429 protein-coding genes, 2 tRNA genes and 1 riboswitch (2 of these 432 cut by a window edge) are annotated in these 449,342 nt (G+C 69.0%); of the genes, 164 read left to right on the top strand and 267 right to left on the bottom strand.

Annotated elements, in window-relative coordinates:
- The 4 genes from ASD13_RS03550 to ASD13_RS03565 form a co-directional block, all read right to left on the bottom strand.
- On the bottom strand, window positions 1-51 hold the 5' end (the start) of the coding sequence (locus tag ASD13_RS03550; protein ID WP_055865846.1) for an ABC transporter permease. It extends 762 nt beyond the left edge of the window; only the first 51 of its 813 coding nucleotides appear in the window; the start codon lies at window positions 49-51; the stop codon falls past the left edge of the window.
- Between the two features lie 7 nt (window positions 52-58).
- A complete protein-coding gene (locus tag ASD13_RS03555; protein WP_017829335.1) occupies window positions 59-886 on the bottom strand; it encodes an ABC transporter permease in 828 nt (275 codons plus the stop codon).
- A gap of 76 nt (window positions 887-962) precedes the next feature.
- Complete coding sequence (locus ASD13_RS03560) at window positions 963-2,147, bottom strand: extracellular solute-binding protein (protein ID WP_055865850.1); 1,185 nt, start codon at window positions 2,145-2,147, stop codon at window positions 963-965.
- Window positions 2,148-2,195: 48 nt separating this feature from the next.
- On the bottom strand, window positions 2,196-3,263 hold the full coding sequence (locus tag ASD13_RS03565) for an ABC transporter ATP-binding protein (protein ID WP_055865853.1): 1,068 nt from the start codon (window positions 3,261-3,263) through the stop codon (window positions 2,196-2,198).
- Between the two features lie 117 nt (window positions 3,264-3,380).
- Between ASD13_RS03565 and ASD13_RS03570 the strand changes: the two genes are divergently transcribed.
- Genes ASD13_RS03570 through ASD13_RS03585 form a run of 4 tightly spaced genes read left to right on the top strand, consistent with a single transcriptional unit; the run spans window position 3,381 to window position 6,469 of the window.
- Window positions 3,381-4,172, top strand: a complete 792-nt coding sequence (locus ASD13_RS03570) for a FadR/GntR family transcriptional regulator (RefSeq protein WP_055865855.1) — start codon at window positions 3,381-3,383, stop codon at window positions 4,170-4,172.
- Window positions 4,173-4,209: 37 nt separating this feature from the next.
- Entirely contained in the window at window positions 4,210-4,917 is a 708-nt protein-coding gene (locus ASD13_RS03575) for a cache domain-containing protein (RefSeq protein WP_055865858.1), read from the top strand.
- A 38-nt stretch (window positions 4,918-4,955) separates the two neighbouring features.
- Window positions 4,956-5,741 carry a DNA/RNA non-specific endonuclease gene (locus ASD13_RS03580; protein ID WP_055865861.1) on the top strand — a complete coding sequence of 262 codons (786 nt, stop codon included), beginning with the start codon at window positions 4,956-4,958 and terminating at the stop codon, window positions 5,739-5,741.
- Between the two features lie 44 nt (window positions 5,742-5,785).
- Complete coding sequence (locus ASD13_RS03585; RefSeq protein WP_055865865.1) at window positions 5,786-6,469, top strand: helix-turn-helix domain-containing protein; 684 nt, start codon at window positions 5,786-5,788, stop codon at window positions 6,467-6,469.
- Here the strand turns inward: ASD13_RS03585 and ASD13_RS03590 are convergent.
- Window positions 6,445-6,843: a VOC family protein gene (locus ASD13_RS03590; RefSeq protein ID WP_017829342.1), complete on the bottom strand. Its 399-nt coding sequence runs from the start codon at window positions 6,841-6,843 to the stop codon at window positions 6,445-6,447. The genes ASD13_RS03585 and ASD13_RS03590 overlap by 25 nt on opposite strands.
- A gap of 93 nt (window positions 6,844-6,936) precedes the next feature.
- On the opposite strand from ASD13_RS03590, the gene ASD13_RS03595 reads away from it, so the two are divergent.
- Window positions 6,937-7,665 carry a hypothetical protein gene (locus ASD13_RS03595; protein ID WP_200942444.1) on the top strand — a complete coding sequence of 243 codons (729 nt, stop codon included), beginning with the start codon at window positions 6,937-6,939 and terminating at the stop codon, window positions 7,663-7,665.
- On the opposite strand, the gene ASD13_RS03600 is transcribed toward ASD13_RS03595, so the two are convergent.
- The 4 genes from ASD13_RS03600 to ASD13_RS03615 all read right to left on the bottom strand — a co-directional run bounded on the left by ASD13_RS03600 (window position 7,629) and on the right by ASD13_RS03615 (window position 11,516).
- Complete coding sequence (locus tag ASD13_RS03600) at window positions 7,629-8,717, bottom strand: alkene reductase (protein WP_055865868.1); 1,089 nt, start codon at window positions 8,715-8,717, stop codon at window positions 7,629-7,631. The genes ASD13_RS03595 and ASD13_RS03600 overlap by 37 nt on opposite strands.
- Before the next feature lie 65 nt (window positions 8,718-8,782).
- Window positions 8,783-9,277, bottom strand: a complete 495-nt coding sequence (locus tag ASD13_RS03605) for a MarR family winged helix-turn-helix transcriptional regulator (protein ID WP_017829344.1) — start codon at window positions 9,275-9,277, stop codon at window positions 8,783-8,785.
- A gap of 54 nt (window positions 9,278-9,331) precedes the next feature.
- Complete coding sequence (locus tag ASD13_RS03610) at window positions 9,332-9,820, bottom strand: MarR family winged helix-turn-helix transcriptional regulator (protein ID WP_055865870.1); 489 nt, start codon at window positions 9,818-9,820, stop codon at window positions 9,332-9,334.
- Window positions 9,789-11,516, bottom strand: coding sequence for a DHA2 family efflux MFS transporter permease subunit (locus ASD13_RS03615; RefSeq protein ID WP_082524276.1), 1,728 nt, complete (start codon window positions 11,514-11,516; stop codon window positions 9,789-9,791). The genes ASD13_RS03610 and ASD13_RS03615 overlap by 32 nt, the downstream gene beginning before the upstream one ends.
- 121 nt (window positions 11,517-11,637) lie before the next feature.
- Here ASD13_RS03615 and ASD13_RS03620 point away from each other — a divergent pair, with 121 nt between their 5' ends.
- Window positions 11,638-12,534, top strand: a complete 897-nt coding sequence (locus tag ASD13_RS03620) for an alpha/beta fold hydrolase (RefSeq protein WP_055865873.1) — start codon at window positions 11,638-11,640, stop codon at window positions 12,532-12,534.
- 13 nt (window positions 12,535-12,547) lie between these two features.
- Here the strand turns inward: ASD13_RS03620 and ASD13_RS03625 are convergent, their stop codons facing one another.
- From ASD13_RS03625 to ASD13_RS03655, 7 genes are all read right to left on the bottom strand, one after another.
- Window positions 12,548-13,309, bottom strand: coding sequence for a glycosyltransferase family 2 protein (locus tag ASD13_RS03625; protein WP_055865875.1), 762 nt, complete (start codon window positions 13,307-13,309; stop codon window positions 12,548-12,550).
- 122 nt (window positions 13,310-13,431) lie between these two features.
- Window positions 13,432-14,472 carry a tryptophan--tRNA ligase gene (trpS, locus tag ASD13_RS03630; RefSeq protein WP_055865878.1) on the bottom strand — a complete coding sequence of 347 codons (1,041 nt, stop codon included), beginning with the start codon at window positions 14,470-14,472 and terminating at the stop codon, window positions 13,432-13,434.
- Between the two features lie 161 nt (window positions 14,473-14,633).
- The gene (aspS, locus tag ASD13_RS03635) at window positions 14,634-15,935 is read right to left on the bottom strand and encodes an aspartate--tRNA(Asn) ligase (RefSeq protein WP_055865880.1); all 1,302 of its coding nucleotides are present in this window, start codon (window positions 15,933-15,935) and stop codon (window positions 14,634-14,636) included.
- Between the two features lie 247 nt (window positions 15,936-16,182).
- Window positions 16,183-17,040: a hypothetical protein gene (locus ASD13_RS03640; RefSeq protein ID WP_055865882.1), complete on the bottom strand. Its 858-nt coding sequence runs from the start codon at window positions 17,038-17,040 to the stop codon at window positions 16,183-16,185.
- A gap of 28 nt (window positions 17,041-17,068) precedes the next feature.
- A complete protein-coding gene (locus ASD13_RS03645; RefSeq protein WP_055865884.1) occupies window positions 17,069-17,449 on the bottom strand; it encodes a hypothetical protein in 381 nt (126 codons plus the stop codon).
- 117 nt (window positions 17,450-17,566) lie between these two features.
- Complete coding sequence (locus ASD13_RS03650) at window positions 17,567-19,066, bottom strand: arylsulfatase (RefSeq protein ID WP_055865886.1); 1,500 nt, start codon at window positions 19,064-19,066, stop codon at window positions 17,567-17,569.
- 86 nt (window positions 19,067-19,152) lie between these two features.
- Window positions 19,153-20,046: a formylglycine-generating enzyme family protein gene (locus ASD13_RS03655; protein ID WP_055865888.1), complete on the bottom strand. Its 894-nt coding sequence runs from the start codon at window positions 20,044-20,046 to the stop codon at window positions 19,153-19,155.
- Window positions 20,047-20,123: 77 nt separating this feature from the next.
- Between ASD13_RS03655 and ASD13_RS03660 the strand changes: the two genes are divergently transcribed.
- Complete coding sequence (locus ASD13_RS03660; RefSeq protein WP_055865890.1) at window positions 20,124-20,435, top strand: NIPSNAP family protein; 312 nt, start codon at window positions 20,124-20,126, stop codon at window positions 20,433-20,435.
- A 22-nt stretch (window positions 20,436-20,457) separates the two neighbouring features.
- On the opposite strand, the gene ASD13_RS03665 is transcribed toward ASD13_RS03660, so the two are convergent.
- The 5 genes from ASD13_RS03665 to ASD13_RS03685 all read right to left on the bottom strand — a co-directional run bounded on the left by ASD13_RS03665 (window position 20,458) and on the right by ASD13_RS03685 (window position 26,367).
- Window positions 20,458-21,399: an aldose 1-epimerase family protein gene (locus ASD13_RS03665; RefSeq protein WP_055865892.1), complete on the bottom strand. Its 942-nt coding sequence runs from the start codon at window positions 21,397-21,399 to the stop codon at window positions 20,458-20,460.
- Complete coding sequence (gene araA, locus ASD13_RS03670) at window positions 21,396-22,919, bottom strand: L-arabinose isomerase (protein WP_055865895.1); 1,524 nt, start codon at window positions 22,917-22,919, stop codon at window positions 21,396-21,398. Before araA ends, ASD13_RS03665 begins: the two co-directional genes overlap by 4 nt.
- Before the next feature lie 9 nt (window positions 22,920-22,928).
- Complete coding sequence (locus tag ASD13_RS03675) at window positions 22,929-24,512, bottom strand: xylulokinase (RefSeq protein ID WP_055865896.1); 1,584 nt, start codon at window positions 24,510-24,512, stop codon at window positions 22,929-22,931.
- Window positions 24,509-25,228 (bottom strand): L-ribulose-5-phosphate 4-epimerase, encoded by a 720-nt coding sequence (locus tag ASD13_RS03680; RefSeq protein WP_055865899.1) that lies wholly within the window; start codon window positions 25,226-25,228, stop codon window positions 24,509-24,511. The genes ASD13_RS03675 and ASD13_RS03680 overlap by 4 nt, the downstream gene beginning before the upstream one ends.
- 131 nt (window positions 25,229-25,359) lie before the next feature.
- Entirely contained in the window at window positions 25,360-26,367 is a 1,008-nt protein-coding gene (locus ASD13_RS03685; RefSeq protein WP_055866871.1) for a LacI family DNA-binding transcriptional regulator, read from the bottom strand.
- Between the two features lie 57 nt (window positions 26,368-26,424).
- Between ASD13_RS03685 and ASD13_RS03690 the strand changes: the two genes are divergently transcribed.
- Entirely contained in the window at window positions 26,425-27,270 is an 846-nt protein-coding gene (locus ASD13_RS03690) for an NAD-dependent epimerase/dehydratase family protein (protein ID WP_055865901.1), read from the top strand.
- Between the two features lie 60 nt (window positions 27,271-27,330).
- On the opposite strand, the gene ASD13_RS03695 is transcribed toward ASD13_RS03690, so the two are convergent.
- The 7 genes from ASD13_RS03695 to ASD13_RS03725 form a co-directional block, all read right to left on the bottom strand.
- The gene (locus ASD13_RS03695) at window positions 27,331-28,368 is read right to left on the bottom strand and encodes an ABC transporter permease (RefSeq protein ID WP_055865903.1); all 1,038 of its coding nucleotides are present in this window, start codon (window positions 28,366-28,368) and stop codon (window positions 27,331-27,333) included.
- Window positions 28,365-29,444, bottom strand: coding sequence for an ABC transporter permease (locus ASD13_RS03700; RefSeq protein WP_055865905.1), 1,080 nt, complete (start codon window positions 29,442-29,444; stop codon window positions 28,365-28,367). The genes ASD13_RS03695 and ASD13_RS03700 overlap by 4 nt, the downstream gene beginning before the upstream one ends.
- Window positions 29,441-31,048 carry a sugar ABC transporter ATP-binding protein gene (locus ASD13_RS03705; RefSeq protein ID WP_055865907.1) on the bottom strand — a complete coding sequence of 536 codons (1,608 nt, stop codon included), beginning with the start codon at window positions 31,046-31,048 and terminating at the stop codon, window positions 29,441-29,443. Before ASD13_RS03705 ends, ASD13_RS03700 begins: the two co-directional genes overlap by 4 nt.
- A gap of 78 nt (window positions 31,049-31,126) precedes the next feature.
- Entirely contained in the window at window positions 31,127-32,125 is a 999-nt protein-coding gene (locus ASD13_RS03710) for a substrate-binding domain-containing protein (protein ID WP_055865909.1), read from the bottom strand.
- A gap of 183 nt (window positions 32,126-32,308) precedes the next feature.
- Window positions 32,309-33,853 (bottom strand): sugar ABC transporter ATP-binding protein, encoded by a 1,545-nt coding sequence (locus tag ASD13_RS03715; protein WP_157535564.1) that lies wholly within the window; start codon window positions 33,851-33,853, stop codon window positions 32,309-32,311.
- The gene (locus tag ASD13_RS03720; protein ID WP_055865911.1) at window positions 33,853-34,872 is read right to left on the bottom strand and encodes a LacI family DNA-binding transcriptional regulator; all 1,020 of its coding nucleotides are present in this window, start codon (window positions 34,870-34,872) and stop codon (window positions 33,853-33,855) included. Before ASD13_RS03720 ends, ASD13_RS03715 begins: the two co-directional genes overlap by 1 nt.
- 155 nt (window positions 34,873-35,027) lie before the next feature.
- The gene (locus tag ASD13_RS03725) at window positions 35,028-38,117 is read right to left on the bottom strand and encodes a carbohydrate binding domain-containing protein (RefSeq protein WP_235562459.1); all 3,090 of its coding nucleotides are present in this window, start codon (window positions 38,115-38,117) and stop codon (window positions 35,028-35,030) included.
- 572 nt (window positions 38,118-38,689) lie between these two features.
- Here ASD13_RS03725 and ASD13_RS03730 point away from each other — a divergent pair.
- The 3 genes from ASD13_RS03730 to ASD13_RS03740 all read left to right on the top strand — a co-directional run bounded on the left by ASD13_RS03730 (window position 38,690) and on the right by ASD13_RS03740 (window position 41,147).
- Window positions 38,690-39,736 (top strand): NAD(P)/FAD-dependent oxidoreductase, encoded by a 1,047-nt coding sequence (locus ASD13_RS03730; RefSeq protein WP_055865913.1) that lies wholly within the window; start codon window positions 38,690-38,692, stop codon window positions 39,734-39,736.
- Between the two features lie 266 nt (window positions 39,737-40,002).
- A complete protein-coding gene (locus tag ASD13_RS03735) occupies window positions 40,003-40,269 on the top strand; it encodes a hypothetical protein (protein ID WP_055865915.1) in 267 nt (88 codons plus the stop codon).
- A gap of 14 nt (window positions 40,270-40,283) precedes the next feature.
- Window positions 40,284-41,147, top strand: coding sequence for an FHA domain-containing protein (locus ASD13_RS03740; RefSeq protein ID WP_055865917.1), 864 nt, complete (start codon window positions 40,284-40,286; stop codon window positions 41,145-41,147).
- A gap of 72 nt (window positions 41,148-41,219) precedes the next feature.
- Here ASD13_RS03740 and ASD13_RS03745 read toward each other — a convergent pair whose 3' ends face one another.
- Window positions 41,220-42,047, bottom strand: a complete 828-nt coding sequence (locus ASD13_RS03745; protein ID WP_055865919.1) for an SDR family NAD(P)-dependent oxidoreductase — start codon at window positions 42,045-42,047, stop codon at window positions 41,220-41,222.
- A gap of 60 nt (window positions 42,048-42,107) precedes the next feature.
- Between ASD13_RS03745 and ASD13_RS03750 the strand changes: the two genes are divergently transcribed.
- The 8 genes from ASD13_RS03750 to ASD13_RS03785 all read left to right on the top strand — a co-directional run bounded on the left by ASD13_RS03750 (window position 42,108) and on the right by ASD13_RS03785 (window position 52,153).
- Window positions 42,108-42,689, top strand: a complete 582-nt coding sequence (locus ASD13_RS03750) for a hypothetical protein (protein WP_055865921.1) — start codon at window positions 42,108-42,110, stop codon at window positions 42,687-42,689.
- Window positions 42,690-42,757: 68 nt separating this feature from the next.
- Entirely contained in the window at window positions 42,758-45,643 is a 2,886-nt protein-coding gene (locus ASD13_RS03755; protein WP_055865922.1) for a YhgE/Pip domain-containing protein, read from the top strand.
- A complete protein-coding gene (locus ASD13_RS03760; RefSeq protein ID WP_055865927.1) occupies window positions 45,640-47,820 on the top strand; it encodes a YhgE/Pip domain-containing protein in 2,181 nt (726 codons plus the stop codon). The genes ASD13_RS03755 and ASD13_RS03760 overlap by 4 nt, the downstream gene beginning before the upstream one ends.
- Before the next feature lie 28 nt (window positions 47,821-47,848).
- The gene (locus ASD13_RS03765; protein WP_055865929.1) at window positions 47,849-48,466 is read left to right on the top strand and encodes a TetR/AcrR family transcriptional regulator; all 618 of its coding nucleotides are present in this window, start codon (window positions 47,849-47,851) and stop codon (window positions 48,464-48,466) included.
- Between the two features lie 382 nt (window positions 48,467-48,848).
- A complete protein-coding gene (locus tag ASD13_RS03770; protein WP_055865931.1) occupies window positions 48,849-50,249 on the top strand; it encodes a threonine/serine ThrE exporter family protein in 1,401 nt (466 codons plus the stop codon).
- 103 nt (window positions 50,250-50,352) lie between these two features.
- Window positions 50,353-51,423 (top strand): hypothetical protein, encoded by a 1,071-nt coding sequence (locus ASD13_RS03775; protein ID WP_055865934.1) that lies wholly within the window; start codon window positions 50,353-50,355, stop codon window positions 51,421-51,423.
- A 190-nt stretch (window positions 51,424-51,613) separates the two neighbouring features.
- Window positions 51,614-51,889, top strand: a complete 276-nt coding sequence (locus tag ASD13_RS03780; RefSeq protein WP_314473027.1) for a hypothetical protein — start codon at window positions 51,614-51,616, stop codon at window positions 51,887-51,889.
- Window positions 51,890-52,009: 120 nt separating this feature from the next.
- A complete protein-coding gene (locus tag ASD13_RS03785; RefSeq protein WP_157535565.1) occupies window positions 52,010-52,153 on the top strand; it encodes a hypothetical protein in 144 nt (47 codons plus the stop codon).
- A gap of 31 nt (window positions 52,154-52,184) precedes the next feature.
- Here ASD13_RS03785 and ASD13_RS03790 read toward each other — a convergent pair whose 3' ends face one another.
- The 5 genes from ASD13_RS03790 to ASD13_RS03810 form a co-directional block, all read right to left on the bottom strand.
- Entirely contained in the window at window positions 52,185-52,757 is a 573-nt protein-coding gene (locus ASD13_RS03790; protein WP_055865940.1) for a hypothetical protein, read from the bottom strand.
- A 34-nt stretch (window positions 52,758-52,791) separates the two neighbouring features.
- Window positions 52,792-54,459 (bottom strand): DUF7927 domain-containing protein, encoded by a 1,668-nt coding sequence (locus ASD13_RS03795; protein WP_055865942.1) that lies wholly within the window; start codon window positions 54,457-54,459, stop codon window positions 52,792-52,794.
- A 14-nt stretch (window positions 54,460-54,473) separates the two neighbouring features.
- Window positions 54,474-54,770, bottom strand: a complete 297-nt coding sequence (locus ASD13_RS03800; protein WP_017829372.1) for a DUF7882 family protein — start codon at window positions 54,768-54,770, stop codon at window positions 54,474-54,476.
- 96 nt (window positions 54,771-54,866) lie between these two features.
- Window positions 54,867-55,904, bottom strand: a complete 1,038-nt coding sequence (locus tag ASD13_RS03805; protein ID WP_055866877.1) for a methionine synthase — start codon at window positions 55,902-55,904, stop codon at window positions 54,867-54,869.
- A gap of 20 nt (window positions 55,905-55,924) precedes the next feature.
- Window positions 55,925-56,929, bottom strand: coding sequence for a DUF1852 domain-containing protein (locus ASD13_RS03810; RefSeq protein WP_055865944.1), 1,005 nt, complete (start codon window positions 56,927-56,929; stop codon window positions 55,925-55,927).
- A gap of 122 nt (window positions 56,930-57,051) precedes the next feature.
- Between ASD13_RS03810 and ASD13_RS03815 the strand changes: the two genes are divergently transcribed.
- Window positions 57,052-57,993, top strand: coding sequence for a LysR family transcriptional regulator (locus ASD13_RS03815; protein ID WP_055865946.1), 942 nt, complete (start codon window positions 57,052-57,054; stop codon window positions 57,991-57,993).
- Between the two features lie 362 nt (window positions 57,994-58,355).
- On the opposite strand, the gene ASD13_RS03825 is transcribed toward ASD13_RS03815, so the two are convergent.
- Entirely contained in the window at window positions 58,356-59,156 is an 801-nt protein-coding gene (locus ASD13_RS03825) for a hypothetical protein (RefSeq protein WP_157535566.1), read from the bottom strand.
- A 98-nt stretch (window positions 59,157-59,254) separates the two neighbouring features.
- Window positions 59,255-59,674: a hypothetical protein gene (locus tag ASD13_RS03830; RefSeq protein WP_157535567.1), complete on the bottom strand. Its 420-nt coding sequence runs from the start codon at window positions 59,672-59,674 to the stop codon at window positions 59,255-59,257.
- A gap of 236 nt (window positions 59,675-59,910) precedes the next feature.
- On the opposite strand from ASD13_RS03830, the gene ASD13_RS03840 reads away from it, so the two are divergent.
- Complete coding sequence (locus ASD13_RS03840) at window positions 59,911-62,337, top strand: hypothetical protein (RefSeq protein ID WP_157535568.1); 2,427 nt, start codon at window positions 59,911-59,913, stop codon at window positions 62,335-62,337.
- 182 nt (window positions 62,338-62,519) lie between these two features.
- Here the strand turns inward: ASD13_RS03840 and ASD13_RS03845 are convergent.
- Together ASD13_RS03845 and ASD13_RS03850 are read right to left on the bottom strand one after the other, a co-directional pair.
- A tRNA-Ser gene (locus ASD13_RS03845) sits at window positions 62,520-62,610 on the bottom strand.
- A gap of 51 nt (window positions 62,611-62,661) precedes the next feature.
- Window positions 62,662-63,708 carry a hypothetical protein gene (locus ASD13_RS03850; RefSeq protein ID WP_055865958.1) on the bottom strand — a complete coding sequence of 349 codons (1,047 nt, stop codon included), beginning with the start codon at window positions 63,706-63,708 and terminating at the stop codon, window positions 62,662-62,664.
- Window positions 63,709-63,841: 133 nt separating this feature from the next.
- Here ASD13_RS03850 and ASD13_RS03855 point away from each other — a divergent pair, with 133 nt between their 5' ends.
- Window positions 63,842-64,618, top strand: coding sequence for a hypothetical protein (locus tag ASD13_RS03855; RefSeq protein ID WP_055865960.1), 777 nt, complete (start codon window positions 63,842-63,844; stop codon window positions 64,616-64,618).
- Window positions 64,619-64,641: 23 nt separating this feature from the next.
- Here the strand turns inward: ASD13_RS03855 and cydC are convergent, their stop codons facing one another.
- Genes cydC through ASD13_RS03880 form a run of 5 tightly spaced genes read right to left on the bottom strand, consistent with a single transcriptional unit; the run spans window position 64,642 to window position 71,170 of the window.
- Window positions 64,642-66,333 carry a thiol reductant ABC exporter subunit CydC gene (cydC, locus tag ASD13_RS03860; protein WP_055865962.1) on the bottom strand — a complete coding sequence of 564 codons (1,692 nt, stop codon included), beginning with the start codon at window positions 66,331-66,333 and terminating at the stop codon, window positions 64,642-64,644.
- Window positions 66,330-68,012 carry a thiol reductant ABC exporter subunit CydD gene (gene cydD / locus ASD13_RS03865; RefSeq protein WP_055865964.1) on the bottom strand — a complete coding sequence of 561 codons (1,683 nt, stop codon included), beginning with the start codon at window positions 68,010-68,012 and terminating at the stop codon, window positions 66,330-66,332. Before cydD ends, cydC begins: the two co-directional genes overlap by 4 nt.
- Window positions 68,009-69,037, bottom strand: a complete 1,029-nt coding sequence (gene cydB, locus ASD13_RS03870) for a cytochrome d ubiquinol oxidase subunit II (protein ID WP_055865966.1) — start codon at window positions 69,035-69,037, stop codon at window positions 68,009-68,011. Before cydB ends, cydD begins: the two co-directional genes overlap by 4 nt.
- Before the next feature lie 14 nt (window positions 69,038-69,051).
- On the bottom strand, window positions 69,052-70,467 hold the full coding sequence (locus ASD13_RS03875) for a cytochrome ubiquinol oxidase subunit I (protein ID WP_055865967.1): 1,416 nt from the start codon (window positions 70,465-70,467) through the stop codon (window positions 69,052-69,054).
- Window positions 70,454-71,170 (bottom strand): helix-turn-helix transcriptional regulator, encoded by a 717-nt coding sequence (locus ASD13_RS03880; RefSeq protein WP_031205691.1) that lies wholly within the window; start codon window positions 71,168-71,170, stop codon window positions 70,454-70,456. Before ASD13_RS03880 ends, ASD13_RS03875 begins: the two co-directional genes overlap by 14 nt.
- Window positions 71,171-71,270: 100 nt before the next feature.
- On the opposite strand from ASD13_RS03880, the gene radA reads away from it, so the two are divergent.
- Window positions 71,271-72,638, top strand: a complete 1,368-nt coding sequence (radA, locus tag ASD13_RS03885) for a DNA repair protein RadA (protein ID WP_017829416.1) — start codon at window positions 71,271-71,273, stop codon at window positions 72,636-72,638.
- Window positions 72,639-72,656: 18 nt separating this feature from the next.
- Here radA and ASD13_RS03890 read toward each other — a convergent pair whose 3' ends face one another.
- From ASD13_RS03890 to ASD13_RS03905, 4 genes are all read right to left on the bottom strand, one after another.
- Window positions 72,657-73,067 carry a hypothetical protein gene (locus tag ASD13_RS03890; RefSeq protein WP_017829417.1) on the bottom strand — a complete coding sequence of 137 codons (411 nt, stop codon included), beginning with the start codon at window positions 73,065-73,067 and terminating at the stop codon, window positions 72,657-72,659.
- A 338-nt stretch (window positions 73,068-73,405) separates the two neighbouring features.
- On the bottom strand, window positions 73,406-74,056 hold the full coding sequence (locus tag ASD13_RS03895) for a hypothetical protein (protein WP_055865970.1): 651 nt from the start codon (window positions 74,054-74,056) through the stop codon (window positions 73,406-73,408).
- Between the two features lie 65 nt (window positions 74,057-74,121).
- Entirely contained in the window at window positions 74,122-74,622 is a 501-nt protein-coding gene (locus ASD13_RS03900) for an amino-acid N-acetyltransferase (RefSeq protein WP_017829419.1), read from the bottom strand.
- Between the two features lie 98 nt (window positions 74,623-74,720).
- A complete protein-coding gene (locus tag ASD13_RS03905) occupies window positions 74,721-77,255 on the bottom strand; it encodes an ATP-dependent Clp protease ATP-binding subunit (protein ID WP_055865971.1) in 2,535 nt (844 codons plus the stop codon).
- Between the two features lie 218 nt (window positions 77,256-77,473).
- On the opposite strand from ASD13_RS03905, the gene ASD13_RS03910 reads away from it, so the two are divergent.
- The 4 genes from ASD13_RS03910 (at window position 77,474) to ASD13_RS03925 (ending at window position 80,545) form a co-directional block, all read left to right on the top strand.
- Window positions 77,474-78,091 carry a DUF2975 domain-containing protein gene (locus tag ASD13_RS03910; protein WP_055865974.1) on the top strand — a complete coding sequence of 206 codons (618 nt, stop codon included), beginning with the start codon at window positions 77,474-77,476 and terminating at the stop codon, window positions 78,089-78,091.
- Window positions 78,091-78,738 (top strand): hypothetical protein, encoded by a 648-nt coding sequence (locus ASD13_RS03915; protein WP_055865976.1) that lies wholly within the window; start codon window positions 78,091-78,093, stop codon window positions 78,736-78,738. The genes ASD13_RS03910 and ASD13_RS03915 overlap by 1 nt, the downstream gene beginning before the upstream one ends.
- Entirely contained in the window at window positions 78,735-78,971 is a 237-nt protein-coding gene (locus ASD13_RS03920; protein ID WP_055865978.1) for a helix-turn-helix domain-containing protein, read from the top strand. The genes ASD13_RS03915 and ASD13_RS03920 overlap by 4 nt, the downstream gene beginning before the upstream one ends.
- A 149-nt stretch (window positions 78,972-79,120) precedes the next feature.
- On the top strand, window positions 79,121-80,545 hold the full coding sequence (locus tag ASD13_RS03925) for a dicarboxylate/amino acid:cation symporter (protein ID WP_200942445.1): 1,425 nt from the start codon (window positions 79,121-79,123) through the stop codon (window positions 80,543-80,545).
- A gap of 81 nt (window positions 80,546-80,626) precedes the next feature.
- Here the strand turns inward: ASD13_RS03925 and ASD13_RS03930 are convergent, their stop codons facing one another.
- The gene (locus ASD13_RS03930) at window positions 80,627-82,357 is read right to left on the bottom strand and encodes a cation:proton antiporter (protein ID WP_055865980.1); all 1,731 of its coding nucleotides are present in this window, start codon (window positions 82,355-82,357) and stop codon (window positions 80,627-80,629) included.
- Window positions 82,358-82,411: 54 nt separating this feature from the next.
- On the opposite strand from ASD13_RS03930, the gene ASD13_RS03935 reads away from it, so the two are divergent.
- Together ASD13_RS03935 and ASD13_RS03940 are read left to right on the top strand one after the other, a co-directional pair.
- Window positions 82,412-83,458: an LLM class flavin-dependent oxidoreductase gene (locus ASD13_RS03935; RefSeq protein ID WP_200942446.1), complete on the top strand. Its 1,047-nt coding sequence runs from the start codon at window positions 82,412-82,414 to the stop codon at window positions 83,456-83,458.
- 125 nt (window positions 83,459-83,583) lie between these two features.
- Window positions 83,584-83,793, top strand: coding sequence for a hypothetical protein (locus ASD13_RS03940; protein ID WP_017829430.1), 210 nt, complete (start codon window positions 83,584-83,586; stop codon window positions 83,791-83,793).
- Window positions 83,794-83,842: 49 nt separating this feature from the next.
- Here the strand turns inward: ASD13_RS03940 and pheA are convergent, their stop codons facing one another.
- The gene (pheA, locus tag ASD13_RS03945) at window positions 83,843-84,793 is read right to left on the bottom strand and encodes a prephenate dehydratase (protein ID WP_017829431.1); all 951 of its coding nucleotides are present in this window, start codon (window positions 84,791-84,793) and stop codon (window positions 83,843-83,845) included.
- A 79-nt stretch (window positions 84,794-84,872) separates the two neighbouring features.
- On the opposite strand from pheA, the gene pgm reads away from it, so the two are divergent.
- Window positions 84,873-86,516, top strand: coding sequence for a phosphoglucomutase (alpha-D-glucose-1,6-bisphosphate-dependent) (gene pgm / locus ASD13_RS03950; RefSeq protein WP_055865985.1), 1,644 nt, complete (start codon window positions 84,873-84,875; stop codon window positions 86,514-86,516).
- Window positions 86,517-86,580: 64 nt separating this feature from the next.
- On the opposite strand, the gene ASD13_RS03955 is transcribed toward pgm, so the two are convergent.
- Together ASD13_RS03955 and ASD13_RS03960 are read right to left on the bottom strand one after the other, a co-directional pair.
- On the bottom strand, window positions 86,581-87,687 hold the full coding sequence (locus ASD13_RS03955; protein ID WP_055865987.1) for a glycerate kinase: 1,107 nt from the start codon (window positions 87,685-87,687) through the stop codon (window positions 86,581-86,583).
- Window positions 87,684-88,646: a LacI family DNA-binding transcriptional regulator gene (locus ASD13_RS03960; protein ID WP_055866880.1), complete on the bottom strand. Its 963-nt coding sequence runs from the start codon at window positions 88,644-88,646 to the stop codon at window positions 87,684-87,686. Before ASD13_RS03960 ends, ASD13_RS03955 begins: the two co-directional genes overlap by 4 nt.
- 165 nt (window positions 88,647-88,811) lie before the next feature.
- Here ASD13_RS03960 and galT point away from each other — a divergent pair, with 165 nt between their 5' ends.
- Genes galT through galE form a run of 3 tightly spaced genes read left to right on the top strand, consistent with a single transcriptional unit; the run spans window position 88,812 to window position 92,232 of the window.
- Entirely contained in the window at window positions 88,812-90,014 is a 1,203-nt protein-coding gene (gene galT, locus ASD13_RS03965; RefSeq protein WP_055865989.1) for a galactose-1-phosphate uridylyltransferase, read from the top strand.
- Window positions 90,011-91,201: a galactokinase gene (galK, locus tag ASD13_RS03970; protein WP_055865991.1), complete on the top strand. Its 1,191-nt coding sequence runs from the start codon at window positions 90,011-90,013 to the stop codon at window positions 91,199-91,201. Before galT ends, galK begins: the two co-directional genes overlap by 4 nt.
- Window positions 91,202-91,251: 50 nt before the next feature.
- Complete coding sequence (gene galE, locus ASD13_RS03975) at window positions 91,252-92,232, top strand: UDP-glucose 4-epimerase GalE (protein ID WP_055865994.1); 981 nt, start codon at window positions 91,252-91,254, stop codon at window positions 92,230-92,232.
- A gap of 3 nt (window positions 92,233-92,235) precedes the next feature.
- On the opposite strand, the gene ASD13_RS03980 is transcribed toward galE, so the two are convergent.
- From ASD13_RS03980 to ASD13_RS03995, 4 genes are all read right to left on the bottom strand, one after another.
- Window positions 92,236-93,561, bottom strand: a complete 1,326-nt coding sequence (locus ASD13_RS03980) for an MFS transporter (RefSeq protein WP_055865996.1) — start codon at window positions 93,559-93,561, stop codon at window positions 92,236-92,238.
- Window positions 93,558-94,487 carry a polysaccharide deacetylase family protein gene (locus ASD13_RS03985; protein WP_055865998.1) on the bottom strand — a complete coding sequence of 310 codons (930 nt, stop codon included), beginning with the start codon at window positions 94,485-94,487 and terminating at the stop codon, window positions 93,558-93,560. Before ASD13_RS03985 ends, ASD13_RS03980 begins: the two co-directional genes overlap by 4 nt.
- Before the next feature lie 62 nt (window positions 94,488-94,549).
- On the bottom strand, window positions 94,550-95,698 hold the full coding sequence (locus ASD13_RS03990) for an ROK family transcriptional regulator (RefSeq protein WP_055866000.1): 1,149 nt from the start codon (window positions 95,696-95,698) through the stop codon (window positions 94,550-94,552).
- A gap of 149 nt (window positions 95,699-95,847) precedes the next feature.
- Entirely contained in the window at window positions 95,848-97,395 is a 1,548-nt protein-coding gene (locus ASD13_RS03995) for an HNH endonuclease signature motif containing protein (RefSeq protein ID WP_055866002.1), read from the bottom strand.
- A gap of 980 nt (window positions 97,396-98,375) precedes the next feature.
- On the opposite strand from ASD13_RS03995, the gene ASD13_RS04000 reads away from it, so the two are divergent.
- The gene (locus ASD13_RS04000; protein WP_235562460.1) at window positions 98,376-99,044 is read left to right on the top strand and encodes a M23 family metallopeptidase; all 669 of its coding nucleotides are present in this window, start codon (window positions 98,376-98,378) and stop codon (window positions 99,042-99,044) included.
- Between the two features lie 51 nt (window positions 99,045-99,095).
- On the top strand, window positions 99,096-99,620 hold the full coding sequence (locus tag ASD13_RS04005; RefSeq protein WP_055866005.1) for a GNAT family N-acetyltransferase: 525 nt from the start codon (window positions 99,096-99,098) through the stop codon (window positions 99,618-99,620).
- Between the two features lie 56 nt (window positions 99,621-99,676).
- Here ASD13_RS04005 and ASD13_RS04010 read toward each other — a convergent pair whose 3' ends face one another.
- A complete protein-coding gene (locus tag ASD13_RS04010; RefSeq protein WP_055866007.1) occupies window positions 99,677-101,128 on the bottom strand; it encodes a gamma-aminobutyraldehyde dehydrogenase in 1,452 nt (483 codons plus the stop codon).
- A 99-nt stretch (window positions 101,129-101,227) separates the two neighbouring features.
- Between ASD13_RS04010 and ASD13_RS04015 the strand changes: the two genes are divergently transcribed.
- From ASD13_RS04015 to ASD13_RS04025, 3 genes are read left to right on the top strand one after another with little or no spacing between them, the layout of a single operon-like run.
- The gene (locus tag ASD13_RS04015) at window positions 101,228-101,695 is read left to right on the top strand and encodes an Lrp/AsnC family transcriptional regulator (RefSeq protein ID WP_017829446.1); all 468 of its coding nucleotides are present in this window, start codon (window positions 101,228-101,230) and stop codon (window positions 101,693-101,695) included.
- 29 nt (window positions 101,696-101,724) lie between these two features.
- A complete protein-coding gene (locus ASD13_RS04020; protein ID WP_055866010.1) occupies window positions 101,725-103,128 on the top strand; it encodes an NAD(P)/FAD-dependent oxidoreductase in 1,404 nt (467 codons plus the stop codon).
- Complete coding sequence (locus ASD13_RS04025) at window positions 103,125-103,472, top strand: cupin domain-containing protein (RefSeq protein ID WP_055866012.1); 348 nt, start codon at window positions 103,125-103,127, stop codon at window positions 103,470-103,472. The genes ASD13_RS04020 and ASD13_RS04025 overlap by 4 nt, the downstream gene beginning before the upstream one ends.
- A gap of 81 nt (window positions 103,473-103,553) precedes the next feature.
- Here ASD13_RS04025 and ASD13_RS04030 read toward each other — a convergent pair whose 3' ends face one another.
- The 5 genes from ASD13_RS04030 to ASD13_RS04050 all read right to left on the bottom strand — a co-directional run bounded on the left by ASD13_RS04030 (window position 103,554) and on the right by ASD13_RS04050 (window position 110,394).
- Window positions 103,554-105,137 carry an ABC transporter ATP-binding protein gene (locus ASD13_RS04030; RefSeq protein WP_055866014.1) on the bottom strand — a complete coding sequence of 528 codons (1,584 nt, stop codon included), beginning with the start codon at window positions 105,135-105,137 and terminating at the stop codon, window positions 103,554-103,556.
- On the bottom strand, window positions 105,134-106,000 hold the full coding sequence (locus ASD13_RS04035; protein ID WP_055866016.1) for an ABC transporter permease: 867 nt from the start codon (window positions 105,998-106,000) through the stop codon (window positions 105,134-105,136). The genes ASD13_RS04030 and ASD13_RS04035 overlap by 4 nt, the downstream gene beginning before the upstream one ends.
- On the bottom strand, window positions 105,997-106,953 hold the full coding sequence (locus ASD13_RS04040; protein ID WP_055866018.1) for an ABC transporter permease: 957 nt from the start codon (window positions 106,951-106,953) through the stop codon (window positions 105,997-105,999). The genes ASD13_RS04035 and ASD13_RS04040 overlap by 4 nt, the downstream gene beginning before the upstream one ends.
- A gap of 85 nt (window positions 106,954-107,038) precedes the next feature.
- The gene (locus ASD13_RS04045) at window positions 107,039-108,697 is read right to left on the bottom strand and encodes an ABC transporter substrate-binding protein (RefSeq protein WP_055866019.1); all 1,659 of its coding nucleotides are present in this window, start codon (window positions 108,695-108,697) and stop codon (window positions 107,039-107,041) included.
- Entirely contained in the window at window positions 108,697-110,394 is a 1,698-nt protein-coding gene (locus tag ASD13_RS04050) for an amidohydrolase (RefSeq protein WP_055866022.1), read from the bottom strand. The genes ASD13_RS04045 and ASD13_RS04050 overlap by 1 nt, the downstream gene beginning before the upstream one ends.
- Before the next feature lie 170 nt (window positions 110,395-110,564).
- Here ASD13_RS04050 and ASD13_RS04055 point away from each other — a divergent pair, with 170 nt between their 5' ends.
- The 4 genes from ASD13_RS04055 (at window position 110,565) to ASD13_RS04070 (ending at window position 113,558) form a co-directional block, all read left to right on the top strand.
- Entirely contained in the window at window positions 110,565-111,239 is a 675-nt protein-coding gene (locus ASD13_RS04055; protein WP_055866024.1) for a TetR/AcrR family transcriptional regulator, read from the top strand.
- An 83-nt stretch (window positions 111,240-111,322) separates the two neighbouring features.
- Window positions 111,323-112,612: a flavin-dependent oxidoreductase gene (locus ASD13_RS04060; protein ID WP_055866026.1), complete on the top strand. Its 1,290-nt coding sequence runs from the start codon at window positions 111,323-111,325 to the stop codon at window positions 112,610-112,612.
- Window positions 112,609-113,085 (top strand): MarR family winged helix-turn-helix transcriptional regulator, encoded by a 477-nt coding sequence (locus tag ASD13_RS04065; protein ID WP_055866028.1) that lies wholly within the window; start codon window positions 112,609-112,611, stop codon window positions 113,083-113,085. The genes ASD13_RS04060 and ASD13_RS04065 overlap by 4 nt, the downstream gene beginning before the upstream one ends.
- A complete protein-coding gene (locus ASD13_RS04070; RefSeq protein WP_235562462.1) occupies window positions 113,082-113,558 on the top strand; it encodes a DUF3237 domain-containing protein in 477 nt (158 codons plus the stop codon). Before ASD13_RS04065 ends, ASD13_RS04070 begins: the two co-directional genes overlap by 4 nt.
- 66 nt (window positions 113,559-113,624) lie before the next feature.
- Here ASD13_RS04070 and ASD13_RS17720 read toward each other — a convergent pair whose 3' ends face one another.
- The 3 genes from ASD13_RS17720 to ASD13_RS04080 are packed head-to-tail and all read right to left on the bottom strand — an operon-like array spanning window position 113,625 to window position 116,604.
- On the bottom strand, window positions 113,625-113,759 hold the full coding sequence (locus ASD13_RS17720; protein WP_268775990.1) for a hypothetical protein: 135 nt from the start codon (window positions 113,757-113,759) through the stop codon (window positions 113,625-113,627).
- Window positions 113,756-115,267, bottom strand: a complete 1,512-nt coding sequence (locus tag ASD13_RS04075; protein WP_055866885.1) for a carboxylesterase/lipase family protein — start codon at window positions 115,265-115,267, stop codon at window positions 113,756-113,758. Before ASD13_RS04075 ends, ASD13_RS17720 begins: the two co-directional genes overlap by 4 nt.
- 29 nt (window positions 115,268-115,296) lie before the next feature.
- Window positions 115,297-116,604 (bottom strand): MFS transporter, encoded by a 1,308-nt coding sequence (locus tag ASD13_RS04080; RefSeq protein WP_055866030.1) that lies wholly within the window; start codon window positions 116,602-116,604, stop codon window positions 115,297-115,299.
- 148 nt (window positions 116,605-116,752) lie between these two features.
- Between ASD13_RS04080 and ASD13_RS04085 the strand changes: the two genes are divergently transcribed.
- Window positions 116,753-117,322, top strand: coding sequence for a TetR/AcrR family transcriptional regulator (locus ASD13_RS04085; RefSeq protein ID WP_055866032.1), 570 nt, complete (start codon window positions 116,753-116,755; stop codon window positions 117,320-117,322).
- A 9-nt stretch (window positions 117,323-117,331) separates the two neighbouring features.
- Here ASD13_RS04085 and ASD13_RS04090 read toward each other — a convergent pair whose 3' ends face one another.
- From ASD13_RS04090 to ASD13_RS04110, 5 genes are all read right to left on the bottom strand, one after another.
- Window positions 117,332-118,396, bottom strand: a complete 1,065-nt coding sequence (locus tag ASD13_RS04090) for a DNA-methyltransferase (protein ID WP_442922312.1) — start codon at window positions 118,394-118,396, stop codon at window positions 117,332-117,334.
- Window positions 118,375-119,424, bottom strand: a complete 1,050-nt coding sequence (locus tag ASD13_RS04095; RefSeq protein WP_055866034.1) for a lipoate--protein ligase family protein — start codon at window positions 119,422-119,424, stop codon at window positions 118,375-118,377. The genes ASD13_RS04090 and ASD13_RS04095 overlap by 22 nt, the downstream gene beginning before the upstream one ends.
- A gap of 38 nt (window positions 119,425-119,462) precedes the next feature.
- The gene (locus ASD13_RS04100; RefSeq protein WP_055866036.1) at window positions 119,463-120,200 is read right to left on the bottom strand and encodes a DUF1684 domain-containing protein; all 738 of its coding nucleotides are present in this window, start codon (window positions 120,198-120,200) and stop codon (window positions 119,463-119,465) included.
- Window positions 120,201-120,467: 267 nt separating this feature from the next.
- The gene (locus ASD13_RS04105) at window positions 120,468-121,319 is read right to left on the bottom strand and encodes an alpha/beta fold hydrolase (protein ID WP_055866038.1); all 852 of its coding nucleotides are present in this window, start codon (window positions 121,317-121,319) and stop codon (window positions 120,468-120,470) included.
- A 35-nt stretch (window positions 121,320-121,354) separates the two neighbouring features.
- Entirely contained in the window at window positions 121,355-122,092 is a 738-nt protein-coding gene (locus ASD13_RS04110) for a copper homeostasis protein CutC (RefSeq protein WP_055866040.1), read from the bottom strand.
- 59 nt (window positions 122,093-122,151) lie between these two features.
- On the opposite strand from ASD13_RS04110, the gene ASD13_RS04115 reads away from it, so the two are divergent.
- The 3 genes from ASD13_RS04115 to ASD13_RS04125 all read left to right on the top strand — a co-directional run bounded on the left by ASD13_RS04115 (window position 122,152) and on the right by ASD13_RS04125 (window position 124,282).
- Window positions 122,152-122,592, top strand: a complete 441-nt coding sequence (locus ASD13_RS04115) for a MarR family winged helix-turn-helix transcriptional regulator (RefSeq protein WP_055866042.1) — start codon at window positions 122,152-122,154, stop codon at window positions 122,590-122,592.
- Between the two features lie 5 nt (window positions 122,593-122,597).
- Window positions 122,598-123,932: an MFS transporter gene (locus ASD13_RS04120; protein ID WP_082524278.1), complete on the top strand. Its 1,335-nt coding sequence runs from the start codon at window positions 122,598-122,600 to the stop codon at window positions 123,930-123,932.
- 62 nt (window positions 123,933-123,994) lie between these two features.
- Window positions 123,995-124,282 (top strand): hypothetical protein, encoded by a 288-nt coding sequence (locus tag ASD13_RS04125; RefSeq protein WP_055866047.1) that lies wholly within the window; start codon window positions 123,995-123,997, stop codon window positions 124,280-124,282.
- A gap of 108 nt (window positions 124,283-124,390) precedes the next feature.
- Here ASD13_RS04125 and rocD read toward each other — a convergent pair whose 3' ends face one another.
- The 7 genes from rocD to ASD13_RS04160 form a co-directional block, all read right to left on the bottom strand.
- Window positions 124,391-125,596, bottom strand: coding sequence for an ornithine--oxo-acid transaminase (gene rocD, locus ASD13_RS04130; RefSeq protein ID WP_055866050.1), 1,206 nt, complete (start codon window positions 125,594-125,596; stop codon window positions 124,391-124,393).
- Window positions 125,593-126,471: a dimethylargininase gene (gene ddaH, locus ASD13_RS04135; RefSeq protein ID WP_055866053.1), complete on the bottom strand. Its 879-nt coding sequence runs from the start codon at window positions 126,469-126,471 to the stop codon at window positions 125,593-125,595. Before ddaH ends, rocD begins: the two co-directional genes overlap by 4 nt.
- Before the next feature lie 184 nt (window positions 126,472-126,655).
- Window positions 126,656-127,666 carry an NAD(P)-dependent alcohol dehydrogenase gene (locus ASD13_RS04140; RefSeq protein WP_055866055.1) on the bottom strand — a complete coding sequence of 337 codons (1,011 nt, stop codon included), beginning with the start codon at window positions 127,664-127,666 and terminating at the stop codon, window positions 126,656-126,658.
- Complete coding sequence (locus tag ASD13_RS04145; protein ID WP_055866058.1) at window positions 127,663-127,893, bottom strand: helix-turn-helix transcriptional regulator; 231 nt, start codon at window positions 127,891-127,893, stop codon at window positions 127,663-127,665. Before ASD13_RS04145 ends, ASD13_RS04140 begins: the two co-directional genes overlap by 4 nt.
- Window positions 127,893-128,327: a hypothetical protein gene (locus ASD13_RS04150; RefSeq protein WP_055866060.1), complete on the bottom strand. Its 435-nt coding sequence runs from the start codon at window positions 128,325-128,327 to the stop codon at window positions 127,893-127,895. Before ASD13_RS04150 ends, ASD13_RS04145 begins: the two co-directional genes overlap by 1 nt.
- A gap of 81 nt (window positions 128,328-128,408) precedes the next feature.
- Complete coding sequence (locus tag ASD13_RS04155; RefSeq protein WP_055866062.1) at window positions 128,409-132,059, bottom strand: proline dehydrogenase family protein; 3,651 nt, start codon at window positions 132,057-132,059, stop codon at window positions 128,409-128,411.
- 76 nt (window positions 132,060-132,135) lie between these two features.
- Window positions 132,136-132,696, bottom strand: a complete 561-nt coding sequence (locus tag ASD13_RS04160) for an acyl-CoA thioesterase (RefSeq protein ID WP_055866890.1) — start codon at window positions 132,694-132,696, stop codon at window positions 132,136-132,138.
- Between the two features lie 131 nt (window positions 132,697-132,827).
- Between ASD13_RS04160 and ASD13_RS04165 the strand changes: the two genes are divergently transcribed.
- Entirely contained in the window at window positions 132,828-133,337 is a 510-nt protein-coding gene (locus tag ASD13_RS04165; protein WP_031205707.1) for a GNAT family N-acetyltransferase, read from the top strand.
- Between the two features lie 84 nt (window positions 133,338-133,421).
- On the opposite strand, the gene ASD13_RS04170 is transcribed toward ASD13_RS04165, so the two are convergent.
- From ASD13_RS04170 to ASD13_RS04190, 5 genes are read right to left on the bottom strand one after another with little or no spacing between them, the layout of a single operon-like run.
- Window positions 133,422-134,573, bottom strand: coding sequence for an acetyl-CoA C-acetyltransferase (locus ASD13_RS04170; protein ID WP_055866064.1), 1,152 nt, complete (start codon window positions 134,571-134,573; stop codon window positions 133,422-133,424).
- A 30-nt stretch (window positions 134,574-134,603) separates the two neighbouring features.
- The gene (locus ASD13_RS04175; RefSeq protein ID WP_055866066.1) at window positions 134,604-135,089 is read right to left on the bottom strand and encodes an ASCH domain-containing protein; all 486 of its coding nucleotides are present in this window, start codon (window positions 135,087-135,089) and stop codon (window positions 134,604-134,606) included.
- 20 nt (window positions 135,090-135,109) lie between these two features.
- Window positions 135,110-136,804, bottom strand: a complete 1,695-nt coding sequence (locus ASD13_RS04180) for a cytochrome b/b6 domain-containing protein (protein ID WP_055866069.1) — start codon at window positions 136,802-136,804, stop codon at window positions 135,110-135,112.
- A 2-nt stretch (window positions 136,805-136,806) separates the two neighbouring features.
- Window positions 136,807-137,778 (bottom strand): electron transfer flavoprotein subunit alpha/FixB family protein, encoded by a 972-nt coding sequence (locus ASD13_RS04185; protein ID WP_055866071.1) that lies wholly within the window; start codon window positions 137,776-137,778, stop codon window positions 136,807-136,809.
- Window position 137,779: 1 nt separating this feature from the next.
- Window positions 137,780-138,556, bottom strand: coding sequence for an electron transfer flavoprotein subunit beta/FixA family protein (locus ASD13_RS04190; protein ID WP_017829470.1), 777 nt, complete (start codon window positions 138,554-138,556; stop codon window positions 137,780-137,782).
- 140 nt (window positions 138,557-138,696) lie between these two features.
- Here ASD13_RS04190 and ASD13_RS04195 point away from each other — a divergent pair, with 140 nt between their 5' ends.
- The 3 genes from ASD13_RS04195 to ASD13_RS04205 are packed head-to-tail and all read left to right on the top strand — an operon-like array spanning window position 138,697 to window position 140,145.
- Window positions 138,697-139,233, top strand: a complete 537-nt coding sequence (locus ASD13_RS04195) for a MarR family winged helix-turn-helix transcriptional regulator (protein WP_017829471.1) — start codon at window positions 138,697-138,699, stop codon at window positions 139,231-139,233.
- Between the two features lies 1 nt (window position 139,234).
- Window positions 139,235-139,705, top strand: coding sequence for an SRPBCC family protein (locus ASD13_RS04200; protein WP_055866072.1), 471 nt, complete (start codon window positions 139,235-139,237; stop codon window positions 139,703-139,705).
- On the top strand, window positions 139,702-140,145 hold the full coding sequence (locus ASD13_RS04205; RefSeq protein ID WP_055866074.1) for a YdeI/OmpD-associated family protein: 444 nt from the start codon (window positions 139,702-139,704) through the stop codon (window positions 140,143-140,145). Before ASD13_RS04200 ends, ASD13_RS04205 begins: the two co-directional genes overlap by 4 nt.
- Window positions 140,146-140,241: 96 nt before the next feature.
- Here ASD13_RS04205 and ASD13_RS04210 read toward each other — a convergent pair whose 3' ends face one another.
- From ASD13_RS04210 to ASD13_RS04225, 4 genes are read right to left on the bottom strand one after another with little or no spacing between them, the layout of a single operon-like run.
- Window positions 140,242-141,018 carry an enoyl-CoA hydratase-related protein gene (locus ASD13_RS04210; RefSeq protein ID WP_055866076.1) on the bottom strand — a complete coding sequence of 259 codons (777 nt, stop codon included), beginning with the start codon at window positions 141,016-141,018 and terminating at the stop codon, window positions 140,242-140,244.
- 28 nt (window positions 141,019-141,046) lie between these two features.
- Window positions 141,047-141,952: a 3-hydroxyisobutyrate dehydrogenase gene (gene mmsB / locus ASD13_RS04215; RefSeq protein WP_055866079.1), complete on the bottom strand. Its 906-nt coding sequence runs from the start codon at window positions 141,950-141,952 to the stop codon at window positions 141,047-141,049.
- Window positions 141,949-143,154, bottom strand: a complete 1,206-nt coding sequence (locus tag ASD13_RS04220; protein ID WP_055866081.1) for an acyl-CoA dehydrogenase family protein — start codon at window positions 143,152-143,154, stop codon at window positions 141,949-141,951. The genes mmsB and ASD13_RS04220 overlap by 4 nt, the downstream gene beginning before the upstream one ends.
- A gap of 29 nt (window positions 143,155-143,183) precedes the next feature.
- Window positions 143,184-144,686: a CoA-acylating methylmalonate-semialdehyde dehydrogenase gene (locus ASD13_RS04225; protein ID WP_055866083.1), complete on the bottom strand. Its 1,503-nt coding sequence runs from the start codon at window positions 144,684-144,686 to the stop codon at window positions 143,184-143,186.
- A gap of 415 nt (window positions 144,687-145,101) precedes the next feature.
- On the opposite strand from ASD13_RS04225, the gene ASD13_RS04230 reads away from it, so the two are divergent.
- Entirely contained in the window at window positions 145,102-145,686 is a 585-nt protein-coding gene (locus ASD13_RS04230; RefSeq protein WP_055866086.1) for an antibiotic biosynthesis monooxygenase, read from the top strand.
- Between the two features lie 9 nt (window positions 145,687-145,695).
- Here ASD13_RS04230 and ASD13_RS04235 read toward each other — a convergent pair whose 3' ends face one another.
- Genes ASD13_RS04235 through ASD13_RS04255 form a run of 5 tightly spaced genes read right to left on the bottom strand, consistent with a single transcriptional unit; the run spans window position 145,696 to window position 150,989 of the window.
- Complete coding sequence (locus ASD13_RS04235; protein WP_055866088.1) at window positions 145,696-146,829, bottom strand: bifunctional 2-methylcitrate synthase/citrate synthase; 1,134 nt, start codon at window positions 146,827-146,829, stop codon at window positions 145,696-145,698.
- Between the two features lie 2 nt (window positions 146,830-146,831).
- Window positions 146,832-147,734, bottom strand: coding sequence for a methylisocitrate lyase (prpB, locus tag ASD13_RS04240; protein WP_055866091.1), 903 nt, complete (start codon window positions 147,732-147,734; stop codon window positions 146,832-146,834).
- Window positions 147,734-149,260, bottom strand: coding sequence for an MmgE/PrpD family protein (locus tag ASD13_RS04245; RefSeq protein ID WP_055866092.1), 1,527 nt, complete (start codon window positions 149,258-149,260; stop codon window positions 147,734-147,736). The genes prpB and ASD13_RS04245 overlap by 1 nt, the downstream gene beginning before the upstream one ends.
- Before the next feature lie 3 nt (window positions 149,261-149,263).
- Window positions 149,264-149,929, bottom strand: a complete 666-nt coding sequence (locus ASD13_RS04250) for a GntR family transcriptional regulator (RefSeq protein ID WP_055866094.1) — start codon at window positions 149,927-149,929, stop codon at window positions 149,264-149,266.
- Between the two features lie 34 nt (window positions 149,930-149,963).
- The gene (locus ASD13_RS04255) at window positions 149,964-150,989 is read right to left on the bottom strand and encodes an EamA family transporter (protein ID WP_055866096.1); all 1,026 of its coding nucleotides are present in this window, start codon (window positions 150,987-150,989) and stop codon (window positions 149,964-149,966) included.
- A 39-nt stretch (window positions 150,990-151,028) separates the two neighbouring features.
- On the opposite strand from ASD13_RS04255, the gene ASD13_RS04260 reads away from it, so the two are divergent.
- The 7 genes from ASD13_RS04260 to ASD13_RS04290 all read left to right on the top strand — a co-directional run bounded on the left by ASD13_RS04260 (window position 151,029) and on the right by ASD13_RS04290 (window position 157,146).
- On the top strand, window positions 151,029-151,565 hold the full coding sequence (locus tag ASD13_RS04260) for a CGNR zinc finger domain-containing protein (RefSeq protein WP_055866099.1): 537 nt from the start codon (window positions 151,029-151,031) through the stop codon (window positions 151,563-151,565).
- A 192-nt stretch (window positions 151,566-151,757) separates the two neighbouring features.
- A complete protein-coding gene (locus tag ASD13_RS04265) occupies window positions 151,758-152,333 on the top strand; it encodes a glucose-6-phosphate isomerase family protein (protein WP_017829485.1) in 576 nt (191 codons plus the stop codon).
- A gap of 9 nt (window positions 152,334-152,342) precedes the next feature.
- Window positions 152,343-153,833, top strand: coding sequence for a xylulokinase (gene xylB / locus ASD13_RS04270; RefSeq protein WP_055866101.1), 1,491 nt, complete (start codon window positions 152,343-152,345; stop codon window positions 153,831-153,833).
- Window positions 153,809-154,849, top strand: a complete 1,041-nt coding sequence (locus ASD13_RS04275) for a phosphoglycerate dehydrogenase (protein ID WP_082531382.1) — start codon at window positions 153,809-153,811, stop codon at window positions 154,847-154,849. The genes xylB (ASD13_RS04270) and ASD13_RS04275 overlap by 25 nt, the downstream gene beginning before the upstream one ends.
- Window positions 154,846-155,808 (top strand): shikimate dehydrogenase family protein, encoded by a 963-nt coding sequence (locus tag ASD13_RS04280; protein ID WP_082531383.1) that lies wholly within the window; start codon window positions 154,846-154,848, stop codon window positions 155,806-155,808. Before ASD13_RS04275 ends, ASD13_RS04280 begins: the two co-directional genes overlap by 4 nt.
- Entirely contained in the window at window positions 155,808-156,779 is a 972-nt protein-coding gene (locus ASD13_RS04285; RefSeq protein ID WP_055866103.1) for a phosphotriesterase family protein, read from the top strand. Before ASD13_RS04280 ends, ASD13_RS04285 begins: the two co-directional genes overlap by 1 nt.
- A 70-nt stretch (window positions 156,780-156,849) precedes the next feature.
- On the top strand, window positions 156,850-157,146 hold the full coding sequence (locus ASD13_RS04290) for a putative quinol monooxygenase (protein WP_235562463.1): 297 nt from the start codon (window positions 156,850-156,852) through the stop codon (window positions 157,144-157,146).
- Window positions 157,147-157,414: 268 nt separating this feature from the next.
- Here ASD13_RS04290 and ASD13_RS04295 read toward each other — a convergent pair whose 3' ends face one another.
- The 4 genes from ASD13_RS04295 to ASD13_RS04310 form a co-directional block, all read right to left on the bottom strand.
- A complete protein-coding gene (locus ASD13_RS04295; RefSeq protein WP_055866105.1) occupies window positions 157,415-158,413 on the bottom strand; it encodes an ABC transporter substrate-binding protein in 999 nt (332 codons plus the stop codon).
- A gap of 156 nt (window positions 158,414-158,569) precedes the next feature.
- Window positions 158,570-159,604: an ABC transporter permease gene (locus tag ASD13_RS04300; RefSeq protein WP_017829492.1), complete on the bottom strand. Its 1,035-nt coding sequence runs from the start codon at window positions 159,602-159,604 to the stop codon at window positions 158,570-158,572.
- Window positions 159,604-161,106, bottom strand: coding sequence for a sugar ABC transporter ATP-binding protein (locus ASD13_RS04305; protein WP_017829493.1), 1,503 nt, complete (start codon window positions 161,104-161,106; stop codon window positions 159,604-159,606). The genes ASD13_RS04300 and ASD13_RS04305 overlap by 1 nt, the downstream gene beginning before the upstream one ends.
- A 187-nt stretch (window positions 161,107-161,293) precedes the next feature.
- Entirely contained in the window at window positions 161,294-162,163 is an 870-nt protein-coding gene (locus tag ASD13_RS04310) for a sugar phosphate isomerase/epimerase family protein (RefSeq protein ID WP_055866107.1), read from the bottom strand.
- Window positions 162,164-162,359: 196 nt separating this feature from the next.
- Between ASD13_RS04310 and ASD13_RS04315 the strand changes: the two genes are divergently transcribed.
- Complete coding sequence (locus ASD13_RS04315) at window positions 162,360-163,361, top strand: LacI family DNA-binding transcriptional regulator (RefSeq protein WP_055866109.1); 1,002 nt, start codon at window positions 162,360-162,362, stop codon at window positions 163,359-163,361.
- A 60-nt stretch (window positions 163,362-163,421) separates the two neighbouring features.
- Here ASD13_RS04315 and ASD13_RS04320 read toward each other — a convergent pair whose 3' ends face one another.
- Window positions 163,422-164,408: an aldo/keto reductase gene (locus tag ASD13_RS04320; protein ID WP_055866111.1), complete on the bottom strand. Its 987-nt coding sequence runs from the start codon at window positions 164,406-164,408 to the stop codon at window positions 163,422-163,424.
- A complete protein-coding gene (locus ASD13_RS04325; protein ID WP_017829497.1) occupies window positions 164,395-165,690 on the bottom strand; it encodes an L-fuconate dehydratase in 1,296 nt (431 codons plus the stop codon). The genes ASD13_RS04320 and ASD13_RS04325 overlap by 14 nt, the downstream gene beginning before the upstream one ends.
- A 124-nt stretch (window positions 165,691-165,814) precedes the next feature.
- Here ASD13_RS04325 and ASD13_RS04330 point away from each other — a divergent pair, with 124 nt between their 5' ends.
- Together ASD13_RS04330 and ASD13_RS04335 are read left to right on the top strand one after the other, a co-directional pair.
- Window positions 165,815-166,675: a fumarylacetoacetate hydrolase family protein gene (locus ASD13_RS04330; protein ID WP_017829498.1), complete on the top strand. Its 861-nt coding sequence runs from the start codon at window positions 165,815-165,817 to the stop codon at window positions 166,673-166,675.
- A complete protein-coding gene (locus ASD13_RS04335; RefSeq protein WP_082531384.1) occupies window positions 166,657-167,421 on the top strand; it encodes an SDR family NAD(P)-dependent oxidoreductase in 765 nt (254 codons plus the stop codon). Before ASD13_RS04330 ends, ASD13_RS04335 begins: the two co-directional genes overlap by 19 nt.
- Before the next feature lie 90 nt (window positions 167,422-167,511).
- On the opposite strand, the gene ASD13_RS04340 is transcribed toward ASD13_RS04335, so the two are convergent.
- The gene (locus tag ASD13_RS04340; RefSeq protein WP_055866116.1) at window positions 167,512-168,486 is read right to left on the bottom strand and encodes an amidohydrolase family protein; all 975 of its coding nucleotides are present in this window, start codon (window positions 168,484-168,486) and stop codon (window positions 167,512-167,514) included.
- Between the two features lie 46 nt (window positions 168,487-168,532).
- Here ASD13_RS04340 and ASD13_RS04345 point away from each other — a divergent pair, with 46 nt between their 5' ends.
- Entirely contained in the window at window positions 168,533-169,210 is a 678-nt protein-coding gene (locus ASD13_RS04345; protein WP_017829501.1) for a FadR/GntR family transcriptional regulator, read from the top strand.
- Between the two features lie 19 nt (window positions 169,211-169,229).
- Here the strand turns inward: ASD13_RS04345 and ASD13_RS04350 are convergent, their stop codons facing one another.
- Entirely contained in the window at window positions 169,230-169,892 is a 663-nt protein-coding gene (locus tag ASD13_RS04350; RefSeq protein WP_055866118.1) for a transaldolase family protein, read from the bottom strand.
- Between the two features lie 118 nt (window positions 169,893-170,010).
- On the opposite strand from ASD13_RS04350, the gene ASD13_RS04355 reads away from it, so the two are divergent.
- The 5 genes from ASD13_RS04355 to ASD13_RS04375 are packed head-to-tail and all read left to right on the top strand — an operon-like array spanning window position 170,011 to window position 173,859.
- On the top strand, window positions 170,011-170,973 hold the full coding sequence (locus tag ASD13_RS04355) for a ribokinase (protein WP_055866120.1): 963 nt from the start codon (window positions 170,011-170,013) through the stop codon (window positions 170,971-170,973).
- A 50-nt stretch (window positions 170,974-171,023) separates the two neighbouring features.
- The gene (gene rbsD, locus ASD13_RS04360; protein ID WP_055866122.1) at window positions 171,024-171,428 is read left to right on the top strand and encodes a D-ribose pyranase; all 405 of its coding nucleotides are present in this window, start codon (window positions 171,024-171,026) and stop codon (window positions 171,426-171,428) included.
- Window positions 171,428-172,240 (top strand): GntR family transcriptional regulator, encoded by an 813-nt coding sequence (locus ASD13_RS04365; protein ID WP_055866124.1) that lies wholly within the window; start codon window positions 171,428-171,430, stop codon window positions 172,238-172,240. The genes rbsD and ASD13_RS04365 overlap by 1 nt, the downstream gene beginning before the upstream one ends.
- Window positions 172,241-172,261: 21 nt before the next feature.
- On the top strand, window positions 172,262-173,320 hold the full coding sequence (locus ASD13_RS04370) for a PLP-dependent cysteine synthase family protein (RefSeq protein WP_055866126.1): 1,059 nt from the start codon (window positions 172,262-172,264) through the stop codon (window positions 173,318-173,320).
- A 23-nt stretch (window positions 173,321-173,343) separates the two neighbouring features.
- A complete protein-coding gene (locus ASD13_RS04375; protein ID WP_055866128.1) occupies window positions 173,344-173,859 on the top strand; it encodes a glycine cleavage system protein R in 516 nt (171 codons plus the stop codon).
- A 20-nt stretch (window positions 173,860-173,879) separates the two neighbouring features.
- Here the strand turns inward: ASD13_RS04375 and ASD13_RS04380 are convergent, their stop codons facing one another.
- Window positions 173,880-174,563, bottom strand: a complete 684-nt coding sequence (locus ASD13_RS04380; RefSeq protein ID WP_055866131.1) for a FadR/GntR family transcriptional regulator — start codon at window positions 174,561-174,563, stop codon at window positions 173,880-173,882.
- A 165-nt stretch (window positions 174,564-174,728) separates the two neighbouring features.
- On the opposite strand from ASD13_RS04380, the gene ASD13_RS04385 reads away from it, so the two are divergent.
- Genes ASD13_RS04385 through ASD13_RS04400 form a run of 4 tightly spaced genes read left to right on the top strand, consistent with a single transcriptional unit; the run spans window position 174,729 to window position 179,216 of the window.
- Window positions 174,729-175,964, top strand: coding sequence for an aminotransferase class V-fold PLP-dependent enzyme (locus ASD13_RS04385; RefSeq protein WP_055866133.1), 1,236 nt, complete (start codon window positions 174,729-174,731; stop codon window positions 175,962-175,964).
- Between the two features lie 58 nt (window positions 175,965-176,022).
- Window positions 176,023-177,333, top strand: coding sequence for an ABC transporter substrate-binding protein (locus tag ASD13_RS04390; protein WP_017829510.1), 1,311 nt, complete (start codon window positions 176,023-176,025; stop codon window positions 177,331-177,333).
- 3 nt (window positions 177,334-177,336) lie between these two features.
- Window positions 177,337-178,299, top strand: a complete 963-nt coding sequence (locus tag ASD13_RS04395) for a carbohydrate ABC transporter permease (protein WP_055866136.1) — start codon at window positions 177,337-177,339, stop codon at window positions 178,297-178,299.
- Window positions 178,296-179,216 carry a carbohydrate ABC transporter permease gene (locus tag ASD13_RS04400; protein WP_200942448.1) on the top strand — a complete coding sequence of 307 codons (921 nt, stop codon included), beginning with the start codon at window positions 178,296-178,298 and terminating at the stop codon, window positions 179,214-179,216. The genes ASD13_RS04395 and ASD13_RS04400 overlap by 4 nt, the downstream gene beginning before the upstream one ends.
- A gap of 104 nt (window positions 179,217-179,320) precedes the next feature.
- Here the strand turns inward: ASD13_RS04400 and ASD13_RS04405 are convergent, their stop codons facing one another.
- The 3 genes from ASD13_RS04405 to yczR are packed head-to-tail and all read right to left on the bottom strand — an operon-like array spanning window position 179,321 to window position 182,335.
- Complete coding sequence (locus ASD13_RS04405; protein WP_017829513.1) at window positions 179,321-180,334, bottom strand: aldo/keto reductase family protein; 1,014 nt, start codon at window positions 180,332-180,334, stop codon at window positions 179,321-179,323.
- Window positions 180,335-180,387: 53 nt separating this feature from the next.
- Entirely contained in the window at window positions 180,388-180,873 is a 486-nt protein-coding gene (locus ASD13_RS04410; RefSeq protein WP_082531418.1) for a hypothetical protein, read from the bottom strand.
- A 34-nt stretch (window positions 180,874-180,907) separates the two neighbouring features.
- Window positions 180,908-182,335 (bottom strand): aminotransferase-like domain-containing protein, encoded by a 1,428-nt coding sequence (yczR, locus tag ASD13_RS04415; protein WP_082531385.1) that lies wholly within the window; start codon window positions 182,333-182,335, stop codon window positions 180,908-180,910.
- A 97-nt stretch (window positions 182,336-182,432) separates the two neighbouring features.
- Here yczR and ASD13_RS04420 point away from each other — a divergent pair, with 97 nt between their 5' ends.
- Window positions 182,433-182,741 (top strand): hypothetical protein, encoded by a 309-nt coding sequence (locus ASD13_RS04420; RefSeq protein ID WP_055866143.1) that lies wholly within the window; start codon window positions 182,433-182,435, stop codon window positions 182,739-182,741.
- Window positions 182,742-182,781: 40 nt separating this feature from the next.
- Here ASD13_RS04420 and ASD13_RS04425 read toward each other — a convergent pair whose 3' ends face one another.
- On the bottom strand, window positions 182,782-184,398 hold the full coding sequence (locus tag ASD13_RS04425; RefSeq protein ID WP_055866145.1) for a DUF4407 domain-containing protein: 1,617 nt from the start codon (window positions 184,396-184,398) through the stop codon (window positions 182,782-182,784).
- 85 nt (window positions 184,399-184,483) lie between these two features.
- Entirely contained in the window at window positions 184,484-185,056 is a 573-nt protein-coding gene (locus ASD13_RS04430) for a TetR/AcrR family transcriptional regulator (RefSeq protein WP_055866903.1), read from the bottom strand.
- A gap of 66 nt (window positions 185,057-185,122) precedes the next feature.
- Between ASD13_RS04430 and ASD13_RS04435 the strand changes: the two genes are divergently transcribed.
- The gene (locus tag ASD13_RS04435) at window positions 185,123-185,746 is read left to right on the top strand and encodes an NAD(P)H-dependent oxidoreductase (RefSeq protein ID WP_055866148.1); all 624 of its coding nucleotides are present in this window, start codon (window positions 185,123-185,125) and stop codon (window positions 185,744-185,746) included.
- On the opposite strand, the gene rlmN is transcribed toward ASD13_RS04435, so the two are convergent.
- Window positions 185,695-186,996, bottom strand: a complete 1,302-nt coding sequence (gene rlmN / locus ASD13_RS04440; protein WP_200942449.1) for a 23S rRNA (adenine(2503)-C(2))-methyltransferase RlmN — start codon at window positions 186,994-186,996, stop codon at window positions 185,695-185,697. The genes ASD13_RS04435 and rlmN overlap by 52 nt on opposite strands.
- A 71-nt stretch (window positions 186,997-187,067) precedes the next feature.
- Here rlmN and ASD13_RS04445 point away from each other — a divergent pair, with 71 nt between their 5' ends.
- The 3 genes from ASD13_RS04445 to ASD13_RS04455 all read left to right on the top strand — a co-directional run bounded on the left by ASD13_RS04445 (window position 187,068) and on the right by ASD13_RS04455 (window position 189,182).
- The gene (locus ASD13_RS04445; RefSeq protein WP_055866150.1) at window positions 187,068-187,628 is read left to right on the top strand and encodes a ribosomal protein L7/L12; all 561 of its coding nucleotides are present in this window, start codon (window positions 187,068-187,070) and stop codon (window positions 187,626-187,628) included.
- 62 nt (window positions 187,629-187,690) lie between these two features.
- Window positions 187,691-188,329 (top strand): bifunctional 4-hydroxy-2-oxoglutarate aldolase/2-dehydro-3-deoxy-phosphogluconate aldolase, encoded by a 639-nt coding sequence (locus tag ASD13_RS04450; protein WP_055866152.1) that lies wholly within the window; start codon window positions 187,691-187,693, stop codon window positions 188,327-188,329.
- Between the two features lie 103 nt (window positions 188,330-188,432).
- The gene (locus tag ASD13_RS04455) at window positions 188,433-189,182 is read left to right on the top strand and encodes a sulfite exporter TauE/SafE family protein (protein WP_055866155.1); all 750 of its coding nucleotides are present in this window, start codon (window positions 188,433-188,435) and stop codon (window positions 189,180-189,182) included.
- Between the two features lie 16 nt (window positions 189,183-189,198).
- On the opposite strand, the gene ASD13_RS04460 is transcribed toward ASD13_RS04455, so the two are convergent.
- Both ASD13_RS04460 and ASD13_RS04465 read right to left on the bottom strand, forming a co-directional pair.
- Window positions 189,199-190,029: an SDR family oxidoreductase gene (locus ASD13_RS04460; protein ID WP_017829524.1), complete on the bottom strand. Its 831-nt coding sequence runs from the start codon at window positions 190,027-190,029 to the stop codon at window positions 189,199-189,201.
- 46 nt (window positions 190,030-190,075) lie between these two features.
- The gene (locus ASD13_RS04465; RefSeq protein ID WP_055866157.1) at window positions 190,076-190,834 is read right to left on the bottom strand and encodes an SDR family NAD(P)-dependent oxidoreductase; all 759 of its coding nucleotides are present in this window, start codon (window positions 190,832-190,834) and stop codon (window positions 190,076-190,078) included.
- Between the two features lie 171 nt (window positions 190,835-191,005).
- Between ASD13_RS04465 and ASD13_RS04470 the strand changes: the two genes are divergently transcribed.
- The 3 genes from ASD13_RS04470 to ASD13_RS04480 all read left to right on the top strand — a co-directional run bounded on the left by ASD13_RS04470 (window position 191,006) and on the right by ASD13_RS04480 (window position 193,931).
- Complete coding sequence (locus ASD13_RS04470; RefSeq protein WP_055866159.1) at window positions 191,006-191,731, top strand: aminoglycoside 3'-phosphotransferase; 726 nt, start codon at window positions 191,006-191,008, stop codon at window positions 191,729-191,731.
- Between the two features lie 98 nt (window positions 191,732-191,829).
- Window positions 191,830-193,194, top strand: coding sequence for a TrkH family potassium uptake protein (locus ASD13_RS04475; protein ID WP_055866162.1), 1,365 nt, complete (start codon window positions 191,830-191,832; stop codon window positions 193,192-193,194).
- 41 nt (window positions 193,195-193,235) lie between these two features.
- Complete coding sequence (locus ASD13_RS04480; protein WP_082531386.1) at window positions 193,236-193,931, top strand: potassium channel family protein; 696 nt, start codon at window positions 193,236-193,238, stop codon at window positions 193,929-193,931.
- A 1-nt stretch (window position 193,932) separates the two neighbouring features.
- Here ASD13_RS04480 and ASD13_RS04485 read toward each other — a convergent pair whose 3' ends face one another.
- From ASD13_RS04485 to ASD13_RS04495, 3 genes are all read right to left on the bottom strand, one after another.
- Complete coding sequence (locus tag ASD13_RS04485) at window positions 193,933-194,724, bottom strand: energy-coupling factor transporter transmembrane component T family protein (protein WP_055866164.1); 792 nt, start codon at window positions 194,722-194,724, stop codon at window positions 193,933-193,935.
- Window positions 194,721-196,178, bottom strand: a complete 1,458-nt coding sequence (locus ASD13_RS04490) for an ABC transporter ATP-binding protein (RefSeq protein ID WP_200942450.1) — start codon at window positions 196,176-196,178, stop codon at window positions 194,721-194,723. The genes ASD13_RS04485 and ASD13_RS04490 overlap by 4 nt, the downstream gene beginning before the upstream one ends.
- Window positions 196,178-196,822: an ECF transporter S component gene (locus tag ASD13_RS04495; RefSeq protein WP_055866166.1), complete on the bottom strand. Its 645-nt coding sequence runs from the start codon at window positions 196,820-196,822 to the stop codon at window positions 196,178-196,180. Before ASD13_RS04495 ends, ASD13_RS04490 begins: the two co-directional genes overlap by 1 nt.
- Window positions 196,813-196,924, bottom strand: a riboswitch (TPP riboswitch). Its footprint overlaps the gene before it by 10 nt.
- An 81-nt stretch (window positions 196,925-197,005) precedes the next feature.
- Between ASD13_RS04495 and ASD13_RS04500 the strand changes: the two genes are divergently transcribed.
- Window positions 197,006-198,694: a D-alanyl-D-alanine carboxypeptidase family protein gene (locus tag ASD13_RS04500; RefSeq protein ID WP_055866168.1), complete on the top strand. Its 1,689-nt coding sequence runs from the start codon at window positions 197,006-197,008 to the stop codon at window positions 198,692-198,694.
- Between the two features lie 123 nt (window positions 198,695-198,817).
- Here ASD13_RS04500 and ASD13_RS04505 read toward each other — a convergent pair whose 3' ends face one another.
- Together ASD13_RS04505 and ASD13_RS04510 are read right to left on the bottom strand one after the other, a co-directional pair.
- The gene (locus ASD13_RS04505) at window positions 198,818-201,079 is read right to left on the bottom strand and encodes an ABC transporter ATP-binding protein (RefSeq protein ID WP_055866170.1); all 2,262 of its coding nucleotides are present in this window, start codon (window positions 201,077-201,079) and stop codon (window positions 198,818-198,820) included.
- Window positions 201,076-202,803 (bottom strand): ABC transporter ATP-binding protein, encoded by a 1,728-nt coding sequence (locus ASD13_RS04510; RefSeq protein WP_055866173.1) that lies wholly within the window; start codon window positions 202,801-202,803, stop codon window positions 201,076-201,078. The genes ASD13_RS04505 and ASD13_RS04510 overlap by 4 nt, the downstream gene beginning before the upstream one ends.
- A gap of 267 nt (window positions 202,804-203,070) precedes the next feature.
- On the opposite strand from ASD13_RS04510, the gene ASD13_RS04515 reads away from it, so the two are divergent.
- On the top strand, window positions 203,071-204,153 hold the full coding sequence (locus tag ASD13_RS04515) for a hypothetical protein (protein WP_055866175.1): 1,083 nt from the start codon (window positions 203,071-203,073) through the stop codon (window positions 204,151-204,153).
- Window positions 204,150-204,548: a GntR family transcriptional regulator gene (locus ASD13_RS04520; RefSeq protein ID WP_055866178.1), complete on the top strand. Its 399-nt coding sequence runs from the start codon at window positions 204,150-204,152 to the stop codon at window positions 204,546-204,548. Before ASD13_RS04515 ends, ASD13_RS04520 begins: the two co-directional genes overlap by 4 nt.
- A gap of 143 nt (window positions 204,549-204,691) precedes the next feature.
- Here the strand turns inward: ASD13_RS04520 and ASD13_RS04525 are convergent, their stop codons facing one another.
- Complete coding sequence (locus ASD13_RS04525) at window positions 204,692-205,753, bottom strand: enoyl-CoA hydratase/isomerase family protein (protein WP_055866180.1); 1,062 nt, start codon at window positions 205,751-205,753, stop codon at window positions 204,692-204,694.
- Window positions 205,754-205,868: 115 nt separating this feature from the next.
- On the opposite strand from ASD13_RS04525, the gene ASD13_RS17110 reads away from it, so the two are divergent.
- Window positions 205,869-207,920 carry an ATP-binding cassette domain-containing protein gene (locus ASD13_RS17110; protein WP_082531387.1) on the top strand — a complete coding sequence of 684 codons (2,052 nt, stop codon included), beginning with the start codon at window positions 205,869-205,871 and terminating at the stop codon, window positions 207,918-207,920.
- 100 nt (window positions 207,921-208,020) lie between these two features.
- Here the strand turns inward: ASD13_RS17110 and ASD13_RS04535 are convergent, their stop codons facing one another.
- The 12 genes from ASD13_RS04535 to hemE form a co-directional block, all read right to left on the bottom strand.
- On the bottom strand, window positions 208,021-208,470 hold the full coding sequence (locus ASD13_RS04535; protein ID WP_017829539.1) for a hypothetical protein: 450 nt from the start codon (window positions 208,468-208,470) through the stop codon (window positions 208,021-208,023).
- Window positions 208,471-208,673: 203 nt separating this feature from the next.
- Complete coding sequence (hemL, locus tag ASD13_RS04540) at window positions 208,674-209,996, bottom strand: glutamate-1-semialdehyde 2,1-aminomutase (RefSeq protein ID WP_055866185.1); 1,323 nt, start codon at window positions 209,994-209,996, stop codon at window positions 208,674-208,676.
- A gap of 22 nt (window positions 209,997-210,018) precedes the next feature.
- Window positions 210,019-210,996, bottom strand: a complete 978-nt coding sequence (gene hemB, locus ASD13_RS04545; protein WP_055866187.1) for a porphobilinogen synthase — start codon at window positions 210,994-210,996, stop codon at window positions 210,019-210,021.
- Window positions 210,993-211,790, bottom strand: a complete 798-nt coding sequence (locus ASD13_RS04550) for a uroporphyrinogen-III synthase (protein WP_017829542.1) — start codon at window positions 211,788-211,790, stop codon at window positions 210,993-210,995. The genes hemB and ASD13_RS04550 overlap by 4 nt, the downstream gene beginning before the upstream one ends.
- Window positions 211,787-212,782 (bottom strand): hydroxymethylbilane synthase, encoded by a 996-nt coding sequence (hemC, locus tag ASD13_RS04555; protein ID WP_055866189.1) that lies wholly within the window; start codon window positions 212,780-212,782, stop codon window positions 211,787-211,789. Before hemC ends, ASD13_RS04550 begins: the two co-directional genes overlap by 4 nt.
- A 4-nt stretch (window positions 212,783-212,786) precedes the next feature.
- Complete coding sequence (gene hemQ, locus ASD13_RS04560; protein ID WP_017829544.1) at window positions 212,787-213,467, bottom strand: hydrogen peroxide-dependent heme synthase; 681 nt, start codon at window positions 213,465-213,467, stop codon at window positions 212,787-212,789.
- 79 nt (window positions 213,468-213,546) lie between these two features.
- Window positions 213,547-213,819, bottom strand: a complete 273-nt coding sequence (locus ASD13_RS04565) for a hypothetical protein (protein WP_017829545.1) — start codon at window positions 213,817-213,819, stop codon at window positions 213,547-213,549.
- Complete coding sequence (locus ASD13_RS04570) at window positions 213,806-214,213, bottom strand: phage holin family protein (RefSeq protein ID WP_017829546.1); 408 nt, start codon at window positions 214,211-214,213, stop codon at window positions 213,806-213,808. Before ASD13_RS04570 ends, ASD13_RS04565 begins: the two co-directional genes overlap by 14 nt.
- A 1-nt stretch (window position 214,214) precedes the next feature.
- Window positions 214,215-214,637, bottom strand: a complete 423-nt coding sequence (locus tag ASD13_RS04575) for a hypothetical protein (protein ID WP_055866191.1) — start codon at window positions 214,635-214,637, stop codon at window positions 214,215-214,217.
- 155 nt (window positions 214,638-214,792) lie between these two features.
- Window positions 214,793-216,358, bottom strand: coding sequence for a protoporphyrinogen/coproporphyrinogen oxidase (locus ASD13_RS04580; RefSeq protein WP_055866194.1), 1,566 nt, complete (start codon window positions 216,356-216,358; stop codon window positions 214,793-214,795).
- Window positions 216,359-216,384: 26 nt separating this feature from the next.
- Window positions 216,385-216,717 carry a metalloregulator ArsR/SmtB family transcription factor gene (locus ASD13_RS04585; protein ID WP_017829549.1) on the bottom strand — a complete coding sequence of 111 codons (333 nt, stop codon included), beginning with the start codon at window positions 216,715-216,717 and terminating at the stop codon, window positions 216,385-216,387.
- 51 nt (window positions 216,718-216,768) lie between these two features.
- A complete protein-coding gene (hemE, locus tag ASD13_RS04590) occupies window positions 216,769-217,791 on the bottom strand; it encodes a uroporphyrinogen decarboxylase (protein WP_055866196.1) in 1,023 nt (340 codons plus the stop codon).
- Window positions 217,792-217,877: 86 nt separating this feature from the next.
- On the opposite strand from hemE, the gene ASD13_RS04595 reads away from it, so the two are divergent.
- The 3 genes from ASD13_RS04595 to ASD13_RS04605 are packed head-to-tail and all read left to right on the top strand — an operon-like array spanning window position 217,878 to window position 220,200.
- Entirely contained in the window at window positions 217,878-219,173 is a 1,296-nt protein-coding gene (locus ASD13_RS04595) for a glutamyl-tRNA reductase (protein ID WP_055866198.1), read from the top strand.
- A gap of 32 nt (window positions 219,174-219,205) precedes the next feature.
- Window positions 219,206-219,778, top strand: a complete 573-nt coding sequence (locus tag ASD13_RS04600; RefSeq protein ID WP_055866200.1) for an HhH-GPD-type base excision DNA repair protein — start codon at window positions 219,206-219,208, stop codon at window positions 219,776-219,778.
- A complete protein-coding gene (locus tag ASD13_RS04605) occupies window positions 219,775-220,200 on the top strand; it encodes a DUF1801 domain-containing protein (protein ID WP_017829553.1) in 426 nt (141 codons plus the stop codon). The genes ASD13_RS04600 and ASD13_RS04605 overlap by 4 nt, the downstream gene beginning before the upstream one ends.
- Before the next feature lie 28 nt (window positions 220,201-220,228).
- Here the strand turns inward: ASD13_RS04605 and ASD13_RS04610 are convergent, their stop codons facing one another.
- The gene (locus tag ASD13_RS04610) at window positions 220,229-220,711 is read right to left on the bottom strand and encodes a hypothetical protein (RefSeq protein WP_055866202.1); all 483 of its coding nucleotides are present in this window, start codon (window positions 220,709-220,711) and stop codon (window positions 220,229-220,231) included.
- 70 nt (window positions 220,712-220,781) lie between these two features.
- Window positions 220,782-221,939 (bottom strand): epoxide hydrolase family protein, encoded by a 1,158-nt coding sequence (locus tag ASD13_RS04615; protein WP_055866205.1) that lies wholly within the window; start codon window positions 221,937-221,939, stop codon window positions 220,782-220,784.
- A gap of 69 nt (window positions 221,940-222,008) precedes the next feature.
- On the opposite strand from ASD13_RS04615, the gene ASD13_RS04620 reads away from it, so the two are divergent.
- Entirely contained in the window at window positions 222,009-222,965 is a 957-nt protein-coding gene (locus ASD13_RS04620) for a helix-turn-helix transcriptional regulator (protein WP_055866207.1), read from the top strand.
- 102 nt (window positions 222,966-223,067) lie between these two features.
- Here the strand turns inward: ASD13_RS04620 and ASD13_RS04625 are convergent, their stop codons facing one another.
- A complete protein-coding gene (locus tag ASD13_RS04625) occupies window positions 223,068-224,453 on the bottom strand; it encodes a glycine--tRNA ligase (RefSeq protein ID WP_017829557.1) in 1,386 nt (461 codons plus the stop codon).
- Window positions 224,454-224,570: 117 nt separating this feature from the next.
- On the opposite strand from ASD13_RS04625, the gene ASD13_RS04630 reads away from it, so the two are divergent.
- Window positions 224,571-226,040, top strand: a complete 1,470-nt coding sequence (locus ASD13_RS04630; protein WP_055866208.1) for a peptide MFS transporter — start codon at window positions 224,571-224,573, stop codon at window positions 226,038-226,040.
- A 38-nt stretch (window positions 226,041-226,078) separates the two neighbouring features.
- Here the strand turns inward: ASD13_RS04630 and ASD13_RS04635 are convergent, their stop codons facing one another.
- Window positions 226,079-226,768, bottom strand: coding sequence for a GNAT family N-acetyltransferase (locus tag ASD13_RS04635; protein WP_055866209.1), 690 nt, complete (start codon window positions 226,766-226,768; stop codon window positions 226,079-226,081).
- 50 nt (window positions 226,769-226,818) lie between these two features.
- A complete protein-coding gene (locus ASD13_RS04640; protein ID WP_031205733.1) occupies window positions 226,819-227,439 on the bottom strand; it encodes a hypothetical protein in 621 nt (206 codons plus the stop codon).
- 90 nt (window positions 227,440-227,529) lie between these two features.
- Here ASD13_RS04640 and ASD13_RS04645 point away from each other — a divergent pair, with 90 nt between their 5' ends.
- A complete protein-coding gene (locus ASD13_RS04645; protein ID WP_082531388.1) occupies window positions 227,530-228,969 on the top strand; it encodes an MFS transporter in 1,440 nt (479 codons plus the stop codon).
- Window positions 228,970-228,984: 15 nt separating this feature from the next.
- On the opposite strand, the gene ASD13_RS04650 is transcribed toward ASD13_RS04645, so the two are convergent.
- From ASD13_RS04650 to ASD13_RS04670, 5 genes are all read right to left on the bottom strand, one after another.
- The gene (locus ASD13_RS04650) at window positions 228,985-229,386 is read right to left on the bottom strand and encodes a hypothetical protein (RefSeq protein WP_055866210.1); all 402 of its coding nucleotides are present in this window, start codon (window positions 229,384-229,386) and stop codon (window positions 228,985-228,987) included.
- A gap of 29 nt (window positions 229,387-229,415) precedes the next feature.
- Window positions 229,416-230,381, bottom strand: coding sequence for a serine hydrolase (locus ASD13_RS04655; protein ID WP_017829562.1), 966 nt, complete (start codon window positions 230,379-230,381; stop codon window positions 229,416-229,418).
- 110 nt (window positions 230,382-230,491) lie between these two features.
- A complete protein-coding gene (locus ASD13_RS04660; RefSeq protein WP_055866212.1) occupies window positions 230,492-232,456 on the bottom strand; it encodes a M13 family metallopeptidase in 1,965 nt (654 codons plus the stop codon).
- 10 nt (window positions 232,457-232,466) lie between these two features.
- Entirely contained in the window at window positions 232,467-233,615 is a 1,149-nt protein-coding gene (locus tag ASD13_RS04665; RefSeq protein ID WP_082531419.1) for a sensor histidine kinase, read from the bottom strand.
- Between the two features lie 2 nt (window positions 233,616-233,617).
- On the bottom strand, window positions 233,618-234,316 hold the full coding sequence (locus ASD13_RS04670; protein ID WP_055866214.1) for a response regulator transcription factor: 699 nt from the start codon (window positions 234,314-234,316) through the stop codon (window positions 233,618-233,620).
- A 167-nt stretch (window positions 234,317-234,483) separates the two neighbouring features.
- Here ASD13_RS04670 and ASD13_RS04675 point away from each other — a divergent pair, with 167 nt between their 5' ends.
- Window positions 234,484-234,930, top strand: a complete 447-nt coding sequence (locus ASD13_RS04675) for a DM13 domain-containing protein (protein WP_055866216.1) — start codon at window positions 234,484-234,486, stop codon at window positions 234,928-234,930.
- Window positions 234,927-235,403: a DoxX family membrane protein gene (locus ASD13_RS04680; protein WP_055866220.1), complete on the top strand. Its 477-nt coding sequence runs from the start codon at window positions 234,927-234,929 to the stop codon at window positions 235,401-235,403. The genes ASD13_RS04675 and ASD13_RS04680 overlap by 4 nt, the downstream gene beginning before the upstream one ends.
- Window positions 235,404-235,408: 5 nt before the next feature.
- Here the strand turns inward: ASD13_RS04680 and ASD13_RS04685 are convergent, their stop codons facing one another.
- The gene (locus ASD13_RS04685; protein ID WP_055866221.1) at window positions 235,409-235,960 is read right to left on the bottom strand and encodes a J-domain-containing protein; all 552 of its coding nucleotides are present in this window, start codon (window positions 235,958-235,960) and stop codon (window positions 235,409-235,411) included.
- A gap of 102 nt (window positions 235,961-236,062) precedes the next feature.
- Here ASD13_RS04685 and ASD13_RS04690 point away from each other — a divergent pair, with 102 nt between their 5' ends.
- Together ASD13_RS04690 and ASD13_RS04695 are read left to right on the top strand one after the other, a co-directional pair.
- Window positions 236,063-237,385, top strand: a complete 1,323-nt coding sequence (locus ASD13_RS04690) for an MATE family efflux transporter (protein WP_055866223.1) — start codon at window positions 236,063-236,065, stop codon at window positions 237,383-237,385.
- A gap of 133 nt (window positions 237,386-237,518) precedes the next feature.
- A complete protein-coding gene (locus ASD13_RS04695; protein WP_055866925.1) occupies window positions 237,519-237,830 on the top strand; it encodes a hypothetical protein in 312 nt (103 codons plus the stop codon).
- Between the two features lie 27 nt (window positions 237,831-237,857).
- On the opposite strand, the gene ASD13_RS04700 is transcribed toward ASD13_RS04695, so the two are convergent.
- Window positions 237,858-238,538, bottom strand: coding sequence for a TrmH family RNA methyltransferase (locus ASD13_RS04700; protein ID WP_229779049.1), 681 nt, complete (start codon window positions 238,536-238,538; stop codon window positions 237,858-237,860).
- A gap of 139 nt (window positions 238,539-238,677) precedes the next feature.
- Between ASD13_RS04700 and ASD13_RS04705 the strand changes: the two genes are divergently transcribed.
- Together ASD13_RS04705 and ASD13_RS04710 are read left to right on the top strand one after the other, a co-directional pair.
- Entirely contained in the window at window positions 238,678-239,946 is a 1,269-nt protein-coding gene (locus ASD13_RS04705) for an Nramp family divalent metal transporter (protein ID WP_055866225.1), read from the top strand.
- A gap of 19 nt (window positions 239,947-239,965) precedes the next feature.
- Complete coding sequence (locus ASD13_RS04710; RefSeq protein WP_017829573.1) at window positions 239,966-240,262, top strand: hypothetical protein; 297 nt, start codon at window positions 239,966-239,968, stop codon at window positions 240,260-240,262.
- 27 nt (window positions 240,263-240,289) lie between these two features.
- On the opposite strand, the gene ASD13_RS04715 is transcribed toward ASD13_RS04710, so the two are convergent.
- On the bottom strand, window positions 240,290-241,735 hold the full coding sequence (locus tag ASD13_RS04715; protein ID WP_055866227.1) for a Na+/H+ antiporter NhaC family protein: 1,446 nt from the start codon (window positions 241,733-241,735) through the stop codon (window positions 240,290-240,292).
- A gap of 67 nt (window positions 241,736-241,802) precedes the next feature.
- Complete coding sequence (locus ASD13_RS04720; RefSeq protein WP_055866228.1) at window positions 241,803-243,416, bottom strand: amidohydrolase; 1,614 nt, start codon at window positions 243,414-243,416, stop codon at window positions 241,803-241,805.
- Window positions 243,417-243,499: 83 nt separating this feature from the next.
- On the opposite strand from ASD13_RS04720, the gene ASD13_RS04725 reads away from it, so the two are divergent.
- The 5 genes from ASD13_RS04725 to ASD13_RS17535 are packed head-to-tail and all read left to right on the top strand — an operon-like array spanning window position 243,500 to window position 246,411.
- Window positions 243,500-244,156, top strand: coding sequence for a TetR/AcrR family transcriptional regulator (locus tag ASD13_RS04725; protein ID WP_055866230.1), 657 nt, complete (start codon window positions 243,500-243,502; stop codon window positions 244,154-244,156).
- Between the two features lie 9 nt (window positions 244,157-244,165).
- On the top strand, window positions 244,166-244,798 hold the full coding sequence (locus tag ASD13_RS04730; protein WP_055866231.1) for a metal-dependent transcriptional regulator: 633 nt from the start codon (window positions 244,166-244,168) through the stop codon (window positions 244,796-244,798).
- 54 nt (window positions 244,799-244,852) lie between these two features.
- The gene (locus ASD13_RS04735; protein WP_021198233.1) at window positions 244,853-245,665 is read left to right on the top strand and encodes an HAD-IIA family hydrolase; all 813 of its coding nucleotides are present in this window, start codon (window positions 244,853-244,855) and stop codon (window positions 245,663-245,665) included.
- A 3-nt stretch (window positions 245,666-245,668) separates the two neighbouring features.
- Entirely contained in the window at window positions 245,669-246,247 is a 579-nt protein-coding gene (locus ASD13_RS04740; RefSeq protein WP_055866232.1) for a YdeI/OmpD-associated family protein, read from the top strand.
- Window positions 246,244-246,411 (top strand): hypothetical protein, encoded by a 168-nt coding sequence (locus ASD13_RS17535; RefSeq protein ID WP_200942451.1) that lies wholly within the window; start codon window positions 246,244-246,246, stop codon window positions 246,409-246,411. Before ASD13_RS04740 ends, ASD13_RS17535 begins: the two co-directional genes overlap by 4 nt.
- A 25-nt stretch (window positions 246,412-246,436) precedes the next feature.
- Here the strand turns inward: ASD13_RS17535 and ASD13_RS04745 are convergent, their stop codons facing one another.
- The 9 genes from ASD13_RS04745 to ASD13_RS04785 form a co-directional block, all read right to left on the bottom strand.
- Window positions 246,437-248,065, bottom strand: a complete 1,629-nt coding sequence (locus tag ASD13_RS04745) for an ABC transporter ATP-binding protein (protein ID WP_055866234.1) — start codon at window positions 248,063-248,065, stop codon at window positions 246,437-246,439.
- Window positions 248,062-249,195: a serine hydrolase domain-containing protein gene (locus ASD13_RS04750; RefSeq protein WP_055866235.1), complete on the bottom strand. Its 1,134-nt coding sequence runs from the start codon at window positions 249,193-249,195 to the stop codon at window positions 248,062-248,064. The genes ASD13_RS04745 and ASD13_RS04750 overlap by 4 nt, the downstream gene beginning before the upstream one ends.
- The gene (locus tag ASD13_RS04755) at window positions 249,192-250,343 is read right to left on the bottom strand and encodes an enolase C-terminal domain-like protein (protein ID WP_055866237.1); all 1,152 of its coding nucleotides are present in this window, start codon (window positions 250,341-250,343) and stop codon (window positions 249,192-249,194) included. Before ASD13_RS04755 ends, ASD13_RS04750 begins: the two co-directional genes overlap by 4 nt.
- Before the next feature lie 13 nt (window positions 250,344-250,356).
- Window positions 250,357-250,860 carry a GNAT family N-acetyltransferase gene (locus tag ASD13_RS17115; RefSeq protein WP_017829584.1) on the bottom strand — a complete coding sequence of 168 codons (504 nt, stop codon included), beginning with the start codon at window positions 250,858-250,860 and terminating at the stop codon, window positions 250,357-250,359.
- Entirely contained in the window at window positions 250,857-252,047 is a 1,191-nt protein-coding gene (locus tag ASD13_RS17325) for an anhydro-N-acetylmuramic acid kinase (protein ID WP_055866239.1), read from the bottom strand. The genes ASD13_RS17115 and ASD13_RS17325 overlap by 4 nt, the downstream gene beginning before the upstream one ends.
- Complete coding sequence (murQ, locus tag ASD13_RS04770) at window positions 252,047-252,952, bottom strand: N-acetylmuramic acid 6-phosphate etherase (protein ID WP_017829586.1); 906 nt, start codon at window positions 252,950-252,952, stop codon at window positions 252,047-252,049. The genes ASD13_RS17325 and murQ overlap by 1 nt, the downstream gene beginning before the upstream one ends.
- The gene (locus ASD13_RS04775; protein ID WP_017829587.1) at window positions 252,949-253,836 is read right to left on the bottom strand and encodes an ABC transporter permease; all 888 of its coding nucleotides are present in this window, start codon (window positions 253,834-253,836) and stop codon (window positions 252,949-252,951) included. Before ASD13_RS04775 ends, murQ begins: the two co-directional genes overlap by 4 nt.
- A complete protein-coding gene (locus ASD13_RS04780) occupies window positions 253,833-254,804 on the bottom strand; it encodes an ABC transporter permease (RefSeq protein WP_017829588.1) in 972 nt (323 codons plus the stop codon). The genes ASD13_RS04775 and ASD13_RS04780 overlap by 4 nt, the downstream gene beginning before the upstream one ends.
- Before the next feature lie 66 nt (window positions 254,805-254,870).
- Window positions 254,871-256,418 carry an ABC transporter substrate-binding protein gene (locus tag ASD13_RS04785; RefSeq protein WP_017829589.1) on the bottom strand — a complete coding sequence of 516 codons (1,548 nt, stop codon included), beginning with the start codon at window positions 256,416-256,418 and terminating at the stop codon, window positions 254,871-254,873.
- Window positions 256,419-256,583: 165 nt separating this feature from the next.
- Here ASD13_RS04785 and ASD13_RS04790 point away from each other — a divergent pair, with 165 nt between their 5' ends.
- The 3 genes from ASD13_RS04790 (at window position 256,584) to ASD13_RS04800 (ending at window position 258,975) form a co-directional block, all read left to right on the top strand.
- The gene (locus ASD13_RS04790; protein WP_017829590.1) at window positions 256,584-257,486 is read left to right on the top strand and encodes a MurR/RpiR family transcriptional regulator; all 903 of its coding nucleotides are present in this window, start codon (window positions 256,584-256,586) and stop codon (window positions 257,484-257,486) included.
- Window positions 257,483-258,631: an MFS transporter gene (locus tag ASD13_RS04795; protein WP_055866240.1), complete on the top strand. Its 1,149-nt coding sequence runs from the start codon at window positions 257,483-257,485 to the stop codon at window positions 258,629-258,631. Before ASD13_RS04790 ends, ASD13_RS04795 begins: the two co-directional genes overlap by 4 nt.
- Window positions 258,632-258,750: 119 nt before the next feature.
- Entirely contained in the window at window positions 258,751-258,975 is a 225-nt protein-coding gene (locus tag ASD13_RS04800) for a hypothetical protein (protein ID WP_055866242.1), read from the top strand.
- Window positions 258,976-258,994: 19 nt separating this feature from the next.
- Here ASD13_RS04800 and ASD13_RS04805 read toward each other — a convergent pair whose 3' ends face one another.
- Together ASD13_RS04805 and pyrE are read right to left on the bottom strand one after the other, a co-directional pair.
- Window positions 258,995-259,897 carry an ROK family protein gene (locus ASD13_RS04805; protein WP_055866245.1) on the bottom strand — a complete coding sequence of 301 codons (903 nt, stop codon included), beginning with the start codon at window positions 259,895-259,897 and terminating at the stop codon, window positions 258,995-258,997.
- A complete protein-coding gene (gene pyrE, locus ASD13_RS04810) occupies window positions 259,894-260,454 on the bottom strand; it encodes an orotate phosphoribosyltransferase (RefSeq protein WP_017829594.1) in 561 nt (186 codons plus the stop codon). The genes ASD13_RS04805 and pyrE overlap by 4 nt, the downstream gene beginning before the upstream one ends.
- 184 nt (window positions 260,455-260,638) lie before the next feature.
- Here pyrE and ASD13_RS04815 point away from each other — a divergent pair, with 184 nt between their 5' ends.
- Both ASD13_RS04815 and ASD13_RS04820 read left to right on the top strand, forming a co-directional pair.
- Window positions 260,639-261,484, top strand: a complete 846-nt coding sequence (locus ASD13_RS04815) for an exodeoxyribonuclease III (RefSeq protein WP_055866246.1) — start codon at window positions 260,639-260,641, stop codon at window positions 261,482-261,484.
- An 11-nt stretch (window positions 261,485-261,495) separates the two neighbouring features.
- Window positions 261,496-262,305, top strand: coding sequence for a Cof-type HAD-IIB family hydrolase (locus ASD13_RS04820; protein ID WP_055866249.1), 810 nt, complete (start codon window positions 261,496-261,498; stop codon window positions 262,303-262,305).
- 3 nt (window positions 262,306-262,308) lie between these two features.
- On the opposite strand, the gene ASD13_RS04825 is transcribed toward ASD13_RS04820, so the two are convergent.
- A complete protein-coding gene (locus tag ASD13_RS04825) occupies window positions 262,309-264,357 on the bottom strand; it encodes an MSCRAMM family protein (protein WP_055866250.1) in 2,049 nt (682 codons plus the stop codon).
- 245 nt (window positions 264,358-264,602) lie between these two features.
- On the opposite strand from ASD13_RS04825, the gene ASD13_RS04830 reads away from it, so the two are divergent.
- The 5 genes from ASD13_RS04830 to ASD13_RS04850 all read left to right on the top strand — a co-directional run bounded on the left by ASD13_RS04830 (window position 264,603) and on the right by ASD13_RS04850 (window position 269,839).
- Window positions 264,603-265,868 carry a sensor histidine kinase gene (locus tag ASD13_RS04830; protein ID WP_055866252.1) on the top strand — a complete coding sequence of 422 codons (1,266 nt, stop codon included), beginning with the start codon at window positions 264,603-264,605 and terminating at the stop codon, window positions 265,866-265,868.
- A complete protein-coding gene (locus ASD13_RS04835; RefSeq protein ID WP_055866254.1) occupies window positions 265,865-266,545 on the top strand; it encodes a response regulator in 681 nt (226 codons plus the stop codon). The genes ASD13_RS04830 and ASD13_RS04835 overlap by 4 nt, the downstream gene beginning before the upstream one ends.
- A 54-nt stretch (window positions 266,546-266,599) precedes the next feature.
- Window positions 266,600-267,772: a benzoate/H(+) symporter BenE family transporter gene (locus ASD13_RS04840; protein WP_055866256.1), complete on the top strand. Its 1,173-nt coding sequence runs from the start codon at window positions 266,600-266,602 to the stop codon at window positions 267,770-267,772.
- Between the two features lie 97 nt (window positions 267,773-267,869).
- Window positions 267,870-268,754, top strand: coding sequence for an ABC transporter ATP-binding protein (locus ASD13_RS04845; RefSeq protein ID WP_055866258.1), 885 nt, complete (start codon window positions 267,870-267,872; stop codon window positions 268,752-268,754).
- Window positions 268,751-269,839 (top strand): ABC transporter permease, encoded by a 1,089-nt coding sequence (locus tag ASD13_RS04850; RefSeq protein WP_055866260.1) that lies wholly within the window; start codon window positions 268,751-268,753, stop codon window positions 269,837-269,839. The genes ASD13_RS04845 and ASD13_RS04850 overlap by 4 nt, the downstream gene beginning before the upstream one ends.
- A gap of 103 nt (window positions 269,840-269,942) precedes the next feature.
- Here the strand turns inward: ASD13_RS04850 and ASD13_RS04855 are convergent, their stop codons facing one another.
- Window positions 269,943-273,413: a proline dehydrogenase family protein gene (locus ASD13_RS04855; RefSeq protein WP_055866262.1), complete on the bottom strand. Its 3,471-nt coding sequence runs from the start codon at window positions 273,411-273,413 to the stop codon at window positions 269,943-269,945.
- 135 nt (window positions 273,414-273,548) lie between these two features.
- Between ASD13_RS04855 and ASD13_RS04860 the strand changes: the two genes are divergently transcribed.
- Together ASD13_RS04860 and ASD13_RS04865 are read left to right on the top strand one after the other, a co-directional pair.
- Entirely contained in the window at window positions 273,549-274,457 is a 909-nt protein-coding gene (locus ASD13_RS04860) for a LysR substrate-binding domain-containing protein (protein WP_055866264.1), read from the top strand.
- 120 nt (window positions 274,458-274,577) lie between these two features.
- Window positions 274,578-275,165 carry a nitroreductase family protein gene (locus ASD13_RS04865; protein ID WP_055866266.1) on the top strand — a complete coding sequence of 196 codons (588 nt, stop codon included), beginning with the start codon at window positions 274,578-274,580 and terminating at the stop codon, window positions 275,163-275,165.
- 88 nt (window positions 275,166-275,253) lie between these two features.
- Here ASD13_RS04865 and ASD13_RS04870 read toward each other — a convergent pair whose 3' ends face one another.
- Both ASD13_RS04870 and coaBC read right to left on the bottom strand, forming a co-directional pair.
- The gene (locus tag ASD13_RS04870; protein WP_017829611.1) at window positions 275,254-277,461 is read right to left on the bottom strand and encodes an ATP-dependent Clp protease ATP-binding subunit; all 2,208 of its coding nucleotides are present in this window, start codon (window positions 277,459-277,461) and stop codon (window positions 275,254-275,256) included.
- On the bottom strand, window positions 277,439-278,752 hold the full coding sequence (gene coaBC / locus ASD13_RS04875; RefSeq protein ID WP_235562464.1) for a bifunctional phosphopantothenoylcysteine decarboxylase/phosphopantothenate--cysteine ligase CoaBC: 1,314 nt from the start codon (window positions 278,750-278,752) through the stop codon (window positions 277,439-277,441). The genes ASD13_RS04870 and coaBC overlap by 23 nt, the downstream gene beginning before the upstream one ends.
- Before the next feature lie 68 nt (window positions 278,753-278,820).
- Here coaBC and ASD13_RS04880 point away from each other — a divergent pair, with 68 nt between their 5' ends.
- Window positions 278,821-279,522: an NRDE family protein gene (locus ASD13_RS04880; protein ID WP_055866270.1), complete on the top strand. Its 702-nt coding sequence runs from the start codon at window positions 278,821-278,823 to the stop codon at window positions 279,520-279,522.
- A 37-nt stretch (window positions 279,523-279,559) separates the two neighbouring features.
- On the opposite strand, the gene ASD13_RS04885 is transcribed toward ASD13_RS04880, so the two are convergent.
- Window positions 279,560-280,534, bottom strand: a complete 975-nt coding sequence (locus ASD13_RS04885) for a GlxA family transcriptional regulator (RefSeq protein WP_055866273.1) — start codon at window positions 280,532-280,534, stop codon at window positions 279,560-279,562.
- 86 nt (window positions 280,535-280,620) lie between these two features.
- On the opposite strand from ASD13_RS04885, the gene ASD13_RS17540 reads away from it, so the two are divergent.
- From ASD13_RS17540 to ASD13_RS04895, 3 genes are read left to right on the top strand one after another with little or no spacing between them, the layout of a single operon-like run.
- Window positions 280,621-280,782: a hypothetical protein gene (locus tag ASD13_RS17540; RefSeq protein WP_017829615.1), complete on the top strand. Its 162-nt coding sequence runs from the start codon at window positions 280,621-280,623 to the stop codon at window positions 280,780-280,782.
- Between the two features lie 55 nt (window positions 280,783-280,837).
- Complete coding sequence (locus tag ASD13_RS04890; RefSeq protein ID WP_055866274.1) at window positions 280,838-281,470, top strand: LysE family translocator; 633 nt, start codon at window positions 280,838-280,840, stop codon at window positions 281,468-281,470.
- A gap of 58 nt (window positions 281,471-281,528) precedes the next feature.
- The gene (locus ASD13_RS04895) at window positions 281,529-282,089 is read left to right on the top strand and encodes a hypothetical protein (protein ID WP_157535571.1); all 561 of its coding nucleotides are present in this window, start codon (window positions 281,529-281,531) and stop codon (window positions 282,087-282,089) included.
- Window positions 282,090-282,118: 29 nt separating this feature from the next.
- Here the strand turns inward: ASD13_RS04895 and ASD13_RS04900 are convergent, their stop codons facing one another.
- Together ASD13_RS04900 and ASD13_RS04905 are read right to left on the bottom strand one after the other, a co-directional pair.
- Window positions 282,119-283,342 (bottom strand): glycosyltransferase, encoded by a 1,224-nt coding sequence (locus tag ASD13_RS04900; protein ID WP_055866276.1) that lies wholly within the window; start codon window positions 283,340-283,342, stop codon window positions 282,119-282,121.
- A gap of 6 nt (window positions 283,343-283,348) precedes the next feature.
- A complete protein-coding gene (locus ASD13_RS04905) occupies window positions 283,349-284,581 on the bottom strand; it encodes a glycosyltransferase (protein WP_055866277.1) in 1,233 nt (410 codons plus the stop codon).
- A 125-nt stretch (window positions 284,582-284,706) separates the two neighbouring features.
- Here ASD13_RS04905 and ASD13_RS04910 point away from each other — a divergent pair, with 125 nt between their 5' ends.
- Window positions 284,707-285,294, top strand: a complete 588-nt coding sequence (locus ASD13_RS04910) for a hypothetical protein (protein ID WP_055866278.1) — start codon at window positions 284,707-284,709, stop codon at window positions 285,292-285,294.
- Between the two features lie 47 nt (window positions 285,295-285,341).
- Window positions 285,342-286,685, top strand: coding sequence for a DUF2252 domain-containing protein (locus ASD13_RS04915; protein ID WP_055866280.1), 1,344 nt, complete (start codon window positions 285,342-285,344; stop codon window positions 286,683-286,685).
- A gap of 24 nt (window positions 286,686-286,709) precedes the next feature.
- Here the strand turns inward: ASD13_RS04915 and ASD13_RS04920 are convergent, their stop codons facing one another.
- The 5 genes from ASD13_RS04920 to ASD13_RS04940 all read right to left on the bottom strand — a co-directional run bounded on the left by ASD13_RS04920 (window position 286,710) and on the right by ASD13_RS04940 (window position 294,455).
- Complete coding sequence (locus ASD13_RS04920; protein ID WP_055866282.1) at window positions 286,710-289,718, bottom strand: alpha-mannosidase; 3,009 nt, start codon at window positions 289,716-289,718, stop codon at window positions 286,710-286,712.
- Between the two features lie 81 nt (window positions 289,719-289,799).
- Window positions 289,800-291,266 (bottom strand): family 20 glycosylhydrolase, encoded by a 1,467-nt coding sequence (locus tag ASD13_RS04925; protein WP_055866284.1) that lies wholly within the window; start codon window positions 291,264-291,266, stop codon window positions 289,800-289,802.
- Window positions 291,263-292,180, bottom strand: a complete 918-nt coding sequence (locus ASD13_RS04930; protein WP_082531391.1) for a carbohydrate ABC transporter permease — start codon at window positions 292,178-292,180, stop codon at window positions 291,263-291,265. Before ASD13_RS04930 ends, ASD13_RS04925 begins: the two co-directional genes overlap by 4 nt.
- The gene (locus ASD13_RS04935) at window positions 292,177-293,130 is read right to left on the bottom strand and encodes a carbohydrate ABC transporter permease (RefSeq protein ID WP_055866286.1); all 954 of its coding nucleotides are present in this window, start codon (window positions 293,128-293,130) and stop codon (window positions 292,177-292,179) included. The genes ASD13_RS04930 and ASD13_RS04935 overlap by 4 nt, the downstream gene beginning before the upstream one ends.
- 35 nt (window positions 293,131-293,165) lie before the next feature.
- Window positions 293,166-294,455, bottom strand: coding sequence for an ABC transporter substrate-binding protein (locus tag ASD13_RS04940; RefSeq protein ID WP_055866288.1), 1,290 nt, complete (start codon window positions 294,453-294,455; stop codon window positions 293,166-293,168).
- Window positions 294,456-294,618: 163 nt separating this feature from the next.
- Here ASD13_RS04940 and ASD13_RS04945 point away from each other — a divergent pair, with 163 nt between their 5' ends.
- Window positions 294,619-295,905 (top strand): glycoside hydrolase 5 family protein, encoded by a 1,287-nt coding sequence (locus ASD13_RS04945; RefSeq protein ID WP_055866290.1) that lies wholly within the window; start codon window positions 294,619-294,621, stop codon window positions 295,903-295,905.
- A gap of 10 nt (window positions 295,906-295,915) precedes the next feature.
- Here ASD13_RS04945 and ASD13_RS04950 read toward each other — a convergent pair whose 3' ends face one another.
- Window positions 295,916-296,938 (bottom strand): LacI family DNA-binding transcriptional regulator, encoded by a 1,023-nt coding sequence (locus ASD13_RS04950; protein WP_055866292.1) that lies wholly within the window; start codon window positions 296,936-296,938, stop codon window positions 295,916-295,918.
- A 123-nt stretch (window positions 296,939-297,061) separates the two neighbouring features.
- Between ASD13_RS04950 and ASD13_RS04955 the strand changes: the two genes are divergently transcribed.
- Entirely contained in the window at window positions 297,062-298,060 is a 999-nt protein-coding gene (locus ASD13_RS04955; RefSeq protein WP_157535572.1) for an EndoS/ChiA family endoglycosidase, read from the top strand.
- 31 nt (window positions 298,061-298,091) lie between these two features.
- On the opposite strand, the gene ASD13_RS04960 is transcribed toward ASD13_RS04955, so the two are convergent.
- Together ASD13_RS04960 and ASD13_RS04965 are read right to left on the bottom strand one after the other, a co-directional pair.
- On the bottom strand, window positions 298,092-299,726 hold the full coding sequence (locus tag ASD13_RS04960) for a fucose isomerase (RefSeq protein WP_055866297.1): 1,635 nt from the start codon (window positions 299,724-299,726) through the stop codon (window positions 298,092-298,094).
- Window positions 299,723-301,255, bottom strand: a complete 1,533-nt coding sequence (locus tag ASD13_RS04965) for an FGGY-family carbohydrate kinase (protein ID WP_055866299.1) — start codon at window positions 301,253-301,255, stop codon at window positions 299,723-299,725. The genes ASD13_RS04960 and ASD13_RS04965 overlap by 4 nt, the downstream gene beginning before the upstream one ends.
- Before the next feature lie 195 nt (window positions 301,256-301,450).
- Between ASD13_RS04965 and ASD13_RS04970 the strand changes: the two genes are divergently transcribed.
- Window positions 301,451-301,741 carry a hypothetical protein gene (locus ASD13_RS04970; RefSeq protein ID WP_055866301.1) on the top strand — a complete coding sequence of 97 codons (291 nt, stop codon included), beginning with the start codon at window positions 301,451-301,453 and terminating at the stop codon, window positions 301,739-301,741.
- 17 nt (window positions 301,742-301,758) lie between these two features.
- Here ASD13_RS04970 and ASD13_RS04975 read toward each other — a convergent pair whose 3' ends face one another.
- From ASD13_RS04975 to ASD13_RS05035, 13 genes are all read right to left on the bottom strand, one after another.
- Window positions 301,759-302,856, bottom strand: a complete 1,098-nt coding sequence (locus ASD13_RS04975; protein ID WP_235562465.1) for a LacI family DNA-binding transcriptional regulator — start codon at window positions 302,854-302,856, stop codon at window positions 301,759-301,761.
- A 70-nt stretch (window positions 302,857-302,926) separates the two neighbouring features.
- Window positions 302,927-303,367, bottom strand: coding sequence for a DoxX family protein (locus ASD13_RS04980; RefSeq protein WP_055866303.1), 441 nt, complete (start codon window positions 303,365-303,367; stop codon window positions 302,927-302,929).
- Window positions 303,368-303,472: 105 nt separating this feature from the next.
- On the bottom strand, window positions 303,473-304,342 hold the full coding sequence (locus tag ASD13_RS04985; RefSeq protein ID WP_055866305.1) for a dihydrodipicolinate synthase family protein: 870 nt from the start codon (window positions 304,340-304,342) through the stop codon (window positions 303,473-303,475).
- Complete coding sequence (locus ASD13_RS04990) at window positions 304,339-305,994, bottom strand: tripartite tricarboxylate transporter permease (RefSeq protein ID WP_055866307.1); 1,656 nt, start codon at window positions 305,992-305,994, stop codon at window positions 304,339-304,341. Before ASD13_RS04990 ends, ASD13_RS04985 begins: the two co-directional genes overlap by 4 nt.
- A complete protein-coding gene (locus ASD13_RS04995; protein WP_017829648.1) occupies window positions 305,991-306,548 on the bottom strand; it encodes a tripartite tricarboxylate transporter TctB family protein in 558 nt (185 codons plus the stop codon). The genes ASD13_RS04990 and ASD13_RS04995 overlap by 4 nt, the downstream gene beginning before the upstream one ends.
- 64 nt (window positions 306,549-306,612) lie before the next feature.
- Window positions 306,613-307,581, bottom strand: a complete 969-nt coding sequence (locus ASD13_RS05000; protein WP_055866310.1) for a tripartite tricarboxylate transporter substrate binding protein — start codon at window positions 307,579-307,581, stop codon at window positions 306,613-306,615.
- 120 nt (window positions 307,582-307,701) lie between these two features.
- On the bottom strand, window positions 307,702-308,364 hold the full coding sequence (locus ASD13_RS05005; protein WP_055866313.1) for a GntR family transcriptional regulator: 663 nt from the start codon (window positions 308,362-308,364) through the stop codon (window positions 307,702-307,704).
- Between the two features lie 52 nt (window positions 308,365-308,416).
- On the bottom strand, window positions 308,417-308,830 hold the full coding sequence (locus tag ASD13_RS05010; protein ID WP_200942459.1) for a heat shock protein transcriptional repressor HspR: 414 nt from the start codon (window positions 308,828-308,830) through the stop codon (window positions 308,417-308,419).
- Window positions 308,831-308,870: 40 nt separating this feature from the next.
- Window positions 308,871-309,854, bottom strand: coding sequence for a DnaJ C-terminal domain-containing protein (locus ASD13_RS05015; protein ID WP_055866317.1), 984 nt, complete (start codon window positions 309,852-309,854; stop codon window positions 308,871-308,873).
- Window positions 309,855-309,861: 7 nt separating this feature from the next.
- A complete protein-coding gene (locus ASD13_RS05020) occupies window positions 309,862-310,515 on the bottom strand; it encodes a nucleotide exchange factor GrpE (RefSeq protein ID WP_055866319.1) in 654 nt (217 codons plus the stop codon).
- A 2-nt stretch (window positions 310,516-310,517) separates the two neighbouring features.
- Window positions 310,518-312,383, bottom strand: coding sequence for a molecular chaperone DnaK (gene dnaK / locus ASD13_RS05025; RefSeq protein WP_055866321.1), 1,866 nt, complete (start codon window positions 312,381-312,383; stop codon window positions 310,518-310,520).
- A 174-nt stretch (window positions 312,384-312,557) separates the two neighbouring features.
- On the bottom strand, window positions 312,558-313,856 hold the full coding sequence (locus ASD13_RS05030) for an HNH endonuclease signature motif containing protein (protein WP_055866324.1): 1,299 nt from the start codon (window positions 313,854-313,856) through the stop codon (window positions 312,558-312,560).
- Between the two features lie 111 nt (window positions 313,857-313,967).
- Window positions 313,968-314,717: a phosphotransferase gene (locus ASD13_RS05035; protein ID WP_055866326.1), complete on the bottom strand. Its 750-nt coding sequence runs from the start codon at window positions 314,715-314,717 to the stop codon at window positions 313,968-313,970.
- An 82-nt stretch (window positions 314,718-314,799) separates the two neighbouring features.
- Here ASD13_RS05035 and ASD13_RS05040 point away from each other — a divergent pair, with 82 nt between their 5' ends.
- Window positions 314,800-315,600, top strand: a complete 801-nt coding sequence (locus ASD13_RS05040; RefSeq protein WP_055866328.1) for a MerR family transcriptional regulator — start codon at window positions 314,800-314,802, stop codon at window positions 315,598-315,600.
- A 20-nt stretch (window positions 315,601-315,620) separates the two neighbouring features.
- Here ASD13_RS05040 and ASD13_RS05045 read toward each other — a convergent pair whose 3' ends face one another.
- Entirely contained in the window at window positions 315,621-316,031 is a 411-nt protein-coding gene (locus ASD13_RS05045; RefSeq protein ID WP_055866330.1) for a hypothetical protein, read from the bottom strand.
- A 180-nt stretch (window positions 316,032-316,211) separates the two neighbouring features.
- On the opposite strand from ASD13_RS05045, the gene ASD13_RS05050 reads away from it, so the two are divergent.
- Both ASD13_RS05050 and ASD13_RS05055 read left to right on the top strand, forming a co-directional pair.
- A complete protein-coding gene (locus ASD13_RS05050) occupies window positions 316,212-317,192 on the top strand; it encodes an NAD(P)/FAD-dependent oxidoreductase (RefSeq protein ID WP_055866332.1) in 981 nt (326 codons plus the stop codon).
- A 63-nt stretch (window positions 317,193-317,255) separates the two neighbouring features.
- Complete coding sequence (locus ASD13_RS05055) at window positions 317,256-317,918, top strand: hypothetical protein (RefSeq protein WP_055866335.1); 663 nt, start codon at window positions 317,256-317,258, stop codon at window positions 317,916-317,918.
- A 30-nt stretch (window positions 317,919-317,948) separates the two neighbouring features.
- Here the strand turns inward: ASD13_RS05055 and ASD13_RS05060 are convergent, their stop codons facing one another.
- The gene (locus ASD13_RS05060) at window positions 317,949-318,410 is read right to left on the bottom strand and encodes a DUF3817 domain-containing protein (protein ID WP_017829660.1); all 462 of its coding nucleotides are present in this window, start codon (window positions 318,408-318,410) and stop codon (window positions 317,949-317,951) included.
- Window positions 318,411-318,563: 153 nt separating this feature from the next.
- Here ASD13_RS05060 and ASD13_RS05065 point away from each other — a divergent pair, with 153 nt between their 5' ends.
- Window positions 318,564-319,481 carry a helix-turn-helix domain-containing protein gene (locus ASD13_RS05065; RefSeq protein WP_055866337.1) on the top strand — a complete coding sequence of 306 codons (918 nt, stop codon included), beginning with the start codon at window positions 318,564-318,566 and terminating at the stop codon, window positions 319,479-319,481.
- A gap of 41 nt (window positions 319,482-319,522) precedes the next feature.
- On the opposite strand, the gene ASD13_RS05070 is transcribed toward ASD13_RS05065, so the two are convergent.
- Window positions 319,523-320,719, bottom strand: a complete 1,197-nt coding sequence (locus ASD13_RS05070) for an MFS transporter (protein ID WP_055866339.1) — start codon at window positions 320,717-320,719, stop codon at window positions 319,523-319,525.
- Between the two features lie 114 nt (window positions 320,720-320,833).
- Between ASD13_RS05070 and ASD13_RS05075 the strand changes: the two genes are divergently transcribed.
- Complete coding sequence (locus tag ASD13_RS05075) at window positions 320,834-321,955, top strand: hypothetical protein (protein ID WP_157535573.1); 1,122 nt, start codon at window positions 320,834-320,836, stop codon at window positions 321,953-321,955.
- Between the two features lie 188 nt (window positions 321,956-322,143).
- Window positions 322,144-323,046 (top strand): serine protein kinase RIO, encoded by a 903-nt coding sequence (locus tag ASD13_RS05080; protein WP_055866343.1) that lies wholly within the window; start codon window positions 322,144-322,146, stop codon window positions 323,044-323,046.
- Here the strand turns inward: ASD13_RS05080 and speB are convergent.
- The 4 genes from speB to ASD13_RS05100 are packed head-to-tail and all read right to left on the bottom strand — an operon-like array spanning window position 323,040 to window position 328,658.
- Window positions 323,040-323,996, bottom strand: coding sequence for an agmatinase (gene speB, locus ASD13_RS05085; RefSeq protein WP_055866346.1), 957 nt, complete (start codon window positions 323,994-323,996; stop codon window positions 323,040-323,042). The genes ASD13_RS05080 and speB overlap by 7 nt on opposite strands.
- Before the next feature lie 48 nt (window positions 323,997-324,044).
- A complete protein-coding gene (locus ASD13_RS05090; protein ID WP_055866348.1) occupies window positions 324,045-325,646 on the bottom strand; it encodes a thiamine pyrophosphate-binding protein in 1,602 nt (533 codons plus the stop codon).
- Between the two features lie 10 nt (window positions 325,647-325,656).
- Complete coding sequence (locus tag ASD13_RS05095) at window positions 325,657-327,324, bottom strand: amidohydrolase (protein ID WP_055866350.1); 1,668 nt, start codon at window positions 327,322-327,324, stop codon at window positions 325,657-325,659.
- Window positions 327,321-328,658 carry an MFS transporter gene (locus tag ASD13_RS05100; protein ID WP_017829668.1) on the bottom strand — a complete coding sequence of 446 codons (1,338 nt, stop codon included), beginning with the start codon at window positions 328,656-328,658 and terminating at the stop codon, window positions 327,321-327,323. Before ASD13_RS05100 ends, ASD13_RS05095 begins: the two co-directional genes overlap by 4 nt.
- A gap of 222 nt (window positions 328,659-328,880) precedes the next feature.
- Here ASD13_RS05100 and ASD13_RS05105 point away from each other — a divergent pair, with 222 nt between their 5' ends.
- Complete coding sequence (locus ASD13_RS05105; RefSeq protein ID WP_017829669.1) at window positions 328,881-329,777, top strand: Lrp/AsnC family transcriptional regulator; 897 nt, start codon at window positions 328,881-328,883, stop codon at window positions 329,775-329,777.
- Window positions 329,778-329,780: 3 nt separating this feature from the next.
- Here the strand turns inward: ASD13_RS05105 and ASD13_RS05110 are convergent, their stop codons facing one another.
- From ASD13_RS05110 to ASD13_RS05125, 4 genes are read right to left on the bottom strand one after another with little or no spacing between them, the layout of a single operon-like run.
- A complete protein-coding gene (locus ASD13_RS05110; RefSeq protein ID WP_235562466.1) occupies window positions 329,781-330,761 on the bottom strand; it encodes a serine hydrolase domain-containing protein in 981 nt (326 codons plus the stop codon).
- A gap of 16 nt (window positions 330,762-330,777) precedes the next feature.
- Window positions 330,778-331,695 (bottom strand): carbohydrate ABC transporter permease, encoded by a 918-nt coding sequence (locus ASD13_RS05115; protein ID WP_017829671.1) that lies wholly within the window; start codon window positions 331,693-331,695, stop codon window positions 330,778-330,780.
- Window positions 331,695-332,669 carry a carbohydrate ABC transporter permease gene (locus tag ASD13_RS05120; protein WP_055866355.1) on the bottom strand — a complete coding sequence of 325 codons (975 nt, stop codon included), beginning with the start codon at window positions 332,667-332,669 and terminating at the stop codon, window positions 331,695-331,697. The genes ASD13_RS05115 and ASD13_RS05120 overlap by 1 nt, the downstream gene beginning before the upstream one ends.
- A 55-nt stretch (window positions 332,670-332,724) precedes the next feature.
- Entirely contained in the window at window positions 332,725-334,008 is a 1,284-nt protein-coding gene (locus ASD13_RS05125; RefSeq protein ID WP_055866357.1) for an ABC transporter substrate-binding protein, read from the bottom strand.
- Between the two features lie 236 nt (window positions 334,009-334,244).
- Between ASD13_RS05125 and ASD13_RS05130 the strand changes: the two genes are divergently transcribed.
- The 3 genes from ASD13_RS05130 (at window position 334,245) to ASD13_RS05140 (ending at window position 337,777) form a co-directional block, all read left to right on the top strand.
- Window positions 334,245-335,111: a MurR/RpiR family transcriptional regulator gene (locus ASD13_RS05130; RefSeq protein WP_051056561.1), complete on the top strand. Its 867-nt coding sequence runs from the start codon at window positions 334,245-334,247 to the stop codon at window positions 335,109-335,111.
- 2 nt (window positions 335,112-335,113) lie between these two features.
- Complete coding sequence (locus ASD13_RS05135) at window positions 335,114-336,289, top strand: exo-beta-N-acetylmuramidase NamZ family protein (RefSeq protein WP_055866359.1); 1,176 nt, start codon at window positions 335,114-335,116, stop codon at window positions 336,287-336,289.
- Window positions 336,290-336,370: 81 nt separating this feature from the next.
- Entirely contained in the window at window positions 336,371-337,777 is a 1,407-nt protein-coding gene (locus ASD13_RS05140) for an MFS transporter (RefSeq protein WP_055866361.1), read from the top strand.
- Window positions 337,778-337,789: 12 nt separating this feature from the next.
- On the opposite strand, the gene ASD13_RS17610 is transcribed toward ASD13_RS05140, so the two are convergent.
- Window positions 337,790-338,470: a MarR family winged helix-turn-helix transcriptional regulator gene (locus tag ASD13_RS17610; protein ID WP_235562467.1), complete on the bottom strand. Its 681-nt coding sequence runs from the start codon at window positions 338,468-338,470 to the stop codon at window positions 337,790-337,792.
- Window positions 338,471-338,589: 119 nt separating this feature from the next.
- Between ASD13_RS17610 and ASD13_RS05150 the strand changes: the two genes are divergently transcribed.
- Entirely contained in the window at window positions 338,590-339,360 is a 771-nt protein-coding gene (locus ASD13_RS05150) for a hypothetical protein (RefSeq protein ID WP_055866363.1), read from the top strand.
- Window positions 339,361-339,487: 127 nt separating this feature from the next.
- Complete coding sequence (locus tag ASD13_RS05155; RefSeq protein WP_055866365.1) at window positions 339,488-340,519, top strand: FUSC family protein; 1,032 nt, start codon at window positions 339,488-339,490, stop codon at window positions 340,517-340,519.
- 18 nt (window positions 340,520-340,537) lie between these two features.
- Here the strand turns inward: ASD13_RS05155 and ASD13_RS05160 are convergent, their stop codons facing one another.
- On the bottom strand, window positions 340,538-341,047 hold the full coding sequence (locus tag ASD13_RS05160) for a hypothetical protein (RefSeq protein ID WP_055866367.1): 510 nt from the start codon (window positions 341,045-341,047) through the stop codon (window positions 340,538-340,540).
- Between the two features lies 1 nt (window position 341,048).
- The gene (dcd, locus tag ASD13_RS05165) at window positions 341,049-341,654 is read right to left on the bottom strand and encodes a dCTP deaminase (protein ID WP_017829685.1); all 606 of its coding nucleotides are present in this window, start codon (window positions 341,652-341,654) and stop codon (window positions 341,049-341,051) included.
- Window positions 341,655-341,760: 106 nt separating this feature from the next.
- On the opposite strand from dcd, the gene ASD13_RS05170 reads away from it, so the two are divergent.
- Window positions 341,761-346,206: a glycoside hydrolase gene (locus ASD13_RS05170; RefSeq protein WP_082531394.1), complete on the top strand. Its 4,446-nt coding sequence runs from the start codon at window positions 341,761-341,763 to the stop codon at window positions 346,204-346,206.
- A 125-nt stretch (window positions 346,207-346,331) separates the two neighbouring features.
- A tRNA-Gly gene (locus ASD13_RS05175) sits at window positions 346,332-346,405 on the top strand.
- A gap of 33 nt (window positions 346,406-346,438) precedes the next feature.
- Here the strand turns inward: ASD13_RS05175 and ASD13_RS17330 are convergent.
- The 5 genes from ASD13_RS17330 to ASD13_RS05195 form a co-directional block, all read right to left on the bottom strand.
- Window positions 346,439-346,582, bottom strand: a complete 144-nt coding sequence (locus ASD13_RS17330; protein WP_157535574.1) for a hypothetical protein — start codon at window positions 346,580-346,582, stop codon at window positions 346,439-346,441.
- A gap of 103 nt (window positions 346,583-346,685) precedes the next feature.
- On the bottom strand, window positions 346,686-347,453 hold the full coding sequence (locus ASD13_RS05180; RefSeq protein WP_055866375.1) for a class I SAM-dependent methyltransferase: 768 nt from the start codon (window positions 347,451-347,453) through the stop codon (window positions 346,686-346,688).
- 49 nt (window positions 347,454-347,502) lie between these two features.
- Window positions 347,503-347,928, bottom strand: coding sequence for a DUF6855 family protein (locus ASD13_RS05185; RefSeq protein WP_235562468.1), 426 nt, complete (start codon window positions 347,926-347,928; stop codon window positions 347,503-347,505).
- A 17-nt stretch (window positions 347,929-347,945) separates the two neighbouring features.
- The gene (locus ASD13_RS17335) at window positions 347,946-348,260 is read right to left on the bottom strand and encodes a YciI family protein (RefSeq protein WP_055866379.1); all 315 of its coding nucleotides are present in this window, start codon (window positions 348,258-348,260) and stop codon (window positions 347,946-347,948) included.
- A 103-nt stretch (window positions 348,261-348,363) separates the two neighbouring features.
- Window positions 348,364-348,801 (bottom strand): DUF1801 domain-containing protein, encoded by a 438-nt coding sequence (locus ASD13_RS05195; RefSeq protein ID WP_055866381.1) that lies wholly within the window; start codon window positions 348,799-348,801, stop codon window positions 348,364-348,366.
- 158 nt (window positions 348,802-348,959) lie between these two features.
- Between ASD13_RS05195 and ASD13_RS05200 the strand changes: the two genes are divergently transcribed.
- From ASD13_RS05200 to ASD13_RS17780, 3 genes are all read left to right on the top strand, one after another.
- Window positions 348,960-350,786, top strand: coding sequence for an AMP-dependent synthetase/ligase (locus ASD13_RS05200; protein WP_055866383.1), 1,827 nt, complete (start codon window positions 348,960-348,962; stop codon window positions 350,784-350,786).
- A gap of 17 nt (window positions 350,787-350,803) precedes the next feature.
- Entirely contained in the window at window positions 350,804-351,727 is a 924-nt protein-coding gene (locus ASD13_RS05205; RefSeq protein ID WP_055866386.1) for a DUF1295 domain-containing protein, read from the top strand.
- A 480-nt stretch (window positions 351,728-352,207) separates the two neighbouring features.
- Window positions 352,208-352,363: a DUF4913 domain-containing protein gene (locus ASD13_RS17780; RefSeq protein WP_162246279.1), complete on the top strand. Its 156-nt coding sequence runs from the start codon at window positions 352,208-352,210 to the stop codon at window positions 352,361-352,363.
- A 286-nt stretch (window positions 352,364-352,649) separates the two neighbouring features.
- Here ASD13_RS17780 and ASD13_RS05215 read toward each other — a convergent pair whose 3' ends face one another.
- From ASD13_RS05215 to ASD13_RS05225, 3 genes are all read right to left on the bottom strand, one after another.
- The gene (locus ASD13_RS05215; RefSeq protein WP_055866391.1) at window positions 352,650-353,303 is read right to left on the bottom strand and encodes a hypothetical protein; all 654 of its coding nucleotides are present in this window, start codon (window positions 353,301-353,303) and stop codon (window positions 352,650-352,652) included.
- Window positions 353,304-353,613: 310 nt separating this feature from the next.
- Window positions 353,614-354,879 (bottom strand): DUF7507 domain-containing protein, encoded by a 1,266-nt coding sequence (locus ASD13_RS05220; protein ID WP_055866393.1) that lies wholly within the window; start codon window positions 354,877-354,879, stop codon window positions 353,614-353,616.
- A gap of 137 nt (window positions 354,880-355,016) precedes the next feature.
- Entirely contained in the window at window positions 355,017-355,796 is a 780-nt protein-coding gene (locus tag ASD13_RS05225; RefSeq protein WP_055866395.1) for a hypothetical protein, read from the bottom strand.
- A gap of 1,089 nt (window positions 355,797-356,885) precedes the next feature.
- Here ASD13_RS05225 and ASD13_RS05235 point away from each other — a divergent pair.
- The 5 genes from ASD13_RS05235 (at window position 356,886) to ASD13_RS05255 (ending at window position 362,505) form a co-directional block, all read left to right on the top strand.
- Complete coding sequence (locus ASD13_RS05235; RefSeq protein WP_055866402.1) at window positions 356,886-357,098, top strand: heavy-metal-associated domain-containing protein; 213 nt, start codon at window positions 356,886-356,888, stop codon at window positions 357,096-357,098.
- Window positions 357,095-358,060 (top strand): hypothetical protein, encoded by a 966-nt coding sequence (locus ASD13_RS05240; protein ID WP_055866404.1) that lies wholly within the window; start codon window positions 357,095-357,097, stop codon window positions 358,058-358,060. Before ASD13_RS05235 ends, ASD13_RS05240 begins: the two co-directional genes overlap by 4 nt.
- A gap of 69 nt (window positions 358,061-358,129) precedes the next feature.
- Window positions 358,130-360,397, top strand: a complete 2,268-nt coding sequence (locus tag ASD13_RS05245) for a heavy metal translocating P-type ATPase (RefSeq protein ID WP_055866406.1) — start codon at window positions 358,130-358,132, stop codon at window positions 360,395-360,397.
- A gap of 53 nt (window positions 360,398-360,450) precedes the next feature.
- Window positions 360,451-360,726: a YHS domain-containing protein gene (locus tag ASD13_RS05250; protein ID WP_055866407.1), complete on the top strand. Its 276-nt coding sequence runs from the start codon at window positions 360,451-360,453 to the stop codon at window positions 360,724-360,726.
- Window positions 360,727-360,948: 222 nt separating this feature from the next.
- Entirely contained in the window at window positions 360,949-362,505 is a 1,557-nt protein-coding gene (locus tag ASD13_RS05255) for a serine hydrolase domain-containing protein (protein ID WP_055866410.1), read from the top strand.
- A gap of 16 nt (window positions 362,506-362,521) precedes the next feature.
- On the opposite strand, the gene ASD13_RS05260 is transcribed toward ASD13_RS05255, so the two are convergent.
- From ASD13_RS05260 to ASD13_RS05300, 9 genes are all read right to left on the bottom strand, one after another.
- Complete coding sequence (locus tag ASD13_RS05260) at window positions 362,522-362,725, bottom strand: hypothetical protein (RefSeq protein WP_055866411.1); 204 nt, start codon at window positions 362,723-362,725, stop codon at window positions 362,522-362,524.
- Window positions 362,726-362,763: 38 nt separating this feature from the next.
- Window positions 362,764-363,378, bottom strand: a complete 615-nt coding sequence (locus ASD13_RS05265) for a hypothetical protein (RefSeq protein WP_055866412.1) — start codon at window positions 363,376-363,378, stop codon at window positions 362,764-362,766.
- Window positions 363,375-363,959: a DUF6286 domain-containing protein gene (locus ASD13_RS05270; RefSeq protein ID WP_055866414.1), complete on the bottom strand. Its 585-nt coding sequence runs from the start codon at window positions 363,957-363,959 to the stop codon at window positions 363,375-363,377. Before ASD13_RS05270 ends, ASD13_RS05265 begins: the two co-directional genes overlap by 4 nt.
- Entirely contained in the window at window positions 363,956-364,351 is a 396-nt protein-coding gene (locus ASD13_RS05275) for a hypothetical protein (RefSeq protein WP_055866416.1), read from the bottom strand. Before ASD13_RS05275 ends, ASD13_RS05270 begins: the two co-directional genes overlap by 4 nt.
- A complete protein-coding gene (locus ASD13_RS05280; protein WP_055866419.1) occupies window positions 364,351-364,539 on the bottom strand; it encodes a DUF2273 domain-containing protein in 189 nt (62 codons plus the stop codon). The genes ASD13_RS05275 and ASD13_RS05280 overlap by 1 nt, the downstream gene beginning before the upstream one ends.
- Window positions 364,536-365,051, bottom strand: a complete 516-nt coding sequence (locus tag ASD13_RS05285; protein WP_055866421.1) for an Asp23/Gls24 family envelope stress response protein — start codon at window positions 365,049-365,051, stop codon at window positions 364,536-364,538. The genes ASD13_RS05280 and ASD13_RS05285 overlap by 4 nt, the downstream gene beginning before the upstream one ends.
- Before the next feature lie 152 nt (window positions 365,052-365,203).
- On the bottom strand, window positions 365,204-365,839 hold the full coding sequence (locus tag ASD13_RS05290; protein WP_055866423.1) for a DUF1684 domain-containing protein: 636 nt from the start codon (window positions 365,837-365,839) through the stop codon (window positions 365,204-365,206).
- Between the two features lie 36 nt (window positions 365,840-365,875).
- Window positions 365,876-366,685, bottom strand: coding sequence for a sugar nucleotide-binding protein (locus ASD13_RS05295; protein WP_055866937.1), 810 nt, complete (start codon window positions 366,683-366,685; stop codon window positions 365,876-365,878).
- A gap of 16 nt (window positions 366,686-366,701) precedes the next feature.
- Window positions 366,702-367,163 (bottom strand): MarR family winged helix-turn-helix transcriptional regulator, encoded by a 462-nt coding sequence (locus tag ASD13_RS05300; protein ID WP_055866426.1) that lies wholly within the window; start codon window positions 367,161-367,163, stop codon window positions 366,702-366,704.
- Between the two features lie 115 nt (window positions 367,164-367,278).
- On the opposite strand from ASD13_RS05300, the gene ASD13_RS05305 reads away from it, so the two are divergent.
- Window positions 367,279-368,481, top strand: coding sequence for an MFS transporter (locus ASD13_RS05305; RefSeq protein WP_055866429.1), 1,203 nt, complete (start codon window positions 367,279-367,281; stop codon window positions 368,479-368,481).
- Window positions 368,482-368,545: 64 nt separating this feature from the next.
- Here the strand turns inward: ASD13_RS05305 and ASD13_RS05310 are convergent, their stop codons facing one another.
- Window positions 368,546-369,196 carry an MIP/aquaporin family protein gene (locus ASD13_RS05310; protein ID WP_017829708.1) on the bottom strand — a complete coding sequence of 217 codons (651 nt, stop codon included), beginning with the start codon at window positions 369,194-369,196 and terminating at the stop codon, window positions 368,546-368,548.
- 253 nt (window positions 369,197-369,449) lie between these two features.
- Here ASD13_RS05310 and ASD13_RS05315 point away from each other — a divergent pair, with 253 nt between their 5' ends.
- Together ASD13_RS05315 and ASD13_RS05320 are read left to right on the top strand one after the other, a co-directional pair.
- Window positions 369,450-370,835, top strand: coding sequence for an APC family permease (locus ASD13_RS05315; protein ID WP_055866431.1), 1,386 nt, complete (start codon window positions 369,450-369,452; stop codon window positions 370,833-370,835).
- Window positions 370,822-371,037 carry a hypothetical protein gene (locus ASD13_RS05320; protein ID WP_055866433.1) on the top strand — a complete coding sequence of 72 codons (216 nt, stop codon included), beginning with the start codon at window positions 370,822-370,824 and terminating at the stop codon, window positions 371,035-371,037. The genes ASD13_RS05315 and ASD13_RS05320 overlap by 14 nt, the downstream gene beginning before the upstream one ends.
- 181 nt (window positions 371,038-371,218) lie before the next feature.
- Here ASD13_RS05320 and ASD13_RS05325 read toward each other — a convergent pair whose 3' ends face one another.
- The 3 genes from ASD13_RS05325 to ASD13_RS05335 form a co-directional block, all read right to left on the bottom strand.
- The gene (locus ASD13_RS05325) at window positions 371,219-372,130 is read right to left on the bottom strand and encodes an Ig domain-containing protein (RefSeq protein ID WP_055866436.1); all 912 of its coding nucleotides are present in this window, start codon (window positions 372,128-372,130) and stop codon (window positions 371,219-371,221) included.
- 27 nt (window positions 372,131-372,157) lie between these two features.
- Window positions 372,158-373,483 carry an RNA polymerase sigma factor gene (locus ASD13_RS05330; protein WP_055866438.1) on the bottom strand — a complete coding sequence of 442 codons (1,326 nt, stop codon included), beginning with the start codon at window positions 373,481-373,483 and terminating at the stop codon, window positions 372,158-372,160.
- Window positions 373,484-373,658: 175 nt separating this feature from the next.
- Window positions 373,659-374,264, bottom strand: coding sequence for a flavin reductase family protein (locus tag ASD13_RS05335; protein ID WP_055866440.1), 606 nt, complete (start codon window positions 374,262-374,264; stop codon window positions 373,659-373,661).
- Between the two features lie 66 nt (window positions 374,265-374,330).
- Between ASD13_RS05335 and ASD13_RS05340 the strand changes: the two genes are divergently transcribed.
- The 3 genes from ASD13_RS05340 to ASD13_RS05350 are packed head-to-tail and all read left to right on the top strand — an operon-like array spanning window position 374,331 to window position 375,789.
- Window positions 374,331-375,035, top strand: coding sequence for an ArsR/SmtB family transcription factor (locus ASD13_RS05340; RefSeq protein WP_055866442.1), 705 nt, complete (start codon window positions 374,331-374,333; stop codon window positions 375,033-375,035).
- Between the two features lie 51 nt (window positions 375,036-375,086).
- A complete protein-coding gene (locus tag ASD13_RS05345; protein ID WP_055866444.1) occupies window positions 375,087-375,461 on the top strand; it encodes a DUF4304 domain-containing protein in 375 nt (124 codons plus the stop codon).
- Between the two features lie 4 nt (window positions 375,462-375,465).
- Complete coding sequence (locus ASD13_RS05350; RefSeq protein WP_127483196.1) at window positions 375,466-375,789, top strand: hypothetical protein; 324 nt, start codon at window positions 375,466-375,468, stop codon at window positions 375,787-375,789.
- A 29-nt stretch (window positions 375,790-375,818) separates the two neighbouring features.
- Here ASD13_RS05350 and ASD13_RS05355 read toward each other — a convergent pair whose 3' ends face one another.
- The 7 genes from ASD13_RS05355 to ASD13_RS05385 all read right to left on the bottom strand — a co-directional run bounded on the left by ASD13_RS05355 (window position 375,819) and on the right by ASD13_RS05385 (window position 382,660).
- Window positions 375,819-376,406 (bottom strand): cysteine hydrolase family protein, encoded by a 588-nt coding sequence (locus tag ASD13_RS05355; RefSeq protein WP_055866449.1) that lies wholly within the window; start codon window positions 376,404-376,406, stop codon window positions 375,819-375,821.
- A 136-nt stretch (window positions 376,407-376,542) separates the two neighbouring features.
- The gene (locus tag ASD13_RS05360) at window positions 376,543-377,310 is read right to left on the bottom strand and encodes an SDR family NAD(P)-dependent oxidoreductase (protein WP_055866452.1); all 768 of its coding nucleotides are present in this window, start codon (window positions 377,308-377,310) and stop codon (window positions 376,543-376,545) included.
- Complete coding sequence (locus ASD13_RS05365; protein WP_055866457.1) at window positions 377,307-377,921, bottom strand: nucleoside/nucleotide kinase family protein; 615 nt, start codon at window positions 377,919-377,921, stop codon at window positions 377,307-377,309. The genes ASD13_RS05360 and ASD13_RS05365 overlap by 4 nt, the downstream gene beginning before the upstream one ends.
- Window positions 377,922-378,015: 94 nt before the next feature.
- Window positions 378,016-379,023, bottom strand: a complete 1,008-nt coding sequence (locus ASD13_RS05370) for a sugar ABC transporter substrate-binding protein (protein ID WP_055866459.1) — start codon at window positions 379,021-379,023, stop codon at window positions 378,016-378,018.
- Window positions 379,024-379,074: 51 nt separating this feature from the next.
- Entirely contained in the window at window positions 379,075-380,106 is a 1,032-nt protein-coding gene (locus ASD13_RS05375) for an ABC transporter permease (protein ID WP_017829716.1), read from the bottom strand.
- 2 nt (window positions 380,107-380,108) lie between these two features.
- A complete protein-coding gene (locus tag ASD13_RS05380; RefSeq protein WP_055866462.1) occupies window positions 380,109-381,608 on the bottom strand; it encodes a sugar ABC transporter ATP-binding protein in 1,500 nt (499 codons plus the stop codon).
- Window positions 381,605-382,660, bottom strand: coding sequence for an NAD(P)-dependent alcohol dehydrogenase (locus ASD13_RS05385; RefSeq protein ID WP_055866465.1), 1,056 nt, complete (start codon window positions 382,658-382,660; stop codon window positions 381,605-381,607). Before ASD13_RS05385 ends, ASD13_RS05380 begins: the two co-directional genes overlap by 4 nt.
- Before the next feature lie 253 nt (window positions 382,661-382,913).
- Here ASD13_RS05385 and ASD13_RS05390 point away from each other — a divergent pair, with 253 nt between their 5' ends.
- On the top strand, window positions 382,914-383,981 hold the full coding sequence (locus ASD13_RS05390; protein ID WP_055866468.1) for a LacI family DNA-binding transcriptional regulator: 1,068 nt from the start codon (window positions 382,914-382,916) through the stop codon (window positions 383,979-383,981).
- A 26-nt stretch (window positions 383,982-384,007) separates the two neighbouring features.
- On the opposite strand, the gene ASD13_RS05395 is transcribed toward ASD13_RS05390, so the two are convergent.
- The 3 genes from ASD13_RS05395 to ASD13_RS05405 are packed head-to-tail and all read right to left on the bottom strand — an operon-like array spanning window position 384,008 to window position 386,822.
- Entirely contained in the window at window positions 384,008-384,664 is a 657-nt protein-coding gene (locus tag ASD13_RS05395; protein WP_055866472.1) for a transaldolase family protein, read from the bottom strand.
- A gap of 11 nt (window positions 384,665-384,675) precedes the next feature.
- Entirely contained in the window at window positions 384,676-386,133 is a 1,458-nt protein-coding gene (gene xylB / locus ASD13_RS05400) for a xylulokinase (protein WP_055866476.1), read from the bottom strand.
- Window positions 386,130-386,822, bottom strand: coding sequence for an SIS domain-containing protein (locus ASD13_RS05405; protein WP_082531397.1), 693 nt, complete (start codon window positions 386,820-386,822; stop codon window positions 386,130-386,132). Before ASD13_RS05405 ends, xylB (ASD13_RS05400) begins: the two co-directional genes overlap by 4 nt.
- 97 nt (window positions 386,823-386,919) lie before the next feature.
- Here ASD13_RS05405 and ASD13_RS05410 point away from each other — a divergent pair, with 97 nt between their 5' ends.
- Both ASD13_RS05410 and ASD13_RS05415 read left to right on the top strand, forming a co-directional pair.
- A complete protein-coding gene (locus ASD13_RS05410; protein WP_055874997.1) occupies window positions 386,920-387,870 on the top strand; it encodes a sugar-binding transcriptional regulator in 951 nt (316 codons plus the stop codon).
- Window positions 387,870-388,496: a hypothetical protein gene (locus tag ASD13_RS05415; protein ID WP_055866485.1), complete on the top strand. Its 627-nt coding sequence runs from the start codon at window positions 387,870-387,872 to the stop codon at window positions 388,494-388,496. The genes ASD13_RS05410 and ASD13_RS05415 overlap by 1 nt, the downstream gene beginning before the upstream one ends.
- A gap of 147 nt (window positions 388,497-388,643) precedes the next feature.
- On the opposite strand, the gene ASD13_RS05420 is transcribed toward ASD13_RS05415, so the two are convergent.
- From ASD13_RS05420 to ASD13_RS05435, 4 genes are read right to left on the bottom strand one after another with little or no spacing between them, the layout of a single operon-like run.
- Window positions 388,644-389,399 carry a hypothetical protein gene (locus ASD13_RS05420; protein ID WP_157535575.1) on the bottom strand — a complete coding sequence of 252 codons (756 nt, stop codon included), beginning with the start codon at window positions 389,397-389,399 and terminating at the stop codon, window positions 388,644-388,646.
- Window positions 389,400-389,441: 42 nt separating this feature from the next.
- Window positions 389,442-390,752 carry an FGGY family carbohydrate kinase gene (locus ASD13_RS05425; protein ID WP_055866491.1) on the bottom strand — a complete coding sequence of 437 codons (1,311 nt, stop codon included), beginning with the start codon at window positions 390,750-390,752 and terminating at the stop codon, window positions 389,442-389,444.
- Window positions 390,753-390,799: 47 nt separating this feature from the next.
- Window positions 390,800-391,816 (bottom strand): magnesium/cobalt transporter CorA, encoded by a 1,017-nt coding sequence (gene corA, locus ASD13_RS05430; RefSeq protein ID WP_055866495.1) that lies wholly within the window; start codon window positions 391,814-391,816, stop codon window positions 390,800-390,802.
- Between the two features lie 36 nt (window positions 391,817-391,852).
- Entirely contained in the window at window positions 391,853-393,145 is a 1,293-nt protein-coding gene (locus tag ASD13_RS05435; RefSeq protein WP_055866498.1) for a serine hydrolase domain-containing protein, read from the bottom strand.
- Window positions 393,146-393,240: 95 nt separating this feature from the next.
- Here ASD13_RS05435 and ASD13_RS05440 point away from each other — a divergent pair, with 95 nt between their 5' ends.
- Together ASD13_RS05440 and ASD13_RS05445 are read left to right on the top strand one after the other, a co-directional pair.
- On the top strand, window positions 393,241-393,555 hold the full coding sequence (locus ASD13_RS05440) for a DUF2470 domain-containing protein (protein ID WP_055866941.1): 315 nt from the start codon (window positions 393,241-393,243) through the stop codon (window positions 393,553-393,555).
- Window positions 393,556-393,601: 46 nt separating this feature from the next.
- On the top strand, window positions 393,602-394,249 hold the full coding sequence (locus ASD13_RS05445; RefSeq protein WP_055866501.1) for a biliverdin-producing heme oxygenase: 648 nt from the start codon (window positions 393,602-393,604) through the stop codon (window positions 394,247-394,249).
- A gap of 21 nt (window positions 394,250-394,270) precedes the next feature.
- Here ASD13_RS05445 and ASD13_RS05450 read toward each other — a convergent pair whose 3' ends face one another.
- Window positions 394,271-395,665, bottom strand: coding sequence for an ATP-dependent DNA helicase (locus ASD13_RS05450; protein ID WP_055866505.1), 1,395 nt, complete (start codon window positions 395,663-395,665; stop codon window positions 394,271-394,273).
- 113 nt (window positions 395,666-395,778) lie between these two features.
- On the opposite strand from ASD13_RS05450, the gene ASD13_RS05455 reads away from it, so the two are divergent.
- Window positions 395,779-396,849, top strand: coding sequence for a hypothetical protein (locus ASD13_RS05455; RefSeq protein ID WP_055866508.1), 1,071 nt, complete (start codon window positions 395,779-395,781; stop codon window positions 396,847-396,849).
- 18 nt (window positions 396,850-396,867) lie between these two features.
- Here the strand turns inward: ASD13_RS05455 and ASD13_RS05460 are convergent, their stop codons facing one another.
- The 11 genes from ASD13_RS05460 to ASD13_RS05510 all read right to left on the bottom strand — a co-directional run bounded on the left by ASD13_RS05460 (window position 396,868) and on the right by ASD13_RS05510 (window position 408,729).
- The gene (locus tag ASD13_RS05460) at window positions 396,868-398,868 is read right to left on the bottom strand and encodes a cytochrome c oxidase assembly protein (protein ID WP_200942452.1); all 2,001 of its coding nucleotides are present in this window, start codon (window positions 398,866-398,868) and stop codon (window positions 396,868-396,870) included.
- Window positions 398,869-398,956: 88 nt separating this feature from the next.
- A complete protein-coding gene (locus ASD13_RS05465; RefSeq protein ID WP_017203554.1) occupies window positions 398,957-399,244 on the bottom strand; it encodes an HU family DNA-binding protein in 288 nt (95 codons plus the stop codon).
- Between the two features lie 241 nt (window positions 399,245-399,485).
- On the bottom strand, window positions 399,486-400,322 hold the full coding sequence (locus ASD13_RS05470) for a hypothetical protein (protein WP_055866511.1): 837 nt from the start codon (window positions 400,320-400,322) through the stop codon (window positions 399,486-399,488).
- Between the two features lie 125 nt (window positions 400,323-400,447).
- Entirely contained in the window at window positions 400,448-400,753 is a 306-nt protein-coding gene (gene rpsN, locus ASD13_RS05475; protein WP_017829734.1) for a 30S ribosomal protein S14, read from the bottom strand.
- Between the two features lie 3 nt (window positions 400,754-400,756).
- Window positions 400,757-400,927: a 50S ribosomal protein L33 gene (rpmG, locus tag ASD13_RS05480; protein WP_017203558.1), complete on the bottom strand. Its 171-nt coding sequence runs from the start codon at window positions 400,925-400,927 to the stop codon at window positions 400,757-400,759.
- Window positions 400,927-401,163, bottom strand: a complete 237-nt coding sequence (gene rpmB, locus ASD13_RS05485; RefSeq protein ID WP_017203559.1) for a 50S ribosomal protein L28 — start codon at window positions 401,161-401,163, stop codon at window positions 400,927-400,929. The genes rpmG and rpmB overlap by 1 nt, the downstream gene beginning before the upstream one ends.
- 161 nt (window positions 401,164-401,324) lie before the next feature.
- Window positions 401,325-403,448, bottom strand: a complete 2,124-nt coding sequence (locus ASD13_RS05490; RefSeq protein WP_157535576.1) for an alpha-galactosidase — start codon at window positions 403,446-403,448, stop codon at window positions 401,325-401,327.
- 61 nt (window positions 403,449-403,509) lie between these two features.
- Window positions 403,510-404,841, bottom strand: a complete 1,332-nt coding sequence (locus ASD13_RS05495; RefSeq protein ID WP_055866517.1) for an ABC transporter substrate-binding protein — start codon at window positions 404,839-404,841, stop codon at window positions 403,510-403,512.
- Between the two features lie 74 nt (window positions 404,842-404,915).
- Window positions 404,916-405,800 carry a carbohydrate ABC transporter permease gene (locus tag ASD13_RS05500; RefSeq protein ID WP_017829737.1) on the bottom strand — a complete coding sequence of 295 codons (885 nt, stop codon included), beginning with the start codon at window positions 405,798-405,800 and terminating at the stop codon, window positions 404,916-404,918.
- Complete coding sequence (locus ASD13_RS05505) at window positions 405,797-406,723, bottom strand: carbohydrate ABC transporter permease (RefSeq protein ID WP_047524211.1); 927 nt, start codon at window positions 406,721-406,723, stop codon at window positions 405,797-405,799. Before ASD13_RS05505 ends, ASD13_RS05500 begins: the two co-directional genes overlap by 4 nt.
- Window positions 406,720-408,729 (bottom strand): beta-galactosidase, encoded by a 2,010-nt coding sequence (locus tag ASD13_RS05510; protein WP_055866521.1) that lies wholly within the window; start codon window positions 408,727-408,729, stop codon window positions 406,720-406,722. The genes ASD13_RS05505 and ASD13_RS05510 overlap by 4 nt, the downstream gene beginning before the upstream one ends.
- Before the next feature lie 140 nt (window positions 408,730-408,869).
- Here ASD13_RS05510 and ASD13_RS05515 point away from each other — a divergent pair, with 140 nt between their 5' ends.
- Window positions 408,870-409,880 carry a LacI family DNA-binding transcriptional regulator gene (locus ASD13_RS05515; RefSeq protein ID WP_055866525.1) on the top strand — a complete coding sequence of 337 codons (1,011 nt, stop codon included), beginning with the start codon at window positions 408,870-408,872 and terminating at the stop codon, window positions 409,878-409,880.
- Here ASD13_RS05515 and ASD13_RS05520 read toward each other — a convergent pair.
- The 16 genes from ASD13_RS05520 to ASD13_RS05595 all read right to left on the bottom strand — a co-directional run bounded on the left by ASD13_RS05520 (window position 409,820) and on the right by ASD13_RS05595 (window position 427,763).
- Window positions 409,820-410,599, bottom strand: a complete 780-nt coding sequence (locus tag ASD13_RS05520; protein WP_055866528.1) for a DNA-3-methyladenine glycosylase — start codon at window positions 410,597-410,599, stop codon at window positions 409,820-409,822. The two genes, ASD13_RS05515 and ASD13_RS05520, sit on opposite strands and share 61 nt — an antisense overlap.
- Window position 410,600: 1 nt before the next feature.
- Window positions 410,601-412,520: a hypothetical protein gene (locus ASD13_RS05525; RefSeq protein WP_235562469.1), complete on the bottom strand. Its 1,920-nt coding sequence runs from the start codon at window positions 412,518-412,520 to the stop codon at window positions 410,601-410,603.
- The gene (locus tag ASD13_RS05530; protein ID WP_055866534.1) at window positions 412,510-413,310 is read right to left on the bottom strand and encodes a TIGR03943 family putative permease subunit; all 801 of its coding nucleotides are present in this window, start codon (window positions 413,308-413,310) and stop codon (window positions 412,510-412,512) included. The genes ASD13_RS05525 and ASD13_RS05530 overlap by 11 nt, the downstream gene beginning before the upstream one ends.
- Window positions 413,303-414,343, bottom strand: coding sequence for a permease (locus ASD13_RS05535; RefSeq protein WP_082531398.1), 1,041 nt, complete (start codon window positions 414,341-414,343; stop codon window positions 413,303-413,305). The genes ASD13_RS05530 and ASD13_RS05535 overlap by 8 nt, the downstream gene beginning before the upstream one ends.
- Window positions 414,340-414,756, bottom strand: coding sequence for a Fur family transcriptional regulator (locus ASD13_RS05540; protein WP_017829745.1), 417 nt, complete (start codon window positions 414,754-414,756; stop codon window positions 414,340-414,342). Before ASD13_RS05540 ends, ASD13_RS05535 begins: the two co-directional genes overlap by 4 nt.
- 46 nt (window positions 414,757-414,802) lie before the next feature.
- Window positions 414,803-415,681 (bottom strand): metal ABC transporter permease, encoded by an 879-nt coding sequence (locus ASD13_RS05545; RefSeq protein ID WP_442922313.1) that lies wholly within the window; start codon window positions 415,679-415,681, stop codon window positions 414,803-414,805.
- On the bottom strand, window positions 415,678-416,511 hold the full coding sequence (locus ASD13_RS05550) for a metal ABC transporter ATP-binding protein (RefSeq protein ID WP_055866537.1): 834 nt from the start codon (window positions 416,509-416,511) through the stop codon (window positions 415,678-415,680). Before ASD13_RS05550 ends, ASD13_RS05545 begins: the two co-directional genes overlap by 4 nt.
- Window positions 416,508-417,521 (bottom strand): metal ABC transporter solute-binding protein, Zn/Mn family, encoded by a 1,014-nt coding sequence (locus tag ASD13_RS05555; protein WP_055866540.1) that lies wholly within the window; start codon window positions 417,519-417,521, stop codon window positions 416,508-416,510. The genes ASD13_RS05550 and ASD13_RS05555 overlap by 4 nt, the downstream gene beginning before the upstream one ends.
- A 42-nt stretch (window positions 417,522-417,563) precedes the next feature.
- Window positions 417,564-418,715, bottom strand: a complete 1,152-nt coding sequence (locus ASD13_RS05560) for a GNAT family N-acetyltransferase (RefSeq protein WP_082531399.1) — start codon at window positions 418,713-418,715, stop codon at window positions 417,564-417,566.
- On the bottom strand, window positions 418,715-420,397 hold the full coding sequence (locus ASD13_RS05565) for a DUF885 domain-containing protein (protein ID WP_055866548.1): 1,683 nt from the start codon (window positions 420,395-420,397) through the stop codon (window positions 418,715-418,717). The genes ASD13_RS05560 and ASD13_RS05565 overlap by 1 nt, the downstream gene beginning before the upstream one ends.
- A gap of 96 nt (window positions 420,398-420,493) precedes the next feature.
- Window positions 420,494-422,128 (bottom strand): ABC transporter substrate-binding protein, encoded by a 1,635-nt coding sequence (locus ASD13_RS05570; protein WP_162246280.1) that lies wholly within the window; start codon window positions 422,126-422,128, stop codon window positions 420,494-420,496.
- 18 nt (window positions 422,129-422,146) lie between these two features.
- Window positions 422,147-423,910 carry a dipeptide ABC transporter ATP-binding protein gene (locus tag ASD13_RS05575; protein ID WP_055866554.1) on the bottom strand — a complete coding sequence of 588 codons (1,764 nt, stop codon included), beginning with the start codon at window positions 423,908-423,910 and terminating at the stop codon, window positions 422,147-422,149.
- Window positions 423,907-424,755, bottom strand: coding sequence for an ABC transporter permease (locus tag ASD13_RS05580; RefSeq protein WP_055866557.1), 849 nt, complete (start codon window positions 424,753-424,755; stop codon window positions 423,907-423,909). The genes ASD13_RS05575 and ASD13_RS05580 overlap by 4 nt, the downstream gene beginning before the upstream one ends.
- 1 nt (window position 424,756) lies before the next feature.
- Window positions 424,757-425,752 (bottom strand): ABC transporter permease, encoded by a 996-nt coding sequence (locus ASD13_RS05585; RefSeq protein ID WP_055866560.1) that lies wholly within the window; start codon window positions 425,750-425,752, stop codon window positions 424,757-424,759.
- A 135-nt stretch (window positions 425,753-425,887) separates the two neighbouring features.
- A complete protein-coding gene (locus ASD13_RS05590; protein WP_055866563.1) occupies window positions 425,888-426,610 on the bottom strand; it encodes an SDR family NAD(P)-dependent oxidoreductase in 723 nt (240 codons plus the stop codon).
- A 1-nt stretch (window position 426,611) separates the two neighbouring features.
- The gene (locus tag ASD13_RS05595) at window positions 426,612-427,763 is read right to left on the bottom strand and encodes a CaiB/BaiF CoA transferase family protein (RefSeq protein ID WP_082531402.1); all 1,152 of its coding nucleotides are present in this window, start codon (window positions 427,761-427,763) and stop codon (window positions 426,612-426,614) included.
- 138 nt (window positions 427,764-427,901) lie between these two features.
- Here ASD13_RS05595 and ASD13_RS05600 point away from each other — a divergent pair, with 138 nt between their 5' ends.
- Entirely contained in the window at window positions 427,902-429,083 is a 1,182-nt protein-coding gene (locus tag ASD13_RS05600; protein WP_055866568.1) for an acyl-CoA dehydrogenase family protein, read from the top strand.
- Here ASD13_RS05600 and ASD13_RS05605 read toward each other — a convergent pair.
- Complete coding sequence (locus ASD13_RS05605; protein ID WP_082531403.1) at window positions 429,077-429,853, bottom strand: IclR family transcriptional regulator; 777 nt, start codon at window positions 429,851-429,853, stop codon at window positions 429,077-429,079. The two genes, ASD13_RS05600 and ASD13_RS05605, sit on opposite strands and share 7 nt — an antisense overlap.
- Before the next feature lie 82 nt (window positions 429,854-429,935).
- Between ASD13_RS05605 and ASD13_RS05610 the strand changes: the two genes are divergently transcribed.
- The 5 genes from ASD13_RS05610 to dmpG are packed head-to-tail and all read left to right on the top strand — an operon-like array spanning window position 429,936 to window position 434,578.
- Window positions 429,936-430,733: an enoyl-CoA hydratase/isomerase family protein gene (locus tag ASD13_RS05610; RefSeq protein ID WP_055866573.1), complete on the top strand. Its 798-nt coding sequence runs from the start codon at window positions 429,936-429,938 to the stop codon at window positions 430,731-430,733.
- A 20-nt stretch (window positions 430,734-430,753) separates the two neighbouring features.
- On the top strand, window positions 430,754-431,509 hold the full coding sequence (locus ASD13_RS05615) for an N-acyl homoserine lactonase family protein (RefSeq protein WP_055866576.1): 756 nt from the start codon (window positions 430,754-430,756) through the stop codon (window positions 431,507-431,509).
- Window positions 431,506-432,630: a citramalate synthase gene (locus tag ASD13_RS05620; RefSeq protein ID WP_055866579.1), complete on the top strand. Its 1,125-nt coding sequence runs from the start codon at window positions 431,506-431,508 to the stop codon at window positions 432,628-432,630. The genes ASD13_RS05615 and ASD13_RS05620 overlap by 4 nt, the downstream gene beginning before the upstream one ends.
- Window positions 432,627-433,529 carry an acetaldehyde dehydrogenase (acetylating) gene (locus ASD13_RS05625; protein ID WP_055866582.1) on the top strand — a complete coding sequence of 301 codons (903 nt, stop codon included), beginning with the start codon at window positions 432,627-432,629 and terminating at the stop codon, window positions 433,527-433,529. Before ASD13_RS05620 ends, ASD13_RS05625 begins: the two co-directional genes overlap by 4 nt.
- Window positions 433,526-434,578: a 4-hydroxy-2-oxovalerate aldolase gene (gene dmpG / locus ASD13_RS05630; protein WP_055866585.1), complete on the top strand. Its 1,053-nt coding sequence runs from the start codon at window positions 433,526-433,528 to the stop codon at window positions 434,576-434,578. The genes ASD13_RS05625 and dmpG overlap by 4 nt, the downstream gene beginning before the upstream one ends.
- 73 nt (window positions 434,579-434,651) lie before the next feature.
- On the opposite strand, the gene ASD13_RS05635 is transcribed toward dmpG, so the two are convergent.
- Genes ASD13_RS05635 through ASD13_RS05645 form a run of 3 tightly spaced genes read right to left on the bottom strand, consistent with a single transcriptional unit; the run spans window position 434,652 to window position 438,465 of the window.
- Entirely contained in the window at window positions 434,652-436,211 is a 1,560-nt protein-coding gene (locus tag ASD13_RS05635) for a N,N-dimethylformamidase beta subunit family domain-containing protein (protein ID WP_055866588.1), read from the bottom strand.
- A gap of 1 nt (window position 436,212) precedes the next feature.
- Window positions 436,213-437,154, bottom strand: a complete 942-nt coding sequence (locus ASD13_RS05640) for a carbon-nitrogen hydrolase family protein (protein ID WP_055866591.1) — start codon at window positions 437,152-437,154, stop codon at window positions 436,213-436,215.
- Window positions 437,155-437,196: 42 nt separating this feature from the next.
- Window positions 437,197-438,465 (bottom strand): pyridoxal phosphate-dependent decarboxylase family protein, encoded by a 1,269-nt coding sequence (locus ASD13_RS05645; RefSeq protein ID WP_055866594.1) that lies wholly within the window; start codon window positions 438,463-438,465, stop codon window positions 437,197-437,199.
- 230 nt (window positions 438,466-438,695) lie between these two features.
- Here ASD13_RS05645 and ASD13_RS05650 point away from each other — a divergent pair, with 230 nt between their 5' ends.
- Window positions 438,696-439,211 (top strand): Lrp/AsnC family transcriptional regulator, encoded by a 516-nt coding sequence (locus ASD13_RS05650; RefSeq protein WP_055866597.1) that lies wholly within the window; start codon window positions 438,696-438,698, stop codon window positions 439,209-439,211.
- An 82-nt stretch (window positions 439,212-439,293) separates the two neighbouring features.
- On the opposite strand, the gene ASD13_RS05655 is transcribed toward ASD13_RS05650, so the two are convergent.
- Genes ASD13_RS05655 through ASD13_RS05670 form a run of 4 tightly spaced genes read right to left on the bottom strand, consistent with a single transcriptional unit; the run spans window position 439,294 to window position 444,192 of the window.
- Window positions 439,294-440,979, bottom strand: a complete 1,686-nt coding sequence (locus tag ASD13_RS05655; RefSeq protein WP_055866600.1) for a glycoside hydrolase family 13 protein — start codon at window positions 440,977-440,979, stop codon at window positions 439,294-439,296.
- A 50-nt stretch (window positions 440,980-441,029) separates the two neighbouring features.
- Window positions 441,030-441,908, bottom strand: coding sequence for a carbohydrate ABC transporter permease (locus ASD13_RS05660; protein WP_055866603.1), 879 nt, complete (start codon window positions 441,906-441,908; stop codon window positions 441,030-441,032).
- Window positions 441,908-442,846: a carbohydrate ABC transporter permease gene (locus tag ASD13_RS05665; protein WP_055866606.1), complete on the bottom strand. Its 939-nt coding sequence runs from the start codon at window positions 442,844-442,846 to the stop codon at window positions 441,908-441,910. The genes ASD13_RS05660 and ASD13_RS05665 overlap by 1 nt, the downstream gene beginning before the upstream one ends.
- The gene (locus tag ASD13_RS05670; RefSeq protein WP_055866609.1) at window positions 442,843-444,192 is read right to left on the bottom strand and encodes an ABC transporter substrate-binding protein; all 1,350 of its coding nucleotides are present in this window, start codon (window positions 444,190-444,192) and stop codon (window positions 442,843-442,845) included. The genes ASD13_RS05665 and ASD13_RS05670 overlap by 4 nt, the downstream gene beginning before the upstream one ends.
- Window positions 444,193-444,292: 100 nt before the next feature.
- Here ASD13_RS05670 and ASD13_RS05675 point away from each other — a divergent pair, with 100 nt between their 5' ends.
- On the top strand, window positions 444,293-445,513 hold the full coding sequence (locus ASD13_RS05675) for an ROK family protein (protein WP_055866613.1): 1,221 nt from the start codon (window positions 444,293-444,295) through the stop codon (window positions 445,511-445,513).
- A gap of 7 nt (window positions 445,514-445,520) precedes the next feature.
- Here ASD13_RS05675 and ASD13_RS05680 read toward each other — a convergent pair whose 3' ends face one another.
- The 4 genes from ASD13_RS05680 to ASD13_RS05695 all read right to left on the bottom strand — a co-directional run.
- Window positions 445,521-446,867 (bottom strand): dihydrolipoamide acetyltransferase family protein, encoded by a 1,347-nt coding sequence (locus ASD13_RS05680; protein ID WP_055866616.1) that lies wholly within the window; start codon window positions 446,865-446,867, stop codon window positions 445,521-445,523.
- A gap of 28 nt (window positions 446,868-446,895) precedes the next feature.
- Window positions 446,896-447,861, bottom strand: coding sequence for an alpha-ketoacid dehydrogenase subunit beta (locus tag ASD13_RS05685; protein WP_055866953.1), 966 nt, complete (start codon window positions 447,859-447,861; stop codon window positions 446,896-446,898).
- 11 nt (window positions 447,862-447,872) lie between these two features.
- Entirely contained in the window at window positions 447,873-449,000 is a 1,128-nt protein-coding gene (locus ASD13_RS05690; protein ID WP_055866619.1) for a thiamine pyrophosphate-dependent dehydrogenase E1 component subunit alpha, read from the bottom strand.
- 116 nt (window positions 449,001-449,116) lie between these two features.
- A protein-coding gene (locus tag ASD13_RS05695; RefSeq protein ID WP_055866622.1) for a histidinol-phosphate transaminase crosses the window boundary here: on the bottom strand, window positions 449,117-449,342 show its 3' end. Its footprint extends 842 nt past the window's final position; only the last 226 of its 1,068 coding nucleotides appear in the window; its start codon lies beyond the right edge, outside the window; its stop codon occupies window positions 449,117-449,119.

A 449,342-nucleotide genomic window follows, 5' to 3' on the forward strand; every position in this document is an offset into this window, starting at 1 on the left:
CGCGACGATGATCCCGAGGACGATCTTGGAGGTGCGGGACAGTCTCAGCATGCGCGACTCACATCCTTTCCAGTGCGCCGGTGCGCTGCACGCTCACCAGGTAGATGACGACGAACGCGATGGGTACCAGCGAGTACGCGGCCGCCAGCGGGGGGTTCAGGTTGATGTTCGATGCGATCACGCTGCCGATCATCTGGGTGTCTCCGCCGACGAACCGGGCGACCAGATAGTCGCCGAGGCTCAGGGAGAACGTGAAGACGGAGCCGGCGATGAGGGCCGGCTTGATGATCGGCAGCACCACCGACGCGATCGTCCGCCACGACCCGGCGCCGAGGTCGGCGGAGGCGTCGAAGAGGTTCGGCGGCACCTGGCGGATCGCGGTGTACACCGGCACGGCCATGTACGGCAGCCACAGGTAGGTCAGGGTGAGCACGACGGTGAGCACGCTGAAACCCGGTCCGGAGAGACCGAACGGCGCCAGCAGCCAGTTCGCGAACCCCTGCTCGGTGAACGTGATCCGCATCGCGAGGACCTTCACCAGGTACCCGGCCCACAGCGGCAGGGTGATCGACACGGCCAACAGCGCCCGCAGCCACGGCGATGCGACCTTGGCCATGAAGATGCCGAGGGGCACCGAGATGAGGATGGCGAGCACCGTCACGGCGAGGGCGATGCCCAGCGTGCGCATCGACGTCGACAGATAGGCGGGGTTGACGAAGAGCTGCTCGAAGTTGCGCAGCGTGAACCCCGGCTTCACCTTGGAGGTGAAGGGGTCGGTGATCCAGAAGGCGGTCACGAGGAGCATGACCAGCGAGAAGATGTAGATCCCGATGAGCCAGGTCATCGGAAGGGCCAGGAGCCCGGCGATCCGGAGGCGGCGCTTCATGTCGATCCCGTTCGTGGTTGCGGAAGATGCGGGGGGTGAGGGGGCGGGTCGGCAGGACCCACCCCCTCGATGCGGCTCAGCCCTTGACCGAGAGCCAGGCGTCCGTCCACTGCTGGAAGTTGGTGCAGGTGACGTCGGTGCGGCCGTCGATGCACTGCTCGATCGGCGTCGTCCAGAACCAGACCTTCTTGAAGTACTCCTCATCCGTGGCGTTGAAGTAGTCGCAGTGCGCCTTCGCCTCCTCGCTGGTGTCGCAGAACGCGGCGTTGGCCGGGGCCATGCCGAAGTTCATCGCGATCGCGCCGTTCACCTCCGGCGAGGACGAGTAGTCCATCCACGCGTACGCGCAGTTCGGGCTCTTCGACTCGGCGGCCAGCATCCAGGCGTCCGACCAGCCGGTCGAGCCCTCCTCGGGCAGCACGCTCTTGAACCTGTCGTCCTCCGTGAGCTTGCGCAGCACCTCCCATGAGGTGCCGAGCACCGTGGTGCCGCCCGCGAACGACGTGATCTGCGCGGCGGGGTCGGACCAGTACTCCGACACGATCTCGTTCTGCTGCTTGAGCAGCTCGACGGCGGCCTTCAGCTGCTTCTCGTCGAGCGCGTACGGGTTGGTGATGCCGAGGTCGGGCTCGTGCGCCATGAGGTACACCGCGGCGTCGGCGATGTAGATCGGGGCGTCGTAGGCGATGACCTTACCCGCGTAGGGGCTGTCCTTCTCCCATGCGACATCCCAACTGGTGGGCTCCTCGGTGACGACGTCGCTGTTGTACTGCAGGATGTTCGCGCCGCGGCCGATCGGGATGCCGTAGGACTTGCCGTTGATGGTGTCGTAGATCTGGCCCTTCATGCCCTCGACGATGTCGTCGCCGAAGTTCGGGATGAGCTCGAGGTTGAGCGGCTGCACGTCGCCGCCCGCGATCAGGCGCAGACTCGCGTCGCCCGAGGCGGAGACCAGGTCGTAGTCGCCGGTGCGCATGAGCTGCACCATCTCATCGCTGGTTCCGGCGACGCGGCGGTTCACCACGCATCCGGTCTCGGCGGTGAACGCGTCGCTCCACGCCGGCTCGACGAATCCGCTCCAGGCGACGATGTTCACCTCGCCCTCGTAGTCGCCGAGTTCCTCCTGCATGGCGATGTCGGGAACGTCGATCTGGAGTTCGCCGGAGCCCTCGGATGCCGTCTCGCCTCCGGTGGCGCAGCCGGAGAGGGCGAGGACGGCGACGGCCGCCATCGCCGTGGTGGCCAGGATCTTCTTACGCATGGATCGCTCCTTTGTGATCAGTGCTGGGGGTGGGGATGTTGCGGTGTTTCAGGGAAGCCGTGCCGCGTGGCCGGGAGACCAAGCGGCACGGACGTGGTGTCCTCGAGCGAGATCGTCATCGGCACCGTGTCGGGTGTTGGGGCGTTCGGCGATCAGGTCGATCCCGGCATCGGTCGCGACCAGGTAGCGGGTGGCCGGGCCGGTGTAGACGATTTCGCTGATCGTCCCGTCGAGAGCGACCTCGCCCGCGGCGAGCGTGCCCTCACGATCGATCAGCCGCATCCGCTCCGGACGCACGCTCATGGTTCGGCGGTCGCCGGTGAGGCGCTCGGCGAGGTCTCCGCCGATGAGGTTCGAGAGCCCGAGGAAGCGCGCGACGAACTCGGTCTGCGGGCGCTCGTAGACGTCGCGCGCGGTGCCGATCTGCTCGATCCGACCGCCGTTGAACACCGCGACCCGGTCGCTCAGTGTGAGCGCCTCCTCCTGGTCGTGGGTGACGAAGATGAAGGTGATGCCGACCTCGCGCTGGATCTGCTTGAGCTCGATCTGCATCTGCTCGCGGAGCTGCTTGTCGAGCGCGCCGAGCGGCTCGTCGAGCAGCAGCACCTGCGGACGCAGGATGAGCGCGCGGGCCAGGGCGATGCGTTGACGCTGGCCGCCGGAGAGCTGGTGCGGCAGGCGATCGGCCACGTGGTCGAGTCGCACCTGCTCCAGCGAGGTCTGCACCCGGGCGGCGCGGGCGGCTTTCCCCTCACCGCGGACGCGGAGACCGTAGCCGACGTTGTCGGCGATGGTGAGGTGGGGGAAGAGTGCGTAGTCCTGGAAAACCGTGTTCACCGGACGTGCGTGCGGCGGCGTCCGTGTCACGTCCACGCCGGAGAGGCGGATGCTGCCACCGGTGACGTCCTCGAAGCCGGCGATCATGCGCAGCACCGTCGTCTTGCCCGAGCCCGAGGGCCCGAGCATCGACAGGAACTCCCCCGAGGCGACCTCGAGGTCGAGGTCGCGGACGGCGGTGAACTCGCCGAAGGATTTCGTGACGCTGCTCAGTGTCACCGTCCCGTCCGGGCGGGTGGCCTCGGGGGCTGCGGGTGCTGCGGGGGCCGTGGCGATCATCTCGCGCTCCTCGGATCGTCGTCGAACGGGGAAGATTCACCAAAACATATAAACCCAGAGGTAATATGTCAACAGGAACTTCTTGGGTATCGTGATCACGGAAGGGAGAATCGCAGGATGGCATCGAGCTCGACGACGCACCCGACGCACGCCTCCGCTGAGCGCTCCCCGGAACTCGAGCACGAGCAGCCGCACCGTCTTCAGGGCGCGCTGTTCCAGCCCATCGGCGATGAGGGACGGGCGGAGCTCGTCGAGCGCCGCCTCGTCGACGCCATCACCCGCGGACACCTCCGCGCGGGCGAGCGCCTCCCGTCGGAAGCCGATCTCAGCAAGAGTCTCGGCGTCGCTCCCGTGACCGTGCGCGAAGCACTCCTGGCCCTCCGCGGACGCGGCCTGGTCGTCACCCGCCGTGGGCGCAACGGGGGCAGCTTCGTCGCCGCGCACGCCGATCCCCTCACCTTCGCCAGAGAGGCCGTGGGCCGCACATCACGCCTGGCCCTGCGCGACCTCGGCGCCCACTACGCCGCCATCACCGGAGCCTGCGTGCGCCTCGCGGCGCGACGCGCCGACCCCAGCGAGACGCAGCGGGTGCGTCGCCGGCTGGAGCGGATCGAGGAGCTCGACCCGGAAGCGCAGCGCCGTCTGCTCGACGACGTGCAGATCGAGATCGTCGCGTTGAGCCAGTCGGCGCGCCTCACCCGCGAGCAGATGAAGCTGCAGGCAGAGCTCTCGCCCTTCCTGCGTCTCGTCGCGCACGAGACAGAGAACCTTCGGCGCCAGGGAGCCCACCTGGCCGCCGTCATCGACGCCGTGGAGGCCGGGGATCCCGATGCCGCCGGGGCGAGGACCGAGCTCATGGCCGCCGAGACCATCGACGCGCTGATCCGGCTCCAGGCAGCGACCGGGTAGATCAGAGGACCAGCATCGACGTGCACAGGAGGACGCGATGAACACAGCAACCGACACCGCCATCCAGGCAGCAGCCGCGATCGTGGAGGACTACTTCACGGCGCCCGTGCGCACCCTGCTCGACTGGGTGGCCCCGTTCGCCGCGGAGGTCTTCGACGCCAGGGCAGCCGGGCCGCTCACGCGCTCGAGGATCGACGCGCTCGTGGAACCGCATGCGTTGTGGACACTCGACCTTCCCGGCGTCCCGGTCTACGGCGCGGGCTTCATCGCCGCGATCGACCTCCTCTCCGATGCCCACAGCCATCTCGCGTGGTGGCAAGGTGAGGACCGCCGGCAGCTCGTGCTCGCCTCGCAGTCGCTGAACAAGGAGAACATCGACTACAGCGCCCTGGAGTGGTTCCGCGTGCCGATGGCCACCGGCGAACCGCACGTCGCCGGCCCCTACGTCGACTACCTCTGCAGCGACGAGTACACGATCACGATCGCCGTCCCCGCCGAGGTCGACGGCCGTCGCATCGGCGTCGCCGGCCTCGACCTGCTCGTTTCGTCCGTCGAACAGGATCTGACGCACCGCTTCGCCGCCCTGGGGTGCGAGGTCACCCTGACCAACGGCGTCGGCCGCGTCGTGGTCTCGACCGATCCCCGCTGGGCGACCGGCGACTCGGTCCGCGGCAGCGGACTCGCCGACCTGCCGCGCGTGGCGTGCGCGGGCGTGGCCCTCGACGTCATCGTCGATCCGCGCTGACAGGTGCAGACGTCGGAGGCACCGTGCACGATGGGATCATGACCGACGGCTACGACGTGGAGTTCCTCGGCACGCGACTCCCCCTCCCTCGCCCCACCCAGACCGTGCGCACACTCCCGTATCCCCGGTTCACGGTGCTGCTCGACCCCGAGCGGCGGCTCGCCGCGGTGACGGCCGTGAACATCGACGGCGCCACGCTGCGCGACCTGCCGCGCACCGGCGACTGGCGACTCGACGAGCGCCTTCCGCCCGATGAGCAGGCGGGGCCCGAGGTGTACGCCCGCAACGACCTCGATCGCGGGCACCTCGTGCGTCGACGCGACCCGGGGTGGGGACCGGCCGCGACCGCGCGGGCGGCGAGCGAGGCGACGTTCTTCTATCCCAACGCCGCACCGCAGGCCGCCGGCTTCAATCAGTCGAAGCAGCTCTGGCTCGGCCTCGAAGACCACGTGCTCGCCTACGCCGAGACCACCGAGCAGCGCGTGTCGGTGTTCACCGCCCCGGTCCTCGCCGAGAACGACCCGAGCTACCGCGGCATCCGCGTGCCGCTCCGGTTCTGGAAGATCGCGGCCTGGCACGGCCACGACGGCCTTGCCGCAGCCGGCTTCGTGCTCGATCAGTCCGCCCTGGTCGACACACGGGAGGGGACGCTCGACGTCGCGCCGCTCAGCGGCTTCCGCACGTTCCAGGTGCCGATCGCCGACATCGCGGCGCTGACCTGCATCGACCTCGCCGCGATGATCGCGGCCGACGTGCTCGTGCGGACGGGCGCCCGCGAGACCGCATGGCGGGCCCTCGACACGGCGGGCGACATCGTGCTCTGATGCCGGTCGCCCACGCTTGAGACCACGCCTGAGACAATGACGTGATGTACTCCGAGACGCGCCTGCCCCACGGAGCAGCGCTGTGGCGCTCCCGTGGCAGCGCGGGTGGGGCTCCGATCCCCGCAGACGGCTGTGTCGACCTGATACTGCGTGACGGTCGCGTCTCGGTGGCCGGTCCCTCCACGCGGTGGATCACGGCGGGTGGTGATGGGGCTGGCGACTCGTTCGGGTTCCGGTTGCCCCCTGGGCGCGCCGGCCACCTGCTCGGCCTCGACCTCGAGGAGATCGCCGACCAGCTCGTCCCTCTCGAAGACCTCACCTCCCACGGGCGTGCCGAGCGCCTGCGTGCGGCGATGGCGCCGTTCGCCGACGGCGCGCACTCCACGGGCGCGCTGTCCTCACTCGCGGTGCAGGCCTCGGAATCGAGCCGCTGGTCCGCCGCCGTGCACCGCTCGGCAGCGGCTGCCGAGCCGGCCGGCCGTGCCGCCGCGGGATACGGGACCTCGGAGCGCTCCTTCCGGAGGCGGATGCTCTCGACCTTCGGCTACGGATACGCCACGCTCGTGCGCCTCGAGCGCTCCCGCCGCGCACAGGCGCTGCTGCGACGAGGAGCACCCCTCGTCGCAGCCGCCGCCGAAGCCGGTTTCGCCGACCAGCCGCATCTCTCGCGCGAGTTCCGGCGGCTGGTCGGCGTCAGTCCCGGTCAGTTCGCAGCGAGCTCCGCATAGAGGTCGACCGAGTTCCCGTCGGGATCGAGAAGCGTCGCGTAGCGCTGACCCCAGTGCGCGTCCCAGGGCTCGACGTGCGCCGTGTATCCGGCGCTCACGAGAGCGGCGAACGCGGCATCGACCTCCGCCGCCGACCCCTTGTCGAAGGCAAGGGCGATGCGATGCCCACCGGTCGCCGGCACGAACCCGGGGTCGAACCCACGGATCGTCTCGATCGTGTCCCAGGCGAGGGTCACGCCGTCATCGAGCTTCGCGTCGACGTGCGCAGCGTCGTCCTGGCCCTGCGCGATGTCGACGCCCAGGGCGCGGTAGAAGGCGAGGGAGGCCGCCATGTCGTGGGTCACGATGCCGATGAAGCCGAGTTTCAATGTCATGCCCCCACGCTACGACCGGTTCACGGACGCGGTCGTGAACAGAACGGCCACGCTGTCCTGCGCGAAGCCTGCGACGCAAGGCACACTGGACCGATGGAGTACAGCGGAGTGGTCCCGACCGACGCGCCCGATCCGAGCATCGAGTCGGAGAAGCGGCTGAGGAGTCTCCCCTTCCCCGTCTTCGAGCTGAGGCCGCAGCGATCACTCACGCGCACGCCGATCGCCGGCTTCACGGAGACCACCGGCATGGCCGGTCGTGAAGAGGTCTCGGCATCGTTCAGCTACACACTGTGGCGGTACCCGGACGACCACGCGGATCCTCGCAACGAGATCGAGCTGGATGAGGCCACGCGGCGATCCCTCATGGAGGAGCCCCCCTGGGGTCGTCCGGCCTGGCTGATCGCGCACGTGCAGGCCTTCCGGTACCCGACGCTGTGGGAAGCGGTGCGCACCAAGTGGCACGCGTCACCTGGTCGAGCGCGATCGTCTCTCCCGGAGCAGCTCGTCGACCACACCGATCACATCCTGCGCAACCAGTTCCGCGAGGAGCTGGGCCTCTCGGCCGATCCGCGCGTCGATCCCGAATCGAACACCACGACCGCGTCGGTGTCGGAAGCGTCGGTCGAAGTCGACGGAGAGGAACGCCCCGCGATGCAGATCGACACCGACCCGCTCGTCTACAGCATCGGATTCCCGATCGATGAGCAGGTCACGTGCACGGCTGTGATCCCCCGGGATGCGCTCGCCCTCGTTGACCTCGCCTTCACGCGCTTCTCCGCGCGACCTCAGACTCCGGCGCGCACCGACTCCAGCGACGGGTAGTCGCTGTATCCCTCCGCCGTCCGGCCGTAGAACAGCTCGGGCCGCGGCTCGTTGAGCTCCGCCCCCTGGATCCAGCGCTCGGCCAGATCGGGGTTGGCGATCACGGGTCGGCCGACGGCGACGGCATCCGCCCATCCGTCGGCGACGAGGGCCTCGGCCTCATCCTTGGTGGTTTCGGTCGCGAAACCGGTGTTGACGATCAGAGGCGCGCCGCCTGTACGGCGGATGTGCTGCACGAGCTCACCGGCAGGGTGCGCGTTGAGCACGTCGATGAAGGCGAGACCGAGCGGCGCGAGCCCTTCGGCGACGGCGGTGTAGGTGGCGAGGACATCCGCGTCGTCCTCCTCCAGCACGCCCTGGATGTTGTGCTGCGGCGAGAGACGGATGCCGGTGCGGTCGGCGCCGACGGCCGCGGCGACGGCCGCGGTGACCTCGATCGCGAAGTGGGCGCGGTTCTCGGGCGACCCGCCGTAGCGGTCGTCACGGATGTTCGACACCGGAGACAGGAACTCGTGCACGAGATAGCCATTCGCACCGTGCACCTCGACGCCGTCGAACCCGGCCGCGATCGCGTTGCGCGCCGCCTGGGCGAACTGCTCGATCACCTCGGGGATCTCGTCGAGGGTGAGCGCGTGTGCGACGGGGAGGTCTGCCTTGCCCTCGGGCGTGCGCGTCTGTCCGGGCGCGGCGAGCGCGCTGGGTGCGACGACCCGCGGCTCCCCCGAGATCGCGGGGTGACCCACACGGCCGCCGTGCATGAGCTGCATGACGATCGTTCCGCCCGCATCGTGGACCGCCGCGGTGATCGGCTTCCACCCCTCGATCTGCGCGGGTGTCACGATGCCCGGCTGCCCGGGATACGACTTGCCCTCGACCGCCGGCCACGTGCCCTCGGAGATGATGAGCCCCTGCCCGGCACGCTGGCGGTAGTACTCCGCCATGGTGGTGGTCGGAACTCCGTCGTCGTCGGCACGGGTGCGGGTGAGAGGCGCCATCACGACGCGGTTGGACAGCTGCAGGGCGCCGAAGACGGCCGGTTCGTAGAGACTCACAGAGGGAGGTAAGGCGCGAGCGGTGCGCCGTATTCCCGCGGCTGCTTCCGCCCGGTCGGTTCCCGTCAGCCGCCGAGGCCGGCGAGCAGGTCGGCGAAGTGGTCGAGGTCGGCGGCGGTCCAGTTTCGCAGCCGCTCACCGATACGACCCTCGTAGCGCGAGCGGGCGAGAGCCACCCGCTCCTGGGCGAGTTCTGTGGCCACGAGCACGCGGGCCCTGCGGTCCTCGGGGTCGGGCACGCTCTCGACGAGTCCCAGCTGCTCGAGCTGTCGCACCTGGCGGCTCACCGCCGACTTGTCGGTCTGCAGCCGTTCGATGATCGCGCCGGCCGAGGTCGCCTTGCCCGTCGCGATGGAGGTCAGCACCTGGTAGCCGAGCGGCTGCAGGTCGGGGTGCACGGTGGCCGCGGCTTCCCGCCAGCCGATGCGGATCCGCGCGAAGAGCCGTCCGAGTTCCTGCTCCACTCTGGTGACGGCCTGATCGAGGTCGTCGTCTCCCAGGCGGCCCGGCGCTGACGCGGATGCGGGGGTCTCGGAAGGGGCGTCGGAGGAGGCGCTCATGATCGCCAGTGTACGGCGAAGCCCCGCTGTCGATCGGGACAGCGGGGCTTCGAGTCACACCTCGGCGAGCAGCCGGAAGGCCTTGGAGGCCGCCCTGATCTCCTCGGGCGTCAGCTCGTCGATCACGGCCTGGAGACGGGAGCCGTAGTCGCGGCGCACCTCGGCGAGCGCGCTGCAGGCCGAGGCCGTCGCGCTCAGCACCCGGAGCCGCCCGTCGCGCTCATCGGGGCGGGACTCGAGAAGCCCCAGCTCCTCGAGCATCCGCACCTGACGACTGATCACCGACTTGTCCATCTCGAACCGCTCGGCGAGCTCGTGCGCGTTCGCGGTGCCCGCCCGATCGATGAACGTGAGCAGCTTGTAGCCGCCCACCTGAAGCTCCGGATGGACCCGGGCGGCGGATTCCCTCCACAGCGACCGAGTCCTCGCGAAGATGAGGTTCAGGTGCGCCTGGAGGTCGCCGAGAGCACTGTCGACATCCGACGGCGCAGCCGCTGCCGAGGCCACGACCTCAGCGCTCCCCGTCCCGGTCTTCGCGCTCACGGTCTTCGCGCTCGAGAACGCGGACCGAACCGGTCGTGGGCCCGCTGCTCGCGCCCTGGATCCGGATGGATCCGGTGGAGAGCGAGGCTCCGACCTCAGCCTCGGAGACCTCGATCACCGACTCCTCGGCCTGCTCGAGCATCTGCTCGGCGGCGTTCTTCGTCGACAGCGGCTTGTTCTTGATGAACGCGATGGCGATGATGGCGATCACGGCGAGCGGAATCGCGATGATGAAGGAGTCCGCGATGCCGTGACCGTAGGCACTCTCGACGATCGCGCGGATCGTGTCGGGCAGCTGACCGACCTTCGGGACGTCGCCGGAGGCGAGGTGCTCGAGCGCGTCGATCTCGGCCGGCGTGGAGGGCACGAAGCCGTCGAGGGCGTCGGTGATGTAGTTCGCGACACTGGTCGACAGCAGCGAACCCATCACGGTGACGCCGATGGTGCCGGCGATCGTGCGGAAGAAGTTGACGTTCGACGAGGCGGCACCCAGCTGCTGCGGCGCGGTGTCGTTCTGCACGATGAGCGTGAGGTTCTGCATGACCATGCCGAGGCCGGCGCCGAGCACGAACATGTACACGGCCACGAGCGGGAACGGGGTGTCGTAGCGCAGGGTTGCCATCAGGCTGACGCCGATCGTCGTGAGGATCGAGCCCGTGACCATCCAGCCCTTCCACTTGCCGAAGCGACTCACGAGCTGGCCGATGATGATCGACGCCCCCATCTGGCCGATGATCATCGGGATGGTCATGAGGCCCGACTCGGTGGGCGTGGCGCCACGGGCGAGCTGGAAGTACTGCGCGAGGAACACCGACGTGGCGAACATCGAGACGCCGATGGCGATCGAAGCGATGACCGACAGGGTGAAGGTGCGGTTTCGGAACAGCGACATCGGCACGATCGGTTCCTTGACGAAGAACTCGACCGTGATGAACGCGGCGATCGCGACGCCGGCGGTGACCACGAGCATGATGCTCGTCGAGGAGTCCCAGTCGAACTGGTTGCCGCCCATGGAGACCCAGATGAGCAGGGTCGAGACGCCGACGGCGAGGAGCACGATGCCGAAGTAGTCGATCGAGACCTTGGTGTCGCGCTGGGGCTTGGGCAGGTGCAGCGTGAACTGCAGCAGCACGAGGGCGAGGATCGCGAAGGGCACGCCGACGAAGAAGTTGGAGCGCCAGCCCCATACGTCGGTGAGGAGTCCTCCGAGCAGAGGGCCGCCGATGGTGCCCAGGGCCATGATGCCGCCGACGACGCCCATGTACTTGCCGCGCTCACGCGGGGAGATGATGAGGGCCACGGCGATCATGACGAGCGACATCAGGCCGCCGACGCCGATGCCCTGGACGACGCGCACAGCGATGAGCATGTTCGTATCGGTCGAGAAGCCGGCGATCACGGTGCCGACCGTGAAGAGGATGAGGGAGATCTGGACCAGGACCTTACGGTCGACCAGGTCGGCGAGCTTGCCCCAGATCGGGGTGGAGACGGCGGTGGCCAGAAGGCTCGCGGTGATGACCCAGGTGTACTGGGACTGCGTACCGCCGAGGTCGGCGATGATGACCGGCATCGAGGTCGACACGACCGTGCCCGAGAGCACGGCGACGAACATGCCGACGACGAGACCGGAGATCGCGGTGAAGACCTCGCGGGCCGAACGGGTCGTCTCAGGGGGTGCGGATGGGGTGTCTGTCACGGGGTGGCGCTCCTGCGTAGAAAGTTGATCGAGGTCAACCATACGCCTTTAGTTGCCAAAGTGCAACTAAAGGCGAGACGCTCCCGATGTGCTTCTGCACGAGGGAGCCGAGGGGTAGCTTGTGAGCGTGTCGACAGATTCGAGGAGCGAGCGGGCATCCCGCACCCCGGCCTCCCTCGACGCGGCCATCGGCGACATCGACTGGACGACGCCTCCCCCCGGGTCGGTGCGGTCGCGGTTCTCCGCCCCGAGCGGTGAGCTGTCCGTGATCTCGATCGGCGACCCGGGACATCCGCGGGTGGTGCTGGTGCCGGGGGCGACGGGGTCCAAGGAGGACTTCGCTCTGATCCTGCCGCTGCTGGCGGAGGCCGGCTACTTCGTGCAGTCGTTCGACCTCGCTGGGCAGTACGAGTCGCACGCCGCCGGTGCGAACTCCGCCTACACCTACGAGCTGTTCATCGGCGACCTGGTCGCATTCCTCGAAGCGGGCACACCCGCACATCTGCTGGGGTATTCGTTCGCCGGCACGGTTGCTCAGCTGGTCGCCGTCCACCGCCGGGACCTCGTGCTCTCCCTCGCGCTGCTCACCACACCTCCGGGGTCCGGCAACGTGTTCGCGAGCATGAAGTGGCTGGGTCCCCTCGCCCCGATCGCGAGCCCACGGCGCGGAGCCGGCCTCATGATCTGGGGGATCGTGACGAACAAGAACCGGGTCCCACCCCGACGGTTGGAGTTCGTGCGCTCACGGTTCGCGCTCACGAGCAGGCGCAGCGTCGACGAGATCGTCGGCCTCATGGTGATCGCGCCCGATGTGCGCAGCCGCGTGCGGGAGCTGCCCGTGCCCAAGCTCGTCGTCGCCGGGTCGCATGATCTGTGGCCCCTCGCCGCCCACGAACGGTACGCCCGCGACATCGACGCCGAGTTCCGCTCGTATGCGACCGGCCACAGCCCGAGCGAGACCACCCCGCATCAGCTCGCCGCCGACCTGCTCGATCTCTACGCGCGGGCTCGCGACTGAGCCACCGACGGCGTCACCGGCCGACCGAAGAGCGCTCGGCCTCGCGGCGAGCCTGGCGCCGCCGGTGCAGAGGCTCTTCCGACAGGTGCAGCCGCACGGTGGGCACCACATAGCTCAACCGCCGTCGGAGCGACGCCCAGTCCTGGAACGGCCGCGCCGAGACCTCGACCACGAGGCTTCGATCGCGCAGCACCGTCATCCCCGGCCGCACGTGGAACGACAGGTCGAAGTCGTCGTGAATGTTCTGCTCCTCGCGGTGCACCTCCCCGCTCAGCATCCGCCAGGCGGCGGCGCGCATCGCCATGTTCGATCCGTAGAGGGGCGCATGCCCGAGAAGCGGACCCATCGCGGCGTACATGCCGCCGATGTAGAGGTGCGCCCCCATCCAGTGCACCAGGGGCGTCGCACCGTAGAAGCGCGGCTCCCCCGTGACGAAGTCGACGTCGTCGCGGGTGCGGAACGTCCGTTCGATCCGCGCGATCCAATCCGGTGCCGGCCGGGAATCGGCGTCGAGCCGCGCGATGATGTCACCGGTCGCCGCGTCGTAGCCCGCGGCCGATGCGCGAGGAATCCCCCGGATCGGCTCGCTCACGACCCGTGCGCCGAACCGCTCGGCGACGGCGGCCGTGTCATCGCTGCTGCCGTTGTCGACGATCACGATCTCGTCGGCCTTCCGGGTCTGCCGGGCGAGGGCGCTCAGACACACCTCCAGCAGGCGGGCGTCGTCGCGCACCGGGATGACGACGGAGACGGAACGCGGGAACACGGTCGTCATCGTTCTCCTCCCCTGCACGGCTCGGCACTCAGACACAGTCTCCACCGTGGACGCCCTCGCCGGGCGATTGAGCGAGGATGGTCGCCGATGTCGAGCGCGCGGGCGGCCGGCGCGCAGGCCGCCTAGTACACGGTCCCCATCGCCTCGCGCACCTCATCGAGGGTTGCGTCTGCGATCCCACGGGCGTGCTCGTTGCCTCGACGAAGCACGCGGCGCACGATCTCGCCGTCTGCAGCGAAGCCTCGACGCCGCTCCCGCAGGGGTGCCAGGAAGTCGTTCACCGCCGTCGCAGTGACCTTCTTCAGTTCGCCGCTGCCGCCGTCACCGATGTCGTCCGCCAGCTCCTCGGGCGCGACGTCGAGGCACAGAGCGGCCGTCGACAGCAGCGCCGAGACGCCCGGCCGATGCTCCGGATCGAACGTGATCCGCCGATCCTGATCCGTTCGGGCACGGCGGATCGCGGCGACGGTCTCGTCCGCCGTCATCGACAGGGCGATCGCGTTGCCGTAGCTCTTCGACATCTTCCGACCGTCCAGCCCCGGCACCTCCGGCGCCGCGGTGACCAGGGCATCGGGAACCGGGAAGATCGGGCCGTAGCGCTCGTTGAACCGTCGGGCGATCACCCGCGTCATCTCCACGTGCGGCAGATTGTCCTTTCCCACCGGCACCAGGTTGCCCTTGCAGAACAGGATGTCGGCGGCTTGATGCACCGGATAGGTCAGCAGCAACCCGCTCAGCGCACGCCCCGAGGCCTCGAGCTCCGACTTGACCGTCGGGTTGCGGTGCAGCTCGGCCTCGGTGACGAGACTGAGGAACGGCAGCAGCAACTGGTTCAGCGCAGGGACCGACGAGTGCGTGAAGACCGTCGTCCGCTCCGGGTCGATCCCGGCTGCGAGGTAGTCGAGAACGGCCCCGTGCACGTTGTCGCGCACGTGCGCCGTCGTATCCCGGTCGGTGATGACCTGGTAGTCGGCGAGCACGAGGAACGTCTCGACCCCGGCTTCCTGCAGCCGCACCCGCTCCCGGATGGTCCCGAAATAGTGCCCGAGGTGAAGCGCCCCGGTCGGGCGCTCGCCCGTGAGCACACGGAACCTCTCCGGGTGCCGGGCCACGGCGTCGGCGACCTCCGTCGATCGCTGCGCGGTCGCGGTGAACGAATCCATCTGTCTCTCCCTGAATCGGGAGCCGCACGGAGTTCTCGGGTGCTGTCACGAACTGCCGTGCAGCCCGTGAACATGCTTCAACCGGCTGCTATCGCAGCCACCACCATGCGGAGCGGTTGAAGTTCATGCCACAGATGCTATCGCGCACCGCGACCGCGGGCTCACGGGGTGAGCCGGTGCAGGTCGCGCGGGAAGAGCGTCACCTCCCGGATGTTCGACGCCTCGATGAGTCTCGACACCCAGCGCTCCAGACCGATCGCGAACCCTCCGTGCGGCGGCATGCCGTGCGCGAAGGCCGAGAGGTAGGAAGCGTACGCGTCGGGCGACTCGCCCCGCGCCTCGATGGCGGCGACGTAGTCGGAGTACCGATGCCGTCGCTGCCCACCGGTCACGAGCTCGAGGCCGCGGAAGATCAGGTCGAAGCTGTTGCTCCACCGCGGGTCGTCCGGCTGCGGGTGCGTGTAGAAGGGCCGCTTGCGCATCGGGTACCCCTCGACCGCGATCACGTCGCTGCCGTACCGCTGCTGGGCCCACTCGCCGAGGGCGCGCTCGTGCGCCGGTGCCAGGTCGGGCTCGTCATCCGGGGCTCCGACCCGCCGCAGCGCGTCCTGGAAGTGGATCACCGGGATCTCGTCGGGGATCGCGGGAAGCGCGAGGCCGAGGCGCGCGACCGCGTCCCCGCTCTCGGTGCGGATGCTCTCGATCATGCCGAGCAGCACCCGGTGCAGCAGCGCGAGCACATCGCGGTGGTCGCGGATGAAGCCGAGCTCGGCGTCGAGGGAGACGTACTCGGCGAGATGACGCACCGTGTCGTGCGGTTCCGCGCGGAACACGGGGCCCGTCTCGTAGACGCGCTCGAAGACGCCGACGAGCTGCTGCTTGAAGAACTGCGGACTCTGCGCGAGGTAAGCGGTCGTGCCGAAGTAGTCGACCGGGAACACGTTCGCTCCCGACTCCGTCACAGAGTCGACGAGCTTCGGCGTCTGGATCTCGGTGAATCCCTCGGCGTCGAGCGTGCGACGGAATCCGCGCAGGCTCGCCGCAGCCAGCTCCCACTTCGCACGCTGAGCGGGGTGCCGCCAGGTCACCGCCGCATGGTCGAGCACCGTGGGAAGCGCGGCGTCGAGAGTGGGCCGCCACAGCTCGACCACCGGGGTGCGGGCGGGCTCCGAGAGCAGGGTGATCTCGGGTGCTGTCACCTCGATGCCACCGGGGGCGTGCGCGTTCGCGGTCGCGGTGCCTTCGATGCGCACGACCGTCTCCTCACCGGGCAGACCGGCGGTCGGGAGCTGCTCGGGTCGGAACACGATCTGCGCGAGTCCGGTGCGGTCGCGCAGGATCAGGAACGAGACGGTGGCGAGTTCCCTGCGCCGGTGCACGTGTCCCATGAGGGTGATCCGTACGCCAGGGGGCGTGTCGGGAAGCTGAGTGGCGAGCGTGCGAGCGGGGTCGGTCGGCGACATGATTCCTCCAGGTGGCGAAAGCCCTGGAGGTGCGGGCGGGGGCTAGATCGCGGTGCCACCACACCTTCGCCGATCGCTCATCGGCCTCTCGTCGATACGCCGGACGCGCGAGCCGCCACCTGCCCCTGAGGGCCGGGGGTCGTCACTCCCCCGCAGCTGCTGCGGCCATCGTAACATCGCGCTGGACCGCTCCCGCGGTGGGGGCTTCGCTCGCCGAGCGGTCCCGTCGGAGAGCTCGTCCGTTCGCCTACTCGCTGTCGAGGAAGACCCCGACCCGTTCACCGTCGTACACGAACTGCAGTGCGGTCGCTGAGGGGAAGCGCTCGCTCAGCTCCTTGGGGACATTGCTGTCGAAAGGCACCTCGACGGTCGCGGGGAACGTGCCGACGGCGCAACCCGTGTATACGGGTCCGTCGTAGCTCCATCCGTTGGAGGAGTCGAACTCCTCCGCCTTCGGGATCTGGTCGGCCCTGGCGACGGTGAAGCACTCGCTTCCGATACCCCCGCCGCCGTATCCACCCGTGGTCTCCACCAGAGCCAAGCCGTAGAAGTCGAACACAGCGGAGCTTGGGCCTGCTCCCATCCACCCCGCCGGGACCTTGAGTGTCGATGTCGCGTCGAGTGTGGTGATCTGCGGAGCCCCCGAAGACGAGGCGACGGGGGTGACCTTCACGAGTGCGAAGGTGACGGCCGCCGACATCACGGCCGCCGCCACGATCGCGACCACCCACAGGATCCTGGTCGTGCGCACCGTGAACCAGGCCGCCAGCTTCTCGGCTGGTTCCTGTTTCGGCGCGAGCGGATCCGTCGCATCGACGGCGGCATCGGCGAACACGTCGAGTTCGTCCTTCTCCGCTTCTTGCGCGCTCTGCTCCGGCCGCGCATCCCTTCGAAGGGGCTCGGGTGGTCGAATCGGCTCGGGCTGCCGCACGGGCTCGATCTCCGACGCGGAGGCGTCGGCATCACCGGTGGATGCCCTCGGCTTCGTCATCGCCTCCAGCTGCTGGAGGCGATGCAGGGCTGCAGGATCGCTCTCGATGTCCGCCGTCGGACCATAGGCGCGGGCCCGGAGGGCGCGAAGCTCTTCATCAGCCGCAGTGCTCATCTCCGGCATCGTCTCACAGGCCGCCGGGTCAGCCGCAGAAGGCCGAGGCCGAGTCCTTGAGCTGCTCGATCGCCTCGACCGTCTCCGGGGCCTGCAGGTCTGTCATGCCGCCGATCTGGGTGGCGCCGGAGCGGATGAGGTCGCCCAGCTGTCCGTCGACGTTCGCCGCGAGCCCCTCGAGCGATGCGACGAGCTCGTCGCGCGCCGCGTCGGCCTGCTCGGCCGAGATCTCGCCCTGGTCGAGCAGCGCCTGGTACTGCCCGTAGGCGTCGTCGATCGTCGTGCACGTCGCTTGGACGTCGACTCCGATCGCGTCGCCCGCCATCTGCGTGACCTGCGAGCAGCCGGAGAGGAGTCCGGCGGTGAGTCCGGCGGCGAGGACGAAAGGAAGGACCACGATTCGGCGCATGGCCTGAGGGTAGCGGCTCCACCTGACGGCCTCCTGCGGCCGATATCACCGGGGATGAACGGCGCGCCGAAACGCGCGACCTCGGGCGGGAACATGACGATCGGCGCGGCTCGTGGGTCAGGAGCTGCCGGCCGTCGCATCCAGCTTCGCCATCACCTGGTTGATCGTGAACGACGCCGACTCCTGCCGCGCGGGGAACTCCACGAGACTCTGCAGCATCCGCGCGACATACGCCTGCGCCGGCACGAACAGGAAGATGTGGTCGAGCACCCAGTCCCAGTAGGTGTTCGACGTGATGTCGGCCCGCTCGTAGGGGTCTGCGCGGAGGTTGAACAGCTTCGGGAAGCGCAGCTCGACATAGGGCTCCTGCCAGACGAGCAGGGTGCCGGCGGCGCGCTGCTCGAGGAACACCACCTTCCAGTTCTCGAACCGCAGCGCCGTGAGGTCGCCGTCGTCCGACACGTAGAAGAAGTGGCGACGCGGACTGTGTTCGACGGCACCCGTGATGTAGTCCAGCTGGTTGTTCCCGTCGAGGTGCACTCTGAAATCCATGCCGTGCAGCTCGGTGCCTTCCTTCAGGCGCTCGGCGATGTCCGCGTCTCCGGCTGCGGCCAGCAGTGTGATGAACCAGTCGTTGTGGCTGACGATCCCGTTGAGCGTCGTCCCCGCCGGAATGCGCCCCGGCCAGCGGACCATCGCGGGCACGCGGTAGGCGCCCTCCCAATTGGAGTTCTTCTCGTTGCGGAACGGCGTCATCCCGGCGTCGGGCCAGCTATTCATGTGCGGGCCGTTGTCGGTGGAGTACATGACGATCGTGTTCTCGGCCAGCCCGAGCTCGTCGATCAGGTCGAGCAGACTTCCCACGATGTCATCGTGGTCGAGCATCGTGTCGTGGTAGTCCGACTGCCAGCGTCCGGCGCGCCCCTTGCTCTCTTCCTTGGTGTGGGTGCGGAAATGCATGTGCGTCGAGTTGAACCAGACGAAGAAGGGGGTGTCGTCCTGCGCCTGGGTGCGGATGAAGCCCGCGGCCGCATCGCGGAACTCCTCGTCGACCGTCTCCATCCGCTTCTTCGTCAACGGTCCGGTGTCTTCGATGCGCTGGGTGCCATCGGCGTTCGCCCAGGAGTGGAGCACGCCGCGGGGACGGAACTTCTCACTGAAGCCGGGGAACTCCTCATCGGTCGGGTAGTCGGGGTGCTCGGGCTCCTCCTCGGCGTTGAGGTGATAAAGGTTGCCGAAGAACTCGTCGAAGCCATGAGCGGTCGGCAGGTGCTCGTCGCGGTCGCCGAGGTGGTTCTTCCCGAACTGTCCGGTGGCGTAGCCGTGGTGCTTGAGGGCGTCGGCGATCGTGGGGTCCTCCGGCTGAAGACCCAGTCTCGCGCCGGGCATCCCCACCTTCGTGAGTCCGGTGCGGTACGGGTTCTGCCCGGTGATGAAGGCCGCGCGCCCCGCGGTGCAGCTCTGCTCGCCGTAGTAGTCGGTGAACTTCACGCCCTCGTCGGCGATCCGATCGATGTTCGGCGTGCGGTAGCCCATCAGGCCGTCGGAGTACGTGCTCAGGTTGCTGATGCCGATGTCATCGCCCCAGATAATGAGGATGTTGGGCTTGTCCGCCATGACGACTCCTTGCTCGACCCGCGAAACGGGGGCGATCGCCCTCCGTCGAAGCCAAGCACTCCCTCACGGGTGCGCCCAGAGGCGCCTCACTCGGAACGGGTGAGGCGGAATCCGATGTGCGACATGCCGGTGTCCTCCGCCTGCGGCGAGCGCGCGGCCGGACGGAAGCGCAGGCAGTAGTCGGGCGAGCAGAGGTGCGATCCGCCCTTGAGCACTCGACGCGGGATGTCGGGGAACCCCTCCTGCGCGCTCGCGGCGGCGAGCAGGTTCGCGCGCTTGCCCGGGTCGACCGGGGCGTCGGAGAGGCGGAGGTGCCGCGGCGTGTAGAAATCGGTCGTCCACTCCCAGACGTTCGCGATCATGTCGTAGAGGCCATAGCCGTTCGGAGGGTACGAGCCGACCGGGGCCGTGCCGCCCACACCCTGGTTGTCGTAGGGGAAGCGTCCGAGCCAGGAGTTCGCCTGGGCGATGCCGCCCGGGTACGCCTCGTCACCCCAGGCGAAGGGAGCGCCGTCCACTCCCCCGCGTGCCGCGTACTCGTGCTCGACCTCGGTCGGCAGCCGCATCCCCACCCAGTCGGCGTAGGCGACCGCATCCTCGAACGCGATGTGCACGACCGGATGCTGCAGCAGATCGTCGATCGAGGAGTCGGGTCCGAACGGCCGGCGCCAGGACGCCCCCGGCTGCCAGCGCCACCAGTTGCGCCATTCGCGCAGATCCGTCGGGCCGGACGTCGGCGTGAACACCATCGCACCGGGCACCAGGTCCGCGGGGTCGGCTCCGGGGAAGGCCGCGGGATCGAGCTCGCGCTCGGCGACCGTCACGTATCCGGTCACCTCGACGAATTGGGCGTACTGCGAGTTCGTCACCTCATAGCGATCGATGAAGAACGGGGCGACCTCGCGCTGATGGGCCGGTCGCTCGTCCGGGTAGAAGTCATCGGAACCCATCAGAAACGTGCCACCCGGGATGTGAACCATGTCGCGCGAGTTCGTCACGTGCTCAGCGTAGTGTCGGGGTTCCCCGGCACCCTGGCCGATCTGGAAGGATCATCCTCATGATCACCGTTCATCTGCGCTACGAGATCGATCCGGACAAGCTCGACGACTTCACCGCGTACGGCCGCACGTGGATCCGCCTCGTGGAGAAGCATGGCGGCACCCACCACGGCTACTTCCTGCCGAGCGAGGGCGACAGCGATGAGGCCTTCGCGCTGTTCACCTTCCCCTCCCTGGCGGAGTACGAGGTCTATCGGACCTCCTCCAAGAGCGACCCGGAGTGCGTCGAGGCCTTCGACTTCGCCCGCAGGACCGGGTGCATCCGCCGCTACGAGCGCCGCTTCCTCAGCCCGGTCTTCGACGGGGCATAGGCACCCGCCACCGGAGGGGCCGCTAGCCCGCGACCGGAGCACCGGGAACGGCGAAGATCCTCCACGATGCGGCGTAGGTGGCGCCCGGGGCGAGCGTCACGAGGTCGACGCCGGAGTTGAAAGCATCGGGCGGGCACGTCATGGGCTCGACGGCCAGGCCGATACGATGCGTCTCCGCGACGGTCGGGGTGTCGGCGGTGTGCACCTGCACCCAGGGGCAACGGTCATCCCATTCCATGCCCACGCCGTGTCCATCGTCGGCGAGGAGGCGCACCTCGGCGACACCAGCCGTGCGGGCGAGACCGGTGAACGCGTGATCGATGAAGACGTCGTCGATGCGACGGGAGGTGCGGAAGTCCCATTGCGGGTGCTGCGACACCGGCTCCACCGTCACCGGGCTCAGCCGATCCGGCGTCACCGTGAGGACCTCGGATGCCGGAAGCGACAGATACCAGTCGTCCACCGCCCCGGGCCCTGCGACCAGATACGGGTGCGGCCCGGTACCCCAGGGCGCGGCATCCGCTCCGACGTTGTGAGCGGTCACGGTCTGGTGCAGGCCCCCGGCATCGAGTCGGTAGTCGACCTCGACCTCGACGCGGAACGGATAGCCGGCCTGGGGCAGGATCACCGCGACGAGCACCACCCGATCGTCGAGAACGAGCCGGTCTTCGAACTCGACCCAGGTCAGCAGTCCGTGCAGCGCGTGTGCACGCTCTGGCTCGGTCAGAGGCAGCTGATGCTCCCTCCCTGCATAGCGGTAGCGCCCGCCGACGATGCGATTCGGCCAGGGGGCGAGCGTTGCTCCGCGGTAGCCCGGTCGCAGGCTGTCGGGCTCGAACGGCACCACGAGATCGCGACCACCCGAGGTCAGGGTCCGCAACGTCGCGCCGATGCTCGCGATCTCTGCGCGGTAGCCGTGTGCGGCGATGCGCAGTTGGCGCCCTGAGAGTGGGAGCGCGGTCACAGCCCTTGCGCCAGTCGGTAGTACGCCTGGTTCCAGCGGACCTGCTTCTGGAACTCCGGCAGCGTGGTGCTGTCGTCGATCACGAGGAGTTCGACCTCTGCCATGTCGGCGAAGTCGCGGAACGCGTCGAGGCCCACCGCGGTCGACATGACGGTGTGATGCGCAGCGCCGGCGGTAAGCCACGCTGCGGCAGAAGTGGTGAAGTCGGGCTGAGGCTTCCAGACGGCGTGACCGACCGGGAGCTTCGGCAGCGCGGCGCGGGGCGGCACGTTCTCGACCACGTTCGCGGTGAGGCGGAACCGGTCGCGCATGTCGCTCAGCGCCACGACGATCGCGGGGCCGGGGTCGGCCGTGAAGACCAGGCGCACCGGGTCGTCCTTGCCGCCGATGCCGAGCGGATGGATCTCGAGGGTGGGCTTCGCGGTCGTGAGAGACGGTGAGACCTCGAGCATGTGGGCACCGAGGATCAGCTCGTCGCCGGGAGTCATGTCGTAGGTGTAGTCCTCCATCAGACTCGCACCGCCCGGCAGGCCCGAACCCATCACGTTGGCGATGCGCACCAGGACAGCCGTCTTCCAGTCGCCCTCCGCGCCGAAGCCGTACCCCTCGGCCATCAGACGCTGCACGGCAAGACCCGGCAGCTGCTTCAGCGTGCCGAGATCTTCGAAAGAGGTCGTGAAGGCCCCGAAGCCGCCCTCCTCCAGAAACGATCGCAACCCGATCTCGATCGCCGCACCGTCGCGCAGGGAGGAATGCCGCTCACCTCCACGGCGAAGCTCGGGCGCGACCTCGTAGTGCTCCTCATATTCGGCGACGAGGGCGTCGATGTCCGCTGCGGACGCCGCGGCCACAGAATCCGCCAGCTCGTTCACACTCCAGGTGTTGACCTGCACACCGAAGCGCAGTTCGGCCTCGGTCTTGTCGCCCTCGGTCACTGCGACGAAGCGCATGTTGTCACCGAATCGCGCGAGCTTGAGGTTGCGGGAAGCCGCGAGGCCGGCCGCCGCCCGCTGCCAGGTGCCGAGCTCGTGCCGCAGACGCGGGTCTGATGCGTGGCCGACGATGGTCTTGCGCGGCACGCCGAGACGCGTCTGGATGTACCCGAACTCCCGGTCGCCGTGCGCAGCCTGATTGAGGTTCATGAAGTCGAAGTCGATGTCGGCCCAGGGCAGCTCGACGTTGGCTTGCGTGTGCAGGTGCGCGAGCGGCTTCTGCAGCGCGTCGAGTCCGGCGATCCACATCTTCGCGGGGCTGAACGTGTGCATCCACGCGAAGAGGCCGATGACGCGGTCGTCGGCGTTGGCCTCGAGCGCTGTCCGCTTGATGGCCGCGGCGTCTGTCAGCACCGGCTTCCAGACGATCTTGACGGGCACCTCGGGCGACTCGTCGAGCAGCCGCGCGATCCCCTGCGACTGCGTCGCGACCTGCGCGAGCGTCTCCGGACCGTAGAGGTGCTGACTGCCGGTGAGGAACCAGACCTCGAAGCCGTCGAGCGAGGTGGTGAGCGGAGTGCGGGTCATGAACGGTCCTTAGAGGGATTCGACGGCGGCGGCCTCGATGGCCAGACCTGTCCGATAGCGATCGAGGTAGGAGGTGAAGCCGGCGACATCGCCCGGATCGGGGTCGGATGTCGAGAGCGATGCCGTGGCGAACACTCGCTGATCGAGGTACTCGACAAGCGAGAGCTCGTCCGCCACAGCCAGGTACGAGGCGAGCACGGCGATGCCCCAGGCTCCGCCTTCCGCGGCGAGCTCGCCGACGGCGACGGGGGCGTCGAGCGCTCCCGCGAGGAAGCGCTGCGCAACCCCTGCGGTTCTGAACATGCCGCCGTGTGCGAACATCCGATCGAGCTCGACCCCCTCGGCTGCGAGCACATGCATGCCGATGGCGAGTGTGCCGAAGACGCCGTAGATCTGGGCGCGGATGAAGTTCGCGAGCGTGAAGTCGCTGTCCGGCGTACGGACGAAGAGCGGACGGCCTTCGATCAGCCCCGCGATCGGCTCGCCTGCGAGGTGGTTGTAGGCGAGCAGCCCTCCGGCATCCGCATCGCCCGAGAGCGCCTCTCGGAACAGCGCATCGAAGGCCGCATCCTCATCCACGGGGTGACCGGCAGCCCGCGAGAAACGTGTGAACAGCCCGGCCCACGCGGCAAGCTCGCTGGCGCCGTTGTTGCAGTGGACCATGGCCACCGCATCGCCCGCGGGAGTGGTGACGAGGTCGATCTCGTGGTGTGACCCGGTCAGCGGACGCTCCAGCACCACCATCGCGAAGATGCTTGTCCCCGCACTCACATTGCCCGTGCGGGGGGCGACCGAGTTCGTGGCCACCATGCCGGTTCCGGCATCGCCCTCGGGCGGACACAGCGGGATGCCAGGACGCAGAGCGCCGCTCGGATCGAGGAGTGCGGCGCCGTCCGCCGTCAGGGTTCCTGCCGGCATGCCCGCTGTACGCACAATCGGCAGGAGCTGCCGGGTGTCGACGGGCAGACGCCCACCGAGGAGCGTGTCGTAGGCGTCGAGCATCCGCACGTCATAGTCGCCGGTCGCGGTATCGATCGGGAACATCCCCGACGCGTCGCCGATACCCAGCACCCGTTCACCCGTGAGGCGCTGGTGCACGTAACCCGCGAGGGTGTTCACGCTCGCGATCCGTGCCAGGTGCGGTTCGGCGTCGAGAACCGCCTGATGCAGGTGCGCGATCGACCAGCGGAGCGGAATGTTGACGCCGAAGAGCTCTCCCAGCTCCGTAGATGCCGCACCCGTGCTGGTGTTGCGCCAGGTGCGGAACGGGACGAGCGGCTCTCCTGCCTGGTCGAACGCGAGGTACCCGTGCATCATCGCGGAGATCCCGATGGCGCCGAACGACTCGGGGCGCACGCCGTGACGCTCCTGCGCATCGTCGACCAGCGCTGCATAGGCGGCTTGGAGCCCCGCCCACACCTCGTCGATCGGATAGGTCCATCGACCCTCCTCGAGCCGGTTCTCCCAGGAGAAGGACCCGGTCGCGAGCACCTCCGTCGCATCGGGCCCGATCAGACACGCCTTGATGCGCGTCGATCCGAGCTCGATGCCGATGCTCGTTCGGGCACGGCGGATGTCATCGGCTGCGGTCATCGGCGCGTGTCCTCGCTCTGTCCGTACACATTCTGGTAGCGGTCGAACAGGCGGTCGATCGCGGCCTGAGGGATGGGGATCAGGGGTCCCGCCTGACGAGCCAGGTGCACGGTGCGCGCGACGTCCTCGACCATGACGGCAGCCTTGACCGCGTTCTTCGCGTCCACCCCGATCGTGAACGGACCGTGATTCTGCATGAGCACCGCGCGGGAGCGGTGATCGCTGAGCGTCTCCACGATTCCGCGGCCGATCGAGTCGTCGCCGATGATCGCGAACGGGCCGACGGGGATCGGGCCGCCGAACTCATCGGCCATCGCGGTGATCACACACGGGATCTCCTCGCCCCGTGCTGCCCACGCGACGGCGTAGGTGGAGTGCGTGTGCACGACGCCTCCGACCGTCGGCATGTGCCGGTAGACGTACGCGTGGGCGGCGGTGTCGCTCGAGGGTGAGCGGTCGCTGCCGGGCGTGCCGGCGATGACGGCGCCGTCGAGGTCGCAGAGGATCATGTTCTCCGGCGCCAGGTCGTCGTAGCTCACACCGCTGGGCTTGATCACGAAGAGATCGGCGCCGGGAACTCGACCGGAGACGTTGCCGCCGGTCCACACGACCAGGCCTGAGCGGACCAGCTCTCCGTGCAGTCGGGCGACCTCGGCCCGGACGTCGGTGATCGCACGCTCGACGGCGGGATCGAAAGGGGGGGCGTCGGTGCTCACAGGTACCTCTGAAAGGGGATCGTGACCGGTCACTGTGACCGGTCACATAAGTGTGTCACGGGCTCCGCTCGTGCGTCAAGCACACCCGAGCGCCAGCCTTCCTCGAACGCACGCGCGGGGGCCGGGGAGGGCTAGCGAGGCGGAGCAGCCACCGAGGCCCGCGTGATCAATTCGGGCAGGATCGGCACCAGGGAGTCAGGTTCGACGGTGCCGATTACGACGGCGACAGCGCGGCGTGCGAGCTCCTCGAAGTCCTGGCGCACGGTCGTGAGCTGGGGCCAGTAGTACGCGGCATCCGGGATGTCATCGAAGCCGACCACGCTGATGTCGTCCGGCACCGCGAGTCCGGCTTCGTGCAAGCCGCTGAGCAGGCCCAGCGCCATCTGGTCGTTCGCCGCGAACACCGCGGTGACCCCAGATTCCCGCACAGCCGCGATAGCGGCGTATCCGGACCCGGCAGACCAGTCGCCCTCGATCACGGGCCCGATCTCAAGGTTGCGTGCGGCCAGCTCTGCCATGAAGCCATCCGACCGCGACTCGGCCTCGAGCCAGTCGGCAGGACCCGCAAGGTGCGCGATGCGCGTGTGCCCGGCGTCGGCGAGGGCTGCTACGGCTAAGCGGGCACCAGCGGTCTGATCGACCGACAGACCGCGTGCACCATGTCCCGCGGAGTGCAGCGTGATCACCGGCACGTCGATGCGAAGATCGTCGAGCACAGCCAGCGTCCGGGCGTGCGGCGCCACGACCACGATGCCCTCGACGCCTTGCGCCACCAGGTGATCGACGGCAGCGACGACGGCAGCCGAATCCCCCGCATCCGCGAACGCCGCGCTGACCCAGTAACCTGCACCTCGCGCCGATGCCTCGATCGCTGCGATGCTGCGCGAAGGCCCGTACTGGAGAGCGTCCGAAGCCAGCACGCCCAGGGTGCGGGAGCGGCGGGTACCGAGCGCGCGGGCCGCGTTGTTCATGCGATAGCCGAGCTCCGCCATGGCCCCTCGCACGCGCTCCTGCGTCTCGGGGGCCACGTCAGGGTGGTCGTTCAGCACCCGCGACACCGTCTGGCGCGAGACGCCGGCGCGGGCAGCGACCTCACGCACACCGACGGCTCGGCGGGGCTCATTGTTCGTGTCGCTCACGCCGACGAGTGTACGACGACGGATGCCACGCACCCGCAGCCGTGCCACTCTGGTGACATGCGCATCGCTCTCACGGGTTCATCCGGCAAGCTCGGCAGCGTCGTCGCGCGGGAGCTCCGCGCGAAAGGCTACGACGTCATCGGCATGGATGTCGCCGGCACCCGCGGCCCGGACTTCGTCCAAGTCGAACTCACCGACTACGGCCAGGTCATCGACGCTTTCACATCCGTGGGCGACCGGCACGACGGCATCGACGCGGTCGTGCATCTCGGCGCCATCCCGGCACCGGGCATCCGCAGCGACGTCGCGACATTCCACAACAACATGCCTGCCACGTTCAACGTGTTCTGGGCCGCGGTGCGACTCGGCATCCGCCGCATCGTCTACGCCTCCAGCGAGACGGTGCTCGGGCTGCCGTTCGATGTGCCGCCGCCGTACGCCCCTGTCGATGAGGACTATCCCGCCCGCCCCGAGTCGGTGTACTCGCTGGTGAAGACGCTCGAGGAGCAGCTGGCGAGCGAGCTGGTGCGCTGGCATCCCGACCTGTCGATCACGGCCCTGCGATTCTCGAACGTCATGAACCCCGAGGACTACGCCGAGTTCCCGGAGTTCGATGCCGACCCGCTGCGCCGCAAGTGGAACCTCTGGGGCTACATCGACGCCCGCGACGGCGCACAGGCCGTGCAGCGTGCACTCGAGGTCGCCGCCCCGGGGTTCGACAGGTTCATCATCGCGGCCGCCGACACCGTGATGTCACGTCCGAACGCGGAGCTGCTCGCCGAGGTCTTCCCCGGCGTGCCGCTCACACGCGAAGTGGACCCGAACGAGACGCTGCTTTCGATCGCCAAGGCGCGCCGAGTACTGGGCTATACGCCGCAGCATTCCTGGCGCGACCACGTCTGACGCTCCCACCCCCGGGCCGGTACCGCCCCGCCCGACCTCCTCGGTCGAGCGGGGCGGTCCCTACTCCTTCTTGCGAGTCACTACGCGCTGCAGCAAGACGAACACGAGCAGGATGCCGCCGGTGATGATCGTGGTCATCTCCGGGGGGATGCCGCCGTCGCGCGTGATCAGCACGTTCATGAGTCCGAGCACGAGCGCGCCGATCACGGATCCGAGCACGTACCCATAGGCACCGGTGAGGACCGTTCCACCGATGACCGCGGCGGCGATCGCATCGAGCTCCCAGCCGATGCCGGTGATGTTCTGGGCCGTGCCGAGACGGGCGGTGTAGAGCACCGCGGCCAACCCGGCCAGCGCCCCGCTGATCACGTAGACCAGCACCTTGGTGCGCCATACCGGAAGGCCCATCAGGAGCGCGGAGCTCTCCGAACCGCCGATCGCATAGACCGTGCGTCCTGTACGCGTGCGGTGCAGCACGAAGAAGGCCGCGAGCACGACCACGATCGCGATGATCACGGCCGGCGTGATGACGAGGTCGTTCACCTTCGGTCCGTCGATGATCTTCAGCTGCACCCCGATCCAGCGGATCGGGGAGTCTTCGCCGAGACGCTCCGGGGTGGTGCTGAGCAGCGAAGCGAGCCCGCGCCCGAGGAACATCATGGCCAGTGTCGCGATGAACGGCTGCACGTTGAAGTACCGGATCAGGATGCCGGACACGAGACCGAACGTTGCCCCCGAGGCGATCATCACCACGATGACGGCGAAGGCGTTCCAGCCCGCGTTGGCGAGCATCACCCCGGCGACCGAGGAGAACGCGATGACCGACCCCACAGAGAGGTCGATGCCGCCGGTGATGATGACGAACGTCATCGCGACGGCGAGCACGATCAGGTGCGCGTTGTTGATGAGCAGGTTCGACAGCGTGTTGAACTGCACCACGCGCCCGTAGGCGACCTCGCCGTACACGACCATGGCGACGAAGATGACGACGGATGCGATCGTCGGGAGGACCGACGGGTTTGCGAGGATCAGGCGCCGCACGCGGCTCACCAGACCCACACGCTCGTTCTGCACGGGGGCAGCGATCAGAGCGGTCATGCCTTCGCCTCCTCTTTGACGGCTTCCTGGGCGGGGATGACGGTGACGACCCGTCGACGTGTGCTGAACCAGCTGCGCACCCGTTCGGATTGCAGCAGACACAGCACGACGATCACGATCGCTTTGAAGGCCGGCGTCGCCGACGACGAGACCCCGAGATACAGCACGGTCTTGTCGAGCGTCGCGATGAGCAGCGCACCGACGAATGCCCCGCTGAGCGAGAACTTGCCACCGGCCAGCGAGGCCCCGCCGATGACCACCGCGAGGATGGCGTCGAGCTCGAGCTGATAGCCGGTGCGGGAGATGTCGACGGTCATGACGCTACCCACCGACATGATGCCCGCCACTCCGGCGAGGATGCCGCTGAGCACATAGGCGGTCAGCAAGAGCCCCGCCGGCTTGATGCCGGCCATGCGGCTCGCCTTGGGGTTGATGCCGATCGCTTCGATCATGAGGCCCAGCGCACTGCGGCGCACCACCATTCCGACGGCGAGCACGATGACCACGGCGAGGATGAACACGACGGGGATCCCGATGAGGTAGCCGTTCGCGATCCAGCGGAACGGGGCGTTCGTGGCCGAGGTGTTCTGGCCGCCCGTGATCACTTTCGCGATCCCTCGGCCGGCGAGCATCAGCACGAGCGTCGCGATGAACGGTTGCAGCCCGATGTAGGCGACGAGGACGCCGTTCACCGCACCCAGGATCGCGGTGACCAGCAGCGCGAGCCCGACGGCGGCGAAGGCGACGCCCACGGACTCCGAGTTGCCGGCCGCGCTGAGGAACTCCATCGACACGGCACCCGCGACCGCCATCAGCGAGCCGACGGAGAGGTCGATGCCTCCGGTAGCGATCACCAGCGACATGCCGATCGCGATCATCATCACCGGGGCTGCCTGACGAAGGATGTCGATGACGTTGCCGACCAGGTTGCCGTTGTTCGGGTTGATCGTCACTGCGAGGTAGGTCGGATCCTTGATCACGTTCAATGCGAGCAGCGCCACGATCGCGACGATGCCCCAGAAGAACGGCTTGCGGATGAGGTCATGCCAGAAGGTCGTGCCGGCTGCGGCGGTCATCGCGCGCCCTCGCTCTCGGTGGTGTGGACGACGGCGTCGGGGAGGGTCCCCTCAGCGTCGTCGAGTGTCTCGGCGGCGGCCTCCAGGCCATGCGCGGCGATGATGTCGACGATCTCTTGCGCCGTCACGTCGGGGCCGTTCTGGATCTCGCCGATCTTGCGGTGGTCCTTGATGACGATGATGCGCTCCGACAGGCGCACCACCTCCTCGAGTTCGGAGGAGATGAAGACGACGGCGACGCCGTCTTCCGCGAGCTGCGCCACGGTCTCCTGGATCTCGGCTTTCGCGCCGATGTCGATCCCGCGGGTCGGTTCGTCCAGGATCAGCAGGTCGGGAGACGTGGCGAGCCATCGTCCGAGCAGCACCTTCTGCTGGTTGCCGCCGGAGAGGTTCTTGATCATGCGGTTGGGATCGGCGGGGCGCACGTTGAGCTCGGCGATGTATCTGTCGACGATCGCATCCTGCTCCTTGCGCGACATCGGTCGCGCCCAGCCACGCTTCGCCTGGACGGCGAGGATGATGTTCTCGCGTACCGTGAGGTCGCCGATGATCCCTTCGTCGCGGCGATTCTCGGTCGAGAACGCGACGCGGCGGGCGAGAGCGTCCGACGGCGACTTGAGGTCGGTGCGGGTCCCGTCGAGGGTGAGGGTGCCGTCATCCGCACGGTCTGCCCCGTAGAGCAGCCGCGCGAGTTCGGTGCGCCCTGCGCCGAGCAGTCCGGCGAACCCGACCACCTCGCCGCGACGGATCTCGAGGTCGGTGGCCTCGACCGCGCCGCGACGCGCGATCCCGGATGCCGAGAGCAGGGGCTTCTCGTCGGGGTCGCGGGGCTCGGATCGACGGTTGCCACCGAGCGACTTGAGAGTGTCGAGGTCCTTGCCGATCATGGTCGAGATCAGAGCATGACGATCGAGCTCGCTGGTGAGGTACTCGCCCTCGTATCGTCCGTTGCGCAGCACGGTGAGCCGGTCGCTGATCGCGTAGATCTGGTCGAGGAAGTGCGAGACGAAGAGGATCGCCACGCCCTGGTCGCGCAACGAACGGATCACTCCGAACAGACCGTCGACCTCGGCGGCGTCGAGGCTCGAAGTCGGCTCGTCGAGGATCAGCACCTTGGCATCGACGGCCATCGCGCGGCTGATCGCGACCAACTGCTGCATCGCGATCGACAGCGTCGAGAGCGGCTTGTGGGTGTCGAGGTGCTGCAGCCCCAGTCGGCTGAGAGCTACGGTGGCGGCACGGTGGGTGGCCCGCCAGTTGATGTCGAACAGGCCGCGCACCTCGTGCCCGAGCATCACGTTCTCACCGATGGAGAGGTTCGGGGCGAGGTTGACCTCTTGATAGACGGTCGAGATGCCGGCGGCCTGCGCGTCGCCGGTTCCGGTGAAGCTGCGCTCCTCACCCGCGACCGCGATCGTTCCGGAGTCGATCGTGTAGACGCCCGTGAGCGCCTTGATCAGGGTCGACTTGCCGGCACCGTTCTCTCCCATGAGGGCGTGCACCTCGCCGGGGAAGAGGCGGAAGTCGACGCCGTCGAGCGCCTTGACGCCGGGGAACTCGATCGAGATCCCGCGCATCTCGACGATGGGCCGTTCTTCGTTCATCGCTGTTTCTCCGTCTGAGAAGCCGGGTGGCGCAGATCGCGCTGCGCCACCCGGCGTGAGGTCGAAGCCTCGGTCTGATCAGTACTTGCGGTCGGCCAGAACGGCCTTGGCCGCCTCGGCGGAGTCGAACGCCTTGCTGGGGACGATGATGTAGGACTCGACGGACTCACCCGCCAGCGTCTTCTTCACCACGTCGAGAGCGGTCTCGCCGAACAGCGGGTTGTACTCGTGCACGTAGCTGAGCTGCCCGTCGGCGAGCGCCTGCATTGCGTTCTTGGTGCCGTCGATCGTGGCGATCTTGACGTCGGTGCCGATGACCAGACCAGCCTCTTCCGCGGCCTGAGCCGCACCGAGACCCATCTCGTCGTTCTGAGCGAAGACGAACTGGATGTTGTTGCTGTTCGCCTTCAGCATCGTCTCGAAGACGCTCTTGCCCTCTTCCGCCGACCAGTTGGCCGTCTGCGCATCGACCTTGGTCAATGAGGAATCGCCGAGGCCTTCGTCGAAGCCCTTGTTTCGTTCGTTGACGACGCCGACGCCGGCGGGTCCCTCGAGCACGACGTAGTTGCCGCCCTCGGGGAAGGTCGCCGCAGCCCACGTGCCGACCTCCTTGGCGACCTCGACGTTGTCGGGCGCGATGCGGGTGACGTACAGGCTGTCGTCATTCGGCTCGATGCCGCGGTCCAGGAGGATCACGGGGATCTCCGCCTCCTGAGCACGCTTGAGCGAATCCTCCCAGCCGGACGCCTCGGTGGCCGAGAGCAGGATTACGTCGACTCCGGCGTCGACGAACGACGTGAACGCGTCGATCTGCGACTTCTGGTCGAGGTTGGTCGCGGGGGCGTACTTGAGGTCGAATCCGGCGTCCTTCGTGAACGTGTCCTGGATGTTGCGCTCGTTGGCCTCGCGCCATGCCCCCTCAGGCCCGACGGCCACGAAGCCGACGGTCGTGACCTCTCCCGCGTCACCGCCGCTGTTGGCGTCCGAGTCGCCGGTCGAGCACGCTGCGAGACCGATCGCGAGCATTCCTGCCGCTGCCAGGCCCATCGCCGTGCGCATGCGCTTCTTCACGGACATTTCTCCTCCTTGAGACGCCGGGAAGAACCCGGCAAACCGTTTCGGACCGATCATGGTCCTGGTGATTGCAGGACACTCACGTCGTGTCCTGGAGCCGATGTTACCGGGAACAAAGACTGGAACACAACGTGTAACTTGAATTCCGGGCCTAGATCGTCAGGCCCGTCGTGTTACCGGGCACAATTACTGCAGACGAGGGTCGATATCCGCGGCGATCATCTCCACCACCGTGTCGACAGTCACGCCCGGACCGTTGCTGAGCTCGCCGATTTTCTCGCGGTCTTTCAGCACGATGATGCGGTCGCTGACCCGTACGACCTCTTCCAGCTCAGAGGAGATGAACACGACGGCGACACCGCCGGCGGCGAGCTCGCTGACACGGCGCTGGATGTCGAGCTTCGCCGCGATATCGATTCCCCGTGTCGGCTCGTCGAGTATCAGAACGTGCGGACGCACCGCGAGTGCGCGCGCGAGCAACACCTTCTGCTGCGCGCCGCCGGAGAGCATCTTCACGGGACGATCGAGGTCGACGGGGTCGAGGTGCAGCCCTTCGACGTAAGCATCGATCAACGCCCCGGCCTCCCCCGCCGACAGCGGGCGCGACCATCCCCGAAGCGCCTGCAGCGACAGCAGGATGTTCTCTCGCGCGGTCAGATCGCCGATGATGCCCTGGGTGCGGCGATTCTCGGTCGACATCGCGATCCGATGATGCAGCGCGACCGAGGGACTTCGCAGATCGACTCGCTCACCTTCCACCCACACCTCGCCGGAGTCAGCACGGGCAGCGCCCGACAGCAGGCTCGCGAGCTCCGTGCGGCCGGATCCACGCAGACCGGCGAAGCCGACGATCTCACCCTTCTGCACCTCGACGTCGGTCCCGCCCATCTCGCCACGGCGCCCGATGTCGAGGGCATGAAGGGCCGGCATGCCGTCGAAGGCGTAGTGATGCGACTTTCGCTCGGACTTGAGCGCGCGAAGGCTCTCGATGTCCTTGCCGAGCATCTGGGAGATCAGCTCGGCCCTGTCCAGATCCCGCGTCGCGTTCTCCCCGATCAGGCGGCCACCGCGCAGGACCGTCATCCGGTCGCTGATCGCGAACGCCTGTTCGAGAAAATGCGACACGAACAGGATCGCGACCCCGCGCTCGCGGAGATTGCGAAGGACACGCATGAGGGTCGCGACCTCGGCCTGATCGAGGCTCGAGGTGGGTTCGTCGAGCACCAGCACGTCGGGTTGGTCCACGACCGAGCGCGCAAGCGCGACGAGCTGCTTCTGCGCCGGCGACAGCATCCCGACCGGCGTCTTCGGGTCGAGGTCGTCGAGCCCGAGCCTGCCGAGCGCCTCCGCTGCATCCGCTCGAGTCCGGCGCCAATCGATACCGAACAGTCCTCGACGCTCATGGCCCAGCATCACGTTCTCGGCGACGCTGAGGTTCGGGCTCAGCTGCGTCTCCTGGAACACGGTCGCGATTCCGGCGGCACGGCTGTCGGCCACACCGGAGAACCGGCGCCGCTCCCCTGCGATCCTCACCGTCCCGGCCACTGGCGTGCAGGTTCCCGTGAGCACCGCGATGAGCGTGGACTTCCCGGCCCCGTTCTCGCCCATCAATGCGTGCACTTCGCCGGGGAACAACCGGAAGTCGACCGCATCCAGCGCGCGCACCCCCGGGAATTCCACCGTGATGCCGGAGAGTTCGACGACGGGCTGCTGCTGCCCCGGCGCAGTCATCAGCGCGTCTCCCGGGGAGGCGCGGTCGATGATCGCGCGACGATCTCTGTGGGAATGCGCGTGAACGCCGGAATCTCGCGCTCCTCGATCGCCGCGCGCAGCGTCTCGACCACTGCGACGCCGAGAGCATGGAAGTCCTGCCGGATCGTCGTCAGCGGCGGCAGCATGTGGCGAGCGAGCGGCACGTCGTCGAAGCCCACCACACTGATGTCGTTCGGAACACTGAAGCCCTTGTCGTGCAGCCCGTGGATGAGACCGATCGCCATGTCGTCGTTCGCTGCGAAGACCGCGGTGTAGTCGGGCATCCGAGTCAGACCCATCGCGAAGTCGTACGCGAAGTCCGCCGTCCAGTCGCCCACCACGATCGGGCGCTCGCGGATGCCCCACGACTTCGCCCGAGAGTGGAAGGCACGTTCGCGAGCGCGCGCGTCGAGCCAATCCAGGGGGCCGGAGATGTGCAGAATGTCCCGGTGCCCGAGGGCCACCAGGTGGTCCACGAGCAACGTGGTGCCGGCATGTTGATCTATCGACACCGTCAGGAACGTGGGGTCGGCATCGGCTTTGACGACGAGCATCGGCACGTTGATCACGACGCGCCGCAGCGCAGCCACGGATGACGATCGTGGCGCGATCACGCACAGGGCATCGACGCCCTGCGTCATCAGGGTCTCGACCGCCTCCTGCGGCGACAGACCGTCTCCCTCATGGAGAGCGATCTGGGCGACCGAGTAGTCAGCGCCCCGAGCCGCGAGCTCGACTGCGCTGAGAATGCTGGTGGGACCGAAGGCACCCGGGCTCTCGACGAGCACTCCGATGCGGCGGGACCGCTGCGTCGCGAGCGCCCTCGCCACCAGGTTCGGACGGTAGTCGAGCTCCTCGATCGCCTCGAGCACGCGCCGACGCGTGTCCGGCTTGATGTTGGGATGGTCGTTCAACACCCGCGACACGGTCATGTGCGAGACCCCGGCGATCACCGCCACCTGTCGGATGTTGGGCTTGTCCGAGCCGACGCTCACCATACACACCTCCGTCGGCCCCGCCTGGAGCGATGTTACCGAGAACACCGGTAGGCGCGCAATGGCTCGCGAGAGCCCGCCCCTCCCTGCTGTGGGGGCAGCAAGAAGGGGCGGGCTCTGGGAGAGGTCGGTCACCGCAGGGAGGCGGTGACCTCACCTCACTCCGTCTCGGCCTCCGCGACCGAGCGGCCTCGGCGGCGCAGGATCCAGAACCCGGATCCGAGCGCCAGCAGCAGCACACCGAGCCACGCCGCCGTCAGCGACGCACTCGCATCCCCTCCGGTATTCGCCAGGGAACCATCGCTACCCCCGGTTCCACCACCGGTGGAGGGGCCGCCGTCGGCGCCGCCACCTGCGCTCGCCCTGGTGACTGTGAGCGGCAGCCGCGCGAGCTCCGTCTCACCGTCACGCAGCACGATGTGGTGCGCACCCGCCTCCATGTCGGCGGGGATGGTCACAGTAGCCTCGATCCGACCATCCGCGGTCGTCGCGGTCGCGAGCGCACGGTAGGTGCTCTCGATGCCGACCTCGACCTCGTCAGCCGTCACGCCGGTGGCAGTCACGGTGACCGAGCCCCCTGCGGCGACCGTCGAGACCGACAGCTGCGCGCTCAGCTCGGCACCCGGACTGTCGTCGATCGCGGTGAACGCCCAGTTGTCGACCTCGAACAGGTCGGTCTCGGCATCCGCGCCTTCGGCACCGGCGAAGACGAAGAACACATCGTGCTCGCCCGTGGCACCGGTGACCTCGGCCTCGACCGTGGTCCACTCTCCGACCGTGCCGTCGACGGGGATCTCCGCCACGACGGGGCCGTCCACGTCATCCAGACGCACCTGGATGCTGCTTCCGGCGACCAGCGGCTTCACCTTCGCAGACACCTTCTGGGCCCCGGAGCCGAAGTCGACACCGGAGATGCCGGAGAAGTCCCCATCATCCACGCCCGAGAGCACCATGTTGCCCGAGCCGTTGTGCTCGGGGAACTCGACCGAGGCGGCTTCCGTCTTGGTCGTGGAGATGCCCAGCTGCCAGGCCAGGGTCTCCGCCTCGAAGGTGCGGTACGGGTCGAAGCTCTCGACCTGCGCCACGCCGGCCTTGGTTCCGACGATCGGCTTGATGGTGCCGTCCTGGTTGAACTCGAGTTTGTCGATGTGCACCGATCGGTAGCCCTGCGTCGCACCGGGGGTTCCGAGAGCCGCGGCCCACGCCGCCCCGCGCGTCTGCGCGTGGTACGTGAAGTAGGTCTCGCCCTTGTAGGTGAACATGTCGGAGTGGTTGTTGCCGCCGTTGCCCGCCCCGAAGAACGTGCCCTGATTCTGGAACGCCACACCCGCGTACTCCGAAGAGCCGAGCTTCATCGGGTCATCGGTCATCATGTACGCGATCGCACCGCGCGACGGGTACAGCCCCGGCGCCTCGTTCACCTGGAAGTTCGACGAGTACGAGTAGTAGTACTTTCCGTCACGCTTGAACATGCTCGAGGCTTCGAACATGCCGGGGGCGTCGATCTCGACCGGGTCGCCGTCGAGGGTGACCATGTCGTCCTTCAGCTTCACGACGCGCGTCGACTTCGGGTTCTGCGGTCCCTGCACGTTCGGCGAGGTGCCGATCTGCGAGTTGCCGCCGAAGTACAGGTAGCCCTGGCCGTCGTCGTCGATGAAGACCTCGGGGTCGAACAGCCACATGCCTGCGGGGAAGCCGCCTTCGGCGATGTAGTCGCGCGACACCGTGTCGGGGATGATCTTCTTGCCCAGCGGGTCCTCCCACGGGCCGAGCGGCGAGCCGCCGACGACGACCGCTGTGCCGGTTCCGCTGTCGCAGAAGTAAAGGTAGACCTTGCCGTCCTTCTCGATCGCGGCCGGAGCCCAAGAGTTGCGCGCCCACGGGGCGGCGCCGCCTTCACGAGCCACCGGCACCGTGCCGTGGTCGACCCAGTTGACCATGTCGGTCGTGGACATCACGTTGAGCCGCGTGATACCGCCGTAGCCGTTCGACTGCGTCGGCAGACCGTTCTCGTCCTTGCTGTTCAGGTCGTACTGCTGGGTGTCATCGGTCGAGTAGATGTAGAGACGACCGTTGTAGACGAGGTGGTGAGGGTCAGCGCCGAACTTGTGACCGACGAGCGGGTTGTGGTCGCCGATCGGCTTGGTCTGGACCTTCTCGAGGCTTGTGAACGCGGGACCTTCCGGAGCATCGGCGATCTTCACCAGCGACAGGTCGTCGACATTGAAGTCCTGCAGGGCGGCAGAGCCCCACGGGGTCTCCACGAAGAACCATCCCGCGGCGACATGCTTGGCCTCGGCCGTGAACTCCTGCGAGAACGTGCCCCATTCACCCTTCGTGAACGTATGCCCGTAGTCGGCGCATCCGTTGAAGTTCGTGGGGCAGAACGTGAAGTTGAACTGCTGGGTGGCGTTGCCCTCGTCGTACTTCAGCTTGCCGGTGAGGCGGTAGGAGGCACCGAGCTCGATCTTGTCCGCGACACTCGCGAACGGACCCGACTGGGTGTTCTCCCGGTCGGTGACCTTCAGGGAGTGCGCGCCGCTCGCTGCGTCATCGCTGAGAGCCAGCGTGCCGCCGCGGGTGTTGGTCCACCCGGTCAGGTCCGAGACGAAGCGACCGTCCGGCAGGAGGTTGCCCGGCACCGCCGGCGGCTCGGTGACCGCAGGGGCCCCGCCATCGGTCGTCAGGGATACGTCGTCGATCACGAACGACTGGATGTCGGTGTTCCAGGGCGTCTCTACGAACATGATGTCGTAATCGGCCGACAGCGGCGTGAACGTCTTCTCGACCGTGGACCACTCGCCCGCCGTCGCCGTCGTGGAGGCCACGACATCACAGCGGCTGCGCGTCGAGGTGCACAGCACCACGTTGAAGTTCTGCGTGGCGCGGCCGGCGTCGAACTTCAGCGAGAGCGAGAGGTCGTAGGACTGGTCTGTCTTCAGCAGGCCGGTCACCGTGGCGGTGGGCCCGGACTGGAAGCTGGAACGAGCGTTGATCGCGAGGGCCTTCGTGCCGGTGCGAGCATCCGTGCTCTCGGCGAGCGTCCCGCCCAGGGGCGCGCTCCATCCCGACAGCCCGCTCTCGAACGTGCCGTTCTGGATGAGGTTCGCGGGAGCGGCGAAGGCCGCCACGGGCATCCCCGCTGCGGTCACGGATGACGCGATGAGGGCGGCGACCCCCAGCAACGCCCCGGGGCGCGATACAGATCGGCTGCGCTGCCGATCGGTGGATCTGAGATGTGATTTCACTGGAGTTTCTCCTTGCAGATCGATTCACCCGAGAGCGCGCGGGCGCGCGCCGATGACGGCCTTCTCCTCAGGGAGGAGGAGGCCGTGGAAGACGGTGACCTCAGGTGAAGGTGGGGAAGCGACCGTCAGCCCCGCCGCGGTGGATCGCCGCAGATCGGGCTTCGGTCCCCTTGTGGGGTCGGTGGGGTTCAGGGGAAGGTCAAGCGGGCGCACCGAACGCCGCACGCGGACCAGGACGTCCGCGCACTCGGAAGTGTCGCCTCACGGGAGAGGAAGCAGGGCCCCTCCTGGATGCTCAGCGGTGCTTCGGGGGCTGCCCCTGGCGGGATCCGCGCTCCGGGCGACGGCGCGTGGCACGGCGACCGTGTCGACAGGAATGGGTACCGGCGACGCTGTTCATGCACTCTCCTCCTTGAGATACCGGGGCCCCGCTGAGCGCGGGTCCGGCGGCCCGAGCGGGCCGGTGTGATGATCACTGCTGACATGATGTTACCGGTAACAGATTTCGGAACACAAGACCTTCTCACTGCTGAGCACAGACGAGCATCCCCTCGCTCCTTAAGCTGGAGGCGATGTCTGACCTCCGAGCACCCGCGAACGCCCCCATCGTCGTGATCGGCGCCGGTGTGATCGGCGCCTCCATCGCTCACCATCTGGCTCGCGCCGGACGCGAGGTGGTCGTGCTCGACAGCGGAACTCCGGGCACGGGAGTGACAGCCGCGTCATTCGCCTGGGTCGGCATCGCCAAGAGCCCCGCCGACGCGTATGCGGGTTCGCTCCGCGAGCGTGCGCGGCCGGAGTTCGATCGCGTCCTCACCGAGATCACCGCGCCCATCGGGCTACGTCCGTTCGGTGCTCTCACGTGGGAGGAGTCCGAGGAGCGGACTCGCTCCTTCGTCTCCGACCACCAGGCTGCAGGGCACCGGATGAAGCTGATCACGGCGTACGAGGCGCGGATGCGGGAGCCGAGCCTGCGCGACGTGCCAGACCTGGTGGCATACGCCCCCGACGATGTGGGGGTCGATCCGGTCGCCTTCACGCGCGCCCTTCTGCAGAGCGCACAGGAGCACGGGGCGGAGGTGCGCACCGGCACCACCGTCCTGCGGATCGTTCACGATGACGGCCGCGTTCGTGGGGTTGCGACCGACCGAGGCGTGCTCGCCGCGAAGAGCGTCGTCCTCGCGGCCGGCACCGCGTCGACCGGCCTCGCCGCGTCGGTCGGAGTCGATATCGACGTCGCGGGGTCTCCCTGTTGCCTGCTGCGCTTCTCCACACCCCGCCCGCTCGTGCGGGGCATCCTCTCCGCCCCGGAGTTCGAGGTCCGCCAGCTGGACGACGCCACGCTCCTCGCCGCGGAAGACGTTCCCGCAGGTTTCTCCGGTGACCCGAGAGAGCTCGCCGTGGCCACTCTCGCCGCGATCCGCCGGTCCTTCGTCGATGCCGACGACGTCCGCCTCGAACATGCCGTGATCGCCGACCGACCGATGCCGGCGAACGGACAGCCGCTCGTGGGCCCGGTGCCGACCATGCCCGGCCTCCACCTGGCGATCGCCCACCCCGGCGTGATCCTGTCCGCCGAGATCGGACGCCAGGTCGCCGCGGCCCACACCACGCCCTGAGGTCTCCTCCACACGCGATCAGACGTGGAGGTGCCGACACGGGGGGGGTGATGACGTCGTGGATCACCACGAGCTGTTCCGGTGAGAACACGTCGACGTAATCGTGTGCTGCTCTCCCGCTTGAGGAGAGGGCCTCAGTGGGGCGCTCCGCACGGGGATCGTCTGCATAGCTCGAAGCCCGGGAGACGGGTGTGACTGCATTGTAATTCCCGCTTCTCGGGCGCATAATCTGAACAACAGGACATGGCGTCAGCGAAGGAGCTCCCATGAGTGACCAATCGGAAGACTCGGGGCTGTTCTCTTCAGCCTCAGGTCCCAGCGGTGCGTCGATCACCGACTGGACGGATCTCGGACGGGAGATGTGGTCCTATCTCACCGGTCGTGGGGCAGCTGTCAACTACACGTTCGAGGACATGACGGTGGAAGTGCCCAGAGACATCGGACCTGACGCGCCCCGGGCGACCTGGAAGTTCAACGGCACCCTTCGGGTCACCACCAGCGACAGCGCCTCGGGCGAATCTCGGTCCGACTGAGAAGACCGACGCCGATGATCCATCTCGATATCGACCTGCAGGTGGAGCAAGCCGCCGCGGACGGCGGCCCTCCGACGAGGTTCGAGGTGCACGCTGCGGGCCGCGAGATCGTCATCACCTTCGAGTCCTCCTCCGGCTTCGGAGGGATGGGACGCCACGAACTCACTCAGCTCGGTCCACTCGCCGACGGGCTCGCCCGACGAGGTATCCGCGTGCGTGTGGAGGGTCCGAAGGGGACTTTGGTTCAGTTCGGCGACGTGAAGTCCGGTCCGGTCGGTCGGGCGATCTCGGGCTCCACGCACATCCGGCTCGGGCATCTCACCACGTTGCTGTCCGAGGCGAAGCAACGGGAACGCGGTGATGGCTTCCAGCTCCCGCTTCCCCCACCCACACTGTTCCCTCTCGTGCCCACTCTGAACCGGCGAGTACCGCGGCGTGTGACCACGACCCACTATCTCCCGGGTTCAGGTAGGCCGCGATTGATCTTCGCCGTCGGTGACGGCGACTGGGACCGCAGCCGACCACGAGAGTTCGATCTGCTTCCCGACCGGACGACGATCGGCTCCGATTCCAGTGCCGACCTCCGCCTCGAAGGCTTGAAGGCCATCCACGCTGAGGTGCGTCGCAACGAGGATGACGAGTACGTCCTCTACTCGTATGGCGCGACCGGTGGAGGTCGGCCGAACCTGCCGCACAGTTCCGACGACGCGAGGATCCTGCGCACAGGGTCACGGATCGAGATCGGATCGTGGCGTCTGGCTTACTACCGTGAGGAGTTCGCCGACCACGGACGCCCGTTCGGTGGGCGGCAGGGCGGCGAGTACGAATTCCAGAAGCAGCAACCCGTGCGCCCATACGGTTCGGGGGAGCTCGGCTGACGCCGAGCCGAACTCCCCAGGTCCGCTGATCGGGACCACGCCCTTGGAGTCGGGCACTTCAGTCGATGCCGATCAGCCGGCGGCGATCCAGGATCGCGTGAAACCGAGCACCCCGCTGCCGTCGGTGTCCGCGAGGGAGACCCCGACGAATCTGGTGGCACCCTCGGAGCTCTGCCAGCGGAACCGGTACTCGTCGGACAGGACCGCGTCTGCGATCGCCGCCCCCGCGGATTCGGCGGACTGCGCATTCGCGAACGCGCCTGCGGTGCGGGAGATGTAGGCGTCGAGGAGCGAGCCGTAGGGGCCACCGCTCTCCGGCCGGACGGCGTTGTCGACGAAGGCGCTGGCGACCGCGGCGGGCTCGATCACACTGACCCCGACGCCGAATCGTTCCGCGACCACCGCCAGCGACTGCATGAAACCCTCCACCGCGAACTTCGCTCCGCAGTAGGCGTCGGCGAACGGCTGGCCGACGGCTCCGCCGACGCTCGTCACGGTGAGGATGCGCCCGCTGCCGCGCTCGCGCATGCCCGGCAGCACGAGTTTGGTGAGGTTGACCGGCGCCAGGTAGTTGATGTCGAGTTGCGCCTGGACCTCCTCCATCGTCAACTGCTCGGCCGTCGCCACGCTGCCTTGCCCGGCGTTGTTCACGAGCACGTGGATGCCCCCGAGCTCCGCCTCGATCTGCGCCACCAGTCGTGCCGCGGCGGCATGATCCACCACGTCGAGAGCGCGCACATCGACCTCGACCCCCGCTTCTCCGGCCGCAGCCCGCAAGGCGCCTGCCTTCGCCGTGTCGCGCATGGTCGCGACCACGTGCAGCCCGCGTCGTGCCAGCTCGACGGCGGCGTGGAGGCCCATTCCCGATGACGTTCCGGTGATCAGTGCGATGTCGTTCATGAGGTGACTCTACGACGAGCCGCCCGGAGGCGGCGGGGTGCTCCGGGCTAGGATCCCAGGATGTCGGCGACGATCATGGAGGCACCGATGCCCAGCACCGTACGTCTGCGCGCAAGCGCGCTCCTGGTCGCAGGAGTGCTGGCCTGCGCCGGTTGCTCCGCGGCGATGCCCAGCCCGCCGGCGGCTGTCGGCGATGGCTTCCCCGGCACCTGCCTGCCGTCCGAGGTCTCCTGGCCCTCCGACTTCCTCGAGTCCCTGCCCGGAGAATCGGAGGCGATCGGCGGCACCATCGTGGGCGTTCGCCTCGAGTGGGTCGACTCCGACTTCGTGTGGCGGCTGCGCAGCGCCGACACCCGGGTCGACATGTTCGGCGAACGGGTCGACGATCCGGCCTTCGGCAGGGAGTCACTGGTCGACGTCCGCACGCTGGAAGTCATCACGACGGGCGAGACCGAGCTCACCGAGGCGGAGCAGCAGATGAACGGCAGCAGCGCCTACAGCGCGGCCCAGCTCTCGGGCGAGGAATATCCGAGTCCGCTCATCGTCGAGATGGCACGGGTCATGGAAGACGGCTCGCCCGCGTGGCGGCTGACCATGTGCGACACCGCCACGAACGAGATGACCGTCACGTCTCTGGGCTGACCCGTGTCTGCGCACATCCCCTCAGCTAACTTGCACGTTCGTGTGCACGTAACGTGTAAACTCGTCCCGTGAAACAGAGCTGGCGGATCTACAAGCGCGACGTCAAGAGACTCTCCCGCGTACCCAAAGCCTGGATCATCATCATCGGGGTGCTCATCACCCCGGCCCTATACGCGTGGTTCAACATCAACGCGTTCTGGGACCCCTACGCCAACACCGCGAACATCCGCGTGGCGGTGGTCGATCTCGACGAGGGCGCCACCTCCGACCTCACCGGACACATCGACATCGGCGAGCAGGTGACCGAGCAGCTCGAGGACAACGACCAGCTCGGCTGGCAGTTCATGGGCGAAGACGAGGCCCAGGAGGCGGTGAAGAAGGGAGACGTCTACGCCGCCATCGTCATTCCCGCACAGTTCAGTGAAGATCTGCTCAGCATCACCAGCGGCGACTTCACCCAGCCGGCACTGCAGTACTACGTCAACGAGAAGGCCGGCGCGATCGCGCCGAAGATCACCGACGTCGGCGCCTCTGAACTCGACAAGCAGGTCACGACCGCCTTCAAGGAGCAGGTGGCGCTCGCAGCGACGAACGCCCTCAAAGACGTCGGCGACTCCACGGAGCTGCGGCTGCTGAACGCCAGGGACAACACCCTCAACGCCTTCGACCAGGCGACCCAGACCCTCTCGTCAGCGCGCGAGAACCTCGCAGAGACGCAGGAGGGGCTCACATCCTCCCGGGGCACCCTCTCGTCAGCGCGGGGCACGCTCGGCGACGTCGACAAGACGCTCGGCGATGTGCAGAAGTCGCTCGCCCAGACGCAGTCGATCATCGCCGAGACGCAGAAGGAGGTGATCGCCTTCACCGACAGCGCCACCACGGCGTTCCTGAAGGGCACCACCCTGCTCGCCGACGCCTCCTCGAAGGCGAACGTCTCGATCACCCGTCTCACCCAGAGCCTCGAACAGGCGGGGGTACGCATCGACGCCGGGATCGACGACGTCTCGAACGTGCTGAAGGCGAACGAGGCGGCGGCCGCCCGACTGCAGACGCTTCTCGACAACACCGACCTCAGCGACGACACGAAGCAGCGCCTGACCGAGGTCATCGCCTCGCTCCAACAGCGCAATGCCACCGACCAGCAGCTGCTCGCGGATCTGAAGACCCTGAAGGCCGGTGCCTCCGACACCGTGGCTTCCGTTCAGGCGGCAGCCGACGCCGTGGACCGGGCGATGCAGGACACCCGGGATGCCTCGGCGGCGATGCGCGACATCCTCACCCGCACCGTCCCCTCGCTCAACAGCGCCATGTCGCAGCTGTCGGCGAGCGTCGGATCGTTCTCGGCGGCGCTGGACGCGCAGAAGGGCGTGCTCGCACAGGCCGATCAGCTGCTCGCCGGGCTGGACTCGCAGCTCGTGGCCACGTCGTCGGCGCTGCAGAGCTTCGACAACGACCTCGCGGGCATCGAGCAGGGACTGCAGACGTCGCGCACCGACGTCGTCGCCCTCAACGCCGCATCCGAGTGGGGTCTGCTCGGCACCCTGACCGATCTGGAGCCCGAGCAGATCGCCCAGTTCATCTCCTCCCCCGTCGAGGTCGACGAGCATCTGGTGTTCCCCGTCGACACCTACGGGTCGGCGATGGCCGCGCTCTTCACGAACCTGTCGCTGTGGATCGGCGCCTTCGTGCTCATGGTGATCTTCCGCGTCGAGGTCGACACCGAGGGCGTCGAAGACGTCACCGTGCGCCAGGCCTACTTCGGCCGCTTCTTCCTCTTCGCGACGCTCGCCATCGGCCAGGCGCTGATCGTGTGCATCGGCAACCTCATCATCGGTGTGCAGACCGTCACCGCCGCGGCCTTCGTCGGCACCGGTGTGCTCATCGCCCTCGCCTACGTGAGCATCATCTACGCCCTCTGCGTCGCCTTCGGCCACGTCGGCCGGGGCCTGTGCATCCTGCTGGTGATCATGCAGATCCCCGGCGCGTCCGGCCTGTACCCGATCGAGCTGATGCCCGGGTTCTTCCGTGCGATCTACCCGCTCCTGCCGTTCTCCTACGGCATCGACGCGATGCGGGAGACGATCGGGGGCTTCTACGGCGACCACTACTGGCGCTTCCTCGGCGCTCTCGCCGTGTTCGTCGCTCTCGCGTTCCTCGTCGGGCTCGTTCTGCGGCGCCGTCTCGCCAACTTCACCCTGCTCTTCAACCGCCAGGTGCTCTCGACCGACCTCCTGATCGGCGAGAAGGTGCAGGTCGTCGGCAGCGGATACCGGCTCACCGACGTGATCAGGGCGCTGTCGAACCGCGCCGAGTACCGCGAAGACCTCGCTCGACGGGCAGAGCCGTTCACCCGCCGCTACCCGACGCTGTTGAAGGCGACGGTGCTCACGGGAGCCGCGGGCCTCGTCGTGCTCGGTGTCCTCACCTGGGCGCTTCCCGAGTCGAAGGCACTGCTGCTGGGACTGTGGACCCTCTGGATCCTGCTGGTCATCGGATTCCTCGTGACCATCGAGTACATCAAGCACAGTTTCGAGAACGGCGAGGAGGTCGCCGCTCTCGACGAGGCGGAACTGCGTCAGCTCGCCCTCGCGGACCCCGCCGGCCATGCGGCGGTCCTGCCCGTCACGACAGCCGAACCGCTGCCCTCGACCTCATCCGCCCCGATCGCCGCGACCGAGGCCGAGGCCCCGGTGACGGATGCGACGGCCGAGCGGGACGAACCGGCCGCCGGTGTCGAGGCCGACGCCCTGCTCACGGAGTGGTTCGGTTCCGAACCACAGCCCGACGCCGCCCCGGAACCGGACCCCGGCGCCGAACCGGATGCCGACCCCGTGCAGCCCGAGACGACCGCGGCGGTGGACGCCCCGGAGGACGAGGGACCGACACGAACGGCGGAACCGGAAGAGGACGAACCGGCCGAGCACCAGCGAGCAGAAGGAGAGGACCGCGCGTGAAGGACATCCTGCACCTGACACTGCGCGACGTTCGTCACGCCACCCAGAACGTGATGGCATGCATCGTCCTGTTCGGTCTCGTCGTCATCCCCTCCCTGTTCACCTGGTTCAACGTGATCGCCAGTTGGGATCCGTTCGCGAACACGAAGGACCTGAAGATCGCGGTCGCGAGCACCGATGCCGGCTACGAGAGCGACCTCGTCCCGATCCGCGTGAACGTCGGGGAGCAGGTTCTCTCTCAGCTCCGCGGGAACGACCAGCTCGACTGGGTCATCACCGATGAGCACGACGCGATCGACGGGACGAAGTCGGGCGAGTACTACGCCGCGATCGTGCTGCCCGAGACCTTCAGCGCGGACATGCTGACCTTCTACGCCGATGGGGGCGACCGCACGCACATCGCGCTCTACACGAACGAGAAGAAGAACGCGCTGGCGCCGAAGATCACCGGACAGGGCGCGGAAGGGGTGTCGTCCGAGATCAGCGACACGTTCGCCCAGACGCTCGGCGACGTCGCGCTCGGCCTCGTCTCGTCGTTGTCGGACTACCTCACGGATGAGGACACGCAGGCAGCACTCACCCGGGTCGAGGCGCGCCTGGGGAGTGTGGGCGCTCAGCTGCGCTCCGGTGCGCACACGGCCGACACCTTCACGGCTCTGCTCGAGGGGAGCCGGCCGCTGCTCGACAGCGCCTCGGCCCTGGTCGACACGGCCGGTGACGCGTTCACGGACACCTCGGGCGCGCTCGGCAGCGGGGTGGACGCGGCGAACACGCTGAAGTCCACTCTGCAGACGGCGGCACAGTCGCTCGCCGATGCCCTCGCGGCGACCTCGAACAGCTACGACGCCGTGGGACAGCGCATCGATGAGCTGTACGCCGCGGGCGACACTCTCAGCGGCGCCCAGGTGCAGGCGATCACCACACTCGCCGAGCGTGTGCAGCAGCAGGCCGATCAGTACGCGGCGCTCAAGAACACGCTGGAGACCGAGGTCGGCCCGAACCTGCCGGAATCCGCGCAATCCGACTTCGACGCCCTGATCAGCCGACTCGACGAGGCGATCGCGCGGCAGCAGGCTCTGCAGGATCGCCTCCAGACGGCGGCGACCGACATCGCCGCCGGCAACGACGCGGCGCAGAGCTCCCACCAGGAGATCTCCGCCGCCATCGCCGAAGCCAAGAAGGCGCTCGCCGATGCACGGAGCACCTACGACAACGGCCTGAAGGCGCAGCTGAGTTCGCTGTCGACGACTCTCTCCCAGATCGGGTCCGATGTCTCGGCGATCCGCTCCGACCTGTCCGGCATCACCTCGGGCCTGTCCGGTGCCTCCGATTCCGTGCTGTCCACGCTGTCGCGCGCTCAGGAGGCCACGACGCAGCTTTCGGAATCGCTGAACACGATGGCCGACAGGTTCGACGCCGTCCAGCAGTCGATCGCGAAGGCCGCCGACACCGGCGACCTCAGCGAACTGACCGGCGCCGACCCCGGTGTGCTCGCCACGTCTCTCGCCGAGCCGGTGCGCCTCGACCGCACCGCGGTCTTCCCCGTGGCGGGATTCGGTGCGGCCATGGCGCCGCTGTACATGATCCTCGCGCTCTGGGTGGGCGCGCTTCTGATGACCGTGACGATCCGCGTGGACGTGAACGCCGAGACGCTCCCCGACCGCCCTGAACTCACACCGACGCAGAAGTACCTCGGCCGCTACGGCATCTTCGGGCTGGTCGGTCTCGCACAGAGCACGCTGCTGACCCTCGGGCTGATCCTCTTCGTCCAGGTCGAACCCGCGCATCCGCTTCTGCTGATCCTGGCAGGATGGGCGATCTCGACCGTGTTCACGCTCATCGTGTACACCGCGGTGGTCGCTTTCGGCAATGCGGGCAAGGCGCTCTCGGTACTGCTCCTGGTGATCCAGATCTCGGGCTCGGGCGGCGCGTACCCGCTGCAGCTGCTGCCCGACTGGTTCCAGAGCATCAGCCCGTTCCTTCCCGCGACCTACGCGGTGAACATGGTGAGGTCGGCGATCGCCGGCGTCTATCAGGCCGACTTCTGGTGGGCGCTGGGCGCACTCGCGCTGTTCATCATCCCGGCACTGCTCCTCGGGCTCGTGCTGCGGCGCCCCTTGATGACGTACAACCGCAAGCTGGTCGAAGCCCTCGCGTCGACCAAGCTGATGTCCTGATCCCCGCGACTCCGCGAAAGGACCCGAAGTGACCGCACCGAATCCGCCGCGTCGACGCGACGCCCTGGCCAACCGCGAGGCCCTGCTGCGCGCGGCGCAGTCGGTGCTCGCGAGCAACCCCACGGCGTCGCTCGACGCGATCGCCCAGGCCGCAGGTCTCACCCGCCGAGCCGTCTACGGCCACTTCGCCGACCGCGACACCCTGCTGCGGGAGGTGATCGCCGCGGGTGCTCAGCGCTTCAACGCGATCGCCGAGACCACCGACGAGTCCGACCCCCGGGTGACCCTGGCACGGATGGCGACGCGTCTGTGGCGGGAGGCCTCCGCTGTGCGCGCATCGGCCAACATCGCCCTCGACGACGCGCATCTGACCGACACCGTGCTCGCCCTCGCGCCGCTGCGTCACCGCATCCGCGATCTGACCAGGGCCGGTGTCGACTCCGGGGCGTTCCGCGGCGATATGCCCGCCGAGCTGCTCGCCTTCCTCATCGAGGAGACGGCACGAGCCACGCTGCGCGAGCTGCGGCTCACCACGGCCGACGCCGACTCGACCGTCGTGCGCGTCGTGCTCAGCATCGTGGGGCTCTCGTGGAGGGAGCAGGCCGAGCTCATCAGCGCGCACCCCGAGATCTTCGCCCAGGACTGAGCCCGCGGGCGAGCGAAGCGCGAGACCCGTGATCGACGTCGATGAGCGGGACGCCCGAGGGGATGGCGCGCACCGCGCCGACGACGCCAGTCCCCTCGCGTCCGCGCGATAGCAGCGTCGCCGCCCGTGCGTCAAGGGACGGGCGACGATAGGAGCACTCGCTGTGTGCGTGCGTATCGTGGAGGACACGAAGAGTCGCTTCAGCGCTCTGAGTCGGTCGAACCGGCGCGCATTCGGATTCTCTCTCGGGTCTGGGATGCGGCCCGGGGGTCGGTGCGCATGCGCAGCTTCTCACTCGATTTCGCCGGTCCTCCGCGTTCGGGTCGCGGAGGACCGGACAGTCTTCCCCCCGATCGACGGCATGGACGGGAGAATGGACGATATGTCCGCGAGATCCCGCCGGCCGCTGCTCTCCTCCGTGCGCCGCCTGCTGCACACCGATCCCTCGGCGGTCGCGCACACCGAGGCCATGCCGGTCATCGACGAGCGCACGGTTCCCAGGGTGCTCGATCTCGCCACGCGCATCGGAGAATCGATGTTCGCGGTCGGGGCCTCGGCGCACGAGGTCACGCTCGCCATCACCCGGGTGTGCGACGCCTACGGGATGCGGGGCGTGCAGGTCGACGTCACCTACAACTCGATCACCGTGTCGTTCCACCTGAGCGGCGAGGTCTGGCCCGAGACGCTCGTGCGCGTCGTGCGCGTCACCGCCCCCGACCACGCGAAGCTGCAGCGCGTGCAGGCCCTGGTCGCCGACATCGACGGTGGACTCGACCTCGAATCCGCACGCACGACGTTCCGTGCCATCCGACGGGTGCCGTTCCGCTACCAGCAGCCCGTCGTCATCGTCGCCAGGGCACTTCTCGCCGTGGGCGTGAGCATCATGCTGGGCGCCTCGCCGATCATCGTCGGCCTCACCTTCGTCGCGGCCCTGTGCGCCGCACTCACGCAGGCCGGTCTCGCCCGACTGCGCGTGCCCCTGTTCTTCAGCCAGATCGCCGGAGGGTTCGTGACGACCGTCGTGGCCGTCGTGGTCTCCGCCCTCGGCACCGCGGGGATAGAGCCGTTCGTCGGCATCCGCCCTTCGATCATCGTCGCCTCGGGAATCGTGCTGATGCTCGCCGGCCTCACCGTGGTCGGTGCGGCACAGGATGCGATCGACGGCTTCGCGTTGACCGCGGGCGGACGCATCCTCGATCTGACGATGCAGACGCTCGGCGTGGTGATCGGCATCCTCGTCGGCCTGGAGCTCGGCGGCGTCCTGGGGTTCACCATGGGCCTGCCCGACGACCCTGCGCCGTTCGGCCCGCTCGTGAACCAGTTCGCAGGGGCGATCATCATCGCCGTGGCCGTGGCCGTGTTCAACGGCGCCGGCCTCCGCATCATCCTGGTCAGTGCGCTGCTCAGCGCCGTCACTCTCGCGGGCTACTCCGCCTCGGTCGCGCTGAACCTGCACCCGGCTGCGGCGAGCGCGATCGGCGCCCTGCTCGCGAGCTTCCTCGGGATGCTGATCGCCCGCAACCTCCACGTGCCCTCGGTCGCGGTGACCACCGCGGCGATCGTGCCCCTCGTTCCCGGTGTCGCCGTGTTCCAGGGACTGCTCGAGATGGTCCACGCCGCCGGCACCTCCACCGGCATGCTGCTCGCCGGCGGGTCGCTCATCGATGCCGCGGTCATCGGCATCGGCCTGGCATCCGGCGCGTCACTCGGCCTGTACCTGGGCACCCCGGTGCGCGCCACTCTCGCGAGCGTCGCGAAGACCCGCGCCCGCGTGCGCCGCTGACCCGCCCGGAGGAGTTCCGCAGCCCCCGCCGCCGAGAGCCGGAGAGCCGAGAGTCGGCTGGGGATTCCGGTGCTCGACGCCCGTTGCCGCATAGGCTTCCCACGTGACTCCACCCCCGCCTCCCCCTCGGCGGACCATCACGTGGATCGCCGGCGGTGTCTTCGCCTGCGCCACGGCCGTCGTCTTCTGGGTCGTGTCGGTGTCTTCTGCCTCCTCGGGGGCGGCATCCGTCCTGATCGGACCGCTCGACGAGCTCAGTCTTCTCACTCTGTCTGTACTCCTGGCTTTCGGCTCCCTCGGCGTCGGCCTGTGGAGCATCGAAGCGCCGCGGAGGATGCTGCCGCTGAAGGTCATCGGCGTCGTGCTGGCCACGTGCGCCGGGGCCCTCGCTGCCCTCGCTGCGGTCTTCACCGTCGACGCGAACGTGACGCCCGTACTGCGCAGGGGCTGCGACACCGGGTACGTGGTCGTCGAGCGCTCGTTCCTCATGGGATCGAGCGGCACGGTGTACCGGCAGGACGGGGCGTTCATCGTCACTCAGGTCGGGTGGTCATCCGGTGACAACGGGCACCAGCCGTTCTCGATGGGCGGCTACGCCGTGACGGAAGAGCGCGGCATGCTGACTGTCTCCTACGCCGTCAACCGCCCTGTCGCGAGCACGGGGGTCACGGCCGGTTCCGGCACGTCGCTCTCGCTGCCGGTTCTCGACGACCGCACGCCGCAGTGCGGGCTGCACACAGCGAGGAGCGCCGATCAGGCTCCGTACCCGCCGATCCCCTCCCCCGAAACGGAGAAGTTGACGATGGAGAACGTCGACGGCGCGATGAGGGAGATGATCGGCGCATCGTTCGACGCCGCTGCGGGAGCGGTCGTCGATGCCTCGGGTGCGCCGCTGGACTCTTCCTCGCTGCCGTTGTCGTCGACACCCTGCCCGGAAGGCCCCGGCACGCAGCGCGAAGTGCAGATCGCGTTCCGCACCGACGACAACAGCCGATCTCTGGAACGGATTCTGGCGGTGTGGGACCAGGCTGGCTATGCGAAGGACCGGGCGATGCAGGAGGACATCCGCTACAGCGAGAGCCTTCCGGTGGCACGCGTGGGCATCAAGGACACCTCGAGCCTCGATGGGCTGATCCACCTGACGTCGACCTCGGTCTGCATCCCTCCCGCATAGCGTTCCCGATCGCTGCGCGACCGCGGGACGAGTTGAGCAATATATCGGCTCCGACGTACAATTCTGCTGAGTTCTGGCGGGCTGAAGAGCGCCCGTTGACCGCGCGGATGCCCGACCGGCACCGCCCGGGGGTGGTGCGCTCCTCGGCAGCCGATACCGGCCAACCGATTGGAGTGTTGAGATGTTCACGATGCCCGATCCCCGATTCGAGCTGAGGAAGATCACCGATACCGAGTGGCTGATCCTCGATCACCGCTATGCCCAGGATGACTCACGGCGCACGGTCGCCTGCGTCTATCAAGTCGATGCCGTCGAGGTCGAGGTCGTCTGGTTGCGCGACCTCCCGCTCGCGAGCTCCTACATGTCCGCAGCCGATGTGTTGGAAGACGTGCAGCGCTTCCACGCGCCCCGCCGCGCGGGTCGTCCGATCCCGATCCCGCACCTGCCACCCCTCGCCACCGCCTGACGGAGGCTCACGCGCAGACGGAATTCTGCGGGTGGACGCGCCCGCCTGTCAACGGGCAGGCGGGTGCGTCTCGCAGAGGCGAGACTGATCGATCACCACATCCATCGATCGGAGAATCAGATGTCAGACCCGCAGAACCACGACGGCGACACCCCCGAGGTCGAGGCCGAGGGGATCGATCCCGACATGCCCTCGACCGGTGACTCCGACGACGATGAGGAAGACGACGACGACGAAGGTCTCGACGTCGCCGATCTGCCGTAGCGGTCCCGCGGACGGGAGACGCAGTGGCGGGTCAGCCCTGTCCGGGCTTTCCCCACATCTCCCCGGGGGCGAGGGACGGACATGTCGCGGAGGCACTGAGGGCGGCGACCTCTGCGCGGATCGCGACGCCCGACTCCACCTTCGAGACGGTGTAGACGATGCCCTGCTGCGACTCATCGGCCGGGATGTAGCCCACGAGCACGCCGTCGAGGTTCGGGTCCTCCTCCCACGGTGAGCCCCCCGCCGTGCTGACGAGGTCTGCCGTGGGGTTCTCCCGCAGCCAGTTGGCAGCCCGCGCGACTGTGGAGTCGGCGAGGGTCCAGTAGCCCTCGAGCTCGGCGACCGGCCGGCACGGCCACCCCTGATACGAGTTGAACGAGGCGGGGCTGTCCGCCACGCGCACGGCTCCCGGTGGCACCACGGCCGCGTCCAGCCACGCCTGCGCCTGCTGCTCCGCGGCGGCATCGACTCCTGAGGTCTCGACACTCGGAGATGCGGTGGGTTCGCTGGTCGGGGCTGCGGCATCGTCACCGGCGCCGGTGGCGCACCCCGTCAAGACGAGGAGGGCGGAAAGGCTGAGGATCAGAGCGGAGCGCCGGTGCATGCCCCCACTATAGGGAGCGCGGTCCCCGCCGATCTCAGGCGAGCGGGTGGCGCGCACGCCTCCGGACGAGGAGCATCGCACCGGCCGACGCGAGCGCGATTCCGAACGCGACGACCCCGGGGCCGCCCCCGCCGGAGCGGGCGAGCTCTGCGGGAAGTGCCTGGTTGCCCTGCCCGACAGACGGAGGCGTGAGAGCGACGACCTCGCGCGTGAGCGTCTGACGCTCCACCGGCACGGCGCCGCCACGAGCATCAGGGCTCGCGGCCTCCACGTCGACCACGATCGCTGCGCCGCCCGTGATCACCAGGGCGGAGAACGACAACGTCACGCTGTCTCCGGGCGCGATCGCTCCCGTCCAGCGCAGCACGTCTCCCTCGAGAACGGCGACGCCCGTGGTCGCGCCGATCGGACGATCGATGCGAGCCGCCCGCAGCAGCGATGCCAGATCGGCGGTGAGGGCCGCATCCGTCAGCGGTACGTTCCCGCTGTTCGTGAGCGTGAACTCGTAGCCGACCCGGTCACCCGGCCGCAGCGACGTGCCCTCAGCCGGCGATGCGGTCGTGTCGAGGTCGAGTCGCGGCGACGCCGCCTCGGTGACGCCGATGCCTGCGCTTGGCCCCGTGTACATCAGCAGGGTCGACGTCTGGGTCGATCCCGAAGGATCGTGGAGTGCATCCGAGACGCTGCCGATGGTGTTGAACAGCCCCACGAACCGACCGGCCTCCGGCACCGCGGGGTTGTCGGCGGGGAGGTAGGTGACGGCACCCGTGACCTCGCGCGGGGACGAGAGCAGATAGAAGGCACCATCGATCGGGTTCGGGATCGTGGCGCTCACGACCGGGACACCATCGAGGGAATCGTCGCAGTCGAGGATGTAGTCGGAGCCGGCGACGAGAACGGTGCCGCCGCTGACGGGGATGTTCACGGGTCCGGGGTCTGCGGCGAACTCACGCAGTTGCACGGCGTCGCAGTCCGGTGTCGATCCGCTGAACGGAGGGCTCGGGTCGGCGCTCGCGGTCACCCACTGTCCGCCCCGCGCGGCGAGCGCGGAATCGCCTTCCGCCTTCGTCTGGACGACGAACCTCCCGACCGAGGAGGGCGTCGCACCGTGGACCCAGTGCCCACCGACGTGCTGGAACAGGTCGATGGACACCCCGTAGGCGACGTCGACGGTGTGACGCGCACCGTCCGCGGCGAACTCGGCGTGGTAGATCCCTCCCCCGGCGGCGAGGATCCCGCTGCCGACGACCTGGAGGAAGAACGTGAACGTGCCGCTCATCTTCCTGCTGTTCGCGGCGGCCTCGGTGAACGTTCCGGTCATCGTGTCGCCGTCGGCGCCGTGGGCGGTCACGACGACGTCGACGAGAGCCGCTCCCGACGCATCCACGATCGATGCGTCTTCGCTCAAGACGACCCTGGCGCCGGCGGGCGCGCGCACTTCGAAGGTGTCGCCGGCGTTCGGGAGTTCCCGCTCGACAGTGAGGGTGACGGCGAAGAAGGGCAGGGCAGCCGACGGGACCAGCGGATTCGACGCCTCATACGGAGCCACCGAGATGTCGGTGACCGTGGGGGCGGGTTCCGCGGCGAGCGCGGGGGCGTCGGCGATGCCGGCGATGCTCGCGGCACCGACGAAGAGACCGACGACGAGCGCGGATCGGCTGAGGGAACGACGGATCCCCGACGCGCGGAAGACCCCTGACACCTCGCTGATGTCGCCTATCCGAGCTGGTCGAGGACGAGTTCTCCGCGGGCGTTGAGGTTCTCCATCATGCGCTCGATCCGCTTCGTGTCGATCTCCGGCATCCTCGAACCGTCGAACGCGAGGATCAGCGGGATCGCCGGATGCATCCAGATGGTGAGTCGGCCGGCGGGGTTCTTCTCCTCGGGCAGCCAGGTCATCATGAAGCTCTCGTGACGGCGGAGCTTCGTGCCGATCACGATCTTCAGGTGCGCCAACGTCGCATCATCAACCTCGATCGGAGGACGAGAGCTGTTGTACTCGAGAGTTCCCATGGTCTGAGAATACGCGCTCCCGCGTGCCGCATCTCGTGTCGGCGCCGGGTCTCGATCGGGGACCTAAGTGCACCCGTCGAGATCCGCCGCGGTAGATCAGGCCCCGGCGGCGGTAAGCTCCTCGCGAAGCAGAGCAGCGCCCGCGCTGAGCGCTCGCAGCTTGCCGCGTGCGAGGTCTCGTGACAACGGCGCCAAGCCGCAGTTCGTGCTCGGGATGAGCTTGTCGGCGTCGACGAAGCGGAGCGCGTTCCTGAGGGTCTCGGCGACCTCCTCCGGGGTCTCGATCGTGTGGCTTGCCACATCGATGGCTCCGAGCATGACCTTCTTGCCCCGGATGAGCTCGATCAGGTCCAGTGGAACGTGCGAGTGGTGGCTCTCCAGCGAGACGACGTCGATGCTGGACTGCTGCAGCAGCGGGAAGGACTTCTCGTACTGCCGCCATTCCGAGCCGAGAGTCGCCTTCCAGTCCGTGTTCGCCTTGATCCCGTAGCCGTAGCAGATGTGCACCACGGTCTCCGCGCGCAATCCCTCGGCCGCCCGCTCGAGCATTGCCACGCCCCAGTCCTGCACGTCGTCGAAGAAGACGTTGAACGCCGGCTCGTCGAACTGGATGATGTCCACCCCGGCCGCCTCGAGCTCCTTCGCCTCTTGATTGAGGATCGTCGCGAACTCCCAGGCCAGCTTCTCGCGGCTCTTGTAGTGGCGATCGTAGAGGGTGTCGATCATCGTCATCGGGCCGGGCAGTGCCCACTTGATGGGCTGATCAGTCTGCTGGCGGAGGAACTTCGCGTCTTCGACGAACACGGGCTTCTCTCGGCTCACGGCGCCGACGACCGTCGGCACGCTGGCGTCGTACCGGTCGCGGATCCGCACGGTCTCCCGCTGGTCGAAGTCGACGCCGGAGAGATGCTCGATGAACGTCGTGACGAAGTGCTGGCGCGTCTGCTCCCCGTCGCTGATGATGTCGATGCCGGCCTGGCGCTGCTCCTGAACGGCGATGCGGAGCGCATCCTGCGTGCCCTCAACCAGGGCGTCGCCCTGCAGTTTCCACGGAGACCAGAGCGTTTCCGGCTCGGCCAGCCACGACGGCTTCGGAAGACTGCCGACGATCGAGGTGGGAAGGAGTGTGTGCATGATCGGTGATTCTCCGTTGGTCATCCGACGGGGACCAGGCACGCGTCGGAGTAGTCGGCGGCCCACTGCTCGAGCAAGGCACCGTGCGGCTTCATGAGATGCGCGTCGGCATACTGCCCCTGCTCGGTCGCGAGCCGACTGCGCTCGTCGCGGTCGTAGGCGATCTTGGTCACCGAGTAATCCTGCTGCTCCAGGGTCGGCCGGTAGATGCTCGCGGCTTCCGAGTTCGCGTTGTAGATCTCGGGCCGGTAGATCTTCTGGAACGTCTCCATCGTGCTGATCGTGCCGATGAGCTGGAGGTTCGTGTAGTCGCCGAGCAGATCGCCGCGGAAGTAGAACGCCAACGGCGCGACGCTGCCGCGCGGCATGAAGTACCGGACGGAGAGGCCCATCTTGCCGAAGTACTCGTCGGTCAGCGAGGGATCCTTCTGCTCGTACTCGACACCGAGGATCGGGTGGTGGTTCTCGGTGCGACGGTAGGTCTTGCTCGTCGAGACGCTGATGCAGATCACGGGCGACACGGTGAAGCGCTCCTGATAGGCCTCCGAGTCGAGGAAGTGCTGGAACAGCTTGCCGTGCAGCTCGCCGAAGTCGGCGGGAACGCTGAACCCTCCTGCGGCCTCACTGGCCGCCGGCAGTCGCACGCTGAAGTCGAAGTCGCGGATGTAGGACGAGAAGTTGTTCCCCACGATGCCGTGGCTGCGCGACCCGGTGAGACGGTCGAGGACATGGATGTCCAGGACCTCGAGCAGCGGGAACTCCTGGTCCTCGCCCTCCGCGGCGAACTGCACCGCCACCGAGACGATCTCGAGTTCGACGGTGTAGCGGTCCCGGTCCGGGTTGTCCCAGTGCGCCAGATCGTTGAATCGGCGGTCGATCATCGTCAGGGCGTTGCGGAGATTCTGCTGACGATGCTCCCCCCGCGCCAGGTTGGCGAAGTTCGTGGTGATCCGGGAGTTGTCGGACGGCGAGTAGTCCTCGTCGAAGCGGGTGGTCGTGATGCGGAAGGTGAATTCGGATGCCATGAGGGCCAATCGGAGGGTGATCGGCCGGGCTCGGCCTCACGAAACGGGATCCCTCCATCGTGCTGCCGGAGGGACCCCATCGGGTAATGCGCCGCGACTATGCCGTGACATAGTCTGGGGCTATGGCCAAGCGCTCGAGCGGCATCACCCTGCAGCACCTCACGTACTACATAGAGGTCGCTGCGGAGGGCTCGATCAGCGCCGCCGCCGACCTGCTCTACGTCGCCCAGCCCACCATGTCCGCCGCGATGAAGGACCTCGAGAGCAGAGTGGGGCGCACGCTCCTGCTCCGCTCCGCCCGCGGCGTGACGCTCACCACCGACGGCGTGGAGTTCCTCGGATATGCCAGGCAGGTCGTCGAGCAGGTGGCGCTCCTCGAACAGCGCTACCTCGGCCGACCGCCGTCGCGACGACTGCTCGGAGTGTCGACCCAGCACTACTCGTTCGCGGTCGACGCGCTGGTGCGGATGGTGAAGGCGACCTCGGCGGCGGAGTACGAGTTCTCGCTGCGCGAGACGCGCACGTGGGACATCATCGAAGACGTCCGGACCCTCCGCAGCGAGCTGGGGATCCTCTACCGGAACGACTTCAACCGCAACGTCATCGACAAGCTGCTCCGCGACTCCGGTCTCGCGTTCCATCCGCTCTTCGTCGCGGAACCGCACATCTTCATCTCCCGCAAGAACCCCCTCGCCGCTCGAGAGCGCGTGACCCTCGCCGATCTCGCCGACGTGCCCAGGCTCACCTTCGACCAGGGCGCCAACAACTCCTTCTACTTCGCCGAGGAGATCCTCTCCACCCTGTCGAGCCCGCGGGACATCCGCGTCTCCGACCGCGCCACCATCTTCAACCTGATGATCGGGCTCGACGGATACACCATCTCGACAGGCATCATCAGCGATGACCTCGATCCCGAGATCGTCGCCATCCCCCTCGACATCGACGAACAGATCGAGATCGGCTGGATCGGCCACTCGGCGATCCCCCTCACCGAACAGGCGCAGCGCTACCTCGCCGAACTGCGCACCGTCGTCTCCGGCTTCGGGGTGGAACTGCTCGGCTGAGGTCGTCGAGGCCGAGCGTCCCGCCGAGCCGCACGCGGGCAAGGATGCCGGAGATCGGGAATCCCTGCGGTGAAGGCTTCTCCCTCTATGTGAGCCAAGGGGCGCGGACCGGCGTCCGCGTCGTCTCGATCCGCAGGTTCGCGTCGGAGCGGTCGACCGTCTTGTGCCACTCATTGCGGCCATCTCGCGTGAACCCCGCTCCACCGGCAGCGCGGTCGCTGGAGCCCAGGAGGACTCGGCCTCCGCCGGCCGAAGCGATCTGGATCGGAACACCGGAGTATGTACCCCCGTGTGCAATGCGGAAGAGGGGCAGCTCCTCCTGCCGATCAATAGCTCTGTAGGAGAACAGGCCCGACTTCAGATCATTCACCGTCCGGGTCCTCCGTCTCGGGCGCCCCGGCGATCTCCTCGAACGTGACGGACCGGGAGGAGGAACTCATCCGGTAGAACGTGAACTTCCGCTGCCCCCGGTTCCACACCGGAGTGCGGTTCGGGCTCGGGTCGTCACACTCACCGAGCACCTCGGTCAAGTACGTCAAGGTCGCCACGTACGCGTCATCGTCACTCTTCGCGATCAGCCCCGGCGGCCGGCGACTGGCGGGGAAGGTCAAACTGGCGCGCACACGACCGTCCGGGAACATCCGACCGGTCGGATTCTGCGAGACTCCTGCCGGTTTCGGCCAGAACCCCTTGTCGTTCTGCACGGCTCCCTCGTCTATGAGCCCGTGCGTCAGCAGCCAGGTCTTCCCGTCTGCGCCGTCCAGAAAGTCCTTCGCTGCAGCACGCACCGCCCGCAGCGAGTACGTCGACGTGAACTGCAGCTCCAGCTCCCCGCCGATGACCCGCGCGGTCATCGTGAACGGGCCGAGGTCCCAGTGCTTGTCGGATCCGACGGTCTTGCCGGCTTGGCGGGAGATCGCTGTCCGCAGCCGCCGTTCCGCCGCCGCGTCATCATCGACTCCGGTCAGGTCGGCGCGAATCCGCAGGTACGGGCTGACCTCCTCGTCTTCGTCTTCACCGTCGTCGTAGCGCACCTCGTGCAGCCCGATGGCGGCGAGCTCGGCTACGAGCTGCTCACGCGTCGTCGCCTGCTCACCGCTCACGGCACCGCATATTGCCGGAAGGTGCGTCAATACCCCGTCGAACTCCACAGAACCGTTCATCGAAGTCAGCGTAGCCACGACCGGCGGGTTCGTGATGAAGCACGCTCACCGAGCCGAGATCACTCGCCGGGACGTACTTGTCGAATCATCACCGGAACCTAGCAATTCTGAGCGCACCACTCAGTCGTCTCGACTCTCTCGACGGCCAATTGCTGCCACGCGAGATCCTCAGCCTCGGGACCACTGGCCCAGAGACCAACCAGTCGGTCACCTTCAATCGCAGCGACGTGGACGCCGGCGACTCCCCAGTTGACAATTCGGAACTCACGCCCGTTGCCGTCGCCTTGACTGAATGCGGCACCGACTGCCGGGATCATGATCGTGGGTGTGCCATCAGAAAGAACCAGTGATGACCCGGCCAGGTCACACTCGGGGGTGCCCATCTCGTCGAGTTCGTCAATGGGGATCTCTGAGATCTCGCAGGGTGAAAGCTGCTCCGCGCCAGGTGGAACCTCGACCCCGCCCGCCTGGCAACCAGCGAGGCACAACGCCAACACGACGGCTGCAGAAACGCTCACGCTCCACCGAGTAATCCTCACAGGGCCAACATACACACGTGGTGGAGAAACACACGCCAGGAGCGCATTCGGACACGCATCATCACCGCTGAGGTGTCCCCCGTTTGGCGGACAGACACGAGCTTCAGCTCTCTGCTAGCTTCAGCGAAGTGGCGGTCGCGGCATTGCAGCCAAACGAGCTGCGAGATCCCAGCACTCTGACTAGGGCTTATGCCTTCTCGTCCGAAAGGTCCATTATGCGCAAAGCTTCGGCGTCCATTCTCACCGTGCTTCTTCTGGCGGGATTGATCACAGGGGTAGACACCATTTCAGCCGAGCCAGCACAGGCCGCTCCCATCACGCGACTCGTCACAGGATCCACGGTCGCGATCACTTCGGACAACGTGCGAGCAATCACGCATCCTGGCAACGCGACGACGGGAATAGTGAGCCCAGCCAGCGATCCAATAGCAATTGCGCAAGCGGCCGCACTCGCCAACGTCTCGGGTGCGGCAGTGATCGTCTCGTCATCGGCCACCGACGCGGCGGCCGTAAACACAGTTGTCGCGCAGAAGAACATCACTGGCCTGACGTTCATCGGGTCCGCGACCGATTTTCCTCAGAGCTACCGGGACGCAATCGATTCACGCGTGACCGCAAAATTGGCGGTCCTGAACAACAGCCCGTTCGAGCGGTCAAAGCTACTCGCTCCCGCCGACACGACCGCTTTCGTCATCGCGAAGAGCTCGAACATTCCCGCAATGGAAGCAGCTCTCTCCTATAGTTCGGCGACGAGCAGCGCCCTGTTGGTCATGACTGGCGCGGAACCGGCGAACTCCATCAGAGACTTCCTGTCACCGATCGCTGATCCGAAGGTGACGCTGGCCGGAGATCCCGGAGTCTCCGATCAACTCGACACCGACGACACGGACCACTACGGCGAGCTCCTCGTGGACAGCGCCACCTCCACGAATTCGTCCTACGACAACATCGTGCAGTTGCACGTCGACGGAAAGGGCCGGGCCGCCAACAGCGTGTCGATCGCGCCCGGCGGCGATCTTGCGTCGTTTGCACTCGCCACGCTCGTTGGGCGGGCGGATGGGTCAGTGACACTTCCGGCCGGTGCAGCTTCGAGCATCACGACGAACAGCCCCGCCGACTATCATCTGCAGCTGCTCAAGTCGGAGTTGAAGAGTCTGACTTTGGTCGGCACCGCTACGACCAACGCGCAGCTCACCGCCGCCGCAGGGCCATCTGCGACCGCGAGAGTGTCCGCCCCGGCATGGACCGTCACCAACACGACTCTCGGCACCGGCACGTACACGATCACGTTCACCGCCCGGGCCGGTGCGACGAAGTACAGCGTCCTCGATTGGGACAACTCCGTCATCGCCACCACCACCAGCACCACCATCACTCTGCCCGGAACACCTGACTACATGACGCTGGCGGCATTCGGCCCGTCGAACACCGAAATCGATCGGATGTACTACCGAAGCAACACGTACAACGCGCCCGCAGATCGCGGAACTGTGATTACCGGAACGATTCAGAACGGCACAGCCAACCTCCGCATTCTCGGTGAGGCCGGCGTGCCGAGGAAGATCGTCCGGACCATGTTCGACCCTTACGCCATGCTGGGTGACGAGCCGATCCCACCTCAGACGGTCGCGATCACCTGCACCACGAGCTACACGGAGACCGGATTGGACCCAGAGGTCCAGTGGACGTACGAAGTCGTCAACTTGACCCTACTCACGGGATCCGGGTGTGGAGCCACGTCGGGCACGCCCATAGCTGGAACCAGCCTCCCGGTCGCCGCCGTCAGCCTGCCCCTGACGCAGGATCCGTGGGCGCAGGCTCGAATCGGAGTACGAGGGACGGAGGATCTGCAGCAACCGCGCCAAGGCGACGCGAGCACGCAGCCGTTCCTGCCCCGACCGGGGCAGACTCTTTCGGACGCAGCTCGCCAACGGCTCGCCTACGAGGAGCTCCACCCCGAAGTGGCCGCCGCTGAAAGCTCTGCGCTACGCACGTCAGGGGCCGCAGAGACGATGGGGGCCGCTGTCCCGGACGCGGTGGCAGCCGCAGCGACCGGCTCTCAGTTCGTCTTTTCCTACCAGGCGTACATTCCTGAGGCCGTTGTCGTCGGGCCCGGCCACAGCTTGGACCCGTTCAAGCCCGTTATCGTCTACAACGGCTCCAACCGGGCGTGGTGGGACGTCAACAATGTTCATACGAAGTTCGACATCCGCGCGTATGTCGGCGACACCCAGATCTTCCCCACCAAGTTCATGGGAGAAACGAAGCGCTGGCACTGTGGGCCGAACTTTTTCCGCCAGACGACGGAGTGCTCGCTCGTTGGCACGACAACCGCCTCATTGAACGAACTCGCAGTAACGGGGACGATCTCGGGGTCAACGACGACCATCAACTTCACCGCGCATGCGACCAACCCGCTGGAACCGTTTGCCGCGGCGATCGATGGCCAGATGAAGTTGACGTTGACCCCGCGGTCATGGGATCTATACGGCACCCACGACCGGATGCCGGTACACCAGTTCTGGTGGTCGCCGCTCTACTCGGAGGGCACCCTTGCGTATACAAGCGAGGACTTCTATAAGCTCTACTGCCTCGTTCCGGGCGTGCGGGCTTGCACAGCAGTCGTAAACGTTCGGCTGTAGGCGCACCCTACGTGAAGAATGACCACTGCGATGATGCCGTTGTCGTTTCGGAGCGACGACAACGGCATCATCGCGTTGATCGGCAAGTGCTCGCCACCTCGCTCGACAACGAGGGGCCAGAAACCTGCACCCCCTCTGGCGCTCAGATACGGAAAAACCCCCTCACGAGGAGGGGGTTTCCATGGCGGTGACGGTGGGATTTGAACCCACGGTAGGGGGTTACCCTACACAACTTTTCGAGAGTTGCACCTTCGGCCGCTCGGACACGTCACCGCGGAATAGCTTACGCGACGCGGGGCCTGCACGCGAATCGAGACCCGCAGGTCACCAGGCGGCGGCGACCTCGGCATGCGTGCGCAGGATGCCCTCGGTCGATCCTGCGGGCGCGCGGCCGATGCCGCACTCGGTCGCGACCCCGAACTCGGGGGCGAAGGGGGCGGCGGCGGCGATGCGACGGGCGGCACCTTCCGCACCGTCCTCCCGGTGCACGAGGCCCAGGTAGAGCTCGCCGACCGGCGCGAGGTCTGCGAGCGGGGCGAAGTACGCCTCGTCGTCATGGTCGATCGGCACCGGCAGGTGCAGCCAGGTGAGCGGACGATCGGATGCGGCCACCACGGCGTTCGCGTAGCGGACGAGATTCCCGGCATCCCGCGGCTCGAAGAAGTGCTTCTCCCCCGCGTCGCCGTAGCAGAGGTGCACACCCACCTCGACGTCGGCAGGCACCGCGTCGACCAGCACGGCCAGGCGCGAGACGAGACCGTCGAACGGGTCACCGGGCCACCACGCCTCCATGACGGAGCCGTACCCGGCCGCGCGTTCGATGATGCCCATCTCGCTCGCGACATCCCACTGCACCGCGAGGTCTTCGTGCGGGATGGCGGCCAGGATCCGGTCGAGCTCGCGCACGATCGCGGAGGTGTAGACGGGCTCGATCGCCGCGCGGTCATCGCCGTGGAAGAACGAGGAGATCACGGCGAGCGGCGTCGGCAACGACACCTGGAACCGCACACCGGCGGGCACCGCGCCCTCGGCCTGGAGCCGCGTGAACACCGCGTAGGACTCGATCGCGGCAGCGGCATAGCCGAGCGGAGGCAGCTCGATGCTCGCGGCATCCACCCCTTCGCCGATGCGCAGACCGCGGGCGTCGATGCCGGCGGGGAACGGGATGGGTTCCTCGCCGATGCGCTCGATGCCCTCGGCCCGGCCGATCACGTCGGGCTGGAACATGATCCAGTGGAACCGCTTGCCGACCTCGCCGTCGGGGATGCGGCGCAGTCGCGTGCCGAGCAGGTCCGCGGCGGTACGGATCGTGGTCTCGGCATCGTCGTAGTTCACGCTGCCCACGAGAAGGGCACCCTGGGGCTGAGTCATGTCCTCAGAATATCGACGCACCCCGACGGGCTTTTCCCCGGCGGCGGCTCCGCTCACACCGGGGGTATTCGAGTTAGGATGGCCTAATAACCCGCCGCCTGTGGGGGCAGCGATGACGGGAAGGGCAATCTTCATGGGCTTCATCACGTCCGACGCGCTGGCCGAGACCGGCTACGTCGTGCTCGACGACCACACCGGTCCCGCCGATCCCGCCGAGTGGCTGGCCCTCGAATACGTCGGCTGGCGCTCTTCCGGCGTCACGCGCTTCGCACCTCTCACCAGCTATGCGGGCGACGTGGACTGCAACGGCTTCTGGAACCACACGCCGCCGCGCGCCGACAAGGATGGTGTGTGGGTCGACTCGCAGGTCGCGATCGCCCCCACCCTCCAGCGCCGCGCCCAGGAGCCTGGTGCCGGCATCGGTCGCTGCCGCGTGATCGAGCTGCAGCCGAACGAGTACGCCGACGCGATCTACAACCTGCACCAGGACGACAACAACCGCCTCAATGAAGAGGGCACCGGCTGGGTGGTCCGCGGGTTCTTCAACCTCTCCGACGACACCGAGTCGATGCTGATCCTGCGCGCCGACCGCTTCGACCCGGCGACCGAGATCCGCCTGCCCCTGCGCGCCGGATCCCGCATCATCGTCGACACCCAGCGCTTCTGGCACGCGGTCTGGCACCGCGGCACGGCGCCGCGATACGCCCTCATCACGTCCTGGACCAGCGGCCCGGAGCTCGACGCGTACATCGCCGCGAACCACGGCGACCCGCACCCGCCCACGGTCGACCTCGACGCCCAGTTCGTCGACGCCGCCCAGGTCGAGCTGCACCGGCGCATCGAGGAGCGCCGTCGCGCGTTCGAAGCGCAGGGCATCGTGATGGAACCGCCCGTCGACATGAACGCCTGAGGCGTCGCAGAAGCGAAGAGCCCTCAGACCGTGCGGCCGCCCTCGATCCGCACCGTGCGTTCGACGGTTCCCGCCGGGGGCGCGACGTGCGAGATCAGCAGCACCGTCTGATCGCCGGCGGCCTGCAGTAGGTCGCGCAGCAGCGCATCCGACGCCTCCGGATCCACCCCGGCCGTCGGCTCATCGAGCACCAGCACGGGGAACCCACGCAGCAGCGCCCTGGCGAGGGAGATCCGCTGCGCCTGGCCGCCGGACACCAGCGCGCCGCGGTCGCCGACCCGTTCGTCCAGACCTCCGCGCTCACGCACCCAGGTGCCGAGACCGACCCGGTCGAGCACATCCAGCAGCTCCTCGTCCGTGGCGCTGTCCCGGGCGAAGAGCAGGTTCTGGCGGATGTCCTCGTCGAACAGCTGCGGACTCTGCTCGCACAGCCCGATCACCCGACGCAGCGCCGGTCCCGAGAGCTCCGCAGCATCGCGCCCATCGACCAGATACTCGCCCTCCACGCGCAGGAAGCCGACGAGGGCCGCGGCCAGTGAGCTCTTGCCCGCTCCGCTGGGGCCGGTGACCAACACCCGCTCCCCGGGACGGAGGTCGAGATCGATCTCCTTCAGGGCCGGGGCACCGCCGGGCCAGTTCGCCCGGACGCCGCGCAGACGCACGGTCGGGGTGCCGTCGATCTCGATGTCGTCGCCGGCGTCGGAACGCAGCTCGTCCGGCATCCGCTCCGGCAGCACGTCGACGATGCGCTCGGCGCTGGAGCGCACACTCCGCCACGATGCCGCAGCGACCGGCACCGCACCGAAGATCTCGAAGACCACCATCGGCACGAGCACGGCCACCGCCAGCCACGGGCCGTCGATCGACCCGTCGACGAGTCCGGGAGCCGCGGCTGCGAGCGCACAGACCGAGGCGGCCCCGGCGACCGCGGAGACCACACCGGCGGCGATCGCCTGCGCGAGCGAGGCGCGGTCGACGACCTTTCTCAGTGCGGCATCCGCTGTGCTGATCCGCGCGCGAGCCTGCTCCTCTGCTCCGTACGCGATGAGCACGTCGAGGCTGCCGAAGTAGTCGACGAGAGCGGCGGAGAGGTCGGCGCGACGCGCCGAGACCAGCACCTCGGCGCGGGAGCCGAAGACCCAGCCGAGACCGATCGCGGCGGCTGCGGCGACGAGCAGGCACACGGCAAGGGTCAGCGCGGCCGGGGGCGAGACGAACGCCACGAAACCGACGGCCCCGACGGCGACGAGGGCCGCGACCCCGAGCGGCTGCACCACGCGCAGCGGCAGGTTCTGCAGATTCTCGACGTCGTCGACGAGCGCAGTGAGCACCCGACCACGATCCGTCGAGCCGAGGCCGGCCGGAGACAGCGGGATGAGTCGGCGCACCATGTCGGCGCGGGTCGAGGCGAGCTGACGCAGCGCGGCATCGTGTCCGCTCAGTCGCTCGAGGTAGCGGGTGACCGCGCGCGAGACCGCGAAGAAGCGCACCCCCACGACGGCGACCGACAGCGGCACGAGCGAGTCGACGATCGAGGCGCTCACGATCAGCCAGCCGCTGACCGCGAGCAGACTCACGGCGGCAGCGGCCGACAGCAGACCCCAGATGAGACCGGGCACGAAGCGCCCGACAGGGGGCTGCGCGAGGCGGAGGATGTCGCGGACCCGGTGGGTGCGCGGGTGTACGGCGTCGGCTGCGGCGCGGCGTGCGGTCATGCGCGCACCCCCAGCTCCACGATCTGATCCGCGATCTCCCGTGCGGTGCGACGGTGCGAGACGAGGAGGATCATGGCTCCGGCATCGGCCCTCCGTCGCAGCGAGCGCCACAACCGGTACTCGGTCTCGGGGTCGAGCGCGCTCGAGGGCTCATCGAGTGCGAGCACACGGTCGGTGGCGGATGCCTGGCGGTACAGCGCCCTGGCCACGGCCACGCGCTGGGCCTGCCCGCCCGAGAGCCCCGCTCCCTGCACACCGAGCTCGAGATCGGCGTCGACGGTCTCGGCGCAGGCGTCGTCGAGGGCGGCGCGGGTCCGGTCGGCGTCGGGGACCGGGTCGCCGAGCGCAACGTTCGCCGCCACGGTCCCCCGCGTCAGACCGGGAGCCTGCCCCGCCCACGCGAGCCATGCCGACGGCGCGAGCCCCCGCACATCCTTCCCCGCGAAGGCGGCCGTCCCCTCGAACTCGACCGCGCCGCGGAGAGCCGCGAGCAGCGACGACTTCCCCGACCCGCTCGGCCCTTCGATGACGGTGATGGTCCCCGGCGCGGCCGTGAACGACACGGCCGGCAGGTCGCGCACGCGCAGCCCCGCGACCACGAGGCTTCCCTCATCCGTGTGGTCCACATGCAGGACCGATTCCCGGATGTCGGAGGTTCCGACGGCGATTCCTCCTGCATCCGTCGAACGCTCCTGCATCCGTGCGCTCTCCTCCGAGCTCTCCCCCGTGCGCTCCCCCGCGGCGTCGAGCACGTCGAAGACGTCCTCGGTCGCGGCGGCCCCTTCGGACGCCGCGTGGAACTGCACGCCCACCTGTCGGATCGGCAGGAATGCCTCGGGCGCGAGCAGCAGCACGAACAGCCCCACCTCGAGCGTCAGGTCACCGGAGAGAAGTCGGAACCCCACCGACACCGCGATCAGAGCCACGGCGATCGAGGCCAGCAGCTCCATCGCGAAGCCCGACAGGAACGAGAACCGCAGCACCTTCATGGTCTCGCGGCGGTACTGGTCGGCCGTGACCTCGATGCGATCGGCCGCGCGGCGATCGCGTCCGAACAGTCGCAGCGTCGACAGTCCCTGCACCGTGTCGGCGAAGCGCGCGGCCAGGCGCTGGAGCGTCTGCCACTGGCGCGTCTGCACCGTGCGCGTCGCCATCCCGATCAGGATCAGGAAGATGGGGATCAGCGGCAGGGTGATCACCGCGGTGAGACCGCTCGGCCAGTCCTGCCACCACATCACCGCGACCAGCACCGGCGTCGCGATCACGGTCAGCACCAGTTGCGGGATGTACCGGGCGAAGTAGGCGTCGAGCGCCTCGAGCCCGTGACCTGCGGTGACCGCGAGCTCGGTCTGATTCCGCTGCGCCAGCCACCCCGGGCCCAGCTTCCCGACCGCCGCGACGAGCGCCGAACGCAGCTGCATCCCGGTCTTCGCGGCAGCGCGTGTGCCCGCCGCGTCCGACGCGGCGATCAGCAGTCCGCGCAGGAGCGCCGTCAGCAGCAGCCAGAGCAGCGACGAGGTGACGTCGCGCCCCGCGATCGCACCGGTGATCGCGTCGGTCAGCAGCCACGCGAACGCGATCGTGACCGCCGTCTGGACAACGCCGATCAACGCGGATGCCGCGAGGAATCCCCTCGCGGCACCCGCGTAGCGCAGCAGTCTCGGATCGACGGGTTTCACGCGTGCGCCGGAGCCCCCTCGATCGACTTCCGGGTGACGCGCTTGCGGAAGACCCAGTACGTCCAGGCCTGGTACGCGAGCACGAGCGGCATCGCGATCAAGGCCGTCCAACTCATGATCTGCAGCGTGTACGGCGTGCTCGACGCATTCGCGATCGTGAGGCTGTACGCCGGGTCGATCGTCGAGGGCATCACGTACGGGAACAGGGCGGAGAACAGCATGACCACGGCGAACAGCACCGTGAGGATGCCGGAGAAGAACGCCCACCCGTCGCGTCGGACGAGCGAGAATCCGACCGCCGCGATCAGGCTGACCGCCGCGAGCGCCCCGGTGCCGATGACCAGCCAGAGCAGCGGAGCCTCACGGCCCATCGCGATGAACACCGTCCAGATCACGGTTGCGGCCGCGACGAGGATCGTGGGAATCGCGGCCTTCTTCGCCAGGTTCCGTGCGTCCTCGTGCACCTGTCCGTCGGTCTTGAGCGCCACGAACAGCACGCCGTGCAGGAAGAACAGCAGCAGCGTGGTGACGCCGACCAGCAGCGAGTACGGGTTCAGCAGTGCGAAGAAGCCACCCACGTAGATGTGGTTCTCATCGATGGCCACTCCCTGCACGATGTTGCCGAACGCGACACCCCACAGCAGCGCGGGGACGACCGAGCCGATCACGATCATCCGGTCGAAGCCGGCCTTCCACTTCACGCTGTCGCGCTGGTGCCGGTATTCGAACGACACCCCGCGCAGGATCAGTGCGAGCAGGATCAGCAGCAGCGGCAGGTAGAACCCGCTGAACAGCGTGGCGTACCACTCGGGGAACGACGCGAACAGCACGGCGCCGGCGACGATGACCCAGGTCTCGTTGAGATCCCAGACCGGACCGATCGTGTTGATGACCTGACGGCGCGAGACGTCGTCCTTGCCGAGGAACGGCAGTGACATGCCGACGCCGAAGTCGAACCCGTCGAGGACGAAGTAGCCCACGAAGAAGAAGGCGACGATGAAGAACCAGAGCGTTGCGAGATCCATGATGCTCCTCCCTCTCAGTAGACGACCGACGGCAGCTGGGCCGTCTCGTCATGCGGCTTCTCTTCGGTGTCGGGCCCCTTCTGCGCGGCCCGGATGATGAGACGGATCTCGACGACGGCGAGCGCCGCGTAGATCGCGGTGAACGAGATGAGCGATATCAGCACCTCGAGCCCGCTGACGCCCGGCGAGACACCGTCCTGCGTCGTCATCAGCCCGAACACGATCCAGGGTTGCCTTCCCATCTCGGTGAAGACCCAGCCCATGATGTTGGCGGCCAGCGCGAGCGGGAACGACCAGATCGCGACCTTCCACATCCACGGGGCGACAGGCTTCTTGGCGCCCTTGCGGGTGACCCAGAGACCGGCGACGGCCACGAGCGCTGCGGCGATGCCGAGGCCGATCATCCAGCGGAACGCCCAGTACGTGATCCACAGGATCGGGGCGAAGTCGGTCAGACCGGTGGAGGCGTACGTCTGGGCGTACTCGGCGTTCAGGTCGTTGATGCCGTGCACGCACGCGTCGAGCGTGTGGGTCGACAGCAGCGAGAGCAGATACGGCACGCGGATGGAGAACAGCTCCGAGCTGCCGTCCGGTGTGCCGAGCGTGAAGATGCTGAACGAGGCATCCGGCCCGCACACCGTGTTGAACGTCGCCTCGGCGGCGGCCATCTTCATCGGCTGCGCGGCGTACATCGCGAGTCCGAGCTGGTCGCCCGTGAGCACCACGCCGGCGGTCGACACGATCATGGCCCACAGCCCGAACTTGAGCGAGATGCGCATGGTGTCGAAGTGCTGGCCGCGCGAGAGGTGCCAGGCCGAGACCGAGATCACGACACCGGCCGCGAACATGAACGCGCCGAAGATCGTGTGCGGGAACGCGGCGAGCGCGACCGGGTTGGTCAGCAGTGCCCAGAAGTCGGTCAGCTCCGCACGGTTCGTCGCCTCGTTGAACGTGTAGCCCACGGGGTTCTGCATGAACGCGTTGGCGGCGATGATGAAGTACGCCGACAGGATGCTGCCGATCGAGACGCACCAGATCGTGGCGAGGTGCAGCTTCTGCGGGAGCTTGTCCCAGCCGAAGATCCACAGCCCGATGAAGGTCGCCTCGAAGAAGAAGGCCAGCAGGCCCTCGAAGGCGAGCGGTGCGCCGAACACGTCGCCGACGAAGCGGGAGTAGTCCGACCAGTTCATACCGAACTGGAACTCCTGCACGATGCCGGTGACGACGCCCATGGCGAAGTTGATGAGGAAGATCTTGCCGAAGAAGCGGGTCAGATGCAGGTACTGCACCTTGGCGGTGCGCACCCACGCGGTCTGGAAGATCGCGGCGACCAGCGCCATGCCGATCGTCAACGGCACGAAGAGGTAGTGGTAGACGGTCGTCAGCCCGAATTGCCATCGGGCGAGAGCGAGCGGATCAAGCCATTCCATGCGCGACTCCTGTTCTGTGGTGCTGCGGCGTCGTGCGGTGACGCGGCGGCTCCGTTCCCTCGATCAGCGACGCGGTGGTGTCGCGCAGCTGCACGGTGCAGTCCGAGGCGAGGACGGCATCGCGAACGCACTCGGCTTCGAGTGGTCCGCCTGCCTCGTTGAGGACGCCTTGCATGAGTTCGAGGTGCACACGGCACAGCATCGGACGATCTTCCGAGCGTCCGGCGGCGTGCGGGCAGGGGCTGAGGTCGACCGTGAGCCGCTGGTCGTCGAGCACGGGCTCGAAGCCGCTCTCCTCCAGGTGCTCCACGAGCGCGTCGAGCTGGTACGTGGCGTCTCGACCGAGTCCGGATGCCACATCGGGAAGCATGCTCCGCATCAGGTCGCCGCGGCGCGCAGCGGCCTTGGCCTTGTCGCGGGCGACGGGGCTGGAGGCGCCCGGTGCTCCGGTCGCGGCGCTGTACAGCGTGCGCGGCCGGCCCCGCGTGGTGCGATGCTCGATCGTCGGGATCACGTAGCCGCCCTCGATCAAGCGCCCCAGGTGCTCGCGGACCGTGTTGGGGTGCAGCCCCGTGGCCTCGCACAGCTCGGTGATCGAGAGCTCGCCTCGGGTCTGCGAACTTCCCGCTTCGAAGAGCAAGTGCAGGATCTGCACCCGGGAGTAGCTCGAGATCGGCCCGCAAACGGGCCCGCCGTTGGCCATGAACCCAGTATCCCGCGAGACTGCGAGTTTGCAGAGAGGATGGGCCGTGAATAAACACCTGGCCGATAGGGATGTCTGATGCCGGCGATAGCCTGGGGGCATGGCCACCCGGAAACCCGCTCCACCCGCGTACGTGTGCACGGAATGCGGGTGGACGACCGCGAAGTGGGTCGGGCGCTGCGGCGAGTGCCAGCAGTGGGGAACCGTCCAGGAACAGGCGGCGCAGACCGGCATCCTCCGACGGGTCGGCCCGGTCGCACCGACGGCCGATCGCGCCGCACGGCCCATCACTCAGATCACGACGCAGGATGCTCCTCGGCGCTCGAGTGGCGTCGGCGAGTTCGACCGTGTGCTCGGCGGGGGCATCGTGCCGGGCGCGGCGATCCTGCTCAGCGGCGAACCCGGCGTCGGCAAGTCGACTCTCCTCCTCGAGGTCGCAGCACAGGCCGCTCGCGGCGGGCGCCGCGTGCTCTACGCGAGCGCTGAGGAGTCTCCCGGCCAGGTGCGACTGCGCGCCGAGCGCACGGGCGCGCTGCACGACGAGCTGTATCTGGCGAGTGAGACCGACCTGGCGACGATCCTCGGTCACATCGACGAGGTGAAGCCGCAGCTCGTGATCGTCGACTCGGTGCAGACGGTCTCATCGTCGTTGATCGACGGTGCTGCCGGGCAGCCGAGCCAGGTGCGCGAGGTCGCGGCGACGCTGATCCGCATCGCGAAAGACCGCGACCTGCCGATCATCATCGTCGGCCACGTCACGAAAGACGGACAGGTCGCAGGCCCCAGGGTGCTCGAGCACCTCGTCGACGTCGTGTGCCACTTCGAAGGCGACAGGCAGACGTCGCTGCGCTTCATCCGCGCCCTCAAGAACCGCTTCGGGCCGACCGACGAGGTCGGCTGCTTCGAGATGACCGGAGACGGCATCGCCGAGGTGCCCGACCCTTCGGGGCTCTTCCTCTCGCAGGGAGCCACCGAGCCGGGCACCTGCGTCGCGATCTCGCTCGAAGGCCGGCGTGCTCTTCCGGTCGAGGTGCAGGCGCTCACGGTGCCCAGCAACGCGCCCAACCCCCGCCGCATCGTGCACGGCCTCGACTCCTCGCGGGTGGCGATGGTGCTGGCTATCCTCGAACGTCGCGCAGGTGTGCCCACCGGCAGTCTCGACGTCTACGTGTCGACGGTCGGTGGCGTGCGCTTCACCGAGCCGGCGGCCGACCTCGCGATCGCGATCGCCGTGGCAGGGTCCATCCAGCAGATCTCGGTGCCGCGCACGGTCGCCGCCGTGGGCGAGCTGAGCCTCGCCGGCGAGATCCGTCCGGTCACCCAGGCGGCGCAGCGACGGTCCGAGGCCGCACGCCTGGGATACGAGCAGGTGGTCGACGACCGTTCGAAGACACTCCGCGCCGCGCTCGGCGATGTGCGGGCGCGCAACACGTCCCGCCGCTCCGATCGCGACATACCGCCGTTCTGACGCGAACCGTCGGGGCTCTCAGGCGTCGAGCGCCTTGAGCAGCTCGGCAGGGTCCGCCTGCATGGGGTGAGGGCCGGCGATGTCGAGGAACACCGTCGTGATCGGGTGTGCGGCGAGGAACTTGCGCAGCCAGTCGGCACCGTAGATGCCGACGCCAGGGGGCAGGTTGGCCGGCTTGTTCTTCGCGTCGCTGAACAGCAGCAGCGCGAGGTCGCCGGTCTTCGGGTCTCGGTAGGTCCACACCTCGCCGCTGTCGAGCGGGTTGTCGCGTGCGCCGGGCTTGATCAGCGGTACGACCGTGGTGCCGTGGCGGAGGGCGAGAGCGACCGCAGCGACGTCCTGCTTCTCCAGGGCCTGCGCCAGGGCATCCGAACGGAAGTCCTCGGGTGCGGGCTTGTTCTTCGCGGCCTTCGCCTTCTTCGCTGCCATGTGTCCAGCTTATTCACGGCACGAAGCGCGAAGCGCCGATTCGGCAGCGGAGACGATTGGGGCCCTCTCGAGTCCCACATTGGGGACTGGGGTACTCGAGAGGGCCCTCGGACTCTCGAGCGGCGGTGTCGAAGCGCTGGGGACGCTGTAGTTCGACGCCACTGGGGATGGCTTGGTGCCGCAGATGCGGAGAGTCGCTTCTATGGTATCCCAAAGAGTCACCGTTGTCAGCATCGCGTGCCGACGGCGGCAAACATCGCCCGGTTTCGTATCAACAGCGCCGACTTGCGACGATTTTCGAAGAGCGTCTTCGGAGTTCGCTTCGAACTCAGCGGGCCTCAGTAGAGCAGGATCTGCGCGCTCGAAGGGCTCGTGAACCCGCCGATCGAAACCTCCACGTGGTACGAAGCTCCTCCGCCCGGTGCCCGCTGTCGATTCTCCTGCGCGCACGTCTCGACGCTCGACCGAGTGCGATCCCAGGTGACGGGGTCTTTGCTCGTGACCGTGGTGCCCGCCGTGAGCGTGGCGATCATGCTGCTCGGGTTCTCCTGGCAGTCGGTCGAACGCCACCAGACATCGGCGCCGCTGGAGATCGTGAAGACCTGGGTCGTCGACCCCACATCGATCGTGCAGTCTTTGGCGCCCTTGTTCGTCAGCGAGATCGAGAGCTTCGGCAGCACCCCGGCCGCGTACGTGTCGGAGTCGGTGACTGCCGTGACCTCGATGTCGGCCGCCTCGCAGGCCACGATCGCCGGGGTCTGCACGGCTGAGGGTTCGGGAGCGGGCGACTCTCCCCCGGCGGACGGATCGGCAGACGGCGAGGGCGACATCGACGGCGTCGCCGGCGCGGGCGAAGCCGTGTCGGCGGCGGCCCACGGGCGCGCGATCAGGAGCCAGGATCCGATGCCGATGGCCGCGACGGCCAGGACGAGTCCTCCGATCACGGCCAGTCGCCGACGACGGTAGACGGCGGCGGAGCGACGGGGCATGACTCCAGGCTAAGCGATCCTCCGCCCTCAGCCTGGGAGGCCCCACGGCACGGGCGGAGGCGGAGTCAGAGCACCTTGAGCATGCGGGTGTTGCCGAGCGTGTTCGGCTTGACGTGGGCGAGGTCGAGGAACTCCTCGACACCCGCGTCACCGCTGCGCAGCAGCTGCGAGTACACGTCGGAGTCGACCACCTGCTCGCCGATCGGCGTGTAGCCCCGGCGGCCGAAGAAGTCGACCTCGAAGGTGAGGCAGAACAGGCGGGTCAACCCGAGCGTGGCGGCGTTCTCCTCCAGGCGGTCCACGATCGCACGTCCGACGCCGTGGTGCAGCCAGTCGTCGCGCACCAGGAGCGTGCGCACCTCACCGAGGTCTTCCCAGAACACGTGCAGGGCGCCGCATCCGATCAGCACCCCGTCGGCCTCCGCGACGACGAACTCCTGCACGGCGCCGTACAGCACCGCCAGGTCTTTGCCGAGCAGGATGCGCTGCTCCACGAGCGGCTGCAGCAGGTCACGGATGCCGACGATGTCGGCGCTGCGCGCCGGCCGGACGATGTACTCGCTCACATCACAAGCCTAGAACCCGTGACCCGGTGGCGCCTGTGCCGGACACAGGAAAGGGGCGGATGCCGCAGCATCCGCCCCTTCTCATGATTCAACCGAGGTCACTCCCCGCTGGCGACCGCCAGGTCGGGGGTGCCGGAGATCGCGCCGCCGCCGGTGTTGACGCCGACCGCGACGGGGCCGCCGTCGCGCGGGCCGTGCTCGAACAGGAACTGCCCGTCCTTCGCATCGACCTTCACGTGGTCGCCGGAGTTGAGCTCGCCGTGCAGGATCTTCTCCGACAGACGGTCCTCGACCTCGTGCTGCATCGCGCGACGCAGCGGTCGGGCGCCGAGCGCCGGGTCGAAGCCGATCTCGATGAGGCGCTCCTTGGCGGCCTGCGACAGCTCGATCGTCATGTCGCGGTCCAGCAGACGCTCGCCGAGGCGCTTGGTGAACAGATCGACGATCTGCACCAGCTCGCTCTTGGAGAGCTGCGGGAACACGATGATGTCGTCGACACGGTTCAGGAACTCGGGCTTGAAGTGCCGCTTGAGCTCTTCGTTCACCTTGCCCTTCATCCGGTCGTAGCTGGTCGAGTCGTTGCCCTCGATCTGGAAGCCCACGGGACCGCCGGCGATGTCGCGCGCACCGAGGTTGGTGGTCATGATGATGACCGTGTTCTTGAAGTCCACGATCCGACCCTGACCGTCGGTGAGACGACCCTCTTCGAGGATCTGCAGCAGCGAGTTGAAGATGTCAGGGTGGGCCTTCTCGATCTCGTCGAAGAGCACCACGCTGAAGGGCTTGCGCCGCACCTTCTCGGTGAGCTGGCCACCCTCTTCGAATCCGACGAATCCGGGAGGGGCACCGAACAGACGCGAGACGGTGTGCTTCTCACCGAACTCGCTCATGTCGAGCGAGATCAGCGCAGCCTCGTCGTCGAACAGGAACTCGGCGAGAGCCTTGGCGAGCTCGGTCTTTCCGACACCCGTGGGGCCGGCGAAGATGAACGAGCCGGAGGGGCGCTTCGGGTCCTTGAGACCGGCACGCTGACGACGGATCGTCTTGGAGAGGGCGGCGATCGCCTCTTCCTGACCGATGACGCGCTGGTGCAGGGCCTTCTCCATGAAGACGAGTCGGCTGGACTCCTCCTCCGTGAGCTTGAAGACGGGGATGCCGGTGGCCTGTGCGAGCACCTCGGCGATCAGACCCTCGTCGACGACCGCGGAGGTCGCGACGTCGCCTGCACGCCACTGCTTCTCGAGACGCAGACGCTCGGCGAGGAGGCTCTTCTCCTCATCGCGCAGGGATGCGGCCTTCTCGAAGTCCTGCTCCTCGGAGGCGACCTCCTTCTGCTCACGCACGGCGGCGATCTTCTCGTCGAACTCGCGCAGCTCGGGCGGGCTCGACAGGATCGACAGACGCAGGCGTGCGCCGGCCTCGTCGATCAGGTCGATGGCCTTGTCCGGAAGGAACCGGTCGGAGACGTAGCGGTCGGCGAGGTTCGCCGCGGCCACGATAGCGCCGTCGGTGATCTGCACCTTGTGGTGCGCCTCGTAGCGGTCGCGGAGTCCCTTGAGGATGTTGATCGCGTGCGGCAGCGTCGGCTCGTTGACCTGCACCGGCTGGAAGCGGCGCTCGAGCGCTGCATCCTTCTCGAAGTGCTTGCGGTACTCGTCGAGCGTGGTGGCACCGATCGTCTGCAGCTCGCCACGGGCGAGGAGCGGCTTCAGGATGCTGGCCGCGTCGATCGCGCCCTCAGCGGCACCCGCACCCACCAGAGTGTGGATCTCGTCGATGAAGACGATGATGTCGCCGCGCGTGCGGATCTCCTTGGTGACCTTCTTCAGGCGCTCCTCGAAGTCACCGCGGTAGCGGGACCCAGCGATGAGCGAGCCGAGGTCGAGCGAGTAGAGCTGCTTGTCCTTCAGCGTCTCGGGCACATCGCCCTTGACGATCGCCTGGGCCAGGCCCTCGACGACGGCGGTCTTGCCGACGCCGGGCTCGCCGATCAGGACGGGGTTGTTCTTGGAGCGGCGGGAGAGGATCTGCATGACCCGCTCCGCCTCCTTCTCGCGCCCGATGACCGGGTCGAGCTTGTTGTCGCGCGCGGCCTGCGTGAGGTTGCGACCGAACTGGTCGAGCACGGCGGAGCCGCCCTGGGCGCTGGCCTGCGAGTCGTTCGTCTGCGCGCCGACGGAGGCCGGCTCGCGGCCGGGAGCGCCGGAGAGCAGCTGGATGACCTGCTGGCGGACCTTGTTGAGGTCGGCACCGAGCTTGACGAGCACCTGGGCGGCGACGCCCTCGCCCTCACGGATGAGGCCGAGCAGGATGTGCTCGGTTCCGATGTAGTTGTGGCCGAGCTGCAGGGCCTCGCGGAGGCTGAGCTCGAGCACCTTCTTGGCGCGCGGGGTGAACGGGATGTGCCCGGTCGGCTGCTGCTGACCCTGGCCGATGATGTCCTGCACCTGCTCGCGCACGGCGTCGAGGGAGATGCCGAGGCTTTCGAGCGCCTTGGCGGCGACACCTTCGCCCTCGTGGATGAGACCGAGCAGGATGTGCTCGGTTCCGATGTAGTTGTGGTTGAGCATCTTCGCCTCTTCTTGGGCGAGGACGACCACTCGACGGGCTCGGTCCGTGAATCTCTCGAACATGCTGTGACTCCTTATTCGCACGGGGCGAAGACGCGTGAAGCGCTTGTACATCGAGAGTAACCACCACATCGGGCACGTATGCCCGTGTTCGCCGTGGGCATACCGGGGCTATGGCAGGCGGTGTGACGAGGTGTCGAAAGCGACGGGGATTGACGAGCTTATCGATTGTCGTTATCTTATCGTTTATCGCTAACAACGATCATCGATAAGGAGCGATCATGACCTCGACGAAACAGGGCACGCTGTCCCGCGGCGACGCCGCTGCACTCATCGCCTTCTGCATCGCCGGCGTGGCGATCGCGGCGTACATCACGGTCTTCTCGATCATCCGCATCGTCACGCTGCTCAGCGGCACGATGATCCCGGTGATGGTCGAGTTCGTGGATCAGCCGATCGAGGCTCCGCTCGGCGCAGGTGGTGCGAACATCACCCTCGAACTGGACAGGGCGATCCTCACCGCCCCGACCCTGCCGGGGATCGCGATCGGCGCGGGCGTCATCGGACAGCTCGCCCAGATCGTCGCGATCATCGTCGTGATCGGATGCCTGATGCTGCTGGCGCGCAGCATCCTGAGCGGCACGGTGTTCAGCCGACGCAACACGCGACTCGTGATGGTCGCCGGCATCGTCGGCCTGCTCGGCTTCGCGGCCGTGCGGTTCTTCGACAACATGCTGGCCAACGCCGCCGTCTCCGCGGTCACCGAGAACGCTGTCGACAATGCGGTGATCAGCATCGAGCCGTTCACCTTCATCCTGGCCGCGTTCATCATCTCGGTCATCGGCACCACGTTCGTGATCGGCGATCGACTGCAGCGCGAGACGGAAGGATTGGTCTGATGACCATGACGAAGACGACTTCCCCGGCCACCCGCTCCGAGACAGCGGACGCCATCACCGTGATCCTCTACGCGGCTGCGGCGCTCGTCACCGTCGCATTCGCCACGATCCTGCGCGTCGCCAGCACCTTCCGCGAAACGGGGATCGCCTGGACGGTCCCCATCGACCAGCAGCCGATCTCCGCCACGACCGACTCCGGTGCCATCTCGATCGAGGGGTTCGCGGACGAGGCGATGGTCATCGCCGGCGGGGTGAACGCGGCCTCCGTCACGGCTATCGTCGCCGCCATCGCGCTGTGGGCTCTCGCGGCCGTCGCGGTCATCGCGTCCGTGACACTGGTCGCCTGGAACTTCCTGCGCGGACGCTTCTTCGTCCGTCCGAACGCGCGAGCCTTCGATGTGATCGGCTGGACGCTCGTCGGCGCTCCGATCCTGATCGTGATGCTCGAGACGATGGGCCGCAACGGCGTCACCTCCGCTCTCGGCATCGGCGACGGGGAACCGGTGCATCCGATCGAGTTCTGGAGCGTCGCGCCGATCTTCGCCACCGGGGTGACGGTGGGCCTGATCGCGGTGGCGTTCCGCCGCGGCATCCGCCTGCAGAACGAGAAGGCGGCTCTCGAGAAGGACACGGAGGGACTGGTATGACCCCGGCCGAGAGCGACGACGAGTTCACCGGCATCCACTGCCGACTCGACGAGCTGCTCGCCGAGCGGAGCATGACGCTCACGGAGCTGAGTGCCGCGGTGCGGGTGAGCATCGTGAATCTGTCGGTGCTGAAGAACGACCGGGCCCGCGCCATCCGCTACTCGACCTTGCGGGCGATCTGCGAGGCGCTCGAGTGCGAGGTCGGCGACCTGCTGGTGCTCGCGCCGCGCTGACGGGGATCCCCCGTCCGCGCGGCCACACCGAACGGATCCCGGCTCGCGCGTCATCCTTCGTCATATCCACCCAGGGAATTCTCAGGCAGCCATAGCGTTGGGCCTCATGGCGCGTACTCGGCGCGCCGCGATTCTGGAGTCCCCACCTCATGAGCACCACCGCACGCGCCCAGAAGGCGCCTGACACCCGCCGGCCGGTCCGGAAGCTGCTGACCTCGTTCGGCTTCCAGATCCTCGCAGCCCTCGTCCTCGGCATCGCCGCCGGTCTGATCGGCCGCCAGCTCGGCGCCACCGCTGAGAACCCGACAGGGCTGTCGGCCACACTCGACACCATCGGCAACTCGTACGTGACGCTGCTGCGCGCCGCCGTCGTGCCGCTGATCTTCACCGCCATCGTCGCCAGCATCTCGAACCTGCGCCGCGTGCAGAACGCCGCGCGCCTCGCCGGCCAGACGATCCTGTGGTTCGCGATCACCGCGTTCATCGCCGTCATCATCGGCATCGTGCTCGGCCTCGTGATCCAGCCCGGCAACCGCGCCGGCGAAGGCCTCGAGCCCGGTGACCCGTACACCGTGGGCACGTGGTGGAACTTCCTGCTGGGCCTCATCCCGCAGAACTTCCTCGGCCTCACCGTCAACACCTCGCCCGGTGCCGTCGAGGGGACCTTCTCGTCGAGCGTCGGCTTCAACATCCTGCAGGTGATCGTGGTCGCCGCCGTCGTCGGCATCGCCGCTCTCAAGGCCGGCAAGAAGGCCGAGCCGTTCCTCGTCTTCACCGAGTCGCTGCTCAAGGTCATCCAGCGCGTGCTGTGGTGGATCATCCGCATCGCCCCGCTCGGCACGTTCGGTCTCATCGGCTCGGCCGTGATCAAGTACGGCTGGGAGAAGCTGGCCTCCCTCGGCTGGTTCGCCGCCGCGGTCTACATCGGGCTCGCACTCGTACTGTTCGTGGTCTACCCGATCCTGGTGCGCACCCACGGCCTGTCGATCAAGCAGTACTTCTCGGGCGTGTGGCCGGCGGTGCAGCTGGCCTTCGTCAGCCGCTCCTCGATCGGAACGCTGCCCCTCACCGAGCGCGTCACCGAGCGCAACCTAGGCGTGCCCCGCTCCTACGCGTCGTTCGCCGTGCCTCTGGGCGCCACCACCAAGATGGACGGCTGCGCCGCGATCTACCCGGCCGTCGCCGCGATCTTCGTCGCGCAGTTCTTCGGCATCGAGCTGAACTTCGTGCAGTACCTGCTGATCGTGATCGTCTCGGTCGTCGGCTCCGCTGCGACCGCCGGCACCACCGGTGCTGTGGTGATGCTCACGCTGACGCTGTCGACCCTGGGCCTGCCGCTCGAGGGCGTGGGACTGCTGCTCGCGATCGACCCGATCCTCGACATGGGCCGCACCGCGGTCAACGTGGCGGGCCAGGCGCTGATCCCGACGATCGTCGCCAAGCGCGAGGGCATCCTGAACGAAGACCTCTACAACGCGCCGCGCGAGGGGCTGCCCTTCGCCGACGACTCCGGTGACGACGACGCCCCCGAGGCGGATGCGTCCACCGACAAGGAGCCGGTCAGCGCCCGCTGACCTCACCCCGCGACGCCAGAGCGCCTCGTCCCTGCATGGGGCGAGGCGCTCTGGCGTTCAAGGATTCAGGCGTGCGGGGATTCAGGCCCGGCTCTGCTGGCGGGTGGCTCCACGGGTGTCGAGCGCGAGCTCCTCGGCATCCATCGCGGCGATCAGCTCGCGCATGACCTCTTCGTCGAGGTTGCCCGCATCCCGCTCTGCGAGGAGGATCTCGCGACGCACCTGCAGCCAGCCCTTCGACAGCGCGACGAGGTCTTCATACGAGGGCCGGCTCGCGGCGTCCTCCACCTTCTGCGCCTCATCGGTGTCCCTCTCGACCCGGGTCATGCGCTTGGTGAAGGCGTCGAAGACGCTGAGGTCGACCTCGCCGTACTTGGCCTCCCACTCGATGCGCTTCTCGGCGAGGTACTTCTTCCCGGCCTCGCGGCTCTTCGCGCGGACCTCGGCGAGGGCGGCCTCGTCCTCCTCCTCATCCACGTCGCTGGCGATGCCGAGACTGCGAATCAGCATCGGCAGCGTCAGCCCCTGGATCAGCAGCGTGCCGACCGTGACGATGAACGCCACCACGACGATCGCGTGCGAGGCCTCGGTGTCGAGGGTTGCGAGGTCGGCGGCCGCCACCGCGATCGCCAGCGTCACCACCCCGCGCATTCCCGCCCAGGAGATGACGGCACTGTCCTTCCAGGTGAGCTGGAGCCCTGCCATCTGCTCGCGCACGATGTGACTGCGCAGTTCGTCGGCGGTGTACTTCGCCCAGCGCCTGGACCTGCGGTGCCGCTTGTCGAACTCCCCGGATTCGACACCGCGATCCCAGCGTTCGAGACGTTTGCGATCCTGGAAGTTCGACCACGCACTCGTCGGGTAGATGAAGAGGGGCCGCACGATGACCACGACGAGCAGAACCGCCCCGGAGAGCAGCAGGATCTGCCCGACCGATTCACTCCCGAGGTCGCTGAGCACGCGCGGGAACTGGAGGCCGATGTACGCGAACACGAAGCTCTCCAGCAGCAGATCGGCCGAGAGCCACAGCGGCTTCTCCTGCTGACGCGTCGTGTAGTCGGTGCGCGGCGAGTTGTAGCCGACGTAGAGCCCCATCGCCACGACGGCGAGCACTCCCGATCCGAGCAGATGCTCGGCGATCGCGTAGGCCCCGAACGGCGCGAGGAGCCCGAACGTGCCGATCACGACCGGATCGCTGATGTGCATGCGCAGCTGGTGCAGGACGATGCCGAACACGAGGCCCACGGCCACGCCGACGCCGACCGCGAGGAGGAACTGCCCGATGCCGCCCAGCACGGAGACGGTGGCGCCCGCGAGGATCGCGGCGAAGACCCGATACAGCGTGAGCGAGGTCGCATCGTTGATCAGGCTCTCTCCTGAGAGCACCGTCATGATGCGGCGGGGCAATCCGAGTCGGCGGCCGATCGCCGCGGCGGACACCGCGTCCGGCGGGGCCACGATCGCACCGAGGAGCAGCGCGCCGGGAAGGGTGAGGGAGGGCAGGATCCACCACGCGACGAAGCCGACGGCGAGTGCCGTGAGCAGCACCAGCCAGATGCCGAGGCGGCGGATCTGCGGCAGGCTCCGTTTGAATCCGACGAACGACACGTCCAGCGCCGCCGAGTACAGCAGCGGCGGCAGCACCAGGCTGAGGAGGAGGTGCCCGTCGATGTCGAGTTCCGGCACGAACGGCAGGAAGGATGCGGCGAGCGCCACGACCGTCACGAGCAGCGGTGCCGGCCATCCGCGCCAGCGCGCGAACGCGGCGACGGCGACCGACCCGACGAGGACGTAGAAGATGCCTGCTTCCATGCCCCCCACGGTAGCGGGGGAATGGAGCCGCACAGGCCCGCGTTGTGGTCCATGATGTCCGATACAGCTCTCTCCGTCCTCGACCTCGTTCCGGTCCGCACCGGCCAGACCAGCGCCGAGGCCATCGCCGCCTCGCTCGCCCTCACGGAGACCGCCGAGCGCCTCGGCTATCGCCGCTACTGGTTCGCCGAGCACCACAACATGCCCTCGGTGGCATCCACCACTCCGCCCGTGCTGATCGCCGCTGCGGCCACCCGCACCTCGCGTCTGCGCCTGGGCTCTGGCGGCGTGATGCTGCCCAACCACGCACCGCTCATCGTGGCCGAGCAGTTCGCCGCCCTCGAGGCGATCGCGCCAGGACGCATCGACCTGGGCCTCGGCCGTGCACCGGGCAGCGATCCGGTGATCACGCAGCTGCTGCGCGGCTCCGGAACCACGAGCGACGTGGAGCAGTTCCCGCGTCATGTGCAGGACATCGCCGCACTGCTCTCGGGCGACGGCGCCACCGTGCGCTTCACCTCCGGCGGCGAGTACACGGTGCGTGCGACACCGGCCGCGACCGGCACCCCCGAGGTGTGGCTGCTCGGGTCGAGCGACTACTCCGCGCAGCTCGCCGCCTCGCACGGACTGCCCTACGTCTTCGCGAACCACTTCTCGGGGCAGGGTCTCGAGCGCGCGCTGGATCTCTACCGCACCGGCTACCGCCCGAGCGAGGAGCACCCGGAGCCGCGCACGTTCCTGACCGTGAACGCCGTCGCCGCCCCCACCCAGGAGGAGGCGGAGGCCCGTGCACTCCCCCAGCTGCGGATGATGGCGCGCCTGCGCCTGAACCAGCCCCTCGCCGCCCTCGAGACCGTCGAGCAGGCGGCGGCCGCCGTGACCGACGCCGCGACCGACGAGGTCGTGCAGGCCGCCCGCTCGCGGTGGTTCGTCGGCACGGGCGAGAGCGTCGCGGCCGAGGTGCGCGCCTTCGCCGACCGCTACGGCGTCGACGAGGTCATGCTCTCTCCTGTCGCGGGTGCCTACGACGCCGAGCCGAACGATGTCCCGACCGGCCGCGCGCAGACGCTGGAGCTCATCGCCGCCGCCCTGCACCGCTGATGTCGAGCGCCTGTCAACCCCTGGCATTCCCGGCGGCACAGGCGTAGCGTCACGAACAGTGCCGTCGACAGGGGCGCGGCCCCTTCGGCGAACGCACTCTCGGCAGCAGCAGAAGGAGTTCGACGATGAGCACGACCAAGACTCTCGCCCTCTGGGTCGCCTACGGCCGCAACGGCGTCGTCGGCAGCATCCGCCACGACGAAGACGGCTACACGGTCACGATGGTCGGATCCGACGCGGCCACGGGCACGTACCCGAGCCTCGCCTCGGCGAAGGGTGCCCTGCACTCCCATATGGCCCCTGGCAGCGACTGGCCGCGTTTCCAGGAGCACTGAGACACCCGACGCCCCGGCCGCACCGGGCGGCGGGGGGGGGCGGGCGGCGTCAGGCCTCCGGCTCGCCGGAGAGGATGCCGCGCAGCCAATCGCGCGCCTCGACGAACACGTCGTCCGAGTAGCGGTCCGGGTACTGCACGATCTGCCGGTCCGCACGCGGATACGAGCCGAGGAAGACGACACGCGGGCTGAAGCGGCGGATGCCGAGCAGCGCGTCGGCCATGCGCTCGTGCTCGATGTGGCCGTCGGCGTCGATCACGAACCGATAGCGGCCGAGTTCGTCACCGATGGGCCGCGACTCGATGAGCGACAGGTTGATGCCGCGGGTGGAGAACTGCTCGAGCATCTCGAGGAGCGAACCCGGGTGGTCGTGCGGGAGCTCGACGATCAGGGAGGTCTTGTCGGCGCCGGTCGGCTCGGGCGAGCGGGTCGTGCGGGTGACCAGGACGAAGCGGGTCACGGCCTGCGCGTTGTCGCCGATGCCCTCTGCCAGGACGTCGACGTCGTAGTGATTCACGATGCCGGGGGCGGCGATCGCGGCTTGCGCTGCCAGCGTGCCGTCGAGGACGCCGATCGCGGAGGCGACGTTGCTCGATGCGGGCACGTGCGAGTGCGACGGCAGGTTCGCGCCGAGCCAGCCATGGCACTGGGCGTAGGCCACCGGATGCGCCGCGATCACCTCGACCTGATCGAGGGTCGTCCCCCGAGGTGCCACCAGCACGAAGTTCACCCGCACCAGGTACTCACCGATGATGCGGAGCCCTGGGAGCGTCGCGAGAGCGTCCTGCGTGGTGGAGACGCCGCCCTCGATCGAGTTCTCGATCGCGATCATCGCGGCGTCGCTGCGGCCCTCGAGCACGTCGGCGAGAGCCTCACCCACGTTGTGCACGGGGCGCCAGTCCTGGCCGCGGGCCTCGGCCACCTGATCGAGCGCCGCCTCCGTGAAGGTTCCGGCAGGGCCGAGATAGCTGTAGGTGCGGCGTTCAGTCACGGGTTTCACCTTAGCCCTCGGCGGGCCGACCGCTCTTCCTGGTGACTTCTCGGATGCGATCGGGCCGATCAGGGGGCAGACTGAGGGGATGACCAGCCGTGCCGGCCTCCCCGCGGAGGAAAGTGACCTGATCGACGTCGATGAACTGATCGCCGCCTACTACGACCGCACACCGAACCCCGAGGTCGCGGCCGAACGGGTCGTCTTCGGCACCAGCGGCCATCGCGGATCCTCGCTGTCGAACAGCTTCAACGAGAACCACATCCTCGCCACGACGCAGGCGATCGTGGACTACCGCGATGCGCAGGGCATCACCGGTCCGCTCTTCCTCGGCCGCGACACCCACGCGCTGTCGCTTCCCGCCGAGCGCAGTGCGATCGAGGTGCTGCTCGCGAACGGCATCGACGTGCGCGTCGACTCCCGCGACTCGTGGGTGCCCACGCCGGCGCTCAGCCACGCGATCCTCACGTACAACCGCGGCAAGGCGGCCGACGACCCGAGTCGCGCAGACGGGATCGTCGTCACCCCCTCGCACAACCCCCCGCGCGACGGCGGCTTCAAGTACAACCCGCCGCACGGCGGACCCGCCGACACCGACGCCACGGGCTGGATCGCCGACCGCGCGAACGCCCTCATCGCCGCCGGCCTCGAGGGTGTGAAGCTGGAGCGCTTCGCCGACATCGACTGGGATTCCCTCACCGGCTACGACTTCCGCGACGCCTACGTGCGCGACCTGCCGTCGATCATCGACATCGACGCCATCCGCTCGGCCGGTGTCAGCATCGGCGCCGACCCGCTCGGTGGAGCCTCCGTCGAGTACTGGGCGCTGATCGCGGAGATGCACGACCTCGACCTCACGGTCGTGAACCCCGAGGTCGACCCGACCTGGCGCTTCATGACCCTGGACTGGGACGAGAAGATCCGGATGGATCCGTCGTCGCCTTCCGCGATGGCCTCGCTGGTGGCGAAGAAGGGCTCCTACGACGTCCTCACCGGCAACGACGCCGACGCCGACCGGCACGGCATCGTGACCCCTGACGCGGGGCTGATGAACCCGAACCACTATCTCGCCGTCGCCATCGACTACCTCTTCTCGCACCGCGAGGGCTGGCCGCGCGACGCCGCGATCGGCAAGACGCTGGTGTCGTCGATGATCATCGACCGCGTGGCCGAATCGCTCGGCCGGCGCCTGTTGGAGGTGCCGGTCGGATTCAAGTGGTTCGTTCCCGGACTCCTCGACGGGTCGGTCGCGTTCGGCGGCGAGGAGTCGGCCGGTGCCTCGTTCCTCCGCAAGGACGGCTCGGTCTGGTCGACCGACAAGGACGGCATCCTGCTGTGTCTGCTGGCCGCCGAGATCATCGCCGTGACCGGCAAGACCCCGTCGGAGCGGTATCGCGAGCTGGAGACCGCTTTCGGCGCCTCGGCCTATCAGCGCGTCGACGCACCGGCCACGCCGGAGCAGAAGGCCACCCTGGGCAAGCTCGCCCCCGAAGCCGTGACGGCGACCGCACTCGCCGGTGAGGACATCACCGCGAAGCTCTCGCATGCGCCCGGCAACGGCGCGGCGATCGGCGGACTCAAGGTGCAGACCGAGCACGCCTGGTTCGCCGCCCGCCCGTCGGGTACCGAAGACGTCTACAAGCTCTACGCCGAGAGCCTGCGCGGCCCCGAGCACCTCGCCGAGGTGCAGGCCGAGGCCCGTGCCGTGGTGTCGGCCGCGCTGGGCGGCTGACCCCTCCCGCGCAGCGAGCGACGACCCCGGCCGCGCGTGGCCGGGGTCTCCGGCAGGAGCGGGATCAGACCACGGCGCGTGCCAAGGCGGCTCCCGCTTCGCGCAGCCAGCGCCCCGGTTCGGCGAGTGCCGCCTCCGATGAGCCGGCGAGCGCGGTGAGGGAGGCGCACGCGGCGAACGGTGCGGTGTCGGCGTCGTCGGTGATGCGCCCGGCGGCGAGCATCGCACGGGCACCCGCCGCTGCGGCGAGCCCGGCGAGGAACGAGGGCGCCTTGCCGTCGCCCGACTGTCCGTCGTACGACCCCTCCCCCGTGACGACGACATCGGCGTCGGCGATCGCGCCGGCGAGGTCGATGAGCGCGGCCACCTCTGCGGCGCCGGGAGCGAGCACGCCACCCCACGCCGCGAACGCAGCTCCCGTGCCTCCTGCCGCTCCGTGGCCCTGACCGGCAGGGTCGATGCGCAACAGGTCGGCGAGGCGACGCAGGCCGTCGTCGACGAGAGCGATGTCCTCGGCCGCGCGCAGCCCCTTCTGGGGGCCGAACACCGCGGCAGCACCGCGCGGACCGGTGAGCGGATTGGTGACGTCGGTGAGGACGCGCACCTCGGGGGCCGCGCGCAAGGCGCTCAGATCGACGGAGGCGATGTCGTCGAGACCGCGCGCGCCCGGTGCGACAGGTGCACCCGCGGCGTCGAGGAAGCGGGCGCCAAGCGCGGTGAGCATCCCTGTGCCCCCATCGGTGGACGCACTGGAGCCGATGCCGACGACGAGTCGCGAGACACCGTGGTCGAGGGCGGCGGCCAGGGCTTGCCCGAGTCCGGTGGTGTCGGCGTCCCACGGGCGCAGCTCGTGCAGCAGCTCGATGCCGGAGGTCGAGCCCAGATCGACCACGGCCGTGCCCGCCGGGGCGTTCTCCGTCGGGGGCAGCAGCAGCCAGCAGGTGTCGACCCTCTGCCCCGCCGGACCGTCGACCGTGAGCGGCATCCGCACGGCGCCGGGCACGGCCGCTTCGAACGCGGCCATGGTGCCCTCTCCGCCGTCCGCCATCGGCCGATGCACGAACTCGGCGGTCGGATCGACCGATGCCCAGCCGTCGGCGAGGGCGGCCGCGGCATCGACTGCCGTGATGGTGCCCTTGAAGCTGTCGGGGGCCAGCACGACCCTGGTCACCGCACGCTCTCCGCGGTGCTGGCACGCTCGAGGAGATCGGTCGGGATGACGGCGGCGCCCTCTGCCTCCGGCATACCCTCGATCGCATCGACCAGCGCAGAGACCGCGCGCTGCGCGAGCGCGGTGAAGTCCTGACGGATCGTGGTCAGCGGTGGCCGGTAGTTCGCGGCCTCCGGCACATCGTCGAAGCCGATCACGCTGACATCCTCCGGGACCCGGCGACCCGACTCGGAGACAGCCCGCAGAAGGCCGAGCGCCATCTGGTCGTTGGCGCAGAAGACGGCAGTGGCCGAGGCCAGTTCTCGACCAGCCGCGTACCCGGAGTCGGCGCTCCAGTCGCCGCGGACGACGGCGGGCGGATGGATGCCGGCAGCGGTGAGGGTCTCGCGCCACCCTCGTTCGCGCTCGACGGCGGCGAAGGAGTCGGCAGGACCGGCGAGGTGGTGCACGGTGGTGTGCCCGAGGCCGAGGAGTCGACGCGTGGCGGCGGCGGCCCCGCCCGTGTGGTCGCTGTGCACCGAGGTGAACCCGGCGCCGGTCGGTGCGTCGACGACCACGAGCCGCAGTCCCGTGGGGCGCTGAGCGGCGGAGACCAGGGCCGATGCCTCGTTCAGCACGATCGCGCCGTCGACCTCCTGCTCCGCGAGTCGATCGAAGGCCTCGGCGACCCCGTGAGCGGCGGTCACGAGGGTGAGCGCGTAGCCGCGTTCGGCCGCCGCTTCGGCCGTCGCCTGCAACATCCGCGAGTTGCCGACGGTCGCCAGGGTGGTGACCACGAGTCCGATCGTCTGCGAGCGGCCGGTGCGCAGGGCTCGGGCTGCGCGGTGCGGACGATAGCCGAGTGCGGTCATCGCCTGCTCCACGCGAGCGCGGGTGTCGGGGTCGACGCGCGAGCTGCCGTTGACGACGCGCGAGACGGTCTGCCCCGAGACGCCCGCGCGGGCGGCGACCATGGCCATCGACACGCGACCGGACGCCGGACGCCTCCGGCGGGAGACAGATTCCTCGACACGGTCGCGTCCGCTCTCGCCCACCCGCATCCTCCGTCTCGACACTCCGGCAGACCGCTGGTGCGCGACTCCGGCATGTTGACGTTATCACGGCTCTGTGCGTACCATGTTTACGTGAACACGCCCGAACTTCCTGAGTTGCGCACCGACGCCCTCGGCGCCGGCGTCGTCCGACGCGCCACCACCCTCGCCGATGGCCGCGACCTCATCTACTACGACGACCCCGGCACCGCGCTCGGACCCGATCGAGCCATCGACGCCCGCGTTCTCGACCCCCGCCCTGACACCGCGACGATGCGCCTCGACGTGCTCACCGGCGACTGGATCACCGTCGCCGCGAACCGGCAGAACCGCGTGATGATGCCCGGCGCCGACGCCGACCCGCTCGCGCCGCAGACTCCGGGCAATCCGTCGGAAGTGCCCTCGCGCTACGACGTCGCGGTGTTCGAGAACCGCTCGCCCGCGTTCGGGCCCGCCCTCGCGGAAGCAGTGGGCACCGCACCCGTGGCATCCAACGCGCCCCGCGGACTCGACGATCTCGCAGCTCTCGGCCTCGGCCGCACACGCACCTCGGTCGGACGCTGCGAGGTCGTCTGCTTCAGCCCCGAGCACGCGGGATCCTTCGGCACGCAGTCCGTCACCCGCGCCCGCACCGTCATCGAGGCCTGGGCCGACCGTACGGCGGCGCTGTCGACGCTGCCCGGCATCGAGCAGATCTTCCCGTTCGAGAACCGTGGTGAGGCGATCGGCGTCACCCTGCCCCACCCGCACGGTCAGATCTACGCGTACCCGTACGTCACTCCGCGCACGACCCGTGTGCTGGAGTCGATCGATCGCACGGCCCCCGACCTGTTCCAGCACATCCTCGAGTCCGAGCAGGCGTCCGAGCGCGTGGTGTTCCGCGGCGAGCACTGGACCGCCTTCGTGCCGTTCGCCGCGCGCTGGCCGCTGGAGGTGCACCTGATGCCGCACCGCCACGTGCCCGACCTCGCCGAGACCACGCAGGCGGAGCGCGACGAGCTCGCCCCGCTGTACCTGCGGCTGCTGCGCGGTGTCGACGCGCTCTACGACTCCCCGACGCCCTATATCGCGGCCTGGCACCAGGCACCCGTGCACGTCGGTCGCGACACCGTGCGCCTGCACCTGCAGCTGACGAGCCCCCGCCGCGCCGCCGACAAGCTGAAGTTCCTCGCCGGCTCCGAGGCCGCGATGTGGGCGTGGGCCGCCGAGGTGCCGCCCGAGGTCGGAGCCGCGCGACTTCGCGAGGCGATCGAACGCGCCTCGCACGACCAGACCGACCCCGGAGCATCCGCATGACCGCCGCCCACGACGCCCGCACCCTCTTCACCCGGCTCACCGGCCGCGAACCCGATGGACTCTGGTCGGCACCGGGACGCGTGAACCTCATCGGCGAGCACACCGACTACAACGACGGGTTCGTCCTGCCGTTCGCCATCCCGCAGCGCACGGTCGCCGCGGTCGGCCGGCGCGACGACGACCGCGGTCGCGTCCTGGTCGGCTCCACCTTCGCGGACGAGCCGGTCGAGGTCGCCCTCGACGAACTCGACGGCCTGTTCCCCACCGCACCCGGCTCGCATCCGGCCGTCCCGGAATGGGCCGCCTATCCGCTCGGGGTCGCCTGGGCATTGCGTCAGGCCGCGGTGGAGGCCGGCCCGTTCAGCGGACTCGACATCGCGATCGCCTCCGACGTGCCGGTGGGAGCGGGGCTCTCGTCGTCCGCCGCGATCGAAGGGGCCACGGCTTCCGCTCTGAACGAGCTGTGGGGCACCGGGCTCGACGGCACGACCCTCGCCCGCATCGGACGACGTGCCGAGAACGAGGCCGTCGGCGCTCCCACCGGGATCATGGACCAGATGGCGTCGATGCTCGGCCGCCCCGACACTGCGATCTTCCTCGACTGCCGGTCGCTGGAGACCCAGCTCGTACCTCTCGCCGTCGCCGAAGCCGGACTCGCCATCCTCGTGATCGACACACGGGTCAAGCACGCGCACTCCACGGGCGGCTACCGTGAACGCCGGGCCTCGTGCGAGCTCGGTGCGTCGATCATGGGGGTTTCCGCGCTGCGCGACGTGTCGATCGACGACCTGCCGCGCGCCCAGGAGCTGATGGACGACGTCACCTTCCGGCGCGTACGCCACATCGTCACCGAGAACCAGCGCGTGCTCGACACGGTGCGAGTGCTGCGCGAAAAGGGTGTGCGCGCGATCGGCGATCTCCTGCTCGCCTCGCACGCCTCGATGCGCGACGACTTCGAGATCTCGACCCCCGAGCTCGACACCGCGGTCGACACCGCGCTGGCGGCCGGGGCCCTGGGCGCACGGATGACGGGCGGCGGATTCGGCGGAGCCGCGATCGCACTGATCGAGCAGGATGCCGTCGAGGCGGTCTCGGATGCCGTGAACGCGGCCTTCGCGGCCTCCCGATTCGCGGCCCCCCTGCTGTTCACGGTGACCCCGTCTGCCGGCCCGCGCCGCGACGCCTGACGGAAAGACCCATCGAGCCGCGACCATGTCGCGGCGGGAGAGGAGACGCAATGTCCTGGATCGTCACCGGCGGCGCCGGATACATCGGCGCCCATGTGGTGCGCGCCCTCGCCGACGCGGGGCTCACCCCGGTCGTACTGGATGATCTGTCCAGCGGCGTCGCATCGTTCGTGCCCGAGGGGGTGGCGTTCGTGCAGGGCAGCATCCTGGACCGCGAACTCGTCGAGAAGGCGCTGCGCGATCACGACGCCGCGGGGGTGATCCACGTCGCGGGATTCAAGTACGCCGGCGTCTCGGTGCAGCGCCCTCTGCACACCTATGCGCAGAACGTCGAGGGCACGCGGGTGGTCCTGGAGGCCATGGAGGCCGCTGGCGTCTCGAACATCGTCTTCTCGTCGTCCGCCGCGGTGTTCGGGACCCCCGACGTCGCGCTCGTCGTCGAGGACACCCCCAAGAAGCCGGCGAGCCCCTACGGCGAATCGAAGCTGATCGGCGAGTGGCTGCTGCGCGACCAGGGCATCGCCACGGCCGACTCCGAGCGGCCGCTGCGTCACACGTCGCTGCGGTACTTCAATGTGGTGGGCTCCGCCGACCCGACGGTCTACGACGTCAGCCCGCACAACCTCTTCCCGATCGTGTTCGAGGCGCTGCTCGCGGGCACGACCCCCAAGATCTTCGGCGACGACTACGCCACCGAAGACGGGACGAACGTGCGCGACTACGTGCACGTCGGCGACATCGCGGCGGCCCACGTCGCCGCAGCCCAGCGCCTCTCCGGCGGACGTCCGATCGAAGCCGCCTACAACCTCGGCTCCGGCGACGGACTCAGCGTGAAGCAGATCATGGACGCCGTCGCCCGCGTCACCGGCATCGACTTCACCCCCGAGATCGGACCACGGCGGCCGGGCGACCCCGACCGCATCGTGGCGACGGGCGAACTCGCAGCGCGCGACCTCGACTGGACCATGCGGTACTCGGTCGACGAGATGGTGCGCACGGGGTGGGAGGCGCGCCAGGCTGCTCGTCCGTAGCGGTCAGAGGTCGCGGGACCTGATCGGATAGAGCCAGAAGCAGAACCAGGCGAGCGCGGTGAACCCGAGCGGGATCACCGCGAGCATCAGCCGGATGCCGCCGTCGACGCTCTCGGGCTGCGCGTCGCCGAGACCGGCGTCGAAGCCGGATGCCGTCAGCACCACCGCGGCGACGATCGCCTGCAGCACGACCGAGCCGCGCACCACGAAGCCGTTCACTCCGAAGTAGGCGCCTTCCCGACGATGACCTGTGCGCGCGGCATCCTCGTCGATGATCTGCGCGAGCACGACCTCGAGCAGCTGCAGCAGGCCGCCGACGCCCACGCCGACAGCCACACCGACCAGAACCGCACCGGGCACGTCTGCCGCCACGAGGTAGCCGAGCATGGCCGCGCCGAACACCGCGACGCTCCACAGCAGCGCGGTGCGAGGAGAGGTGCGGCGAACGACCGCGCTCCACAACACGATCGAGGGGATCGCGGTGACGAAGATCACCCCGAGCAGCAGGCTGCCCTCTCCCTCCGGTGCGCGCAGGGAGTACCTGACGTAGAAGGGGACCGCCGCCAGGATCACGGCGATCGAGGTCTGTACGAACAGCGACCCGAGCACGTAGGGGACGAACGCGCGGTTGCGGAAGGTGTACGTCAGCTGGTCGCCCCAGCGCATGGCCTCCGAAGCTGCCTCCGGAACCCGCCGCTCGATCATCCCCCCGAAGAACGACCACACGAGCAGCACCAGGCACACGGCGCCGAGCACCAGGGCCATGCCCGGCCAGCCGAGCGCGCTGTACAGCGCCGGCGCACCGGCTGTTCCGAGGACCATGCCGAGGATCGCGAAGATCTGTCGTGGCACGTTGCCGCGAGCGCGCTCCTCGGTGGTGCGGAAGATCTCGGGGAACAGGGCGGAGATGTTCAGCACCACGACCACGAAGGCCACGTCGTATACGGCGACGACGACGAGGAACCAGATGATGAGGCCGCTCACGGGGAGCTCTGGCGGCATCCACACCAGCGCGAACGCGACGACGAGCGGCACGATGCCCACGCCGATCCAGGGGATGCGCCGGCCCCACGGTGTGCGCAGCCGGTCGGACACCGTGCCCACAACGGGGTTCAGCACGGCGTTCAGGATGCCGTGGGCGATCATCGCGACAGCCACCCACCCGGCTGGGACGGCGAGGTGAGAGACGTAGAAGTAGACGACGAAGGCCGAGAAGGTCTGCGCCATGAGCTGCGTCGGGAAGCCGGAGGCTCCGAACGCGATCGTCTGCGCTCTGGTCGGCGCCGCGTCCAGACGTCGGTCGCGCACCCGCTCGCTCAGCGACGTCACCGGGCGTCTCCCCTTTGCAGGTCGCGCAGGTCGCGCCAGCCGATGCGCACGAGCGCCTCGTCCTCGATCGCCTGCAGCACGGCCGGATCGCTCAGCAGTCGCAGCTCGTAGCCGCGCTTCGCCGCGCTGAAATCGACAGCCGCGCGGAGCTCGTCGTCGTCGACCATCGGATGCAGGTAGATCTCGGTGACTCCGGCCGGCACCGCTCGCAGCAGCGCGATGAAGCCGTCGCGCATCTGCTCGTACGTCTCCTCATCCGGTGTGGCCTCGCGCAGGAGCTCGAACGGGTGCGACCACAGCCGATCGATGATCTCGACGCCGGCTGCATCGGCGGCTGCCGCCGCAGCGTCGAGCTGGGCCTGCAGCGCGGAATCCTCGCCGACCCCGTCCATGCTGCGCGGCAGCCGGAACGGGAGACCGTGTCGTGCGGCGAGCTCGAACACCGGGCGGAGGAAGCCTCGGCCGGTCACGAGCCCGTAGACCGAACCCATGTGATTGTCGAGGTGCGTCACGTCGACGCCGGCGTCGAGCGCGGTCTGCAACTGGGCGGCGAGTTCGGCGGCGACATCGTCATCGGTGGCGTTCTGCTCGACGGACAGGACGTCGGTCGGGAAGAAGCCCGCGGCGTCGACGAGGCTCGTGGCGGTACCGGTCAGCGGGCGCCACCGGTAGCGGGCCCATTCGCTGGTGAGAACGAGGTGCACGCCGACGTCGAGGTCGGTGCGGGAGGCCGCGAAAGCGAGTGCTGCCGGTGACCACGAACACGGGACCATCACGGTCGTCGAGTCGATGCGTCCGGCTGTGAGCAGGTCGATGATGGCGGTGTTGGCCGCATGGCACATGCCGAAATCATCCGCATTGAGGATGATCGCCCGCGCACCGGGCGCGAGACCGAGTCGATCGGCGAGGTCGGAAGGTGCGGTCATCGGGGATCCTGTCGGTGATTCGAGCGGCGGTGCCCGGAATGGTGGTGTGCAACGGGTGGTGTTCATCGGCCAGCCTGGGAGGCGGGCGTGAGGATGCGGGTGAAGAGTTCGCCTCGGAGCGCAACGGCCGCTTCGTTGACGGCGCCGACCAGCGGAGCCTCCGGACCGAAGGAGGAGACGAGGAACCGCAGGGGAAGCTGCGCCTCGTACTCGCCGGCGATCCGCACGATCGCGGCGACGAGTGCCGGATGAGCTGCTTCGCCGCTGAGGATGAATGCTTCCGGATCGAGCACCAGCCCCACGCTGCCGGCCACGAGAACGATGCGTCGAGCGATCTCGGACACGATCCGTACCGCCGCAGCGTCTCCGCGGACGGCCGCCTCCAGATGATCGGCGAAAGATGCCCCGGGATCGCGGCCGGCGCCGAGGGCCAGGTCGCCCACGACCGCGTCGCCCACGAGGGGCGCACCGATCGGGATGGGCGTCTGCGGCAGGTACATGACTTCGCCGGCGACGCCGGAGAAGCCGCGGTGCAGCGCGCCGTCGATCACGATGCCGGCCCCGAGCCCGTCGTCGAGGAGCAGCAGCGCGAAGCTGGCGAGGACCGCTCCTTCTCCAGCGGTGAGCTCGGCGAGGGCTGCGAGATTCACATCGTTCTCGATGCGCACAGGACAGTCGAGGGCGGTCGACAGCGCCGCACGGAATGCGCCGCCGTCGGGGCCGAGGTCGTCGCGGATGCCGCCGTCGGCCGTGACGATGCCGGGCACTCCGACGACCCCCAGGTGAACGGCGCCCTTCGCCGCTTTCACCGTGCGGCGACACCGCTCGACGAGGGAGACGATGTGGGTCACGCGGTCTTCGGCCTCGGTGAACGGGGCGTGCTCCTCCGCCCGCACGGTTCCGCCGGCGTCGACGAGCACGACGTGGGCGGCATGGTGATCGACGTGCACGGCGACGGCGAATCCGAGGCGCGGATGCAGGGCGACCCGTCCGGCGGCGGGGCCTCTCGTGTCCCGGTCGAGGCCTGCCGACGCGACGGCCCCGGCGTTCTCGAGCATCCGCAGCACCTGCGTGACCGCGGTGCGTGACAGACCGGTGGTGGACATCAGCTCCGAACGGGTCTGCGGCCCGCTGCGAGCGAGCGCCTCCAGGATCGCGCGGCCGTTGAGCGTGCGCAGCAGGCCCTGCGGTCCCGCGAGTGGTCTGGACATCTGTTCCCTGGGTTGCCTGTCTGGTTTTCGTGTACCGCGCCAGGTGTCGTTCCGACGCGATGCCGACACGGAGCCGGGCGCAACGCCCGCCAGCATGCCACATCGTGTCGCACTAGTCGACACGTCGCGCCGAGCCTGCATGTCTCGGTTCACGTCCTGAGCAGTGCCGAGCGGCGGGCAGCCGGCCTGTTGCGAGCCCTGCTCACCGGCTGGGGCACGCGCCATCGTCGGGTGGGATCCCACCACGCGGGGCCGCGGACGTGAGGGGTGCCGTGTCGCATGCGGATCTCCCATCCGGAGGCGTCGAGGGTACGGTGATGGTGCCAGCAGAGGGCGACGCCGTTATCGGTGTGGGTGGGCCCGCCGCGCGAGTGCTCCTGCACATGGTGGATCTCGCACCACGTCGCGGGGACGTGGCAGCCGGGAATCAGGCATTCGCGGTCACGGAGAGTGATCGCCCGGCGTTGATGGGCGCTGAAGATCCGGTCGGAGGTGTCGATTCCGATGATGCGCCCTGCCGGGTCGAACAGCACCCGCTGCACTCCACCCGCGCAGGCGGTGTGTGCGGCGGTACGCACGGATACGGGGACGTCGATACCGTCGACGTGCGCCCACCCGCGCCCGGCGATGTAGTCGTCGGCGGTGACGGTCACGACCAGAGTCGGTGCGGCGCCACCGAGACGGGGCATCTCATCGTGCCGCGCAGCGATCCCCAGCACCGCGGCGAGGGTGTCGTGCTGCTTCTGTGCGCGGGACCGGGTGTCGACCATCCGGGCGGGATCGTCGGAAGGGAGGACATCGTCGCCTGTTCCCCCCACCGCCCCGGTGGAGGCGGCCTCATCGTGGTCGACCAGGACGGACGGCTGGAAGACGACGACCCCGGGCGCGGATGGCCCGTCGACTCTCGGGTTCAGATAGGCGTCGAAGATGCGCTGCAGCTGTCCCGCGACCTCGGGCAGCAGCCCGCCCCGGATCGGGATCACCCCGTCTTTCGCCCGGCCCAGGATGATCCCCCGGGCGCGCATCGCGATGTCGTCTGCCGGCTCCGCGCCGTCGGGGTCGAGGTACTGCACGATCACCTGCGCCAGTATCCGGAGGTCTTCCGGCGTCGCCGGTGGTGCCTCTTCGCCGTCGACAGCCGCATCCGCGTCGGCGCGGCGGCCGTCGTCAGCCCCCTGGGCAGCGACCGCGCACCCGCGGGCATACGCCGCAAGCTCCGCATCTGCGAGCAGCCGGTCAGCTGTACCGACCCGGACCGCAGCGTGTTCCACCGGTCCTGTCGCTGCCAGCAGCCCGGCCACCCCCACCGCCCCGTCGAGCATCGCCGCCCGCATCGCCGGCCACCGCACCGGCAAGCGAACTCCCGACGACAGCTCCACCTCGCGACGCACGGCGTTCGCCGCCTTCCCCACTCGACCAGCGCCAGCGGCATCCGTCCGCAGCACCCGCTGCAGCAGCTCGCCCATCGTCCGACACCCGAATCGACCGCAGAATGCCACCTCACCCGACCCGGCCGGGCGCGCATCGACAGATGCGACCGTCTCCACGACCAGCGCCTCCACGCGCCGCTGCACCTCCCCCGCCACACGCAAGAGCTGCATCTTCGCGTCATCCGGCAACCCCGCCACCACGTCGGAACGCAGCAGCGCGTCCAGATCAGCGGCCGTCTGACCGAGCATCTCCACCGGGGTCGTCATACGCGCAAGTCAACCCGGGGCCACCGACATTCGCTGCCGAATAAAGCCAGTTCAGAGCGGTATTCCGGAACACACAAGAGGTCCGCGACTCCTCCACAGGCGAGGCGGATTCCCGCCTTTCCCCACGTACGGCAGATCGCGCCCCACGGCTCGCCCGGACGTCGGGCTCCCGGCGCAGAATCGGTGCATCGTCCTCCGCAACACACAGGCACCGAGGTCGATCGAAGCCCGAGCACCCCTCCGCGACGTGTGATCTCGATCCATGCGCTCTCGATTTGACGCTCTCGACTTCGCGAATTAGATTACAGATCGGTAACGGTGGCATCCGGGGGGATCGCCCGCCGCGCACACCTGCCTCCCGGAAGGACCCCGTCACGAACTCCCTGCCACCCGAGCGCGATCACGACGCCTCGGAAGCCCCCGCACAAGTCCCTGACTCGACGCGACCGCTCTTGCGGCGCGACCTGAGGCGCTCCGCCACCGTAGATTCACGGAGTTCCCGCCGGGCGAATGCAGCTCCTGCTGCTTCTGCGCCCGAAGCAGCCACTCCGGGTGATGCCTCCTCCGCCCGCGACACCCCTTCCGCGGCTGACCCCGCCCCGGGAGCGGAGGCAGCCCCGGCAACCGCAACCGAAACGGCTCCCACACGCGAGGTAGCCCCCACACCCGAGGCAGCACCCACACCCGAGGCAGCACCCACACCCGAGGCAGCACTGCCCACCCCCGCACCCGAGGCAGCCCCCGCACCCGAGGCGGCCCTCACCCCCGAGGCAGCCCCCACCTCCTCCGCAGCGCCCACCCCTTCCTCCGACGCCCCTCCGGCCACCCCACAGGCACCCCGCGCTCCCCGCTCCTGGGATCCTCGTCTGCGCCCGCGACACCTGGCTGCGCCGACGGCGCCGACTTCTCGAGCTCTGGTGCGCCGAGAGAAGCGCCGGTGGGCGAGGGCTAAGGCACTTGGTGCCACACTGGCGATCGGCGTGCTGATCTCCGGCGCGGCTCTTCCCGCACTCAACCCCGTCGGCGGCCAGGCCGCCAACGCCAGCGCCAGCGTCTCCACCGCGGCCGAAGGAACCGCGCAGTCGTACACGGCGAAGGCGGGAATCCGGGCCCAGATCGATCCCCGGGGGAACTTCTCCGCGACGACGCCCGAGGAGATCAAGGAGACCCGCTCCCGCGCCGCTGCCGCCGCCGTCGCCGCCGGCATGCCTCTCTCCAGCGCGATGGACATCCCCCTCGCCGGACGCATCGTGATGCCGATGGCCGACGGGACCTACTCGTTCACCGATGGCTTCGGCGCCTCGCGGCCGGGCCGATCCCACCTCGGCCAGGACTTCGCCGCCCCCATCGGCACCCCCATCAACGCAGCGATGAAGGGCTGCGTCTCGCGGTCCACCGAGAGCTACCAGGGTTACGGCGTCACGATCCAGATCGAGAGCATCGTCGACGGGCAGGCCGTGAGCACCGTCTACTCGCACATGACCTACGGCAGTCGCGCGGTCGAGGTCGGAGACTGCGTCGAGGAGGGCCAGTACATCGGCGACGTCGGCTCGACAGGGTACGTGTTCGGTTCGTGCCTGCACTTCGAGGTCCACATCAACACGGTGGCGGTTGACCCGCTTCCGTGGCTCAAGAAGAACGTGAGCTGACCGGCACCGCACGACCCCACGCCGCCTCTGCGATCACCGTAGGGTGGCGGGATGAGTGCACTGGTGATCCGCGACGCACGCGCCGAAGACGCCGAAGACATCGCCGGCGTGCACGTGCGTTCGTGGCAGGCCGCCTATCGAGGACTCATCGACCAGTCCGTGCTCGACGGCCTCTCCGTCGATGAGAGAGCCGCGGGCTGGCGGCGCATACTCGCCGGGCCGCTGCCGACGAGCCTGGGAACGCTCGTCGCCGTGCGCGACAACCGCCTCATCGGCTGGGCGTCACTCGGCTCGGGCCGCGACCCCGACGGCCTCGCCGACGGAGAGGTGTACGGCATCTACGCCGACCCTTCCGCCTGGTCCACCGGCGCGGGTCATGCCCTGCTCGTGGCCGCCGAGCAGCGGATCACCGAGGCCGGTCACGACCGCGCCTACCTGTGGGTGCTCGACGGCAACGAGCGCGCCGACGCCTTCTACGCCCGCCACGGCTGGCTCGAAGACGGCGCGATCAAGATCGAGGAGCGTCCTCAGTTCACCCTGCGCGAGCACCGCCGCGTGAAGATACTCCCCGCGTGAAGACACTCCCCGTGTGAAGGTCCTGACCGCCTGAGGGCACGCCGCCGGCTGCCGCCTCAGTCGAGTGCGCTCATCACGTGCTTGATGCGGGTGTAGTCGTCGAAACCGTACTGCGACAGATCCTTGCCGTAGCCGGAGTGCTTGAATCCGCCGTGCGGCATGTCCGACACGAACGGGATGTGGGTGTTGATCCACACGCAGCCGAAATCGAGATCACGCGAGAAGCGCATCGCCCTGGCATGATCGGTCGTCCACACCGACGCGGCGAGCGCGTAGGGCACGTCGTTGGCCATCTCCAGGGCCTCGGCGTCCTCGGAGAACGCCTGCACCGTGAGCACCGGTCCGAAGATCTCTCCCTGCACGACCTCGTCGTCCTGTCGCACGCCCGACACGATCGTAGGCTCCCAGAAGTAGCCGCGGTCGCCCTGGCGGCGTCCGCCGGTCTCGATCGTCGCGTGCGCGGGCAGACGGTCGATGAAGCCCTGCACCTGCGCGAGCTGTGCCGCACTGCTCAGCGGGCCGTACAGCACCCCCTCCTCGCGCGGGCCGCCGGTGCGGGCGTGGGTCTTCGCCCTGGCGACCAGCGCGGCGATCAGCTCATCGTGCCGCGAGGCGTGCACCAGCACCCGGGTGGCAGCAGTGCAGTCCTGTCCGCCGTTGAAGAACGCGCCGGTGATGATGCCCTCGACGGCCTTGTCGATCGACGCATCGGCGAACACGATCGCCGGAGCCTTGCCGCCGAGCTCGAGGTGCACGCGCTTGACGTCGTCGGCCGCCGAACGCGCGACCGCCATTCCCGCACGTACCGAGCCGGTGATCGCGACCATCTGCGGCGTGGGGTGCTCCACGAGCGCGACACCCGTGTCCCTGTCTCCGAGCACGACGTTGAGAGTGCCGGCCGGCGTGTGCAGCGCGACGATCTCGGCGAGCAGCAGGGTGGTGAGCGGCGTCGACTCCGCGGGCTTCAGCACGACCGTGTTGCCGGCGGCGAGCGCGGGAGCGATCTTCCACACCGCCATGTTCAGCGGGTAGTTCCACGGCGTGACCTGGCCGATCACGCCGACGGGTTCGCGCCGCACGAAGGAGGTGTGACCGGCGAGGTACTCCCCCGCAGCCCTGCCCTCGAGGCTTCGCGCCGCACCCGCGAAGAAGCGCAGCTGATCGACGGACTGCATGATCTCGTCCGCGACGAGGCTGGCACGCGGCTTGCCGGTGTCCTGCGACTCGAGGTCGGCGAACTCCTCCGCTCGCGCCTCCATCTCGTCGGCGATGCGGAACAGCGCCAGCTGCCGTTCGCCGGGCGTGGTGTCGCGCCAGATCGGGAAGGCGGCGGATGCGGCGGCGTAGGCGGCATCCACGTCGCTGCCGTCCGATACCGGGAGCTCCCCGTAGGTCTCTTCGGTGACAGGATCGACGAGCGGCATGCGGTCGGCGCCGCTCGCGGGCACGTAGCGGCCGCCGATGAAGTTCTGCAGCGGCGCGGAGTTCTTCAGGAGGTGACTGGACATGGGGTCATCGTATCGACATCCATACGGAATCTGAAGATCTGATCAGACGAAACAACTGAATCGGTTGCAGAATGCAGAACCGGCTGACAATATCGACACATGAGCACGAAGCCGTCCCAGCCTGCCCTTGATGACATCTCGAAGCGCATCGTCGAACTGCTGCAGGAAGACGGCCGCCGCCCCTACGCCGAGATCGCGCGCGAGGTCGGTCTGAGCGAAGCGGCGGCTCGCCAGCGCGTGCAGCGGATGACCGAGGCCGGCATCATCCAGATCGTCGCCGTCACCGACCCCATGCAGCTCGGCTTCCACCGCATGTCGATGATCGGCATCCGCGTCTCGGGCGACCCGCGCGAGATCGCCGAGGAGCTCACCACGATCCCCGAGCTGGCGTATGTGGTCGTCACGCTCGGCACCTTCGACATCCTCGTCGAGGCCGTGTGCGAGAACGACGAGCACCTGATCGATCTCATCGCGACCCGCATCCGCACCATCCCGGGCATCACCCACACCGAGAGCATGCTCTACGCAGGCCTCTACAAAGACCTCTACAACTGGGGCACGCGCTGAGGCGCGCCCCGCACACAACGGAGAGAACAATGGGCACCACCGTCTTCGAACGCCAGCCGCCGTCGCCGTCCGTCATCGACGCCTCGCTCCGCGACACCGACCTGCGGGTGTTCTGGCTCGACGACGTAGATCGGCCGACGCACCCCCGCCTCAACGGCACGGTCCGCGCCGACCTCGCGATCGTCGGCGGCGGGTACGCCGGCCTGTGGACGGCGGTGCGCGCGAAGGAGCGCGACCCCGAGCGCCGTGTCGTGCTGCTCGAGGCCTCGCGCATCGCCTGGGCCGCGTCCGGACGCAACGGCGGCTTCTGCGAGTCGAGCCTCACCCACGGCCACGAGAACGGTGTGAATCGCTGGCCGGAGGAGATCGACCGACTCGAAGAGCTGGGCCACGCGAACCTCGACGGCATCGGCGAGACGATCCAGCGGTACGGCATGGATGCGGAGTTCGAGCGCACGGGGCAGCTGGCCGTCGCCGTCGAGCCGCACCAGGTCGAGTGGTTCCGCGATGAGCCGGGCTTCCTCGACCGAGAAGCCGTGCAGGCCGAGGTGCACTCCGACACCTTCCTGGCCGGAGACTGGGACCGCGACGGCTGCGCGATGGTGCACCCCGCCAAGCTCGGCGTGGAGCTGGCCCGCGTGGCCGCCGACCTGGGGGTGGAGATCTACGAGCACAGCCTGGTGCGCGGGATCGAGGGCGACGGATCGGGACCGATCACGCTGGTGACCCCGAACGGCAGGGTGGTCGCCGATGCTGTGGCCCTCGGCACGAACGTCTTCCCCTCGCTCCTCAAGCGCAACCGCCTGATGACCGTGCCCGTGTACGACTACGTGCTGATGACCGAGCCGCTCACCACCGAACAGCTGGCATCGATCGGCTGGTCGAACCGCCAGGGCCTCGCCGACAGCGCGAACCAGTTCCACTACTACCGGCTCACGGGCGACAACCGCATCCTGTTCGGCGGCTACGACGCGGTCTACCACTTCGGCGGCAAGGTGCGGCCGGAGTACGAGGACCGCATCGAGAGCCACCGCCGGCTCGCCTCGCACTTCTTCACCACCTTCCCGCAGCTGGAGGGTTTGCGCTTCACCCACCGCTGGGCCGGGGCGATCGACTCGTCGAGCCGCTTCTGCGCCTTCTTCGGCACCGCTCGCAAGGGCCGCGTCGCCTACGCGACCGGATTCACCGGTCTCGGCGTCGGCGCCGCGCGCTTCGCGGCCGACGTCATGCTCGACAAGCTGTCGGGGGATTCGACCGAGCGCACCGAGCTGCGGATGGTGCGCGAGAAGCCCATCCCCTTCCCGCCGGAGCCCGCGGCGTCGATCGGCGTCAACCTGGTGCGGGCCGCGATGAACCAGGCCGACCACAACGAAGGCAAGCGCAACCTGTTCCTCAAGACGCTCGACGCCGTCGGAATGGGCTTCGACTCGTGAACGGTCTCGCCGCAGGGGCGGGAGTGGATGCCGGCGCCCTGGCACTCGATCACGAGCCGCTCCCTGCCGAAGAGGTGCTCGCTGGTTCGCCGACGACCGCCGTGCACGAGCTGGCGACGCTCGGCGGGATCGAGGTCGGCATCTGGGAGATGACCCCGGGCACCGCGACCGACACCGAGGCCGACGAGGTGTTCGTCGTGCTGTCCGGCCGCGCCACGATCGCGTTCGCCTCATCCGGCCTCCCCGACCTCGAGGTCGGCCCCGGCTCGGTGGTGCGCCTCGCCGAGGGCATGCGCACGACTTGGACCGTCACCGAGACGCTCCGCAAGATCTACGTGGCCTGACGCCGCCGCCCCGCGCTCGAATCGCGCGAATGGCCCCATCCCGAGAGGAGACGGGGCCGTTCGCGCGATTCGAACAGCCCCTCAGGTGATCGGAACCGGCACCGAGTCGATCAGCAGTCGCGTGTACTCGTGCTGCGGGTCGCTCAGCAGCTGCTCGGTCGGACCGGCCTCGACGATCTCGCCTCGACGCATCACGATCGTCTCGGCGCACACCTTGCGCACGACCGCGAGGTCGTGGCTGATGAACAGCAGAGTGAGACCCTGCTCCCGACGGATCCCGGCGACGAGGTCGAGCACCTGCGCCTGCACCGAGACGTCGAGCGCACTGGTCGCCTCGTCCATCACGAGCAGCTCCGGCTCCACGGCGAGTGCGCGGGCGATCGCGACGCGCTGACGCTGACCGCCCGACAGCGTGCGGGGTCGGGCGGCGAGATGCTCCTCCCCCAACCCGACTGCTGTGATCAGCTCGAGCGCCCTGGCAGCGGCATCGGCCCCGGTCCGCCCGGTGTGCAGCTTCAGCACGTCTTCGATCGCCCTCCCCGCAGGGATCCGCGGGTCCAGCGACAGATACGGATCCTGGAACACCATCTGCACGCTCTTCGCGCGCTCGAGACGCTCCGCACGCGACCGCGGGATGCCCGACATCGAGCGTCCGCCGATGCGGATCTCCCCGGCGTCAGGCTCCTCGAGCCCGACGATCATCCGCGCGAGCGTCGACTTGCCCGACCCCGACTCGCCCACCACGGCCAGCGATCCGCCACGGGCGATCACGAGATCGGCATCGGCGACGGCCGCGACCGGATCCTTCCCTCGGCGCCGATACGTCTTGCCGACTCCGGCCACCACGAGCTGCGGTTCGGAACCGGATGCCGCGGTCGGCGGCGTGATCGACCCCGAGATGCGCGGAGTCGCGGCGACTAGACGACGCGTGTATTCGGCGGCAGGCGCCGTGAGCACCTCTCGCGCCGTGCCCTCCTCGACGATCGCGCCGTCTTTCATCACCACGAGGCGATCACACAGGGAGCCGGCGAGGTTCAGGTCGTGCGTGATGAACAGCATCCCCATCCCGCTCTGCGCGCACAGGTCCCGCAGCACCTGCACGATCTCGGCCTGGGTCGTGACGTCGAGCGCGGTGGTCGGCTCGTCGCACACCAGCAGGCTCGGCGACGCGCTCAACGCTCCGGCGATCATGACGCGCTGCAGCATGCCGCCTGACAGCTCGTACGGATGCTGCGACAGATGGTCGGCGGGCGCCGGCAGACGCACGGCCGTGAGCAGCTCGACGGCCCGTGCGTGCGCGGCATCCTTCGACCACCCCTCGCACAGTCGCAGCGCCTCCGAGACGTGGTCGCCGATCGTGCGCATGGGGTTGATGCCGGCCCGCGGATCCTGGAACACCATCGCCGCCTCGTGTCGACGGATCTCCTGCCGACCGGCCGCACCCGCGAGCGGGGACCGCCCGTTCACCTCAACGGTGCCGCCCGTGATCGCCCGGTCGGGCAGCAGCCCGAGCACCGAACGCGCCGTGAGCGATTTGCCGGAGCCGGACTCGCCGACCAGCCCGACGGTCTCGCCCGGCGCGACCTGCAGCGAGATGCCGTGCAGGAGACGGGTGCCGTTCGGGAGGTCGAGCGTGAGGTCCTGGATGTCGAGAAGAGTGCTCATGCGGGGATCCCTCCGCCGATCCGATCGGAGAGTTCCTCACCGATGATGTTCACGCACACGACGACGATCACGACGGCGACGGCGGGTGCGATCGCCGGCAGGAACTGCCCTGCCGCCACCCCCGACTGCGCCTCGTTGATCATCGCGCCCCAGTCGGCGGTCGGCGCCTGCACGCCGAGGCCGAGGAACGACAGCCCCGCGAGCTCGGCGAGCACGTAGCCGAAGTTCAGAGTGGACTGGGCTCCGACGATCGGCGTGACATTCGGCAGCACGCGGCGCAGGGCGATCCACGATCCTCCGAAGCCCTGCACCCGATAGGCCGAGACATACGGACGGGTGCGCTCCGCGGCGACCAGCGAGCGGGTGAGCCGAGCGACGAAGGGGGCGTAGGCGATGCTCATCGCGATGATCGGTGCGACCAGCCCCTTGCCGAACAGGGCGACCGCCATGATCGCGATCAGCAGCGAGGGGAATGCGAACAGCACGTCGAAGACCCGGCTGAGTGCGGCGTCGATCCACCCACCCCGCCATCCGGCCCAGAGCCCCAAGAGGATGCCGATGACCGTGGAGAAGACGACCACGAGGAGCGGGCCGATGAGCGCCGTGCGCCCGCCGTAGATCAACCGGCTGAGCAGGTCGCGCCCGAGCGAGTCGGTGCCGAGCCAGTGCGCGGCCGAGGGCGGAGCAAGGAAGGCGGTGAAGTCCACCGCATCAGGGTCGTAGGGTGCGATTAAGGGCGCGAAGACCGCGGCCAGCACGACAGCCCCGAGCACGACGACGCTGGCGAGGTACAGGAATCGCGGACGCTTCCGGCGGGGCGCACGCAGCACCCGCATCGCGAGAGTGGGGGTCGAGGAGGTCATCGGGCACCAGCTCCGGCAGCGGATCGCGGGTCGATCCAGGGTTCGAGGATGTCGACGATGGCGTTCATCACGACGAACGCGATCACGACGAGGAGGACGATGGCCTGCACGACCGGGAAGTCGAGCCGGTCGACGGACTGCACGAGAAGCGAGCCGATGCCTGACAGCCCGAACGCGGCCTCGACGATCGAGCTCGCCACGATGAGCCCTGCCACGAGCACGCCGCTCACGGTCAGGATCGGACCCAGGGCGTTGCGCAGCACATGCCGGCGCACGACCACCGGGCGTCGTACGCCGCGGCTCGTCGACACCTCGACATGCTCGCGGCCCAGTTGATCGACCATGGCCGAGCGGGTCACCTTGCCGACCAGGACGATGAACACCAGCGCGAGCGCAATCGAGGGCAACGTCAGGTGATAGACCATGTCGAAGAAGCCCTCGCCGGCCCCGAATGAGGGGAACCAGCCCAGCTGCACCGAGAACAGCGCGATGAGGACGATCGCTCCGACGAACGACGGGATCGCGCCGAGCACCGTGAGTCCGATCAGCACGAACCGGTCGAGGGCCTTCCCTCGGTTCAGCGCGGCGACGGCACCGAGCACGACGCCGGCCACGAGCACGATCGCCCCCGACATCGTCACGAGCATCAGCGTCACGGGAAGCCGGTCGCCGATCACCTCCGTGACGTCCTGCCGATACTGCAGCGAACGGCCGAGGTCGCCGTGCAGCAGGCCGAGGACCCACCGGAAGTACTGCTCCCACGGTGGGAGGTCGAGCCCGTACTGGGCGGTGACCTGCGCCACCGCCTCCGGGCTGGGCTTGCGCCCGCGGAGCAGGAAGCTCACGGGATCTCCCGGCACCAGGAAGCGCGAGAAGAAGACGAGCAGCGACGCCAGGAACAGCGTCAGCAGCAGGCCGCCGAGCTTTCCGGCGACGCGACGTGCGGCTGTCATCGGGTGGTCTCCTCTGGGGTCGAGGTTCCGGCGATGCCGGGGGTGACGGGTGCGGCGGCCGCTACGGGGCGGCCGCCGCAGCCGCTCAGCGGGCGCCGATCGTGGCGGCCCAGGGGTAGTACATGAAAGCGATCGATGGCTGCACGCCCGTGATGCGCTCGCCCATGAAGAGCGAGATCGGCGCCTGGTACAGCGGCAGCCACGGCAGCTCCTCGTTGGCGATCTGCTGCGCCTTCGCGGTCAGCTCGCCGCGCGCCGCCGGGTCGTCGATCGTGACGGCCTCCTGCAGGATCGCGTCGAACTCGGGGTTCGACCAGCCGCCGTAGTTGCTGAAGTCGCCGGTGCGCAGCACCGAGTACATCTCGAGCGCATCCGGGCTGGAGAGGTACCAGCTCGTGTAGAACAGGTCGACGCCTTCGCGGGCGCTCGGGTCGGAGAAGAGCGCGGTGTAGGCGTTCGGGGTGACGGTCTCGACCTTCACCTTCAGACCGATCGACTGCGCCGCGGCGACGGTCGCCTGCGAGATGACGGCGAAGTCGTTGCTGATGGGCGCGGTGACGTAGGTGAGCTCCGCGCCCTCGGCACCGGCCTCGGCGATGAGCTTCTTCGCCTCCTCCACGTTCTGGTCGTAGGAGGCGATGTCGTCGAACGCCGCCGTGCGAGCCGCATCCGAGGCGTCCTGCCAGACCGACTCGGTGGTCATCACATCGGTCGTCGCGCCCACCCCGCGATACGCGGCCTGGAGGATCCCGTCGCGGTCCATCGCGAGCAGCAGCGCCTTGCGCACGCGGACGTCGCCGAGCGGGCCCTCGAGGTTGCTCACGACGACGTTGCCGACCGCCGTGTTCATGCCGAACAGCACGTCACCCTTGCCCGAGGACTGCAGGGTGGGCACGGCCTCCATCGGCACCATCCACGACCCGTCGACGCTGCCCGACTTCAGGGCGTTGATCCGCGCGGTCGGGTCGGTCATGAAGACGAGCTTCACCTCGCCCGAGCGGGCCTTGAGATCGGCATCCCAGTAGTCGTCGTAGCGGGTCATCGTGATCGACTCCCCCGAGTCCCACGAGGTCAGCTGGAACGGGCCGGTGCAGTTCACGCCACCGGTCGAGTTGCCGTAGTCGGCGCCCTTCTCGGCGAGCGTCGCCGCCGACTCGATGACGCCGGCCGACCCGCCCATGCCGAGGTTGAACTGCGAGTCGGGCCCGGTCATCGTGACCGTCACCTGACGGTCGCCGGTCTGCTCGATGGACTTCACGTTCTGATAGACCGAGAACCAGAACGAACCCACGGCGGGATCCAGGTGTCGGCTCATCGACGCGACCACATCGGCGGCAGTGAGCGGCGTTCCGTCGTGGAAAGTGACGCCCTCGCGGATCGTGTAGACCCAGGTGTCGGGCGTCGGGTGCTCGAACGACTCGGCAAGTCCCGGGCTGAGCGAGTAGTCGGGGTTCAACCGCAGCAGCGATTCGCAGACGTTCGCGAGCACGGAGTTGTCGGCGTAATCGAAGGCGTACGCGTAGTCGAGAGAGTACGGCTCGGCGTAGCTCGCGAAGGTGAACGAGTCGATGTCGCCGCTGGGTGCGGCCGTGGTCTCGGTCAGCTTCCAGTCGATCGGTTCGTCGGACCCGGCGTCGGTCGAGCCGGCGGGGCCGCAGCCGGCGAGCGCGGTGATGGCGAGCAGGCCGGCGAGAGCTGCCGCGCTGCCACGGACGAGGGGGCGGGAGAGGAGCGTGCGGTTCATCAGGACTCCTTGCGGTGGGTGTCGGGTACAGCAGGGTCGGATGCGGAGGCGTCGTACACGAGGCGCCCTTCGATCCATGTCGACGCGACCCGTGCCGTGTGGAGCTCGGCGGACGGGATGCCGAACGGGTTCGGCTCGATCACGACGAGGTTGGCGAGGTAGCCCTCCTGGATGCTGCCGGTGTCGTCGTCGCGCCGGTTCACGTATGCGGTGCCTGAGGTGTACGCGGCGAATGCGGTTTCGAGGTCGAGTCGCTGCTGCTCACCACCGAGGGGCGGTTGCGCGGAACCCGGGTAGGTGCGGTTCACCGCGACGTGGATGGCGGCGAGGGGATCGGCCGTGGAGACCGGCCAGTCGCTGCCCGCTGCCAGGCGCACGTTCTCGCGCACGAAGTCGCCGAACGGATACTGCCGGTCGACCTGTCCATCCTGCAGGAACGGCAGCGTGAGCTCGTCGAGCTGATCCTCGTGCGTGGCCCACAGCGCCTGGATGTTGGCGACGGCGTCGAGCGGCGCGAAGCGCGCGACGTCATCCGCTGCGACGATCTGCAGGTGCGCGAGGTGGTGCCGGCCATCGGTGTCGCCGTTGGCGTCGCGAGCGATCTGCAGGGCGTCGAGCGCCTCACGCACGGCGCGGTCTCCGAGCGCATGCATGTGCACCTGCTGACCGGCTTCGTCGAGCGCCGTCACGTATTCGCGCAGCTTCTCCGGCTCGATGAAGCTGAGGCCGTGGTTGCAGGTGTCGTGCCCCGTCTCGTCACGGTACGGCGTGAGCATCGCGGCGGTCTGATTCTCGGCCACGCCGTCGACCATGATCTTGGTGGTCCCGAGATCGATTCGACGATCGGGGTACTCGGCGGCGGCGCGGGCACGGCGGTCCGCCATCCGCGCGACCTGGTCGATCCCCCCGTCGCGCGCCCACCACTGCGCACCGACGACGTGCACCAGCAGGCGCCCTTCGGCTGCGGCGCGCTCGTAGGCGGGGAGCGGGTCGGCGATGCCGCCGGAGTTCGCTGCGACCATCGCGTCCTGCCATCCCGTGACGCCGAGGGCGATGAGCTCATCCTGTGCACGCAGGAGTCCCTGATACGCGAGGTCGTCGGAGGTGGCGGGGCGCACGGTGGCGAACAGCTCGCCCGCTCCCTCGTGGAAGGTCCCTGCCGGGAAGCCGTCGGCCTCCCGCACGATCCGGCCGTCTTCCGGGTCGGGCGTCTCGGCCGTGAGCCCGGCCCGCTCGATCGCCGCGGTGCTCGCCCAGGTGCTGTGGTGGTCGCGGCTCTGCAGCAGCACAGGCCGACCGCCCGCCGCCTCGTCGAGCAGGCCGCGGGGCGGGTTGCCACCGGGGAAGTGATCCATCCCCCACCCACCGCCGAGGATCCACTCCTCGTCGGGGTTCGCCTCGGCGTAGGCGCGGATGAGGGATGCCGTCTGCTCGGCGTTCTCGGCCTCGGTGAGGTTGCACTGCAGCAGTTCGATGCCGCCGCCAACGGGGTGGATGTGCGCATCCTGGAAACCAGGGCTGAGCAGCGCGCCCGCGAGGTCGACCCAGGTCGCATCCCCCGCCGCACGCGCCGAAGCATCTGCGTCGGGGAGGACGGCGGCGATCCGCCTGCCGCGGACGATCACGGCGTGACCGGTCAGCGGGGTGCCGGTGCCGGTGAAGACCGCACCGCCATGGAAGACGAACTCGGATGACATCGTTCTGCCTCTCTGCAGCATCGAAGGGGGAACTGCGATCACGCTAGCTCCCGACAACACCGGTGTCAACAGTGTTGACCACACTCGGGACTCGACCTAGATTGAAGACGTCGCGTCACGCTCGGAATCCGATCGGACTGCGATGATGGACGAGACGGAAGGAGGCGGCGATGAGCGCGGTCACGAAGAAGGACCAGCCGCCCAAGCGCGCCCGACTGGATCGAGACCTCATCGTCGAGGCCGGCCTCGAACTCTCCGGCGCACCTGGCGTCACGACGATCTCGGTACGCGACCTCGGCTCCAGGCTCGGTGCCGACCCCACCGCGATCTACCGCCACTTCCAGAGCAAAGACGCCCTGATGGGTGCGCTCCTGGATGAGCTCAACGGCCGCGCAGCGGCATCAGTGCAGACGCCGCTGGAGCGGTGGGACGAGCGCCTGCGCGAACTGTCGCTTGCGACACTCGACCTGTTCACCCGGCACCCGGCGATCGGCGCAGAGGCGATGACGCTCACGACACACGGGCCCGGCGAACTCGCCGCCATCGAGCTGATGCTCGACGCGTTCCAGCGCTGCGGACTCGACGGCGAGGAACTGGTGCGGCACTACGCCCTGCTGGCCGCGCACGTGCTCTCGCTCGCCGCCGGCATCGCTCGGGCACGGGCCGAGAACACGAGCGATGACGATGGCGATTCCTGGCTCGACACTCCGCTGCTCGCCGACCCGCGCAGGTTCCCGCTCATCGCGCAGCACTCCCTGCTGCTCTCGGAGCTGCAGGACCGGGACCTCTTCCTGAGCGGGGTCGACCTCATCATCGACTCCGCCAGACGCACCGCCGCCGCCTGAACACGCTGACCTCTTGCGCTCCACATAGTTTTGTGACAAAACTATGTTCACCGCTCACGGCGAGCGGAGAGCAGGAGAGATCGATGAGGATCATCATCGTCGGCGCAGGCATCGGCGGACTCGCCACCGCGATCAGCCTGCACGAGGCGGGGTTGCGCGACGTGACCGTGTTCGAACGCAGCAGCACCATCCGCGGGCTCGGCGTCGGCATCAACCTCCTCCCCCACGCGATGCGCGAGCTCACCGAACTCGGTGTCGCCGACTCGATCGCCGCCGAGGGCGTCACTCCCACGACACTCAGCTACTTCACCCGCCGCGGCGAGGAGATCTGGAGCGAGCCGCGCGGACTCGCCGCCGGCTACCACTGGCCGCAGCTCTCCGTGCACCGGGGCCGTCTCCAGCTCGCCCTGCGCGACCTCGCCGAGGCCCGTCTGGCCGAGCCGATCCGCCTCGGCCACCGCCTGATCGCCGCGGCATCGAACGCCGACGGCACCGAGACCGCGCGCTTCGCGACCGACGACGGCGAGGTCGAAGAGACCGCAGACGTGATCATCGGCGCCGATGGCATCCACTCCGCACTGCGAGCCCTGAGCTACCCCGACGAGGGCGCACCGCCCTGGAGCGGTCTCACGCTGTGGCGCGGCATCACCCGCATTCCCGCGTTCCTCGACGGCCGCACCATGATCATGGCCGGCGACGGCGAGCAGAAGTTCGTCGCCTACCCCCTGAGCGAGAAGGATGCCGCGGGCGACATGCTCGTGAACTTCATCGCCGAGCGCCGCGTCGGCGGCACCGGCGATGCGGACTGGAACCGCGCCGTCGACCCGGCGCCGATCGCCGAGCTGTTCCGCGAGTGGAGCTTCGACTGGCTCGACATCCCCGCTGCGATCGCGCGTGCCGAAGAGATCCTCGAGTATCCGATGGTCGACCGCGATCCCCTCCCGCAGTGGACCCACGGGCGCACCACCCTGCTCGGCGACGCCGCGCACGCGATGTACCCGAACGGGTCGAACGGCGGCTCACAGGCGATCCTCGACGCTCGCACGCTGGCGTTCCACCTTGCCGCCTCCGACGACTCCGCCGCCGGCATCGAGGAGGCGCTCGCCCGCTATGAAGACGCTCGTCGCCCCGCGATGACCGCGCTGCTAGCCGGCACCAGGGCCACCGGGCCCGAGCGGGTGATGCAGCTCGCCCGCGAGCGCGCACCCCAGGGCTTCGACGACATCGAGCAGGTGATCTCCCTCGCCGAGCGTCGACAGATCGCGACCGACTACAAGGTCGCGGCCGGATTCCTGCCCGAGCTGCTCAACGACCGGCCGTCGCTCACCCCGCCCTCTGCTGGCTCGTCGACTCCGACGCAGGCGCGCCGATGACCGGGCTGGACGCCGCCAGACTCGCCGCCGTCATCTCTCCGCTGCGTCGCGCACTGCTGGCCGCGACGCGCGCGGAAGCCGGTCTCCCCGAGCTCTCGGAAGCGCAGATCGATGTCCTCCGCACCCTTCCGACGGGTGCGAGCCGAGGTCCGGCGGAGATCGCCGCGCAGCTGCGCCTGAGCCGACCGACGGTGAGCAACCTGCTCAGCTCGATGGAAGCGGATGGTCTGATCGAGCGTGGCCCCGATCCTTCCGACGGACGTCGAGTCGTGGTGCGCGCCTCCGACCGGGCGCTGGACCTGTTCGACCGCTTCGATGCCGTGAACTCCGCCCTCGTCGCACGGGTGGGCCGCGAACTCGACGACGCGGATCGCGCTGCGCTCGACGCCGCACTCCCCGCACTCGAACGCCTCTGCGCCGCGCTCACCGGGCCGGATGCCACCACTTCGTCGAACCGTCAGGACACCCCGTGAACACCCTGCATGACCTGCTGCCCGCCCCGACGCTCGAGGCCGCCTTCGACGTCTCCGTCGACCTCGGGGTGCTGGAGGACCACGGCGCCACCAGTGCCGGGCACCGCCGCGTGGTCCCGATCCTCGGCGGCCGCATCACCGGCACCGTCGAGGCCGAGATCCTTCCCGGCGGCGCCGACTGGCAGCTCGTCCGCCCCGACGGCACGATCGAGATCGACGGCCGCTACTCGGCGCGCACCGCATCGGGCGCGCTCCTGCTGCTGCATGCGAAAGGCCTGCGCACGGGATCGCCCGAGGTGCTCGAAAGGCTGGGCCGTGGCGAGGACGTCGATCCCCGCTCCTACTGCTTCCGCACGACAGTGCAGGTGGAGACCGCTGCACCTGCACTCGCGGATCTCCAGCGCAGCCTCTTCATCGCGGTCGCGCAGCGCCAGGCCCACGCGGTGCACTACCGCGCCCATCGCGTGGGCTGACGCCGGATGCGAAGAACGCCGGGAGCCCCTGAGAGCTCCCGGCGTTCTCGATATCGTGCCGGGACCTCAGCCCGCGGCATCCACCTTCCGCAGGAACCGGATCCGACGCTCCTGATCGCGCCGCAGCCACGGCAGGAACGCCCACCACAGCAGTACCGCCACCGGCCGGGTGGTGTCCCCGACCGCCACGGCCGTGGTCACGGCGACGTTCTCAGCAGCGGCCGCACCGAGGCGTAAGCGTCGGCGACGTCGCGCGTCGGCACGTCGTAGACCCGGGCGACGCCCTTCGCCCCCTGATGGCGCGGCCACCCGGGATCGCCTCCGGTGATGAAGGCGACAGCGGCGCCGTGCACCTCGTCGGCCAGCTCCTGGGGCGGATGCGGTCCGGCGAGCGGCTCCATGGCCGGACCGTCGAGGCAGTCGAAGAAGAACGGCACATCGAGGCAGTGCTCGGCGAAGCCGAAGTGGCCCGACGGCCAGGAGAACCGGTACAGCCAGGTGGGGGCATCGCCACGGTCGGCGACGATCTTCAGCAGCGCCGAGCGGAACATCCGGTCCGTCAACAGCCGACCGGCCACCCTGGCGTTGCCGAGCCCGGTGATGTCGGAGTTGGCGGCGAGGTACTCCCGTCGCACGCTCTTCGGCAGCCCGAGCCTGTTCAGCAGGAGCGACCTCGGCACCCAGCGCAGCTTCTTCTCGGAACCTGCGAACACCATCGTGAACTCGTCGTCGGTCGCACCGAGCACGAGCGGCTTGTCGGCCCCGACCCCCGCGGCGAGGGACTCCCGTGTGGGTCGTGCCAGCAGGTCGCCGTCGACGGCGGGCCCGAGCGGCAGGCCGTCTTCAACGACGCTGCCGAGCGAAGCCGGTCCGAGCGCGGTCGCCTTCTTCTGCAGCTCGAGGATGCGCTCCTCGCTCAGGGACGAGAAGCCCGCGACGGTCGGCTCGACGCCCGCCGCTGCGGCGAGTCCACGCCCGAATGCCTCGGCGCGGGCGGGGGCCACGTCGGCGAGCGCACCGGAGATCGCGTACACGCCCTGGAACAGGTGCTGCGCCTTCTCCATCCCGAGCAGGGTCAGCACAGCGCCTCCGCCGGCGGACTGTCCGGCGATCGTCACCCGCGACGGATCCCCGCCGAAGTCCGCGATGTTCTGCTGCACCCATTCGAGGGCGAGCAGCCAGTCGCGCACGCCGCGATTGGACGGTGCGTCTTCGATCCAGCCGAAGCCGTCGAAGCCCAGGCGGTACGACAGCGACACCGTCACGACACCGTCGCGGTTGAAGTTGCGTCCGTCGTACCAGGAACTCGCCGGTGAGCCCGCGAAGTACCCGCCGCCGTGGATCCACACCAGCACCGGGAGACCGGTCCCCTGCTCGGCATGGGTCGGGTCCGGGGTGAAGACGTTCACGTTGAGCGTGGAGTCGCCCTCGATGCTCGGCTCGGGGATGAGCGTCACACCGGGGTCCCCGCGCTGCGCGGTGGCGGCGAACTCGAGCGCGTCGCGCACCCCCTGCCACGGCGCCTTGGGCACAGGCGCCTGGAAGCGCAGCTCTCCGATCGGCGCCTCGGCGAACGGGATGCCGAGGAAGCCGGCCGAGCGCGGATTGCCGCGCCCTCCCGTGGTCGCACGCCAGCGACCGCGCACCCGTCCTGCGCTCGTGCTCACCTCGACATAGTCGGCGGTCGTCTCGAAGTCGGTATTGGTCATGACAGCATTCTCCCGGTCGTTCCTGGTCATCAGCGCACTCCCCTGATCGGCGCGGTCGCGACCGCGGCGAGGATCACGAACACGATCGCGAAGACGAAGAGCATCGCGTAGCCGCCGAGGGACGTGATGATGACACCACCGATCGCGGGGCTCAGCGCCTGCGGCACGTTGGTCGCGACGTTGAGGATCCCGAGGTCCTTGCCCGCCGAGGCGCCTTCGTCCGGCAGCACCTCGGTCATGAGCGCGGCATCCACCGACATGTACAGGCCGAAACCGATGCCGTTGATGACGCTCATCAGGATCATGCCGGTCATGTTCGGCTGCAGCAGCGGCATGGCGAATCCCGCGACCATGACGACGGATGCGGCGTAGATGAACACCTTGCGACGACCGACCCTGTCGCTCCACCAGCCGGAGAGGGCGATCGCGATCAGGGTCGGGACGAAGGCGACGAGGGTGAGGGTGACGACCGCGCCCTGGGCGTCCGCGAGCGGGAGGCCGATGTAGTCCGTGAGCATGTACAGCTGGTAGGCGCTGACGACGAAGTAGCCGAGGATGAGCAGGAACCGCGCGGCGAACGCCCAGGCGAAGTCGGGGTGACGGCGCGGATCGATCCAGAAGCCGGCGAAGAACGCACGCCAGCGGAACGCGTCGACCGCGGCCTGCTTCGACGACCAGTCGCGGTTCACGAGCGCGAACAGCAGCGCCGCCACGATCACGGCGCCGCCGAACACCGCATAGCCGATGCCGATCTGCGCGGCGAACGCGCCGGCGAGCATGATGCCGACCGTCATGCCGACCTGTGTGCCGAGTCCGATCATCGCGCTCGCCCCACCGCGTTTCGCGCGGGGGAACCTATCGGCGGTGATGGCGGTGAGAGGTGCCTGGAAGAAGTTCAGCGCGACCTGGATGATCACCCAGAACACCGTGATCCAGAGGATGTCGGTGAGCGACCCCATGCCGAACAGGAAGATGCCGCCGATGATCGCACCGAGCACCATCCACGGCACGCGGCGGCCGAAACGCGAGCGTGTACGGTCGCTCAGCGCCCCGACGATCGGCTGGGCGAACAGCGTGAACACGAAGGAGATCGTGGTGACGACGGCGAGGTTCGCGACCTTGTTCGCCTCGTCGATCATCAGCACCTGGCTCGGCAGGAGGATCGCGATGAGCCCGCCGTACGTGGCGAAAAGGGTGAGCGAGGCGATCAACAGGCTGGGCAGCAGGCGCCGATTCGCGGGCGGACTCGCCGCCGGTTCCCCCGCTTGAGGCGGAGCCGAGCGGATCGTGCCGGTGGGGGCGAGTTCGGCGGCGGGGTCGAGCGGGGACACGGACATGTCGGCTCCTCATCGAGCGGAATCAGGTTAATACCAAACGTCGTTCGGTATTAATCCGACATGCTGGCAGATCGCAGGTCATCCTCGCAAGCCATTCACGAACGTTGTTTGGTTTTTGTGATCTCGTCGCGCCGGTTACCCTGGAGCCATGGCGACACGAGGGGCGTATGCGAAGGGCGTCGCCAAGCGCGAGGAGATCCTCGAAGCCGCTCTCGCCGTCGTCGCCGAGCACGGATACCGCAAGGCCTCTGTGCGGGAGATCGCGGATGCCGCCGGCCTCAGCCCCGCGGGGCTGTTGCACTACTTCGGCAGCAAGGAAGAGCTCTTCGTCGCGATTCTCCGCGCCAGAGACGACCGCGACGAGCAGGAGTACGCGGGCGAAGACGCCTCCAGCGCCTTCCTCGCGGTCATGCGCCACAACACCTCCGTCCCCGGACTCGTGCAGCTCTACGCGCAGCTGGCCGCCGAGGCGGGAGACCCCTCGCACCCCGCTCACGCCTACTTCCGCGAGCGCACCGAGCGGGTCGAGGCCCTCACCCGCGCCCAGGTCGCCGAGGATCAGAAGGCCGGCCGGATGCGCGACGACCTCGACCCCGCCTGGGTGGTGCGCACTCTGCACGCCCTGGCCGATGGGCTCCAGGCCGCGTGGATGCTCGATCCGTCCCTCGACATGGCCGCCGAGATCGAGCAGTTCCTCGTGCTGCTGCGTCCGTCCTGACGACCCGCGTCAGTCGAGCGTCGTCGCCTCGGCGTGCGGCATCCGCGCCCTCATGATCCGCACCGCCTCGGGGTTGTCGTCCACGAGCACGGCGTCCCGGCCCAGCGCCGAGGCCACCGCTCCCGTCGTGCCGCTCCCGGCGAACAGGTCGAGCACACGGTCTCCGGGACGACTCGATGCCGTCACGATGCGGCGGAGGATCCCCTCCGGCTTCTGCGTGGGATAGCCGGTCTTCTCCCGCCCCGTCGTCGGCACGATCGTGTGCCACCAGACGTCAGTGGGCAGCTTGCCGCGCGCGGCCTTCTCAGGGGTGACCAGTCCCGGCGCCATGTAGGGCTCGCGGTCGACCTCGTCGGAGTTGAAGACGTACTCGCGCGGATTCTTGACGTAGACCAGGATCGTGTCGTGCTTGGTGGGCCAGCGACTGCGCGACTTGGCGCCATAGTCGTATGCCCAGATCAGCTCGTTGAGGAAGCAGTCCCGCCCGAACACCGCGTCGAGCATGACCTTCGCGTAGTGCGCCTCCCGATAGTCGAGGTGCAGATAGAGGGTGCCGTCGTCGGCGAGCAGCCGCCACGCCTCCTCGAGCCGAGGCATGAGGAAGGCGCCGTAGTCGTCGAAGCGGTCGTCATAGGCGCGCAGCATCCCGCGCACCCGCTCGTACGCGTGGCCGTGGAATCCGTGCCGCACCTCGGTCTCGGGCGTCCCCTCTGCAGAACTCCTCGGATCCGAGCCGGCCGCCCCCGCGCGGTCGCCGGATTCCGGGGCCGGGTCGACGTCCGGTACGGACTCTCGAGGAGCTGTGGACGTCCGCCGCGCGGTGACCACCTGCCGCTCCTGCGTGCGACCGGTGTTGAAGGGCGGGTCGAGGTACACGAGGGTGAACGATCCGGAGGGCAGGGTCGCGGCCACGGCGAGGTTGTCGCCCTCGACGATCGTGACCGCACCGCGCACGACGGGATCGGGCACGACGGGATCAGGCACGACCGGCTCGATCGCCGGCGCGGCGTCCGGCGGGTCCGCTGCGGCGGAGAGGTCGGGATCCGGCGCCGTCACGGCACCCGATGCAGCCACGCCTCGGTGGCGAACTTCGACTCGACGAGGGCTTCGGCATCGGCGTACTCGTCGGCCGAGATCGATCCGGTCTCGGCGTCGGTCAGCGAGCGGAACGTGTCCTTGAAACGCTCGATGATCTCGGCGCGCTCGAGCCCGGTCTGACTGCGCAGCGGATCGACGCGCTTCGCGGCGGAGGTCGTGCCCTTGTCGCTGAGCTTCTCGCGACCGATGCGGAGGACCTCGGTCATCACCTGTCCGTCGATGTCGTACGACAGGGTCGCGTGGTGCAGCACTCCCCCGTTGGCGAGGCGCTTCTGGGCAGCACCGCCGATCTTGCCGGTCGGACTCGCGATGTCGTTGAGCGGCTGGTACACCGCGTCGATACCGAGCGAGCGCAGCGCCTGCAGCACCCAGTCGTCGAGGAACGCGTAGGAGTCGGCGAAGGTCATGCCGGCGACGAGCGATGCGGGCACGTACAGCGAGTACGTGATGATCTGTCCGGCCGCCATCAGCATCGCCCCTCCGCCGGAGATGCGGCGGACGACGTCGAACCCGTGGGTCGCCGCGCCCTCCGGGTCGACCTCGTTGCGGTACGACTGGAAGGACCCGATCACGACGGCCGACTCGTTCCACTCCCAGATGCGCAGGGTGGGTCGACGGCGGCCCTCGCCCACCCGCGAGGTGAGAACCTCGTCGAGGGCGAGGTTCATGCGCGGCGAGACGGCCTCATCGTGCACGATCTCCCAGTCGAAGTCACGCCAGCCCGGAGCGGTCACGAGCGCACGGCGTACCGCGGTGCCCACGGCCTCCGGGCTGAAGCCGAGCAGCTGGGCGCCGTCGGGAAGAGCGCCGCGGACGGCGTTCGCGATCACCGTCGCGTCCGACTCGACCGGCAGTCCGTTCACGGCGGCGTTGATGTCGTCCAGCGCCGAGTCGGGCTCGAGGAAGAAGTCGCCGGCGAGGCGGAAGCGGGCGATCCGATCGTCCTCGATCTCGAGGTCGACGACGACGAGCTTTCCACCTGGGACCTTGTATTCACCGTGCACGGTTCCAGCTTAAGGCGCGCAGCCCCGGTTCCGGCGGGTCAGCCTCCGAGCACCACCACGCGCTCCCCGGCGCGGATGGGCGTCGAGTACCGGTTGCCGACGGGCGGGAGCGGGCACACGAACTGGTCCGAGAACGCGCACGGGGGCAGGTAGGCGCGGTTGAAGTCGATCACGGCCGTGCCGTCGGCGGCGGGTTCGTCGACCGGGAGGAACCGGAAGCGGTACGTCTCGAGCCCGTTCGTGCCGTCGGCGAAGACCGCGCCCAGCGCTCCATGCGCGCTCCGGGTCACGGTCAGCGTCTGCGGGGCCCCTGCCAGCTCGAACCGCAGTCGACCGGCGACGGGCGTCTCCCGCGCATCCCCGTCGACCGACGTGATCACGATCTGCTCGCCGGGCGTCTCCTCGAACACGGCCGGCAGCCGCCAGCGCTCGTCGGGGGCGTAGGCGTCGATCGCCGTGAACCACTCGCGCTGCGGACGGGCCGGATTCAGCACCCGCAGGGCGAGCGTGCCGTGGCGCTCGAACACGCGCAGCTCGCGGCGTCCGAGGCGGATGCTCTCGCCTCCGCGCAGCACGACGGTGGATCCCACCCGACCGAGCTCGCTGCCGCGGATGCCCCCGTCACCGGTGAGCGCCCAGAGACCGGGGATGCCGTCGACGGCCGCCGCCTCGGTGATGAGCCAGTTCGTCGACTCCAATGCCGACGGACCGTACTCCGAGCCCGCGTAGCGCTCGCGTGACGCGTGCCAGTCCTGCCAGTCCTTCACGAAGCTCATCGGAGCGGTCCCTCCCGTGCGAGGGCACCGCAGAACGGGGCACTCCTCGCTCATGCGCGGAATATTGCCCCGAATCTACGGGGGCTCCGCGCCGGTCGAGGCAGCAGCGTCACACGTCTTCACCGCGCGTAACGCCGCGTCACACCGGCCTCATCCGGGAACGCCTCACGCCCGCACCCACGGTCCTCGCCGAGACCCACCGTCACAAGCGGTCGCCACCGTGGGTATGGGCGAGGAGCATGGGTCTCGGCGAGGAAGCCGCGAATCTCAGCGCGCGGGGATGTGCGTGTCGAGCCAGGCGAGCACGTCGGCACGCACCTCTTCCTGCTGCAGCTCCGCGAAGATCTCGTGACGCGCATCCGGGTACACGAGCGTCGTGACGTCGGTGAGGCCGGAACGGTTGCGGTACTCGTCGGCGAGCTTGTGCACGCTGCGGGGTCCGCCCACCGGGTCGTCCCGACCCACGAGCAGCAGCATCGGGATGTCGTATCCGAGGTCCTTGGCCGGGCGGCCGTAGAGCTTCGCGGCCTCGATCGGGCCGAAGAGCTTGAGCAGCGGCACGTCGGTGGTCAGCGGATCCTCGTCGAACGCGGCCCACACGGCAGGATCGCGGCTGAGCCACTCGAGACCCGTGGCCCCCTCGCCTGCCCAGCGCGCGTTGAGCGGCGCGGCGTTCAGCGAACCGGGCATCCGCAGTGCAGATCCGGAGAGGATCACGGCGTCCCAGGCTTCCGGGTGATCGTTGACGAGCATCTGCGCGAGGAACGAGCCCCAGGAATGCCCGAGCAGCACGAGCGGGAGATCGGGGTTCTCCTCGCGGATGATGCCGGTCAGCTGCCAGACCGCCTCTTCGGCCGCGCGCAGTCCGCCCTTGCCCAGGCGTCCGAGCTTCTCGGGTCCGCCGTGCTGACGGATGCCGGTGCGTCCGTGCCCGCGGTGGTCGTCGGCGTAGACGTGGAACCCGGCGCCGGTGAGCGCGGCGATCAGCGCTCCGTACCTCCCGGCATGCTCGCCGACGCCGTGCAACAGCTGCATCACGCCCCGAGGCGTCCCGTGCGCAGGATGGACGTCATAGACGATGTCGACGCCATAGGCGTCGGTGAACTCGCGGGTATCCATCACGGTGCGAGCCTACTCACCCTCCGAGAGGGCGGCTACCGCGCGAGGGCGTCCCGGATCGCGAAGGCGATGTCGCGGTCGGTGACCTCGTAGCCGCCGACCCCGTCGGAGGCGGACCCCATGCGCACGCCCCCGTCCTCGGTCACAGCGCGCTTCGCGGAGAAGTGGATGGCGTCGACGCCCGCCGCCGCCAGCACCGGAGCACTGGTCACGTCGACGCCGCTGCCGGCCATGATCTCGATCTCGCCCTCGGCGGCGGCGACCAGAGCGCGCAGCGTCTCGATGCCGTCGATCGCGGCGGATGCCCCGCCCGAGGTGAGCACGCGGCGAAGGCCGAGCTCGCGGGCGCTCTGCAGCGTCGCGACAGGATCGGCTGTCACGTCGATGGCGCGGTGCAGGGTGACAGGCGCGCCCCCGGCGGCGTCGCGCAGACGGGCCATCGCGAAGAGGTCGAGGCGCCCTTCGGCGTCGAGGGCTCCGATGACGACGCCTGCGGCACCGGCGGCGACCGCGCGGCGGACGTCGCGTTCGGAGACGACGAGCTCGTCCTCGGTGTAGTGGAAACCGCCCGCGCGGGGCCGGATCAGCACGTGCACCTCGGGGCCGTCGGCACCTGCCGCCTCGACGGCGAGCTCGAGGGTCGCGGGAGACGGGGTCAGCCCGCCGAGGGCGAGGGCCGTGGCGAGCTCGACGCGGTCGGCGCCGACTTCTGCGGCGATCCGCACTCCAGCGGGGTCCTGCACGGCGATTTCGAGAGCGAGCGTTCGGGTCACCCTTCCATTGTGCCCGCTGCCGAGACGGCATCCGAAAAATTAGATAGGCTATCTAAGTAATGTCTGCGTCTGATGAATCACTCCACCTCACCGCCACAGACCTTCGCATGGCCACGTTCCGGCTGGCCCGCCGCCTCCGCTGCGCCCGCGCCGCCGACTCGATGAGCGACGCGCAGCTGGCGGTGCTCGCCGACCTGCGCATGAACGGCCGCCGCACGGTCTCCACCCTCGCCGAGCGCGAGCGCGTCACGGCCCCCTCGATGACCAGCACGATCAACGGCCTCGAGGAGCAGGGCTACGTGGTGCGCACGCCCGATGAAGACGACCGCCGCCGTGTGCAGGTCGCCATCACCGCGGCAGGCACCGAGATCGTCGCCGAGACCATCCGTCGACGCGACGAGCTGCTCGCCGACATGCTGCGCGAGGTCGAATACACCGAGGCCGAGCTCACCACGCTGCGCGAAGCCAGCGCGCTGATGAGGCGGGTGGTCGAACGATGAGCGCCATGTTCCGCTCCTTCGCGAACATCAACTACCGGATCTGGTTCGCGGGCGCCCTGATCTCCAACGTCGGGGGATGGATGCAGGCCACCGCTCAGGATTGGGTGGTGCTCACCGAGCTGACCGACAACGACGCCACCGCGATGGGCGTGACGATGGCCCTGCAGTTCGGGCCTCCGCTCGTGCTCGTGAGTCTGACCGGGTGGGTGGCCGACCGCTTCGACCGACGGCACATCCTGTTCGCCACGCAGTCGGCACTGCTCGCCTTGGCCATCGCCGTCGGCGTACTGCTGCTGAACGACCTCATGACGCTGCCGATGATGTTCGGCTTCGCCCTCGGGTTCGGCATCGTGAACGCGTTCGACGCCCCGGCCCGGCAGGCGTTCGTCTCCGACATGGTCTCCACCGGCGACACCTCCAACGCGGTGGCCCTCAACTCGGCATCGTTCAACCTCGCCCGCATGGTGGGGCCTGCCGTCGGCGGCCTGCTGATCGTGGCGATCGGCTCGGGCTGGGTCTTCATCGTGAACGCGGCGACCTTCCTGGCGATGCTGCTCGCACTGATGCTGATGCGCCGGAGCCTGCTCGCTCCGCGTCTGAAGAACCGCAACCGCGGCGGACTCGCGGCCGGATTCCGCTACGTGTGGGGGCGCAGCGACCTGCGCGTGGTGTTCGTCACGGTGTTCCTGATCGGCGCGTTCGGCATGAACTTCCCGATCTTCGCCTCCACCATGGCTCTCGAGTTCGGCGCCGGGGCCGACGGGTACGGCGTGCTCAGCTCGGTCCTCGCGATCGGCTCGCTGATCGGAGCCCTGCTCGCCGCCCGACGCGATCGAGCCCGCGTGCGCGTGGTGATCCTCGCCGCCGGCGGGTTCGGCATCGCCGCTTTCGTCTCGTCGGCCATGCCCACATACGCGTCCTACGCCGTCACCCTGACCTTCACCGGGTTCATGATCGTGACCCTCCTCACCACCGCCAACGGCTACGTGCAGATCACCACCGATCCCGCTCTGCGCGGACGTGTGCTCGCCCTGTACATGGCGGTCATCATGGGTTCGACACCCGTCGGGGCGCCGATCGCCGGATGGGTCGCCGACACCTTCGGACCGCGCGCCGCGATCATGCTCGGCGGCACCGCGGGATTCGTCGCGTGTGCGATCGGCGTGATCTGGGTGGCGACCTCTGGCCGCCTCCGGCGCGATGAGAATCGGCGCTTCCTGCTCACGCTCGACGAGACCCGCCCCCTCCGTGTGATCGAGGTCGACCCGATCGAGTTCAGCGACGAGGCGGCTGTGACCACACCGATCCGCAGCGCCAAGAAGAGCGAGCGCGAGAACTGACCCGCGTCAGGGCGTTTGTCAACGCCCTCTCCGAGACGAACGCCTCGACGTACCGTCGATGCATGGACGAGAACACGGAACGCACCCCCCACCCGCAGGATCCGGCCGAGGGCGCGCGCCGCGTCGGAGGAGCCGACGAGGACTCCGGTCAGGGCGACGGCACCGGCGGCGCGATCCAGGGAGACAGCTCGCGCGGAGAGTCGACCGGCGGCGCCATCCAGGGCGACGCAGGCCAGGGACACCGCGCGGCGCTCGGCGGCGACGAGACCACCGAGGATCAGCTCGACGCCGACAACGAAGCAGAAGAAGACACCCTCAAGACGCTCGACCCGGACTCGCCGCCGGCCTGAGCACGCACGAGGGCAGCGCCACCGCCAGCCGTCGCCATCCCCAGGCCACGGCCCTCCCCTGCGGTGGCGTTGCCCGTGCCCGCGTACGCGGAGGCGGGATGCGCCTGATCAGGCGCCCAGCACGAGCTTGAGCTGCTCCACCGCCCAGTCGAGTTCGGTCGCGCGGATCACGAGCGGCGGTGCGATGCGGATGGTCTGTCCGTGCGTGTCCTTCACGAGCACACCGCGTTCGAGGAGCTTCTCGGCGATCTCGCGCCCCGTGCCCTTGGCGGGATCGATGTCGACGCCGGCCCAGAGCCCGGCGATGCGCACGGCGGTGACGCCGTGGCCGATCAGCGGCTGCAGCGCCTGCTCGAGATGGGCGCCGAGTGCACGCGCCCGCTCCTGGAACTCGCCCGTCTGCAGCATCTCGACCACGCGCAGGCCCACGGCCGCAGCCAGCGGGTTGCCGCCGAAGGTAGAGCCGTGCTCGCCCGGACGGATGACGCCGAGCACATCGGCGTCGCCGACCACGGCCGAGACCGGGAGGATGCCGCCGCCGAGCGCCTTGCCGAGCAGGTAGAGATCGGGCACGACGCCCTCGCGGTCACAGGCGAACGTCTCGCCCACGCGCCCGAGTCCGGCCTGGATCTCGTCGGCGATGAACAGCACGTTCTTCTCGTCGCAGATCTCGCGGATGCGGCGCAGGTACCCCTCCGGCGGGATCACGACGCCGGCTTCGCCCTGGATCGGCTCGACCAGCACGGCCGCCGTCTCGTCGGTGATGGCCGCAGCGATGGCCTCCGCGTCTGCGTACGGCACGACGTCGAAGCCCGGCGTGTAGGGGCCGAAGTCGTCGCGGGCCGTCTCGTCGTCGCTGAAGCTGACGATCGTGGTCGTGCGGCCGTGGAAGTTACCGGCAGCCACGATGATGCGCGCCTTGCCCTCGGGGATGCCCTTGACCCGGTAGCCCCATGCACGGGCGACCTTGATGCCGGTCTCGACGGCCTCGGCCCCCGTGTTCATCGGCAGCACGAGGTCTTTGCCGGCAAGCTCGGCGAGCGCCGCGGCGAACGGTTCGAGCCGGTCGCTCTGGAACGCACGGCTGACGAGCGTCACCCGACCGAGCTGCTCGGTGAGCGCCGCGACGAGGGCCGGGTGCCGGTGGCCGAAGTTCACGGCCGAATACGCCGCGAGCAGGTCGAGGTAGCGCTTGCCCTCGACGTCGGTCACCCATGCCCCCTCCGCGCGGGCGATGTTCACCGGCAGCGGGTGGTAGTTGTGTGCGACGTGCGGCTCGGCGCCTGCCGCGGTGGTCTCGTCGAGCGCGGTCACTTCGCACCCCGCAGTTCGAGCGTGCAGCACTTGATGCCGCCGCCGCCGAGCAGCAGCTCGGACAGGTCGACCGTGATGGGGTTGTATCCGCGCTCGCGCAGCTGCTTCTCGAAGCCCTTCGCACGCGGCGAGATGACCACGTTGTAGCCATCGCTCGCCGAGTTCAGGCCGAACACCGAACCGTCTTCGTCCGACACCAGGATCGCGTCGGGGAAGCGCTCCTCGAGGATGGCGCGGCTCGCGTCGTCGAAGGCACCGGGAAGGTAGGCGATGTTCGCGCGCTCCGGGCCGCCGTTTTCCGTGCCCTGCACCGGGTCGAGCACGGCGATCGCGGTGTCGAGGTGGTAGAAGCGCGGGTCGACCAGGTTGAGCGAGACGACCTCGCGACCGAAGACCTCGCCGACCTCGCGGTGGCTGTCGCCCGTGGAGCGGAAACCGGTGCCGGCCAGGATCACGTCGCCGACGAGCAGGAAGTCTCCCTCGCCCTCGTTGACCTCCTTCGGCATCACGGTGTCGTACCCCGCGGCGCGGAACCACTCGGCGAAGGCCGGCGACTCGCCCTGGCGCTCGACGAAGCGGAACTCGGGCACGTAGGCGCGGCCGTCGATGAGGAAACCGCCGTTGGCCGTGTAGACCATGTCGGGGTACCCGGCGAGCGGCTCGATGAGCTCGACCTCGTGGCCCAGCTCGATGTAGAGGTCGTAGAGCTTCTGCCACTGGGCCACCGCGTTGGCGGTGTCGGTGGGCTTCGTCGGCTCCATCCACGGGTTGATGGAGTAGTTGACGGTGAAGTGATCCGGCTTGCACATGAGATAGCGGCGGTGGTGCGCGGTGCGGGCGGGGGCGGTGGAGACGGCGGCTTCAGGCGTCGACATGGGTGCTCTCCTCGGAGGACGGGCGCGGCGGACGCTGTCCAGGGGCCCGGCGGTCCTTCGACCCTTCACTCGTTCAGAGCGGGCTTCGGGGAAGATGCGACTCGGGCACGCCGAGGTCCATTGTGTCACCCGCCCCCTGTGCGCCGCCAGAGCGCCGTGCGGTGCCACCCCCATCCGGGCGGGATCAGGAGCCGGTGACCACGACCTTGCCGACGGTGTGACCGGCCTCCTGCCGCGCGAGGGCGGTGGATGCTTCGCCGAAGGGGTACTCGCGCTCGATCACCGGCACCACGCGACCTTCGGCGACGAGCTCGAGGAGCTTCGCCAGCACCTCGGCGCGGGGCGACGCGGCGAGCGGTCGGATGCTCCGCGAGCCGATCGACAGGAACACGGCGCGCAGCATCCGCGGCAGAGGACCGAGCACGTGTCCGCCGTCGCCCGTGACCAGCACGACGTTGCCGCCGGGAACCACCAGGCGCTTCAGCTCTCGAAGCGGGATGCCTCCGGCGATGTCGATGATCACGTCGAATCGCCCGTCCAGTAGCGCGCTCAGCGGCGACACCCGGTGATCGAACGTGCGCACGGCGCCCAGCTGCTCGACCAGGGGGGCGTTTCGGTCACGGCAGCTCGCCCAGACCTCGGCGCCACGAAGGGCCGCGAGCTGCACCGCGAACGTGCCGACGCCTCCGGAGGCGCCGATGATCAGGACCCGCGGCGTCGCACCGCCGGAACGACCGCCCTCCGAGATGCCCAACCCGGCGAGATCCAGCGCCTGCCACGCGGTTCCTCCCGCGACGGGGAGGCATGCGGCGGCCTCCGGCTCGACGCCGGTGGGGATCGGCACGAGTCGCGACGCGGGTACGGTCACGTACTCTCCGAGCCCGCCACCGCCGACCAGCTCGCCGACGACCTCCTCGCCGATCTCGGCGCCGACGACGTCGGGACCGACGGCGACCACGGTGCCGGCGACCTCGATACCGCGCACGGGGTACTTGGGACGGGTCATGCCGAACACCGGCCGCACCAGCAGAGGATCCCCGAGCAGGAGGCGCACATCGCCCGCGTTCAGGGCCGTGGCGCGCACCCGCAGCAGCACCTCCCCACGGCCGGGCACGGGCACCGGGATGCGCTCGAGTGCGACGCCGTCGGCCGAACCGTAGGTCTCTCGGCTCCACGCCTTCATCGATCGGTTCATGATGCTGCTCCTGAGGTGTCGGGGTATTCGAAGATGTCGTCGAGGCCGACGCCGAAGGCGCGGGCGATCTGGAATGCGAGTTCGAGCGTCGGCGAGTACTTCTGCTGTTCGATCGCGATGAGCGTCTGGCGCGTCACGCCGACCGTGCGCGCGAGCTCGGCCTGGGTGAGTCCGGCCTGTTCGCGATGCATGCGGATGGTGTTCGAGACGCGGGTGGGCTTGACCATCAGACGAGGCCCCGCCGGTAGGCGATCACCCGGGCGATGCAGCCGATGAAGGCCGACACCGCGAAGCCCGCGAACATCGTGTTCGCGATCCAGAAGACATCGGCGCCGACCGCGCACAGCGCGATGACGCCGAGTCCGGCGATCACCACGAAGCCCTGTTCCACACGGCCGCCCATCCGACTGATGTCGCGGTCGCGGATGTCGGAGCGACCGACGCCGTCGGGGTCTTTGATCCCGGCGATGAGCCCCCAGCCGATGGTGACCGCGATGGTGACGACGATGCCCCCACCGATCACCCACAGCATGAGCGGGAACCAATCGACGTCCGTGAGCGGACCTCCCCCGGCGTCCTGGAGCACCAGCACGACGTACACGATCATCACGAGGGGGGTGAGGATCAGCCCGGCCCAGGCGTTGCGTTCTTCAAAGACCATGACGACTCCGATGTAAAAGATTGTTGACACGCTCAGCGTACGTCGATGCCGGAGGTGTGTCAAGAATTCTTTACACGAAGATCAGATCACATCGCTGCTCCACGGGTCGAGGTTGCCGTAACGGTGCGCGGTGATCGAGATCGACTGCTCGTGCACGAACGGCAGCAGCTCGATGCGCGCGGCGGCCGTCACCTCGCCGTCGTACACCGCGAGATCGGGATCACCGGCCGAGGCGGTGGCGAGCTTCGCGCGAAGAGCGGCGACCCCGTCACGGCCGCCGACCAGCCGCACCCGATCGCTCGCCGGCAGCGCGACGCCGTCGGAGGCATCATCCTGCCGCAGCATCCGCTGCAGCCACTCGTCGTCGCTCTCCAGGAACACCGGGGCATCGAGGTCGCCGAGGGCTCGACGCACGTCGGCGGGCACCCCCACCGGTGTCGAGATGACGAACTTCGCACCCGAGCGCACTCCGGCGATCACGACGCGCAGCAGGTCCTGCAGAGCCGCGTCGTCGGTCGCGCGAACCTCGACGGGCACTGGCCGGTAGCGGAAGAGGTTTCGCTCCACGCCCAGACGCGAGACGTCGCGCACCTGCCCGAACTCCCGGTCCCAGGCGAGCGCATCCGACAGTGCGGAGCGCCGGAGCCACTCGAACGACTCGTAGGCGAGCGACGACTGGGCCGATTCGATCAGGGCCGTGATGCGGGAGTCGAGCCCCCGCAGATGCAGGGTGCTGGAGGCCGGTCCGCCCGGCTGCGAACGCCACGACCCCAGGCCGATGAGGTAGTTCGGGCCACCGGCCTTGGCACCGGGACCGACCGAGGAACGTTTCCACCCGCCGAACGGCTGGCGCTGCACGATCGCCCCGGTGATGCCCCGGTTCACATAGAGGTTGCCGGCCTGCACCCGTCCGAGCCAGTACGACAGCTCCCCCGGGTCCTGGGTGTGCAGACCTGCGGTGAGCCCGTAGGCGACGGCGTTCTGCATCTCCACGGCGCGCGCGAACGTCGGCGCGTGCATCACCCCCAGCACCGGCCCGAAGAACTCCTCGGTGTGAAAGCGCGACCCCGGCTGCACACCGACACGGATGCCGGGCCGCCACAGCCGCCCGCTGCCGTCGTCTCCGGGTGCGAGCGCGGGCTCGATCAGCCACTGCTCATCGCCTTCGAGCTCGCTCAGCGCCCAGGCGAGCTTGCCGTGAGGCCGCTCGATCACAGGGCCCACCTCGGCCAACGGATCGGTCGGCTGCCCGACGTGCAGCGAGCGCACGGCGTCGGCCAGCTGGCGGGCGAACCGAGCCGAGCGTCCGACCGGACCCACGAGGATCGCCAGCGACGCCGCCGAGCACTTCTGCCCGGCATGCCCGAAGGCGCTCTTGACGAGGTCGGCGACGGCGAGGTCGAGATCCGCCGACGGGGTGATGATCATGGCGTTCTTGCCGCTGGTCTCGGCGAGCAGCGGCAGGTCGGGCCGCCAGGAACGGAACAGCGCGGCCGTGTCCCACGCTCCGGTGAGGATCACGCGATCGACGGCGTCGTTCGTGATGAGCGCGCGCCCGAGCTCGCCCTCCTCGATGTCGACGAGTGCGAGGAGGTCGCGCGGCACCCCCGCCTGCCACAGGGTCTCGGCGATCACGGCAGCGCAGCGGCGGGCCTGCGGCGCGGGCTTGAAGACGACGCCGGAACCTGCGGCGAGCGCGGCGAGCACGCCACCGGCGGGGATCGCGAGGGGGAAGTTCCAGGGCGGTGCGACGACGGTGACCGCCGCCGGGACGAACACGGCTCCGGCGATCGCGTCGAGCTCGCGCGCCTTGGCCGCGTAGTAGCGGGCGAAGTCGACCGCTTCGCTCACCTCGACGTCGGCTTCGGCGAAGATCTTGCCCGTCTCGGAGGCCGCGACCTCGATGAGATCCCCCCGGCGCGATTCGAGCGCGGCCGCAGCGCGCAGCAGCACCTCGGCGCGTTCGGCGGCGGGCCGCGCGCCCCAAGACGGGGCCGCGCGATGCACGCCCTGCACGATCCGTTCGAGATCCTCCGCGTCCGAGACCCGCGCGACCGCGATCGTGGCGGCGCCGAGGTCGGATGCGGGGATGCGCTCGCGCACCTCACGCGCCCACTCGCGGTTCGCAGGGAGGGCGGGGTCGCTGTCGGCGGTGTTCGAGAAGCCCGGCGCTCCGCCGGCATCCTGATCCAGCTCACGGGCGGAGTACACGGCGGTCTCGAGGAACGCCTCCCGTCCTCCGTCGTCGGAGCCGCGCGAGATGCCGAGCACCGCCTTGGTGAGGTCGGTCTCGGGCACCGGAGCTGCGGGGGCCGTCCGCACGGACTCGTGCACGGGCGCGCTGCGGTCTTGCGTGCGACGCGGCCCGATACGCAGCGTGGGGTCGCCCGCTCTGTCGAGCGCATCGAGGAAGCGGTCCTGCTCCCGCACGAACAGCGATTCGTCCTCGCCGAGGCGGAACGCGGCGGAGAGGAAGTTCTCCGACGAGGCGTTCTCCTCGAGCCGGCGCACCAGGTAGCTGATGGCCACGTCGAACTCGGCGGGCTCCACGACCGGCACGTACAGCAGCACCGGGCCGACCTCGCGCGAGACGGCCTGCACCTGCCCCTGTGCCATGCCGAGGAGCATCTCGAACTCGACGGCCTCGCGCACACCCCGCTCCCCCGCCAGCAGCCACGCGTAGGCGATGCCGAAGAGGTTGTGCCCCGCGACGCCGAGCTTCACTGCTGCGGCGTGCTCGGGCTGCAGCGCCCAGTCCAGGCAGCGCAGGTAGTTGGCGTCGGTGTCGAGCTTGGTGTCGTAGGTCGCGGGCGTCCAGCCGTGCATGCGCGCCTCGACGTGCTCCATCGCGAGGTTGGCGCCCTTGACCAGTCGCACCTTGATGCGGGCGCCGCCGTGCGCGACACGGTCCTGCGCCCAGGCGGTGAGCTCCTGCAGGGCGGGCAGGGCGTCGGGCAGGTAGGCCTGCAGCACGATCCCGGCCTCGAGCCCGGTCAGGCGCGGGTCTTCGAGGATGCGCGTGAAGACCGCGATCGTGAGGTCGAGGTCGCGGTACTCCTCCATGTCGAGGTTGATGAAGGTGCCGTCGGCCGCCGCGGTGACGTACAGCGGCAGGAGGCGAGCGACCACCTCGTCGACGACCTCGTCGAACGCCCACATCGAGAGGTGGCTGATGATCGCCGAGACCTTGACCGAGACGTAGTCCACATCCGGGCGCTGGATGAGCGCGTGGATGCCGTCGAGCCGCCGCCGCGCCTCCGTCTCGCCGAGCACGGCCTCACCGAGCAGGTTGAGGTTGAGACGGGAGCCGTTCGCCCTGATCCGCTCGATCGCCGCTCCGAGTTTCGCTGGGCGCGCGTCGACGACGAGGTGGCCGACCATGTCGCGCAGCACCCGGCGGGCGATCGGCACCACGGGCGAAGGCAGGATCTGCGCGACACCGCCGCCGAGACGCACCACCGAGCGGAGGTACCAGGGCAGGAATTCAGGCACGATCGGGGCGATCCGGTGCAGCTGCGAGGCCGCGGCGGTGAGGCTCTCCGGGCGCATGACGCCGTCGACGAAGCCGAGCGTGAACGGCAGACCGTTGACGTCCTGCAGCACCCCGGCGAGACGGGCGGCGGCAGGGTCGGGTTCGATCGCCGCGGCCTCGATCGCCCACCGACGAGCGAGCTCGACGGCACGGTCTGCGAGGGGTGCGGATGCCACGGCATCCGACAGGGAGTCAGCCATGGATTTCAGCCTAGGTCCGTGCTCTGGTTTGCACGGTATACAGGCCCGTCCCGGGCCGGCTACCCCGTCGCTTCTTTCACCCCCAGACGCTCGGAGCCTTCACCCGCACGGGAGGGAGGGCGGATGCCGCTGCCCAGTCGTGAACCCACGTATCGATCTCCGGCACGCCTTCGGGCTTGCCCACGGCGGCGAACAGCTCTTCGTTGCTGACGGTGCCGCCGGTGCGGCGCAGCATGCGCGAGCGCACGATCACCCGCGCGTAGATCTCTCCGTCGACGACGGCCCTGTGCTCGAGGAACACCGCCTTGTCGTCGTGGCCGATGAAGCGCGACTGCACGTCGAAGCGCTGCCACAGCTGCAGCGACTTGCGGAACGTCACGGTCTCGCTGGACACGACCGCGTACCAGCCGTGCTCCTTCATCGCGTCGAACAGCCCGGTTCGTATCAGCAGATCCCAGCGTCCGAGGTCGAAGAGCGACAGGTAGCGCCCGTTGTTCATGTGGCGCAGGATATCGATGTCAGTCGGCAGCGTGGTCAGGCGGATGCTGCTGACAGCCGACGCATCGAGGGTCTTCCCCCGTCGCACGCGGCGGCGAGCGCCGAGGATTACCAGGAGGGTCCGCCAGATCACGTTCACGAGGATCGATCGTAGCCAGGAGCGCACGATCGGCGAACATCGTTGTGCGAACCCTCCATGCCCGCGCATCGGGTGTCATCGAACATCCACTCGATTTCCTCTTCGTGGACGCCGCGCGTAGAGTCACGAACATGAGCGCCGAAGCCCAGCCTGAAGTCATCGTCCGTCCGGTCCGTGATGTGGATGCGGAAGCCCTCGGTCGCGTGCACGCGCAGTGCTGGCACGAGACCTACGACCACCTGATCAGCAAGGCGGCGCTGGAGAAGGTCTCGCCCCGCCGCATGGCCGAGCTGTGGACGCACTGGGCCTCGCAGGGCCCCGAGTTCACGATGAACGCCGCGCTCGTCGACGGCGAGATCGTCGGCTTCGTCGGCTCCGGTCCCGCCCGCGACAAGGACGCTCCCGCGTTCCGCGAGCTCTACTTCATCTACCTGCTCGATGCGTGGCACTCCACCGGCATCGGCCAGAAGCTGTTCGACGCGGCCGTCGAGAAGGACGAACCGCTGTATCTGTGGGTCGCCGAGGACAACCCCCGCGCGCACCGGTTCTACGCGCGCAACGGCTTCCGCCTCGACGGCGCATCGCACACCGAGCCGTTCCTGGGCGAGACGCTGACCGAGGTCCGCTTCGTCCGCCCCTGATCGATCACACGCGCGAGAGCGGGCCGTCTCCCCGAGGAGGCGGCCCGCTCTCGCTGTCTGCGCTGGTGCTCGGGCGACGGCAGGTCAGAGGCGCTCGATGATCGTCACGTTCGCGACACCGCCGCCCTCGCACATCGCCTGCAGGCCGTAGCGTCCGCCGGTGCGCTCGAGTTCGTTCAGCATGGTCGCGAGCAGCCTCGTGCCGGTCGCACCGATCGGGTGGCCGAGCGCGATGCCGCCGCCGTTGACGTTGACCTTCTCGTAGGGGGCGTCGAGCTCGCGCATCCAGGCGAGGACCACGGGAGCGAAAGCCTCGTTCACCTCGAACAGGTCGATGTCGCCGATGCCGAGCCCCGCACGCTCCAGAGCGTGCCTGGTCGCCGGGATGGGCGCCGTGAGCATGAGCACGGGGCTGGCGCCGCGGACCGTCATCTGATGGATGCGTGCGCGCGGCGTGAGTCCGTGTTCGCGCACGGCCCGTGTGCTCGCGATGAGCACGGCGCTGGAGGCATCGCTGATCTGCGACGACACGGCGGCCGTGATCCGTCCGCCTTCCCTGAGCGGCGCGAGCTGTGCCATCCGCTCCAGGGTCGTGTCCCGGCGCACGCCTTCGTCGTGGTCGAGACCGTTCAGCGGGGCGATCTCGTTCGAGAAGCGACCTTCGTCCTGCGCGACGGCCGCACGGCGGTGGCTCTCCAGGGCGAACTGCTCCATATCCTCGCGGGAGATGTCCCACTTCTCGGCGATCAGCTCCGCACCGGCGAACTGCGAGATCTCCTGGTCGCCGTACCTCTCGCGCCACCCCGGCGACTCCGCATACGGGGTGGTGAATCCGTAGGCCTGGCCCACGATGGCCGCCGCGGTCAGGGGCACCTGCGACATGTTCTGCAGACCGCCCGCGATCACGAGGTCGTTCACGCCGCTCATCACGGCCTGCGCCGCGAAGTGCACGGCCTGCTGGCTCGATCCGCACTGGCGATCGATCGTGACACCGGGCACATGCTCGGGGAATCCGGCGACCAGGGCGGCGGTGCGTGCCACGTTCCCCGCCTGTCCGCCGATCGCGTCGATCGCCCCCAGCACCACGTCGTCGATCGCCCCGGGGTCGATCCCGACCCGATCGACCAGCGCGCGGAGGCTGTGCGCGCCGAGATCAGCCGGATGGATGCCGGAGAGCGATCCGCCGCGCCGTCCGACCGGGGAGCGGACCGCATCGATGATGTACGCCTCGGCCATGATCTTCCTTCCGTCGTCGAGAATGATCCTTCACCGTGTGGGTGCAGTCGCGGCATCCGACGGGAGGAGCAGGTGGAATCGCTCGCACACCACGGGCATGTCCGGCTCGTATCCGCGGGGGTTCTCGGAGTGCAGTCGCCAGAAGCGCTCGTGCACCTCACGCCAGTGCGCGAGCGTGCGGTCGCCCTCTCCCTCGGCGAAAGCGTGCTCTTCGTCGACCTGGTCGAACGGCACGACCTCGACCGCGACGGTCTCGATCACGGCTCGCGGCACGTCGGCACCGTCGAGGAGTATGCTCAGCTCGCCCACGCGCGGCAGCGGTTCCCCGGCCTGTTCGTAGTCCCACAGCGCGGAGGCGGTACCCACCTTCACTCCGCTGATCACCAGCGCCAGAAGCTCGTCGGCCTGCTGCGGTGTGGCACCGAAACCCCACGCCTCCGGCTGTGCTTCGGGCAGGCGGGGATCATCCGCCCTCGCCCGTCGCCAGAAGGTCTCGATGTCGATGCTGTCACTCACTCCCTCAGGCTAGCTCCGGCTCAGCGTCCGGAGACCTTCCCGAACGCCTTCGCGATGGGGGCGAGCACGAGCGGGCGGGCGGCCACCCACGCGATCGCGATCACCACGAGCGAGAGGACGAACACCCAGAATCCGGTCCAGGTGACCGCATCCTGCGCCGCGAACATGTGGTTCAGGTTGCGCAGGAATCCGGTCAGCATCACGAGCGCGACGTGGGCGATGATGAACGCCACGAAGTAGAGCATGATCGGGAAGTGCAGCGCCCGCGCCCACTCGACCGGGTACGCCTTCGACAGCTTCTCGGCCTTCTTGGGCCACAGCCCCGACATGCGGAACCCGGTGATCGCCGCGAGCGGTGCGGCGATGAACACGGTCGCGAAGTAGGCGAGCTGCTGCAGGCTGTTGTAGTTGTTCCAGCCGTTCTCGTGCGGCCAGTCGAACGAGACGTACTGCAGTGCCGCCGACAGCGCGTTCGGGAACACCTCCCAGCTCGTCGGCACGATGCGCACCCAGTGCCCGGTGACGAACAGAAGGACCACGAAGATCACGCCGTTCACGAGCCACAGGATGTCGAGCGACTGGTGGAACCAGAGGTTGAGGCTGATCTTCCCCTTGGGGTTGCCCCGGGGCGTCCAGAACACGGTCGGCCGCTTCTCGGTGCGCACCTGCAGGCCCGAGCGGATGATCAGCACCATCAGGAACATGTTGAAGAAGTGCTGCCAGCCGATCCAGGGCGAGAACCCGGGCTCGACCGCGATCGCGGGTTCGTACTCGCCGGGGAAGGCTGCGAGGAAGTCCTGCATGAACGGGAAGCTCAGGAGCGTCCGCACGAAGGCGATCGCCGCTCCTGCGAGCACTCCGAGCGCAGCGGCGCCGAACAGCACGCCGATCGCCTGCGTCCAGGTCGGACGACGGCGGTCGGTTGCCGGCGCCGATGCGGCAAGGATGTGACGCGGTGCGCGCCCGTTCCATACCGTGCGGGTCCAGGGCAGAGGCATCGAGACGTCGGCGATGGCCGGAGCAGAGCCGGCGACGGCCACGGCGGTCGCGGCCGCTGCGGGCGTTTCCACGGCTGGCGCTTCCACAGTGGCAGCGGGCGTGCTCTCGGAGGCGACGGGCTCGAGAAGAGCGGATCCTGCGGCTGTCCGCACGAGCGGAACAGTGTCCGCGGGCGGCCAGGGGTCGCCACCGACCACTCGGGGCAGGCCACGACGGACACCGCCGGCCGCGGCGGGCTGCGCCTCGGGTTCGGCGACTGCGGACGAGGGGGCGGTCGATGCGGCGGCCGCCTCCGGCGCGGTCGCCATCGCCGTCGACACGGGAGATGCTGCCTCTGCGGCCGGTTCCGCCGTCGTCGCGTGCGGAGCGGGGGCCGCGGCAGCGAGGGCGGCGGGGGTCTGCGACGGCGGCCAGGGCTCGCCGCCCGAGACCCGCGGCAGACCGCGACGGATGCGCAGTGCTCCGGAGGTCGCCGGAGAAGCGGCATCCGTAGGCGGCGCAGGAGCGACCGCCCGTGCCGGATCCACCGCACCGGTCGTCACCCCGCTGTCGACGGCGGCGACCGCAGCCGGCGTCACCGCGTGCGCCACCGTCTCCGGGGCCGCACCGGCCTCCGGTTCCGCTGCGGCCGCGTCGACGGCCACCGCATCGGCGGGAGGCCAGGGCTCTCCACCCGGCACGCGCGGCAGACCGCGTCGCAGCATCCGCGTCGCCATGGCTACTTCTTCCGCGCCTCGAGGGCGGCGATCACCTGCGGGACCACGGCGAACACGTCGCCGACAATGCCGAAGTCCGCGACGTCGAAGATCGGCGCCTCGGGGTCCTTGTTGATCGCGACGATGTTCTTCGACGTCTGCATGCCCGCGCGGTGCTGGATCGCTCCGGAGATGCCGAGCGCGACATACAGCTGCGGCGACACCGACACCCCGGTCTGACCGACCTGGTGCGATTGCGGGATGTACCCGGCGTCGACGGCTGCCCTGGAGGCGCCGACGGCCGCGCCGAGTGCGTCGGCGAGCTCCTCGACGAGCACGAACTTCTCCTTGGACGCGAGGCCCCGACCGCCGGAGACGACGCGCGTCGCTCCGCGCAGCTCGGGACGGGAAGAGGCGACCTCGACCGCCTCGACCGGACCTGCCGTCGCCGCGACGGCGCCGGACGGCGTGACATCGAGCACCTCGACCGAGTGCGACGGCACGGCCTCGGCACGCGCATCCACCGCACCCTGACGCACCGTGATCACGGGGGTGCCGAAGGTGGGAGCCGAATCGACGAGATACGCCCCGCCGTAGACCGAGTGATGCGCGAGCACTCCCTCGTCGTCGCGTGAGACCCCGACGGCGTCGACCGACAGCGCGCTCTTCGTGCGCACCGCGAAGCGTCCGGCCACATCACGACCGGAGATCGAGTTCGAGATCAGCACGGCGTCGGGGCGCACCTGCGCGGCTGCGGCCTGCAGGGCGTCCACGATCGGCACGGTGAGCGCTGCGGGGTCGCCGTCGGCGGTCAGCACGACGGATGCTCCTGCCGCGGCAGCCTGGTCCACCGCGGCGGGGCTCCCGCCGACGATCAGAGCCACGGGCGAGCCGATCGTGGAAGCAGCGCCGAGGAGCGCCGCCGTGCTGCTCGCGACGTAGCCGGAAGGATCGACGTCGATGAGGACGAGGATCGGGTTCTCGGAGGAAGTCATCTCACACCAGCCTGTTCTGCACGAGGTAGTCGACGAGCTTGTCGGCCGCGTCGCCCTCATCGGTGATCTTCACGCCGGCAGCCCGCGGGGGCTTCTCCGACACGGTCGTCATGATGGTCCGCGGGGCGGCGGACGGATCTGCCGACACATCGAGGTCGGCGAGCGAGAGCACTTCGAGCGGCTTCTTCTTCGCCGCCATGATCCCCTTGAAGTTGGGGAATCGGGCGTCGGGGAGCGCCTCGGTGATCGAGATCACGGCGGGCAGCGGCGCCGAGACCGGCTGGCTGCCGGCGTCCGCGCCTCGGACTCCCGAGACGCCGTCTGCGGTGATCTCCACCGCGGAAAGGGCGGTGACCTGCGCGAACCCGAGATGCTCGGCGATCATCGCGGGGATCACTCCACCGGAGCCGTCGGTCGAGAGGTTGCCGGTGATCACGAGGTCGGGGGCGCCGCGGCGGATCGCCGCGGCCAGCACCTCGGCGGTGAGGCCGAGGTCGGCACCGGCGAGCTGCTCGTCGGCGATGTGCACGGCGGAGCCGGCACCGATCGCGAGCGCCCGGCGAAGGGAGGCCGTCGAGCCCTCCGGAGCCATCGAGACGGCCACCACCTCGGTGCCGTCGTTCTTGTCGGCGTAGCTGAGTGCGACTTCGAGAGCGCGCTCGGTGATCTCGTCGAGGACCACATCCCCCGCCGCACGATCGGCGAGTCCGGTCTCGAGATTCAGCTTGCGATCGCCATAGGTGTCCGGCACCTCTTTGACCAGGACGAAGATCTTCATCGATTGCTCCTCACGACTGCTGCAATTCTAGACCGCGATACTGAGTTCCAGCTCACATGCGACTGAGACTCAGCGGCTACAGCGAAGGATGCGTCGCGCGCCGTCGCCGCACCCCACCCTCCCGCCACTACCGTAGAGAAATGGCCCGACCCCGTCCGCTCCCCATCGATCCGCTCGCCGAGGCGAAGCGGCAGTGGCTCGCGCACGGATGGACGGATGCCGCCGACGGCATGGCCCTGGTCACCTCCGTCATGCGCGCCCAGCAGCTGCTGCTCGCCCGCGTCGATGCGACCCTCAAGCCCTTCGCTCTGAGCTTCGCCCGCTACGAGGTGCTGCGCCTGCTGGCCTTCAGCCGCGCGGGGAGCCTTCCGCTTTCGAGCGTGGTCGCCCGACTGCAGGTGCACCCGACCACGGTCACGAGCACGGCGGAGCGGCTGGTGCGCGACGGCCTGATCGCGCGTGAACCGCACCCGCACGACGGACGCGCCGCGCTCCTGGTCCTGACCGAGTCCGGCCGGGAACTGGTCGAGCGCGCCACCCAGGCCCTCAACGCCGACGTCTTCGCCCAGCCCGGTCTGAGCCGCGACGACGCCGCCGAGCTCGTCGCGATCGTGGCCAGGCTGCGCAAGGACGCGGGCGACTTCGCCGATCCGCGTCCGCAGCCCGAAGCCCTCTGACATGGCCCGGTTCGCACTCGAGACGGTCGTCGGTGCGGCCCCCGCGGAGGTGTTCGCCGCGTCGCTCGACCCTGCACTGCACGTGAAGAGCATGGCCCGATTCGGCGAGACGATGATCGAGGCACCGGCCGGCGGCGCCTTCACCGAGGGCACGACCGCGACCTGGCGGGCACGCCACTTCGGCGTCCCGCTCCGGCTGCGCTCGATCGTGTTCGACATCGATCCCCCGAACGGATTCTCGGACCGGCAGATCTCGGGCCCGTTCGCTGCGTTCCTGCACGAGCACCGGTTCGAGGAGCACCCGTCCGGCACGCTCATGCACGACACGGTGACCTTCCGCTCGCCGTTCGGCCCGCTCGGCCGGCTCGTCGACGCGCTGTTCATGCGGGAGTACATGCGCCGCCTCATCACGGAGCGCAACGCGATTCTCACCGCCGAACTCGAGGGCCCCGGGCGTACTCTTTCGGCATGAGCGAACTGCGCCTGCACACCGTCCTCACCGGCCGTGGCCCCGCTGCGGCGATCCTCCTCACGGATGAGCAGGTCGCCTCCCTCGGCGCCGGCAAGGCCTTCCCCGTGGCCGTCACCGTCGGCGGACGCACCGCCCGCCTGCGCCTGGCGCGGATGGGCAGCGAGAACATGATCGGCTTCAGCAAAGCCGTGCGTGCCGACCTGGGGCTCGAGATCGGCCAGGAGGTCGACGCCGTGATCCGGGTGGATTCGGCCGAGCGCACGGTCGAGGTACCGCCGGGACTCGCCGCGGCCCTCGATGCCGACCCTGCTGTGCGCGCGGCCTTCGACGCCCTGTCGTACACCGTGCGCAAGGAGCACGCGCGCAGCGTGGCCGAGGCCAAGCAGGAAGCGACGCGCGAGCGCCGGATCGCGAAGATCGTCGACGCGCTCCGCGGCTGAGGTGGTGCACATCTCCGCAGGAATTCTCGTCGGGCACGGCGCTGAGAGCCGCTTCCGGCGAGGCGCACTCTGTTCCGAGGAGTTGTTCACGACGCGCTAGCGGTTCTGGAAGTCGGGCGACCGCTTCTGGCGGAAGGCCGACATGCCCTCCTTCTGATCCGCGGTGTCGAACAGGGCGGCGAAGGCCCGCTTCTCGTGCGCGAGTCCCTCGGCCAGGGGCGTCTCCATGGCCGCATCCAGCGCGGCCTTCGCGGCATAGACCGACGGCAGCGACTTCGACGCGATCGTGTCAGCCAGCTTCGTCGCCTCGGCGAGGAGGTCGGATGCCGCGACGACGCGGGAGACGAGGCCGGAGCGCTCGGCCTCCTCCGCTCCCATGAATCGACCGGAGAGCACCAGCTCCGCCGCCTTGTAGTAGCCGACCGCGCGGATCAGTCGCTGGGTTCCGCCCATGCCAGGGATGACGCCGAGGTTGATCTCGGGCTGTCCGAACTTCGCGTTGTCGGCGGCCAGGATGATGTCGCACATCATCGCCAGCTCGCATCCGCCGCCCAGGGCGAAGCCGGAGACCGCGGCGATCACGGGCGTGCGCACCGCGGCGAACTCGTGCCAGACCCCGAAATGATCGGTCTCGAGCATCTGCGCCGCGGACATGCCCTCCATCTCCTTGATGTCGGCGCCGGCGGCGAAGGCCTTCTCGGATCCGGTCACCACGATCGCGCCGACGCCCTCGTCGGCGTCGAAGGCCACGGCCGCGGCGGTGACCTCGTCCGCGAGCCGGCTGTTCAACGCGTTCAGCGCCTCCGGACGGTTCAGGGTGATCCACCCGACTCGTCCGCGCTGCTCGACCAGGATCGTCTCGTACTCGGTCATGTCACCCTCTCCGTCGAAGTACCGATCATCACACGAGGTCGTCGCGGATGTCGGTGATGATGCCGGAGAAATCGCGCCCCGCGCCGTCGCCGGCCGCGAACGCGGCATAGATCTCCTGCGCGAGACGGCCCATCCTGGCATCCGTCGACGTCTGCTCGATCGCCTGCAGCGCGAGGCCGAGATCCTTCGCCATCAACGCCCCGGCGAAACCCGGCTGGTAGTCGCGGTTGGCAGGACTCGTGGGCACAGGGCCGGGCACGGGGCAGTTGGTCGTGATCGACCAGCACTGGCCCGAGGCCTGCGAGACGACGTCGAACAGCGCCTGATGCTCGAGCCCGAGCCGCTCCCCCAGCACGAACGCCTCGGCTACCGCGATCTGCGAGACCGCGAGCACCATGTTGTTGCACACCTTCGCCGCCTGGCCGAGGCCGGGACCGCCGCAGTGCACGATGCGCTTTCCCATGACCTCGAGCAGCGGGAGGGCGGCTGCGAAGTCGTCGTCCGACCCGCCGACCATGAAGGCGAGGGTGCCGTTCTCCGCGCCGACCACGCCTCCCGACACCGGAGCGTCGACGTTGCGGTGCCCGGCGGCGAGCGCGAGAGCGTGGGCGGCCCGAGCCTCATCGACGGCGATGGTCGACGACTCGATGAAGAGCGTGCCGGGGCGGGCGGCCGCGAGCAGTTCGGTGCGATAGGCCTCGATCACGTGCTTTCCGGCGGGGAACATGGTGATGACGACATCCGCGTCGGCCACGGCATCCGCGCCGCTCGCCGCCACCGGGATGCCGGCCGTCTGCGCCGCTTCGATGGCCGCGGGGACCAGATCGAAGCCGTGCACCTCATGTCCCGCGGCGAGGAGGTTCTTCGCCATCGGCAGTCCCATGTGCCCGAGGCCGAGGAACGCGACGACCACCGGGGAGGACGGCGCCGTCATGATCCGCTCCGCATCTGATCTCCGCCGTTGCGCTGGAGGGAGGCGGAACCCGCCGGCCGCAGCATCTCACGTCCGACGATCAGTCGCATGATCTCGTTCGTCCCCTCCAGGATCTGATGCACGCGCAGGTCGCGGACGACCTTCTCGATCCCGTAGTCCTGCAGGTAGCCGTAGCCGCCGTGCAGCTGCAGCGCCCTGTTGGCGACGTCGAAGCCAGCGTCGGTCGCGAAGCGCTTGGCCATGGCGCAGCGCATCGTCGCGTCGGGTGCGTGCTCGTCGACCGCCTGCGCGCCGTCGCGCACCATGAGACGTGCGGCGTGCAGATCGGTGCGCATGTCGGCGATCGCGAACAGGATGGACTGCTTCTCGGCGAGCGGCTCGCCGAACGCCATCCGCTCGTGCACGTACTTCACGGCCTGATCGAGTGCCCACTGGGCGCCCCCGAGCGAGCAGGCGGCGATGTTGAGACGGCCTCCGTTGAGCGCGGACATCGCGATCGCGAACCCGCGACCCTCGTCGCCGAGCATGGAGGAGGCGGGAACCCGCACACCGTCGAGGATCACCTGGCGGGTGGGCTGCGCGTGCCAGCCCATCTTCTTCTCCGGGGCGCCGAAGCTCAGCGCCTCGGAGTCGCCGGGGACGAGGAAGGCGCTGATGCCGCGCGCACCCGGCTCTCCCGTGCGCGCCATGACGACGTAGACGGCAGCCTCGCCCGCTCCGGAGATGAACTGCTTCACTCCGGTGAGAACGTAGTCGTCGCCGTCGCGGACGGCGCTGGTCGCGATGTTCGCGGCATCCGATCCTGCACCCGGCTCGGTGAGGCAGTAGCCGCCGAACTCCGACATGGCCGTCAGCATCGGCAGCCAGTGCGCGCGCTGGGCGTCGTCGCCGTAGGTGTCGATCATCCAGACGACCATGTTGTGGATGGAGATGTAGGCCGCGACCGCGGGGTCGCCCTTCGCGAGCTCCTCGAAGATCGCGACGGTGTCGAGACGGCTGAGGCCGCTGCCGCCGAACTCCTCGTCGACGTAGATGCCGCCGAGCCCGAGCTCGCCGGCACGGTTGAGCGACTCCCGCGGGAACAGGTGCTTCTCGTCGCGCTCGGCGGCGTAGGGTGCGAGTTCGGTCTCGGCGAACTCGCGGACGGCGCCGATGATCGCCTCGCGCTCCTCGGCGGTGGTGGTGACGGTGGTCATGGTCATCGTGGTTTCCTTGTGGGAGGTTTCCGGGGCTAGTGCATGGTCGGGATGACGAAGCTGGCACCATCGCGGATGCCTGCTGCGGGCCAGCGGCTCGTCACCGTCTTGGTCTTCGTGTAGAACCGGAAGGCGTCGGTTCCGTGCTGATTGAGGTCGCCGAATCCGCTGCGCTTCCAGCCGCCGAACGTGTAGTACGCGATCGGGACCGGGATCGGCACGTTCACACCGACCATCCCCACCTCGACGCGGGCGGCGAAGTCGCGGGCCGCGTCGCCGTCGCGCGTGAAGATGGCGACGCCGTTGCCGTACTCGTGCTCCGAGGCCATCCGCAGCGCCTCCTCGTAGTCGGCGGCGCGGGCGATGACCAGCACGGGGCCGAAGATCTCCTCACGGTAGATCGCCATGTCGGTGGTGACGTGGTCGAACAGGGTCGGTCCGAGGTAGAAGCCCTCCTCGTGCCCTTCCACGGTGAAGCCGCGACCGTCGGCGAGGAGTGTCGCCCCCTCGTCGATGCCCTGCTGGATGTAGCCCTCGACCCGCTCGACGGCCGCCCGTGTGACCAGGGGGCCGTAGTCGACATCGGCTGCGAGAGAGGGGCCGACCCGCAGCTGGGCGACGCGTTCGGTGAGTTTGGCGGCCAGCGCGTCGGCCGTCTCCTGTCCCACCGGGACAGCGACCGAGATGGCCATGCAGCGCTCGCCCGCCGAGCCGTACCCCGAGCCGATCAGCGCGTCGACGGCCTGATCGAGGTCGGCGTCGGGCATCACGATCATGTGGTTCTTCGCGCCGCCGAAGCACTGCGCGCGCTTGCCGTTCGCCGCGGCCGTCGCATAGATGTACTCGGCGATCGGGGTCGATCCGACGAAGCCCACGGCGCGGATGCGCTCGTCGGTGAGCAGCGTGTCGACCGCCTCCTTGTCGCCGTGCACGACGTTGAGGACACCTGCGGGGAGACCCGCTTCGAGGAAGAGCTCGGCGATGCGCACCGGCACCGAGGGGTCGCGCTCACTGGGCTTGAGCACCACCGCGTTGCCGGCGGCGAGCGCGGGGCCGGCCTTCCACAGCGGGATCATGGCGGGGAAGTTGAACGGGGTGATCGCGGCGACGACCCCGAGCGGCTGCCGCATCGAGTAGACGTCGATGCCCGTTCCCGCACCGGTGGAGTACTCGCCCTTGAGCAGGTGCGGAGCGCCGGCTGCGAACTCGATGACCTCGAGGCCGCGCTGGATGTCGCCCTTCGCATCGTCGACCGTCTTGCCGTGCTCGCTCGCGAGCAGCTCGGCCAGTGACGTCATCTCCCGCTGCACCAGGTCGAGGAACCGCAACAGCACGCGAGCGCGCTTCTGCGGGTTGGTCGCGGCCCACGCGACCTGCGCCTCTTCTGCGTTCGCGATCACGCGGCGCACCTCGTCGGCCGAGGCGAGCGGCACGCGCGCCTGCACGGCGCCGGTGCTCGGATCGAACACGTCGGCGAACCGACCGGAGTCGGGAGTGAGAAGCGATCCGCCCACGAAGTGCGGGATAGTACGAGTCATTGTGTGACATCCCTCCGTGCCGTCGTTGGCACATTGGGGAGTTTACTCGGAGGGCCGGACATTTACTAGGACATCCTTGTATTCCGCGCGCACGGCGGCGTCTGCGTCGATCGAGGTTGTTCGCGCCGTGTTCACCGCCGCGTCATCTCGACCGGGTACAACTGCAGGTGCGCGGACAGAGACTCAGACCGGATCGGGTGTCACGTCTACCGCGCACACGGTGAGCGCTCTCGCTCCCGTCGCGGCTCCACGCCGCGAGACCCCCGCCGAATCGGGTCGGCGGGGGTCCTCCTCGTGGAGGCGGGAGCGGCCGGGAGCACGCCGCATCCGAATTAGAATCGACGGTGCGCCGCCACCCTTGGCGCATCCGCTTCGACGCCCCGACCCCGGGCGCCCGTTCCCCGAGGACCCCACCATGTCCGAACCCCTCACCGTGTCCATTCGCCGCGAAGTCGACCCCGAGCGCATCGTCGAGGCGACCGCCTGGGTGCAGACGGGGGTGAACCTCGCGACGAAGTACCCGGGCTTCCTCGGCTCCGGCTGGGTGCGCGCCGGCGAGGACTCGCAGGTGTGGCACATGCTCTACCGGTTCGCGAGCGAGGACTCGCTCACCGCCTGGGAGCAGTCGGCAGAGCGGGCCTGGTGGCTGTCGATGGGCCAGGGCTTCGTGCGCAGCGAGCGCTCCAAGCGCCGCACCGGGATCGAGGGCTGGTTCGACGAGCCGACCACCGGCACGATCACGCTGCCGTCCGCCGACGGCACGACCGAGACGGTCACCGTCGCCCCCGCTCCCCCGCGGTGGAAGCAGGCGACCTCGATCTGGCTGGGCTTCTTCCCCGTGAACCTCGCGTTCACCTACGCGATGAGCCCCGTGCCGGGGTGGAACGAGCTGCCGATCTGGGCGCGGGTGCTGGCCACCACCCTCGTGCTCACGCCGATCATGGCGTACTGGGTGCTGCCGTTCGTGACCCGGTCCCTGCGGAGCTGGCTCACCCGCTGACCGCGACGCTCAGACCGCGACGTGCCGCTCGTCCGGGCCGTCGTAGTGCGACAGCGGACGGATCAGCGCGTTGGATCCGGCCTGCTCGATCACGTGCGCGGTCCAGCCCGTCACCCGCGCCGCCACGAACAGCGGCGTGAAGGTCAGCGTGTCGAAGCCGATCAGGTTGTAGGCCGGGCCCGAGGGGTAGTCGAGGTTCGGGTAGATGCCCTTGCGCGCCACGAACTCCGACTCGAGAGCGTCGTACAGAGCGGCGACGTCGGCGCGGTCGTAATGCTCCACGAGAGTGTCGAGCGCGGCCTTCATGGTCGGCACACGCGAGTCGCCCTTCTTGTAGACGCGGTGCCCGAAGCCCATGATCTTGCGCTTCTCGGCGAGTGCTTTGTCGAGCCACGGCACGACGTTGTCGGCCGTGCCGATGTCGTCGAAGATGTGCAGCACGGCCTCGTTGGCGCCACCGTGCAGCGGACCTTTGAGCGCGCCGATCGCGCCGACGACCGCCGAATAGATGTCGCTCAGGGTCGAGGTGATCACGCGCGCGGTGAACGTGGAGGCGTTGAACGAGTGCTCGGCGTAGAGGATCATCGAGCGGTTGAAGGCATCCACCACAACGTCGTCCGCCTCTTCGCCGAACGTCATCCAGAGGAAGTTCGCGGAGTAGTCGAGGTCGGAGCGTGCAGCGATGATCTCCTGGCCGCGACGACGACGCTGACCGTAGGCGACGATCGCAGGAAGCGCGGCGAACAGGCGGATGCTGCGCTCGAGGTTCTGCTCGGGGCTGCCGCCCGCGTCGAGCACCGAGCCGCCGGCGCCGGGGTCGGAGGCGCCGATCAGGCTGACCGCGGTACGCACCTCGTCCATCGGGTGCGCATCCAGCGGGACCAGGTCGATCGCGGTCTTGACGTTGTCGGCGAGCGTCCGGTGCTTGCGCTCCTCGAGCCGGAAGGCTGCGAGCTCCTCCGGAGTGGGCAGCTCGCCGTTCCACAGCAGGTAGGCGACGGCCTCGAACGGCTGCGTGTCCGCCAGCTCCTGCACGGGGTAGCCGCGGTACAGCAGGCTGTTCGTCTCGGGGTTGACCTTCGAGATCGCGGTCGTGTCGACGACGACGCCCGCGAGGCCCTTCTTGATGTCCGGCTCGGTCATGGTCACTCCTTCGTGATGGTGAAGTTGAAGACGCCAGAGTCGAAGTGGTTGTACGACTCGTAGTCGATCAGATCGTAGAGATCGGCGCGGTGCTGCATCTCGCTGAGCGCGGAGGTCAGGTGCCCCTCTTCGTTCAGAGTATCCAGTGCGCGGCCTGCGGCCCCCATCGAGATGCGCAGCAGCGACACGGGCCAGATCACCAGGTTCACGCCCGCGTCACGCAGCTGGTCGACCGAGAACAGCTCGCTCTTGCCGAACTCCGTCATGTTCGCCAGGATCGGCACGTCGAGCGCCGCGGCCATGGCCTCGAACTCGGCGAGAGTGCGCATGGCCTCGGGGAACACCGCGTCGGCACCGGCGTCGACCAGCGCCTTGGCACGGTCGATCGCGGCGTCGAGACCCTCGACCGCGCGGATGTCGGTGCGCGCCATGATGAGGAAGTTCTCGTCGCGACGAGCGTCGGCTGCGGCACGGATGCGCTTGATCGCGGTGTTCTCGTCGACCACGGCCTTGCCGTCGAGGTGGCCGCAGCGCTTCGGATTGACCTGATCCTCGATGTGCGTGCCGGCGAGGCCCGCGTCTTCGAGCTCCTGGATCGTGCGGGCGACGTTCATCGGCTCGCCGAAGCCGGTGTCGGCGTCGACGATCGCGGGGAGGTCGGTCATACGGGCGATCTGCTTCGCCCTTCCGGCCACCTCGGTGAGCGTCGTGAGGCCGATGTCGGGCAGGCCCAGGTCAGCCGAGAGCACGGCGCCGGAGATGTAGACGCCGTCGAAGCCCTTCTGCTCGATCAGGCGCGCGCTCAGCGGGTTGAACGCACCGGGGAAGCGCAGCAGCTCCCCGCTCGCGAGACGCTCGCGGAACAGTCGGCGCTTCTCGGCGGGCGTGACGGTGGAGTACAGCATCAGAACAGTCCCGCAGGAGCAGGAGCAGCCTCGAGCAGGCCGGGCTTCGCGACGATCGAGAGCTCGCCGACCTCGGCAGCCGTCAGCTCGGGCAGGCGCTGCACGAGGGCGAGGAACCGCTCGATCTCGGCGGGCTCGAGCACGGGCTCCGCCAGCAGACGGAACTTCGCGATGTAGTTCTCTCGGGCGAACGGACGAGCCCCCAGCGGGTGCGCATCGGCCACGGCGATCTCGTCGACCACGGTCGAGCCGTCGGCGAGGCGGATCTCCACACGACCGCCGAACGCCTTCTCGGCCGGGTCCTCGGAGTGGTAGCGGCGGGTCCACTCGGCGTCCTCCGCCGTGGTGATCTTGTGCCACAGCGCGACCGTGTCGGCACGGCCCGCGCGCTCGGGGGCGTAGGAGTCGACGTGGTGCCACCCGCCGTCCTGCAGGGCCACCGCGAAGATGTACGGCACCGAGTGGTCGAGCGTCTCTCGCGACGCGGTCGGGTCGTACTTCTGCGGGTCGTTCGCGCCGGAGCCGATCACGTTGTGGGTGTGGTGGCTGGTGTGGATCACGATCTGATCGATGTTCGCCGGGTCGCGCAGTGCCGGGTTCTCGATCCCGAGCTTGCGGGCGAGGTCGATGAGCGCCTGCGCCTGGTACTCGGCCGAGTGCTCCTTCGTGTACGAGTCGAGGATCGCGCGCTTGGGCTCACCGGCGGCGGGCAGCGGCACGTCGTACGACGCGTCCTTGCCGTCGAGCATCCAGGCGATCACGCCGTCTTCGCCTTCATAGATGGGGGCGGGGCTGGTCTGTCCGCGCATCGCCCGGTCGACGGCTTCGACGGCCATCTTGCCGGCGAACGCCGGAGCGTGCGCCTTCCAGGTCGAGATCTCGCCCTTGCGGCTCTGTCGCGTGGCGGTCGTGGTGTGCAGGCCCTGCCCGACGGCCTGGTAGATGGTCTCGACGTCGAGGCCGAGCAGGGTGCCGATGCCGGCGGCGGCGGACGGGCCGAGGTGGGCGACGTGGTCGATCTTGTGCTTGTGCAGGCAGATCGCGCGCACCAGGTCCATCTGGATCTCGTAGCCGGTGGCGATGCCGCGCACGAGCGCCCGCCCGTCCTTCCCGGTGTGCTGCGCGACCGCGAGGATCGGCGGGATGTTGTCGCCGGGGTGCGAGTACTCCGCGGCGAGGAACGTGTCGTGGTAGTCGAGCTCGCGCACGGCCACGCCGTTCGCCCAGGCGGCCCACTCGGGGCTGGTGCGGTGATCGAGCGCCGCACCGAACAGGTTCGCACCGACGCCGCCGGTCGAGACGGGGTGGCTGAACGCCTGGGCCCTGGCCGCGTTGATGGGCGCACGGGTGAGGGAGGCCGCAGCCACCGAAGCGTTGTCGATGATGCGGTTGATGATCATGTCGACGACGTCCTGCTCGACCTCGACCTGGTCGGCGGCGACCTCGGCGATCTTCCAGGCGAGCTGCTCTTCCCTGGCGAGGTTCTCGTCGCTGCGGTGCACACGGACGTGGTGGGTGACGGTCATTTCTTATCCTTCACTGTTGCGGGATTCGAGGGAATCGAGGATGCCGGTGAGCGCGTTGTGCAGATGCACGTGCGTGGCGTGGGCGGCGAGGTCGCCGTCGCGGGCGGCGAGCGCCTCGGCGATGGTGCGGTGCTCGGCGGCGGAGGCGGCGAGCCGGGCGGGCTTGTCGCGAGCCATCCGGCGCACACGCACGAGGTGGGTGCGCACGGTGCGCAGCGCCGAGGCGATGTAGTCGTTCGCCACGGCCGCGTCGAGGGCGACGTCGAAGCGGGCGATCAGCGCGTAGTAGGCGTCACGGCCTTCGACGGCGTCGAGGTCGACGTGCGCGAACTCGTCGGCGAGTGCGGCGAACAGGGCGGCGTCTCCCCTGGTGGCGGCGAGGCGGGCTGAGCTCTCCTCGAGCGCGCGGCGGATCTCGAAGAGGGAGCGGATGTCGTCGGCATCCAGATCGGCGACCACGGTGACCCGCGGCGACTGCTGCACGACGAGCCCATCCGCGATGAGTCGACGCAGCGCTTCACGCATCGGGGTGCGGCTCACACCCAGGCGCTCGGCCTGTTCGACCTCGCCGAGCACGAAACCGGCCGGGAGCGTGCCCGACTGGATGTCATCGAGCAGAGCCGCGTACGCGCGATCACTCGCGGAGGTGCGTTCCACAGCGAGGGTCATGCCCTCAGTGTATACATAAACCGAGATTGAAGGGTCAGAGTTCTTCCTGAGCGGGCTTCTCGTATACATTCTTCGCAGGAAGCGCCGGCGCCCCCGCGGGCATCGGCTCGACGAATTCCGCCGCGACGGGCTCACCCAGCTTCACGACCACGACGCCCACGAGCACGAGCACGCCGCCAAGCGCCTGCAGCAGGTCGGGCAGCTGCCCGAGAAGCAGCCAGCCGAACAGCAGGGCCGCCACCACCTCGGCGAGTGCGACGAAGGAGGCGAGCCGCGAACCCAGCATCCGCGTGGAGGCGATGCCGAGCAGGTAGGCGAGCGCGGTCGCCACGACCCCCATCGCCAGCACCGGCACGAACCAGGGCACGCTGCCGAACCGGTACGCGATGTCGTCGGTGGTCCACGCGATCGGCAGCACGCCGATCGCACCGGCCACGGTGAGCCCGACCGCGCCGAGAAGCAGACCGCTCCCGGCGAGGGCGATGGGCGGCAGCCCGGTGTCGACCTTGGCCGAGAGCACGAAGTAGGTCGCCGCGCCCACCATCGCCCCGAGTGCCCACAGGATGCCGGCCACGTTCACGTCGGCCCCCGTGAGGATGTCGAGCATGAGCACGAGCCCGACGAAGGCGATGGCCGCGCCGAGGATGCTGCGGCGGGTCGGCCGTTCACCCCTTCGCAGCCACAGCCACAGCAGCACCGCGACCGGGGCGGTGTACTCGATGAGCAGAGCCAGACCCACGTCCATGACGGCCACGGCCTGGAAGTAGAAGAGCTGGGTCGCGGCGACAGCCAGCAGTCCGTAGGCGAGGATCATGCCGGCGTTGCGACGCAGCAGCACCCACCGCCCTCGGAGGGACAGGATCGTCGGGATCAGCAGCACGAGAGCGGCCACCCAGATGCGGGCGGTCACGGCAGCCCCGGGCGTCCATCCGGCATCGATGAGCCCTCGCGCCCACCCGCCCGACATGCCGAAGGCGAAGGCCGCGGCGAGCGCGAGCGGCAGTCCGAGGCGCACGCCTCGTGCGGAGGAGACCACCGTGTCACTTCTCACCTTGCTCATGATCGATGACGCTACTCGCGCGCGCTGTAAGATGTCAACATGATCTTCACCGATGACACGGAGGAGGCGCTGCGTTCCGCCGTCTGGCTCGCGAACTCCGCCGAACAGCCGGACGCGCTGACCGACCTCGACGATGAAGACACCTTCCTCCGCGAGTTCCCCTACACCGGGCGCCTCGACCGCGATGAGGTCGAGGTCGCCTCGCTGCGCGATCTGCGTCCGCGCCTGCGCGCGATGCTGCTGGCACCGCGTGACGAGATGGCCGCGCACGTCAACGACGCGCTCGCGGAGTCCCGGCTCACCCCGGCGCTGCGTCGCCATGACGGCTTGGACTGGCACCTGCACGCCGTCGCCGATGAGCAGCCCTTCGCCGAGCGCATCCTGATCGAGACCGCGATGGCCCTGATCGACGTCATCCGCGCCGACGAGGGCTCGCGCCTCTCCGTGTGCGACGACGACACCTGCCAGTCGATCGCGCTCGACCTCTCGCGCAACCGCTCGAAGCGCTACTGCTCCACGACGTGCGCGAACCGCAACGCCGTCGCCGCGTACCGCGCGAGGCGCACCGCCGAGTGACCCGGCACTGACGCCGGCGACCCCTCCGCGCTCCAGTCGCACTTCCTGCCGGATTCTTCGCGATCAGGCGGCACCAACGGCGACCGGAGCGGCAGCAGGCATGCACCCCTGGACGCAACCTGTCATAACAGGTACAGTGAACCTGTCATTACAGGTTGCGCAGCGCCGCAGCATCCGTTACGAGGAGCACCGATGCCCGAGTTCCACACCCCGCCGATCTCTCCGATGGCGATCGCCTTCGACGCCGAGAAGCTGACGCTCTCACCCGAGGGGCCGACCCTCACCCGGCGGATGTCCGACCTCGAGGGGCTCTTCCTCGACGCCGAGGCCTGGGCCGAAGCATCCGCCGGCGAGAACCCCGTCGTCTACACGGTCGTGAGCTCCCCCGTGCCCGAGGCCGACCGCGAGCTGCCGCAGTCGATCACCACGATCATGCCCGGCGACACCGGCGGCGAGCTCTGGATGACCAAGGGGCACCAGCACCCGAACCACCAGGGCGAGATCTACCTGGCGTTGCAGGGCCGCGGCGGCCTGCTCATGTTCGACGGCGAGCGCACCGAATGGCTCGACATGCTCCCCGGCACCATCGGCTACATCCCGCCGGGCTGGGCGCACCGCTCAGTCAACACCGGCGACGAGCCCTACGCCTTCCTCGCGGTGTATCCGGGAGGAGCAGGGCACGACTACGGCTGGGTGCTGGAGCACGGAATGGGCTCGCGTGCCTATCGCGCAGCCTCCGGCGTCGACCTGCGTCCCTACGCGGAATAGGCTCCGGCCATGATCATCGCGCACGACCTGGGTACGACCGGGAACAAGGCCTCGCTGCATCATGACGACGGCCGTCTCGTCGCCTCGGTCACCGTCCCCTACCCCGCGCACTTCGCCGCGGGCGGGGTCGCCGAGCAGAACCCTGCGGACTGGTGGAACGCGGTCGTCGCCGCCACGCGCGACCTGATCGCGCGCACCGGCACGGCCGCGACCGACATCGCCGGACTCGTGGTCAGCGGCCAGATGATGGGGGCCGTGCTGCTCGATGCCGACGGCGAACCCGCCCGTCCGGCGATCATCTGGGCCGACACCAGGGCCGGCGCCCAGCAACGCGAGCTCGAGGTCGCGATCGGCGCCGAGCGTGCCTACGGCATCCTGGGCCACCGCCTCAACCCCACCTACTCGGTCGAGAAGATCATGTGGGTGCGCGACAACGAGCCCGACACCTGGACGCGCGTGCGTCGGGTGTGCGTCGCGAAGGACTTCATCGTGCTGCGTCTGACCGGGCGCCTCGCGACCGACCGCTCCGATGCATCCGGCACCAACGCCTACGACCAGGCGCGCGGCACCTGGTCCGACGAGGTGCTGCAGGCCGCGCGCCTCGACCCCGCTCTGTTCCCCGAGATCCTGGAATCCACGCAGACCGCCGGCACACTGACCGATGCCGCCGCCGCTGCTCTCGGACTCCACACGGGAGTGCGCGTGGTGATGGGTGGCGGCGACGGACCGCTCGCCGCCGTCGGCTCGGGTGTCGTCGCCCCGGAAGACGGCGCGTACGTGTGCCTGGGCACCTCGTCGTGGATCTCGTTCGCGGCCGACGCCCCGCTGCACGACCCTGCGATGCGCACGTTCACGTTCGACAACGTCGTTCCCGGCTCGTTCGTGCCCACCGCCACCATGCAGGCCGGCGGCGCCTCCGTGCAGTGGATCGCCGAGGCGCTCTCGCCCGACCCCGCGCACCCCGAGACCTCGCGGCTCACGGCCGAGGCATCCGCCGACGTCGACACCGACGACCTCTACTTCCTCCCCTACCTGCTCGGGGAACGCTCCCCGATGTGGGACCCGGATGCCCGGGGTGCGTTCATCGGGCTGGCCCGCCACCACGGCAGGGCACACCTCGTGCGGGCCGTGCTGGAGGGCACGGCGTTCAACCTGCTCAGCTGCATCCAGGCGTTCCGTGAATCAGGCGCCGTGATCGACCGCATCGATGCCGTCGGCGGCGGAGCCCAGAGCGACGTGTACCTCTCGGTGCTCGCCGATGTGTGGGGAGTGCCGGTGCGCCGACGCACGATCGTGGAAGAGGCGAACAGCCTCGGTGCCGCGGTCACCGCTGCGGTCGGACTCGGACTCACCGACTTCTCTGCCGCCCGCGCCCTGAGCGAGGTCACCGCCGAGTTCACCCCGGATGCCGGGCGCCACGCCGTCTACGCCGAGCGGCACACCCGCTTCGTCGATGCCTACACGGCCCTCGCGCCGTGGTTCGCCGGACGGCCGCGCTGATGGGCGTCATCCTCGTCACCAGCCGCTCGTTCTCGGACGGCGACCTGGATCTGGTGGAACGCGCCGCTCAGGCGGGACACCGCATCCTCCGCGGTCCGGCGCACCACGACCTCGACGAGTTGCGGTCGCTGCTGCACGGCGCCGACGCGTGGATCGCCGGCACCGGCGCGGTCACCGAGGAGCATCTCGCCGCGGCTCCGAAGCTCAAGGTCGTCGCCCGGTACGGCGTCGGCACCGAGTCGGTCGACCTGGCAGCGGCGCGAGACCGCGGCATCCCGGTGACCAACACTCCGGGCGCCAACGCCGATGCGGTGGCCGACCACGCGGTCGGTCTCATGCTCGCCGCCCTCCGCTTCGTCCCCGACGGCGACCGCCGCGTGCGCGCCGGCGACTGGAGCGTGCGTCGCGGGCGGGAACTCGGGGCCGCCACGGTCGGGATCGTGGGCTTCGGACGGATCGGCCAGGGGGTCGCCGCGCGACTGCGCGGCTTCGGGCCGCGCGTGCTCGCCGCCGACCCGTTCCTGCCCGACGATGTGGTGCGTGCCCGCGGTGCGGAACCCGTCGCGCTCGACGACCTGTTCCACCGAGCCGACGTCATCACCCTGCACGCCCCCGGGGGCCAGCGGCTGGTCGACGCCGAGCGTCTGGCCGACATGCGACCGGGAACCGTGCTGGTCAACACCGCCCGCGGCGATCTGATCGACGAAGCCTCCGTGGCACGGGCGCTGCACGACGGCATCCTCGCCTGCTACGCGGCCGACACCCTCGACGGCGACACGGCCGCACATGACAGTCCGCTGCTCGCGCCCGAACTCGCCGATCGCGTGATCGTCACCCCGCACCTGGGCGCGCAGACCACGCAGGCCGTCGACAACATGGGCTCCCTCTCGCTCGCCGACGTGATCGCCGTGCTGTCGGGTGCCGAGCCCGCCCACCCCGTGCCCGACGCCTCCATCCCCGTCCCCGTCCCCGACCCCGTCCCTGTTCCCGTCCCCGTCCCCGAGGAGACCCGATGACCATCGACGCCGTCCGCACAGAGGCCGCGACTCCGGCCACGGCATCCGCCGACTACATGGGGTTCGTCGGGGTGACCACCGCGTCATCGTCGATCATGAAGGTCTTCCCGCTCTGGGCCGACATCCTGGGCCTGCCGACCCGCACCCTGCTCGGCCACGACCTGCCGATGGATGCCGAGCCTGCGCAGTACCGCGCCATGGTCGAGCAGATCCGCGATGACCCGCATCACCGCGGGGCGCTCGTGACCACGCACAAGATGAACGTGTACTCCGCCGCCTCCGACCTGTTCGACGAGCTCGACCCGTTCGCGGTGTCGTGCTCCGAGATCTCCAGCATCTCCAAACGGGGCCCGGTCCTGTCGGGGCGGGCGAAGGACCCGATCACGGTCGACCTCGCCCTGAACGACTTCCTTCCCGCCGACCACTTCGCCCGCACCGGGGCCGCGGTCGTGATCCTCGGCGCCGGAGGTTCGGGCACCGCCCTGAGCTGGGCGCTGGCCGAACGCGAAGACGCCCCGGCGAAGATCACGGTGACGGCCCGCACGCAGGACAAGCTCGACCACCTGCGCGAGGTGCACCGTCAGCACGGCACCAGGGAGGGGCTGATCGAGTACGTGGTGACCGCTTCGGCCGAAGATGCCGACGCGCTGGTGGCCGCCGCCCCCGCAGGATCGGTGATCGCCAACGCGACGGGGCTCGGCAAGGACCGGCCCGGCTCTCCTCTGACCGACGCCGTGGTGTTCCCCGAGGGCGCGTACGCGTGGGAGTTCAACTACCGCGGCACGCTCGAGTTCCTCCACCAGGCCGAGGCGCAGGCGCCTGCACGCGGGCTGCACGTGGTCGACGGCTGGCAGTATTTCATCCACGGCTGGTCGCAGGTCGTGGCCGATGTGTTCGATCTCGACCTGACGCCCGAGATCGTCGAACGGCTCGCCGAGGCCGCGGAGTCGGTGCGCTGATGTCCGCCCTCGTCCGCACGGTGCTCGGCGATATCGACCCGGCGCTGCTCGGGCGGGTGGACTATCACGAGCACCTGTTCCAGGTGTCGCCGCTGCTTCCGGGCGACGAGCTCGACGACGAGAAGGCCTCGGGCGAAGAAGCAGCCCTGCTGCAGGCGAGCGGGTTCGAGGCGATGGTGGATGCCACACCGTTCGGCCTCGCCCGCGACCCCGCAGCCCTGGCCCGGATCAGTGCGACGACCGGACTGCACATCGTCGCGACGACCGGCCGACACCGCGAGGCCCACTACGGCGCGGACCATCCGATGCAGGTGTGGACCGCCGAGCGTCTGGCCGCCCTCTTCATCGCCGACATCACGCGCGGGATGCCCGCCGACGACGGGGAGATCTTCGAGACGCCCGAGGTGTCCCTCGCTGCCGCGCCCGATGGCGGACCCGTGCGCGCAGGTCTGCTCAAGGGCGGCGCCGACTACTGGCGCATCAGTGCGTTCGAGCGCACCACCCTGATCGCCGTGGCCGAGGCGCACCGCGCGACGGGCGCTCCGATCATGGTGCATCTGGAGTTCGGCACAGCGGCCCATGAGGTGCTCGACCTGCTCGACGCCGAAGGGGTGCCCGCCGATCGGGTCGTGCTCGCGCACGCCGACCGCGACCCCGACCCCGGTCTGCACGTGTCACTCGCCGAACGCGGAGCCCACCTCGGCTACGACGGCTTCGCGCGTCCGCGCACCCGCTCCGACGCCGAGCTGCTCGCTCTGACGGTCGCGGTGGTGGAGCGCGGGGCCGGCGACCGGATCGTGCTCGGCGGCGACGTCGCCCGGCGCACGCGGTACATCGCCTACGGCGGCATGCCCGGACTCGCCTACCTCGGCGACCGCTACCTCCCGCGCCTCCGCGCGGCCGTCGGCGACGACGCCGTGCACCGGATGCTCGTGACCACCCCGGCCCGCCTGCTGACCCTCGCGCCGTGATCTTCTCCCCCTGCACACGAGCATGACCATGAGCATCCGACTCCACGCCCGACATCCCCGAGGAGACACCGTGTCCGAGCCGACCATCCTGCACGCCACCTTCACCGCCCAGCCCGGAGCGGGCGACCGTGTGGCGGCCCTGTTGCGCGATTTCGCCGAGGTCGTGCGCGCCGAGGAGGGCAACGTCGTCTTCGATGCGACCCGGCTCGTCGACGACCCCGACCGCTTCTTCGTCTACGAGGTCTATCGCGACGAAGCGGCGTTCCAGGCGCACATCGCCGCCCCCGCCGGAGTGCCCTTCAACGCGGCGCTGCAGGAGCTGATCGTCGAACCGTCGTCGCAGCTCACCTTCCTCCGCCGCCTCTGACGCCGTCACGCCGTGACGCGGCGGCGCGTTGGATCCCGGCCTCTCCGCCCTGCTCACCTGTCGGGAGAATGCACGCATGTCGGAGGAATCGCCGGCATCCGCTCCTGCATCCGTGATTCCTCCCGACATCCGGCACATGCACCCGCACCGGGCACACGCACCCGCATCCGGCATACGCACACGGCACGCCCACACCACGGCACGCGCACACCCCGGACACGAAGAAGCCCCCCACCCGAAGGTGAGGGGCTTCTTCGACGATGCGGTGTCACTCGTAGAGCACGCCCGCGATCTTCGGGTCTTCGATGTTGGTCTTGTCGTACCAGTACGAGCCGGTGTCGTAGAACTTCTCGACCGACTTGCCGTTCGCGGCGTCGTACGCGGCCTGCACGACCTGTGCGCCGATGCCGATCGGGTCCTGCGTGATCGCGCCGGCCATGGTGCCGTCCTTGATGGCGTTGATCTGTGCGGCGCCGGAGTCGAAGCCGACGATCGTGATCTTGCCCTTCTCGAGGCCCAGCTCGTTCACGGCGTTCACGACACCGATGGCGGAGCCTTCGTTGGTGCCGTAGATGCCCTTGAGGTCGGGGTGGGCCGCGATCAGGGTCTTGGCGATGTCGGCCGACTTGAGGTGGTCGCCGTCACCGTACTGGATGTCGACGATCTCGATGTCGGGGTAGTCCGCCTCGATCTTGTCGACGAAGCCGTCGCGACGCTCGACGCCGGTGGAGTTGATCTGCGAGTGGCCGACGATCGCGACCTGGCCCTCGCCGCCGATCAGTTCGGCCATGTGCTCGGCGGCGAGCGCACCGGCGACCTTGCTGTCGGTGGCCGACAGGCTGAGCCCGACGTCGCCGTTGCAGGGGGCGTCGAAGTAGACGACGGGGATGTCCTTCGCCTTGGCCTGCTCGAGCGGGGCGACGCACGCCTCGGGGTCGAGGGCGGCGTAGGCGATGGCACTCGGGTTCTTGTCGATCGCTGCGGTCAGCATCTCCAGCTGCGCGGCGATCTCGGTCTCGGCGGCAGGACCCTCGAACGTGATCTTCACGCCGAGCTCCTTCGCCTTGTCCTCGGCGCCCTTCTTCACGGCCTGCCAGAACTGGTGCTGGAAGCCCTTCGAGACCATGGCGATGTACATCTCGCCGTCGCTGCTGCCCCCGCTGCTCGAGCCTTCCTCGATCACGTCGCCACCACCGGCACAGCCGGCGAACACCAGTGCGGATGCGGCCATGAGGGCCACGAGTGCGGTCTTCTTCCCGAATTTCATGAAAACTCCATTGTTTGGGTACGACTCGGTTTGTTCTGTGTGGATGCCGGACGAGCCGGCGCTGTGGACATTCCAGGTGCCTGTGCGGATGTCTCCGCGGAAGCCGGCCGTGGCCGGAGGACGACGACGGGCACGGGTTTCGTCGCCGTCCAGGTCTCAGGTGCGCTGTCGGTTGCGGAGCGAGTCGAGGAAGACCGCGAGCAGCACGACCACGCCGACGACGATGTTCTGCCATTCGGGCTGGATCGACATGATGCGCAGACCGTTCACGAGCACGCTCATGATGAGGGCGCCGATCACGGTGCCGAGGATCGAGCCGCGTCCGCCCAGCAGCGAGGTTCCGCCGATGATGACCGCGGCGATCGCCTGCAGCTCGTACCCGGTGCCGATCTGCGGCTGCGCCGAGTCGAGGCGGGAGGCGATGACGATGCCCGCGACGCCGGTGAACGCCCCGGCGAACATGTAGATCAGGATCGTCCAGCGACGCGTGTTGACGCCCGAGAGGCGCGTGGCCTCTTCGTTCGAGCCGATCGCGAAGGTGTACCGGCCAAGCAGCGTCTTCGACAGCACGAGGTACGCGATGATCGCGAGCACGGCGGTGACGAGAACGGCGTTCGGGATGCCGGGGATGATCACGCCGAGGGCGATCTTCTTGAAGTCGGGGGCCGACGTCGAGAAGTAGATCGGCGCGACACCCGAGATCACGAGGGCGAGGCCACCGGCGATCATCATCATGGCCAGGGTCGCGATGAACGGCGGGAGCCGGAGGAACGTGATGTTCACACCGTTGATCAGGCCCATCAGCACACCGGTGAGGATGCCGCCGATGACGCCGACCCAGACCGGGAGCCCCATGTTCGTCACGAACACACCCGTCATCACGGCGCACAGCGCCATGCCGGTGCCGATCGACAGGTCGATGCCGCCGGTGATGATGACGAAGGTGGTGCCGAGGGCGAGGATGCCGATGACGGCGGTCGACAGCAGGACCGTGGCGATGTTGCTGAAGGTGAAGAAGTTGGGGCTGGCGATCGAGAAGAAGATGATCAGCACGATGAGCGTGCCGAACGCCAGCGACTGCTGGAACTGCCGCTTCAGGAACGCGCCGACGTCTCTCTTGTCGGTGTTCTCGTTCACGGCGGTCTGGATGATCGTCGTCGTCGACGATCCGGGCTGCTGCGGAGCGCTCATCAGTCTTCCTCCCCGTGGGCTGCGAGTTGCATGATCTTCTCCTGGCTTGCTTCCTCGTTGCGGAGCGTCCCGGTGATGCGGCCGTTGGCGAAGACCGCGATGCGGTTCGCCACACGGAGGATCTCCGGGAGCTCGGATGAGATGACGATGATGGACTTGCCTGCATCAGCGAGCTGCTGCATGAGGCGGTAGATCTCCTCCTTCGCGCCGACGTCGATCCCTCGGGTCGGCTCGTCGAAGATGAGGATGTCGCAGTCGCGCATCAGCCAGCGGGCGATGACGACCTTCTGCTGGTTCCCTCCGGAGAGGAGCTTGACGACCTGGTTGACCGAGGGGGTCTTCACGCGCAGCTGCTGCACGTACTCTTTGGTGCGGTTCTTCGCCTTGCTGTCGCCCATCCAGCCGATCGCGTTGGCGTAGGAGCCGAGCGAGGCGAGCACGGTGTTGAACGTCACGTCCTGCTCGAGCATGAGGCCGAGGAGCTTGCGGTCCTCCGAGAGGTATCCGACGCCGTGCTGCACGGCGTCGGCTGGCTGGGCGATCCGCACCGTGCGACCGTCGATCGCGATCGTGCCGCTGTCGCGGTGATCGGCGCCGATCACGGCACGCGCGGTCTCGGTGCGCCCGGCGCCCATGAGCCCTGCGAAGCCGAGGATCTCGCCCTTGTGCAGCTGGAACGAGACGTCTTTCAGGAGGTTCTTGGTCGACAGACCCTGCACCTCGAGGACAACGGGATCGTTCGCGTGCTCTCGGGCCTGCGGACGGGTCCCCTCATCGATCACACGTCCGACCATCATCTCGATGATGGTCGGGATGGTGATCTCGGACCTGTCGAGTGATCCGATGTATGTGCCGTCACGGAGGACGGTCACCCGGTCGGCCAGACGGCGCAGCTCGTCCATGCGGTGCGAGATGTAGACGATCCCGGTGCCGCGCGCCTTGAGCTGCTCGATCAGCACGAAGAGCGTCTCGACCTCGGTGTCGGTGAGGGCGGAGGTCGGCTCGTCCATGATGAGCACCTTGGCGTTGAACGACAGCGCCTTGGCGATCTCGACCATCTGCTGCTCGGCCACCGTGAGCTCGCCGACGAGCTGCCGGGGGTTCAGGTGGATGTCCAGGCGCTGCAGCAGTTCCGCGGTCTGCGCGTTCAGCTTGCGCTCCGACAGGAACGGCCCGGTGGTGGGCTCTCGCCCCACGTAGATGTTCTGCGCCACGGTCAGATCGGGCATCAGGTTGAGCTCCTGATGGATGATCGTGATGCCGAGCTCCTGCGCCTGGAGGGGGCTGGTGAGCTCCACCTCCTGACCCTCGAACGTGATCGTGCCCTCGTCCTTGGTGTAGATCCCGGAGAGGATCTTCATCAGCGTCGACTTTCCCGCGCCGTTCTCGCCCACGAGCACGAGCACCTCGCCGGCGTGCACCTCGAGGTGCACGTCCTTCAGCGCCTGCACGCCGGGGAATCCCTTGCTGATCCCCTCGACCCGGAGGATGGGTCCACTCATGCGCTCACCTGCTTCCTTGAAGGTTCTGCTTCGATGTCGGCGGATCATTCCGCCGCAAACATCGGATCAATTCTGCGTCCTGCGCCACGGCCAGCGCAAGTTGTATCTAAATGTATCTAAGGTCGGAGGGATTGGGAAGACCTGTAATGACATCTTGATCTTCCGCTCTCCTTCCCCGTGATTCCGCTCAGTGGAGGCGGATCGAATCGACCGCGACGAGCTTGTCGCGGATGTACGCGTTGGCGTGCGCGCCGAGCTCGTCGTTGTCGTTCCAGAGGTTCCGCCAGATGCCGAGCATGCGACTCAGGTCAGGCGCGACGACCGCCGACGAGAACGACTCGAAAACGATGGGGCCGCCGTAACCGATGCGACCGAGCGCCTTGAAGAAGGTGTCGAAGTCGACCGTTCCGGTGCCGAGGTAGCCGCGGTGGCTCTCCCCGATGTGCACATAGCGCAGCGCCGGTGCCGCATCGAGGACGGGCGTGAACATATCCGACTCCTCGATGTTCATGTGATACGTGTCGAGGTGGATCCCGAGATTCGGGCGATCCACCTCGGCGATGTAGGCGAGGGCCTGTCGTGCGGTGTTGAGCACGTTCGTTTCGTAGCGGTTCACGACCTCGAGCGAGACCGACACCCCGCGCGCGGCCGCATGGTCGGCGACCCGGGCGATCGCGGCCTTGCTGCTCGCGAGGCCCTCAGGGGTCACGGGCTCCATGTACTTCTTCATGGCGCTGTAGATCACCCCGCAGAAATGCTCTCCACCGAGGTCGGCGAGCACGTCGACGGCCTTGACAAGGAGCGCTTCGCCCGCCGCCGCGATCGCCGGATCGGCGCTGGTGACATCGGTCGCCTCGGAGAGTCCGAGCGAAGCACTGACGGCGAGGTCGTACTCCTCCAGCGCGTCCTTCGCGACGGAGACGTCGAACGTGAACGGATCCATGAGCGGGAACTCGATGAGGTCGAAACCCGCCTCCCTGGTCTTGTGCACTGCCAGACGGATGCCCTCGGCATCGAAGTTCCCCGTCCAGACGAGCCCGTGGCAGCCGATGTTCATGAGACCTCTCGCAGCGGGTGTGCGGCACCGTCGCCGTCCCGGAGTTGGCACGTTGCAACTCCGGCGTGCGAGTCACGCTACGTCGGTCGACCGACCCCTGTCAAGAACTTTCTTGGCACGTTGCAAGTCCTCCGATATCCTGATGCCGCCGACGCCGTCAGGAACCCCGATCGACGCGGCCCGACCAAGGAGTCCCATGCCCGCGAGCGTCAAGGACGTCGCCGCCCTCGCCGGAGTCTCCTCCTCCACCGTCTCGAACTACCTCAACCACCCGCACGTGCTCGGAGCCGCGAGCCGCGAACGGGTGCGGTCGGCGATCGAGCAGCTCGGCTTCGTGCCCAACGAGTCGGCTCGGCAGCTGCGTGCGGGATCGAGCAAGGCGCTCGCCCTCATCCTGCTCGACGCCTGGCTGCCCTACTTCCACGACCTCTCGCGCGGGGTCGAAGACGTCGCCCGCGAGGGCGGCTGGTCCCTGTTCTTCAGCAACAGCAACCGCGACGACGCACAGGAGCGGCGCAATCTCGACATGTTCGAGGCGCACCGGGTGCAGGGCATCGTCATCTACCCGCTCGGTGACGTGGTGCCGCGCCTGGAAGCCCTGGCCGATCGCGGCATCCGCTCGGTCGTGGTGGGCCCGACCCCCGACTCCTCGAAGGTCGCATCCGTGCTGTTCGACGACCGAGACGGCGGGCGACTCGCAGGAGAGCATCTCGTGACACTCGGCCGACGGCGCATCCTGTTCCTCGGCAATCCGGCGGTGAGCCAATCGAACCACCGTCTGGAAGGGCTCCGGGAAGCGGTCTCAGGGACCTCCGCGACCGTGACGACGATCGAGGTGCCGCACCTGGTCACGGAAGACGGGCTCCACGCCGGCGAGCAGATCATCGCGATGCCCGCGGCCGAGCGCCCCGACGCCGTGTTCGCGGCGAACGACATGGTGGCGGTCGGCGTGCTCACGCAGCTGCTGCGCCACGGCATCCGGGTGCCGGAGGAGATCGCGCTCGTCGGCTTCGACGACGTCGCCCAGGCGCACCAGAGCGTTGTTCCGCTCACGAGCGTGCGGCAGCCCGGCTACGAGATCGGCCGCGCCGCGGGAGCAGCGCTCCTGCAGCAGCTCGCCGACCCCAGCGCACCGCCGCCCGCGACGACCCCGTTCCCCGCCGAGCTCATCGTGCGCGAGTCGACCGTCGGCCGCTGAGGCGCTGAGTCTCGGCCCGCCGCCGCCGTGGACAACTTCCTGCCGCAGACGGCGGGGGATTCAGGCCGCCGGGATGAGCCCTTCCGCGGCCAGGTTCTCCCACAGCCCAGCCGGGATCTCGAGCGCGGCGTACTCCGCGTTCTGCTGCAGCTGCGCCGGCCGGCTGCCGCCCACCACCACGGAGCGCACGACGTCGGACTGCAGGGGGAACTGGATGGCCGCAGCGGGCAGCGGCACACCGTGATCGGCGCACACGGCGGCGATGCGCACGAGCCTGTCCCACAGCTCGTCGGGGAGCTGTCCGTACTCGTAGCGTCCGTCGCGGCGCGGCTCACTCGATGCGAGCAGCCCCGAGTTGAAGACGGACGCCGCCACGATCCCGGTCGCGGTCTCACGACAGGCGGGGAGCACATCGACGGCGGCAGGCTGCTCGAGCAGCGTGTACCGGCCGGCCACCATGATCAGGTCGAGGTCGGCGGCACGCACGGCTGCGGCGAGAGCATCCGACACCATCGAGCCGATGCCGATCGCGGTGACCTCGCCGTCGGCACGCAGCTGCTCCATCGCGGGCAGGGCTTCGGCGAGCGCGAGGTCGAGGTCGTGCCGCTCGGGGTCGTGCAGGTAGAGCAGATCGATGCGTTCGATGCCGAGCCGTTCGCGAGACTCGTCGACGCTCGCGCGAATGCCCGCCTCCGAGAAGTCCCACACGCGCTGCAGGTCGTCCGGCACGTGGAAGTCGTTCGCGGTGTCGAGGCCGCCGGAGTGGTCAGGGTTCGGCCGCAGCAGGCGCCCGGCCTTGGTCGAGAGCACGTACTGGTCGCGCGGCTTGGTCTGCAGGAACGCCCCGAGCCTGCGCTCCGACAGGCCCAGACCGTAGTGCGGCGCGGTGTCGTAGAAGCGGATGCCGCTCTCCCACGCGGCATCCAGCACGGCCCACGCCTCGTCGTCGCTGAGCGGACGGAACAGGTTGCCCACGTTCGCGGCGCCGTACCCGAGGGCGGGAACTTCCAGGCGGTCGCGCACTCCCCCGCGATCAGGCACCGACATGTGCACCCGTCCAGGTGTAGGTCGCGATGCTGTCGGCCTTCATCTCCATGCCCGTTCCCGGCGCGGTCGGCGCCATGTACGAGCCGCCCTGGATGTCGGTAGGCACGACGAAGTGCTCGTGCAGGTGGTCGACGAACTCGATCATGCGGCCCTCGCGGGTGCCGGTGACCGCGACGAAGTCGAACATAGACAGGTGCTGCACGGCCTCGCACAGGCCGACACCACCGGCGTGCGGGCACACGGGCACGCCGAACTTGGCGGCGAGCAGCAGGTTCGCGATGTTCTCGTTCACCCCGGCCACGCGCACGGCGTCGATCTGCATGACCGAGATGGCGTCGGCCTGCAGCAGCTGCTTGAAGATGACACGGTTCTGCGCGTGCTCACCCGTCGCGACGCGGATGGGCGCGACGCCCCTGGCGATCTCGGCGTGGCCGAGTACGTCGTCGGGGCTCGTGGGCTCCTCGATCCAGGCGGGATGGAACTCGGCGAGCGCGTTCACCCACTCGATCGCCTCCGACACCTCCCAGCGCTGGTTGGCGTCGATCGCGATGGGGAAGTCGGGTCCGCACACCTCCCGCGCCTTGCGGAAACGGCGGATGTCGTCGTCGAGGTCGGCGCCGACCTTGAGCTTGATCTGGGTGAAGCCGTCGGCCATGGCCTCGCGGGCGAGGCGTTCGAGCTTCTCGTCGGAGTAGCCGAGCCAGCCGGGGCTCGTGGTGTAGCCGGGGTATCCGGTGGCCAGCAGCTGCTGCTCGCGCTCAGCTCGTCCGGGCTCGGCCGCACGCAGGATCTCGAGGGCGTCTTCGGGGGTGAGAGCGTTGGTGAGGTAGCGGAAGTCGACCAGGTCGACGAGCTCCTCCGGCGTCATGCGGGCGAGCAGCTGCCAGAGCGGAAGCCCTGCGCGCTTGGCCTTGATGTCCCACAGCGCGTTGATGACCGCGCCGATGGCCATGTGCATGACCCCCTTCTCGGGGCCGAGCCAGCGCAGCTGCGAGTCGCCGATGATGTCGCGGAACGTGCCGCCCATGTCGTCGAGCAGCGGCTCGATCTCGCGCCCGACGAGGTGCCCGGCGAGCGCGTCGATCGCCGCGACCTGCACGTCGTTGCCTCGACCGATCGTGAAGACGAACGCGTGCCCCTCGATGTCGTCGTCGGCGTCGGTGCGCACGATGACGTACGCGGCCGAGTAGTCGGGGTCGGGGTTCATCGCGTCCGACCCGTCCAGGCTCAGGGACGTGGGGAAGCGGATGTCGGTGGTGTCGAGGGCGACGATACGGCTCACGGGATTCCTCTCCATGCACGGGTGATTTCTTCCGTGCGGATCTCTTGGAGTGTAAACATCCGATGTCTATACTGTCAACGAGACCGGCCGCCTCATCGCGGCCTCCCGACCGATCAGGAGAAACATGAAGTTCGCGCGGCTCGGCACCCCCGGGAATGAGATCCCCGTCCTCGTGGAGGGCGACCGATACCTCGACCTCCGCTCCGTAACATCCGACGTGAACGGCGATTTCCTCGAGAGCGACTTCGTCGCCCGGGTCACGGCCGCGCGTGAAGGCGGAGAGCTCCCCGAGCTCGCGGACGCCGCGTCGATGCGCATCGGCGCCCCGATCGCCCGCCCGAGCGCCGTGATCTGCATCGGCATGAACTACGCGGCTCACGCGGCCGAGTCCGGCTCGGAGCCGCCGACCATTCCGATCCTCTTCCTCAAGACCCCGAACACGGTCGTCGGCCCGAACGACACGGTCACGATCCCGCGGGGCAGCGAGAAGACCGACTGGGAGGTCGAGCTCGGCATCGTCATCGGCACCCGCACCGCCTATCTCGACAGTCCCGAGGAGTCGCTCGCGCACGTCGCCGGCTTCGTCGCCGCGAACGACGTCTCGGAGCGCGACTTCCAGATGACGGTCTCCGGCGGCCAGTGGTCCAAGGGGAAGATCGCGCCCGGCTTCAACCCGACCGGCCCCTGGCTCGTCACCCCCGACGAGGTCGACCACCACGCGCTCGGACTTCGCAGCTTCGTGAACGGCGAGCCGCGGCAGGACTCGAACACGAGCGACATGATCTTCACGGTCGAGCACATCGTGCACCACCTGTCGCAGTACGTGACGCTCGAGCCGGGCGACCTGATCCTCACCGGCACCCCGCAGGGCGTCGCCCTCTCGGGCAAGTACCCGTACCTCGCCGCGGGCGACGTGGTCGAGATCGAGATCGACGGCCTCGGCCGTCAACGACAGGAGTTCGTGGCATGGGAGGCCCAGAAGTGAGCGCACTGAACGGACTGGTGGCGATCGTCACCGGCGGAGCATCCGGAATCGGCGCGGCGATCGCGCAGCGCCTGCACGCCGACGGCGCGACCATCGCGGTGCTCGACCGTGACACCGCAGCGGCCGACCCCGCCTTCGCCGCCTTCACGGCAGACGTCTCCGACCGCGCGAGCGTCGACGAGGCGGTGGCCGCCGTGGCCGAGAGGTTCGGGCGCATCGACATCGTCGTCAACAACGCCGGCATCGGCGCGCAGGGCGACATCGCCGCGAACGACGACGACGAGTGGGCGCGAGTGCTCTCCGTCAACGTCACCGGCATCGCCCGTGTCACCTCGGCAGCTCTCCCGTGGCTGCGGAAGTCCCCGTCGGCGGCGGTGTGCAACACGGCATCCATCGCATCGACCACCGGACTGCCGCAGCGCGCGCTCTACAGCGCGTCGAAGGGTGCCGTCTCCGCTCTCACCCGCGCGATGGCCGCCGACCACCTGCGCGAGGGGATCCGTGTGAACGCGGTCAACCCGGGCACGGCCGACACTCCGTGGGTGGGACGCCTGCTCGACTCGGCCACCGACCCCGCCGCCGAGCGTGCGGCCCTCGAGGCACGCCAGCCCCACGGGCGACTGGTCAGCCCCGACGAGGTCGCCGCGGCTGTCGCCTACCTCGTGAGCCCCGCTGCAGGCTCGACCACCGGAACCTTCATCGAGGTCGACGGCGGCATGGCCCAGCTGCGCCTGCGCGCGAAGTAGCCCCCGCTTCCTCCTCCCGGTCGCAGTTGACGCCGCATCCGACGCGCGGGGATGGCAGCAACTGCGACCGGAACGCCGGTCAGACGGCGCTCAGCCGCGGTGGCCGCGGAGCCAGCCCCGGAGGCCGGAGCGCGGAGCCCCCTCCGTCGGCAGCTGCCGCGGCCGATCGGTGCGGTAGAACTGCTCGGCGTTGCGCCACAGGAGCGCATCGAGGTCGTGCCCACGCGATTGCGCCCAGGCGATCACGGTGTCGGCCCAGCGCGATCGCGCCGTCGCCTGGTAGGTGGCGGACCCATCCTCCGGCGCATGCGGGTCGCCGTCCTCGGCCGGACCGATCACGGAGACGGGCCAGTCGCTCCCCCACATCAGCCGCTCGACGCCGAAGGCATCCGCCGCGACGTCGAGGAACGGCTCGAGCTGCTCGGCGCTCCAGTCGCCGCCCGCCTCTCCCGGCAGCCCCGAGAGCTTGCAGAAGGCGTTCGCATGCCGCGCCAGCTCGGTGAGGTCGCGCGCCCACTCCGCGGAAGGCGCGAGCGGGGACGCCGCCGTGCCGACGGCGGGCTTTCCGAGGTGATCGAGCACGAGCCGCAGCTCGGGGATGGCTCCGGCGAGGCGGGCGATGTCGGGCAGCTGGTTCTCGCGCACGCAGACGTCGAAGCTCAGGTCACGAGCGGCGACCTCCCTGGCACCGGTCACGAACGCCGCCGAGACCGCGAGTCCGTCCGGTTCCCCCTGCAGGTTGTGCCGCACGCCCACGACGAGGGGTTCGGCCAGGAGTCCCTCCAGGTGCGCGACCGTGTCGGTCCCCCTGTCGAGGCGGACGCCCGCGACGATCCCGACGATGCCGAGCGCGGGGGCGAGACCTGCGACCCAGTCCACCTCGGCGAGGAAGTCGTCTTCGATCGTCTCCGCCTGCACGAAGACCGACCTCTCCGGTTCGGCCAGGCCCAGGCGGGCATGCTCGAGCTCGAGGTCGGCGAACCGATAGGCCATCGGCCCTTCGAGCCAGGTGTACGTCAGAACCTCCGGATCCCAGAGGTGCAGATGTGAATCGAGAACGCGCATGGCTCCATCCTGCCGGAGACATCCGATCAATCGCTAGGATGACGCCATGGCAGTCACCGACGAGGCGATCGAGAAGATCAAGGCGATGATCGTGGCGGGCGAGCTCTCCCCCGGTGATCGGCTTCCCCCCGAGAAGGAGCTGTCCGAACGACTCGGCCTGTCCCGCAGCTCGATGCGCGAAGCGGTCAAGGCGCTGGAGGTCATCCGGGTCCTCGACGTGCGTCGCGGCGACGGCACCTACGTGACGAGCCTCGAGCCGCATCTGCTGCTGGAGGCGATCTCGTTCGTGGTCGACATGCACGACGACGATTCGATGCTCGAGATCTTCGCAGTGCGGCGCATGCTGGAGTCGCAGGCGACCGGGCTCGCGGCGACGCTCGGGACAGATGAGCAGATCGCCGAGCTGCAGGATGAGGTCGACTCCATCGATGCGGCGGTCACGATCGAGTCCCTGGTCGACCACGACATCCGGTTCCACCGCGAGATCGTCGCGATGTCCGGCAACGCCTACCTCGCGAGCCTGATCGAGCATCTGAGCAGCCAGACCGTCCGCGCCCGCGTCTGGCGCGGCCTCACCGAGGGCGGCGCTGTCGAGCGCACCCTGTCGGAGCACCGGGCCATCGCCGACGCGATCGCCCAGCATGACTCCGCCCTCGCGACCTCTCTGGCCACGGCGCACATCGCGGGCGTCGAGCGCTGGCTGCGTCAGGCCGCAGCGAGCTGACGCCGGCGGGAGCAGCCGCTCACGCCCCCAGGCGCACCATGGCGGCGTCGAACTCGGCCGCCGAGCTGTCGCTCACCTCATGGAAGAGCAGCCGGTCCAGCACATCGGGAGCCGCGGTGAAGTAGGGGATCCCCGCCAGTCGCAGGCCCGTGATGTCATCCGGCGAGCGCAGGGATGCGGCGAGCACGTTCGACGCACTCCCCGCGCACACCTCCTGCATGCGGGCGATCGTCGCGTCGCCGTCGAGCCCGGCATCGCGCATGCGTCCGAGGTACGGGGCGATGTACTGCGCGCCGATCGACGCGCACGCCAGGGCCTGCGCGACCGAGTACACGGCGGTGACCAGCACGGTCGCCCCCTCGCGCACGAGCGCGGCTGCGGCGGCGAAACCCTCAGCCGTCGCCGGCACCTTCACGGCCACCCGGTCACCCAGCGCGCGGATGCCCTCGGCGTTGCGGAGGAACGAGGCGGTGTCGCCACCCCAGGTCTGGAAGAAGATCTCGCGCGCCCCCTCCGACTCCCAGCGGGCGTAGAGATCAGGGATCTCGGCGGCGGTGCGGCCACCGCGTTCGAGGATGGTCGGGTTCGTGGTGACGCCGTGCACCACCCCCGCGGCGAGCAGCGGGGAGACACGGTCGACATTGGCGCTGTCGACGTACAGACGCGGCGCGATCGGGGTCATCGGGGTCTCCTCGCGGACAACCTGTCGTTACAGGTGCGGATTCGGCTAATGTAATGACAGCCATCGCGGTCTGTCAAAGCGACGGCCATGCCTGCCGTCGAGGAAGATCAGGAGCGAGATGACCCCCGCACACCCCGAGGACCGCACCGGCGTCGTCATCGTCGGCAGCGTCACGGCCGATGTGACCACCTTCTCCGGGCGCCTGCCGGCCAGAGGCGAGACGATCCTCGGCGACGAGTTCACCCTCATGCTGGGGGGCAAGGGCGCGAATCAGGCCGTCGCCGCCGGTCGCTCCGGTGCACGCACGAGCTTCGTCGGCTGCGTGGGAGACGACCTCTTCCACGACCTGGTCGTCGACGGGCTCACGGCAGCGGGCGTCGACCTCACGCACCTGCGCACGGTTCCCGGCCCGACCGGCATCGCGCACATCCGGGTCGACTCCTCGGCGCAGAACGACATCGTGATGGTGCCGCTCGCCAACGCCGCCCTCAGCGCCGCGCAGATCGACGAGGCGCTCGCAGCTCTCGCCCCCACGACCTCGGTGCTGCTCACCCAGCTCGAGACGCCGTCGGCACTCACGGCGCACATCACCGCGCGCGGACGCGAGCACGGGATGACGGTCATCCTCGACCCGGCACCGGCCGCCGAGCTCGATGCGGAGATCTGGCGGAGCATCGACATCGTCACCCCCAACGAGACCGAGGCGACGCTGATCAGCGGCATCGAGGTGACGGATGCCGCATCGGCCGAACGCGCCGGACGCTGGTTCCTCGCCCAGGGCGTCGGCGCCGCCGTGATCACCCTCGCGGGCCAGGGGTCGTGCGTCGTCACGGCCGAGGGCGCATCCGTGATCCCTCCGTTCCCGGTCGAGGCCGTCGACACGACCGCGGCGGGCGACGCCTACGCCGGATACCTCGGTGCAGCGCTCGCGAACGGCAGCACCCTGGCGGATGCCGTGCGCCTTGCCACCGCGGCTGGCGCGCTCACCGTCACCAAGCAGGGGGCGTCGCCGAGCCTTCCCCACCGCGCCGAGGTCGATGCGTTCCTGACGGAGCGCGCGGCCGCACCCGTCGCGAACTGAACTCGCGAACCGAACTCGCGAACCGAACCTGCGGAGCACCGAGGAGCCACATGCGCAAGACAGCCACCACGATCAATCCCGCGCTCTCCCGCGTGATCAGCGAGACCGGCCACACCGACCTGCTCGTCGTCACCGACGCGGGCCTGCCGATCCCCCCGGGCTCCGAGCGCATCGACCTTGCATATCGGCCGGGGGCTCCGGGCTTCCTCGACGTGCTCGACACCGTGCTCGCCGAGCTGGTCGTGGAGGGGGCGACGGTCTCGGCAGAGGTCGCCGAGAAGAGCCCGGAGGTGCTGGCCGCGCTGCGGGAGCGGTTCGCCGGGATGGGATTCGAGATCGAACTCCTCCCGCACGTCGAGTTCAAGAAGCTCAGCCACGGCGCCCGCGCATTCGTGCGGTCGGGGGAGTTCACCCCCTACGCGAACGTGATCCTGCACGCGGGAGTGGCGTACTGATGGCCCTCGTCGACGACGCGATCGACCGGCACTCCGCTGCACCGATGTACGACCAGCTGCGCCAGCTGATCATCGACGGCATCGCGCGCGACGGGTTGCAGCCCGGCGACCCGCTGCCCGGCGAGCATCGACTGTGCGAGCGCTACGGCATCTCGCGCACCGTCGTGCGCCAGGCGCTCGCCCAGCTCGAACACGAGGGACTCGTCGAGCGGGTGAAGGGCAAGGGCACCTTCGTCTCCCGTCCCCGCACGAGCGAGAGCCTGGTGCACACGCTGGTCGGTCTGTACGACGATGTCGAGCGCCGCGGCGGCCATGTGCACAGCGACGTGCTGCGGCACGAGCAGACGACGGCGGATGAAGAGGTCGCCCTGGCGCTGGAGGTGCCCGTGGGGTCGCCCGTCGTCGCACTGGAGCGTCTGCGCCATGTCGACGGCGAGCCGTGGTCGCTGTCGACGACCTGGATGCCGGAGGCCGTCGGCTCCGTGACGCTCGGCGCCGACCTGACCGAGGGCTCTCTGTACCGACTGCTCGCCGACAACGGCATCGTCGCGACGCACGGCGTGCGCTCAGCAGAGGCGACCGTGGCCACGCACGAGCAGGCACAGCACCTGGGAGTGAGCGCCGGCTCGGCCCTGCTGCGTCTGCGCAGCATCAGCCGCAGCTCCGACGGCACGCCGATCGAGTACTTCATCGCGTATCACCGCGGCGACCGCTCGCGCTTCGAGTTCCAACTGCAGCAGGAGCAGTCGCAGGCCTCGCTGCTGCACGTCGATGGCGAAGGCGGGGCGTCCCGTGCCGGGACGGTCGGCTGAGCGGCCGGTAATGTCGAGGGCATGAGCGACTGGACCAGCACCGCGATCGCCCTGCTGGAAGCCGATGCCAACCGCAGCGCCGACACCCACCTGCACCTGTTCCCGCTGCCCTCCGAGTGGGGCATCGACCTCTACCTGAAGGACGAGTCCGTGCACCCCACGGGCTCCCTCAAGCATCGCCTCGCGCGCTCGCTGATCCTCTACGGCCTGGTCAACGGACGCATCCGCGAAGACACCACACTGGTGGAGTCGTCGAGCGGATCGACCGCCGTCTCCGAGGCGTACTTCGCCCGCATGCTGGGGCTGCCGTTCATCACGGTCGTTCCCCGTTCGACCGTGCAGGAGAAGATCGACCTCATCGAGTTCTACGGCGGCACCTGCCACTTCGTCGACCGGGCAGAGGACATGTCGCCCGAGGCGCAGCGCCTCGCCTCCGACTGCACCGGCCACTACCTCGACCAGTTCACGTTCGCCGAGCGCGCGACCGACTGGCGCGGCAACAACAACATCGCCGAGAGCGTGTTCAGCCAGCTCTCCCAGGAACGGCATCCGATCCCCTCCTGGATCGTCACGGGCGCCGGCACCGGTGGCACGAGCGCGACGTTCGGCCGCTACGTGAAGTACCGCCGACATGACACCAAGGTCGCGGTCGTCGATCCCGAGGGCTCGGCCTTCTACGACGGATGGGCCGGCACCGTGGACCCGCCGGCCGGGCGTCCGAGCCGCATCGAGGGCATCGGCCGCCCCCGGGTCGAGGCCTCGTTCGTGCCCACCGTGATCGACGAGATGATTCAGGTTCCGGATGCCGGCTCGATCGCCGCGATCCGCCTGCTGCGCGAACGCACCCTGCACTGGGCCGGGGGCTCGACGGGCACGAACCTCTACGGCGCGTTCCAGCTCATCGCCCGCATGCGGGCCGCGGGCGAGACCGGCAGCGTCGTGACCCTGATCTGCGACAGCGGTGTCCGCTACGCCGGCACCTACTACTCCGACGAGTGGGTCGCCGCCCAAGGCTGGGACCTCGCCCCGCACCGGGCACGACTCGACGGGTTCCTGGAGTCCGGCGTCTGGGTGGAGTGAGGGCTGCGGGCTACGCTGGCCGCATGACTACTCTGATCCTCACCGTCGCGGGTGCAGACCGTCCTGGCCTCGTGGCCACTGTCGCCGATGTCGTTGACGCGCACGGCGGCAACTGGGAGAACAGCTCGCTGGCCGAACTCGCCGGCACGTTCGCGGGCGTGATCGAGGTCTCGGTGCCGACCGAGCAGGCGGCGGAGCTCGAGAGCGCTCTGTGCGGCCTCCAGGGCCAGGGGCTCCTCACGCTCGCCGTGCTCACCGGCACCCCGGATGCCGCCGCAGACGACGATCAGCTGCTCGAGATCCAGGTGCTCGGCAACGACCGCCCCGGCATCGTGCGCGAAGTCTCCGGCGTGCTGAGCGCGCATGCCCTGAGCATCGAGGAGCTCGCCACCGAGACCAGGGATGCCGCCATGGCCGGAGGCCGCCTGTTCGAGGCATCGGTCACCGCGAAGGTTCCGGCCTCCGTCGACCTCGACGCCCTGCGCGCAGACCTCGAGCGCATCGCCGCCGAGATCCAGGTCGACATCACCCTCGGCTGAGCATTCCGCCAGAACGCGCGTCAGTCCTCGAGGCCGGAGTACCTCCGCACCCAGTACTCCGTGTACGCCACGTGCGCCGAGGCCGCAGCACTCGCGGCGACAGGGTCGGCGGCGGCGAGTCCGCGCAGGATCGCACGGTGGCCGGCATCCGAGTGCACCTTCAGCTCGGCGGCGTCCTCGGGGTCGGAGATCCGATAGGCCCTCGAACGCGAACGCAGCACGTCGATCAGACTGGTCAGCGCCTCGTTCCCCGCAACGCCGGAGATCGCCATGTGGAATTCGTGGTCGAGCCGCGACTGCGCCTCGAAGTCGGTGGTCGCCTCGATCTCGTCGAGCACACGGTCCAGCGACGCCACCGTGTCCTCGTCGATGCGGGCTGCGGCGAGAGCGGCGGCATGCGGTTCGAGCACGCGGCGCAGCTCGGTCAGCTCCAGCACTCCGGCCATCGGCAGCAGTCCGACGGTGAGTGACAGGCTGCCGATCAGGTCGGCGGCACGCAGCTCGCTGACGTAGCTGCCGGAGCCGTGACGGGTGTCGAGCACACCGAGAGCGGCCAGCATCCGGATCGCTTCGCGCAGGGATCCCCGGGAGACGCCGAGCCGTTCGCAGAGCTCGCCTTCGCTCGGCAGCCGGTCGCCGGGCCGCAGCGCGCCGTCGGCGATCAGCGCCCGCAGCCCGTGCAGCGCCGTGTCGAGTGCGCTCATCGTCATCCTCTCTGACACTCCCCCGCCCCTCGTGAAGTCTGTCGGAACTCCCCTTCGCAGGGAACTCGTATGACAACTATGTTTCATCTTCACCTTTTCGTGGCAGTTTTCCACGGCATGTGGCAAAGTTGTGCAACAACTCGCCCGACTCATCGATGAGGACTGATGCCCGCACCGCTGTTCCCCGCACCGCTCACGCTGAACTCCGGCATGCGAGCGCGCGACGCCTGGCCCCTCGACCGGGAAGTGATCCACCTCAACCACGGATCCTTCGGCGCGGTCCCGTCCGTCGTCGTCGAGCATCAGGACGCCCTGCGCCGCCGCGCCGATCTCAGCCCCGTCGAGTGGTTCCCGCGCATCGCCGAACGCGTGCAGGAGGCTCGCGAGCGCACCGCCCCGTTCGTGGGCGCGCGTGCGGAGGACAGCGCCTTCGTGCCGAACGCCTCCGCGGCGGCGACCGTGGTCTACAACGCGCTGCAGCTCGAGACCGGTGACGAGATCCTCGTGACCGACCAGGGGTACGGGGCCATCACGATGGGAGCCGAGCGCCTCGCCCGCCGGTTCGGTGCGACGGTCCGCACCGTCGCCCTGCCCCTGCTCGCCTCCGACGACGAGATCGTGCAGCTCTTCACCGATGCGCTCACGCCCCGCACCCGCCTGATCGTCGTCGACCAGATCACCTCCCCCACCGCGCGGCTGCTGCCCACGCGGCGCATCGCCGACGCCGCGTCCCAGCGCGGCGTGCGCACACTCGTCGACGGCGCCCATGCCCCCGGCCTCATCCCCGACGCGGCAGCGGTCGCGGGGGGCGACTGGTGGTTCGGCAACCTGCACAAGTGGCCCTGCGCCCCGCGCGGCTCTGCCCTGCTCGTCACGACCGCTCCCGACCGCGACGAGCTCTGGCCGCTCATCGACTCCTGGTCCGCGCGCGAGCCGTATCCCACCCGCTTCGACACCCAGGGCACGATCGACGCCACGACCTACCTGGCGACCCCGACCGCGATCGACTTCATCGAGAGCGAGTTCGGCTGGGCGGCCGCGCGCACGGCGATGGCGGAGATCGCGGATGCCGGTGCCGCGGTGATCGCCGAAGCCCTGCGCCCCTACGGCGACGAAGACCCGCTCACCCCGCTCCCCTCGCCCGTGCCGTCGATGCGACTCGTGCGCCTTCCGCTCGGGCTCGGCGCGACCCGCGAAGAGGCCGATGCCCTGCGCATGGACCTGCTCGACGAGGTGGGCGTCGAGACGGCCTTCACCAGCTTCCGCGGCGTCGGCTACTTCCGACTCTCCGCCCACCTCTACAACGAGGCCGCCGACTACGAGGCCTTCGTCGAGCGCTGCGTCCCGCAGATCCTCAGCCGTGCCGGCATCCGCCGCGCCGACTCCCTCGTCCTTCCCTGACCGCGTCCATCCCCCGCCCGACCGCAACATCCACCCCCACCCCACCGAGAGGCACATCGTGAAGAACAAGATCTTGACGACCGCAGCGGGATTCGGCACCGTCGCCGTCCTCGCTCTCACCGGCTGTTCCGCAAGTTCCGGCCCGTCCGCCGACGGCGCCGTCACCCTGCAGATGGTCGAGAGCCTGACCAACCCCGCCCGCACCGAGCTCCTGCGCGGGCTGCTCGACGACTTCGAGAAGGCGAACCCGAAGATCACGGTCAACCTGGTCTCCCCTCCCACCGAGCAGGCCGACGCGAAGATCCAGCAGATGCTGCAGTCCGGCAAGGGCGTCGACGTGCTGGAGGTGCGCGACATCACCGTCGGACCGTTCGCGAACAACGGCTGGCTGTACGACCTGGGCCCCGACCTCGAGAAGTGGGACGGCTGGGACGCCCTGACCGACAACGCCCAGTCCGCCTCGGTCGCCGCCGACGGCAAGAGCTACTTCGTTCCCTACGGCTTCTACGGGCTGTCGCTGTTCTACCGCACCGACCTCGTGAAGGACGCCGGGTTCGACGGCCCGCCGCACAGCTGGAAGGACCTGCTCGAGCAGGCCAGTGCGATCCAGGACCCGTCGAACAACATCTACGGCTACGCCTTCCGCGGCGGCCAGAACGCCAACAGCAACGTGGTCGCAGCCATCGAGGCGTACACGATCGACGGACTCGACGTCGACGACGCGTTCCTGATGGAGGACGGCTCGACGATCTTCGCCGCCCCCGAGGCGCAGGATGCCGTCGACGACTACTTCGACCTGTTCAAGAAGGCCTCCCCGCCCTCCGCCGTCTCGTGGGGCTACCCCGAGATGGTCGCCGGCTTCACGAACGGCACCACCGCCTTCCTGCTGCAGGACCCCGAGGTCATCGCGACCGTGCAGGATTCCTCGCTGACCGAGGACCAGTGGGACACCGCTCCGCTGCTCGTCGGCCCGTCGGGCAAGGCCGCCCAGCCGCTCGCCGTCGCCGGCTGGGGCGTGGCCGAGAACAGCGAGAACAAGGAGGCGGCCGTCAAGCTGGTCGAGTTCCTCTCGTCGGCCGAGCCCGCCACCGAGTTCGCTCAGGCCAACAGCCTGGTGCCGATCATCACGGCCGCAGCCGACGACGACTTCTACTCGTCGGGCCCGTGGACCAGCTACGTCACCATGACGGAAGACCCGGAGACGTACGTCAACGTGCGTCAGCCGCGCGGGGTCAGCTGGTGGACCGAGTGGATCCAGAAGTCCGACCAGGACGTGCAGAACGTGCTGCTGGGCAACATGTCGACCAGCGACCTGCTGGCGTCGTGGGATGCGTTCTGGACCGAGAAGTACGCCGCGGAAAAGGGCTGACCTGTGGCCCGCACCGCTCAGAAGGGAGGCTCCGTCGGCACTGCTTCGCAGCAGCCAGCCGTCGGGGCCTCCCCGGCATCGCGCCGGCGCCCGTTCCGCGGCCGCCAGGCATGGACGCTGCTGGCCTTCCTCGCGCCGGCGATCGTCTTCGTCTGCTGGTTCACCTACTGGCCGATGCTGCAGGGCGCGCGCATGGCCTTCCACGACTGGAACCTGTGGGATCTCACGTCGACGCCGTTCGTGGGCTTCGACAACTTCCTCGCGGTGTTCCGCGATCCGGCCTTCCCGACCGTCGCGGGAAACTCCGTGCTGTGGGTCGTCGGCTCGCTCGTTCCGCAGCTCGTGATCGGGTTCCTGATCGCGCTCGCCCTGCGCAAGAGGTTCCGCTTCCGCGGGCTCTACCAGGCCCTCGTGTTCTTCCCGTGGGCGGTGTCGGGCTTCCTCATCGGCATGCTGTTCCGCTGGATGTTCAACGCCGAGTTCGGCGTGGTCAACGACCTGCTCATGAAGGCCGGGCTGATCGATGCACCGCTGCCCTGGCTGGCCGACCCGAAGCTCGCGATGTTCGCGGTGATCGTCGCGAACGTCTGGTACGGGGTGACGTTCTTCGCGATCATGATCCTCGCGGCCCTGCAGTCGGTCCCCGACGAGATCCTGGAGGCGGCGAGCCTCGACGGCGCCGGCAAGTTCCGTCAGCTGTTCTCGATCATCATCCCGTACATCTCGATGACGCTGCTGCTGACGATCCTGCTGCGCGTTATCTGGATCTTCAACTTCCCGGACATCATCTACGCGATGACCAACGGCGGACCCGCCAACCAGACGCACATCATCACGACCTGGATGATCAACTACACCCAACAGGGCAACTACGGCTTCGCGAGCGCGATCGGCCTCATCGTGATGGCGGTCCTGTTCGTGTTCTGCGCGTTCTACCTGATGGCGATGCGGAGAGTGCAGCGATGACCATGACAGACGCCTCGCGGACGGGCTCCTCGATCACCGAGACCCGCCGCATCACCGTGCCCGACCCGGCATCCGCACCGCGCCCGAAGCCGCGCGTCACGATCGGCGGCATCATCCGTGTCGTGGGCCTGGGGCTCTGGCTCGTGATCACGCTGTTCCCGCTGTACTGGATCGCGCTGACGTCGATCAAGTCGCCGGGCACGATCAACCGCTTCCCGATCGAGTACTGGCCGAGCGAGCCGTCGCTCGAGAACTACATCAGCCTGTTCCAGAAGAGCTCGTTCGGGGTCTTCCTCGGCAACTCCGCCCTGGTCGCGGTCGTCGGCGGTGCCGTGGCCACCCTCATCGCCCTGTTGAGCGCCTACGTGCTGGCCCGGTTCGAGTTCCGCGGCAAGGGGGCGATCCTGATCGCGTTCCTGCTGACCCAGATGATCCCGGCGTTCATCGCGCTCGGGCCCCTCTACTCGATGATGACCGACCTCGGCCTGGTCGACACCAAGCCGGGGCTCATCCTCGTGTACATCGCGATCTGCATCCCGTTCTCGACCGTCATGCTGCGGGGCTTCTTCGAGAACGTGCCGGATGCGCTCGAAGAGGCGGCGATGATCGACGGATGCTCACGCCTGGGCGCTCTGTTCCGCGTGCTCGTCCCGGTGATGACCCCCGGCATCATCGCGGCGTTCATCTTCAACTTCGTCAACTGCTGGAACGAGCTGTTCCTCTCGGTCGTGCTGATGAACACCGACGCGAACCGCACCGTGCCCTCGGCGCTGAACGGCTTCATCTCCACCTTCAACATCGACTGGGGCTCGATGAGTGCCGCCGCGGTGTTGACGATCCTGCCGACCATGGCGATGTTCGCTCTCGCGAGCCGCTGGATCGTGCAGGGCCTGACCGCCGGCGCCGTCAAGGAGTAAGACGAGCGCCGAGACCCACGCCCAACGTCGAGACCCACCCCCGCATACGTCAGCGGGGGTGGGTCTCGACGCTACCGATGGGTCTCGGCGTCAGATCAGGGCACTCAGACCAGGCGCGTCTTCGGGGAGGTCGAGTACGTCGCCTCCGCGTCGCGGTTGACCGTGTCGCCCAGGGCCTCGTCGATCGCGGTCATGGTGTCGGCGTCGAGCTTCACACCAGAGGCCTTGACGGTCTCGGCGAGCTGCTCCGGACGCGAGGCTCCGACGAGGGCCGCTGCCACGTTCGGGTTCTGCAGCACCCACGCGATCGCGAGCTGCGGCATCGACAGGCCCGCCTGCTCGGCGATCGGCTTGAGGCGCTGGACGGCGGTGAGGATGTCGTCCTGCAGGAAGCTCTTGATGAAGTCGGCGCCGCTGTGGGGGTCGGTCGCACGCGAGCCCTCCGGCACCGGCTGACCAGGGAGGTACTTGCCGCTGAGCACGCCCTGCGCCATCGGCGACCAGACGATCTGCGAGATGCCGAGCTCTTCGGATGCCGGCACGACCTTGCCCTCGATGACACGCCACAGCATCGAGTACTGGGGCTGGTTCGAGATGAGCTGGATGCCGAGCTGCTTGGCGAGAGCATGCCCTTCGCGCAGCTGCTCCGCGGTCCACTCCGAGACGCCGATGTAGAGCGCCTTGCCCTGGCGGACGACGTCGGCGAAGGCCTGGAACGTCTCCTCGAGCGGGGTCTCGTAGTCGAAGCGGTGCGCCTGGTACAGGTCGACATAGTCGGTGCCGAGGCGCGTGAGCGAGCCGTTGATCGACTCGAAGATGTGCTTGCGGCTCAGGCCGGTGTCGTTCGGTCCCTTGGGGCCGGTCGGGAAGTAGACCTTCGTGAAGATCTCCAGCCCCTCGCGGCGCTGACCCTCCAGCGCCTTGCCGAGCACGACCTCCGCGGCCGTGTTGGCGTAGGTGTCGGCGGTGTCGAAGGTGGTGATGCCGGCGTCGAGGGCGGCATGCACGGTCTTCACGGCGGCGTCGTCGCCGACCTGTGAGGCGTGGGTGACCCAGTTGCCGTAGGTGATCTCCGAGACCTTGAGACCGCTGTTGCCGAGATAGCGATAGTTGACCATGGATCAACGCTACTGGCTGCCCACTATGGCCGGGCCGGATGCGAGGGAAGAGGTCAGGCGGTCGCAGGAGCGGAGCGTGGTCGTACCGCGGCCATGACTCCGACGACGACGAGCGCGACGGCGGAGAGCGCACTCACGGCATAGAGGGGGCGTGCCCATGGCGAGTAGTCGCCCCCGCCGATGCCGAAGGCGTCGGCGAGTCCCATGCCGGCGCCGAACGAGGCGATGAAGTAACCCCCCGCCCCGAGCATCAGCAGCACCAGGAAACCCATCGCCGGGATCAGCGGATGCGCAGCGGTGCATACCGCGACGACCGCGAGCGCCACAGCCAGGGCGATGCCGACACCGAGGATGAAGAACGCCTGGCCCGGCATCAGGCTCTCACCGGCGTTCGACATCTCCGCATGGATCTCGTCGAGTGATCTACCGGGAGCGGCGGCGAGTGGATTGAGCACCAGGATCTGCACCGCGGCGAGCGCGGCATAGATCGTGACGGCGAGCACGCCGACGATCGAGATCCACAGCGTCTGCGTCCGCATGGTCCGACGCTGCATCCGAGTCATGCGGGTCAGCCTAAGAGGACATCCCGAGAGTCTCCCGATACTCGCGCCAGGCCGCTCCGAGTCGGCGGACCCCCTCTGCCAGCACGTCGTCGGGTGCGGTGAACGGGATGCGGATGTGGTCGTCCGGCGACGCGGATACCGCGAACGCCGCGCTCCCCGCGACCGAGACGCCGTGCGTTGCGGCTGTCCTGGCGAGCGCCGCCGCCGACCCCGCGGGCAACCGCACCCACAGCGAGAGCCCGCCACGGGGCGGTTCGACCGTCCAGTCGGGCAAGTGCTCGGCCATGAGCGCCTGGAGCAGTCTCAGCCGTTCCTGGTGGATGCGGCTGTTCGCCCGGCGCAGGTCGTCGGCGCGGGCGATTAGGTCGAGCGCGAGCAGCTGGGCCGGCACGCTGGTGGACTGGTCGGCGAGCTGGCGCGCACCGCGCAGCCGTCGCACGAGCACGGGGTCGGCGCGCAACCAGCCGATCCGCAGCCCCGCCCACACCCACTTCGACACCGACTCGACCACGATGACGGGGGCATCCGCGCGCTCGGCCGCGAGCGTGGGCGGTACGACCCCGTCGAAGGAGATGCCCGCGAGCACGCGGTCTTCGATGACGGGAACGCCGTACTGCGCGGCGAGCTCGGCCACCCGGTGCCTCGCGGGGGCTGGCAGGCGCGACCCGGTGGGATTCTGGTGATGCGGGTTCAGCGCGACGAGCACGGGGCGCAGTCGGGCGAGCGCCTGCTCCAGCGCGTCGACGTCGAGACCGTCGTCACCCATCGGGACGCCGTGCACCGTGCCACCGCGCAGTCCGACCGAGTCGGTGACTCCCGGCCAGGTGATCTCCTCGGCGAGCACGATGTCGCCGGGCCCCACGAGCGCATTCACCACGAGGCTGATGGCCTGCTGCGCGCCGTGGGTGACGAGGATCTGCTCCGGTGTGGTCGGGGTCCCCTCCGCGGTGTACATGTCGGCGATGAGGGCGCGCAGGGCAGGCAGGCCCGCAGGGTCGGTCTCGGGCAGCAGAGCGAGGTCGAGCCGCGGCTTGTGATCGCGGATGAGCTGCACCCCGAGGTCGGAGATCTGCGGCACGGTGCGCAGGAGATCGATCGCGTTCGGCAGTGCGGAGAACAGGGCTTCTCCTCGCCCCGGTCGCTGGGCGGGCACGGCGGTTGCGGCTGTCCCGGCGATGCGGGTGCCGCTCCCCTGCCGCCGGTCGACGAGACCGCGCTCGGCGAGGTCGGCGTACGCGGCGACGACCGTGCCGCGCGAGACGGAGCCTGCGGCTGCCAGTGCGCGCTCCGCGGGCAGCCGGTCCCCCGGGCGCAGCTCGCCACTCGCGATGAGGCTCTCGATGCCCCTCGAGAGCCGGGCGGCGAGAGTGCCGTCTCCCTGTGTCCAGCGGCCGAGCCGTGCCGAGAGCGCCTCCGACGACACGTCACCTGCGTGCACGAGAGATGCCGCTCGTCCCGCAGCAATGGCCGATACCTGATCCATTGGCCCGCCATTGGCCCTGTCTTTCACGCTCATGAGAACCGATTCTGGACCAATGAACACGCATTTCGCCAGCAGTCCTTCAGAGCCTGGACCAATCAACCCCGATTGGACCATCGCACAGCTCCTGGAGTGGCTCAGCGATGATGTCCGCCAGCACGATGTGACGCTTCAGCATCCGCTCGCCCGCATCGAGGCACTGCTGACCGGAGCGCGCTGGGCACGCACCCCGTCCACCGTTGCATTGATCCGCTCGATCGCCGCCGCTGTCCGCGACGACCCGGCGCGGGGAAGCATCCGGATCAGCGAGCTCTCCCCGCAGCAGGCGCCACGGATGCCGGAGCGCATTGCTCAACTCGCCTGACCGGAGCCTCGCGGAGCCTCGCCGCACCGCGGTGCCCGGCTCAGCCGATCGTCGGACGAACCAGCTGCTCCTGCTCCTCGAGCGTCTGCGCCTGCGCGCGCTTCTCCGCCCGTTCCCGCTCCTGCGCCTCGGCCGCCTCTCGGCGTTCCGCACGCGTCTGCGGCTCACCGGAGCCCGCCTCGGCCTGTACCTCCTGGGACTGGTCCGTCACGATCTTGGCGCGGTCACGGAACCCCTCGGCCGTCACCCGGTCGAGTGCGACCTGCTTGCGGATCGCCGCGGCCTTCTCGTAGAGGCTCGGGTCACCGTAGCTCGTGAGCACCTTCACGAGCACCGGCAGCAGCTCGATCATGAAGAACAGCGCGGCGATCAGGATGTGCGCCCACAGGATAGAGGGCTCCTTCTCGCTCAGCCGGTTGAGTCCGCTGATCTGGCTGAGCAGCCCGACGGCCCCGGCGTTGCCCTGCGCCACGGCGTCGGCCCGCGCGTTGTACGCGGCGAGTGCCTGGTCGTAGGAGTCGCGGGCGGTCGGCAGCTGCGACTTCGCCTGCTCGCGGTTCTGCGCCTCCGACGACGAGGTGTTCTCCTTCGCGGCGGTTCCCGCAGCGGCGAGCTCCTCGTTCGCGGTGCGCAGCTGCGCGGCGAGCGCGTCGTAGGTCTGCTGGGCCTCGGCGAGCTGCGCCTTGGCGGCATCCGAGCTGGCGCCCTGGCCGTTGACGCCGGTGCAGCCGGGAACGGTGCCGGCACCCTCACCCGTCAGTTCGCACTGGTACAGCACACGAGCCTGGTCGATCACGGCCTGCTGAGCGGTCATCTTCGCGGTCACGTCATCGACCGTCGCCTGGGCAGCAGACTCCGTGGCCGACGACGCGTCCGTCCCCGCGACGATGCCGGTCGCCGCCTGGTTCTCGAGCTCGGCGACCTTGGCGGATGCCGCGTCGAGCGCGATCTTCTCCGGCCCCGATTCGAGAGCCTCCTGGTCGGATTGCGACTGCGTGATGTTGGTGGAGGCGACCTCGCGGGCGATGTCGTTGTGGAAGATCTGCAGCACGAGCGGCTCGGCGACGACGAAGCCGATGATCGCGGCCATGATCACACGCGGGATCGCGAGGCCGATGAGGCGCCAGACGTTCCTCGTCGAGCTCATGGTCGATGTGAGGAAGCGGTCGAGGTTGAAGATGATGAGCGCCCACACGAGCGCCAGCGGCACGGCCAGCCAGATGGCCGCCTGCACACCGGTGGTGAGGGCGAAGAGCATCGAGATCGCCGAGACGAGCGCGGTGCCGGCGAGCACGAAGAACATCTGCACGAAGCGCGGCGTCTCGCCGGGGACGCGGTCGAGGATCTCGCCTTCCGCTCCTCCGAGGATCGCGAGGGTCCGCGCGCGCGAACCGGGAGTGCGCGGTGGGCGCGTCTTGCGGGGCCGGCGCGCGCGCGGGGGCTTCACCGGGGCGGGCTCTTCTGAGACGAGGGCGTCGGCGATCGGGGTCGCCTCCGACGGCGCGGATGCGGACGCCTCACGGGTGGCGTCGTCCGTGCCGGTGGGCTCGAACTCGCGCAGGAAGTCGAGGTCATCCGTGACGGCGTCGGGTTCGCTGTCGAGGATGATCCGACCCTGCGAGTCGTAGCGACCCGGTCGATGGGCGGAATAGGGCATCCGAACAATCTACGAAAGGTCGCCTGTGCATCGCGTGGAAGAGTGCTTTGAGCGACTCACAGCTTGGGCGGCGGAACCGGGCAGATCAGGTTGCGCGCAGAAGCCGATCGAGGGCGGCGGCATAGGCGGAGAGCCCGTCGTCGAGCGTGAAGTGCCCGGCGGCGGCCAGCGTTCCGAGCCCGTGGATCAGACCCCACAGCGCGACGACATCGGTCGGTCGGTCCAGGCCCGCGGCGGCTGCACTCTCGGCGAGCACGGCCTCGAGCCCGTCGATCAGAGGCGCCATCGTCGGGGTGGGAGCCCCGGGCACGCAGACGGTCGGGTCGTAGACCGCATCGAACGCGTGCGGATGCTCGACCGCGAAACGGATGTACGCGGATCCCCCCTCGGTGAGCGCGGCCCGCGGGGTGCGGGCGTTCTCGGCGGCGGCGCGGACCCGGTCGAGGAGGTCGGCCATGCTGCGCTCGGCGATCGCCTTCAGCAGTCCGAGCCGGTCCGAGAAGTGGTGATAGGGAGCGTTGTGGCTGACGTTCGCGGCCCGAGCGACCTCGCGCAGGCTGATCTCCGCCGCGGGCATGCGCTCCAGCAGCTGCATCGCGGCGTCTTCCAGCGCACGGGCGAGATCGCCGTGGTGGTAGCCGTCCTTCGAACTTGACATGAGCAACATCCTCTCCTATCTTGACAGTGTCCACCAGCTTGACACTGTCCAGATAGGAATCCCGCCATGTCCGCTCTCGTGATCGACGGCCATCCCGATGCCCGCTCCCTGACCGCCGCGCTCGCGCAGCGCTACGCCGCAGCCCACGGCGACGCACGCGTGCTCGCCCTCCGCGACCTCGACTTCGACCCGAACCTGCGCTTCGGCTACCGCGAGCGCATGACGCTCGAGCCCGACCTCGTCGAGGCGAAGCGTGCACTGCAGAGCGCCGACACGGTCGTCATCGCGACGCCGCTGTGGTGGGGGTCGGTCCCCGCCCTGCTGAAGGGCTTCTTCGACCGCGCCCTGCTGCCGCAGCAGGAGTACCGGTACACGAAGCTCGGTCTCGTCGAGGGCCTGCTGCCGGCACGCCACGGCCGCCTGCTCCTGCTCGCGGACACACCCTGGTACTTCGTGCCGTTCACCGGATTGCCCGCGCAGACCCACGTCGCCCGAGGGACGATGCGCTTCTGCGGGATCCGCTCGGTGCGCACGCACCGCATGCTCGGTGTGAAGGACGCGAGCGATGCCACCATCACGCGGTGGCTCGACCGCGCCGAACGGCTGGGTGCCGCGGACGGACGCCGAGCGGGTGCGCCTCAGCCGATCGCGGCGGAAGCGGCCTCGTCCTCGGTCGTGGCGACGAGCTGACCGCAGGCGCCGTCGATCTCCTTGCCGCGGGTGTCGCGGAGGGTCGTGGGGATACCGGCGTCGTTGAGCCTGCGCACGAACTCGTTCTGCACCGGGATCTCCGACGAGGTCCAGATCGAGCCGGGCGTCGGGTTCAGCGGGATCGGGTTCACGTGCACCCAGCCGCGGCCACGCTGATTGAGCTTCTCGGCGAGCAGGTCGGCACGCCAGGCGTGGTCGTTCATGTCCTTGATGAGTGCGTACTCGATCGAGACGCGGCGACCGGTCTTGGCGTAGTACTCGTAGGCGGCATCGAGGGCCTCGTCGACCTTCCACCGCGAGTTCACGGGGATGAGCTCATCGCGCAGGTGGTCGTCGGGCGCGTGCAGAGACAGCGCGAACGTGACCGGGATGTTCTCGTAGGCGAGCTTCTTGATCGCGGGCACGAGGCCCACGGTCGACACCGTGATGCCGCGCGCGCTCATGCCGAGGCCGTCGGGCTGCGGGGCGACCATCGAGCGCACCGCATCCATCACGCGCTTGTAGTTGGCGAGCGGCTCCCCCATGCCCATGAAGACGATGTTCGAGACACGCTCCATGCTGTGGTCATCGGCCTTCTTGCCGCCGAGCCCGCCTTCGGCGATCAGACGGTTGGCGCGGACGATCTGCTCGATGATCTCGGCCGTCGACATGTTGCGGGTGAGCCCCGCCTGTCCGGTCGCGCAGAACGGGCAGTTCATGCCGCAGCCGGCCTGGCTCGACACACACAGCGTGATGCGGCCGGGGTAGCGCATGAGCACCGACTCGACCAGGGCGCCGTCGTGCAGGCGCCACAGGAACTTGATCGTGTCGCCGCGGTCGGTCTCCAGGCGTCGCACCTCGGTGAGCAGCGGCGGGAGCATGCCGGCGACGAGCTGCTCCCGGGTGTCGGCCGGGAGGTCGGTCATCTGCTCGGGGTCGGACGTGTAGTGACGGAAGTAGTGCGTCGACAGCTGCTTCGCGCGGAAGCCCGGAAGCCCGAGCTCCTTGACCTTCTCGGTGCGCTCGGCCGGCGTGAGGTCGGCCAGGTGCACCGGCGGCTTGCCGCGCTTGGGGCTCGCGAACTGCAGCAGCGGACGCCCCTCGGCATCCTTCTGCTGGGTCCATCCCTCGGTCGCGGGGCGCACCTGCGCCGTGCGCGTCTCGCGGACCTTGCCCTGGGCGGGCCGACCCTGCGGGGCGGACGCGGATGCTGCGGGGCGCGTCTCGCGCGTGCGGGGAGTCTCGGTCATACCCTCCAGGGTACGCGGTGGCGGATGGGAACGCCCTGGGGCGTTGGGGGCGACCTCTCTAGACTGAGACCATGGATGCCGTGCTGTGGATCATCGCGATCGTCGTCGGCCTGATCGTGGTCGTCGCGATCCTCGCGGTCGCACTGCGCGGCATGCGCCCGAAGCTGCCGGAGCCACAGGTGTTCACCCCGTCGCCCACGACCGCGCGCACGGCTCCGGCCTCGTCGGCGTCGGCGTCGGCCTCCGGTCTGACGCCGACCGTGATCGCCGAGATCGACCGGCTCGTCTCAGCCGGGCAGAAGATCCACGCGATCAAGCTCTACCGCGACCACTCGGGCGTCGGCCTCAAGGAGGCGAAGGACCGCATCGAGCACTGGTCGGTCAGCACCACGGCGCCGCACCTCGCAGCCGTGTCGAACGCCACGGCCACACGCTCCTCGATCACCCCGACCGCCATGACCCCGTCGTCTGTGCGCGCGTCGCTGCCGCCGTCGGTCGCCACCGAGATCGACAGGATGGTCGCCGGCGACTCCGCCATCGCCGCGATCAAGACGCTGCGCCAACACACCGGACTCGGCCTCAAGGAGTCGAAGGAACTGATCGAGGCCTGGCCGCGCACCCACGCCTCCTGACCAACTTGTCGTTACAGGCTGCGCCCGGGAGAATGGACGAGCCCGCCCGATGAAGGAGCCCCATGCCCGACCGTCTCGACCGCGCCCGCACCACCGGCATCCTCGCCGTTCTCCGCGCCCCCTCCCCTGAACTGGCGCTCGAGGCCTCCGAGGCGATCATCCGCGGCGGTGTCACGGGCATCGAGGTGACCTTCTCCACGCCCGATGCACCCGCCGTCATCCGCGAGCTCATCGCACGCCACGGCGACGCCGCCCACATCGGCGCCGGCACCGTGACCACGGCAGCGCAGGCGGAGCAGGCCGCAGAGGCGGGCGCCGAGTTCCTGGTGAGCCCCGGCACGCTGCCCCACCTCACCCGCAGCATGCTCGACACGGGTCGCGTCGTGATGACCGGAGCCATGACGCCCACCGAGGTCATGGCCGCACTCGAGCTCGGCGTCGACGTGGTGAAGATCTTCCCGGCCTCCCTCGGCGGCCCTTCGTACCTCGGCGCCCTGCGCGGACCGTTCCCCGACGCTCCACTGATGCCCACCGGCGGCGTCAGCCCCGACAACCTCGCCGCGTGGTTCGCCGCCGGCGCGGTAGCGGTAGGCGCCGGGGGCGACCTCGCGAACGGCGCGTCGATCAAGGCTGCCGACTGGGCCGACATCGAGCAGCGCGCTGCACGGTTCGCGGCGGCTCTCGCCGCCACGCGAGACTGATCGCCCCGCACCCGCCGACCCAGGAGGCCACTGTGATCGACGCCACCCGCGATCTGCTCGCCGCAGCGCGCGGTTATGACGCGATCGTCGCCGAGCTCGAGAGGTGATCGCGCTCGATCCGTGGGCCTGGTCGGCGCTCGCCCTGGCCGCGGTGACGATCGGCATCTCGAAGACGGCGCTTCCCGGCGGCAGCATCCTCGCGATCGCGCTGTTCGCGGCGGTCCTGCCCGCACGCACCTCCACGGCGGCGATGCTGCTGCTGCTCATGGTCGGCGACGTGTTCGCGCTCATCGCCTACCGTCGGCATGCGCATTGGCCCACGCTGCTGCGCCTCGCCCCCGCGGTCATCGCCGGCCTCCTGGTCGGATTCGCCTTCCTCGCGCTCGCCGGCGACGGCATCGTCCGCCGCGCGATCGGGGTGATCCTGCTGCTGATGATCGCGGTGACGCTGTGGCGCCGGTGGCGGCAGAGCAGGGCGGACGCCGCGGCTCCGCCGTCCGGTGGCATCGTGCTCGCCGGTACCTACGGCACGCTCGGCGGCTTCACCACCATGGTCGCGAACGCCGGGGGGCCGGTCATGTCGATGTACTTCCTGGCCACACGCACCCCGGTGCAGGTGTTCCTCGGCACGTCGGCATGGTTCTTCGCCATCATCAACGCGATCAAGGTGCCGTTCCTCGCAGGCCTGGGTCTGTTCGAGACACCCGTGCTGCTGATGGATGCCGTCCTCGCCCCGCTCGTCGTGGCCGGTGCGCTCCTGGGCCTGTGGGTCGCGCGGAAGATGAATCAGCGGGTGTTCGACCGCATCGTGATCGTCCTCACGATCGTCGGCGCCGTGTACCTGCTGTTCTAGGGAGATCCCCCGCGTCTCAGTCGAGGAAGATGTCGGGGAAGAGCGCGTCGTCGGGGGTGCCGGGGATCGCGGCGTAGCCGGAGAAATCGGTGACGCCGTCGGCTTCGAGCACGTCCTCGACGATGAGCGTCTGCCCGGTGAACGACGCCGCGGGCTTGAGCAGCACGGCGTAGGCGGCATCGGCGTAGATGTCGGGCGTGCGGCTGGCGGCCATGACCTTGTCGCCCCCGAGGAGGTTCTGCACCGCAGCGGTCGCGATCGTGGTGCGCGGCCAGAGCGTGTTGGCGGCGATCCCGTCGCGCGCGAACTCGGCGGCGAGGCCGAGCGTGACCATGGTCATGCCGAACTTGGCGAGCGTGTACCCGGTGTGCGCGCCGAGCCACTTCGGGGTGGGGTTCAAGGGCGGCGACAGCGACAGGATGTGCGGGTTCTCGGCATCCTTCAGGATCGGCACCGCCGCTCGCGAGAGCATGAACGTTCCGCGCACGTTGACATCCTGCATCAGGTCGTACTTCTTGGCGTTCAGGTCGAGCGAGCGCGAGAGGTCGATCACGCTGGCGTTGTTGATCACGATGTCGATGCCGCCGAACTCACCCTGCGTCTTCATGACCGCCTCGGTGATGTCGTCGTCGTCGCGCACGTCGCCGACGATCGGCAGGGCCTGGCCACCCGCCGCGCGGATCTGCTCGGCGGCGGTGTGGATCGTGCCCTCGAGCTTCGGATGCGGGGTGTCGGTCTTCGCGAGCATCGCGATGTTCGCACCGTCTGCGGCAGCCCGCAGCGCGATCGCGAGGCCGATGCCGCGGCTGCCGCCCGACATCAGGATGGTCTTGCCTGCAAGGGACATGGGTTCTCCTGGGTTCTCGATCGCGAAGGGAAAGGCAGCCGCGGGGTCAGCGCGGCGCCATGCGGATGGCGCCGTCGAGGCGGATGGTCTCGCCGTTGAGATAGCCGTTCTCGACGATCTGCTGCACGAGCACGGCGTATTCGTCGGGGCGACCGAGCCGCGACGGGAAGGGGACCTGCTGGCCCAGGGAGTCCTGCGCGGCCTGCGGGAGACCCATCAGCATCGGCGTCTCCATGATGCCGGGAGCGATCGTGCAGACCCGGATGCCGTAGCGGGCGAGCTCGCGCGCCACGGGGAGGGTCATGGCGTGCACGCCGCCCTTGGATGCGGAGTAGGCGGGCTGGCCGATCTGGCCGTCGAACGCGGCGACGCTCGCGGTGTTCACGATGACGCCGCGTTCCTCGTCGTGCAGCTCGTTCTTGGCGATCACGGCAGAGGCCTGCGAGATGACGTTGAACGTGCCGACGAGGTTGATGCGGATCACGCGCTCGAAGTCGGCGAGCACGGCGGGATTGCCCTCGCGGTCGAGCACCTTCGCAGGCGGAGCGATCCCTGCACAGTTCACGACGACGCGCAGCGGAGCCGCCGCCTGCGCGGCCGCGACGGCCGCCTGCACCTCATCGGCGTTCGTCACGTCCGCCGCGACGAAGAGTCCGCCGAGCTCGTCCGCGGTCTCGGCACCCTTCGACGAGGCGAGGTCGATGATCGTGACGTGCGCTCCCGCGGCGACCAGCCGACGCGCCGTGGCGAGCCCGAGCCCCGAGGCCCCACCGGTGATGAGTGCACCCTGTCCGCTGATCTGCATCTGATGTTCTCCTTCGAACGTCGTCGTGCGACATGCATTGATGGAACGCAGTATCAGCCTACGTGGTTCTTGGTTTCACCACGACCGGGGGAACTGCATCGAGAGCGAGCCTACGACACCGCCTGGATCGATGGCAGGATCCCGCTCATCGTGGTCGGGCAGGATGGACGGATGAGCATCCCCTCCACCTCCGTCGACGTCCCGGTGCGGGTTCGCGAGCTCGCCCGCGGCGCCGCGCTCACACCGGTCTGGCTCAATGGGATCGGGGGGCTGACCTTCCGCACCGACGACGGCCGGTACATCAAGTGGGGGCCGCTCGACGACGAGGCGAACATGCGCGACGAAGCCGAGCGCATGAGGTGGGCGCGTACCTGGATCTCGGTGCCCGAGGTGCTCGAGCAGGGCCAGGATGACGCGCACGAGTGGCTCGTCACGGTCGCGATCGATGCGAGCAGCGCCGTCGACCCTCGCTGGGCCGCCGAACCGGAGACCGCGGTGCGAGCGGTCGGCGTCGGCCTTCGCGCGCTCCACGATGCACTGCCGGTGGCCGAGTGCCCCTGGGAATGGAGCACGCACCAGCGGATCGCCGACGCCGCGGAGCGCGGCACGATCGTGGCCGAAGACCTGCTCCAGGCACCGCCGATCGACCGGCCGGTGGTGTGCCACGGCGACGCCTGCATGCCCAACACGCTTCTCGACGCCGACGGACGCCCCACCGCCTTCGTCGATCTCGCCGCCCTCGGAGTCGCCGACCGCTGGGCCGACATCGCCGTGGCATCGATGAGCACGATGTGGAACTTCGGCACCGGATGGGAGGACACCCTCATCGAGGCGTACGGCGTCGACCCCGACCGCGACCGACTCGCGTACTACCGGCGGCTCTGGAACGAGACCTGACCCGGACCTCTCCGAGGCGGCCGTCGAGGCCGTCGTGCACCGTCTCCGTCCGCCCGGCGGCACCCGGATGATCGTCTCGAGGAGTAACGTCACTTCTCGTGTTGACCCTCCCCGCTCCGGCGCGTCGCCTCCCGCGTCGGCGGGGCTTCGCCCCCGCCCAGGCGATCGCCCTCGGCTTCGGGGCGGCGATCCTCGTCGGCACCGCGCTTCTGATGCTCCCGTTCTCGTCGCGCAGCGGCGTCTGGACGAACTTCGTCGATGCGCTCTTCACCTCCACCTCTGCGGTGTGCGTGACGGGACTCATCGTGGTCGACACCGCGACCTACTGGAGCCCGTTCGGCAAAGTCGTGATCCTGCTCCTGATCCAGCTCGGCGGGCTCGGCATCATGCTCTTCGCGGCCCTGATCGGCTTCGCGCTCGCTCGCAAGCTCAGCGTGCGTTCACGGATCTTCGCCGGCACCGAGACGAAGTCCACGGGTGTGGGCGACATGAAGCGCACCGCGATCGGCATCCTGATCACGACCTTGATCATCGAGGCGGCGGTCGCGACGGTCCTGTTCGTCCGCTTCTGGACCGGCTACGACTACGACGTGGGCCGAGCCGCCTGGCACGCCGTCTTCCACGCCGTGTCGTCCTTCAACAACGCGGGGTTCGCGCTGTACACCGACAGCCTGATCGGGTTCGTGTCCGACCCGTGGATCTGCATCCCGATCTGCATCGCGATCATCCTCGGCGGGCTCGGCTTCCCCGTGCTTCGACAGCTCCGGAAGGAGTTCAGGAACCCGCTGCACTGGTCGATGAACACGCGGATCGTGCTCGTCGCCACCCTCGTCCTGCTCACCCTCGGCACGGGGTTCACGGTGGTCGTGGAGTGGAACAATCCCGGCACGCTGGGACCGCTCGATCCCGCCTCCCGCATGCTGGCGGGGTTCTTCCATTCGGTGCAGGCCCGCACGGCCGGCTTCAACTCCGTGGACACCTCGCTCATGCACGATGAGACCTGGCTCGTCACAGATGTGCTGATGTTCATCGGAGGCGGACCGGCAGGCACCGCCGGCGGCATCAAGGTGACGACCTTCGCCGTCCTGTTGTTCATCATGTGGACCGAGTTTCGCGGCGGGACCGCGGTGAACGTGTTCGGCAAGCGGCTCTCGCGGTCTGTGCACAGGGAGGCCATCACCGTGGTGATCGTCGCCCTCGCCGCGGTGATGAGCGCAGTGATCGCGATACTCGCGATGACGGATCTCGACCTCGATCGCGTGCTCTTCGAAGTCGTCTCGGCGTTCGGTACCGTCGGCATGTCCACCGGCATCACGGCCGATCTGCCGGCGGCCGCGCAGCTCATCCTCGTTCTCCTGATGTTCCTCGGCCGGCTCGGACCGCTGACACTGGGTTCCGCGCTGGCCCTGCGCCAACGGCAGACGGCGTACGAGCTGCCCAAGGAACGCCCGGCGATCGGCTGACCGGTCTCCCCTGCACGATCGCTCGACGACAAGGACACCACATGACCAAGTTCCTCTCCTTCACCCCTGACGCCCGGCGCATCGCCGAAGCCGATTCCGTCGCGGTGATCGGCCTCGGACGCTTCGGGACCTCCCTCGCGCTCGAACTGATGTCGTCGGGCACCGAGGTCCTCGGCATCGACGCCGACGAGGACATCGTGCAGTCCCTCAACGGCGAGCTCACGCAGGTGGTCAGAGCGGACTCGACGCGGCTCGACGTGCTCCGACAGCTCGCGGTCGGCGAGTTCGATCGTGTCGTCCTCGCGATCGGCAACGACATCACCGCGTCGATCCTCACCGCGTCCCTGCTGCTCCAGCTGCAGGTACCCGTGATCTGGGCCAAAGCGGTCGACGAGCAGCACGGGGCGGTCCTCGAACAGCTCGGCGTGCATCGCGTCATCTATCCGGAGAAGGACATGGGCCGACGCGTCGCCCACCTCGTGCGCGGCGCCGCCGCCGACTACCTGGAGATCGACCGCGGCTACGCGATCGTCAAGACCGTCGCACCCCGGCACCTGCAGGGCATCACCTTGAGAGAGGCCGCCGTGCGCAGCACCCACGGGATCACGGTGGCCGCGTATCGACCCGAACGAGGGGAATGGCGAAACGCCGAGGCCGACACCGTGCTGGGCGAAGGAGACACCGTGCTCGTCGTCGGTCCGACCACGAAGGTCGAGAGGTTCGCGCAGTTGCGTTGACTCAGGCCGAGGGACCGAGGATGAAGTTCCACGCCCCGGTGACGACGGCGGCAGCGACCGCGATGCCGGAGATGGCCGCGCCCACGGCGAGCAGCAGCCATTCGGCCGCCCCGAAGCGTGACTCGCGCGCCCAGGTGCGCCGGCCCGGCGCCCCGAAGCCCCGCGCCTCCATGGCCGTCGCCAGTTTGGCGCCGCGGCGGATGGAGAGCACGAGCAGGGCGAAGGCCATCCCCAGGAAGCGACGGATGCGGCCGCGATCGGCCACGCCCCTGGCCCGACGCGCCAGCTCGAGCGCACGCCAATCGTCGAGGAAGAGGCCTACCATCCGGAGGCCCGCGAGTGCGCCGAGCACGAATCGGGCGGGCAGACGGACGATCTGGCCGAGACCGTCGGCGAGGTCGGTCGGATCGACGGTGATGAAGAGCACCACCGACGGCAGCGCGATCGCCAGCACACGCAGCATCGTCGCGAGCGCCAGCGCGAGCGATCCCTCGCTGATGCGCAGCACGAACCAGTCGACGTAGACGACGCCGCTGGTCTGACCGTAGAGCGCGATCGTGAGACCGGTGAGGGGCGCTGCGAGCCACACCGGCCAGGTGCGCACCCAGAACTCGCGCCAGCCGATCCCGGCGAACAGGAACAGCACGAACTCCAGGGCGAGGGCGACGGAGGCCGAGACTGGATCGAGAGTCAGGATCAGGGGTACCGCGATGAGCGCGCTCACCCCGAGTTTGGCCACCGGGTTGACCGTGGCGAGCGCTCCGGTGCGTGCCCGTGTCTCGAGAAGGCTCATGACGCACCCCCCAGCTCGAACCGTGCGGCGTGCAGGGCGCGCACGACTTCGAGGTCGTGCGTGATCGTGACGATGGCCGCACCCTCGTCTCGGAGCGCGGCGAGCATGGCGACGAGTTCGGCCCAGGTGCGGGCGTCCTGCCCGAAGGTGGGCTCGTCGAGCACGAGCACGCGCGGTCTGGTCGCGATAGCCGCAGCCACCGTGAGCCGGCGCTTCTCACCGCCGGAGAGCGTGTACGGGTTGGCGGCGGCGAGGTGGGCGAGGCGCAGACGGGCGAGCAGCTCGTCGCTGCGAGCGGTGATCTCGTCGTCGGTCATGCCGAGCGCCCGCGGCCCGACGGCCAGTTCCTCGCGCACGGTCTTCGCGAGCAGCTGATGCTCCGGCTCCTGGAACACCATGCCGATGCGGGTCAGCAGATCCCGCGAGCTCCAGCGGATCGGCGCGGACTCCGCACCGTTCGCGAGGAGCGCGGATGCCTCGACCGCGCCACTCGCCGGAGGAAGGAGCCCGGCGAGGGTCAGACCGAGCGTCGACTTGCCCGCCCCGTTGGGTCCGGTGATCGCGAGCGCCTCCCCCGCGTGCACGTCGAGGTCGATACCGGTGGCGACAGGACGCCCCTTGACGCGGGCGACGGCCAGGTCGCGCGCCGAGAGCAGGGTCTCCCCTGGCGGCCAGAGCGGGGGCGGCGGCGCGGCGGGAGGATGCCCCGGCACCCAGACGCCATCCGCGGCCAGCTGTGCACCACGGACTCCGAGGACTTCCGCCGGTGCACCGTCGGCGACCACACCGCCGCTCCCGATCACGATCACGCGCGTGATGAGCGGCAACCAGACCTCGAGGCGGTGCTCGACGACGATGAGCGTCGACGGCTGAGCCTGCAACATCCGCTCCACGGCATCGCGCACCTCGATGACCCCGGCGGGATCGAGATTCGCCGTCGGTTCATCGAGCAGCACCAGACCCGGCCCCATCGCCAGCACCCCGGCGAGCGCCAGCCGCTGCTTCTGCCCACCGGACAGGGCCTTGGTCGGATGCCCGAGCGGCACATCGAGGCCGACGGCATCCAGGGCCGCCTCCACCCGCGGCCAGATCTGCGCTCGCGGCACTCCGAGGTTCTCGCAGCCGAACGCCACGTCGTCGCCCACTCGCGCGAGGATCACCTGGGAGTCGGGGTCCTGCAGCACGAGCCCCGCACGTCCGCGGGTGGCCACGGCAGGAGCGCCGTCGACGATCAGCGTGCCCTCGCTCTCGCCCTCTTCCTCACCCCCGAGCACGCCGGCGAGGCCGTGCAGAAGGGTCGACTTGCCCGCACCCGACGCACCGAGCACGAGCACACGCTCACCGGGCTCGATGCGGAAGGAGATGTCGCGCAGCGCCCAGGCGAGGCGACTCGCGTGACGCCACCCCCAGCCGCGGGCCTCGACGGCGGCGGGGGCCGTCTGATCGGCCGACATCAGACGCGGACGCGCGCCTCGCGCCCGGAGCCGAACCGGTCCAGAGCCCCGGTCGCGGCGATGCCGCGCGCCAGCACCCAGGACAGGGCACCCGCGATGACGGCACCCGAGATGACCGTGCTGATCAGGTAGATGATGGTGAAGGCGGGGCCGGAGCCGGCGTACCAGAGCACGAGATTGTTGATGCCACCGGCAAGGGCGGCGCCGGCTCCCGCGAGGATCGCGACGGGCAGCGACCAGCGGCGGTAGAAGAAGAGCAGGAAGACCAGCTCGGCGCCGAGCCCCTGCACGAGTCCGGCCTCGAGGGTGAGGAACCCGCCCCACTGGTTGCCGATGAGCGCCGAGACGACCGCCGCGAGCAGCTCGACGTAGATCGCCGCCCCGGCCTTGCGGATGATGAGTCCGCCGAGCACGCCGGCGAAGAGCCACGGGCCGTCGAGGAGGCCCTGGATGCCGGGGAGCAGCGGCTCGAGCAGGGCCTTCGGCCCGAGGTACCCGACGTTCCAGGCCAGGAAGATCAGGCCGGCTGCGACTCCGAGGACGCTGGCGACGACGATGTCGACGATCCGCCAGCGCAGGTAGCTCCGGCCCGGGGTTTTCCCCTGCGTCTTCGCGGTCGCGGATGTGGACGTGGACGTACTCATCTGAACTCCTCCCTGCGCTGGCATGACCCAGATCAGGTTCGACGGTCGAAGCGCGATTCGCTCCCTCTCAGCCCGGCTCGCCGGACTCCCGTGGTTGTGCTGACGATCCTACCGCCGGCGACACCCACACGGCGACAAGGCCGCGCACCGCGGAACTCGCCCGGGATTGGGTACCGTAAACGAGTGACCGCTTCAGATCCCGCCGACGAGGCGACGGGCGTCGTCGGCGACGACGGCCCGGCGAACGCCTCCCCCTCCGGACCTGTCGATGCTGCGGCAGCCGGTTCGGTGCTGACGGCCGAGCAGACGTCGACACCCGCGCTCGCCGCGGAGCCGGTGGTCGCGCCGGATCCCGTCGTGCCGCCGGAGCCGGTCGTGCCGCCGGAGCCGGTGGTGTCGCCGGAACCGGCGACCCCCGCCCTGACCAAGCCGCCTTTCGTTCCTCGCGAGCCCGTCGCCGCAGAGACCTCTGACGACGCCCTCGCCCTGCTGGACGGCGCGTCACCCCGGTGGGCGGATGACACCACCACCGCCACAGCTCTGACCTGGGTGGACACCGCGACGGTCGCCGCCGGCACCGACGCCGCGACTCTCGACGAGACGTCGGAAGCCGAACCGACGGACGGCCTGCTGCGGGGGGCGCGTCTTCGTCCGGCCATCGCCCGCCCCGGAATCCTGGTGCCTCTGGCCACGCTCGTCGGCATCGTCGCCGTATACGCGGGCACCACGCTGCTGTGGCCGTTGCACGAGGTGCCGCCCACGGTGCAGTCGGTCGATTTTGCGACGACGCCCGCCGCCGCTGCCACGGTCACCTGGCCGACCGAGGGCGCCGGCGCCGTGGGGATCGCCGGCATGGGCACCGCGGCATCGGTCCCCGATGCGGTGAGCATCGCGAGCATCACCAAGGTGGTGAGCAGCCTGATGGTGCTCGACCGGATGCCGCTCGCGCTCGGCGAGCAGGGCCCCGAGTTCTCCTTCACCCGCGCCGACAGCGTGAAGTACTGGGACTACCGCCGCAGCGACCAGTCCGCCCTCGATGTGCCGATCGGCGGCGTTCTGACGGAGTATCAGCTGCTGCAGGGCACGCTCATGGGCTCGGCGAACAACTACATCGACCGCCTGGCAACCGAGATCTGGGGTTCCGATCGCGAGTTCGCCCGTGCCGCAGAGGTCTGGCTGCGAGAACGCGGGCTCACCGGCATCACCGTGGTGACGCCGTCGGGCTTCGACGAACGCAACGTCGCCACTCCCGAGGCCCTGATCGCCCTCGGTGAGCGCGCCATGCAGAACCCGGTGTTCGCAGAGATCGTGGGGACCAGGTCGGTCGATCTTCCGGGTGCCGGCACCGTCGTGAACACGAACGGAATGCTCGACGACCCCGGTGTCGTGGGCATCAAGACAGGCACGCTCGTGGGCTGGAACCTGCTCACCGCGAAGGATGTGGTCATCGGCGACACGACCGTGCACCTCTACGCCGCGGCCCTGAACCAGGCCGGCAACGACCAGCGACTCGCCCTCACCCGCTCCCTGTTCACCGAGGCGGAAGCCGCGCTGGAAGCTCAGGCCCCGGCCGTCGCGAAGAACACGGTCGTCGGTCAGGTCACGACCCCCTGGGGTGAGAAGGTCGACGTCATCACCGAATCCGACGCCGACGTGGTGCTCTGGAACGCAGCGACCGCCACGGCCACGGCGGACTTCGCCCTCGGCGACGAGCGTGAGCAGGACGACGCGGTGGGGACGCTGACCACAGCTGGCCCCCTCAACACCATCACGACGCCTCTGGTGCTGGCCGAAGACGTCGAGGGCCCGAGCCCGTGGTGGCGTCTGACCCACCCGCTGGAACTGCTCGGCATCACGACCGACCGCTCCTGACCGCCCTCTCCGCTCGCGCGTCTCCCGGTCGCGTCGTGCGCCTCCCGGTCGCGTGACCGGGGCAGGACGACGCCCCACCCCGCGTGAGCGGAATGGGGCGTCGTCCTGTGCTGTGCCCGCAGATCAGGAGCGGCGGGCGGAGCCGTCCGCTCCGTCTTCCAGCAGAGCCTGCGCGGCCGCTGTCTCCGCGGCCGGCACCTGGGCACCCACCGAGGCTCCGGCCACGGCGGCAGCGGCCTCCGCAGCGGCGCCCTCGGCGTCGGTCGCCTCACCCGTGACGACGACCGGGGTCGCCCCGGTGAGAGCGTCGTCGGCGTCGATGTCGGTCGCCGCCTGCTCGAACTGCGACTGGTACAGACGCCAGTAGGCGCCCTGCGCGGCGATCAGCTCGTCGTGCGTGCCCTTCTCCACGATGTCGCCATGCTCCATCACCAGGATGAGGTCGGCGTCGCGGATCGTCGACAGACGGTGCGCGATCACGAACGATGTACGTCCTTCACGGAGCGCGGCCATCGCGTGCTGCAGCAGCAGCTCGGTGCGGGTGTCGACCGCCGAGGTGGCCTCATCGAGGATGAGGATCGACGGCTGCGCGACGAAGGCTCGCGCGATGGTGATGAGCTGGCGCTCACCCGCCGACACGTTCGCTGCATCCTCGTCGAGCACCGTGTCGTAGCCCTCGGGGAGGGCGTGCACGAAGCGGTCGACGTAGGTCGCTCTGGCGGCGGCGAGAACCTCGTCATCGGTCGCGGTGGAGCGCCCGTAGCGGATGTTCTCGCGGATGCTGCCGGCGAACAGCCACGGATCCTGGAGCACCATGCCGGTGCGTGAGCGCAGCTCGTCGCGGGTGACCTCGGCGATGTCCTGGCCGTCGAGCATGATCCGCCCGCCGCTGAGCTCGTAGAAGCGCATGATCAAGTTGACCAGCGTCGTCTTCCCCGCCCCGGTCGGGCCCACGATGGCGACCGTCTGCCCAGGCTCGACCCGGAACGACAGGTCGCGGATGAGCGGACGCTCCGGCGTGTAGGAGAACGCGACATTCTCGAACTCGATCACGCCCTTGCCCTCCACCAGATCGGGAGCGTCGGCGTCATCGGCCTCCTGCTCGTCGGCGTCCAGCAGCTCGAAGACACGCTCGGCCGATGCCGTTCCGGACTGCACGACCGCGGCCATGCCACCCAGCTCGGACAGCGGCTGCGTGAACTGCTGCGAGTACTGGATGAACGCCTGCACGTCACCGAGACGGAGCTGACCGTTCGCGACCATCAGACCGCCGAGCACCGCGATGCCCACGTAGCTGAGATTCCCGACGAACATCATGGCCGGCATGATGATGCCGGAGAGGAACTGCGCCTTGAAGCTCGCCTGGAACAGCTCTTCGTTCTCGACCTGGAACCGGTCAAGCGCATCCTTCTCGCGTCCGAAGACCTTCACCAGCGCGTGGCCCGAGAATGCCTCCTCGACACGTGCGTTCAGTCGACCGACCTTGCGCCACTGCATGCCGAAGGCCTTCTGCGACCGCGGTCCGATGATGCCGAAGATCACTCCCATGAGCGGCAGCGTGACCAGGGCCACGAGCGCGAGCTGCCACGAGATCGAGAACATCATGACGAGCACGCCGATCACGGTGAGCACCGAGGTGAGGGCACCGGAGAGCGACTGCTGCATCGTCTGCGTGATGTTGTCGATGTCGTTCGTGACGCGCGAGATCAGCTCGCCGCGCTGCACCTTGTCGAAGTAGGCCAGCGGCAGGCGGTTGATCTTCGCCTCGACGGACTCGCGCAGTCGCCACATGGTGCGGACCATGATCACGTTGATGACGTAGCCCTGGATCCAGGTGAGGAAGGCCGCGGCCACATAGATCCCGAGGACCGCCGCGATGACGAGCCGCAGCGCGTCGAAGTCGACGCCCTGGCCGACGGTGAAGTCACCCAGCGCCCCGACCTGGTTCGCGAAGTCGTCTTGGCCGCCGGCTCGCAGGGCCTCGACCACGACGTCCTGCGACGTGCCGGCGGGGAAGCCGGGGAACCCGTCGGTCGGCTGTCCGAGCTGGATGGAGATGAAGCCCTTGTAGACGAGGTTCGTCGCCTCGGCGAGCACCTTGGGCGCCGCGACCGTCAGGACCACGCCGATCGCGCCCAGGATCGACACGAAGACGAACCAGATGGCCGACGGCTTCAGCAGCCCGATCATGCGCGCGAAGCTGGGGCCGAAGTTGTCGGCCTTGCCGGGTGCGACACTGTCCCAATCGCCGGAGTTCTGACGCGCCTGCTCGGCGAGCTCGGCCTCGTACTTCTCCTCGGCGCTCAGCTCGACCTCGGCCACGGCGGGCGCCGCCTTGCCGCGGCCGCGCTTGGCCTTGGCCTGGTCGTTGTCCTGCGCGCTCATGCGTCCACCCCCAGCTGCGACTCGACGATCTCTCGGTAGGTGTCGCTCGTCTCGAGCAGCTCCTCATGTGTGCCGACGCCGACCATGGTGCCGCCGTCGAGGACGACGATGCGATCGGCATCCGTGATCGTGGAGATGCGCTGCGCGACCACGATCTTCGTCACGTGCGGGAGCTCGCGCCACAGTGCCTGGCGGAGCCGGGCATCGGTCGTGAGGTCGAGGGCCGAGAACGAGTCGTCGAAGACGAGGATCTGCGGCTGGTGCACGATCGCACGGGCGATCGCGAGTCGCTGACGCTGACCGCCGGAGACGTTCGTGCCGCCCTGGGCGATGCGGGACTCGAGGCCGTCGGGCATCTCTTCGACGAAGTCGCGGCCCTGAGCGATGTCGAGTGCGTGCCAGAGCTCTTCGTCCGTCGCCTCTTCGCGGCCGTAGCGCAGGTTCGACGCGACGGTGCCGGTGAAGAGGAACGGACGCTGCGGCACCAGGCCGATACTGTCCCAGAGGGACTCGACGTCGGCCTCGCGCACATCGGTGCCGCCGACATGCACGGCACCCCCCGAGACGTCGAACAGACGCGGGATGAGCGACACGAGGGTCGTCTTGCCCGATCCGGTGGATCCGACGATCGCGACCGTCTCGCCCGGCTGCGCGGCGAAGCTGATGCCGGTGAGCACCGGGGAGTCGGCTCCGGGGTAGGTGAACTCGACGTCGTCGAGTGCGACGGCACCGGGGACCGGGAACTCCGTGACGCCGTTCTCGGGGCGGACCAGAGTGGACTCGGAGTCGAGCACCTCGCCGATGCGCTCGGCCGAGACCGCGGCGCGCGGGATCATCATCGCCATGAAGCTGGCCATGATGACGCCGCCCATGATCTGGCCGATGTACTGCATGAAGGCGAACAGCGTGCCCACCTGCACCGTGCCGTTGTTGACCTCGATGCCGCCGAACCAGATGACCGAGACGACGGTGACGTTGAGGATGAGCATGAACAGCGGGAACAGCAGCACGAAGAGCGAGCCGACCTTGCGCCCGACCACCATGATGTCGGTGTTGGCGCCGCGGAAGCGCTCCTCCTCGATGCGCTCGCGCACGAAGGCGCGCACAACACGGACACCCGTGAGCTGCTCACGCATGATGCGGTTGACGTTGTCGAGCTTGCCCTGGTAGCTGCGGAACAGCGGCACCATGCGCCCGATGACGACGGCGGCCAGGATCAGCAGCAGCGGCACCGAGACGGCGATGAGCCAGCTCAGGCCGACGTTGGTCTGCACGGCGAAGATGATGCCGCCGATCGCGAGCAGCGGGGCCGTGACGAGCATGGTGGCGCCCATCATCGCGAGCATCTGCACCTGCTGCACGTCGTTGGTGTTGCGGGTGATGAGCGAGCCGGCGCCGAACTGCGAGACCTCGCGCTCGGAGAAGCCGCTGACCTTGCCGAACACGTCGGCACGGATGTCGCGGCCGGCGCCCATCGCGGCGCGCGCGGCGAAGTAGGTCGCGGTGACGGAGGCGATGATCTGCCCCAGCGAGACCGCGAGCATGAACAGACCGGTGCTCCAGATGTACGCCGTGTCACCGCGGGCGACGCCCTTGTCGATGATGTCGGCGTTCAGGCGCGGGAGGTAGAGGGTCGCCGCCACGCTGGCGAGCTGGAAGACCAGCACCGCGAGCAGCAGCCATCGGTATCGGGAGAGATAGCGGAGGAGAATTTTTCCCAGCACAGGCGGACTTTCTAGGAAGGATGAAGCGGCGGATTTCTCGGCAGACGGATGCCGACCGACAATCGGCCACAAGACAGAGTGCCACGATCCACGGACATTCGTATCCCCCTCACGGTGGACCTTCGCTCACAGCGAACCGCCTCCCGCTCCGATCAGCGGTTTCTCCGCGCGGACGAACGACGAGCGTGACGAGCATCCTCCCCTCATTTGTATTTACTCACTGATACAACTTGTGATAGACATATGACACAAAGAGGACGGACTCCCATGCTCACGACCACCGCATCCCCGATCGACGCCGGCCAGCGGATCGAACCCGGCCCGTGGCTGTTCGACCCCTGGCAGCTGTTCGGCGCTCTCCTCTCGATGCCGTGGGTGTCGCTGATCGTCGCGGCGATCATCGCGATCGCGGTCACCGTCTCGCCGCGCTGGCGCGCACGGAGCGAGAGCCGCGCGCGCCTCACCCCGGCCTCATCCGGCGGGGTCTTCGCGCGCTACGCGCCAGAGCACCGCGTCCTCGGTCTCGTCGCGATCTCGGTGATCGTGATCTTCGTCGCCGAGAACCTGATCACCCGCTACGCCCTGAACCTCTACAACGTGGTCTCCTGGTGGCGATACGCGACTCCGGTGTTCACGGCAGGGGTGGGCATCGCCGTCCTGCTGACCCTGATCGTCACGAGGGGCAGCAGGCCGGCCGAGCGGCCCGTCGTGTCCCCGCGTCGCACCTGGCTGAGCTTCAGTTCGCGCATCGGCTCGGCCGGCGCCGCCGTCGCGCTGCTCGCACTCACCGCCACCACCGTGCTCGCCGGGCTCGCCTCCTCGAACATCGACGGCGGTCCGTACGTGTTCCTCGAGATCGACGTGCCCAACGAGACGATCGATCCGATCCGCCCCTGGTTCTACGGCTGGGCCTACGGCGTCCCCGTCCTGATCTGCACGGCCGCCCTCGTCGCCGTGAGCGTCGCCGCGCTGCACGCCAACGCGGCTCGACCCTTCCTACGCCCGGAGAGCGTCCTCACCGAGCAGCGCGAGCGCCGCGACATCGCGACGGGGATCACACGGCTCGCGATTTCGAGCGCGCTCCTCGCCCTCGCGGGGGCATGGCGGTTCATCGCCGAGGCCGGCTCGATCGGCGGACTCACCATCGAGGGCGACGGTCGCAGCGACTCCTACGACGCCGCCTGGCGATACGGCGAGATCGCGGCCGTCGGCGGATGGCTGGCGCCTGCGCTCGAGATCGCGGCCTTCGTGCTGCTGCTCCTCGTGACCGCGCAGCTGTGCCCGCCGGGCTACGACTTCGAGCGGACCGACGACGCCGAGACCTCCGCCGATCGGGAGGCCGTGCGATGAGCGCGACCCCCCGACTCTCCCCGGCAGACGATGCGAATCCGGCACTCGACATCTACCGGCAGCTGCGCGGCCTCATCGTGTCGGGTCAGCTGGGCACCGGGGAGCGGTTGCCGACTGTCCGACAGACGGCGAGCGACCTGGGCGTCGCCCCCGGAACCGCGGCGCGCGCGTACAAGATGCTCGAGGGCGAGGGGCTGGTCGTCTCGCGCACGGCTGCGGGTACGAGGGTCGCCGAGACGGCGGGGGTTCTTCCTGCCTCGGTGATCCGTCGCATCCGCGATCTGGTCGACGAGGCCGATGCCAGCGGGTCCGACCCGGATGACGTCGTCGATGTGCTCCGTGCGATCTGGCAGTCGCGGTCGATCCCCGACCCTGCCCCCGCGGCCTCCGAGTAGGCCTCGAGCTCACCGGAGTTCGTCCGTCGGGAGTTCCGGCGTCCAGCGTGCCGAAACCGCCGGTTCAACCCGACAACCGTGCATCCTCCCGACAGGTGAACACGCCCTCGCTCAGAACAACCCGGGCTCAGAACAACCCGGGCTCAGAACAGGGCGGGCTGCGGAACGTACGCGCGCGCAGGGGCACCGGCGTCCGGAGCGAGCTCGGCCAGGGTCGCCGGGTCCCACTTCGGGTTGCGATCCTTGTCGACGATCTGCGCGCGGATGCCCTCGACGAGGTCGGGGTGCTCGTTCACGAACCACATCACGCGGCGGTACTCGCCCTCCAGTGCCGCGCGAAGCCCCGGCAGGTCGCGCGCCTCGCGCACGGCATCGAGCGTGACCGTGAGGCCGGTCGGCGCGAGACCCTCGAGGAGATCCGCGGTTGCGGCGGCATCCGTCGTGCCCTGTGCCTGCAGGCGTTCGATGATCTCGCCCACGGTGGGAGCGGAGAAGGCCTCGTCGATCCACTCCCTCGACGCGGGCAGCTGCGAGGGCTCGGGCGTCTCGTCGAACAGCAGCACGATCTCGCTGGGGCTCGTCGGGTCGGCGCGGAACGCGAGAGCCTCGCTCAGCGCCTCGAGGCGCTCCGACGGCACGTAGTGATCGGCGAACCCGAGATAGACGGCATCCGCTCCATTCATCACTGCCCCGGTGAGGCCGAAGTACTCGCCGAGCCGTCCGGGCGCACGGCCGAGCAGCCAGGTGCCGCCGACATCCGGCGTGAATCCGATCCGCGTCTCGGGCATCGCGAGCTGGGAGCGCTCCGTGACGATGCGGATCGCGGCGTGACCGGCGAGCCCGATCCCGCCGCCCATCGTGATGCCGTCGGCGAGAGCCACCACCGGCTTGGGGTACTCGGCGATCATGGCGTTCAACGCATACTCGGCGCGGAAGAACTCGGCGGTCTGCTCGGCCTGCCCTGCCACGATCTGCGCGTGCAGTGCGCGCACGTCGCCGCCGGCGCACATGCCACGCCCGCCTGCCCCGTCCAGCAGCACGATCTGCACGTCAGTGTCGTCGCGCCAGGCGTTCAACGCCGCGGTGAGGGCCTGGATCATCTCGACGTCGAGGGCGTTGATCGCCTCGGGGCGATTGAGCGTGAGCCGCCCGAGCGCCCCTTCGGTGCGGACGAGGACACGGGATGCAGCGTGAGAATCGGTCACGCTCGCCAGGCTACCCCTTTCGGCAAACGGCGGTATTCCGCGCGAAATGCGGGATCCGACAGGCTTTTCCGGCAGGATAGGGAGGAACTGTTCAAAATGCGACGAGAGGTCACGGATGCCTGAAGGACAGGTGCTCGAGTTCACGCACGTGACGAAGCGCTTCAATGAGGTGACCGCCGTCTCGGACTTCTCCGCGCGCGTCGAGCCCGGTGCCGTCACCGCCTTCCTCGGCCCGAACGGAGCCGGCAAGACCACGACGCTGCGCATCCTGCTCGGTCAGGTGCGCGCCACATCCGGCACGGCGACCATCGGCGGCGCCACCTACGCCGAGCTCCGCCAGCCGTTGCGTACGATCGGCGCGGTGCTCGAGGAGACGGTCTACCGTCCTCGCCGCACCGCCGAACGCCAGCTGACCATCGCCGCCAAGGCGAACGGCATCCCCCTGTCGCGCGTCGGCGAGGTGCTCTCGCTGGTCGGCCTCGAGGGCGAGGGCGACTCCCGCATCGGCGGCTTCTCCCTCGGCATGCGTCAGCGGCTCAGCGTCGCCCACGCGCTCCTCGGCGACCCCGGCGCCCTCGTCTTCGACGAGCCGGCCAACGGGCTCGACCCCGAGGGCATCCGCTGGATGCGCCTGCTGATGCGACGTCTCGCCGATGAGGGACGCACCGTGCTCGTGTCGTCGCACGTCCTCAGCGAGGTCGAGCAGGTCGCCGACAACGTGCTCGTGCTCTCGAAGGGCACGCTCGTACTTGCCAGCGGCATCGAGACTCTCGCCGACCCCAAGGGCGGCTCCGTCATCGTCGACGCCGCTGATCGCGCCGCGCTGACGGCTTCGCTCATGGCGGCCGGATTCGACATCGAGGTGCTGCGTTCGGGCTTGACGGTGCGTGGCGGGGATGCCGGCACGGTCGGCGCCGTCGCCGCCGAAGCGGGCATCGCGCTGAGCACCCTGGTGCAGCGCGGACCGACGCTCGAAGACGTCTTCATCGATCTGATGCGCGGGGGCCGTTTCGCACCGAACACTGCGACGACCCCGCCGCAGCTCGCCGCGCCGGCACCCTCGGAGGCGACCTCCGAAGAGGCCGCTGCCGACGAGAGTGCTTCCGAAGAAGCGGCAGACGCTTCCGCACCGGCTCCCGCCGATTCGGTTGTCGCCATCCCTGTCGCCGCAGCTGCCGCGTGGGCGGCCGAGGCCGCCGCTGCTCCCGCGGGCGCAGCCGTGGCCGACGACCTCGCCGCATCCGTCGATACGGACCACGACCGCACGGAACAGGAAAACACCGGGCACGACGACACCGGGCACGACGACACCGAGCAGGTCGACACCGAGCAGGTCGACACCGAGCAGGTCGACACCGAGCAGGTCGCGGATGAGCCTGACGCTCCTGCCGCCGACGTGGACGTGGACGCGGCGACCGAAGAGGCGGGCGATGCTGCTGAAGGCGACGCATCCGCGGACGCCGCGGTGGTCGACGGACTGGAGACTGACGACCAGCAGACCGACGGCGAGCAGACCGACGGCGAGCAGACCGACGGCGAGCCGGGTCACGACGTTCAGGACGACGCAGTCTCCTTCGAGGAGGCCCCGGAACGGTCGTTCGATGAGATCCTGTTCGGTGCTGCAGCACCGACCGCGGTGAACGACGCCTCTGCCGAGGACGCCGACGGCGTTACCGCCGTATCGGTCGACGCCCCCGGCTCCGAGGAGGTGCACGGCGACGAGGACCACAGCGGTGTCGAGATCTTCGCCGATCTCCACGACGCATCCGAGGATGACGAGGCCCCCGCGTCCGACGCCGGCTCCGACTCCTCCCCTGTCGACGTCGACGACGAAGACCCCCGCTCTGCGGCGGTGAGCTCGATGCTCGCTGCGGCGGCGCGTGCGTACTACGAGGACGAGCCCAAGGACTACCCGCTGAGCGCGGAGAGCGAGACGGCGGCCAGCGACGACACCCCCTTAGAGGGCGCGCACTGGACCGTCGCATCCACCGGCGTCATCGACACCGTGCCGCTCGCGGAGTCCTCGGGTCACTCCGAGACGGACGAGGCCGGTGACGACACGTCAGAGCACCCGGAGTCCGGCACCGAGGAATCCGGCCCTGCCGATGGCGATCAGAACCATGCCGACAACGACAACCACGACGGCGACGAGCACCACCACAACTGAGCTTCAGCTGACATGGAACGCCCTCCGGACCCGCAGGTCTGGAGGGCGTTCTTCGTTCAGAGGAGGTCGCCGCACCCGGCGTGAGCTCCGGAGCTGCAGGTCAGGCGGGCCGGGGCCGGATGACGGGCCGACGGCGGCCCTTCGAGACGGGCACCGGTGCGGTCGCCACGATCTCTTCGACGTTCGCCGGTTCGTCGGTCACGTCGAGGCGCAGTGCCTGCGTGAGCGCGAGCCCGTGACTCGTGGTGAGGATCAGCCGTCGGTACTGCTCATCGCCCTCGAGGTCGATCACGACACTCGGGCGACGCCGGCGGATCAGCACGAAGTCGAGGCTGCCCGCGGCCTTCCAGCTGCCCGCAGCGAGCACACCGGGGATGTGCGTCCCGGGGTTGGGGACTCCACGCAGCCAGGTCCAGGCATCTTCTGTCAGCTGCACCTTGGTGATGGTGTCGCGCGCGATCCGGAGGTTGTCGCGGTGGAAGGTGGCGGCACGTTCGATCGGCGAGAGAACGACCTCGAGTTGCGTCTGGTCCAGCAACAACGTCACCATGTCACCCAGTCTGCCAGCGCCGTCCTGCCAGTTGTCTGGAAGTTGTTCACAGGAACGCAACGATCCCTTGTCGATCAGCACCAGTCATCATGATTCCCTCCCCGTGACTCGAACATATGTACCATACTCGATTCACTGCCGGGTGCGCGAATGCCACCGATCAGCGCGCCGCGCCGACCGATGTCCTTCTGACCGGAGTCGCGTTACGGGCGTGCAGCTGCCGCGGCAGCCGCAGCAGCGGGGAGGGCGGCCTCGATCTGCTGCAGCTCTTCCTCGCCGTGCGCTGCGGTGAGGAACCAGGCCTCGAACACGCTCGGCGGAAGAGCCACGCCCTGCTCACGCAGCGAGTGGAAGAACGGCGCATAGCGGTACGACTCCTGCGCCTGAGCCTCGGCATAGTCCCTCGGCGCCGATGCCCGGAAAGACGCGTTGAACAGGTTGCCGGCGGTGGCGACCGCGTGCGTCACACCCGCCGATGTGAGAGCGGCATCGAGAGCAGCGGACACCCGTGCGGCCGCCGCGTCGACGGTCGCGTAGACCTCGGGCGTCGCGAGCCGCAGCGTCGCGAGCCCCGCAGCGACCGAGAGCGGGTTCCCGGACAGCGTCCCTGCCTGGTACACCGGTCCGAGCGGAGCCAGCAGGTCCATGATCTCGGCTCGTCCACCCAGCGCCGCCAACGGCACCCCCCCGCCGACGACCTTGCCAAAGGTGAAGATGTCGGGCAGATAGTCCTCGCCCGCTGCGGCCTGCAGACCCCAGAACCCTGCCGGGTGCACGCGGAATCCGGTGAGCACCTCGTCGATGATCATCAGGGCACCGTGCGCGTGGGCGGTCTCGGCGATCAGCCGGTTGAACCCGGGCATCGGCGCGACGACGCCCATGTTCGCCGCCGATGCCTCGACGATGACGGCGGCGATGCGCGGACCATGCTCGGCGAACACCGCAGCCAGCGCATCCGGGTCGTTGTAGCCGATCACGAGAGTCTGGGCCGCGATCGGCGCCGGAACCCCGGCAGAACCGGGAAGGGCGAGCGTGGCGACACCCGAACCCGCTTCGGCGAGAAGACCGTCGGAGTGACCGTGGTAGTGCCCGGCGAACTTCACGAGCAGGTCGCGACCGGTGGCGCCCCGCGCGAGGCGGATCGCCGTCATGGTCGCCTCGGTTCCGGTGGAGACCAGACGCACGCGCTCGACAGGACGGACCTCGCCGAACCGCACGCGGTCGGCGATCAGCGTGGCGAGCTCGACCTCGCCCTCGGTCGGCGCGCCGAAGGACAGGCCGCGGGACGCCGCCTCCTGCACCGCCGCGACGATCTCGGGGTGCGCGTGACCGAGCAGGGCAGGACCCCACGAAGCGACGAGGTCGACGTACTCACGACCAGCCGCGTCAGTGACCCGCGCCCCCTTCGCGGAGGCGAGGAACCGCGGCGTCCCGCCGACCGAACCGTAGGCGCGCACCGGCGAGTTGACCCCACCGGGGATCACCGCGCGGGCAGCGGAGAACAGGTCGTCATTGCGGTCGGTCATGAAGGAGAGCTCCTCGGAGAAGTCAGTCGCGCAGCCAGCCGGCCGCTTCGGTGGCCCAGTAGGTGAGCACCGCATCCGCACCGGCGCGGCGGATGGAGAGAAGGGATTCGAGGATGGCCGCACGACGGTCGATCCAGCCGTTCGCGCCGGCGGCTTCGATCATCGCGTACTCGCCGGACACCTGATATGCCCACACGGGAATACTCACCGTGTCGCGAACCTCGCGCAGCACGTCGAGGAAGGCCATGGCCGGTTTCACCATGACGATGTCGGCGCCCTCGGCCTCATCGACGACAGCCTCGCGCACGCCCTCGCGCCGGTTGCCCGGATCGAGTTGGTACGTGCGACGGTCGCCCTTCAGCTGAGAGTCGACAGCCTCGCGGAAGGGTCCGTAGAAGGCGCTCGCGTACTTCGCGGCGTAGGCGAGCAGAAGCGTGTCGGTGAAACCCTCGGCGTCGAGCGCCCTGCGGATCACCGTGACCTGGCCGTCCATCATCCCGGACAGCCCCAGCAGCTGAGAGCCGGCACGGGCCTGCGCCAGCGCCATCGAGGTGTACCGCTCGAGCGTCGCGTCGTTGTCGACGGACCCGTCGGCGGCGAGCACGCCGCAGTGACCATGATCGGTGAACTCGTCCAGGCACAGATCGGTCTGCACGACGAGCGCGTCGCCGACCTCGGAGGCCAGCGCTTCCGTCGCGACGTTCAGGATGCCTCGCGGATCATCGGCGCCGGAGCCGACGGCATCGCGCACCGCGGGCACGCCGAACAGCATCACGCCGCCGACCCCCGCCTCCGCGGCCTCGACCGCGGCTGCGCGCAGCGAGTCGAGCGAGTGCTGAGCGACACCGGGCATCGACCCGATCTGCACGGGTTCGGCGATGCCTTCGCGCACGAAGAGGGGCAGCACGAGCTGCCGCGGCTGCAGCGAGGTCTCGCGCACGAGATCACGCACCGCACGAGACTGACGCACTCGCCTCAGCCGGACATCGGGAAAGCTCACGGCGCGAACTCGTCGGCCGCGTGCGGAAGCGTGAAGTGCGAGACCGCATCGATCAGGGCGTCGATGGTCTGACGGTCGGCGACGACCGACACCGGCAGACCGGCACGCTGGGCGTCATTCGCCGTGCGTGGTCCGATCGCCGCGAGCAGCGTGTCATCGGGGATCTCCGGGAACTGCTCGCGCACCTGCTCGGCGACCGAGCCGCTGGTGATGAGGATCGCGTTGATCCGGCCGTTCTCGACGTCGCGGCGGATCCGTTCCGTGACCGGCACACCGACCGTGCGATAGGCGACGACGCCATGTACGTCATGACCCGCCTCGGAGAGCAGTCTGCTGAGCACGGGCTTCGCGATCTCGCTGCGAAGGGCGAGGATGCGACGCGGCTCCTTCTCGAGGGCTATGAGCTGCTGCGCCATGCCCTCTGCCGAGTTGTCCTGCTCGGGGACCAGTGTGACCTCGTAGCCGACCGCCTGCAGCGCCGCCGCGGTCGTCTCGCCCACGGCGGCGATCTTGGTCTCCCGCGGCACCGCCGCCCGGTGGGCGAAGAGCACGTCGACGGTGGTGGCGCTCGTGACCGTCAGCCAGTCGAACTCGCCCGCGGCCAACTGCGCCAGCGCGGTGTCGAGCGTCGCCTGATCCGTCGTCGGGGCGAAGTTGATCAATGGTGCGACGACCGGCACGGCGCCCAGAGCCCGCAGGCTCGCGGCGACGCTGTCGCCCCACGGCCCGCCACGGGGCACGAGGATGCGCCAGCCGTCCAACGGTCGGTCCTGCTTGATTTCGGAAGTGGTCATGAGGATTGCTCTCGGGATACGAGGCCGGCCGCCCCTTGATCGAGCAGCCGACGGGCAACAGTGAACCCGAGCTCGCGCGCTGCGTGCATCGGGTCTGCACCATCGGCAGCATCCGCTCCATTGCCACTGCCGTTCCGACGAATATACTCCCCGTTCAGGTCTTCCGTGACGTCGAGCCCGATCCGGCGCCCTCCGTCGGCGGCGTAGACGACCGTCCTGACCCGGATCGAGGAGCCTTCGACCACCGCATGCGCGGCCATCGGCGCCTGGCATCCTGCGTCCAATCCCTGCAGGATCGCGCGTTCCACCGTGATGGCCAGACGAGTGTCGGTGTCGTCGAGACCGGCAAGGGCCGCGAGCAGCTCCTCCGGCGCATCCGCGCGGGTCTCGACGGCGAGCGAGCCCTGCCCTGGCGCGGTCGGCCATTCGGCGAGACCGAGCTCCTCGCGCCGTAGCGGCGTCTCCGCGCCGAGCCTGGAGAGACCTGCCGCCGCGAGGATGACCGCGTCCAGCTCACCCGATGTGACCCGGGCGAGACGGGAGTCGACGTTCCCGCGGATGTCGACGACCTCGGCCTTCGGCGCGCGTCGATGCACCTGCGCGATGCGACGCGGCGACCCTGTGCCCACCGTGCTCCCGGAGCGCAGCTCGTGCAGCGGGGTGCCGTCGCGGGTGAGGACCACATCGCGCGGATCCTCGCGCTTCGGCGTCGCCGCGATCACGAGGCCCTCGGGGACGGCCGTCGGCAGATCCTTCAGGGAGTGCACGAGGAAGTCGCACTCGCCCGCGAACAGAGCCTCGCGAAGACGCGTGGCGAAGATGCCCTGACCGCCGATCTCGGAGAGCGAGGCACGATTCGTGTCGCCCTCGCTGGTGATCGGGACGAGCTCGACGCGGCGCCCCGAGAGCTTCTCGAGGGCTGCGGCGACGTGACCCGACTGCGCCTGCGCGAGCGCGCTGCGGCGGGTGCCCAGACGAATGGGGGTACTCATGGGCTTACTGGAGCACGTCCGCGATCTCGTCGAACCGGAGCCTGCGCCCGGTGTAGAAGGGCACCTCCTCCTTCACGTACATGCGAGCGTCGGTGTAGCGGAGATCGCGCATCATGTCGACGAGGTCGGTGAGCTCATCGGCTTCGAGCGGCAGCAGCCATTCGTAGTCGCCGAGAGCGAAGGAGGCGACGGTGTTGGCGAGAACGCCCGTGAACGCGGCGCCCTTGCGTCCGTGGTCGGCGAGCATCTTGCGACGCTCCTCCTCCGGGGCGAGGTACCACTCCGGCGTGCGCACGAACGGGTACAGGCACAGCCAGTCCTTGGGGTCCATACCCCGCAGGAAGCCCGGGACGTGGGAGCGGTTGAACTCCGCATCGCGGTGCACGCCCATGACGTTCCACACCGGGAGGAGCGAACGCAGCAGCTCGGTGCGACGCAGGCGACGCAGCGCCTTCTGCAGCTCCTCGGCGGTGTCGCCGTGCAGCCACACCATGAGGTCGGCGTCGGCCTTGAGTCCGGAGACGTCGTAGAAGCCGCGGACGGTGACACCCGAGTCCTCGATGTAGGAGACGATCGTCTCGAGCTCGGTCGAGTCGTTCTCCGTCACGGGGAGGTCGGGGTTTCGTCGCCAGACAGCCCAGAGGGTGAAGCCGGACGGGTTCTCATCGCGCTCTTCGGACATCATGCTCCCCAGTCTGCCTCGTTTGCGCAGGAGCCGCTAATCACCCCGGAGGGCTGCTCGCGGCTTCCCGGAATACTGCGCCTCAGCGCGAGATGAAGCGCGCGATCGCCCAGACCGCGCCCCCGACTGCGGCAGCGATTCCGACGGCGGCGGCGATCGCGCCGATCGGGTTCCGATCGGCGAACACGCGGGCCTTCGCCACCGCACGCGTCGACGCCTTCTCGACCCGGCGCGGGATGTTCCCCTTGACCTCGATCGCCGCGAGGGCGGCCTTCAGCTCGGCACGGGCCGAAGCGACGGGGTCGACGATCCCGCCGGGAACGGCGGTGCGCGGCAGCGACTCAGAACTCGTCATCGCCGGCCTCCTTCACGAGTCGGATGTCTTCGGCGACGGCCTGCGCCGGGTTCTGGCGCGCGAGCACCTTGCGGAACTTGAGGATCCCGAGCAACGCGAACAGCAGCACCGCGAGGATCAGGATGCCGAACACCGCGATCGCCGAGAGCCACACCGGCCACCAGGACGACAGCCCGGCGATCGCGAAGACGAGGATGACGGGCACGGCCCAGAACAGGAAGAACAGCGCGACGAGGAACCACACGGAACCGATGCCGGCATCCTTCGAGGTCCGCGAGACCCACGCCTTGGCGGCATCGATCTCGGCCTTGACCAGATTCGTGACGAGTTCCGGCAGATCTCCGAGGAGAGTCAGCAGGCTGTCGTCGGCGCGATCGCGGTATCCGCGGGGCATCTCAGGCGCCGGACTTCTTGGGGGCGGGCTTCGCAGCCGGCTTCTTGGCGGCGGGCTTCTTCGCAGCGGGCTTGGTCGACGTCGCGGTGGACTTCGCAGCCTCGACCGCTTCCTCGGTCGCCTCGGCGAGATCTTCTGCCGCCTCACGGCCGGTGGCGATGGCGGAGTCGAGTCGCTGACCGGGCGTGCCCGAGCCGGTGACGGACTTCGCGACCTTCACCACACCGGTCCAGAGCGCACCGGGAACGGCCGCGGCCTTGTCGCCGACGAAACCCTTGACCTTGGTGACCTGCTCCTGCACGGGGTCGAGGTGCCACACCTTGAGCCACTGCGTCTTGATCTGCTCGTAGCGCTCACGTCCGGCACGGGTGCCGAGCACGTAGCCCACGCCGAGCCCGACGACGAGTCCGATCTTCCCCTTCATGGGGTCTCCTCACCTTGTTCCGGTAGTCCGGCCAGATTCGCCCGGTTGGGACCGACCGCAGGCATTCGCCCCCCGCGACCAGGTACCCAGCGTAACCCCGTATGCCGATTTCGGCATCTATGGGTCAGAGGGTTGACACAGACCGCTCCCGCACTTCAGGACTCCCCGTCCCACAACAGGGCGCGGCGCAGACGGTCGGCCTCGTCCCGTGCGTCGGGGATCACCTGGGCGAGTCCGGTCCCCGCGAGCCAGGCGCCGACCGCGGCCACACCGGGCACCGCCTCGACCGCTGCGCGTGCTGCGGTGCGCCGCCCCCCTGAGCCGATGATCGAGGCGGGCTGCGACTGGATGAAACGGCCGCGATGCGAGGCGATGACAGCCTCGGGGGCGATGGCGACTCCCAGCAGGGCGGCGGCTTCGCGCCGTGCGAGGTCTGCCGCCGCGGCGTCGTCCAGGCCCGCGGTCGCTGCAGGTTCCCCCTGGGCGCCGAACGACACCCGCACGATCTGCCGGGCACCCGCGGCGTCGCGCACCCAGCCCCACTTGGCGGTCGAGTGGGTGAGCGCCTTGGCGGTGTGGCTGCCCGGAACGGTCAGCACGCCGGTTCCCCTCGGGGCGGCGGCGAGTTCCGGCGCGTCGAGGACGAGGGTGACGATCTCGATCTCGGGCGATGACGCAGCCTCCGTCGTGGCGAGGGCCGGCACCGCGGAGGCGAGGAGCTTCCGTGCGGCCGACTCGGGCGTCGCGATGATGACGGCGTCAGCGTCGAGCTCCTCGACCACCGGCTCCAGAGGATCCGTTGCGGCGCTCTCGCCGCTTTCCTCCGCCCTCACCTCGACCTCGGCCGCGACCTCAGCCTCGGCCTCGACCGACCAGCGCGCCCCGATCTTGCGCACGGTGCGCACCCGCACTCCCGTGCGCACCTCGGCACCGAGGCGGACGAGGTCGGCGGCGAGGGCATCGACCAGCGTGCTCATGCCTCCCGAGAGCCCCTCGACGGCCGCTCCCGGTGTCTTCGCGGCCGCCTGCGCTTCCGAGGCCTTCTCCGCGGCGTCATCGCGCAGCGTCTGCACCGCGCCGGAGAGGGATCCCACCCGGGTCAGTGCGGCGTTGAGCCCCGGGGCTGCGACATCGATGTCGACATCGTCGGGAGACGCCGAGTAGACGCCGGTCGTCACGGGGGCGACGAGTCGATCCCGCACCTTCGCCCCCATGCGCGACGCGACGAGCTTTCCGAGGCTGAGCTGGTGCCCGATCGTGAGGGGCGGACGCACGCGGTCGAGGTAGGCGCGCCAGACGCCCGACCATCCGATGATGCGGCGGACGTCGGGCTGGAACGGATTGGCGGGGATGCCGAGGATGCCGCCCACAGGGAGCGGCGCCGCACCCACACCGGGGATTCCGGCCAGCCATGCCCCGCCCGGCTTCGGGAGCACGATGCGGTCCGCCAGGTCGAGCTCCTCCACGAGGGCGCGCACGAGTCCACCCCTGGTGGCGTAGCTCTCGGCCCCGGCGTCGATGGTGACACCGTCGAGGTCGACCCGGCGGATCGAGCCGCCCAGCGTCTCCTCCGCCTCGAGCACGGTGACGCGCATTCCGACCTTCGCGCACTCCCGCGCAGCGACGAGACCCCCGATGCCACCGCCCACCACGACGACATGCGTGTGCGCCGCGCGGGCGGCGAGGTCGGACGGCTCGGCGGAGGAGGGCTCGGGGCTCATGCCCTCAATTCTCGCACCGGGGCGGTTCAGGCCTCGACGGGCTCGGAGGCTCCGCGTCCGCGCTTGCGGACCTCGCGCAGCACGATCTGCTCGGGGCACACCGTCGAGAGGAAGTCGCCGACCGAGAGCGCGAGCCGCTCACCCACGAGGGAGTAGAGGATGCGGTTGGCATCGCGGCGCTCGCTGATGAGGCCCGCCTGGCGCAGCACGCTCAGGTGACGGGAGATGGTCGGGCCGCTCGCGGAGAAGCGCGACGCGATCTCGCCGGCCGCGAGCTCACCGTCTTTCAGGTCCTGCAGGATCTGACGTCGTGTGGGGTGGGCCAGCGCCGCGAAGATGTCCGTCGCGCTGTCAGTCATGGTTGCAATATAGCACCTTGGCTAGATAGCTCTCGGCGCGTGGCCTGACGGTCAGATCGTGTGCGCCAGCTCGACGATGCGGGTGAGCTGGTCGGGGTCGGTCTCCGGGGGCACGCCGTGGCCGAGGTTCAGGATGTGGGCGCGCGCCGCGCGGCCGCGCTCGACGACGTCGCGCACGTGCGCCTCCAGCACCGACCAGGGGGCCGAGAGCAGCGCGGGGTCGATGTTGCCCTGCACCGTGACATCCGGTCCGAGGATCGCGGCGGCTTCGTCGAGCGGCTGGCGCCAGTCGACGCCGACGCCATCGGCCACACCGTCGAGGCGCATATCGGCGAGGAACGGTCCGGTCCCGACGCCGAAGTGGATGGTCGGCAGTCCGATGCCCGCAAGCGCCGCGTGCGAATGCGGGGCGACGAAGGCGCGGTAGTCGGCGGTGCTGAGGGATCCGGCCCAGCTGTCGAAGAGCTGGACGACGGATGCTCCGGCGTCGCGCTGCGTCTCGAGGAAGCGGCGAGAGACCTTCGCAAGCCAGCCCGCGAGACGGTTCCACGAATCCGGGTCGGAGTGCATCATGGCCCGCGCGCGCAGGTGCTCCTTGGAGGGGCCACCCTCGACGAGATAGGCCGCGAGCGTGAAGGGCGCTCCGGCGAATCCGATCAGCGGGGTGTCGCCGAGCTCGGCCGTGACGAGCCGCACAGCCTCGGCGATCGCCGTGCCGTCCAGGTCGTCCGGGTCGATGGCGGTGATGCGCCCGACGTCGGCCGCCGTGCGCACCGGGTTCGCGAACACCGGGCCGCGACCGGGCTCGATCTCGACCTCGACACCGGCGAGGCGCAGCGGGATGACGATGTCGCTGAAGAACACGGCCGCGTCGACCCCGTGACGGCGCACCGGCTGCAGGGTGATCTCGGCGGCGAGATCGGGGGTGAGGCAGGCGTCGAGCATCCGGGTCCCGACGCGCAGGTCGCGGTACTCGGGAAGCGACCGGCCGGCCTGCCGCATGAACCACACCGGGGCGTGAGGGGGACGGTCGCCGGCGAGGGCGCGCAGGAGCGGGGCGTCGGAGAGGGCCATGCGTCCATCCTCCCACCCGACCCTTATGGAGCCGCCGAGGCGACCGGTCGAACCCTCCCCCGCAGACCCTCCGGTACAATCGATGTGTGCTGCTGTGTGTGACGGCGAGTCACAAGACCGCCTCCTTCGAATTGCTCGAACGCCTGAGCCGCACCCCCGACGACGTCGCTCCCACCATCGTGGGCATGACGCCGTGCGTGCAGGGTGCGGTCGTGCTGGCGACGTGCAACCGTTTCGAGGCGTACGTGGAAATGGACGAACCGGTCACCGCCGCCGGCGCCATCGGCGTCGAAGCCGTGATCGAAGCGGTCGAATCCGCGACCGGAATCTCGGCCGCCGACCTCGACGGCGCCTACACCGTGCACTCGGGGCGCCGCGTCGCCGAGCACCTCTTCTCCGTCGCCTCCGGTCTCGAATCCGTCGTCTCCGGCGAGGGCGAGATCGCAGGGCAAGTGCGCCGCGCTCTCAAGTCCGCCCGCAAGGACGGCACCACTTCGCCCGAGCTCGAGCGCCTCTTCCAGCGCGCCAGCCAGGCCCAGCGCAAGGTCAAGAACGTCACGGCCCTCGGTCGCGCCGGCCGCTCGCTCGTGCGTCTCGCGCTCGAGCTGGCAGACAGCCGCATCGCCGACTGGTCCGCCGAACGCGTGCTGCTGGTCGGCACCGGTGCCTACGCCGCGGTCACCCTCGCCACGCTCCGCGAACGCGGTGCCGCGAACATCTCGGTGTACTCGCCTTCCGGCCGCGCCGAGGTGTTCGCCGCGAAGCACGGCATCCGTCCGATCGCCGCCGACGAGTACGCCCGCACCGCCGCGCGGTCGAGCCTGCTCATCACCTGCACCACGGCGACGGAGCCCGTGCTCGGCCCCGAGCACCTGCAGCTGCCGACCGGCCCCGCCGCGGCGGGCTGCCCCGTCGGCGCACACCGTCAGCTCGTCGTCGACCTGGGCATGCCGCGAAACGTCGACCCCGCCATCGCCGGCCTCGAAGGTGTAGCTCTGCTCGACCTCGAGACCATCCGTCTGCACGCACCGCTCGAAGAGCTGCAGGCGACGGATGCCGCGCGCAGCGTGGTCCGGGAAGCCGCCGAGACCTTCCACGTCGTGGGCGCCCGCCAGAGCGTCACGCCGTCGGTGGTGGCGCTGCGGTCGCACATCTTCGAGCTCCTGGAACGCGAGATCGACCGTGCCCGCGCGCGCGGCGACGAGGACGGCAAGGTCGAGCAGGCTCTGCGTCACCTCTCCGGCGTGCTCCTGCACACCCCGACCGTGCGCGCCCACGAGCTCGCTGCGGCCGGCCGTGCCGACGAGTTCACCGCGGCGCTCGCCGCCCTGTACGGCATCGCCCCCGAAGCCGACGCCGCAGACGACGCCGCGACCGCCTGACACGCTCCGTTCACCGGTGGCACACTGGAGGCATGGCCCTTCACATCACCGGAGACACCGCCGCCGACGAGCTGCTGACCGACAATCCGCTGGCTCTGCTGGTGGGGATGCTCCTCGACCAGCAGGTTCCGATGGAGACCGCGTTCGCCGGCCCGCTCAAGATCGAGCAGCGCACCGGCGCGACCGACGCCGCGACGATCGCCCACATGGCACCGGACGAGTTCCTCGAGGCCTTCAAGCAGACCCCCGCGGTGCACCGGTTCCCCGGGTCCATGGCGACGCGCGTGCAGACGCTGTGCCAGACCCTCGTCGACGACTGGGACGGCGATGCCGCAGCCCTGTGGACCGCGGGCGACCCGTCGGGGCCCGAGGTGCTGAAGCGACTGAAGGCCCTCCCCGGCTTCGGCGAGCAGAAGGCGAAGATCTTCCTCGCCCTCCTCGGCAAGCAGTACGGTTTCACCGGCGAAGGCTGGCGCGAGGCATCCGCTCCCTACGGCGAGGACGGCTCGTACCGCAGCGTCGCCGACATCGTCTCGCCCGACTCGCTCGCGAAGGTGCGCGAGCACAAGAAGGCGATGAAGGCCGCAGCGAAGGCTCCGAAGTGAAGCCCACGGGGGACGACGTCGCCGGGCTCATCGCCCGCTCCTCCCCCGCCGTGCGCCGCAGGGACGCCGAGACTCTGACCGCGCTCATGCAGGAGGTCACCGGACGCGAACCGCAGACGTGGGGCACGATCATCGGGTTCGGCTCCTGCCACTACCGCTACCCGACGGGGACCGAAGGCGACAGCGGACTGCTCGGCTTCGCTCCACGCAAGGCCGCGACCACGATCTATCTGTTCGACGGGGTCGGCGCGCACACCGAAGCCCTGGCGAAGCTCGGACCGCACACCACGGGCGTCGGGTGCCTCTACATCAAGGACCTGGAGCAGATCGACCTCGACGTGCTGCGCGGCATCCTGGAACGCTCACTCGCCTGGGTCGAGGCGGGCGGCACCGCCGAGGTGCAGCTCACCGTCACGGGCTGACGCGCGAGACCCCTCTCCGCGTACCCGCTCAGCGCAGGACCTCGACGAGCGCCACCCACGACACCACCACGGCCGAGACGATCGCGAGCAGACAGCCCGCCGCCGCGAGGTACAGCCCGGCCGGATGCCCGATCCACACCAGCACGCCCGCGGCGAGATAGGCGAAGATCGGCAGGAAGCCGACCAGGTACTTGAGCGGACGGGCGCGATCCTCGGGGCTCGGATCGGTCGCGATGAGGCGCGTCGCGTGCACCTGGAACACGGCAGCCAGCAGCGACGCGACGACGGCGGCCGCGCCGAACCAGGGGCCGTCGATGTCGGGGATCAACCCCAGCGCCGACACCGCGAGCGCCAGGAGCAGGGCGGCGATCCCGGCGAGGAGCCGTGCTGTCAGAGTGCGGGACTTGACGATCTCGGCGATGTTCACACTCGCGGCGACGATCACGAGTCCGACGAGCGCGGCCGTCGCCCCCGCCATCGCGACGTTGAACTCGCTCCACGGCTCGAACATGCCGACATGCTAGACCCACCCGTGCGACGGACGCACGGGTGGGTCTGGGCAGCAGAGTGGGGTTCGACAGTCAGCGGACGTCGGCGAAGAACGCCCGGATGTCGTCGGCGAGCAGGTCGGGACGCTCCAGAGCGGCAAAGTGCCCGCCCTCATCGAAGCGGCTCCAGTGCACGATGTTCGCGTTGTCGCGCTCGGCGAAGACCCGGATCGTCTGGAAGTCGTCCGCGAACACGGCGACCCCCGTGCGTGCGGCGTTGATCCGCGGCCCGGCATCCTCGGCGGCGTCGGCCGCGGCGTCGGCCCTGGCGTTCTCCAGATAGCTGCGGTTCATGCCGGATGCCGCGTTCGCGAACCAGTTCACACTCACCTCGAGCAGGATCTTCTCCAGCGGAACCAGAGAGGTGCCGTTGCCGAACGAGTTGAACAGCTCACTGTAGGCGAGCAGCCCGACCGGGGAGTCGCTGATCCCGACCGACACGGTCTGCGGGCGCGAGGAGTTCATCGTGTTGTACCCGCCGACCGACTGGAACCACTGCATGTGCTCGAGGCCGGCGTAGTCCGCGGGCTCGAGCTTCTCGAACTCGGCCGGGTCGCCCGAGGGGAACGAGAACAGCTGCAGCACGTGCAGTCCGAGGAAGCCCGCAGGCTCGAGCAGGCCCAGCTCACGCGCGACCATGGCGCCGTTGTCCGAGCCGTGGATGCCGTAGCTGTCGTAGCCGAGCCCGCGCATCAGACGGTCATAGGCAGCCGCGACCCGCGCCGTTGTCCACCCGGCAGAGGCGAGCGGCTGCGAGAAGCCGTAGCCCGGAGCATCCGGGATCACGACGTCGAACGCGTCTTCGGCACGACCGCCGTGCGCGACGGGGTCGACGAGGCGATCGATCACGTCGAGGTAGTCGACCGACGAACCGGGGTAGGTGTGCGCGAGCAGCAGCGGCGTCGCACCCTCGTGAGCCGAGCGCACGTGGAGGAAGTGGATCGTCTGGCCGTCGATCTCGGTGGTGAAGTGCGGGACGGCGTTGATCCGCTCCTGGGCTGCGGCCCAGTCGAACTCGCGCCAGGCGGCGACGGCCTCGCGGAGGTAGGAGTTGGGAGTGCCGGCATCCCAGTCATCCGTCGGCGACGGCTGCGGAAGGCGGGTGCGGGCGAGGCGATCCTGGAGATCGGCCACCTCGGCGGCGGAGACCGAGACGGTGAAGGGGCGGAAGGCGAGCGTCGTGTTATCCATATCTCGAAGGTACGAGGGCATTAGGTTAGATTCGTTCCTAATGGATGCCTGACTTTTCGAGGAGTTCCGATGGCCGATCCGACCGCACGACTGCTCGCACTGCTGGCTCTGCTGCAGACCGGCCCCGAGCGCTCGGGAAGCGACCTCGCCGCCCGGCTCGGCGTCTCCTCCCGCACGGTGCGGCACGACGTCGAGCGGCTGCGCGACCTCGGCTACCCCGTCGACGCCACGCGAGGATCCGTCGGCGGCTACCGCCTCGGCGCCGGTGGCAAGCTCCCTCCGCTGCTGCTCGACGATGAGGAAGCCGTGGCCGTCACCGTGGGCCTGCGGGCCGCAGCCGGGATCGCCGGCGTCGAGGAGGCCGGAGCACGGGCGCTCGCCAAGCTCGAACAGGTATTGCCATCGCACCTGCGCCCCACGGTCGATGCGCTCCGCTCGAGCGTCGACCGCGCCCCGGAGAACAACGACACCGACGCCCCGGACCCCGAGGTCGACGCCGCGTCGTTGCAGGCCATCGCGAGTGCGATCCGCAACGAGGAGTGGCTGCGCTTCGACTACGAGGGCGCACCCGTGCTGGTCGAGCCCTATCGGCTGCTCACCTGGGTGCGCCGTTGGTACCTGGTCGCACGCGACCCGCAGACCGACGAGTGGGGCACGTACCGGATCGACTGGATGCAGCTGCGGATGCCGACGCGACGCTCCTTCACGCCGCAGCCGCTGCCCGGGGGTGACTACACGGCCTTCGCCATGCGGACCATCGCCGTGAGCGGGTGGATCGTGCATGCCCGGCTACGCATCGACGCGCCGGCTGAGGCTGTACTCGACCGGATCCACGCTGCGGTCGGGATCGTCGAGCCGGTCGACGACGAGCACTGCATCCTCGTCACGGGTGCGGACAGCCTCGACACTGTCGCCGCCTACATCGGCATGCTGATGATGGACTTCACGGTCGAGAGCCCACCCGAGCTGCTCCCCCGCCTGCAGCTGCTCTCCGAGCGCTACGCGCGCGCCGTGGCGAGATCATGAGACGCGTCGAAACCCACACTCCCCGTCGAGACCCACTCCCACACCCGCTGACCACGATGGGTCTCGGCGATGAGGATGGGTCTCGACGATGACTGAGCGTGCTCAGGCGCCGCGCAGGCGCTCCGCGAGGTACGCGTGCAACTCGTCGATCGACACGCGCTCCTGCGCCATGGTGTCGCGGTCGCGCACCGTGACGGCACGGTCGTCGAGCGAGTCGAAGTCGACCGTGACGCAGAACGGGGTGCCGATCTCGTCCTGGCGACGGTAGCGGCGGCCGATCGCCCCCGCGTCGTCGAAGTCGACGGCCCAGGAGCTGCGGAGCGTGTCGGCGACCTCGCGAGCGAGAGGCGAGAGGTTCTCGTTGCGCGACAGCGGCAGCACGGCGGCCTTGACCGGAGCCAGGCGCGGGTCGAGCTTGAGCACGGTGCGCACGTCGGTGCCGCCCTTGGCGTTGGGCACCTGCTCCTCGCGGTACGCGTCGACGAGGAACGCCATCATCGCGCGCGTGAGACCGAACGACGGCTCGATCACGTACGGGGTGTAGCGCTCGCCGGTGGCCTGGTCGAAGTACGTCAGGCTCTGGCCGGACGCTTCGCTGTGGCTGGAGAGGTCGTAGTCGGTGCGGTTGGCGACGCCCATGAGCTCGCCCCACTCCTTGCCCGCGAAGCCGAACTTGTACTCGACGTCGATCGTGCCGGCCGAGTAGTGCGCGCGGTCGTCTTCCGGCACGTCGAACTGGCGCATGTTCTCGGGGTCGATGCCCAGGTCGATGAACCAGTTCCAGCACGCCTCGACCCAGTGCTCGAACCACTCCTGCGCCTCGGCGGGCGGCGTGAAGAACTCGATCTCCATCTGCTCGAACTCGCGGGTGCGGAAGATGAAGTTACCCGGCGTGATCTCGTTGCGGAACGCCTTGCCGACCTGGCCGATGCCGAACGGCGGCTTCTTGCGGCTGGCGGTGAGCACGTTCGAGAAGTTCACGAAGATGCCCTGTGCGGTCTCGGGGCGCAGGAAGTAGAGGCCCGACTCGTCATCGACGACGCCGAGGTAGGTCTTCACCAGACCGGAGAAGGCCTTGGGCTCGGTGTACTGCCCCTTGGTGCCGCAGTTCGGGCAGGGGATGTCGGCGAGCCCGTTCTCGGCCTTGCGGCCCTTGCGCGCCTCGAAGTCCTCGATCAGGTTGTCGGCGCGGAAGCGCTTGTGGCACTGCAGGCACTCGACCAGCGGGTCGGTGAAGGTCGCGACGTGACCCGAGGCCTCCCAGACGCGCTTGGGCAGGATGATGCTGGAGTCCAGCCCCACCATGTCGCCGCGGCCGCGCACGAACGTCTGCCACCACTGGCGGCGGATGTTCTCCTTGAGTTCGGTGCCGAGGGGGCCGTAGTCCCAGGCCGACCGGGAACCGCCGTAGATCTCACCCGCTTGGAACACGAACCCGCGGTGGCGGGCGAGGGCGATGACCTTGTCGAGGCGGGACTGTTCGGCCATGGTGGCTCCAATGGTCGGATGCGGGAGGAAAAACCCGTGAACACGGGCACCTCATTCTATCCGTGGTTCCCGCGCGCTCCCTGGCCTCGACGGCTGCGTCAGAGTACCGTCCTTGGGATGAGCACTGCAGCGCGAACACCGCGGACCCGCGACGACGACACCCGTTTCTTCGGGCAACCGTGGGCCCTGGTGCACATCTTCGGCGTGGAGATGTGGGAGCGCTTCAGCTTCTACGGCATGCAGGGCATCCTGCTCATCTACCTGTACTACTCGGTCACACAGGGCGGCCTCGGCATCCCCGAGGCGGTCGCGGGCGGCATCGTCGGTGCCTACGGGGGCTCGGTCTACCTGTCGACGATCCTCGGCGCCTGGCTTGCCGACCGACTGTTCGGCTCCGAGCGGGTGCTGTTCGTCAGCGCGATGGTGATCGTGGCCGGTCACCTGGCTCTCGCGTTCCTGCCCGGCGCCGTCGGGGTGGGCGTCGGTCTGGTGCTGGTCGCATTGGGCTCCGGCGGACTCAAGGCGAACGCGACCTCGGTCGTCGGCAGCCTCTACAACGCGGAAGATCCCCGGCGGGATGCCGGCTTCTCGCTCTTCTACCTGGGCATCAACCTCGGCGCGTTCCTCGGACCGATCCTCACCGGCATCCTGCAGTCGTCTCTCGGATTCCACTACGGCTTCGGGCTCGCCGCCATCGGCATGACCCTGGGACTCATCCAGTACTCGTTCGGCCGCAAGGCCCTTCCCGCCTCGGCACGGGAGGTGCCCAACCCGCTTCCGAAGTCCCGCTACGGCCTGGTCGGGCTCATCGCCGGCGCCGCGATCGTGGCCATCGCCGTCCTGGTGCTCACCGGTGTGATCCGCGCAGACAATCTGGCCACCCTGGTGATCGTCGTCACGATCGTCGCCGCGGTCGCGTACTTCTCGGTGATCCTCGGCAGCCGTCGCATCGATGCCACCGAACGATCGCGGGTGTGGGCCTTCCTGCCGCTGTTCATCACCAGCGTCGCGTTCTGGTCGCTGTACCAGCAGCAGTTCACGGTGCTGACGATCTACTCGGACCAGCGCCTGGATCGGAATCTGTTCGGATGGGAGATGCCGGTGTCCTGGGTGCAGTCGATCAACCCGGTGTTCATCATCATCCTGTCCGGCGTCTTCGCGGCGATCTGGACCCGCCTGGGAAAGCGTCAGCCCTCGACGCCCGTGAAGTTCGCTCTGGCGGCGATCATCATGGGATCGGCGTTCCTGCTCTTCCTGCCGTTCGCCGGCGGAGGGGCGAACTCCACGCCACTGCTGGCCATCGTCGGGATCCTCTTCGTGTTCACGGTCGCCGAGCTGCTCATCTCGCCGGTCGGCCTGTCGGCTGCCACCAAGCTCGCACCGACGGTGTTCCGCACGCAGATGGTCGCGCTCTTCTTCCTGTCGATCGCGCTCGGCACCGCCATCTCGGGCGAGCTCGTCCGGTTCTACGATCCGACCGACGAGGTGCCGTTCTTCTCGATCCTCGGGGGCATCGCCATCGTGGTCGGCATCGGACTGCTGCTGAGCGTCAAGCCCGTGCTGAAGCTCATGCGCGGAGTGCGCTGAGCGCACGGGCCACGAGAATCACGCCGTGAAGAGCGTGCTCACGCGGTGAAGAGGTAGCCCCGCGCGGTGTCGTAGCCGGCGATGCGCAACCCGCTGCCGAGCAGGCCCTCCATCTGCGCCCGCAGACGCAGACGCCACTCGTGGGCGGCTGCCGGGTCGGACTCGCGCAGCGCCTCGATGTCGGCGGGGATGGCCAGAGTCTCCACGACCGCGTCATCAGCCGGGGGCTTGGCGATGTCGGCGAGCGCCCACTCGACATCGAGTCGGTCGCTCTCATCGCCCGCGTCGCCGCCGCCGAAGATGCCGTAGCGGTTCACCGAGTAGCCGGTCGCGCGGGCGCCCAGCACGGTGAAGAAGAAGTGGGCGTTGCGTGCCACGAGCGGATCGAAGACCCACGTGATGCGGCCGACGTCTCGGGAGAAGGCCCACTGCCGCTGGTGCTCCTTGAGCTCGCGACCCCAGCCGCGACCGCGGTACTCGGGCAGCAGCGCGGTGATGTGGGAGTGCATCGCACGGCGGGCGGGCTCGCCGAAGAACGCGATCGACGCGCCGACCATGCGCTCCTCGTCACCCTCGCCGTCGAAGAAGCCGACGACGTAGTTGCCCGACTGCTGCAGGGCGCGCAGGGTTCCGGCATCCACCACGCGCTGCGGACCCCGGATGGAGTCGAGCAGGCCCTGGGCGTCGAGGATGAGTTCAACGGTGTCGAGGTCACGGATGGTTCGCACGCACCCAGTCTGCCCCTCCTCGGCCCGTTCGAGGAATCGGAACCTCGATGTCACCGCATCGGGAATGCCTCTCCCCCACCCGCGGCGAGCGCCTCGGCGACGATGCGGATGTGCTCCTCGGCCATCTCCTGCGGGATCGGCGGCAGGATCCCGTCCCAGAACGACAGCACCGCACCTCGCCCTTGCATCATGCCGGCGGGGCGTCCCATCGCCCACAGGTGCAAATGCGCCGAGCCGTCGTTCCACCGCCCGAAGTGACACCGCGCGACACCGGGGACGCTCTTGACCGCCTGCGAGACCCGCTGCATCAGGGGCCCGAGCGCCGCGAGCACCTCGACCGGCGCGTTCTCGAGCAGCCAATGCTCACGCGGGGCGATCGCGCCGATGAACGGCAGCCCACCGATCTCCCACCCCGCGCGCACCTGCCAGTGCTCGTCGTGCCAGATCGTGAACTCGCTCGGGGCGCAGGGTCCGCATTCGGCCGGGTCCAGCTCGCCGCCGCGGGGCTTCTCCGGCACCAGCATCGGTTCGAGCGGTCGCATCGTGATCGTCTCGAAGGCCCACGGCAGTCCCTCGGCGACGGCAGAGGCGTCGAGTGCCTCGCCGATCGGGAGCCTGCGGTGGAACGCGGAATCGGCGGGATGCTGGTCGATCGTGGCGTCGTCGCTCATCCCCCCATGCAATCACGGACCGCGTGCCGCCCGGTCGATCGAGCCCGGGTGTTCGACCCCGCGCCACCTGATCGCCGATAGCCTGAGTCGGTGGGTGCGAGCGAGGACAGAGCCAGGAAACGTCTCTCCCGGACCCCACCCAAATGGGCGATCGTCGCCGTGCTCGCCTTCGCGGGCCTGTGCTCCTCGTTCATGTTCACGCTCGTCGTCCCGCTGCAGGCCGAGCTCCCGCAGCTGCTGAACGCCTCCCGCGAGGACACCACCTGGGTCGTCACCATCACGCTGCTCGTCGCCGCCGTCGCCACCCCCATCTCGGGCCGGCTGGGCGATATGTACGGCAAGCGCCGGGTCGTGATCGCGCTGCTCGCGATCCTGATCCTCGGCTCCGTGATCGCCGCGGTCTCCGGTTCGATCGTCGGAGTCATCATCGGTCGCGCACTCCAGGGTGCGGTGACGGGCGTCGTCCCGCTCGGCATCGCCATCATGCGCGACGTGCTGCCTCCGGAACGACTCGGCACCGCCGTGGCCCTCATGAGCGCCACCATGGGTGTCGGCGGAGCGATCGGCATGCCGGTCGCCGCCATCCTCGCCCAGAACGCCGACTGGCACATGCTCTTCTGGCTCGCGGCAGCCCTCGGCGTCGTCGGCCTCGTCCTCGTGCTGGCGGTGATCCCCGAAGACGTGCTGCGCTCCCCCGGCCGCCTCGACGTGATCGGCGCCATCGGCCTCGCGATCGGTCTCACCGGCGTCCTGCTCTTCGTCTCCCGAGGTGCGCAGTGGGGCTGGACCTCGCCGCTGACCCTCACCTGCATCCTCGGCGGACTCGCGGTGCTGCTGGGGTGGGGCTGGTATCAGCTGCGCACGAAGGATCCTCTGCTCGACCTCCGGGTCGCCGCGCGACCCGCCGTGCTCTTCACGAACATCGCTGCGATCGGCATGGGATTCGCGCTCTTCGCCTCGAACGTCACGTTCCCGCAGCTGCTCGAAGCTCCGTCGATCGGCGGAGGTTTCGGCCTCGACATGGTCGCCGCGTCGCTCGTGATCATGCCTGCGGGCCTCGTGATGATGGTGATCTCGCCGCTCTCCGGCTGGCTGGAGCGCACCGTGGGTCCGCGCCCCCTGTTCACGGTCGGCGCCACCGCGATCGTGCTCGCCTACGTCTTCGTGCTGCTGTGGTCTTCCGAGGTGTGGCACGTCCTCGTCGCGAACCTGCTGATCGGCGTGGGCATCGGGTTCACGTTCGCCGCGATGCCCATGATCATCATGCGCTCGGTCCCGGCCAACGAGACCGGCGCATCGAACGGCCTGAACGCGCTGTTCCGCTCGATCGGAACGTCGGGAGCCTCTGCCGTGATGGGCGGCGTGCTCGCCGCGATGAGCATCGACATCGACGGCGTGGCCGTACCCACCAGGGCCGCTTTCGAGGTGTGCTTCTGGCTCGCGATCGCCGCCGGGGTGATCGCGATGGTGCTGTCGCTGTTCATCCCGAAGCAGCGCGCGTCCGAGCAGCATCCGTCGCTGCCGGGGTGAGGACGCCTCGCGCGTTCAGCGGGAGATCGTGCGCGGGTCGGGGTCGTCGTCGCGCGGTGTGCGCAGCCGGTCAGGGATCGGCCACGCCAGGATGAACTGCGCCGTCGCAGGCCGCGTCATGTCGCCGAAGTCGTCGATCTTGACGACGATCCGCCCTGGCACGCCGTCTTCGTCGGGCGTCACCTCGAGGATGCGCACCCGCAAGGGGCGCTCGTCCTCGCCCTCCAGCATCCACGGATCGGCGAGCCAGGCGATCCCGTGCTCCTCCAGCGCCGCTTCGGCTTCGAGCCACTCCGTCGCTGCGGTGACGGGCCGCCCGAGCACATCGACGCCGACCCAGTCGTCGCCGGCGGGGTGGATCCATCCGAGCAGTTCGCCGTCGTCGCGGCGGTGCGGGGTCCAGTCAGGTCGTGGCATCCCTCGATGCTAGCGACGTGACGACGGCGTCAGTGCGTGTATTCCATGAGCTCGACGCCGAGCACCCGGAAGGCGTCGTGCGCACGCAGGCGGTGCGTGATCGAGAGATCGTCGAAGCACACGATGAGCGAGTAGGCGACGCCGGCGCGGGGCCCGGCCAGCACACCAGCCTCGGCCCGAACCCCGCGATCGCGGCCGGTCTTGTTCACGAACAGCAGGCCGTGGGCATCGTGATCGTGCGCGAACGGATCGAGACCCGTGGATGCCGCGACCAGGCTCAGGTCCTGATTCAGGCTCAACCACTCCGACACCTGTGCGCTGACGGCGGCATCGACCACCTGCGAGTTCACGAGGGCGGAGAAGAGTCCGGCGAGCTCGCGTGCGGATCCCACGGCCACCTGCGGGGCGTCGTCAGGACCACGGCGGTCGCGGAAGCGGTCGAGAAGGGCCGTGCGGCGCAGACCCAGCGACTCGATGCGCTCGCGCACCCGGTCGTGGCCGACCTTGTGAAGCAGAGCGTTCACCGCGATGGGATCCCCCGCGGTCGCCGCCATCACGGCGAGGTCTTCCAACGGCAGGGCCGGTGCGTGCAGATGCCGCCACAGACCCGAGGTCTCCACCGGCTCGAGGCTTTCGCGTTCGACGATCTCGAACGGATCGAGAGCACCGCTCTGGAAGCCGGCAGCCACCTCGATCAGCAGAGGCACCACTCCGAGACCCGCGATCGGCATCGTGACATGGTCGTCGCCGGCGAGCACGTGCACATGGTTGTCGAGGTCGACGACGTGCACCGAGACCTGCGCCCCGGAGTCGACCAGGCCCTCCAGCGAACGCAGCGTGGCGGTGAACGACCGGCGTCCGGCAGCGGCGCGTCGGGGAAGCCGGCGACTGGTGCGCTGCGAGCGGCGACCCGCACCGGAGGCCTCCTGGGCAGCGCCGAGAGACTCGGGGGCCGAGGAGTTTCGGAGACCTTCACCAGGCTCGAGAGCGCCCACGCTGATCCTTAGGGGGGTGGATGTGCGGGATACCGAGGGGAGACGCTCCCCAGCGGCAGGGCTATCGTAACCCCACCGCCGGGGGACGGTTCACAGAGTGTGACGATTGGTCACCAGATGGTCACTCGCGACGCCGCAGGCAGCCAGAGGGCGTCGTTCTCGCTCACACCGAACGCCTCGTAGAACGCGTCGATGTTGCGAACGATCTGGTTGCAGCGGAACTCGTTCGGCGAGTGCGGGTCGATCGTCAGCAGGCGCAGCGTCTCGGCGTCACGGCTCTTCTGCTGCCACACCTGCGCCCACGAGAGCAGCAGGCGCTGCACGCCCGTGTATCCATCGATCACCGGGGCCTCCGCGCCGCCGAGCGAGAGCTCATAGGCCTTGAGCGCGATCCCGAGGCCGCCGAGGTCGCCGATGTTCTCACCGATCGTGAGCGCGCCGTTCACGTGGTGCTCGGCGTCGAGGCCCTCGGGCACCAGCGCGTCGTACTGGGCGATCAGCGCCTTGGTGCGCTCCTCGAACGCCGACCGGTCGGCATCCGTCCACCAGTCCTGCAGGCGTCCGTCGCCGTCGTAGCGGCTGCCCTGGTCGTCGAAGCCGTGGCCGATCTCGTGGCCGATGACCGCACCGATGCCGCCGTAGTTCGCCGCCGCGTCACGACCGGCGTCGAAGAACGGGTACTGCAGGATCGCCGCGGGGAACACGATCTCGTTCATGGACGGGTTGTAGTACGCGTTGACCATCTGCGGCGGCATGTGCCACTCGGTGCGGTCGATGGGCGTGCCTACCTTGTCGATGTTGCGGTCGTGCTCGAAGATCGAGGCGCGGCGCACGTTGCCGAACAGGTCGGCCCTGTCGATCTCGAGGCTCGAATAGTCGCGCCAGACCTCGGGGTGCCCGATCTTCGGGGTGAAGGAGTCGAGCTTGGCGAGTGCGCGCTCGCGGGTCTCGGCCGTCATCCACTCCAGCTCGGTGATGCTCTGCCGGTACGCCTCGATGAGGTGGGCGACCAGCTCGTCCATCGCGGCCTTCGCCGTCGGCGGGTAGTGACGCTCGACGTACACCTTGCCGATCGCCTCTCCGAGCGCACCCTCGGTGAGCGAGACGCCGCGCTTCCAGCGCTCGCGGATGGTGGGGACGCCGGTGAGCTCGGTGCCGTAGAACGAGAAGTTCTCCTGCACGAGATCGTCGGTCAGGTACGGGGCCGCGGCGTGCACGGCCTTGGCGCGCAGCCACGCCTTCCAGTCGTCCAGGCGCTCGGGGGTCAGCAGCGAGCCGAGGCCTTCGAAGAAGCTGGGCTGCGAGACGACGACCTCGTCGAAGGCCGCGGGGTTCGACGGCGAGACCGCCTCTCGCCACGGAGTCAGGTCGACGCCGGCGAGCGCCTGCAGCTCTTCCCACGTCTTGAGGTTGTACGTCGCCACCGCATCGCGGCTGCGCACGTTGTCCCAGTGATGACCGGCGAGCTCGGTCTCGAGCGCGATCGCACGGTCGGCGTTCACGGCGGCATCGGCCACGCCCGCGAGGCCGAGCAGACGCTCGAGGTGCGCACGGTACGCGGCCCGGGTGTCGGCGAAGGTGTCGAGACGGAAGTAGCTCTCGTCGGGCAGCGACAGACCGGCCTGCACGAGCACCGGAACATAGCGCTCGGGGTCGCCGGGATCGCCGTCGACGTACAGGCCGATGATCGACGCACGGCCGTCGCGGTCGTAGGCGCCCACCGTGCGCAGGAACGTCGGGACGTCGGCGATCGCATCGATCTCGGCGAGCGTGTCGGCAAGCGGCGCGACGCCGGCGGCATCGATGCGCGCGGTGTCCATGAAGCTCGCGAACAGGTCGCCGATCTTGCGGGCGAGAGTCCCCTCCGGGGCATCCTGCGACTCCTCGATGATCGCGCGCACGTCTTTCTCTGCCTGCTCGGCGAGAAGATGGAACGAGCCCCAGCGCGCCTTGTCGCCCGGGATCTCGGTGCGGGCGAGCCAGGCGCCGTTCACGTGACGATAGAGGTCGTCCTGCGGGCGGATGTCGGAGCTGAACTCATCAAGGGCGAGGCCCACGGGAAGAACGTCAGTCATGCTCCCCAGCCTATGACCCGCCTCCCCCAGACGGCAGGAGCACGTTCATGCGGAACCCCTCATCGGTGCGCTCGGCGAACACCTCTCCGCCGTGAGCACGTGCGAGACCGCGCGCGATCGACAGCCCGAGGCCCGCGCCGGAGGCCACCCCGTCGCGATCGGTCGGAGCCGCGCGCGCCGCATCCTCGCGCCAGCCGACGTCGAACATGCGGTCCAGATCCTCCACCGCGACCCCGGCGCCGTGATCGAGGATGCCGAGCACGAGACGGTTCCGGTCGATCTCGGTGGCCGAGATGACGATCTCCGTGCCGCGTGGGGCGTGCCGGATCGCATTGGTCAGCAGGTTCACGATGATCCGTCCGAGCTGATGCGGATCCGCCCAGAGCACGTGCGCGCCCACCCCGCGCTCGACGATGCGCACGCCGTGGCGGGCGGCGGCGGCCGCGACATCCGCGACGGCATCCGAGACCACATCGAGCAGGTCGACCTGCTGCGTCTGCAGCTGCACCGCTCCGGAGGTCAACGTGGACAGCTCGAACAGGTCGTCGACCATGCGGCTCATGGTGTCGACCTGCACCCGAACCTGCCCCGCGAAGCGCTCAGGGGCATCGGCAGCCCCCTCCTCGATCGACTCGGCGAGCGCGCGTACCGCCGTCAACGGAGTGCGCAGATCGTGTGATATCCAGGCGAAGAACCGCCGCCGCGCCGAGTCCAGCCGCTCCAGTTCGGCACTCGCGGCGTCCACCTTCCCCGACACCTCGGCCAGCTGCGCCGACAGGTCGTCCAGCTCGCGGGACCCGCCCTGCTCGGCGTCGATCACGCCGCCGCGGCCGACCTCGTCGAGCGATGCGGACAGGCGATCGAACGACGACCGCATCGCCCTGGCCACGACCCAGGCCGTCGCGAGGCCCAGGATGAGGGACACCGCGATCACGGCGAGGAGCACGGTCAGGTCATGCGTGGAGATGTACATCTCCAGCGAGATCGCGACGACGGATGCCGCCATCGCGACGACACCCGCGCTCGCGACCAGCATCAGCTGCGCACGGACCGACCGGCGGCGCAGAACCCGCAGCAGGACGAGGGTGAGCGCCGCGACGCACGCGGCGACGAGCAGGCACGTCAGCACGATCAGCAGCACGTCGGCTGCGGAGAGCATGATCACGAGCGGTCCCCCTCCGCCGAGAATCGATAGCCGACGCCCCATTGCGTGCGCAGGTGGATGGGGTCTCGAGGATCTAACTCGATCTTCTCCCGCAGCCGGCGCACGTGCACGGTGACCGTCGAGGCCTCACCGAAGCTCCACCCCCAGGCCTCACGGAGGATCTCGTCGCGCCCGAGCGGGCGCCCCTGGTTGCGCACCAGGAAGTGCAGCAGGTCGTACTCGCGCGCGGTGAGGGGGACCTCCTCCTGGCGCACCCAGACCCGACGCCGGAGGGGATCGATCACGAAGACGCCGGCGCGCACCTCGCCGACCGAGGCCTGCACCACCTGCGAGCGGCGCACGAGCGCCCCGACCCGCAGGAGAAGCTCCCGCAGCGAGAACGGCTTCGCGAGGTAGTCGTCGACGCCGAACTCGAAGCCCTCGATGCGGTCATCCACCTGCCCGAGCGCGGTGAGCATCATGATGGGCACGTCGGAGAACGAGCGCAGATCGCGGCACAGCTCGTCGCCGCTGATGCCGGGCAGCATTCGATCGACGATCACCACATCGGGGACGGTGTCACGCAGCGCCGTGCGCGCCGAGACCCCGTCACCGAAGCTGGAGACCGCGTAGCCGTTGGCCCGCAGGTACGCCCCCACCGCCTCCCTGACGGTGGGGTCGTCTTCGACCACGACGACCTCGGTTGCCTCCTGCATGGGGTCGACACTAGTCGCGCGATCCGCGCCATCGTGCGGTTCCTTACGGTCCCGAAAGGTCTTCCCCGCGGCGCTCGTCTCGTTCGTAGCGTTCTTCGAAGTGCGATCCGCCGCGGCATCCGTCGTCGCGGCCACACCGTCGCACACACAGTGAACAGGAGAACCTCATGCGCAAGATCGCTCTCGCCGCCACAGCGGCCCTCACCCTCGCCCTCGCCCTGTCGGCGTGCAGCTCGCCCGCAGCGACCGAGGACACCACGCCCTCCTCGTCGGCGTCGCAGAGCGCGGACTCGGGTGCCGCGATGACGATGACAGAGAAGACCGGGGCGTTCATGGGCCTGAACGAGAAGACGGTGTCCGGCACCGTCACCGTGACCGACGACGAGATCACCCTGTCTGGCTTCTCGTCCGACGAGGGTCCCGATCTGCACGTCTATCTCACCGACGGCACCGATGAGGCCGCCGTCTCCGCCGGCATGCTCGTCGACGCCGTCTCGTTCGACACCGCCACGCAGACCTTCACGCTCGACGGTGTCGACACCTCGAAGTACTCGTATGTCGTGATCCACTGCGACAAGGCGAAGGCCGTGTTCGGAGCAGCCGAGCTCTCATGACCGGATCGCGATCCGCAGGCGCCCTGACCCTGTCGCTGCTCGGCGGCGGGGCCAGGGTGGCGGTCGGGGTGCTCTGGATGATCGAGGGCTTTCTGAAGTACCGCGCCGGATTCGGGGCGGCCGACATCGAGTTGGTGGCGCAGAGCACGGAGGGGAACCCTCGGGTGCCGTGGTTCTTCGAGCCGCTCGGGTCGGTCATGGGGACGGCGCCCGCCCTGTTCGGTGTGGTGATGCCCGCTCTCGAGGTCGTTCTCGGAGTGCTGCTGGTCGCGGGATCGCTGACCAGGATCGCGGCCTTCGTGTCGATCGGGACGCTGATGCTCTATTGGAGCGCCGATCAGCTGATCGCACAGTATCCGGCGATGGTCGTGCTCTCCGCGGTCGTCCTCCTCCTGCCCGGTTCGGGACGGTTCGGGATGGACGGATGGTTTCGTGCACGTCGGTCGCGAGCGACCGGGCGGGGACCCGGGTGAATCCGTCAGCTGCGGCGCCGCACGCGGAAGCGTCGGCGTCGCGGCTGCTCGGCGGGGGCGGCCTTCGGCCGCGCCGCCCGACGCTCCGCCCAGGCGGCCACCTCGGCGTCGACGTCGCGGGGTGACGTGACGACGGGCGGTCCGCCCTGGAGCTGTCGGCGCGCTTCCCGCACACGCCGGTTGAAGTCTTCGACGACGGTGCGCACATCCGACTCGCGACCGAGCAGATCGAGCTGATCGTTCAGTTCCCGGTCTTCCGTGCGCAGCAGGATCGCCGGGGGCCCGAGACCGGTCAGGTTCTCGGTCTCGATCTTCCGGCGGATCCACCAGTCGGGGTCGTGGTGGGTGCCGAGTCCTTCGAGGGGCTTGCCCGCGCCGGGCAGGTCGTCGAACTCTCCGCGGCGGATCGCCACCTGGATGGCCGTCTCGATGAACGCGGCACGATCGACGGCCGCGGCGATCCCCGGCGGCGTACCCGACTCCTCGTCGCCGTCGGCGCTCTCACCGTCCTGCCTGCTCGCGAGATACCGCGCCGCCGCGTCTCGGGGATCCGTCATGAGGCACCTCCGTGCATCCGAGCTCCCTCCCACCCTATGACGGCGGTCGCAGACGGAGACAGCACGGAAGGCGGGGTCGGTCCCAGGTCATAGGCTCGGAGGATGACCGCGCGTGCCTCCCTCAATCGAGACATCCTGCGGTTGGCCGTCCCGGCCCTCGGCGCTCTGATCGCGGAGCCGGCGTTCCTGATCGTGGATGCCGCGCTCGTCGGACACCTCGGAACCACCCCACTCGCCGGTCTCGGCATCGCGGGCGCCGTGCTCCAGACGATCGTCGGGCTGATGGTCTTCCTGGCCTACTCGAGCACCCCCGCTGTCGCCCGACGCTTCGGGGCGGGGCAGCCCGGCGAGGCCGTCTCCGTCGGCGTCAACGGCATGTGGCTCGCGCTCGGGCTCGGCGCCGTGCTCGCGGTGATCGGCGCCGTCTCCTCTCCGTGGCTGGTCTCGCTGTTCGGTGCGGGTGAAGCCGTCGCCGCTCAGGCGAACGAGTACCTGGTGATCTCGATGTGGGGCCTGCCGGCGATGCTCATCGTGTTCGCCGCGACCGGACTGCTGCGCGGCATGCAGGACACCATGACGCCGCTGTGGATCGCGGGACTCGGTTTCGGTGCGAACGCCCTGCTCAATTGGCTGTTCATCTACGGACTCGGCTGGGGCATCGCCGGATCCGCCGCCGGAACCGTGACCGCGCAGTGGGGGATGGTCGCCGCCTACGTGCTGGTCGTCCGCCGCCTCGCCACGCGTCACAGCGCCTCGTTGCGCGCGCAGAGCGCGGGCCTGCGCAACACCGCGACGTCGGGTGGATGGCTGTTCCTGCGCACCGTGAGCCTGCGCGTGGCCCTGCTCGCGACCGTGGGTGTGGCGACCGGCATCGGCACCGACGAGCTCGCCGGATGGCAGATCGTGTTCACGATCTTCTCGGCGGCGGCCTTCGCCCTCGACGCGCTCGCGATCGCGGCCCAGGCGCTCATCGGCAAGGAGCTCGGAGCCGGAGACGAGCAGCAGGTGCACCGTGTGCTCGCCCGCACCGTCGCCTGGGGAGCCTGGTTCGGCGTGATCGTCGGCGGACTGATCGCCGCAGCTTCCGGGGTGCTCGGAATCGTCTTCACGGGCGATGCCGAGATCGCGGCGCTCGTGCAGCCCGCGCTGCTCGTGCTCGCGGTCGCCCAGCCGATCGCCGGTGTCGTCTTCGTGCTCGACGGGGTGCTCATGGGGGCGAACGACGCCCGATACCTCGCGATCGCTGGTGGCCTCAACCTGGTGCCGTTCCTGCCCGCGCTCTGGATCGTGGCCGCGACCGGGGTCGACGGCACCGCCGGTCTCATTTGGCTCGCGCTCGCCTTCTTCGGCGTCTACCTTCTCGCACGGCTCGGCACCCTGGGGTGGCGCGTGCGATCGGGGCGCTGGCTTGCCGCCGCGGCCTGACGGCGAGTGGTCTCATGCTGCACTGATCTGCACCTTCACCACTTCTCCACAACCGCCGGAATCCGCGGAATACTACGTCGCCGACCCCTGGTGCCTTCGACGATGATCGGGTGACACTGAAGGGATGCTGGGGATGACGGAACCACAGGTCTGGACACTGATCGGCGTCTTCGCCGCGGGGATGTTCGGCACCATCACGCTGATCTCGACGATGTTCCTTCGCACGATGCAGAACGGGTTCGACGGCGTGCGGACGGAGATGCGGAACGAGTTCGCGAGCGTGCGGACCGAGTTCCGGAACGAGTTCGCGAGCGTACGCACCGAGATGCGGAGCGAGTTCGCGAATGTGCGGACAGAGATCGGAGCGGTGCACGGGCGAATCGATCACCTGGATCGCGACGTCAACGCGATCTACCGTCACCTGTTCGGCATCGACCGCGGGTGACGCCGTGCGCTCTCAGGCTGGAGAGCGTCAGCCCGCGTATCTCCGGCACCACTCGTACATGATCACGGCGGCTGCCGCGCTGGCGTTGATCGAACGGGTCGAGCCGTACTGGGTGATCTCGATGTGCGCGGAGGCAGCGGCGAGCGCCTCGTGCGAGAGCCCCGGTCCCTCCTGACCGAACAGCAGCACGCAGCGCTGCGGCAGGTCGGCTCTGTCGACCGGCACCGCACCCTCGACGTTGTCGACTGCGATGATCGGGAGCGCTTCGGAGGCGGCCCAGGCGGCGAACGTCTCGACGTCTTCGTGGTGCACGACGTGCTGGTAGCGGTCGGTGACCATCGCCCCCCGCTTATTCCATCGACGGCGACCGATGATGTGCACGGTGTCGGCGAGGAAGGCGTTGGCGCTGCGCACGATCGACCCGATGTTCATGTCGTGCTGCCAGTTCTCGATCGCGACATGGAACGGATGCCGCTGCGTGTCGAGGTCGGCGACGATCGCCTCCATCCGCCAGTAGCGGTAGCGGTCGATCACGTTGCGGGTGTCTCCTGCAGCGAGGAGCTCGGGGTCGTACTGCTCACCGGCCGGCCACGCATCCTCGCCCCCCGGCCAGGGGCCGACGCCGTAGCCGGGCTGGGCGATCGAACCCGTGCTCACCGCGTCCGCGGGAACGTCGGGGGTCGTGCTGTCCGGCGCGGCGTCTTCCATCCCGCCAGGCTATCGCCGCCGCGCACTCCTGCCTGCCCTCGCCCCTGCGAACGCGACCCGAGCAATGAGCGCCCGAGATATTTAGGTGGACCGAAAAATGCGCTACGGTTTCGGTGTGCCTAAAAATTCCTCACTCCCGATGACGGCTCCCGCCGCGCCCGCGGCCCGGGCTCCGCGGAGCCTGTGGCTGCTCGGACCCGCCCTCGTCGCCGGCGTCGCTTACCTCGACCCCGGCAACGTCGCCAGCAACATGACCGCAGGCGCGCAGTACGGCTACCTGCTGGTGTGGGTGGTGCTCGCCGGCAACGTGATGGCGTGGCTGATCCAGTACCTCTCCGCCAAGCTGGGGGTCGTCACCGGGCAGAGCCTTCCCGAGGTGCTGGGCGCACGGCTGAAGCGGCCCTGGGTGCGCCGCGCCTACTGGCTGCAGGCCGAGCTCGTCGCGATGGCCACCGACCTGGCCGAGGTCATCGGCGGCGCGGTCGCCCTCAATCTGCTGTTCGATGTGCCGCTGCTGCTCGGCGGCCTGATCACCGGCGCGGTCTCGATGATCCTGCTCACGGTGCAGAGCCGACGCGGCGCCCGTCCGTTCGAGTTCGTGATCATCGGGCTCATGGCCATCATCACGATCGGCTTCGTCGCCGGTGTCTTCGTCGCACCACCGGACCCGGCAGGAGTCATCGGCGGGATGGTCCCCCGCTTCCAGGACACCGGTTCGGTCCTGCTGGCCGCGTCCATCCTCGGGGCGACCATCATGCCGCACGCGATCTACGCGCACTCCTCGCTCGCCCGCGACCGTTTCGGTGCGACAACCTCCCATGCCGGCGACGAGGCCGTGCGCACCGAGACCTCTCGCATCCGCCGCCTGCTCACGGCCACCCGCTGGGATGTCTCGATCGCCATGGTGATCGCCGGTTCCGTCAACCTCTGCATCCTCCTGCTCGCCGCAGCGAACCTCGCCGGTGTCGAGGGCACCGACTCGCTGGAGGGGGCCCATGCCGCCCTCGCCGCAGGACTCGGACCGGTCGTGGCGACCTTCTTCGCCGTGGGTCTGCTCGCCTCGGGCCTGGCCTCGACCTCGGTCGGCGCCTACGCCGGGGCGGAGATCATGCACGGCCTGCTGCATGTGCGCATCCCGCTGCTCGTGCGTCGACTGGTGACGCTGATCCCCGCGCTCGTGATCCTCGGCATCGGCTTCGACCCGACGCTCGCCCTGGTCCTCAGCCAGGTGGTGCTGTCGTTCGGCATCCCGTTCGCGCTGATCCCCCTGGTCGTGCTCACCGCGCAGCGACGCACCCTCGGCGCCTGGGTCAACCGACGGTGGACGACGGCGGCGGGGGTCCTCGCCTCTGTGCTGCTGATCGCGCTCAACGGCGCCCTGCTCTGGCTGGTGCTGACGGGAGCCTGAGCCCGGATAGGCTCGATGCATGTCTGCCGAGAGCGCCCGCCGCAACGTCCGCATCCTCACCTGGATCGGCTTCGCGACCGGCGTGATCGGCGGCCTGCTGATCGCCTTCCCCACGGTCATCGGCCTCGCCAGCCCCTGGGTGCAGGTCGCGCTCGGCGTCGCCACGCTCGTGATGGCATTCCGTGCGCGCAAGATCGGCATGGCCGAGGTCGAGGGGTTCGACGGCCGACTGTCACTGGCCGCCGCCCTCCTCGGATTCCTCGTCCTGTTCTTCGCCGGTCAGGCCGCCTTCATCATCCTGACGACACTGGGCTGATCCGCGCGAGGATCGGGTCGGCGCGGACTACGCCATGACGAAGCCCGTGACCAGGTAGAGCACGAACGACAGCCCTGCGGCGATGCCCGCGTACGGCAGGATCGCGAGCATCAGGTTGATCGGCTTGATGCCGATCGATCTCGACGCGAGGATGATGCCGTCGCCGTAGAGGCAGGTGGTGCTGCCCAGCGCCGCACCGGAGAACACCGCTGCGCCCGCGAGGATCGGGTCGGCGCCGAGCGCGAGCGCCAGCGGCAGGACGACCGGGGTGATCACCGCGGCGAGGTCCCAGAACGATCCGGTGGCGTACGCGTAGATGCCGCACACCGCGAACACGATCGCCGGCAGCAGTGCCGGGGTGAGCACCGGCTCGGTGACCTGGATCACGAACTCCGCGAGCTGCAGGGTGGTGTTCATCTCCTGCACCATGAACGCGAGGACCGTGAGGATCATCACGAACAGCATGCTCTCGATACCCTCGAGCGCGGCATCCAGCACCCCACGGATGCTGAGCCGGCGCTGCACGAGCACGATCACCAGAGTGACGGCGAGAGCCGCGGCCGTGCCGGCCACGACGTTCGCGTTGGTGACGATCGTCACCCCGACCAGCACGGCCATCGCGATCAGGAAGCCCCAGGGCTGCGGCTTGCGCTCGGCGTCGGCAGAGGTCGCGAGCGCGGTGGCCACCCGCTGGGCGGTCGATCCGTCGGGGTCGTCGGCCTTGAGCTCGGCGAGGAGAGCGGCCCCCTCGGCCCGCCGCTCATCGTCAGTGGTGCCGAGCGGGAAGACGTCGCCGTCTCGCTCCGCCCGGATCGCGTCGCGCTTGATCACGCCGAGCTTCGGCAGCCAGCCGATGCTCATCAGCAGGGCGACGGCGAGTGCCGCCCACCCGAAGAAGATGAACGGGATCGCCTGCAGGTAGGCGCCGAACCCCGTGCCACCGACCGTGACGCCCTGCGCCTCGAACAGACCGGAGAAGAACAGCGCCCACGTCGAGACGGGGACGAGCACGGCGATGGGCGCGGCCGTCATCTTCATGATCGCGCCGAGTTGCGTGCGGGGCACGCGGTAGCGATCGGTCACCGGCTTCATCGAGGTACCCGTGGTCAGCACGTTCAAGTAGTCGTCGACGAACAGCACGACCGAGAGCAGGAACGTCAGCACGGTCGACTTGCGCCGCGAGGTGACGAACCGCTCGGCCCAGCGTGCGAAGTCGGTGACGATGCCCGACTTCTCGAACAGCATCATCAGGATGCCGAACAGCGCGACGATCAGCAGCAGCCACTGCGCCGTGGCGTTGGAGAGGGCTTTGCCGGTGTACTCGACCCAGACGTCGAAGCCACCCCAGCCGCCGAGGATCAGCGCCCCGGCTACGGTGCCGCAGAACAGGGCGAACAGGGTGCGGCGGGTGGCGACCGCGACGATCAGGATCACCACGATGGGCAGGAGCGCGAGAGCGCCGAATTCAGGCATGGGAGTCACCTCAGTGTGAAGGGATGCGGGTGCGAAGAGCGTGCGAGTGGTGCGGTCGAGCCGGGGGTCAGGGCTCGACGCCGCCGACGACCGTCCCCTGTACGGGAAGGTCGGGGAGGTCGTCCGGGGCGACGTGCAGCGGGTTCTCCGCCCACACGGCGTAGTCGGCGCGGAACCCGGGGGCGATGCGGCCGAGGTCGGCATCTCCCTGGGCCAGGGCGGCGCCCACGGTGTAGCCGTGCAGCGCCTGGTAGGGGGTGAGCGCCTGGGCGGGCTCGAACACCGGGGCGTCGGGGTCGCCGGGACGCCGGCGCAGCATCGACCACGCGAGGCCGATGCGGGCGTCGTTCTGCGCGATGGGCCAATCGGATCCGAGGGCGAGGGGCGCTCCGGCCTCCCAGTAGTCGCGCACTCGCCAGGCGCGGGCGGCGCGAACGGGACCCAACCGGTGCGACCAGTCGTCCGAACCGTCGGCCTTGCGCCACTGCATGTGAAGAGGCTGCATGGAGGCGGTGATCCCCGCGGCGGCGATGCGTGCGACGTCGCGGTCGGTCGTCGTCTCGAGGTGCTCGATGCGGTGCGGGGCTCCACCGGCGCTGCGCACACCGGCGGCGAGATAGGCGTCGACGACTTCCCCGACGGCACGATCGCCGATCGCGTGGGTCGCCACCTGGAACCCGGCTTCGGCGTATCGCCGCACGGTGCGGGCGTATGCGGCGGCATCCTTCCAGAACGGCTCCAGGCCCGCCCCTGCGGTATCCGGCTCGTGGAGCCAGGCGGTTCCGGTCTCGACCACGCCGTCGGCGTAGAGCTTGACCACGCCGCCGCGCCACCGGTCGCCGCGGCGGTCGCGCATGGCGAGGTTGGCGGCCGTGCGCTCCTCGTCGAAACCGGGTTCGTGGTCGATGGCCGACACGATGCGGATCGGCAGTCCTGGTCCCTGCTCCAGGGCGTCGAGCAGGTCGAGCGTGGCGAAGCCGCCGTCCATGATCGTGCCGCCGGTGAGGCCGGAGTCGCGCAGGCCACGCAGCAGTTCGTGTCCGACGGCGAGGGTCTGATCGCGGGTCAGCGCAGGGGCGCTCAGCCGCACGGGCTCGTAGGCGCCGAGCTCGCGCAGCTCCCCGGTGGGGCGGCCATCGGCATCGACGACCACGCACGACGAGTCCTCGAACGCGCGCGCGCCGGTGATGCCCGCACGCGCGAGTCCCGCACGACTGGCGAGGGCGGTGTGCCCGTCGAACACGATCAGCAGCGCCGGGAGTCCGCGCACCGCGTCTTCGATCGCCGCCGCCGTCATCGGCAGCTCGTGGAACACGTCGTAGTCGAGGTTCCAGCCGCGCACCCACGGGTCGGAGTCCTCGGCGAGCGCGCGATCGGCTTCGGCTCGAAGCGCCGCGAGGAGAGCGGAGCCGGTGGTCAGGCCGCCGAGGTCGATCCCCGCCGTCAGCTCGATGCCCTGAATGGGATGCAGGTGCGCATCGATGAGTCCGGGGGTCACCGCTGCGCCGCCGAGATCGTGGACGACGGTGCGGGGTCCGCGCAGTTCACGCACCAGGTCGTCGTCGCCGACGGCGAGGAAGCGGCCGTCGCGCACGGCGAAGGCTGTGGCGTGCGGGCGGCGCGGGTCCATCGTCACCACGTGCGCGCCGGTGACAATGGTGTCGGCGTCGAAACCGGTCATGGGCTGTACCTTCGTCGTGGTGAATCGTTCGGTATTGAAAGAGTTTCAATAAAATACCAGACGCCTGAGCAGAATCGAGCACGATGACGAAATCTCCGCGCAGAGTCGGTCGCCCGTCGACCCAGGTGCTCACCGAGGAGCGCATCCTGAAGGCCGCGTTCGCGCTCAGCGCTCAGCGCACTCCGCGCCAGTTCACGATGACCGCACTCGCCGAATCGCTGGGTGTTCGCACCTCGGCGCTCTACCACCACTTCGCGAACCGGGACGCCGTGATCCGGGCGATGCGCGGGCAGGTGAGCCGCGCACTCGTCTCCCCCGTGCTCCACGAGATGCCGATCGAAGACGCGCTTCTCACCTGGGCGCACAGCTACCGCGACGCCGCGATCGCCGCACCGGAGGCCATGGTCATGCTCGCGACCTCGCCGATCGACGCCGACGAGGGCTCGTTCGCCGACTACGAGCAGATCGCCCGACTGCTCTCCGCCGACGGCTGGCCGATCGACACCATCGTGGACGCCATCGTCGCCCTGGAGTCGTTCATCATCGGCTCCGCACTGGATGCCCTCGCCCCCGCGGACAACATGGCTCCGGGCGCCCTCGCTGCGCAGTTCCCCACCTTCGCCGAGGCCGAGGCCGCCCGCGCGCGGCTCAGCACGGATCCCGCCCGGCGCACGTTCGAGATCGGCGTGTGCGCCCTCATCCACGGACTCACCGCATGGGCACGCGAGAGCACCACGTAGGCTGGTCCGGTGGCATCCCCTGCAGCTGACGACTATCTGAAGACCGTCTACGCGCACACCGAGTGGCAGGACGCACCGATCACTCCCTCGGTGCTCGCCGCGAAGCTCGGCATCGCTCCGTCGTCGGTCACCGAGATGGTGAAGAAGCTCGCCGCCGCCGGACTCGTGTCGCACGTGCCCTACGGTGCGGTGCGACTGACGGAGGCCGGCACCGCCCGCGCCCTCGCCATGGTGCGCCGGCACCGGCTGGTCGAGACCTGGCTGGTACAGGAGTTCGGCTACGGCTGGGACGAGGTGCACGACGAGGCCGAGGTGCTCGAGCACACCATCAGCGACCGACTGCTCGAGGGCATCGACGCCCGCCTGGGACGCCCCCGCTTCGACCCCCACGGCGATGCGATCCCCGACGCCGACGGCCGCATCGAGCGCGAGCCGTTCGTGCTGCTCGCGGATGCGCCGGTCGGGCACACGGGGCGCGTGCTGCGGGTCGACGACCGCGACCCCGAGCTGCTCCGAGCCCTCGAGCCCCTCGGGCTGACGGTCGCATCGACCGTGACGGTCACGGCATCCGGGGTCGAGATCGACGGCGCGCAGACGGCTCTTCCCGACGAGGCGGCACAGGTGGTCTGGCTCAGCGCCTAGCTCCCTCTGCAACACGGTCAGGTGCGCGTCACCCCTGCCCTCTAGGCTGTGCACATGGCACAACGTGATGACATCGAATGCTGGCTCACCGACATGGACGGCGTGCTCGTCCATGAGAACGACGCCATCCCCGGAGCGTCCGAACTGCTCGCCGGATGGGAGAGCGCGGGCATCCCGTACCTGGTGCTCACCAACAACTCGATCTTCACCGCTCGCGACCTGTCGGCACGCCTGCGCATCAGCGGACTGCACGTGCCGGAGGAGCGCATCTGGACCTCGGCGCTCGCGACCGCCGATTTCCTGAAGCAGCAGCTTCCCGGAGGCTCGGCGTTCGTGATCGGAGAGGCCGGCATCCTCACCGCGCTGCACGACGCCGGCTTCATCATGACCGAGACGAACCCCGACTTCGTGGTCGTCGGCGAGACGCGCAACTACTCGTTCGAGGCGATCACCAAGGCGATCCGCCTCATCATCGGCGGCGCGCGCTTCATCGTCACGAACCCGGACGCCACGGGCCCGAGCACCGACGGACCGCTCCCGGCCACCGGCGCGATCGCCGCCCTCATCACGAAGGCCACGGGCAAGGAGCCCTACGTCGTCGGCAAGCCGAACCCGATGATGTTCCGCTCTGCACTGAACAAGATCGGCGCGCACTCGAAGCGCACGGGCATGATCGGCGACCGCATGGACACCGACGTCGTGGCCGGCATCGAGGCGGGCCTGCACACCGTGCTGGTGCTGACCGGCATCAGCGACCAGGCCGAGATCGAGAAGTACCCCTTCCGCCCCGACGAGATCGTGCAGTCGGTGGCCGACCTGCTGCCGCGGATCACCGAGACGATCACGACGGTGAAGACCAAGAAGTAGCCCATGGGCGCACTGGACGACGGCGAGCGGATCAGGGCGGCGGATGCCGCGGCCTGGCGCGCTTGGCTCGCCGAGAACCACGAGCGCACGGGAGGCGTCTGGCTGCTGAGCGTGCGAGGTGCCTCCGACGGCGTCGGCTACGAGGATGCCGTGCGGCACGCCCTCTGCTTCGGTTGGATCGACGGGCCCGTGCGTGTGTTCGACGACGGGACGGACGACCGTGCCTCCGGGCAGTGGTTCTCCCCTCGTCGCCCCGGCAGCGGGTGGGCGGCGACGAACAAGGCGCGCATCGCCGAGCTCGAAGCCGCGGGACTGCTCGCCCCGGCAGGCATCCGCGTGCTCGAGGCGGCGAAGGCGAACGGCTCCTGGACGCTGCTCGACGGACCGGAAGCCGGGATCGAGCCCGACGAGTTCACCGCCGCGCTCGATGCCGTGCCCGTCGCGCGTGCGAACTGGGATGCGTTCCCGAAGTCGATCAAGAAGTTCGGTCTCACGCAGATCGCGATGGCCAAGCGGCCGGAGACGAAGACCGCCCGCATCGCGAAGATCGTGGCGGATGCCGCGGAGGGGAAACGTCCATGAACCAGAACGACCTGCTGTTCCTCGTCGTCTTCCTGATCCTGCTCAGCTCGCTGACGGTGTTCGTCGTGCAGTTCGTGCGCTCGCGCCGCGGACGCGGCGGCTCGGACGACGGCCGCGCCGGCTGGTGGGAAGGCCCCTGGGACGACGACGACCGCAGGCACTGAGCCTGCGGTCGCCGGAGACATCCGTTCAGGACGCCAGCGAGGCTCCAGGGATCGCCGCGAGCAGCTCGCGCGTGTAGGGATGCTGCGGGTCGTCGAAGATGCGCTCCGGCGTGCCGCTCTCGACCACGACGCCGCGCTGCATGACGTGCACCTCGTCGGAGATCATCCGCACCACGGCGAGGTCGTGACTGATGAAGAGGTAGCTCAGCCCCAGGCGCTTCTGCAGGTCGGCGAGCAGGTCGAGGATCTGCGCCTGCACCAGCACGTCGAGCGCCGACACCGCCTCGTCGAGCACCACGAGCTCGGGTTCGAGCGCCAGGGCGCGGGCGATCGCGACGCGCTGACGCTGCCCACCCGACAGCTCGTGCGGCAGGCGCTCCGCCATCGCCGCGGGCAGCGCGACCTGCTCCAGCAGCTCGAGCACCCGGGCATGCCGCGACGCCGTGGTGCCGATGCGGTGCACGCGCAGCGGCTCGGCGATCGACTGCTCGACCGTGTAGCGCGGATCGAGCGAGGCGTAGGGGTTCTGGAACACCGGCTGCACGCGACGGCGCAGGGCGAACAGCTCCTTGCGGCGGAGCGTGGTCAGGTCGAGCCCGTCGAACAGGATCGACCCCGACGTGGCGTCTTCGAGTCCGAGCACCATGTTCGCCGTGGTCGACTTGCCGGAGCCCGACTCGCCCACGATCGACACCGTGGTGCCGCGGCGGATCTCGAAGCTCACGCCGTCGACCGCCGTGAACGTCTGCGGCTCCCCGGCCTTGGGGGCGCGGAGGGCGAACTCCTTGCGGAGGTCGCGGATCTCGACGAACGGCGTCCCCGTGGCGGCCTCGCGCTGCGGCAGGACATCGCGGCGCGAGGCGAGGCTGGGCGCCGCAGCGAGCAGCTGCTTCGTGTACTCGTGCTGCGGGGCGCAGAGCACCTGCGCCGAGGTGCCCTCCTCGACCACCCGACCGCGGAACATGACGACGATGCGATCTGCGCGCTCGGCGGCGAGGGCCAGGTCGTGCGTGATCAGGAAGACCGCGGTGCCGAGCTCGTCGGTGAGCGTGTCGAGCTGGTCGAGGATGCGGCGCTGCACCGTCACGTCGAGGGCGGAGGTGGGCTCGTCGGCGATCAGCAGGCGCGGCTTGCAGGCGAGGCCCATCGCGATCAGCACGCGCTGGCGCATGCCGCCGGAGAACTCGTGCGGGTACTGGTGGGCGCGCTGCGCGGCATCCGCGATCCCCACCATCTCCAGCAGCTCGACGACTCGGGCCTTGGTGGCGTCGCCGTGCGTGTGGCCGTGCACCTCGAGCGCCTCGCCGATCTGCTCGCCTACGCGCATGAGCGGGTTGAGGTTCGACATCGGGTCCTGCGGCACGAGGCCGATCCCGGCACCGCGGAGCGAGATCATGGCGTTCTCGGGGAGGTCGGTCAGCTCGCGCCCGTCGAAGCGGATGCTGCCGGCCGTGATCACCCCGTTCTCGGGGAGCAGACGGTTGACGGCGGCCGCGGTGGTGGACTTGCCCGACCCCGACTCCCCCACGATCGCGACGGTCTCACCGGCGGCGATGTCGATGTTGACGTCGCTGATCGCGGTGACCAGCTCGGAACCGGTCCGGAAGGCGACGGCGAGGCCGCTGATGCTCAGCACGGGCTCGGTGGTGCTCATGGTGTTCTCGTTCCTTCGTTGTCGTCGGGATCGTTGTCGTCGGGATCGTTGTCGTCGGGATCGTGGTCGTCGGGCACGAGCGCGGGGAGTGCCGTGCGCCAGAGCGCCTCGGTCGGTGAGGGCTCGACGGCGAAGAGGCGGGTGCTCAGCAGCACCACCGCCGTGCCGGTGCCCGGAAGGAGTCCGAGCGCGCATCCCGTGTAGCCGGGGTGCCAGAGCAGACGGGTCCGCTCACCGGCGACCGCGATCGCATCGCTACGCCAGCCCAGTGCCTGTCCGTGGTCCGGTCCGTCCCGGAACAGCTCGGCGACGGCATCCGGATCCCACAGCTCAGGGTGCCGCTCGGGCGCGGCCAGCGCAGCACCGAGGGTCAGCAGATCACCGGCGGTGCTGAAGAGTCCGGCGTGACCTGCGACGCCGCCGAGGGCGTGGAAGCAGTTGCCGTCGTTCACGACTCCGGCGATCTCGTCGTCGCGCCAGGTGAACTCCCGCGCGGTCGTGAGGATCGGATAGGGCTCACCCATGGCCACCATGCGACGCTCGGCGGCATCGCCGACGGCGGAGGAGGCGACGGGCGGGGCGAACGGGCCGTATCCGGTGCGGTCGAGGCCGAGGGGTGCGGTCACGAGCTCGCGGACGGCGGCATCCAGCGGCGCGCCGGTGACGGCCGCGATGATGCGGCCGAGGAGCATGAAGCCGAGGTCGGAGTAGTGGCGGCCTTCGTCCAGGCCGTAGCGCAGCGGGATCGCATCGACCGCGGCGGCGGGGTCGATGGCGTGCTCACGATCGAGGTAGAGCGGCTGCCATTCCCAGAGTCCTGCGCGGTGCTGCAGGAGGTGGCGCACGGTGGTTCCCGCCGCGCACGCGGTGCCGCGGACGAACCGCTCGACCGGGTCGTCGAAGCCCAGCTCGCCCCGGCTCACGAGTCGCAGGATCGCGGTGGTGGTCGCGGCGACCTTCGACACCGAGGCGATGTCGAACGCGGTCTCTGTGGTCATCGCCGTTCCGGCGAGGTCCGCCAGACCGCCGGCGGCGATGTCGCGCCCGGCATCGGTGACGACACCCGCGACCACGCCGCGAGGGGCGGATTCCATGGCGAGCACGGCGCCGACGGCTTCGGCGGCGGTCATGCGCGCACCTCCGCACCGACGGGGAGGTCGAGCAGGACCTCGGGGTGCGCATCCGCGGCGAGGGCGCTGATGCCGAGACCCGCGTCCGCCTCCAGCAGCAGAACGTCTCCGGACGGCACGACGCCGCCGATCACCGGCGACCTCTGCAGCCAGAACGCCGCATCCAGGTCGTGCACGACACCGGGGGCGACGACAGCTGCGAGGTGGGCGGCGGCGCTCACTCCGACATGCGACTCCATCATGCAGCCGATCACGACACCCAGGCCCGCCTCTCGTGCGGCTTCCGCGGCGGCGAGGGCCTCGGCCAGTCCACCCGTCTTGGCGAGCTTGATGTTCACGAGATCGGCGGCTCCGCGCTCGGCGACCCTGCGCACGTCCTGGGCCGTGCGCACCGACTCATCGGCCATGATCGGGGTGTCGACGGCCGCTGTCACGGCGGCGAGAGCATCGAGATCGTGCGCGGCGACGGGCTGCTCGACGAGTTCGATCCCGAGGCCTGCGTCTTCGGCGGCACGGATCACGCGGATCGCGGTCTCGGCGTCCCAGGCCTGGTTCGCGTCGATCCGCAGCGTGACGTCGGGCCCGACCGCGGCACGAACGGCGCGGAGTCCGGCGACCGTGTCGTGCGCAGCGGAGGCCTTGAGCTTGAGGCACCCGAACCCCGCGGTGACGTACTCCTCGGAAAGCGCTGCCACCGCATCCGGCTCCCCCACGGACAGGGTCATGTCGGTGCGGATGCGCGACGTCCTCGAGGAGTCGTGTACGGCGTGCGCGCGAGACAGGTCGGCCGCGAGCGAGACCCCCTGCTGCTGTGCGGCGAGATCCGCGACGGCGCACTCGACCGCGCTGCGGGCGGCGGCGTTGCCCCAGATCGACCGCGTGATGTCGACAGCAAGCCCGGGGTCGCCGGCGTCGCGACCGCGTACGGCCTCGGCGAGCGGACCTGCGACGGCGGCGGCGACACTCTGCGAGCTCTCCCCCGTGACGCGCCAGCTCGTGGCGGCCTCACCGTATCCGCGGCGCCCGTCGGCGTCGGTCGCCTCGACGAGCACGACGTCGAGGTGATCGGTCTGGCGCACGGCGGTGATGAACGGCCGCACCAGGGGCGACGGCACCCGGAGCACGCGCAGGCGCATCACCGCGCTCATGGCGATACCCCGCTCATGTCCACTCCCTGCGCATGCGCTGTTCGGGTTCTCCGAACTCCGGCTGCGTGCGGGTGGCTCCATCGGGGTGCCAGCCCTTCGCCTCGTAGAAGCCGATCGACGGCGCGTTGGCCGCGAACACCCACAGCGTCGCGGCCTCGGCCCCGGCCTCCTGCAGGTCAGCGGTCGCCCGTGCCAGCAGCGCGCCGCCGATGCCCCCGCCGTGGGCACGGGGCGAGACGTACAGGGAGTGCACGGCACCGTCGATCCGACCCTCGCCGCCTGCGGTCGCGGCGTACCGGGTGAGTCCGACGATCCCGCCATCGCGCTCCGCGACGAGCACGACGCCCACCGGATCGGCGAGCACCCGCTGCCACAGCGCCTCGGCGCGCTCGTCGGTCATGGCATCGATCGCCCCATCGGGCAGCACGCCGCGGTAGCTCTCCCGCCAGCAGGCGAGGAACACCTCGATCACCCCGGACAGGTCGTCCGGGGTGGCGGGGCGCACCTGGAGGCTCACGATGCTGCGGCCTCCGTGAGCACGAGGGAGTCGATGGCAGCGACCGGCTCCGGCATCTGCAGAGGACCGACCCCCGGGGTGATGGTGCCCAGGATGCGCGGCTCGCGCGCACCTGTTCCCCCCGGGACGATCGCGGGAATACCGTGCATCGTGGACCAACCGATCAGCGCGAGGAGGATCGCCTCCTTGCTGTCGGCGGCCGCGCCCAGCTCGTCCGCCAGCACGACCTCGGTCGCAGGGAGCGCGGCGCGCAGTCCGTCGAGGATCAGCGGGTTGCGGCAGCCGCCGCCCGACACGGCGAGGAAACCGATACCTGCAGCCTCCACATCACGCGCGACCGTGCGGACCGTCAGCTCGGTCAGGGTGCGCACGACATCCGCGACGGCGATCTCGCGACCCTGCGCGGCGAGGTGCTCCTGCACGTAACCGAGGTGGAAATGCTCCTTGCCCGTGCTCTTGGGCGGCGTGAGGGCGTAGTACGAGTCCTCCAGCAGCGCGGCCAGCAGCGCCTCGTCGACCTGACCGGTGCGGGCGATCGCGGCATCGTCGTCGTAGCCGAGCGGGTTGAGGCCGTGCTCCACGATGACCGCATCCACCAGCGCGTTCGCGGGGCCGATGTCGTAGGCGACCAGGCCGTCCTGCCGCACCACCGTCATGTTCGAGATGCCGCCCAGGTTCAGGGCCGCCGACACTCCGGCGCGCGAGCGCAGCAGCAGCTCGTCGAGGAACGACACCAGCGGGGCACCGTGCCCGCCGACCGTGATGTCGCGGATGCGGATGTCGGAGACCACGGGGGCACCGACCTTCTCCGCGATCCAGGCGGGCTGCCCGATCTGCAGGGTGCCCAGCGCGTGCGCTCCGTCGACCCAGTGGTACACGGTCTGCCCGTGCGAGCAGACAGCGTCGACACCGCCCACCTCGGCGGCGATGTCGGCGGCGACCTCGGCGAACGCCTGTCCGATGAGGGTGTCGAGCTCGCACACCTCGGCGAGGGTGGTCTGCGCCGGTGGCAGCGCAGCGATCAGCCGCGCCCGCAGCTCGGGCGCGTAGGGCACGCTCGTGGCGGCGAGCACCGTGCCGTGCAGATCCACCCCGTGCGCGGTGAAGCCGCCATTGGTCGTGAAGTCGACGACGGCGGCATCGATCCCGTCGTGCGAGGTGCCGGAGATCAGTCCGAGGACGCGCATCAGTTCTCCTCCAGTGCGGTGCGCAGCCGACCGTCGGCGGCGCCCAGTCGAGCGGTCGCCGCGGCGAGATCCTCACCGCGGCGGATCATGATCGACGCGAGCTTCACGTCGTAGGCGGCGGCCTCCAGCGCAGCCACCGCCGCGTCGCGGTCGACCTCGGCGATGGTCTGCACCATCCGGATCGCACGCTCGCGCAGCTTGTGGTTGGTGGCCTTCACATCCACCATCAGGTTGCCGTAGGCCTTGCCGTTTCGCACCATCGAGATGGTCGAGAACATGTTGAGCACGAGCTTCTGCGCCGTGCCCGATTTGAGGCGGGTCGAACCGGAGAGCACCTCGGGGCCGACCTCGACCTCGATCCCGTGTTCCGCCGCCGCGCTGAGAGCGGTACCGACGTTGCACGAGAGGCCGATGCTGAGCGCTCCGAGCTCGCGCGCGCGGCGGACGGCGGCGATCACATACGGCGTGCGTCCGCTCGAGGCGATGCCGATCACGGTGTCGAGCGGGCCGATGCCCGCCGCGTCGATGGCTGCAGCGCCCGCTTCCGCGTCGTCCTCCGCGCCCTCGACGGGGTTCACGATCGCGCCGGGACCGCCCGCCATGATCGCGAACACCAGCTCCGGCGGAGTGCTGAACGTGGGAGGGCACTCCGAGGCGTCGAGCACGCCGATGCGGCCGGGGGTTCCCGCGCCGACGTAGACCAGGCGTCCGCCCTGCGCCATACGGGCGGCCGTGGCCTCGATCGCCGGAACGATCTCCCCGAGTGCGCGCTGCACGGCGGCCGGCACCGTGGCATCCGCCTCGTTCATGGTCTGCGCGAGCTCCGCCACGCTCATCAGGTCGAGTTCGGCGTAGCGGGGATCGCTGGCCTCCGTCGCCAGTGCGCCGAGGTCCTCCATGGTCATCGCTTTCCTCTGTTCCGGGGGTCGAGGCTGTCGCGCAGGCCATCGCCGAGCAGGTTCAATCCCACGACGAGGAGCACCACGATCACACCGGGCGCGATCATGGTCCACGGGGCGATCGTCACGAGCGTGCGTGCCTCGAAGATCATCGAGCCGAGCGAGGGCGCGGGCGGAGGTGTGCCGAGGCCGAGGAAGCTCAGCGAGGCCTCGGTGAGCACGGCCCAGGACAGCGAGAGCGTCACCTGCACGATGATGATCGACGTGATGTTCGGCAGCACGTGCCGGAACATGGTCGCCATGCGGCTCTGACCCGTGCTCTTGGCGGCCTTGACGTACTCGACCTCGCGCAGCGACAGCACCGGCCCTCGGGTGACGCGGATGAAGATCGGCACGTAGACGATCGCGATGGCCACGGCGATGGTGAACCAGTTGCGCTCGAACACCGAGGCGAGCGACAGCGCGAGCAGCAGCGGAGGGAAGGCGAACAGCACGTTGGTGACCGCGGTGATCGCGCCGTCGGAGAAGCCGCGGTAGAAGCCGGCGATGAGCCCGCACACGGTACCGACCACGGTGGCGAAGGCCACGGCGACGACCGAGATCAGCGCCGAGTTGGCGACGCCGGCGGCGACGCGGGAGAACACGTCGCGACCGAACTGGTCGGTGCCGAACCAGTGCACGGCCGACGGCGGCTGCAGGCGGGAGGGCGGATCCTGCGCCAGCGGGTCGAACGGCAGCAGCCCGAACGCCGAGACGAGGCTCAGCACGGCGAGCAGTGCGACGATGATGAGTCCCGTGAGCCCGCTGCGGCTGCGCAGCAGGAGACGCACGCGCTCCATGGTGCGCCCGCCGCCGGGGGCGAGGGCCGGGGTCTGAGAGATGTCGGTCATGCGGCACGCACCCGAGGATCGATGACCCGGTACAGCAGGTCGGTGAGCAGGTTGACGATGACGAAGGCGAGCGCGATCACGAGCACGGTGCTCTGCACGAGCGCGTACTCCTTCTGCTGGATGCCCAGCAGCACCTGACGCCCGATGCCGGGGAGCGAGAAGATCTGCTCCACCACCACGGCACCGCCGAGGAGGTAGCCGAACTGCAGGCCGGTCATGGTGACGATGGGCACGAGCGCGTTGCCGAGCACGTGGCGCACCTGCAGGCGACGCGGGGGGACGCCCTTCGCCCTGGCGGTGCGGATGAAGTCGTTGGAGCGGATCTCGAGCACGGCCGTGCGGGTGGTGCGCATGATCGGCGCGGCGATGCCGAAGCCGAGCACGATCGAGGGCAGCAGCATCTGCTGGAGGTTCAGCAACGGGTTCTCGAACAGCGTGGCGTAGGCCTGGCCGTTGGGGTTGAAACCGAACGACGAGGCGAGGATCGCCAGCAGCGCCGTGCCGAGCAGGAACGCGGGGATCGAGAGACCGGCGAGACCGACCACCTGTCCGACGCCGTCGCGGAACGAGTCGGGCTTCGAGGCGGAGAGCATTCCGAGCGGGATGCCGATGGCCAGCGCGATCACGATCGAGAAGATCGCGAGCTCGAACGTCACGGGGAGGGCGGCGGCGGTGAGATCGAGCACGCTCGTCTGCGCCCGCGACGAGAAGCCGAGGTTGCCGGTGAAGATGTTGCCCAGCCACGAGAAGAACTGCACGAAGAGCGGCTGGTCGAGACCGTAGTACGACTCGAGGGCGGCGCGCTGCGACGGCGTGAGGGCGGCGGCCTCGGTGCCGAGGCCGGAACTGATCTGGTCGCCGGGGATGGCGCGCAGCATCAGGAAGACGAAGATGGCGACGCCGAGGAGCGTGCCGAGGGCTGCGAGGATGCGTCGCAGCACGCTGTTGCGGAGGATCTGTCTGAACATGCGCGTGTGTGGGTGCCTGTCGTCGGGGAGGGAGGGGGCGCGGGGTGGCCGCGCCCCCTCGATCCGCTACTTGATGGAGGTGGTCCGCAGGTACTGCAGCGAGCCGTTCACCATCGGGACGAAGCCGTCGACGTTCGACGCGGTCGCCGTGTAGGTGTAGCTCGTGAACAGCCAGATCCACGCGGCGTTGTCCTCGAGGTTCTCGGAGACCTGCGCGTAGATGTCCTTGCGCTTCTCCGGGTCGGCCGTCTGGCGGCCCTCGGCGAACAGCGCGTCGAGCTCGGGCGAGGAGTAGCCGGCGACCTTGTTCAGGTTGCCCGTGCTGGTGAAGTACCGGCCGTACATGCCGTCGGGGTCGGGGCGACCGCCGTTGAGGGCGACAGCGGCGTCGAAGTCGGCCGCGATCCAGCGATCGACGAAGGCACCGGACTCGAGCACCTCGAGGTCGAGCGTGATGTTCGCGTCGGCCAGCTGCGCCTTCAGGTTCTGCGCCTCGTTGACCGAGGTCGCGTACTCGCCCTGGGAGACGATCGTCTTGATGGTGACGCCGTCCTCCTTGCCCGCCTTCTTCAGGTACTCGGCCGCCTTGTCGAGGTCGCGCTCAGGGCACGGGCGTGCGTCGGGGTCGGACTTGTACGCGGGAGACGTGATGGGACCGGTGACCTCGCCCTCGCCGAGGGCTGCGGTGTCGAGCACCTCCTGGCGGTCGATCGCGCACTGGATCGCGAGGCGCACGTTGACGTCGGTGAGGTCGCCGCGCGTGGCGTTCAGCTGCAGCGCGTGGTAGCTCAGCTGCGGGGTCGTGGCGACCTCGACGTTCGCACCCTCGGCGGTCTGCGCGACCAGCGGGTCATCGAACACGGCCAGCTGCACGTTGCCGGACTGCATCGCCGAGACGATCGAGGACTCGTCGGGGATCACGCGGAACTCGACGGTGTCGAGCAGCGCGGTGTCTCCCCAGTAGTCCTCGTTCTTGGCGAGCGTGATCGACTGGCTCGCCTTGCGGTCGTCGAGGATGAAGGGACCGGTGCCGTTCGGGGTGGTGTTCAGCCCCTCTTCGGTGTCGTCCGAGGACAGCATCGCCATGTTGATCACGGCGAGGTTCGCCGGAAGCGCGGCGTCGGGAGCGCTGAGGGTGAGGGTGACGGTGTTCTCGTCGGTGGCCTCGACCGCGGTGACGGAGGCGAGAGAGCTGCGCGACACAGCGGCGGTGGCTTCGGCCGCGATCGCATCGAGCGAGTACTTCACGTCTTCGGATCCGAACGTGCTGCCGTCGGCGAACGTGACGCCTTCCCGCAGGTGGAAGGTCAGGGTGAGGCCGTCTTCCGAGACGTCCCAGGACTCGGCGAGGCCGGGGACCACGTTGAGGTCCTCGTCGAACTCGGTCAGGGTGCCGTACAGGTTCTGCAGCACGTTGACGGCCTGGAACTGGGTCGCCTTCCAGGGGAAGAGCGTGTCTGGGTCGCTGGTGACGCCGATGACGAGGTCGCCGCCTGCAGCACCCGCTGACGGCTGGGGGTCGGATGCGGGTGCGGAACAACCTGTGATCACGAGCGCCAAAGCGACACCCGTGGCAGTGAGAGCGCCGAATGACGCCCGCCGTGCTGTGCTCATTGCTGATTCCTCCTGGCTGGGACGCGTCGCCGTGGCGTCGGGTCAGGCGCTGTTGCCTGCCGCCCCGCGAACATCGTCGGTCTTGGTTGGTACTAAAAGTACACGACAGACACTACTGATGTAACAGAAGTTCCTCTACTGTTATGAACAGCGATCGGAGACCCCATGCCCCATGAAGCCGCCCGCGACGACGCCGGCGCACACCCCGTGCTCGTCCGCATGCGTGCGATCCGCCCCGAACTGCGTCCGAGCGAGCAGCGCATCGCCGACCTGTTCCTCGCCGATCCCGCGGGGACCGCTGGCCTGTCCGTCGCCGAACTCGCCCAGCGCTGCGACACCTCGACCACCTCGGTCGTGCGATTCTGCAAGCGCCTGGGCTACGAGCACGTGCGGGAGCTCCGCAACCACGTGCTGCGCGACGTCGAGCGCGAGACGTTCGACACGGCCGCGCTTCCCGCCGTCTCCGGCGACATCGACCGCAACGACACCCTGGCCGACATCGTCGCGAAGGTCTCGCTCGCCGAGACCCTCTCCCTCGCCGACACCGCCAAGGTGCTCGACACCGAGTCGCTGCGGGCCTCCGTCGACGCCATCACCTCATCGACCAGGGTCGACATCTTCGGTGTGGGCGCGAGCTCCATCGTCGGTCTCGACCTGCAGCGCAAGCTCACCCGCATCGGGCGCACCGCTCTGGACTGGTCGGACCCGCATGCCGCGTGGACGTCGGCGGCGACCCTCGGGCCCGGCAACGTCGCGATCGCGGTGTCGCACACCGGCGCCACCACCGACACGATCGAGTTCCTGCTGCTCGCCCGTCAGGCCGGAGCCACCACCATCGCGATCACGAACCACGCGGGCGCTCCCCTGGCCGATCAAGCCGACATCGTGCTGACGACCGCCGCCCGCGAGACCGGCTTCCGCTCGGGCGCACTGGGCAGCCGGATCGCTCAGCTCATGGTGGTCGACTGCATCTTCATCGGCGTCGCCCAGTCGAACTACGACCGTTCGATGGAGGCGCTGCGCGACACGTTCGCCGCCGTCCACCGCGTGCGGACGGCGGGGGCGTGACCGACGACACCCGACGCGCGCGAGCGGGGCTGTTCACCGCATTCGCAGGTCTCGGGGTCACGGCCGCCTTCGTTCCCGCGATCCTCCCCTCCGCCGAGCGCGCGATGACCGCCGACCTCAGCGCCGCCGTGCCCGCACTCTTCGCCGGGCTCCTGGTCGGGGTCCTGGCGTCGGGCCCGCTACTGACGCGATGGCCGCCGCGCACCGCGCTGATGCTCGGCAGCGCCCTCCAGGCCGCCGCCGTCGTCGTGGTGGCACTCTCCGGCACTCCCGCGGTCTTCATCGTCGCGGCCGCGATCGCCGGGGTCGGGTTCGGACTGGTCGAGGCCTCCGGATCCGTGGCCGCGAAGTCCCTGGCCACCGGCAGCGCGACGGGACTGCTCAGCGCCCTGCTCGGCACGGTCGCCGTCTGCGCGGCCGTCACCCCGCTGCTCGTCGCCGTGGGGTCGCCTGCACGTGCGCTGCTCGGCATCCTGGCGATCGTGCCGCTTCTCACGGTCGCGATCCTCTGCGGAGCGGCAGCCCCTTCCTCCCGCGCCGAGGTTCCCGCGCAGCGCGACGTGCGCGGGCTGCTCGTCCTCCTGCCGTTCGCCGTGGCGCTGCCGCTGTATGTGGGCGTCGAGACCGTGCTGTCCGGTTGGTCGGCGGTGATCCCGGAGCGGATCCTCGCGGTCGATCCCGGCCTCGCCGCACTGGGAACCTCGGCGTTCTGGACGCTCATGGCGATCGGCCGCTTCGGCGCAGCGGGTCTGCGGCGACTGTCCGTATCGCCGATCGTGATCCTCGCCGGCGCCACGAGCGTCGCCGCCCTCCTGATGGCCGCCGCGGGGATGCTGGTGGACTCCGCTCCCGTGGGCGCGCTCGTCGCACTGGCCGCCGTGGTCGTGCTCCTCGCTCCCAGCTACGGCCTCATCCTGGGACTCGCCCTCGACCGCCTCGATCCCGCTCGCAGCGCCGCGGTGACCGGCGCGCTCGTCGCCTGCGGTGCGGTCGGCGGCACCTTCGTGCCGACCCTGATCCTGCTGATCGGCCGAGACCCGGCATCGAGCACGACCTTCCTGGCGTCCGCTGCTCTGTGCGCGCTCGTGCCGGCGCTGGTGCTGGTCGCCGCGCGGTCGCCGCAGCGGACCTCGACGGCGAACTGACACCTCGTCCACACCTCGCACCGCCGACGACCTCTTCACAGATGCTGGAATACCGGCGCGCACACCGGTGAGGGCGGCGTAACGTCGTCGACACACCCATCCGAGCAAGGAGAGTACGCGTGTCCACGGAGGTCCTCGCGATCATCATCAGCGCCGTCGGCGTCGTGGTGACGCTCGGCACGAGCATGTTCGTCGGCGCCGCCTGGATGGTCCGCCGCATCGACGCCGTCGACGAGAAACTGACCGCCCGCATCGATGCGGTCGCGGCCGACGTCACCGACCTGAAGATCTCCGTGGCGCGGCTCGAAGGACCACCCCGGCACCTGCTCACCGCGCGCCGCTGAGCAGCGCGACTGGAAGCGCCTACCGGAGCACGAGGGCGGCGGCGCCGATGAGCGGCCCCTCGTCGCCCAGCCCCGATCGCACGACCCGGGTTCGGCGCGAGTACTCATGCGCGGCGCTCGCGGTGAGAGCCTGCTGCACGAGGTCGATGTAGTCCGCCGACACCCGTGAGAATCCGCCGCCGATGGCCACCACGTCGAGGTCGACGAGGGTGGCGGCATCTGCGAGAGCCTCGCCCACCTCGCGGGCCGAACGCTCGATCGCCGCCCGTGCGATCGTGTCGCCTGCGGCCGAGTCGCGAGCCAGATCCTCGCCGGTCGCTCCTGTCCAGCCCTGCTGCTGCGCCCAGGCGGCACTCGCAGGCCCCGAGGCGATCTCCTCGAGGGTCAGGCCACCGTGACGACGCACCTGACCGAGATGGCCGGCGTTGCCGGTGGCACCGGGGATGTAGGCGCCGTTGGCGACGAACCCGCCGCCGACACCGGTGGAGACGACGATCGACAGCGAGGCGCCGGCGCCCTGCGTGGCACCGAGCCACGACTCGGCGAGCGCGAGTGCACCGCCGTCGTGACCGAGCACGGTGGGCACGTCGCGTCCGAGGACGGTGGATGTCGCAGCACGGACGGCCTCTTCGAGGCCGAAGCCGCGGGCGAGGGGCATGTTCACCGGCATGATCGCGCCGGCTGTGCGGTCGATGGGTCCGGCGCTGCCGACTCCCGCTCCGACGAGCTCGGCGTCCGCGGGAAGAGCCGCGAGGGCGTGCTCGACGATGGCGACGACCGAGGCGGTGAGCGACGCGAGCGTGGCTTCGCGACCGGTCGCCTGCCGGCTCCTGCTGCCCTCGACGAGCAGACCGTCCTCCGCGACGAGCGCGGCCTCCATCTTCGTGCCGCCCACATCGACGGCGAGCGCGTAGCGCGTCACTGGGGGTCGAGCCCGAGGTCGTCGAGGTCGAAGGCCGCGCGCCATTCCAGGCCCTCGGCTTCGATCGCGGCCTGTGCGCCGGTCTTGCGGTCGACGATCACGGCGACCGCGACGATCTCGGCGCCTTCCTTGCGCAGGGCTTCGACGGCCTTGAGCGCGGACTGGCCGGTGGTCGAGGTGTCTTCGAGCACCACGACGCGCTTGCCCTTGACATCTGCGCCTTCGATCTGACGGCCACGCCCGTGGTCCTTGGGCTCCTTGCGCACGACGAAGGCGTCGAGCGGGGTGTCGGTGGCGACCGACGCATGCAGCACCGCGTTCGCGATCGGGTCCGCACCGAGGGTGAGGCCGCCGACCGCCACGACATCGAGGTCGCCGATCAGGTCGAGCATGATGCGACCGATCGCGGGAGCGGCACGGTGGTCCAGGGTGAGCTTTCGCATGTCGACGTAGTACGTCGCCTGCTTGCCGCTGGAGAGGGTGAAGTCGCCGTGGAACACCGCCTCCGCCTTGATGAGGTCGAGAAGTGTCTGGCGGTCTGCGTCGAGTGCGGTCACGGCATCCAGTGTAGGAGGCAAGCCGGCGTCGACGGGATCCGAGACTCGGATGCATGAGGCCCGACCGGATGCATGAGAACCGGGGCCGCACCGCTCATGCGCCCGTCCAGCACTCATGCAGATGTCGGCGAGGGACGTCCGTTCGGCGGTGATCCGTGTAGGAGGTGGGCCCTAGGCTTGAGGCATGCGCTTGGCCACCTGGAACGTCAACTCCATCCGCACCCGCGTCACCCGCACCGTCGAGTTCGCCGTCCGAGAAGACATCGACGTGCTGGCGATGCAGGAGATCAAGTGCAAGCCCGAGCAGTTCCCCTACGCTCCGTTCGAAGAGGCCGGCTACCACGTCGAGGTGCACGGGCTGAATCAGTGGAACGGCGTCGCGATCGCGAGCCGGCTGCCGGTCACCGATGTGCGCACGTCGTTCGACGGAATGCCGGGCTTCGCGAAGGGGCATGAGGGGCCGGATGCGCCGCTCGAGGCCCGCGCGCTCGGCGTGATGGTCGAGGGGGTGCGGGTGTGGAGCCTGTACGTGCCGAACGGCCGTGCACTCGATGACCCGCACTACCTCTACAAGCTGCACTGGCTGGAGCAGCTGAAGAAGTCCACGGCCGCCGAGCTGTCGGCGAACCCCGACCTTCCGCTCGCTCTGGTGGGCGACTTCAACATCATCCCGTTCGATGTCGACAACGGCGACCCCGACATCGTGATCGGTCGGTCGACCCACGTCTCCCCGCAGGAGCGCGACGCGTTCTTCGCGTTCCAAGACGCCGGGGTCACCGACGTCGTGCGCCCGCTCATCCCCGAGGGCTTCACCTACTGGGACTACCAGCGTCTGAAGTTCCCCCGCAACGAGGGTGTCCGCATCGACTTCGTGCTGGGTTCGCGCACTCTCGCTGAAGCGGTGAAGGGCGCGTCCATCCACCGCGACGAGCGCAAGGGCGAGCAGCCCAGCGACCACGTCCCGGTGGTCGTCGATCTCGATTTCGGTGGCGCCGATGACGACGACGACCTCCCGATGATCTTCTCCTGAGTGCCGGTCTGATGAGCGTGCGGCTGATCGCCACCGATCTCGACGGCACCCTTCTCGACTCGACGCCCGCCGTCACCGCACGCACCCGTGCGGCCCTCGACGCGGCACGGGAACGCGGAATCCACGTCGTGCCGGTCACGGCGCGTCAGCCGATCGGCCTGCGTGCCATCGCGGCGGATGCGGGCTTCGACGGCTGGGCTCTGTGCAGCAACGGCGCCTACGCCGTGCGCCTCGACGACGGGCGGATGCTGTTCGCCGAAGAGCTTCCGCCCGAGACGATCCGCTCCCTGGCCGAGGCCCTCCGCGCGAGCATCCCCGACCTGCTGTTCGCGAGCGTGCGCGACGCCGGCGAGACGTTCGTGGCCCAGCACGGCTATGCCGCGATCGCCGCTCTCGCCGACCACAAGCGCGACCCCGCCACCATGGGCGGCGTTCCGTTGGATCAGGTGCTCGCCGCTCCCAGCCTGAAGTTCGTGATCCGGCACCCCGAGCTCGCCCCGGCCGCCCTGTTCGACACGGTGCGCTCGCTCGGGCTCACCGGCTTCGAGGTCACGCTCTCGGGTGCGCCGTTCGTCGAGGTCATGGCCGAAGGCGTCACCAAGGCCACGGGTCTCGCCCGCCTCTGCGAGCACCTCGGCATCGACCGCGCCGACGTCGTGGCCTTCGGTGACGCGCTCAACGACGTCGAGATGCTCCGCTGGGCAGGGCACGGGGTCGCCATGGCCGACGCCGAGCCGCTCGTGCACGACGCGGCCGACGAGACGACCGCGTCGAACGACGAAGACGGTGTGGCGCAGGTGATCGAGCGGCTGCTCGGCTGAGGATCAGCTTTCGACGCGACGACGACGCACGAGCATCCCGCCCATCACCGACAGGATGACGCCGATCGCGACGACGGCCACCGGGGCGTCGAGACCGGTGCTGGCCAGCCCCGCGCCCGGTGCCGCCGCACTGCCGCCCGCCTGCCCGGCGGCGCCCGTGCCCGTACCCACGCCCGTGCCCGCCGCTGCGGTGACGGTGAGCGCCGTACGGGCGATCACCGTGGTCCCCGACAGCGCCACCAGGGTGTGCGCGCCCGCCGGCGCGCTCGCGGGGATGCGGAGGGTGCCCTGGAGCGCTCCGTCCGCGTCAGCCGTGAGCGTGCCGAGCGCGATCGGGTCGGAGTGCAGCTCGAACGCGATCGACGCTCCCGGCGCGAAATCGGTGCCCGAGATCGTGATGTCCTTGCCGGCGCGGATCGAGCCCGCGGCGAGCGCGAGGGTGGGCTTCGGCTGAGGCCCGGGATTCGTGACCGCGACGAGGGTGAAGTCGATCCCCGTGACGGGGGCACCCACGGTCGCCACGACGGGCGTCGCCAGCGCCGAGGTGGCGACACCGTCATAGAACTGAGGCTGCGCGATCGTGGTGCCGTCGTGGAACAGAGCAGATGCCTTGAGGATGAATGATCCTTCGGGGAGCGCCAGGGAGTATGCACCGGTCTGAGCGTCGGCGAAGGTCGTGCCGACGATCTGGTTTCCGGACCAGGCCTCGACGATGACCTCGCGCTCGATGGCGGTGTCGAGGGTGACGGTGCCGGCCACGATGGCAGCTGCGTCGAGCTGCGCATCGATTCCCACGACGCTGGCTCCCGACGGCACGGTGACGGGCGTCGCGGATGCCTTCGTGAAGGCGTCCGCCCAGTACTCCGCCCGCAGGTCGGAGTCGAAAGGCTCGAAGAGCACGCGGTACTCGCCTGGGGCGACGGCGACCTGATAGGTGCCGTCGTTCGAGGCCCCGGAGAAGTACGCGTGACGGTCGTCGTCCACGCTGGTGATGGTGATTCTGCCGAGCGCGCGGGTCCCGTCGCTGCTCTTGGTCACCGAACCGCTGATGTATCCCACCGTCTCGAGCGCCGCGTCGATGCCGGTGGTCGTCTGCGACTCGGTGACGACGACGATCTTCGCAGCGTCGAAGCTGTACGCGTTCTCCCAGTACTCCGCAGAGAGCCCGGGGCCCGGCTCGGCGAACTGCACACGATAGGAACCCGCGGGGAGTCCGTCGATGTGATATCCGCCCGTGAGATCGGTGCGGGCGAAGGCGGCGATCTCCCCGTTCATGTCGAGGGCGTTGACCGTGACGTTCGCGAGCGCTTCGCCGTCGTCGGTGCGCGTGACGACGCCGGCGATCGATCCTCCCGCCGCGAGGGAGGCATCGATCCCGGAGGTCGTCGTGTGCTCGGCGATCACGATCGGCTCGGCTTGCGAGTATTCGGAGGCGTTCCTCCAGTATCCGCGCTTCAGGTCGGTCCCCTCCGCGTGGAATCCGATGACATAGGAGCCGCCGGGAAGACTGCCGAGCGTGTATCGCCCGGCCCCGTCGGTGAGGGTCGAGGTCCAGTACCCGTCCGTGCCGTCCGCGGTCACACGGGCCCCGCTGACGGGCGTGCCGTCATCGGCACGCGTGACAGTGCCGCTGATCGATGAGGTCGGAGTGGGTGCGAGCGCGGCATCGACACCAGGATGCGCGGAGCCGTCGACGACGGCGACGCGCTGCGCGCCCAGAGAGTCCCTGGCGTCGTCCCAGTAATCGGTGGCGTAGTCGCCCGCCGGATCGAAGAATCGCACGAGGTAGCTGCCGTCGGCCAGGCCGCTGAACGTGTAGGTGCCGCTCGCGTTGGTGACGACGGTGTGCCATCCGGTATCGCTATCGCGCTGCGCCCGCACCTCGATGCCGGCCAGGGCTGTTCCGCCTACGGTCGATGTCACCGTCCCGGAGATCGAACCGGTGACGACCGGGTCGTCTTCCGCGGCGGCCGCCGTCACGCCGCCCAGAGCGAGCGCGAGTGCCGCCGCTGCGCCGAGTACCGCCCGAATGAATGCGCGTCGTCGCGCCATGTTCCCACCCTCCGAAGAAGGACGATCTCGCGAAGGATGTCGCGGTCGACCTCGAGCCCGAGCCGATCGCCCGGTAACGCTCACATCGAATCTAGAGGCTCGGTGCAGAGGAAAGGAATAGTCGATACACAGGAGTTACTCGTGCTCGGGTGAGGAAACACCCCGTCCTCAGCACTCGATCCCTCCATCCCCGATCCCCCGCACGGGGGATGCGATGCCGACACGCCCCGCCCTACGGTGGAGGGATGCCCGCTGTCCCGTTCCTCCGCACGCCGACCGAGCGCGAACGGCGCGGCGACATCGTCCTCGCCGTGGTCATGTTCGTGGGAGCCGTGCTGAGCGCCGGGCTCTCCTCGATCGCCCAGGTGTACGGCGACGAACAGGCCCCGCTGTGGACCGCACTCGTGTACGCGGTCGTCGTGACCGCTCCTCTCGCGGTCCGCCGCCGCTGGCCCGGCACGGTCGCCATCATCGTGGTCGTCGCCTACTTCATCGCGGTGACGATCCGCGTCCCCGAGATCTACGTCGGCAACATCGCGATGTTCATCGCGATCTACACGGCGGGGGCGTGGATGAACGATCGTCGCCGCGCGGTCATCGTCCGCATCGGGATCATCGTGAGCATGTTCGTTTGGCTGCTGATCACGATGTACCGCGACGCGATCCTCGAAGCCGACAAGGCGGATGTCATCGCCGGAGCCATGTCTCCCTACGTGGCCTTCATGCTCATCCAGCTGCTGCTGAACGTGCTCTACTTCGGCGGGGCCTACTACTTCGGCGAGCGGTCATGGGCTGCAGCGACACAGCTCGCGGTGCTCGAGCAGCGCACGGCCGAGCTCGAGCGCGAACGCGAGGTCACCGCGGCACAGGCGGTCGCCCTCGACCGGGTGCGCATCGCCAGGGAGCTGCACGACGTGGTCGCCCACCACGTGTCGGTCATGGGCGTGCAGGCGGGAGCCGCGCGCCTGGTGCTCGACCGGGACCCGGCAGAGTCCGCACGCATCCTCACCGGGATCGAGGGGTCGGCGCGTGACGCCATCCACGAGCTGCGCCAGCTGCTGGAGACCCTGCGGACCCCCGGAGGAGAGACGACGGATGCCGCCTCGACCCTGGCCCTCGACGACATCCCCGAACTCGTCGACGCCTCGACCGAGGCGGGGCTGCCGACGGCGTACACGGTGATCGGCGACCCGACGCCCGTGCCTTCGCTCGTCGCCGTGAATCTGTATCGCATCGCCCAGGAGTCGCTGACGAACGCCCGCCGCCATGCCGGGCCCGATGCGACCGCCGACGTCCGCGTGCGCTACGACGATGACGGCGTCGAGGTCGAGATCGTCAACACCGGGCGCCCGGTCGCCCAGGTGCGCCCAGGCCTCGGACAGCTCGGGATGCGCGAGCGTGCCGCGGCCTCCGGCGGCACCCTCGAGGTGACCCCCCGTACGTTCGGTGGGCTGCGCGTGCGCGCCCGTGTGCCCCTGCCCTTCACGAGCGAATCGAGCGTGAACCGATGACCGCCCCGATCCGCGTGCTGCTCGTCGACGATCACGCACTGCTGCGCGCCGGCTTCCGCACGATCCTCGACACGCAGACCGACATCGCCGTGGTCGGGGAGGCATCCTCCGGGGCCGAGGCGGTGGCGCAGGCCGCGGCCCTGCATCCCGACGTCATCATGATGGACGTGCAGATGCCCGACATGGACGGCATCGAGGCCACCAGGCGCATCGTCGCCGACCCGGGCGTCGACGCGGCCATCGCGATCGTCACCACGTTCGACCGCGACGACTACCTGTACCGGGCTCTGGACGCGGGGGCCGGCGGGTTCCTGCTCAAGAACGCCGGCGCCGAGGATTTGATCGCGGCGGTGCGGGCACTGGCCGCGGGCGATGGCATGCTCGCCCCCGAGGTGACCCGCCGCGTATTGGCGCGCTTCGCCGCGACACCCGCTCCCGCCGCCGCATCGGCCACGAGCGGCGCCCTCCCGAAAGTCGCGCTCGCCGAGCCCCTCACCGACCGTGAGGCCGAGGTGCTCACGCTGCTCGCCGATGCCCGCAGCAACGCCGAGATCGCGCAGGCGCTGTTCATCGGCGAGGCGACCGTGAAGACGCACGTCTCGCGCGTCCTGCAGAAGCTGGGCGCCCGGGATCGCGTGCAGGCGGTGGTGCTGGCTCATCGCATGGGGCTCGCGTAACGCGGCGCACCCGGGCTCCGCGCCGACCTCCCGCTCCGCGATAACCTCGGAGCCATGTCCGACGCCGCACCCCTGTCCCGCCCGATCCTCGCGGGGGTGGTGACGGCACTGGTCGGCTTCACCAGCTCGTTCGCGGTCGTGCTGACCGGGCTCGACGCCGTCGGGGCGAACGCGGCGCAGGCGGCGAGCGGACTCCTCGCCGTCAGTCTCACGATGGGCCTGGCCTGCGTGGTGCTCGCCTGGCGGTATCGGATGCCGATCACGGTCGCCTGGTCGACGCCCGGTGCCGCCCTCCTCGTGGCGACCGGCGCTGTCGAAGGCGGGTGGTCGGCAGCGGTCGGCGCCTTCCTGATCACCGCGGCCCTCATCCTGCTCACCGCTCTCTGGCCGGCGCTCGGTGCGCTGATCGCCCGCATCCCGCCCTCGATCGCGCAGGCGATGCTCGCCGGTGTCCTGCTGCCGCTGTGTCTCGCACCGATCACCGGTATCGTCGCGAACCCCTGGGGCGTGGTGCCGGTCGTGCTCACCTGGCTGCTTTTCGCCCGTCTCGCACCGCGCTGGGCGGTGCCGCTCGCGTTCGTCGCCGCGGCCGTCGTGGTCGCCGTGTCGCTGATCGGAGAAGGCGCACCGTTCGACCCCGCACTGCTCCTCCCGCGCCTCGAGTTCACGGCACCGACGTTCACGGTCGGCGCTCTCGTCGGCCTCGCGCTACCGCTGTTCATCGTCACGATGGCCTCCCAGAACGTGCCTGGCATCGCGATCATGCGCAGCTTCGGGTACGAGGTGCCGTGGCGTCCGGCCATGCTGGCGACCGGGATCGGCACGGCATTGGGGGCGACGGCAGGCGGACACACCATCAACCTCGCCGCGATCAGCGCCGCACTCGCCGCGTCGCCGGACGCCGATCCCGACCCGAGGCGACGGTGGGTCGCCGGGGTCTCGACCGGGGCGTCGTACCTCGTGCTCGCCGTGTTCTCCGCCGCGTTCGCCGCCCTCGTGGTGCTCGCGCCCGCCGCCGTGATCCCCGCCGTCGCGGGGCTGGCTCTGTTCGCCGCGTTCGGCTCGGCGGTGCAGCAGGCGATCGACGATCCGAACGAGCGGATCCCCGCCGTGGTGACCTTCCTGGTGGCCGCATCCGGGATCGCCGTCCTCGGTGTCAGCGCCGCGTTCTGGGCCCTCGTGGCAGGGCTCCTGGTGCGCACGGTGCTGCACACCCGACGCCGCTGATCCTCCCCTCCCCCTGACGGGTGATCCCCTCGCGTCCACCGCAGGGGGGATGCCCCGCGATGCCTGCGCTCCGTAGCGTGAGGGTATGACCACAGGAATGCTCGAACTCTCCGGCATCACCAAGAGCTACGGCTCTCGGCGCGTGCTCGATGACGTGTCCTTCAGCGTCGCCCCCGGGCGGCTGACGGGCTTCGTCGGCGGCAACGGCGCCGGCAAGACCACCACCATGCGCATCGTCCTCGGCCTGCTGTCGTCGGACGGCGGCACGGTCGACCTGGACGGTGCCGCCCTCACCGCCGAGGACCGCCGCCGCTTCGGCTACATGCCCGAGGAGCGCGGGCTCTACCCGAAGATGAAGGTCCTCGAGCAGATCGTCTATCTCGCCCGCCTGCACGGCTTCGGCAAGCAGGAGGCCACGGAGCGGGCGAGTGCCCTGCTCACCGAGCTCGGTCTCGGCGAGCGGCTGAACGACACGATCGAGTCGCTCTCGCTCGGCAACCAGCAGCGCGCGCAGATCGCCGCCTCTCTCGTGCACGACCCCGAGGTGCTCATCCTCGACGAGCCGTTCTCGGGCCTCGACCCGCTCGCGGTCGACGTGGTCGCGGGAGTCCTGCAGGCCAGTGCCGCCAAGGGCGCCTCCATCCTGTTCTCCTCCCACCAGCTCGACGTGGTCGAGCGCCTGTGCGACGACCTCGTCATCCTCGCCGGCGGCACGATCCGTGCGTCCGGTTCCCGCGAGGCGCTGCGTTCCGAGCACGCCAGGGACCGCTACGAGCTCGTCTCCGCGGGCGACGCCGGATGGCTGCGCACCGAGCCCGGAGTGACGGTCGTCGACTTCGAAGGCGGCTACGCGCTGTTCGACGCGGACGGCCCCGAGACGGCGCAGCGCGTGCTGCAGTCCGCCGTGCAGCGCGGCGATGTCGCGAGCTTCGCCCCCAAGCATCCGTCCCTCGCACAGATCTTCAAGGAGGTCATCCAGTGAGCGCCCCCACCCCCGTCCGCGCCTCCAACGGCATCTGGCTCGTCGCCGAGCGCGAGATCGGATCGAAACTGCGCAGCAAGGCGTTCCTGATCTCCACCGGCATCCTGCTGGTCCTCGCGCTCGCCGGCATCCTGTTCGGCGGTTTCGCGAGCAAGAACACCGACACCACGCCGATCGCCGCGACGGCGGAGACCGCGGCCGCCGTCTCCGCCATCCCGAACGTCGAGGTCACCACGGTCGCCGACCAGGCCGAGGCCGAGAAGCTCGTGCGCGACGACAAGGTCGATGCCGCAGTGCTGCCGGGCGACAGCCCCTCCGGCTACACGGTCATCGCCTTGCAGGATGCCCCTGGTTCGATCATCTCCGCCCTTTCGATCTCTCCCGAGGTCGTCATCCTGGAGCCGGCCACCACCAACCCGCTGCTGCGGTACTTCATCGCGATCGCGTTCGGCCTGGTGTTCATGATGGCCGCCGCGACGTTCGGCGGCACGATCGCGCAGAGCGTCGTGGAAGAGAAGCAGACCCGCGTGGTCGAGGTGCTGCTGTCGGCGATCCAGGCGCGCACACTGCTGGCGGGCAAGGTCATCGGCAACACGGTGCTGGCGATGGGGCAGATCCTCGCCCTCGCAGCGGTGGCCACGATCGGGTTGATCGTCACGGGTCAACGCGAGGTGCTCACGACGCTCGGGGCGCCGATCATCTGGTTCGCCGTGTTCTTCCTGTTCGGCTTCATCCTGCTCGCGGCGATGTTCGCGGCCGCGGCCTCCATGGTCTCTCGCCAGGAGGACATCGGCTCCACGACCACCCCGATCACGATGCTGATCATGGCGCCGTACATCCTGGTGATCGTGTTCAACGACAACCCGCTGGTGCTGACGATCATGTCGTACGTGCCGTTCTCGGCCCCGGTCGGCATGCCGATGCGCCTCTTCGTCGGGGAGGCCCAGTGGTGGGAGCCGCTGCTGAGCCTGGTCATCCTGCTCGCGAGCTGCGTGGCCGCGATCGTCATCGGCGCGAAGATCTACGAGAACTCGCTGCTGCGCATGGGCTCCCGGGTCAAGCTCTCCGAGGCGCTGCGCGGCTGACACCGGGGATGCCGAAACCCACACCGCACGCCGAACCCCACCGTCGCAGACGTCTGCGACGGTGGGTTTCGTTGTGGCCGATGGGTCTCGGCTGCCCCGCGGGTCAGATCACGCCGTCGGCGAGGGGCGTCGGGTTGCCGAAACGGTGGTTCGTGATCGACACGGCCTGCTCGTGCAGGAACGGCAGCATCTCGACGCGACCGGCACCGGTCACGGCGTGCGACCAGACCGCCACGTCGGGGCTTCCGTCGAGCGCTTCGTGGAGAGCGGCGGCGTCGCCACCGACCAGACGCACGCGGTGCCAGGAGTTCGCCGCCTTCGCGTAGCGCTTTGTCCATGCCGCATCCGACTCGTGCTTCACGCTCACGCCGTGCGCACGCAGCGCCTTCTCGATGCGCGAGGGCAACGCCTGCGCCGACACCGTGAACGGGCTGCCGCTGCGCAGGGCGGCGGCGAGCACGCGGATGCCGTCGACGAGCGGGGAGTTCTCGGCGATGCGCACGTCGACCGCGACCGGACGGTAGCGGAAGAGGTTGCGCTCGACCCCGAGCCCGGACTTGTCGCTCACCGCGCCGAACTCATCGACCCAGGCCCGTTCGTCGGACGCCGCGGCGCGGTGCAGCCATTCGGCCTCTGCCGCGTCGACCTCGGCTCCGGCCGCATCCAGCAGCGCAGCGACCACGGGCACGACGGCCGCACTCGGCGCCGCAGCCGGCAGGTCGGCCGGGGCCCACTCGCCCAGTCCGAAGAGGTAGTTCGGCCCACCGGCCTTCGCACCCGCTCCGACAGCCGAGCGCTTCCAGCCGCCGAACGGCTGACGCTGCACGATCGCCCCGGTGATGCCGCGGTTCACGTACAGGTTGCCGGCCTCGACGCGATCGAGCCAGGTGGCGACCTCCTCGGAGTCGAGCGAGTGGATGCCGGCGGTCAGGCCGTAGTCGACCGCGTTCTGCAGGCGCAGGGCCTCATCCAGGTCCTTCGCGTGCATGATGCCGAGCACCGGGCCGAAGAACTCGGTCAGGTGGAAGTACGAGCCCTCGCGCACGCCGGTCTTGACGCCGGGCGTCCACTGCTTCCCGTCTTCGTCGAGCTTGCGCGGCTCGACCAGCCAGCGCTCGCCCTTCTCGAGCTTCGTGAGCGCCGTGAGCAGCTTGCCGTTCGCGGGCTCGATGATCGGACCCATCTGCGTGGCCGGGTCATCGGGCAGGCCGACGCGCATCGAGGTCACGGCATCCACCAGCTGACGCTCGAACCGCTTCGAGTCGGCGACCGATCCGACGAGGATCGCCAGCGACGCGGCGGAGCACTTCTGCCCCGCGTGGCCGAACGCGCTGCGCGCCACATCGGCGGCCGCGAGGTCGAGGTCGGCGGAGGGGGTGACGATGATCGCGTTCTTGCCACTGGTCTCGGCCAGCAGTGGCAGGTCGGAGCGGAACGAGCGGAACAGCTGTGCCGTCTCGTACGCTCCCGTGAGGATCACGCGGTCCACCGCGGGGCCGGCGACCAGGCGCTTTCCGAGGTCGCGCGAGGCCAAGTCGACGAGGGCCAGCAGGTCGCGCGGCACACCGGCGGCCCACAGCGCCTCGACCATGACGGCGCCGCAGCGCTGGGTGAGCTTGGCCGGCTTGATGATGACGGCGGAGCCGGAGGCCAGCCCCGCGAGCACGCCGCCGGCGGGGATCGCGACCGGGAAGTTCCACGGCGGGGTGACCACGGTCACCTTCGACGGCACGAACTCCGCACCCGAGACGGTCTCGAGATCTTTCGCGCGCTCGGCGTAGTAGTGCGCGAAGTCGATGGCCTCGCTGATCTCGGGGTCGGCCTCGGCGATGGTCTTGCCCGCCTCGTTCGCCATGATCTCGATGAGCTGACCGCGGCGCGCGGCGAGTTCGTCTCCGGCGCGGTGCAAGACGGCGGCGCGGTCGGCGGCCGGCAACGCGGCCCACTTCTCGGCGGCGGCGGTCGCTGCGGCGAAGATGCCGTCGAGCTCGGCATCCGTGTCGACCTTGGCGAGCGCGATGGTGTCGAGACCGAGCGTCGAGCCGACCGAGCGGCTCAGGATCTCACGACCCCAGGCGCGGTTCGCGGCGATGGCGGGGTCGGTGTCAGCCTGGTTCTCGAAGCCGGTGGTGGTTCCGGAGCGCGCCTCGACGGTACGGTCCTGCACGCGGTGGGGGCCGGGGACGAATCCCGCCTCATCGGTCGCGAGCGCGGCCAGCGAGCGCTCGAAGCGCTCCCGTTCGCGGGTGAGCAGGGTCGGGTTCGAGGCCAGCTCGAACACCGCGGACATGAAGTTCTCGGGGCTGGCGTTCTCCTCGAGGCGGCGCACGAGGTACGCGATCGCGACGTCGAACTCGGCCGGGTTCACCACCGGTGTGTACAGCAGCAGGCGTCCGACATCCTTGCGGACCGCCTCGGCCTGACCCGTCGCCATACCCAGCAGCATCTCGTACTCGACGAGGGGGTCGGCACCGGTCGGGTCGGCCACACCGCGCGCCTGCGCGAGCAGCCAGGTGTAGGCGATGTCGAACAGGTTGTGACCCGCGACGCCGATGCGCACGGCGTCGAGCCGCTCGGGCGTCATCGCCCAGTCCAGCACGCGCTTGTAGTTCGTATCGGAGTCCTGCTTGGTGCCGTAGGTCGCGAGCGGCCAGCCGTGCACCTTCGAGTCGACCTCTTCCATCGCGAGGTTCGCGCCCTTGACCACGCGCACCTTGATCGGGGCTCCGCCCTTCGCACGGCGGGCGGCGGCCCACTCCTGCAGGTGCTGCATGGCGCCGAGGGCGTCGGGGAGGTAGGCCTGCAGCACGATGCCGGCTTCGAGGTTCTCCAGGCCGGGCTGGTCGAGGATGCTCGTGAAGGCCGCGATCGTCAGGTCGAGGTCGCGGTACTCCTCCATGTCGAGGTTGATGAACTTCGCCTTGCCCTGGGCTTCGGCACGGGCGGCGAGCTCGTAGAGAGGCGTGAGCTTCTCGACGACATCGGCCACTGCCTCGTCGAACGACCACATCGACAGCTGGCTCACGACGCTGGACACCTTGATCGAGACGTAGTCGACGTCGTCGCGGGCGAGGAAGTCGCGGGTGCCCTGCAGACGGTGCCCCGCTTCGCGCTCGCCGAGCACGGCCTCGCCGAGGAGGTTGAGGTTCAGGCGGTTGCCGCTCTTGCGCAGCTTCGCGATCGCGGGGCCGAGCTTGGAGGGCGTGGCATCCAGCACGAGGTGCCCGACCATGGCGCGCAGCACGCGACGCGAGATCGGCACGACGACGCCGGGGATCTTCGGCGCCCAGAAGCCGCCGGTCTTGATCGCGGCCCGCAGGTAGCCGGGCAGCAGCGCCGGGGTGATGTCGCTCAGCTCGGCGAGCTTGCGGCCGGCGACGCGCAGGTCTTCCGGACGCATCACGCCGTCGACGAAGCCGACCGTGAACGCGAGTCCGTTCGGGTCCTTGAGCACTTCGGACAGGCGCTGGGCGGCCGGCTCGACGGGGTGGGTCTCGCTCTCGACGAGCCAGCGCTGCACCAGTGCGGCGACGTCTTCGGTACGGGGAGTGGTGGTGTCGGCGGCGACAGGCATCGGTGGGACCTTCCAAGAGAGCGCACACCGGGATTTCGTGTGCGGGCTGGATCATTGTCCTGCCGCTCGGTAGGCTCCGTCTATCAACCGATTTGCGTGGATTCTGTTCACTCAAGCTGAACGAAGGATGCCGCCGTGCTGGATGTGAATCGACTCCGGATGCTGGTGGAGCTCTCGCGCCGCGGAACGCTGTCGGCCGTCGCTGACGCCCTGTCGTACAGCAAGGCCTCGGTGTCGCAGCAGCTGAGCGCGCTGGAGCGCGATGTGGGCGTGCCGCTGCTGCGCCGGGTGGGGCGCGGAGTGCAGTTCACCCCGCAGGGGAACGTGCTCGTGGCCGAGGCCATCGGCATCCTCGATCAGCTCGAGCACGCCGAGGTCGCCGTCGCCGAATCGCTCACCGAAGTGACCGGCACCGTGCGCATCGCGGTGTTCCAGTCGACGGCGCACTCCCTGCTTCCCCGCGCGCTCGAAGCCCTCAAGGACCGGCACCCCGCGCTGCGGGTCGAAGTCACCGAGTGCGACCCGGAGACCGGGCTGGTCGGGGTGTCCAGCCGCGACTTCGACCTGATCCTCGCCGAGCAGTACCCGGGCCGCACACGTCCGATCCACGCCGACCTCGACCGGGTGGTGCTCGCACACGACGCGATCGCGCTCGCCCGACGCCCCGGAACCCCCGCGCACGCCGACGCCTTCGCTGCACTGTGGTCGACGCGGGAGGAGCCCTGGGTGCTCGAGCCCGCCGGCACCGCCTCGCGCGCCTGGGCCGAGCAGCTGTGCCGCACAGCGGGGTTCGAACCCGACGTGCGGTTCGAGATCGCCGACCTCACCGCGCACGTGCGGCTGATCCACGCCGGGCTCGCGGTCGGGCTGCTGCCGGAACTCGTGTGGGCGGGCGACACTCCGACCGTCGATCTGGCGCCGCTCCCCCACGAGCCCCGCCGCGAGATCTTCTCCTCTGCGCGGCGGGTGTCGGCCGACGCCCCCTCCATCCGCGCGGTGCGCAGCGCGCTGGCAGACGCGGCATCCCACAACCTGCCCGTCTGAGCGGGCACCACCCTGAGCAGACGCAGAGGCACCCAGCGGGAATATGCATGCACATGCATCTGTTCACCCCCGTGTACCCGGACGAAGGAGTCCGATCCACTCCTTTCGAAAGGCAATTCTGTGAGCACTCCCGTCATCGACCGCACCGCGCCGACCGAGCACCCCGTCCTCGACGTTCTCGCCGGTCGCTGGAGCCCCCGCGCCTTCGATGCGCAGAACTCGATCGACGAGGCCAAGCTCGCCACCGCCCTCGAGGCCGCCCGCTGGAGCCCTTCGGCCAACAACTCGCAGCCCTGGCGCTTCATCGTCGCCCGCCGTGGCACGGCACTGCACGCGCAGGTCGTCGACGCCCTGATGGGCTTCAACCAGGCATGGGCGGGCAACGCCGCCGTGCTCGTGGTCGCGATCGCCGAGACGGCCGACGCCTCCGGCACCCCGATCACCCACGCTCTCTACGACCTCGGCCAGGCCGTTGCACACTTCTCGGTGCAGGCCCACCACGACGGACTGGTCGTTCACCAGATGAGCGGCTTCGACCCGGAGGTCGTCCGCGAGTTCGCCGACCTCGAAGAGCGCTTCGTGCCCTTCACCGTCTTCGCCGTCGGCGAGTTCGGCGACATCGAAGCCCTTCCTGAGGTGCTGCAGGAGCGCGAGGTCGCCCCGCGCGTGCGTCGCCCCATCGCCGAGACGGTCATCCTCAGCGCCTGAGCGCAGACCGCACGAACAAGAGCGCCGCCCCGGTTTCATCCGGGGCGGCGCTCTTGTGCACGGGGGTGATGCTCAGTCCTCGAGCAGCTCAGTCCTCGAGCAGTTCGGCCTCGATCACATCGTCGTCGGCCGCGGGTTCGGGCGTCGTCGAGGTGAGCACGAGGCCCATCCCGTCGGCGGCCACATCCACCCGCACCGTGTCACCGTCGTGCACGCCGCCCGAGAGCAGCGCGGTGGCCAGCTTGTTCTGCACCTCGCTCTGGATGAGGCGGCGCAGCGGTCGGGCGCCGAACATCGGGTCGTACCCGCGCTCGGCGAGCCACGACCGGGCATCCGGGGTGACTGCGAGCGTGAGCCGGCGATCCTTCAGACGCTTGTGCAGCTGATCGATCGACAGCTCGACGATCTGGGCGAGGTCGTCTTCGCTCAGAGCCGAGAACATCACGATATCGTCGAGACGGTTCAGGAACTCCGGACGGAACGCCTGTCGCACGAGGGCCATGACCTGGTCGCGCTTCTCATCGGGTGCGAGCACCGGGTCGATGAGGATCGGCGATCCCAGGTTCGATGTCAGGATCAGGATCACGTTCGAGAAGTCGACCGTGCGGCCCTGCCCGTCGGTCAGTCGACCGTCGTCGAGCACCTGCAGCAGCACGTCGAACACCTCGGGGTGCGCCTTCTCGACCTCGTCGAGCAGGATCACGCTGTACGGACGACGCCGCACGGCCTCGGTCAGCTGACCGCCCTGCTCGTAGCCGACGTACCCGGGAGGGGCACCGACGAGCCGCGAGACCGAGTGCTTCTCGCCGTACTCCGACATGTCGATGCGCACCATGGCGTGCTCGTCGTCGAAGAGGAACTCGGCCAGGGCCTTGGCCAGCTCGGTCTTTCCCACACCGGTCGGTCCGAGGAACAGGAACGAACCGGTCGGGCGACCGGGGTCGCTGATGCCCGCGCGCGAGCGTCGAACCGCGTCCGACACCGCCTTGACGGCATCCTTCTGACCGATCAGGCGCTTGCCGAGCTCGTTCTCCAGGTGCAGCAGCTTCTCGCTCTCGCCCTGCAGCAGACGCCCGACGGGGATGCCGGTCCACGCGGCGATCACGGCGGCGATGTCCTCATCGGTCACCTGCTCGTTGACCATGCGGGGTTCGGCGGGGGTCGCCGCCTCGGCCTGCTCGGCCTCGGCGATGTCGCGCTCCAGCCGCTTGATGGTCTCGTACTCCAGCTTCGAGGCCTTCGTGTAGTCGGCGTTGCGCATCGCGAGATCGCGCTGGGTGATCGCGTCGTCGAGCTGCTTCTTCAGCTCACCGACCCTGTTGAGCCCCTGACGCTCGCGCGCCCAGCGGGCCTCGAGCTCGGCGAGCTGCCGCTCCATGCCCACGAGCTGCTCACGCAGAGTGCTCAGGCGCTCCTTGGAGGCGGCGTCCTTCTCCCGCTTCAGCGCGAGCTCCTCGAGCTTCATCCGGTCGACCTGGCGCTTGAGCTGGTCGATCTCGACCGGCGACGAGTCGATCTCCATCTTGAGCCGCGACATCGACTCGTCGATCAGGTCGATCGCCTTGTCGGGAAGCTGGCGCGCAGGAAGGTACCGGCTCGACAGCGCGGCCGCGGCCACGAGGGCGCTGTCGGAGATCGTGACGCCGTGATGCGCCTCGTACCGCCCCTTGAGGCCTCGGAGGATCGCGATCGTGTCCTCGACCGTCGGCTCGCCGACGTACACCTGCTGGAAGCGGCGCTCGAGAGCGGCGTCCTTCTCGATGAACTCGCGATACTCGTTGAGCGTGGTCGCACCGATCAGGCGCAGCTCGCCACGGGCCAGCATGGGCTTGAGCATGTTCGACGCAGCCACGGAGCCCTCGCCGCCGCCCGCACCCATGAGCACGTGCAGCTCGTCGATGAACGTGATGACCTGACCGTCGGACTCGGTGATCTCTTTGAGCACCTGCTTCAGCCGCTCTTCGAACTGCCCGCGGTACATGGCGCCGGCCACGAGTGCGGAGATGTCGAGCGTGACCAGCTCCTTGTCCTTGAGGGACTCGGCGACGTCGCCCGCGACGATGCGCTGGGCGAGCCCTTCGACGACGGCGGTCTTGCCGACGCCCGGCTCACCGATCAGCACGGGGTTGTTCTTCGTGCGGCGGGTGAGCACCTGGCTGACGCGACGGATCTCGCTGTCGCGTCCGATCACGGGGTCGAGCTTGCCCTCGCGGGCACGGTCGGTGAGGTTGATGCCGAACTGCTCGAGGGCGGACTGCTGCTCTTGATTCTGGTTACCGGTCTGCGGGGTGGTCATGCGCTCCTCCTGGAGATGCTCCTTCTGGTCGTCTCCCGCCTGCCGGATCGGAAGACGGGATCAAAGTTGAGTGTTGTTGACTCAAGTTTAGCACGCGCTCCTCCGCGATGACATCCCAGATCGCGGCGGCGACCGCCCGCTTGGATCCCGAAGCCGCACCCGCCTCGACGCCGCCCGGTCCGAGGATGTGCACCGCGTTCTCGACGGACTCGAAGCCGCGCTCCCACCCGACTTCGTTCACCACGAGGAGGTCGACGCCCTTGCGCTGCTGCTTGCCGCGTGCACGTGCGAGCATCTCGGCCTGATCCTCAGGAGTCTCCGCGGCGAAGCCGACGACGAGCTGCCCCGGTCGCCGCGCCGCGGCCAGAGACGCCACGATGTCCTCGTTCTCGATCAGTTCGATGGCCGGCACCCCGCCGCCCTCTTTCGTGAGCTTGCGCTCCGACACCTGCACCGGTCGGTAGTCGGCGACCGCCGCCGCCATCACGACGACGTCGGCAACCTCGGACTCACGCGTCATCGCCTCGGCGAGGTCAGCGGCGGCACCGACGGGCACGATGCGGATCGACGGATGCCGCGCCTCGGCGAGCACATCGCCGGAGATATGGGCCGACACCAGGGTGACCTCGGCCCCACGGGCGGCGGCCTCGGCGGCGAGCGCCACCCCCTGCCTTCCGCTGGAGCGATTGCCGAGGAAGCGCACCGGATCGATCGGTTCCCGCGTGCCGCCGGCCGAGACCACGACGCGCACCCCGGCGAGGTCGCCAGGAGTCAGCAGCGCTTGCGCGGCGGCGAAGATCTCCTCCGGCTCCGACATCCTGCCGGGACCGCTGTCGCCGCCGGCGAGCTCGCCGTCGGCGGGTCCGACCAGATGTACCCCGCGCTCCCGCAGGGTGGCGATGTTCGCCTGCGTCGCCCGGTTCCGCCACATCTCCGCGTGCATCGCCGGGGCGAGCAGCACCGGGGCCTCGGTGGCGAGCACCGTCGTTCCCAGGAGGTCGTCGGCGAGGCCCGCGGTGATCTTCGCGATCGAGTTCGCGGTCGCCGGGGCGACGATCACGAGTTCGGCGGCCTGGCCGAGGGCGACGTGCCGCACCTTCGCCACGTCGTCGTGCACGCTCGTGGTCACCGGGTGCCGGCTGATCGCCTCCCACGTGGGCAGACCCACGAAGCGCAGTGCATCCTCGGTGGGCACCACGGTCACGTCGTGCCCGCCCTTCGTGAGCAGGCGCACGAGGTGCACCGTCTTGTACGCGGCGATGCCGCCTGTGACTCCGACGACGATGTTCACGTCTCGATTCTGCCCCAGCATCCGCCGTCGTGGGCCGACGTCGGCGTCCTCGACCTAGACTTGGCACCGTGTGCACGGTCGTGATCGATGTCGAGAATGCCGGCTCCGCACGACTTCTCGCGGTCCGGGACGAAGACCCGCTGCGGGCGTGGGACTCCCTCGGAGCCTGGTGGCCCCAGGAGCACCCCGGCGTGATCGGGATCCGCGACCGTCGGGCCGGTGGGGCCTGGCTCGCCGTGAACCCCGCCGAACGTCGCCTCGCCGTACTGCTGAACCGCGCGGATGTGGAGGGCCTCCCCGAGACGCACGTCGTCTCGCGCGGCGCCCTCGCGCTGGAGTCGGTCAGCGGCCGCTCCCCCGTCGCACCGCTGTCGATGCATGGCTTCAATCTGCTCGAAGTGCGGCCGGAGGGCGCCAGGGTGCTGTCGTGGGACGGCGTCGACCTGCGTGAGACGCCCATCGATCCGGGCACGCACATGATCGCTCACGACGACCTCGACGATGTGACGACCCCGAGGATCGAGGCCTGGCTGCCGGAGTTCCGCGCCCTCGGGCCGACCGCTGACAGCGCGGACTGGACGGCCGAGTGGACCGCGCTGCTCGCATCCTCGACCGCCCTGGCCCCGGAGGATGACCGGGCGATCATCCGCGACAACCGTCCGCACGGCTACCCGACGCAGTCACTGCTCTACTGCGTCGCCACGGTCACCGGCGACGGTGTCGAGGTGCGCGACGTCACCCTCCCGACCCCGGCGCACTGGACCGAGTAGCCGGCGCGACCGGCGGATCGTCCGGCCCGACCCGGACTCAGGCTGCGGGCACCGCCGACTCCTCGGCGCAGGAGAACCGCGCGCGGTAGGCCGTCGGTGTGAGGCCGAGCACCCTGGCGAAGTTCTGCCGGAGAACGGCCGCCGAGCCGAATCCGCACTCGTCGGCGATGTGCTCGAGCGGGAGGTCGGTGCGCTCCAGCATCCGCTGCGCGTGGATGATGCGCTGACGCGCGAGCCAGGCCGCGGGCGTGGCGCCGTACTCGGCCTTGAAGCGGCGGGCGAAGGTGCGCGGCGACATCAACGCCCTGGCCGCGAGCTGGTCGACGCCGAGGTCGTCACGGAGGTTCGCGACCGCCCAGTCGGCGACGGCGGCGAGCGAGTCGGTCGGCACCACCGGGATCGGACGGTCGATGAACTGCGCCTGGCCGCCGTCGCGCTGGGGCGGCACGACCATCCGGCGGGCGATGCGGTTGGTGAGCTCGGCGCCCACCTCCTGCCGGAGCAGGTGCAGGCAGGCGTCGATCCCTGCGGCCGTTCCCGCGCTCGTGATGATCTTGCCGTCCTGCACGAACAGCACGTCGGGGTCGATGTCGATCTCCGGGTACATCTCGGCCATGACGTGCGCGTACATCCAGTGCGTGGTGGCGCGCCGACCGTCGAGCACTCCTGCCGCGGCGAGGATGAACGAGCCGCTGCAGACGCTCATCACCCAGGCGCCGCGGTCGACCGCGCGCCTGGCGACGTCGAGCAGGAGCGGATCGATGTCGCCCCACCGCTCGCGAGGAAGGGGACAGAACACCACGAGGTCGGCTTCGTACGCGAAGGCCAGGTCGTGCTCGACGTTGACCGAGAAGCCGATCTTCGAGGTCACGACCCCGGCACGGGGAGCGACGATGCGGAAGTCGAAATTCGGCACGCCGTCATCGGCGCGGTCCAGGCCGAACGCCTCGCAGGCGACGCCGAACTCGAAGGGTGCGAATCCGTCTTGGATGACGCAGGCGACCGTCTTCATGCTCACACTCCCGTTGGCGGTTTTCTGACGTTGATAGTCAATCCTGCCACTCGTGGCGGTTCGACATCGAACGTAGCGTTTCTGCCATGGTACTCCTCATCGCACTCCTCATCCTCGCCGCGTGGGCCACCGTCGCCACCGTCATCGAGCTGCGCCGCGACGGCTACCGACGCACCCCCACCGATTGGACGCGCGTCGCCGGCCGCGACATCGACCAGCAGGCCGAATCGGGCCACGTCTACCGCTGATCACCGCGGCACAGCACCCGGACGCTCCGGGTGCTGTGCGGTGTATCGTCGGCTCATGATCCCGCTCGACAACCTCGTCGCGTTCGCCGTCGCCTCCGTCGTGATCATCGCGATCCCCGGACCGAGCGTGCTGTTCGTGATCGGTCGGTCCCTCTCGCTCGGTCGCCGCGCAGGTGTGCTCAGCGTCGTGGGCAATGCCCTCGGCACCGTGCCCGCCGTGCTCGCCGTGGCCTTCGGAGTCGGTGCGATCGTCGCCTCGTCGGTGGTCGCGTTCACGGTGATCAAGATCATCGGCGCCGGGTACCTCGTGTGGCTCGGGGTGCAGGCGATCCGCCACCGCCATGCCCACACGACGGACGCGGACCGCACACCGGCCTCGACGGGAAGGCTGTTGCGCCAGGGGTTCATCGTCGGGATCACCAACCCCAAGACCATCGCCTTCTTCGTCGCGGTGCTCCCGCAGTTCGTCTCCCCGTCGACCGGCCCGGTGTGGGCCCAGCTGCTGCTGCTCGGGCTCACCTTCCAAGCGCTCGCGCTCGTCTGCGACAGCGTGTGGGCCCTCGCCGCCGGAACCGCGCGCACCTGGTTCGCCCGCTCGCCCCGCCGCATGTCCACGCTGTCCGGCACCGGCGGCGTGATGATGATCGGGCTCGGGGGCACGCTCGCCCTCAGCGGCGCCAAGAGCTGAGACCGCACCGGCGCTCGTCGCCGTGCGCGACACAGCACCCGGGGCTACGCTCGTCGTCATGAGCGAGCCTCAGCAGCCTCCCGTTCCGCCCGCCGTGCATCTGCCCGCCGCGCCGCAGTACCCGGCGGTCCCGCACCCCACCGCTCCGCCATATTCGACCGCCGCGCAGCACCCCGCCCCAGCTGCCGGAGCCCCGGCTCCTCCGACGGCACACCCGACCGCGTACCCGACGCCCGCGCCCGGTTCCCCGGCCTCCCCGCCCGCGAACCCGCTGTTCCCCGGTCACCTCGCGTACCGGCCTCAGGCCCGTGAGGGCAACCCGCTCGGCGTCACGGCCTTCGTGATCGCGGTGGCCACTCTCGCCGTCAACCTGTTCAGTGCCGTCGCCCGGCCGCTGGTCTACAGCGGCGACGGAGGGTTCGAGTTCATGCTCGCCCTCGACAACGGCATCGGCATCCTCAGCTTCTTCACCTACGTCGTGGCGCTGGTGCTGGCACTGGTGGCGGTGCGCCGTTCCTCCGCGCGACTGCTCGCCGGGATCGCCATCGGGGTGGCCGGAGCCGGTGCCATCGGGCTCGCATTCACCGGTCTCACGATCGCCCTGTACCAGTACTACTGAGCCGGCGCCCGCTCCGGGAAGCCGCCGGGTCAGCCGCCGGCGAGCACCCGCTCGTAGACCTCGACCATCGCCGCCGTGCGCGATGACTGCCGGAACGCCTCGGCGACCCCCGGAAGGGGCGTCGGAGCCGTGCCGTCGGCGATGTCGGATGCGGCCCGCCGCAGGGTCTCGGCGAGCGCGGCGGTCCGCCGGTCTTCACCGGCGGCATCAGGAACAGCCCAGAGCCCGCCCCCCAGCTCGGCGGCGATGTCGGGGTCGCAGATCACCGACGGCGTCCCCAGCGTGGCGGCTTCGAACGGGGTCATCCCCTGGGTCTCGAAGCCGATCGACGTCTGCACCAGCGCGTCGGCGGCGGCGATCCGCGCCAGGGTCTGCGGGTAGGTGAGCCGTCCGGCGAAGTGCACGCCGTCGCGTCCGCGGACGATCTTCTCGGCGGCCGCACGCTGGGCCCCGCCACCGATGATCTCCAGGTCGGCGTCGACCCCCGAGGCGACGAACGCCTCGAGGAACGGCAGCAGCCGCTTCTCGGGGCTCATCCGACCGAGCCAGACGAACCGTGGACGCCCGGGGGCACGCTCGGCGGGGCCCTGTGCCAGCGTCTGCGCGCGCAGGTCGTCGTCGATGCCGTTCCAGATCACGTCGACGTGCGGGAAGACGTCGTGCTGTTCGAGGCGTCGGGCGAAGTGCGTCGACGGCGCCGTGACGGCGGAGGCCCCGGCGGCCAGGCCGCGCAGGAACGCCCACCCGTCGCTGCCGCGCACCCGGTCGCGACCACTGCTCGTGGCGACGCCGCGCATCGCGATGCCGCGCCACATGTTCAATGCGGCGAGCACCGGACGGTGCAGCGGAGTGACGGCCGCGATGCCGACATCGACCCGGTTGTGCATCGTGTGCACGACGGGGATGCCGTGACGCTGCGCGTAGCGGTGCCCGATGAACGCGCCCCAGAAGTCGGCCTGGACATGCACCAGGTCCAGGGGCGGCCGGCGGGTCATCGCTTTGTCGAGGAAACGGTCGGTCGCGCGACCCGGCCAGCTCATCGAGTACTCGCGGTCGCTCGTGATCGGCATCGAGGGCAGATCGACGTACGCCCCGCCGTGCGAGCCGGACGAGGAGCGCGCCCCGTGCATCTTCGGAGCGACGACCGTGACGGTGTGTCCGGCGCGCTCGAGGAACTCGCGCTGGAGTCGCATCGACACCTGCGCTCCGCCGAGGGAGTCGAGGTGCTGATCGCCGAAGAAGACGATGTGCATGGCGGGCTACTCCGGCAGCGGCTCGTCGCGGTACAGCGCCTCGAACGTGTCGAGGGTGCGGTTGATGTCGTGGATCGCGACGCCGTCGAGCGAGGCACGCTGCATCCGCTCGTACTCCGCAGGCTCCGCAGTGAGCACGTCGGTCAGACGTGCGGCGAGCTCATCGACGTTCCCGGGCTCGAACAGGTACCCGTTCTCGCCGTCGTGCACGAGGTGCGGGAGGGCGACGGCATCCGCGGCGACGATCGGCAGGGCCGAGGCCATCGCCTCCATGGTCGCGATCGACTGCAGCTCGGCGATCGAGGCGATCACGAACAGGCTCGCTCGCGAGAGCAGCGCGCGAAGCTCCTCATCGCTCGTGCGGCCATGGAAGGTGACGCGATCGGTCAGGCCGAGCTGCGCCGTCAGATGCTCCAGCTGCTTGCGCTGATCGCCGCCGCCGACGATGTCGAACGTCGTGGCGAGTGCCGGGTCGAGCTTCGTCATCGCCTTGAGGATGACCTCGACCTGCTTCTCGGCGGTGAGCCTGCCGACGAAGATGATCCTGTTCTTCTCGCGCGGGGCGATCACCGGCGTGTACTGCGTGCGGTCGATGCCGCAGCTGACCGGGATGACGCCCTCCACCTCGACGGTCTTCTCGAGGAAGTCGGCGGCGCGGCGCGTGGGCGTGGTGATGGCGCGGGTCATGTCGAACGTGCGCTTCGCATCCGCCCAGGCGAACTTGAGCACCAGGTCGTCGATGAACTTCGGCATGGTCGTGTGGTCGAGGATGTTCTCGGCCATCACGTGGTTGGTCGCGATGACCGGGATGCCGCGTTCGTTCGCGATGTACGCGAGCCCGCGGCCGATCACGATGTGCGACTGGATGTGCACGACATCCGGCTGCACCTGGTCGAGAACCTTGCGGGCGTAGTGCTTCGAGCGCCACGGCCACACGAACCGCAGCCAGTCGTGCGGAGCCCAGCGCAGCGACGGCAGCCGGTGCAGGGTCATCGGCTCGCCCTCGATCACCTCGGTGTGCGGCTGCGTACGCCGATACGCCTGGTTGGGGGCCACGACGTGCACGTCGTGGCCGCGCTGCACCAGGCCGGCGGCGAGACGCTCGGCGAAGCGGGCGGCGCCGTTGATGTCGGGCGAGAAGGTGTCGCAGCCGATCACGATCTTCAACGGTCGGGGCGAGGATTCGGCGGCGGAGCCGCTCGACGGATCGATCGGATCGTCGGAGGAGGTCACAGACATGCTGCCTTACGATGTGGCGGCCAAGGAAGAGCCCTGGTCGGGCGCTGGCCACTCTACCCGAGGGGCCTGATCGCACGGCCGAGGCGTACCGGGCATCGCCCAGGCGCAGCCGATACCGTGGAGCCATGCGACTGACTGCCGAGGCCGATCCCCAGCTGTGGATTCCCGTGACGGACTCGCTCGGCTGGAAGGGGCGCCGCCACCGCAAGGCGGCGATCCGGATGCTGCTCGGCCAGGTCAACGCGGCCGTCGGTGCGACCGAGCGGCCGGGCTCGAAGTTCGGCGCGTGGGCGATGAGCCAGGCGGCGCCGATGCTCATGAAGCGGGCGGACGGCCGCGTGCTGGTGTGGACGTGGAAGGCGGAGCCCGAACTGATCGTGGCGATGGCGACCGCACAGGTGCTGACCCCGGACGTGCGCATCGCACGCGCATCCATGCCGATGGACTACGACGACACCGAGTCGTTCCCCACCCGGCTCGGGGTGGGCGAGAAACTGCTGGTCCCGATGCCGCCCTCGCCGGCGTCACCGCCCTTCGCGACCTACACCTGGGACACGGGAACGCACTTGGTCACCCTGACGGCGGTGTGCAGCGACAAGGAACGCTTCGGCACGCTGATCGGCGCACTCGACGATCTGGCGCGCAGCCTCCGCATCGCCGACGACCTCGCGGGTGGGGAATCGCCCGACGTGCTGCGACTCGATCCCGCCTGAGCGCGCGGACCCGGGCTCCGTGCCCGCGGTCCTGCCACAATGTCCTCATGCTCCCCGCCTGGACACGCCCGCTGTCGCATCGCGAACTCCTCGAACGCGGCGAGGAGGCCCGAAAGCGCGCGCCACGACGCGCCCTCGCCGAACTCGCGAGCGGCACGCGCGATCCCCTCGGCATCCTGGCCGCACAGAACAGCTCCCGCATTGCCGAGCTGCTCCCCCTGCGGGCCGAACGCATGTCGACGAGTCCCTTCGCGTTCTATCGCGGTACCGCGGCGCTGATGGCCGCCGACCTCGCGGATGCGCCGCACAGCGGCATCCTCGTCGCCTCCTGCGGCGACGCCCACGTGTCGAACTTCGGGTTCTACGCCTCGGCCGAACGACGACTGATGTTCGACCTCAACGACTTCGATGAAGCCGCATGGGCGCCGTGGGAGTGGGATGTGAAGAGGCTCGTCGCGAGCATCGTCGTCGGAGGCAGGGCGAGCGGCCGCTCCGATGAGGTCATCGACACCGCCGTCCTCACCGCCGTCTCCGGCTACGCCCGCGGCATCGCACGCGCGACCGAGCTGAGCCCGACCGCCCGCTACTTCACGCACTTCGACGTCGCCTCGTCACGGACCATGCTCGACAAGGCCTCGCAGAAGGCGATCCGCCGGGCGGTGAAGCAGGCGGAGCGACGCACCGGCGAGCGTGCGGTGCGCCGGCTCACGGTGGAGGATGCCGACGGCCGCCGTCGCTTCGTGCCCGACGAACCGACCACCACCGCGGTCGGCCCCGCACTCCTCGACGCCGTGCACGATCTGCTGTCGCAGTATCGCCGCACCACCAGCCCCGACGTCGCCCTGCTGTTCGACCACTTCACCGTGAGCGACGTCGCACGCCGCGTGGTCGGCGTCGGCAGCGTGGGCACGCGCTGCTACCTGGTGCTCTTCCAGGATGGCGAGGGGGCCACGATCCTGATGCAGCCGAAGCAGGCGTCGCAGAGCGTGCTGGTGGAGTACGGCCGCATCCCCCAGCCGGCCGCGCTGCAGGAGGTGATCGACGCCGACGGCGAAGGAGCGCGCGTCGTCGCGATGCAGCGCATCCTGCAGGCCCTCTCCGACCCGTTCCTCGGGCACATGCGCAACACGAACGCCGACTTCTACGTGCGGCAGTTCCACGACATGAAGGGCAGCATCGACGTCGAAGACCTCGATGACGGGCCGTTCATCACGTACGGGCAGGCGTGCGCCGCGACCATCGCCCGCGCCCACAGCCAGTCGCTGACAGCCACCGAGGTCGCCGGCTACATCGGCAACGGGCGGGTGCTCGGGCAGGCGCTGCTCGAGTGGGCCCGCGCCTACGCCGCGGTGTCGCTCGCCGACTACGAGGCCTTCCGCGCGTCCCTCTGACGACTCCCGACCAGGACGCCCCTCTCAGCGCACGATGCGCAGCGTCCGCACCTCGAACGGACGCAGCTTCAGCTCGCCACCGGTCCTGGCGTCGTCGATGTCGTCTTCGATCAGGCTCACCTCGCGTACCTCGCGGTGCTCGAACCCGACAGAGACCTCGCCGGCCGCACGCCGTCCGAGCGCCTCGTACACGCGCACGATCACGTCGCCCGAGCCGTCGTCGGCCAACTTGACCGCCGACACCACGATGCCCTCTCCCTCCACCGACACGAGGGGCTCGACCTCGCGCTCACCGCGCACGACGCTCGGAAGCGCGTTGATCCGGATGCCCTCGGCCGTCGCGATCGCGGCATCCGCTCCGATCACGAAGCCGACCTCGATCTCGTGGTGACCGTGGTCGGTGTCGGGGTCGGGGAAGCGCGGCGCCCGCAGCAGCGAGAGCCGCACGGTCGTCACGACCGCGTCGTCGGACACCTCGCGCGAGGTGTCGTAGCCGTAGATCGAGTCGTTCACCAGGGCCACGCCGAAATCCTGCTCGCGCACCAGCACGAAGCGGTGCATCGACGTCTCGAACTTCGCCGCCTCCCAGCTGGTGTTCGTGTGCGTGACGCGCGACTGATAGCCGAACTGGGTCTCGGCGTCGGTGTGCGAGGCCTGCACGTCGAGCGGGAAGGCGAGCTTGAGCAGCTTCTCGGTCTCGTTCCAGTCGATCTCGTTGCGCAGCAGCACGGTGCGCGACTCCGGCTGGAGGATGATCGTCTGCTCGATGGTCGACTCCGAGAACGGACGCACGACCACGATCCGGGCGGAGCCTCCGACCATCGAGGCCTCGATCGACGAGACGGCCGTGAGGTCGGCGACGCTGCCCAGGTAGTACCGGTCGATGTCCCACGCATCCCACATGTTCGGGAAGTCCTGGTGCAGCTGGAACAGGTTCGCAGCCTTGCCCGGCGCGACGGCATCGCGACCGGTGCCCTTGTCGACGGCCGAGACGATCAGGCCATCGGCGGAGACGAGCACCGAGACGAGCTCGTTCTCCAGCCGCCAGCCGCCATCCTCCTCGGTGAGCGAGACCGGCGCCGCCGTGGACTCGGCCACGAAGGCCGCCCCGAGTGCGCGGCCGCGGCCGACCGATGTCGGCTCGAACTGCAGCTCCCGATCGCCCTCGCCGGCGAGAGAACGGCGGGCGGCGACGGCGATGTCGCGGGCATCCGAGAGCACATCCGACAGCACCGCGACCGCCTCGCGGTGCACCCACGCGATCGAGGTGCCGGGGAGGATGTCGTGGAACTCGTGCAGCAGCACGGCCTGCCACAGCCGGTCGAACTCGGCCTGGAGATACGCGGCGCCGGTGCGCACGGCATCGGTCGCGGCCCACAGCTCGGCCTCGATCAGCGCGTGCTCCGCCCACCGGTGCAGCGCCTTGGTGGCGTGCTGGCTGGTGAGCGTTCCGCGGTGCAGCTCGAGGTACAGCTCGCCGACCCACACCGCCGGGTTCGGCAGCTCGGCCTTGGCGGCGTCGAAGAAGTCGTCCGGGTGCTCCCACACGACCTGCGCGCTGCCCTCGAGGTCGCGCAGGCGCTCGGCCTTGCCCGTCATCTCGCGGGTCGTGCCACCGCCGCCGTCACCCCAGCCGACCGGGGCGATCGACCGCGAGCTGAGGCGGTTCTCCTTGAACTGGCGAGCGGCCTTCGCGACCTCCATGCCGCTGAGCTGCGAGTTGTAGGTGTCCATCGAGGGGAAGTGCGTGAACACCTGCGAACCGTCGATGCCCTCCCACAGGAAGGAGTGGTGCGGGAAGACGTTCTGCTGGTTCCAGGAGATCTTCTGCGTGAAGAACCACTCGAACCCGGCGCGGCGCATCAGCTGCGGCAGGGCCGGCGAGTACCCGAAGCTGTCCGGCAGCCAGACGCCCTTCGAGCGGATGCCGAACTCGCGCTCGAAGAACCGCTGCCCGTGCGAGAACTGCCGCACGAGCGACTCCCCCGTCGGCATCACGGTGTCGGACTCGACCCACATGCCGCCGAGCGGCAGGAAGCGCCCCGCGGCGACCGCGGCCTTGACCCGCTCCCACACCTCGGGGCGGTGCTCCTTGATCCACGCGTACTGCTGCGCGCTCGACATCCCGTACTGGAACTGCGGATGCTCGTCGATGAGCGTCGTCATCGACGACGTGGTGCGCGCGACCTTGCGGATCGTCTCCCGCACCGGCCACAGCCACGCCGAGTCGATGTGCGCGTGTCCGACGGCCGAGATGCGGTGCGCACTCGCCTCGGCGGGCGCGGCGAGCACGTCGGCGAGGCGGGCGCGGGCGGCGGGCGCGGTCGCCACGATGCGCTGCAGGTCGAGCACGTCGAGCGCGTCGTCCATGGCCTGCAGGATGCGCATGCGCCGTGGCGAGGTCGCCGGCAGCTCGGCCTGCAGCTCGAACAGCACCTCCAGGTCGAGGGAAAGGTCGAAGACCTCCTCCTCGAACACCGCCAGATCCATCCGGCGCGTGCGGTAGAGCGGCTCCTTCGAGGAGGTGAGGATGTCGCCCTCCTGCGTCGGCAGGAAGGGGTGGTAATCGAGCAGCACCGGGTTGGATGCCGCTTCGAGATACAGCTCGACGGGCTCTTCGCCCGCGGCGGCCTCGGCGATCGGCACCCACTGGTTGCGCGGATTGATGCTCTTCACGGGAATCGGATCGGAATCCGTGGCGCCCCGGCGATAGGCCAGCGCCTCGCACTGGAAGCCGGTCATGTTCACGTCGAAGCCGAGATCGATGAGAGCCTCGACACGACGCCCCGCCCACTCGGCCGGCACGCGGCCGGTGAGCTTGAACCAGGTGGTGCCCCAGGCCGGCCCCCAGGGAGCGCCGACCGCACCGGGCTCGAAGTCGAGCGCGAGTCCCTCGGCAGGAGCGATCGGCTCGCCCGGCAGCTCGTGGATCTCGACGCCCAGCGGCACGGAAGCGGAGTGGATCGCGGGGCGGATGCGCTCCTCGAGCACGCGCTTGACGCGGCCGACGGTGAGCGAGGTGTCGTCATGCATGGGTGGGTCTCCGGGCTCGACGGTGGGTGGGGGACGGGGTTCTGAACGGGGATGACTCGGATCGGTGCAGACGGCTCGACGCTACCGGGCGCACGGCCCCGGGGCGGTCGCGACACCGATCGCCGCGTCGATCTCGCAGAACTGATCGTGCGAGAGTGCGCTGGTGCCGTTCCACGCGCGCTCGGCCATCGCCCGCAGCGGCCTGCGGACGCCGTCGGCGACCTCTTCGGGGGTCTGCGCCGAAGCATCGTCGGACCAGACGGAGAACGAGGCCCCGAGGAGCCGAGCGGGGTAGGGCATCGGGATCTCCTGCCGGGTGCCGTCCGGGAGCGCAGGGAACAGACCCGGATGCCACTCGGACTCCCAGATGCGCGCGCTCGTCGGATACGTGTAGCCCGCCTTCTCTCCGAGGACGTAGTACAACAGCGCGTCGTGGAAGTTCACGAGGGGGTTCCCCGCGTCGACGGCGGCGGCGAGCGGCCGCATCTCGACGTGCCAGTTCGTCCACCAGGTCAGCACGAGATCCGGGTCGAGGGCGACGGTCTCGCTGCGGAGCATCCCGTCGTTCCAGACGCGCGGGGCGAGGCCGCGTGCACGGAGGTGCGCCGACATGGCGTTCACGAACGCGGTCAGCAGGTCGAAGCCGGTGGCGCGGGGCCCGTGCTTCTCCCTGGCGGCGGCGGCCAGCGCGGGATACTCCTCGATGCGCGCGAAGTCGACGAATTCGTCGCCGCCGAGGTGCCAGCGCGTGCTGCGCGGGAACAGCGCGGCGACGTCGTCGATCAGCGCCGCGGCGAAGTCGACCGCTGCGGTGCGGGTGATGTCCAGCGCATGATCGGTCGGCAGGCCGCCGGCGTCCGGCAGCCGGAGCTCCGGATGCGCGGCGAGGGCGTGGCGGAGGTGGCCCGGCATGTCGAGGGAGGGCACGAGGTCGATGTGCAGGTCGGCGGCGGTGTCGGCCACGACCAGGGCCTCGGCGCGGGTGACATGAGCGCTCGAGACGATCTCGGGGAAGGCCTCCGAGCCGATCCGGAAGCCCTCGTTCTCGGACACGTGCCATTGGAAGGTCGTGATGCCGACGTCGGCCAGCGCGTGCAGCAGGTCGACGATCCACGGCGCGGGGAAGTGCTTGCGGGCGGCGTCGAGGTGGAACCCTCGTTCCGTGACCACGGGCGCGGAGCAGACCCGGCCGTGCGGCACGAGGCCCTGCGCCCGCAGGTTGTGCAGCAGCTGACGTGTCGCCCGGAACGCCCCGGCCGCGGTGCTTGCGGACACCGCGATGTCCTCGCCGACCGTGATCTCGAACGACTCGTCGGCCCTGTCGTCTCGCCGAAGACGCACGACGGAACCTTCGCCGTCCGGGATGCCGAGGGCTGCGAGCTCCCGGGTCAACCGCTCCGCCTCCCGCGCGAGCATCGGGTCATCGGCCGCGACCCTGACCGTGGAGGGTCTCCATGCGCCGCTCGACAGCTCCGCCGTCGTCGGCTGCGGGATCGCGAGCCAGGGACGCGGGCTGTCGGCGCGGCCGGTGTCGTGCAGTGCAGTCACCCCTTGACGCTTCCCTCTTCGACGCCCTTGAAGAACTGCCGCTGCAGTACCGCGAACAGCAGGATGATCGGCACCAGCGCGATCATCGTCCCCGCCGCGATCACGCGCGGATTCGCGGCGAAGTTCGAGCTCAGATACTGCATGCCGACGGTCAGCGTGTAGTTCGCGGGATCCGACAGCACGACCAGAGGCCAGAGGAAGTCGTCCCAGGCGCCGATGAAGGCGAACAGCGCGACGACCGAGACCATGCCGCGGACGTTCGGCCACACGATGTGGCGCAGACGCTGCATCGTGTTGGCGCCGTCGATGGTCGCCGCATCCAGGGTATCCGGGGGGATCATGCGGCAGGCGGCCATCATCAGCAGCACGTTGATCGCCGCGATGGCTCCGGGGAGGAACACGCCCCACAGGGTGTTCGCGAGGCCGAGCGACTTGACCGTGAGGTACTGGCTCGTCAGCGTGACCTCGCCGGGCAGGAGCAGCGTCGAGAAGAAGATCGCGAGCACGATCCACTTGCCGCGGAACTTCATGGTGCCCAGCGCATAGCCGCCGATCGTGGCGAAGACCACGTTGGTGAGCACGGTGCCGACGCCCACGAGGAGCGAGTGCCACGCGTAGTCGAGCACCGGGATCGTGCGGAACACCTCGGCGTAGTTGTCGAGGGTCGGCGCGTTCGGGATCAGCGACGGCGGGAAGTCGTAGATGTTCTCGGCCGCGCCCTTGAACGAGGTCGACATCTGCCACAGGAACGGGAAGACCATGATGGCGAGCACACCGATAAGCAGCGCGTACTTGCCGATCAGTCCAACGAGGGACGGCTTCATGATGTCGGCCGAACCCCGCGTGCGGTAGGGCCGATCGCGCCGCTCTTTCGGAGTGCTCTCCTGAGTGACCATCGCTCGCGTCGTCGTCATCGCCTGGCCTCCTCTGCCGCCGCGAGTCTGGCGAGCTTCGCGTCCTTGGCCGCGCGCCGTCCGGCGAGGGCTTCCTTGATCGTGTCGCTGTTGTTCGCGACGCCCACGATCGCCAGGGGCACCAGGGTGAGTAGGAACAGCACGAGCGAGATGGCCGATGCGTAGCCGACCTGACCGTTGAGGCCCTTGCCCATCGATTGGATGAGCATGACCATGCTCATCGCCTGTCCGCCGGGGCCGCCGGAGCCGCCCGAGAGCACGTACAGCTCGGTGAACACCCGCATCGCCCCCACGCACACCAGCACGGAGACGAGCATCATCGGACCGCGCACACCCGGAACGGTGACGGACCAGAAGCGGCGCCAGCGTCCGGCTCCGTCCATCGCCGCGGCCTCATGCAGCTCACGTCCGACGTTTCCGAGCGCGGCGAGATACACGACCATGTAGTACCCGAGCCCCTTCCAGACCGTGAGTCCGATGGCGCAGCCGATCAGGAGCCACCGATCGGAGAGGAACTCGACGGGCCGATCGATCAGCCCGAAGAAGCTCAGCGCCGAGTTGATCGTGCCGCTTCCGGAGAACAAGAACTCCCACACGATCGCCACCACGACCGCCGATGCGATCACGGGGAAGTAGAACGTGGTGCGGAAGAAGCCGATCGCCGGGATCTTGCTGTGCACGAGGAGCGCGAGCAGCAGCGGGAGGAACGTCAGCAGCGGCACGCACACCACGACGTAGACGAGCGACGTCGTCAGCGCATAGCCGAACCGGTCGTCGCCGAGCATCTTCTCGAAGTTGTCGAGTCCCACGAACTGCGCGGGACGAAGGGGGCGGGCGTCCGTGAACGCGAGGGCGATCGTGTTCAGGAACGGCCAGAGGGCGAACACGAACACCCAGATCACACCAGGGAGCACGAGCAGGTACGGCGTGTACCAGCGCTGTCGTCTCATGAGGCATCCACCCCCTTCATCTCCGCGTCATCGGCTCAGCCGACGACGTTCTGCTCCGCGTACTCGACCGCCTTGTCCAGGGCCTCCTGCGCCGTGATGTCGCCCTTGACCGCGAGAGCGATCTGCTGCTTGGCGTAGGTCTCCATGGCCTCGGTGAACTGCGGGGCGCCGAGCATCCGCGCGTCGTTCATCTGCGAGGCGGCGAGGTCGTTGGCCGTGGCCTGCATCTCGTTCTGGGCGGTCTCGGCGAACACCGACGGGTCCTCGTTCGCGGCCTTGGTGCCGGGGAAGAACCCGGTGGCGAGCTTCACGAACTCGATCTGGTTGTCGGTGTTCGTGAGGAACTCGGCGAAGGCCACAGCGGTGGCGGCGTTGTCGGAGTTCGCCGAGACGCTGATGCCCTGCACGAACAGCGGCGGGTTGCCGAAGCCGTTGGTCACGTCGACGTCGGGGAGCAGGGTCGGGGCGTTGACCGCGATGTCCTTGTCGATGTAGTTCGGGCCTGCGGTCGCCCAGGCCACCGTGCCCTTGTTGAAGTTGTTGATGTTGGCGTTCGCGGTGCCGGCGTTCTGCAGCGCCTCCGGCGAGATCGCGCCGGCCTTGTAGAGCTCCGCATAGCGCTCGACGATCGCGACGGCCTCGGGAGTGTTGAAGACGAACTTCCCGTCCTTGTACACATCCTGCGTGCCCCCGCCGTCGGACACCATGATCTGGAGCGATTTAGGGCTCGGCACGTCGGAGATGGTCTGGATACCGGCGGCGGCGAGCTGCTCGGCCGCATCCATCGTCTCCTCGAACGTCTGCGGAGTCGCGGTGACGCCTCCCTGCGCGAGCAGCGCCGTGTTCCAGTAGTTGAGCTCGGTGCCGAGATACCACGGGAAGCCGAACGACCCGTCGATGCCGTCGTACGTGTAGGCCTCGACACCGCCGTCGACGTAGTCGCCGATGACCTTCGAGGCGCTGCCCAGGTCGAGCAGCTGGTCCGCCGAGGCCAACGAGTAGGCATACTCGGGCGGGAGGTTGATGACGTCGGGCAGCTCGCCGGACTCGGCCTGCTGCAGGATCTTGTCCTCGTACCCGTCGGCGGGCTGGTCGATCCACTTCACCGTGGTGCCGGGGTTCTCCTTCTCGAAGGCATCGATGACGCCCTCGAAGTACGGGGTGAACTTGTCGTTCTTGAGCGACCAGGTCTGGAAGGAGATCTCTCCCCCCACCTCCCCGTCCGCGGCCGATCCGCCGGAGGTCGAGGCCCCGCCCGTGCAGGCCGTGAGCGCGAATGCTGTGGCCACCGCGATGCCTGCGGCGACACTGGTGCGGATCTTCATGGACATTCTCCTTCGAAGTGATCCAGGCTGCGGCGTCTCGTTCGAGTCGCTGTGACAACCCCTACTAAAACGATATAGTGACCATAGCATGCCATAACGGCGCGCTCGGGGTCCAGCCCCGCCGCACGCCGCTCCGCCACCGTCGGTCCCGGAAAGGACAGCGATGACCACCTCCGCCGCCCCGCTGCGCTTCGGCGCCAACTACACCCCGCGCTCCCAGTGGATGCACGCGTGGATGTCGCTGGATCTCGACGAGGTGCGCCGCGACTTCGCCGCCCTCGCCGACCTGGGCCTCGACCACCTGCGCATCTTCCCCCTGTGGACCGTTCTGCAGCCGAACCGCACGCTGATCCGCGACGAGGCCGTCGACGACGTGCGGGCCGTGGTCGATGTCGCTGCCGAGTTCGGGCTGGATGCGAGCGTCGACGTGATCCAGGGACACCTGTCGAGCTTCGACTTCATCCCGTCGTGGCTGTTCACGTGGCACGACAAGAACATGTTCACGCACCCGGATGCACTCAGCGGCCAAGCCGAACTCGTCACCCGCCTCGGCGAGAGACTCGGAGGTGCCTCCAACTTCCTGGGCTTCACGCTCGGCAACGAGACCAATCAGTTCTCGGCGCAGACGCATCCCTCCCCGTGGCCGGTCACCGAGGCGGAGGCCGCGAACTGGATCACGACGCTCCTGGACGCCGCGCACGCCGCGGCCCCCGCGCAGCAGCACGTGCACAGCGAGTACGACGCCGCCTGGTACATGGACGGACACGGCTTCACCCCCGCACTGGCCTCGCGCCTGGGCGACATCACGACCGTGCACTCGTGGATCTTCAACGGCACCGCGCAGAGGTACGGCGGGCGGTCGGTGGCGTCCGACCGTCACGCCGAGTACATGATCGAGCTCGCCCGCGGATTCGCCACCGACCCCGCGAAGCCCATCTGGCTGCAGGAGGTCGGCGCCCCGTCGAACTGCCTGACGCCCGCGCAGACCCCCGACTTCCTCGAGGCGACCCTGCGCTCGGTCGCCCGCACCGAGAACCTCTGGGGCGTGACCTGGTGGTGCTCGCACGACGTGAGCCGCAGTCTCGCCGACTTCCCCGAGCTCGAGTACACGCTCGGGCTCGTGGATCAGAACGGCGAGGCCAAGCCGATCGGCCGCCGTTTCGCCGACCTCATCCCCGAACTGCGCGAGCGCAGACCCGCCCCCGCCCGCCCCGTCGGCATCGTCGTGGAGGTCGATGAGAACGACACGCCCGTCAGCCGCGGCGCGATGAGCCCCGGCGGCACGATCTTCCAGGCCTGGGTCGACGCCTGCGAGGCGGGCGCGGACCCCGCCATCGTCACGTCGAGCGACGCTGCCCGGCCCGAGGTGCTCGCCGCGCGCGGGATCACCGAACTGATCAGACCGGTCGTCGAGCGCACCGAGTACGCCTCACGGAACACCGTCGTCTGAGCCCTCCCCCTCAGCGCGGCGCGGCCGTGCTCTCGCGAACCGTGAGCTGCGGGACCGCGGCCACCCGATCGGGGAGCATCTCGGCGGCGTCGATCTGTTCGAGCAGGAACTCCGCCGCATCCGCCCCGAGCCCGAACGTGTCGCGGGTGATGCAGGTGATCGAAGGGTGCACGAGTCCGGCGACGACGGAATCGTCGAACGAGGCGATGGAGAGATCGGACGGCACGGCCAGCCCCATCTCCTGAGCCACGCGCAGTCCGGCGATCGCCATCACGTCGTTGTCGAACACGACCGCGGTGGGCCGGTCGGCACGGCTCAGCAGACGACGCATGGTGGCGGAGGCTGCGGCCGGCGAGAAGTCGGTGGCGATGGTCTCTCCCGTGACGCCGCGGCTGCTCAACCCGCGGAGCACGTCGGTGCGCAGACGCGTGTGCTGGAACTCTGCGGGCCCGGCGACGTAGGCGAGCGAACGGTGCCCCAAGGCCACGAGGTAGTCGAAGAGCGAGTGGGCGACCTGACTGTCATCCAGCCAGATCGTCGCGGGGTGCCCGTCCTCCGAGGCGTCGCTGCCGATCACGACCGCCGGCAGCGGAAGGTCGCGCAGGACGGGGAGGCGGGGATCGTCGTCTCGCGGGTCGATCACGATCACTCCGTCGACCTGATTGGCGCTGCGCCAGCGCCTGTAGGTCGCCACCTCCTCTTCGATCGAGGAGACCAGCACCATCTGCATCGCGATGCGTCTGGCGGCGAGGGCGGACTGCGCTCCGGCGATCAGATCAGTGAAGAAGGCTTCGGTGCCGAGGGTGTCTGCCGGGCGGTTGACCGCGAATCCGACGACGCCGGCGCGGGCTCCCACGAGTGCCCTGGCGGCGGAGCTGGGGAGCCATTGGTGCTCCTCGGCGATGTCGAGGATGCGCTGCCGGGTCTGCTCGCTGACGCCCGGGCGGCCGTTGAGCGCGAAGGACACGGCTCCCGGCGACACCCCTGCCAGCCGGGCGATGTCCGTGATGGTCACGCGCTTCGCTTTGGACATGCCCCAACTGTAGCGATACAGGTCTGAGGCGGTTCTTGGACTGTGCACAACAGCCCAACGCTGCTACCGTGCTACTAAATCGCTTAACCTCTGCGATCCGACGACGAAGTCTGGAGTGTGAAGATGAAGAAGTCATGGTCCGCCGCAGCAGCCGCAGGGCTCGCCGCGTCCTTGCTGGTGGCCGTCGCGCCCGCGTCCGCTACCGCAACCGGAGACACTGCCTCGACAGACGGCGCATCCGCCGCCTCGTGCGCAGCCGACCCGCAGTACTTCGCCTACTACCGCACGTGGCGTGACGCGAACGCATCTTGGCCGGGCAGCGAGAACGACCCGGAGAACCCGGCGGACAACACGCAGCGGATGGACGATCTCCCCGACGGCGTGGACGTCGCCTTCGTGTTCAACGCCTATGTGAGCGACGATTCCGGGTTCTGGGACGTGCTGAAGAACGAGTACGTGCCAAACCTGCACGCGCAGGGCACCCGTGTCGTCCGCACGATCGACATCGGCGTGATCCTCGACGCACCCACGGCCGACACCCCGGCCGCCTATGCCGCGGCAGCCGACGAGATCCTCGCCGAATACGTCACCGACGACGGCCTCGACGGCCTCGACGTCGACATGGAGCGCTCTCTCACGGCCGCCCAGGTCGCTCGCGTGACCGGAGTCTTCCGGGCCCTGTCAGAGCACCTCGGACCGCAGTCCGGCACTGAGCGGCTCTTCATCTACGACACGAACCAGGAAGGCACCCACCCGCTCACGGCCGGGATCGCCCCCTACGTCTCCTACGTCCTCGTGCAGTCCTACGGCCGCTCGGTCTCCGGGCTGCAATCGACATGGGAGAGCTACGCACCCTACTTCGACGCGTGCCAGTACCTGATCGGGTTCTCGTTCTACGAGGAGCGCGGGCAGGACTGGGGCGACACGACGGAGCCTTTCGACGCCTCCCGCGCCGCCCGCTACGCCGACTGGCAGCCCACGGGCGCGACCAAGGCCGGCATCTTCTCCTACGCCGTGGACCGCGACGGCAAGGTCCCCGGCGACGACACCATCACCGAGTCCGACTTCTCGTGGAGCACTCGGCTCATCGAGCGGCAGGATGCCGCAGCGGTTTCTCACTGAGACGGCCCGAGCCGAGAGGCTCACCGGCGGGTCAGACCGTCACATCTCCCACCAGGTTGACCTTGATGCCCATCCCGGCGAACATCCCGGCCTTCGCGATCAGGGCCTTGTCCGCCGTCTCCGCATCCGGGGCGTAGACCAGCTGCGCATGGTTGGCCTTGTGGCGGGCCATGAACTGGTCGCGCGAGATGCCGTGCAGCACCACGTGGGCGATCGGCCATTCCGGGTTGGTGGCGTCCTTGCGGCGCTGCGTCTCCTCCTCCGGCAGCTCCACGACCGAGGCCCGGAAGATGTCGGCCTGCAGGATGCCCTCGGCGATGAAGACGCGCGACAGCACGATCTCGCCGGGCTTCGAGACACCGTTGATCGTGGCACCGCCCGCGGGGAAGAACACGTGGCCCTGACGCCAGCCCTCGGCGTTCTGCCACCCGCCCAGGTGTGAGGCGGGCACCGAGCCGGAGATCTCATAGACCCAGACGAACCGACCGTCGTAGTCCTCGCCCCAGCGCACGTCGTGCAGGGTGTTGTCGGGCACGAGACCCATCGCGCGCCACACCCGGTCGGTGACGAGCGCGTCGACCGCGACGCCCTCGTCTGCTTCGTTGAAGTGCGGGAAGGCGCGGCCCTCGTGCAGCACGCGCGAGCCGTCGCGCGAGGTCACCGGCGGGCGTTCGGTGGAGTTCAGGATGCCCTCGGCCAGGTCGGATGCCGGCACCAGGTCCTTCAGCCCCTGCTGATATTGGATGCCGACCGCGTCGAGCCCGAAGTCGTCGGCGATGCGGAGCGCGGCGATGTACATCTTCAACTGCCACTGCACCTGCTCGCGCGTGAGCTCGGTGGCGGCGTCCGCGCCGTACCGGAAGGTCATGCCCGCCTCGATCAGCCAGTCGTAGGCGGCATCCGCCTCGTCCTCGGTGACGTTCAGCATCTCGGCGTACAGCGCCGACTGCGACAGGCGCTCCTTGTAGATGCCGGTCTGGTTGAGCAGCTCGTCGTCGAAGATCGCGTTGTACATGCCCATGCAGCCCTCGTCGAAGACGCCGATGATGGCCTTCTCGGCGAGCAGCTCTGCCGCGAGCGCCTCGCCCAGCTGCTTCTCGGGGCTGTCCGGCAGCGCGGGCAGCGCCCGCACGTGCGAGGCGTCGTGCGTGATGGCGCCGGTCTCGGTCCACTCCCTGATGCCGTCGGTGAACCACTCGTCGGTGAAGTCGACCGACCAGGTCGTCGCGTACGGCTTGTCCATCTTGGCGAGCCCCGCGTTCAGACCGAGCAGCCCGACGAGGCCGGGCCAGTCCCCCGCGAAGTTCGCGACCGTGAGGATGGGCCCCTCATGCGACCGGAGACCGGCGAGCACGTGGTGGGAGTACTGCCAGTTGGCGATCGCGACGATCAGAGGAGCATCGACGGGGATGCCCTTGAACACCTCGAGGCCCATGCGCTGGCTCGAGATGAAGCCGTGCCCGGTCTGCGGGTCCACCCCGAACGGGCGGATGACCTCCCAGCCGAGCGCGTTCAGCACTCCGGTGACGCCGCTCTCGAGCTCGACCTGCGTCGGCCAGCCGGCGATGTTCGCCGACTCGCGCAGGTCGCCGGACGTGATGATGTACGCGGTCTTCGGCGCGGTGGCGGGGCGGGGAGCCGCGGTCGGCAGGGTGTACGTGGTCATGATGCCTCCGGGGCGATGGGGGTGGTGGTCGGGGTGGTCGGGGCGGCACCGCGCTGCGCGGCGGCGAGTTCGTGCACGACGGATCTCGATCCCTCATAGAGGCGCACGTAGCGTTCGAACAGGGAGTCGTAGAGCGGCCGCAGCGCCTCATCCGGGCTGATGCGCTCCGAGATCGGGTTCCAGGCGGTGATCGTCGGCTCCTCGCCTTGTGCAGCGGTCGCGGTCGCCGCCAGGAAGGCCGCGCCGTAGCTCGCGCCGATCGTCGTCGCAGGCACCTCCTGCACGAGGCCGGTGACGTCGGAGACGATCTGCAGCCACAACCGTCCCTGCGTTCCGCCGCCGACCGCGACGATGCGGCGGATGTCGGCACCCGCCGCCCGCATGGTCTCGACGTTGTGCCGCACCCCCAGGGCGGTCGCCTCCAGCGCCGCACGGTACAGGTCGCCGCGCGTGTGCGCGAGGGTGAGGCCCGCGATCACGCCCCGAGCGTCCGGATCCTGGATCGGCGTGCGCTCGCCCGCGAAGTAGGGCAGGACGAGGAGGCCGTTCGCGCCGGCACCCGACGCGGCAGCCTCGGTGAGCAGTTCGGGATAGTCGGCACCGGTCAGGCCTTTGAGCCATGCGGTGAGAGCGCCGGACGTCGAGAGGCCGCCTGCGAGGTTGCGGGTGCCGGCGAAGGCCCCGGCCGTGGTCCACATCGACGGCGTCCGCAGGGTCTCTTCGCCGGTGGCCACGAGGAACATGGTCGTGCCGTACATCAGCATCAGGTCGCCGACCTCGTGCGCGCCGACGCTGACGGCTTCGGTCCAGGCATCGATCGTCCCGGCGATCACGGGCGTGCCCGAGGGGATCCCGGTGAGGGCTGCCGCCTCGGCCGTGACCTCTCCGGCGACCTCGCCCGCCCAGTGCAGCCGCGGCCGCTCGATCTCCCCCGTATATCGCGTCCACCACGGGTCGTGCCAGCACTCGCCCTCGATGTCGTAGAGGGGAGAGACCTGACTGGCGGACTGGTGATCGAGCACGTACGCACCGGTGAGCCGGCGCGCGAGCCAGGACGCGGGCATGTACAGCCGTCGCGCTCGCTCCCATGCCTCGGGCTCCTCCTCCGCGATCCAGGCGATCTTCGGCCCGCCCGCCTGCGAGGTCAGGGTCGATCCGCCGATGCGCGTGATCTCGTCGACGCCGAGCTCGGCGGTCATGCGCTCGATCTGCGCGGTCGAGCGGGTGTCGACGCCGTAGAGGATGGCCGGGCGCACGGGTTCGTCGCGTTCGTCGGCGAGCAGGATGCAGGGCCCCATGCCGCTGACGCCCACACCGACGATCTCGGCATCGGGGACTCCGGCGAGCAGTTCGCGCGCGATCGCGACGAACTCGTCCCACCAGATCGCGGCGTCCATCTCGACCCAGCCCGTGCGAGGGCGTTCGACGTCGTGCGCTCTGGTCGCCGTCGCCAGGATGCCGCCGTCGGCACCGACCAGCACGCCCTTGCTGCTGGACGTGCCGATGTCCACCCCCAGGGTGCAGCGCATGGAGTCCTCCTCGTGCCGGGACGACGGAGTCCTCGGTCTGATCGCCACTGTACGCGAAATCGATTTCATGCCGCAAGGCACGAGTAGTCCTGCACCACTCGCGCCAGAGAGTGATCTGCCCACCGAGAGCGGCTTTCTGGCTGACCAGCACCGGAATACCGTGACATTCTGGGCACCCCGAATCAGACTGGAGGCATGCGCTTGGATGACCCGCAGGTATGGACGCTGATCGGCGTGTTCACGACGATGATGCTCGGCGGCATGACCCTCATGACGATGCAGTTCAGCCGCGTGATCCGCGCCGAGATCGGTGGTCTGCACGGCGAGCTGCGAGGTGAGATCGGCGGGTTGCGCGGCGATCTGAGCGGGCGGCTGGAGAGCCTCGAGGGCCGGCTCACCGGCCGCATAGACGCCCTGGAGCATAAGGTCGACAGCCTCGACAAAGAGGTGGCGAACCTCGCGACGCGGTTCTGGCGCTCACAGTAGTCCGCCCGACCGCCCGCTCAGCTCCGCGTCGCGCTCGCGGGCTGGAGCTCGTTGCGCAGCACGACCGTCCGCGCCGGCTGCGTGTCACCCTTGATGCGATCCAGCAGCATCCGCGCCGCGGTCACGCCCATGTGCCGCGCCGGCAGTCGCACCACGGTCACGGCCGTCGGCGAGAGCGTCGTGAACGGCAGAGAGCCGATCACCGCCACGCCGACGTCCGGCGGAGTGCGCCCGTGCTCCGTGAGCACCTGGATGGCGCCGACCCCGATCAGGTTGTTGCCGGCCACCACCGCATCCGGCGGCTCGGGCAGCGCGAGCAGCTCCTCCATCGCCGACCGGCCACCGTCGACGCGGAAGGTCGTGAAGCGCTCGAGCCCGTCGAGGTCGAGGTCGGGGTGGGCCGTGGTGAGCGCGGAGCGCCACCCCGCGGCGCGCTCGGCGGCGGTGTCGATGTGCGCGGGGCCGCCGATGTAGGCGATGCGACGGTGGCCCGCATCGATCAGGCTCCGCGTGGCCGACGTACCCGCCGCGCGATTGGCCATCGTGACGCCGTCGATGTCGTAGGCCGTGCTGCGATCGACGGCCACGACGGGCCGGCCGGTGGCGAGGATGCCGTCGAGGTCGGAGTGCTCGTCGGCTGTCGCGATGATGACGCCGGACATGTTCTCGGCGATCGCGATGCGGAGATACGTCGCCTCCTTCTCCACCTGCGCGTCGGAGTTGCAGAGCACGACGGAGTATCCGGCTTCGGAGGCGACGTCCTCCACCCCGCGCGCCATCTCGGTGAAGTACGGGTTCTCGATGTCGGGGATCACGAGGGCGATGACCTCGGAACTCTGTCGACGCAGCGAGCGGGCGGCGCGGTTGGGGGTGAAGTCGAGCGTCGCCGCGGCCGCACGGACGGCCGCCACCTTCTCATCGGAGACGCTCGTGCCGTTGAAGACGCGCGAGACCGTCGCGGGTGAGACCCCCGCGAGCTCGGCGACGTCGTAGATCGTTGCCATGCGCTCCCCTGCTCCCCCGCGGACTCCTGCTCCCGCCGAGCGCGGCGGGTGCTGCAACAGTATCGCGCGGTGGCCGAGGATCAGCGCCTCGGTGAAATCGATGCCGCGCACATCTTCACCCGCCCACGCGACGGATGCCGCGACCCCTCGGTCGCGGCATCCGTCGTATTGCTGAGGTTCTTCAGCTCAGCCAGGCCGGCGCGCGTCCTCGCAGGAACGCTCCGTCGAGGGAGAACCGCCCCGCACCCGTGAGCGCGAGGGCGAGAGCTGCCGCGCCGAGGACCGCGACGAATTCGTAGCCGCCGTCACCGACCCAGAGACCGGCGGGAAGGTGCACGGCGACGAGGGCGACGATCATGTCGATCGCGAGCAGGATGGCGACCGGACGGGTGAGGAGCCCGAGGATCAGCAGGATGCCGCCGATGAGCTCGACGAAGGCGACGACCGGACCGGCGATCTCCGGCAGAGGGACCCCCATGCCCGCGAAGCTGCCGATCGTCCCGGGAAGCGTGAACTCGAAGATCTTCTGTGCGCCGTGTGCGGCGAAGATCGCACCGACGACCACGCGGAGGACCAGGAGTCCCAGCGAGGGTGCGGCGGATGGGGCTTTGGTGTTCGTCATGAGGAGTTCTTCCTTCGTGGCAGGACACCCGCGCGCCAGGCGCGGAGCAGGGTCGTTCCCTGCTTCCACGCTAGGAAGGCGACATTTCCATCTCCTGTGACCGGGTCACCGGTGCGCGGCGACCACCTCGGCGACGGCGGTGCGCTCGGCGGCGCTCGGCTCGGCGATGGCCATGCGGCAGTGCGTGTCGACGACGTCGAGCACGCGGTACGCCTCCTTCATGCGCGCCATGTCGCCCCCGATGAGCGCGACGACGTCGTCGACGGCGGCCTGGGCGGCGACGATGGCCGCCGCGTCTCCCGCTCGGCCCGCGTCGGCGAGCGCGCGGAAGGGCTTCGGTGTGACCGACGACACCCCGGAGACGACGCCCTGCGCGCCCACCTCGACGGCGGCGATCAGGTCGCGATCGGCGCCGGTGTAGAGGTCGAAGTCGGCGGGCACGACGGCCCGGTACGCGGCGATGTCGTCGAGCGAGAGCTCGCTGATCTTGGCACCGACGACGTTGGGCAGTTCGGCGAGCCGCACCAGAAGCTCCGGCGAGACCGGGTTGCCGCTGCGAGCCGGGTAGATGTACACGTACAGTCGACCGTCGCCGACGGCATCCGACACCGCGCGGTAGTAGTCGAAGATCGCGTCGTCGGTGGCTCGCAGGTAGTACGGCGTCAGCGCGGCGAACTCCACGGCGCCCAGTTCGCGGGCGATGCGGGTCAGCCGCACAGCCTCGAACGTGCTGGGGCGGCCGACGTGCACGACGACGCGCATGCGCCCCTGCAGCTCGGCCAGCGCCGCGTCGACAATGGCCGCGAACTCCTCGGCGTCCACCGCGGGGAACTCCCCCGTCGTGCCGAGCACGAATGCTCCCTCGTTCCCCGAGTCGGCGACGAATCGGAAGATCGCACGCGAACCCTCGATGTCGAGGGTGCCGTCGCGGTGGAACGCGGTGGGCACGGCGGTCAGGATGTCGTAGCGGGTCACTTCTCGGTCTCCTCGGAGTTCTTGCGGGGCTTGCGGGAACGACGCCGCGGGGCGTCGACGTTGCGGACGGTGGAGGTGAGCAGGTCCGGCTGCGCGGCGAGCTCGTCGTGCGCCTTCTCGATCTGCTGGATGCTGTCGTCGTGCAGGATCGAGTCCGCGAGCGAGGCGCGCTCGGCACGGGGACGACGGGCGGCACGGATCGCCGGCATCACGATCGACAGCACGGCCAGGGCGAGGAGCACGAGCGCGATGGGGCTGACGACCTCGAAGAACGGACGCGTGGGCAGGATCGCCAGCGTCCGGGCGAGGTTCTCCTCGGCGAGGGGTCCGAGTAGGAGCCCGAGCACCACGGGGCCCGCCGGCACCTGCATGCGCTTGAGCATCACTCCGATCACACCGAAGACGAGCATCGTCACGACCGTGGAGAGGCTGTTCGAGGTGGCATACGTGCCGATGATGCAGAAGATCAGGATGCCGCTCCACAGATACGGCTGCGGCACGTCGAGCAGCTTGACCATGCCCTTCATGCGGATCAGGCTCAGCACGAGCGACAGGATCGTCGCGATCAGCATGATTCCCACGATCGAGACGACCAGGTCGGGGCGGTTCGTGAACAGCGTGGGACCGGGCGTGATGCCCCAGATGATCATCGAACCGATCATCACGGCCATCACGGAGTCGCCGGGGATGCCCAGCGCCATGGTCGTGGTGAGCGAGCCACCGAGCGTGGCGCTCGAGGCGGTGTCGGAGGCCGCGACGCCCTCGATCGATCCCTTGCCGAACATCTCGGGGTGCTTGGACACCTTGCGCGCCCGCTCCCACCCGATGAGTCCCGCGATGTCGCCGCCGGCCGCGGGGATGAGCCCGACGCCGAGTCCGACCGCACCGCCGACCGCCGTGGCCCGACCGCTCTGCTTCAGCTCGGCCCGGTTCGGCCACCAGCGGCCGAGGCTCGAGATGGGCCGCACGTGCGACTTCCGGTGCGTGAGCAGCTGGTCGAAGAGTTCGGCGATGCCGAAGAGTCCGATGATCACGGCGATGAAGTTCACGCCCTCGACGAGTTCGAGCACTCCGAAGGTGAAGCGCTGATCGGCCGTCGCCGCATACGTGCCGACGCTGCCGAGCATGAGGCCGAAGAGCCCGGCGAGGATGCCCTTGAGCATCGACTTCGACGAGATGCCGATCATGATCGAGATGCCGAAGACCACCAGGGCGAACAGTTCCGGGGATTTGAAGTAGTCGCGGGCGAAGCTGGCGATCGGCACGGCTGCGACTGCGAAGAGCACGAGCGAGGCGAGGATGCCGACGGCCGAGACGATCGCGGAGATCGTCAGGGCGAGACCGGCCCGCCCCTGCTTGGCCATGGGATAGCCGTCGAGCGTCGTCGCGATGGACGCGGGAGTGCCGGGGGTGTTGATGAGGATCGAGGGCACCCGATCGCCGAAGTTCGCGGCGACGTAGATCGTCAGCAGCACCGCGAGACCCTGCACGGGCTCGAGGGTCATCGTGAAGCCGGCGGCAAGCGCGACCGCCATGGTCGCGGTGATGCCGGGAAAGGCGCCGACCATGAAGCCGAGCACGAGGCCGACGAGCATGTAGAGCAGGATCGAGATGTCGAGGAGCGAGTTCAGCCCCTCCATGAGCGCGTTCACAGGGGGATCCTCAGGAGCATCCCGAACACGACGTAGACGAACGCCGTGACGGAGGCGGAGTAGATGATCAGGCTCAGCCAGCGGCGGTGGCCGTAGAGGAGCATGAGGGAGGCCATCAGCAGAGCTGCGGCGATCGGGAAGACCTCGATGCGGTAGCCGAAGAGGATGACCGAGCCCAGCGACCACAGCACGATGAAGGCGCCGGTGATCGCGAGCGTGGCGATGACGCGGAGGTAGCCGCCGGGCTGGATGCGTTCGAGGTCTTCGCGGGTGGGTGCCGGGCGGGTGATCGCGACGGCGAGCAGCGCGATGGCGACGACGACTCCGGTGACCCCGATCACGAGCGGCCAGAAGCGGGCGTCGATCTGCCCGGGTGCGGCCTCACGGCGCAGCGGGATCTGCGTCGAGAGGAAGAGGTATCCGGCGGTGAACGCCAGGGCGACGACGGCGAACACGATCTCGAGGGTTCGCGACGCGGGCGCGCCCTCGTACTCGTCACCGGCGGATTCGTCGCGGCCTGCCGGTTCTGCAGCGGTGTCGGGGGTGGACATCATGCTCCTTCTCCTTCGTCGAAGGGGAACGGCTGCGGGGCCGGTCTGCACCGGCCCCGCAGTGTTCTCAGCCCAGGAGATCCTTGAAGAGGTCGAACTGCTCGTCGACGAACGTCGTCCATTCGGCGGAGTCGCGGTACACGACGAGGTTTCCGGCATCGGCCTGGAACTTCTGGTATCCGTCGGACTCGACGGCTTCCTTGACCGCGGCCTCGAGCGTCGACTTCACGTCGTCGGGCAGACCCTTGGGGGCATAGATGCCGCCCCAGCCACCGAAGACCACGTCTTCGCCGATGGCCTCTTCGACCGTCTCGACGTCTTCGGCGTCGGGGTGACGCTCGTCGTTCATGACGGCGAGGATGCGCACGGCCTCGCCCTGCGCCAGGGCCTCGCCGAGGCCGGAGACGGCCGCGACGGTCTCACCGGATGCGGCTGCAGCGACGGCTGTCGCTCCGCCGTCGTAGGGGACCGGGGTGAAGTCGGCGTCGGTCGCGGCACCGAGTCCGAGGGTCGCCGCCTCCCAGATGGAGCCGGCACCGGAGTTGGCGACCGTGACGGCGCCGGACTTCGCCTGGGCGACGAGGTCTTCGAGCGTCTCGATGCCGCTGTTCGCGCCGACCGTGACGACCCCGGGGGCGAGCATGATCTGGCCGAGCAGGTCGAAGTCGTCCGGCAGCACGTTCGCGCTCTGCGTGGTGTTGAGCATCGCGATCTCGACGGGCGCGAATCCGATGACGTAGCCGTCGGCATCCTGCGCGCCCACGTACTCCATCGCGAGGGCGCCGGCGGCACCGGGCATGTTCTCCGGGATGACGCTGACGCCGAGGATCTTCTCGAGCTCCGTGGCGAGCGCGCGCGACGAGAGGTCGGATCCTCCGCCGGGGTTGGCCTGGATGATGAGTCGGATGTCGTTCTCGGGGAACGCCGATCCGGCTTCCTCGCCCTCTTCGACCTTGGTGCAGGCCGAGACGATGAGAGCGGTGGCTGCGAGGGCGGCGATCGCGGCAGCCGCCCGGGTGATGCGCTTGCGGGGCATCTTTGCTCCTCTACGTGGGTCGACCTTGTTGTCGACTCCCCGACCGTAGCAGTGTTGACTGTTAACAGTCAACACTGACAAGCGTGCGCCCCTCCCCCGACGAGTAAATGCCCGCCCCGCTCAGGCGCGGGTGGCGATCTCGCTCAGCATGCGCTCGCGGGCGCCGTCGAGGTGTTCCGACAGCACCTTCGCCGCCTGCGTCGGCGTACCGCTTCGCATCACGTCCATGAGCTTCACGTGGTCGCCGGACGACTCGTGCAGATCTTCATCGTGGTTGATCGTGACCTCGAGGAGCGCCGTGAACGTCGGGAGGTACTGGTTCCACGCCCCCTCGAGGCGTGGATGGTCGGCGAGCGCGTAGATCTGCGAGTGGAACTCGAGGTCGGCCGCCACGAAAGCGGCGTGGTCACCGGCATCCGCGGCCTCGCCCATGCGTCCGACCGCCGCAGCCATCGCCGCCCAGCGCGCATCGTCGTCGACACGCATGGCGCGCGAGAGGGCGAGCTGTTCGAGGGCACCGCGCAGGCTGTACAGCTGATCGACGTCGTCGTGCGTGAGCCCCACGATGTAGACCCCGCGCGGACGCTGCACCTCGACGAGCTTCTCGAAACTCAACTGGGTGAGGGCATCGCGCACCGGTCCGCGGCTGACCGAGAACTCCTCGGCGAGCGCCTCTTCGGTGATGCGCGCGCCGGGGGCGAGCTCGCCGCGCACGATGCGCTGGCGGAGCACCCGCGCCACCTGGGCGCCGAGGGATTCTCCGCGCGTGACGGTCTGCGTCATGGTGACCTCCTGTTAACAGTTGACAGGATACACACCGCGGCGGTGCCTGGGCCTAGGCGCTCCCGCGCGGGTCCCAGAGCACGACCTCCGTCGAGCGACGCAGGCGCCGTCCGGTCGGCATGGGTACGACTCCGGCGGAACCCGCGGCGAACACGCGCACTCCGGGGCGGCTCTCGCGCTCGGTGCGCAACGCACTCTCGAGCACGGCGATGCGGTTGCGCAGCGCCCTGTTCTCGTCTTCGAGGTCGAGCAGACGGGCGATCGCGGGGAGGCTCACGCCCTCGGAAGAGAGCTGGGCGACCTCGCGCAGCTGCTCGATGTTCCGGGGGGAGTACCGGCGCGAACCGCCGGAAGTGCGTCCGGGGACGACGAGCCCGATGCGGTCGTACTGCCGCAGCGTCTGGGGATGAAGGCCGGAGAGCTCGGCGGCGGCCGCGATCGCGAACACCGGGGTGTCAGCATTCATCATGAACGCCTCCGCCCCCGGTGCCCGCTTCGACGATCGGTCATCGCCGCGCCTTCGCCATCAGCTCGGCCCGCGGGTTCTCGTCGGGCTCGAGTTCCTGGAACTTCTCCAGAGCCGCACGCGCGGCGTCGTCGAGGTGCGTCGGCACCGCGACCTGGAGCTCTGCGAGCAGGTCGCCCGTGCCCTTCGAGGTCGCAACCCCTCGGCCCTTGACCCGCAGCACCCGCCCGGAGGGAGTACCGGGTGCGACGCGGAGCTTGACCACGTCGCCGCCGAGGGTCGGGACCTCGATGGTCGCACCGAGAGTCGCCTCGGTGAACGTCACAGGCACCACGACGCGCAGGTTGAGTCCGTCGCGCGTGAAGACCGGGTGCGGGCGCACCGCGATCTGCACGACGATGTCGCCGCTCTCTCCCCCATCGGGCGAAGGACGACCGCGACCGCGGAGACGGATCTTCTGTCCGTCGGCGACGCCCGCCGGGATCTTCACCTTGAAGGGCTTGCCGTCTTCGCCCTGCAGGGAGATGGTCTCGCCCTGCACGGCGGTGACGAAGTCGAGCGTGGTGCGGGCCGTGACATCGGCTCCGCGCTGCGGGCCGCCGAAGCCGCGGTATCCGCCGCTCGGCTGCCCGAAGCGTCCGTTGCCGAAGCTCGCGCCCTGCCCTTGGTTGAACATCGCGAAGATGTCCTCGAAGTCCGCCGTCTGCCCGCGGCCCTGCTGTCCGAACCGGCTGAACACGTCTTCGAAGCCGCCGGCACCCGCACCGCTCGCCGTGAAGCGAGCGCCGGATCCCATGGCGCGGATCTCGTCGTATTCCTTGCGCTGTTCGGCGTCGGAGAGCACCGAGTAGGCCTCGCTGATCTCCTTGAACTTCGCTTCGGCTTTGGCATCACCCTGATTGGAGTCCGGGTGGTACTTCCGCGCGAGCTTGCGATACGTCTTCTTCAGATCCGCATCACTGACGTCCTTGGAGACCCCGAGGGTCTTGTAGAAGTCCTTGTCGAACCAATCCTGGCTGGCCATCGATCACCTACTCCGCAGGGACAGCGACGACGACCTTCGCGGGGCGCAGCTCGACGTCTCCGAGGCGGTAGCCCACCTCGACGACCTCGAGGATCGTGGTCTTCTCGGCGCCGGGGGTCGGCTGCTGGAAGATGGCCTCGTGGCGCTGCGGGTCGAATTCCTCGCCCTTCGCGCCGTACGCGACCACTCCGAGACGCTCCACGACGGTGCGCACCTTGTCGGCGATCACGGCGAAGGGCGTGCCCTCCACCAGATCACCGTGCTGAGCCGCGCGGTCGAGGTCATCGAGCACGGGGACCAGGCCCTTGGCGGCCTCGCCCTTCGCTCGCTCGATCTCGACCTGACGCTGCTCTTCGGTGCGGCGACGGTAGTTCGCGTATTCGGCCTGAAGGCGCTTGAGGTCGTTCAGCAGCGTGGACTCGAGGTCGGCGAGCACGGCGTCTTCCGCCGCGGCCTCACCGGTCTGCGTGGCACCGAGGATGTCGTCGACCGTGAGGTCATCGGCGCCGTCGTCAGGAGTCTCGTCCGACCCCTCGGCGGCCTTCGCCTCGGTGGAGTCCGGGTTCTGCGGCACGGGGCCGGATGCCTGAGCATCCGACCCCTCGCTGCGACCTTCGGCGGACTCAGGAAACTGGTTCTCGTCGAAGTTCTTGTCCGTCATGATTACTTCTTCTCGTCCTCGTCGTCGACGACCTCGGCGTCGATGACGTCTTCCTCGGAGGAGGGAGCGTCACCGGCCGGGGCCTCGCCGTCAGCCGAAGCGCCGGCAGCGGCATCCGCCTGCGAGGAGGCGTAGATGGCCTCGCCGAGCTTGGACTGCGACTGGTTGAGCTTGTCGAACGCGGTCTTCACGGCCTCGTCGTCTTCGCCGGCCAGCGCCGTCTTGAGCGCGTCGACGTCGGCCTTGACCTCGGTCTTCACGTCTTCGGGCAGCTTGTCGTCGTTCTCGGTGATCAGCTTGTCGATCGAGTACGCGAGCGTCTCGGCCTGGTTGCGGACCTCTGCGGCCTCGCGGCGCGCCTTGTCCTCAGCGGCGTGCTCCTCGGCCTCGCGCACCATGCGCTCGATGTCTTCCTTCGACAGCGACGAGCCGCCGGAGATGACGATCGACTTCTCGGTGCCGGTGCCCTTGTCCTTGGCGGACACGTGCACGATGCCGTTGGCGTCGATGTCGAAGGTGACCTCGATCTGCGGGATGCCGCGGGGAGCCGGAGCGATACCCGTCAGCTCGAACGTGCCGAGCGGCTTGTTGTCGCGCGTGAAGTCACGCTCGCCCTGGAAGACCTGGATCGCGACGGACGGCTGGTTGTCGTCTGCCGTGGTGAAGGTCTCGCTGCGCTTGGTCGGGATGGCCGTGTTGCGCTCGATGAGCTTGGTCATCATGCCGCCCTTGGTCTCGATACCGAGGCTCAGCGGGGTGACGTCGATGAGGAGAACGTCCTTGCGCTCACCCTTGAGGACACCGGCCTGGAGCGCGGCGCCGACGGCGACGACCTCATCCGGGTTGACGCCCTTGTTCGCGTCCTTGCCGGTCTCGCGCTTGACGAGTTCGGCGACCGCAGGCATACGCGTGGATCCACCGACGAGCACGATGTGGTCGATCTCGGACACCTTGATGCCGGCTTCGCGGATGACGTCCTCGAACGGCTTCTTGGTGCGGTCGAGAAGGTCCTTCGTGAGGTCCTCGAACTTCGCGCGGGTGATGGTCTCGGAAAGCGACACCGGGCCCGACTCGGTCAGCGACAGGTAGGGCAGGTTGATGCTCGTCGACGTCGAGGAGGAGAGCTCCTTCTTCGCCTGCTCCGCAGCCTCCTTGAGACGCTGCAGGGCGATCTTGTCACCCGAGACGTCGACGCCCGTGGTCTCCTTGAACTGCTTGATCAGGTAATCGACGAGACGCTGGTCCCAGTCGTCTCCACCGAGACGGTTGTCACCGGCGGTCGAGCGCACCTGGATCGTGGAGAAGTCGTCGTCCTTGCCCACCTCGAGCAGCGAGACGTCGAACGTTCCGCCACCCAGGTCGAAGACCAGGATGAGCTCGTCTTCCTTGCCCTTGTCGAGACCGTAGGCGAGCGCGGCCGCGGTCGGCTCGTTGATGATGCGCAGCACGTTGAGGCCCGAGATCTCGCCGGCCTCCTTGGTGGCCTGACGCTCGGCGTCGTTGAAGTACGCGGGGACGGTGATGACCGCGTCGGTCACCGTGTCACCCAGGTACGCCTCGGCGTCGCGCTTGAGCTTCATGAGGATACGCGCGGAGATCTCCTGCGGCGTCCACTTCTTGCCGTCGACGTCGAAGCTCCAGTCGGTGCCCATGTGGCGCTTGACGGAAGCGATCGTCCGATCGACGTTGGTGACGGCCTGGCGCTTCGCAGTCTCACCGACGAGCACCTCCCCGTCCTTGGTGAAGGCCACGACCGAGGGGGTCGTGCGGAAGCCCTCGGCGTTGGCGATGACCTTGGGCTCGCCACCCTCGAGGACGCTGACGACGGAGTTGGTGGTTCCGAGGTCGATACCGACAGCACGTGCCATGTGTTCTCTCCTTTGTTGGAAGTTCGTTGTGGTTCGGAAAATCTGCGGCGATCAGGAAAACCTGAGTCGCGATGACTCAAGTGTACCCAGGGGTCGAGAAGGAGTCAAATGAACTTGATATGAATTGGCTCAACTTTGAGATACGGCGCTGTTCCGGGTGCTCGGCGGCATCACTCAGAACGGGGCGACCTCGGGATCCTCGGTGAAGGTGACGGTGTTCTGGGGAGGCGGCCGGTCGATGTAGACCTTGCCGGTCGGGCTCGTCCAGGCGTAGAGGCCACCGCCCAGAGGCTCGACCGTCCACGGCGAATGGTGCTTGAGCACATGATGGCGTCGACACAGATGGCCGAGGTTCGACTCGTCGGTGGAGCCACCGAGCACGGCATCGCGATGATGATCGATGTCGCAATCGGTGGACGGATACCCGCAGGTGGGGAATCTGCAGCGCTGATCCCTGGCGCGAAGATGCCTCCGCAGATCCGAACCCGGCCGATAGCGGTCGACCGCGAGGACCGTCCCGGTGATGGGGTGGGTGAGGATACGGTCCCATCCGGATGCCGCACCGGCGAACCGGCGGGCGGTCACGGGGTCGATCGGGGTGCGGCCGTTCAGCTCGGCCGGTGTCGCGTCGCCCGCGATCAGGGTCATGACGGGAACAGTGATCGACACCGTTCCACGGATCGCCGCGAGGGGCCCCTCCGCGCCGTCGTGCCCGACCGGGGCACCGGTGAGGAGCAGGTCGAGGGCGAGATCGGCGCGGAGCTGCGCGATGGTGCGCCGATCGGGCACCGGGGACTCGGGCTCCGGGGATTCGGGCTCCTGGGATTCGGGCTCCTGCATCGCGTCGGCCATCTGCGTCAGGCGATCGAAGACACCGTGGACGAGCGCCGAGGGACCGAGCACCCCGAGCTGTGTCATCCCGTCGCCGACGTCTTTCACCCACACGGCTCTCTTCTCCCGCGCGTCGAGATGCCGCTCCTCGATCGACCGCGCCTGGAACCGCTCGGCCACCCGCCGAGCCATGCGGCCGACGCGGGCGGGAGACTCGGTCTCGGCGAAGACGATCATCTGCGTCGCGTAGGCATCGCGGCTCGCCGCATCGTCGAGATGCTCGCCCGCTTCGCACACGACGCGGGCGTGCGCCGCGCTGATACGACCGGCGCCCTGCGCTTCCCAGACCATCGGGAAGCGCTCTACGACCCACGCCGCATCCGCCATCCGCCGCTGCACCGTCCGATCGCTCACCCGCAGGGCTGTGGCGAACTCCGCGGCGACGGTGCGCGCAGACATCTCCCCCTGATCGGGATGCTCCGCCTGCTCAGCGACTTCGAGTGCGAGCCGCGAGCCCACGGCCAGGATGCCGTCGCGTGCGGCCTGCAGACTGCTAATCGTGCGCTCGACCTCGACGAGCATCTCGGTGAGCGCAGCGAGCGCATCCACCTGCTCGAGAGTCGCATCCGCCAGTGCCGTCATACCTTCAGTGAACCAGGAGCCACCGACATTCAAAGGCCCAGATCAGAGCCGGAAAACGATATACCGGCATGTTCTCGCACCACGCACGGCGCACCGCCCACGCGGCCGAGCTCAGACCCCGCCGAGCGACCGTGCCCACCGCGCCCGATGTTCTCGCACGAATGCCAGCGCCTTCGCCCAGTGGTCGCCGTGGCCGTTCGCATACATCGACGCCCACGGCTCGTCGCCGGTCGCGTGCGCCCCTTCGAGCAGCGCGAGCATCGCCGCCGTCCGCTCCTCCATCGCCTGAGGCAGATCACGTCGCATGACGTCGTCCGCGCGGTATCCGTCGACGATGTCGGCGAGATCCCGAGCCGCACTCTCCGGATCGCGTTCACCGCCGGACAGCGCGAACGCCTGGGCCGCGTAGGCGAGGTCCCACAGGCGGGTGCTCGGGGCTGCGGCGTCCCAGTCGATGAAGACCCAGCGGTCGCCGGTGATGAGGTTCCAGGGGGCGAGGTCGTTGTGACAGACAAGCTCGGCGGCGGGCGCGGGGATCGCTGTCCGCCACACGGCATCGGCCTCCGGCGCATAGTGGGCGCTGGCGTCATGGATCTCGCGGATCATCGAACCGACTCGTCGCAGCTCGTCGGCGTCCAGTGGCATTCTCTCGATCGCCGGCGTGCCCGGCACGAATTCGACGACCTGCCGGCCCTGCCCATCCCGCCCTCGCGGCTCCGGCACATCGACGCCCGCTGCCCGCAATGCCCGCACGAAGCGGGTGACGCTCGGGGTCGCCTCCGACCACGACTTTCGCACCGTCTCGCCGAGCCGCACCACGATGCCGCTCGCGTTCCCGCCCGCCAGTACCTCTTCGCTCATCCGTCGACGCTAGCGCGCCGAGGCCTCCACCTCCCGACGCGATACTTGACTCTGACACAGTGGCAGACGGGAGAACTGAGACATGTTGTCCATCGGAGCGTTCGCGCAGATCGGCCAGGTGACCCACCGGATGCTCCGGCATTGGGACACGGCCGGCCTGCTCGAGCCCGCCCACGTGGACGAGTTCACCGGATACCGCTCCTACGATCCCTCGCAGCTGGAACGGCTGCACCGGATCGTCGCCCTGCGCCAGCTGGGTTTCGGTCTCGATGACGTCTCGGCGATCCTCGAACGCGGCGTCGATGCCGAACGCATCGCCGCCCTGCTGAGGATCCGTCGCGCAGAAGTCGAGCAGGAGCATCGGATCGCCGCGGAGAGACTCGTCGACGTGGAGAGGCGTCTCCACCTCATCGAGAGAGAGAAGCACATGTCCCAGATCGAGATCATCGACAAGCCCCTCCCCGCTGTGCGCCTCGCCGCCATCCGCACGGTCGTCGCCGACCAGCCGGCCGTCGCCGGAGTGGTCGGGCCCGCCTTCGACGCCGTGGCCGAGATCATCGGCGACACGCACTCCCTGGCCACCCCGATCGCCCAGTACGAGACGCTCGACGACGGGCTGCAGGTCATCGCGGGCTACACGTACAGCGGCCCCGCGCGCGAGGGCTTCGAGATCGTCGAGCTCCCCGCGGCGACGGAGGCCGTGTGCGGCATCCATCTCGGAGCGATGGAGCACATCGCCGAGAGCTGGCACGCGATCCACACCGAGATCTTCGCGCGGGGCCTGGTGCACGACGGCCCGTGTCGCGAGCTGTATGTGCGCGCGGTCTCCGAGGACCAGTCCGATTGGGTCACCGAGCTGCAGCAGCCCGTCCGTCGCAGCTGAGCGCACCGAGCCCTTCGCGCTCAGGCGGCGCTCTCGACGGTCGGCGCTGGCGAGAGGAGCCGTCGCGCGGCGCCGCGCGCGAGCATCAGGACGACGATCAGCAGGGTCACCAGGAAGAAACCGCCGAGTTGGACGGCATCTCCGAACACGACGTCCACCAGCTCCAGCACGAGGAACTTGCTGCCGGGGAGGATCAGCAGCAGCACGACGACGCCGACCGCTCGCCTGGCCGCCGTGCCGTCGGATCGGATGTGGGCGATCGCCCTCCCCTTCACCCAGACGACGGCCTCGAGGACGATCTTCAGGAGGATCGCCGTCAGAAGCGACAGCAGGAACGTCTCGGAGATGACCGCGGGGAACAGCTGACTGAACGTGCCGAGCACGATCAGGTACATCAGGACGTCGACGAGGTCGATGGCACGGAGCCGCATAGGGGGATCCTATCGAGCACGGGTCCCTGGCCTCGGGTGCCCGAGACACCGTCGAACAGGCCGCGACAGCGTCGAACAGTGGCAAAATGAGAGTAAGGCGAGCCTTAGCGGCCGCCCGGCGGTGTCGCCCCGGCAGACGCCGTGCGATGGATCCGCCCCTTTCTCGGAAGGACCGTGCGGATGACATCACCGATGGCGGACATGAACGAGCGCGCCGACTACGACGTGCTCATCGTGGGCGGCGGACCGGCCGGTCTCTCCGCCGCCCTCAACCTCGGTCGCGCGCTCGCGCGCGTGCTGGTGATCGACGCCGATCGTCCGCGCAATGCGGCGACGCTGCGATCGCACGGGTTCCTGACCCGCGACGGCATCCCGCCGCACGAACTGCGGCGCCTCGCCAGAGAAGAGCTCGCGGCCTATCCGAACGTGGAGGTGCGATCGCGGACGCGCGTCACCGCCCTCCGGCAGACGGACGGAGAGGGGACGGGACCGCACGGCGATCGACGTGTGTTCGCGGCAGACATCGGCCGCCGGGATGCCGAGACCACCGTCACGGCCAGGGCGGTGCTGCTGGCCACCGGGCTGCGCGAGACGCTCCCCGATGTCCCGAACCTGCGCGGGTACTACGGCATGAGCCTGTTCAGCTGCGCCACCTGCGATGCGTGGGAGCTGCAGGGCCGCCGCCTCGCCCTGATCGGCGAGACGCCCGACATCGCCGACCGCGCGCGACTCATCGGACGCTGGACCGAGAGCCTCACCGTGTTCACGCACGGGGCGGACGTCGTGACCGCGGACGAGGAGGCGGAGCTCGCCGCCTCCGGCATCGACGTGCGTCGCGAGACGATCGTCGAGCTCGTGGGTGAGCGGGGAAGCCTCGACGCCATCCGTCTGGCCGACGGCACATCGGTCCCGGTCGACGGCGGTTTCGTGCGGCCCGAGTGGGAGAACGCGCTGACGTTCCTCGACGGGATCGCGCCCACGCTTGATCACGCCGGGCATCTGCGCACGGACCGCTCCGGTCGCACCGATGTGCCGGGGCTCTACGCCGCGGGCGACGCCGCGACACCCGGTCCGCAGCAGCTCATCGTCGCGGCGGGTGCCGGCGCTCGGGTCGCGACGGTCATCGTGCACGACTCGATCGGGGTCGTCAGCGCCCACTGATCAGTCGGCCCGGGTGGAACCGTGGACCGGAGACGGTGACGGTCCGGGACTAGGCTGACCGGCATGACGCGCACCTCCTCCTCGATCCCCCTGCGCCTGGCCAGCACCGCGATCGCCGCTGTGGCCGTGCTGTCACTGAGCGGATGCCTGTACGCGCAGATCCCGGCGGGGTCGCCCACCGACATCCCCTCGTCGAGCCCGGAGACCGATGCGCCGAGCGACGAGTCGTCCGGCTCGACCCTGACCTTCACCGAAGGCCTCGATCTCGCGAGCGACACCTACATCGAATGGGGCGACGGGCTCGTGGTCGACGAGGGCTGGAAGATCGTCTCGCCCGACGACGGCAACGGCGCCTGGACGTACGGCACGGTCGACGGCACCTGTACTGCGCGGTTCTGGCAGGGGTACACGACAGACGTTCCCGTGGTCGCCGGAGACGACAGCGCCTCGTCCGACGCGATCCTCGGTGTGCTGCTGCAGACTCCGACCAGCGAGGTCACCCCGCTCGCCACGACCGGCGAGTTCAGCTACATGGCGGGCGGCAGCGGAGGCGTCGAGACGCGCCAGGTCGTCGGCGTGGACGGCAGCCGCACCTGGCTCATGGCCGCGCGTGCCTTCACGCAGACCGGAGTGGGCCTGTCGGTGGTCGTGGACTGCACCGCCGCGGATGCAGAGGCGACGCTGGCTGCGATCAACGAGAAGAACGCGGTCGTCGTCACGCCCTGAACCCGGCGAGGGATCCGACCCCGCCGGGCGTCACTTGCCGCCGGGAGGACCCACCAGCAGCAGGATCACGTAGAGCGCGACGATACCGACGACCAGAAGCAGCGCGAGAACCCACGGCCGCTGCAGGAACCACCGCATCAGCCGGTCGTACCAGCGGCGATCGCGCGGGTCGTCGGTCGCCTCGAGACGCCAGGCCCCGGTAAGCCGCCCGGTGCGGTGCAGCCAGATCTCGGTCGGGATCGTCGCGTACGGGATGACGGCGCTGGCGACGGCGAGAACACCCACACCGACATGCCAGCGCTGGTTCAGCGCGACCAGGATCGCCGTCGCCGCGTAGCTCAGGAAGATGAACCCGTGGATGCCTCCACCCACGGTCACCACGACTCCGGGGGCGCCGACGGCGCGCGCGATGATCGCGGCGATCAGGATCGTCCAGGTGATCGCCTCCGCGATCGCGAGAACTCGGAACAGTCGGTCGGGGGTGCGGAACACGGTACTCCTCGGGTGGTGTCCCTCCACCGTATCCGGCGGTCACCCCCTTCGAATCAACCGAATGATTGAGTCCGTCAGCACGACGCGACCCGTTTCGTGCCTCGACGCGGCCGACGGCGGAATAGCACGCCGCGCGACGACGTTGCCGAAGGCATGGTGACAGTGGATGCGGACGCGCTCTCGAACGTGCTCGGTGCGGTCGACCTGCGCATCGGCATCGGCCGTCGCACCTCGGTAGCTGCGGGAGCGCTGCTGCCGATCCCCGCCGACACCATCACCCTGGTCTACATCGCCGAGGGCGCTGTGCAGGGGCATCCTCCGCTCGGAGACGGCTGCCGCCTCGACGTCGATCCCGACTCGCAGCGACTCAGGGTCGACACGAAGGCCCGCCATGACCTGCTCGTGGCGGGCGACGCGTTCCTGACCCTCGGCCGTTCGCCGTTCGTGCTCGAAGCGCAGGCCGACACGAGCCTGATGATCGCCGACATCGAGCTCGCCGATGCGGCCTCGCCGCTGCCCGCCCTGCTGCCGCCGTTCCTCACCGTCACCGGGTTCGACGCCGTGGAGCCCGCCGCCGCCGCCCTGGCGCTGAACATGGGGGTGCTCGGCGACACGGTGATGCCCGCCCGCCAGGGCGACCCCATCATCTGCCGCATGATGGCGACGACCGTGCTGCTGTCGGTCATCCGCGCCTGGGCTGCGAACGGCTGTGCCCCGACGGGCTGGCCCTCGCTGTCGAACGACCCGTTCCTCGACCGCGTCGTCGACGCCATCCGCGAGGAACCGGGCCGGGACTGGACGGTGGAGCGCCTCGCCGGCATCGGCGCCATGTCGCGCTCGACCTTCGCCGAACGGTTCCGCAGCACCGTCGGCCGCTCCCCCGCGGACTACGTCACCGAGGTGCGCGTCGACGCGGCCAAGCGGATGCTCGAGGCCGGGCGAAGCGTCTCGGACATCTCCCGCGAGCTGGGCTACGCCTCCGACGAGGGGTTCAGCCGGGCCTTCCGCCGCCGCACCGGGCAGACCCCCTCGTCGTGGCGTCTGGCGAACCGCACGCCGATCTCGGCCTGAGGATCTCGGCCTGAGGATCTCGGCCTGAGGATCTCGGCCTTTCAGGCCCTGCTGCTGACGCGGTTGGACGCGCCGAACAGCACCGCGCCGGCGAGCAGCGCGATCGCCCCGATCACGTAGACCAGCTCGACGTTCAGGGTGTCCACGAGCAGTCCGCCGATGCCGGCCGCGAGGGTGATCGCCCCCTGGAACCCCACGACGACGAGACTGCCGCCGGCTTCGAGCCGATCCGGCATCCGGTGGCCGACCCACGTGTTCGCCACGATCAGCCAGGACGAGAAGAAGAAGCCCCACACCAGTACGACGATGCCGACACCCACGATCGACCCGGAGAACAGGATCATCGACATCACGGACACGGCGATCACGAGCGGCGCGAACACCGCGAAGAAGGCGAACGTGCGGTCGATCACGAGCCCGATCGTGATGTTGCCGAGGAGGCCGCCGACGCCGAACAGCGCGAGCAGCACGACGATGGTCGAGGCGTCGACCTCGGGGATCCGCTCCAGCGCGAGCCGCACGTAGGTGTAGGCGAGGAAGTGCCCGAGCACGACGAGCACGTGGCCGACCATGCCGAGACCGATGCCGGGGCGGCGCAGCGTGTCGACGAGCAGGCGCAGGCTCGACGCCCGCTCGGCCGGCACCGACGGCAGCGCGAACCGCAGCACCACCGCGAGCACGACCATCAGCACGCCCGCGATGGCGAAGACCATCCGCCAGTCGACGAGTTCGCTCAGCATGACGCCCAGCGGCACGCCGGCCACGGTCGCCAGCGACACTCCCGCCGAGGTGAACATGACACCGCGTCCGAGATTCTCCGGTCCCGCCAGGCGCGCAGCGACCGTGATCGACATCGCCCAGAAGGCGCTGATGGCGGCACCCAGCAGGAACCGCGCCAGCAGCACGATGATCAGGTTCGGCGCGATCGCCACGATCAGGTTCGACACGGCGGCGGCGAGCGCCATCCACACCAGCAGCGACCGCCGATCCAGCCGCGGGAACATGAGTCCGACGGTCGGCGCGACGATGAGTCCGACCAGCGCCGTCACGGTCACGGTCTGTCCGGCCTGACCCGGAGTGACCCCCAGCCCGTCGGCCATCTCGGTGAGCACGCCGTTGGGGAGGAACTCGGCCGTGACCAGCAGGAAGCCCATCAGCATCAGCACGATGAGTCCGCCGTAGCGGATGCGGGAGGCCGCGGAGGGCGGCATGGTGGGAACGGGCGCTGTCGTGGTCATGGTTCCACGTTCGCAGCACCCGGAGGCCGTCGCCCGACCGGTCGTCCGCGGCATCCGACCATTCGTCCGACGCGCTCCCGGTCGGTTCCCAGCCCGAGCTTGCAGAGTGTCAGCATGCGGGATCGGAGACGGAGACGGGCGCGCCTGTGGTGCGGTGCCGCCGCCGTCGCGGCGATCATGCTCACCTCCGGATGCACCGGGCAGCGCGCCGCGGGTCCGGACGACTGGGCCCTCGAGCCGATCTCGTTCCAGAGCTCCTTCGTCGGTTCCGGACCGGAGGCCACCCCCGCCGGTCCCCCGACCGACCTGTCGTACGGGAGGCACGTGCTGTCGGCCGACGGCGCAGGCGGGTTCTGGGCCACATCTTCCGGATCGTGGCTGCACGTCGGCGCCGATGGCGAGACGCTCGCGAGGTTCGACACCGATCCCGGCGCCCCGGTCTCGCGGATCGGGGCGATGGCTCCGCTCTCGGCCACCGAGCTCGTCGTGCTGCAGGGCGACCGCGCCCACGTGATGCCGATGATCTCGGTGCTCGACACCACCACCATGACGATGAGGGACCTGCCGGGCGATGTCGTGGGCGACCAGGGCGACTTCGACTACGGGGACTTCGAGTTCGGCGATGTGGCCGTGCACGACGGCGACGCCATCGTGGTGCGCTACCAGCCGCGCCCTCCCGACGCCTACCTCGACTACGAGGTGCTGCGCGTGGATCTCGACAGCGGGACACGGACCCTGCTGCACAGCGGCCCGGTCGCACTCGACGAGGCGCCGAGCGCTCGACCCGGCATACCACCGATCGGCATCGACGTCGACAGCGCGGGACGGGTGTATCTGGCGACCCCCTCCGCACGGATCGTCCTCGCGGCCGACGGCACCGAGCTGAGTCGGGATCGGCAGGTCGCTGAGCACCCCCTCGTCGCCGTCGCTCCCGACGGCACGGCGCTGTGGTGGGGCGGAGAGCTGGAGCAGAGCGACGTTCAGGGTGTGATCGTCGGCGGCTCCCCCGACGCGCGGACGGCGGTCGAACGCCGCCTGCACTGCGCCGAGACCTCGAACGGTGACATCCTCCGCCGCGACGACGCCCTCCGTCTCGGCGACGCCGCCGGACAGCATCCGCTGCCGTTCCTGTGCGGCGCGAACGCCGCCGCGTGGACGGGTGGGTCGTGGGTGGTCGCGACCGGCGGCGAGGGCGACGGAGTGCTCGTCCGCCTCACCCCGCCCGTCGGAGGCTGACCCCCGCCTCTGGACAGGGGTGCATCGACGCCCTAGGCTCGACGACGCACCGGGACCGGCCCGGGAAGCCCGAGCGGAAGGAGCCGAGGACATGAACACCGTCTCTGTCGCGCTCTCCGCCGACCACCTTCCCTTCGAGGCCACCCGCTCCTGATCCTGGTGTGGCCTCCTGCTCCCGGAGCCACATCTTGTCTGATCCCTTCGCTTCCTCGGAAGCCGCGTCCTTCGACGCACTCTCGTTCAACACACCCTTGTTCGACACCGCCGCATTCGATTCCCTCGAAACCGAGCTCGCCTTCGCCGACGTCGACCCCGGCGAGGGCCAGCGCTGGTCCACGTGGCCGGCGATCACCCCGTCCGAGCGCGGCCCCGAGCCGTGGCCGGCATGGGTGGTGACCTCGGCCGGCGCACTCGACACCGAGCGCGGAATCCTCAAGACCGGCAAGGAGGCCGACGTGTTCCTGCTCGAACGCGGCGTGCCCGGCGACCCGAGCCGGCACACCCTCCTCGCAGCGAAGCGCTATCGCAGCACGGAGCATCGCAGCTTCCACCGGTCATCCGTCTACACAGAGGGGCGCAGCATCCGGAACACCCGCGACGCGCGCGCCCTCGCCAAGAAGTCGGACCACGGCCGGGAGGTGGCCGCCGCGCAGTGGTCGTTCGCCGAGTTCGAGGCGCTGTGCCGGATGTGGGAGCTCGGGGCCCCGGTGCCGTATCCCGTGCAGGTCAACGGCACCGAGGTGCTGATGGAGTTCCTCGGCGACGCCGACGGCACGGCCGCACCCCGCCTCGCCCAGGCCCGCGGCGACCGCACCGAACTGCAGGGGTACTACGCGCAGGTCGTCGACCTGATGCGCATCTTCGCGGCGGCGGGGTTCGCCCACGGCGACCTCTCGGCCTACAACCTGCTCGTGCACGAGGGGCGGGTGCGCGTGATCGACCTGCCGCAGATCGTCGACATCATCGCGAATCCGCAGGGGCTCGATCTGCTGCATCGCGACTGCGTGAACATCTGCGACTGGTTCACCCGGCGCCGTGTCGAATGCGACGCCGATGAGCTGTTCGCGGAGCTCCTCGCCGCGCTTTACTGAGAGTCAGACCCCACGCGGGCTGCCAGCAGGCACACGAGCTCGTAGACCACGTGGCTCGCGGCGATGCCGGTCATCTGCGCGTGGTCGTAGGCGGGCGAGACCTCGACCACATCCGCGCCGACGATGTTCTGCGAGGACAGGGCGCGCAGGATCCGCAGCAGTTCGCGGCTGGTCAACCCGCCCGCCTCGGGGGTGCCGGTGCCGGGCGCGTGGGCGGGGTCGAGCACGTCGATGTCGATCGACACGTACAGCGGCTTGTCGCCGATGCGCTGCAGGATGCGGGCGATGCCGGCCTCCACGCCGTGCTCCTCGATGTACTCGCTCGACACGATGGAGAAGCCCAGGCGCTCGTCGTCTTCGAGGTCCTGCTTCGAGTACAGGGGACCGCGGGTGCCGACGTGGCAGCTCGCGGTGAGGTCGATCAGCCCCTCCTCGCTCGCGCGACGGAAGGGTGTGCCGTGCGTGATGGGAGCCCCGAAGTAGGTGTCCCACGTGTCGAGGTGGGCATCGAAATGCAGCACAGCGACCGGGCCGTGCTTCGCGGCGACAGCCCGCAGCAGTGGCAGCGCGACCGTGTGGTCGCCGCCGATCGTCACGATGTGCTGCACCTGCTCGCCGAGGGCCAGTGCCGCGCGCTCGACCTCGCTCACGGCCTCGGTGAGGTCGAACGGGTTGACCGGGATGTCACCGGCATCCACCACCTGCGCGATCGCGAACGGCGACACGTCCTGCGCGGGGTTGTACGGGCGCAGCAGTCGCGACGACTCGCGCACATGCGACGGACCGAACCGCGTGCCCGGCCGGTAGCTCACGCCGGAGTCGAAGGGGATGCCGACGACGGCGATGTCGGCGCGCGGCACGTCTTCGATCCGCGGCAGGCGCGCGAAGGTGGCGATGCCGGAGTAGCGGGGGTTCACGGACGCGTCGATGGGGCCCACGTTCTCGGTCATTGCTCGTTCCTGTTCGTCGGGGTGCGGGAGAGTTCCAGCGGCTGGAGGTCAGAGGGCGTTCTGCGGGAGGTGCACCAGCTGCACTCCCCCGTCGGCGATCGCGGCGCGGATGCTGGAGGCGATGTCATCGCGGTTCTCCACCCGCCGCCCGGTCGCGCCGAAGGCCGTGGCGAGGGCCGCCCAGTCGGGCTGCACCAGGTCGACGCCGATCGGGGTCATCCCCCTGTCGAGCTCGTTCTGCCGGATCTCGGCGTAGCCGCCGTTGTCGACGCACACGATCGTGAGGTCGAGACGCTGCTCGATCGCCGTGACCAGCTCGTTCACGCAGAACATCAGCGCGCCATCGCCGATCACGGTCACGACCGGATGCTCGGTCTGCGCGACCCGTGCGCCGATCGCCGCGGGCAGGCCGTAGCCGAGGGTCGCGTAGGTGGGGGTGTAGAGCAGGGAGTGCGGATGCGCCGACGCCAGCACGCTGCCCAGCGCCATGTAGACGATCTGGGACGAGTCGCCGGCGACGATCGCGTCGTCGGGCAGGGCGCCGGCGATGATCTCGGCCAGCGCGACCGTCTCGGGGGCGGTCTCCCGCATCTCGGCGGCGATCGCGGCGCGTTCTGCGGTCAGCTCACGCGGCGGGCGGGTCTCTGCGGGGAGGACCGCGAGCAGCGCTTCCAGAACCGCGGCCGCGTCGCCGGCGATCCCGACCGTCGCTGCGAGGTTCTTGTCGCGCTGCGCCGGCGAGATGTCGATGCGGATCACGGATCCTCGCGCCTCGAGTCGCGGTGCCCAGAGCTCGGCCTCACCGAGCTTCGAGCCGACCACGAGCAGCACGTCCGCGTCCTCTGCGACCGTGCGCGCCGCAGCGAGACGCAGGTTCGAGCCGAGCGCGAGCGGATGCCGCTCTTCCACCACGCCCTTGCCGTTCAGGGTCGTCAGCACCGGCGCGCCGAGGCGCTCGGCGACGACCGTGACCTCGTGCGCGGCATCCACCGCTCCGCCACCCGCCACGATCACCGGGGTCTTCGCTCCGGCCAACAGGCGTGCGGCCTCGGCCAGCGCCTGCGGATCGCCGGAGGCCCGCGCGGGGACCGGACGCGGCCGCCGCGCCTCGGCGGGAACCCCGGCCGGCGCCTCCAGCACGTCGAGGGGGATCTCGATGTGCACGGGACGAGGGCGACCGGTGCGGAACAGGGCGAACGCATCGTGCACGGCATCGACCGCCTCGGCGGCGCTGGTCACGCGGCGCGACCACTCGGCGATCGCGCCGACCATGGCCGTGGCATCCTTCGTCTCGTGCAGCGTGCCCACGTCGGCGAACTCCGCGCCGAGCGGCACACCGGGCGAGAGGACGATGAGCGGTCGCGACTCGCAGAACGCCGTGCCGATCGCGCTCATCGCGTTCTGCAGACCGGGGCCTGAGGTCGTGATGACGACGCCGGGGAGACCCGTCTGCTGCGCCCAGCCGTCGGCACCGTAGCCGGATCCCTGCTCGTGGCGGTTCGTCACCGCGCGGATGCCGAGGTCGGCGAGCGGCCGGTAGAGCTCGAGGTTGTGGGTGCCGGGAATGCCGAAGATCGCGGTCACGCCGTAGGCGCGGATCGTCTCCAGCACCGCGCGGCCGGCGGTGTCGGTGTACTGCTCGGAGTTCATCGGATCATCCTCACACCCGGTGACGGCGAACGCCGTCGACCCAGGTCTCGCGCACCGTGATCGCCGAGATCTCCTCGGCGGGAACAGCCAGCGGGTCGCCGGAGAGCACCGCGAAGTCGGCGTACTTGCCGACCTCGAGCGAGCCCAGGTCGTCTTCGCGCCCGATCGACACGGCGCCCTCGATCGTGTGGGCGCGCAGGGCTGCGAGCGCGGAGACGCGCAGATCGTCGGGGCCGAGCTTGTGCCCGCGGCGGGTGACGCGGGTGACGGCGGTCTGGATGGCCTCGAGAGGGATGGGCTCGGCGACCGGTGCGTCGGAGGAGATCGTGAAGGGCACGCCCGCACGCTCGAACTCACCCAGCGGGTTGAAGCGCTCGCCCGGAGTGCCGATGGCCTCCTCGACGCCCTCGCCCCAGTTGAAGTAGTGCTGGGTCTGGTTGACCGGGCGGATGCCCGAGGCGGCCATCCGCCCGATCTGCTCGGGGGTCGGCAGCCCGCAGTGCTCGATGCGGTGCCGGGCGTCCGCATCCGGATGCTCGGCGAGCGCGGCCTCGATCGCCGACACGACCATCTCGATCGCGGTGGGCGACTGCGCGTGCGTGGCGGTCTGGAGACCGGCGGCGTGCGCCTTGCGGATGAGGCCGGCGTACTCCGCGGGCTCGTGGTACAGCTGGCCGGTGCGGCACGGGTCGCCCACGTAGCCGTCGGGGAAGTACGCGGTCCAGCCGCCGAGCGTGCCGTCGGCGTAGAACTTGATGCCCGCGAAGCTCAGGTGGGCGTTGCCGAATTGTCCGACGAGTCCCATCTCGAGGGCCTCGTCGAGCAGGTGCGAGAGCAGGTACATCGACACGCGCAGTTCGAGGCGTCCGGCCTCGGCCAGGCGCAGGTACATGTCGAACTCCCGACGCGTGACCTGGGCGTCGCCGATCGAGGTGACCCCGCCTGCGAGGAAGCGCTGCGTCGCCGCATCCAGCTGGCGCAGGTGCTCCTCCGGCTCATCGGCCAAGTGGAAGTTCGGACCGTGGTGACCGATCTTCACGCCGTGCACGCCCGTGAGGATGTTGCACGCGGCATCAGACAGCTCTCCGGTCAGCTCGCCCTCCGCGTCGCGGAAGAACTCGCCGCCGTCGGGGTTCGGGGTGTCCCGGTCGACGCCGTTGACGGTGAGGGTGTGCGAGTTCACGACGCCGCCGTGACCCGACGCGTTCATGAGGTACACCTCGCGATCGGCCGCGACCTCGTCGAGCTCGAAACGGGTGGGATGCCGCTTCTCGGCGAGGTTGCGCTGCTCGTAGCCATAGCCGCGCACGGGGCGCCCCTCGGGGAGGTCGGCGGCCGCCGCCTTCAGCAGGGCCACGATCTCGGGGATGCTGCCGGCCTTCTCCGGGCCGCAGTCGACCCAGCTCATCATCTGCCCGAACATGAGCGGATGCGCATGGGCGTCGACGAAGCCGGGGACGACGACGCCGTCGCCGAGGTCGATGCGCTCCGGAGAGAGCCCACCCCGTTCGGCCGCCGCCTCGCACTCGGCGGGGGTGCCGATCGCGAGGATCCGCCCGCGATCGGTCAGCATCGCCGTGGAGGTGGTGGCCGCGGCATCGGCCGCGTGGATCGCGTGCGCGGTCAGAAGGACGGGTGCCGTCTGGGCCGAGCGGTCGAAGTGGGTGAGCTTTCTCATGGCAGCCTGTTCGCGGTCGTGTCGGTGCGGGCGGTGAAGGAGGCGGTGACGGGGGCCTCGTCGGAGTGCTGCGGTGCGAGGCGCGTGCAGATGCCGGCGATGACGGCCATGCCGATGAACATCGCGATGACCGACCAGATGCTTCCGGTCCAGGCGATGAGCTGCGTCGCGAACCAGGGCGAGAAGCCGGCCCAGACCGCCGCGCCGACGCCGTACGACAGCGCGATCGAGGTGTAGCGGGCCTGCGGGCGGAACATCTGCGAGAGCAGAGCAGCGATCGGCGCGTACGTCGCACTCATCGCGATGCGCACCAGCGAGGCGAACAGGAAGATGAGGGGTTCCACCCGCCCCGGCAGGATCAGCAGGAACGGCACGAAGGTCAGCACCGAGGTGACCAGACCGATGTACATGACGTTCTTGCGGCCCCACTTGTCGCCCAGCCAGGCGACGGGGAGGGTCACCACGAACTCCACGAAGGAGGCGATCGTCATGGCGTCCAGGATCACCTGCTCGCTGATGGCCACCGTGTCACCGGTGGCGTACGCCGTGGCGAAGGTGGTGGCCAGGTAGTAGCCGCCGGTCGAGATGGGCAGGATGCCGATGCCGAGGAGGATCGGACGCCAGTTGGTGCGCAGCGCGAAGGCCAACGGCATCGACTGCTTGCGGCCCTCCACCTTCGCCTCGAAGACCGGGGTCTCCTCGACGCGGTAACGCACCCAGAAGCCGACGCCGACCAGCACGATCGACAGCAGGAACGGGATGCGCCAGCCGCCGTTGATGATGAAGTCGTCGCCCATGCGGGTCATGATCGCGAAGATGCCAGAGGCGAGCAGCGCGCCGGCCGGGTTGCCGAGCTGCGTGAAGCCGCCGTAGAAGGTCTTGGACTTCTCGGGGGCGTGCTCGACGCTCATGAGCACCGCACCGCCCCACTCGCCGCCGACGGCGAGCCCCTGCACCGCACGGAGCAGGATCAGCAGGATCGGGGCGAGGATGCCGATGTTCTCGTAGGTCGGCAGGCAGCCGACGAGAACCGTGGCCGCGCCCATCATCACCAGCGTGATGACCAGCGATGTGCGCCGACCGAGCTTGTCGCCGATGTGGCCGAAGATGATGCCACCCAGCGGGCGGACGAGGAAGGCGACGGCGAAGGTCGCGAAGGCCGCTGCGGTCTCGGCCAGCCGGTCGCCGCTCGGGAAGAACAGCGGGCCGAAGACGAGCGCCGCGGCGGTCGCGTAGACGTAGAAGTCGTACCACTCGATGGTGGTACCGACGAAGGCGGCGATGCCGGCGCGTCGCGCCCGGCTGTGGGTGCCGCTGGTGGGGGTAGTGGTCATGGGGTGCCCGCTCCTTTGCGGAAGATGTCGGATAGCGAAGGATGCTACGGACGTGCGGCCCGGCCAGCAAGCGCAGAACTCCAGCGATAACGCGGATTCACTGAATATATGATCGCGCATTCGTGCAATGCGCGCCTACCCGGTCGCCGAGAAGGCTCCTACACTGGCTTTACGCACCACGAAGCGTGCGATCGCGGGAAACTGACCGAATCGAGCGGAACCATGGATTTCGACGCCGAACTCATCCGTGCGCTGCAGGAAGACGGTCGCGCCAGCATCCTCTCGCTGGCACAGCGACTCGGGCAGTCTCGGGCCGCCGTCGCCGCGCGGCTGCGCACGATGCTCGCCGACCGTACGGTGCGGGTCGTCGCCGCCGTCGACCCGGTCTTCCTGGGTCAGCACGTGCTCGCCCACGTCTCCATCCGCACCGACGGCTCGGTCGAGCTCGTGGCAGAGCACCTGCGCGACATGAGCGAGACCGTGCTGGTGTCGGCCGTCGGCGGGGCGCACGACGTGGTCACCGAGGTGCGCGTGGGCTCGATGTCGGAGCTGCACGACCTGCTGGCCCTGATCCGTGCGATCGACGGCGTGCTCGACATCAGCACGATCATCTACTCGACCGTGATCAAGGGCTTCTTCGTCTCGGAGTACCACGGCGGCGTCACCCTCGACACGATCGATGAGGCGCTGATCGAACAGCTGCAGGCCGACGGACGCAAGAGCTTCCGCGCACTGGGCGAGGAGGTGCGCCTGTCGCCCTCGGCCGTCGCGACCAGGGTGCAGCGGCTGATCGACGCCGGGGTGATCAAGATCAGCGCGGTCGAGGCGCGCGGGCTCGCGCACCGGCAGCTGTCGATGGGGGTGGGCATGACGCTCGGCGACGACGACGAGGCCGTGATCGACGAACTGCGAAGGGGGCGCGGTGTGGACTTCGCCGCCCGCACGCTCGGCCGGTTCGACGCCGTGGCCACATTGGTCGAGCCCTCGGCGGGGGCGCTGTACGCCAGCCTCGAGCGGCTGCGTGCACTGCCAGGGGTGACGCGCATCGAGGCCTGGCTGCACCTCGCCGTGTTGAAGGAGGACTACGCGCGCACGCTGCGGCCGCTGCGCACGGACTGAGGTTCAGGACGCGAGCGGTGCGAGGAAGGCGCGACGGACGGCGGCGATGTCGGCGTCTTCACGCGATGGATGCACGCGGTTGACGAGCAGCACACCGAAGCCGCCGGAACCGGTGTGGACGGCGAAGCATGTACCCGTGAATCCGGTATGCCCCACCGCGTCGATGCCGGACATCCACGACTCGTCCCGTACCCGCAACCCGATCGCCTGGCCGTAACCGGCATCGGCACGCACGGTCGGCACGCGGAGTGCGCGCGTGGAGTCCGCCGACAGCACGCGCTCCCGCGGCCCCTGCCCGTCCTCACGGATCATCCGCGCCAATGCGGCGACGTCGTGCACCGACCCGAACAGCCCGGCGTGACCCGCCGGGCGTTCGAGCGCGTGCGCCAGCTCGTCATGCACGTCTCCGCGCACCGGACCGCGGTGCGGCTGATCCTCCGTCGCCACGGCCTCGCGCGGATCGGGCGACGATGTCAGCGACCCCGCGCCGATGGCCGTCGCCACCTCCGCCCACAGCTCGGCGAGGGGTCTCCCCGCGACGCGCTCCAGGTACTCCCCTGCGGCGATGAACCCGACGTCGGAGTAGAGGTGACAACCACCGGGTTCATATCCGACCGGTCGCTGCAGCACCCGCGCGCGCAACTCATCGCCGCGGATCCCGTCCCGCCACTCGCGTCCCTCGGCCGGCAGCCCTGAGCTGTGCGTGAGGAGGTGGCGGAGGGTGATGCGTCCAGCGCCCTCACCCGAACCGGCATCCAGGACCGGCGCGACGGGCGCGTCGAGGTCGACCCTGCCCTGGTCGACGAGCCGTAGCGCGGCGACTGCGGTGAAGACCTTCGTGAGCGACGCGAGATCGAACAGGTGCCGCTCGTTCAGAGGCGTCCGATCGTCGTGGGCCGGGGTGCCGAGGATCAGCAGCTCGTCGACTCCCCGCCCCGGCGTCGTGCGCAGGGAGGCCCACGCCGACCCCGGCGCCCCGTTCACCACGGCCGCTCTCCCGTCACTTGCTCATGCCGGAGGTGAGTCCGTTGATGATCTGCTTGGTCGCGAGCAGGAACAGCACGATGAGCGGGATCGTCGCGATCGTGAGCCCGGCGAACAGCTGCGGCCAGTCGGTGGAGTACTCGCCGAAGAAGCGGGTGAGTCCGACGGGAAGGGTGTACGAGTCCCGGTCGCGCAGCAGGATCAGCGGGTAGAAGAAGTCGTTCCACACCGGCACGAAACGGAAGACGATCACGGTCGCGAGCGCCGGACGCACGAGCGGCAGCAGGATCTGCACGAAGGTGCGGAACGGACCGGCGCCGTCGATGCGCGCGGCCTCTTCGAGTTCGATCGGCAACGCGCGGAAGAAGACCGTCAGCACGAACGTCGTGAACGGAATGCCGAGGGCTCCGTAGACGAGGATCAGGCTGAACACGTTGCTCGTCATCTTGAGCGAGTCGAGCAGGTAGAACAGCGGCAGGATCGCCAGGTGCACCGGCAGCATGAGCCCGGACAGGAAGACCGCCTCGATGCCACGGAAGAACTTCGCCCGAGCCCTCGCGAACGCGTACGCGGCGAGCACCGAGACGACGGTCGTGACGATGACCGAGCCGACGGTGACGGTGATCGAGTTGAGGAAGTAGGTGTCGAACGACGCGGTGATCCACGCGCTCTGGAAGCTCGTGAACGTCGGCGGGACCGGGAGTCCGAGCGGCTCGGTCGCGATCTGCTGCTGTGTGCGCAACGAGTTGTTGACCATCAGCAGCAGCGGGCCGATGGCGACGAGCGCGTAGCCCCAGAGGAACACGTTCGCGAACAACCGCCCGATGAACGGAGCATCGGCGGTACGGCTGGAGCGGCGGCGTGGGGCGGAGGAACGACCGGAGACGATCGCTTCGGTGGTGGGCTCCGGACGGGTGTCGAGGGCAGTGCTCATCAGAACAGCTTTCGTTCAGCGCGACGCATCGTCGAGGTGATCACGACCGAGATCACCATGATGAAGATGAACAGGACGGTCGCGAGCGCGGAGGAGACGCCGATCGAGTTCGGGTTCCCCGATTCGAAGGCGGTCCGGTAGAAGAGGAGCATCATGACGTCGGTCGACCCGGCGGGCGCCCCGTTCGAGCCGGCGAGCGCGAATGGAATGGCCATCGCCTCCATGCTGCCGATGAAGGTGAGCACCGTGATGATGCCGATCGTGGGCGTGAGCATGGGCAGCGTGATGTAGCGGAAACGCTTCGCCGCGGTCGCCCCGTCGAGCGAGGCGGCCTCTTCGATCTCCTCCGGGATCCCGCCGAGAGCGGCGCCGTACAGCAGGATCGGGAAGCCGATCCACTGCCAGGCACTCACGAGCACGATCACCCAGATCGCGAGCTGCGGGTCGCCGAGCCAGGGAAGGGCGAGGCTCTCGAGGCCCACACCGCGGAGGATCGCGTTCACCGGGCCGAACAGCGGCGAGAGCATGAGCGACCACAGGTAGCCGATGACCATGGGGCTCACCAGGTAGGGCAGCGCGAAGATCGTCTGGAAGAAGCGCTTGGTGCGCTTGCGGCGGTGCAGCAGGGTGGCGATACCGAGGCCGAGCGAGTTCTGGAAGACCAGCGCACCCGCGAACAGCAGCAGGTTGTGCCCGAACGCGTTCCACAGCTCGGAGGCGTAGGGCTCCTTCGTGAGGAGGGTGATGTAGTTCGCGACCCCTGCGAAACCGCCCTGCTTCGTGCCCTGCCAGTCGAAGAACGAATAGCTGAGCGCAGCGAGCATCGGATAGAGGATGAGCACGGCGAACAGCACGGCGGCCGGCAGCACGAACAGGGTGGCCGTAGGGGTGGACAGGGCGATGCCTGCGCGTGTGCGTCGCTTCGTGCCCTCGCGCTTCGCGGGGTCGCGCCGGACGGGGATGGTCAGTGCCATGGTGTGTCTTTCGCTCCGCGAGGGGGCGCCGGATCGACGCCCCCTCGTGTTCGGATCAGGAACCAGGGGTGAACCAGGTGGAGACCCCGGACTGCAGGTCGGCACCGAGCTGCTCCGGCGTCTTGTCGCCGAGGAACATCGCCTGGATGTCCGGGCCCAGGACCGCGGTTCCGGTCGGGTCGCCGTAGCGGAAGTCGACGAGCAGCAGGTACGGCGCCGGGTTGGCGGTGTACTGCTCGTTCATCTCCTGCATGAGCGGGTCGGAGTACTTCACTCCGGGGAGGGCGGAGAACTGGTCCACCTCATCGGCGACGAGCTGACCGAATTCCGAGGTCGTCATCCAGTTCAGCAGCTCTGCCGCCGCCTCCTGGTTCTCGCTGGAGGCGTTGATGCCGAAGCTGCCGTCGGCGTAGCCCGGGGTGACCGCATGGTCCAGAGCGCTGCCGGGGGCCGGGGGCACCTCGTACACGCCCCATTCCGTGTCGGGCGCGGAGTTCTGGAACGTCGGCAGATCGAACGATCCACCGGGCCACTGGGCCGCCTGCCCCGAGGTGAACTGCAGCACGGCGTCGGCGACGGCGATCGCGTTGACGTTCTTGTCGAGGTACTTCTGCATGTCCTTGACGATCTGCAGCGACGACACGTACGTCGGGTCGGTGAAGTCGATGTCGCCGGCGAGCACCTTCTCCTCGAACTCGGATCCGCCGTAGTTCGCCGAGCCCATGATGTCGTGGAACATCGGCAGCACCCAGTCCTCGCGGGCACCGAGTGCCATCGGGGTCACGCCCTCTTTCAGCAAGGTCTCCTGCAGGTCGATGAACTCGTCCCAGTCGGTGGGCTCCTCGAGACCCATCTCGTCGAACATGGTCTTGTTGTAGAACATCTGCATCGTCTGGTACGCGAACGGGACGCCATAGGTCTTGCCGTCGTCCTTGCCCTGAGCTGCCCGCAGCACGGTCGGATCGAACTGATCGAGTCCGTCGACGATGTCGTCGATCGGCACGATCTGCTCCGACTGGATCGCCGGCTGGATGCCGCCGTACGCGCGGAGCATGGCGATGTCCGGTCCATCGCTCCCCTCGAGACCGGTCGCCAGGATCTGGTTGTACTCGGTCGGCTGGAAGCCTTCGAACTGGATCGTGACCCCGGGGTGGGACTCTTCGTACTTGTCGAAGACGGCCTCCCACTTGGGCGAGGAGGAAGCCTGCCACGACCAGATCGTGAGCGTGACATCGCTCTCGGCTTCGCCGCTGGACGCGGCGGGGGCACAGCCCGCGACAGCGAGCCCAGCGACGAGAATGCCTGCTGTGGATGCGAGGCGGACGGGGCGGTTTCGCATGATGTTCCTCTCGGACGGTGGCAGCTGCCTGGCACGTCGTGGGCTGCCGTTACTTCGGGGGGAACGCCCTTCGAAGTGCCCTCGGTGCTGAGGACACGTCGCGTGACGTCGATGTCATGCGGCATTCCCGTGGTTGGGGAGATGCCGACATGCCCACTTTGGGCAATCTCTTACAGAAATGCAAGCAAATCTGAAAATTTCTTCCGAAGTGGGTTTCGGCCTGACATCATGGGCACGTGCCGAACAGTGTCGTGACAGCCATCCATCAGCGTCTCTCCGAGTTGACCCCGACCGAGCGCCGTATCGCCGAGTACGTCCTCGCCGAGCCCCAGGCCGTCGTGGAGAGCTCCATCACCCGGTTGGCCGAGGAGTGCGAGGTCTCCGTCGCCAGCGTCGCCCGCTTCACCCGCAGCGTCGGCTTCGGGGGTTACCCGGACATGCGATTGGCGCTCGCGACCGAGCTCAGCCGCAGCGCCTCCGACCAGGAGAGGTTCCAGGTGTCCGCGGGCGATGTCAGCCGCTACGACGACGTCGCGACGACCGTGCGCAAGATCGCCTTCGCGGAGGCCGCCGCGATCGAACGCACCGCCCGCCAGATCGATCTCGACGAACTCGAACGCTGCGTGGCCGAGGTCCGAGACGCGCGACGCATCGACATCTACGGTGCCGCCTCCAGCGGACTCGCCGCCCAGGATCTGGAGCAGAAGCTGCACCGCGCAGGACTCGTCGCCCAGGCCCGCACCGACCACCATCTCGCGCTGACGGGCGCCGCGCTGCTGGACGGGCGGGATGTGGCGATCGCCATCTCCCATTCCGGACGCACGCTCGAGATCGTGCAGGCGGCGCAGGTCGCGGGGAGAGCCGGGGCGACCACGATCGCCATCACGAACAACCCGAAGTCGCCTCTGGCCAGAGCGTGCGACCTGGTGCTCGTCACCGCGGTGTCGGAATCGACGTTCCGCTCCGGCGCGATGGCGAGCCGCATCGCGCAGCTCGCGATCCTCGACTTCCTCTACACCCGCATCGCGCAGGCCGACTACGACACCATCTCGGCGAACCTGCAGCGCACCCTCGACGCCGTCACCACTCACAGAATCGACTGACCATGCACCTTGGTATCGACCGGCTCCTCCGGCACGACCTGCCCCCGCGCCTGCTGACCACGCTGCGCACCGCGCGGATCGGGATGCTCACCAACGACCTGGCGCTGACGTCGCAGCTCACGCGTGGGCGGGCCGCGCTCGTGGCGGAGGGGTGGTCGCTGAACCTGCTCTTCGGCCCGGAACACGGGATGGACGGACGGGCGAAAGAGGGAGCGCTCATCGACGACGTGCGAGACCGCGTCACGGGCGTTCCCGTGCGCAGCCTGTACGGCCCCTCCGTGCGCCCCTCCGCGGAAGACCTCGCCGACCTCGACGTCGTCCTGGTGGATCTCCCGGATGTCGGCGCACGCTTCTACACCTACATCTGGACCATGAGCCACATGCTCGAAGCCTGCGCGCATGCGGGGGTCGCCGTCATCGTGCTCGACCGCCCCAATCCGCTCGGCGGTCTCCTCGAACAGGCAGAGGGTCCGATGCTCGACGAGGCGGCGCAATCGCTGGTCGGGCGCTGGTCGATGCCGATCCGTCACGGACTCACCATCGGAGAACTCGCTCGGCACTGGGTGCGCACCCGCGGCATCGATGTCGAGCTCGACGTCGTCGAGCTCGACGGCTGGCGACGCGGGGACACCGCGATCGGTCGCGAAGAGCTCCGCTGGATGCCGCCGTCACCGAACCTGCCGAGCGCGGCGACAGCCCTGCTCTACCCCGGGACGTGCCTCGCCGAGGGCGTGAACGTCTCCGAAGGGCGCAGCACCGCGGTGCCGTTCCGTGTGATCGGGGCACCCTTCATCGACGCCGAGGACTATGCGCAGGCGGTGGTCGACCTCGATCTCCCCGGGGTGACCGCCTCCCCCTACGGATTCACCCCCCTCGTGCGCGACCATGCCGGCGCGCAGTGCGAGGGTGTGATCCTGCACGTGACCGATGCCGCGGCCCTGCGGCCGGTGCACACCGGGGTGCGCCTCCTGTCACTCCTGGCCGAGATGTACCCGGAGTCCCTCGCCGAGCGGTCGCTGATCCCGATGCCGGGAGAGTCGAACTGGTCGCCGCTGGAGAAGCTCTTCGGCGTCCGCGGCGCATTCCGCCAGATCGCCGACGGGAGCTGGAACGACCCGGCGACACTCGCGGTACCGGACTGGCCCGCGGCCGTCGAGGCGGATCTGCTCTACGCCTGAGCCTCACTGCGGCTCCGATCTCTGCCCCCTGGCGCGGCGCGCCGTCACCGGGCGTTCACCGTGGCCCGCCAGACTTCCCCCATGAGCGAACCCGAACCTCGCCAGGGCGTTCCCGAGCCCGTGGCGACCGCGAACAGCGGCGCCGTGGCCGTCGTCGGCCTGGATCTGCGCGGCGACACACCCGCGCCGAAGAAGCAGGTGTACTCCTGGGCGCTGTGGGACTGGGCGACGCAGCCCTTCAACACCGTCATCCTGACGTTCGTGTTCACGGCGCTGTATCTCGTCGGCGAGGGCTTCCTGCCACCAGAGGTCGCGTCGCTCGATGTGGACGACCCGGTCCGGCTCGCCGCCGAGGCGGATCTCGCGGCCGGTCTCGGCCTGGGGTCGACGATCGCTGCCTTCGGCATCCTGCTGCTGGCCCCCGTGCTGGGTCAGCGCGCGGACGCCGCCGGGCGCCAGAAGCTGTGGCTCGGAATCGGCACCGGCGCACTGGTCATGTGCATGCTGGGCCTGTGGTTCGTCGAACCCACACCGAGCCTGTTCTGGCTGGGAGTCGCCCTGATCTCGGCCGCGACGGTGTTCCAGGAGATCGCGGCGGTGAACTCCAACGCGATGCTCATCGGCATCGCGAACCCGAAGAACGTCGGTCGCATCTCGGGCCTCGGCTGGGGCTTCGGCTACCTCGGCGGCATCATCGCCCTCGTGATCGTGGTCGTGCTGGACACCTTCGACTGGTTCGGCATGTCCACCGACAACGGCCTGGCCTACCGGCTGATCGCGGTCGGATGCGCGGTTTGGGCGATCATCTTCAGCATCCCGATCTTCCTCAACGTGCCGGAACCCTCACTCGGACGCCCCGAGCGCAGAGTCGGATTCTTCGCCTCGTACCCGCTGCTGGTGAAGGACGTCGCCGGTCTGTACCGCGACCCGGAGACCCGGCCCACCTTCTGGTATCTGCTGGCGAGCGCCGTGTTCCGCGACGGCCTCGGTGGCGTGTTCGCCTTCGGTGCGATCATCGGCACAGCAGTGTTCAAGTTCGAGACGCAGGAGATCATCATCTTCGGCATCGCCGCGAACCTGATCGCGGGGGTCTCGACGATCGCCGCCGGACGACTCGACGACTACCTGGGGCCGAAGCGGATCATCCTCGCCTCGATCGGGTCGATGATCGTCGCCGGCCTCGCGGTCTTCTTCTTGAGGGACGCGGGCGCCATCGTGTTCTGGATCGGCGGACTCATCCTCTGCGCGTTCGTCGGCCCCGCGCAGGCGGCGGCACGGTCGTTCCTGGCCAGGGTCACCCCGGCCGGCCGCGAGGGCGAGATCTTCGGCCTGTACGCCACGACCGGTCGGGCCGCGAGCTGGATGGCCTCCGGCGCCTGGACCCTGTTGATCGTGCTGACGGCCCAGACCGCGTTCGGCATCCTGGGCATCGTGATCGTCCTGATCGTCGGCTTCCTGCTCCTGCTCCCGGTGAAGGCGCCGCGCTGATCCGAGTCCGGGTCAGCGCTGCCAGTTGTCGGCGAGCTTGTTCAGCAGCCGGGCGAGCTCGACGCGCTCCTCTTCCGTGAAGGAGGTGAGCGCCGTCGCCAGCATCTCGCGACGTTCGCCGCGCATGCCCCTGGCGAGGCGACGCCCCTCGTCCGTCAGCGCGATACGTGTGCGCCGCGCGTCGTCGGGGTCGGCCTCGCGGCGCACGTAACCGCGTTCGACGCCCTGCTGCACGAGCCGTGACGCGCGGGGCTGATCGACCCCGATCGCGGCACCGAGGTCGCTCACGCTCAGCGGCGCGGATGCCGCGGCCAGCGCCTCCAGCATCCGCATGCGGGCGGGGCCGCCGAGGCGACCCGAGGGGTCGGCCATCCACGGCGGCATCCCGGGGCGACCGCGATGGTGCTCGAAGTGGTCGCGAGGATCTTCCCCCGGCGCGACGCCGTGGGGCCCTCCGTGCCATCCGCGCGGTCCGCCATGACCACGGCCGCCCTGACCCCGCTCGCCCGCGCCCCTCTCCCCCGGTCGGCGTCCTCGCAGACGGGACAGCGCCTGCGCGATGGCCTCGGCGGAATCCGGCAGTGCGGAGTCCGGCTGTGCGGAGTCCGGCTGTGCGGAGTCCGGCTGTGCGGAATCCCGCTGGGCCGCGTCCGGTGCGGCGTCGTTCGCGGCATCGTTCGATTCGGTGGTCACGGATCGATTTTACATGCGACTTGACATGCATTGCGAGTCCATGTCACACTACATGTACATGCACTGTGACATACACATGCACACTGACAACAAAGTCACCCCGACACGAAGGACTTCCCATGAACACCTCTGAATCACAGAACCCCGAGAACACCTCCCGCCCCTTCGGCTACTGGCTGAAGGCCGCCGACCGCCTCATGGCGGCCGAGTTCGCCACCGCGTTCGACAGCGAGCACGCGAGTCGCCGCGACTGGCGCCTGCTCAACATCGTCGACGGCACCGTCGCATCCGACCGCCCGCTGAACAGCCACAAGCTGCATCGACTCGTCGAGCGCGGCTGGGTCTCCCCCGAGGGAGAGGGCTGGACGCTCACCGACGACGGCCGCGCGGCGAAGGAACGCCTCGGCACCCTCGTCGACGAGATCCGCACCACGGTCACCGAGGCCGTGTCCCCCGAGGACATGGCCACCACGCTGGCCTCACTCGAGAAGATCGCCCGTGCGTTCGGCTGGGACGAGGAGACTCCTCTTCCCCGCGCACGTCGGCACGGCTTCGGCGGCCCCCGCCACGGTCGCGGCTTTCCCCGCGGCTTCGGACGCCCGTTCGGACGAGGCTTCGGCCGCGGCCCCGAGCGCGAGGCCGTGCACGGCTTCGGACACGACCGTGAGCACGGCTTCGGCCCCGGACACGGCTTCGGCCCGCACGAGGACGCCGAGAACGGATGCCGCCGCGGCGAGCCCGGCGCCGGTCACCGCGGTCACGGCCGCGGACACGGACACGGACACGGCGGACACGGACACGGACACGGCGCGCACCGTGCAGAGCGGATCGCTCAGCACGCGTTCGAGCGTGGCTTCGACGCGGGGTTCACCCGCGGCCGCGACGCCTGACATCCGCACCACCCTCGAAACGCCTCTCCCGACATCCGGGTGGGGCGTTTCGTGTATCGAGCGACCGCCCGGCCGAGATGGAGGCCCAGCAGCGATGGAGGCCCGGGCTCGGACGTAGGCTGGATCGGTGGCGGATTCGCGGGGCAGAGTGTGGACGGGCGTTCTGCGCGTCGAACCGCACCGCGGTGACCACCGGGTCGCGCTCCGCGCCGCGATCAGCGTCGCGGTCCCCCTCCTCGTGCTCTGGATGCTGGGGCGCCTCGACCTCAGCATCTATGCGAGCTTCGGCGCCTTCGCCGCGCTCTACGGGCGCCATGACGTGTTCCGCGATCGCTTGCGGATGCAGGCCACCGCCGGCGGAGTGATCCTCGCCTCGATGCTCGTCGGCACCGCCCTGTCGGTCCTCGCCGCTCCCGCCCCGGTCAGCATCCTCGTCGTCGCGGTCATCGCATCCGCCGTCACCCTGCTCGCCTACACGATGCGGTGGCACCCTCCGGGGCCGCTGTTCCCGGTGTTCGCGGTCGGGGCATGCGCCACGATCCCGGCGACGACCGCCTCCTTCGGCGACGTGCTGCTGGTCGGCGGTCCGAGCGTACTGTTCGGGCTGGCCATCACCGCCCTCATCGGCGTCTTCACGCGCAGCACGGCCGATGCGTCGTCGAGGTCCCGGCAACCCGTGGGGCCCATTGCCGGAGAGATGGCCGCATCGGTCGGAGTGGCCATCGTGGGAGCAGGGTTCGCCGGCCTGCTGATCATGGACTCCCACTGGTACTGGGCAGCCGTCGGTGCGGTCGCCGCCGTGAGCGGACCGCAGCTGAACGCCCGGGTGATCCGCGGCATCCAGCGCCTCGTCGGCACCCTTCTCGGCGTGCTCGTCGCGGCGGCGATCCTCGCGATCGATCTGCCGCCGCTCGCCGTCATCGCGCTCGTGGTCATGCTGCAGGCCGCCGCCGAGCTGTTCGTCGGCCGCAACTACGGCATCGCGATGGTGTTCATCACCCCACTCGCGCTGCTCATGGTGCACCTCGCCGCACCCACCCCCGTCGACATGCTCCTTCAGGACCGCGCGATCGAGACCGTGATCGGCGTGGCCATCGGCACTCTCGTCGCCGTGGCATCGGCGGCGCTTCGGCGTCGGCAGGGACGCACACGCGCCTGAGTTCGCCTGCGCCGAGGTTCAGGAACGCAGCGCGAAGGTGATCGCCGTCGTGACGGCCTCGTCGGCACCCGCGAAGGGGAAGGTCGTCGTGTTCAGCAGGTACACCCCGACGATGATCGCGGCGACGAGGAGCACGAACAGGAACGCGAAGATCACGACGGTGAGCACGCGATAGCCGCCGGATGTCGGCGCCTCGGGCGCGACCGATGGCTGGGACCAGTCGTCCGCCACCGCGGCGGGCGGCTCTCCTTCGAGGATGGCGGGGGTCGGGCGTGCACGGTCGGAACCGCGACGCGTCGCGGGTGGCGGCGGGATGACCGCATCGACGGACGACACGTCCGAGGGGATGTCCGACGCAGGCTCCGCCAGCAATCCCTCCGGGATCGGGATCTCGGGCGGCGGAGGCGGGATGACGACGTCGGCGGGCGGGATCAGCGGCTCATCCGGCATGGCCTCCCGCGCGTCGGGAAGGTCCGCCCCCTCGGGGACGACGGGCTCTTCCGGCGGTGTGCCGCTGACGTCACTCATCTCAGCCTCCGACTGCTCCGATGTCGGTGCTGCCGACATCCGTTCGATGGAAGTTCTGGAACGACCGCGAGGCCGTCGGTCCGCGCTGCCCCTGGTACCGGTTGCCATAGGGGCCGGAGCCGTACGGGTTCTCGGCGGGAGACGTGAGCCGGAAGAAGCACAGCTGCCCGATCTTCATCCCCGGCCACAGCTTGATGGGCAGGGTCGCGACGTTCGCGAGCTCGAGCGTCACATGCCCCGTGAAGCCCGGGTCGATGAACCCTGCGGTGGAGTGCGTGATGAGCCCGAGGCGCCCCAGGGACGACTTGCCCTCGAGGCGTGCCGCGATGTCGTCGGACAGCGTGACCTGCTCGAACGTGGCACCGAGTGCGAACTCCCCGGGGTGCAGGATGAAGGGCTCGTCGGGGTCGACCTCGATCAGGCGCGTGAGTTCGGGCTGGTCGACCGAGGGATCGATGAACGGGTACTTGTGGTTGTCGAACAACCGGAAGTACCGGTCCAGGCGCACGTCGATGCTCGACGGCTGGATCATCCCGTCTTCGCGAGGGTCGAGGCCGATGCGGCCGGATGCGAGTTCTGCCTTGATGTCGCGGTCGCTGAGAAGCACGGCACCAGCCTAGTTGTCGCGAGCGGGAACTTGTCCGGCCGATCAAGATCCGCTAGATTGTGTTGACGTCGACATGTTAACGTCAACACAATCTGAATGGACAACGATGTCTGCAAGAACAGCGACCACATCCCGGCGCGCACTCGCCATGGCCGCGGTGCTCGCCGCGACCGCGAGCGGTCTCGCCGCCTTCCCGCAGGTGGCCACGGCTGCCGAATCCGATGTCACCCTGACCCCCAATCCCGCCTATGCGGGCGCCCCCTTCAAGGGGTGGGGTTCGAGTCTGGTGTGGATGGCGAACGCGACCGGCTCGTACCCGGCAGAGCTGCGCGATGAGCTCATCGACAAGGTCTTCGGCGACGAGGGCCTGAACCTCAACATCGCGCGCTACAACATCGGCGGCGGCAACGCGACCGATGTGCCCGACTACCTGCGCCCCGGCGGCGCGGTCCCAGGGTGGTGGAACCCGGATGCTCCGCTCACCGACGACGACGGTGCGATCACGTCGAGCTTCGCCGACCGCGACCGCTTCCGCGCCGCCTGGACGGGTGAGAACGCGAGCGACTACGACTTCTCGGCCGATGCCGCACAGCGCGCCTGGGTCTCGGCCATCAAGGACCAGGTCGACACCTGGGAGGCCTTCAGCAACTCCCCGCCCTACTTCATGACCGAGAGCGGCTTCGTCAGCGGCGGTACCGACCCCTGGGCCGACCAGATCCGCCGCGACTCCCTCGACACGTTCGCGACGTACCTCAAGACCGTCGTCGAGCACGTCGAAGACACCCAGGGCATCTCGTTCGACACGATCGACCCGCTGAACGAGCCGAACACCAACTACTGGGGCACCACGATCGGTGGCGACGGCTGGCCCACGAGCGCGAGCAGGCAGGAGGGTGCCCACGCCGGCCCCGCGCTGCAGGCCGACGTGATCAAGGCGCTCGCCGCTGAGCTGGCCGCCTCCGACACCACGACCGACGCCGTGATCTCCGGCCCCGACGAGACGAATCCGCAGCGATTCGTGGAGGACTGGAACGGATGGGACACCGCGGCGCGTGACGCCGTCGCCCAGCTGAACGTGCACACCTACTCCACGGGAGGCCGCCACCTGGCTCGTGACATCGCGAAGAGCGCGGCCAAGCCGCTGTGGATGAGTGAGGTCGAGGGCAACTGGGGCGGCGACAGCTGGAACCCGGATGCCATCGAGAACGGGCTCGGCATCGCCCAGCTCGTCAGCTCCGACCTGCGCGAGCTCGAGCCGGAGGCCTGGGTGCTGTGGCAGCCGGTCGAAGACCTCTACAACATGGAGAAGGTCGAGAAGAAGAACTGGGGCTCGGTGTTCATCGACTTCGACTGCAACGCCGAGGGCGACTCCGCCCGTCGCCTGGCCGACGGCGACGCGGACGCGGGATGCCACATCCGCACGAACGCGAAGTACAACACCCTGCGCAACTTCACGCACTACATCGAACCCGGCGACCAGCTGGTGCGGGTCGCCGACAACGACACCACGGCGGCCATCGACGCCGACGGCTCCGGCGCCACGCTCGTGCACACGAACGAGAGCGACCAGGCCCGCACGATCACGATCGACCTGTCCCTGTTCGGCGACATCGATCAGGGCGCCACGGTGACCCCCGTCGTGACGACGGAGTCTCCGGCATCCGACCCGACGGCGAACGCTCTGCGCACCGGAACAGCGGTCGCGGTCGGCGCAGACGGGACCGCCGTGCTCACGGTTCCCGCGAAGTCGGTGACCACCTTCGTCGTCTCCGGCGTCGAAGGCATCGCCACCGAGGCACCGGCGCTCCGCGACGGTGAGACCTACACGATCACCGGCGTCCAGAGCGGGCATGCCCTGACCGCCTCCGATGACGGCGCCCTCCTCGGCAGCGCCAGGGATCCCGAACTGATCCCCGTGCAGACCTGGACGGCCTCGCTCATCGACGACCAGCCGGGCACCTCGCGCGACCGCTTCGCCCTGCGTGCGGCCGACGGACGTGCGCTGGTCGCCGACGGCGACTCCACGGCCCTGCGCGTGCTCGACGACGCCTCCGCAGCGACCGACCCGTCTGCGCTGTGGATGATGACCTCGACCGACGGCGCGGAGTTCAGCCTGCTGAACGCCGGACGCGGTGCCGTGCTGGATGTCGGAGGCTCCTCGACATCGGTCGGTGCGAGCGTCGGGGTGTGGCAGTCGAACTGGGGCGCCAACCAGCTGTGGCGGCTCGAGTCGGCACGCGACGACATCGCCCCGTACGCGAGCTTCCGCCCAGGACAGGAATGGCTCGACTCCGACGGCGAGGTGATCCAGGCGCACGGCGGTCAGGTCGTGCCGTCGAAGGATGCCGACGGTCGCACCATCTACTACCTCTACGGCGAAGACCGCACGAACGGGTACCACTCGGCTCCCGGCGTGCACGTCTACAGCTCGTACGACCTGTACAACTGGGATGACCGCGGGGTGGCGCTGCGGGCGCTGTCGTCGAAGGACCAGTTCGAGGACGATCCCTACTTCGAGGCGCTGTACGGCGACTACTCCGCCGCCCAGCAGGACGCCGTCTACCGCGATCTCGGCACAGTGCCCGTCGACGGCGTGACCCCGCCGATCATCGAACGTCCGAAGGTGATCTTCAACGAGAAGACCGGCAAGTGGGTGATGTGGGCGCACATGGACGGCCCGTCGGCGACGTCTTCCGCGCAGTACGCCAAGGCCAACGCCGGGGTAGCGGTGGCGGACTCGCCGTTCGGTCCCTTCAAGTACATCGACAGCTACCGGCTGCACTACGCACCCGCCGATGCCGAACCGACCAACCACGCCCCGAACAACCGTGGCATGGCGCGCGACATGAACCTGTTCGTCGACGACGACGGCACCGGCTACATCATCTATTCGAGCGAGGAGAACGCGACCATGTTCATCTCCAAGCTCAACGACGACTACACCGACCTGGCGACTCCCGCCGATGAGGCCGTGCTCGGCGTGGACTACAACCGCATCTTCGTGAACCAGTCGAGGGAATCCCCGGCGATCTTCAAGCACGACGAGCGGTACTTCCTGATCACCTCGGGCACCACGGGATGGAGCCCGAACCCCTCACGGTGGGCGAGCTCCAGCGACATCATGGGCGCGTGGACCGAGATGGGAGACCCGTTCCCCTGGTGGGCGCAGAGCAACTCCTGGAACTCGCAGCCCAGCTCGGTGATCCCGGTGGATCGCGAGCACGGCAAGTACATCTACATGGGCGACCGATGGAACGGCGGCGGCGACCTCAAGAACGCGCAGATGGTGTGGCTGCCGATCAACATGGGCGAAGGCGGCGACTCGCTGGCGGTCGAGGTGCACGACGAGTGGACGCTCGACCAGCTCGACCAGTGGTCGGCGTGGGATGTCTCGGCCGTGCCCGAGACGGTTCCGGTCGGGGGCGCACTCGACACACCGGTGGTCAACGTCACCCAGAACGGCATGATGACCGAGCAGCCCGTGACCTGGAGCATCGCCGGCTCGTTCGACGCACCGGGGATCGTCACCGCGACGGGCACCCTCCCCGAGTTCGGCGGACGCACGTTCACCCGAACGATCGCGGTCGTTCCCGAGGGGCTGCGTTACGCGGTCAACGCGGGTGGACAGCAGACCGCGGACTGGTTGGCCCTGCGGGACGCCGCCGAGGACGAGGGCGACCTGCTCAACAGCCGTGCCGATCAGGCGTATGCCGAGGATGCCGCGAGCGGCGCATCGTGGGGATACGTCAGCGAGGGCAGCAAGAGCGCGGGCACCGTCGACGGAACGATGTTCTCGACCATGCGATACGCGGTCGACGATCGCGACATCGCCTACCGGTTCGGCGACCTCGAGCCCGGTCGGTACAGCGTGCATGTCGGCTACGCGGACCCCTGGGACCAGTGGGACGACCGCGGCGCGAAGGTGAGTGTGAACGGCACCGTCGTCGAGCAGGACCACGATTACGGCGCGGCCGACGAGGTGCGCAGCTACGGCGACATCGCCGTGGGCGACGAGGGCCAGATCGAACTCGTGCTGCAGCCGACTCGCGACGCCGACGTGCAGGTGAGCTGGATCATGGTGACGCTCGACGAGGCCACGACGCCGGAGCCCGCGCAGGTCACGCTCTCCGCGGATGCCATCACGGCCGGTGACCGGATCACCGTCGACGTCGCCGGGCTGGAGCCCGATGAGGTGGTGTCGTTCGCGCTGCACTCCGACCCGATCGACATGGGAACCGTCACGGCGGATGGAGCCGGAGCCGGGACGCTGTCCTGGCGCGTGCCGACCGATGTGGCCGCAGGACAGCACCACGTCGTGATGACGCGCGCCGACGGCACCGAGGTGCGGGCTCCCCTGACGGTGCGCGCCGCGCAGCCGGGGACCGGCGGAGTCGGCGGAGGGACCACCACCGGAACCGGCTCCGGCGCCGCCGGCGGCCTGGCCTCCACCGGACTCGACGCCGCCGGGCTCACCTCGGCGCTGGCCCTCGCGGCGCTGCTGCTCGCGGCCGGCGGCCTGGCGTTCGCCCGACGACGGGGCGTCCGCCGCTGATCGACGCGATCATGGGGTGCCATCGCAGATCACCGTCTGCGGTGGCACTCCGACGCGTCCCGTGCTTTGGCCATCGGGCGGCGTACAGGTAGGCTGGCCTTCGCTCGCTCCTCGGATGCGAGTACGGGGCTGTAGTTCAATGGTAGAACTTCTGCTTCCCAAGCAGATAGCGCGGGTTCGATTCCCGTCAGCCCCTCCACTGTGACTTCCAGAGCTACTCCGGACATTCTTGTCAGGAGTAGAGCTGGCGCAGCGCGTCCGGGTCGCCGGAGTCGACCACCTTCTGGACGGCGTCGATGGTGTCCTTATCGGTGAACACTCCCTTGAGCGTGCCGTTCCAAATCGCCCGCACGGTGTCCACGTCCGTATACGTCACGGGGTCGCCGTCCTCATCGAGTGTCGTCTCGCCCCGAGCGAACTCACGTGCACCTAGATCCCGGAGCGTACCGTGGCGCTCCGAATACGGTGGACCAGAGTTGTCAGAGACTCTTCGTTGCGATGACGGTCGTCGTCACGGTGTCGGCGGTCACCTGTCTGCCGGGGGTGTAGTCCGCGATGAGTTCGACGTGCGCGAACCCCGCCGCTTCGAGAGCGAGCGCCACCTCGTTCGTTCCCCAGAAGCGAAGCGCGAACCGGTCGAGCTCTGTGTGCTGCAACTCGCCGTTCCGCCAGAGCTCGTAGCGCAGCTGAGACACGGTCGTCTGGGCGGCGTAGTCGGTCCGCTCCAGCGCGCTGGTCATGGTCAGTGTGTCAGCGCCATCGGTCCAGCATCGGGCTGGCGCTTCCGCCTGAGCGAGCGTGCTCAACGGATCGAGATCGAAGACGAACTGGCCACCGTCACAGAGGGCTGAGCGCACGCGAGCGAACACGTGCTGGACCCGAACCGGGTCGGTGAGCAACTGGATCGAGCCAGCGGGAATGATCACCGCGGAGAGCTCGAGATCCTGCGGGATCGATTCGAAGGTGCCGACGGACAACGTCGTCTCCAGCCCACGGCGAGCACACTCCGCGCGGCACACGTCGAGCATCTCGTTCGAGGGATCCGAACCCGAGATATTGATGCCGCGTTCGAGCAGCGGGATCAAGACCCTTCCGCTTCCCACTGCGGGCTCGAAGACTGGACCTGCGATCGAGCTCAAGACGTCACCGTAGAACTCGACATCGCCGAACGAATGCCCGATGGGCTTGTCCAGGTGATAGACCCGTGCAGCAAGCGCTCCATAGCGGTTCTGTGACTCGTCAGCCATCAGATCAGCCTACAACTCGACCCACACGAGCCTCCGCCGGGCGGTGGCCCTATGCGCGCGCGATCGCCCTGACGCGATTGTTGCGAGCATTGTGCTCGAGCTCGACGAGTCCGAGGGCTTCGAGAAGGGGCGGCAGGTACATGCCGAAACGGCCTCGATACCCGTTCCGCTGGCCGTACCAGCCACCCACGGGGTTGTCCTCAGAGCGCCCCCATGCCTCGACCGAGTCCGGCGCCGGCTCCTTCTTCTCGTCGGCGGCGCCCAGCGTCACCCAGTCGCCGCGTCGGAGCAGCTCTGCGTGGAGGTCATCGATCGCGCGCGCGAGATAGGTGAGCCTGGTCGACCCCACCTGGCAGACCAAGAGGGCCGGATCGTTGTCGTCATCCCGAAAGATCGTGTACTCGGACGACAAGGGCGCGGTCTTCAGAACCCAGGGGTCCGTCGGAGTCCCTGCGCCGGAGTGGTTATCGGTCACGCGTCCGCTCCTCTCCATCACGCACCGGGGATCTCGAGCATCTCCAGCACTTCGATGGTTCCGCCCCACCCGCGATGCGGATGATCCGCGAGCACGCGCTGAAGTTCATCGAGCGACTCTGCCTGCATGATCGAGTACCCGCCGATGAATGAGCCTGGCTCTCCGTCAGCGACCGTCTGCGTCGGCGAGCCGAGGTCGACCACCGCGTCACCCGCCCGCGCGTTCCAGTCCATCCAGGCCTGCATCGACGCAGCGCCCGCCTCAGGCTCAGCGCTCGACATCTGCTCCGCCGCGCTGACGGAAGACCGGTACAGCACCAAGAACTCAGTCATTTCATACTCCTCATTCGTTTTGCCCGGACGGCATCCTCGCCGGCCGTTATCTGGATACCCTCTATATAGAGACGAAGAGTCGCGCGGTTCCTTACGCGACATCTCACTTTGCGCCCTCGTCTCCCGAAGCATTCAGTTCTCGCGCACGGATCAACAACGCGCGAAGCTCATCGAGATCGATGTCGGACACGGAGCGGAACGTCACCGCCGCCGCACCCACCTTCACTCGACCGAGGCGCGCCGCTCGGGCCTGCACGAGGTACACGCCATCCTCCACGGCGTTCACATATACGGACGAGTGGTTCTTCTGCTCCGCCAGCCCGACGAGAAACCACTCGACGTCACCGCCACGAGGACGAGACTGCACGACGGCCACATAGCCGACGATCGCCTGCTCGGTGCCTCCCCACATCCGGCCACGCCACAGAACTCGTTCCTCCTCGGGGAACACCTCACGGATCACCCCATCCAGACGTGCCAGATCGTCCGCCATGCGCGCGCTATGGAGGAACACGTCCACATCGTCATCGACTCGTTCCATGGAGGCGACGGTAGCAGGACGTCGCCAACCTCTCCGCGCTCGGGTGATCAACGCGCCCGGCAGGACATCCCATCCGAATCGTCATCGGTTCCGAACAAGAGCGGACGGGCGATGCTCGCGCGCCCTCCGAGCCGCCCGCACGACCGAGAGGAGCCCCGATGCTCGAGTCATCGACCCCGCCGCTTGCCGCCCTCGACGGCTACCGCAACGTCACCGACCTGCTCGTTGCGCGGGCCTCCGCCGCCCCCGGTCACGTGGCATTCGAGGTCGAAGACCCGTCGACCGGCTCGTGGCGACCGATCACGACGCGTGGTTTCGAAGACGAGGTGCGCGCTCTGGCGAAGGGCTTCATGGCCCAGGGCATCCAGGCAGGCGACCCGATCGCGATCATGGCGCCCACGCGCTACGAGTGGGCCGTCGCCGACCTCGCGGCCTGGTTCGCCGGTGCCGTCGTCGTGCCGATCTACGAGACCTCCTCGCCGTCGCAGGTGAACGCCATCGTCGCGGATGCCGGTGTGCGTCTGGCGATCGGCGGCACCGCGGAGCACACGGCGCTCCTACAGGAGGCGCTCGCGGACTCGAACGCCGTCACGCTCGGCGCGTGGACGATGGATGCCGAGACGACCGGCACCCTTGCCGATCTGGTCGCGGGCGGTGTCGGCGTCACCGACGAGGACGTCGAGGCTCGCAGAACGACCGCCACCCAGGACGATCCTGCGACGATCGTCTACACGTCGGGCACCACGGGCGAACCCAAGGGCGTCGTGCTCACCCACCGGAACTTCCTCGGTCAGGTGCTCAACATCGCCGCCGCGTACAGCGAGATCGTGAACGAAGACGGCAACACCGTCATCTTCCTGCCCCTCGCCCATGTGCTGGCGCGCGGGCTTCAGCTGATCTGCCTGGCCAGCGGCATGCGCATCGCGCACCTGTCCGACCCGTCGACGGTCGTCACCACCCTCGACACCCTGCGCCCGACCTTCCTGGTCGTCGTGCCGCGGGTGCTGCAGAAGATCCAGGCGGCCGCCGCGGGCAAAGCCGCCGACAAGGGCCTCGCGGGAGTCTGGGCGAAGGCCGAGGCCACGGCCATCGCGTGGGGCCGCCGCGCCGAGCGGATCGACGCCGGCAGGCGCATCGCCAGGAACCGCAGCCTCCGCGTGCGCCACCGCGTCTTCGACGCCCTCTTCTACCGGCGTCTTCGCACCGTGATGGGTGGGAGGGTCGGGTACATCCTGTCGGGCGGAGCGGCCCTCGACACCGAGCTCTCGCTCTTCTTCCGCGGCATCGGGGTCCCCGTCATCGAGGGCTACGGCCTCACCGAGACGACGGCGCCGCTCACCGGCAACCTGCCCGGTCGCATCGCCTCGGGCAGCGTCGGCTCGCCCCTGCCGGGGCTCACCGTTCGCATCAGCGATGAGGGCGAAGTTCTGGCCCGCGGCCTCGGCGTCTTCAGCGGCTATCGCAACCCGGCCCACGACGAGGGCGCCTTCGTCGACGGCTTCTTCCGCACCGGCGATCTCGGGCGACTCGACGAGCAGGGCAGGCTGATCCTCGAAGGCCGGCTCAAGGACGTGATCGTGACGTCGAACGGCAAGACGATCGTGCCGACCCGCTGGGAGAGCGCGGTCGAAGCGAATCCGCTCGTCTCGCACGCGGTGATGGTCGGCGAGGGCAAGCCGTACCTCTCCGCGCTGCTCGTCCTCGACCCGGAGCAGGCCAGGGCGTGGGCCGCCGCGGAAGGCACCAGCATCCCCCTGGCCGCGCCGTCCGACATCCGTGCGGTGAACGACCCGGCGCTGCGCGCCCACCTGCAGCGCGCCGTCGACGCCGCCAACGCCCTCGTGGCTCGCAGCGAGCAGGTCCGCCGGTTCAGCGTGGTCTTCGCCGACCTCGACGACCGCGGGCTCGTCACACCGACCATGAAACTCAAGCGGAACGTCGTGCTGGATCGCGCAGCCGTCACCGTCGAAGACCTGTACCTCTGAGAAACAGAAAGCACGCCATGTCCTCCCCGGCACCCACAGCCCCCAAGTCCTCCCGCTCCTCACTCATCGCGATCATCGCCGCGCTCGTGATCGGCGCGCTCGTCGCGCTCGCCGGCAGCCAGAACAGTGCGACGCTCGGCGGCATCCCGCTGTTCGCCCTGGCCGTCGCCGCGGCCTTCGCGATCCAGGTCATCGCCTTCATCCCCGCGATGATCCTGCAGACCGAGCGGTTCTTCGATCTCACCGGCAGCCTCACCTTCCTCGTGATCTCCGCAGCACTCGTCCTCCTGTCGCCCCTGCCCGACGCGCGCAGCTGGATCCTCGCGGCGATGGTGATGCTGTGGGCCGCCCGCCTCGGATCCTTCCTGGCCCTGCGCGTGCACAAGGCCGGATCAGACGGTCGTTTCGACGAGATCAAGGGCTCCCCGCTGCGCTTTCTCCAGGTGTGGGTGATCCAGGGCGCGTGGGTGTCGCTGACCGCGGCCGCCGCCTGGATCGCGATCAGCACGGATGCCGGTGCCCGCGCCCCCATCGGGTGGCTGACCGTCGTGGGCATCATCGTGTGGGTCGCCGGCATGGCGATCGAGATCGTCGCCGACGCGCAGAAGTCGGCGTTCCGCGCAGACCCGCAGAACCGGGACGAGTTCATCCGCACCGGCCTGTGGTCGCGGTCGCGCCACCCGAACTACTTCGGCGAGATCGTCATCTGGGTGGGCGTGTTCGTCACCGCCGCCCCGGTGCTCGCCGGATGGCAGTGGGTCGCACTCCTCTCGCCGCTGTTCGTGATCCTGTTGCTCACCCGGGTCAGCGGCATCCCGCTGCTGGAGGCGCGCGCCGAGAAGAAGTGGGGCGATCGCGCCGACTACATCGCCTACCGCGAGAACACGCCCTCCCTGATCCCGCGGCTCACACGGCCGGCCGTGCGCGAGAAGGCCGCGTAGACACGCCTGCAGGAATCAGGAGGAATTCCCACGCAAGAACGTGGGACCATCGAGACCACGTGGGGAACAGGTCTCGATGATCCCACGGCAGTGGACGGAGACCGGAACGAAGACGATCCCCAGGGGAGAGGGCCGTTCCGCGGGACCCGGTCGCATCGTTCCGACTGCCTCTTCCTCGAATTACGACATCACCATCGCGGAAGCGAAAGTCGGTGACTACACGAGCGACGACGCGAACTGCCCTGGCAGGTCGCGGCCGCGCAACGCGAACTCGTCAAGAGGACCCGCACACAAGCACGCGCAGCACGGCGGCACGAAGAAGCCCACCACGAGGTCACCCACCTCGCGGCGAAAGCTCGACGTCGCCGTGGAGACTCTGCACGCGGCGAAGAGCACACCGGTTACGAGGACGACGAAGAAGAATCGTCGGTCTCTTTGCTCGCATGGAGTGTTCCTCGCACCGCCGCGCCGCCTGAGGTCGTGGAGTGGGTTGAGGGGACATTCCAGGACTACCTCACCGGCACGATCGGGCTAGTGAAATCCGGGCGGTGGTGCAGCCGCTGGATCGAGCACCCCGACTCCGTGCACCGGCTCGCCGGTATCTATGACGAGTGGACCCTCATGTGCCTGGACTAGCCCGCGGCGACCAGCCTGACGGGGCGAGGTGGCTTTGTCGACCGGGCAGCAGATCGCTCAGCTGCAGTGCAGAGGACTCCTCGTCGAGGACACCACGACAGCTACCCTGCTTCGCGAGGAACTCGGATACTACCGGCTCACCGGCTACCTTTACCCGGCCCGTCAGCCTGAACCGATCATCAAAGACGACGGCCGCCCAGGTGCACGCATCCTCAGCGACTACCGTCCAGGGACACGCTTTAAAGCCCGGAGGTTCTCCCCCGTTCAGGCGCCGGGTGCGCTCATCTCAGGCGTTGTTGTTGCCGCCGCCGATACAGCCGTCTGAATTGCCACCAGTTCCGTTGGGTGCCCACTGTCCGGGTTCCTGCCAGACGTAGTTGGTGTAGGAGATGGTGGCGGGGAACGTCGTGCATGCCCCGTTGGTGAGCGGCATGCCGCCACAGTCTGGAGAAGCAGTACCGGAGTCTGAAGCGATATGCCACGTGTACCCGCTGATACCGTCCTGGAACACCATGACGGTGTCCCCGAAGGTGACGCCGGGGACCGCAGTGGGGTCCTCAGCGTGGGTTGCCACCCAGACGATGGACTGACCGGCAGGGAGCGAGGAAAGCTCGCCGTCTGCGGGGCATGCGGGAGTGACCGGGGTCGGGTCGACCGGGATCGGTTCGACCGGAGGTGTCGGAGCAACCGGAGTAACCGGCGCCGGAGGCGCGCTGACCACGTTCGGGGAACAGCCATCAGCCGCGGACGCGACGGTGGGGGCGGCGATCCCCGTAGCAGCGACCATAGCGAGGACAAGCCCAGACACCATGAGGGCGGCACGCTTGGGTCGACGTGCGATGAAGAAGGCCACCGCCCCCGCAGCAAGCAAGAGCACTCCTACGATGAGGAGCCTTCCATCGGCGCCAGTCTCGGCGAGGACGGCCGTGCAGTCTTCCATGATGTTTCCATTCGGGGTAGCGCTCTCGGGACGAGAGCTGGACGATCGGGTGCCTGCGGACCGGTCAGGGTGCGCTAACCCCTCTAATGAAGAGACGCAGAGATCCGCAATCCATTACGCCACTGCCCGAATACTGCCACGGGCATGGAGGGGCGGCGCTCGGGGAGGGGTTGAAGGGGGCACGTGGGGAGTGCCCCCCAGGGGAGGTGCTGTGCACCGCGTGACGGGAAGGTCACGGTCAGCCCGGGGAGACGGGCTATGAGTACCAACGGATGTCCGGAGAGAATCTGTCGGTCCCCGCGCAGATTTCTCAGGATGCGCGTCGGCGACGCGACCCGATCAGGTACATCCCGCCGGCGAGCGTGAGGATGCTGCCCACTGCCGCCGCGACGATCGCGAAGGACACCCCCGTGCCTCCGGTGATCGCCAACGAGGCGCTGCCCCCGTGCACTGGCTCTGCGGCTGCGGTCACGAGGACATCAACGGAGTCGGTGCCTATTAGCGAACCACTTTGAGGGTCGATCGCGGTTCCGGTCACAGTATTGCTGAGGGTGCCGATATCCGTGGCGGCAAGCATGCTTGGGGGGGTAGGGGCCGCGGAGGGGACAACCGCCGGAATCACAGAGGCGGACGCGACGGTCACGCGCGCAGAAGAAGACGAATCCGGGATGGCGGCACCGGTGGCGTTCGGGCGCACCGTGTCGATACCGTGCACGGTCGCCGTGTTCGACACAGCGCCCACAGACGCGTCAGCGGCTGACACGACGTAGGTGGCGGTGCATGTCACCCTCGAGTTCGCGTCGACGGTGTTGGCGGGGCAGCTCACGCTGCTCAACCCGGGCAGCGGATCCTGAACGCTGAACTCTAGGGGCATGAAGCTCGTGTTGTCGACCGCAAAGACGTACGTGACGATGTCGCCCTCGTTCGCGGTCGTGATGGCTGTGCCCGCCTCGTCCACCATGGACTTGGTCAGATTCAGACCGAAGGGGTCCGGAACGGCGATCTGAACCATGTTCGTCGTGATCGCCGCCGAGTATGCCGAGGCGATCGCCGGAGAACTGGTGACGGTATGAGTGCAGGCGACGCCTGCGGAGTTCTGCTGCACGTTGAAACCAGACGCGTAGGTGGCGAGGTGGCCGACGACACTGCGCTGCTGAAGCCCTACAACGCATCCGTTCGTCGTGACCGTGCCGCTCGGCATCGCAGGCACGGCCGGGGTGCCTGTGAAGGCGATGGCGCCCAGTGCGCCCGAGCCGACGGTGTCATCGAAGAGCGCGTAGTCGTACCGGCCGGCGGCAGCGATGTAAACGACGGCTGGAGTATTCGTCGCGACGACTTCAGCGATGAGTGCACCGGTCGCTCGTGCTGTGACCTGCAAGTGACACAGGTGCGACGGGTCATTGTTCTCAACAATCGCATATGCGATACCCGTTGCGGGATCAGTGTCCTGCCAGGAGAAGAAGCAACTGTTGGTCTGAGCTTCCCACGACACGGCCGGCGCGGCGAACGCGGCGGATGCCGCCAGGGTGGCGGTCATCCCGCCGAGCATCAGCGCTGTTGCGGCAGTGGCGGCCATCCGTGTACGAAATCTATTCACTTCGACTCCTCATGCAGGGGCGATCCAGCCGGATCCCGGCTTCAGCAATGAGCCGGGATCCGGTATCGCACTCCGCGACCGCGAGGTTCGAGGGCACTCCACGCGAAGTTCTCGGATCACACCTGCGAGCCGATGTAGGTCGCGAGGTCATTGGCGCTGTCGACGTCCACAGCGGGAGCGGGGACGCTGACGGAGATCGTGGTCGTCGACACGTACGGCAGCGGGTTCACCGCGTCAGGCACGGGTGCCGCCACGGCGTCCAGGACGATGGCGTTGCTCGCCCCGATCGTGAGCGGTGCGATCACGGTGCACGTGAAAGAGAAGTCCGTCGAGTAGTACGGGCTGGGGTTGAGCGCGACGGCAGGCACCACCTGACCGGCAGACACCGTCGGGCAGCTGAGATTCGCATCGATCGAGGAGATCACGAGGTCGCCGCCGACGAAGCTCGTGGTGATCTGGACGGTCGAGCCCGCCGGCACTGCGGACGTCGCAGACGGGCCGTTGTCGATGGCTAGGACCATCGAGCCCGCGTTTCCGTTGACGAAGTTCGAGGGCGTCACGGCGACACGGGCATCCACGAACCCGACGGGCTCCGGCGTCACCGTGGGGGTGGGAGTCGCCATGGGGGAGCTGGTGACGGGGGCGATCGGCTGCTCTGCTGTGCCCTCATCGCACTGCTCAGTCTCGACGGTCGCCGCAGACGCAGAAGACGGCGACAGGGAGGACATGCCGACAACCGCGATGGCACCGATGAGGAGAGCACCTGCGACAAACGGCCTCTTCTTCCGCATCAGCGGATACAGGAGAGCAGCCCCTCCTAGAATCAGCAGGCCGATCGCGAGGATCATGAGCGGGGCGAGGTCCCGCGGACCGGTGTTCGCAAGGCAATCAATCATGAGCGTCTCCTCTGGCTCCGTGCTGAGCGGGCCCCGTCGTATCGGCGCCGGCGACGAGCCGCGTGGCTCTGACGGCAGGAGGGAACTCTGCCGCTACATACGAGACCGGCGCATCCGCATTTCATTACGCGAAAGCTCCTGGCCGATCGTCCCTCACCCCGGCCGACCGCGTGCGGTACCCGCCATCGAGGTTGCGCATGTCCCGACCGTGCTGGAGGAGCATGCGGTTCGCGATGTGCCCGCGCAGCCCGCCCTGGCGGTGCACCACGAGCGGACCGGCGGGGAGCTCAACTCAGGCGTTGTTGTTGCCGGCGCCGATACAGCCGTTTGAATTGCCACCGGTTCTGTTGCCCTGAAAGGGCTTCAAGAGGTGATGGGCGGCCGCGACGGTTTCATCCGGCGGCTCGACTACTACTTCAACATGCCCGCTCTCCGTTCGGCTCCCCGTGTTTCGCCGTCGAGTTGGGCGGGAGGAGGAAGCGACTACTCCAGCATCGGATACGACTCCGACAATGAGCCCATGCTGATGAACGCCGGCTGTACGGATTCGTCGGCGGGCCCACGACGACGAACGATGTGCTCGCCGCCAACCTCAACCAATTCCCGAACACTCCGCAGGGCGGTGTCGGCAACGATGACCTCGACACGCTCTGATCCTGTTATGTACTGGCGTCGCCCGGATCCAGCCCGACACCACGGGATCGGGGATCATGGCCCTGAATGCGCCAAGCGCTCTGCCAGAACACGAACTTCAGTTCGGCGATGGCCTTTCCGATCGTCAGGTTCCGCGACTCCAGGAGCGGTTCGGAGCGAAGTCGCTAGTCGTCAGCGGCCTCTTGCTGCTGGCAGCCGGATTGGCCTGGCTCGCGCTCGGGCGGCCCGACGGCAACCATGTCGAGGACGCTCTTCCCGCATCGCTGCCCGCCGCCCCTCGGCATGTCGCCCACGTTCGTGCCGTCGCCCTTCACGGCCATCAACGCGGCCCACCCGCCGAGACCGGCGTCCGGCCGGTTGAAGGAATACCCCACCGGGGTATACGGTTATGACTAGTACCCCATACGGGTACTAGTCACGAGAAGAGGAAACGCGATGACCACGAACGAGTTCCAGGTGACCGGCATGACCTGCGGACACTGCGAGATGTCGATCCGCGAAGAGGTCTCCGAAGTCCCGGGTGTCGAAGACATCCAGGTGAGCGCACAGACGGGCACGCTCGTCGTCACCGGCTCCGGTTCCCTCGACGATGCGCAGATTCTGGCTGCCGTCGCGGAGGCGGGGTACTCGGCGGTGCGGACGGTATGAACGCCGGGGCGCGCCTCACGATCTACGGGATCGGCGTGGTGGTGGCGTTCGGTGGGGCCTTCGGCCTCGCCAGCGCCATCGTTCCCCCGAGCGTTGTCAGCGAGTGGAAGGAAGGTACGGAGATGAACAGTCACGACGGCGGCCACGATGCCGCCACGACGGCCGCGGAGGAGTCCGCGAATGTCGCTGCGGACAGCCTGAAAGGCCTTTCGCTCGGCCTGGAAGGATACGTCCTGTCGCCGGTCGAGGCGCCGGGAGCCGTCGCAACCTCCGGCGAGCTGCAGTTCCAGATCCTCGACGCCGCAGGCACCCCGGTCACGGACTACACGACCGCGCATGACAAGGACCTGCACCTGATCGTGGTGCGCTCGGACGGGAGCCTGTTCCGTCACGTCCACCCGACGCTGGATGAGAGCACGGGCATGTGGTCACTGCCGTGGGAATGGACGGAAGCCGGGACCTATCGCGTCTTCGCGGACTTCACCCCCGCCGGCACGGATGCCCCTTCGCTCACTCTCACGCGCACGGTCCAGGTGGCGGGCGAGTTCACCCCGGTGGCGCCGCAGCCGACGCAGACCGCACAGGTCGGCGACTTCACGGTCTCGCTCGACGGCGACCTCACGGCGGGATCAGCGAAAGACCTCACCCTCACCGTGACGCGAGACGGCAAGCCCGTCACCGCTCTGGAGCCCTACCTGGGGGCTTTCGGCCACCTCGTCGCATTGCGCGAGGGCGACCTCGCCTACCTGCACGTGCACGCCAAGGGGGAAGAGCCTGAGGTCGGCGAGACCTCAGGGCCCGAGATCGAGTTCGCCGCCGAGGCGCCGACCGCCGGCCGGTACTTCCTGTACCTCGATTTCCAGGTCGACGGACAGGTGCACACCGCCGAGTTCGTGGTCGACGCCGCTCCGGGGGTTGACCCGGCCGCGTCCGACGTCGACTCCCACGACGACGGGCACTGAGCGACGAGCATCGCCCTGCGGCAGCTCCGCGCTGCTGCCCGCACACACAGCCGACAGAAGGAAAAGCACATGAGTACATCAGCACCTCCGAGCATGGGGTCAGGCGTCGAGTTGGAGATCGGCGGGATGACCTGCGCGTCGTGCGCGATGCGGATCGAGAAGAAGCTGAACAAGCTCGAGGGTGTCGTGGCGACCGTGAACTACGCGACCGAGAAGGCGAAGATCACGGTCCCTGACGGCTACGACCCTGCGGTGCTGATCGCCGAGGTGGAGAAGACGGGGTACTCCGCGGCCCTGCCCGCCCCGAAGGGAAAGAGGAACGACGGGGCGGCCGCCGGTGACGCCGACGACGCGGATCCTGAGTTGCGGTCACTGCGCAACCGGCTGATCGGCGCGATCGTGCTGACCGTGCCCGTGATCGCGATGGCGATGATCCCCGCGCTGCAGTTCACGTACTGGCAGTGGGCCTCGCTCGCGCTGGCTGCTCCTGTGATCCTCTGGGCGGCATGGCCCTTCCATAAGGCCGCATGGACCAACCTGAAGCACGGCGCCGCCACGATGGACACGCTCATCTCGATGGGCACCTCGGCCGCGTTCCTGTGGTCGTTGTACGCACTGTTCTTCGGCACAGCGGGCACGCCAGGCATGACGCACCCGTTCGAGTTCGCGCTGGCCCCGTCCGACGGGGCGGCGAACATCTACCTCGAGGTGGGCGCAGGGGTGACCATGTTCATCCTCGCCGGGCGGTACTTCGAGAAGCGGTCGAAGAAGCAGGCCGGCGCGGCCCTGCGCGCTCTCCTCGAACTCGGCGCGAAAGAGGTCGCCGTCCTGCGTGGCGGTGTGGAGACGAAGATCCCCGTCGAGGATCTCCAGGTGGGCGACGAGTTCATCGTGCGCCCCGGGGAGAAGATCGCCACCGACGGCGTGGTCGTCTCCGGCACCTCGGCCGTGGACGCATCCATGCTCACCGGAGAGGCCGTCCCGGTCGAGGTGGCCGAGGGCGACGCCGTCACCGGTGCCACGACGAACGTCGGCGGCCGACTCGTGATCCTTGCGACGCGAATCGGCTCGGACACGCAACTGGCACAGATGGCACAGCTGGTCGAGGACGCCCAGACCGGGAAGGCCGAGGTGCAGCGCCTCGCCGACCGGATCTCCGGGGTGTTCGTGCCGATCGTGATCGTGATCGCCTTCGTGGCCCTCGGCGGCTGGCTCGGGGCAGGATTCCCCGTGACCGCGGCGTTCACGGCGGCGGTCGCCGTGCTCGTGATCGCTTGCCCGTGCGCGCTCGGTCTGGCGACCCCCACGGCGCTTCTGGTCGGCACTGGTCGCGGCGCGCAGATGGGCGTGCTCATCAAGGGCCCGGAGGTTCTGGAGTCCACCCGCAAGGTCGACACCGTCGTGCTGGACAAGACCGGCACCGTCACCACCGGCAAGATGACACTCGTCGGCGTTTTCACAGAGGACCGCACAGATCGTGCAGAACTGCTGCGGCTGGCCGGCGCCCTGGAGGATGCCTCGGAGCACCCCATCGCACAGGCGATCGCCAAGGGGGCGACCCAGGAGGTCGGTTCTCTGCCGACCCCCTCGGACTTCGCGAACATCGAGGGCAAGGGAGTACAGGGAATCGTCGACGGCCACGCCGTGCTCGTCGGCCGCGATTCGCTCCTCGCCGAGTGGTCGCAGCAGCTGAGCCGTGAACTCGCGTCGACGAAGGCCCGCGCCGAGAGCGAGGGCAAGACCGTCGTCGCCGTGGGGTGGGACGGTCAGGCCCGAGGCATCCTCGTCGTGGCCGACACCGTGAAGCCGAGCAGCGCCGAAGCGATCGCTCAGTTCAAGGCGATCGGGTTGACCCCGATCCTGCTCACCGGAGACAACGAGGCCGTGGCCCGGCAGATCGCGGCCGAGGTGGGTATCGAGGAGGTCATCGCCGAAGTCCTCCCGAAGGACAAGGTCGATGTCGTCACCCGATTGCAGCGCGAAGGCAAGGTGGTCGCGATGATCGGCGACGGCGTCAACGACGCCCCCGCGCTCGCACAGGCCGATCTCGGACTCGCGATGGGTACCGGCGCGGATGTCGCGATCGAAGCATCCGACATCACCCTGGTGCGCGGCGATCTGCGCAGCGCGGTCGACGCGATCCGGCTGTCGCGAAAGACACTCGGAACGATCAAGACCAACCTGTTCTGGGCCTTCGCCTACAACGTCGCGGCGATCCCCGTCGCCGCACTCGGAATGCTCAACCCCATGCTCGCCGGCGCGGCGATGGCGCTTTCCAGCGTCTTCGTCGTCGGCAACAGCCTGCGCCTGCGCGGGTTCAAGAGCATCGCCAAGTGATGACACGCACCATCTCCCTCCACCAGAAGCACTCGAGAAAGGAACCATCCCGCATGACGAACAACACCGAGGCCGCTCCCAGCTGTTGCAGCACCAGCGCCATCAACCCCGCCGCCGCAGGCAACGGCCGCGAGAACCTGTTGACCAGCACAGCAGGCGATGACCTCACCACCTGCCCGGTCATGGTCGGCAACCCGGTCAGCAAGAAGGCCGCGGAGGCCGCCGGCCTCTACCGTGACCACGAGGGCGAGCGATACTACTTCTGCTGCGCCGGGTGCGGTCCGGCCTTCGACTCGGACCCCGCCAAGTACGCCGCCCAGATGGCGTGAGCCCGACGCGGGGTTCGCGGCGCCTCTGCGTGCGCCGTGAACCCCGCGGCGTCGTGGAGAGAAGCGCCGCCGAGGCACCGGCCCCACAGCGCGCAGCCGCCTTCGTGACCCCGCACACATCCGGTCGCGACACTCGGTTCCCGCGGACATGACTTCGTGCGCCGGGCACGACAGGCTGGAGAAGAACCGGCGTTCCTGCCGCCCCAGAACAAGGGAGTCTCCATGTCCAGCGAAACCCTCGTGGTGCCGCTCGTCGATCAGCTCGATGCCTTCTTCGGCCAGTACACGGCGGCGGGCCAGTCGCCGGGGCTCGTGTACGGACTCGTCGGGGCTGACGGCCTCGAGCACACCCGGGGGTTCGGGACCGCCGACGACCAGGGCAACGCCCCCGACGCCGACACGGTCTTCCCGATCGCGTCGATGACCAAGAGCTTCGTGGCGCTCGGCGCGCTGCTCGCCCGCGACCGCGGACTCCTCGACCTTGACGCCCCCATCACCGATTTCTATCCGCAGTGGCACGGCACCGTGGGCGAGGAGCCGACTGTCGCCCCGACCCTGCGGCAGCTGCTCAGCATGGGCGGCGGTCTCACCGAGGACAACTCGTGGGTCGACCCGTTCCTGGGCCTGTCCGAAGCGGAGCTCGTCGAGCGGATCCGACCGGGCTTCAACTACAGCAACCACCCCGGCAGCGCCTTCGAGTACTCGAACATCGGCTTCACGATGGCGGGGCTCGCGGTGGGCAAGGCCGTCGGTCGGCGCGTGGAGGACTGGGTCACCGACGAGATCCTGCGGCCGCTCGGGATGAACAGCACGTGGTTCGACAATCGCGCCCCGGAGGGCGGCACTCTCCGGGCGGTCGGCTACTCGCTGAACACCGAGGGCGAATGGGCGGGGTTTCCTCCGGCCGTGTCCGACGCCATGGCCGCGGCAGGAGGCATGCAGTCGACGATCACCGACCTGAGCGTCTGGGTGCGCTTCCTCGCCGCGGCCACCCGACCAGCCACGGCCAGTGCGGACGATGGCGACGCGGTCGTCAGCCGGGCCTCACGGCGCGAGCTGCAGCGCATCCATCAGGTCGACATCCCCTCCCTCCAGGCGCGACCCGATGGCACCTGGAAGTTCGTCACGGGCGGCTACGCGCTCGGCCTCTTCGTGCGTGAAGACCTGCACCGCGGCCGGATCGTCACGCACAGCGGCGGTCTTCCCGGGTTCATCCTGAACATGGTGTGGCACGCCGATTCCGGTACCGGCGTGGTCGTGCTCACCAACAGCCACCGGGGCAACCCCGTGGCTCTGTCGGAGGATGCGCTGTTCCGCGCCCTCGCCGTGCACGACACCCCCGCCCGGACCGTGCGGCCGTGGTCGGAGACGCGGCGACTGATGGCGGCAGCAGACGCGCTGGTCCGCTCCTGGGATGACGATGCGGCCGCCGAGATCTTCGCCGACAACATCGACTTCGATCGTCCGCTTCCTCAGCGCCGCGCCGCGATCGATGAACTCATCGCCCAGGTGGGTCCGCTGCGCCAGGATGCCGGAGCACCGGAGATCGTCTCCTCGGCGACTCCGGCCGACATCACGTGGTCGATCCCCGCCGAGCGGGGCGAGCTGATCTGCATGATCCACCTCACCCCGGTGCGGCCAGCGCAGATCCAGGAGTTCGAGGTGATCGCGGTCGACCGCGGTGTTCCGCGTGCGGCCCGGCCCACCGACATCTCCGCCCGACGTCGCACCTACGTCCGCCCGACGGTGAGCCCGTTGCCGAACACGCACGTCGTCTGAGGCGACGGCGCCTCGGTCAGCCGCGAAGTGCCTTGCGCGCCTTATTGGCCGCCTTCTCGGCGGCCTTGTGGCGCTGCTTCCTGGCCTTGGGGTCGTTCCACATCCGCACCAGCTGATGCCTCACCGACTCGCCCTTGTTGATCTGCACGGTCGCCGACCGACTGCCGAGGACGTACGCGACGAAGGCGACGCCGACGACGAGGAGGATCTTGTTGCGCATGATGCCTGCTTTCTGCGGAGGTGGGGCGACCCGCGCGCTCAGGAGAGTCGACGCTGGTCGTGCGCGAGGCGGGCCCGAAGGCTCGTGTGGACCGAGACGAACGTCTCGGTGTCGCGGCCGGTCAGGACCGCGAGGTTGGCGAGCAGTCGGTCGACATGGTCGACGAGCTCGCGCGGATCGGTGTTCTGCCGCGGGGTGACCGACACGTGCAGCACCGGCCGGCGGCGCACGTCGTTGGCCGTGACCTGCGCCGAGAGGACCTCGTCCCGAGTGGTGAGGGAGTTCTTCACCGCATCCGAGACGAACGATTCGTTGACGGTCACGCGGCCCAGAGGGTTCTGTGCTCCCGTCGAGCGGAGCACGGTCTTCGAGCGGCGACCCGCGATGCTCGTGAGCGCGAGGATCAGCAGGACGATGACGACCACGATCGCCACGACAGCGCCGATGCCGATCCATGACAGGCCGCCACCGGCGATCGCGGTCGCGGCGATCGCCTGGTCGAGCCAGGACTGCGCGTCCTCGCCACCTGCGGCCCAGATGTCCGACGCCGTCGGCCAGCTCATGATGGCGATGCCGAGGGCGCCGAGCCCGAGGAACAGCACCCCGATGATCAGGAGCAGGGTGCGATTCAACGCACGATTGGTGTTGTTCACAGTTCGTCCTCCTTCTCGGCGGGTCGCTCGATGCGCACCCGGGTGCGGACCCGGTGGGCCAGCCGGTAGGTCTGCAGCTCCGCCTCGGCGGCCGAGGCCACGTCGGCCTTGTCGAGCGGGATGCCGATGCCGGGGCGCACGGTCACGTCGACGGTGCGATGACCGACGCCGACGGTGATGCTGTCGCGGGCGAGGCCGGTCTCCTCTGCGAGGTGCTGGGCCAGCGCGCTGGCGATCACACCGTTGTCCACGACCACGGCCCGTCCGCCCCCGTCCAGGACATGCTTCGAGAGCCGCCCCGGGGTGATGGCCAGCACGATGAAGATCACGCCGATGAGGGCGAGGACGACGCTGCCGGCGATCACGAGCCCGGCGGGCTGCGCGGTGGGAAGCCCGATGAGCCACCCTCCGGCTGCGGCCGGACCGAGCAGGAGCGCGGGCTGCGCGGCGAGGCTCAACACGATCTCGAGCCCGATGTATGCGAGGGCCAGGATGAGCAGGATCACCGCGACGAACATCGCGACGGTCCGCGGCGAGTGCGTCTCGCGCCGGATGACGCGGCGCAGAACCGGGGTGCTCATTGCACTCGTCTCCTTTCCGGGATGGTGGCACCGGTGACGGTGAGGTTGATGCGGATGACGTTGCGTCCGAGGATCGCGCTCAGGTGCTGCTGCAACTGCTCCTGCAGATCCCGCGCCCGCTCGAGAACAGGCACGGTCTGAGCGATCGCGGCCGTGTCATCCAGGCGGGGGACGGGAAGAGGCGCGGCGATGCGCACCGTGATCCCCCTGGGGTGCTCCGCGACATCGACCTTCACGTCGCTGCGAGGCACCCCGATCAATGTCGCGGACGCCTTCTCGGTGACCGTGCGATAGACACGCTCCTTCACCTCGACGCGACCGCGGAGGGCGGCCCCGCCGGCGGCGACTCCCGAGAGAGCGTCGCCGCCGGCGATGTGCTGGTCGGCACGCATCAGGAGGTGCGCCGCCCGGTGAAGACGTCTGCGAGACCGCGGACGTCGAGCTTGCCGGAGGCGGTTCGGCCCACGAGCGCCCCGATGCCCGCGAACACGGCCATGAGGAGGAACCCCCAGAACCCGAACAGCAGGGCAGCGAGGGCCAGCAGAGCGCCGATCAGGGCGCCGACCGTTGTGGCGCTCATGAGACGCGCGACTCCTCGTCGTCGCTGTCGTCGCCGGGCACGTGCACGTCGTTGACCTCGACGTTGACCTCGACGACCTCGAGGCCGACCAGGCGGCTGATCGCACCGGCGACAGCAGCACGGACGTTGTTCGCGACGTCCTGGATGGGTGCCGGGTACTCGACGACGATGGTCAGGTCGGCTGCGGCCTGCGTGTCGCCGACCTCGACCTTGACGCCCTGAGCGAGGTCGGTGGCGTTGATGACGTCGCGGATGGCGCCGAAGGCGCGGGCTCCGCCGCCGCCGAGCGCGTAGACGCCGGGGACCTCACGCGCGGCGATGCCGGCGACCTTGGCCACCACGCCGTCGGCGATGGTCGTCTTACCCGCGGCGTTCTCGTCGGCGGGGACGCGCGAAGCGGAGAATCCGCTCGACCGGTCGACGCGCGACGCGGAGGCGCCGGCAGCCTTCGGAGCAGCCTGAGCGAGCTCCTTCTCGGCCGGAGCGGGGGTGTTCTGGTCCTGGTTTGCCATGAGGTGTCCCATCTCGATCTGAAGACCGGTCGCGGGTCCCGTGTGAGACTCCCGCCGGGAGCGAAACGCTCGCTCGGAGATAGGACGTGCGCGCACGTCGATTCGTCACAAAGTCGTTCCGGATCCGTGCGGGAGCCCGGAAGACCAGGCGCTCAGGCGCTCCCGACCCCGTACATCTCCCCGACCGGGACGGCGGTCGTGAGCACGTTCCCCGGTTGCGCGAGTGGGCAGGCCCACGCAGGGTCGTAGGCGCACGAGGGGTTGTAGGCGAAGTTGAAGTCGAGCACGATCGTGCCGCGCCGGGCGTCGGATCCGAGGTCGGCGCCCTTGACCGTGTCGATCAGGTAGCGTCCGCCGCCGTAGGTTCCGCCGGGGTGGCCGGCCAGCGCATCACGCACCGGGATGAAGAGACCGCCGCCGTAGGAGGCCAGCCGCCAGACGTCGAGCGATCCGGCATCCGGGATCTCCACACGGCCGATCCGCTCGAACGGGACGATGCCGTCGGTGCCGGTCGCGAACTCGAAGCCGCCGGGATCTGCGGGGAGGATCGGCAGTTCGAAGCGCCACTGCGGGTCGTACGAGGAGATCGGGAGCCCCTCGAACAGCGCCCTGTCCTCGGGCAGCAACGGAGTGGCCGGGTGGTGGAGCATCAGGTCGTCCCGCTCGATCCGCCAGAGTTCGTGCGCCTCCTCCGGGGAGTCCGCGATCCGCACGGCGTCGTACAGGGCGAAGACCCGACGCCGCCAGTCGACGACCTCCATGGCGGTGCGCGCAGCTGTGCTCGTCATGGCCCCAGGCTACGCGGCGCTGCCGACGACGGCGCCTCAGCTCGCGGTGGGGCCCGCGATCATCTCGGCGTATCCCTCGCGATAGGTCGGATACTCGAGGGTGCCGAGCAGCGACCGCAGCAACGACCCGTCGTACACGAAGCCGCCCGGGTCCGCAGAGCCGATGTCGGGGGGCACATCGACACCGAGCTCGCGCGCGATGAACCCGACGACCTCTCCCAGCGGTGCCGGGCTCTCGTCGACGGCGTGCACGAGCCGCGGAGGGGCGGGTGTCCGCAGCAGCAGTTCGAGGGTGCGCACCAGGTCGGTCTCGTGGATGCGGTTCGTACGCCGCGCGTGTTCGACCGCCGCACCTTCGCGCACCTTCCGCAGCAGGAAGTCGCGGCCGGGTCCGTAGATACCGGCCGGCCTCACGACGACCGCATCGAAGATCTCGACGGCCGCCCGCTCGCCGTCGCGCAGTCCTCGCGAGCGCGCGCTCGTCGGTTCCGGATCGTCCTGCTCGGTGATCGGCCGCGCGGCCCCTGGACCGTCGAACACCCCGGTCGACGACACGAACACGGTGCGGGCCGGGATCGCGGGCAGAGACTCGGCGAGATGCGTCAACGCCGTGCGGTAGGCCGACACGCCCTCACCGGGCGGAAGCGTGACGACCATCGCGTCGACCGCCGGAAGTCGCGAGGCGAGCGGCGCCGCAAGGTCGGCGCGGATCCCGGTCACGCCGGCCGGCGGCTCGGCGTCGCTCCTACGCAGCGCGAACACCTCGCCGCGCTCGAGGATCAGCGGTGCGAGGCGTGCGGCGATCTTGCCGGAGCCGACGAGGAGCGTGCGGGAGGGGGTGGTCATCGCGGAGCCGTCGGGATCAGCCTGCGGCGAGCGCGGGCAGAGCGACACCGTGCAGTGCCTCGACGACGGGGGCCAGTTCCGGCTGCGCCGCCGCGTCTTCGAGCACCCGCTCGAGGGCGGCGTCATGGATCGGTCGCGCTTGTTCGTAGAGCTCGCGACCTGCGGGAGTGAGCTCGGTGTAGATGCCGCGACGGTCATCGGCACACAGGATGCGTGTGAGGAGACCGCGGTCCTCGAGGCGGTTGACCAGGCGGGTCGTGGCGCTGGGGCTCAGGGCCGCCGCACGCGCGAGCTGCTGCATGCGCATGTGCCATCCGTCCTGCCTGTCGAGCGCGTCGAGCACGGTGTACTCGACGACCGAGAGCGATGCCGCCTCTCCCAGGCTGCGCTCGAGCGCGGTCTCGATCAGGCCGTGCAGGGCGGCGAGCGTCCGCCAGCCCTGCGCACGCACCTCGACCGCGTCGTCACCGATACCCATGGACATCCTCCGAGATAGTTGCTTGCGCCAGATACTTGCGTGTGCAATCATTAACGTTCGATGCGCAATATGCGGCGTCTGCAAGTATCCCCACCAATCTATCAGGAGAATCGTCATGCCTCCAGGACTGATCGCCCTCGCCATCGGGGCGTTCGGCATCGGACTCACCGAGTTCGTCATCATGGGCCTGCTGCCCGAAGTCGCCCACGACTTCGGCGTCACCGAGTCGGCAGCCGGCTGGCTCATCTCCGGCTACGCGCTGGCGGTGGTGGTCGGCGCACTCGTGCTCACCGCCGCGGCCACCCGGCTGCCCAAGAAGCCCGTGCTGCTCGGGCTCATCGTGCTGTTCATCATCGGCAACGCCCTCACCGCTCTCGCCGACGACTACGGCGTCGCGATGCTCGGCCGCATCATCGCCGCCCTCTGCCATGGTGCGTTCTTCGGCATCGGGTCGGTCGTCGCCGCCGGCCTCGTCGCCCCGGAGAAGAAGGCCGGCGCGATCGCGATCATGTTCACCGGCCTCACCGCCGCGAACGTCTTCGGTGTGCCGTTCGGCACCTTCCTCGGTCAGGAGCTGGGCTGGCGCTCGACCTTCTGGGCGATCTCCGGCATCGGCGTGCTGGCCTTCCTCGGCATCGCCCTCCTCGTCCCGCGCCTTCCTCGCCCCACCACCCAGGTGAGCCTCCGCGGTGAGCTCGCCGCCTTCCGCTCCGGACAGGTGTGGTTCTCGCTCGTCGTCACGATCCTCGCGTTCGGCGGGATGTTCGGCGCCTTCACCTACATCGCCTACACGCTCACCGAGGTGAGCGGCTTCGCCACCTCCGCCGTGCCGTGGCTGCTCGTGCTGTTCGGCGCCGGCCTCGTGCTCGGCAACTGGCTGGGCGGACGCCTCGCCGATCGCGCGATCGACCGCACCCTGGTCATCTTCATCGCCGCTCTCGTGATCGTCCTCGTGCTCTTCGCCGCATCGGCGCAGTCCGGCGTGGCCACGATCGTCGCCCTGTTCCTCATGGGCGGCTTCGGCTTCGGCACGGTCCCGGGTCTGCAGAGCCGCGTCATGCAGTACGCGGGCGGCGCGCCCACCCTCGCCTCCGGTGCGAACATCGGGGCGTTCAACATCGGCAACGCGCTCGGCGCCTGGGCGGGCGGAGTCGGCATCTCCGCCGGTCTCGGCTACACCTCGCCGATCTGGATGGGGGCCATCCTCACCGGCGTCGCACTCGTCGTGATGGTCGTCGCCGCGGCCCGCGCCAGAGTCCGCGCCGCGGATGCCCGGGATGCGGAGCCGACCCCCACCGCATCGGTGCCGGTCGGCTGACGCTTCCGCACGCAGAAGCGCCGCACCCTCCGAGGAGGATGCGGCGCTTCGGGCATGCGGAGGACTACTCCGCTGCGGCGATCTTCTTGGCGTCGTCCGTGTTGAGCACCCGGAACAGGATCGCCGCGATCACGGCTCCGACGACGGGGGCGACGAGGTAAAGCCACAGCGAGCTCCAGGCGAAGTGACCGCTGACCGAGAGGCCGAGCGCGACGGCCGGGTTGAAGCCGCCACCCGAGATCGAGCCGACGGTCGCCGCGCCCACGAACACGGTCGCACCGATGGCGAGACCATAGAACGAGTTGCCCGCGGTGTCCTTCGACGTGGCGGTGTTGAGCACGACCCACACGAGGATCAGCGTGAAGAGCGCCTCGACGAGGAACGCAGGGCCGACCTCGACGATCATGGCCTTCTCGCCGACGGGCCACACGGACATGCTGACGAGCGCGGCCAGTGCGCCACCGACGAACTGGGCGATGAGGTAGGAGATGAAGTCGGCGACGCTGAGGCCGCCGCGCAGGAACACGCCGACCGAGACGGCCGGGTTGAGGTGTGCACCCGAGATGTGGCCCGTCGAGAACACGAGCACCATCAGGGTGAAGCCGATCGCGAGCGGAGTCAGCGGGCTGCCGCTGTTCACTGCCGCGATGATCGCGAGGACGAAGAGGAAGGTGGCGAGCGCCTCTGCGAGCGCCTTGCGTGCCGTACCGGTCATGAGAGTGCCCTTTGTGTCGGAGATTCGAGAGAGAGGAAGCCCGTCCTGCCCGCATACTCCGGTCGACCGAGCCTCTTGCGGCACTGACGCTATCGCCGGATCCCGCGGAATTCCGGGAGCCGCGCGGACTTTCTGTGAATTCGCTGAGCCTGGAAACGGACGACGATCCGCGAGCGGTCGGTCAGCGAGGAGGCCACGGCGCCGGGATGTCAACCCCGTGGCCGCTCTCGCCTCTCCCCCGTAGCTTTCGAGGATGACGACCGAGACCGCGCCCGCCGCCGAGACCTCGACCCGGCTGCGGAGGGCGATCACCGGGCCTCTCCTGTTCGCCTTCATCCTGGGAGACGTGCTGGGCGCCGGCATCTACGCGCTGATGGGCGTGCTCTCCGAGAAGGTCGGCGGGATGCTGTGGGCACCCCTGCTCCTGGCACTGCTTCTCGCGATGCTCACCGCGGGCTCGTATGCCGAGCTCGTCACCAAATACCCTCGCGCCGGTGGAGCAGCGGTCTTCGCCGAGCGCGCCTTCCACAGCCCGCTGGTGTCGTTCCTGGTCGGGTTCAGCATGCTCGCGGCGGGCGTCACGAGCGCGGCCGGATTGGCCATCGCGTTCGCGGGCGACTACCTGGGCACATTCCTCGACCTGCCGACGATCCCGGTCGCCATCGCGTTCCTCGCCCTCGTCGGCCTCCTGAACGCCCGCGGCATCCGGGAATCCATGGGAGCAAATCTCGTGATGACGGCGATCGAGCTCAGCGGCCTCGTCATCGTCGTCGCCGTGGTCGCGATCTTCGTCGGCGGCGGTGGCGGTGACCTCTCCCGTGTCACCGAGGCGCCGGAGGGCACGAACGCTGCGATCGCGGTGCTGTCGGGCGCCGTCATCGCCTACTACTCGTTCGTCGGGTTCGAGACCTCCGCGAACATGATCGAAGAGGTGAAGGATCCGCGCCGCACGTACCCCCGCGCCCTCTTCGGCGCACTGTTCACCGCCGGAGCGGTCTACGTGCTGGTCGGGTTGGCGAGCGCGATCGCGCTCCCGCCCGCAGCACTGCAGGAGTCGAGCGGACCCCTGCTCGCCGTCGTGGAGGCCACCGGCGTCAGCATCCCCTCCTGGCTGTTCAGCCTCATCGCGCTCGTCGCCGTCGCCAACGGCGCACTGCTGACGATGATCATGGTCAGCCGCCTGACCTACGGCATGGCCGAGCAGAACCTCCTGCCCGCCACCCTCGGCCGCGTGCTCCCGAAGAGGAGGACCCCCTGGGTCGCGATCCTCACCACCACCCTCGTGGCGATGGGCCTGACCCTCGTCGGGGATCTGGCAACGCTCGCCGAGACCGTCGTGCTGCTGCTTCTGGTCGTCTTCCTCAGCGTCAACGTGTCCGTGCTGGTGCTGCGTCGGGACCGCGTCGAGAACGATCACTTCCGCGTGTGGACCTTCGTCCCCGTGCTCGGCATCGGCTCCTGCATCCTGCTGCTGACCCAGCAGCGTCCGGCCGTCTGGCTCTTCGGCGGGATCCTGCTCGCCGTCGGCGGTGTGCTCTACCTGCTCGCGCTCTGGGGCAGGAAGCACGCCGAGAAGAGGAACGACGCTTCCGGCGGCGACACCGTCGGCAACCCGAAGGAGAACCATGAGCACGCCTGAGCACGCATCCGACGAAGAGATGACGAGCGCGCAGAAGCGACACGACCAGTTGACGGCGGCGCCGGAGGCCACCGAGGCCGATGCCGCGCCCCGCATCGAGGTCAGTGAGCACGACGGGAACACCCGCATCGACATCGCCCCGGAGGCGCCTGTGCGTCCGGGACCCGGCCCGGGAATGCCCGAGGCCGATTCCGAGGACTGACGCATCCGGTCGGGCTCGGGCCGAGCCGGAAGGAGGTAGGGGCGGCACGTGGGGGTGTGCCGCCCCTGTTGGGGAGGTGCTGTGCACCAGGTGACGGGGAGGTGTCACCGAGCCCGGGGAGGACTCATCTAGAACAACGGATATCCGGGCGGAATCTGTCGGCGCGTGCAGCGCCGACGCGTCACACCCGTCGACGGCTCCTGGTGAAGAGCAGATAGCCGCTGCCGGCGACGATCAGGAGCGCTCCGGCCCCGGCCGCGTACGCCGCGAACGCAGCGGTGCCGCCGGTGACGGCGAGCGAGGCGCTGCCGCCGGACGTGCTTCCTCCGCGAGGCGGGCCGGTCGGGTCGGTCGGATCGATCGGATCGGTCGTCGGGATCACCGTCCGCTCACGGATCACGACCACGTACTCCTGGGTGTCGGTCCCGTACTGATTCGTCGCCGTCACCGTGAAGGTGAACGTGCCCGCGGTCGTCGGGGTGCCCGTGAGCGCTCCCGTGGCCGGATCCAGGACGAGCCCCGGGGGCAGCGAGCCCGCGGTGACCGCGAGCGTGATCGGCCCCGGCCCCGTCGCCTCGACCGTCGAGGTGTAGGCGGTCCCGACCGTTCCGTCCGGGAGGGAGGGGGTGACGATGACCGGCGGTTCGAGGTACGTGAACCCGCCGGGGTAGGTCGTCGCGGACTGATACGGCGTGGCGGTGGTCCCCGCGATCAGGCCCGTGCGGACGACGACGTCGACGGGACCGTGAACGTGCGGCGGGGTCACGACGCTGATCGGGCACCCCGACGCGTCGAGGTCGGTGCCGGGGATGCCGTCGAAGGTGACCTCGGTCACCCCGAAGCTGAGCGCGAGCCCCGGCCGCATCCGCCCCTCGCTCGCGTAACTGCCGAGCTGCGCGGGACCGGAGATGCTGCCCCAGGTCGGACGCATCCCTCCCCAGCTGTAGAGACGACCGTCCGAACCCAGCGCGAACGACGCCTGCAGCCCGATCTCGACATCCGTGGCGATGAAACCGGCAGGGATGTCGCTGGTGTCGACCTTGACGGGCGCCGCCGCGTCGACGACCGAGTTGATGCCGAGGCCTGCGGGCATGTCGCCCGCGGAAGGAATCTGTCGGTGTCAGCCGACCGTCGCCGTGACGGTCTGCGTCTCGGAACGCACCTGCCCCTCGGCGACACCGCTGACCGCGTGGTCCCCGCGATGCCCGGCCAGCAGGAGCCGGTATCCGCCGGCCTCATCAGGGCGGGAGTCGACGAGGGCGAAGGTGACGCGGGAGGTCGCATCCCCCCGGCAGATGGCACCCGTCGAGGAGGGCGAGCAGTCCCACGCCTCGGGAGTGCTCAGAACGCTCAGTCCGGGCGGAAGAAGGAGCTCGACCACGACGTCCTCAGTGTCTCCCAGCCGCAGGTCCACGTCGATCTCGGCGCGCTCGGCCGGGAGCGCTCGTGAGGTGACGGCGAGTTGGAGCCCGCCGATCGGCCCTCCCGAGAGGATGTTCTGCACCGCGGGAAGAGCCAGCGCGATCAGGAGCACCCCCACCACGACCGAGGCGATCGCCATGATCTGCGGCACCAGGGAGATCCGTCGCACGCCGGAGAGCCGTCGGGCCGCCGACGGTGGCGCGGTCGGCCTCCCCCGCGGGCGAACATCGGCCTCGGCAGAACCGGACGGGCTGAGCACGCTCCCGGCGACGAGGAGCGCGACCGTGCCGAGCGCGGAGGTGAGGGCGCCGAACCGGCTCCAGGCGGCCCTGCACCGATCGCACGTGCGGATGTGCGCCATGCCGCGCGATCCAGGGACATCCTCCATCTGCACCGCGACCGCCTCCGGGAGGTCGCCGGCGGCGCGACGGCAGTCCGCTGGCGCGTCTTCTTCGAGGATCACCCGCAGCGTCGCCCGGCGCAGGCTGAGTTTGGCGCGTCGCAGCAGGGACGAGATCGCCGGCGCCCGCCGCGCCAGTTCCCCCTCGAGGTCTCCCGGCTTGCGCCCATCGACGACGACGGCTTTCAGCACCAGCTGCTGATCCGGCGGGAGGGACTGCAGAGCGGCGGCGACATACGCGTACTCGCGGTGAAGATCGGTGCGCCTGGTCGAGTCGAAGTGCGGCTGGAGCTCCTCATCGGCATCGAGGATGCCGCCGACGCGGGAGCGCGGTGAACGGTACTCGTCGATCAGACGGTTCCTCATCGCTCGCGAGAGATAGGCGTTGGGGTTCGAGGTCGGCCCCCTGCCCTCGGCCCACAGCGCGAGGAGGGCGGTGATGGCGTCCGCGGCGAGGTCGTCGGGATCGAGCACGCCTTTGGAGATCCGTCGCGCTATCGACAACAGGTACGGGAGATTCTCGGCGAGGTACGCCCCGGCCGCACCACGGTCCCCCGCGTTCGCCTCTCGGGCCCGTCGATCATCGACGTCACGCCGATCGACCTGGTCCGTTGCTTCGCCCATTGCCCACTCCCCTGAGTGCGCCCCCCTCCGCTACTGATGAGATTACGCGATGGCACGCGGCGCATCTCCCCGCGGCAACGCCCCTTCCCGACAACGAGCATCGCGACGGAATCTGTCGGTGGGCGACGACGTCGCGCCTGATCCACGGCCCGTCTCACGCTCCGATCCGAACCGTTCACTGCTCCGCTCTGAAGTTGACCCCGAGCCGCTCGCCTTGCGAGAAGTAGTGCCGGAAGGTGTAGTACATCGGCTTCCAGGCATCCACGTCGACGTGCGAGGTTCCCGGCACGGCGAGCGCCTGATGCACGTGCGTGCGCAGGACCTTCGCGTGGACGATGGTGGCGCCTTCTTCCTCATCCAGTGGTGTCATGTTCGTGACGAGAGCTTCCATCTGAACGGGGCATTCGGCGATCCGTGGGGGCAGTACAGACTCACTCCCCCGTGGAGTGAACCCGCCGAGGGTCCACTTGTCCGGCTCATGCCTGTACTTTTCCCGCTTGTGCGACGGGACTTCAGCAGCCCCCGTCGTCTCGGCGATCCTCTCTATGGATTCCCACAGCCGAGCGTCGGGCAGGTTGATCACCAGCTCGCCGTTCTCGCGCAGATTGCACATCGCCTGGCTCGCATCGCTCAGTCCGAGGACGTAGGTATCATCCAAAGCCCAGGCCGAGGAGATGGGCGTGATGTTCGCTGTTTCATCGCCGGGCTTCACCGTGGTGAGCAGGGCCACGGGAGTGCCGAAGTAGAACACTGAGGGTTCGATCGCCAGAGTCGAGTGCATGAGGTCCAGTCTGGGTCGGGGACTGTTCGGGCTGTGACGAACTGTCCCCGCGATAAAATTCTCGGCATGGAGGGGACGAGCAGCCCGGAGTTGGCAGCAACCGCCGCTGTCTTCGCCAGCGAAGCTCGCGCGTCGATGCTGCTGCTCATGCTCGATGGAAGGGCGTGGACGCTCACTGAACTGTCCAAGACCGCCAGCATCGCTCGGTCGTCGGCGAGCGAGCACGCCGACAAGCTGCTCGACGTTGGTCTCGTCGAAGAAGTGCGGCAGGGACGACACCGCTACCTCCGGCTCGCTGGTGCCCAAGCCGCTGATTTGATCGAGTCACTCGCAGCATTCACCGGTCGCGTCCGACCCGCCAGGCAGTCACTCGACGCCCAACATCGTGACCGCGCCATGAGGGAGGCCCGCACCTGCTACCGCCATCTCGCGGGCAGACTCGGCGTCGCACTCACCGACGGCATGCGCGCACAGGGCTTCATCGAGTCCGACTTCTCGTTCACCCCGCCGGGACGAGCCTGGTTGGCGTCTCTCGGGATCGACCTGCCGAAGCATCCGAGGCGCACGCTTGCTCGTCCGTGCCTCGATTGGACGGAACGACGCGAGCACCTGGCCGGGCTCGCCGCAGACATGCTGCTCGCGACGCTCAGAGAGAATGCGTGGATCGAGATCGTTCCATCCAGCACTCGCGCCGTGCGTCTCACCGCAGCGGGACGGGAAGGTCTCGCGGATCTGCTTCTGGCAGACCCGTCCGACGACGATCTCGGCTAGGGTCAGCCACTATCGCCATGTCGACCCGAGACACACCCCGAGGAAGCCCCCATGCCACACGTCACCGCTCAATCGCGTTACGACGAGCTTCTGACCGGGTTCGTGGCCCCCGCGCTTCGTGAACACGGCTGGCGCGGCTCCCGTGGTCGCTTCACACGACGCAGTGAGGACATCAGCGAGAAGATCGAATTTCAGAAGTCGCGGGCGAGCAGTGCGCAGACCGTTCTCTTCAGAATCAATCGTTATCGCACGTGCAATGCCACGAACGAGCCCATCCCGCAGGATGACGCGCCCGTCGAAGACCGGTGGCTGATGATCTCGGTGGCCGACGGCTTCGACCCGGAACCCGTCGTCGAGCAGGTGCTCGAGGGTCTCCGGGGCTTGGGTGCACTGACCTCGGCCGATGAGCCGGGCAGGGCAGAGTGACCCCGTGAGTCGAGGCTCCGAAGAGCACGGCGGGATGCCTGCGGCGCAGCAGCACCGCAAAGCCGACCAGCGCGTGATGAGATGGGTGGGCCTGCCCGTCTTCGCTGTGCTGGCGGCCTTCTTCACGTATGCGGCCGTGCACGAGGGCGTCGCTGCAGGCTGGGACCTCGGGATGCGTATCGTCGTCGGCCGCTACACCGGGCCGCTGTGGCTGCATCTGGCGTGGACCTGTGGCTTGAGCATCGCAATGACGGCGGGGCTGGCATGGTCCGTGTGGAGCGTGACCCGCCCTCGTCGCACGAGACGGCGCGGAGGTGCGCTCCCCTGACGCTCGAAGAGAGTGTTCAGCAGCGAGGCCTAGGGGAGACCGGGCGCCCGGACCGCTCCGATCCGTTCGCTCGTGCTCGCGATGGTCGCGAATCCCCGGGCCGCCAGGATGCTCTCCGTACGGCGCATGATGTCCTCCCCCGACACGGCGGCCAGCCCGCCGTGCGCGGGGATCGCCGAGGTCGTAGTCGCATCGGTGACGAACTCCACCTCGTAGCCGAGGTCGGCGGCGACGCGGGCCGTCGTCTCGCAGCACTGCTCGGTGCGGATGCCGCAGATCACGACGCGACGCACCCCCGCCCCCTGCAACCTGTCATGGAGGTTCGTCGAGCCGAACGAGTTGATCGTTGTCTTGGTGAGGGCTGCTTCGGATTCGCGCGGGTCGAGGTCCTCGATCACACGCACGAAGCCCGATGCGGGGTCGAACACACCCCCGCTCCCCGGCTCGGAGTGCGTGATCCACACGACCGGGTCGCCGGCCTCTCGCGCGTGGGCGACGAGGAGCGCGATGTTGTCGATCACGGCAGGATTCGCCGTGGCCGCCCAGTCGTCGACACGCCGGCGGAAGGACTCCTGCGCATCGATGACGAGCAGGGCGGTGTCGGAAGAAGACGTCATGCGCTCATCGTGCCCGCCCTCGCGGACGCGGACAAGACCGCACACTGCCGACGACCGCAGGGATCCGGACAGACGGGCTGGACGGGAGGAGCGGACGCCACCGAGGATTCATCCCCGGCGGCGTCCGCCGTGCCGCTCAGAACAGCGTGTAGCCGCCGTCGACGACCAGCACGGTGCCCGACATGAAGCTCGCGGCGTCCGAGGCGAGGAACACGATCGAGGGGCTCACCTCGTCCGGCGTCGCATAGCGCTGCTGCGCGGAGTCCTCGATCCAGAAGCGACGGTACTTGGGCTCGTCGACCGGCGACATGGCGGTCTTGATGTACCCGGGGGCCACGGCATTCACGCGGACGCCGGACGGCGCCCACTCCGCCGCGAGCGACTTGGTGAGGTGGTGCACGGCGGCCTTGGACGCGTTGTACGCCGGCTGGAACTGCGGCCGGTTGACGATCTGCGCCGAGATGGAGCCGACGTTGACGATCGAGCCCGAGCCACGTGCGACCATGTGTCCGCCGACTGCCTGCGACATGCGCCACAGCGCCGTGAGGTTGGTGTCGATGACGTGCGACCACTCGTCGTCCGTCACCTCGAGCGCGGGACGGTGGATGCACGCGCCGGCGTTGTTGATGAGGATGTCGAGGTGCCCGGCCGCACCGATGGCCTCGGCGGCGATGCGGTCGACCGAGGCGCGATCGGTGAGGTCCCCGAGCACGATCCACGCGCGGCGTCCGCGCGCCTCGATCTCGGCGGCGACCTCCTTGGCCGCCTCCTCGTCACGGCCGTGCACGACGATGTCGGCTCCGGCTTCGGCGAGGGCCCGCGCGAACTCGCGACCCAGCCCTCGGGTGGCACCGGTCACGAGTGCCGTGCGGTCGGTGAGGGCGAATGCTTCCATGACGCTCATGCGTCTTCTCCTTCGGTCAGGGTGATGATGGCGTCGGCCCGGTGGCGGGTGGCGCGGATGAGGACGGCGTTGGGGCCGTCGACGTCGGAGGCCCACCGCACGGCGTCGTCGTGCGTGCGGCCGAACGACTCGTGGCGGGCGACGAGCCGGCGCAGCCGGAGATCCTCCGGCACGTCGATGTACCAGACCTCGTCGAGCAGTGGGCGGATCCGCTCCCACCCATCGGCGTCGTGGAGCAGGTAATTGCCCTCGACGACGATCAGGCGGTCGGCGGCGGAGAGGGACAGGGCACCCGCGACGGCGGCATCGATCTCGCGGTCGAAGCGAGGCGCCACCACGTCGCGCCCCGCCCGCAGGCGACCGAGCTGGGCGGCGAAGCCGTCGACGTCGAACGTCGCCGGCGCCCCCTTCCGGTCGCGCAGGCCGAGCCGATCCAGGTGCTCGTTGGCGTAGTGGAACCCGTCCATGGGGAACGCGGGTTCGCCGAGTGCCTCGGCGAGGGTGGACTTGCCGGCGCCGGGCGGACCGACGATCCCCAGCAGGAAAGGACGCCCGTCCTGGGCGAGCCGCCGCGCGCGGTCACGGGCGTCGGCGAGAGCAAGAGCGAGCATCGCGGGATCTGCCTTCCAGGAGGTGTGCGGGCAGACGTCGGGGGAACGGGCGGGCGCCCGCTCCCCCGACGTCGGTGTCACCGCTCGGGCGACGTCACTTGTCGAGGAGTCCGGCTTCCTTGTACAGGTCGATGTACTCCTGGACGTTGTCCTTCGTGATCAGCGGGTTGCCGATGTCGACGTTCACCTCGTCCTCCGCGCCCGTGAGCAGGTCGTGCACGGCCTTCAGGTTGAGCTGGGCCAGTTCGCGGGCGTTCTGGAGCGAGGTCGCGGTCATCGTGCCGGCCTCGATCAGGAGCACGGCCTCGGGGGTGCCGTCGACGCCGTAGGCGAGGATGCCGTCGAAGCCGCCCTTGCCCTTCACAGCCTCGAGCGCACCCGACGCCATGTTGTCGTTCATCGAGATGATCGCGTCGACGTCGGGGTTGGCCAGCGACCAGTCCTCCATGAGCGTCATGGCCTCATCCTTGTTCCAGTTCGCGATGTCCTCCGCGACGATCTTCACGTCGGGACGCTTCTCGAAGAACTCCGCCTCCCACGCTTCGCGGCGTGCGGTGCTGTGGAAGTTGCCGGCGGGGCCGTTGAGCACGACCACGTTCGCGTTCTCCGGAATCTCCTCCAGCGCGAGCTGCGCGACGACGGCGCCCTGCTTGTACGGGTCGGCGTCGACCGAGTTGCCGCCGGTGAGTCCCTCCACGCGCGGGTTGGTGGTGATGGTCACGATGCCCGCGTCGATCGCCTGCTGGATGTAGGGCAGCTGGGCGTCGGCGTTGTTCGCCTGGATGATGATCGCGTCGAACTTGTTGGCAATCGCGTTCTCGATCATCTTGTTCTCGATCTCGTCGTCGGCCTGGCCGTCGAACACCTCGAGGGTGATGTCGTCGTAGTTGCCGGCCTCCGCCTTCATCTCGTTGGCGAGCCAGGCGGCGAACGAGTCTGCCTGGGCTCGGGCGATGTACGCGACGCGATACTCGTCCTTGTCCTCGGTGGCACCGCCGCCGCCTCCGGTCGGGTTTCCGGTGGTGACGGCGCAGCCGGCGAGACTGATCGCTGCAGCGGCTGCGGCGCCGAGGGCGATGATCCTGCGGGTAAGACTCTTCATTGTCTTCTCCTGTTTTCGTTGGGTGGGTGAAGCGTTGCGGAAAGGGGAGGGTCAGGCTTTCACCCGACCGCCTCCCGGATCGGTCGAGGAGGCCCGGACGGGGAAGGGATCGCCCTTCGCGTCGGACTTGAGGATCGTGGTCTTCGCCTTGCCGCGCTTGCTGAAGACGTCGTAGGCGACGGCGATCACGATGATCGCGCCCATCACGATCTGCTGGATGTACGAGCCGATCCCGATGAGGTTCATGATGTTGCCGAGGATGCCGACGATGAGCGCACCCGCGAGTGTTCCCATCACGGTGCCGACGCCTCCGGAGAAGCTCGTGCCACCGATGATCGGCGCGGTGATCGCCTGCAGCTCGTAGCCGACGCCGGCGTTGGGCAGACCGGCGTTGACGCGCGACATGAAGATCACGCCGGCGATGCCGACCAGGGCGCCGTTGACGAGGAACGCCTGGTATTTCACACGCGCGACCGAGATCCCGGCGGCCCGCGCCGCCTCCTCGTTGCCGCCGACCGCGTACACCGAGCGGCCGTACCTGGTCTGGTTCATCAGGTACCAGATCACGATCGTCACGCCGATGAGCACCAGCACCGGGATCGGCAGCCAGCCGAGGTTGCCCTGTCCGATCAGGACGAAGTCACCGAGCTGGAGCACGTTCTGACCCTGCGTGAGCTCGAGCACCGCGCCGCGGGCCATGAGCATCATGCCGAGGGTGACGATGAACGCCGGGGTCTTCAGCGTCGCGACGAGGAAGGCGTTGACGAGGTTGCAGATCATGCCGATCGCGATGCCGGCGAGGATCGCGAGCAGCAGGTTGCCGCTCGACTTGTAGACCATGACCGACACCACACCCGCGAACGCCATCACGGCGCCGGCGGAGAGGTCGATCATCCCGCCGATGATGAGCGTCATCGCGCCGAACGCGAGGATGGTGATGACCGACACCTGCCGAAGCACGTTGAACAGGTTGTCCGAGCTCAGGAAGTTCGGGCTCAGCAGGCTCGCCGCGACGATGACGATCAACAGGATGATGTAGATCGAGAAGCGGCTCACCTCGAGTCTCTTCAGGTTGGAGAGCATTTTCATGCCACCTCGATTTCATTCATGGCGTACGTGAGGATGGTTTCCTGCGAGAACTGATCGGGTGTCAGCTCCGCGGTGAGGCGTCCGGCCGACATCACGTAGATGCGGTCGCACATCCCGATGAGCTCGGGCAGCTCGGACGAGATCATGAGGATGCCGCGGCCCTGCTTGGCCAGCTCGGTCATGATCTTGTAGATCTCGAACTTCGCTCCGACGTCGATGCCGCGGGTGGGCTCGTCGAGGAGGAGGATCTTCGGGTCGGAGATCAGCCAGCGGGCGAGGAGGACCTTCTGCTGGTTGCCACCGCTGAGGTTCGCGATGCGCGTCTGCAGGCTGGGCGCCTTGACGTTCATCTTGTCGAAGTACTCGGTGACGAGCTTCTCCTCCTCCCGGCGCCGGGCGAAGCCGCCGTGGATCACCTTGCGCATGCTCGCCAGCGTGGCGTTCTTCATGATGCTGAGCTGCGGCACGATGCCGACCAGACGCCGGTCCTCGGAGAGCATCGCGACACCGGCTTTGATCGCCTGCGTCGGGTTCTTGATCTTCACGGTGGCCGTGTCGATCTCGATCTCGCCCGCATCGAGCTTGTCAAGTCCGAACACTGCGCGGATGACCTCGCTGCGACCCGCGCCGATGAGTCCGGCGAGCCCGACGATCTCGCCCGCGCGGATGTTCAGGTCGATGTCCTCGAACATGTGCGCGGACGACAGCCCGGTGGCACGGAAGACCGTGTCACCGATCTCGACCTGCTCCTTGGGGTAGGCCTGGTGGTCGAGGTCACGACCGACCATCTGCGCGATGATCTGGCTGGAGCTGATCTCGGCGGTGGGCTGCGAGCTCACGACGGTGCCGTCGCGGAGCACGCTGACGTCGTCCGCGAGCTCGAACACCTCGTCCATCTTGTGCGAGATGTAGATGATCGACTTGCCCTGTGCGCGCAGATCGCGGATCTTCGCGAACAACGACTCGACCTCCTTGTGGGCGATCGCCGAGGTGGGCTCGTCCATGATCAGCACGTCGGCGCTGTGGTAGACCGCGCGGAGGATCTCGAGGGTCTGGATCTCCGAGACGGTGAGCGTGCCGAGTCGGCGGTTGATCGAGAAGTCCAGCCCTTCCGCTGCGAGGATGCGACGCGCCTCGCTGCGGATGAACCTCCAGTCGATCTTGCCGAGCTTCATGGGCAGGCGACCGAGGAAGAAGCTCTCCGCGATGGTCATGCCCGGCACGTAGTTGAGCTCCTGCGAGATCATCGCGATGCCGCGGGCGCGGGCGTCGATCGGGTTCTTGATCCGCACCTCCTCGCCGCGCACCCGGATGGTGCCGGTGTCGGGCTGGTAGATCCCGTTGATGATCTTCATCAGGGTCGACTTGCCGGCGCCGTTCTCGCCGCAGAGAGCGTGCACGGTGCCGGGGCGCACATCGAACGACACGTCGTCGAGGGCCTTCACACCGGGGAACGACTTCGAGATCCCCTGGACGGACAGCAGCGCGTCGGTCATGACGCCGCCCTGACCTCTGGCTCGTCGACACGACGCACGCGCGGCAGGACGATCCGCTTGAGAGAGTCGACCGATCCTTCGCCGGACAGCGCCTCCTCGACCTGCTCGATGCCGTACACGTGCGTGACGAGCGAGTCGAGCACGACCTGGCCGGATTCCAGCAGGGCCCGGGCGATCGGCCAGGTGCCGGTGTAGCGGAAGATGCCGGTGACGTTCAGCTCGCGCATCGCCACGTCGGGCACCGAGAGCGGGAACTCGTCGGCGCTGCCGACCAGGACCACGGTGCCGCCGGCACGGGTGGAGCGGATGCCGTTGACGATCGCGGGCGTCGCACCGGAGGCATCGATGAAGACGTTCGCGGCGAGGTCGACTGTCGACTGTGCCGCCGGGTCGACGACGCGGGCACCGTACGATGCGGCGAGCTCCCGGCGGGCCGGGTTGATGTCGGCGACCACCACGTCGACGGCGCCGAACGCCTTGGCCACCTGAGCGGCGATGATGCCGATCGGTCCGCCGCCGGCGATCAGCACGGTGTCACCCACCTTGATGCCGCCCTTCTGCGCGGCTGCGATGCCGACGGATAGCGGCTCCATGAGCGCTGCCGCGTGATCGCTGATCGAGTCGGGCACGTCATACGCGAAGTCGTCCTGGATGATGACGTAGTCGCAGAACGCGCCGTCGATCGGCGGCGTCGCGTAGAACTCCATCTGCGGGCACAGGTTGTAGTCGCCGGCTCGGCAGAAGTCGCAGCGACGGCAGGGCCGCTGGGGCTCGATGGCCACACGTCGTCCGATGCGCTCCGGGTCGACGTCAGCACCGACGGCGACGATGCGACCGCTCACCTCGTGACCGAGGATCAGCGGGGTGTCGACCACGTACGGACCGATGCGGCCGTGCTCGTAGTAGTGCACATCGGAGCCGCAGACGCCGACGCTCGCGACCTCCACCAGCACCTCGTCAGCGGCGGGCACCGGGACGGGGCGCTCTTCCAGCACCAGGTCCTTCACCCCTCGTAGCACGCTGGCGGTCATCGTCGACGGGATCTCAGTCATGAGAAACCTCTCTCTCCTGTGAGAACGGGGTGGTGCGGGGCTTCGGGCTTCTGCGCCCGGAGCCGTTCGGGTATCCGGCGACGAGCCTGCCCGGGCGACGCGTGTCGATCCGGGGGCTTGCGATCGCTTGAATATTAGAACGTAAATCTATAGACGTCAACAACTCCTCATCCATCCTTGATTTATCAATGAAATAGTGCAGAGAGGAGTGGTCCACTCGCTCTTGAAACGTCAAATCCACTAGGCTGAAGAGATGACCAAGACGCCCGGAGCGCCGCCGCCGACGCTCACGAGCATCGCCCGGTCGCTCGGCCTGTCGCCGGCCACGATCTCGAACGTCTACAACCACCCGGAGCGGGTCAGTGACGACGTCAGAGAACGTGTGCTCGCCACCGCCGAAGCCGTCGGCTATGCGGGACCGGATGCTGCGGCCCGCCGCTTCCGCCGCGGGAAGTCCGAGACGATCGGCGTGGTCTTCACCGACGAGATGCCCTTCGCCCTGGCCGACCCCGCCTCCGTGGCCCTGCTGGCGGGGCTCTCGACCACGCTCCAGGAGGCGCGGCTCAACCTGCTGCTGCTGCCCACCGGCCCGCCCGTCGGGGCGTCGCGGGTGTCGAACGTCATGGGGGCCGTCGTCGACGGCTTCGTCTTCTACTCGGTCCCGGAGGGCGATCCGCACCTCGACGCCGCGCTGCGGCGCCGCCTGCCCACCGTGGTGGTGGACGAGCCGCGCGACGGCCTCACCGCCGACTGGGTCGGGCTGGACGATCGTGCCGCCGCCGCCGAGCTCGGGCAGCATCTGGCCCATCTCGGCCACCGGAAGGTGGGCGTCATCACCTCGCGCCTCGGGCGCGCGCGCTACAACGGCCCCGCCGACGAGGACCGCTGGACGCAGGCCGTCTACTCGGTGCAGCGCAACCGGATCGCCGGTCTCCGCGACGGCCTGGGCGGCGTTCCGCTGGTCGTCGAGGAGCGCTTCGAGAACGCGGTCGAGTCCGGCGCCGCCGCCCTCCAGTCCCTGCGCCAGCGCCACCCCGACCTCACGGCGATCTGCTGCTTCGGAGACGTCCTCGCGATCGGCGCACTCGACGCCGCACGCCGTCAGGGTCTGAGCGTGCCGGGCGACCTCACGATCACCGGCTTCGACGACATCCCCGAAGCGGGACGCGTCGGCCTCACCACGGTGAGCCAGCCACTCGTCGAGAAGGGCCGCATCGCCGGCGAGATGCTGCTGAGCCATGCACTGGCCGAGACCCCGCGGCGACGCTTCCTGCCGACCTCGCTCGAGGTGAGGGCGACGAGCGGTCCCCCGCGTCCCTGAGAGCGCGCGGCAGGAGTCCGGCGGGGTCATGACGGCACCGCCGCTGCACGCGCCGCCGCTGCCACGAGCTCCTCGAACTCCGCGGTCGCGGCGAGCGTGAGCTCGTCCTCGAAGAGGGCGCCGGCGGTCGCCGGAGCGAGCGTGAGATCGTGCGCGCCGGCCCCGGCGACGGCCGCGACCTGGTCGGCGGAGCGCAGGCTCGCGGCCAGGATGCGCACGCTCGGCACGCTTCGGGCGATCGCCGCGACGAGCGCGACCCCGTCGCGGCCGTTCTCGCTCGCCCTGCCCACGTAGGGCGCGACCTCCTGCGCGCCGGCAGCGGCGGCGAGGAGGGCCTGGGCCGGGTGGTACACCGCCGTGATCAGCACCTCGCGTCCGGCGTCCGTCAGCTCGCGAGCGACAGTGAGCGCCGGGGCTGTCGCCACGAGCTTGATCACCACGTCGCCGCCGAGATCCGCGATCTGACGGGCGGTGTCGCGCAGCTCTTCGATCGTCGTCCCGGTCGCCTGTGCGTAGAAGCGGGTCACGCCACGATCCCGCAGCCAGGTGGCGAGAGCGGGCAGGTCGTCGGCGGTCAGTCCGGCGCGATCGAGGATCGCGGGGTTGGTGGTGACACCGGCGAACAACCCGGTCGCCAGAAGCGGCGCGAGCAGGTCACGGTCGGCGCTGTCGATGTAGAGCACGGGTCCTCCTCCTAGAAGCGTTCGCCGTCGGACTGCAGGTCGGCCAGACGGATGTAGCGGTCCCAGATGTCACCGCGATCGGCGACCGGCTCGGTGACCGAGGTGGCCTCGGGGCGCCAGGCGGCCGTGACGGCGGCGACGGTCTCGCCGCGCACCACCGCTGCGGCCTGGATCGCAGCGCCGCGCGCCGTGCCTTCCGGCGCATCGACGGTGTGCACGGCGCGACCTGTCAGGTCGGCGATGATCTGCCGGTAGGCGTGCGACCGCGCTCCCCCGCCGATGGCGATAGTGCGTCCCGTCACGGGGATGCCGAGAGACGCCAGCCCGCGCTCTCCTCGCACGAGGCCGAGGGCGACCCCCTCGAACGCGGCCAATGCGAGCTGCTCGCGGCTGGTCGCGGTGCTCAGACCCGCCAGCATGCCGCGCGCCGAGGGCAGTCGCGGCGAGCGCTCACCGTCGAGGTAGGCCGCGAGCAGGGGGCGTTCCGGGTCGAGCGGCGCGGCGAGGGCGAGGGCGGCGAGCGCGGCGTGATCGACCGCGAGCAGCCGCGCGATGGTGTCGGTGACCTTGGTGGCGTTGAGCGTGCAGACGAGCGGAAGATAGCCGCCTGTGACGTTCGCGACGCCGTCGACCGAACCCGTGACGTCGACGACGGGGTCGGGGGTGGTCGCGAACACGACGCCGGAGGTGCCGAGGCTGTACGCCACGTCGCCTTCGCCGAGCCCGATGCCCTGCGCGGCGAGATGCTGGTCGCCACCGCCCGCGCCGACCAGTGCGCCGGGGTCGATGCCGAGCTCTGCGGCCGCGGCGGGTGCGATCCGTCCGGCCGCCTCATCGGGTGCGAGCACCTCGGGAAGCAGCGGGGCCCAGTCGCGCTCCCCCACGACCTCGTCGAGGATGTCGGTGCGCCAACGCCCGGTGTCGGCGGAGTAGTACCCGGTTCCCGAGGCGTCCGAGCGATCCGTGACACGGCGTCCGGTCAACCGGTACGTGAGCCAGTCGTGCGGCACCGAGATGTGGCGGACGCGCGCGAACGCATCCGCGTCGGTCTCTGCCAGGAGCGCGAGCTTCGAGATGGTGATGGCGGCCGAGGGGACGATCCCGATCTGCTGGGCCCACCAGGAGGCGGGATGCCTGTCGAGCAGCGCGGCAGCCTGCGACCCCGAGGCGGTGTCGTTCCAGAGGCGCGCGGGGCGCAGCAGGCGACCGGCCTCATCGGAGACCACCAGACCGTGACACTGCGCGCCGACGCTCACGCCGATGATGCGCACCTCGACGTCGCGGCGCGCGTCTCCCATCGCCGCGACCAGCGCCTGCCACCAGGACTCGGGGTCCTGCTCGCTGATCGGCGGGTGGGTAACCGGATGCGGGGCGCGGCCGGTCGAGACGAGCGCTCCGGATGCGGCGTCGCGGAGCTCCACGGTGCACGACTGGGTGGAGCTGTCGACTCCGGCGACCACATCGATCATGACGCGACCTCCCGGTACGCGGGGATGACGATCCGGTCGGCGTCTGCCGGAAGGTCCTCGAGGCGACCGACGGCGCCGGCGGGATGCGTGGTCATGAACTCGGCCCAGGTGTACCCCCGCCCGCGCATGAGCACCTCGGCGAGCGCGTCGCCCCACGCCGACTGCGCGATCGTGATGCCGGTCGCGACGATGCCGCCGATGTCGGCCGCAGGCTGCACGGCGACGGCGACGCTGTGGTCGGCCAGGAGCGCGAGCGGCGTCGAGTGGCTGCGCGAGAGGGAGATCACCCGCGCCCCACGACCGCGGGCGATGCAGGCGAGCTGCACGACCTCGCCGGAGGCTCCGCCGTTCGAGATGAGCAGCACGATGTCGGCAGCCGTGATCGCACCGGAGGCTCCGTGCAGGCCGTCCATGGGCGAGAAGGGCAGCGACGGGGTGCCGGTCACTGAGAGGATGTGCGCCATCCGCCGCGCGACGGTGCCGGATGTGCCGGAGCCGCCGATGAAGAGCTTGCCCGTGCCGGAGAGGATCAGCGACGCCGCGGTGACGAGCGAGTCGTCGACCGTGTCGATCAGCGCTGCCACGGCATCGGCCTCTGCACGCAGGCGTCCGCGCGCTACCGCGAGGATGTCGTCATTGACCGTCAACTCTTGCTCCTTCAATCGCACGATGGAATCAGTCGCGCTCATCTGTGATGCTTGGATGTACGTTTGAGCATAGGAAGCTCCTCGTGCCGAAGAAAGGCAGCCGTCACATATGTCACAGTTTCGTGATTTCGACGCTCAAATGAGCGAGGTATCGACGGGCATGGACCACGATCGCGCCCTCATGGCAGCCGTCGCCCGTGCCCACTACCTCGAAGACCGGTCCCGCGTCGACATCTCCGACGCCCTGGGGATCTCGCGTTTCAAGGTGGCCAGGCTGCTCACCCGCGCCCGCGAAGAGGGCGTCGTCACGATCGAGATCCACGACTGGGGTCTGCCCGACGTCGAGCTGAGCCAGCGGCTGCAGGAGAAGCTCGGCCTCGAGCGATGCCTCGTCGTGCGCTCTCACGGCGACGACGACACCGTGCGTCGACAGATCGGCGGGGCGGCGGCGCGGGCGCTCAGCGAGAGCCTGCGCGAGGACGAGGTGCTCGGCGTCACCTGGGGCCGCACCCTGACCGCGACCGTGAGTCAGTTCGACCACCTCCCCCGGCTGTCGATCGTGCAGCTCACCGGCGTCGTGGCCGGCGACCTGGCATCGTCACCCATCGAGGTCGTGCGCCAGACGTCGCGCCGCTCCGGCGGGGATGTCTACCCGATCTTCTCCCCGCTGATCGTCGACGACCTCGAGACCGCGAAGAGCCTGCGCCGCCATCCCGACATCCGCTCGGCCATGGACCTGTTCCCCGCGGTCACCACCGCCCTGCTCTCGGTCGGCGCCTGGAACCCGCCGGTGTCGCAGGTGCGGGACGTGCTGCCCATCGACGACCTCGCCAACGCTCTCAGCAAGGGATGCGTCGCCGACATCGCGGGCATCCTCATCCAGAGCGACGGCACCCCGGTCGACCCCGATTTCCAGGACCGCTGCGTCAACATCTCGTACGAGCAGCTGCAGAAGGTGCCGCGTGTGGTCGCCGTCGCCGGTGGAGCCGCGAAGGCCGATGCGATCCGGACGGTGTCCCGTGTGGGGCTCATCACCGAGCTGTTCACCGACCACACTCTCGCCGAGGCCGTGCTCGCGGAGGATCGCTGATGCGGATCGCCGGCTCGCTGTGGTCCGTTCCCGCCGAGGATCGCCTGACCACCGCGCTGCGGCTGCGGGACGCCGGTCTGCGTCGGCTGCACTGGGACACGACCGACGGCAGCTTCGCCGCGGCGGGAGGGTTCCCCCCGGACTCCGCCGCCGAGCTGGCCTCCGCGACCGGGCTCTCTGCCGAAGCCCACGTGATGGCTCATCGGGCTGGGCGGGACGTGGACGCCTGGACCACGTTCTGCGACCTCGTCTTCGTGCACATCGAGAGCGACGACTGGCAGGAGGCACTCGTGCGCATCGAGCGGCGCGGCGCCACCCCCGGCCTCGCGGTCTCACCGCAGACCCGCGCCGCCGACGTGCCAGCCGATGTCGCGGTGCTGTGCATGTCGATCATCCCCGGTCAGGCCGGAAGCGCGTTCGACACCGCTGTCCTGCACAAGCTCACCGCCCTGCGCAGAGCCTCGCCCGACCGTCGGCTCGCCGTCGACGGCGGCGTGCGCCGCCTGCACCACGACGCCCTCGCCTCCGCCGGCGCCGACTGGGCCGTCGTCGGCACCGACCTGGTGTTCGACCAGGAGGACGCCTGGGCCGAGGTCCTCGCCGCCGGGGCCGACGCCTCGGCCTGACCTCCCGACTTCCCGACCTGCAGGCGCCCTAGGGCGTGTCGATCAGGGTCTCGTATGCGCGATCACGCTCTCAGCTGTTCTGCTCTGACTGAGGGAACCTCACTGAGGGGGGCATAAACGCCCCGCAAACGATCCCATCGCTCGCGCTCAGCGGTTGATGGCTAGCCTCGGCGTCGGGAGCGGGTCGTCTGGGGTGATGTCGAAGACGAACGCGATGCCGTCGCTCATGAAGTTCGCGGCGCTTACTGAACTACCGGCTACTGCTACCCGCAAGTCATGGTCTCCGATATACGCGGAAACTTCCTCACTCGGCTCGATGGCGGTGATCCAGTTGTCAACCTGAAAGAGCAGCTGCCTCGGCCGTGGTGGAACATCACTAGGGCCGTTTCCTGTCCAATATGGTGCCCCGCCGGCCTTCGTGAGCTTGTTCGAGTCGAAGCCGTGTACCGCTGTGATCTCATCAGGCAATGCCCAGAACGCGACGGGGTCGTCGATCTGGCGCGCCTGCTCAGCCGTGATTCCGTCGTCCGACGGTACCCAATCGCGCACCCATAGCCGCGGGAGGATGGGAGTCTCTCCGTTGGCCCCGGCGGAAGGGACGTGCGACTCGCCGGCCAACTCTGTCGACGGAACCAGCAGGCACCGATTAGCGACCTCATCTGGCTCCCAGAAGTCACAAACAGCGTCGCTCTCGCATTTGAACACCAGCAGCACGCAGCTGGCGGGGACCCGCGGCAGCCACGGCCCCGGCGCGAGTTGAAGCAACGGCGTCATGACCGCGCCGCACTCTCCGCACACCGGCCAACGGTCCGCAGCCAGACCTGTCGGAACACCGCCAAACCAACTCGCCCCTTCAGAGTTTTGTGGCGGGCGCACCGACCATTGCGGAACCCAAATCTGCATAGCGCGAGGATACCTACACGCCACTGGCTTGATCAACACGCCCTAGGCGGCCGGAGGCAGCTCGAGTCCGAGCGTGCGCGCCGCCTGGCGGGCCATGCCCCAGGCGACGAATTCGCCGGCGGGCGGCGCGGTCATCGGGATGCCGAGGATCTCGGGAGCCATCGCGCGCACGGCCGCGGACCGGGCGCCACCGCCGATGAGGATGCCCCGCTCCGTGGGCACGCCGAGGTCGCGGATCGCGTTCAGGCCGAACAGCAGACCGCCGAGCACGCCCTCATAGGCCGAGCGAGCGACGTTCTCTCTCGTGGTCGAGGCCAGCGTCATGCCGAACAGGGTTCCGGTCGCATCCGGGAGGTTCGGGGTGCGCTCGCCCTCCAGGTACGGCTCGAGCACCAGACCGCCGGCACCGGGAGACGCAGCAAGGGCGAGTCGGCTGAGTTCTTCGTGATCCACTCCGAGGAGGGCGGCGAGCGTGTCGAGCACCCGCGCGGCGCTGAGGGTCGCGACGAGCGGCAGATGGCCGTCGGCTGCGTCGGCGAATCCGGCAACCGTTCCCGAGGGGTCGATCGTGCGATGAGCGCTCGTCGCGAAGACCGTCCCGCTCGTGCCGATCGACACCACCACGTCTCCGACACGAGCTCCCAGACCCAGCGCGGCGCCGGCGTTGTCCCCGGATCCCGGTCCGACCGAACGGCCGTCGGCATCGCGGACCGCTGCGTCGTGGGCGAGGACCCGCGGCAGCACCGCGTCGTGCCCCAGCGCCTCGGCGAAGAGCTCCCGGTCATAGCCGGCATCCGTCCAGTACCCGGTTCCCGAGGCCTCGGAACGGTCGGTCACGAGCTCATCCAGGTCGGCGCCGAGACGGGAGTCGGGGCCGAAACCCCGCAGACGCCAGGTGAGCCAGTCATGCGGGAGCGCGACGGCACCGACCGCACGGGCGCGCTCGGGCTCGTGTTCGCGCAGCCAGTGCACCTTGGTAAGGGTGAACGAGGGCACGGGCACGAGGCCGGTGCGCTCCGCGAGGGCCGTCGCGCCGTACCGGGCGATCAGTGCCGTTGCCGCATCCGACGAGCGCAGGTCGTTCCACAGCAGGGCGGGCCGCACGACGCGTCCCCTGCTGTCCAGCGCCACCATCCCGTGCTGCTGCCCGCTGATCGCCCACGCGCGCACGTCGCCGAGCCCGCCCGCCGCGGCGATCGCCTGCTGCAGCGCCTGCCACCAGGCCTCCGGGTCGACCTCGGTTCCCGGCGGGTGAGCCGCCCGCCCTTCGCGGACGACCGTGCCGGAGACCGCGTCTGCGATGACGACCTTGCAGGACTGGGTCGAGGAGTCGATTCCCGCCACGAGTTCCATGCTGCGATCATCCCATGCGGGGCGACGGGCACTCATCCGGCTCGGTGTCAGAGCCAGCCCTTGCGTTTGAACGCCGCGTACAGGCCGAAGCCCAGCGCGATCATCATGCCGACCGCCATGGGGTAGCCGAGCAGCCAGTGCAGCTCCGGCATGTGGTCGAAGTTCATGCCGTAGATGGTGCCGACCAGCGTCGGCGCGAACAGGATCGCCGCCCATCCCGAGATTTTCTTGACCTCGTCGTTCTGACGGATGCTGAGCTCCGTCATCCGCCGCATCTCCTCGTTCTGGCGGCGTGCGACGATGGTCGATTCGACGGTGAGCGCGTTGTCGAGCACGGTGCGGAACGTCGTCGCGCGGTCGCTCACGCGCAGGGTGTGATCCAGCACGTCGCGCAGATACCGCTGCAGCTCTTCGGTCACCTGGTACTTGTCCGACCCTCGAAGCAGTGCCTCCAGCATCCCCGACAGCGGCTGCGTGGCCCGCTGGAAGTCGATGACCTCCCGACCCAGATCGTAGATGCGCTGCGTGGCGTCGGTGTTCTCCTCGAACAGCTGGCTCTCAATCTCGTCGATGTCGTTCTCGAGCCCCGCGAGGACAGGCGTGTACTCGTCGACGACCTCGTCGAGGATGGCGTACAGCACGGCTTCGGGGCCGTGGGCGAGGAGCGCGGGGTCGGCTTCGAGGCGACGCCGGACGCGGCCGAGGTCGGGGGACTCCGCGTGCCGGATCGTCACCACGAAGTCGGGACCGACCAGCACATGCACCTCCCCGAACTCGACCTCTTCGAGGTCGTCGAGATAGCGGGCCGGCCGCAGCACCATGAACAGCACGTCTCCGTAGCGCTCGAGCTTCGCGCGCTGGTGCCCGGAGAGGGCGTCCTCCACGACGAGCGCGTGGATCCCGAACTCCTCGGCGACCTCGCGGATCTCGTCCTCGCTCGGTCGATAGAGGCCTATCCACCCCATGCCGTCGCGTTCGCGCATGCGCTCGAACGTCTCGCTCAGGGTCACCGGGTTCTCGGTGCGGACGCCATCCACGTAGATCGCATTGTCGATGATCGCCATCGTCGCCCCTTCGAGTACCTGTGGGTCAGCCCGGGTTCACTCCGCGGCGGGAGGAGCGACGCAGGCGATCGCCGCGTCGGTGATCGTCTGGTGGTACTGCTCGGCGGTGAACGGAAGACCGAACTCGGGAGCCGTCTGGCCGTCGGCGGCCGGCGCCTTCGAGGCGATGGCTGCGAGCTCCCACGAGAGGTGCTGGGCGAACTGGGCGCCGGCCGTGGAGTCGTTGAGCACGACCGCCACCGTGAATCCGGTCGCCGGGTCGGAGTACGCCGCGGTGGCGTACCCCGGAGTCCAGCCGTGCTGGCCGATCATCGATCCCACCAGGTAGCCACCGCCGGCGGCCTGGAACCAGGATGCGGCGCCGTCTGCCGCCGAGAGCGGATCGGCGAAGCGCTCCGGCTTCTCCTTCGTGCGCAGGACCTGCTTCGCCTCGGCCTGGGCGTAGCGACCGAGGTCGGTGATGGTGGAGACGACACCGGAGTCGGTGAACCCCGAGCTGGACGACAGCTTCGTGATGTCGACGGGGGCCGCGCAGTCATATCCGCCCTCGACAGCATTGAGGTAGTGACCGTCGAGCACCGCGCCGGTTCCCGGCGCTGCCGGGGTCGGCCCGGGAAGCGAGGTGTCGGGCAGCGCGAGAGGTTCGGTGACGTACTCGGCGATCAGCTCGGAGGCCGTCATGCCCGACGCGCGCTCGAGGGCGAGGCCGAGCAGGAGGTAGCCGGCGTCCGAGTCGCGGAAGGTCGTGTGGGGCGCGACGCGCTCGCGCGCCAGCCCGAAGCCCGCGAGCTCCAGCGGCGACCACACCCGCTCAGGGGTGTTCAGCCAGGCCGACTTCACGGTCCCCTCGGAGGATCCCGCGCCACTGGTGCCGTTGCACAGATCGAGGAGGGTGATGCCGTCGTCGCGCATGTCGGCGACGCCCGAGACGTAGTCGGCGACGTTGGCGTCGAGCTCCACCACGTCCCGGTCGGCGAGGGCATAGAGCACGTCGCAGGTCATCAGACGGGTGACGTCCGCGATGCGGAAGGACATGTCGGTCGACAGCTCTGCACCGCCTTCGCGATCCTGCGTGCCGATGCCCGCCACCCAGCTCCCGCTCCAGGGCGCCCACACGCCGACGATCGCACCGGTCGCACCGGAGGAGACGAGCGCGTTGTCGACCGCGGCCTGCATCGCGGCGACCGTGTCGTCCGGGAGCGGACCGTCGACCTGCGCGGGCGGCGTGTAGGAGAAGGACTCCTCGGACGAGCATCCGGTGAGAGCGAGAGCGAGCACGGCTGCCGTTGCCGTTGCGGCGCGCCACCGGCGCGACGAGAGAAGCTGCATGAAAGGGACCCCCGAGGACGTGTCTCCCGAGTCTAGAGCGCCGAGGCTGAAAGTCGGCCCCGGAGCGATCTCGGAGCCGCCGTAAGGTGGTCACCGTGCCCCATATCTTCGACGCCGACGTGATCACCGCCGTCCTCCGCCACATGAACGGCGACCACACCGATGACAACATCCTCATCGCCCGCGCCTTCGCGGAGCCGTCGGATGTCGAGGTGACCGGTTCGGTGATGACCGGGTTCGACGGAGACGCCGGCGTGTGGGAGATCACCCGCGACGGTGAGGTCGCCGAGCTGCGCGTGCCCTGGCCCGGCGGCCCGATCGCCGACCGCCCCGCCGTGCGCCGCGAGGTCGTGGCTCTCTACGACGCCGCGTGCGCCCGCCTCGGCGTCGAGCCGCGGCCGCACGCCTGAACACTGCGACTTCCCTCCGGGGTTAGGTAACCCTTACACTGGCCTCATGCCCGAGATCCTCTCCTTCTCCGCCGCCCTGCGCGAGCGTTCGTCCGGATCGCACTCCCGCAGCGAGACCGCCGGCTTCATGTCCGACCTCCTGAAGGGCGAGGGGTCGCGCGAGGACTACATCTCCCTCGTCGCGCAGCACTACTTCATCTATGAGGCGCTCGAGGGCGCGGGCGAGCGCATGCGTCAGGATCCGGTGGCCTCGGTCTTCATCACCGACAAGCTCACCCGACTCCCCGCGCTGGAGGCCGACCTCGAGTTCCTGCTCGGGGCCGACTGGCGCGAGCAGATCGTCGCCCTGCCCACCACTCAGCGCTACGTCGACCGCATCCGCCAGGTGGGCGCCACCTGGGCCGGCGGCTTCGTCGCGCACCACTACACCCGCTACCTCGGCGATCTGTCCGGCGGCATCTTCATCGGTCGTGTGATGGCCCGTCGCTTCGGCTTCGAGACCAACGGCATCGGCTTCTACCTGTTCGACGACATCGCCGACCCGTCCGCTTTCAAGGACGTGTACCGCGATCAGCTCGATGCCGCCCCGTGGGATGAGGCCGAGCGCGAGCGCGTGATCGACGAGGTGCTCCTCGCCTACCGCTTCAACACCGAGCTGTTCGAAGACCTCGACCGCGCTCGCGCCGCCGCCTGAGCGGATCCCGCGCCCGGGAGCTCAGCTCTTCGGCAGCTCGGGGGCGGATGCCGCGAGCCAGGCATCGCGCATGAACCGACGCACGTCTTCGTCCACCCGGATGTCGCGGGGTCGCAGCGCACGCGACAGATAGAGCCCCTCGAGCGAGGTCAGCCGGCTGAGGGCGACATAGGTCTGCCCCGGCGCGAACGCCCCGGAGCCGAGGTCGATGATGGCCCGCTCGTAGGTCTTGCCCTGCGACTTGTGGATCGTGACAGCCCAGGCCAGACGCAGCGGGAACTGCGTGAACTCGGCGACGACGTCACGGGAGAGCTTCTTCGTGTTCTGGTCGTACGCGTAGCGGAACCGTTCCCACACGGCGGGCTCGACATCGACCTCCTCTCCGTCGATGTCGACGCGCACGGCACTGCCGAGGATGCGCACCACCGTTCCGATCGTGCCGTTGACCCAGCGCGGCGGCTCACCGGACATCGCGGTGTCGTTGCGCAGGAACATGACCTGCGCCCCCACCTTGAGCTTCAGCTCCGACTCGGCCGGGAGCGCGGCCTCGCCCCTGCCGAAATCTCCGCTCACCTCGGCGCGCGCGGTCTGCTCCTTGCCCGGCAGCGCGGCCAGGTGTCGGCTGTTGATGCTGTTCACGATGTCGTTGCGGGTTGCGAGCGTGATCATCGGGACCTCGCCGGGCTCCGGATCCGGTGGTGTCCGCGCCCCCTGGGTGTTCAGCACGCCCGCGATCTCGGCGGTCACCCGCCCGTAGCGCACGGCGTTCAGCATGGCCTTGAACCCGTCGTCGGACTGCCGGTGGATCTGCACGAGCTCGCGCACGTGCAGCTCGGCGCGCGTGTCGACGGCGAACAGCCCCTCCTGGTCCGACTCGCCGGTGCCGCCGCCGGTCCCTGCCCACACCTTCGCGTCGAAGAACCAGAACGAGCGGTAGTGGTCCTGCACGTATCGGGCCTCGTCGCCGCGGGGCGGCACGGGCGCCAGCTGGTACGGGTCTCCGAACATGACGACCTGCACCCCGCCGAACGGCTCGCCCCTGCGCCCCCGCGCCTGGCGGAGAGAACGATCGATCGCATCCATCAGATCCGCGTTGACCATCGAGATCTCATCGATCACGAGCGTCTCGATGGCGTTCAGGATGCGACGGGTCGCGTCGTTCTGATCGATGTCGGCATCCCCGATCAGACCGATCGGCAGGCGGAACAGCGAGTGGATCGTCTGTCCCTCGACGTTGAGCGCCGCGACGCCCGTAGGTGCGCAGATCGCGATCTGCTTCTTCGTGTTCCATGCGAAGTGCTGCAGGAGCGTCGACTTCCCGGTCCCGGCTCGCCCGGTGATGAAGACGTGCTCGCCCGTGTCCTCGATGAGTCGGAACAGCTCTTGCTGCTCCTCGGACAGGGCGGGAAGGGACACGGTTCTCACAGGGGCAGCGGACGGACAGGGCGCTCGTCCATGCTACGTCCCGGTATCCGCACACGGCCGCCGACGCTCGGCGTCCCCCCAGGACGCCCTCCTAGACTGACGCCATGGACCGGGCACGTGCGAGCGCGCCCCGGCGTGCGCGCCTGGGGGTCGATCTGGCGATGCTCACCGTCGTCGGCCTGCTGCTCATCGCGGCTCTGGGAGCGGGCGGCGTCACGCTGTACCAGCAGTTCTACGGCCCGTCCGCGTTCGTCGTCCGCTACCTCGACCTGCTCTCCTCCGGTCGCGCCGCCGATGCGCTGCGCGTACCGGGCGTCGCGATCGACCGCGAGACGCTCGACGCCGCCGGGATCGATCCCGGAGCGTCCGAAGCGATGCTCCGCCGCGCCGCACTCGCCCCACTGACCGACGTGACGATCACCTCGGAGAAGCCAGCAGAGGGCGGCACGGCCGTCACCGTCAGCTACCAGGCGAGCGGACACGCCGGCACCAGCACCTTCCTGGTCGAGCAGGACGGTTGGGCGGGCGTCACCCCCAACTGGCGCTTCACCACCAGCCCCCTGGCCGTCGTGGATCTGACGGTGCGCGGCGCCGACCAGTTCGCGGTGAACGGGTTCGAGGTCGACCGGCGCCAGGTGTCGATCGACGGCGTCGATGCGGTCTCGCTCGACCCGCTGCCGCTGCTCGTGTTCACGCCGGGCCTGTACGCGGTGACGGTGGACACCGCGATCTCGACCGCCTCGGGCCACGGGGTCCTCGCCGACACTCCCTTGGCCGTCACACCGCTCGATGTGCAGACCGAGCCGACCGACGAGTTCGTCGACGTGGTTCAGGAAAGGGTCGAGGCCTTCCTCACGGAGTGCACGACGCAGGAGGTGCTCCAGCCGACGGCCTGCCCGTTCGGCCTGCGCGTCACGAACCGACTCGCCTCCGCGCCGAAGTGGTCGATCGCGACGCAGCCCCAGGTCACGGTCACCCCCGACGGCGGGCAGTGGCAGATCCCGACGACGGACGCGGTCGCCCACGTCGAGGTCGACATCCGCTCGCTGTTCGACGGCAAGACCCAGCCGTTGGCGGAGGACGTGCCCTTCCAGCTCACCGGGACGATCGCGATCCTGCCCGACGGATCCGCGTCGATCAGGATCGGCTCCCCCGGCGACCCCGCCGTCGACTGACCGGGTCGGGCGTCGGCCTCAGCGGCTTCCGCGCTGGTCGCGCTCCGCGAGGGCGGCGAGCTTGGCGTTGTACTCCTCGAGCTCGGCGTCTCCCGTGCGGTCGGCATGCCGGTCTGCGCGGCGCTGCAGCTTGGTGTCGCTGCGGCTCCACTGGATCGCGACCGTGATCGCGAGGATCAGCGTCGGGATCTCGCCGATCGACCAGGCGATGCCGCCACCGACGTACTGGTCCTGCAGCGGGTCCACACCCCAGTCGCGGCCCATCGACCCGAACCAGTCGGCGACCATCAGCCCTTCCTGCATCATGATCGCGATGCCGAAGAAGGCGTGCATCGCCATGACGGCGATCAGGGTGATCAGGCGACCGGGGTAGGGCAGACGGTACGGCACAGGGTCGGCGCCGATCAGGCTCATCACGAACAGGTAGCCCGAGATCAGGAAGTGGATGACCATCCACTCGTGACCGAGGTGCTCGTACATCGACCAGCGAACCAGGTCGGTGAAGTAGAAGGCCCACAGCGACAGGATGAAGATCGCCGCTGCGACGAACGGATGGGTCACCACGCGGGAGAACGGCGAGTGCACGGCCCACATGATCCACTCGCGCCCACCGCGGGTGCCGTCGTCGCGCTTGTGGATCGCACGCAGAGCGAGCGTGATGGGGGCGCCGGAGACCAGCAGCAGCGGGATGGCCATCGACAGCATCATGTGGCCCATCATGTGGATGCTGAACAGGTACTCCTGGTACGCGTTGAGCGGGCCGCTCGTCACCCAGACGAGCATCAGCATGCCGAGCACCCAGAACACGGTGCGGTGGATCGGCCAGCGGTCGCCGCGCAGGCGCAGGCGGCGCACACCGGCGAGGTACAGGAAGAGGCCGAAGCCTGCGGCGACGAGCCAGAGCACGTCGAAGTCCCAGGCCGTGAACCAGCGCTCGAGCGTCAGCTCCGGAGGCAGCGTCGCGCCGGTGAGGATCTGCGCGGGCGTCTGGGCGAAGGCGGCGACCTCGCCGGTGGGCGGAGGCGTGCGCGCGAGCGCGGCGGCCGCTCCGGAGGCGAGACCCATCAGCGCGACCTCGCACAGCACGAGGAGCCAGAACCAGCCCGCCGCCCGCTGACCTGCGAGCCGGGGGATCAGACGTGCGCGATACCAGGCGCCCAGCAGTCCCATGCCTCCCAGCAGCACGACCTTGGCGAGCACGATCCAGCCGTAGGGCGTCGCCCACAGCGCGTCCCAGCCTCCGACGGCCACGATCGACCGGGTGACCCCGGAGAACGCGACCACGGCGAAGGCGGCGATCGCGAGGGACGAGTAGCGTGCGACGAGCCGCGGGGTGTCGATGTCGGCGCGCCCGCGCAGCAGCACCAGCAGCAGGAGCCCACCGAGCCAGACGGCGGCGCCGATGGTGTGCAGCAGGATCGAGTTGACCGCCATGTTGTGCCCGGCGAGGTCGCCGGCATGCCCCTGCGTCGCGAGCGGGAGGAAGGAGACCGCGGCGAGCAGCGCCGTGATGAGGGTGGGCGTCCACGAACGCCACGCGAACGCGAGCACCGTGATGATCGCGCCGAAGATGGTGGTGATGAGCCAGGACTGCCCCAGCGGCAGCTCCAGCAGGAAGCGCCCGAGCTGCGTGCCGAACTCGCGCTCGATGCTGAGCTTGGGGTTGAACGCGGCCATGAAGGCGAGGAACCCCGCGAGGCCGGCCGAGACCGTGAACACGGCCGCACCGACCGAGGCGATGTTCAGAGCGGCGTCGAACGATCGCTCCCCCGCGCGCAGGCCGAACAGCGCGAGCACGAGCGCGCCGAGCATGACCGCGCCCGAGACGTTCATGACGAGCTTCGCGATCGGCGTACCCCAGAGCACGAAGGGACCGGGGTCCTGCAGCAGCGGCGGCTTGGCGCCTCCGCCGACGAGGAGCGCCAGCACCAGGGCCACCAGGGCGGCGATGAGGAGGATGATGACGCCGGCGACTCGATACGCCGAAATCCGACTCGTCGACTCGCTGCGGGAACTCACCCCTCCAGCCTAGGCGCGCCCGACGGTGAGAAAGCACGCAAGCCGCCCCCGTCGGAACGGGAGCGGCCTGCGAAGAGGTGCGGTCGAATTACTTGACGGCAGCCTTGAGCTTGGAGCCAGCGGTCACCTTGACGCGCTTGCCGGCCGGGATCTTGATCTCGGCGCCGGTCTGCGGGTTGCGGCCCGTGCGAGCAGCGGTGTCGACCTGCTCGAAGGAGATCCAGCCCGGGATGGAGACCTTGCTGCCCTTGGCAACGGCGTCGGAGACCGTGGCGAACAGCGAGTCGAGGACACCGGAGACGGTGGCCTGGCTCTGGCCCGTGGCGCTTGCGATGCTCGCGACGAGCTCGGTCTTGGTGATGGACTTGTCAGCCATGTCATCCTCCAGCGACGAGTTCCCGTCGCATCGTTGTGGGTGTCGGAGCGGATGCTCCTGGTCTAGCGACCGCCTTGAATGTACCAACCACCACCCTCATTTCCGCGTCATTTCGCGGGTTTTGGGCAATTACTGGGCGTGTCGCGTCACTTTTGTCACTCCAGTCACAGATTCGAGGGGCGGATCCGCGCCCCGGAAGCCGGATCGGCGCGGTCGCGGATGCCCGCGGCGGTGCCGGAGGTCAGGGCAGGTTGCTGAGCAGACGCACCTCGAGCACCGGATGCGCGGCGGTGACCTCCGCCCTGATGCCTTCGCCGACCGAGGCCGAGACCCAGCCGATGATGCCCGTGGTGAACGCCCCCTCCGTGAGGATCGTGTCCTCCCACTCGACGTCGCAGTTCGTCAGCTGCCAGCTGCGGGCCGAGTTCACGCCGATGTTCGCATCCTCGGGCAGCACGTCGCCGACCGCGCGGTCATCCGGGATCAGGTACACGTCGAACGTCCCGAGAGGGATGCCGACGAACTGCTGCGGCTCGGCCTCGGCGCTGCGGATCGGAGTGCGCCACGCGATGGCGCGGGTCTCGGCGTCGACGAGGATCAGCCACATCGGCACAGGACCAGGCACGTAGTCGGTGTCGCACTGCGCGAGAGCCGTCTCGAGCGGGATCGTGTCGGTGCCGCGCTCCTGTTCGGGGTTGTACAGGGCCACCGTCTCCGGAACACGGTCGTGCGTTCCCGCCCACTCCTGGGCGCTCGCACCGAACACGTCGAGACGCGTATCGACGCCCGGCTGGGGCTGGGGGTCCGGCTGCGGCTGCGGCTGCGGCTGGACCGCGGGGCACGACTCGGCCGCGGTCGCCGAAGAGGGCGCGGCGATCAGGCCCCCGCCGGCCACCGCGAGGGCGAGCAGCAGCGCTCCTCCGGCGAGACGGCCGCGGCGCCCGCGCCCACCGACGCGGACCGTCAGCACGAGGCCGCCGGCGATGAGCAGCACGGCCAGGACGAGAAGACCCGCGAGCGTCAGCGGGTCGGCACCGGACTCGGCGAGAAGGCCGGAGGCGGGGATGCAGTCGTTCATGAGTCCTCTCCACCCCCCCGGTTCACAGAGAGGGTATCGGTATCGCGGCGCGCTGCGCATCCCCCGGATACGCGAAAGGGGCGAGGATCCGAAGATCCTCGCCCCTTTCGACTGTCTGCTGAGACTTACCAGCTCGACTTGGTCACGCCGGGCAGCTCGCCACGGTGTGCCATGTCACGGAAGCGGACACGCGAGATGCCGAACTTCGTGAGGACACCGCGGGGGCGGCCGTCGATGACGTCGCGCGAACGCACGCGAGCCGGCGACGCGTTGCGCGGCAGCTTCTGCAGGCCGACGCGTGCGGCCTCGCGGGCCTCGTCGGTGGCGTTCGGGTCGACCAGGGTCTTCTTCAGCTCGGCGCGACGCTCGGCGTAACGCTCGACGATGACCTTGCGCTGCTCGTTGCGAGCGATCTTGCTCTTCTTAGCCATTGATCAACGCTCCTCTCGGAATTCGACGTGCTGACGGATGACCGGGTCGTACTTCTTGAGCACGAGGCGGTCGGGGGTGTTGCGGCGGTTCTTCTTCGTCACGTACGTGTAACCCGTACCTGCCGTCGAACGCAGCTTGATGATCGGACGTACGTCCTGAGCCTTCTTGGCCATTAGAGCTTCACACCCTTCGCCTGGAGGTCCTTGACGACGTTCTCGATGCCACGGACGTCGATCACCTTGATGCCCTTGGCGGACACGTTGAGCGTGATCTTACGACCGAGCGACGGAACGAAATAAGTCTTCTTCTGCACGTTCGGGTCGAAGCGGCGCTTCGTCCGGCGGTGCGAGTGCGAGACGTTGTGACCGAAGCCGGGAACAGCTCCGGTCACCTGGCACACTGCTGCCATGGTGGTGACTCCTTCTATACCGTGAGGCCGGACGGCCTCACCCAAGATCCCTTGTCTGCACGCGACCCCGCCTCGCCGATCTCTCGGCCGCAGAAGGGGAAGCACGCGAACTGCGCACAGGAGTGTGCGCAGACAAAGAGTCAGTTTAGCACGGCGGCGATTCAGGCTCGAACGGCCTCGATCAGCAGAGCCGCCCCCGGAGCCAGCAGCGGCAGCGGCACACCGACGGTCTCGAAGAAGGCACCGGATGCCTCCACCCCGGCGTCGGTCCACGCGGGGTCGGCGACCTGATGCCGCGCGACCCTCCCGAGGTCCTCCCGCATCCGCAGGCGATAGCGCTGCGCCGCCGGCAGACCGGGGATCCGCGTGCGCGGGGTGAAGCCGTCGACGGATGTGCCCAGGCGCACCCAGGCGTAGACGGCGCGCGAGCCGTCGGCGGCGACCACGCCGTGCAGCAGCGTCTGGTCATCGACCTCATCACTGCGCACAGTGACGCCCGAGTGCAGCAGCGGGCGCAGCTCGCGGTAGAGCGCCGCCCAGCGCCTCAGCGCCTCGCGCTCGCCCTCGTCGGCGCGGGTGATGTCCCACTCGATGCCGGCGTGACCGAACAGCGCCGTCGTCATGCGGAAGGGCAGCGACGCCGCCCGATGGGTCGTCTCGGCGATCGGCGGCCCGACGTGCGAGCCCACGAGTTCGGGAGGGATGAGGGTACCGGTCCACCGCTGGATGCGCTGACGCTCCACAGGGTCGTTCGAATCCGAGGCCCACACGCGCTGTGTGCGCCGTAGGACCCCGAGGTCGACACGGGCGCCGCCGCTCGCACAGGACTCGATCTCCAGGGAGGGATGCCTCTCACGCAGCGCATCGAGCAGGGCGTAGAACGCGGCCGTCTGCGCGTGCACGGACGCGCGCCCGGTGTGCGGGGAGACGGCGGCGTGCAGGTCGCGGTTGTGGTCCCACTTGATGAAGTCGACCCCGACCTCCGAGACCAATCCGTCGATGCGCTCGAGCAGGTGAGCGGCGGCGGCGGGGTTGGCGAGGTCGAGCACCTTCTGGTGCCGCCAGGTGGACGAATCGGGCGATGCCTGCAGCACCCACTCCGGATGCTGCGTGGCGAGGTCGGACACCGGGTTCACCATCTCGGGCTCGAACCACAGGCCGAACTGCATCCCGAGGCCGTGCACGTGATCGGCGAGAGGGCGCAGACCCTCCGGCCATTTGACGTCGTCGATGTACCAGTCCCCGAGGCCCGACCTGTCGTCGGGGCGTCCGCGGAACCAGCCGTCGTCCAGGACGAAGCGCTCGACACCGACCGAAGCCGCGGCTTCGGCGAGCGCGAGCAGACGCGTCGGGTCGTGGTCGAAGTAGACCGCCTCCCACGTGTTGAGCACCAGTGGCCGCGGCGTCGTGGGGTGCGCGGAGAACGAGCGCACCATCCGGTGAAGCCGTGCGGCGACGGAATCCAGACCGCTCTCCCCGCAGGTGAGGTGCACCCGCGGCGAGACGTAGGTCTCTCCCGCCCCCAGTCGGATCTCGCCCGGCAGCAGCAGCTCTCCCCCGCCGAGCACCGCACCGTGCACTCCGGCACCCTCGGGAAGCCGCTCGACGCCGACCTCGACGTCGCCGCTCCACGCGACGTGCGCCGTCCACAGCTCGCCACGGCGGAAGCCGAATCCGTCGGTGCCGACCGCGGTCAGATAGGGGGCGTCGTGGCCACCGCGACCGCGGCGCACCTGGCGCAGATGCGCACCGTGACGCAGGGCGCCGCGCTGCGGGTGCCGCTCGCCCGTCCAACGCCCGGTGTGGTCGAGCACCTCCGTCGCGTGCGCGGGGATCGGCAGCAGGATGCGCGTGGCCAGCAGGTCCAGCGGCTGGGCGTCATCGGCGGCTGTGCTCGTGACCGACAGCTGCGCGGTGAGCACGCCATCGACGTCCAGCGCGAGGTCGAGCATGACGGTGGCCTCGGCCTCGGCATCTGCGAACTCCGCCCGCAGCGATGTCGCCGAGGCCTCCCACTCGGTCGGTCGCAGCAGCGGGGCGCTGTGCAGCCCCGCCCGGTGCCAGGCGAGTGCCGGTGCGCCCGACCAGCCGTCCGCCTCGACGGCGAGCAGGGGGAAGGCCCGAGGAGCGTCGAACGAGCTGAAGGTCACGGCGCCGGTCGACGACGCGGCGAGCGCCTCGAGGTCGACGGGGTCGAGCGCCGCACCCCAGTGCAGCAGCCGCGCTCCGGTCGTGTCGATGACGACGCTGACGCCGCCGGAGGTCAGATGGACGAGTTCGCTCATTGCCGCTCCAGACGAAAAGGGAGGCCCGCCCGTGAGCATACGGGCGGGCCTCCGAAAGGCGTTACTCCGTGACGGGGATCGACGCCGCCTTGAGCGCGTCGACGGTCGCCGTCTGGCCCTTCTCGATCGCGTCGAGCAGGGTTCCGCTGCCCGAGACCGCGGCCTTGAAGCCGTCCGAGACGTCGGCGTAGGTCTGGGTCATGGTCGGACCCCACGCGAAGTCGGGAGAGACCTGGGTGGCGGCATCGGCGAAGACGTCGTAGATCTTCTGCCCGCCGTAGAACTCCACGCCCTCGCTGAACACCGGCAGTGCGAGTCCCTCCGTCGTGGCGGGATAGAGGTTGGCCGCCTCGGCGAGCGCGGTCAGCGCCTCATCCGACGTGTTGAGCCACAGCGCGAACTTGGTCGCCTCGTAGAGGTGTTCGCTGCCCTTGAGCACGGCGGTCGAGGAACCACCCCAGTTTCCGGCCGCGGATCCGCCGGCCTTCCACTGCGGGAGCGGAGCGACGGCCCACGAGCCTGCGGTGTCGGGGGCGCCGCTGGAGATCGAGTTGGCACCCCAGACCGCGGAGTTCCAGGTCCAGACCTCGCCCGAGTTGTAGGCGTTGTTCCACTCGTCGGTCCAGGCGGGCACCGTCGCGACGAGGTCGTCGTCGAGCATGCTCTGCCAGAAGTCGGCCACGGTGGTCGTGGCGTCGTCGGCGAGCGTGACCGTCCAGCCCTCGTCGTCGCTCGAGAACCACTGGGCGCCGTCCTGCCACGCGAATCCGGCGAACTGGTTGATGTCCGACTGCGAGAAGTTGGTGATGTAGCCGCCCAGGTCGCGGATCTTCACGGCCGCCTCACGGTACTCGTCCCAGGTGGTGGGGATCGCGATGCCGTTCTGCTCGAACAGGTCGGCACGGTAGAACAGCGCCATGGGTCCGGTGTCCTGCGGAACGCCGTACACACCATCGGTGCCGAGAGTCACCTGCCCCCAGGCCCAGTCGACGAACTGGTCCTCGGCGGCGACGACGTCTTCGCAGGCGCTGAGGTCTTCGAGGCCGTCCTGCACGAGGAAGTTCGGCAGGGCGTCGTACTCGATCTGCCCGAGGTCGGGCGCGTCGCCCGCCTTGATCTGGTTGAAGAAGTTCTGGTACGTGCCGCCGTTGCCGTTGGGGCCGGTCTGCACGTCGACCTGGATCTCGGGGTTGGCATCGTTCCAGATCTTCACGACGTCTTCGATGCCGGGGATCCAGGAGGTGAACTCGAGGGTGACGTCACCGTCGGCCGGGGTGCAGGAAGCTGCGGCGTCGCCGCCTCCGGTGCTGTCTCCGCCGCCGGCGGAGCAGCCTGCGAGCGCGAACGCCGAGATGGCGATGACGGCCGCTGCCTTCTTCTTCGAATGCTGCATTTCGATCCTTTCGTGGATGCGATGGGGTGGTGCAGGGGTGGTGCGTCACGCGGAAGGTCCGCGTGACGACCTGCTCACTTCAGGGCGCCAGCGCCCAGTCCGTTGCGCCAGAAGCGCTGGAGCAGGAGGAATGTCACGATCAGCGGGATGACCGACAGCAGGGCGCCGATCAGGACGAGACCGCGGAGTTCGGGGAGCTGGTTCAGCTGGTTGTTCCAGTTGTAGAGACCGAACACGACGGGGAAGAGGTCTTCGCTGCGCAGCATGATCATCGGCAGGAAGAAGTTGTTCCAGATGGCCACGAACTGGAAGAGGAACATCGTCACCAATGCCGGGGTCATCAGACGGATGCTGACGGTGAAGAAGGTGCGGATCTCCCCCGCCCCGTCGAGGCGGCTCGCCTCGAGCAGTTCGTCCGGCACCGAGGAGGCGGCGAAGATGCGCGCGAGGTACACGCCGAACGGGCTCACGATCGAGGGGAGGAAGACCGACCAGAACGTGTTGGTCAGCTGCGCTTGGCTGAAGATCAGGAACAGCGGCAGCGCGAGAGCCGTCGCGGGGACGAGCACTCCTCCCAGCACGATGTCGAACAGCACGTCGCGGCCGGGGAAGCGGTACTTGGCGAGGGCGTACCCGGCCATGGCGGCCAGGAGCGTGGCGATGGCCCCGCCGAGAGCGGCGTAGAGCATCGAGTTGCCCAGCCAGCGCAGATATACGCCGTCCCGGTAGGTGAACAGCTCCGCGATGTTGTCGAAGAGGTGGAAGTCGGCGAACCACAGCGGCGCGGTGGTGAGGATGTCGCCGGTCTCCTTGCTGGAGGCGACGAGCAGCCACCACAGCGGCAGCAGGAAGTAGACCGTGAACACGGCCATGATCAGCATGGCGCCCGTGCGGGAGATGCCCGATTCCCGAGCAGTGCTGCGGCGCCGGCCGGGCGCGACGATCGACGCGGTGGTCATGCGTTCTGCTCCTTGCGCTGCATGTACTTCATGAACCCGAACGACAGCACGAACGTCGTCACGGCGAGCACGACCGAGAAGGCGGCGGCCAGGTTGGTGTTCGGGATGGATGCGGTGGCGTACACGGTCATGTTCGGGGTGAAGGTGCTGGTCACAGCCGAGCTGAACGACCGGAACACCTGGGGCTCGGCGAGCAGCTGCAGCGTGCCGATGATCGAGAAGATCGCGGTCATCACGATCGCGGGCCGCACCAGCGGGATCTTGATCGACCAGGCGATCCGCCATTGGCCTGCGCCGTCGAGGCGAGCCGCTTCGTACAGCTCCTGAGGGATCGACAGCAGTGCCGAGTAGATGATCAGCATGTTGTATCCGACGTAGACCCAGGTCACGACGTTCGCGATCGACCACAGCACCAGGTCGGCGCCGAGGAAGTCGATGTTCTTGGTGATCGCGGTGAAGGGCGAGAGGTTGGGCGAGAAGAGCGAGCCCCACATGATCGCGGCGATCACGCCCGGCACCGCGTAGGGCACGAAGAACGCCAGACGGAAGAAGCGCTTCCCGCGCACGAGAGGCGAGTCCAGCAGCAGGGCGAACAGCAGGGCGAGGCCCAGCATGACGGGCACCTGCACGACGCCGAACAGCAGCATGCGCCCCATCGAGCTCCAGAAGGCCTCGTTCTGGAAGACGAGCACGTACTGGGTGAGGCCGCCGAACACCTGCTCGGCCTTGCCGAAGGTGCCGTCGCGCTCGACGACGAGCAGGGACTGCCAGAACGCGTAGGCGATCGGCACGACATAGAAGAGCGCGAACAGAACGCCGAACGGCACGATCAGGAAGGCGATGGCTCCCTTGTGCGGGACGCGCCGACGGGCTCGCGCCGCGGTGGGCGCAGAGACCGCCGAGGCGGTGAGCGTGGTGGTCATACATCCTCCTTGATGATGCGGACGGCCCCAGCCGGCACGATGCCGGTGGCGGGGGCGTCCGTGACGAACTCATGACCGGACGCCGTGACCTCGGCGTCGGTCGCCCCGTGGTTGACGACGAACAGGAAGCTGCCGGTGTCCCCGACACGTCGGACGATCTCGACGTCCGGCCCCGCGCCCGGCGTCCGTGCGACCCCGGCGCCGGCGGCGATCCGCGTCATCAGCCCGGCGTAATCCGCTCGCGAGAGCTGGGTGGAGAGGAACCAGGCCGCGCCGTCGCCGGCCGTCCGCCGCGTGATCGCTGGACCCCCGGCAGCGGGGCCGTCGACGAACGATGCGATGACCTCGGCGTCGGTCGCCGCGAGCCGCTCGCTCCAGACGGTGCCCGTCGTGCCGTCGGTGAGGGTGACGATCTCGCCAGGGCGCAGCGGAGCGAACTCCTCGGAGCGGATGCCCAGCAGATCGCGGAACGCCCCCGGATAACCGCCGGTGCGCACGCGATCCTCCTCGTCGACGATGCCGCTGAAGAAGGTGATGAGCGCGACGGCACCGCCTTCGACCGCGCGTGCGATGGCCGCGGCATCCGCATCGCTGATGAGGTGCAGGGCCGGCACGATGAGCAGACCGTAGCCGTCGAGGTCGGCGCCGGGGCGCACGACGTCGGTGGTCAGACCCGCGTCCGACAGGGCCGCGTGAGCGGCATGCACCTGCCCGAGGTAGGTCAGCGCCTCGCTCGGACGCCCTTCGTTCTCGGCCGCCCACCAGCTCTCCCACGAGAAGAACAGCGCGGTATCCGCCGCGACCCTGGTGCCGGCGACCTCGCCGAGGCGATCGACCAGCGCGCCCAGTTCGACCACCTCGCGCCACTGGTCGGAGTCCTCGCCAGCGTGGGGGACGAGAGCGGTGTGGAACTTCTCCGCGCCCTGCGTCGACGCCCGCCACTGGAAGAAGCAGATCCCGTCGGCGCCGCGGGCGAGGTGAGAGACGATGTTGCGCCGCATCTCCCCCGGCGCCTTGGCGAGGTTGTACGGCTGCCAGTTCACCGCGCCCGTCGAGGTCTCCATCAGCAGCCAGGGCTCGCCCTGCGCGAGGCCGCGCGTGAGGTCGGCAGCGAACGAGAGCTCCCCGCGGGCATCGTCGAGACGGCGATCGAGATAGTGGTCGTTGGCGATCAGATCCATGTCGCCCGCCCAGGTCCAGTAGTCGAGGTTGCGGATGTGCGCGGTGACCATGAAGTTCGTCGTGACCGGAATGCTGCTCCGCTCCCGCAGGATCGCGGCCTCCGCGCGATACAGCGCGAGCTGCTCGTCGGAGCTGAACCGCTGGAAGTCGAGCATCTGCCCGGGGTTGCGCAGCGACAGGGCCTGGGCGGGCGGACGCACATCCGCGAAGTCGCTGTACCGCTGGCTCCAGAACGTCGTCCCCCATGCGCGGTTCAGCGCGTCGATGTCGTCGTAGCGCTCACGCAGCCAGGCGCGGAACGCCTCGGCGCTGACGTCGCAGTAGCAGAGGGCGTTGTGACAGCCGAGTTCGTTCGACACGTGCCACAGCGACACCGCGGGGTGATCGCCGTAGCGCTCGACCACGTGCGTCACGACGTCGGCGGCATAGGCGCGAAAGAGCGGAGAGCTCGGGCAGTACCCCTGACGACCGCCCTGCTGGAACACGGTGCCGTCCGCGCCCACCGGGAGCATCTCGGGATGGCGGGCGGTGACCCACGGGGCGGGCGAGGCGGTTCCCGTGCCGAGGTTGATGCGGATCCCGCTCGCGTGCAGAAGACCGATGATCTCGTCCAGGGCGCTGAAATCCCAGACATCAGGGGCCGGGTTGATCGACGACCAGCCGAAGATGTTGATCGCGACGAGGCCGACACCCGCCTGCTTCATGAGGCGCACATCCTCGGGCCACACGCTGCGATCCCACTGCTCGGGGTTGTAGTCGCATCCGAAGACGAGGCCGCGCCCTGCGGAGAGGGCGGCGATGCGGTCGGACACTGCGGCGGCCATACGGAGACGCTCCTTTGCGAAGATGTGTGCACGTGCACAGATTCGGTCATGAAAGCACCGATCCGAATTTCTGTGAACGTGCACACATGGTTGCATGTCGCCGTGGAGGTCGTCAAGTCCGGGTCGCTAGGCTGTCGATCATGACCACTTCCGCCCGCCGCCGCAGCACCGTGCACGACGTGGCACGGGTGGCCGGGGTGTCGAGGGGAACCGTGAGCCGCGTGATCAACGGCGGCTATGTGTCCGACACCGCTCGGGCGGCGATCGAAGAGGCGATCCGCGAGGTCGGATACGTTCCCAACACCGCGGCGCAGAACCTGGTGCGCCAGCGCACCCAGGCCATCGCGTTCATCGTGCACGAACCGCACGCGCTGTTCCTGGAAGACCCGAACATCGGCGCCATCATGCTCGGTACCAACGAGACGCTGTCCGAGGCGGACTACCAGATGGTGTGCCTCGTGGTGGACTCGGTGCGCGACACGGAACGCGTCGCCCGCTACCTCAACGGCGGCTTCGTGGACGGTGCCGTGATCGTCTCGGCCCGCGCGCAGGATCCGATCACGAACGCGGTCATGCGACTCGACCTTCCCGTCGCCTACGTGGGCCATCCCCCTGATGTGGATGCGGCCTGGGTCGGCGTCGACAACCGCGGGGCCGCGAACGCCGTGACCTCACGCCTGATGGCGACAGGACGTAGGCGCGTCGGCATGATCGCCGCGGCGCTCGACCGCGACTCGGGCACCGATCGCCTCGCGGGGTTCACCGACGCACTGGGCCCCGACTTCGACCCGGACCTGGTCGAGGAGGCGCCGCTGTACTCGTACGCCGAGGGAGCTGCGGCGATGACGCGGCTGCTCGCGCGTGCCCCCGACATCGACGGGGTGTTCGGCGCCTCCGACGCGGTCGCCGCCGGAGCGATGCTGGCACTGCGCCAAGCCGGCCGCCGCGTTCCCGAGGACGTGGGCGTCGTGGGATTCGACAACAGCTCCTGGGCGACCAGGACCACCCCGCCGCTGTCGACCGTCGACCAGCCGGCGGAAGGACTCGGTGCAGCCGCAGCGGCCGCCGTGCTCGCGCAGCTGCGCGACGATCAGCGCCCGCGCGCCGGCATCATCCTGCCCACCCCGGTCGTGTGGAGAGACTCCGCCTGAGCACCTCTCCCCCACCGGAACGGAGACACGGTCGGGTCCTCATCGATCCAGAAGCGCCAGGGGAAGGCCGCGGTTCCGGCCACGCCGGCGACGCCGACGCGCGGGCCGCTCACCACGCCGTCCCGCTGCGGGCCCAGCCACAGCTCGGCTCGCATTCCGTGCTGCTCCTCGCCCGTGATGGCATCGATCCCGTCGTGCAGCGGATGACGCAGCCCCACGGCCTGCCCGAGGCGGCCCGGCCCCCGTGCGAGGTCGCGCGACGTCGTGCGCCGAAGCGGAAGGGCGGCACCGCGACGGGTGGCCGCGACCTCAGCACCCGCCACGACCTCGCCAGCCCGGAGCAGCACGCCGTCACCCTGCCCCTCGGGCCCGCACACGACGTTCACGCAAGAGTGGATGCCGTGGCTGAGGTACACGTACAGATGCCCCGGCTCGCCCCACATGGTGGAGTTGCGCGCCGTGCGGCCCATGCGGGCGTGGGAGCCGGGGTCCGGGATCCCGCCCGTGCCCTGCCCGTGATAGGCCTCGACCTCGGTGATGCGCAGCCGCACCTCGAGCGCGACGGCATCGGTCGAGGGCACGACGAACGTGCGCAGCTCTCCCCCCAGCAGGCGCGGCGCGACGTCGACCGCGGAGTCGCTCAGGTCGGCGCGGGCGGCACGGCGCAGCGCCTCCTGCGGCCGGTCGTTGCCGCGGGCGACATCGGGATCGCCGGGCATCTCAGAATCGCGGGGCCGTCTGGCACCACGAGGCGTCGAAGCCGGTGAGGGCGACGATCTCCTTGCCGGAGGCCATGTCGATCAGGTGCGTCTCGACGTTCTCCGGCAGCGGCAGCAGCATCCCGTCGTAGGCGTTGTTCGCCAGGTCGGGTGCGACCACCACGGCGGCATACTGGCCGCTCGGCGATGCGCACGCCTGCAGGATCGAGTCGGTCGAACCGACCTCCACCAGTGGGGTCGCCGCCCCGTCGTCGTCGACACGCACGACCACCTGTCCGATCGGGAGTCCCTCGTCGTCGCGGGCGACGACGTGGCGCAGCGTGCCCCCGGGGAACGGCGTGATCGAGCTCGCGATCCCGTAGTCGGGATCGGATGCCGCGAGCGGCTGCTCAGAGCCATCCGCCAGGTTGAGCTCGACCACAGCACCGTCGAGCCTCTCGACGATCGCGGTGTAGGTACCGCGGGAGATCCCCTGGATGGTGGCGGCGAGGCCGAGCGCCTGCACGCCGGCGTCGGTCGAACGGTCGACGAGCGAGAGCGCACCGTCGAAGTCGATGAACAGCACCGCCGCGCTGTCGGGCACGAACTGCCAGACGAACACGCTCGCCTCGGCTCCGGCGACCTCGATGATCTGCGGGTCGCCGTCGCCGGTCAGCGACTGGGTCACGAGCACGCTGGCACGACCTTCGGTGTCGCTGAGCTCCTTGTCGGAGTAGCTGTAGCCGACGAGGCCGCCTCGCTCGGAGACCTGGATCGCACCCACATAGCCGTCGCCGGGGAGCTTCAGCTCGCGCGGGTTCTTGCCGTCGCGGTCCATCACGAGCAGCCGGGATCCCTCGTCCTCCTCCACCGCCACGACGAGCTTCGTGGAGGTCGCGCGGAAGTCGTTGATCTTGTCGTGCTCGAAGACCGGGACGGCCTTCTCGCCGCTGAGGTCGGTGAGGAAGATCTTGTCCTTGCCCTCGACGTCGCGGCGTAGCAGGAAGATGTTCGAAGGCGGCGTCGTGAAGCTCGTGGTCAGCGTCGTCTTCGGCCCGCCGCCGGCGCCCACGGCATCGGCCACACGGATCGTGTACTCGGTCGAGTCGTCGAGCGGGACGGTGAATCGCACGCCGACGCCGCGACCGGAGGCGTCGACCGTGAACGGCACGGCCGGTTCGACCGTCACCTGCGCGGGGTCGATGTCGGCGAGGGCTTGGTTGGCGGTCAGGATGACACGGCTTCCGGACGACTCGATCGCCTGCGCGGCGTTCACCTGCACGTCGCTGATGCGCGGCCCCTGCAGAAGACTGGCGATGCCCAAGCCGGTTCCGACGACGACGAGCACACCGAGAACCGCGACGAGCGTGAGCGCGAACCGGCGACGACTCACGGGCGTGTGCGGGGCCTCCCGGCCCACAGGGGCGCGAGGCGCCGGCGGCGCAGGGAATTCCTCGGCGGTCTCGGCCTCAGCGGCAGAGATCGGGTCGGCAGAGATCGGGTCGGCAGAGATCGGGTCGGCAGAGATCGGTGCGGCACCGACGAACACCGGCTCCGTCGCGAGCGGGACGGGCGGAAGCGCGGTCGCCTCGGCATCTTCGCGCGCCGCGGCCTCGAAGGCGGCCATCTTGCGAGCGGCGGCCTCCTGCTCGGCGACCTCGCGGTCACCCGCCTCACGCACGGCGGCCTCACGAGCTGCGGCCTCGCGGGCGGCAGCCTCACGAGCGGCGGCCTCGCGGGCGGCAGCATCCTCTGCACCGGCGGCGGGCTGCGCGGCGGGCTGTGTGCCCTGGTCGACGGGAGGGGCGACGTGGTCGGCGGATGCGACCGCGCGGTCGATCCGCTCGGCCTCCGCCGCCTCGGCGGCTTCTCGCGCTGCACGCATCTCCGCACGGGTGCGCGGGACGGCGGGCACCTCTGGGCGCTCGTCGTCAGTACTCATACGGGTCTCCCGGCTCGTCGATCGCGACGACATCGGTCGGTTCGATGCGCAGCTTGCCGTCGGCATCCGCTCGCACGGTTCCGGTGATCTCGACCCATTGGCCGGTCGCGTACTCGTCGGCCTTCACATCCACCGGCAGGACGGCGGTCTGGGCGTCGATGACGCAGTGGGTGATGACCAGACGGGTCAGATTCACACCGTCACCCGATTCGCCGGGCGTCACGAAACCTCTGAGCGTGACCGCTGCACCGTCGTAGGCGGCCGTGTTGGTCGCCGCCGAGAAGACGCTGGCCCAGTCGCCGACGCCGAAGGTCGAGGTGTCGGCCACGCCGAGCGCTACCGTGTCAGCGCCGACGAACAACGCGCTCTGCTCCCCCGCGCGCGACATGGCGAGCTCGACCGACAGCGAGGCCGGCGGCAGGATGAGACCGGCGACGACGACGCCCGAGGCGATGACGCCACCGGTGACGGCCGCGACGGCACCGAGCGTGCGGCGGGAGGAAGCCGGGACCTCGCGCCCCTCCGTGTCGTCCACAACAGCGGCGGCAGGCCCGTGGTCGTGGCCGTGGTCGCCCTCCTCGCCGAGCGGCAGAGTGCACGACCAGATCGCTCCGGCCAGGGTGACGGCGGCGGCGGCGCAGGCGAACCACACCGACTCGGGGCTGATGTAGAGATTGAGGCGTCCGGTGAGACCGAGGCCGAGCGTTACCACCGAGATCACGGCGGCGAGTCCCACCCCCAGCCAGCGGGTGCCGAGTGCGCGTGCGCGCGTGGCCGTCTGCTCAGACAAGGACGTTCACCCCGATCCCGATCGCGAAGGCCGCAGCCAGGACGATACCGACGATGCCGACCAGCGTGCGAGCGGTGAACGTCGTGCGCATGAGCGCGAGCATCTTGATGTCGACGAGCGGACCGACCAGCAGGAAGGCGACGATGGCGCCGGAGGAGAACGTGGAGGCGAACGACAGCGCGAAGAACGCATCGACGTTCGAGCAGATGGCCACGGTCATCGCGAGTGCCATCATCGCGACGATCGACAGCACCGGGTTCGATCCGATCGCCAGCAGCCACTCCCGCGGGATCAGCACCTGCACGGCTCCGGCGAGCGCGGAGCCGATCACGAGGGCGGGCATCACGGCACGCAGCTCGATGAGGAACTGCGTGAGGCTGCGGCGAACAGGCGTTCCCGGTTCGTGGGTGACGCGATCACAGGTGTCGACGAAGCGCTGCGTGAGCATGCCGTCGGGATCGGGGTGCCGGCTGTAGATCCACCCGATCAGGTTGGCGATGAGGTAGCCGCCGACGAGGCGGGCGACGAGGATGCCGCCGTCCCAGCCGAAGGCCGCGTGCGTGGTGAGGATCACGATCGGGTTCACGATCGGCGCCGCGATGAGGAACGTCATCGCTTCGGCCGGGGCGAGCCCTCGCATCATGAGCCCACGGGCGAAGGGCACGTTGCCGCACTCGCACACCGGGATCAGCATGCCCAGCAGCGACAGCACGGCGCGACGTGCCCAGGCGCGCTTCGGGAGCCACCGGTGGATCACATCGACCGGAAGCCACACCTGCACCACGATCGACAGCAGCACGCCGAGGACCACGAACGGCAGGGCCTCGATGAGCACGCTCAGCGCGAGGGTGAGCCCGTCCTGCGCCCGGGTGGGCAGCGAGGCGGGGAACAGCGTCGGCAGGAAGGCATCGATCAGGAACAGGGCAGCGATGATCGCGGCGCCGAGGCCGACGCCGATCCAGGCAGACCGCGGCGAGGGTGCCGGGCGATGGGAGTGGCCGTGACGGGTCGCCGTTGCTGCCGAGGAGCTCACGCGGACGCGGCCCTCTCGGCGTCGCGCTTGTTCGCGCAGGGAGTGCACAGACCGAAGATGTCGACCACGTGGGCGGCCTCGGTGAAGCCGTGCAGCGCCGCCGTACGGTGCGCCCACTGCTCGACATCCTTCGCCTCGATCTCGACGGTCAGACCGCAGGATCGGCAGATGAGGTGGTGGTGGTGGCCCTGCGTGGTGCAGGCGCGGTACAGCGCCTCGCCCTCGGGGCTCTGCAGCGAGTCGGCGTCGCCCGAGGCGGCGAGCCCCGCCAGCGCACGGTACACGGTGGCCAGACCGATGCCGGTGTTGTCTTCGCGCAGCGAGGCGTGCAGGCCCTGCGCGCTCACGAATCCGCGGGCGTCGGCGAGTGCTTCGCGCACGCGTTCGCGCTGCCAGGTGTTCCGCTGAGCCATAGGAAGAGTCTAGGCCGCGGGGGTTGGCGAGGGCTGGGAGCGGATCTCAGACCCGCACACGGCGAACCCGGGCACGCGAGCGCTGCACGATCCAGCAGGCGACGTAGATCGTGAACGACAGCGTGGTGATGTAGGGGCTCACCGGCAATGTTCCGGCGAGGGCGAGCAGGATCCCGCCGACCGCCGAGACGAACCCGAACAGCGCGGCCAGCAGCGGCACGGCGATGGGACCGGCGGTGACGCGCATCGCTGCGGCCGCGGGGGTGACCAGCAGCGCCATCACCAGGAGCGCCCCGATGATGTGCACGCTGACGGCGACGATCAGGCCGAGCAGCACCATGAACAGCAGACTGACGGCACGGGTCGGCACCCCGCGGGCGGCGGCCGATTCCGGGTCGAGTGAATCGAATCGCAGCGGATTCCACATCACCAGCAGCCCGATCAGCACGACCATGCTGATGCCGATCAGCCAGCCCAGGTCGGGGCTGGAGACCGAGACGATCTGCCCGGTGAGCAGGCTGAAGCGGTTGGCGCTGCGGCCGTCGTAGAGCGAGAGGAACAGGATGCCGAGGCCGAGGCCGAACGGCATGAGCACGCCGACGATCGAGTTGCGATCCCTGGCCTTGGCTCCGAGGACGCCGATCAGGATGGCGGCGACGAGGGCTCCGCCGAGGGATCCGGCAACGACGCTGCCGCCGAAGAGGAGGGCTGCCGCGGCTCCGGCGAACGACAGCTCGCTCACTCCGTGCACCGCGAACGCGAGGTCGCGCTGCATCACGAAGACGCCGATGAGTCCGCCGACGATGCCCAGCACCGCGCCCGCGATGATCGAGTTCGCGAGCAGGGCGACGAGCTCGCCGTAGTCCTGGAAGGAGAAGACGTCGCTCCAGTCCACCAGAGGCACCATGCCCAGTGCGACGCTCATGCCGCTCCTCCGTGCTCGTGGTCGCCGTGGTCGTGGTGGGGCTCGGCGTCGGGAACTCCGACGACGACCAGCCGGTCGCCCGCGCGCAGCACGAACACCGGGGTGCCGTAGAGGTCGGTGAGCACGCGGGTCTGCAGCACCTCGTCGGGGGTTCCGAGCAGGAACCGCCCCCCGGCGATGTACAGGATGCGGTCGACCCGCCCGAGGATCGGATTGATGTCGTGGGTGACGAACAGCACCGCCGCCTCGCGCTCGCGGCGCTGGCGGTCGATGATGTCGGTCACGGCGACCTGGTTCGCGAGGTCGAGGTTCGACAGCGGCTCGTCGCACAGCAGCAGGGCGGGTTCGTCGGCGAGGGCCTGTCCGACCCGGAGGCGCTGCTGCTCTCCTCCCGAGAGGAGTCCCACCCTGCGGTCGGCGAAGTGCGAGGCTCCGACCGCTTCGAGCAGACGATCCACCTTGGCCCGGTCGCCGCGGTGCGGGATCGGGAGGCCGAAGCGGCTGCCCTGCACGCCGAGGGCGACCAGGTCGCGCGCCCGCATGCTGGTGTCGGGAGCGAGCGAGCGCTGCTGTGGGATGTACCCGATGCGGGAGTTTCCGCGGTGCACGGGTTCCCCAGCGACGCGGATCGTCCCCGACGACAGCGGCTGCAACCCGAGGATGCTGCGAAGCAGCGTGGTCTTGCCCGACCCCGACGGGCCGAGCACCGCGATGAACTCGCCCGGCTCGACCGTGAGGTCCAGGCCCGACCAGAGTTCGCGATCTCCGCGGTGCAGGGACGCGTCGGAGATCGCGAGGACCGGTTTCTCGCGCTGTGCGGCGCCGCTCACGAGGTGACGGCGGCGGCGAGGCTCTGGATCGCGTCACTCATCCACTCAGAGTACGACGATCCGTCCTCGAGCAGCTCCGTGAAGGCGACGACGGGGATGCCGGCGTCCTTCGCCGCGGTCTCGACGCGCTGGGTCTCGGACCCGCCGGTCTGGGCGTTGGTCAGCAGCGCGGTGACCTGACCGCTGCCGATCACGTCGAGCGCCTCGAGCAGTACGGCGGGTGCGACGTCGGTGCCCTCCTCGACCGACTCTGCGAATCCTTCGGGCGTGACGTCGGTGAATCCGGCGGCCGCGGCGAGGTAACCGGGCAGCGGCTCGGTGATGAAGACGCTGACGTCCGGCGCATCCGTCTTGAGGGTCGCAAGCTCCGTCTCGAAGCCCTCGAGGTCGGCGGTGAGGTCGGCCGCGTTGGCGGCGAACTCCTTCGCGCCGTCGGGGTCGAGCGCGGTCAGCTCGTCGGCGATGGCCTCGACGACGTGGATCATGGTGTGCGGATCGAACCAGACGTGCTCATTGAAGCCCTCGATGTGGTCGTGGCCCTCGTGCCCCGCCTCGTCGTCGGCGTGGTCGTGCTCGGCCTCGTCGGCGTGCGCTTCGTCGCTGTGCGCCTCGTCGGCGTGCGCCTCGTCGTCGTGGCCCTCGTTGCCGGGGAAGTCGTGCGAGTACTCGACGGCCGTGACGACGTGCGGGTCCTTCGCATCCTGCAGCAGCGTGTCGATGAAGGCGTCGTAGCCGCCGCCGTTCTCGATCACGAGGTCGGCCTTCTGCACGGTCAGCCGGTCGCGGGCGCTCGCCTCGTAGGAGTGCGGATCCTGCGAGGCGGACGTGATGATCGACTGCACGTCGACGCGGTCGCCGCCGATCGTCGCGGCGATGTCGCCGTAGACGTTGGTGCTCGCGACCACCGTGATGGTGCCGTCGTCACCCTCGCCCGTAGCCGGGGTGGAGCATCCGGCCAGCGTGAGAGCGGCGACGGATGCGAGGGCGAGGGCGACGACGGGCTTCTTCATGCCCTCACTCTAAACGCTAATGAGAACCATTATCAAATCCGTTCAGAAGTTGACGTTCACCGCTGCCGGCCGTCCGCTGAACAGTCGATCCCACGCCACATCCTCTGCGGGGTCTCCTCCCACGATGAGCCCCCGCGCACGGAGCACACCCGAAGTCTGAGCTCCCGCCGCGATCGCCGCGAGCGCCAGCGCAGAGATCGCGCGCGCAGTCGATGAGTCGTCGGCCAGGCACGCCGCCGTACCGTCCTGAATCCGGAGCCTCCAACCGCTGCGCCCGGACCGGAAGCACAAATCCGCGACCACACCCTGTGGGTAGCGAAGCTCCTCGAAGAGTTTCACTGTGAGCACACGGAGCATGTAGGTCGATGACGCGGCGACTTCCGCCTCGGCGTCCGGCAGGACCATCTGCTGCCACGCGGGAGTCATGCCCCGAAGCCGCACGGTCGATGCGATCGCCGCGAATCCCGCCAGGAAGGCGGGCACCGCGTCCAGCGCATCAGCCCCTGTGGCGACCACGTCGGCGATCTCGAGCACGCCGGCCGCGCCGTCGCCTGACGGCAGGCGCCAGGCGATGCCCCCGACCGATCCGCTGACGCCCTCGATCATCGTGACCTTGTGGACGCGCGGGTCGACACGCAGAACGCGCGGGTTCTGCCCCGGCAGCATCGACGCAGGGCCGTTGAACGGCTCCGCCCACGCGCGATACAGCGCTCCGAGTTCGCTGAGGTCACCTCGGCGAAACTGATGCCCGGGTACGCCGGACCGAGACAGATCGCTGGTCCTCACGTCTAGCGTGTCCAGCCGAGCGACGCTCTCGAAACCCATGCGACGATAAACGGCGCGGGCGGTGGGGAAGAGCGTCGAGACGAGCGCTCCTCGGTTCTCCGCTTCCGTCAGTGCGGCTTCGAGGAGCGGTCGGAAGAACCCGCGGCCTCGGTACTCCGGCAGGACAGTGGCCGCGGAGATGCCCACGGTCCGAACATCAGCGCCGCCCCACCTCGAGTCGAACTCTAGCGCTGTGACAGTCGCCACGAGGTTGCCCCCGTCGAACAGCCCCCACGGGAAAGCCCCGGCCTGGGTCAGCTGCTCGCGAGCGTCGTCGCTCGACGGCGCGTAGCCGAAGGAGTCGCGGCACACCCGTTCCCAGGCGCCGGCGTCCTCCATCCCGAGAGGTCTCACGTCGTGCACGGGCATCAGCCGGCCACCAGAACCGCGTTGCGCAGCACGTCGAGCCCGGTCGACCCGATATCGAGTGCCCTCGTATGGAAATCCTGCAGCCTGAACGCCGCTCCCTCCCGTGCCGCGACCTCTCGGCGCAGGTCGGTCCACGCACGCTGGCCGACCTTGTATGCCGCCCCCTGCCCCGGCCACCCGAGGTACCGCGTGAGTTCGAAGTCGCGTCGGTGGGCATCTGCGGCGCAATGCTCGGCGAGGAAACCCTGCCCCTTCTCCCAGTTCCACGTGCCGCCGCCGACCTCCGCCGGGGCAGGCAAACCGCAGTGCATCCCGATGTCGAGGACGAGCCGGGCGGCCCGCATGGCCTGGGCGTCGAGCATCCCCAGCAGATCGGCGGGATCGTCGTAGAAGCCGAGTTCACGCATCAACTGCTCCGCATAGAGCGCCCACCCTTCGCCATGGCCGCTGAACCAACAGCCGATCTTGCGCCAGTGGTTGAGCCGTTCCCCCTGCCACAGCGCGCGCGACGCCTGGAGGTGATGTCCAGGAGCGCCTTCGTGGTAGACGGTGGTCAGCTCACGCCAGGTGGCGAGCTCGTCGACACCCTCCGCCAGGTCCCACCACATTCGACCCGGTCGTCGCAGGTCCTCGCTCGCTGGCGTATAGGTGATGGCCCCGGTGCCGCCGGGGCTGATGCCGCACTCGATGACGCGGAGCGGTTCCGGAATGTCGAAGTGCACGCCGTCGAGCCCGCTGATCGCGTGATCGGCTTTCGCCTGCATCCAGCGGACGATCTCATCACGCCCCTTCACCCTCCGAGAGGGATCGCCGTCGAGCTCCACGAACGCCGCGCGCCTGCCCGACAGACCGACGAACCTTCTGCTCAAGTGATCCATCTCGGCCTCGATCTCGTCAAGCTCGGCAAGGCCCCACTCATAGGTGTCGGCCGGCTCGATGGTGGTGCCGAGCAGCTGCCGACTGTGGAGGAGGTAGAGGTCCGAGCCGACGGGATCGGCGGTCGGGGCCTGAGGGAGGAGCACGTCGCGCAGGAAGAGCCCGAACTCCATGAACGCGGCGCTCGCGAGAGCGATACCGCGCTGGACGTCGGCAACCAGCGCTGAGGGAAGCTGCGCACGCCGGTCGCCGTCGAGCTTTCCGAACACGCCACGGGGACTTGCGTTCAGGAAGGACTGCTCGATCACGGCCTCGACCTGGCGCCGCGGTGAGACCGAACCGCGCGCGGCCGCGCTGGACAGCGAGGACGCGTATCCTGCGAGGAAGCCCGACACCGCGTGCAGGCGCTCGGACATGTTGACCCAATCGGCAACCGACTCGAGGGGCATCAGGTCGAAGATCTCCCGCAGCTCCTGCAGCGGCGACGCGATGTTCCGGAGGAGCGACTCCTCGCGGTCCGCGTCCCGCAACGCCTCGGCCGCGAAGAGGGTCTCCTCGAGCGAGGAATGCGTGACCTGGTCGATCGAGTCGACGCAGTGCATTCCCTGCAGCGAACGAAGGGTCTCGCGCCGGAGCACGGACATCTCGTCCAGCCCCGACGGCGAGAGGTCGGGGAGCCTCGCGTCGTACCCGACTGCGCCGAGGTACGTGGCGGCGAGAGGGTTGAGGGCAAGGAACCGATCGAAGTAGGAGTCGGCGAGCCGGTCGAGCTCGGAGGGGACACGGTGTGGGGTTTGTCCAGGCAAGGGTTTCTCTCTGCGTTCCGTTTTTCATTGTCGATCGTGGCTGCGGCTCCCGGCGTCGGGCCGCCAGGAGCCGCAGCGGTAGGGACGTCCGAATCGCTACTCGGCTGCGACGCCGATGTCCTGCACCCACGGGCGGTAGTAGCTGAACGCGTCGAAGTTGTTGAAGCGCAGGTTCTCGCTCAAACCGACGGTGGCGTCGACCCAGGCGATGGGCACGAGCGGAAGGTCCTCCTGCGCGATGACCGCGATGCGCTTCAGCATCTCGAGGCGCTCCGCGCCGGACGCGCTACTCTGCGCGTCGAGGAGCTCCTGCGCCTCGGGGTCGGAGAAGCCGGAGGCGTTGAGGTACCCGATGGCCGGATCGTCCTCGAGGAACGGCAGCATCATGTCGGTCGGGTCAGGGTATGTGGGCGCGGTGCTGCTGACGACCAGCGCCTTCTTGTTCCCCGGAGCGAGCAGGTAGTCGCCGGCCAACTCGTTGAGCGGAACCTGCTTCACGTTCAGCGTGATGCCGATCTCGGCCGCGCTGGCGGCGATCGCAGACGCCGTCTTCATCGTGCCGCTGTTGCCTGCCGCGACCACGATGTCGGCCGAGAACCCGTCCGGCACACTCGACGCCGCGAGCGCCTCCGCTGCGGCTTCGAGATCGAAGGAGTAGTTCGGCAGGACGGCGAAGAACTCGTCGGCTTCGTCGTTCTCCATGACTCCTCGCCAGTGCCCACGAGTCGCGAGCGACGTCGCGACTTCTGCCGCACCGCCGTAGAGCGACTTGACGACGCCTTCGCGGTCGATGGCGTAGGCAAGCGCCTTCCGCACGTTCAGGTCGTCGAACGGCGCCTCGGTGATCGGGATACGGAGCATCAGCGGGTTGAGGCCGGAAGCCGTTCCTGTGCGGACGCCGGGCGTCTCCGACCACTGCGAGAGCTGACCATTGGGCACGTCGAAGCGCCCGTTGGACTCTCCCTGCTGGATCGCGATACGAGCGGTCTCGGCGTTCTCAACGATGCTGACGTGGATCTTCTGCACGGCGGGCGCCTCGCCCCAGTAGTTCTCGTTCAACGTGCCGGTGATGCCGCCGCCGGTCGTGTAATCGGTGAGGACGTACTGGCCCGTACCGAGCGGGATCGCGTCGGGTGAGCCGAACGCGTCGCCGGTCTCCTCCCCCTGCGCCTTGTTGAAGATCTGAATAATCGCCGCAGAGTACTTGAAGGTCGGATCCGGCCGGGTCAGGGTGATCCTCACCGCTTCGTCGTCGACGGCTTCGACGGTGTCGACCGTCGAGAGGATCGAGCCGGCGATCGACTTCAGGTCGGCGTCGAAATGACGCGTGTACGACCAGACAACATCTTGCGCGGTGAGCGGAGTGCCATCCCAGAACGTGACGTCATCGGCAAGCTCGAACGTGTACTCGGTCGGCGAGACCTCAGTCATCGTGGCGATCCAGGGCGAGACCTGGAGGTCGTGATCGAGGATCACAAGGGTGTCGTAGCCGAGCGAGCTCAGAACTCCGGTGGACGACGTGAAGCTGCGGGCGATGTCGAGGCTGTCTGCGGCGGCCCCCAGGGACCACTCGAGGCTCTCGATCTTCTCGCCGGTGGTGTCACCGCCGACGGTCGTGGGGCTGCCGCCGGTGTTGTGGGTCGGCGTGCCGGTGCAGCTGGCGAGCAGCGCCGCGAGAGCGACCGCCGCTCCCATGGCCAGGCGTCCACGGTGACGCGCAGTCTTCGGCAAGGCGATTCTTGACATGATTCACCAATCGTTGAGGTCGTGCGAGGGATGACGCGAGAGTGAGGTCTTGTGGACCTGTGGGAGGCGGATGAGAGTCTGCGTGTATTCGTGCTGCGGAGACTCGAACAGGGACTCGGTCGTGCCGTGTTCCACACAGCGTCCGTCGCGGAGGACATAGAGGTAGTCCGTCATCTGTCGCGCGACCCCGAGGTCGTGGGTCACGAAGAGCATGGCCACATCGGTCGTCTCGCGGATGTCGCGCAACAGGTTCAGGATCTGCGCCTGGACCATGACGTCCAGAGCAGACGTCGGTTCGTCACACACGAGCACCCGGGCACCCGGCGCAAGCCCGCGGGCGATGGCGACTCGCTGGCGCTGCCCACCGGACAGGCTCGCCGCCTTCCGACGCACCATGTCCCGGTCGAGGCCGACGCGCTCGAGGAGCGCCGCGGCGTGGCTCATCGAAGAGGGCGCGCCGCCTGACGCGAGCGCCTGGCTCAGGATCGCACCCACGGTGTGCGCAGGATTGAGGGTTCCGGACGGGTCCTGGAAGACCATCTGAACAGGGTTGGCTCGGCCGACCGGGCGGGTGGGCGCGCCGGCGGTGAGGGCAAGAGTGCCGGAGTCGGCGGTTTCCAATCCCGCGATGATTCGTCCGAGAGTGGTCTTGCCGCTTCCCGACTCCCCGATGATCCCGACGATCTGGCCTTTGCGGACTTCGATGGAGACCCCGGCGAGGGCCTGGTGCGAACCGAAGGCCTTCCGGATGTCGGACGCCCGGAGGACGAGGTCCTCGCTCGTGGCTGCTCGCTCGACGCGCGTGACCGCCCTCGTCGCAGCCGATAGATCGAGCTCGCGAATGCACGCTGTCTGCCTCGTGCCGACCGGACGGAGCGGGGGTGCCTCCGCGATGCACTCATCGATCGCGAACTCGCAACGATCCGCGAAGACGCACCGCGAGCGACGCAGGGCGGGCGTCGGCACGCCGCCCCGCACGGTTGGCAGGTCGCCGACCTTCCGATCGATGGGCGGACGCGCGAGAAGGAGGGCTCGCGTGTAGGGGTGCTTCGGCCCCGCCAGCTCCAGCTCCGCCGGTGTGAAGGTCTCGACGATCCTGCCGGCGTACATGACGGCGACGCGGTCCGCCACTGACATCGCCACAGAGAGGTCATGTGTGATCAGGAGGATCGCGAGCCCGCGGGCCGCCTGGATGCGCCGAAGCAGATCCAGGACTTTCCTCTCGGAAGTGACGTCGAGGGCGGTCGTCGGCTCGTCAGCGACGAGGATTCTCGGATCCGATGAGAGTGCCGCAGCGATTCCGACACGCTGCCTCAGGCCGCCAGACAGCTGGAACGGGTACTTCGACAGGATGGACGCGTCGGCGATCCCGACCTCCAGGAGGCGGTTGCGGAGCGTTTCGGTGTCGGCGGCCTGGGCGGCGTTGTCGTTGATGGCGTCGCGTACCCGGCGCAGCGGGCTCAGCATGGTGAAGGGGTCCTGCGGCAGCCAGGTGATGTCGCTGCCCCGAACGTCGCGCCAGTCCCTCTCAGACGCCTCCTCAAGCTGCCGACCGGCGATCCGGACAGCACCGCCCATGCGCAGATCCGGACTCAGCAGACCGGTGATGGCACGAGCGGTGATGGACTTCCCGCTCCCGGACTCTCCCACGATCGCGAGCGTCTGGCCCGCCGTCACCCGAAAGGTGACGCCGTCCACCACGACCGCATCGGTACGGGTGGAGACCGTCAGGCCATCCACCTCGAGCAGCGCTGCCTTCGCATTCATAGCGACCGCCCTTTCGCGGTGAAGTACTCCTGGGACGCATCGCCGAGCAAGGCGACCGTGGTCGCGATACTGACGATCGCCAGTCCGGGGGCGAGTGCCGCCCACGGGTTGATGGTCAGGTAGCTGACCGAGTTGGCGAGGGTGAGCCCCCAGTCGATCGCATCGGCCGGGAGTCCGATGCCGAGGAAGCTCAGCGCGGAGAGGGTGACGAGCGCATAGGCGAAGTTGACGCACGCGTTCGAGATCTCGAGCCCGCGGACATTGGGCCACAGTTCGAAGAACAGCAGTTTCCACTTGCGCAATCCGAGCTGGCTGGCGGCGTCGACGTACGGCTTCTGGAGTTCGACGAGCGTCGCGGCCCGCACCAGCCGCGCGTCATAGGGGATGAAGAGGATCGCCATCATCGCGACTGCCATCCCGAATCCTCCGCCGGTGACACCGGTGAGCACGATGGCCACCAGGAGCGCGGGCACCGCGTAGATCGCATCGATGAGCCGCATGAGCCCGGAGCCGAGCCAGCCGGGGCTGGACGCGGCGAGAAGACCGACCAGGCTCCCCGCGAGCATTGCGCCGAGAGCGATGAGGAACGCACCCACGACGAGGGTCTGCCCGCCCGCGAGGAGCTGCGCGAAGATATCCCGCCCCAGCGAGTCGGTGCCGAGGATGTGACTCGCGCTGGGCCCGGAGATGCCGGTGAAGAGATCCTGCTTCCGCGCGTCCACCATCGTGAAGAGCGGTGCGATGATCGCGAAAGCCACCTGCGCACCGACGACGACGGCCAACCTCTGCGCGGTACGCGGTGCCGCGCGGGGACTCACGACCTTGACGACCACTGTCGATGCCATGTCAGACCGCCTTGCTCATGTCGATACGCGGATCCAGGAGAGCGCCGACGACGTCGGCGAGGAAGTTCAGGGAGATGACCCCGGCGGCGAGTACCACGCTGATCCCCTGCACCACGGGAACATCTCCGACTGTGACGGAGTCGACGAGGAGCTTCCCGAGGCCTGGCAACGCGAAGATCTGCTCGACGAGTACCGTGCCGACGATGAGCGTCGACAACGTCATCCCGGCGGCAGTGGCGATTGCGGTGGCGCTGTTGCGCATTCCGTAGCTGAACAGGATCCGCGTGCGGCCGACTCCGCGAGATCGGGCGAAAGTCACATAGTCCTGCGACAGCGCGTCGATGAGGGCCGACCGGGTGATCTTGACGACGAGGCCGATCTGGCCGACGGCGAGCGCGATCGCGGGAAGGAGGAGGTGCTCGAGCCGTCCGGGGAATCCCTCCCCCGGCCCGTACACCGGAAGCACATTGAGGGTGAGGCCGAAGATGTAGAGCAGGAGGAGCGCCACCGCGAACGACGGCGCCGAGATGGCGAGGATCGCGGTGCTCGACGCGACTCGGTCCACCCAGCGCCCTCGCTTGACCGCCGCCGCCATCGCCAGGGGAAGAGCGATCAGCATGGCGATGGCGAAGGCGAAGAGCGCGAGCTGCAGGGAGATCGTGCCGCGCTCGATGATCAGCTTTCCGACCGAGACGTTCTGGACGTAGGAGACTCCCAGGTCGCCCTGGAGGGCGCGGCCCAGCCACGAGAAGTACTGGACCACGAGGGGGTCGTCGAGCCGGTAGGTGGATCGGAGCTGCGCGAGGACGTCAGCGCTGACGGGCCGCCCGCCGGTGAGCGCTCCGATCGCGCCTCCGGGGGTGATGTACTGCAGCGCGAAGATCCCGCCCGAGAGGAGAAGGAGGAGGACGAAGAGGCTTGCCACACGTGTGACGAGCGCAACCGAGGTGCGCAGTGCTCGCGGAGTCATCTTCGACTCCGTTGCGATGGAGGTCATATGTGAAACGTAGCCGCCAAAGCATGACCTGTCCAGCGGAAATCGCCATTCTGATCGTTAAATTGTGATGAAATCCGCTGATTTGTATGAATCAAGAGCCTTAACCCGCCGCTAGAGGCGATAGGGTCCGAGGAATCAGCCGGTGAATCGTCCACCGGATGCGTCGAACACGTATCCCGTCGTGAACGATGCGTCGGGCGACACGACGTATCGCACCAGTGCTGCGACCTCTTCGGATGTACCGAGGCGCCCCATCGGGATCAATGCCCGCTGGATCGACTTGCGCTCTTCCGTGAGCCCGGCGAGGAACGGCGTCTCGATGGAGGCCGGCGCCACGGCATTCACGGTCACGCCACTCGCCGCATACTCGCGCCCCACCGACTTGACCATTGCGATGACCGCGCCCTTGGACGCCGAGTAGGAGGTCATCTGCGGGCTGCCCTCCCTACCGGCGATCGAGGCGATATGCACGATGCGGCCGTACCCGCGGGGGACGAGCAGCCGCAGCGCATGCTTGGTCACCGCGAGCGCCCCGAGATAGTTGACGGCCAGGATGCGGCCCGCAGCATCGAGGTCGATGTCCGCGGACGGCTGGAGAGGACCGAGCAGGCCCGCGCTGTTGACGACGACCGCCAGCCCCCCGGTCGCACGGTCCGCAGCCTGGATCGCTTCGGCCACCGAAACCTCGTCCGCCACATCGATCGACACGAAGCCCTTCGCACCGTCGATCGCACTGCCGGGGAGGTCAGCCCGGACGACGTCGTAGCCATGACTGCTCAGATCGAGTGCCGTCGCGGCGCCGATCCCCGACGACGCCCCGATGACGAGCGCGCCGTTCGCGCGCGATGTTCCGGTCATCTCACACTCTCCTTGCCAGCCACTGGGGCTGATCGTCGTCCTGGCCCAACGTCGGAGCAACTCGCGTGATCGGGGGCCTCTCCGCGTCGAAGGCGACGGGCAGCGGCACCGCCGCATAGCCCTCGATGACCGGGTGCTCCACCGGCACGATACCGCCGACAGCACGGACCTGCTCATGGGCGAGGACCTGGTCCAATTGTTGGATCGGAGAACACGGTACGCCCGCCGCCTCGAGCGCCGCGATCCAGCTCTGGGTCGAGTTCTCACTGAAAGTCGCCGAAAGCTCCGCCTCCAGCTCGGCCTGGTTCACGACGCGGGACTCGTTGTCGACGAAGCGCTCGTCTGCGAGGAGGTCGACTCGACCGACCGTCGCGCACGCGGTCTCCCAGAGACCCTGATTACCGGCCGCCAGCACCAGGAATCCGTCTGCTGTCGGGAAGGCGCCATAGGGAGCGATCCCGACGGTTCCCGATCCGCGCCGGCGAGGGAGCTCGCCGGTCGCGAGGTACGACGCGATCTGGGTCGGCTGCCACATCATCGCGGTCGAGAGAAGTGACGTCTCCACGTGCGAGCCGACACCCGTGCGCTCCCGTTCCCGTAGTGCTGCCATCACACCGAGAGCCGCCCACATGCCCGTGCCCTGGTCGAGGATCGAGACCGGTATGCGGACGGGGGCACGCCCGTCCTCGCCAGTCATCGCCATCAGGCCGGAGAACGCTTGAACGAGCGGATCGTATGCGCCCCTCCCGGACAGCGGTCCGGAGCCGCCGAAACCCGTCACGCTGCAGTAGATCAGTCGAGAGTTGAGCTCGCGCACGTCTTCCCAACCGAAGCCGTTGGCCGCAAGGACTCCGGGCCTCAGGTTCTGGACGAGCACGTCGGCATCTCGCAGCAGCGCTCGGAGCAGTTCCCGACCGGCCTCCGTCTTGTAGTCGATGGTCACGCTGCGTTTGTTCCGGTTCCAGCTCAGGAAGTGGCAGCTCTCCCCGCCCCAGAACGGCGGGCCCCATTTACGCGTGTCATCGCCACTGCCGGGACGTTCGATCTTGATGACATCCGCTCCGAGATCACCCAAGATCAGCGTCGCGAACGGCCCCGCGACGCTCGTGGTGATGTCGAGCACTCTCAAGCCAGCCAAGGCCGCAACGCCCATGAGCTCATTCCTTTCGTCGGCGGAGATCCCGCGCGGTCACTGATCCCCCGCCGTCATCGGTTTGACACGGCGGACGGAACAGTCATAATTTACTACATATCGAACAGTGTTCGAGATTTCGCACGATTGGAGTAGTCAATGTCCGCTCACGCATCGGTCGCCGCCACGCAGCGCCCGGATCTCCAAGTCCTCCGCGAAGAGGTGCAGAGCGTCTGCTCGGCGTACCCCGACGAGTACTGGCGCCGGATGGATGTAGCCCGCTCCTATCCACAGGAGTTCGTGGAACACATCACGCGCAGCGGCCTGCTCGCGGCCCTCATCCCGAACGAATACGGCGGCCGCGGTCTGGGAATGCTCGAAGCCAGCGTGATCGTCGAAGAGATCAACCGCTCGGGTGGACACTCCGGTCCGGCGCACGCGCAGATGTACACGATGGGCTCATTGCTGCGGCACGGCTCAGCGGAGCAGAAGGCCCGATTCCTCCCGGACATCGCCTCCGGTGCCGTCAGGCTCCAGGCGTTCTCGGTGACGGAGGCGGCCGGCAGCGACACGTCCGGGATCACGACCTCTGCGCGACGAGACGGTTCGGACTTCGTGGTCACGGGCCACAAGGTGTGGACCTCACGCGTGTCGGAGACCGACCTGATGCTGCTTCTCGCCCGCACCAGCGAGCCGGGCCCTCGAGCGACGGACGGACTGACCCTCTTTCTCGTCGACCTTCGCGAGGTTCGCGCACGACAGCCGGAGGGAATCGAGATCGTCCCGGTTCGAACCATGTTCAACTACGCGACGAACCAGGTCTTCTACAAGGAGATGCGCATCCCGGCCGAGTCGGTCATCGGCGAGATCGGCGGCGGCTTCGGACACATCCTCGACGGCATGAATGCGGAGCGGATCATCGTCGCGGCCGAGGCCGTCGGCGACGGGTACTGGTTCGTCGACCGCGCCTCGAAGTACGCGAAAGAGCGCGCTGTCTTCGGGCGGCCGATCGGCATGAACCAGGGCGTCCAGTTCCCGATCGTCGACGCCTACATGAAGGTCGCCGCTGCGGACCTGATGCGGGTCCGGGCCGCCGAGCTCTTCGACGCCGGCCACAAGGCCGCTGCGGAGGCGAACATGGCCAAACTGCTGGCGTCCGAGGCCTCGTGGGCCGCGGCCAACGCGTGCCTCGACACCTTCGGCGGCTTCGGCTTCGTCGATCAGTACGACGTCGAGCGCAAGTTCCGCGAGACGCGTCTCTACTCCGTGGCGCCGGTCAGCAACAACCTGGTCCGAAGCTACGTCGGTACCAAGGTGCTCGGGATGCCAAAGTCCTACTGACGATGAGTGCCTGCCGGCGTCCTACCGCCCAATTCAGCAGTCATCTGGAGCGCGCCATCGCGCACGATGTCGATCCAGCCCTCCGCGGTGCGGAGTCTCCATCTGATGTCAGGGATGGAGATGCTGAGCGCACCGACAGCTTCTCCGCGGTTGTCGAAGACGGGGGCGGCGACGGCGATGACGTTGTCGTGCGCTTCTCCCTCATCCAGGGAGAAGCCGGCCTCACGGATCCGCTCGACCTCCCGGTTGAGTGCGTCGGGGTCCGTGATCGACCGGGACGTCGAGGCCCGCATGGGTCGCCGCGTCATCTCGTCGAGCTCCCGCTGGTGGTAGGCGAGGAGAGCCTTGCCCGGCGCCGTGCAGTTGGCAGGGAGCGAGCCGCCGACGCGTGCCGTCAGCCTGACGGCGTGCTGCGTCTCCGCCCGCGCCAGGTAGACCACCTCGTCAGCATGCAGCACCGCGAAGCTGACGGTCTCATCGCACCGGTCCGACACCAGTTGGCAGTACCGCTGCGCGACCTCCTTGAGCTCGAAGCGCCCTTCGACCCGGAGCCCGAGACGGAAGAGCATCGGACCGAGCACGTACAGGCCACTGATGTCGTGACGCGCGACGTAGCCGCGTTCGAGCATCGTGTTGAGCAATTCGTGGACGGTCGTGCGAGGAAGCCCGGTGGCGCGCACGAGATCTCCGGACGTGAGTCCGACGTCGCTCGCGAGCAACAGTTCAAGAAGGTCGAAGCTCCTCGTCAGAGCCGGCGTCAGCCTCGGCAATGTGTCACGTCCTTCCGCAGACTCTCCGGTCTGCCGGGAGCCACTCTAGCCACCCTGTTCGAAATATAGGACGACATACGAAATGATAACCACCTCGCTCGACCCCGGCGCCGTTCACTACGAAGTGCTCGACCACGTCGCATACATCACGATCGACCGACCGACGAGACGGAACGCCCTGAGCGTCTCGGCTCTGAACGCTCTCGCCGCCTTCTTCACGGAGGCCGCCGAGGATGCGGATGTCTGGGCGATCCTTCTCAGGTCGACGGGCGACGATGCGTTCTGCGCCGGCGCCGACCTCAAGGAGCTCGACGAGATGGCGCGCGCCGGCGCCCGCTTCCCGGTGCCGATGACGGGCACATCTCGCAATCTCTTCGAGCTGATCCTCGAAACCTGCAAACCGGTGGTGGCGGCGCTCAACGGTCCTGCCCTCGCGGGTGGCGCGGAGCTCGCGCTCGCCTGCGACCTGCGGATCGCAGCCGACCACGCGACGTTCGGTCTCCCCGAGGCCAAGCGCGGCATGGGAGCCAACTTCGCCAGCGTCGTGCTCCCCCGGATGATCCCCCGCGCTGTCGCCTTCGAGATGCTCTACACCGCCGAGCCGGTGTCAGCTGAGCGGGCCGAGCGCCTCGGCCTCTACAACCGGGTGGTGCCGGCCGCCGAGTTGCCGGCCGCTGGCGAACATCTTGTGCGGTCGATCGTGGGCAACGCACCGCTGTCCCTCCGCCGCTACAAGGAGATGGCGGTCAAGGGGTGGGAGTTGTCGGTGCACGCCGCACTGCGTTTGAACGCCGGACCGAACCCCTACCTGAGCGAGGACCGCGAAGAGGGGATCCGCGCGTTCGTCGAGAAGCGCGACCCCGCATGGCGCGGGCACTGAGAGACAAGCGGAGAACAATCATGACTCTGACCATCCACGCGCTGCACGTCGGCACGTTGACCCAGTTCCCGACCTCGGCGATGCTGTTCGGGCGCCGCTTCGGCGAGCAGCACGACGTCGCGATGCTGATGTTCGTGATCCTCGGGGGGCCACACCCCGTCGTCGTCGACACCGGACCCACCTCACCCGCGCGGGCCAGCAGCCATCACCCCGGCTTCCAGCTCCATCAGCCTCCGTCGCTCCGGCCGGAGGCTGCGCTCCAGCGGCTCGGCGTGGATCCCTCCACCGTGCGGACCGTGATCCACACACACCTGCACTGGGACCACGCCGGGAACGACGACCTGTTCCCGAGCGCGCAGATCCTCGTTCAGCGCGATGAGCTGCACTACGCGATCGCGCCGCTTGCTCCCTCACGCGCCGCGTACGAGAACTCACCGGCCGTCGCACCCGTGTGGCTGGACCAACTCCGACAGGTGCGCCCACTCGACGGCAACATGGAGGTGTTCGAGAAGGTTCGCGTCATCCACCTCCCCGGACACACGCCGGGATCGCAAGGCGTCGTCGTCGACACCGACGCAGGACGGTATCTCATCGCCGGCGACAACGTCCCGATGTACGACAGCATCGAGGATCCTGACGTGTTCGTACCGAACGGAGCCTTCACGAACTTGCACGACTACGAACGCACACACCGGCGCATTCGTGAGCTGAACTGCAGCGTGATCCCCAGCCACGACCTGCGCGTCCTCGAGCGCCAGCCGTTCGGACAGCCATGACCGCGCGGCCGGTCCGTTCCGACCTCATCACGGGCCCCGTCGGCTTCGCCGACCTGGTGATCGTCGAAGAGGGCATGCGCGAAGGGCTCCAGATCGAGGACGCTGACATCCCTGTCGACAGCCGCGTCGAGCTGCTCGACAAGTTGTCCGAGACAGGACTGAAGCACATCGTCGTCGGGAGCTTCGTCTCTCCGAAATGGGTGCCGCAGATGGCGAGGATCGATGAGGTCGTTTCGAGCTTCTCACCGCGCCCTGGCGTGACGTACTCGGCCTTGGCGCTCAACCAGCGCGGTATAGAGCGTCGAGAGTCGTTCAGCCCCCCGTTGTCGAACGACCACTACCTGCCGTCGACTCTCGTGCACGCGTGCGATGTGTTCGTGCGGCGCAACACCAACAGGAGCCAGCTCGACGAGATCCTCTCGTGGCCCGCCGCCGTTGCCCGTGCTGTCGACGCGGGGGCCACGGCAGCACAGATCGGGGTGAACGCCGCCTGGGGCTCGAACTGGCTCGGCGAGTTCAGCCCCGAGACGAGGATGGACTTCCTGGCCCTCCAAGTCGAGCTGTGGACGACCGCGGGGATCCCGGTCACGAGGGTCTTCCTCGGAGATCCGATGGGTTGGCATATCCCGCTGCAAGTCGAGCAGGACCTGCGCGCCATCACTGAGAGATGGCCGGGGATCACCGAATTCCACCTTCACCTCCACAACACCCGCGGCTCTGCTCCGATCACGATCTACAACGCTCTGCGCCACCTTCCCCAGGGGAAGACGCTCATCGTCGACACGTCCATCGGCGGTATGGCGGGGTGCCCGTACTGCGGCAACGGACGGGCCGCGTCGCTCATGCCCACCGAGGACCTCGTCTATCTCCTCGACGAGAGCGGCTATGAGACCGGTGTTGATCTCGACCGACTGATCGAGGCTGTCGCGCTCGCCGAGCGCATCGTCGGCCACTCGCTCTACGGTCACGTCTCAAAAGCCGGCGGCCGCCCCCGCGGGCATCGCGCCTATCCCCTCGACCTGCCATTCATAGAAACCCTCGATGAGGCACAGCACTTCCGCCTGGGCCCATCTGCGTACCCCCACGCATACCAACGCTCCAACAGCGAGGACAAAAGATGACAAAGACGGTCTCTGTAGTCGGCTCCGGAAACATCGGAACCGATCTGGTCAAGAAGCTGCTGCGACAGCCCAATCTCGAGCTCCTCCACCTCGTGGGCATCGATCCGGACTCGGATGGGCTGGCGAGGGCGCGCACGCTCGGCGTGCAGACGTCGAGCGGCGGCGTCGATTGGTTGATCGCCCAGAAGGACGTGCCGGACATCGTGTTCGAGGCGACTTCCGCTTCGGCGCACGCCCGCAACGCGCCGTTGTACGAAGCCGCGGGCATCCAGGTGATCGATCTGACGCCCGCGGCGATCGGCCCCTACGTCGTCCCGGTGGTCAACCTCGACGAGCACCTCGATGCCCCCAACATCAACATGGTGACGTGCGGCGGACAAGCGACCGTTCCGATCGTGAGCGCCGTCAGTTCGGTCGTCGACGTCACGTACGCCGAGATCGTCGCCTCGATCGCATCCCGGTCGGCCGGGCCGGGGACGCGCGCCAACATCGACGAGTTCACGGAGACCACGTCGGCAGCCATCCGCGAGGTCGGCGGCGCCGGAGCCAGCAAGGCGATCATCATCCTCAACCCCGTCGAGCCCGCGATGCTCATGCGGGACACAGTGTACTGCTCGATCCCCGATGGCTCCGATCAGAGCGCGATCACCACGTCGATCACGCAGATGGTCGCGCGCGTGAGCAGCTATGTCCCGGGATATCGGCTCGTCGCCGCCCCCCAGTTCGACGCCCCGCGCGCGGAATGGCGAGGCCGCGGGCGCGTCGCCGTGTTCCTCGAGGTCACGGGAGCCGCCGACTACCTTCCGGCCTTCGCCGGCAATCTCGACATCATGACCGCGGCCGCCGTTCAGGTGGCCGATCAGATCGACGTCCGATCCAGCCAGGAGACCGCCCGATGAATGCCGCGCAGAACACTACTCTCGAGCCGGTCCGGCTCACCGACACGACTCTGCGGGACGGCAGCCACGCGATGCGGCACCGCTTCACCGTGGAGCACGTGCGGAACATCGTCGCCGCACTCGACACAGCGGGCGTCCCCGTCATCGAGGTCGCGCACGGCGACGGACTCGGCGGAGCGTCGTTCAACTACGGGTTCTCGCTGACACCGGAGCTGGAGCTCATCGAGGCTGCCGTCGAGACGGCACGCCACGCGAAGATCGCGAGCCTCCTCCTTCCCGGGGTCGGCACGGTTCACGACATGAAGCAGGCCGCTGACAAGGGCATCTCGATCGTCCGCGTCGCCACCCACTCGACCGAGGCCGACGTCTCGATCCAGCACTTCACGGAGGCCCGCCGTCTCGGGCTCGAGACAGTCGGGTTCCTCATGCTCAGCCATCGCGCGCAGCCGGAGGAGCTTGCGAAGCAGGCGCGGATCATGGTCGATGCGGGATGCCAGTGTGTCTACGTGGTGGACTCCGCCGGGGCCATGGTGCTCGAGCAGGTCGCCGATCGCGTCGCCGCAGTTGCGACGGAGCTCGGCGACGATGCGCAGGTCGGGTTTCACGGCCACCAGAACTTCTCGCTCGGCGTCGCCAACTCGCTCCTTGCCTACGGTGCGGGAGCCCGTCAGATCGACGGCACACTCTGCGCCCTCGGCGCCGGAGCCGGCAACAGTCCGACTGAGGCACTCGTCGCGGCTTTCGGCAGGATCGGCGTCCCCACCGGCGTCGATCTCGACCTCGTCCTGTCCGCGGCCGACGACACGGCGCGGCCGATCATCGAGACCCTGCCGGTCATCAACCGCGACTCGATCGTCTCCGGCGTGGCCGGGGTGTACTCCAGCTTCCTGAAGCACGCAGACGTTGCGGCTGAGCGCTACGGCGTCGCCGTCCGGGACATCCTGTCGGAAGTCGGCCGATTGGGGTACGTCGGCGGTCAGGAAGACATGATCATCGATGTCGCGGTCCGTCTCGCCGATGAAGCGGTGTCGTCGCGGCTGGAATCCTGAGCGCGCGCCAACGCGCTCGAGGCGGCGTTCGACATGAGTGTCGAACGCCGCCTCGGCTACTGCAGCTTCGTCTTTAGGACGCAGGCCGCGGTCGTGCTTGGGACAGGCGGGTGAGCACGTTGCGAGTGATCCGCTCCACAAGCGGGTCGCCATCTCGCAGTCCGTACGCCCAATCGGTGCTGCCGGTCGTGAAGATCGTCCCCACACCCTCGGATATCCCGAGAACGGCGTTGCCGTGCCCGATGCGCCGCGCCTCCGGGGAGTCGAGATTCCCGTAGAGCCATTCAGCGATGAACTCCAGATCGCCCGGCTCGTCGGGAGGCAGCGGTGACGCCTGCGGGAAGTCCGTCGTCGTGGGAGTGTTCGACCACAGCCGAACGGGCGATGTCCCGAGGATCTGAAGCGATTTCGGCGTCCCGTCAGCACCTGTGGGGACGGGCAATCCGTCCTTGTCGATCGCCAACTCGCAGCCATCCGATTCGTAGCCGACCACCACGCTGTCCGCTCCGAGCAGGTCGCCATACCTCAGATCAGTACCCTCCAGCACCCAGTGGTCCGGGCGCCAGATGGTGAAGGCACCTGAGCCCCGGGGTGCGCCGTAGCCCACCCTCGAGTAGCCCCCTCGGGTGAAACTGACGCCGGTCATCAGATTCTCGGGGCGACCGATGATCGGATCGGACCAGGCGCCGGTGAGCCGGTTGCTCCGTTCGGTGCCGGCGACCGGATCCTTCTCGCGTGCGTCGTACTTGTACGAGGTCATGGTCGCGCCGTCGTCACCGAGCCGGACCTGCCAGCACGCGACGTTCCCGGAGAAGAAGGCCGCGTTCCCGCCTGCCGCGACGAACGCCTCGATCGCATCGCGCATCTCCCACGACCAGTACTCGTCGTGGCCCACGCTCAGAACAAGAGAGCGGCCGTCCAGAAGGCCGTCGATCTCGGCGAGGTCCGCGTTGACCGCGTAGTCGAGCTCGAAGCCGTTCTTCTCGGCCCAACGCGCGAAGGGCTCTTCCCAGTTGTACCAACCGGCGGCCGCCGACCACCCGGACACCCGGTGCTGCGCGATGTAGGCGCGCTGCCGTGTCATCTCCGGGTCGTAGACGCCGTGGGGAGTAGCGGCGCGGAGCAGCTCACCGTCGGGACGACGCAGCAGTCCGACGGCCGTGGGGCGGCGGAAGGAGACGGCAGTCCCGCCCGTATAGAGATTGTCGCCACCCCAATCGTTGTATGCGTTGTAGGTGTTGGTGGCCAGCACCAGCAGGATCTTGGGCCGGTCGCTCGTCGCGCGTGCCCGCACTGCGAAGAACGCGGGGCTGCGAAGCGGTTCGTCCGTGGTCGTCTCGAACACGATCTCGTAGTAGCCGGGACGCCATTCCGGCAGCTCCAGGCTCAGCGTCACCGGCCACCCGCAGCCGGCGGCGTAGGCGTCGTCAGGGATCGGCTGCGGGGAGACTGCGACGTCTTCCTGCCGCCAGACGACCTCTCGCTCTGCCCCGACCCGCGCGATCTCGACTGCACATACTCGATCGCCTGCAATCGAGGACGCGTGGACGGTGAGCGTCTCGCCAGGCTCGTAGCTCAGACGCCCCGCATACCCTTCCACCCGTCCGCGAATGACGTCCTTCGGTGACTCCATCTCATGCCTCCTGTCTCGGGACTCTGCGAGAGTCCACACGTGTGAATTCCGGGGCGGGATCGTCCGCCACCAGCGCGCTGTATGCCTGCGGCTTCCGGTACGAGTCGCCCCAGACCTCCTCGGCCCGGAACTCGCGCAGCGCATGCACATCGACGTCTGCGTAGTACACGCCTTCGTCGGACCCGGCCAGCACCACGGTCGGGTCCAAGGGGGTTCGGTCCGGCGCGTAAGCCACCCCGCTGTATGCGACGCTGCGGCCGTTGAGGTCGAGCGGGTACTCTGCCGCGGATACGTGCGGCGTGCTCGTGTAGTTGGCCATCGCCAGCGCCATCATGTTCTCGAATGACCGGGCGCGGAACAGGCCGATCCGGTCGTCGCTGAGATGGCAGGCATTGGGGACGAGGACGAGCTCGGCCCCCTTGACCATGAGTACTCGCGCGGATTCCGGGAACTCCCGGTCGAAGCAGATCATCATGCCCACCCGGATCCGGCCGATCCTGGTGTCGAGTCCGACCACCGAGAAGCCGTCTCCCGGAGTGAGTTCGCTCTCCATCCAGTAGTCGCACGTGTGGACCTTCGCGTACCGGCCGACGATCAGTCCGGTCCGGTCGATGAGCACCGCCGCGTTGCGCGGCGCGACCGGCCAGCGCTGCAAGTACGTCATCACCACGGCGACCTCGAGCTCACGGGCGAGCGACGCGAAGTGGGCGATGAACCCGTCGTCTTCGTCGATCGCCCGCCCGAGCCACTGCGATCGCGCCGGCTCCTCCTCCGGGCACGACGCGTACCCGATCTGCCACATCTCGGGAAACAGAACGATGTCCGCGCCCTCGGCTGCCGCCGCTCGGACCGCCTTCTCGCCCTGTTCGAGTGCGAGTGCGGTATCAGGGCCGGGGCTCAGGTATTGGACGAGGCCGATACGGATGCGGGAGGAGGTACTCACTGTGCGACTCTTCTTTCTGTATGCCGAGAGGTGCGGAGCGGCTCAGCCGCCGTAGGTGTTCAGGCCGGCCGACGCGATGCTCTCACCGGCACGAATGCGCTCGACGGCGGTGGCGATCGCGGCGACGAAGGATTCGTACATGGGCCGCCCGAGCGGGCTGAGCAGGAACTGCAGTCGATCGGGCTTGACCGCGAGCATGGCGGGCCACCCTCCCGCCTCGAGGGCGCTCGCGAGCTGGTCGACCGGCACCTTCTCATCGACGGAGGTGAAGACGATCACGCCGCACTCATGGGGTGCGACGAGCTCGATGCCCTCGATCTGCGCGATGCCGCTGGCGAACGCGTCGGCGCCCTCGAGGATCGAGTGTGCGATCTCCTCGTAGCCGTCCTGTCCGAGCGCGACGAGCGTCGCCCATGCCCCGGCGAGCACCGCTCCCGACCGGCTTCCGGTGAATCCAGTGCGCGCATATGGGCGGAAGGGCCAGCTGTCGTCGACCGAGATTCGGAAGGAATGGTGACGGATCAGATCCGCCGACTTCACGGAGAGGGTGGAGATGCCGGTCGGGGTGAATCCGAACTTGTGGAGGTCGGCCGAGACCGAGGTGACACCGGGGAACTGGAACGGCGTCGTCCAGGGCGCGCCGGTGATCCGCTTCAGAGTGGGCAGAAGGCACCCTCCGACGCACGCGTCGATGTGGAACCAGATGTCGCGCTCGTCGGCGATCGCAGCGATCTCCTCCACGGGATCGAGCGTGCCGTGGGTGTAGTTCGGTGTCGATGCCGCGAGAAGGATCGTCTGCGCGTCGATGGCGTCCGACATCGCCGCGACATCGGCGCGGAACTCCGCGTCGGCGGGAATCCGGCGGACTTCGATGCCCAGCTCTTCAGCGGCCTTGTCGAAGCTCGGGTGAGCCGTTGCAGCGATCACCATGTTGGGCCTGCCCCCGAGTCCGCGCTCGCGCGAGCGGAACAGAGCGCCCTTCACGGCCAAGAAGTTGCTTTCGGTCCCGCCTACGGTGAGTGTGAGACCGCCCTCATCAGGGATCCCGAGCAGATCACGGACCATCGCCAACAGTTCAGTCTCGATGACCTGCAGACTGGTGGGGCGAACGAAACCGTTGAGGTGTGCGAACTGGGCCATCGCGGTGCGTGCTGCACTGAGGGGCTTGTCAGGGAGCACCGGCCACAGCGTGTCCGGCCAGCCGACTTCCAGCGACGGGTCGGCCGCGAGCAACTCGTGCATTCGCCGCTCGATGTCGTAGGTGCGCCAGCCGGCTTCCGGCAGGCCGATGAGAAGAGGTGCCGAGGTCACGAGGTTCCAATCTGACGATTCTGCGGCGAAATTCGCTGTGAGAGGTCCGCACAACGGCGCTATTCGCCGCCTTGCTACCAGACTGTACCGTTTATCGCTTGCTTTGTGTAGATCAGCGATATAAATTCGGCACCTATGATCCATGCCTCGCGGGTCTCTGGCCCACGAATCCGCAGCCGCCTCCGGCCCGCATCAGACAGAATGACTATGACCTTCGGTAAGGATGGGCGATGACAGAAAGCACGGCAGGCGACTCGCGCGAGGAACCGGCGTCTTTGGATGAACAAGACCTCGCGATCATTGCGAGCCTCCAGGAAGACGGCCGACGCTCATACGGAAGCCTCGCCGATGCGGTCGGGCTTTCCGAAACCGCAGTCAGGCGCCGGACACAGCGCCTCGTCGAAGCCAGCATCATCAGAATCGTTGCGGTGCCGGACGCCGCATATCTCCGCAAGACGGTCGGAGCGACAATCGGTGTATTCTGCGACGCGTCTCCTGAACCGATCATCGAGGCGCTCGACGCAATGCCCGAGATCGACTACATCGTGTCGACCCTCGGGCGTTACAACCTCATGGTCGAAGCGCAGGGATCGAGCAACGAGCACCTGCTCGAACTCACCCACCGCATCCTCGAGCTGGAGGGAGTGAGCGGCATCGAATCCAACTACTACGTCCGATACCACAAGCAGACCTATAGCTGGCCTCCGTCGATGGCCAGCAGGCTCGACCGCAAGGCCGAGTCCTAAGAAATCGCGGAGGAGGTCCTGCTGCTCGTTGCAGCAGGACCTCCTCCGCGATGCTGAGAGAAGCCCACCCCGAGAGGGGCGTCTAGACCAGACTCGCTGGCGCGATCCAGACCGTGGCCTCGCCGGCCAGAGCAGCGCCCTCCAGCGCGGCGCTCACGAGCAAGGCGTCGGCGGCGTCCGCACCCAGGTCGAATGGCTCGGCACCGAAGTTCGACACCACCTGCCATCCGTTGGGCCGGGCGAAGCGCAGCACGTCGGCGCGTCCGGTGTCGATCCACTCCAGCGTCTCGTCGGTCTGCAGCAGGTGCCGCAGGCGCAGAGCCTCCCGGTACAGCGACAGCGTCGACGACGGGTCGGCCGCCTCGGCGTCGACCGCGTACTGCGCGAACCATGCCGGCTGCGGGAGGTGCGCACCGCCCGCGCCGAAGCCCAGGGACGAGCCCTCCGCGGTCCACGGCAGCGGTACGCGGCATCCGTCGCGGCCCAGACCGTCGAACTCGGCACCGCGGAAGAAGCCGGGGTCCTGACGCTGCTCCGGGGTGATCTGCGCCACCTCGTGCAGCCCGAGCTCCTCCCCCTGGTAGAGGTAGGTGCTGCCGGGAAGACCGAGCAGCAGCAGGGTCGCCGCGTGCGCCCTGCGGAGCCCGCCGTCACGATCGAGGCCCTCTGCCGGGCCACCGGCCTTGACCCACTCGGTGCCCTGCTTGACCGGGCGGCCGTTCAGCGCCGGGAGTCCGTAGCGGGTGGCGTGCCGGGTGACGTCGTGGTTCGACAGCACCCAGGTGGTCGACGATCCGGTCGCCTGCGCCTGCTGCAGGTTGTCGGCGATGATGCTCCGGAACTGCGCCGCGTCGTAGTCGGCCACCAGCAGGTCGAAGTTGAACGCCTGTCCGAGGCCCTCCGCCGAGGCGTACTTCGCGCGGCGCTCCGGTGTCTCCACCCAGGCCTCGGCGACGGCCGTGCGCGGAGGGTCGTACTCGTCGAACACCGCACGCCACTCGGCGTAGATCTCGTGCACGTCGTCGCGGTCGATCATCGGATGCGTGCCCGAGGTGCGGTCCATCGCGTCGAGCTCGGCGCGCGAGGGCAGCGGCTCGCTGAGGTCCTTCGTGAGCATGTGGGCGACATCGATGCGGAATCCGTCCACCCCCCTGTCCGACCAGAAGCGCAGGGTCTTCAGGAAGTCGGCGCGCACCTCGGGGTGATCCCAGTTGAGGTCGGGCTGCTCCACGGCGAAGTTGTGCAGGTACCACTGCCCGTCTTCGACCCGCTCCCACGCGCTGCCGCCGAACACCGAGTCCCAGTCGGTCGGCGGCTCGGAGCCGTCGGGGCCGGTGCCCTCACGGAAGATGTAGCGATCGCGCGCGGCCGAGCCGCGACCGGCGGCGAGCGCCTCCTGGAACCATTCGTGCTGGTCGGAGGAGTGGTTCGGGACGATGTCGACGATCACCCGGATGCCGCGCGAGTGCAGCGCCTCGACCATGTCGTCGAAGTCGGCGAGGGTGCCCAACCGCGGGTCGACGTCGCGGTAGTCGGCGACGTCGTATCCGCCGTCGGCGAGGGCAGACGGATAGAACGGGCTCAGCCAGACCGCATCGATGCCGAGGTCGCGGAGGTAATCGGCCCGCGAGACGATGCCCGGGATGTCGCCGATCCCATCGCCGTTCGCGTCGGCGAAGCTGCGCGGGTAGATCTGGTAGACGGCCGCCTGACGCCACCAGGCGGCGTCTGGGGCGGTGCGGGTCTCGACGAGAAGCGCGTCGGTCATGAGGGGGGAACTCCTTCTTTCTTTCCGAGGGTCGGGGGCTTCGGTGAGCGTCAGCCCTTGACGGCGCCCTGCGTGACGCCTTCCATGACCCATCTCTGGGTGAACAGGTAGGCCACGATCGCGGGCGCCATCGCCATCAGGTACGAGGCGAACGCGACGTTGTAGTTGTTGCTGAACTGGGTCTGGAACAGGTTCTGCCGCACGGGCAGCGTCTGCAGCGCCGGGTCGGCGATGATGAGCGACGGCATCATGAAGTCGTTCCAGGCGTACAGGAACGCGAAGATGCCGACGGTGGCGCTCATGGGGGCGAGCAGGGGGAAGATCAGCTTCCAGAAGGTCTGCCACGTCGTCGCGCCGTCGATACGGGCGCTCTCCTCCAGCTCGATCGGGATCGACCGCAGGAACGCGGTGAACAGCAGCACGCTGAAGCTCAGCTGGAACATGGTCGCGAGGATGATCACCCCGAACGGGTTGTCGAGCCCGACGCGTCCGGTGAGCTGGATCTGCGGCAGCGCCACGACGGGGAACGGGATGAACATCGCCGCGAGCAGGTAGAAGAACGAGTAGCGGAACAGCCGGCGGTCCCAGTTGCGCACGATCGCATACGAGGCGAAGGCCGCCAGCACGATCGTCGCGATCACGGTGCCGGCGGTGACCAGCAGCGAGATACCGGCGCCGACGGGGAACTTCGTCAGGGTCCATGCCTCGACGAAGCCGTCGAAGCTGAACGGAGCCGGGAGCGAGAAGGCGTTGCCGTCGACCGCCTGGCCCGTGGTCTTGAGGGCCATCGAGATGGTCACGTACAGCGGCAGGAGGACGGTGACGGCGCACAGGATCAGGATGATCGTGCCCGACCAGTTCACCCGCTCCATGCGCACGCGGCGCTTCTTGCCCGAGGTGGGGATGGTGGTGAGTGTCTGCGTCGACATCAGAGTGCGTTCCTTCCGCGCGTCAGCGACAGCTGGAGGAGGGAGATGAGCACGGCGACGATGAAGAAGATGGTCGCGTTGGCCATCTGGTAGGCGTAGTCGCCGCCGTTGAAGCCCGCGATGATCGTCATGGCGACGCTGCGGGTCGAGGTGCCGGGGCCGCCGTTCGTGAGGCCGACGATGATGTCGTAGGCGTTCAGGAAGCCCTTGAATCCGAGGATCACGTTGATCACCACGTACCCCGCCACCAGCGGAAGCGTGATGCGGGTGAGCTGCTGCGTCTTGCTGGCACCGTCGATGCTGGCCGCCTCGTAGACCTCGCCGGGTACCGACAGGAGGCCGGCGATGTAGATCAGCAGCGTGCCGGGCACGGCCTGCCAGGCGGTGACGACGACGATCGCGATCCAGGCGAGGTCGGGGTTGGCGAGCAGGCTCGTCTCGAGCCACGGGATGCCGGCTGCCGCACCCGCCGCGGGGATCGAGTTGGAGAACAGGAAGTTGAAGACGTAGGCGATGATGATGCCCGAGATCACCATCGGGATGACGAAGATCGTGCGCAGGCCCGTCTTGAACCGGATGCGCGAGGTGAGCCCGACCGCCAGCAGGAACGCGACCACGTTCACGACGATGACCGTGGCGATGGAGAACCCGAAGGTGAACAGGTAGCTCTGCAGGATCGACGGATCGCTGAACAGCGCGATGTAGTTCGTCAGCCCGTTGAAGCTCCACTCGCCGATGCCGATGGAGTCGGTGAAGCTGAAGAAGATGCCGATGACACCCGGCACCGTGATCGCGAGCGTGAAGAGCGCGAGCGTCGGCAGCAGGAACAGGTAATAGATCGGCTCGACGCGACGCGTGTGCCGGCGGAGCTTTCGGTCGCCGCCGGTGACGATGAGGGTCGTGCTGTCGGCGGGTGCGGTGGGGGTGGTGGTGCTCATGGCGCGGACTCCTCTGTCTCGCCGGAAGCGGATGGGTCGCCCGACGCGGACGCGGTGTCCTTCGTCGAGGGGATCGGCGCGCGGAAGGCGATGCGGGCCCAGTCCGCGTCCATGGTGCGCAGGATGGAGTTCGGCGAGGCGCCGAGCACCATCGCCTGCGCGTAGTTCATCATCGGAAGCGTCTTGGGCACGAGCACCGAGGGGCCCTGATAGATCTGCCCGTTGTCGTAGTACTCGACCATGCCCTCGACCCGGGGGTCGTCGGGGGCGGAAGCGCCCTTCGTCGGGGTGAAGCCGAGCTGCGAGGCGTTGTACTCCTCGATGTTCTGCGGCTCGTAGAGGAACTCGAGGAAGTCGCGGGCGGCCTCCTTGTGGTGCGAGCCTTCCGGGATCATCGCGGCGAGGTCCATGTTGACGCGCACGCCGAGGTCGGCGGGGTCGTTCGTCATCGGCAGCGGGAAGGTGCCCAGCTGCAGGTCGGGCGCGGTCTTCGCGATCTCGCTGAAGGCCCACGGGCCCTGCAGGTACATCGCCGCCTCGCCCTTGCCGAAGGCGAGGTTGCCGTCGCCGTAGCCGCGACTGGGGGCATCCGCGTTCGTGTAGTCGTTCGCGAGCTGCAACATCCTGTCCATCGGCTCGGTGAAGTCCTTCGAGAACGAGACGTCGGAGTCGGGTCCCACATCCGCTCCCTCGGCGGCGAGCGCGTCGAAGAAGTCGACCACGTCGACCGAGCCGCCGGCGGAGTAGTCGTACCACCCCTGCCCCACGGTCCAGTCGTCCTTGAACGTGCCGTAGAACGGATCGATGCCGGCGGCCTTCAGCTGGTCGCACACGGCGAGCAGCTCGTCCCAGGTCTGCGGAACCTCGAGTCCCTGCGCCTGGAAGATCTCCTTGTTGTAGATGACGGATGCGGCCATCACCGAGTACGGCAGCGCGCTCGTGCGACCCTCGCAGGATCCGTACTGGTCCATGAGCGGCTGCAGGTCGTCGCGGATGCTGGCGGCGGCGTCCGTCTCGGAGAGGTCGGTGAGCGCGCAGCGCTGCACGAAGCGGGCGATCTCGTAGTTGTAGTTGGCGAGCATGATGTCGGGCGGATTGCCCCGCACGAAGCTCGCCGAGACGACATCGACGCCCGAGGTGTCGATCTCGACCTTCACATCGCTCTGCGAGGAGTTGTACTCGGCGACGAGGGCGGTCATGAACTCGATCGCCTCGCGCTTGCTGAACGTGAAGCGGATGGTCTCCGCTCCCGTGCCGGCGGCACAGCCTGCCAGCGCCGTGCCGACCAGGGTGACCCCCAGGGCCGCGGCCACCGCTCGCACCGCGTGTGTTCGTCTCTCAGACACCGTCGTCCTTCCGTCGTGTAGATCCGCGTACTAAATCTAGTGAGCGAATTTACTCTGCCGAAGGGTACTCTCTCATTGGAAGACAGGGAGGTCAAGTGCCATGACAGAAGTCTCCGCAGACCTGGGAACAGGGCGCGCGAGCGTCGGCGCCATCCTCGACTTCGCCTGGACGGCCGGCGAGTTCACCGCGACCGAGGCGATGGCGGGCACCTCCCTCACCCGCTCGACCGCGATCGATGCGATCGACACCCTCGTCGGCGCCGACGTGCTGCGCGAGCTCCCGAACGCCCGCGCGGCCGGCACCTACCGCGCAGGTCGCCCCTCGCGCCGCTTCGTGCTGGCCCCCGACCTCGGCGTCGTGATCGGGGTGGACGCGGGAGACACCCACCTCGCCGTCACCGTCGCCGATCCCCTCGACCGGACCCTCGTGCATCATCGCGTCGAGTTCGAGCCGTCGCAGGCGGCCGCCGAGAGGCGCGCGACGATCCTCGAGCGCCTGGGCGATGCGCTCGCCGAGGCCGAGGTGACGCGCGACCAGGTGCTCGCGGTGTGCGTCGGCGTCGCCGCCCCCGTGAACCGCGACGGCATCTCCCCTCCCCACCCCGACGGCTTCTGGGAGCGCACCAACCCGGGCCTCGCCGAGGCCCTGCGCGACTGGGCTCCGGTCGTCCAGATCAAGAACGACGCACAGCTCGCCGCCATCGCCGAGGGCGCTGAGGGCGCAGCTATCGGGTGCCGCGACTATGTCGCCCTGCTCGCGAGCGAGCGGTTCGGCGGCGGCGTGGTCGTCGACGGCCACGTGCTGCACGGTGCGCACGGCGGCGTCGGCGAGGGCGTCGTGTTCGACCACATCGTCGGTGTGGGGTCGGCGTTCGGCCTCCGCTACGCGGTGCAGGATCAGGTGCGCGCGGCGGTGGATGAGGGCGAGATCGCCGCAGACAGCGCGGTCGGCCGGCTCGTCGAGGCCGATCGCATCGATCCCCGGCTCGTGCTGACCCTCGCCGCGTCAGGAGACGCGGATGCCGCGCTGGTCACCTCCCGCGTCGGGGCCACCGTCGCCCGCATCGTCGGTGTGCTCGGCAGCATGTACGACCCAGCGCGGGTCATCGTGTGCGGAGCGGTCGCCGAGAGCATCGAGCCCGTGCTGACCGCGGCCCGGCGCATCCTCCCCGAAGAGCTGCACCTGCCGGCACCCGAGATCCTGGCCTCGACGCTCGGGGCCGAGGTCGTGTCACGCGGAGCCGTCGCCACCGCTCGCCGTGCGGCGAGGGAGCATGCCGTGCCGCTGTTGGCCGAGGAGCGCCTGCGCCAGAGCGCTTGACGCGGGGTCAGTCCACCAGCAGCGCGGGCTCCTCGAGCACCGATGCCACGTCGGCGATGAAGCGGCTCATGCCGTCGCCGTCGATCACGCGGTGGTCGAAGGACCCTGCGACCGTCGTCACCCAACGAGGACGCACCTCACCGTCGACGACCCACGGCTTCTGGCTGATGGTGCCCATCGCCACGATGCCGGCCTCGCCGGGGTTGATGATCGGAGTTCCGGCGTCCATCCCGAACACACCGATGTTCGTGATGGTGATCGTGCCGCCCTGCTGATCGGCCGGCGGGGTCTTGCCCTCGCGCGCGGTCAGCGTCAGACGGTTCAGCGCCCGCGCCAGGTCCTTCATGCCGAGGTCCTGCGCGTCCTTGATGTTCGGCACGAGCAGGCCGCGCGGGGTCGCGGCGGCGATGCCGAGGTTCACGTAGTGGCGCACGGCGATCTCGGCGCCGGCTTCGGTCTCGATCCAGGCCGCGTTCACCATCGGCGTGCGACGGGCGGCCCAGATCACGGCGCGGGCCATGATCAGCAGCGGCGAGACGCGGATGTCGGCGTAGTCGGGCGAGGCCTTGAGGCGCTTGACGAGCTCCATCGTGCGGCTGGCGTCGATCTCCTTCCACACGGTCACGTGCGGGGCCGAGTACGCGCTCTGCACCATCGCCGAAGACGTGGCCTTGCGCACACCCTTGACCGGGATCGACTCGGTGCGGTCATCGCCGGCAGCCGAAGGCTGGGTCGGAGTGAGCCCTCGCGCGAGCCCTGCCGGAGCAGGCTGGGGTGCGGGAACGGTCTCCTCGCGCACGGTTCCCCACTCGGGAGTTTCGATGTTGCGGAAGACACTGGCCTGCGAGGCGTGCTTCATGACGTCGTCTCTCGTGACCTCGCCGTCGGCGCCGGTCGCGGCGACCGCGGTGAGGTCGACGCCGAGGTCGCGGGCGAGCTTGCGGATCGGGGGCTTCGCGATCACGCCGACCGAGGAGCGCACCGGACGCTCGGCCGGGCGCTTGCGACGCGAGGTGGCCCCGCCTCCCGTGCCGTAGCCGACCAGCACCGAGCCGCCGCCCTCTTCCGCGGCCGGGGCGGCGGGAGCAGCAGCGACCGGAGCGCCGGCGGCGGGTTCCGTGACGAACGTGATGATGGGAGTTCCGACCTCGACCGTCGTGCCCTCCGCGACGAGCAGCTCGCCCACCACACCGGCGTGCGGCGACGGCAGCTCGACGAGAGACTTGGCCGTCTCGATCTCGCAGACCACGTCGTTGATCGCGACCGTGTCACCGGGGGCGACCTTCCAGGCCACGATCTCGGCTTCGGTGAGCCCTTCCCCGACATCGGGGAGGGTGAAGTTCTGCGTGCTCATGACGAGTCCTTTCGGCCGAGCGGGGATGTCAGTATGCCAGGGAGCGATCGACGGCCTCGAGGATGCGGTCGGCATCAGGGAGGTATGCGCCTTCGAGCTTCGCCGGCGGGAACGGGGTGTCGTAGCCCGAGACGCGCAGCACCGGAGCCTCGAGCGCATAGAACGCGCGCTCCATCACGGTCGCCGCGATCTCGCCGCCGATGCTGCCGAAGCCCTGGGCCTCCTGCGCGTAGACCATGCGTCCGGTCTTGCGCACCGAATCGAGGATGGGCTCGTAGTCGACCGGCGACAGCGAGCGCACGTCGACGACCTCGCAGCTCGTGCCCTCGGCCTCGGCGAGCGCCGCGGCCTGCAGGAGCGTGGTGACCATCGCACCGTGCCCGACGAGCGTCACGTCGCTGCCCGTGCGGACGACCCGCGAGGAGTGCAGCGGCACGGCGGAGGCATCGAGCTCGACCTCGCCCTTCTGCCAGTAGCGGCTCTTCGGCTCCATGAAGATCACCGGGTCGTTCGAGGCGATCGCCTCCTGGATCATCCAGTACGCGTCGTTGGGCGTCGACGGCGAGACCACACGCAGGCCGGGGGTGTGCGCGAAGTACGCCTCCGGGCTCTCCTGGTGGTGCTCGACCGCGCCGATGTGCCCGCCGTAGGGGATGCGGATCACGATGGGCATGCTGATCGCGCCCTCGTGCCGGTTGGTGAGCTTCGCGAGCTGCGTGGTGATCTGGTCGAACGCGGGGAACACGAAACCGTCGAACTGGATCTCGATGACGGGACGGTACCCGACCATCGCCATGCCGATCGCGGTGCCGACGATCCCCGACTCGGCCAGAGGGGTGTCGAGCACCCGACGGTCTCCGAAGTCGCGCTGCAGATGCTCCGTCACGCGGAAGACGCCGCCGAGCTTGCCGATGTCCTCGCCCATGAGCAGAACCTTCGGGTCGTTCTCCATGGCCTTACGCATACCCGCGTTCAGCGCCTTGCTGAGCGGCATCGTCTCCAGAGTCACTGGGCTCCTCCTTCGAACGACGCTTCGTACTGCGCGCGCCAGGCCTTCTGCTGGTCGATCAGCGGATGCGGCTCGCTGTACACGTGGTCGAAGATCTTGTCGGCGCTGGGCGGCCCGAGCTCCACGGTGCGGGCGCGCAGATCCTCCGCGGCATCCGCCGCCTCCGCCTCCACGTCGGCGAACAGCTGCGCCGATGCGCCCCGCCCTTCGAGGAACGCGCGCATCCGGACGATCGGATCGCGACCGGCCCAGTACTGCTCCTCGTCGCTGCCGCGGTACTTCGTCGGGTCGTCGCTCGTGGTGTGGGCGCCGAGTCGATAGGTGACGGCCTCGATCGCCTGCGGGCCCTTGCCGGCGCGGGCCTCGTCGAGCGCGACACGGGAGACGGCGTAGCTGGCGAGCACGTCGTTGCCGTCGACACGGACGCTCGGGATGCCGTAGCCCGCGCTGCGCTGCACGAGCGGCACGCGCGACTGGGTGGACACGGGCACGGAGATCGCCCAGTGGTTGTTCTGGAGGAAGAAGACGGTCGGCGCCTGGTAGCTCGCGGCGAAGACCATCGCCTCGTGCACGTCGCCCTGACTGGATGCACCGTCGCCGTAGTAGACGATGACCGCTTCATCGCGGTCGGCATCGCCGGTTCCGGTGCGCCCGTCGAAGACGAGACCCATGCCGTAGCCGGCGGCGTGCAGCACCTGCGATCCGAGCACGAGCGTGTACAACCGGGTGTTGCCGTTCTTGGGGTCGGTCGGGTCCCACCCGCCGTGGGAGACGCCGCGCATCAGCTTGATGATGTCGACGGGATCGACGCCGCGGATGCGGGTCACGGCGTGCTCGCGGTACGAGGGGAAGATCGTGTCCTGCGCGCGGGCGGCGCGACCGGAGCCGACCTGTGCCGCCTCCTGCCCCCGGCTCGGCGGCCACAGCGCGAGCTGCCCCTGCCGCTGCAGGTTCGTCGCCTGGGTGTCGATCGCACGGATGACGACCATGTCCCGGTAGAACTGCTCGAGTTCCGCGTCACCGATCGCTTCGATCAGGGGAAGGTATCGCTCAGCGGCGGCGGACGGCGCGTAGCGTCCGGTCTCGTCCAGAACGCTCACAAGGGGTGTCTCGGAGGTGGTCACGCTCTCACGCTACCCGCGCCCGCATGCCAGGTCACGCATACCTAGGACGCCCTTGTAACTGGCGGGAACCCGGAGAAAACCGCGGAAAACCGCCCGAACCAGGGGGAGGGACCGCCTCAGCGGACGGAGGCTGCCACCTCGAGCACGCGGGCGATGGAGTCTTCCTCGCCCACCGAGATGCGGATGCCGTCTCCCGAGAACGGACGGACGATGAGGTCGTTCTCCACGAAGGCCGCAGCCACCTCGTCGGTGCGCTCGCCCGCGGGCAGCCAGACGAAGTTGGACTGGGAGTCTGGCACGTCCCAGCCCTGCGCGCGGAGGCCCTCCAGGAGGCGGGCGCGT

The sequence above is a fragment of the Microbacterium sp. Root1433D1 genome, assembly GCF_001426835.1.
GTDB lineage: Bacteria > Actinomycetota > Actinomycetes > Actinomycetales > Microbacteriaceae > Microbacterium > Microbacterium maritypicum.

Excerpts from the sequence above, each read along its gene's own strand:
- ASD13_RS04940 (WP_055866288.1), bottom strand. The coding sequence starts at position 294,455 with ATGAAGATCCGCACCAGTGTCGCCGCAGGCATCGCGGTGGCCACAGCA.
- ASD13_RS04060 (WP_055866026.1), top strand. The coding sequence starts at position 111,323 with ATGAGGATCATCATCGTCGGCGCAGGCATCGGCGGACTCGCCACCGCG.
- ASD13_RS04490 (WP_200942450.1), bottom strand. The coding sequence starts at position 196,178 with ATGTCGGCCGATCAGACGGCCCCCGCCGCCGTCGAGGCCCGCGGCTGG.
- cydB (WP_055865966.1), bottom strand. The coding sequence starts at position 69,037 with ATGGATCTCGCAACGCTCTGGTTCTTCATCGTCGCCTTCTTCTTCGTG.
- ASD13_RS04895 (WP_157535571.1), top strand. The coding sequence starts at position 281,529 with ATGAGCGAGCCTCAGCAGCCTCCCGTTCCGCCCGCCGTGCATCTGCCC.
- ASD13_RS05140 (WP_055866361.1), top strand. The coding sequence starts at position 336,371 with ATGAGCGAACCCGAACCTCGCCAGGGCGTTCCCGAGCCCGTGGCGACC.
- ASD13_RS03695 (WP_055865903.1), bottom strand. The coding sequence starts at position 28,368 with ATGACCGCTCTGATCGCTGCCCCCGTGCAGAACGAGCGTGTGGGTCTG.
- ASD13_RS04140 (WP_055866055.1), bottom strand. The coding sequence starts at position 127,666 with ATGAACCGATCGATGAAGGCGTGGAGCCGAGAGACCTACGGTTCGGCC.
- ASD13_RS05310 (WP_017829708.1), bottom strand. The coding sequence starts at position 369,196 with ATGACCGGTACGGCACGCAAGGCGCTCGCAGAGGCGCTCGCCACCTTC.
- ASD13_RS04750 (WP_055866235.1), bottom strand. The coding sequence starts at position 249,195 with ATGACCGCCGCCGAAGCCGTCGGCGCCGTGCTCGCCATGGAATCCGCC.
- ASD13_RS04100 (WP_055866036.1), bottom strand. The coding sequence starts at position 120,200 with ATGAGCTTCGTGAAGGACTGGCAGGACTGGCACGCGTCACGCGAGCGC.
- ASD13_RS04315 (WP_055866109.1), top strand. The coding sequence starts at position 162,360 with ATGCCCGCGAGCGTCAAGGACGTCGCCGCCCTCGCCGGAGTCTCCTCC.
- ASD13_RS03575 (WP_055865858.1), top strand. The coding sequence starts at position 4,210 with ATGAACACAGCAACCGACACCGCCATCCAGGCAGCAGCCGCGATCGTG.
- ASD13_RS04075 (WP_055866885.1), bottom strand. The coding sequence starts at position 115,267 with ATGACCAATACCGACTTCGAGACGACCGCCGACTATGTCGAGGTGAGC.
- ASD13_RS03935 (WP_200942446.1), top strand. The coding sequence starts at position 82,412 with ATGTCCGATACAGCTCTCTCCGTCCTCGACCTCGTTCCGGTCCGCACC.
- ASD13_RS05090 (WP_055866348.1), bottom strand. The coding sequence starts at position 325,646 with ATGAACTCCGAGCAGTACACCGACACCGCCGGCCGCGCGGTGCTGGAG.
- ASD13_RS04035 (WP_055866016.1), bottom strand. The coding sequence starts at position 106,000 with ATGACCTCCTCGACCCCCACTCTCGCGATGCGGGTGCTGCGTGCGCCC.
- ASD13_RS04790 (WP_017829590.1), top strand. The coding sequence starts at position 256,584 with ATGCCCCATGAAGCCGCCCGCGACGACGCCGGCGCACACCCCGTGCTC.
- ASD13_RS04835 (WP_055866254.1), top strand. The coding sequence starts at position 265,865 with ATGACCGCCCCGATCCGCGTGCTGCTCGTCGACGATCACGCACTGCTG.
- dmpG (WP_055866585.1), top strand. The coding sequence starts at position 433,526 with ATGAATGCCGCGCAGAACACTACTCTCGAGCCGGTCCGGCTCACCGAC.
- ASD13_RS03930 (WP_055865980.1), bottom strand. The coding sequence starts at position 82,357 with ATGGAAGCAGGCATCTTCTACGTCCTCGTCGGGTCGGTCGCCGTCGCC.
- ASD13_RS04005 (WP_055866005.1), top strand. The coding sequence starts at position 99,096 with ATGAGTGCACTGGTGATCCGCGACGCACGCGCCGAAGACGCCGAAGAC.
- ASD13_RS05245 (WP_055866406.1), top strand. The coding sequence starts at position 358,130 with ATGAGTACATCAGCACCTCCGAGCATGGGGTCAGGCGTCGAGTTGGAG.
- ASD13_RS03850 (WP_055865958.1), bottom strand. The coding sequence starts at position 63,708 with ATGACTCAGCCCCAGGGTGCCCTTCTCGTGGGCAGCGTGAACTACGAC.
- ASD13_RS04670 (WP_055866214.1), bottom strand. The coding sequence starts at position 234,316 with ATGCAGGAGGCAACCGAGGTCGTCGTGGTCGAAGACGACCCCACCGTC.
- ASD13_RS05520 (WP_055866528.1), bottom strand. The coding sequence starts at position 410,599 with ATGCCCGGCGATCCCGATGTCGCCCGCGGCAACGACCGGCCGCAGGAG.
- ASD13_RS03740 (WP_055865917.1), top strand. The coding sequence starts at position 40,284 with ATGATCCATCTCGATATCGACCTGCAGGTGGAGCAAGCCGCCGCGGAC.
- ASD13_RS03790 (WP_055865940.1), bottom strand. The coding sequence starts at position 52,757 with ATGCACCGGCGCTCCGCTCTGATCCTCAGCCTTTCCGCCCTCCTCGTC.
- ASD13_RS04520 (WP_055866178.1), top strand. The coding sequence starts at position 204,150 with ATGAGCGCGACCCCCCGACTCTCCCCGGCAGACGATGCGAATCCGGCA.
- trpS (WP_055865878.1), bottom strand. The coding sequence starts at position 14,472 with ATGGATTCGTTCACCGCGACCGCGCAGCGATCGACGGAGGTCGCCGAC.
- ASD13_RS05470 (WP_055866511.1), bottom strand. The coding sequence starts at position 400,322 with ATGAACGACTGCATCCCCGCCTCCGGCCTTCTCGCCGAGTCCGGTGCC.
- ASD13_RS05595 (WP_082531402.1), bottom strand. The coding sequence starts at position 427,763 with ATGGGCGTTGCGGCCTTGGCTGGCTTGAGAGTGCTCGACATCACCACG.
- ASD13_RS04380 (WP_055866131.1), bottom strand. The coding sequence starts at position 174,563 with ATGAGCGCACTCGACACGGCGCTGCACGGGCTGCGGGCGCTGATCGCC.
- ASD13_RS05425 (WP_055866491.1), bottom strand. The coding sequence starts at position 390,752 with ATGGAACTCGTGGCGGGAATCGACTCCTCGACCCAGTCCTGCAAGGTC.
- ASD13_RS03940 (WP_017829430.1), top strand. The coding sequence starts at position 83,584 with ATGAGCACGACCAAGACTCTCGCCCTCTGGGTCGCCTACGGCCGCAAC.
- ASD13_RS04785 (WP_017829589.1), bottom strand. The coding sequence starts at position 256,418 with ATGAGCACAGCACGGCGGGCGTCATTCGGCGCTCTCACTGCCACGGGT.
- ASD13_RS05455 (WP_055866508.1), top strand. The coding sequence starts at position 395,779 with ATGGACCGGGCACGTGCGAGCGCGCCCCGGCGTGCGCGCCTGGGGGTC.
- ASD13_RS05275 (WP_055866416.1), bottom strand. The coding sequence starts at position 364,351 with ATGCGTGCCGACCAGCACATCGCCGGCGGCGACGCTCTCTCGGGAGTC.
- ASD13_RS03780 (WP_314473027.1), top strand. The coding sequence starts at position 51,614 with ATGCCCGATCCCCGATTCGAGCTGAGGAAGATCACCGATACCGAGTGG.
- ASD13_RS04170 (WP_055866064.1), bottom strand. The coding sequence starts at position 134,573 with ATGGCCGAGGCGTACATCATCGATGCGGTCCGCTCCCCGGTCGGACGG.
- ASD13_RS04820 (WP_055866249.1), top strand. The coding sequence starts at position 261,496 with ATGAGCGTGCGGCTGATCGCCACCGATCTCGACGGCACCCTTCTCGAC.
- ASD13_RS04105 (WP_055866038.1), bottom strand. The coding sequence starts at position 121,319 with ATGGATACCCGCGAGTTCACCGACGCCTATGGCGTCGACATCGTCTAT.
- ASD13_RS05665 (WP_055866606.1), bottom strand. The coding sequence starts at position 442,846 with ATGAGCACCACCACCCCCACCGCACCCGCCGACAGCACGACCCTCATC.
- ASD13_RS05300 (WP_055866426.1), bottom strand. The coding sequence starts at position 367,163 with ATGGGTATCGGTGACGACGCGGTCGAGGTGCGTGCGCAGGGCTGGCGG.
- ASD13_RS05340 (WP_055866442.1), top strand. The coding sequence starts at position 374,331 with ATGGAGGGGACGAGCAGCCCGGAGTTGGCAGCAACCGCCGCTGTCTTC.
- ASD13_RS05465 (WP_017203554.1), bottom strand. The coding sequence starts at position 399,244 with ATGGCTGACAAGTCCATCACCAAGACCGAGCTCGTCGCGAGCATCGCA.
- ASD13_RS05560 (WP_082531399.1), bottom strand. The coding sequence starts at position 418,715 with ATGCCCGTGCACGACGTGAGACCTCTCGGGATGGAGGACGCCGGCGCC.
- ASD13_RS04685 (WP_055866221.1), bottom strand. The coding sequence starts at position 235,960 with ATGACGGATCCCCGAGACGCGGCGGCGCGGTATCTCGCGAGCAGGCAG.
- ASD13_RS03660 (WP_055865890.1), top strand. The coding sequence starts at position 20,124 with ATGATCACCGTTCATCTGCGCTACGAGATCGATCCGGACAAGCTCGAC.
- ASD13_RS03925 (WP_200942445.1), top strand. The coding sequence starts at position 79,121 with ATGAGCACCACCGCACGCGCCCAGAAGGCGCCTGACACCCGCCGGCCG.
- hemC (WP_055866189.1), bottom strand. The coding sequence starts at position 212,782 with ATGAGTACCCCCATTCGTCTGGGCACCCGCCGCAGCGCGCTCGCGCAG.
- ASD13_RS03675 (WP_055865896.1), bottom strand. The coding sequence starts at position 24,512 with ATGACCGCAGCCGATGACATCCGCCGTGCCCGAACGAGCATCGGCATC.
- ASD13_RS03985 (WP_055865998.1), bottom strand. The coding sequence starts at position 94,487 with ATGACCGCACCTTCCGACCTCGCCGATCGACTCGGTCTCGCGCCCGGT.
- ASD13_RS03560 (WP_055865850.1), bottom strand. The coding sequence starts at position 2,147 with ATGCGTAAGAAGATCCTGGCCACCACGGCGATGGCGGCCGTCGCCGTC.
- ASD13_RS05405 (WP_082531397.1), bottom strand. The coding sequence starts at position 386,822 with ATGAGCGCGACTGATTCCATCGTGCGATTGAAGGAGCAAGAGTTGACG.
- ASD13_RS05305 (WP_055866429.1), top strand. The coding sequence starts at position 367,279 with ATGCCTCCAGGACTGATCGCCCTCGCCATCGGGGCGTTCGGCATCGGA.
- ASD13_RS04200 (WP_055866072.1), top strand. The coding sequence starts at position 139,235 with ATGGCCCGGTTCGCACTCGAGACGGTCGTCGGTGCGGCCCCCGCGGAG.
- ASD13_RS04065 (WP_055866028.1), top strand. The coding sequence starts at position 112,609 with ATGACCGGGCTGGACGCCGCCAGACTCGCCGCCGTCATCTCTCCGCTG.
- ASD13_RS05330 (WP_055866438.1), bottom strand. The coding sequence starts at position 373,483 with ATGGGCGAAGCAACGGACCAGGTCGATCGGCGTGACGTCGATGATCGA.
- ASD13_RS03995 (WP_055866002.1), bottom strand. The coding sequence starts at position 97,395 with ATGACGACCCCGGTGGAGATGCTCGGTCAGACGGCCGCTGATCTGGAC.
- ASD13_RS04495 (WP_055866166.1), bottom strand. The coding sequence starts at position 196,822 with ATGAGTACGTCCACGTCCACATCCGCGACCGCGAAGACGCAGGGGAAA.
- ASD13_RS03960 (WP_055866880.1), bottom strand. The coding sequence starts at position 88,646 with ATGGCCATGGTCGCCGCCCGCGCGGGCGTCTCGGGGCAGACCGTCTCG.
- ASD13_RS05380 (WP_055866462.1), bottom strand. The coding sequence starts at position 381,608 with ATGACCGACGCGCTGCTGTCCGTCCAGGGGATCTCGAAGTCGTTCCCC.
- ASD13_RS04330 (WP_017829498.1), top strand. The coding sequence starts at position 165,815 with ATGAAGTTCGCGCGGCTCGGCACCCCCGGGAATGAGATCCCCGTCCTC.
- ASD13_RS04745 (WP_055866234.1), bottom strand. The coding sequence starts at position 248,065 with ATGAGCACCACCGAGCCCGTGCTGAGCATCAGCGGCCTCGCCGTCGCC.
- ASD13_RS05500 (WP_017829737.1), bottom strand. The coding sequence starts at position 405,800 with ATGACCACCGCGTCGATCGTCGCGCCCGGCCGGCGCCGCAGCACTGCT.
- hemQ (WP_017829544.1), bottom strand. The coding sequence starts at position 213,467 with ATGATGTCCGAAGAGCGCGATGAGAACCCGTCCGGCTTCACCCTCTGG.
- ASD13_RS05055 (WP_055866335.1), top strand. The coding sequence starts at position 317,256 with ATGACGCGCACCTCCTCCTCGATCCCCCTGCGCCTGGCCAGCACCGCG.
- hemE (WP_055866196.1), bottom strand. The coding sequence starts at position 217,791 with ATGGCCCTCTCCGACGCCCCGCTCCTGCGCGCCCTCGCCGGCGACCGT.
- speB (WP_055866346.1), bottom strand. The coding sequence starts at position 323,996 with ATGACCGAGAACGTGGGCCCCATCGACGCGTCCGTGAACCCCCGCTAC.
- ASD13_RS05410 (WP_055874997.1), top strand. The coding sequence starts at position 386,920 with ATGAGCGAGGTATCGACGGGCATGGACCACGATCGCGCCCTCATGGCA.
- ASD13_RS05270 (WP_055866414.1), bottom strand. The coding sequence starts at position 363,959 with ATGAGCACCCCGGTTCTGCGCCGCGTCATCCGGCGCGAGACGCACTCG.
- ASD13_RS05150 (WP_055866363.1), top strand. The coding sequence starts at position 338,590 with ATGAACACCTCTGAATCACAGAACCCCGAGAACACCTCCCGCCCCTTC.
- ASD13_RS04030 (WP_055866014.1), bottom strand. The coding sequence starts at position 105,137 with ATGAGCACTCTTCTCGACATCCAGGACCTCACGCTCGACCTCCCGAAC.
- ASD13_RS04050 (WP_055866022.1), bottom strand. The coding sequence starts at position 110,394 with ATGTCATCCGAGTTCGTCTTCCATGGCGGTGCGGTCTTCACCGGCACC.
- ASD13_RS03815 (WP_055865946.1), top strand. The coding sequence starts at position 57,052 with ATGGCCAAGCGCTCGAGCGGCATCACCCTGCAGCACCTCACGTACTAC.
- ASD13_RS05540 (WP_017829745.1), bottom strand. The coding sequence starts at position 414,756 with ATGGCTCAGCGGAACACCTGGCAGCGCGAACGCGTGCGCGAAGCACTC.
- dnaK (WP_055866321.1), bottom strand. The coding sequence starts at position 312,383 with ATGGCACGTGCTGTCGGTATCGACCTCGGAACCACCAACTCCGTCGTC.
- ASD13_RS05240 (WP_055866404.1), top strand. The coding sequence starts at position 357,095 with ATGAACGCCGGGGCGCGCCTCACGATCTACGGGATCGGCGTGGTGGTG.
- ASD13_RS04815 (WP_055866246.1), top strand. The coding sequence starts at position 260,639 with ATGCGCTTGGCCACCTGGAACGTCAACTCCATCCGCACCCGCGTCACC.
- ASD13_RS04660 (WP_055866212.1), bottom strand. The coding sequence starts at position 232,456 with ATGACTGACGTTCTTCCCGTGGGCCTCGCCCTTGATGAGTTCAGCTCC.
- ASD13_RS05435 (WP_055866498.1), bottom strand. The coding sequence starts at position 393,145 with ATGCAGCTTCTCTCGTCGCGCCGGTGGCGCGCCGCAACGGCAACGGCA.
- ASD13_RS03650 (WP_055865886.1), bottom strand. The coding sequence starts at position 19,066 with ATGGCGGACAAGCCCAACATCCTCATTATCTGGGGCGATGACATCGGC.
- ASD13_RS04085 (WP_055866032.1), top strand. The coding sequence starts at position 116,753 with ATGGCGACACGAGGGGCGTATGCGAAGGGCGTCGCCAAGCGCGAGGAG.
- ASD13_RS03910 (WP_055865974.1), top strand. The coding sequence starts at position 77,474 with ATGACCTCGACGAAACAGGGCACGCTGTCCCGCGGCGACGCCGCTGCA.
- ASD13_RS17535 (WP_200942451.1), top strand. The coding sequence starts at position 246,244 with ATGAACCAGAACGACCTGCTGTTCCTCGTCGTCTTCCTGATCCTGCTC.
- ASD13_RS04250 (WP_055866094.1), bottom strand. The coding sequence starts at position 149,929 with ATGACCCTCGCTGTGGAACGCACCTCCGCGAGTGATCGCGCGTACGCG.
- ASD13_RS04190 (WP_017829470.1), bottom strand. The coding sequence starts at position 138,556 with ATGAAGATCTTCGTCCTGGTCAAAGAGGTGCCGGACACCTATGGCGAT.
- ASD13_RS05625 (WP_055866582.1), top strand. The coding sequence starts at position 432,627 with ATGACAAAGACGGTCTCTGTAGTCGGCTCCGGAAACATCGGAACCGAT.
- ASD13_RS04840 (WP_055866256.1), top strand. The coding sequence starts at position 266,600 with ATGTCCGACGCCGCACCCCTGTCCCGCCCGATCCTCGCGGGGGTGGTG.
- ASD13_RS03840 (WP_157535568.1), top strand. The coding sequence starts at position 59,911 with ATGCGCAAAGCTTCGGCGTCCATTCTCACCGTGCTTCTTCTGGCGGGA.
- ASD13_RS04715 (WP_055866227.1), bottom strand. The coding sequence starts at position 241,735 with ATGCCTGAATTCGGCGCTCTCGCGCTCCTGCCCATCGTGGTGATCCTG.
- ASD13_RS04180 (WP_055866069.1), bottom strand. The coding sequence starts at position 136,804 with ATGGCGACGCGGATGCTGCGACGCGGTCTGCCGCGCGTGCCGGGTGGA.
- ASD13_RS05545 (WP_442922313.1), bottom strand. The coding sequence starts at position 415,681 with ATGAGCGTCGCACTGGGCATGGTGCCTCTGGTGGACTGGAGCGACGTC.
- ASD13_RS05250 (WP_055866407.1), top strand. The coding sequence starts at position 360,451 with ATGACGAACAACACCGAGGCCGCTCCCAGCTGTTGCAGCACCAGCGCC.
- ASD13_RS04705 (WP_055866225.1), top strand. The coding sequence starts at position 238,678 with ATGACGGCTCCCGCCGCGCCCGCGGCCCGGGCTCCGCGGAGCCTGTGG.
- ASD13_RS05125 (WP_055866357.1), bottom strand. The coding sequence starts at position 334,008 with ATGCGAAACCGCCCCGTCCGCCTCGCATCCACAGCAGGCATTCTCGTC.
- ASD13_RS04625 (WP_017829557.1), bottom strand. The coding sequence starts at position 224,453 with ATGGCCGAACAGTCCCGCCTCGACAAGGTCATCGCCCTCGCCCGCCAC.
- ASD13_RS04515 (WP_055866175.1), top strand. The coding sequence starts at position 203,071 with ATGCTCACGACCACCGCATCCCCGATCGACGCCGGCCAGCGGATCGAA.
- ASD13_RS04885 (WP_055866273.1), bottom strand. The coding sequence starts at position 280,534 with ATGAAGACGGTCGCCTGCGTCATCCAAGACGGATTCGCACCCTTCGAG.
- araA (WP_055865895.1), bottom strand. The coding sequence starts at position 22,919 with ATGACCCGCACTCCGCTCACCACCTCGCTCGACGGCTTCGAGGTCTGG.
- ASD13_RS04385 (WP_055866133.1), top strand. The coding sequence starts at position 174,729 with ATGCCCGCACCGCTGTTCCCCGCACCGCTCACGCTGAACTCCGGCATG.
- ASD13_RS03710 (WP_055865909.1), bottom strand. The coding sequence starts at position 32,125 with ATGTCCGTGAAGAAGCGCATGCGCACGGCGATGGGCCTGGCAGCGGCA.
- ASD13_RS05195 (WP_055866381.1), bottom strand. The coding sequence starts at position 348,801 with ATGGAACGAGTCGATGACGATGTGGACGTGTTCCTCCATAGCGCGCGC.
- ASD13_RS04365 (WP_055866124.1), top strand. The coding sequence starts at position 171,428 with ATGGCCCTCGTCGACGACGCGATCGACCGGCACTCCGCTGCACCGATG.
- mmsB (WP_055866079.1), bottom strand. The coding sequence starts at position 141,952 with ATGACGGCGCCGTCCTCCCCGGTGGTCGTCGCGTTCCTCGGCCTCGGG.
- ASD13_RS05260 (WP_055866411.1), bottom strand. The coding sequence starts at position 362,725 with ATGCGCAACAAGATCCTCCTCGTCGTCGGCGTCGCCTTCGTCGCGTAC.
- ASD13_RS04465 (WP_055866157.1), bottom strand. The coding sequence starts at position 190,834 with ATGCAGATCAGCGGACAGGGTGCACTCATCACCGGTGGGGCCTCGGGG.
- ASD13_RS03555 (WP_017829335.1), bottom strand. The coding sequence starts at position 886 with ATGAAGCGCCGCCTCCGGATCGCCGGGCTCCTGGCCCTTCCGATGACC.
- ASD13_RS04335 (WP_082531384.1), top strand. The coding sequence starts at position 166,657 with ATGGGAGGCCCAGAAGTGAGCGCACTGAACGGACTGGTGGCGATCGTC.
- ASD13_RS05280 (WP_055866419.1), bottom strand. The coding sequence starts at position 364,539 with ATGAGCGCCACAACGGTCGGCGCCCTGATCGGCGCTCTGCTGGCCCTC.
- pgm (WP_055865985.1), top strand. The coding sequence starts at position 84,873 with ATGACCAGCCGTGCCGGCCTCCCCGCGGAGGAAAGTGACCTGATCGAC.
- ASD13_RS04145 (WP_055866058.1), bottom strand. The coding sequence starts at position 127,893 with ATGGTCAAGCCCACCCGCGTCTCGAACACCATCCGCATGCATCGCGAA.
- ASD13_RS04600 (WP_055866200.1), top strand. The coding sequence starts at position 219,206 with ATGGCCCTTCACATCACCGGAGACACCGCCGCCGACGAGCTGCTGACC.
- ASD13_RS05000 (WP_055866310.1), bottom strand. The coding sequence starts at position 307,581 with ATGCCCCGCAAGCGCATCACCCGGGCGGCTGCCGCGATCGCCGCCCTC.
- ASD13_RS05160 (WP_055866367.1), bottom strand. The coding sequence starts at position 341,047 with ATGAGTGACGTCAGCGGCACACCGCCGGAAGAGCCCGTCGTCCCCGAG.
- ASD13_RS04675 (WP_055866216.1), top strand. The coding sequence starts at position 234,484 with ATGCGCAAGATCGCTCTCGCCGCCACAGCGGCCCTCACCCTCGCCCTC.
- ASD13_RS05575 (WP_055866554.1), bottom strand. The coding sequence starts at position 423,910 with ATGAATGCGAAGGCAGCGCTGCTCGAGGTGGATGGCCTGACGGTCTCC.
- ASD13_RS03605 (WP_017829344.1), bottom strand. The coding sequence starts at position 9,277 with ATGAGCGCCTCCTCCGACGCCCCTTCCGAGACCCCCGCATCCGCGTCA.
- rpmB (WP_017203559.1), bottom strand. The coding sequence starts at position 401,163 with ATGGCAGCAGTGTGCCAGGTGACCGGAGCTGTTCCCGGCTTCGGTCAC.
- ASD13_RS04450 (WP_055866152.1), top strand. The coding sequence starts at position 187,691 with ATGCCCGACCGTCTCGACCGCGCCCGCACCACCGGCATCCTCGCCGTT.
- murQ (WP_017829586.1), bottom strand. The coding sequence starts at position 252,952 with ATGACCATGGAGGACCTCGGCGCACTGGCGACGGAGGCCAGCGATCCC.
- ASD13_RS04355 (WP_055866120.1), top strand. The coding sequence starts at position 170,011 with ATGACCCCCGCACACCCCGAGGACCGCACCGGCGTCGTCATCGTCGGC.
- ASD13_RS04370 (WP_055866126.1), top strand. The coding sequence starts at position 172,262 with ATGAGCGACTGGACCAGCACCGCGATCGCCCTGCTGGAAGCCGATGCC.
- radA (WP_017829416.1), top strand. The coding sequence starts at position 71,271 with ATGGCCACCCGGAAACCCGCTCCACCCGCGTACGTGTGCACGGAATGC.
- ASD13_RS04855 (WP_055866262.1), bottom strand. The coding sequence starts at position 273,413 with ATGCCTGTCGCCGCCGACACCACCACTCCCCGTACCGAAGACGTCGCC.
- ASD13_RS03735 (WP_055865915.1), top strand. The coding sequence starts at position 40,003 with ATGAGTGACCAATCGGAAGACTCGGGGCTGTTCTCTTCAGCCTCAGGT.
- ASD13_RS04950 (WP_055866292.1), bottom strand. The coding sequence starts at position 296,938 with ATGTCCAAAGCGAAGCGCGTGACCATCACGGACATCGCCCGGCTGGCA.
- galE (WP_055865994.1), top strand. The coding sequence starts at position 91,252 with ATGTCCTGGATCGTCACCGGCGGCGCCGGATACATCGGCGCCCATGTG.
- ASD13_RS05620 (WP_055866579.1), top strand. The coding sequence starts at position 431,506 with ATGACCGCGCGGCCGGTCCGTTCCGACCTCATCACGGGCCCCGTCGGC.
- ASD13_RS04585 (WP_017829549.1), bottom strand. The coding sequence starts at position 216,717 with ATGACTGACAGCGCGACGGACATCTTCGCGGCGCTGGCCCACCCCACA.
- ASD13_RS04665 (WP_082531419.1), bottom strand. The coding sequence starts at position 233,615 with ATGCTCTCCGCAGCCGACGTGCTGCTGATCGTGCTGACGTGCCTGCTC.
- ASD13_RS05525 (WP_235562469.1), bottom strand. The coding sequence starts at position 412,520 with ATGAGTACTGACGACGAGCGCCCAGAGGTGCCCGCCGTCCCGCGCACC.
- ASD13_RS05345 (WP_055866444.1), top strand. The coding sequence starts at position 375,087 with ATGCCACACGTCACCGCTCAATCGCGTTACGACGAGCTTCTGACCGGG.
- ASD13_RS03700 (WP_055865905.1), bottom strand. The coding sequence starts at position 29,444 with ATGACCGCCGCAGCCGGCACGACCTTCTGGCATGACCTCATCCGCAAG.
- ASD13_RS04570 (WP_017829546.1), bottom strand. The coding sequence starts at position 214,213 with ATGCCCCGCGGATACCGCGATCGCGCCGACGACAGCCTGCTGACTCTC.
- ASD13_RS03745 (WP_055865919.1), bottom strand. The coding sequence starts at position 42,047 with ATGAACGACATCGCACTGATCACCGGAACGTCATCGGGAATGGGCCTC.
- ASD13_RS03640 (WP_055865882.1), bottom strand. The coding sequence starts at position 17,040 with ATGAGCACTGCGGCTGATGAAGAGCTTCGCGCCCTCCGGGCCCGCGCC.
- ddaH (WP_055866053.1), bottom strand. The coding sequence starts at position 126,471 with ATGTCGACGCCTGAAGCCGCCGTCTCCACCGCCCCCGCCCGCACCGCG.
- ASD13_RS04710 (WP_017829573.1), top strand. The coding sequence starts at position 239,966 with ATGTCTGCCGAGAGCGCCCGCCGCAACGTCCGCATCCTCACCTGGATC.
- ASD13_RS05590 (WP_055866563.1), bottom strand. The coding sequence starts at position 426,610 with ATGACCGGAACATCGCGCGCGAACGGCGCGCTCGTCATCGGGGCGTCG.
- ASD13_RS05675 (WP_055866613.1), top strand. The coding sequence starts at position 444,293 with ATGACAGAAGTCTCCGCAGACCTGGGAACAGGGCGCGCGAGCGTCGGC.
- ASD13_RS05200 (WP_055866383.1), top strand. The coding sequence starts at position 348,960 with ATGCTCGAGTCATCGACCCCGCCGCTTGCCGCCCTCGACGGCTACCGC.
- ASD13_RS03580 (WP_055865861.1), top strand. The coding sequence starts at position 4,956 with ATGACCGACGGCTACGACGTGGAGTTCCTCGGCACGCGACTCCCCCTC.
- ASD13_RS04020 (WP_055866010.1), top strand. The coding sequence starts at position 101,725 with ATGGGCACCACCGTCTTCGAACGCCAGCCGCCGTCGCCGTCCGTCATC.
- rbsD (WP_055866122.1), top strand. The coding sequence starts at position 171,024 with ATGCGCAAGACAGCCACCACGATCAATCCCGCGCTCTCCCGCGTGATC.
- ASD13_RS04910 (WP_055866278.1), top strand. The coding sequence starts at position 284,707 with ATGCGACTGACTGCCGAGGCCGATCCCCAGCTGTGGATTCCCGTGACG.
- ASD13_RS05040 (WP_055866328.1), top strand. The coding sequence starts at position 314,800 with ATGTTGTCCATCGGAGCGTTCGCGCAGATCGGCCAGGTGACCCACCGG.
- ASD13_RS05325 (WP_055866436.1), bottom strand. The coding sequence starts at position 372,130 with ATGCCCGCAGGCCTCGGCATCAACTCGGTCGTCGACGCGGCGGCGCCC.
- ASD13_RS04480 (WP_082531386.1), top strand. The coding sequence starts at position 193,236 with ATGACCAAGTTCCTCTCCTTCACCCCTGACGCCCGGCGCATCGCCGAA.
- ASD13_RS17110 (WP_082531387.1), top strand. The coding sequence starts at position 205,869 with ATGCCTGAAGGACAGGTGCTCGAGTTCACGCACGTGACGAAGCGCTTC.
- ASD13_RS05105 (WP_017829669.1), top strand. The coding sequence starts at position 328,881 with ATGGATTTCGACGCCGAACTCATCCGTGCGCTGCAGGAAGACGGTCGC.
- ASD13_RS03855 (WP_055865960.1), top strand. The coding sequence starts at position 63,842 with ATGGGCTTCATCACGTCCGACGCGCTGGCCGAGACCGGCTACGTCGTG.
- ASD13_RS04870 (WP_017829611.1), bottom strand. The coding sequence starts at position 277,461 with ATGACCACCCCGCAGACCGGTAACCAGAATCAAGAGCAGCAGTCCGCC.
- ASD13_RS05365 (WP_055866457.1), bottom strand. The coding sequence starts at position 377,921 with ATGCTCGCTCTTGCTCTCGCCGACGCCCGTGACCGCGCGCGGCGGCTC.
- ASD13_RS04695 (WP_055866925.1), top strand. The coding sequence starts at position 237,519 with ATGACGGAACCACAGGTCTGGACACTGATCGGCGTCTTCGCCGCGGGG.
- ASD13_RS04350 (WP_055866118.1), bottom strand. The coding sequence starts at position 169,892 with ATGACCCCGATCGCGCCGCGTCTGTACGTCGACAGCGCCAATGTCGAC.
- ASD13_RS04260 (WP_055866099.1), top strand. The coding sequence starts at position 151,029 with ATGATCTTCACCGATGACACGGAGGAGGCGCTGCGTTCCGCCGTCTGG.
- ASD13_RS04565 (WP_017829545.1), bottom strand. The coding sequence starts at position 213,819 with ATGACGAGTTCTGAGTCGCTGCCGCGCACCGCCGTTCCCGGCGGGATC.
- ASD13_RS04680 (WP_055866220.1), top strand. The coding sequence starts at position 234,927 with ATGACCGGATCGCGATCCGCAGGCGCCCTGACCCTGTCGCTGCTCGGC.
- ASD13_RS05170 (WP_082531394.1), top strand. The coding sequence starts at position 341,761 with ATGTCTGCAAGAACAGCGACCACATCCCGGCGCGCACTCGCCATGGCC.
- ASD13_RS04265 (WP_017829485.1), top strand. The coding sequence starts at position 151,758 with ATGCCCGAGTTCCACACCCCGCCGATCTCTCCGATGGCGATCGCCTTC.
- ASD13_RS05650 (WP_055866597.1), top strand. The coding sequence starts at position 438,696 with ATGACAGAAAGCACGGCAGGCGACTCGCGCGAGGAACCGGCGTCTTTG.
- ASD13_RS05335 (WP_055866440.1), bottom strand. The coding sequence starts at position 374,264 with ATGCACTCGACTCTGGCGATCGAACCCTCAGTGTTCTACTTCGGCACT.
- ASD13_RS03800 (WP_017829372.1), bottom strand. The coding sequence starts at position 54,770 with ATGGGAACTCTCGAGTACAACAGCTCTCGTCCTCCGATCGAGGTTGAT.
- ASD13_RS05515 (WP_055866525.1), top strand. The coding sequence starts at position 408,870 with ATGACCACTTCCGCCCGCCGCCGCAGCACCGTGCACGACGTGGCACGG.
- ASD13_RS05180 (WP_055866375.1), bottom strand. The coding sequence starts at position 347,453 with ATGGCTGACGAGTCACAGAACCGCTATGGAGCGCTTGCTGCACGGGTC.
- ASD13_RS03880 (WP_031205691.1), bottom strand. The coding sequence starts at position 71,170 with ATGGCCAACGGCGGGCCCGTTTGCGGGCCGATCTCGAGCTACTCCCGG.
- ASD13_RS04970 (WP_055866301.1), top strand. The coding sequence starts at position 301,451 with ATGCGCTTGGATGACCCGCAGGTATGGACGCTGATCGGCGTGTTCACG.
- ASD13_RS05355 (WP_055866449.1), bottom strand. The coding sequence starts at position 376,406 with ATGACGTCTTCTTCCGACACCGCCCTGCTCGTCATCGATGCGCAGGAG.
- ASD13_RS04610 (WP_055866202.1), bottom strand. The coding sequence starts at position 220,711 with ATGTTCGAGCCGTGGAGCGAGTTCAACGTCGCGATGGCGGGGGCGACG.
- ASD13_RS04955 (WP_157535572.1), top strand. The coding sequence starts at position 297,062 with ATGAAGAAGTCATGGTCCGCCGCAGCAGCCGCAGGGCTCGCCGCGTCC.
- xylB (WP_055866476.1), bottom strand. The coding sequence starts at position 386,133 with ATGATCGATGTGGTCGCCGGAGTCGACAGCTCCACCCAGTCGTGCACC.
- ASD13_RS05235 (WP_055866402.1), top strand. The coding sequence starts at position 356,886 with ATGACCACGAACGAGTTCCAGGTGACCGGCATGACCTGCGGACACTGC.
- ASD13_RS04115 (WP_055866042.1), top strand. The coding sequence starts at position 122,152 with ATGTCTGCGTCTGATGAATCACTCCACCTCACCGCCACAGACCTTCGC.
- ASD13_RS04255 (WP_055866096.1), bottom strand. The coding sequence starts at position 150,989 with ATGAGCAAGGTGAGAAGTGACACGGTGGTCTCCTCCGCACGAGGCGTG.
- ASD13_RS03915 (WP_055865976.1), top strand. The coding sequence starts at position 78,091 with ATGACCATGACGAAGACGACTTCCCCGGCCACCCGCTCCGAGACAGCG.
- ASD13_RS05005 (WP_055866313.1), bottom strand. The coding sequence starts at position 308,364 with ATGACGCAGACCGTCACGCGCGGAGAATCCCTCGGCGCCCAGGTGGCG.
- ASD13_RS04905 (WP_055866277.1), bottom strand. The coding sequence starts at position 284,581 with ATGTCTGTGACCTCCTCCGACGATCCGATCGATCCGTCGAGCGGCTCC.
- ASD13_RS05095 (WP_055866350.1), bottom strand. The coding sequence starts at position 327,324 with ATGAGAAAGCTCACCCACTTCGACCGCTCGGCCCAGACGGCACCCGTC.
- ASD13_RS05205 (WP_055866386.1), top strand. The coding sequence starts at position 350,804 with ATGTCCTCCCCGGCACCCACAGCCCCCAAGTCCTCCCGCTCCTCACTC.
- ASD13_RS04575 (WP_055866191.1), bottom strand. The coding sequence starts at position 214,637 with ATGAAGGGGAAGATCGGACTCGTCGTCGGGCTCGGCGTGGGCTACGTG.
- ASD13_RS04305 (WP_017829493.1), bottom strand. The coding sequence starts at position 161,106 with ATGAGTGGACCCATCCTCCGGGTCGAGGGGATCAGCAAGGGATTCCCC.
- ASD13_RS03595 (WP_200942444.1), top strand. The coding sequence starts at position 6,937 with ATGGAGTACAGCGGAGTGGTCCCGACCGACGCGCCCGATCCGAGCATC.
- ASD13_RS05315 (WP_055866431.1), top strand. The coding sequence starts at position 369,450 with ATGACGACCGAGACCGCGCCCGCCGCCGAGACCTCGACCCGGCTGCGG.
- ASD13_RS04935 (WP_055866286.1), bottom strand. The coding sequence starts at position 293,130 with ATGAGACGACAGCGCTGGTACACGCCGTACCTGCTCGTGCTCCCTGGT.
- ASD13_RS04340 (WP_055866116.1), bottom strand. The coding sequence starts at position 168,486 with ATGCGCGTTCTCGATTCACATCTGCACCTCTGGGATCCGGAGGTTCTG.
- ASD13_RS04120 (WP_082524278.1), top strand. The coding sequence starts at position 122,598 with ATGTTCCGCTCCTTCGCGAACATCAACTACCGGATCTGGTTCGCGGGC.
- ASD13_RS05600 (WP_055866568.1), top strand. The coding sequence starts at position 427,902 with ATGTCCGCTCACGCATCGGTCGCCGCCACGCAGCGCCCGGATCTCCAA.
- ASD13_RS03655 (WP_055865888.1), bottom strand. The coding sequence starts at position 20,046 with ATGGTTCACATCCCGGGTGGCACGTTTCTGATGGGTTCCGATGACTTC.
- ASD13_RS03645 (WP_055865884.1), bottom strand. The coding sequence starts at position 17,449 with ATGCGCCGAATCGTGGTCCTTCCTTTCGTCCTCGCCGCCGGACTCACC.
- ASD13_RS05075 (WP_157535573.1), top strand. The coding sequence starts at position 320,834 with ATGCGGGATCGGAGACGGAGACGGGCGCGCCTGTGGTGCGGTGCCGCC.
- cydC (WP_055865962.1), bottom strand. The coding sequence starts at position 66,333 with ATGACCGCACGCCGCGCCGCAGCCGACGCCGTACACCCGCGCACCCAC.
- ASD13_RS04470 (WP_055866159.1), top strand. The coding sequence starts at position 191,006 with ATGAGCATCCCCTCCACCTCCGTCGACGTCCCGGTGCGGGTTCGCGAG.
- ASD13_RS05135 (WP_055866359.1), top strand. The coding sequence starts at position 335,114 with ATGCACCTTGGTATCGACCGGCTCCTCCGGCACGACCTGCCCCCGCGC.
- ASD13_RS03890 (WP_017829417.1), bottom strand. The coding sequence starts at position 73,067 with ATGGCAGCGAAGAAGGCGAAGGCCGCGAAGAACAAGCCCGCACCCGAG.
- ASD13_RS05020 (WP_055866319.1), bottom strand. The coding sequence starts at position 310,515 with ATGACGGACAAGAACTTCGACGAGAACCAGTTTCCTGAGTCCGCCGAA.
- ASD13_RS04225 (WP_055866083.1), bottom strand. The coding sequence starts at position 144,686 with ATGACTCGTACTATCCCGCACTTCGTGGGCGGATCGCTTCTCACTCCC.
- ASD13_RS05445 (WP_055866501.1), top strand. The coding sequence starts at position 393,602 with ATGCCCGAGATCCTCTCCTTCTCCGCCGCCCTGCGCGAGCGTTCGTCC.
- ASD13_RS04375 (WP_055866128.1), top strand. The coding sequence starts at position 173,344 with ATGACTACTCTGATCCTCACCGTCGCGGGTGCAGACCGTCCTGGCCTC.
- ASD13_RS05580 (WP_055866557.1), bottom strand. The coding sequence starts at position 424,755 with ATGGCATCGACAGTGGTCGTCAAGGTCGTGAGTCCCCGCGCGGCACCG.
- ASD13_RS03715 (WP_157535564.1), bottom strand. The coding sequence starts at position 33,853 with ATGACTGCGCCGGGGCAGCAGCAGCCCGTCGTCGAACTCTCCGGCATC.
- ASD13_RS05220 (WP_055866393.1), bottom strand. The coding sequence starts at position 354,879 with ATGGCCGCCACTGCCGCAACAGCGCTGATGCTCGGCGGGATGACCGCC.
- aspS (WP_055865880.1), bottom strand. The coding sequence starts at position 15,935 with ATGTCGCCGACCGACCCCGCTCGCACGCTCGCCACTCAGCTTCCCGAC.
- ASD13_RS04245 (WP_055866092.1), bottom strand. The coding sequence starts at position 149,260 with ATGACCGTCACCCACCACGTCCGTGTGCACCGCAGCGACGAGAACCTC.
- ASD13_RS05495 (WP_055866517.1), bottom strand. The coding sequence starts at position 404,841 with ATGCAGCATTCGAAGAAGAAGGCAGCGGCCGTCATCGCCATCTCGGCG.
- ASD13_RS17325 (WP_055866239.1), bottom strand. The coding sequence starts at position 252,047 with ATGCGCGTCCTCGGACTGATCTCCGGCACCTCGCACGACGGGATCGAT.
- ASD13_RS05490 (WP_157535576.1), bottom strand. The coding sequence starts at position 403,448 with ATGAGCGAACTCGTCCATCTGACCTCCGGCGGCGTCAGCGTCGTCATC.
- ASD13_RS05225 (WP_055866395.1), bottom strand. The coding sequence starts at position 355,796 with ATGATTGATTGCCTTGCGAACACCGGTCCGCGGGACCTCGCCCCGCTC.
- ASD13_RS04055 (WP_055866024.1), top strand. The coding sequence starts at position 110,565 with ATGAGCGCGGTCACGAAGAAGGACCAGCCGCCCAAGCGCGCCCGACTG.
- ASD13_RS03590 (WP_017829342.1), bottom strand. The coding sequence starts at position 6,843 with ATGACATTGAAACTCGGCTTCATCGGCATCGTGACCCACGACATGGCG.
- ASD13_RS04320 (WP_055866111.1), bottom strand. The coding sequence starts at position 164,408 with ATGTCGGTGCCTGATCGCGGGGGAGTGCGCGACCGCCTGGAAGTTCCC.
- ASD13_RS04650 (WP_055866210.1), bottom strand. The coding sequence starts at position 229,386 with ATGCCACGACCTGACTGGACCCCGCACCGCCGCGACGACGGCGAACTG.
- ASD13_RS04210 (WP_055866076.1), bottom strand. The coding sequence starts at position 141,018 with ATGACCGAGTACGAGACGATCCTGGTCGAGCAGCGCGGACGAGTCGGG.
- ASD13_RS04900 (WP_055866276.1), bottom strand. The coding sequence starts at position 283,342 with ATGCACATCGTCTTCTTCGGCGATCAGCACCTCGACTCCCTCGGCGGA.
- ASD13_RS05120 (WP_055866355.1), bottom strand. The coding sequence starts at position 332,669 with ATGGCACTGACCATCCCCGTCCGGCGCGACCCCGCGAAGCGCGAGGGC.
- ASD13_RS03705 (WP_055865907.1), bottom strand. The coding sequence starts at position 31,048 with ATGAACGAAGAACGGCCCATCGTCGAGATGCGCGGGATCTCGATCGAG.
- ASD13_RS05070 (WP_055866339.1), bottom strand. The coding sequence starts at position 320,719 with ATGACCACGACAGCGCCCGTTCCCACCATGCCGCCCTCCGCGGCCTCC.
- ASD13_RS05585 (WP_055866560.1), bottom strand. The coding sequence starts at position 425,752 with ATGACCTCCATCGCAACGGAGTCGAAGATGACTCCGCGAGCACTGCGC.
- ASD13_RS04740 (WP_055866232.1), top strand. The coding sequence starts at position 245,669 with ATGGGCGCACTGGACGACGGCGAGCGGATCAGGGCGGCGGATGCCGCG.
- ASD13_RS03875 (WP_055865967.1), bottom strand. The coding sequence starts at position 70,467 with ATGGAATGGCTTGATCCGCTCGCTCTCGCCCGATGGCAATTCGGGCTG.
- ASD13_RS04345 (WP_017829501.1), top strand. The coding sequence starts at position 168,533 with ATGGCAGTCACCGACGAGGCGATCGAGAAGATCAAGGCGATGATCGTG.
- ASD13_RS03720 (WP_055865911.1), bottom strand. The coding sequence starts at position 34,872 with ATGGTGAGCGTCGGCTCGGACAAGCCCAACATCCGACAGGTGGCGGTG.
- ASD13_RS04010 (WP_055866007.1), bottom strand. The coding sequence starts at position 101,128 with ATGTCCAGTCACCTCCTGAAGAACTCCGCGCCGCTGCAGAACTTCATC.
- ASD13_RS04015 (WP_017829446.1), top strand. The coding sequence starts at position 101,228 with ATGAGCACGAAGCCGTCCCAGCCTGCCCTTGATGACATCTCGAAGCGC.
- ASD13_RS05385 (WP_055866465.1), bottom strand. The coding sequence starts at position 382,660 with ATGACTGAGATCCCGTCGACGATGACCGCCAGCGTGCTACGAGGGGTG.
- ASD13_RS05255 (WP_055866410.1), top strand. The coding sequence starts at position 360,949 with ATGTCCAGCGAAACCCTCGTGGTGCCGCTCGTCGATCAGCTCGATGCC.
- ASD13_RS05215 (WP_055866391.1), bottom strand. The coding sequence starts at position 353,303 with ATGGAAGACTGCACGGCCGTCCTCGCCGAGACTGGCGCCGATGGAAGG.
- ASD13_RS04205 (WP_055866074.1), top strand. The coding sequence starts at position 139,702 with ATGAGCGAACTGCGCCTGCACACCGTCCTCACCGGCCGTGGCCCCGCT.
- ASD13_RS03810 (WP_055865944.1), bottom strand. The coding sequence starts at position 56,929 with ATGGCATCCGAATTCACCTTCCGCATCACGACCACCCGCTTCGACGAG.
- ASD13_RS03905 (WP_055865971.1), bottom strand. The coding sequence starts at position 77,255 with ATGTTCGAGAGATTCACGGACCGAGCCCGTCGAGTGGTCGTCCTCGCC.
- ASD13_RS04550 (WP_017829542.1), bottom strand. The coding sequence starts at position 211,790 with ATGACCACTTCCGAAATCAAGCAGGACCGACCGTTGGACGGCTGGCGC.
- ASD13_RS04890 (WP_055866274.1), top strand. The coding sequence starts at position 280,838 with ATGATCCCGCTCGACAACCTCGTCGCGTTCGCCGTCGCCTCCGTCGTG.
- ASD13_RS04505 (WP_055866170.1), bottom strand. The coding sequence starts at position 201,079 with ATGAGCGCGCAGGACAACGACCAGGCCAAGGCCAAGCGCGGCCGCGGC.
- ASD13_RS04310 (WP_055866107.1), bottom strand. The coding sequence starts at position 162,163 with ATGAACATCGGCTGCCACGGGCTCGTCTGGACGGGGAACTTCGATGCC.
- ASD13_RS04930 (WP_082531391.1), bottom strand. The coding sequence starts at position 292,180 with ATGACGACGACGCGAGCGATGGTCACTCAGGAGAGCACTCCGAAAGAG.
- ASD13_RS04420 (WP_055866143.1), top strand. The coding sequence starts at position 182,433 with ATGAACACGCATTTCGCCAGCAGTCCTTCAGAGCCTGGACCAATCAAC.
- ASD13_RS03570 (WP_055865855.1), top strand. The coding sequence starts at position 3,381 with ATGGCATCGAGCTCGACGACGCACCCGACGCACGCCTCCGCTGAGCGC.
- ASD13_RS04165 (WP_031205707.1), top strand. The coding sequence starts at position 132,828 with ATGAGCGCCGAAGCCCAGCCTGAAGTCATCGTCCGTCCGGTCCGTGAT.
- ASD13_RS04960 (WP_055866297.1), bottom strand. The coding sequence starts at position 299,726 with ATGACCACGTACACCCTGCCGACCGCGGCTCCCCGCCCCGCCACCGCG.
- ASD13_RS04690 (WP_055866223.1), top strand. The coding sequence starts at position 236,063 with ATGACCGCGCGTGCCTCCCTCAATCGAGACATCCTGCGGTTGGCCGTC.
- ASD13_RS04965 (WP_055866299.1), bottom strand. The coding sequence starts at position 301,255 with ATGCGCTGCACCCTGGGGGTGGACATCGGCACGTCCAGCAGCAAGGGC.
- ASD13_RS04425 (WP_055866145.1), bottom strand. The coding sequence starts at position 184,398 with ATGCCCTATTCCGCCCATCGACCGGGTCGCTACGACTCGCAGGGTCGG.
- ASD13_RS03920 (WP_055865978.1), top strand. The coding sequence starts at position 78,735 with ATGACCCCGGCCGAGAGCGACGACGAGTTCACCGGCATCCACTGCCGA.
- ASD13_RS05615 (WP_055866576.1), top strand. The coding sequence starts at position 430,754 with ATGACTCTGACCATCCACGCGCTGCACGTCGGCACGTTGACCCAGTTC.
- ASD13_RS04295 (WP_055866105.1), bottom strand. The coding sequence starts at position 158,413 with ATGAAATTCGGGAAGAAGACCGCACTCGTGGCCCTCATGGCCGCATCC.
- ASD13_RS05420 (WP_157535575.1), bottom strand. The coding sequence starts at position 389,399 with ATGCAGATTTGGGTTCCGCAATGGTCGGTGCGCCCGCCACAAAACTCT.
- ASD13_RS04445 (WP_055866150.1), top strand. The coding sequence starts at position 187,068 with ATGGATGCCGTGCTGTGGATCATCGCGATCGTCGTCGGCCTGATCGTG.
- ASD13_RS04235 (WP_055866088.1), bottom strand. The coding sequence starts at position 146,829 with ATGACCGAGCCGGACATCAAGAAGGGCCTCGCGGGCGTCGTCGTCGAC.
- ASD13_RS17335 (WP_055866379.1), bottom strand. The coding sequence starts at position 348,260 with ATGACTGAGTTCTTGGTGCTGTACCGGTCTTCCGTCAGCGCGGCGGAG.
- hemL (WP_055866185.1), bottom strand. The coding sequence starts at position 209,996 with ATGACCGACCGCAATGACGACCTGTTCTCCGCTGCCCGCGCGGTGATC.
- rpmG (WP_017203558.1), bottom strand. The coding sequence starts at position 400,927 with ATGGCCAAGAAGGCTCAGGACGTACGTCCGATCATCAAGCTGCGTTCG.
- ASD13_RS04630 (WP_055866208.1), top strand. The coding sequence starts at position 224,571 with ATGAGCACTGCAGCGCGAACACCGCGGACCCGCGACGACGACACCCGT.
- ASD13_RS04995 (WP_017829648.1), bottom strand. The coding sequence starts at position 306,548 with ATGATGTCCACCCCCGACACCGCTGCAGAACCGGCAGGCCGCGACGAA.
- ASD13_RS05390 (WP_055866468.1), top strand. The coding sequence starts at position 382,914 with ATGACCAAGACGCCCGGAGCGCCGCCGCCGACGCTCACGAGCATCGCC.
- prpB (WP_055866091.1), bottom strand. The coding sequence starts at position 147,734 with ATGCTGTACTCCACCGTCACGCCCGCCGAGAAGCGCCGACTGTTCCGC.
- ASD13_RS04720 (WP_055866228.1), bottom strand. The coding sequence starts at position 243,416 with ATGACCGGTTTCGACGCCGACACCATTGTCACCGGCGCGCACGTGGTG.
- ASD13_RS05370 (WP_055866459.1), bottom strand. The coding sequence starts at position 379,023 with ATGAAGAGTCTTACCCGCAGGATCATCGCCCTCGGCGCCGCAGCCGCT.
- ASD13_RS04410 (WP_082531418.1), bottom strand. The coding sequence starts at position 180,873 with ATGCGGACGCAGACGCTGTGGATCTCGATCGTCGGCGTGCTCGCCGTC.
- galK (WP_055865991.1), top strand. The coding sequence starts at position 90,011 with ATGACCGCCGCCCACGACGCCCGCACCCTCTTCACCCGGCTCACCGGC.
- ASD13_RS05290 (WP_055866423.1), bottom strand. The coding sequence starts at position 365,839 with ATGACGAGCACAGCTGCGCGCACCGCCATGGAGGTCGTCGACTGGCGG.
- ASD13_RS05010 (WP_200942459.1), bottom strand. The coding sequence starts at position 308,830 with ATGAATGCTGACACCCCGGTGTTCGCGATCGCGGCCGCCGCCGAGCTC.
- ASD13_RS04285 (WP_055866103.1), top strand. The coding sequence starts at position 155,808 with ATGTCCGCCCTCGTCCGCACGGTGCTCGGCGATATCGACCCGGCGCTG.
- ASD13_RS03770 (WP_055865931.1), top strand. The coding sequence starts at position 48,849 with ATGTCCGCGAGATCCCGCCGGCCGCTGCTCTCCTCCGTGCGCCGCCTG.
- ASD13_RS05320 (WP_055866433.1), top strand. The coding sequence starts at position 370,822 with ATGAGCACGCCTGAGCACGCATCCGACGAAGAGATGACGAGCGCGCAG.
- ASD13_RS04700 (WP_229779049.1), bottom strand. The coding sequence starts at position 238,538 with ATGGAAGACGCCGCGCCGGACAGCACGACCCCCGACGTTCCCGCGGAC.
- corA (WP_055866495.1), bottom strand. The coding sequence starts at position 391,816 with ATGGCGATCATCGACAATGCGATCTACGTGGATGGCGTCCGCACCGAG.
- ASD13_RS05505 (WP_047524211.1), bottom strand. The coding sequence starts at position 406,723 with ATGACCACCACGCTCACCGCCTCGGCGGTCTCTGCGCCCACCGCGGCG.
- ASD13_RS04980 (WP_055866303.1), bottom strand. The coding sequence starts at position 303,367 with ATGACGAACACCAAAGCCCCATCCGCCGCACCCTCGCTGGGACTCCTG.
- ASD13_RS04220 (WP_055866081.1), bottom strand. The coding sequence starts at position 143,154 with ATGACCATGACCACCGTCACCACCACCGCCGAGGAGCGCGAGGCGATC.
- ASD13_RS05685 (WP_055866953.1), bottom strand. The coding sequence starts at position 447,861 with ATGCCGCTCAGCAAGGCGCTGAACGCGGGTATGCGTAAGGCCATGGAG.
- ASD13_RS04920 (WP_055866282.1), bottom strand. The coding sequence starts at position 289,718 with ATGCATGACGACACCTCGCTCACCGTCGGCCGCGTCAAGCGCGTGCTC.
- ASD13_RS04150 (WP_055866060.1), bottom strand. The coding sequence starts at position 128,327 with ATGGTCTTTGAAGAACGCAACGCCTGGGCCGGGCTGATCCTCACCCCC.
- ASD13_RS03690 (WP_055865901.1), top strand. The coding sequence starts at position 26,425 with ATGCGCATCGCTCTCACGGGTTCATCCGGCAAGCTCGGCAGCGTCGTC.
- ASD13_RS04300 (WP_017829492.1), bottom strand. The coding sequence starts at position 159,604 with ATGAGCGCTCCGCAGCAGCCCGGATCGTCGACGACGACGATCATCCAG.
- ASD13_RS04755 (WP_055866237.1), bottom strand. The coding sequence starts at position 250,343 with ATGAGCGCGGTGATGCGCCTGCGCGTGCTCCGGGTGCCGTCGCCCCTG.
- ASD13_RS03750 (WP_055865921.1), top strand. The coding sequence starts at position 42,108 with ATGTCGGCGACGATCATGGAGGCACCGATGCCCAGCACCGTACGTCTG.
- ASD13_RS05375 (WP_017829716.1), bottom strand. The coding sequence starts at position 380,106 with ATGCTCTCCAACCTGAAGAGACTCGAGGTGAGCCGCTTCTCGATCTAC.
- ASD13_RS05030 (WP_055866324.1), bottom strand. The coding sequence starts at position 313,856 with ATGACGGCACTGGCGGATGCGACTCTCGAGCAGGTGGATGCGCTCGCT.
- ASD13_RS04945 (WP_055866290.1), top strand. The coding sequence starts at position 294,619 with ATGACCACCTCCGCCGCCCCGCTGCGCTTCGGCGCCAACTACACCCCG.
- ASD13_RS05295 (WP_055866937.1), bottom strand. The coding sequence starts at position 366,685 with ATGACCACCCCCTCCCGCACGCTCCTCGTCGGCTCCGGCAAGATCGCC.
- rpsN (WP_017829734.1), bottom strand. The coding sequence starts at position 400,753 with ATGGCTAAGAAGAGCAAGATCGCTCGCAACGAGCAGCGCAAGGTCATC.
- ASD13_RS05065 (WP_055866337.1), top strand. The coding sequence starts at position 318,564 with ATGGTGACAGTGGATGCGGACGCGCTCTCGAACGTGCTCGGTGCGGTC.
- ASD13_RS03990 (WP_055866000.1), bottom strand. The coding sequence starts at position 95,698 with ATGTCCAGACCACTCGCGGGACCGCAGGGCCTGCTGCGCACGCTCAAC.
- ASD13_RS05610 (WP_055866573.1), top strand. The coding sequence starts at position 429,936 with ATGATAACCACCTCGCTCGACCCCGGCGCCGTTCACTACGAAGTGCTC.
- ASD13_RS05680 (WP_055866616.1), bottom strand. The coding sequence starts at position 446,867 with ATGAGCACGCAGAACTTCACCCTCCCCGATGTCGGGGAAGGGCTCACC.
- ASD13_RS03805 (WP_055866877.1), bottom strand. The coding sequence starts at position 55,904 with ATGCACACACTCCTTCCCACCTCGATCGTCGGCAGTCTTCCGAAGCCG.
- ASD13_RS03585 (WP_055865865.1), top strand. The coding sequence starts at position 5,786 with ATGTACTCCGAGACGCGCCTGCCCCACGGAGCAGCGCTGTGGCGCTCC.
- ASD13_RS04430 (WP_055866903.1), bottom strand. The coding sequence starts at position 185,056 with ATGTCAAGTTCGAAGGACGGCTACCACCACGGCGATCTCGCCCGTGCG.
- ASD13_RS04735 (WP_021198233.1), top strand. The coding sequence starts at position 244,853 with ATGGCACAACGTGATGACATCGAATGCTGGCTCACCGACATGGACGGC.
- ASD13_RS05035 (WP_055866326.1), bottom strand. The coding sequence starts at position 314,717 with ATGAGCGAAGAGGTACTGGCGGGCGGGAACGCGAGCGGCATCGTGGTG.
- ASD13_RS04825 (WP_055866250.1), bottom strand. The coding sequence starts at position 264,357 with ATGGCGCGACGACGCGCATTCATTCGGGCGGTACTCGGCGCAGCGGCG.
- ASD13_RS04775 (WP_017829587.1), bottom strand. The coding sequence starts at position 253,836 with ATGACCGACATCTCTCAGACCCCGGCCCTCGCCCCCGGCGGCGGGCGC.
- ASD13_RS05015 (WP_055866317.1), bottom strand. The coding sequence starts at position 309,854 with ATGGCCAGCCAGGATTGGTTCGACAAGGACTTCTACAAGACCCTCGGG.
- ASD13_RS05635 (WP_055866588.1), bottom strand. The coding sequence starts at position 436,211 with ATGGAGTCACCGAAGGACGTCATTCGCGGACGGGTGGAAGGGTATGCG.
- ASD13_RS04435 (WP_055866148.1), top strand. The coding sequence starts at position 185,123 with ATGTCCGCTCTCGTGATCGACGGCCATCCCGATGCCCGCTCCCTGACC.
- ASD13_RS04185 (WP_055866071.1), bottom strand. The coding sequence starts at position 137,778 with ATGACTTCCTCCGAGAACCCGATCCTCGTCCTCATCGACGTCGATCCT.
- ASD13_RS17540 (WP_017829615.1), top strand. The coding sequence starts at position 280,621 with ATGGTACTCCTCATCGCACTCCTCATCCTCGCCGCGTGGGCCACCGTC.
- ASD13_RS03785 (WP_157535565.1), top strand. The coding sequence starts at position 52,010 with ATGTCAGACCCGCAGAACCACGACGGCGACACCCCCGAGGTCGAGGCC.
- ASD13_RS05655 (WP_055866600.1), bottom strand. The coding sequence starts at position 440,979 with ATGACCGACGCGCTTCTCGTCGAGACCCGCACCGCCCCAGACGCCGCC.
- ASD13_RS04125 (WP_055866047.1), top strand. The coding sequence starts at position 123,995 with ATGGACGAGAACACGGAACGCACCCCCCACCCGCAGGATCCGGCCGAG.
- ASD13_RS04640 (WP_031205733.1), bottom strand. The coding sequence starts at position 227,439 with ATGAGCGACGACGCCACGATCGACCAGCATCCCGCCGATTCCGCGTTC.
- ASD13_RS04580 (WP_055866194.1), bottom strand. The coding sequence starts at position 216,358 with ATGAGCCCCGAGCCCTCCTCCGCCGAGCCGTCCGACCTCGCCGCCCGC.
- ASD13_RS04280 (WP_082531383.1), top strand. The coding sequence starts at position 154,846 with ATGACCATCGACGCCGTCCGCACAGAGGCCGCGACTCCGGCCACGGCA.
- ASD13_RS04400 (WP_200942448.1), top strand. The coding sequence starts at position 178,296 with ATGACCATGACAGACGCCTCGCGGACGGGCTCCTCGATCACCGAGACC.
- ASD13_RS04195 (WP_017829471.1), top strand. The coding sequence starts at position 138,697 with ATGGCCCGACCCCGTCCGCTCCCCATCGATCCGCTCGCCGAGGCGAAG.
- ASD13_RS05660 (WP_055866603.1), bottom strand. The coding sequence starts at position 441,908 with ATGTCGACGCAGACACTCACCACCATCCCCACCTCGGGCAAGAAGCGC.
- ASD13_RS04780 (WP_017829588.1), bottom strand. The coding sequence starts at position 254,804 with ATGTTCAGACAGATCCTCCGCAACAGCGTGCTGCGACGCATCCTCGCA.
- ASD13_RS04915 (WP_055866280.1), top strand. The coding sequence starts at position 285,342 with ATGCTCCCCGCCTGGACACGCCCGCTGTCGCATCGCGAACTCCTCGAA.
- ASD13_RS03565 (WP_055865853.1), bottom strand. The coding sequence starts at position 3,263 with ATGATCGCCACGGCCCCCGCAGCACCCGCAGCCCCCGAGGCCACCCGC.
- ASD13_RS04535 (WP_017829539.1), bottom strand. The coding sequence starts at position 208,470 with ATGGTGACGTTGTTGCTGGACCAGACGCAACTCGAGGTCGTTCTCTCG.
- ASD13_RS03895 (WP_055865970.1), bottom strand. The coding sequence starts at position 74,056 with ATGCCCCGTCGCTCCGCCGCCGTCTACCGTCGTCGGCGACTGGCCGTG.
- ASD13_RS05115 (WP_017829671.1), bottom strand. The coding sequence starts at position 331,695 with ATGAGCACTGCCCTCGACACCCGTCCGGAGCCCACCACCGAAGCGATC.
- ASD13_RS05285 (WP_055866421.1), bottom strand. The coding sequence starts at position 365,051 with ATGGCAAACCAGGACCAGAACACCCCCGCTCCGGCCGAGAAGGAGCTC.
- xylB (WP_055866101.1), top strand. The coding sequence starts at position 152,343 with ATGATCATCGCGCACGACCTGGGTACGACCGGGAACAAGGCCTCGCTG.
- ASD13_RS05510 (WP_055866521.1), bottom strand. The coding sequence starts at position 408,729 with ATGGCCGCCGCAGTGTCCGACCGCATCGCCGCCCTCTCCGCAGGGCGC.
- ASD13_RS05555 (WP_055866540.1), bottom strand. The coding sequence starts at position 417,521 with ATGAAGAAGCCCGTCGTCGCCCTCGCCCTCGCATCCGTCGCCGCTCTC.
- ASD13_RS05050 (WP_055866332.1), top strand. The coding sequence starts at position 316,212 with ATGACATCACCGATGGCGGACATGAACGAGCGCGCCGACTACGACGTG.
- ASD13_RS05360 (WP_055866452.1), bottom strand. The coding sequence starts at position 377,310 with ATGAGCGTCATGGAAGCATTCGCCCTCACCGACCGCACGGCACTCGTG.
- ASD13_RS04230 (WP_055866086.1), top strand. The coding sequence starts at position 145,102 with ATGTCCGAACCCCTCACCGTGTCCATTCGCCGCGAAGTCGACCCCGAG.
- ASD13_RS04620 (WP_055866207.1), top strand. The coding sequence starts at position 222,009 with ATGGCCGATCCGACCGCACGACTGCTCGCACTGCTGGCTCTGCTGCAG.
- ASD13_RS04155 (WP_055866062.1), bottom strand. The coding sequence starts at position 132,059 with ATGGCTGACTCCCTGTCGGATGCCGTGGCATCCGCACCCCTCGCAGAC.
- ASD13_RS04725 (WP_055866230.1), top strand. The coding sequence starts at position 243,500 with ATGACGAAATCTCCGCGCAGAGTCGGTCGCCCGTCGACCCAGGTGCTC.
- ASD13_RS03825 (WP_157535566.1), bottom strand. The coding sequence starts at position 59,156 with ATGAACGGTTCTGTGGAGTTCGACGGGGTATTGACGCACCTTCCGGCA.
- ASD13_RS04845 (WP_055866258.1), top strand. The coding sequence starts at position 267,870 with ATGCTCGAACTCTCCGGCATCACCAAGAGCTACGGCTCTCGGCGCGTG.
- ASD13_RS04045 (WP_055866019.1), bottom strand. The coding sequence starts at position 108,697 with ATGAACCGCACGCTCCTCTCCCGCCCCCTCGTCCGTGGCAGCGCGGCA.
- ASD13_RS04040 (WP_055866018.1), bottom strand. The coding sequence starts at position 106,953 with ATGACAGCCGCACGTCGCGTCGCCGGAAAGCTCGGCGGCCTGCTGCTG.
- ASD13_RS03730 (WP_055865913.1), top strand. The coding sequence starts at position 38,690 with ATGTCTGACCTCCGAGCACCCGCGAACGCCCCCATCGTCGTGATCGGC.
- ASD13_RS05415 (WP_055866485.1), top strand. The coding sequence starts at position 387,870 with ATGCGGATCGCCGGCTCGCTGTGGTCCGTTCCCGCCGAGGATCGCCTG.
- ASD13_RS04485 (WP_055866164.1), bottom strand. The coding sequence starts at position 194,724 with ATGAGCCTTCTCGAGACACGGGCACGCACCGGAGCGCTCGCCACGGTC.
- ASD13_RS03625 (WP_055865875.1), bottom strand. The coding sequence starts at position 13,309 with ATGACGACCGTGTTCCCGCGTTCCGTCTCCGTCGTCATCCCGGTGCGC.
- ASD13_RS04080 (WP_055866030.1), bottom strand. The coding sequence starts at position 116,604 with ATGTCCGTGTCCCCGCTCGACCCCGCCGCCGAACTCGCCCCCACCGGC.
- ASD13_RS05045 (WP_055866330.1), bottom strand. The coding sequence starts at position 316,031 with ATGCGGCTCCGTGCCATCGACCTCGTCGACGTCCTGATGTACCTGATC.
- ASD13_RS04830 (WP_055866252.1), top strand. The coding sequence starts at position 264,603 with ATGCCCGCTGTCCCGTTCCTCCGCACGCCGACCGAGCGCGAACGGCGC.
- ASD13_RS04405 (WP_017829513.1), bottom strand. The coding sequence starts at position 180,334 with ATGGTCAACTATCGCTATCTCGGCAACAGCGGTCTCAAGGTCTCGGAG.
- ASD13_RS05100 (WP_017829668.1), bottom strand. The coding sequence starts at position 328,658 with ATGACCACTACCCCCACCAGCGGCACCCACAGCCGGGCGCGACGCGCC.
- ASD13_RS04615 (WP_055866205.1), bottom strand. The coding sequence starts at position 221,939 with ATGGATAACACGACGCTCGCCTTCCGCCCCTTCACCGTCTCGGTCTCC.
- rlmN (WP_200942449.1), bottom strand. The coding sequence starts at position 186,996 with ATGACCGAGACTCCCCGCACGCGCGAGACGCGCCCCGCAGCATCCGCG.
- ASD13_RS04460 (WP_017829524.1), bottom strand. The coding sequence starts at position 190,029 with ATGTCCCTTGCAGGCAAGACCATCCTGATGTCGGGCGGCAGCCGCGGC.